The 453,158-nt window shown below is 60.4% G+C and carries 422 protein-coding genes, 3 tRNA genes, 5 pseudogenes and 2 riboswitches (1 of these 432 running past the window's edge); of the genes and pseudogenes, 244 read left to right on the top strand and 186 right to left on the bottom strand.

All coding sequences use genetic code 11. The annotated features are described in order from the left end of the window. Window positions 1–391: 391 nt before the first annotated feature. Window positions 392–1,684, bottom strand: a complete 1,293-nt coding sequence (locus QTL95_RS22200) for a DUF2778 domain-containing protein (protein WP_289722065.1) — start codon at window positions 1,682–1,684, stop codon at window positions 392–394. Window positions 1,685–1,940: 256 nt separating this feature from the next. Between QTL95_RS22200 and QTL95_RS22195 the strand changes: the two genes are divergently transcribed. Together QTL95_RS22195 and QTL95_RS22190 are read left to right on the top strand one after the other, a co-directional pair. Continuing rightward, on the top strand, window positions 1,941–2,975 hold the full coding sequence (locus tag QTL95_RS22195) for an SAM-dependent methyltransferase (protein ID WP_289722064.1): 1,035 nt from the start codon (window positions 1,941–1,943) through the stop codon (window positions 2,973–2,975). A 201-nt stretch (window positions 2,976–3,176) separates the two neighbouring features. Next, window positions 3,177–3,551, top strand: coding sequence for a VOC family protein (locus QTL95_RS22190; protein ID WP_289722063.1), 375 nt, complete (start codon window positions 3,177–3,179; stop codon window positions 3,549–3,551). Between the two features lie 115 nt (window positions 3,552–3,666). Here the strand turns inward: QTL95_RS22190 and QTL95_RS22185 are convergent, their stop codons facing one another. Together QTL95_RS22185 and QTL95_RS22180 are read right to left on the bottom strand one after the other, a co-directional pair. Continuing rightward, window positions 3,667–4,374 (bottom strand): SDR family NAD(P)-dependent oxidoreductase, encoded by a 708-nt coding sequence (locus tag QTL95_RS22185; protein ID WP_289722062.1) that lies wholly within the window; start codon window positions 4,372–4,374, stop codon window positions 3,667–3,669. An 18-nt stretch (window positions 4,375–4,392) separates the two neighbouring features. Then, complete coding sequence (locus QTL95_RS22180; protein WP_289722061.1) at window positions 4,393–5,163, bottom strand: SDR family NAD(P)-dependent oxidoreductase; 771 nt, start codon at window positions 5,161–5,163, stop codon at window positions 4,393–4,395. A gap of 107 nt (window positions 5,164–5,270) precedes the next feature. On the opposite strand from QTL95_RS22180, the gene QTL95_RS22175 reads away from it, so the two are divergent. Further along, complete coding sequence (locus QTL95_RS22175) at window positions 5,271–6,176, top strand: LysR family transcriptional regulator (RefSeq protein ID WP_289722438.1); 906 nt, start codon at window positions 5,271–5,273, stop codon at window positions 6,174–6,176. A gap of 46 nt (window positions 6,177–6,222) precedes the next feature. Here the strand turns inward: QTL95_RS22175 and phaC are convergent, their stop codons facing one another. After that, the gene (gene phaC, locus QTL95_RS22170) at window positions 6,223–8,067 is read right to left on the bottom strand and encodes a class I poly(R)-hydroxyalkanoic acid synthase (RefSeq protein WP_289722060.1); all 1,845 of its coding nucleotides are present in this window, start codon (window positions 8,065–8,067) and stop codon (window positions 6,223–6,225) included. Window positions 8,068–8,217: 150 nt separating this feature from the next. Here phaC and QTL95_RS22165 point away from each other — a divergent pair, with 150 nt between their 5' ends. From QTL95_RS22165 to recJ, 6 genes and pseudogenes are all read left to right on the top strand, one after another. Then, window positions 8,218–8,634: a hypothetical protein gene (locus QTL95_RS22165; protein ID WP_289722059.1), complete on the top strand. Its 417-nt coding sequence runs from the start codon at window positions 8,218–8,220 to the stop codon at window positions 8,632–8,634. Between the two features lie 225 nt (window positions 8,635–8,859). Beyond that, window positions 8,860–10,080 (top strand): LL-diaminopimelate aminotransferase, encoded by a 1,221-nt coding sequence (locus tag QTL95_RS22160; protein ID WP_289722058.1) that lies wholly within the window; start codon window positions 8,860–8,862, stop codon window positions 10,078–10,080. A 65-nt stretch (window positions 10,081–10,145) separates the two neighbouring features. Beyond that, window positions 10,146–11,468 carry a homoserine dehydrogenase gene (locus tag QTL95_RS22155; protein WP_289722057.1) on the top strand — a complete coding sequence of 441 codons (1,323 nt, stop codon included), beginning with the start codon at window positions 10,146–10,148 and terminating at the stop codon, window positions 11,466–11,468. Window positions 11,469–11,588: 120 nt separating this feature from the next. Further along, a pseudogene (locus QTL95_RS22150) lies at window positions 11,589–11,859 on the top strand (hypothetical protein). Window positions 11,860–11,916: 57 nt separating this feature from the next. Further along, window positions 11,917–12,039 (top strand): annotated as a pseudogene (locus tag QTL95_RS22145) (nucleotidyl transferase AbiEii/AbiGii toxin family protein); the annotation flags it as partial. A 170-nt stretch (window positions 12,040–12,209) separates the two neighbouring features. Continuing rightward, window positions 12,210–14,012, top strand: a complete 1,803-nt coding sequence (gene recJ / locus QTL95_RS22140) for a single-stranded-DNA-specific exonuclease RecJ (RefSeq protein ID WP_442981344.1) — start codon at window positions 12,210–12,212, stop codon at window positions 14,010–14,012. 122 nt (window positions 14,013–14,134) lie between these two features. Here the strand turns inward: recJ and QTL95_RS22135 are convergent. From QTL95_RS22135 to gloA, 3 genes are all read right to left on the bottom strand, one after another. Further along, window positions 14,135–14,209 (bottom strand) — tRNA-Glu (locus QTL95_RS22135). Between the two features lie 194 nt (window positions 14,210–14,403). Next, entirely contained in the window at window positions 14,404–15,531 is a 1,128-nt protein-coding gene (locus tag QTL95_RS22130) for a YcbK family protein (protein ID WP_289722055.1), read from the bottom strand. A gap of 156 nt (window positions 15,532–15,687) precedes the next feature. Further along, window positions 15,688–16,128, bottom strand: coding sequence for a lactoylglutathione lyase (gloA, locus tag QTL95_RS22125; RefSeq protein ID WP_289722054.1), 441 nt, complete (start codon window positions 16,126–16,128; stop codon window positions 15,688–15,690). Between the two features lie 193 nt (window positions 16,129–16,321). On the opposite strand from gloA, the gene QTL95_RS22120 reads away from it, so the two are divergent. Both QTL95_RS22120 and QTL95_RS22115 read left to right on the top strand, forming a co-directional pair. Beyond that, on the top strand, window positions 16,322–16,900 hold the full coding sequence (locus QTL95_RS22120; RefSeq protein WP_289722053.1) for a cold-shock protein: 579 nt from the start codon (window positions 16,322–16,324) through the stop codon (window positions 16,898–16,900). Beyond that, window positions 16,900–17,382, top strand: a complete 483-nt coding sequence (locus tag QTL95_RS22115; protein ID WP_289722052.1) for a DUF192 domain-containing protein — start codon at window positions 16,900–16,902, stop codon at window positions 17,380–17,382. The genes QTL95_RS22120 and QTL95_RS22115 overlap by 1 nt, the downstream gene beginning before the upstream one ends. Window positions 17,383–17,432: 50 nt before the next feature. Here the strand turns inward: QTL95_RS22115 and QTL95_RS22110 are convergent, their stop codons facing one another. From QTL95_RS22110 to QTL95_RS22100, 3 genes are all read right to left on the bottom strand, one after another. Further along, complete coding sequence (locus QTL95_RS22110; protein WP_442981343.1) at window positions 17,433–18,071, bottom strand: outer membrane protein; 639 nt, start codon at window positions 18,069–18,071, stop codon at window positions 17,433–17,435. Between the two features lie 119 nt (window positions 18,072–18,190). Further along, a complete protein-coding gene (locus tag QTL95_RS22105) occupies window positions 18,191–19,216 on the bottom strand; it encodes a hypothetical protein (RefSeq protein WP_289722050.1) in 1,026 nt (341 codons plus the stop codon). A gap of 248 nt (window positions 19,217–19,464) precedes the next feature. Then, window positions 19,465–19,541 (bottom strand) — tRNA-Pro (locus QTL95_RS22100). A 222-nt stretch (window positions 19,542–19,763) separates the two neighbouring features. Between QTL95_RS22100 and QTL95_RS22095 the strand changes: the two genes are divergently transcribed. The 6 genes from QTL95_RS22095 (at window position 19,764) to QTL95_RS22070 (ending at window position 24,031) form a co-directional block, all read left to right on the top strand. Beyond that, entirely contained in the window at window positions 19,764–21,377 is a 1,614-nt protein-coding gene (locus QTL95_RS22095) for a phosphoethanolamine transferase (RefSeq protein ID WP_289722437.1), read from the top strand. Window positions 21,378–21,540: 163 nt separating this feature from the next. Beyond that, on the top strand, window positions 21,541–21,846 hold the full coding sequence (locus QTL95_RS22090) for an ETC complex I subunit (RefSeq protein ID WP_037178757.1): 306 nt from the start codon (window positions 21,541–21,543) through the stop codon (window positions 21,844–21,846). A 53-nt stretch (window positions 21,847–21,899) separates the two neighbouring features. Next, window positions 21,900–21,976: transfer RNA gene (locus QTL95_RS22085), tRNA-Arg, on the top strand. 440 nt (window positions 21,977–22,416) lie between these two features. Beyond that, window positions 22,417–22,563 (top strand): DUF1127 domain-containing protein, encoded by a 147-nt coding sequence (locus tag QTL95_RS22080; protein WP_289722049.1) that lies wholly within the window; start codon window positions 22,417–22,419, stop codon window positions 22,561–22,563. A gap of 382 nt (window positions 22,564–22,945) precedes the next feature. Beyond that, window positions 22,946–23,068, top strand: coding sequence for a hypothetical protein (locus QTL95_RS22075; RefSeq protein ID WP_289722048.1), 123 nt, complete (start codon window positions 22,946–22,948; stop codon window positions 23,066–23,068). A gap of 195 nt (window positions 23,069–23,263) precedes the next feature. Then, on the top strand, window positions 23,264–24,031 hold the full coding sequence (locus tag QTL95_RS22070) for an SDR family NAD(P)-dependent oxidoreductase (protein WP_289722047.1): 768 nt from the start codon (window positions 23,264–23,266) through the stop codon (window positions 24,029–24,031). Window positions 24,032–24,106: 75 nt separating this feature from the next. Here QTL95_RS22070 and QTL95_RS22065 read toward each other — a convergent pair whose 3' ends face one another. Continuing rightward, complete coding sequence (locus QTL95_RS22065; RefSeq protein WP_289722436.1) at window positions 24,107–25,312, bottom strand: MFS transporter; 1,206 nt, start codon at window positions 25,310–25,312, stop codon at window positions 24,107–24,109. Between the two features lie 112 nt (window positions 25,313–25,424). On the opposite strand from QTL95_RS22065, the gene QTL95_RS22060 reads away from it, so the two are divergent. The 11 genes from QTL95_RS22060 to QTL95_RS22010 all read left to right on the top strand — a co-directional run bounded on the left by QTL95_RS22060 (window position 25,425) and on the right by QTL95_RS22010 (window position 38,094). Then, window positions 25,425–26,246, top strand: a complete 822-nt coding sequence (locus QTL95_RS22060; protein ID WP_289722046.1) for an AraC family transcriptional regulator — start codon at window positions 25,425–25,427, stop codon at window positions 26,244–26,246. Window positions 26,247–26,413: 167 nt separating this feature from the next. Beyond that, window positions 26,414–27,940: a glycerol-3-phosphate dehydrogenase gene (gene glpD / locus QTL95_RS22055; protein WP_289722045.1), complete on the top strand. Its 1,527-nt coding sequence runs from the start codon at window positions 26,414–26,416 to the stop codon at window positions 27,938–27,940. 45 nt (window positions 27,941–27,985) lie between these two features. Further along, entirely contained in the window at window positions 27,986–29,062 is a 1,077-nt protein-coding gene (locus QTL95_RS22050; RefSeq protein WP_289722044.1) for an ABC transporter ATP-binding protein, read from the top strand. Window positions 29,063–29,075: 13 nt separating this feature from the next. Further along, window positions 29,076–30,146, top strand: coding sequence for an ABC transporter ATP-binding protein (locus QTL95_RS22045; protein ID WP_289722043.1), 1,071 nt, complete (start codon window positions 29,076–29,078; stop codon window positions 30,144–30,146). 3 nt (window positions 30,147–30,149) lie between these two features. Beyond that, window positions 30,150–31,016 (top strand): carbohydrate ABC transporter permease, encoded by an 867-nt coding sequence (locus QTL95_RS22040; protein ID WP_289722042.1) that lies wholly within the window; start codon window positions 30,150–30,152, stop codon window positions 31,014–31,016. Window positions 31,017–31,041: 25 nt separating this feature from the next. Next, a complete protein-coding gene (locus QTL95_RS22035; protein ID WP_289722435.1) occupies window positions 31,042–31,869 on the top strand; it encodes a carbohydrate ABC transporter permease in 828 nt (275 codons plus the stop codon). A gap of 19 nt (window positions 31,870–31,888) precedes the next feature. Next, window positions 31,889–32,170, top strand: coding sequence for a DUF2160 domain-containing protein (locus QTL95_RS22030; protein WP_289722041.1), 282 nt, complete (start codon window positions 31,889–31,891; stop codon window positions 32,168–32,170). Window positions 32,171–32,246: 76 nt separating this feature from the next. Further along, window positions 32,247–33,971 (top strand): ABC transporter substrate-binding protein, encoded by a 1,725-nt coding sequence (locus tag QTL95_RS22025; RefSeq protein ID WP_289722040.1) that lies wholly within the window; start codon window positions 32,247–32,249, stop codon window positions 33,969–33,971. Window positions 33,972–34,112: 141 nt separating this feature from the next. After that, entirely contained in the window at window positions 34,113–35,615 is a 1,503-nt protein-coding gene (glpK, locus tag QTL95_RS22020) for a glycerol kinase GlpK (protein WP_289722039.1), read from the top strand. A gap of 97 nt (window positions 35,616–35,712) precedes the next feature. Continuing rightward, entirely contained in the window at window positions 35,713–36,294 is a 582-nt protein-coding gene (locus QTL95_RS22015) for a tyrosine-protein phosphatase (protein WP_289722038.1), read from the top strand. 147 nt (window positions 36,295–36,441) lie between these two features. Further along, the gene (locus tag QTL95_RS22010) at window positions 36,442–38,094 is read left to right on the top strand and encodes a phosphoethanolamine transferase (protein WP_289722037.1); all 1,653 of its coding nucleotides are present in this window, start codon (window positions 36,442–36,444) and stop codon (window positions 38,092–38,094) included. Window positions 38,095–38,178: 84 nt separating this feature from the next. Here the strand turns inward: QTL95_RS22010 and QTL95_RS22005 are convergent, their stop codons facing one another. Both QTL95_RS22005 and QTL95_RS22000 read right to left on the bottom strand, forming a co-directional pair. Then, the gene (locus tag QTL95_RS22005) at window positions 38,179–38,541 is read right to left on the bottom strand and encodes a response regulator (protein WP_289722036.1); all 363 of its coding nucleotides are present in this window, start codon (window positions 38,539–38,541) and stop codon (window positions 38,179–38,181) included. A gap of 99 nt (window positions 38,542–38,640) precedes the next feature. Beyond that, window positions 38,641–39,426 carry an IclR family transcriptional regulator gene (locus QTL95_RS22000; RefSeq protein ID WP_289722035.1) on the bottom strand — a complete coding sequence of 262 codons (786 nt, stop codon included), beginning with the start codon at window positions 39,424–39,426 and terminating at the stop codon, window positions 38,641–38,643. 126 nt (window positions 39,427–39,552) lie between these two features. On the opposite strand from QTL95_RS22000, the gene QTL95_RS21995 reads away from it, so the two are divergent. From QTL95_RS21995 to QTL95_RS21965, 7 genes and pseudogenes are all read left to right on the top strand, one after another. Then, complete coding sequence (locus QTL95_RS21995; RefSeq protein WP_289722034.1) at window positions 39,553–40,830, top strand: L-fuconate dehydratase; 1,278 nt, start codon at window positions 39,553–39,555, stop codon at window positions 40,828–40,830. Between the two features lie 105 nt (window positions 40,831–40,935). After that, a pseudogene (locus QTL95_RS21990) lies at window positions 40,936–42,088 on the top strand (amidohydrolase). Window positions 42,089–42,258: 170 nt separating this feature from the next. Beyond that, entirely contained in the window at window positions 42,259–43,701 is a 1,443-nt protein-coding gene (locus tag QTL95_RS21985; RefSeq protein ID WP_289722033.1) for an MFS transporter, read from the top strand. 35 nt (window positions 43,702–43,736) lie between these two features. Further along, window positions 43,737–44,288 carry a DUF924 family protein gene (locus QTL95_RS21980; RefSeq protein WP_289722032.1) on the top strand — a complete coding sequence of 184 codons (552 nt, stop codon included), beginning with the start codon at window positions 43,737–43,739 and terminating at the stop codon, window positions 44,286–44,288. A gap of 80 nt (window positions 44,289–44,368) precedes the next feature. After that, entirely contained in the window at window positions 44,369–46,957 is a 2,589-nt protein-coding gene (locus tag QTL95_RS21975; RefSeq protein ID WP_289722434.1) for a mechanosensitive ion channel family protein, read from the top strand. 216 nt (window positions 46,958–47,173) lie between these two features. After that, a complete protein-coding gene (locus QTL95_RS21970; protein ID WP_289722031.1) occupies window positions 47,174–48,004 on the top strand; it encodes a response regulator in 831 nt (276 codons plus the stop codon). Window positions 48,005–48,197: 193 nt separating this feature from the next. Next, window positions 48,198–49,529, top strand: a complete 1,332-nt coding sequence (locus QTL95_RS21965) for a diguanylate cyclase (RefSeq protein WP_289722030.1) — start codon at window positions 48,198–48,200, stop codon at window positions 49,527–49,529. Between the two features lie 21 nt (window positions 49,530–49,550). Here the strand turns inward: QTL95_RS21965 and QTL95_RS21960 are convergent, their stop codons facing one another. The 3 genes from QTL95_RS21960 to QTL95_RS21950 all read right to left on the bottom strand — a co-directional run bounded on the left by QTL95_RS21960 (window position 49,551) and on the right by QTL95_RS21950 (window position 51,852). Next, window positions 49,551–50,570 carry a GlxA family transcriptional regulator gene (locus tag QTL95_RS21960; RefSeq protein ID WP_289722029.1) on the bottom strand — a complete coding sequence of 340 codons (1,020 nt, stop codon included), beginning with the start codon at window positions 50,568–50,570 and terminating at the stop codon, window positions 49,551–49,553. A 297-nt stretch (window positions 50,571–50,867) separates the two neighbouring features. Beyond that, on the bottom strand, window positions 50,868–51,065 hold the full coding sequence (locus QTL95_RS21955; RefSeq protein ID WP_289722028.1) for a hypothetical protein: 198 nt from the start codon (window positions 51,063–51,065) through the stop codon (window positions 50,868–50,870). A 511-nt stretch (window positions 51,066–51,576) separates the two neighbouring features. Then, a complete protein-coding gene (locus QTL95_RS21950) occupies window positions 51,577–51,852 on the bottom strand; it encodes a helix-turn-helix domain-containing protein (protein WP_289722027.1) in 276 nt (91 codons plus the stop codon). A 637-nt stretch (window positions 51,853–52,489) separates the two neighbouring features. On the opposite strand from QTL95_RS21950, the gene QTL95_RS21945 reads away from it, so the two are divergent. The 4 genes from QTL95_RS21945 (at window position 52,490) to QTL95_RS21930 (ending at window position 57,028) form a co-directional block, all read left to right on the top strand. After that, window positions 52,490–54,448, top strand: a complete 1,959-nt coding sequence (locus QTL95_RS21945) for an AAA family ATPase (RefSeq protein WP_289722026.1) — start codon at window positions 52,490–52,492, stop codon at window positions 54,446–54,448. Beyond that, entirely contained in the window at window positions 54,448–55,428 is a 981-nt protein-coding gene (locus tag QTL95_RS21940) for a hypothetical protein (protein ID WP_289722025.1), read from the top strand. The genes QTL95_RS21945 and QTL95_RS21940 overlap by 1 nt, the downstream gene beginning before the upstream one ends. Then, entirely contained in the window at window positions 55,425–56,345 is a 921-nt protein-coding gene (locus tag QTL95_RS21935; protein ID WP_289722024.1) for a metallophosphoesterase, read from the top strand. The genes QTL95_RS21940 and QTL95_RS21935 overlap by 4 nt, the downstream gene beginning before the upstream one ends. A gap of 188 nt (window positions 56,346–56,533) precedes the next feature. Next, on the top strand, window positions 56,534–57,028 hold the full coding sequence (locus QTL95_RS21930) for a hypothetical protein (RefSeq protein WP_289722023.1): 495 nt from the start codon (window positions 56,534–56,536) through the stop codon (window positions 57,026–57,028). A 67-nt stretch (window positions 57,029–57,095) separates the two neighbouring features. On the opposite strand, the gene QTL95_RS21925 is transcribed toward QTL95_RS21930, so the two are convergent. After that, complete coding sequence (locus QTL95_RS21925) at window positions 57,096–57,338, bottom strand: hypothetical protein (protein WP_289722022.1); 243 nt, start codon at window positions 57,336–57,338, stop codon at window positions 57,096–57,098. A 257-nt stretch (window positions 57,339–57,595) separates the two neighbouring features. On the opposite strand from QTL95_RS21925, the gene QTL95_RS21920 reads away from it, so the two are divergent. The 3 genes from QTL95_RS21920 to QTL95_RS21910 all read left to right on the top strand — a co-directional run bounded on the left by QTL95_RS21920 (window position 57,596) and on the right by QTL95_RS21910 (window position 59,616). After that, a complete protein-coding gene (locus tag QTL95_RS21920; protein ID WP_289722021.1) occupies window positions 57,596–58,072 on the top strand; it encodes a hypothetical protein in 477 nt (158 codons plus the stop codon). Between the two features lie 281 nt (window positions 58,073–58,353). Further along, entirely contained in the window at window positions 58,354–58,827 is a 474-nt protein-coding gene (locus QTL95_RS21915) for an NUDIX hydrolase (protein ID WP_289722020.1), read from the top strand. A gap of 78 nt (window positions 58,828–58,905) precedes the next feature. Further along, complete coding sequence (locus tag QTL95_RS21910; RefSeq protein ID WP_289722019.1) at window positions 58,906–59,616, top strand: DUF599 domain-containing protein; 711 nt, start codon at window positions 58,906–58,908, stop codon at window positions 59,614–59,616. Between the two features lie 18 nt (window positions 59,617–59,634). Here the strand turns inward: QTL95_RS21910 and QTL95_RS21905 are convergent, their stop codons facing one another. Then, entirely contained in the window at window positions 59,635–60,219 is a 585-nt protein-coding gene (locus QTL95_RS21905; RefSeq protein WP_289722018.1) for a hypothetical protein, read from the bottom strand. Between the two features lie 222 nt (window positions 60,220–60,441). On the opposite strand from QTL95_RS21905, the gene QTL95_RS21900 reads away from it, so the two are divergent. From QTL95_RS21900 to QTL95_RS21885, 4 genes are all read left to right on the top strand, one after another. Continuing rightward, the gene (locus QTL95_RS21900) at window positions 60,442–60,684 is read left to right on the top strand and encodes a DUF2934 domain-containing protein (protein WP_289722017.1); all 243 of its coding nucleotides are present in this window, start codon (window positions 60,442–60,444) and stop codon (window positions 60,682–60,684) included. Between the two features lie 12 nt (window positions 60,685–60,696). Beyond that, a complete protein-coding gene (locus QTL95_RS21895; protein WP_289722016.1) occupies window positions 60,697–60,906 on the top strand; it encodes a DUF2945 domain-containing protein in 210 nt (69 codons plus the stop codon). A gap of 173 nt (window positions 60,907–61,079) precedes the next feature. Beyond that, complete coding sequence (locus QTL95_RS21890) at window positions 61,080–61,280, top strand: hypothetical protein (RefSeq protein WP_289722015.1); 201 nt, start codon at window positions 61,080–61,082, stop codon at window positions 61,278–61,280. Window position 61,281: 1 nt separating this feature from the next. Then, on the top strand, window positions 61,282–61,488 hold the full coding sequence (locus QTL95_RS21885) for a hypothetical protein (RefSeq protein ID WP_289722014.1): 207 nt from the start codon (window positions 61,282–61,284) through the stop codon (window positions 61,486–61,488). 386 nt (window positions 61,489–61,874) lie between these two features. Here the strand turns inward: QTL95_RS21885 and QTL95_RS21880 are convergent, their stop codons facing one another. From QTL95_RS21880 to QTL95_RS21870, 3 genes are all read right to left on the bottom strand, one after another. After that, complete coding sequence (locus QTL95_RS21880; RefSeq protein ID WP_289722013.1) at window positions 61,875–62,501, bottom strand: hypothetical protein; 627 nt, start codon at window positions 62,499–62,501, stop codon at window positions 61,875–61,877. A 47-nt stretch (window positions 62,502–62,548) separates the two neighbouring features. Further along, window positions 62,549–62,950: a DUF2177 family protein gene (locus QTL95_RS21875; protein ID WP_289722012.1), complete on the bottom strand. Its 402-nt coding sequence runs from the start codon at window positions 62,948–62,950 to the stop codon at window positions 62,549–62,551. 251 nt (window positions 62,951–63,201) lie between these two features. Next, a complete protein-coding gene (locus tag QTL95_RS21870; protein WP_289722011.1) occupies window positions 63,202–63,549 on the bottom strand; it encodes a DUF3140 domain-containing protein in 348 nt (115 codons plus the stop codon). 314 nt (window positions 63,550–63,863) lie between these two features. Here QTL95_RS21870 and QTL95_RS21865 point away from each other — a divergent pair, with 314 nt between their 5' ends. Together QTL95_RS21865 and QTL95_RS21860 are read left to right on the top strand one after the other, a co-directional pair. Beyond that, window positions 63,864–64,613 carry a transporter substrate-binding domain-containing protein gene (locus tag QTL95_RS21865; protein ID WP_289722010.1) on the top strand — a complete coding sequence of 250 codons (750 nt, stop codon included), beginning with the start codon at window positions 63,864–63,866 and terminating at the stop codon, window positions 64,611–64,613. A 71-nt stretch (window positions 64,614–64,684) separates the two neighbouring features. Beyond that, window positions 64,685–65,992 carry a GGDEF domain-containing protein gene (locus QTL95_RS21860; protein WP_289722009.1) on the top strand — a complete coding sequence of 436 codons (1,308 nt, stop codon included), beginning with the start codon at window positions 64,685–64,687 and terminating at the stop codon, window positions 65,990–65,992. Between the two features lie 7 nt (window positions 65,993–65,999). Here QTL95_RS21860 and QTL95_RS21855 read toward each other — a convergent pair whose 3' ends face one another. Then, complete coding sequence (locus QTL95_RS21855) at window positions 66,000–66,434, bottom strand: hypothetical protein (RefSeq protein WP_289722008.1); 435 nt, start codon at window positions 66,432–66,434, stop codon at window positions 66,000–66,002. Window positions 66,435–66,605: 171 nt separating this feature from the next. Between QTL95_RS21855 and QTL95_RS21850 the strand changes: the two genes are divergently transcribed. Beyond that, window positions 66,606–66,932: a YciI family protein gene (locus QTL95_RS21850; protein WP_289722007.1), complete on the top strand. Its 327-nt coding sequence runs from the start codon at window positions 66,606–66,608 to the stop codon at window positions 66,930–66,932. Between the two features lie 94 nt (window positions 66,933–67,026). On the opposite strand, the gene QTL95_RS21845 is transcribed toward QTL95_RS21850, so the two are convergent. After that, a complete protein-coding gene (locus QTL95_RS21845) occupies window positions 67,027–67,959 on the bottom strand; it encodes a LysR family transcriptional regulator (RefSeq protein ID WP_289722006.1) in 933 nt (310 codons plus the stop codon). Between the two features lie 357 nt (window positions 67,960–68,316). Between QTL95_RS21845 and QTL95_RS21840 the strand changes: the two genes are divergently transcribed. From QTL95_RS21840 to QTL95_RS21810, 8 genes are all read left to right on the top strand, one after another. Then, window positions 68,317–68,643, top strand: a complete 327-nt coding sequence (locus tag QTL95_RS21840; protein WP_289722005.1) for a hypothetical protein — start codon at window positions 68,317–68,319, stop codon at window positions 68,641–68,643. Window positions 68,644–68,743: 100 nt separating this feature from the next. Continuing rightward, window positions 68,744–69,667 (top strand): XdhC family protein, encoded by a 924-nt coding sequence (locus tag QTL95_RS21835; protein ID WP_289722004.1) that lies wholly within the window; start codon window positions 68,744–68,746, stop codon window positions 69,665–69,667. 233 nt (window positions 69,668–69,900) lie between these two features. Next, window positions 69,901–70,881: a zinc-dependent alcohol dehydrogenase family protein gene (locus tag QTL95_RS21830; protein ID WP_289722003.1), complete on the top strand. Its 981-nt coding sequence runs from the start codon at window positions 69,901–69,903 to the stop codon at window positions 70,879–70,881. Window positions 70,882–71,010: 129 nt separating this feature from the next. Then, window positions 71,011–72,399: an MATE family efflux transporter gene (locus QTL95_RS21825; RefSeq protein ID WP_289722002.1), complete on the top strand. Its 1,389-nt coding sequence runs from the start codon at window positions 71,011–71,013 to the stop codon at window positions 72,397–72,399. A gap of 98 nt (window positions 72,400–72,497) precedes the next feature. Then, the gene (locus QTL95_RS28975) at window positions 72,498–72,983 is read left to right on the top strand and encodes a DUF427 domain-containing protein (RefSeq protein ID WP_442981330.1); all 486 of its coding nucleotides are present in this window, start codon (window positions 72,498–72,500) and stop codon (window positions 72,981–72,983) included. Window positions 72,984–73,047: 64 nt separating this feature from the next. Further along, a complete protein-coding gene (locus QTL95_RS21820; RefSeq protein ID WP_289722001.1) occupies window positions 73,048–73,251 on the top strand; it encodes a cold-shock protein in 204 nt (67 codons plus the stop codon). 168 nt (window positions 73,252–73,419) lie between these two features. Next, on the top strand, window positions 73,420–73,788 hold the full coding sequence (locus QTL95_RS21815) for a hypothetical protein (RefSeq protein WP_289722000.1): 369 nt from the start codon (window positions 73,420–73,422) through the stop codon (window positions 73,786–73,788). Between the two features lie 184 nt (window positions 73,789–73,972). Next, the gene (locus QTL95_RS21810) at window positions 73,973–75,331 is read left to right on the top strand and encodes a dicarboxylate/amino acid:cation symporter (protein ID WP_289721999.1); all 1,359 of its coding nucleotides are present in this window, start codon (window positions 73,973–73,975) and stop codon (window positions 75,329–75,331) included. A gap of 42 nt (window positions 75,332–75,373) precedes the next feature. On the opposite strand, the gene QTL95_RS21805 is transcribed toward QTL95_RS21810, so the two are convergent. Both QTL95_RS21805 and QTL95_RS21800 read right to left on the bottom strand, forming a co-directional pair. After that, window positions 75,374–76,375, bottom strand: coding sequence for an alpha/beta fold hydrolase (locus QTL95_RS21805; protein WP_289721998.1), 1,002 nt, complete (start codon window positions 76,373–76,375; stop codon window positions 75,374–75,376). A gap of 123 nt (window positions 76,376–76,498) precedes the next feature. Beyond that, window positions 76,499–77,005, bottom strand: coding sequence for a TetR/AcrR family transcriptional regulator (locus QTL95_RS21800; protein ID WP_289721997.1), 507 nt, complete (start codon window positions 77,003–77,005; stop codon window positions 76,499–76,501). Window positions 77,006–77,388: 383 nt separating this feature from the next. Between QTL95_RS21800 and QTL95_RS21795 the strand changes: the two genes are divergently transcribed. Further along, on the top strand, window positions 77,389–77,823 hold the full coding sequence (locus tag QTL95_RS21795; RefSeq protein ID WP_289721996.1) for a hypothetical protein: 435 nt from the start codon (window positions 77,389–77,391) through the stop codon (window positions 77,821–77,823). Window positions 77,824–77,955: 132 nt separating this feature from the next. Next, the gene (locus tag QTL95_RS21790; RefSeq protein ID WP_289721995.1) at window positions 77,956–78,924 is read left to right on the top strand and encodes a hypothetical protein; all 969 of its coding nucleotides are present in this window, start codon (window positions 77,956–77,958) and stop codon (window positions 78,922–78,924) included. 103 nt (window positions 78,925–79,027) lie between these two features. On the opposite strand, the gene QTL95_RS21785 is transcribed toward QTL95_RS21790, so the two are convergent. Together QTL95_RS21785 and QTL95_RS21780 are read right to left on the bottom strand one after the other, a co-directional pair. Continuing rightward, window positions 79,028–79,321 (bottom strand): hypothetical protein, encoded by a 294-nt coding sequence (locus QTL95_RS21785; RefSeq protein WP_289721994.1) that lies wholly within the window; start codon window positions 79,319–79,321, stop codon window positions 79,028–79,030. Between the two features lie 9 nt (window positions 79,322–79,330). Then, a complete protein-coding gene (locus QTL95_RS21780) occupies window positions 79,331–79,759 on the bottom strand; it encodes a hypothetical protein (RefSeq protein ID WP_289721993.1) in 429 nt (142 codons plus the stop codon). A 523-nt stretch (window positions 79,760–80,282) separates the two neighbouring features. Here QTL95_RS21780 and QTL95_RS21775 point away from each other — a divergent pair. After that, window positions 80,283–81,344, top strand: a complete 1,062-nt coding sequence (locus QTL95_RS21775) for a hypothetical protein (protein ID WP_289721992.1) — start codon at window positions 80,283–80,285, stop codon at window positions 81,342–81,344. A 12-nt stretch (window positions 81,345–81,356) separates the two neighbouring features. Here the strand turns inward: QTL95_RS21775 and QTL95_RS28970 are convergent, their stop codons facing one another. The 3 genes from QTL95_RS28970 to QTL95_RS21760 all read right to left on the bottom strand — a co-directional run bounded on the left by QTL95_RS28970 (window position 81,357) and on the right by QTL95_RS21760 (window position 84,347). Further along, complete coding sequence (locus QTL95_RS28970; RefSeq protein ID WP_442981342.1) at window positions 81,357–81,878, bottom strand: carbohydrate ABC transporter permease; 522 nt, start codon at window positions 81,876–81,878, stop codon at window positions 81,357–81,359. Between the two features lie 310 nt (window positions 81,879–82,188). Continuing rightward, window positions 82,189–83,061, bottom strand: coding sequence for a carbohydrate ABC transporter permease (locus QTL95_RS21765; RefSeq protein WP_289721990.1), 873 nt, complete (start codon window positions 83,059–83,061; stop codon window positions 82,189–82,191). 53 nt (window positions 83,062–83,114) lie between these two features. Then, window positions 83,115–84,347: an ABC transporter substrate-binding protein gene (locus QTL95_RS21760; RefSeq protein WP_289722433.1), complete on the bottom strand. Its 1,233-nt coding sequence runs from the start codon at window positions 84,345–84,347 to the stop codon at window positions 83,115–83,117. A gap of 75 nt (window positions 84,348–84,422) precedes the next feature. Here QTL95_RS21760 and QTL95_RS21755 point away from each other — a divergent pair, with 75 nt between their 5' ends. After that, complete coding sequence (locus QTL95_RS21755; protein WP_289721989.1) at window positions 84,423–84,965, top strand: DUF427 domain-containing protein; 543 nt, start codon at window positions 84,423–84,425, stop codon at window positions 84,963–84,965. A 126-nt stretch (window positions 84,966–85,091) separates the two neighbouring features. Here the strand turns inward: QTL95_RS21755 and QTL95_RS21750 are convergent, their stop codons facing one another. The 6 genes from QTL95_RS21750 to QTL95_RS21725 all read right to left on the bottom strand — a co-directional run bounded on the left by QTL95_RS21750 (window position 85,092) and on the right by QTL95_RS21725 (window position 92,422). Beyond that, window positions 85,092–85,571: a TIGR02391 family protein gene (locus QTL95_RS21750; RefSeq protein ID WP_289721988.1), complete on the bottom strand. Its 480-nt coding sequence runs from the start codon at window positions 85,569–85,571 to the stop codon at window positions 85,092–85,094. Further along, window positions 85,564–86,235, bottom strand: coding sequence for a DUF5343 domain-containing protein (locus tag QTL95_RS21745; RefSeq protein WP_289721987.1), 672 nt, complete (start codon window positions 86,233–86,235; stop codon window positions 85,564–85,566). Before QTL95_RS21745 ends, QTL95_RS21750 begins: the two co-directional genes overlap by 8 nt. Window positions 86,236–86,480: 245 nt before the next feature. Next, complete coding sequence (locus QTL95_RS21740) at window positions 86,481–86,942, bottom strand: MarR family winged helix-turn-helix transcriptional regulator (RefSeq protein ID WP_289722432.1); 462 nt, start codon at window positions 86,940–86,942, stop codon at window positions 86,481–86,483. Window positions 86,943–87,083: 141 nt separating this feature from the next. Then, on the bottom strand, window positions 87,084–90,293 hold the full coding sequence (locus QTL95_RS21735; protein ID WP_289721986.1) for an efflux RND transporter permease subunit: 3,210 nt from the start codon (window positions 90,291–90,293) through the stop codon (window positions 87,084–87,086). Window positions 90,294–90,383: 90 nt separating this feature from the next. Next, window positions 90,384–91,571, bottom strand: a complete 1,188-nt coding sequence (locus QTL95_RS21730) for an efflux RND transporter periplasmic adaptor subunit (RefSeq protein WP_289721985.1) — start codon at window positions 91,569–91,571, stop codon at window positions 90,384–90,386. 59 nt (window positions 91,572–91,630) lie between these two features. Further along, window positions 91,631–92,422, bottom strand: coding sequence for an alpha/beta hydrolase fold domain-containing protein (locus tag QTL95_RS21725; protein ID WP_289721984.1), 792 nt, complete (start codon window positions 92,420–92,422; stop codon window positions 91,631–91,633). Window positions 92,423–92,568: 146 nt separating this feature from the next. Here QTL95_RS21725 and QTL95_RS21720 point away from each other — a divergent pair, with 146 nt between their 5' ends. The 6 genes from QTL95_RS21720 (at window position 92,569) to QTL95_RS21695 (ending at window position 98,377) form a co-directional block, all read left to right on the top strand. Continuing rightward, complete coding sequence (locus QTL95_RS21720; RefSeq protein WP_289722431.1) at window positions 92,569–93,477, top strand: LysR family transcriptional regulator; 909 nt, start codon at window positions 92,569–92,571, stop codon at window positions 93,475–93,477. Between the two features lie 241 nt (window positions 93,478–93,718). Beyond that, the gene (locus QTL95_RS21715) at window positions 93,719–94,216 is read left to right on the top strand and encodes a DUF1993 domain-containing protein (protein ID WP_289721983.1); all 498 of its coding nucleotides are present in this window, start codon (window positions 93,719–93,721) and stop codon (window positions 94,214–94,216) included. A 64-nt stretch (window positions 94,217–94,280) separates the two neighbouring features. Then, on the top strand, window positions 94,281–95,465 hold the full coding sequence (locus QTL95_RS21710) for an adenylate/guanylate cyclase domain-containing protein (RefSeq protein ID WP_289721982.1): 1,185 nt from the start codon (window positions 94,281–94,283) through the stop codon (window positions 95,463–95,465). A gap of 10 nt (window positions 95,466–95,475) precedes the next feature. Next, the gene (locus QTL95_RS21705; RefSeq protein ID WP_289721981.1) at window positions 95,476–95,604 is read left to right on the top strand and encodes a LysR family transcriptional regulator; all 129 of its coding nucleotides are present in this window, start codon (window positions 95,476–95,478) and stop codon (window positions 95,602–95,604) included. Next, a complete protein-coding gene (locus QTL95_RS21700; protein ID WP_289721980.1) occupies window positions 95,564–96,481 on the top strand; it encodes a LysR family transcriptional regulator in 918 nt (305 codons plus the stop codon). The genes QTL95_RS21705 and QTL95_RS21700 overlap by 41 nt, the downstream gene beginning before the upstream one ends. Window positions 96,482–96,544: 63 nt before the next feature. Further along, complete coding sequence (locus tag QTL95_RS21695) at window positions 96,545–98,377, top strand: DUF4209 domain-containing protein (protein WP_289721979.1); 1,833 nt, start codon at window positions 96,545–96,547, stop codon at window positions 98,375–98,377. A 62-nt stretch (window positions 98,378–98,439) separates the two neighbouring features. Here the strand turns inward: QTL95_RS21695 and QTL95_RS21690 are convergent, their stop codons facing one another. Beyond that, window positions 98,440–99,060 (bottom strand): glutathione S-transferase family protein, encoded by a 621-nt coding sequence (locus QTL95_RS21690; protein ID WP_289721978.1) that lies wholly within the window; start codon window positions 99,058–99,060, stop codon window positions 98,440–98,442. A gap of 571 nt (window positions 99,061–99,631) precedes the next feature. On the opposite strand from QTL95_RS21690, the gene QTL95_RS21685 reads away from it, so the two are divergent. Beyond that, window positions 99,632–101,485: a peptidoglycan-binding domain-containing protein gene (locus tag QTL95_RS21685; protein ID WP_289721977.1), complete on the top strand. Its 1,854-nt coding sequence runs from the start codon at window positions 99,632–99,634 to the stop codon at window positions 101,483–101,485. Window positions 101,486–101,576: 91 nt separating this feature from the next. Here QTL95_RS21685 and QTL95_RS21680 read toward each other — a convergent pair whose 3' ends face one another. Continuing rightward, entirely contained in the window at window positions 101,577–102,122 is a 546-nt protein-coding gene (locus QTL95_RS21680; RefSeq protein ID WP_289721976.1) for a hypothetical protein, read from the bottom strand. A 200-nt stretch (window positions 102,123–102,322) separates the two neighbouring features. On the opposite strand from QTL95_RS21680, the gene QTL95_RS21675 reads away from it, so the two are divergent. Then, window positions 102,323–104,893, top strand: coding sequence for a patatin-like phospholipase family protein (locus QTL95_RS21675; protein WP_289721975.1), 2,571 nt, complete (start codon window positions 102,323–102,325; stop codon window positions 104,891–104,893). A gap of 62 nt (window positions 104,894–104,955) precedes the next feature. Here the strand turns inward: QTL95_RS21675 and QTL95_RS21670 are convergent, their stop codons facing one another. Together QTL95_RS21670 and QTL95_RS21665 are read right to left on the bottom strand one after the other, a co-directional pair. Further along, a complete protein-coding gene (locus QTL95_RS21670; protein ID WP_289721974.1) occupies window positions 104,956–107,745 on the bottom strand; it encodes a DUF1217 domain-containing protein in 2,790 nt (929 codons plus the stop codon). A gap of 238 nt (window positions 107,746–107,983) precedes the next feature. Continuing rightward, a complete protein-coding gene (locus tag QTL95_RS21665) occupies window positions 107,984–108,568 on the bottom strand; it encodes a TetR/AcrR family transcriptional regulator (protein ID WP_289721973.1) in 585 nt (194 codons plus the stop codon). Window positions 108,569–108,762: 194 nt separating this feature from the next. On the opposite strand from QTL95_RS21665, the gene QTL95_RS21660 reads away from it, so the two are divergent. Further along, window positions 108,763–109,527, top strand: coding sequence for an alpha/beta fold hydrolase (locus tag QTL95_RS21660; RefSeq protein ID WP_442981341.1), 765 nt, complete (start codon window positions 108,763–108,765; stop codon window positions 109,525–109,527). A 7-nt stretch (window positions 109,528–109,534) separates the two neighbouring features. Here QTL95_RS21660 and QTL95_RS21655 read toward each other — a convergent pair whose 3' ends face one another. Beyond that, complete coding sequence (locus QTL95_RS21655; protein ID WP_289721972.1) at window positions 109,535–110,164, bottom strand: TetR/AcrR family transcriptional regulator; 630 nt, start codon at window positions 110,162–110,164, stop codon at window positions 109,535–109,537. 94 nt (window positions 110,165–110,258) lie between these two features. On the opposite strand from QTL95_RS21655, the gene QTL95_RS21650 reads away from it, so the two are divergent. The 5 genes from QTL95_RS21650 (at window position 110,259) to QTL95_RS21630 (ending at window position 114,254) form a co-directional block, all read left to right on the top strand. After that, a complete protein-coding gene (locus tag QTL95_RS21650) occupies window positions 110,259–111,281 on the top strand; it encodes an alcohol dehydrogenase catalytic domain-containing protein (protein WP_289721971.1) in 1,023 nt (340 codons plus the stop codon). Between the two features lie 14 nt (window positions 111,282–111,295). Next, a complete protein-coding gene (locus QTL95_RS21645) occupies window positions 111,296–111,895 on the top strand; it encodes an NADPH-dependent F420 reductase (protein WP_289721970.1) in 600 nt (199 codons plus the stop codon). Window positions 111,896–111,973: 78 nt separating this feature from the next. Beyond that, the gene (locus QTL95_RS21640) at window positions 111,974–112,405 is read left to right on the top strand and encodes a hypothetical protein (protein ID WP_289721969.1); all 432 of its coding nucleotides are present in this window, start codon (window positions 111,974–111,976) and stop codon (window positions 112,403–112,405) included. 97 nt (window positions 112,406–112,502) lie between these two features. Further along, the gene (locus QTL95_RS21635; protein ID WP_289721968.1) at window positions 112,503–113,252 is read left to right on the top strand and encodes an SDR family oxidoreductase; all 750 of its coding nucleotides are present in this window, start codon (window positions 112,503–112,505) and stop codon (window positions 113,250–113,252) included. A gap of 102 nt (window positions 113,253–113,354) precedes the next feature. Continuing rightward, window positions 113,355–114,254 (top strand): LysR family transcriptional regulator, encoded by a 900-nt coding sequence (locus QTL95_RS21630; protein WP_289721967.1) that lies wholly within the window; start codon window positions 113,355–113,357, stop codon window positions 114,252–114,254. Between the two features lie 4 nt (window positions 114,255–114,258). Here the strand turns inward: QTL95_RS21630 and QTL95_RS21625 are convergent, their stop codons facing one another. After that, entirely contained in the window at window positions 114,259–117,045 is a 2,787-nt protein-coding gene (locus QTL95_RS21625; RefSeq protein WP_289721966.1) for an ATP-binding protein, read from the bottom strand. Between the two features lie 224 nt (window positions 117,046–117,269). Here QTL95_RS21625 and QTL95_RS21620 point away from each other — a divergent pair, with 224 nt between their 5' ends. The 3 genes from QTL95_RS21620 (at window position 117,270) to QTL95_RS21610 (ending at window position 122,088) form a co-directional block, all read left to right on the top strand. Next, window positions 117,270–118,208 carry a VOC family protein gene (locus QTL95_RS21620; RefSeq protein ID WP_289721965.1) on the top strand — a complete coding sequence of 313 codons (939 nt, stop codon included), beginning with the start codon at window positions 117,270–117,272 and terminating at the stop codon, window positions 118,206–118,208. A gap of 67 nt (window positions 118,209–118,275) precedes the next feature. Beyond that, window positions 118,276–119,244, top strand: a complete 969-nt coding sequence (locus QTL95_RS21615; RefSeq protein ID WP_289721964.1) for a helix-turn-helix domain-containing protein — start codon at window positions 118,276–118,278, stop codon at window positions 119,242–119,244. Window positions 119,245–119,319: 75 nt separating this feature from the next. After that, a complete protein-coding gene (locus QTL95_RS21610; RefSeq protein ID WP_289721963.1) occupies window positions 119,320–122,088 on the top strand; it encodes an ATP-binding protein in 2,769 nt (922 codons plus the stop codon). A 39-nt stretch (window positions 122,089–122,127) separates the two neighbouring features. On the opposite strand, the gene QTL95_RS21605 is transcribed toward QTL95_RS21610, so the two are convergent. Next, on the bottom strand, window positions 122,128–123,399 hold the full coding sequence (locus QTL95_RS21605) for a PDDEXK-like family protein (RefSeq protein ID WP_289721962.1): 1,272 nt from the start codon (window positions 123,397–123,399) through the stop codon (window positions 122,128–122,130). Between the two features lie 897 nt (window positions 123,400–124,296). Here QTL95_RS21605 and QTL95_RS21600 point away from each other — a divergent pair. The 3 genes from QTL95_RS21600 to QTL95_RS21590 all read left to right on the top strand — a co-directional run bounded on the left by QTL95_RS21600 (window position 124,297) and on the right by QTL95_RS21590 (window position 126,481). After that, on the top strand, window positions 124,297–125,031 hold the full coding sequence (locus QTL95_RS21600; protein ID WP_289721961.1) for an SDR family NAD(P)-dependent oxidoreductase: 735 nt from the start codon (window positions 124,297–124,299) through the stop codon (window positions 125,029–125,031). 110 nt (window positions 125,032–125,141) lie between these two features. Next, the gene (locus QTL95_RS21595) at window positions 125,142–125,630 is read left to right on the top strand and encodes a TetR/AcrR family transcriptional regulator C-terminal ligand-binding domain-containing protein (protein WP_289721960.1); all 489 of its coding nucleotides are present in this window, start codon (window positions 125,142–125,144) and stop codon (window positions 125,628–125,630) included. A gap of 296 nt (window positions 125,631–125,926) precedes the next feature. Further along, window positions 125,927–126,481 carry a hypothetical protein gene (locus tag QTL95_RS21590; RefSeq protein WP_289721959.1) on the top strand — a complete coding sequence of 185 codons (555 nt, stop codon included), beginning with the start codon at window positions 125,927–125,929 and terminating at the stop codon, window positions 126,479–126,481. A 104-nt stretch (window positions 126,482–126,585) separates the two neighbouring features. Here the strand turns inward: QTL95_RS21590 and QTL95_RS21585 are convergent, their stop codons facing one another. The 9 genes from QTL95_RS21585 to QTL95_RS21545 all read right to left on the bottom strand — a co-directional run bounded on the left by QTL95_RS21585 (window position 126,586) and on the right by QTL95_RS21545 (window position 140,050). Beyond that, on the bottom strand, window positions 126,586–127,959 hold the full coding sequence (locus tag QTL95_RS21585; protein WP_289721958.1) for a cytochrome c: 1,374 nt from the start codon (window positions 127,957–127,959) through the stop codon (window positions 126,586–126,588). Further along, complete coding sequence (locus tag QTL95_RS21580) at window positions 127,956–130,130, bottom strand: xanthine dehydrogenase family protein molybdopterin-binding subunit (protein ID WP_289721957.1); 2,175 nt, start codon at window positions 130,128–130,130, stop codon at window positions 127,956–127,958. Before QTL95_RS21580 ends, QTL95_RS21585 begins: the two co-directional genes overlap by 4 nt. Before the next feature lie 10 nt (window positions 130,131–130,140). After that, window positions 130,141–130,596 (bottom strand): (2Fe-2S)-binding protein, encoded by a 456-nt coding sequence (locus tag QTL95_RS21575; protein ID WP_289721956.1) that lies wholly within the window; start codon window positions 130,594–130,596, stop codon window positions 130,141–130,143. A 130-nt stretch (window positions 130,597–130,726) separates the two neighbouring features. Then, the gene (locus QTL95_RS21570) at window positions 130,727–135,325 is read right to left on the bottom strand and encodes a hypothetical protein (RefSeq protein WP_289721955.1); all 4,599 of its coding nucleotides are present in this window, start codon (window positions 135,323–135,325) and stop codon (window positions 130,727–130,729) included. Between the two features lie 116 nt (window positions 135,326–135,441). After that, window positions 135,442–136,290, bottom strand: coding sequence for a DUF2971 domain-containing protein (locus QTL95_RS21565; RefSeq protein ID WP_289721954.1), 849 nt, complete (start codon window positions 136,288–136,290; stop codon window positions 135,442–135,444). Window positions 136,291–136,498: 208 nt separating this feature from the next. Beyond that, window positions 136,499–137,521, bottom strand: coding sequence for a porin (locus QTL95_RS21560; protein WP_289721953.1), 1,023 nt, complete (start codon window positions 137,519–137,521; stop codon window positions 136,499–136,501). 371 nt (window positions 137,522–137,892) lie between these two features. Further along, window positions 137,893–138,396, bottom strand: a complete 504-nt coding sequence (locus QTL95_RS21555; protein WP_289721952.1) for a hypothetical protein — start codon at window positions 138,394–138,396, stop codon at window positions 137,893–137,895. A gap of 126 nt (window positions 138,397–138,522) precedes the next feature. Beyond that, on the bottom strand, window positions 138,523–138,921 hold the full coding sequence (locus QTL95_RS21550; RefSeq protein ID WP_289721951.1) for a MarR family winged helix-turn-helix transcriptional regulator: 399 nt from the start codon (window positions 138,919–138,921) through the stop codon (window positions 138,523–138,525). 160 nt (window positions 138,922–139,081) lie between these two features. Continuing rightward, window positions 139,082–140,050 carry a zinc-dependent alcohol dehydrogenase family protein gene (locus QTL95_RS21545; protein WP_289721950.1) on the bottom strand — a complete coding sequence of 323 codons (969 nt, stop codon included), beginning with the start codon at window positions 140,048–140,050 and terminating at the stop codon, window positions 139,082–139,084. 303 nt (window positions 140,051–140,353) lie between these two features. Here QTL95_RS21545 and QTL95_RS21540 point away from each other — a divergent pair, with 303 nt between their 5' ends. From QTL95_RS21540 to QTL95_RS21520, 5 genes are all read left to right on the top strand, one after another. Next, window positions 140,354–140,755, top strand: a complete 402-nt coding sequence (locus tag QTL95_RS21540; RefSeq protein WP_289721949.1) for a VOC family protein — start codon at window positions 140,354–140,356, stop codon at window positions 140,753–140,755. A gap of 18 nt (window positions 140,756–140,773) precedes the next feature. Then, complete coding sequence (gene flgD, locus QTL95_RS21535; RefSeq protein WP_289721948.1) at window positions 140,774–141,199, top strand: flagellar hook assembly protein FlgD; 426 nt, start codon at window positions 140,774–140,776, stop codon at window positions 141,197–141,199. Between the two features lie 289 nt (window positions 141,200–141,488). Continuing rightward, complete coding sequence (locus QTL95_RS21530; RefSeq protein ID WP_289721947.1) at window positions 141,489–142,991, top strand: AAA family ATPase; 1,503 nt, start codon at window positions 141,489–141,491, stop codon at window positions 142,989–142,991. A 175-nt stretch (window positions 142,992–143,166) separates the two neighbouring features. Next, window positions 143,167–143,820, top strand: coding sequence for an HNH endonuclease (locus QTL95_RS21525; RefSeq protein WP_289721946.1), 654 nt, complete (start codon window positions 143,167–143,169; stop codon window positions 143,818–143,820). Window positions 143,821–144,007: 187 nt separating this feature from the next. Then, window positions 144,008–145,789, top strand: a complete 1,782-nt coding sequence (locus QTL95_RS21520; RefSeq protein ID WP_289721945.1) for an ATP-dependent nuclease — start codon at window positions 144,008–144,010, stop codon at window positions 145,787–145,789. Between the two features lie 573 nt (window positions 145,790–146,362). Here QTL95_RS21520 and QTL95_RS21515 read toward each other — a convergent pair. Both QTL95_RS21515 and QTL95_RS21510 read right to left on the bottom strand, forming a co-directional pair. Continuing rightward, a complete protein-coding gene (locus QTL95_RS21515) occupies window positions 146,363–147,127 on the bottom strand; it encodes an SDR family NAD(P)-dependent oxidoreductase (RefSeq protein WP_289721944.1) in 765 nt (254 codons plus the stop codon). A 17-nt stretch (window positions 147,128–147,144) separates the two neighbouring features. Next, on the bottom strand, window positions 147,145–147,300 hold the full coding sequence (locus QTL95_RS21510; RefSeq protein WP_289721943.1) for a hypothetical protein: 156 nt from the start codon (window positions 147,298–147,300) through the stop codon (window positions 147,145–147,147). A 631-nt stretch (window positions 147,301–147,931) separates the two neighbouring features. Between QTL95_RS21510 and QTL95_RS21505 the strand changes: the two genes are divergently transcribed. Beyond that, window positions 147,932–148,591 (top strand): hypothetical protein, encoded by a 660-nt coding sequence (locus tag QTL95_RS21505; RefSeq protein ID WP_289721942.1) that lies wholly within the window; start codon window positions 147,932–147,934, stop codon window positions 148,589–148,591. Between the two features lie 288 nt (window positions 148,592–148,879). On the opposite strand, the gene QTL95_RS21500 is transcribed toward QTL95_RS21505, so the two are convergent. After that, window positions 148,880–150,069 (bottom strand): IS3 family transposase gene (locus QTL95_RS21500; RefSeq protein ID WP_289721941.1). Its coding sequence is split into 2 segments (ribosomal slippage): window positions 148,880–149,820 and window positions 149,820–150,069, totalling 1,191 coding nucleotides; the frame shifts between segments, so codons are not numbered across the junction. 763 nt (window positions 150,070–150,832) lie between these two features. On the opposite strand from QTL95_RS21500, the gene QTL95_RS21495 reads away from it, so the two are divergent. Next, window positions 150,833–151,147: a hypothetical protein gene (locus QTL95_RS21495; RefSeq protein ID WP_289721940.1), complete on the top strand. Its 315-nt coding sequence runs from the start codon at window positions 150,833–150,835 to the stop codon at window positions 151,145–151,147. Between the two features lie 281 nt (window positions 151,148–151,428). Here the strand turns inward: QTL95_RS21495 and QTL95_RS21490 are convergent, their stop codons facing one another. From QTL95_RS21490 to ku (QTL95_RS21465), 6 genes are all read right to left on the bottom strand, one after another. Continuing rightward, complete coding sequence (locus tag QTL95_RS21490) at window positions 151,429–151,632, bottom strand: hypothetical protein (protein ID WP_289721939.1); 204 nt, start codon at window positions 151,630–151,632, stop codon at window positions 151,429–151,431. Beyond that, on the bottom strand, window positions 151,622–151,984 hold the full coding sequence (locus QTL95_RS21485; RefSeq protein WP_289721938.1) for a hypothetical protein: 363 nt from the start codon (window positions 151,982–151,984) through the stop codon (window positions 151,622–151,624). The genes QTL95_RS21490 and QTL95_RS21485 overlap by 11 nt, the downstream gene beginning before the upstream one ends. Window positions 151,985–152,161: 177 nt before the next feature. Continuing rightward, on the bottom strand, window positions 152,162–153,304 hold the full coding sequence (locus tag QTL95_RS21480; protein WP_289721937.1) for an MFS transporter: 1,143 nt from the start codon (window positions 153,302–153,304) through the stop codon (window positions 152,162–152,164). Window positions 153,305–153,719: 415 nt separating this feature from the next. Beyond that, entirely contained in the window at window positions 153,720–154,109 is a 390-nt protein-coding gene (locus QTL95_RS21475; protein WP_289721936.1) for a helix-turn-helix domain-containing protein, read from the bottom strand. A 594-nt stretch (window positions 154,110–154,703) separates the two neighbouring features. Continuing rightward, window positions 154,704–155,513, bottom strand: a complete 810-nt coding sequence (gene ku / locus QTL95_RS21470) for a non-homologous end joining protein Ku (protein WP_289721935.1) — start codon at window positions 155,511–155,513, stop codon at window positions 154,704–154,706. Window positions 155,514–155,524: 11 nt separating this feature from the next. Next, on the bottom strand, window positions 155,525–156,433 hold the full coding sequence (gene ku / locus QTL95_RS21465; protein ID WP_289721934.1) for a non-homologous end joining protein Ku: 909 nt from the start codon (window positions 156,431–156,433) through the stop codon (window positions 155,525–155,527). Window positions 156,434–156,581: 148 nt separating this feature from the next. On the opposite strand from ku (QTL95_RS21465), the gene QTL95_RS21460 reads away from it, so the two are divergent. Together QTL95_RS21460 and QTL95_RS21455 are read left to right on the top strand one after the other, a co-directional pair. Beyond that, complete coding sequence (locus tag QTL95_RS21460) at window positions 156,582–156,806, top strand: helix-turn-helix domain-containing protein (RefSeq protein ID WP_289721933.1); 225 nt, start codon at window positions 156,582–156,584, stop codon at window positions 156,804–156,806. A gap of 13 nt (window positions 156,807–156,819) precedes the next feature. Then, entirely contained in the window at window positions 156,820–157,053 is a 234-nt protein-coding gene (locus QTL95_RS21455) for a hypothetical protein (RefSeq protein WP_289721932.1), read from the top strand. Window positions 157,054–157,972: 919 nt separating this feature from the next. Here the strand turns inward: QTL95_RS21455 and QTL95_RS21450 are convergent. The 4 genes from QTL95_RS21450 to QTL95_RS21435 are packed head-to-tail and all read right to left on the bottom strand — an operon-like array spanning window position 157,973 to window position 160,827. After that, window positions 157,973–158,179: a hypothetical protein gene (locus QTL95_RS21450; RefSeq protein WP_289721931.1), complete on the bottom strand. Its 207-nt coding sequence runs from the start codon at window positions 158,177–158,179 to the stop codon at window positions 157,973–157,975. Continuing rightward, window positions 158,179–159,138: a hypothetical protein gene (locus QTL95_RS21445; RefSeq protein ID WP_289721930.1), complete on the bottom strand. Its 960-nt coding sequence runs from the start codon at window positions 159,136–159,138 to the stop codon at window positions 158,179–158,181. Before QTL95_RS21445 ends, QTL95_RS21450 begins: the two co-directional genes overlap by 1 nt. Window positions 159,139–159,160: 22 nt before the next feature. Next, window positions 159,161–160,420, bottom strand: a complete 1,260-nt coding sequence (locus QTL95_RS21440; RefSeq protein ID WP_289721929.1) for an MBL fold metallo-hydrolase — start codon at window positions 160,418–160,420, stop codon at window positions 159,161–159,163. Beyond that, a complete protein-coding gene (locus QTL95_RS21435; protein ID WP_289721928.1) occupies window positions 160,417–160,827 on the bottom strand; it encodes a hypothetical protein in 411 nt (136 codons plus the stop codon). The genes QTL95_RS21440 and QTL95_RS21435 overlap by 4 nt, the downstream gene beginning before the upstream one ends. Window positions 160,828–161,778: 951 nt before the next feature. On the opposite strand from QTL95_RS21435, the gene QTL95_RS21430 reads away from it, so the two are divergent. From QTL95_RS21430 to QTL95_RS21415, 4 genes are read left to right on the top strand one after another with little or no spacing between them, the layout of a single operon-like run. Continuing rightward, window positions 161,779–162,180: a hypothetical protein gene (locus QTL95_RS21430; protein ID WP_289721927.1), complete on the top strand. Its 402-nt coding sequence runs from the start codon at window positions 161,779–161,781 to the stop codon at window positions 162,178–162,180. Beyond that, window positions 162,177–163,358 (top strand): PfkB family carbohydrate kinase, encoded by a 1,182-nt coding sequence (locus QTL95_RS21425; protein WP_289721926.1) that lies wholly within the window; start codon window positions 162,177–162,179, stop codon window positions 163,356–163,358. Before QTL95_RS21430 ends, QTL95_RS21425 begins: the two co-directional genes overlap by 4 nt. Next, window positions 163,355–163,954 (top strand): 7-cyano-7-deazaguanine synthase, encoded by a 600-nt coding sequence (locus tag QTL95_RS21420; RefSeq protein WP_336622295.1) that lies wholly within the window; start codon window positions 163,355–163,357, stop codon window positions 163,952–163,954. Before QTL95_RS21425 ends, QTL95_RS21420 begins: the two co-directional genes overlap by 4 nt. After that, complete coding sequence (locus QTL95_RS21415; protein WP_289721925.1) at window positions 163,941–164,621, top strand: hypothetical protein; 681 nt, start codon at window positions 163,941–163,943, stop codon at window positions 164,619–164,621. Before QTL95_RS21420 ends, QTL95_RS21415 begins: the two co-directional genes overlap by 14 nt. Before the next feature lie 17 nt (window positions 164,622–164,638). Here QTL95_RS21415 and QTL95_RS21410 read toward each other — a convergent pair whose 3' ends face one another. The 7 genes from QTL95_RS21410 to QTL95_RS21380 form a co-directional block, all read right to left on the bottom strand. Continuing rightward, complete coding sequence (locus QTL95_RS21410; protein WP_289721924.1) at window positions 164,639–165,454, bottom strand: 8-oxoguanine DNA glycosylase; 816 nt, start codon at window positions 165,452–165,454, stop codon at window positions 164,639–164,641. Window positions 165,455–166,664: 1,210 nt separating this feature from the next. After that, window positions 166,665–166,829 (bottom strand): hypothetical protein, encoded by a 165-nt coding sequence (locus tag QTL95_RS21405; protein WP_289721923.1) that lies wholly within the window; start codon window positions 166,827–166,829, stop codon window positions 166,665–166,667. A gap of 427 nt (window positions 166,830–167,256) precedes the next feature. Continuing rightward, on the bottom strand, window positions 167,257–167,520 hold the full coding sequence (locus tag QTL95_RS21400; protein ID WP_289721922.1) for a hypothetical protein: 264 nt from the start codon (window positions 167,518–167,520) through the stop codon (window positions 167,257–167,259). Window positions 167,521–167,640: 120 nt separating this feature from the next. Next, window positions 167,641–167,979 (bottom strand): response regulator, encoded by a 339-nt coding sequence (locus QTL95_RS21395; protein WP_289721921.1) that lies wholly within the window; start codon window positions 167,977–167,979, stop codon window positions 167,641–167,643. Then, window positions 167,980–168,606, bottom strand: coding sequence for a sensor histidine kinase (locus QTL95_RS21390; RefSeq protein WP_289721920.1), 627 nt, complete (start codon window positions 168,604–168,606; stop codon window positions 167,980–167,982). Window positions 168,607–168,647: 41 nt separating this feature from the next. Beyond that, window positions 168,648–169,478: a PAS domain-containing protein gene (locus QTL95_RS21385; RefSeq protein ID WP_289721919.1), complete on the bottom strand. Its 831-nt coding sequence runs from the start codon at window positions 169,476–169,478 to the stop codon at window positions 168,648–168,650. A gap of 71 nt (window positions 169,479–169,549) precedes the next feature. Beyond that, on the bottom strand, window positions 169,550–172,117 hold the full coding sequence (locus QTL95_RS21380; RefSeq protein ID WP_289721918.1) for an HWE histidine kinase domain-containing protein: 2,568 nt from the start codon (window positions 172,115–172,117) through the stop codon (window positions 169,550–169,552). A 117-nt stretch (window positions 172,118–172,234) separates the two neighbouring features. Between QTL95_RS21380 and QTL95_RS21375 the strand changes: the two genes are divergently transcribed. The 3 genes from QTL95_RS21375 (at window position 172,235) to QTL95_RS21365 (ending at window position 176,092) form a co-directional block, all read left to right on the top strand. Next, the gene (locus QTL95_RS21375; RefSeq protein WP_289721917.1) at window positions 172,235–173,398 is read left to right on the top strand and encodes a sensor histidine kinase; all 1,164 of its coding nucleotides are present in this window, start codon (window positions 172,235–172,237) and stop codon (window positions 173,396–173,398) included. 2,120 nt (window positions 173,399–175,518) lie between these two features. Continuing rightward, on the top strand, window positions 175,519–175,842 hold the full coding sequence (locus QTL95_RS28965) for a DUF982 domain-containing protein (RefSeq protein WP_442981329.1): 324 nt from the start codon (window positions 175,519–175,521) through the stop codon (window positions 175,840–175,842). Between the two features lie 10 nt (window positions 175,843–175,852). Continuing rightward, complete coding sequence (locus QTL95_RS21365; protein WP_289721915.1) at window positions 175,853–176,092, top strand: hypothetical protein; 240 nt, start codon at window positions 175,853–175,855, stop codon at window positions 176,090–176,092. Between the two features lie 527 nt (window positions 176,093–176,619). Here the strand turns inward: QTL95_RS21365 and QTL95_RS21360 are convergent. Continuing rightward, on the bottom strand, window positions 176,620–176,820 hold the full coding sequence (locus tag QTL95_RS21360) for a hypothetical protein (protein WP_289721914.1): 201 nt from the start codon (window positions 176,818–176,820) through the stop codon (window positions 176,620–176,622). On the opposite strand from QTL95_RS21360, the gene QTL95_RS21355 reads away from it, so the two are divergent. Further along, window positions 176,819–177,133 (top strand): hypothetical protein, encoded by a 315-nt coding sequence (locus QTL95_RS21355; RefSeq protein ID WP_289721913.1) that lies wholly within the window; start codon window positions 176,819–176,821, stop codon window positions 177,131–177,133. The genes QTL95_RS21360 and QTL95_RS21355 overlap by 2 nt on opposite strands. A gap of 42 nt (window positions 177,134–177,175) precedes the next feature. Then, entirely contained in the window at window positions 177,176–177,865 is a 690-nt protein-coding gene (locus tag QTL95_RS21350; protein WP_289721912.1) for a haloacid dehalogenase type II, read from the top strand. A gap of 184 nt (window positions 177,866–178,049) precedes the next feature. Here QTL95_RS21350 and QTL95_RS21345 read toward each other — a convergent pair whose 3' ends face one another. Next, window positions 178,050–178,613 carry an acyloxyacyl hydrolase gene (locus QTL95_RS21345; protein WP_289721911.1) on the bottom strand — a complete coding sequence of 188 codons (564 nt, stop codon included), beginning with the start codon at window positions 178,611–178,613 and terminating at the stop codon, window positions 178,050–178,052. A gap of 76 nt (window positions 178,614–178,689) precedes the next feature. Here QTL95_RS21345 and QTL95_RS21340 point away from each other — a divergent pair, with 76 nt between their 5' ends. Then, window positions 178,690–179,046, top strand: coding sequence for a hypothetical protein (locus QTL95_RS21340; RefSeq protein ID WP_289722463.1), 357 nt, complete (start codon window positions 178,690–178,692; stop codon window positions 179,044–179,046). Here the strand turns inward: QTL95_RS21340 and QTL95_RS21335 are convergent. After that, window positions 178,927–179,277, bottom strand: coding sequence for an RT0821/Lpp0805 family surface protein (locus QTL95_RS21335; RefSeq protein WP_289721910.1), 351 nt, complete (start codon window positions 179,275–179,277; stop codon window positions 178,927–178,929). The two genes, QTL95_RS21340 and QTL95_RS21335, sit on opposite strands and share 120 nt — an antisense overlap. A 270-nt stretch (window positions 179,278–179,547) precedes the next feature. Here QTL95_RS21335 and QTL95_RS21330 point away from each other — a divergent pair, with 270 nt between their 5' ends. From QTL95_RS21330 to QTL95_RS21270, 13 genes and pseudogenes are all read left to right on the top strand, one after another. Next, a complete protein-coding gene (locus QTL95_RS21330; RefSeq protein WP_336622294.1) occupies window positions 179,548–179,763 on the top strand; it encodes a DUF982 domain-containing protein in 216 nt (71 codons plus the stop codon). A gap of 190 nt (window positions 179,764–179,953) precedes the next feature. Further along, a pseudogene (ligD, locus tag QTL95_RS21325) lies at window positions 179,954–180,992 on the top strand (non-homologous end-joining DNA ligase). Between the two features lie 105 nt (window positions 180,993–181,097). Further along, the gene (locus tag QTL95_RS21320; RefSeq protein WP_289721909.1) at window positions 181,098–181,580 is read left to right on the top strand and encodes a hypothetical protein; all 483 of its coding nucleotides are present in this window, start codon (window positions 181,098–181,100) and stop codon (window positions 181,578–181,580) included. A gap of 938 nt (window positions 181,581–182,518) precedes the next feature. Continuing rightward, window positions 182,519–182,806, top strand: coding sequence for a PRC-barrel domain-containing protein (locus QTL95_RS21315; RefSeq protein ID WP_289721908.1), 288 nt, complete (start codon window positions 182,519–182,521; stop codon window positions 182,804–182,806). A gap of 1,339 nt (window positions 182,807–184,145) precedes the next feature. Continuing rightward, complete coding sequence (locus tag QTL95_RS21310; protein ID WP_289721907.1) at window positions 184,146–184,568, top strand: VOC family protein; 423 nt, start codon at window positions 184,146–184,148, stop codon at window positions 184,566–184,568. Between the two features lie 259 nt (window positions 184,569–184,827). Beyond that, window positions 184,828–186,276, top strand: a complete 1,449-nt coding sequence (locus tag QTL95_RS21305; RefSeq protein ID WP_289721906.1) for a hypothetical protein — start codon at window positions 184,828–184,830, stop codon at window positions 186,274–186,276. After that, entirely contained in the window at window positions 186,254–187,084 is an 831-nt protein-coding gene (locus tag QTL95_RS21300; RefSeq protein ID WP_289721905.1) for a hypothetical protein, read from the top strand. Before QTL95_RS21305 ends, QTL95_RS21300 begins: the two co-directional genes overlap by 23 nt. Beyond that, window positions 187,084–188,229 carry a hypothetical protein gene (locus QTL95_RS21295; RefSeq protein WP_289721904.1) on the top strand — a complete coding sequence of 382 codons (1,146 nt, stop codon included), beginning with the start codon at window positions 187,084–187,086 and terminating at the stop codon, window positions 188,227–188,229. Before QTL95_RS21300 ends, QTL95_RS21295 begins: the two co-directional genes overlap by 1 nt. Then, the gene (locus QTL95_RS21290) at window positions 188,223–189,164 is read left to right on the top strand and encodes an OmpA family protein (RefSeq protein WP_289721903.1); all 942 of its coding nucleotides are present in this window, start codon (window positions 188,223–188,225) and stop codon (window positions 189,162–189,164) included. Before QTL95_RS21295 ends, QTL95_RS21290 begins: the two co-directional genes overlap by 7 nt. An 82-nt stretch (window positions 189,165–189,246) precedes the next feature. Further along, entirely contained in the window at window positions 189,247–189,435 is a 189-nt protein-coding gene (locus QTL95_RS21285) for a hypothetical protein (RefSeq protein WP_289721902.1), read from the top strand. Window positions 189,436–189,538: 103 nt separating this feature from the next. After that, window positions 189,539–189,715 (top strand): hypothetical protein, encoded by a 177-nt coding sequence (locus tag QTL95_RS21280; RefSeq protein ID WP_289721901.1) that lies wholly within the window; start codon window positions 189,539–189,541, stop codon window positions 189,713–189,715. 62 nt (window positions 189,716–189,777) lie between these two features. Then, window positions 189,778–190,539 (top strand): alpha/beta hydrolase, encoded by a 762-nt coding sequence (locus tag QTL95_RS21275; RefSeq protein ID WP_289721900.1) that lies wholly within the window; start codon window positions 189,778–189,780, stop codon window positions 190,537–190,539. Between the two features lie 17 nt (window positions 190,540–190,556). Further along, on the top strand, window positions 190,557–190,805 hold the full coding sequence (locus tag QTL95_RS21270) for a hypothetical protein (RefSeq protein WP_289721899.1): 249 nt from the start codon (window positions 190,557–190,559) through the stop codon (window positions 190,803–190,805). 85 nt (window positions 190,806–190,890) lie between these two features. Here QTL95_RS21270 and QTL95_RS21265 read toward each other — a convergent pair whose 3' ends face one another. The 7 genes from QTL95_RS21265 to QTL95_RS21235 form a co-directional block, all read right to left on the bottom strand. Continuing rightward, the gene (locus QTL95_RS21265) at window positions 190,891–191,127 is read right to left on the bottom strand and encodes a DUF6894 family protein (protein ID WP_289721898.1); all 237 of its coding nucleotides are present in this window, start codon (window positions 191,125–191,127) and stop codon (window positions 190,891–190,893) included. A 120-nt stretch (window positions 191,128–191,247) separates the two neighbouring features. Then, window positions 191,248–191,601, bottom strand: coding sequence for a hypothetical protein (locus QTL95_RS21260; protein ID WP_289721897.1), 354 nt, complete (start codon window positions 191,599–191,601; stop codon window positions 191,248–191,250). Between the two features lie 84 nt (window positions 191,602–191,685). Further along, window positions 191,686–192,669 (bottom strand): helix-turn-helix transcriptional regulator, encoded by a 984-nt coding sequence (locus tag QTL95_RS21255; protein WP_289721896.1) that lies wholly within the window; start codon window positions 192,667–192,669, stop codon window positions 191,686–191,688. A 533-nt stretch (window positions 192,670–193,202) separates the two neighbouring features. Then, a complete protein-coding gene (locus QTL95_RS21250) occupies window positions 193,203–195,014 on the bottom strand; it encodes a hypothetical protein (protein ID WP_289721895.1) in 1,812 nt (603 codons plus the stop codon). Window positions 195,015–195,134: 120 nt separating this feature from the next. Continuing rightward, on the bottom strand, window positions 195,135–195,788 hold the full coding sequence (locus QTL95_RS21245; protein ID WP_289721894.1) for a hypothetical protein: 654 nt from the start codon (window positions 195,786–195,788) through the stop codon (window positions 195,135–195,137). 264 nt (window positions 195,789–196,052) lie between these two features. Next, the gene (locus QTL95_RS21240) at window positions 196,053–196,262 is read right to left on the bottom strand and encodes a cold-shock protein (protein WP_289721893.1); all 210 of its coding nucleotides are present in this window, start codon (window positions 196,260–196,262) and stop codon (window positions 196,053–196,055) included. Between the two features lie 1,073 nt (window positions 196,263–197,335). Beyond that, on the bottom strand, window positions 197,336–197,812 hold the full coding sequence (locus QTL95_RS21235) for a hypothetical protein (protein ID WP_289721892.1): 477 nt from the start codon (window positions 197,810–197,812) through the stop codon (window positions 197,336–197,338). Between the two features lie 1,161 nt (window positions 197,813–198,973). Here QTL95_RS21235 and QTL95_RS21230 point away from each other — a divergent pair. From QTL95_RS21230 to QTL95_RS21205, 6 genes are all read left to right on the top strand, one after another. After that, entirely contained in the window at window positions 198,974–199,885 is a 912-nt protein-coding gene (locus tag QTL95_RS21230; protein ID WP_289721891.1) for a hypothetical protein, read from the top strand. 9 nt (window positions 199,886–199,894) lie between these two features. Next, the gene (locus QTL95_RS21225) at window positions 199,895–202,189 is read left to right on the top strand and encodes a hypothetical protein (protein WP_289721890.1); all 2,295 of its coding nucleotides are present in this window, start codon (window positions 199,895–199,897) and stop codon (window positions 202,187–202,189) included. A gap of 28 nt (window positions 202,190–202,217) precedes the next feature. Further along, window positions 202,218–203,279 carry an AAA family ATPase gene (locus QTL95_RS21220; protein WP_289721889.1) on the top strand — a complete coding sequence of 354 codons (1,062 nt, stop codon included), beginning with the start codon at window positions 202,218–202,220 and terminating at the stop codon, window positions 203,277–203,279. Next, on the top strand, window positions 203,254–205,140 hold the full coding sequence (locus tag QTL95_RS21215; protein ID WP_289721888.1) for a hypothetical protein: 1,887 nt from the start codon (window positions 203,254–203,256) through the stop codon (window positions 205,138–205,140). Before QTL95_RS21220 ends, QTL95_RS21215 begins: the two co-directional genes overlap by 26 nt. Before the next feature lie 221 nt (window positions 205,141–205,361). Beyond that, window positions 205,362–205,661 (top strand): hypothetical protein, encoded by a 300-nt coding sequence (locus QTL95_RS21210; protein WP_289721887.1) that lies wholly within the window; start codon window positions 205,362–205,364, stop codon window positions 205,659–205,661. 125 nt (window positions 205,662–205,786) lie between these two features. Beyond that, entirely contained in the window at window positions 205,787–207,541 is a 1,755-nt protein-coding gene (locus QTL95_RS21205) for a hypothetical protein (RefSeq protein ID WP_289721886.1), read from the top strand. 59 nt (window positions 207,542–207,600) lie between these two features. Here the strand turns inward: QTL95_RS21205 and QTL95_RS21200 are convergent, their stop codons facing one another. The 4 genes from QTL95_RS21200 to QTL95_RS21185 all read right to left on the bottom strand — a co-directional run bounded on the left by QTL95_RS21200 (window position 207,601) and on the right by QTL95_RS21185 (window position 211,231). Beyond that, window positions 207,601–208,527: an HAD family hydrolase gene (locus QTL95_RS21200; RefSeq protein ID WP_289722428.1), complete on the bottom strand. Its 927-nt coding sequence runs from the start codon at window positions 208,525–208,527 to the stop codon at window positions 207,601–207,603. Window positions 208,528–208,678: 151 nt separating this feature from the next. Next, entirely contained in the window at window positions 208,679–209,635 is a 957-nt protein-coding gene (locus tag QTL95_RS21195; RefSeq protein WP_289721885.1) for a formylglycine-generating enzyme family protein, read from the bottom strand. An 88-nt stretch (window positions 209,636–209,723) separates the two neighbouring features. Then, window positions 209,724–210,878, bottom strand: a complete 1,155-nt coding sequence (locus tag QTL95_RS21190) for an alpha/beta hydrolase (protein WP_442981340.1) — start codon at window positions 210,876–210,878, stop codon at window positions 209,724–209,726. A gap of 188 nt (window positions 210,879–211,066) precedes the next feature. Continuing rightward, window positions 211,067–211,231, bottom strand: coding sequence for a DUF1127 domain-containing protein (locus tag QTL95_RS21185; RefSeq protein ID WP_289721883.1), 165 nt, complete (start codon window positions 211,229–211,231; stop codon window positions 211,067–211,069). A 72-nt stretch (window positions 211,232–211,303) separates the two neighbouring features. On the opposite strand from QTL95_RS21185, the gene QTL95_RS21180 reads away from it, so the two are divergent. Both QTL95_RS21180 and QTL95_RS21175 read left to right on the top strand, forming a co-directional pair. Then, window positions 211,304–212,245 carry a LysR substrate-binding domain-containing protein gene (locus tag QTL95_RS21180; RefSeq protein WP_289721882.1) on the top strand — a complete coding sequence of 314 codons (942 nt, stop codon included), beginning with the start codon at window positions 211,304–211,306 and terminating at the stop codon, window positions 212,243–212,245. A gap of 97 nt (window positions 212,246–212,342) precedes the next feature. Next, complete coding sequence (locus QTL95_RS21175) at window positions 212,343–212,498, top strand: entericidin (protein ID WP_289721881.1); 156 nt, start codon at window positions 212,343–212,345, stop codon at window positions 212,496–212,498. A gap of 57 nt (window positions 212,499–212,555) precedes the next feature. Here QTL95_RS21175 and QTL95_RS21170 read toward each other — a convergent pair whose 3' ends face one another. The 3 genes from QTL95_RS21170 to QTL95_RS21160 all read right to left on the bottom strand — a co-directional run bounded on the left by QTL95_RS21170 (window position 212,556) and on the right by QTL95_RS21160 (window position 217,052). After that, on the bottom strand, window positions 212,556–214,094 hold the full coding sequence (locus QTL95_RS21170) for a glycosyltransferase domain-containing protein (RefSeq protein ID WP_289721880.1): 1,539 nt from the start codon (window positions 214,092–214,094) through the stop codon (window positions 212,556–212,558). A gap of 143 nt (window positions 214,095–214,237) precedes the next feature. Next, window positions 214,238–215,956 carry a methyltransferase domain-containing protein gene (locus tag QTL95_RS21165; protein ID WP_289721879.1) on the bottom strand — a complete coding sequence of 573 codons (1,719 nt, stop codon included), beginning with the start codon at window positions 215,954–215,956 and terminating at the stop codon, window positions 214,238–214,240. A gap of 100 nt (window positions 215,957–216,056) precedes the next feature. Next, window positions 216,057–217,052: a glycine betaine ABC transporter substrate-binding protein gene (locus QTL95_RS21160; RefSeq protein WP_289721878.1), complete on the bottom strand. Its 996-nt coding sequence runs from the start codon at window positions 217,050–217,052 to the stop codon at window positions 216,057–216,059. 537 nt (window positions 217,053–217,589) lie between these two features. Between QTL95_RS21160 and QTL95_RS21155 the strand changes: the two genes are divergently transcribed. Beyond that, a complete protein-coding gene (locus QTL95_RS21155; protein ID WP_289721877.1) occupies window positions 217,590–219,044 on the top strand; it encodes a cobyric acid synthase in 1,455 nt (484 codons plus the stop codon). A gap of 12 nt (window positions 219,045–219,056) precedes the next feature. On the opposite strand, the gene QTL95_RS21150 is transcribed toward QTL95_RS21155, so the two are convergent. Continuing rightward, entirely contained in the window at window positions 219,057–220,847 is a 1,791-nt protein-coding gene (locus tag QTL95_RS21150) for a chloride channel protein (protein ID WP_289721876.1), read from the bottom strand. 249 nt (window positions 220,848–221,096) lie between these two features. Continuing rightward, a riboswitch (cobalamin riboswitch) is annotated at window positions 221,097–221,491 on the top strand. 133 nt (window positions 221,492–221,624) lie between these two features. Between QTL95_RS21150 and cobU the strand changes: the two genes are divergently transcribed. From cobU to QTL95_RS21125, 5 genes are all read left to right on the top strand, one after another. Then, window positions 221,625–222,149, top strand: a complete 525-nt coding sequence (gene cobU / locus QTL95_RS21145; protein ID WP_289721875.1) for a bifunctional adenosylcobinamide kinase/adenosylcobinamide-phosphate guanylyltransferase — start codon at window positions 221,625–221,627, stop codon at window positions 222,147–222,149. 3 nt (window positions 222,150–222,152) lie between these two features. Continuing rightward, a complete protein-coding gene (gene cobW, locus QTL95_RS21140; RefSeq protein ID WP_289721874.1) occupies window positions 222,153–223,202 on the top strand; it encodes a cobalamin biosynthesis protein CobW in 1,050 nt (349 codons plus the stop codon). Window positions 223,203–223,434: 232 nt separating this feature from the next. Beyond that, a complete protein-coding gene (gene cobN / locus QTL95_RS21135; RefSeq protein WP_289721873.1) occupies window positions 223,435–227,451 on the top strand; it encodes a cobaltochelatase subunit CobN in 4,017 nt (1,338 codons plus the stop codon). A gap of 1 nt (window position 227,452) precedes the next feature. Then, entirely contained in the window at window positions 227,453–228,085 is a 633-nt protein-coding gene (cobO, locus tag QTL95_RS21130) for a cob(I)yrinic acid a,c-diamide adenosyltransferase (RefSeq protein WP_289721872.1), read from the top strand. After that, the gene (locus QTL95_RS21125) at window positions 228,085–228,510 is read left to right on the top strand and encodes an EamA family transporter (protein WP_289721871.1); all 426 of its coding nucleotides are present in this window, start codon (window positions 228,085–228,087) and stop codon (window positions 228,508–228,510) included. The genes cobO and QTL95_RS21125 overlap by 1 nt, the downstream gene beginning before the upstream one ends. 3 nt (window positions 228,511–228,513) lie before the next feature. On the opposite strand, the gene QTL95_RS21120 is transcribed toward QTL95_RS21125, so the two are convergent. Continuing rightward, window positions 228,514–229,299 carry a TSUP family transporter gene (locus QTL95_RS21120; RefSeq protein ID WP_289721870.1) on the bottom strand — a complete coding sequence of 262 codons (786 nt, stop codon included), beginning with the start codon at window positions 229,297–229,299 and terminating at the stop codon, window positions 228,514–228,516. 105 nt (window positions 229,300–229,404) lie between these two features. Here QTL95_RS21120 and QTL95_RS21115 point away from each other — a divergent pair, with 105 nt between their 5' ends. From QTL95_RS21115 to QTL95_RS21055, 13 genes are all read left to right on the top strand, one after another. Continuing rightward, entirely contained in the window at window positions 229,405–229,824 is a 420-nt protein-coding gene (locus QTL95_RS21115; RefSeq protein WP_289721869.1) for a cobalamin biosynthesis protein, read from the top strand. Between the two features lie 78 nt (window positions 229,825–229,902). Continuing rightward, window positions 229,903–230,853, top strand: coding sequence for a nucleoside hydrolase (locus QTL95_RS21110; protein WP_289721868.1), 951 nt, complete (start codon window positions 229,903–229,905; stop codon window positions 230,851–230,853). A gap of 162 nt (window positions 230,854–231,015) precedes the next feature. Then, complete coding sequence (cobA, locus tag QTL95_RS21105) at window positions 231,016–231,858, top strand: uroporphyrinogen-III C-methyltransferase (protein WP_289721867.1); 843 nt, start codon at window positions 231,016–231,018, stop codon at window positions 231,856–231,858. Beyond that, a complete protein-coding gene (locus QTL95_RS21100; RefSeq protein ID WP_289721866.1) occupies window positions 231,855–233,162 on the top strand; it encodes a cobyrinate a,c-diamide synthase in 1,308 nt (435 codons plus the stop codon). The genes cobA and QTL95_RS21100 overlap by 4 nt, the downstream gene beginning before the upstream one ends. Next, complete coding sequence (cobD, locus tag QTL95_RS21095; protein WP_289721865.1) at window positions 233,159–234,160, top strand: threonine-phosphate decarboxylase CobD; 1,002 nt, start codon at window positions 233,159–233,161, stop codon at window positions 234,158–234,160. The genes QTL95_RS21100 and cobD overlap by 4 nt, the downstream gene beginning before the upstream one ends. After that, window positions 234,157–235,137 (top strand): adenosylcobinamide-phosphate synthase CbiB, encoded by a 981-nt coding sequence (gene cbiB / locus QTL95_RS21090; protein WP_289721864.1) that lies wholly within the window; start codon window positions 234,157–234,159, stop codon window positions 235,135–235,137. The genes cobD and cbiB overlap by 4 nt, the downstream gene beginning before the upstream one ends. 144 nt (window positions 235,138–235,281) lie before the next feature. After that, window positions 235,282–235,560, top strand: coding sequence for an acyl carrier protein (locus tag QTL95_RS21085; RefSeq protein ID WP_037061102.1), 279 nt, complete (start codon window positions 235,282–235,284; stop codon window positions 235,558–235,560). Window positions 235,561–235,676: 116 nt separating this feature from the next. Then, on the top strand, window positions 235,677–236,159 hold the full coding sequence (locus QTL95_RS21080) for a 3-hydroxyacyl-ACP dehydratase FabZ family protein (RefSeq protein WP_289721863.1): 483 nt from the start codon (window positions 235,677–235,679) through the stop codon (window positions 236,157–236,159). Beyond that, on the top strand, window positions 236,156–237,352 hold the full coding sequence (locus QTL95_RS21075; RefSeq protein ID WP_289721862.1) for a beta-ketoacyl-ACP synthase: 1,197 nt from the start codon (window positions 236,156–236,158) through the stop codon (window positions 237,350–237,352). The genes QTL95_RS21080 and QTL95_RS21075 overlap by 4 nt, the downstream gene beginning before the upstream one ends. Window positions 237,353–237,363: 11 nt before the next feature. Continuing rightward, complete coding sequence (locus QTL95_RS21070) at window positions 237,364–238,650, top strand: beta-ketoacyl-ACP synthase (protein WP_289721861.1); 1,287 nt, start codon at window positions 237,364–237,366, stop codon at window positions 238,648–238,650. Window positions 238,651–238,704: 54 nt separating this feature from the next. Then, window positions 238,705–239,733 carry a zinc-binding dehydrogenase gene (locus QTL95_RS21065; protein WP_289721860.1) on the top strand — a complete coding sequence of 343 codons (1,029 nt, stop codon included), beginning with the start codon at window positions 238,705–238,707 and terminating at the stop codon, window positions 239,731–239,733. A gap of 4 nt (window positions 239,734–239,737) precedes the next feature. Continuing rightward, window positions 239,738–240,673: a lipid A biosynthesis lauroyl acyltransferase gene (locus QTL95_RS21060; RefSeq protein WP_289721859.1), complete on the top strand. Its 936-nt coding sequence runs from the start codon at window positions 239,738–239,740 to the stop codon at window positions 240,671–240,673. Between the two features lie 185 nt (window positions 240,674–240,858). Then, window positions 240,859–241,581, top strand: coding sequence for a PAS domain-containing protein (locus QTL95_RS21055; RefSeq protein WP_289721858.1), 723 nt, complete (start codon window positions 240,859–240,861; stop codon window positions 241,579–241,581). On the opposite strand, the gene QTL95_RS21050 is transcribed toward QTL95_RS21055, so the two are convergent. Together QTL95_RS21050 and QTL95_RS21045 are read right to left on the bottom strand one after the other, a co-directional pair. After that, window positions 241,582–241,935 carry a VOC family protein gene (locus tag QTL95_RS21050; RefSeq protein WP_289721857.1) on the bottom strand — a complete coding sequence of 118 codons (354 nt, stop codon included), beginning with the start codon at window positions 241,933–241,935 and terminating at the stop codon, window positions 241,582–241,584. Between the two features lie 2 nt (window positions 241,936–241,937). Beyond that, window positions 241,938–242,336 (bottom strand): SRPBCC family protein, encoded by a 399-nt coding sequence (locus QTL95_RS21045; RefSeq protein WP_289721856.1) that lies wholly within the window; start codon window positions 242,334–242,336, stop codon window positions 241,938–241,940. Between the two features lie 174 nt (window positions 242,337–242,510). Between QTL95_RS21045 and gndA the strand changes: the two genes are divergently transcribed. Beyond that, window positions 242,511–243,941: an NADP-dependent phosphogluconate dehydrogenase gene (gndA, locus tag QTL95_RS21040; protein WP_289721855.1), complete on the top strand. Its 1,431-nt coding sequence runs from the start codon at window positions 242,511–242,513 to the stop codon at window positions 243,939–243,941. A gap of 73 nt (window positions 243,942–244,014) precedes the next feature. On the opposite strand, the gene QTL95_RS21035 is transcribed toward gndA, so the two are convergent. Together QTL95_RS21035 and QTL95_RS21030 are read right to left on the bottom strand one after the other, a co-directional pair. After that, window positions 244,015–244,572 (bottom strand): cysteine hydrolase family protein, encoded by a 558-nt coding sequence (locus QTL95_RS21035; RefSeq protein ID WP_289721854.1) that lies wholly within the window; start codon window positions 244,570–244,572, stop codon window positions 244,015–244,017. A 29-nt stretch (window positions 244,573–244,601) separates the two neighbouring features. After that, complete coding sequence (locus QTL95_RS21030) at window positions 244,602–245,642, bottom strand: LacI family transcriptional regulator (RefSeq protein ID WP_289721853.1); 1,041 nt, start codon at window positions 245,640–245,642, stop codon at window positions 244,602–244,604. Window positions 245,643–246,095: 453 nt separating this feature from the next. Between QTL95_RS21030 and QTL95_RS21025 the strand changes: the two genes are divergently transcribed. The 10 genes from QTL95_RS21025 (at window position 246,096) to QTL95_RS20980 (ending at window position 258,338) form a co-directional block, all read left to right on the top strand. After that, window positions 246,096–247,331 (top strand): ABC transporter substrate-binding protein, encoded by a 1,236-nt coding sequence (locus QTL95_RS21025; protein ID WP_289721852.1) that lies wholly within the window; start codon window positions 246,096–246,098, stop codon window positions 247,329–247,331. Between the two features lie 217 nt (window positions 247,332–247,548). Then, window positions 247,549–248,454, top strand: a complete 906-nt coding sequence (locus QTL95_RS21020; RefSeq protein WP_112535568.1) for a carbohydrate ABC transporter permease — start codon at window positions 247,549–247,551, stop codon at window positions 248,452–248,454. Next, window positions 248,447–249,385: a carbohydrate ABC transporter permease gene (locus QTL95_RS21015; protein ID WP_289721851.1), complete on the top strand. Its 939-nt coding sequence runs from the start codon at window positions 248,447–248,449 to the stop codon at window positions 249,383–249,385. The genes QTL95_RS21020 and QTL95_RS21015 overlap by 8 nt, the downstream gene beginning before the upstream one ends. Window positions 249,386–249,400: 15 nt before the next feature. Further along, a complete protein-coding gene (locus tag QTL95_RS21010) occupies window positions 249,401–250,486 on the top strand; it encodes an ABC transporter ATP-binding protein (RefSeq protein WP_289722427.1) in 1,086 nt (361 codons plus the stop codon). 114 nt (window positions 250,487–250,600) lie between these two features. After that, window positions 250,601–253,066, top strand: a complete 2,466-nt coding sequence (locus QTL95_RS21005) for a beta-mannosidase (protein ID WP_289721850.1) — start codon at window positions 250,601–250,603, stop codon at window positions 253,064–253,066. Between the two features lie 42 nt (window positions 253,067–253,108). After that, the gene (locus QTL95_RS21000; RefSeq protein ID WP_289721849.1) at window positions 253,109–253,870 is read left to right on the top strand and encodes a sugar phosphate isomerase/epimerase family protein; all 762 of its coding nucleotides are present in this window, start codon (window positions 253,109–253,111) and stop codon (window positions 253,868–253,870) included. Window positions 253,871–253,878: 8 nt separating this feature from the next. Then, complete coding sequence (locus QTL95_RS20995; RefSeq protein ID WP_289721848.1) at window positions 253,879–255,012, top strand: Gfo/Idh/MocA family protein; 1,134 nt, start codon at window positions 253,879–253,881, stop codon at window positions 255,010–255,012. 99 nt (window positions 255,013–255,111) lie between these two features. After that, a complete protein-coding gene (gene mgrA / locus QTL95_RS20990; RefSeq protein ID WP_289721847.1) occupies window positions 255,112–256,143 on the top strand; it encodes an L-glyceraldehyde 3-phosphate reductase in 1,032 nt (343 codons plus the stop codon). A gap of 93 nt (window positions 256,144–256,236) precedes the next feature. Beyond that, the gene (locus tag QTL95_RS20985) at window positions 256,237–257,850 is read left to right on the top strand and encodes a glycoside hydrolase family 43 protein (RefSeq protein ID WP_289721846.1); all 1,614 of its coding nucleotides are present in this window, start codon (window positions 256,237–256,239) and stop codon (window positions 257,848–257,850) included. A gap of 173 nt (window positions 257,851–258,023) precedes the next feature. Then, on the top strand, window positions 258,024–258,338 hold the full coding sequence (locus tag QTL95_RS20980; protein WP_289721845.1) for an RcnB family protein: 315 nt from the start codon (window positions 258,024–258,026) through the stop codon (window positions 258,336–258,338). A 48-nt stretch (window positions 258,339–258,386) separates the two neighbouring features. On the opposite strand, the gene QTL95_RS20975 is transcribed toward QTL95_RS20980, so the two are convergent. The 3 genes from QTL95_RS20975 to znuA form a co-directional block, all read right to left on the bottom strand. Continuing rightward, window positions 258,387–258,572, bottom strand: coding sequence for a hypothetical protein (locus tag QTL95_RS20975; RefSeq protein ID WP_289721844.1), 186 nt, complete (start codon window positions 258,570–258,572; stop codon window positions 258,387–258,389). Next, window positions 258,569–259,774, bottom strand: a complete 1,206-nt coding sequence (locus tag QTL95_RS20970) for a GTP-binding protein (protein WP_289721843.1) — start codon at window positions 259,772–259,774, stop codon at window positions 258,569–258,571. The genes QTL95_RS20975 and QTL95_RS20970 overlap by 4 nt, the downstream gene beginning before the upstream one ends. A gap of 94 nt (window positions 259,775–259,868) precedes the next feature. Beyond that, window positions 259,869–260,900: a zinc ABC transporter substrate-binding protein ZnuA gene (znuA, locus tag QTL95_RS20965; RefSeq protein WP_289721842.1), complete on the bottom strand. Its 1,032-nt coding sequence runs from the start codon at window positions 260,898–260,900 to the stop codon at window positions 259,869–259,871. A gap of 101 nt (window positions 260,901–261,001) precedes the next feature. Between znuA and QTL95_RS20960 the strand changes: the two genes are divergently transcribed. From QTL95_RS20960 to QTL95_RS20950, 3 genes are read left to right on the top strand one after another with little or no spacing between them, the layout of a single operon-like run. Next, window positions 261,002–262,021, top strand: coding sequence for an ATP-binding cassette domain-containing protein (locus QTL95_RS20960; RefSeq protein WP_289721841.1), 1,020 nt, complete (start codon window positions 261,002–261,004; stop codon window positions 262,019–262,021). Then, window positions 262,014–262,832, top strand: coding sequence for an iron chelate uptake ABC transporter family permease subunit (locus tag QTL95_RS20955; protein ID WP_289721840.1), 819 nt, complete (start codon window positions 262,014–262,016; stop codon window positions 262,830–262,832). Before QTL95_RS20960 ends, QTL95_RS20955 begins: the two co-directional genes overlap by 8 nt. After that, window positions 262,829–263,227, top strand: a complete 399-nt coding sequence (locus tag QTL95_RS20950; protein ID WP_018900623.1) for a Fur family transcriptional regulator — start codon at window positions 262,829–262,831, stop codon at window positions 263,225–263,227. Before QTL95_RS20955 ends, QTL95_RS20950 begins: the two co-directional genes overlap by 4 nt. On the opposite strand, the gene QTL95_RS20945 is transcribed toward QTL95_RS20950, so the two are convergent. Both QTL95_RS20945 and QTL95_RS20940 read right to left on the bottom strand, forming a co-directional pair. Next, window positions 263,228–263,758 (bottom strand): gamma carbonic anhydrase family protein, encoded by a 531-nt coding sequence (locus QTL95_RS20945; RefSeq protein WP_289721839.1) that lies wholly within the window; start codon window positions 263,756–263,758, stop codon window positions 263,228–263,230. 12 nt (window positions 263,759–263,770) lie between these two features. Beyond that, on the bottom strand, window positions 263,771–264,478 hold the full coding sequence (locus QTL95_RS20940) for a fumarylacetoacetate hydrolase family protein (protein ID WP_289721838.1): 708 nt from the start codon (window positions 264,476–264,478) through the stop codon (window positions 263,771–263,773). Between the two features lie 338 nt (window positions 264,479–264,816). Here QTL95_RS20940 and dusA point away from each other — a divergent pair, with 338 nt between their 5' ends. Further along, the gene (gene dusA / locus QTL95_RS20935; RefSeq protein WP_289721837.1) at window positions 264,817–265,848 is read left to right on the top strand and encodes a tRNA dihydrouridine(20/20a) synthase DusA; all 1,032 of its coding nucleotides are present in this window, start codon (window positions 264,817–264,819) and stop codon (window positions 265,846–265,848) included. A 252-nt stretch (window positions 265,849–266,100) separates the two neighbouring features. Here the strand turns inward: dusA and QTL95_RS20930 are convergent, their stop codons facing one another. The 6 genes from QTL95_RS20930 to uvrB all read right to left on the bottom strand — a co-directional run bounded on the left by QTL95_RS20930 (window position 266,101) and on the right by uvrB (window position 274,769). Next, window positions 266,101–266,313 carry a cold-shock protein gene (locus tag QTL95_RS20930; protein WP_018900054.1) on the bottom strand — a complete coding sequence of 71 codons (213 nt, stop codon included), beginning with the start codon at window positions 266,311–266,313 and terminating at the stop codon, window positions 266,101–266,103. A gap of 511 nt (window positions 266,314–266,824) precedes the next feature. After that, entirely contained in the window at window positions 266,825–267,028 is a 204-nt protein-coding gene (locus QTL95_RS20925; protein ID WP_289721836.1) for a hypothetical protein, read from the bottom strand. 54 nt (window positions 267,029–267,082) lie between these two features. Continuing rightward, window positions 267,083–267,622 carry a hypothetical protein gene (locus QTL95_RS20920; RefSeq protein ID WP_289721835.1) on the bottom strand — a complete coding sequence of 180 codons (540 nt, stop codon included), beginning with the start codon at window positions 267,620–267,622 and terminating at the stop codon, window positions 267,083–267,085. Between the two features lie 704 nt (window positions 267,623–268,326). After that, window positions 268,327–269,118: an SDR family NAD(P)-dependent oxidoreductase gene (locus QTL95_RS20915; protein ID WP_289721834.1), complete on the bottom strand. Its 792-nt coding sequence runs from the start codon at window positions 269,116–269,118 to the stop codon at window positions 268,327–268,329. 848 nt (window positions 269,119–269,966) lie between these two features. Next, window positions 269,967–271,514 (bottom strand): anti-phage dCTP deaminase, encoded by a 1,548-nt coding sequence (locus QTL95_RS20910; protein ID WP_289721833.1) that lies wholly within the window; start codon window positions 271,512–271,514, stop codon window positions 269,967–269,969. A 228-nt stretch (window positions 271,515–271,742) separates the two neighbouring features. Then, on the bottom strand, window positions 271,743–274,769 hold the full coding sequence (uvrB, locus tag QTL95_RS20905) for an excinuclease ABC subunit UvrB (protein WP_289721832.1): 3,027 nt from the start codon (window positions 274,767–274,769) through the stop codon (window positions 271,743–271,745). A 251-nt stretch (window positions 274,770–275,020) separates the two neighbouring features. On the opposite strand from uvrB, the gene QTL95_RS20900 reads away from it, so the two are divergent. The 5 genes from QTL95_RS20900 to QTL95_RS20880 all read left to right on the top strand — a co-directional run bounded on the left by QTL95_RS20900 (window position 275,021) and on the right by QTL95_RS20880 (window position 280,994). Beyond that, entirely contained in the window at window positions 275,021–276,271 is a 1,251-nt protein-coding gene (locus tag QTL95_RS20900; RefSeq protein ID WP_289721831.1) for an MFS transporter, read from the top strand. 176 nt (window positions 276,272–276,447) lie between these two features. Beyond that, window positions 276,448–277,710, top strand: a complete 1,263-nt coding sequence (locus QTL95_RS20895) for a GGDEF domain-containing protein (RefSeq protein WP_289721830.1) — start codon at window positions 276,448–276,450, stop codon at window positions 277,708–277,710. 84 nt (window positions 277,711–277,794) lie between these two features. Beyond that, a complete protein-coding gene (locus QTL95_RS20890) occupies window positions 277,795–278,148 on the top strand; it encodes a DMT family protein (RefSeq protein ID WP_289721829.1) in 354 nt (117 codons plus the stop codon). Window positions 278,149–278,285: 137 nt separating this feature from the next. Continuing rightward, window positions 278,286–279,818, top strand: a complete 1,533-nt coding sequence (locus QTL95_RS20885) for a DUF1800 domain-containing protein (protein ID WP_289721828.1) — start codon at window positions 278,286–278,288, stop codon at window positions 279,816–279,818. 9 nt (window positions 279,819–279,827) lie between these two features. Then, window positions 279,828–280,994, top strand: coding sequence for a DUF1501 domain-containing protein (locus QTL95_RS20880; protein WP_289721827.1), 1,167 nt, complete (start codon window positions 279,828–279,830; stop codon window positions 280,992–280,994). Window positions 280,995–281,004: 10 nt separating this feature from the next. Here QTL95_RS20880 and QTL95_RS20875 read toward each other — a convergent pair whose 3' ends face one another. Next, complete coding sequence (locus QTL95_RS20875) at window positions 281,005–281,346, bottom strand: ArsR/SmtB family transcription factor (RefSeq protein ID WP_289721826.1); 342 nt, start codon at window positions 281,344–281,346, stop codon at window positions 281,005–281,007. After that, on the bottom strand, window positions 281,333–281,815 hold the full coding sequence (locus tag QTL95_RS20870) for an SRPBCC family protein (protein WP_289721825.1): 483 nt from the start codon (window positions 281,813–281,815) through the stop codon (window positions 281,333–281,335). Before QTL95_RS20870 ends, QTL95_RS20875 begins: the two co-directional genes overlap by 14 nt. Window positions 281,816–282,071: 256 nt before the next feature. Between QTL95_RS20870 and QTL95_RS20865 the strand changes: the two genes are divergently transcribed. Continuing rightward, window positions 282,072–282,911: a hypothetical protein gene (locus QTL95_RS20865; RefSeq protein WP_289721824.1), complete on the top strand. Its 840-nt coding sequence runs from the start codon at window positions 282,072–282,074 to the stop codon at window positions 282,909–282,911. A 282-nt stretch (window positions 282,912–283,193) separates the two neighbouring features. Then, complete coding sequence (locus QTL95_RS20860) at window positions 283,194–284,063, top strand: 2OG-Fe(II) oxygenase (protein ID WP_289721823.1); 870 nt, start codon at window positions 283,194–283,196, stop codon at window positions 284,061–284,063. Window positions 284,064–284,157: 94 nt separating this feature from the next. Here QTL95_RS20860 and QTL95_RS20855 read toward each other — a convergent pair whose 3' ends face one another. Next, the gene (locus tag QTL95_RS20855; RefSeq protein WP_289721822.1) at window positions 284,158–284,544 is read right to left on the bottom strand and encodes an acyl-CoA thioesterase; all 387 of its coding nucleotides are present in this window, start codon (window positions 284,542–284,544) and stop codon (window positions 284,158–284,160) included. Window positions 284,545–284,659: 115 nt separating this feature from the next. Next, window positions 284,660–285,418, bottom strand: coding sequence for an adenylate/guanylate cyclase domain-containing protein (locus QTL95_RS20850; protein ID WP_289721821.1), 759 nt, complete (start codon window positions 285,416–285,418; stop codon window positions 284,660–284,662). A gap of 158 nt (window positions 285,419–285,576) precedes the next feature. Here QTL95_RS20850 and QTL95_RS20845 point away from each other — a divergent pair, with 158 nt between their 5' ends. From QTL95_RS20845 to QTL95_RS20825, 5 genes are all read left to right on the top strand, one after another. Then, on the top strand, window positions 285,577–286,413 hold the full coding sequence (locus QTL95_RS20845; protein ID WP_289721820.1) for a hypothetical protein: 837 nt from the start codon (window positions 285,577–285,579) through the stop codon (window positions 286,411–286,413). 18 nt (window positions 286,414–286,431) lie between these two features. Next, window positions 286,432–287,508 (top strand): linear amide C-N hydrolase, encoded by a 1,077-nt coding sequence (locus QTL95_RS20840; protein WP_289721819.1) that lies wholly within the window; start codon window positions 286,432–286,434, stop codon window positions 287,506–287,508. A gap of 34 nt (window positions 287,509–287,542) precedes the next feature. Further along, a complete protein-coding gene (locus QTL95_RS20835; protein ID WP_289721818.1) occupies window positions 287,543–289,201 on the top strand; it encodes an alpha/beta hydrolase in 1,659 nt (552 codons plus the stop codon). Window positions 289,202–289,331: 130 nt separating this feature from the next. Next, on the top strand, window positions 289,332–289,493 hold the full coding sequence (locus tag QTL95_RS20830; protein WP_289721817.1) for a hypothetical protein: 162 nt from the start codon (window positions 289,332–289,334) through the stop codon (window positions 289,491–289,493). 291 nt (window positions 289,494–289,784) lie between these two features. Then, the gene (locus QTL95_RS20825) at window positions 289,785–290,063 is read left to right on the top strand and encodes a hypothetical protein (RefSeq protein WP_289721816.1); all 279 of its coding nucleotides are present in this window, start codon (window positions 289,785–289,787) and stop codon (window positions 290,061–290,063) included. A 31-nt stretch (window positions 290,064–290,094) separates the two neighbouring features. Here QTL95_RS20825 and QTL95_RS20820 read toward each other — a convergent pair whose 3' ends face one another. From QTL95_RS20820 to QTL95_RS20805, 4 genes are all read right to left on the bottom strand, one after another. Then, window positions 290,095–290,592 carry a nuclear transport factor 2 family protein gene (locus QTL95_RS20820; protein ID WP_289721815.1) on the bottom strand — a complete coding sequence of 166 codons (498 nt, stop codon included), beginning with the start codon at window positions 290,590–290,592 and terminating at the stop codon, window positions 290,095–290,097. 66 nt (window positions 290,593–290,658) lie between these two features. After that, window positions 290,659–291,462, bottom strand: a complete 804-nt coding sequence (locus tag QTL95_RS20815; RefSeq protein WP_289721814.1) for an SDR family oxidoreductase — start codon at window positions 291,460–291,462, stop codon at window positions 290,659–290,661. A 38-nt stretch (window positions 291,463–291,500) separates the two neighbouring features. After that, window positions 291,501–291,911, bottom strand: coding sequence for a GlcG/HbpS family heme-binding protein (locus QTL95_RS20810; protein WP_289721813.1), 411 nt, complete (start codon window positions 291,909–291,911; stop codon window positions 291,501–291,503). Window positions 291,912–292,084: 173 nt separating this feature from the next. Then, on the bottom strand, window positions 292,085–292,990 hold the full coding sequence (locus QTL95_RS20805) for an AraC family transcriptional regulator (RefSeq protein WP_289721812.1): 906 nt from the start codon (window positions 292,988–292,990) through the stop codon (window positions 292,085–292,087). A gap of 199 nt (window positions 292,991–293,189) precedes the next feature. Between QTL95_RS20805 and QTL95_RS20800 the strand changes: the two genes are divergently transcribed. From QTL95_RS20800 to QTL95_RS20780, 5 genes are all read left to right on the top strand, one after another. After that, the gene (locus QTL95_RS20800; RefSeq protein WP_289721811.1) at window positions 293,190–294,605 is read left to right on the top strand and encodes a pyridoxal phosphate-dependent decarboxylase family protein; all 1,416 of its coding nucleotides are present in this window, start codon (window positions 293,190–293,192) and stop codon (window positions 294,603–294,605) included. A gap of 157 nt (window positions 294,606–294,762) precedes the next feature. Continuing rightward, window positions 294,763–296,049, top strand: a complete 1,287-nt coding sequence (locus QTL95_RS20795; protein WP_289721810.1) for an extensin-like domain-containing protein — start codon at window positions 294,763–294,765, stop codon at window positions 296,047–296,049. 69 nt (window positions 296,050–296,118) lie between these two features. Continuing rightward, the gene (locus tag QTL95_RS20790; RefSeq protein WP_289721809.1) at window positions 296,119–296,367 is read left to right on the top strand and encodes a hypothetical protein; all 249 of its coding nucleotides are present in this window, start codon (window positions 296,119–296,121) and stop codon (window positions 296,365–296,367) included. Between the two features lie 368 nt (window positions 296,368–296,735). Further along, window positions 296,736–297,662 carry an ABC transporter ATP-binding protein gene (locus QTL95_RS20785; RefSeq protein WP_289721808.1) on the top strand — a complete coding sequence of 309 codons (927 nt, stop codon included), beginning with the start codon at window positions 296,736–296,738 and terminating at the stop codon, window positions 297,660–297,662. Continuing rightward, on the top strand, window positions 297,659–298,420 hold the full coding sequence (locus QTL95_RS20780; protein ID WP_289721807.1) for an ABC transporter permease: 762 nt from the start codon (window positions 297,659–297,661) through the stop codon (window positions 298,418–298,420). Before QTL95_RS20785 ends, QTL95_RS20780 begins: the two co-directional genes overlap by 4 nt. A gap of 6 nt (window positions 298,421–298,426) precedes the next feature. On the opposite strand, the gene QTL95_RS20775 is transcribed toward QTL95_RS20780, so the two are convergent. From QTL95_RS20775 to QTL95_RS20760, 4 genes are all read right to left on the bottom strand, one after another. Then, window positions 298,427–299,851, bottom strand: coding sequence for an FAD-binding oxidoreductase (locus QTL95_RS20775; protein WP_289721806.1), 1,425 nt, complete (start codon window positions 299,849–299,851; stop codon window positions 298,427–298,429). Between the two features lie 94 nt (window positions 299,852–299,945). Beyond that, window positions 299,946–300,647 (bottom strand): TIGR02281 family clan AA aspartic protease, encoded by a 702-nt coding sequence (locus QTL95_RS20770; protein WP_289721805.1) that lies wholly within the window; start codon window positions 300,645–300,647, stop codon window positions 299,946–299,948. Next, the gene (locus tag QTL95_RS20765) at window positions 300,644–300,850 is read right to left on the bottom strand and encodes a DUF1289 domain-containing protein (protein ID WP_336622293.1); all 207 of its coding nucleotides are present in this window, start codon (window positions 300,848–300,850) and stop codon (window positions 300,644–300,646) included. Before QTL95_RS20765 ends, QTL95_RS20770 begins: the two co-directional genes overlap by 4 nt. A gap of 9 nt (window positions 300,851–300,859) precedes the next feature. Further along, window positions 300,860–301,642 carry an adenosylcobinamide-GDP ribazoletransferase gene (locus QTL95_RS20760; protein ID WP_289721804.1) on the bottom strand — a complete coding sequence of 261 codons (783 nt, stop codon included), beginning with the start codon at window positions 301,640–301,642 and terminating at the stop codon, window positions 300,860–300,862. A 158-nt stretch (window positions 301,643–301,800) separates the two neighbouring features. Between QTL95_RS20760 and cobT the strand changes: the two genes are divergently transcribed. The 3 genes from cobT (at window position 301,801) to aac(6') (ending at window position 303,792) form a co-directional block, all read left to right on the top strand. Next, window positions 301,801–302,817, top strand: a complete 1,017-nt coding sequence (gene cobT, locus QTL95_RS20755; RefSeq protein WP_289721803.1) for a nicotinate-nucleotide--dimethylbenzimidazole phosphoribosyltransferase — start codon at window positions 301,801–301,803, stop codon at window positions 302,815–302,817. A 140-nt stretch (window positions 302,818–302,957) separates the two neighbouring features. Further along, window positions 302,958–303,338, top strand: a complete 381-nt coding sequence (locus tag QTL95_RS20750) for a diacylglycerol kinase (protein ID WP_037178654.1) — start codon at window positions 302,958–302,960, stop codon at window positions 303,336–303,338. 4 nt (window positions 303,339–303,342) lie between these two features. Continuing rightward, window positions 303,343–303,792, top strand: coding sequence for an aminoglycoside 6'-N-acetyltransferase (aac(6'), locus tag QTL95_RS20745; protein ID WP_289721802.1), 450 nt, complete (start codon window positions 303,343–303,345; stop codon window positions 303,790–303,792). A 23-nt stretch (window positions 303,793–303,815) separates the two neighbouring features. On the opposite strand, the gene QTL95_RS20740 is transcribed toward aac(6'), so the two are convergent. The 3 genes from QTL95_RS20740 to QTL95_RS20730 all read right to left on the bottom strand — a co-directional run bounded on the left by QTL95_RS20740 (window position 303,816) and on the right by QTL95_RS20730 (window position 306,986). After that, complete coding sequence (locus QTL95_RS20740; RefSeq protein ID WP_289722425.1) at window positions 303,816–304,757, bottom strand: MYG1 family protein; 942 nt, start codon at window positions 304,755–304,757, stop codon at window positions 303,816–303,818. A 116-nt stretch (window positions 304,758–304,873) separates the two neighbouring features. Further along, window positions 304,874–305,350, bottom strand: a complete 477-nt coding sequence (locus QTL95_RS20735; protein ID WP_289721801.1) for a VOC family protein — start codon at window positions 305,348–305,350, stop codon at window positions 304,874–304,876. Between the two features lie 100 nt (window positions 305,351–305,450). Further along, window positions 305,451–306,986: a sensor histidine kinase gene (locus QTL95_RS20730; RefSeq protein ID WP_289721800.1), complete on the bottom strand. Its 1,536-nt coding sequence runs from the start codon at window positions 306,984–306,986 to the stop codon at window positions 305,451–305,453. A 106-nt stretch (window positions 306,987–307,092) separates the two neighbouring features. Here QTL95_RS20730 and QTL95_RS20725 point away from each other — a divergent pair, with 106 nt between their 5' ends. The 3 genes from QTL95_RS20725 to QTL95_RS20715 all read left to right on the top strand — a co-directional run bounded on the left by QTL95_RS20725 (window position 307,093) and on the right by QTL95_RS20715 (window position 308,820). Then, window positions 307,093–307,632, top strand: coding sequence for a thermonuclease family protein (locus tag QTL95_RS20725; protein WP_289721799.1), 540 nt, complete (start codon window positions 307,093–307,095; stop codon window positions 307,630–307,632). Beyond that, window positions 307,629–308,264 carry a uracil-DNA glycosylase family protein gene (locus QTL95_RS20720; RefSeq protein ID WP_289722424.1) on the top strand — a complete coding sequence of 212 codons (636 nt, stop codon included), beginning with the start codon at window positions 307,629–307,631 and terminating at the stop codon, window positions 308,262–308,264. Before QTL95_RS20725 ends, QTL95_RS20720 begins: the two co-directional genes overlap by 4 nt. 67 nt (window positions 308,265–308,331) lie before the next feature. Then, window positions 308,332–308,820, top strand: a complete 489-nt coding sequence (locus tag QTL95_RS20715; RefSeq protein WP_037178648.1) for an Lrp/AsnC family transcriptional regulator — start codon at window positions 308,332–308,334, stop codon at window positions 308,818–308,820. Window positions 308,821–308,905: 85 nt separating this feature from the next. Here QTL95_RS20715 and QTL95_RS20710 read toward each other — a convergent pair whose 3' ends face one another. Both QTL95_RS20710 and QTL95_RS20705 read right to left on the bottom strand, forming a co-directional pair. Then, entirely contained in the window at window positions 308,906–309,376 is a 471-nt protein-coding gene (locus QTL95_RS20710) for a hypothetical protein (RefSeq protein ID WP_289721798.1), read from the bottom strand. A 73-nt stretch (window positions 309,377–309,449) separates the two neighbouring features. After that, window positions 309,450–310,319, bottom strand: coding sequence for an NAD(P)-dependent oxidoreductase (locus tag QTL95_RS20705; RefSeq protein WP_289721797.1), 870 nt, complete (start codon window positions 310,317–310,319; stop codon window positions 309,450–309,452). 355 nt (window positions 310,320–310,674) lie between these two features. Between QTL95_RS20705 and QTL95_RS20700 the strand changes: the two genes are divergently transcribed. The 4 genes from QTL95_RS20700 to QTL95_RS20685 all read left to right on the top strand — a co-directional run bounded on the left by QTL95_RS20700 (window position 310,675) and on the right by QTL95_RS20685 (window position 314,596). After that, window positions 310,675–311,640 carry an aliphatic sulfonate ABC transporter substrate-binding protein gene (locus QTL95_RS20700; RefSeq protein WP_289721796.1) on the top strand — a complete coding sequence of 322 codons (966 nt, stop codon included), beginning with the start codon at window positions 310,675–310,677 and terminating at the stop codon, window positions 311,638–311,640. A 30-nt stretch (window positions 311,641–311,670) separates the two neighbouring features. Beyond that, window positions 311,671–312,840, top strand: coding sequence for an FMNH2-dependent alkanesulfonate monooxygenase (gene ssuD, locus QTL95_RS20695; RefSeq protein ID WP_289721795.1), 1,170 nt, complete (start codon window positions 311,671–311,673; stop codon window positions 312,838–312,840). A gap of 82 nt (window positions 312,841–312,922) precedes the next feature. After that, a complete protein-coding gene (ssuC, locus tag QTL95_RS20690; RefSeq protein ID WP_289721794.1) occupies window positions 312,923–313,759 on the top strand; it encodes an aliphatic sulfonate ABC transporter permease SsuC in 837 nt (278 codons plus the stop codon). 9 nt (window positions 313,760–313,768) lie between these two features. Beyond that, window positions 313,769–314,596: an ATP-binding cassette domain-containing protein gene (locus QTL95_RS20685; RefSeq protein WP_289721793.1), complete on the top strand. Its 828-nt coding sequence runs from the start codon at window positions 313,769–313,771 to the stop codon at window positions 314,594–314,596. A 27-nt stretch (window positions 314,597–314,623) separates the two neighbouring features. Here QTL95_RS20685 and QTL95_RS20680 read toward each other — a convergent pair whose 3' ends face one another. The 7 genes from QTL95_RS20680 to QTL95_RS20650 all read right to left on the bottom strand — a co-directional run bounded on the left by QTL95_RS20680 (window position 314,624) and on the right by QTL95_RS20650 (window position 321,052). Further along, window positions 314,624–315,304 carry a glutathione S-transferase family protein gene (locus QTL95_RS20680; RefSeq protein ID WP_289721792.1) on the bottom strand — a complete coding sequence of 227 codons (681 nt, stop codon included), beginning with the start codon at window positions 315,302–315,304 and terminating at the stop codon, window positions 314,624–314,626. An 88-nt stretch (window positions 315,305–315,392) separates the two neighbouring features. Next, window positions 315,393–317,048: a hypothetical protein gene (locus tag QTL95_RS20675; protein WP_289721791.1), complete on the bottom strand. Its 1,656-nt coding sequence runs from the start codon at window positions 317,046–317,048 to the stop codon at window positions 315,393–315,395. A 104-nt stretch (window positions 317,049–317,152) separates the two neighbouring features. Then, a complete protein-coding gene (locus QTL95_RS20670; protein WP_289721790.1) occupies window positions 317,153–317,962 on the bottom strand; it encodes a methyltransferase in 810 nt (269 codons plus the stop codon). A gap of 151 nt (window positions 317,963–318,113) precedes the next feature. Next, on the bottom strand, window positions 318,114–318,380 hold the full coding sequence (locus tag QTL95_RS20665) for an usg protein (RefSeq protein ID WP_289721789.1): 267 nt from the start codon (window positions 318,378–318,380) through the stop codon (window positions 318,114–318,116). Window positions 318,381–318,536: 156 nt separating this feature from the next. Beyond that, window positions 318,537–319,367: an ABC transporter permease gene (locus QTL95_RS20660; RefSeq protein WP_289721788.1), complete on the bottom strand. Its 831-nt coding sequence runs from the start codon at window positions 319,365–319,367 to the stop codon at window positions 318,537–318,539. Continuing rightward, entirely contained in the window at window positions 319,364–320,167 is an 804-nt protein-coding gene (locus QTL95_RS20655) for an ABC transporter permease (RefSeq protein WP_289721787.1), read from the bottom strand. The genes QTL95_RS20660 and QTL95_RS20655 overlap by 4 nt, the downstream gene beginning before the upstream one ends. A gap of 108 nt (window positions 320,168–320,275) precedes the next feature. Then, on the bottom strand, window positions 320,276–321,052 hold the full coding sequence (locus QTL95_RS20650; protein WP_289721786.1) for an ABC transporter substrate-binding protein: 777 nt from the start codon (window positions 321,050–321,052) through the stop codon (window positions 320,276–320,278). A gap of 322 nt (window positions 321,053–321,374) precedes the next feature. Here QTL95_RS20650 and QTL95_RS20645 point away from each other — a divergent pair, with 322 nt between their 5' ends. Beyond that, the gene (locus QTL95_RS20645; protein WP_289721785.1) at window positions 321,375–323,555 is read left to right on the top strand and encodes an OmpA family protein; all 2,181 of its coding nucleotides are present in this window, start codon (window positions 321,375–321,377) and stop codon (window positions 323,553–323,555) included. 54 nt (window positions 323,556–323,609) lie between these two features. On the opposite strand, the gene mobB is transcribed toward QTL95_RS20645, so the two are convergent. From mobB to moaA, 4 genes are all read right to left on the bottom strand, one after another. Further along, window positions 323,610–324,125, bottom strand: coding sequence for a molybdopterin-guanine dinucleotide biosynthesis protein B (mobB, locus tag QTL95_RS20640; RefSeq protein WP_289721784.1), 516 nt, complete (start codon window positions 324,123–324,125; stop codon window positions 323,610–323,612). Then, window positions 324,125–324,757, bottom strand: a complete 633-nt coding sequence (gene mobA, locus QTL95_RS20635; protein WP_289721783.1) for a molybdenum cofactor guanylyltransferase MobA — start codon at window positions 324,755–324,757, stop codon at window positions 324,125–324,127. Before mobA ends, mobB begins: the two co-directional genes overlap by 1 nt. 8 nt (window positions 324,758–324,765) lie before the next feature. Continuing rightward, window positions 324,766–325,674, bottom strand: coding sequence for a DMT family transporter (locus QTL95_RS20630; protein WP_289721782.1), 909 nt, complete (start codon window positions 325,672–325,674; stop codon window positions 324,766–324,768). A 134-nt stretch (window positions 325,675–325,808) separates the two neighbouring features. Further along, window positions 325,809–326,795 carry a GTP 3',8-cyclase MoaA gene (moaA, locus tag QTL95_RS20625; RefSeq protein WP_289722423.1) on the bottom strand — a complete coding sequence of 329 codons (987 nt, stop codon included), beginning with the start codon at window positions 326,793–326,795 and terminating at the stop codon, window positions 325,809–325,811. Between the two features lie 205 nt (window positions 326,796–327,000). Between moaA and QTL95_RS20620 the strand changes: the two genes are divergently transcribed. From QTL95_RS20620 to QTL95_RS20610, 3 genes are all read left to right on the top strand, one after another. Continuing rightward, window positions 327,001–327,375: a DUF971 domain-containing protein gene (locus QTL95_RS20620; protein WP_289721781.1), complete on the top strand. Its 375-nt coding sequence runs from the start codon at window positions 327,001–327,003 to the stop codon at window positions 327,373–327,375. 25 nt (window positions 327,376–327,400) lie between these two features. Continuing rightward, window positions 327,401–328,591, top strand: a complete 1,191-nt coding sequence (locus QTL95_RS20615; protein ID WP_289721780.1) for a low temperature requirement protein A — start codon at window positions 327,401–327,403, stop codon at window positions 328,589–328,591. 80 nt (window positions 328,592–328,671) lie between these two features. Next, window positions 328,672–329,283, top strand: coding sequence for a pyridoxamine 5'-phosphate oxidase family protein (locus QTL95_RS20610; RefSeq protein WP_289721779.1), 612 nt, complete (start codon window positions 328,672–328,674; stop codon window positions 329,281–329,283). A gap of 10 nt (window positions 329,284–329,293) precedes the next feature. Here the strand turns inward: QTL95_RS20610 and QTL95_RS20605 are convergent, their stop codons facing one another. The 3 genes from QTL95_RS20605 to fumC all read right to left on the bottom strand — a co-directional run bounded on the left by QTL95_RS20605 (window position 329,294) and on the right by fumC (window position 333,836). Then, window positions 329,294–330,361 carry a GGDEF domain-containing protein gene (locus QTL95_RS20605; protein WP_289721778.1) on the bottom strand — a complete coding sequence of 356 codons (1,068 nt, stop codon included), beginning with the start codon at window positions 330,359–330,361 and terminating at the stop codon, window positions 329,294–329,296. 295 nt (window positions 330,362–330,656) lie between these two features. After that, window positions 330,657–332,264 carry a fumarate hydratase gene (locus QTL95_RS20600; RefSeq protein WP_289721777.1) on the bottom strand — a complete coding sequence of 536 codons (1,608 nt, stop codon included), beginning with the start codon at window positions 332,262–332,264 and terminating at the stop codon, window positions 330,657–330,659. A gap of 180 nt (window positions 332,265–332,444) precedes the next feature. Further along, window positions 332,445–333,836 carry a class II fumarate hydratase gene (gene fumC / locus QTL95_RS20595; protein ID WP_289722422.1) on the bottom strand — a complete coding sequence of 464 codons (1,392 nt, stop codon included), beginning with the start codon at window positions 333,834–333,836 and terminating at the stop codon, window positions 332,445–332,447. Between the two features lie 404 nt (window positions 333,837–334,240). Here fumC and QTL95_RS20590 point away from each other — a divergent pair, with 404 nt between their 5' ends. Continuing rightward, the gene (locus QTL95_RS20590) at window positions 334,241–336,115 is read left to right on the top strand and encodes a L,D-transpeptidase family protein (RefSeq protein ID WP_289721776.1); all 1,875 of its coding nucleotides are present in this window, start codon (window positions 334,241–334,243) and stop codon (window positions 336,113–336,115) included. Window positions 336,116–336,190: 75 nt separating this feature from the next. Here QTL95_RS20590 and QTL95_RS20585 read toward each other — a convergent pair whose 3' ends face one another. Beyond that, complete coding sequence (locus tag QTL95_RS20585; protein WP_289721775.1) at window positions 336,191–336,874, bottom strand: HAD family hydrolase; 684 nt, start codon at window positions 336,872–336,874, stop codon at window positions 336,191–336,193. A 192-nt stretch (window positions 336,875–337,066) separates the two neighbouring features. On the opposite strand from QTL95_RS20585, the gene rpiA reads away from it, so the two are divergent. The 4 genes from rpiA (at window position 337,067) to QTL95_RS20565 (ending at window position 341,491) form a co-directional block, all read left to right on the top strand. Further along, window positions 337,067–337,765, top strand: coding sequence for a ribose-5-phosphate isomerase RpiA (gene rpiA / locus QTL95_RS20580; protein WP_289721774.1), 699 nt, complete (start codon window positions 337,067–337,069; stop codon window positions 337,763–337,765). A gap of 17 nt (window positions 337,766–337,782) precedes the next feature. After that, the gene (locus QTL95_RS20575) at window positions 337,783–338,352 is read left to right on the top strand and encodes a DUF2059 domain-containing protein (RefSeq protein WP_289721773.1); all 570 of its coding nucleotides are present in this window, start codon (window positions 337,783–337,785) and stop codon (window positions 338,350–338,352) included. 111 nt (window positions 338,353–338,463) lie between these two features. After that, entirely contained in the window at window positions 338,464–339,849 is a 1,386-nt protein-coding gene (gene gor / locus QTL95_RS20570; RefSeq protein WP_289721772.1) for a glutathione-disulfide reductase, read from the top strand. Between the two features lie 268 nt (window positions 339,850–340,117). Further along, window positions 340,118–341,491 (top strand): class II 3-deoxy-7-phosphoheptulonate synthase, encoded by a 1,374-nt coding sequence (locus QTL95_RS20565; protein ID WP_289721771.1) that lies wholly within the window; start codon window positions 340,118–340,120, stop codon window positions 341,489–341,491. 51 nt (window positions 341,492–341,542) lie between these two features. Here QTL95_RS20565 and QTL95_RS20560 read toward each other — a convergent pair whose 3' ends face one another. The 4 genes from QTL95_RS20560 to QTL95_RS20545 all read right to left on the bottom strand — a co-directional run bounded on the left by QTL95_RS20560 (window position 341,543) and on the right by QTL95_RS20545 (window position 346,464). Next, window positions 341,543–343,285 carry a pilus assembly protein TadG-related protein gene (locus QTL95_RS20560; protein ID WP_289721770.1) on the bottom strand — a complete coding sequence of 581 codons (1,743 nt, stop codon included), beginning with the start codon at window positions 343,283–343,285 and terminating at the stop codon, window positions 341,543–341,545. Further along, complete coding sequence (locus QTL95_RS20555; RefSeq protein WP_442981328.1) at window positions 343,282–343,704, bottom strand: TadE/TadG family type IV pilus assembly protein; 423 nt, start codon at window positions 343,702–343,704, stop codon at window positions 343,282–343,284. Before QTL95_RS20555 ends, QTL95_RS20560 begins: the two co-directional genes overlap by 4 nt. A gap of 239 nt (window positions 343,705–343,943) precedes the next feature. Further along, window positions 343,944–344,468 carry a DUF1003 domain-containing protein gene (locus QTL95_RS20550; protein ID WP_289721769.1) on the bottom strand — a complete coding sequence of 175 codons (525 nt, stop codon included), beginning with the start codon at window positions 344,466–344,468 and terminating at the stop codon, window positions 343,944–343,946. Between the two features lie 82 nt (window positions 344,469–344,550). Continuing rightward, window positions 344,551–346,464 (bottom strand): LTA synthase family protein, encoded by a 1,914-nt coding sequence (locus QTL95_RS20545; protein WP_289721768.1) that lies wholly within the window; start codon window positions 346,462–346,464, stop codon window positions 344,551–344,553. A 210-nt stretch (window positions 346,465–346,674) separates the two neighbouring features. On the opposite strand from QTL95_RS20545, the gene QTL95_RS20540 reads away from it, so the two are divergent. Together QTL95_RS20540 and bluB are read left to right on the top strand one after the other, a co-directional pair. Continuing rightward, entirely contained in the window at window positions 346,675–347,508 is an 834-nt protein-coding gene (locus QTL95_RS20540; protein ID WP_289721767.1) for a TolB family protein, read from the top strand. Between the two features lie 30 nt (window positions 347,509–347,538). Continuing rightward, a riboswitch (cobalamin riboswitch) is annotated at window positions 347,539–347,718 on the top strand. A 40-nt stretch (window positions 347,719–347,758) separates the two neighbouring features. Then, a complete protein-coding gene (bluB, locus tag QTL95_RS20535) occupies window positions 347,759–348,496 on the top strand; it encodes a 5,6-dimethylbenzimidazole synthase (protein WP_289721766.1) in 738 nt (245 codons plus the stop codon). On the opposite strand, the gene QTL95_RS20530 is transcribed toward bluB, so the two are convergent. Together QTL95_RS20530 and QTL95_RS20525 are read right to left on the bottom strand one after the other, a co-directional pair. Further along, window positions 348,453–349,523, bottom strand: a complete 1,071-nt coding sequence (locus tag QTL95_RS20530) for a DUF2865 domain-containing protein (protein WP_289721765.1) — start codon at window positions 349,521–349,523, stop codon at window positions 348,453–348,455. The genes bluB and QTL95_RS20530 overlap by 44 nt on opposite strands. 126 nt (window positions 349,524–349,649) lie before the next feature. Then, complete coding sequence (locus QTL95_RS20525; RefSeq protein ID WP_289721764.1) at window positions 349,650–351,962, bottom strand: NADP-dependent malic enzyme; 2,313 nt, start codon at window positions 351,960–351,962, stop codon at window positions 349,650–349,652. 253 nt (window positions 351,963–352,215) lie between these two features. Here QTL95_RS20525 and QTL95_RS20520 point away from each other — a divergent pair, with 253 nt between their 5' ends. Both QTL95_RS20520 and QTL95_RS20515 read left to right on the top strand, forming a co-directional pair. Further along, entirely contained in the window at window positions 352,216–353,025 is an 810-nt protein-coding gene (locus QTL95_RS20520; RefSeq protein ID WP_442981327.1) for a UDP-2,3-diacylglucosamine diphosphatase, read from the top strand. 162 nt (window positions 353,026–353,187) lie between these two features. Then, complete coding sequence (locus tag QTL95_RS20515) at window positions 353,188–354,408, top strand: MFS transporter (RefSeq protein ID WP_289721762.1); 1,221 nt, start codon at window positions 353,188–353,190, stop codon at window positions 354,406–354,408. Here QTL95_RS20515 and dgcA read toward each other — a convergent pair. Beyond that, entirely contained in the window at window positions 354,360–355,343 is a 984-nt protein-coding gene (gene dgcA, locus QTL95_RS20510) for an N-acetyl-D-Glu racemase DgcA (protein ID WP_289721761.1), read from the bottom strand. The genes QTL95_RS20515 and dgcA overlap by 49 nt on opposite strands. A 98-nt stretch (window positions 355,344–355,441) precedes the next feature. Here dgcA and QTL95_RS20505 point away from each other — a divergent pair, with 98 nt between their 5' ends. Genes QTL95_RS20505 through QTL95_RS20490 form a run of 4 tightly spaced genes read left to right on the top strand, consistent with a single transcriptional unit; the run spans window position 355,442 to window position 359,484 of the window. Beyond that, window positions 355,442–356,611 carry an ABC transporter permease gene (locus tag QTL95_RS20505; RefSeq protein ID WP_289721760.1) on the top strand — a complete coding sequence of 390 codons (1,170 nt, stop codon included), beginning with the start codon at window positions 355,442–355,444 and terminating at the stop codon, window positions 356,609–356,611. Between the two features lie 9 nt (window positions 356,612–356,620). After that, window positions 356,621–357,469, top strand: a complete 849-nt coding sequence (locus tag QTL95_RS20500) for an ABC transporter ATP-binding protein (RefSeq protein ID WP_289721759.1) — start codon at window positions 356,621–356,623, stop codon at window positions 357,467–357,469. A gap of 9 nt (window positions 357,470–357,478) precedes the next feature. Further along, window positions 357,479–358,849, top strand: coding sequence for an MlaD family protein (locus tag QTL95_RS20495; RefSeq protein WP_289721758.1), 1,371 nt, complete (start codon window positions 357,479–357,481; stop codon window positions 358,847–358,849). A 20-nt stretch (window positions 358,850–358,869) separates the two neighbouring features. Next, complete coding sequence (locus QTL95_RS20490; protein WP_289721757.1) at window positions 358,870–359,484, top strand: ABC-type transport auxiliary lipoprotein family protein; 615 nt, start codon at window positions 358,870–358,872, stop codon at window positions 359,482–359,484. A gap of 74 nt (window positions 359,485–359,558) precedes the next feature. Here the strand turns inward: QTL95_RS20490 and QTL95_RS20485 are convergent, their stop codons facing one another. Both QTL95_RS20485 and QTL95_RS20480 read right to left on the bottom strand, forming a co-directional pair. Continuing rightward, a complete protein-coding gene (locus tag QTL95_RS20485; RefSeq protein WP_289721756.1) occupies window positions 359,559–359,753 on the bottom strand; it encodes a hypothetical protein in 195 nt (64 codons plus the stop codon). A gap of 52 nt (window positions 359,754–359,805) precedes the next feature. Further along, the gene (locus QTL95_RS20480) at window positions 359,806–366,510 is read right to left on the bottom strand and encodes a hypothetical protein (RefSeq protein WP_289721755.1); all 6,705 of its coding nucleotides are present in this window, start codon (window positions 366,508–366,510) and stop codon (window positions 359,806–359,808) included. Window positions 366,511–366,981: 471 nt separating this feature from the next. On the opposite strand from QTL95_RS20480, the gene QTL95_RS20475 reads away from it, so the two are divergent. Beyond that, on the top strand, window positions 366,982–367,350 hold the full coding sequence (locus tag QTL95_RS20475; RefSeq protein WP_289721754.1) for an Hpt domain-containing protein: 369 nt from the start codon (window positions 366,982–366,984) through the stop codon (window positions 367,348–367,350). A gap of 259 nt (window positions 367,351–367,609) precedes the next feature. Further along, a complete protein-coding gene (locus QTL95_RS20470; RefSeq protein ID WP_024312780.1) occupies window positions 367,610–367,930 on the top strand; it encodes a 2Fe-2S iron-sulfur cluster-binding protein in 321 nt (106 codons plus the stop codon). A 290-nt stretch (window positions 367,931–368,220) separates the two neighbouring features. Here QTL95_RS20470 and QTL95_RS20465 read toward each other — a convergent pair whose 3' ends face one another. Continuing rightward, complete coding sequence (locus tag QTL95_RS20465; RefSeq protein WP_289721753.1) at window positions 368,221–368,844, bottom strand: DUF922 domain-containing Zn-dependent protease; 624 nt, start codon at window positions 368,842–368,844, stop codon at window positions 368,221–368,223. A gap of 92 nt (window positions 368,845–368,936) precedes the next feature. Here QTL95_RS20465 and folP point away from each other — a divergent pair, with 92 nt between their 5' ends. From folP to folK, 3 genes are read left to right on the top strand one after another with little or no spacing between them, the layout of a single operon-like run. After that, window positions 368,937–369,809 (top strand): dihydropteroate synthase, encoded by an 873-nt coding sequence (gene folP / locus QTL95_RS20460; protein ID WP_442981326.1) that lies wholly within the window; start codon window positions 368,937–368,939, stop codon window positions 369,807–369,809. Next, window positions 369,806–370,174, top strand: coding sequence for a dihydroneopterin aldolase (gene folB, locus QTL95_RS20455; protein WP_289721751.1), 369 nt, complete (start codon window positions 369,806–369,808; stop codon window positions 370,172–370,174). The genes folP and folB overlap by 4 nt, the downstream gene beginning before the upstream one ends. Continuing rightward, window positions 370,167–370,685, top strand: coding sequence for a 2-amino-4-hydroxy-6-hydroxymethyldihydropteridine diphosphokinase (folK, locus tag QTL95_RS20450; protein WP_289721750.1), 519 nt, complete (start codon window positions 370,167–370,169; stop codon window positions 370,683–370,685). The genes folB and folK overlap by 8 nt, the downstream gene beginning before the upstream one ends. 54 nt (window positions 370,686–370,739) lie before the next feature. Here folK and QTL95_RS20445 read toward each other — a convergent pair whose 3' ends face one another. The 4 genes from QTL95_RS20445 to QTL95_RS20430 all read right to left on the bottom strand — a co-directional run bounded on the left by QTL95_RS20445 (window position 370,740) and on the right by QTL95_RS20430 (window position 374,585). Next, window positions 370,740–371,291, bottom strand: coding sequence for a hypothetical protein (locus QTL95_RS20445; protein ID WP_289721749.1), 552 nt, complete (start codon window positions 371,289–371,291; stop codon window positions 370,740–370,742). A gap of 210 nt (window positions 371,292–371,501) precedes the next feature. Then, window positions 371,502–372,560, bottom strand: coding sequence for a YcjF family protein (locus QTL95_RS20440; protein WP_289721748.1), 1,059 nt, complete (start codon window positions 372,558–372,560; stop codon window positions 371,502–371,504). Next, window positions 372,557–374,029 carry a YcjX family protein gene (locus QTL95_RS20435; protein ID WP_289721747.1) on the bottom strand — a complete coding sequence of 491 codons (1,473 nt, stop codon included), beginning with the start codon at window positions 374,027–374,029 and terminating at the stop codon, window positions 372,557–372,559. The genes QTL95_RS20440 and QTL95_RS20435 overlap by 4 nt, the downstream gene beginning before the upstream one ends. A gap of 61 nt (window positions 374,030–374,090) precedes the next feature. Continuing rightward, window positions 374,091–374,585, bottom strand: coding sequence for a SixA phosphatase family protein (locus QTL95_RS20430; protein WP_289721746.1), 495 nt, complete (start codon window positions 374,583–374,585; stop codon window positions 374,091–374,093). A 262-nt stretch (window positions 374,586–374,847) separates the two neighbouring features. On the opposite strand from QTL95_RS20430, the gene dksA reads away from it, so the two are divergent. After that, the gene (gene dksA, locus QTL95_RS20425; protein ID WP_289721745.1) at window positions 374,848–375,267 is read left to right on the top strand and encodes an RNA polymerase-binding protein DksA; all 420 of its coding nucleotides are present in this window, start codon (window positions 374,848–374,850) and stop codon (window positions 375,265–375,267) included. A gap of 124 nt (window positions 375,268–375,391) precedes the next feature. On the opposite strand, the gene QTL95_RS20420 is transcribed toward dksA, so the two are convergent. Then, window positions 375,392–376,423, bottom strand: coding sequence for a flagellar biosynthetic protein FliO (locus QTL95_RS20420; protein WP_289721744.1), 1,032 nt, complete (start codon window positions 376,421–376,423; stop codon window positions 375,392–375,394). A gap of 284 nt (window positions 376,424–376,707) precedes the next feature. Between QTL95_RS20420 and cckA the strand changes: the two genes are divergently transcribed. After that, window positions 376,708–379,308: a cell cycle histidine kinase CckA gene (gene cckA / locus QTL95_RS20415; RefSeq protein WP_289721743.1), complete on the top strand. Its 2,601-nt coding sequence runs from the start codon at window positions 376,708–376,710 to the stop codon at window positions 379,306–379,308. 136 nt (window positions 379,309–379,444) lie between these two features. On the opposite strand, the gene QTL95_RS20410 is transcribed toward cckA, so the two are convergent. Further along, complete coding sequence (locus tag QTL95_RS20410; protein WP_289721742.1) at window positions 379,445–380,371, bottom strand: pseudouridine-5'-phosphate glycosidase; 927 nt, start codon at window positions 380,369–380,371, stop codon at window positions 379,445–379,447. Between the two features lie 29 nt (window positions 380,372–380,400). Then, window positions 380,401–381,345 carry a carbohydrate kinase family protein gene (locus QTL95_RS20405; protein WP_289721741.1) on the bottom strand — a complete coding sequence of 315 codons (945 nt, stop codon included), beginning with the start codon at window positions 381,343–381,345 and terminating at the stop codon, window positions 380,401–380,403. A gap of 240 nt (window positions 381,346–381,585) precedes the next feature. On the opposite strand from QTL95_RS20405, the gene recA reads away from it, so the two are divergent. Further along, window positions 381,586–382,662, top strand: a complete 1,077-nt coding sequence (gene recA / locus QTL95_RS20400; protein WP_289721740.1) for a recombinase RecA — start codon at window positions 381,586–381,588, stop codon at window positions 382,660–382,662. Window positions 382,663–382,817: 155 nt separating this feature from the next. Continuing rightward, complete coding sequence (gene alaS, locus QTL95_RS20395) at window positions 382,818–385,478, top strand: alanine--tRNA ligase (RefSeq protein WP_289721739.1); 2,661 nt, start codon at window positions 382,818–382,820, stop codon at window positions 385,476–385,478. Between the two features lie 87 nt (window positions 385,479–385,565). On the opposite strand, the gene QTL95_RS20390 is transcribed toward alaS, so the two are convergent. The 3 genes from QTL95_RS20390 to QTL95_RS20380 all read right to left on the bottom strand — a co-directional run bounded on the left by QTL95_RS20390 (window position 385,566) and on the right by QTL95_RS20380 (window position 388,025). Beyond that, complete coding sequence (locus tag QTL95_RS20390) at window positions 385,566–386,195, bottom strand: glutathione S-transferase family protein (RefSeq protein WP_289721738.1); 630 nt, start codon at window positions 386,193–386,195, stop codon at window positions 385,566–385,568. A 95-nt stretch (window positions 386,196–386,290) separates the two neighbouring features. Then, complete coding sequence (locus QTL95_RS20385) at window positions 386,291–386,737, bottom strand: GNAT family N-acetyltransferase (protein WP_289721737.1); 447 nt, start codon at window positions 386,735–386,737, stop codon at window positions 386,291–386,293. Between the two features lie 76 nt (window positions 386,738–386,813). After that, the gene (locus QTL95_RS20380) at window positions 386,814–388,025 is read right to left on the bottom strand and encodes an NADP-dependent isocitrate dehydrogenase (protein WP_289721736.1); all 1,212 of its coding nucleotides are present in this window, start codon (window positions 388,023–388,025) and stop codon (window positions 386,814–386,816) included. Window positions 388,026–388,213: 188 nt separating this feature from the next. Here QTL95_RS20380 and QTL95_RS20375 point away from each other — a divergent pair, with 188 nt between their 5' ends. The 12 genes and pseudogenes from QTL95_RS20375 (at window position 388,214) to QTL95_RS20320 (ending at window position 401,555) form a co-directional block, all read left to right on the top strand. After that, window positions 388,214–388,744, top strand: a complete 531-nt coding sequence (locus QTL95_RS20375) for a hypothetical protein (protein ID WP_289721735.1) — start codon at window positions 388,214–388,216, stop codon at window positions 388,742–388,744. A gap of 89 nt (window positions 388,745–388,833) precedes the next feature. Continuing rightward, window positions 388,834–390,798, top strand: coding sequence for an FUSC family protein (locus QTL95_RS20370; RefSeq protein ID WP_289721734.1), 1,965 nt, complete (start codon window positions 388,834–388,836; stop codon window positions 390,796–390,798). A gap of 58 nt (window positions 390,799–390,856) precedes the next feature. Next, window positions 390,857–391,687: an RNA methyltransferase gene (locus QTL95_RS20365; protein WP_289721733.1), complete on the top strand. Its 831-nt coding sequence runs from the start codon at window positions 390,857–390,859 to the stop codon at window positions 391,685–391,687. Beyond that, entirely contained in the window at window positions 391,668–392,471 is an 804-nt protein-coding gene (gene murI, locus QTL95_RS20360; RefSeq protein WP_289721732.1) for a glutamate racemase, read from the top strand. The genes QTL95_RS20365 and murI overlap by 20 nt, the downstream gene beginning before the upstream one ends. A gap of 124 nt (window positions 392,472–392,595) precedes the next feature. Next, on the top strand, window positions 392,596–393,771 hold the full coding sequence (locus QTL95_RS20355; protein ID WP_289721731.1) for an MFS transporter: 1,176 nt from the start codon (window positions 392,596–392,598) through the stop codon (window positions 393,769–393,771). A 102-nt stretch (window positions 393,772–393,873) separates the two neighbouring features. Continuing rightward, complete coding sequence (locus QTL95_RS20350) at window positions 393,874–395,391, top strand: ATP-binding protein (protein ID WP_289721730.1); 1,518 nt, start codon at window positions 393,874–393,876, stop codon at window positions 395,389–395,391. Window positions 395,392–395,568: 177 nt separating this feature from the next. Then, window positions 395,569–397,029: an alkaline phosphatase gene (gene phoA / locus QTL95_RS20345; protein ID WP_289721729.1), complete on the top strand. Its 1,461-nt coding sequence runs from the start codon at window positions 395,569–395,571 to the stop codon at window positions 397,027–397,029. Window positions 397,030–397,288: 259 nt separating this feature from the next. Beyond that, entirely contained in the window at window positions 397,289–397,906 is a 618-nt protein-coding gene (gene rpsD / locus QTL95_RS20340) for a 30S ribosomal protein S4 (protein ID WP_037178575.1), read from the top strand. Between the two features lie 66 nt (window positions 397,907–397,972). Beyond that, a pseudogene (locus tag QTL95_RS20335) lies at window positions 397,973–398,901 on the top strand (glutaminase). Between the two features lie 58 nt (window positions 398,902–398,959). Next, window positions 398,960–399,826: a tRNA 2-thiocytidine(32) synthetase TtcA gene (gene ttcA / locus QTL95_RS20330; protein ID WP_289721728.1), complete on the top strand. Its 867-nt coding sequence runs from the start codon at window positions 398,960–398,962 to the stop codon at window positions 399,824–399,826. Between the two features lie 50 nt (window positions 399,827–399,876). Continuing rightward, entirely contained in the window at window positions 399,877–400,704 is an 828-nt protein-coding gene (locus tag QTL95_RS20325; protein ID WP_289721727.1) for an inositol monophosphatase, read from the top strand. 26 nt (window positions 400,705–400,730) lie between these two features. Continuing rightward, a complete protein-coding gene (locus QTL95_RS20320) occupies window positions 400,731–401,555 on the top strand; it encodes an inositol monophosphatase family protein (RefSeq protein WP_289721726.1) in 825 nt (274 codons plus the stop codon). Between the two features lie 24 nt (window positions 401,556–401,579). Here the strand turns inward: QTL95_RS20320 and QTL95_RS20315 are convergent, their stop codons facing one another. The 4 genes from QTL95_RS20315 to grxD all read right to left on the bottom strand — a co-directional run bounded on the left by QTL95_RS20315 (window position 401,580) and on the right by grxD (window position 405,528). Then, the gene (locus tag QTL95_RS20315) at window positions 401,580–402,410 is read right to left on the bottom strand and encodes a nickel-binding protein (protein ID WP_289721725.1); all 831 of its coding nucleotides are present in this window, start codon (window positions 402,408–402,410) and stop codon (window positions 401,580–401,582) included. Between the two features lie 124 nt (window positions 402,411–402,534). After that, window positions 402,535–403,815, bottom strand: a complete 1,281-nt coding sequence (locus tag QTL95_RS20310) for a multidrug effflux MFS transporter (protein ID WP_289721724.1) — start codon at window positions 403,813–403,815, stop codon at window positions 402,535–402,537. Window positions 403,816–403,850: 35 nt separating this feature from the next. Further along, on the bottom strand, window positions 403,851–405,056 hold the full coding sequence (locus QTL95_RS20305) for a multidrug effflux MFS transporter (RefSeq protein WP_289721723.1): 1,206 nt from the start codon (window positions 405,054–405,056) through the stop codon (window positions 403,851–403,853). 136 nt (window positions 405,057–405,192) lie between these two features. Then, entirely contained in the window at window positions 405,193–405,528 is a 336-nt protein-coding gene (gene grxD, locus QTL95_RS20300; RefSeq protein WP_289721722.1) for a Grx4 family monothiol glutaredoxin, read from the bottom strand. 296 nt (window positions 405,529–405,824) lie between these two features. Between grxD and QTL95_RS20295 the strand changes: the two genes are divergently transcribed. After that, window positions 405,825–406,988: a hypothetical protein gene (locus QTL95_RS20295; RefSeq protein WP_289721721.1), complete on the top strand. Its 1,164-nt coding sequence runs from the start codon at window positions 405,825–405,827 to the stop codon at window positions 406,986–406,988. Between the two features lie 4 nt (window positions 406,989–406,992). On the opposite strand, the gene QTL95_RS20290 is transcribed toward QTL95_RS20295, so the two are convergent. The 5 genes from QTL95_RS20290 to QTL95_RS20270 form a co-directional block, all read right to left on the bottom strand. Further along, window positions 406,993–407,226 (bottom strand): hypothetical protein, encoded by a 234-nt coding sequence (locus tag QTL95_RS20290; protein ID WP_289721720.1) that lies wholly within the window; start codon window positions 407,224–407,226, stop codon window positions 406,993–406,995. Between the two features lie 343 nt (window positions 407,227–407,569). After that, window positions 407,570–407,803 (bottom strand): BolA/IbaG family iron-sulfur metabolism protein, encoded by a 234-nt coding sequence (locus QTL95_RS20285; RefSeq protein ID WP_037178555.1) that lies wholly within the window; start codon window positions 407,801–407,803, stop codon window positions 407,570–407,572. 19 nt (window positions 407,804–407,822) lie between these two features. After that, window positions 407,823–410,057: a phosphoribosylformylglycinamidine synthase subunit PurL gene (gene purL, locus QTL95_RS20280; protein WP_289721719.1), complete on the bottom strand. Its 2,235-nt coding sequence runs from the start codon at window positions 410,055–410,057 to the stop codon at window positions 407,823–407,825. Between the two features lie 126 nt (window positions 410,058–410,183). Beyond that, a complete protein-coding gene (locus QTL95_RS20275) occupies window positions 410,184–410,753 on the bottom strand; it encodes an acyloxyacyl hydrolase (RefSeq protein WP_289721718.1) in 570 nt (189 codons plus the stop codon). Between the two features lie 119 nt (window positions 410,754–410,872). After that, window positions 410,873–412,291 carry an aminotransferase-like domain-containing protein gene (locus QTL95_RS20270; protein WP_289721717.1) on the bottom strand — a complete coding sequence of 473 codons (1,419 nt, stop codon included), beginning with the start codon at window positions 412,289–412,291 and terminating at the stop codon, window positions 410,873–410,875. Window positions 412,292–412,370: 79 nt separating this feature from the next. Between QTL95_RS20270 and QTL95_RS20265 the strand changes: the two genes are divergently transcribed. Further along, on the top strand, window positions 412,371–412,628 hold the full coding sequence (locus QTL95_RS20265; protein ID WP_289721716.1) for a DUF1127 domain-containing protein: 258 nt from the start codon (window positions 412,371–412,373) through the stop codon (window positions 412,626–412,628). On the opposite strand, the gene QTL95_RS20260 is transcribed toward QTL95_RS20265, so the two are convergent. From QTL95_RS20260 to QTL95_RS20235, 6 genes are all read right to left on the bottom strand, one after another. Then, window positions 412,629–413,027, bottom strand: a complete 399-nt coding sequence (locus tag QTL95_RS20260) for a hypothetical protein (protein ID WP_289721715.1) — start codon at window positions 413,025–413,027, stop codon at window positions 412,629–412,631. It abuts the gene before it with no gap. 48 nt (window positions 413,028–413,075) lie between these two features. Next, window positions 413,076–413,747 (bottom strand): phosphoribosylformylglycinamidine synthase subunit PurQ, encoded by a 672-nt coding sequence (gene purQ / locus QTL95_RS20255; protein ID WP_289721714.1) that lies wholly within the window; start codon window positions 413,745–413,747, stop codon window positions 413,076–413,078. Further along, window positions 413,744–414,001 carry a hypothetical protein gene (locus tag QTL95_RS20250; RefSeq protein WP_112941606.1) on the bottom strand — a complete coding sequence of 86 codons (258 nt, stop codon included), beginning with the start codon at window positions 413,999–414,001 and terminating at the stop codon, window positions 413,744–413,746. Before QTL95_RS20250 ends, purQ begins: the two co-directional genes overlap by 4 nt. Window positions 414,002–414,018: 17 nt before the next feature. Beyond that, the gene (gene purS, locus QTL95_RS20245) at window positions 414,019–414,261 is read right to left on the bottom strand and encodes a phosphoribosylformylglycinamidine synthase subunit PurS (RefSeq protein ID WP_289721713.1); all 243 of its coding nucleotides are present in this window, start codon (window positions 414,259–414,261) and stop codon (window positions 414,019–414,021) included. 31 nt (window positions 414,262–414,292) lie between these two features. Continuing rightward, window positions 414,293–415,057, bottom strand: coding sequence for a phosphoribosylaminoimidazolesuccinocarboxamide synthase (gene purC, locus QTL95_RS20240; RefSeq protein WP_112534929.1), 765 nt, complete (start codon window positions 415,055–415,057; stop codon window positions 414,293–414,295). A gap of 217 nt (window positions 415,058–415,274) precedes the next feature. Next, entirely contained in the window at window positions 415,275–417,503 is a 2,229-nt protein-coding gene (locus QTL95_RS20235) for a putative bifunctional diguanylate cyclase/phosphodiesterase (protein WP_289721712.1), read from the bottom strand. A 317-nt stretch (window positions 417,504–417,820) separates the two neighbouring features. Here QTL95_RS20235 and QTL95_RS20230 point away from each other — a divergent pair, with 317 nt between their 5' ends. The 3 genes from QTL95_RS20230 (at window position 417,821) to QTL95_RS20220 (ending at window position 420,954) form a co-directional block, all read left to right on the top strand. Beyond that, window positions 417,821–418,780 (top strand): GAF domain-containing protein, encoded by a 960-nt coding sequence (locus tag QTL95_RS20230; RefSeq protein WP_289721711.1) that lies wholly within the window; start codon window positions 417,821–417,823, stop codon window positions 418,778–418,780. A gap of 141 nt (window positions 418,781–418,921) precedes the next feature. After that, complete coding sequence (gene adh / locus QTL95_RS20225; protein ID WP_289721710.1) at window positions 418,922–420,430, top strand: aldehyde dehydrogenase; 1,509 nt, start codon at window positions 418,922–418,924, stop codon at window positions 420,428–420,430. A 140-nt stretch (window positions 420,431–420,570) separates the two neighbouring features. Beyond that, the gene (locus QTL95_RS20220) at window positions 420,571–420,954 is read left to right on the top strand and encodes a DUF779 domain-containing protein (protein WP_289722420.1); all 384 of its coding nucleotides are present in this window, start codon (window positions 420,571–420,573) and stop codon (window positions 420,952–420,954) included. Window positions 420,955–421,016: 62 nt separating this feature from the next. Here QTL95_RS20220 and QTL95_RS20215 read toward each other — a convergent pair whose 3' ends face one another. Then, window positions 421,017–421,571 (bottom strand): alpha/beta hydrolase, encoded by a 555-nt coding sequence (locus QTL95_RS20215; protein ID WP_289721709.1) that lies wholly within the window; start codon window positions 421,569–421,571, stop codon window positions 421,017–421,019. A gap of 159 nt (window positions 421,572–421,730) precedes the next feature. On the opposite strand from QTL95_RS20215, the gene QTL95_RS20210 reads away from it, so the two are divergent. Both QTL95_RS20210 and QTL95_RS20205 read left to right on the top strand, forming a co-directional pair. Beyond that, window positions 421,731–422,534, top strand: a complete 804-nt coding sequence (locus QTL95_RS20210) for a DUF2189 domain-containing protein (protein WP_289721708.1) — start codon at window positions 421,731–421,733, stop codon at window positions 422,532–422,534. A gap of 79 nt (window positions 422,535–422,613) precedes the next feature. Beyond that, window positions 422,614–423,111 carry a low affinity iron permease family protein gene (locus QTL95_RS20205; RefSeq protein ID WP_289721707.1) on the top strand — a complete coding sequence of 166 codons (498 nt, stop codon included), beginning with the start codon at window positions 422,614–422,616 and terminating at the stop codon, window positions 423,109–423,111. A 12-nt stretch (window positions 423,112–423,123) separates the two neighbouring features. On the opposite strand, the gene purB is transcribed toward QTL95_RS20205, so the two are convergent. The 4 genes from purB to QTL95_RS20185 all read right to left on the bottom strand — a co-directional run bounded on the left by purB (window position 423,124) and on the right by QTL95_RS20185 (window position 426,798). Next, window positions 423,124–424,431: an adenylosuccinate lyase gene (gene purB, locus QTL95_RS20200; RefSeq protein ID WP_289721706.1), complete on the bottom strand. Its 1,308-nt coding sequence runs from the start codon at window positions 424,429–424,431 to the stop codon at window positions 423,124–423,126. Between the two features lie 63 nt (window positions 424,432–424,494). Continuing rightward, entirely contained in the window at window positions 424,495–424,986 is a 492-nt protein-coding gene (locus QTL95_RS20195) for a hypothetical protein (RefSeq protein WP_289721705.1), read from the bottom strand. A gap of 10 nt (window positions 424,987–424,996) precedes the next feature. Beyond that, window positions 424,997–425,674, bottom strand: coding sequence for a ribulose-phosphate 3-epimerase (rpe, locus tag QTL95_RS20190; RefSeq protein ID WP_289721704.1), 678 nt, complete (start codon window positions 425,672–425,674; stop codon window positions 424,997–424,999). A 41-nt stretch (window positions 425,675–425,715) separates the two neighbouring features. Beyond that, entirely contained in the window at window positions 425,716–426,798 is a 1,083-nt protein-coding gene (locus tag QTL95_RS20185; protein ID WP_289721703.1) for a branched-chain amino acid ABC transporter substrate-binding protein, read from the bottom strand. 172 nt (window positions 426,799–426,970) lie between these two features. Here QTL95_RS20185 and QTL95_RS20180 point away from each other — a divergent pair, with 172 nt between their 5' ends. Genes QTL95_RS20180 through QTL95_RS20150 form a run of 7 tightly spaced genes read left to right on the top strand, consistent with a single transcriptional unit; the run spans window position 426,971 to window position 432,682 of the window. Then, the gene (locus QTL95_RS20180) at window positions 426,971–427,465 is read left to right on the top strand and encodes a flavin reductase (RefSeq protein WP_289721702.1); all 495 of its coding nucleotides are present in this window, start codon (window positions 426,971–426,973) and stop codon (window positions 427,463–427,465) included. A 22-nt stretch (window positions 427,466–427,487) separates the two neighbouring features. Next, the gene (locus tag QTL95_RS20175; protein WP_289721701.1) at window positions 427,488–428,417 is read left to right on the top strand and encodes an AAA family ATPase; all 930 of its coding nucleotides are present in this window, start codon (window positions 427,488–427,490) and stop codon (window positions 428,415–428,417) included. 1 nt (window position 428,418) lies between these two features. After that, window positions 428,419–429,675 carry a vWA domain-containing protein gene (locus QTL95_RS20170; RefSeq protein ID WP_289721700.1) on the top strand — a complete coding sequence of 419 codons (1,257 nt, stop codon included), beginning with the start codon at window positions 428,419–428,421 and terminating at the stop codon, window positions 429,673–429,675. After that, window positions 429,672–430,001: an XdhC family protein gene (locus QTL95_RS20165; RefSeq protein WP_289721699.1), complete on the top strand. Its 330-nt coding sequence runs from the start codon at window positions 429,672–429,674 to the stop codon at window positions 429,999–430,001. Before QTL95_RS20170 ends, QTL95_RS20165 begins: the two co-directional genes overlap by 4 nt. Further along, window positions 430,001–430,729, top strand: a complete 729-nt coding sequence (locus QTL95_RS20160) for an XdhC family protein (RefSeq protein ID WP_289721698.1) — start codon at window positions 430,001–430,003, stop codon at window positions 430,727–430,729. The genes QTL95_RS20165 and QTL95_RS20160 overlap by 1 nt, the downstream gene beginning before the upstream one ends. Continuing rightward, on the top strand, window positions 430,726–432,360 hold the full coding sequence (locus QTL95_RS20155) for a molybdopterin-binding/glycosyltransferase family 2 protein (protein ID WP_289721697.1): 1,635 nt from the start codon (window positions 430,726–430,728) through the stop codon (window positions 432,358–432,360). Before QTL95_RS20160 ends, QTL95_RS20155 begins: the two co-directional genes overlap by 4 nt. Before the next feature lie 4 nt (window positions 432,361–432,364). Then, entirely contained in the window at window positions 432,365–432,682 is a 318-nt protein-coding gene (locus tag QTL95_RS20150) for a TfoX/Sxy family protein (RefSeq protein WP_289721696.1), read from the top strand. A gap of 12 nt (window positions 432,683–432,694) precedes the next feature. Here QTL95_RS20150 and QTL95_RS20145 read toward each other — a convergent pair whose 3' ends face one another. The 5 genes from QTL95_RS20145 to QTL95_RS20125 all read right to left on the bottom strand — a co-directional run bounded on the left by QTL95_RS20145 (window position 432,695) and on the right by QTL95_RS20125 (window position 437,484). Next, window positions 432,695–433,117 (bottom strand): NUDIX domain-containing protein, encoded by a 423-nt coding sequence (locus QTL95_RS20145; RefSeq protein ID WP_289721695.1) that lies wholly within the window; start codon window positions 433,115–433,117, stop codon window positions 432,695–432,697. A 5-nt stretch (window positions 433,118–433,122) separates the two neighbouring features. Then, complete coding sequence (locus QTL95_RS20140) at window positions 433,123–434,619, bottom strand: DEAD/DEAH box helicase (protein ID WP_037178515.1); 1,497 nt, start codon at window positions 434,617–434,619, stop codon at window positions 433,123–433,125. Between the two features lie 157 nt (window positions 434,620–434,776). After that, the gene (locus tag QTL95_RS20135; RefSeq protein ID WP_289721694.1) at window positions 434,777–436,090 is read right to left on the bottom strand and encodes a M23 family metallopeptidase; all 1,314 of its coding nucleotides are present in this window, start codon (window positions 436,088–436,090) and stop codon (window positions 434,777–434,779) included. A gap of 96 nt (window positions 436,091–436,186) precedes the next feature. Next, entirely contained in the window at window positions 436,187–437,014 is an 828-nt protein-coding gene (locus QTL95_RS20130; RefSeq protein WP_289721693.1) for a ferritin-like domain-containing protein, read from the bottom strand. After that, window positions 437,011–437,484: a peroxiredoxin gene (locus QTL95_RS20125; protein WP_289721692.1), complete on the bottom strand. Its 474-nt coding sequence runs from the start codon at window positions 437,482–437,484 to the stop codon at window positions 437,011–437,013. Before QTL95_RS20125 ends, QTL95_RS20130 begins: the two co-directional genes overlap by 4 nt. A 118-nt stretch (window positions 437,485–437,602) precedes the next feature. On the opposite strand from QTL95_RS20125, the gene QTL95_RS20120 reads away from it, so the two are divergent. Then, a complete protein-coding gene (locus tag QTL95_RS20120) occupies window positions 437,603–441,001 on the top strand; it encodes a YhdP family protein (RefSeq protein WP_289721691.1) in 3,399 nt (1,132 codons plus the stop codon). 212 nt (window positions 441,002–441,213) lie between these two features. Continuing rightward, window positions 441,214–442,359, top strand: a complete 1,146-nt coding sequence (locus QTL95_RS20115; RefSeq protein WP_289721690.1) for a glycosyltransferase — start codon at window positions 441,214–441,216, stop codon at window positions 442,357–442,359. A gap of 94 nt (window positions 442,360–442,453) precedes the next feature. Here QTL95_RS20115 and tyrS read toward each other — a convergent pair whose 3' ends face one another. After that, entirely contained in the window at window positions 442,454–443,710 is a 1,257-nt protein-coding gene (gene tyrS, locus QTL95_RS20110; protein ID WP_289721689.1) for a tyrosine--tRNA ligase, read from the bottom strand. Window positions 443,711–443,840: 130 nt separating this feature from the next. Between tyrS and QTL95_RS20105 the strand changes: the two genes are divergently transcribed. Together QTL95_RS20105 and QTL95_RS20100 are read left to right on the top strand one after the other, a co-directional pair. Further along, entirely contained in the window at window positions 443,841–444,962 is a 1,122-nt protein-coding gene (locus tag QTL95_RS20105) for an anhydro-N-acetylmuramic acid kinase (RefSeq protein WP_289721688.1), read from the top strand. Further along, the gene (locus QTL95_RS20100) at window positions 444,959–445,486 is read left to right on the top strand and encodes a GNAT family N-acetyltransferase (RefSeq protein WP_289721687.1); all 528 of its coding nucleotides are present in this window, start codon (window positions 444,959–444,961) and stop codon (window positions 445,484–445,486) included. Before QTL95_RS20105 ends, QTL95_RS20100 begins: the two co-directional genes overlap by 4 nt. 1 nt (window position 445,487) lies before the next feature. Here QTL95_RS20100 and QTL95_RS20095 read toward each other — a convergent pair whose 3' ends face one another. Further along, window positions 445,488–445,709 carry a hypothetical protein gene (locus tag QTL95_RS20095; protein ID WP_289721686.1) on the bottom strand — a complete coding sequence of 74 codons (222 nt, stop codon included), beginning with the start codon at window positions 445,707–445,709 and terminating at the stop codon, window positions 445,488–445,490. A gap of 90 nt (window positions 445,710–445,799) precedes the next feature. Beyond that, window positions 445,800–446,477 carry an alpha/beta hydrolase gene (locus QTL95_RS20090; RefSeq protein ID WP_018902229.1) on the bottom strand — a complete coding sequence of 226 codons (678 nt, stop codon included), beginning with the start codon at window positions 446,475–446,477 and terminating at the stop codon, window positions 445,800–445,802. 201 nt (window positions 446,478–446,678) lie between these two features. Here QTL95_RS20090 and QTL95_RS20085 point away from each other — a divergent pair, with 201 nt between their 5' ends. From QTL95_RS20085 to QTL95_RS20060, 6 genes are all read left to right on the top strand, one after another. Beyond that, complete coding sequence (locus tag QTL95_RS20085) at window positions 446,679–447,845, top strand: cysteine desulfurase family protein (RefSeq protein ID WP_289721685.1); 1,167 nt, start codon at window positions 446,679–446,681, stop codon at window positions 447,843–447,845. Window positions 447,846–447,987: 142 nt separating this feature from the next. Then, window positions 447,988–449,457 carry a Fe-S cluster assembly protein SufB gene (gene sufB / locus QTL95_RS20080; RefSeq protein ID WP_289721684.1) on the top strand — a complete coding sequence of 490 codons (1,470 nt, stop codon included), beginning with the start codon at window positions 447,988–447,990 and terminating at the stop codon, window positions 449,455–449,457. 32 nt (window positions 449,458–449,489) lie between these two features. After that, window positions 449,490–449,705 (top strand): hypothetical protein, encoded by a 216-nt coding sequence (locus tag QTL95_RS20075; RefSeq protein ID WP_289721683.1) that lies wholly within the window; start codon window positions 449,490–449,492, stop codon window positions 449,703–449,705. Then, on the top strand, window positions 449,698–450,453 hold the full coding sequence (gene sufC, locus QTL95_RS20070) for a Fe-S cluster assembly ATPase SufC (RefSeq protein ID WP_289721682.1): 756 nt from the start codon (window positions 449,698–449,700) through the stop codon (window positions 450,451–450,453). Before QTL95_RS20075 ends, sufC begins: the two co-directional genes overlap by 8 nt. Window positions 450,454–450,477: 24 nt before the next feature. After that, complete coding sequence (gene sufD, locus QTL95_RS20065) at window positions 450,478–451,752, top strand: Fe-S cluster assembly protein SufD (RefSeq protein WP_289721681.1); 1,275 nt, start codon at window positions 450,478–450,480, stop codon at window positions 451,750–451,752. A gap of 368 nt (window positions 451,753–452,120) precedes the next feature. Next, window positions 452,121–453,158, top strand: partial view of a cysteine desulfurase gene (locus QTL95_RS20060; RefSeq protein ID WP_289721680.1) — the 5' portion only. Its footprint extends 201 nt past the window's final position; only the first 1,038 of its 1,239 coding nucleotides appear in the window; the start codon lies at window positions 452,121–452,123; its stop codon lies off the right edge, out of view.

The raw sequence follows: 453,158 nt of genomic DNA, 5'->3' as shown, positions 1-453,158 counted from the left end.
CGGCGGTTTATGCCCGAACTCCGGTCCCTCTGCAGCCGCCTTCCAAGCCTTCGCGACGACGTTGTGTGCCTCACAGGCACGTCCGGAGCACTCCAACGGATGACACGTTCGACAAACGTAACCAACCGCCAGCCCCGGAGGGAGACCATTTTTTCGGACCCGGTGCATGAGGTTTCGCGTCCTACCCCCGCACACCGCGCCGGTCCCGCCTCGCCGGCACGCCTGCCGGTGCATCCGATGACGGGACGAGGCAAGTCTAAGGCCGGCAACGCAGCGCGAGGAAAATCGGGCGGGAGATTTCAGCTAAGTCGTTGATGCGCAAGCAGGTCGCGAAAACGAACATCCCCGTGTCGCCGCACGGGCGAGACGGGGATGCGGATTGATAAAAGGCTTACGAGCGTGAGGAGAACAGCGAGGCGAGCGTCGAGCCGGGCTTGTTGCGCGGCATGCTGGTGACGACGACGAGCTGGCGGATGTCGCCGCGCTTGAAGGCAGCGAGAAAGCGCTTGTAATCCTTGAAGGAGACGCAGCCGTTGGAATCGCCGCGGGCGCCGAGCATGTAGGTGTGGGCGAGCAGGCCGACGCGATTGTAGATGTTGCCGGCGCCGCCGACCGGGTTGAGGCGGATCGCCGCGACGCCATGGAACAGGCTCTCGCGCATGGTCAGATTGTAGGTGTGGGGCGGCGTCGGTCCGCGGTTCTTGGCGTGCACGTATTTCGGGTTGTCGCGCATCGGGCCGAGGCCGGAATGCGCCTCGAGGCGTTCGCCGTTCGGGAGATAGACCGTATTGGCGGAGATATCGTAGATGGCGACGCCGTTGCGGGCTACGGGCGAAGGTGCCTGCGTCTTGAAGGTCGGCATGTCGTCGTCGCTGCCGTCGGCGCCGGCATCCGGCCGCGCATAGGCGAGCACCGGTTCCTCGGGCTTGGCGCGGTCGGACGTCGCCGGGCGCTTGACGAGGCCGTCGGGCCGGGCCATCGGCAGCGGCACATCGGTGCGGTCGGACAAGACGAGATCGAAGGGTGCGCGGCCATCGCCGGCGGATGCGTCGCTATCGGCGGAGAGGCTGGCGACCTCGACGGGAGCGGCGGGCTGGGCCGCCGTCGGTGCGGCCTTGCGTTCGTTCGGTTCGACAGAAGACGCCAGGGCCAGCAGGGCAGGGCCTTCCGCCGCGGCGATCTCTGCCTTCGACGGAATGATGATGCGGTCGCCGTGATCGGCAATCGATGCCAGCGCGTCGTCCTTGGTCTTCAGCGTCGCGACCGTGACCGGCTTCGGCGCGGCTTCGGCAACGATGACGGGCGCCGACTGGCCGACGAAGGCGGCCTTCAGCGCTGCCGCAGCAAGCACGCGGCCGCTCTTCTGCGCCGCAGCCAACTTGTCGGCGGCCGTTGGCGTGCCGAGGCGGGAGAATTTCGTGACATGGATGTCGCGCGTCGCGGGCCTTGCCGTGGCCGCGACATGAACAGGCGCAAGCGCGATGCCGGCAAACGGGCTGGCGTCTGGATGCGGCAAAGGCGCCATGACATGCGCGGTTGCGATTGTGGCGACGATCCAGGCGGAGGCCGCGAAGCCTGCACCGATGAGAGCTGCGCCCGAGAGCAGGCGGAATGAGCGACCGAAACGAGAAATAGACGTACCTATGGGCCTGGAACCACTGACAGCATCGACCGCAAACGCCATAACACTCGTCTTTCAGAACTCGTTACACTGGCCGGCGGTACTTGATGATGCACACTTCTTCGCCGGAGCCGGTACGGGAGCAAACGGGCCAAATTGCGGCCTGTTTTCGTTTCCGGCTGATCCGCATGATGACGAATTATGGTAACCAATTTCTTTACGTGATCGAAAATGGATCACTATATTAGCAGGGCGTGTAATTCGTCTCGTGCTCTGCTATGGTAGGGTTGTGCCCGGCGGGGCGAGGGAGGGAAAGCCGATGCCTTCACCAGAAAATACGGCGACGAAAAACACCGCAAGCAGCGATATTTCTCCGGCTCTTCTCGTCGAGGCGATGTTCGCGGTACGCAAGACCGCGGCGATCAGGGCGGCGATCGAACTCGATCTGTTCACGAAAATCGGCGAGGGCCGCGCGGCCAAGCCACTGGCCGTCGAGACGAAATGCGCCGAGCGCGGCATCCGCATCCTGTGCGACTATCTCGTCGTCGCCGGCTTCCTGACCAAGGACGGCGACATCTATGGCCTGACCCCGTCGAGCCAGGTCTTCCTCAGCCGCCGCTCGCCCGCCTTCATGGGCGCGGCGATCGAGTTCGTCGCGGCACCCGAAATGCTGGCCTTCTTCCTCGATGATCCCGCCGCCTGCGTGCGCAACGGCGGCGCCGAGGGGCTTGCCAACCTCTCGCCCGACAATCCCGTCTGGGTGCGCTTTGCCCGCGCCATGGGCTCGTTCACAGGTGTCGCCGCGCAGGCGTTGGCCGCCGAGGTGGCCGGCTGGAAGACGCCGCCCAGGAAAGTGCTGGACATCGCCGCCGGTCCCGGCTGCTTCGGCATCGAGATCGCCAAGGCGATCCCCGCCGCGAGGATCGTGGCGCTCGACTGGAAGCCGGTGCTTGATCTGACGGAAAAGAACGCCGCCGATGCCGGTCTCGCCTCCCGTTTCGATTTCATCGCCGGAAGCGCCTTCGATGTCGACTGGGGTCGCGACTACGACCTGATCATGCTGCCGAACTTCCTGCATCATTTCGACTTGGACGGTTGCGCCGCACTTCTGAAGAAGGCCCGCGCCAGCCTCGCGCCCGATGGCAAGCTGATCGCCGTCGATTTCGTGCCCAACGAGGACCGCGTCACCCCCGAATTCCCCGCCGCCTTTGCCTGGGAGATGCTGGCGACGACGCCGAAGGGCGATGCCTATACGGCGCGCGAACTGGCCGAAATGGCAAGGATGGCCGGTTTCGCCACCGCGACGATCACGCCGCTGCCGCCATCGCCGGCAAGCCTGATCGCGTTTGATTGAGGCGGAGGCTCGTCCGGCCGCAACGAAAATCACGGTGCGCGCCCGCGCGCCCAGCGGAACGCCCTACGGTTTCCGACACGGTTTCCCCTTGATCCTTCTCCGGCAGCATTGCGGCCGGCGCGAAACATCCTATCTTGCGACCGACCCATGGCCAGGTTTTCCCGGGATGGGGTGAGATTGGGCACTTACCGGAGATGAAGCATGTTCACGCACGTCATGATCGGAAGCAACGACCTGGAGCAGGCGCGACGCTTCTACGACGCCACCTTTGCCGCACTCGGCGGCAAGCCCGGCGAGATGGATGCGCGCGGCAGGCTGATCTATGTCCATGAGGGCGGTCGGCTGATGATCACGAAGCCGATCGACGGCAAGCCGGCGACTGCGGCGAACGGCGGCACCATCGGCATCGCCGCGGCAAGCCAGGACCACGTTCTGGCCTGGCATGCCGCCGGCACGGCACATGGCGGCACCGCCATCGAGAGCCCGCCCGCGGAGCGCCCGAACGGGGCCTTCGTCGCCTATCTGCGTGATCCTGATGGAAACAAGCTGACTGTCAGGACGCAGGCGACGAAATGAGGTAGGTGGCGGCCGGGCGATCGCGATGAAGCCCGAGCGAACAGGCACTGCGCCGTCGTGATCAACCTCGGCCGGATGGTTTTTCGCAAATAGCGGACATCGTCCGACGGCCTCATCACCACGGCAATCTGGTGCCCTCGTAATCGAGATAGAGATTTTCGCCTGTAGCCATGTGTCGCTCGACGACGTCTGCAACGCCCTGTACGCTTGTCTCCAGTTCGATCTCCGGTTCCACGGCTCCGTCAAGCGTTCCCATCGCGGTCCTTGCCCAGCCCGGATGGATCGAGAGCACTGTCAGGCCCTGTTGCTTGTAATCGGCGTAGATGCCACGGGCCAGCATGTTGAGAGATACCTTACTCGCCCGATATAGCTCCAGTCCCGCCTCGACATTGATTTCAATGCTGCCGCGATGAGAGGACATGAAGGCCAGCGTGCCGCCTGGCGTGACGAGTTTGTTCATGAGGTAACGTGCAAGGCGGATGGGGCCGAACGTATTCGTCAGCATGATTTCCGCAAAGTCTTCATCCGTAGCTTCCAGGACACTTTGATGGACAGGGCCGAAGATACCAGCGTTCAGATAGATCACGTCGAACCGTCTGTCCGACAAGGATGCCAGAAACGGGCTGATCTCGTCCGCTTTGGTGACGTCGATCCTGGCAACCGCAAGCCGATCAGGATCGCTCGCACCGATAGACAACAGGTCAGTGATATCAGCGTCCTGCCGCGCGGTGCCAACGACGCTCCAGCCGCGCTTAAAGAATTGTTCGGCCAGTCCCAGCCCGAGACCACGCTCGGCGGCAACGATGAGGATGGATTTCGTCACGATTGATCTCCTTGATGTTTACAATGCCGTGTAGCCGCCGTCGGCCATGACCAGTGCGCCAGTCATGAAGGCCGATGCCGGAGCAGACAGGAATGCGATGATTTCGGCGATATCGACCGGCTGAGCCACGCGGCCGACCGGATGAACGTCGCCGTAGCTGGCAAGCGTTGCGCGGCTGTCCGCGACGATGTCTTCGAGGATGTCGGTTTCGACAACACCAGGCGCGACCGCATTGGCACGGATACCCTTCGATCCATATTCGACCGCGATCACCTTGGTGAGTTGTGCGATCGCACCCTTCGACGCGGCGTACACGGCCGTATCCTTCATCGCGACGGTCGAAACAATTGAGGCGACATTGACAATGGTTCCGCTCGTCTGCTCGACCATGACCTTCAACGCCTCCCTGGCATGCAGGAAATTGCCACGAGCGTTCACCGCCATGATGTCATCCCAGTCTGCGACGCTCATCTGCACCAGAGGCTTGTTCATCGTTCGACCGGCATTGTTGACCAGGATATCCACGCTGCCGAACCGCTCCTTTGCCAGAGCGATGGTTCGCACAGCGGTCTCTTCCATCGAGACGTCGCCTTCCAGCGTGGCGATCTCGCTTGCAGCCAGGCCGTGCACGGCACTATTCCTGTCGCTGGCAACGACATATGCGCCGCGCTGCCGCAAGAGCTTTACGGTTTCGCGCCCGATGCCACGGGCTGCTCCGGTTACGATCGCGATCTTGCCGGAAAGGCTCCAGCTCTGTGGGATTTCATTTCTTTCGGATGTCTTCAGCACGTCAGCCTCCTTAAGGAAGCCAGATCTTAGACGGCCGTGACAAACTTCAGAATATAGCCGAAACTAACAATTCTTGTTAGCCCAGCCACAGAATGGTAGCCAGAGTGATGGACAATTACCTTGCCAGCCACGAATTCCATCAATTGCGGGCCTTCTTGGCGGTGGCAAAACACCTGAGTTTCAGCAGGGCGGCGGAAGTGCTCGGCATCACGCCATCGTCTCTCAGCCAGACAGTTCGCAATTTTGAGGAAACGGTAGGTACGCAGCTCCTGCATCGGACCACGCGCAACGTGTCATTGACTGAAGCGGGCGCCATCCTTTTCGAACGCGCCGGTCCTGCGGCGCTTGAACTGGCGGCGGCAGTTGATCAAGCCCGCAGAGCGGGCCTCTCAATCGCAGGCACTGTCCGCGTTCACGCAATCCGGTCAGCCTCCCGCAAATACATCGAGCCGATCCTGGCGCGGTTCAGCGAACGTTATCCGGATGTCGTTGTCGATCTGACGGTGGACGACGCAGTTACCGACCTGGTGGCGGGAGGCTACGATGTGGCATTGCGCGTCGGGGAAGTGATCGAAAGGAACATGATCGCTGTCCGAATCGGACCCGAGCTAAGGCAGGTGACCGTTGCAACGCCGGAATATGTTGAGACCCACGGGCAACCGGAGCATCCCCGCGATCTTCTCCAACACCGCTGCATACGCTGGCGCTGGCCGGGTCGTTCAACACCCTATGCCTGGGAATTCTTCGAGAACGGCACGTGGTTCGACGTCGTGGTCGATGGACCTCTCATCGTAGACAGCAGGGAAGCCGCACTCGGCGCGGTATTGGACAGCATCGGTATCGGTTTCGTCATCGAGGACACGGTCGCCGAACTGTTTGACCAAAAGCGCCTTGTTAAGCTGCTCGATGCATGGAGTGCGCCTTTTCCCGGGCTCTACATTTGCTATCCCGATCAGCGTCATATGCGACCCGCTCTCCGCGCCTTTATCGATACCATCCGATCTGAAGCTTAACTTCGGCAAGACCGCTTCGGGCCGCAAGCAGCCACCGCCACACCCCTCACGTCCGCTCCATCACATAGCTGCCCGGCGCTTCCTCGATCGCGTTCATCGCCGCGCCGCCCGGTTTGCGTGCCGGAACGCGCTTGGCGTCCTTGGCCTCGATCCAGGCATGCCAGTGCGGCCACCAGGAGCCGGCGGTTTCCTGGGCGGTTTGCAGCCAGGCGTCGTACTCGCCCCTGGAGGCGCCGCCGGTCCAGTATTGGTATTTGTTTTTGTCGGGCGGGTTGACGACGCCGGCGATGTGGCCGGAGCCGGCGACGACGAAATCGACCTTGCCGCCGAAGAACTGGCCGCCGAGGAACACCGATTTCGGGGGCGCGATGTGGTCCTCACGGGTGGCGAGATTGTAGATCGGGATCTTCACGTCGCGCAGCGACACCGGCTTGCCGTCGAGGATCATCTCATCCCTGGCCAGCGCGTTGCGGAGGTAGCAGTTGCGCAGATAGAAGGAGTGGTTCGCCGCCGCCATGCGGGTCGAATCGGCGTTCCAGAACAGGAGATCGAAGGGCATCGGCTCCTGGCCTTTCAGATAGTTGTTGACGAAATAGGGCCAGATCAGCTCCGAGGCGCGCAGCATGTTGAAGGCTGTCGCCATCTTCGAGCCGTCGAGATAACCCATCTCGAGCATATGCGCCTCCAGCGCTTCCAGTTGCTCCTCGTCGACGAACACCTTGAGATCGCCCGCATGGGTGAAATCGACCTGCGTGGTGAAGAGCGTGGCGGAGCGGATGCGCTTGTTCTTTTCCTTTGCGTGCAGCGCCAGTGTGGCGGCCAGCAGCGTGCCGCCGACGCAGTAGCCGATGGCGTTGACGTCCTTTTCGCCCGAGGCTTTCTCGATGGTGTCGAGCGCGAAGTCGATCCCCTCGCGGGCATAGGCGGCCCAGTCCTTCTGAGCATGCCTGGCATCCGGATTGACCCAGGAGATGACGAAGACCGTATGTCCCTGGTCCACGCACCATTTGATGAAGGATTTCTGCGGGTTGAGGTCGAGGATGTAGAACTTGTTGATCCATGGCGGGCAGATGAGGAGAGGGCGCTTCAGCACCGTTTCCGTTGTCGCCTCGTACTGGATGATCTGGCAGATTTCGTTCTGCGCGATCACTTTGCCCGGCGTCAGCGCCATGTCGCGGCCGACGGCGAACTTGCTCATGTCGGTCTGCCGCAGCTTCAGGTTGCCGCGCCCGGCGACGATGTCCTCGGCCAGCATCTTCATGCCGCGCACCAGGTTTTCGCCGCTGCTCGATATCGTCTCGCGATAGAGCTGCGGATTGGTGGCGACGAAATTGCTCGGCGAAAGCGCGGCCGTGATCTGCTTCACGTAGAAGCCGGCTTTGTGCTTGGTGTGCTCGTCTAGCCCTTCGGTCTCGCTTACCATCTTTTCCGCCCAGTCGGCGGTGATGAGGTAGACCTGCTTCAGGAACCCGAAGAAGGGGTTCTTCTGCCAGTCCTCGTCGGCGAATCTCCGGTCCTGGCGGCCGGCATCGGGGTCGGGATCGGTCGTCTCGCCCTGCATTTTCTGCACCGAGCGCATCCAGACGCCGAAATAGCTGCTCATCAGCTGCGTCTGCGCCTCGAAGGTGCGGCGCGGGTCGGAAATCCAGTATTCCGTGACTTTGGAGAGCGTCTTGACCATGTCGGTCATCGGATCGACGGCGTTGTCCGATATCTCGCCGCGCTCACGCGGCGCGAGCCATGCGGAGGCCGCCTTGCCGAGATTTTCGAGCGCGCGGGCGAAGTTCATCGCCATCGCCTCGGGATCCTTCATCAGATAGGGATCGAGGTCGTTGGTGTCGAAGCCCTGAGCTTTCGCCTTCTCGCTGTTCTCCCGCTTGCTGTCGGTCACGCATATCCTCCGGCGGCAGCATCTGCTTGCAATTTCCGTTGTACATCTGGAAAGATCGATAAAACAAGTTCCACATTGTCGCTCCTGCTATTGCTTTGTGCGAGCGACGAATTTAACAGTCGAAGCAGCTCTGTATCTGGAATATCCGGCATGACCATGAACGGCACCCGCACTATCGCAAACATGACCCGTATCGCGCTCATCGGCGCCGCCGCGGCCATGGCGCTGGCCGGTTGCATGCAGACGCCGGAAGAAAAGGCCGCCTTCGCGGCCAAGCAGGCGGCGCCCACCGCCGTCGTCATGAGCCCGACCAAGGGTGCGGCTCCGACGCAGAGCGGCCTCGCCACCTATCCCGACGGCTACCCGTCCTTCGGCGCGCCGCTGACGGCCGCCAACGTCCAGATGAGCGACGAGGAAGCCTCCGGCCTGCAGAAGAAGCTGACCGCGCTCGCCGCCCAGCGCAAGGCGGGCACGATCTCGGAAGCCGAGTATCAGCGCCGGGTCGCCGAATATCGCAAGCTCGCGGCCGATCACGGCGCCGACACGCTCAACGAAATCAACAATTGAGGCCTTGCCTTCAGGGCGATTTCGAAGCAAAGCCTTCCGCAGTAGCGGAAGATGAAATTTTCCTGATAATCTCAAGCCTTCCCGGCGGTCCGTCAAAGAATCGCCGCGCGTTGAAAGTCTGATGAATACGGCGCTCGCGATTCTGAAGTTCGTGTCGCAAGCAGCCGGAAATTAGGACGAACTTCGATTGGCGGTCATGGTGGCCGCATTTCCGTGGGGAAAGAAATGGAAGAGTTTCACAAAGTCCGGCGTTTGCCGCCTTATGTTTTCGAACAGGTCAACCGTTTGAAAGCAAGCGCGCGAGCGGGCGGAGCCGATATCATCGATCTCGGCATGGGAAACCCTGACCTTCCCACCCCCAAGGCGATCGTCGACAAGCTCTGCGAAGTGGTCCAGGACCCGCGCACGCACCGCTATTCCTCGTCCAAGGGCATTCCCGGCCTGCGCCGCGCCCAGGCCGCCTATTACGCCCGCCGCTTCGGCGTGAAGCTCAACCCGGATACGCAGGTGGTCGCAACCCTGGGCTCCAAGGAAGGCTTCGCCAACATGGCGCAGGCGATCACCGCACCGGGCGACGTCATCCTCTGCCCGAACCCGACCTATCCGATCCACGCCTTCGGCTTCCTGATGGCGGGCGGCGTGATCCGCTCGCTGCCGGTCGAGCCCAATGAGAGCTTCTTCCCGCCGCTCGAACGCGCCGTGAAGCACTCGATCCCGAAGCCGCTGGCTCTGATCGTCAACTATCCGTCGAACCCGACGGCTTATGTCGCGACGCTCGACTTCTACAAGGATGTCATCGCGTTTGCCAAGAAGCACGATATCATCGTGCTCTCGGACCTTGCCTATTCGGAAATCTACTTCGACCACAACAACCCGCCTCCGTCGGTGCTGGAAGTGCCCGGCGCCATGGACGTCTGCGTCGAGTTCACCTCGATGTCGAAGACCTTCTCCATGCCGGGCTGGCGCATGGGCTTTGCCGTCGGCAATGAACGCCTGATCGCGGCTCTCACACGCGTAAAATCCTACCTCGATTACGGCGCATTCACGCCGATCCAGGTGGCCGCCACGCATGCGCTGAACGGCGACGGCTCGGATATCGCCGAGGTCCGCAACGTCTACAAGCGCCGCCGCGACGTCATGGTCGACAGCTTCGGCAAGGCCGGCTTCGAGGTTCCGCCGCCGGCGGCCACCATGTTCGCCTGGGCGAAGATCCCCGAGAAGTTCCGCCATCTCGGCAGCCTTGAATTCTCCAAGCTGCTGGTCGAGAAGGCCGACGTTGCGGTCGCACCCGGTATCGGCTTCGGCGAGATGGGCGACGATTACGTGCGTCTGGCGCTCGTCGAGAACGAGCACCGCATTCGTCAGGCGGCGCGCAACATCAAGAAGTTCATGTCGACTGCAGACCAGACGATGCACAATGTCGTCTCGTTGAACGCTCACCGCTGATACAATCAGTTCTTTCGGCAGCCGCTTCGGCGGCTGCCTTTCATGACATATTTCAGGATCGATCCATGGCAGATGCCCTTAAAATCGGCGTTGCGGGCTTGGGTACCGTTGGTGCCGCACTTGTCCGTATCATTCAGCAGCGCAGCGACGTGCTTGCCGCGACATGCGGCCGGCCGATCCTGATTACCGGCGTCTCGGCCCGCGACAAGACCAAGGATCGCGGCATCGACGTAGGCGGCATCGAGTGGTTCGACACGCCGGAGGAACTGGCGACCAAGGGTGATATCGACGTCTTCGTCGAGCTCGTCGGCGGCGCCGAGGGTCCGGCCAACATCGCCGTCCACGCGGCGCTCAATCGCGGTCTCCACGTGGTGACAGCCAACAAGGCGCTGCTTGCCTATCACGGCGTCGAGCTTGCCAAGATCGCCGAGGAGAAGGGTGCGCTGCTCAACTTCGAAGCGGCCGTCGCCGGCGGCATCCCGGTCATCAAGGCGCTGCGTGAATCGTTGACGGGCAACACGATCTCGCGCGTCTACGGCATCATGAACGGCACCTGCAACTACATCCTGACCAAGATGGAGAAGGAAGGCCTGTCGTTCGCCGATTGCCTGAAGGAAGCCCAGCGCCTCGGCTACGCCGAAGCCGATCCGGCCTTCGACATCGAGGGCAACGACACCGCCCACAAGCTCTCGATCCTGACGACGCTCGCCTTCGGCAACCAGATCGCCGTCGACGACATCTATCTCGAAGGCATCACCAACATCTCGATCGAGGACATCCATGCGGCCGCCGACCTCGGCTACCGCATCAAATTGCTCGGCGTTGCCCAGCGCACCGATACCGGCATCGAGCAGCGCGTTCACCCGACCATGGTGCCGGTCGATAGCGTCATCGCCCAGGTCGATGGCGTCACCAACGCGGTGGCGATCGAATCCGACATTCTCGGCGAACTCCTGATGGTCGGCCCCGGCGCCGGCGGCAATGCCACGGCCTCGTCCGTGCTCGGCGACATCGCCGATATCGCCAAGAGCCGCCCGGGCGCCCAGCAGGTTCCCGTGCTCGGCCACCCGGCCAAGGCGCTCGAGCCCTATCGCAAGGCGCAAATCCAGAGCCACGAGGGCGGCTATTTCATTCGCCTGACGGTGCTCGACCGCACCGGCGTCTTCGCCAGCGTCGCGACCCGCATGGCCGAGAACCACATCTCGCTGGAATCGATCGTCCAGCGCTCCAAGCAGCATCTGGCCCCATCGCACCACCAGACGATCATCCTCGTCACCCACGCAACGACCGAGGACTCCGTGCGCAAGGCGGTCGAGGCGATCAAGGCAGAAGGCTATCTCGTCGGCGAACCGCAGGTGATCCGCATCGAGCGTCCCAAGGAGGACTGAGGTTCGGGACCTAGGTGCTTCTGAGCGTGAGGTCCGCGACGACCCGCAGAGATACCGGCGAACTTGTTTCTCTGGTGTCTCCTCGCTATATTTCGACGGCTGATGGTTCAGGTGTCGAATATGTCGATTGTCGCGATAAAGGTTCTGTCCACGGTCAACGCTCCATACGGGACGACGCTGTCCGCTGAGCAGTTGGCGTCGAAGATCAGCGATTACGCCAGTGCGGACCAGTTTGATGCATCGGCATTTTGTTTTTTCTCCGAGGTGGACGAGGGGTTGCAAGTCTCGTTCCTATCGGAAATGGACCTGGAACCCAGTTACCGTCACTGATCTCGCACGGAAATTCTCCAAGCTTGCCGGCTATACCTTGCCTCTCGCGCGGGTGGCATAGTTGGTCGGCCATATCGCAAGCAGGTGGGGCGATCTGTTCGACCAGGCGGTCAGCATTATCGACCAGGTGAATTCGCAATTCTCCTTAGTCGACAGTTGGACCTTTGGTGGCGGGACGGCCCTTATGCTGCAGATCGACCACCGGGAAAGTTTTGACGTCGACATCTTCGTTGATGATCCGCACTCGCAACGGCGCGGTGCCCCCTTTAGCTAGACTTTCGTCAAGCTTCGGGCGGCCGTCACCGCATGGTGATGTATTCTGTGGGCGGCGGGGCGCGGGGGTGCTCCGCCGTCTTTCGTTTGGCCTCCAGGCTCTGTAGAACGGCCTTGTAGTGGCAGCGGAGTGACATGATGGATATCCCGGCCGATCCGGTACAGCGCGCCTTTCTGGGTGTCGAGAAATCCGTTCTCGACAATCGCTGGATCTCGCGGCTGGACCAGGCCGGGCAGAACCGGGCGCTTGCCATGTCGCAGATGCACGGCCTGCCGGATCTGATCGCCCGGGTGCTCGCCGGTCGCGGCGTCAGCGTCGACGAGGCGCTCGAATTCCTCGACCCGACGCTGCGCTCGCTGATGCCCGATCCCTACAAGCTGACGGACTGCGAGACGGCGGCGAAACGCATCGTCGACGCCATCAGAACACGCCAGCAGGTGGCGATCTTCGGAGATTACGACGTCGACGGCGCCTCGTCCTCGGCGCTGATGTACCGCTTCCTCAGCCATTTCGGCGTCAAATCCGAGATCTACATCCCCGACCGCGTCTTCGAAGGCTATGGCCCGAACCCTGCGGCCATCGACCAGCTGATCGACAACGGCGCCCGCCTGATCGTCACCGTCGATTGCGGCTCCACCAGCCACGAGGCGCTGGCGGCGGCGGCGAAACGCCATGTCGACGTCGTCGTCATCGATCACCACCAGGTGACACATGATCTGCCGCAGTGCCACGCGCTGGTCAATCCGAACCGCGAGGACGATCTGTCGGGGCAGGGGCATCTCTGCGCCGCCGGCGTCGTCTTCCTCGTGCTGGTCGCGACGCTGCGGCTGCTGCGCGAGGCCGGCCATCCTGAGGCGCGCAGCATCGACCTCCTGCAATGGCTCGATATCGTGGCGCTCGCCACCGTCTGCGACGTGGTTCCGCTGAAGGGCCTGAACCGCGCCTATGTCGTCAAGGGCCTGATCGCCGCCCGCCATCAGGGCAATGCCGGGCTCGCCGCACTGTTTCGCAAGGCCGGCCTTGCCGGTCCGGTGACGCCCTATCACTTCGGTTTCCTCATCGGCCCCCGCATCAACGCCGGCGGCCGGATCAGCGACGCGGCGCTCGGTAGCCGGCTATTGACGCTCGAGGACAAGGCGGAGGCCGAGGCCATCGCCGAGCGCCTGGACGAGCTCAACCGCGACCGCCAGGTTATGGAAGCCAACATGCTGCAGGAGGCCGAGGCCGAGGCGCTCGCCGAATATGGCGATGGCAGCGGCGCTTCGGTCATCGTCACCGCGCATGAAAGATGGCATCCCGGCATTGTCGGTCTGATCGCCGCGCGGCTGAAGGAGAAGTTCAAGCGCCCGGCCTTCGCCATCGCCTTCGACCCCAATGGCAAGGGCACCGGCTCCGGCCGCTCCATAAACGGCTTCGACATGGGCAAGATGGTGCGCGCGGCGGTCGAGGAGGGGCTGCTGGTCAAGGGCGGTGGCCATGCCATGGCGGCGGGCCTGACCGTCGAGCGCGACAAGCTCGGCCGGTTGCGCGGCTTCTTCACCGAGCGCGCCCAGAAGACGGTGGCGGCGCTGGTCGCCAACGAGACCCTGAAGATCGATGGCGCCATCGGCGCCAGCGGCGCCACGATCGACCTGATCGACCGCCTGGAGACGGCAGGCCCCTACGGTTCCGGCCATTCGCAACCGATCTTCGCCATCCCGGCGCACCGCATCCGCGACGCGCGTCTGGTCGGCGAAAAGCATGTGAAGGTCACTCTTGAAGCGATGGACGGCGCCCGCCTCGACGGCATCGCCTTCCGCGCCGCCGATACCCAGCTCGGCAATCTGCTCTTGAATTCGCGAGGCGCCAACGTCCACGTCGCAGGCTCGCTGGGCGACAACCACTATCAGGGCTCGCGTCGCGTCCAGCTGCGCGTGACCGACGCCGCGCCGGCAAAGTGATTGCGGAAAAGGCCGCCAAAGGCCAGCCTGGAATAACTCACGCATCGCTTGAGGAAAGCGCCGCAGGGCTCTGATTGGTTTTTGGAAATAAACCATCCGATCTCGCCGAAAAGCGAGAGAAGTGGCACGCCCTAGGGGAGTCGAACCCCTCTTCCCAGAATGAAAATCTGGTGTCCTAACCGATAGACGAAGGGCGCTTCCTTCGTGGTGGCGCCCTTATAATCAGGCACCTGGGTTCCCGCAAGCGGCAATTTCGTTTTTTCCTTGAAAAAGTGACAGGAAATCTCGGCGGGCGCGAAATTCCTTATTTTGCAGGGGAATCAAGCGGCTGCACGCATGCGTTCGCATGGCGGACCATGCCGTCATGCCGGGATCGGATAATTGACTGGGGTCAGAGGGCGCGGGCGATTGCCGCGGATGGGGCCTTGCCGCCGCAGCCCCAGTTCCAGTCGCGGTTGCGGCCGGTGTCGAGATGGACCGAATCCGTATGGCAATAGGTGCCGACGCCGCCTCGATCGGGCAGCGAGCGAATGAAGCCGGCGATCTCCCATTTCGAGACGCCTGAAATCTGGATATCGGCGGCATCGCAGCTCTTATGCATCGATTCCTCCGCACCGCCGACCATGCGGTTGTGCTGGGGATCGCGGTAACCCGAGGTGACCAGCACCGGCTTGCCGAAGTGCGTCTCGACGGCCTTGATGACGTTGAGCAGGTTGGGCTTGAAGCAACCGACCTCGACCTTGTCGTTCTGGATATGCAGGCCGTTCGGCGCGATGCGGGTCATGCCCGGCAGCGAGGCCTTCTGCAGCAGGCCGGAAAGGCTGCCGAGGAGGTTCTGCTTCGGGGCGCTGTAGAGCGCGTTGCTCGTCTGGCCGGCGAGCGCTCCGGTCGCGACATAGGCGGTCTGCGTCGGCGCGATCCGGGTGCTCGTATTCTCCGAGGATTGCTGCGGAAGGATCACGCCCTGAGGTGCCTGCTGCGGATCGACGGGAAACTGGCTGCTATAGACGCTGGAACGGGCAGGGCTGACGCCACCGGGCGCATAGGCGTTGGCGTCGGCAGGCTGAAACTGGGTCGAGGTCGAGTTGTTCTGCATCTTCGGCCGGACGGAAAAGATGCTCATCGCCTGCGCGTTGATGCCGGTCGACTGCATGGCGAGGCCGCCGATGTTGGCAGGAGCGGTGACTGCCGAACCGGCCGCCATCGCCTGCGCGTTGGCCTGCATGGGCATCTGGCCTTGTGGCTGCGCCTGGCCGGCCATCTGCGCGGTCTGGGAAGTCTGGCCGCCGGCGACGGAGGTGACCATCGGGTCGCGGTATCCGGCCTGCGGCTGCGTGGCGGCGGCAGTGGCGGCGGCTTGCGTGGCCGCGGCGGGTTCGGCCGGCGATGCGAACGATGCGGAATCGGGAGACGACGCCTTGTCCGATACGCAACCGGCAAGCGCCAGCACGGATGTGGCGATCAGCAGGGTGGGCAGAAGGGCGTGGCCGAGCGGCCTCCGCTTTTCAACAGCGAGCAAGCGAGCAGTCTCCAGATGACGGCAAAAGACGCATGCAAATCGCGCCTCCTGCCTCGAGTCGTCGGGAGAGTGCCCGCGGCCTGGGCCTGCGGCAAGCGCGATCCGGGCACGCATGCCGCAAATCGCAAAAGCCGCAAGCTTCGCAAAAGCCTCGCTTTACCAGGCGCCGGTATTGCCCATCGAAGCCCAGGGTTCGGCGGCGGGAAGGCTGCCGTCCTTCTGCAGTATTTCGATGGAGATGCCGTCGGGCGAGCGCACGAATGCCATGTGGCCGTCGCGGGGCGGGCGGTTGATGGTGATGCCGTTGTCCATCAGCTTCTGGCAGGTCGCATAGATGTCGTCGACCTCGTAGGCGAGGTGGCCGAAGTTACGGCCGCCGGTATAATCCTCGGTGTCCCAGTTGTAGGTGAGCTCGAGGCAGGGGGCTTTCTTCGAGGTCGCGTCGTCCTTGTCGCCGGGGGCAGCGAGGAAGACGAGCGTGAAGCGGCCCTTCTCGTTTTCGATGCGGCGGACTTCCTCGAGACCGAAAAGGGTCGTGTAGAAGTTCAGCGAGGCGTCCAGATCCTTCACGCGGACCATGGTGTGGAGATAACGCATTCTATTTCCTCTCTAATGCAGGGGCGCTCTCTTATGTGGCGGAGCGTCAGCTTCGGGCAAGACAAAAGGGTATGATCAGCAACTGGGAATAAACGAAAAGTAGGACTTGCGCTAATCCGTTACCAACATGTTAATCTTGATCTCAAGAATCAGTTAACCGTAACAGTGTGACGCGTATTGAGGGGCTGGCGAAATGGCTGACAGGATTTCATCGAAGGAATTCACCGACCTCGATCAACTCTCGGGCGACGCAGTCGACCTGATCGAGATCACGGGCGTCGTGAAATGGTTCGATGTCGCCAAGGGGTTTGGTTTCATCATCCCCGATAACGGCATGCAGGACGTTCTGCTGCACGTGACCTGCCTGCGTCGCGACGGCTACCAGACCATTCTCGAAGGCACGCGCATCGTGGCGCTCATCCAGAGACGCGATCGCGGCTATCAGGCGTTCAAGATTCTCTCCATGGACCAGTCGACGGCGGTTCATCCGTCGCAGCTGCCGCCGGTGCGCACGCATGTGCAGGTCACACCGACGAGCGGTCTGGAACGGGCATTGGTCAAGTGGTTCAACCGCACCAAGGGCTTCGGCTTCCTGACGCGCGGCGAGGGCACCGAGGATATCTTCGTGCACATGGAAACACTGCGCCGCTTCGGCCTGACCGAGTTGCGTCCGGGGCAGGTGGTTCTCGTTCGCTTCGGCGACGGCGACAAGGGCCTGATGGCCGCCGAGATCCATCCCGACATTCCGGCTCCGGCGAGCCGCGCGCACTGATGTCCGTCATCGCTGCCCATAAGATCAGAAGCGCCTTCGCGGCGCTTTTTTTCATGCTTGCCCTTCCTGTTCTCGCGCAGCAGCCCGTCAATTTCGACAGGGAGCCGCTGGTGATCCAGACGGCTTCGGGCAAGCAGCTGAAGTTCATGGTAGAGATCGCCGATACCAATGCGCAGCGCGAGCGCGGGCTGATGTATCGCAAGCAGATGGCCGGTGATGCCGGCATGATCTTCGATTTCGGCGTGTCGCGGCGGGTGCAGATGTGGATGGAAAACACCGTCCTGCCGCTCGACATGCTGTTCATCGATTCGGCCGGCACGATCCGCAACATAAAGCAGAACGCCGTTCCCTATTCGCGCGATATCATCGATTCGATGACCGAGGTGAGCTACGTGGTGGAACTGAACGCCGGCACGAGTGCAAAGCTCGGCATCAAGATCGGCGACAGGGTGATGAGCGCGACGATCACCAAGCGCAAATAAAGACCGGGCGCGACGTCCGCCGCACCCGGATCAAGCTTCAATATCCGTTTTCAGAATTTCATGCCGATGCCGGCGGTGACGACGTGTTCGTCGAGATCGACATCGGTGCCCTGGATCCGCTCGGTCCCGAAATTGTTGTAGCTGTATTCGGCGCGGCCGAAGAGGGTGTCGCTGAAGGCATAGTCGACGCCGGCGCCGACGGTCCAGCCGTTGAAGGTGTGGTCTTCGCTGCCGGCCGCGGTGTCGATGCCGACGCGCGTCGCCGCCCAGCCGGCGGTGGCGAAGAACAGCGTCTGATCCACGGCGTAGCCGAGACGGCCGACCACAGAGCCGGAAACATCGGTCTTCACGTCCGTATCGGTGCCGATCACGTCGATGTCGGTCTTGTTCCAGTTGTAGTTCAGATTGCCTTCGATGCCGACGACGATGTTGTCCATCTGGTAATTGGCGCCGACGAAGCCGCCGAGCAGGCCACCGCTGATGTTCTCCGAGGCGCTGGCGCCGGGAATGCTGAAATCGCCCTGCAGGAACCCGACGCCGCCTCTCAGGCCCGCATAAGGGCCGGTCCAGGAGAAGACGGGCACGGATGATTCGACCGGCACCGGCTCCACCGGCGGCGCCAGATCGGCGGCAAGAGCAGGCGCGGCAAGCACAAGCGCCGCCAGCACGACAGAGACACGAACAGGCATCATCGAAACATCCCCCAGGGTTAATGAAATGCGATTCATTATGGTGAATGATATGTTACGCATACTTAATAATGCGTTGCGTGGGGGCTGGGGTGGGTATGCGTTGGCGGCGCCAGCTATCAAGATTGTTTCCATCCCGTTTCAATCAGAATTGCTCGAGATAGGCCATTTCTTTCTGATGCATCACGAGCTTGAAGGTATCGTTCCCACTGGTGGAAAGTGGGGTCGCTCACGATGCTAGGCTCATGCCCTTGATAAAAGTAGTTTCCCCTACCGGAGGCAAGCTGCACCTCGTTGATTGATCCGAACACGCAAGCGGAAAAATCGCAATCGGTGAAGGCATTCTCAAGGACGCCGTTTGAAGACGGTAAGGAGTCTATTTTCGATAATTTGAATTCGCATTCAAAGAATTTCGAGGACGCATCGAGGCCACGCGCTACCCCAAAGATTAGGCATCCTACAAAAGCGTTTCTGTCGATGTTGTTATAATAGTCGTTGGTGAAGCCACTAAACGTGCCTCCTATAAATCTCGTATGAGACACGGCTGGAACGACGTCCCATTCCGGCCTGCTGGATGGCGACGATGCTTTAAAAGCTAGCGTCCGCTCCGCTCTGTGCCCTCGTGCTTCGCCACTCCTCAAGGCGTCGAATGCAGCAGCCTGAATTTGGTCGGTATTGGTGGGGTCTTGCCTGTTTTGGATATAGTCCGCTATCAGATTGAGCGCCTGGACTGCCAGTCTTGCATCTTCACCTGAAATGACAATTTCGAGAGTCGCGATCCCAGCGCTAACATGAGAAGCCTTGTCAGTTTCGCCGATTAGCTTTGCACCTTCTTGAAGTAGTTTTGCTCTGCCTTCGCGCTCGGCTTGGTTCGCTTGCCTTGTATTGATCGAACCACGCCAACCTACTGTACAAAATGTGACGATGGCGAATAGCGCGACACCAAAAGGCGAAAGTGTTTGAGCCATTTTTAGATCGGCGTCGCCATCGAAGCCATTGCCGAATATCCAAATGAAGGCTGTCACAGTCGCAAGTGCGGTAAAGATGGCGCTGCTCACCGCTAGGCTATACCAATGGTTCTCCGTCAGACTTGGCCAATCGCCAGTCGATTTTGCGTGACCACTCTTTTTGTCAGTTTCTGCCATCGCAAGCTCCGAATCGCGACCGAACAAGGATAACCGCAAAATTCATTGCTGCTCTCTCAAACGTTCGGTCCGATCATTGTGATCGGACTGGTTGCCACCACTCTAGCGGATAGCGAAACCCCATAGGCGTCAGCAGCAACATGAGGTGGCGAGGCCGCATCGGTTGGCTGGGCGAGAAAACTTTTGACTGCGAACTAGAAATCGCGTCGTGAAGCCAATAACATTTTCGATTTTTAATAGAGAAAAAGTGGTCGGAGTGGAGAGATTCGAACTCCCGACCCTCTGGTCCCAAACCAGATGCGCTACCAGACTGCGCTACACTCCGTGCCGACGGGGAGGGCAATACACGGTTCGTTCACTGGCTGCAATATCTAAATCGTCTGTCCCCATACATCCTGACGCGAGCTCTTTTCAGGTCGGTGTCAGGAAAGGCTGACATCTGCGCCGGCTGAGCGTCGCGGCAAGGGTGGTCGTGGCGCGGCAAGCGTGGGGACAGGTGTTGAACGATCGGCAGGAAGAGGCGGCGGACGCGGGTCTGCGTCCGCGCATGGGTAGCGTCGGCCTTTCGGTGCTCACGGCGCTCTATATCATGGCGGTGGCCAACCAGACGTTCTGGGGCAGGGCCTATGACTATCTTTCCGGCGAGCCCCTGGCTTTCGCCGGCTTCGTCGTCGGTATCGTTGCCGTCACCATCGCGGCGATGACGGCTTTTTCGGTGAAATACCTGATCAAGCCGGCGCTGATCTTCTTCATATTGGTTTCGGTCATCGCGGCGTGGTTCACCGATGAGTACGGTGTCATCATCGACAAGGAGATGATCCGCAACGCGGCGGTGACGACCGAGGCCGAATCGGCGCATCTGATCACCATCGGCTTCCTCTTCCACATCTTCCTGAGCGGCATCCTGCCGTCGGTGTTCATCCTGTGGGTGCGGATGGTGCATCGGCCGTTCGGAGCCAAGTTTCTCCACAACATGGCCGTCATCCTGCCGTGTCTGGCGATCTTCGTGGCGGCGGGGCTCAGCTTTTCCAGGACATACGCGGCGGTCGGGCGGCTGCATCGCGATATCATGCTGACGCTCAATCCTTTCATTCCGATCAGCAGCGCGGCGCGCTATGTCTTTGCCTCCGAGGAAGACCGCAATATCGTGCGCCGCCCGCTTGGCACGGACGCGCATCAGCGAGGCCCAGGCGCCAGCGGCAAGCCGCGGGTCGCGGTCATCGTCATCGGCGAGACAGCACGGGCGCAGAATTTCTCGCTGGGCGGCTACGGGCGCGAGACGAACCCGGAGATGAAAGCGCGCGATATCGTCTATTTTTCCAATGCGACCAGCTGTGGGACGGCCACCGCCGTATCGCTTCCGTGCATGTTTTCCTCCTACCCGCGGCGTGACTACAGCCATCGCAAGGGGCTTGAGACCGACAATCTGACCGACATTCTCGGCCACGCAAAGGTGAGGGTGGAATGGTGGGACAACGATACCGGCAGCTATGGGGTCGCCAACCGCATTCCCTATCGCTTCCTGCCGGATGCCGCCGATCCGCGCTATTGTCGCGAAAGCGAATGCCTCGATACCGTGCTCACGGACAAGCTCGACGACTGGCTGGCGAGCGTGACTGGCGACAGCGTGCTCGTCCTGCACCAGCTCGGCAGCCATGGGCCGGGCTACTACCAGCGCTATCCCGACAACTTCCGCCGCTTCACGCCGGATTGCCGGACGGCGGAGTTCGGAGCCTGCACACAGCAGGAAATCGTCAACGCCTATGACAATTCCATCCTGTTCACCGATCATGTGCTCGCCAGGGTGATCGACACGCTGCAGCGACATGGGCAGGGGATTTCTGCCTCAATGTTCTATGTCTCCGATCACGGCGAGTCGCTCGGCGAGAACGGGCTCTACCTGCATGGAACGCCCTATTTCATGGCACCGCCGCAGCAGATCCACGTGCCCGTCATCGCATGGTTCGCTCCGGATTTTCGCGCCGCCGCCGGTATCGACATGGCGTGCCTCGGCAAACACGCCGGCGATCCGATCTCCCACGACAATTTCTTTCACAGCGTTCTCGGCCTGATGGACGTGGCGACGAGCGTCTATGATCCGAGGCTGGATATCTTCGCGCCCTGCCGGGCTGGACAGAATGCCGTCGTGCGGGCGATGTGACGAGCCTCGATCTCGTTTGCCGGCTGCCGCCTTTTTTCTTGAAATGCGTGGCATTCGCGGCTAAGCAAAATTCATCTTTTCGTGCGAACTTGCGGCGAACAGGCTTCGTTGGTGAAGCTCGAGCCCGAGTTCGAAAGTCCGCTCATTCGGAGGCGTCGCAGCAATGTCTGCCAAGATCTACCGTCCCGCCAAGACCGCCATGCAGTCCGGCAAGGCCAAGACACATAACTGGGTGCTGGAATTCGACCAGGAAATTCCGCGGACGATCGATCCGATCATGGGCTACACTTCCTCGGCCGACATGCGCCAGCAGGTGAAGCTGGTTTTCGAAAGCCAGGAACTGGCCGAAGCCTACGCCAAGCGCAACGGCATCGAATACCGCGTCATCGCGCCGAAGGATCCGCAGCGCCAGACCGTGGCCTATCCGGATAACTTCCGCTATACGCGGACACAGCCCTGGACGCACTGATAAGTCTCCAGGCATGAAATCTCGCCGGTGCCGCGATAGCGGTTCGGCTTCGCGGCTCCTTAGCTCAACTGGATAGAGCACCGACCTTCTAAGTCGGGGGTTGCAGGTTCGATCCCTGCAGGAGTCGCCATATTTTCTTTCCCCGTCCATTTCTCCATCTGAAGACCCGGCAAATAGTCCCCGTGCGGTCCGCCTGCCGGGTCTCCAGTGCCGGAGAGGGGTGTGCTTCGGCGTCCGCAGATGAACCGGCTGCGGCGAGTCGCGCCATTTCAATGAAATGGTAAGGATAACGATCGGTAAATATCCACTGGCCGCGTCTCGTCGCGGTACAAGCGCATATTTGACCGGAGACGGGCAACTCCTTGATCTTGCTCAGTTCCTGGTGCTGTTGTCAGGTGGTGATACCAGTTGTCTTTCGCTGCCGGGTTGTGTCATGCATTTCGCGCATGGGTGCTCTGATGTCTTGGCGCTGTTATCCGGAAGGGTGCGGCCTTATATGAGCGTCATCGAAGCGAACGAAGCGCCAAGGACTGGCAGCTAGGCTTCGAAAGCCCAGGAAAGGGGATTATCATGAACGTAGCACGCTCTTTCAACAATTGGCGCAAGTACCGTCAGACGGTCTCCGAACTTGGCCGTATGACCACTCGCGAACTCAACGATCTCGGTATCGATCGCGCGGATATCCGCAGCGTCGCACGGGCCGCCGCTTCCCGCTAATCGGGATATCGGCTCCATACCGACCGTGTGAAATGCAAGGCGCCCGCCAGAAATGGTCGGGCGCTTTTTCGTTTCCCGCGCGACCGGAGCAATGATGGAGCGTGAATTTTATTCCATGCGTCTGGCGCATAGCTGTCCTGCAATATCCTGCCTAGAATTTGAGCGAGTTTCGAGTATAGTCATTTTCATCGAAGCGATGCACCTCCTCCCGCAGAGCTTCGAATTGCAAGCGTCTCACTCCTCCTCCCAGAGGCGCTCGCAGGAACAGCGGCACTCCTCCTCCCAGTCGCTGTTCGGTTATTCTGGAAAAGCCCGTCGCACCTCCTCCCGCGGCGGGCTTTTTCGATTCCGGCGTTTTCGCTGTGTCGGGAGGATCGATGTCTTGAAGGTTTTCGGCGATCGCGATCCCAATGCGGATCGATCGAGGGAAGCCCGCCCCAAGCCCCTCGGGGCGGGCCTTACCGATCCGCACCCCTACGGATCGCGGCTGGTGCTGAGCCGCTGACGATATCAATGCCTGCGGACGGCTGCCGTCACAACTCAAAGCTTCTCAACTGGTTAGTCGGTAAGGTTACCAGCCCGAGGCCGTGCTGCGCCGCCCGCCTTCCTTGCTTGACGTTACGGCAGTCCGTCTGGACATTCGCCTGCGTCTCGGCCCATTCTCCGGTATGGACAGAACCAATGGTCGAAGGGGAACGGAATGGCCGACAGACTGAAGGGCAAGATCGCAATCATCTCCGGCGGCGCGACAGGCATGGGCGGCGCGGCCTCCAAGCTTTTCGCGGCCGAAGGCGCGAAGGTCGCAATCATCGACCGCAACGAGCAGGCGTCACGCGACACCGTGCAGGCGATCCGCGATGCCGGCGGCACCGCCGATTACTGGGTTGCCGATGTGTCCGACGAGGCCGCGGTGATCGCGGCGGTCAAGGGCGTGGAAGAGCGGTTCGGCGCGGTCACGGTGCTGTTCAATCATGCCGGCACGATCGTCATCAAGCCGTTCCTCGAGACGACGCTCGCGGAGTGGGAGTGGCTGCATGCGGTCAATGTGCGCTCGATGTTCCTGATGACGCGGGCGGTGCTGCCGGGGATGATCGGCGCCGGCGGCGGGTCGATCGTCTGCACCTCGTCGATCTCCGCCGTGGCGGCGACGCCGATGGAGGTGCTCTACGATACGACGAAGGGCGCCGTGCACATGTTCGCGCGGGCGATCGGCGTCGAGTTCCGCGACCGCAACATCCGCTGCAACGCGGTCTGCCCCGGTTTCATCCGGACGCCGCACGGGCTGCGCGAGGTGAAGGATCTGCAGGCGCTGGGCGTGGATGTCTCGGACGCGGCGATCGCCGCCCAGCAGGGCCGCATCGGCGAGCCGGAGGACGTGGCGCGGGCAGCACTCTATCTGGCCAGCGACGAATCGAGCTTCGTCAATGGCGCCCATCTGTTTGTCGACAACGGCTTTACCGCGATCTGAGCGGCTTGCCCCTCGTTGAAATGAAAAGGCCGGGGCGGGAGCCTCGGCCTTTCTGTCTTGCGATGTGCTGACCCGTCAGGCCTTTGCGGCGTGGCGGCGGCCCTTGCCGATATTGGGCAGGAAGATCGTCAGCAGGCCGAGCAACGGCAGGTAGGAGCAGACGTGGTAGACGAAGACGATGCCCTTGTGGTCCGCCACCATGCCGAGCGCCGCGGCGCCAATGCCGCCGATGCCGAAAGCGAAGCCGAAGAACAGGCCGGCGATCATGCCGACGCGTCCCGGCACCAGTTCCTGCGCGAAGACGACGATGGCGGAGAAGGCGGATGCGAGGATCACGCCGATCACGAAGGTCAGCACGATCGTCCAGGTGTAATCGGCATAGGGCAGGATCAGGGTGAAGGGCAGGGCACCGAGGATCGAGAACCAGATCACGAACTTGGTGCCGAACCAGTCGACGATCGGGCCACCTGCGACCGTGCCGATGGCGACCGCGCCGAGGAAGACGAAGAGCAGAATCTGCGCCATCTGTACCGAGACCTGAAAGCGCTCAATCATGTAGAAGGTGTAGTAGCTCGAGAGGCTGGTCATGTAGACGTATTTCGAGAACACCAGCATGGCGAGCACGGCGATCGACATGACGACCTTGGCGCGGGGCAGGACGACGGCGTGCGTCGGCGCCTTGCGGCCGGCCGTGGTGCGGCGGTGGTTCGAATACCACGCGCCGACGCGCCACAGGATGATCATGCCGGTCAGTGCCGCGAGCGAGAACCATGCGACGCTGGTCTGGCCGCGCGGCAGGACGATGAAGGCGGCGAGCAGCGGGCCGAGAGCCGAGCCGAAATTGCCGCCGACCTGAAACAGCGACTGCGCGAGACCATGGCGTCCACCGGATGCGAGGCGGGCGACGCGCGAGGATTCGGGGTGGAAAACGGCGGAGCCGAGGCCGACGACGCCGGCGCCGACCAAGAGCACCCAATAGGCGTGCGCATAGGCAAGCAGCACCAGGCCGATCAGCGTAAAGCCCATGCCGATCGACAAAGAATAGGGCAAGGGGCGCTTGTCGGTGTAGATGCCGATCACCGGCTGCAGCAGCGAGGCGGTGACCTGGAAGACCAGGCCGAGCAGGCCGATCTGGGTGAAGTCGAGACCGTAGCCGTCCTTGATCATCGGGTAGAGCGCCGGGATCAGCGACTGCATTGTGTCGTTCAAGAGATGGCAGAAGCTGACTGCCATGATGATGCTGAAAACCGTCTGTTCCGCGGCGTGTTTCTCCGCCGTCATTGTACCTGTCGTCACGATGTTCCTCCGTAGAACCTGACTATCCGCATAGCCTCCTTGCCGCAGTCCCGCTTTCGTGTTTTGGTCCAATGTCTTCGCAACTGGGCCAAGCTGAATGAAAGAGCCGCAAAATTCGATGTCCGGCGAACTGTCGAAGCTGCACGCGGAGCGGCTGGCGGCGATCGAGGCCGCGGCCGATCCGGTGCATACGATCCCGTCGCAATATCCGTCGGGCTATCATGTGGCGGCGCACCGTCACAGCCGCGCGCAGTTTGTCTATGCCCGCACCGGCGTTCTCATGGTGTCATCGCGGCAGGGGCGGTGGATGGTGCCGCCGGAACATGCGCTTTGGATACCTGCAGAGCTCGACCACTCGGTCGACATGCTCGGCGAAGTTACCATGCTGTCGGCCTACATCAGTTCCGACGCTCTGGTGGCGCTACCGGAAGCAATCCGCGTGGTGGGGCTGACGGATCTGGCGCGGGCGCTGATCGTCGAAGCGGTATCTCCGGCGGGTAATGTCGGCAGTTCGCGGCGGAAGCGCCTGATCGTCGCGCTGCTTCTGGAGGAGATCGCAAGGCTTCCCGACCGACAACTGGGATTGCCTATTCCTGGTGATGCGAGGCTGGCAGGGCTCTGCCGTGCCTTTCTTGCCAGCCCCACCGCGCGGCTTCTGATCGACGATTGGGCCGAACAGCTGAACATGAGCCGCCGCGCCTTCACCCGCGCCTTCCGCCGCGAGACCGGGATCAGCCTGTCGACATGGCGACAGCAGGCGGCGCTCTTCACCGCGCTGCCACGGCTTGCGGCGGGCGAGTCGGTAACGTCGGTGGCCATCGATCTCGGATATGAAAGCGTCGCTGCCTTCACCACCATGTTCAAGCGCATGCTTGGGGCGCCGCCGCGCACTTATTTCCGGACCGCCGATCCGGTTTGAAATCCTTCGATAATTTCAGAAAGCGCGGGCTGGCACCGTCATACGCCCGACATCGGCGCGCGGCATAACTGTGCGAAACATTCGTTTGACATTCGATTTTGTTTCGATTTAACTGTTTTCACTTTCGCAATTGCGTTGTTCTGTTGCGTTGCGGCATTTCTGGGGGCATGGGGCGCGTGAGCGGTCAGATTCACGATCTTTTCGTCATTGGCGGCGGCATAAACGGCTGCGGGATCGCGCGCGACGCCATCGGCCGCGGCTATTCGGTGGCGCTCGCCGAAATGAACGATTTCGCCTCAGGCACGTCCTCCGGCGCCACCAAGCTCATTCATGGCGGCCTGCGTTATCTCGAACACCGCGAGTTTCGTTTGGTGCGAGAATCGCTGATGGAGCGGGAGATCCTGTGGGCCATGGCGCCGCACATCATCTGGCCGATGCGCTTCGTGCTACCTTACCACAAGGGCGGGATCCGGCCGGCATGGTTGATCCGGCTGGGGCTGTTCCTCTACGACCACCTCGGCGGCCGCAAGCTTTTGCCGGCGACCAAGGTGCTGGATATGCGCCGCGATCCGGCGGGAAAGCCGCTGAAGTCGCTGTTCACCAAGGCGTTCGAATATTCCGACGGCTGGGTGGACGATGCCCGCATGGTCGTGCTGAACGCCCGCGACGCAGCCGACAAGGGTGCGCTGATCATGCCGCGCACCAAGGTCGTTTCGGCTCATCGCGAGAACGGTGTCTGGGCGATCGAGACCGTGGACACGGTGAGCGGCGAGACGCGGCATTTCCAGGCGCGGATGCTGGTCAACGCGGCGGGTCCCTGGGTCGACCACGTCATTCGCGCCGCCTTCGGGCAGAACGAGGCGCGGCACGTACGTCTTGTCCAGGGCAGCCATATCGTCGTGAAGAAGAAGTTCAACGATCCGAGGGCGTATTTCTTCCAGAATCCGGATAACCGCATCATCTTCGCGATCCCCTACGAGCAGGATTTCACGCTGATCGGCACCACCGATCGCGACTACACGGCCGATCCGAAGGATGTAAAGATCTCCGACGAGGAAACCAGCTACCTCTGCAAGGCCGCGAGCGAATATTTCAACGAGCCGGTACGGCCTGACGATATCGTCTGGACTTATTCCGCCGTGCGTCCGCTGTTCGACGACGGCGCTTCCAAGGCGCAGGAAGCGACGCGCGATTACGTTCTGAAGCTCGAAGGCGAGGGTGGACAGGCGCCGTTGCTCAACGTCTTCGGCGGCAAGCTCACCACCTATCGGCGGCTGTCGGAACACGCGCTGGAAAAGATCGGCGCGGCGATCGGCAGCAAGGGCGCGCCGTGGACGGCAAGGAGCCATCTGCCCGGCGGCGATTTTCCGGCTCAGGGATACGAGGCGGAAGTGCGCAAGCTGAAGGGCGGCTATCCGTTTCTCGATGATGCGCATGCCCGTCGCCTCGTTCGCCGCTACGGCACAAAGGCAACGATAGTTTTGGGACAGGCGCGCGGGACCGAGGATCTCGGGCGCTGTTTCGGGAGCGACCTTTACGAAGTGGAGGTTCGCTACCTGATCGAGCACGAATGGGCGAGACACGCCGATGACGTGCTTTGGAGGAGAACGAAGGAAGGCTTGCGCCTGACGAAGGAGCAAGCCGCGGTTTTGGAGGAGTACATGGCCGCGCTACCGGCTCAGATGGCCGGATAGAAGCGCGGCATGTGGTCCCCGCTGTGAGGAGGCAGGGGAGCCGTAATGCTGGAATTGCTAAATGTCGCGAAGACGGTGGGCGGGGATACGCATATCCACGCGACCGATCTCGCGTTTGAACGCGGCACGTTGAACGTGCTCCTGGGGCCGACCCTGTCGGGCAAGACGTCGCTGATGCGGCTGATGGCCGGGCTCGATCGGCCGACCAGCGGGACGATTCGTTTCGACGGCGTGGATGTCACCGGCAAGCCGGTGCAGAAGCGCAATGTCGCGATGGTCTACCAGCAGTTCATCAACTACCCCGCCTTCACCGTCTACGAGAACATCGCCTCGCCGATGCGGATCGCGGGGAAGGATGCCGCAACCATCGACCGCGAGGTGCGCAAGGCTGCGGACCTTTTGCGGCTGACGCCCTATCTCGATCGCACGCCGCTCAATCTCTCCGGTGGCCAGCAGCAGCGCACGGCGCTTGCCCGCGCCTTGGTCAAGAACGCCAGCCTCGTCCTGATGGACGAGCCGCTCGCCAACCTCGATTACAAGCTGCGCGAGGAACTGCGCGCCGAACTGCCGAGAATATTCGCGCAATCTGGCGCGATCTTCGTCTATGCGACCACGGAGCCTTCGGAAGCATTGCTGCTCGGCGGCAATACGGCGACGTTGTCCGAGGGGCGCGTGACGCAGTTCGGGCCGACGATTTCGGTCTACCGGACGCCGCGCGATCTCACCACCGCCAAGACCTTTGCCGATCCACCGCTCAACTTCATCGACGTGGTGAAAGCGGGCGCGCTGTTCCAGCGCGACGGGCGCGAGGTGTTTTCGGTGCCGGCGCATCTTGCAGCTATGGCCGACGGCCCGGTGACGGTGGCGTTTCATCCGCATCACCTCGGGCTTGCGGCGCAGACGCCGGGCGCGGTGCGGCTCAAAGCGCGTACGCAGCTTTCCGAGATCACCGGCTCGGAGAGCTTCGTCTATCTCGACTACGAGGGTGTGCGCTGGGTGATGCTGGCGCATGGCATTCACGACATCGATCCGGACACCGATATCGACGTCTTCCTGGACGGGCGTCACCTGATGGCGTTCGACACCAATGGCCGGGCGATCTCGTCCGGCGCGACGGCCTGAAGGGGGTAGGGACATGGCACGCATCACGCTCGACCACATCCGCCACGCCTACGGGCCGAACCCGCAATCGGACAAGGACTACGCGCTGCGCGAAGTCGACCACGAATGGAACGACGGCGGCGCCTATGCGCTGCTTGGACCATCGGGTTGCGGGAAGACGACGCTGCTCAACATCATCTCCGGGCTGCTGCAGCCATCGCATGGCCGCATCCTGTTCGATGGCAAGGACGTGACCAACCTCGCGACACAGGCACGCAACATCGCGCAGGTGTTTCAGTTTCCCGTCATCTACGACACGATGACGGTCTACGACAATCTGGCCTTTCCGCTGCGTAATCGCGGCGTGGCCGAGCCGGAGGTCGATCGCCGCGTTCGCGACATGCTCGACGTCATCGACCTTGCGCCGATGGCGCGGCGCAAGGCGCAGGGGCTGACGGCCGACCAGAAGCAGAAGATCTCGCTCGGGCGCGGCCTGGTGCGCAACGACGTCAACGCCATCCTGTTCGACGAGCCGCTGACGGTCATCGATCCGCATATGAAATGGGTGCTGCGCTCGCAGCTGAAAAGGCTGCACAAGCAGTTCGGTTTCACCATGGTCTATGTCACGCACGACCAGACCGAGGCGCTGACCTTCGCCGACAAGGTTGTCGTGATGTATGAGGGCGAAATCGTGCAGATCGGCACGCCCGCCGAGCTCTTCGAAAAGCCCAGCCACACCTTCGTCGGTTACTTCATCGGCTCGCCCGGCATGAACGTCCTGCCGGCAAAGCTCGATGGCAGCAGAGTGACGATAGGGGCTGAAAGCCTAACGCTTGACTACGCGCCGAAGGCTGCCGCGGGAGCCAAGACTGAGCTTGGCATCCGGCCCGAATTTATTCGCATCGGGCGCGAGGGCATGCCTGTGACCATCAACCGGGTCGAGGATATCGGCCGGCAGAAGATCGTTCGGGCGGATTTCGCCGGGCAGCCGATCTCGATCGTCGTCACCGAGGATGCGGAGATACCCGCCGAGGCGCGCGTCACCTTCGATCCCACAGCCATCAATATCTACGCCGATTCCTGGCGCGTCGGCAGGGAGGGCTGAGCCATGAACAAGACCTGGAACAACAAGGCCTGGTTTCTGGTGCTGCCGGTGCTGGTGCTCGTCGCCTTCTCGGCGGTGATCCCGCTGATGACCGTCGTCAACTATTCGCTACAGGACACGTTCGGGAACAACGAATTCTTCTGGGCGGGTACCGACTGGTTCGTGCAGACGCTGCAATCCGACCGCTTCTGGGCGGCGCTGCAGCGCAATCTCGCCTTCTCGCTGATCATCCTGGCGCTCGAAATCCCGCTCGGCATCTTCATCGCGCTCAACATGCCGAAGAAGGGGATCGGCGTGCCGGTCTGCCTCGTCCTGATGGCGCTGCCATTGCTGATCCCGTGGAACGTGGTCGGCACCATCTGGCAGGTTTTCGGGCGCGTCGATATCGGCCTGCTCGGCCATACGCTGGAGGCGATCGGGCTCGACTACAATTATGTCCGTGATCCCGTCGATGCCTGGATCACCGTCATCGTCATGGACGTCTGGCACTGGACGAGCCTCGTCGTGCTGCTCTGCTATGCCGGCCTCGTGTCGATCCCCGATGCCTATTACCAGGCAGCGAAGATCGATGGCGCGTCGCGCTGGTCGGTGTTCCGCTACATCCAGCTGCCGAAGATGAAGCGCGTGCTTCTGATCGCCGTGCTGCTGCGATTCATGGACAGCTTCATGATCTACACCGAGCCCTTCGTCGTCACCGGCGGCGGACCGGGCAACTCGACGACGTTCCTGTCGATCGACCTCGTGAAGATGGCGGTCGGGCAGTTCGACCTCGGTCCGGCGGCGGCGATGTCGATCATCTACTTCCTGATCATCCTGCTGCTCTCATGGATATTCTACACCGTGATGACCAGCGGCGACGAGCAAGCGTGAGGAGGAGAGGACCATGGCCCCAGCAATGACACAGACAATGAAATACAAGCCGGCCGGCAACTTCTCCTGGGTCGTCTCGACCCTCTACATCATCTTCCTGCTCTTGCCGATCTACTGGCTGGTCAACATGAGCTTCAAGGAGAACGCCGAGATCACCGGCACCTTCTCGCTCTGGCCGCAGAACCCGACGCTCAGGAACTACACGATCATCTTCACCGATCCGTCGTGGTACAACGGCTACATCAACTCGATCACCTATGTTGTCATGAACACGGTGATCTCGGTGCTGGCGGCGCTGCCGGCGGCCTATGCCTTCTCGCGCTACCGGTTCTTAGGCGACAAGCACCTGTTCTTCTGGCTGCTCACCAATCGCATGGCGCCGCCGGCCGTCTTCGCGCTGCCGTTCTTCCAGCTTTATTCGGCCTTCGGGCTGATCGACACGCATATCGCGGTGGCGCTCGCGCACTGCCTGTTCAATGTGCCCTTGGCGGTCTGGATCCTCGAAGGGTTCATGTCCGGCGTGCCGAAGGAGATCGACGAGACGGCCTATATCGACGGCTACTCGTTCCCGCGCTTCTTCATCCGCATCTTCATGCCGCTGGTGGCGTCGGGGATCGGGGTGGCGGCCTTCTTCTGCTTCATGTTCTCGTGGGTGGAGCTGCTGCTCGCCCGCACGCTGACGACGACGGCGGCAAAGCCGATCTCGGCGATCATGACGCGTACCGTTTCGGCCTCGGGCATGGACTGGGGCGTGCTGGCGGCGGCCGGCGTGCTCACCATCATTCCCGGCGCGCTCGTGATCTATTTCGTCCGCAATTACATCGCCAAGGGCTTCGCGCTCGGCCGCGTCTGACAAGGGAAGGAGACCCGACATGAACTTTTCCTGGATGGCGTGGACGCTGCCGACCGCATTGTTTTTCCTGACGATCCTCATGCTTTTGATCGGCATGAGCGTATGGGAATATCTGGCGCCGGGCGGCTCTCCGCGGGTGGGGGTCTTGAGGTTCGAGACCACGCGGGGAGACCGTCTCTTCATATCGCTGCTGGGAGCAGCGTTCATTCATCTCGCATGGCTGGGCCTGGTCGGGCCCAACCTGTGGTGGGCTCTTGGCCTTGCCGTAGTCTACGCGATCGGCGTGTTCCGCTACGTCTAGGACAGGACAATACAGATGGCCGGGGCTACTGGCCGCCTGACGTGAAGACTGCAATCGCAAACCTTGGGAGGATATCATGCGACGGCATCTATTAGCGACAACAGCAGGCATCTTGCTGGCCATGGCGGGCTCCGCCTATGCCGGCATGGACGAGGCGAAAACATTCCTGGACAAGGAAGTCGGCGAGCTTTCGTCGCTTTCCCGCGCCGACCAGGAAAAGGAAATGCAGTGGTTCATCGATGCGGCAAAGCCCTTCGCCGGCATGGATATCAAGGTGGTTTCCGAAACGCTGACGACCCACGAATATGAATCGAAGGTTCTGGCGCCGGCCTTCACGGCCATCACCGGCATCAAGATCACCCACGACCTGATCGGCGAAGGCGACGTCGTCGAGAAGCTGCAGACGCAGATGCAGTCGGGTGAAAACATCTACGACGCCTATGTCAACGACTCTGACCTGATCGGCACCCATTGGCGCTACCAGCAGGCCCGCTCGCTGACCGACTGGATGGCGAACGAAGGCAAGGATGTCACCAACCCGGGACTCGATATCGACGACTTCATCGGCACCAAGTTCACGACCGCGCCGGACAAGAAGCTCTACCAGCTTCCCGACCAGCAGTTCGCGAACCTCTACTGGTTCCGCTACGACTGGTTCAACGACGAGAAGAACAAGGCCGACTTCAAGGCGAAGTACGGCTACGACCTCGGCGTTCCGGTCAACTGGTCGGCTTACGAGGACATCGCCGAATTCTTCACCGGCCGTGAAGTGAACGGCAAGAAGGTCTTCGGCCATATGGACTACGGCAAGAAGGATCCGTCGCTCGGCTGGCGCTTCACCGACGCCTGGCTGTCGATGGCTGGCAACGGTGACAAGGGCCTTCCGAACGGTCTTCCTGTCGACGAGTGGGGCATCAAGGTCGACGAGAACTCGCGTCCCGTCGGTTCGTGCGTCGCGCGCGGTGGCGATACCAACGGTCCGGCTGCCGTCTATTCGATCCAGAAGTATCTGGATTGGTTGAAGGCCTATGCACCGCCGGCAGCGCAGGGCATGAACTTCTCCGAATCCGGCCCCGTGCCGGCTCAGGGAGAGGTGGCGCAGCAGATCTTCTGGTACACGGCGTTCACCGCCGATGCCGTCAAGCCGGGCCTGCCTGTCGTCAACGAGGACGGCACGCCGAAGTGGCGCATGGCGCCCAGCCCGCACGGCGTCTACTGGAAGGATGGCATGAAGCTCGGCTATCAGGACGTGGGTTCCTGGACGCTGATGAAGTCGACGCCCGACGACCGCGCCAAGGCCGCATGGCTCTATGCGCAGTTCGTGACCTCGAAGACGGTCGACGTGAAGAAGAGCCATGTCGGTCTTACCTTCATTCGCGAATCCACCATTCGCGACAAGAGCTTCACGGAGCGCGCTCCGAAGCTCGGCGGTCTGGTCGAGTTCTACCGCTCGCCGGCCCGTGTGCAGTGGTCTCCGACAGGCACCAACGTTCCTGATTACCCGAAGCTGGCACAACTCTGGTGGCAGGCTGTCGGCGATGCGTCCTCCGGCGCCAAGACCGCCCAGGAAGCCATGGATTCGCTTTGCGCCGAGCAGGAAAAGGTCCTGCAGCGCCTGGAGCGCGCCAAGGTCCAGGGCGATATCGGGCCGAAGCTCGCCGAGGAGCATGATCTCGAATACTGGAACAAGGATGCGGTCGCCAAGGGCAACCTCGCTCCCCAGCTGAAGATCGAGAACGAGAAGGAAAAGCCGGTTACCGTCAACTACGACGAGCTGGTCAAGAGCTGGCAGTCCCAGTAACGGGCTGTCCTGGCCGGGGCACCAGCCCCGGCCAATTCCATCCAGGCCGTACGCCATGAAGCCGGCCACCATTTCATGAACACACATCGCTCAACCTGCCGCTCTTGCGGCGGGCGGGTGATCCATTGTCCGGGGACAGCAATGAGCGGGCACATTCTTGCGATCGACCAGGGGACGACATCGTCGCGCGCGATCATCTTCGACGGGGCGATGAGGATGGTCGGCTCGGCGCAGGAGGAGATCAGGCAGCATTACCCGAGGCCGGGCTGGGTGGAGCACGATCCGGCCGAGATTTGGGAGACGGTCGTCTCGACCGTGCGTGAGGCGATATCCAGCGCCGGCATCGAGGCCGCTGATCTTGCCGCGATCGGTATCACCAACCAGCGCGAGACCACGATCGTCTGGGAGCGCAAGACGGGTAGGGCGCTTTATAGGGCGATCGTCTGGCAGGACCGGCGCACGGCGGAGATGTGCGATCGTCTCAAGGTCGATGGTTACGAGCGGCTGTTCAGTGCGAAGACGGGACTGTTGCTCGATCCCTACTTTTCCGGAACCAAGCTGCGCTGGCTGCTCGACAATGTCGACGGACTGCGCAGGCGCGCCGAAGCAGGCGAGATCTGCTTCGGGACGGTCGATGCCTGGCTGATCTTCAACCTTACGGGCGGGCGCTGTCACGCCACCGATGCCACGAATGCATCGCGGACGTTGCTTTACAATATCGCCGATGGCGCCTGGGACGACGAGTTGCTGGCGCTTCTCAAAATCCCGCCGGCGATGCTTCCCGAAGTAAAGGACTGCGCGGATGACTATGGGTTGACTGACAAGGCGTTGTTCGGTGCCGCTATCCCGATCGTCGGCGTTGCCGGCGATCAGCAGGCGGCGACGATCGGAAATGCCTGCTTCGACCCCGGCATGATGAAATCCACCTACGGCACCGGGTGCTTCGCCCTGCTCAACACGGGGCGAGATCGGGTCGCCTCCAACAACCGGATGATCACGACGATCGCCTATCGGCTGAACGGCGAGACGACCTATGCGCTGGAGGGCTCGATCTTCATCGCGGGTGCGGCGGTGCAATGGCTGCGCGATGGTCTTGGCATCATCTCGCAGGCTTCGGAAAGCGGGTTGCTGGCCGTAAAGGCCGATCCGGGCCAGCAGGTCTATATGGTGCCGGCATTCACGGGGCTCGGCGCTCCCTATTGGGATCCGGAAGCGCGAGGCGCGATCTTCGGGCTGACCAGGAACAGTGGGCGGGCCGAGCTGGCACGCGCGGTCCTGGAGTCCGTCGCCTACCAGACGCTCGATCTGCTCGTCGCCATGCGCAAGGATTGGGGTGACCACCACATCGAGACGGTGTTGCGGGTGGATGGCGGCATGGCGCGTTCCGACTGGACGATGCAGCGGCTGGCCGATCTGGTTGGCAATCCAGTGGATCTCTCGGAGGTGACCGAGACGACGGCACTGGGCGCTGCCTGGCTCGCCGGATCGAAGGCTGGAGTCTGGCCCGACCGGGCGCGGTTCGCCGAGGCCTGGGGCTGTAATCGCCGCTTCCAACCATCGATGCCGGAGGCTGAGCGGCAGACGAGGATCGCCGGTTGGCGAGATGCCGTTTCGCGTACCTTGTCGAGTCGAGGTGCTGCGTAGGCCGGAGGCTTCGCGATGCAGATGTCATTCAGGTAGCTGTCAGGAGGGGCGCCCATAAGCGTCTCGTTGCACCAACGTGCAGTGAGAGGCATGCCCTATGCGTACAGGTTTTTTCCAACGGCGCTTGTTTGTGATCCCGGCAAGCGTCGTTCTTTTGCTCGCGACAGTTATCGGCGGCTACTTTGTCTATCTGCAGAAGAGCGGCAATTTTCACACGGTGGTGGCGCATGAACTCTACCGGTCTGCCCAGCCTTCGTCGGAGCAACTGGCATCCTATGTTCGTGAACACGGGATCGAAACGGTCATCAACCTGCGTGGCGAAAGCGACGGTGCGCAGTGGTACTCGGACGAGATCGCGACTTCCCGCAGCCTCGGGATCCAGCACATCGATTTCGAGATGTCGTCTTCTCGCATCCTGACGCCGGAGCGGGCGGAGCAGTTGCTCGCCATCATGAAGGCGGCTCCGAAACCCATCCTCATCCACTGCCAATCCGGAGCGGATAGGACCGGCCTGGTTTCGGTTCTCTATAGCCAGCAGATCGCCGGCGTCCGCAGCGGTCTCGCGGAGTGGCAGCTTTCTCCGCTCTACGGCCACGTTGCCATTCCTTATTTCTCCGGCACCTACGCGATGGAAACGAGCTGGGCCGGGCTGGAAAAGCATTTCCGCATAAAGGGCTAGGTCCGGGCCATCCGCATCCCGGGCTATTCAGGTGGCTGTCAGAAATCCCCGGCATGGCTGGCACCAACATCGCCTACCGCGTGATTCTTTTCGCGGGTGTGGCGCAGGGAAGTCAGCATTGGAGACGGACAATTGAATGATAACGGCATGAAAGCTGGCCTGCTTGCCAGGCGGCCGGAGATTGGCAGCATAACGCTCTGCTTCATAACCACCCTCTATCTGCTTCTCGTCACAAACCGATCCTTCTGGACCGCAGCATACGGTTACTTCGCTTCCGACCGCTTCGCCTTCGTGCTCTTCGTCATCGGGATCTCGGCCGCGGCGATGGCGATCATCACCGCATTCTCGGCCAAATACATCACCAAGCCGTTTCTGATCCTGTTCGTGCTGTCGGCTTCCGCCGGTTCGTGGTTCACCGATCAGTTCGGGGTGATCATCGACAAGGAGATGATCCGCAACGCAGCCGTTTCGACTGGCGCGGAAACCGGGCATCTGATCACCGCGCGCTTCGTCACGCACATGCTTCTGACCGGCATTCTGCCCTCGCTGCTGATCGTCTGGGTGCGCATCCGTCACCGGCCTTTCTTCCAGAAGCTCGCGCATAATACCGGCGTCATTCTCGCCTGCCTCGCGGTCTTCGCCGCGGTGGGTTTCGGGGATTACCGCGCGTTTGCCGGCATCGGGCGTGCGCACAAGGATCTGCTGGACCGGCTCAATCCGTTCGTGCCGATCACCAGCACCATTCGTTTCGCGGTTTCATCCGGCAAGGAAGCGGACATCGTTGCCGAGCCGCTCGGAACCGACGCGCGTCGCGTCAATACGACGGGGCTCAGCAAGCCGCGGGTGACGATCATCATCACCGGCGAAACGGCACGTGCCGACGATTTTTCGCTCGGCGGCTACAAGAAGAAGACGAACCCGGAACTCGAAAAGCAGAACGTGGTCTATTTCCCCAATACGACCAGCTGCGGGACCGCGACCGCCGTTTCCCTGCCTTGCATGTATTCGGTCTATACTCGCACCGCCTACACCCACACCAAGGGACTGGCGACGCAGAACCTTCTAGACGTCTTGACCCACGCCAAGGTCGATGTGACCTGGCTCGACAACGATACCGGCAGCTATCACGTCACCGATCGCGTCGATTACACCTATCTGCCGAAATCGGGCGATCCGCGCTTCTGCAAGGATGGCGAATGCCTCGATGAAATCCTGCTCGACAAGGTCGACAACTGGCTTGCGAACGTCAAGGGAGACAGCGTGCTGGTGCTGCACCAGCTCGGCAGCCACGGGCCTGCCTATTATGCGCGCTATCCCGACGAATACCGCCGCTTCGTTCCCGACTGCCGGGCCAATGACTTTGGGTCCTGCACGCCAGAAGAGATCACCAACGCCTACGACAACACGATCCTCTATACCGATCATGTCGTCTCGACCGTCATCGACAAGCTGAAGCAGCATGCGGCGAGCGTTGCCGGCGCCGTCGTCTATGTCTCCGATCACGGCGAGTCGCTCGGTGAGAACGGCATCTACCTGCACGGCACGCCCTATATCATCGCGCCGAGTGAGCAGACACACGTGCCGTTCCTGACTTGGGTCGGCGACGATCTGGCAAAGTCCGCCGGCTACGACATGAGCTGCATGGCCAAGCATGCGGCCGAGCCGCGCTCGCACGACAATTTCTTTCACAGCGTGCTCGGGCTGATGGACGTCGCGACGAAGGTCTACGATCCGAAGCTCGACGTGTTCGCGGCTTGCCGGCAGGTGACGGACAAGCTGGCAAGCGCTGCGGTGAACTGATTGAGAGAGGCTTGGGAGGCGCCGCGCTAATGCGGCGCTTCTTCGCCGGTTGCCGCAGCGCCCGCCATGCGGCAGCCGGCTTTTTCAAGGATGACAGCCGGGAAGCGCCCGCATGCGTGCGGACAGCTCGGACAGGCCGAAAGGCTTCACCAGGAAATCATCGGCGCCGTTGCGCATGCCTTCGAGCTGGTCGGAAGTCTGGTCGTGCGCGGTCAGGATGATGATATTGACGGAGCGCTGCTTGCGCCGCATAGCCTTCAGCAGGCTCATGCCGTTGCCATCGGGAAGCCGGAGATCGAGAAGGATAACGCCGTAGGGCCGGCTTTCGGCTGCGTCCTCCGCCTCCGCGAGGTTAAGACACCAGTCTATCGAGTGGCCGTCCGCTGCGACATGATCCCGGATCGCGTCGCCCAGCAGCATGTTGTCTTCGACCAGCAATACCTGCACCTGAGATCTCCATTGCGCCCCGCGCCAAAAGCGCGATCGGGCAAGCTGCACCAATGGGCCACCTTGCTGACGGAGACCTGAAGCGCTCGATGTTTGCAGTCAAGCGGGGCGCTTGACGTCGGAGCCGGCAAGCAGCGACAGTTCGCTCGCGGTCTTCTGAAGCATGATGATCGTCTGGCCGATGTCGGGCGCGCCGGGCGCGTTGACGAGGGCGATGTAGGGACAGGTGAGCGCGGCGATGCAGCGCCCGTCCGGCCCAAGGATCGGTGCCGAGAGATTATAGACGCCAGCGGTCTGGGCGCTTGCCATCATTTCGTAGCCGCGTTCGCGGATCTGTCCGAGACGCTCGTGGAAATCCTCGCCGGGCGGGATGCCGTCGCGGCTGCGCACGTGCTCGGCGATCATCATCGCGCGCTCCTCCTCGCTGCGGAAAGCCAGCAGCACATGGCCGGAGCCGGTATCGAACAGGCTGATATGCGAGCCGACGCGGATGGAGATGCCCCAATAGTCCGGCGCCTCGTGCTGCGCGATGACGACGGCCGAGCCGCGGTCGAACACGACCAGATGATTAGCCTGCTTGGTGCGCTGGGCGAGGTCGCGCATCAGCGGCGTCGCGAAGGAGGCGAGGCGGCGGGTGGGTGCGTGCAGTTGCGACAGGCCGAACAGCTTCAGGGAGAGGGTGAAACGGTCGCCCTCCAGCTTCGTCACATAGCCGCGACGGACCAGCCGGTCGAGCATGCGGTAGAACTCGTTCGGGCTGCGATCGAGACGCTTGGAGATCTCGGCCTGCGTCAACCCCTCCTCGACGCCAGCCAGAAGCTCAAGGATGTCGAGGCCCTTGTCCAGTGCGGGAGCGCGGTACCGGTCGGCGTCGTCAGCGTCCATCAATCTCTCCTGTGAATATTCAGCTACATATACAAATGCGGCTAGCCGCGAAAGCAAATCTTGGGCTTGATGATAGGCCTGAACTGTTGTTTGTATATAAAAAGAAAAATCATAAATGAGATGATCATGGCCCGCATTACCGAACTCCGCGTCTTCGATCTTCGCTTCCCGACATCGCAGAGCCTCGATGGTTCCGATGCGATGAACCCTGATCCCGACTATTCGGCGGCTTATGTCATCCTCGATACCGACACGCCCGGCCTCGAGGGCCACGGCCTGACCTTCACCATCGGCCGCGGCAACGATATCTGCTGCATGGCGATCGAGGCGACGCGCCACCTCGTGATCGGCGCCGATCTGGCCGAGATCCTTGCCCATCCCGGCAAGTTCTGGCGGCATCTGACGAGCGACAGCCAGCTACGCTGGATCGGCCCGGAGAAGGGCGCGATGCACCTGGCGACCGGCGCCGTCGTCAACGCCGTCTGGGACCTGCTCGCCAAGCAGGCGGGGAAGCCGGTGTGGCGGATGGTGTCGGAGATGTCGCCGGACGAGATCGCCGATATCGTCGACTACCGCTATCTCACCGACGTGCTCAACCGCGACGAGGCGGTCGAGATCCTGCGGCGTGCGGAAGCCGGCAAGGCGGAGCGCATCGCGATGCTCGAACGCGAAGGCTATGCCTGCTACACGACGTCGGCCGGATGGCTCGGTTATGACGACGACAAGCTGCGCCGGCTCTGCCGCGAGGCGATCGATGCCGGGTTCAACCACGTCAAGATGAAGGTGGGGCGCGATCTCGATGACGATGTCCGGCGGCTACGCATCGCGCGCGAGGTGATCGGCCCCGATCGCTACCTGATGATCGACGCCAACCAGGTGTGGGAAGTCGGGCAGGCGATCGAATGGGTCAACAAGCTTGCCTTCGCCAAGCCGTTCTTCATCGAGGAGCCAACAAGCCCCGACGATGTCGCCGGCCATGGCAAGATCCGGCAGGCGATCGGTCCGGTGAAGGTCGCGACCGGCGAGATGTGCCAGAACCGCATCATGTTCAAGCAGTTCATCGCAGAGGGCGCCATCGACATCGTGCAGATCGATTCCTGCCGAATGGGCGGGTTGAACGAGGTGCTGGCGGTGCTTCTGGTGGCGGCCAAGTTCGGCTTGCCTGTTTGGCCGCATGCCGGCGGTGTCGGGCTTTGCGAATATGTGCAACACCTGTCGATGATCGATTTCGTCGCGGTGTCGGGCACAAAGGAAGGGCGCGTGATCGAGTATGTCGACCATCTGCACGAGCACTTCCTCGAACCTTGCGTGATCAAGGACGCGGCCTACATGCCGCCGAGGGCGCCGGGTTTCTCGATCGAGATGAAGCCTGCCTCGATCGCCGAGTATACGTTCAAGGGGTGAGCGGCGGTTCGACGCGAGGTCGACTGCCGGGCCGACGCGCGATAGTGTCGGAGACGAATCCCTGATTGGGGACATATCCGGTACACGGTGCACGAGGCTGACAGCATGTTTCCGACCGACGCAGATCTCTCCGAAATCAGGGCGTTTCGCCGGGAACTTCATTCTTTCCCTGAAGTCTCGGGAGAAGAGGCGGATACCGCCCGTCGTGGAGCAGGCCTTGCTGCGGACCAAGCCGGACCGGATCGTGACCGCGATTGGCGGACATGGCATCGCCGCCGTCTACGAGGGCGCTTCCGCCGGACAGACGGTGCTCGTTCGCGCCGAGCTGGACGGGCTGCCGATCGCGGAAATTTCCGACGTTCCCTACCGCTCGACGGTGCCGGGCAAAGGACATCTCTGCGGGCATGACGGCCATATGGCCATCCTGCTTGCGGTTGCCAAGGCGCTCGGCGCGAAGCGGCCGGCGACGGGCCGCGTGGTGCTGATGTTCCAGCCGGCAGAGGAGAACGGCGCCGGCGCCGCCGCCGTTCTCGCCGACCCGAAGTTCGATGCGTTGAAGCCGGATCTTTCGCTGTCGCTGCACAATTTCCCCGGTATCCCCCTCGGCCATGTGCTCTTGAACGAGGGCCCGGTCAATTGCGCCTCGCGCGGCATGAAGATCACGCTCGACGGCAAGACGTCGCATGCCTCGCAACCGGAAGAGGGCGTCGCGCCGACTTTCGCCATGGCGAGCCTGCTCGGTGCATTGACCGATCTCGGGAACAACGGGCCGTTGACGCCGGATTATTCGCTGGTCACGGTCACGCATGCACGGCTCGGCGAGCCGGCCTTCGGGATCAGCCCCGGCCAGGCGGAAATATGGGCGACCCTCAGGACGCTGACGGACGAGGCGATGCAAGGGCTTGTAGCGCGCGCCGAGGAGTTGGCGCATCGCTATGCGAGGGCAGGTGGGCTCAATGTCTCGATCGGCTACGAAGACGTCTTTCGCCAGTGCTTCAATTCAACGGAGGTCGTGCAGGTTCTGCGCCGGGCGCTCGACGAGGAGGGCATCAGCCATGAGGCCGGCAGCGATCACCTGCCGATGAAGGGCTCCGAGGATTTCGGGCTGTTTCGCACCGTGGCGCCGTCGGCGATGTTCTTTCTCGGAGCGGGCGAAGATCATCCGCGACTGCACAATCCCGATTATGACTTTCCGGAAGACCTGCTCGGCATCGGCGCCAGGGTGTTTTTGCGGGCCATCAGGAATGTGCTTGGCTGATGGATATGTAGGGTCCTATCAAAATCGCTTGAGATTTCACGATTTTCCTTTGCGTGACCCGCGGATCGGCCTATCTACGAAACATGCCCTCTGACGCGCCGCCCCGGATTCTCCCGCAGCGCGCGCTCCGCGTCCCGCCGGAATGCTTTCCACATGACATTGGCCGTTGAATGACCGCGATAAACAATACTGAACAGACCGACGATGCCTTGAGTGCTCGTCGCGCCAAGATCGTGGCGCTGGTCGTCGCTGTTTCCTTCTTCATGCAGATTCTCGACGGGACGATCGTCACGACATCGCTGCCGCAGATGGCGGCGAGCTTCGGCGTGCAGCCGGTGTCGATGAGTATCGGCATTACCGTCTATATGCTGACGATGGCGGCCTTCATCCCCCTTTCCGGATGGCTGGGCGACCGGTTCGGCGCGAGGCGCGTGTTCATGACCTCGATTGCCGTCTTCACGATCGCGTCCCTGTTTTGCGCCCTGTCCGGCAGCCTGACGGCATTCGTCCTGGCGCGCGCGGTGCAGGGCGCCGGTAGCGCGCTGATGACGCCGGTCGGGCGCATTATCGTTCTGAAGAATGCCCGGAAATCCGAACTGGTGCAGGCGATCGCGCTGATCACCTGGCCGGCGCTGACCGCTCCCGTCATGGGGCCGTTGCTTGGCAGCGTCATCACCACCTATGCCAGCTGGCACTGGAATTTCCTCATCAACCTGCCGATCGGCATCCTCGGCATGGCGCTGGTGCTGCGTTTCGTTCCGGAGCAGCGCGAGGAGAATGTCGGCGGGCTCGATTTTCGCGGGTTCGTCCTCAGTGCGGCAGGTCTGACCTTCCTGCTTGCGGCACTCGAGCTTTCGGTCAAATGGCATGGCGGGTTGTTGCCGGTGCTGTTGATGTTTGCGGCAGGCGTCGTGCTGTCGGTCATGGCGACGCGGCATTTCCTCAAGGTCAGCAATCCCTTGCTCAACCTGTCAGCCTTCCGGGTGCCGACCTTCGCGATTGCCACGCTTTCGGCAGGAACGGCGAGCCGGGTGGCGATCAATGCGACGCCCTTCCTGCTGCCGCTGCTGTTCCAGCTGGGTTTTGGTCTGAGCTCGATCGAGGCCGGCGCCTATCTGCTCGTCTACTTCCTCGGCAATCTCGGCATGAAGGTCGTGACCACCCGGTTGCTGGCCGGATTGGGTTTCCGCACCGTGCTGGTCTTCAACGGCTTGATCGCGGCGCTGTCGATCGCGGCCTGCGGGTTCCTCGAACCGGAAACCCCGCGCGCGGTGATCTACGCATTGCTGCTGATCGCGGGGCTGTCACGGTCGATGGAGTTCACGGCGCTGAATACGCTTGCCTTCGCCGATATCAGCTCATCGCAGCGCAGTTCGGCATCGACGCTATCGAGCATGCTGCAGCAGGTATCGATGCTTCTCGGAGTCGCGATCGCCGCTGCGGTTCTCAACGTCTCCTCTGCGGTGCGGGGGCTGGACAATCCGGGGCTCGTCGATTTTCGCTGGGCATTCATTGTTATCGGTGCGATCGGTGTCTTGTCGTCGCTGCGATTCCTGAAACTCGCGCCGGATGCCGGCTCCGAGGTCTCTGGTTACAAGCCGCGCACGTCCTAGATACCGGCGAACCGAGTATTTGAGGGGAGGGCCGGATGGCTCATATCTGCACGCCGCAAGAGGTCCATGATTTCTGGTTCGAGGAGTGCGGCCGCGACGACTGGTTCGCCAAGGCCGGTGAACTCGACCAAGAGATCACCGAGCGCTTTCGCGATACGCATCTGGCGCTGGCGGCCGATGTGACGGAGAATTGGCGGGCAACGCCGGAGAACCTTCTGGCGGCGATCGTCGTGCTCGACCAGTTTCCGCGCAATATCTATCGGAATACCCCGCTCGCCTTCGCGACGGATGGGTTGGCGCTTGCGGCAGCGAAGCTGGCGATCGAGGCGGGCTATGATCAGCGCGTGCCGGATGTTTGCCGCGTCTTCTTCTACATGCCGTTCGAACACGCAGAAGACATCCTCGAGCAGGATCGGTCGGTGGCTCTGTTCACCGCGCTCGGGGACGAAGAGTACATCGACTACGCCCGGCGACATTACGAGGTGATCGCTACCTACGAACGCTTTCCGCATCGCAACCGGCTGATCGGGCGGCAATCGACGGCGGCGGAGCTGGAATACCTGGCGAAGCCCGGCGCGGGCTTCTGATCCTTCGCCTTTCTGTCGCCTTTCTTTCCTATGAAAAGCTGAAATCCTATTTGAGATTCAGCAAACCCAGCGGTGCCATTTTGCGGCTGACACAGTTTTTACTTCGTCTATTCTTTCTTCTGGCGCTCGCGGCAGCCGGTGTAAACATCGCGCTCGCGCAGGTCGCGCCGCAGCCGCAGACCCCGGCACAAACGCAGCCCGTGCAGCAGCCGCAGGCTGCCCCGCCCGTTGCTGCGCCGGTCGTCGCCGACAGTGCAATCGATCAGGCCTCGAAGGCGGTTGAGAAGGCCAAGAAAGATCTCGCAGGCCTGCAGGCGGCGCTTTCCGACAGCGCCGATGACGACGATGCGCTGCTGGCGCTTGCCGGCAGGACGGAGGAGCTCAATCGCGCGGTGCAGGATCTGTCCGCAGGGCTCGGCCCGCGTCTCGAGCAGATCAAGAACAGACTGACCGAGATCGGCGAACCGCCAAAGGAGGGGCAGCCACCAGAAGCCGAGATCGTGACGAACGAGCGCAACGCCCTGACGGCGGAGCGGACACAGATCAATGCGGTGACGGCCGATATCGAGAGCCTTTCGGCGGGGATCGGAAAGCTTGGCCACACCGTTGCGGACTCCCGACGCCAGCTGTTCGCGGCAACATTGCTGCGCCGAACCGATATTTCAGGCTCCGTGCTGGTCGACGCAGGAGGGGCCTTCGTAGAGGAAACAAGGGAATTCGGTCAGGCGCTGTCCAGCTGGCTGGTGTTCGTGCTGAAGTTCAAGAGCTTCGCCTTCTTCGCCGCGATCTTCCTGTCGCTGGCGACGGCGCTGATCCTGCTTGCCGGTGGCTACCGGCTGTTCGGTGCTTATCTGCAGCGCACGGAAAAGGAGGAGCATCCCTCCTATATCAGCCGGCTTTCCATCGCCTTCTGGTCGACGCTCATCCGTACGGCATCGCTGTCGACGCTGCTCGTCCTGTCCTACTTTTTCCTCGACAGCTTCAATGTGCTCAGGCCCGACATCGCGCCGATCGTTCGGGCTCTGTTTGCCTGCATCGGGCTGGTCTACTTCGTTCGCCGCTTCAGCAATGCCATCTTCGCGCCGAGGGAGGCGCAGTGGCGCCTGGTGAAGCTTTCCAATCGCGGCGCAAGCTCGATCGGCGCCTGCCTGCTCGCCATGGCTGTCGTCAATGCGCTCGACTATCTGTTCAGCAGCATCGGCGAAGCCATGGGCTCGCCACTGGTCCTGACCGTCGTCCGGAGCCTGATCGCGGCGATGATCATCGGCCTTATCCTGATCGCCGCGTCCTTCGGCCGGCCGATGCTGGCGCGAAGTGGTGATCCGGACGCGCCGGGGCGGCACTGGCCGCGAGGCATGGCGATCATCCTGAGAGTGATCGGTGCTGCGCTGATGGTAACGGCGCTGACCGGTTATGTCGGTCTCGCGCGCTTCGTCGCCACGCAGTTGATCATCACCGGCGCGATCGTCGTCACCACCTATATCGGCCTGCTATCAGGCAAGGCGATCTCCCGGACGGAAAGTTTCGGCGATACATTCGTCGGCCGCTACCTGCAGCGCCGATTCAAGCTCGGCCCTGTTGCCATCGACCAGGCGGGGCTGCTCGTCGGGCTGTGCATCTCCGGCGTCGCGTTGTTGACCGGCATTCCGCTGATCCTGCTGCTTTGGGGTTTTCATATTCAGGACCTGCAGCAGCTCGCCTACCGGCTTTTCACCGAAGTCAGGCTCGGCGGCATCAGCATTTCGCTGATCGGCATCTTCACGGGCATCCTGCTGTTCGTCGGCGGCTATCTGCTGACGCGCTGGATCCAGCGCTGGCTCGACGGCAACATCATGGCGCGTAGCCATGTCGATCTCGGCGTGCGCAATTCGGTGAAGACGGGCATCGGCTATCTCGGCGTCGGCATAGCGGCCATCGTCGGCGTTTCCGCTGCGGGCATCGACCTCTCCAGCTTCGCGCTCGTCGCCTCGGCGCTTTCCGTCGGTATCGGTTTCGGCCTGCAGAACATCGTCTCGAACTTCGTCTCGGGCCTCATCCTGCTGGTCGAGCGTCCGTTCAAGGTTGGCGATCACGTCGTGTCGGGCACGTCCGAAGGGATCGTCAAGCGTATCTCGGTGCGCGCCACCGAGATCGAGACTTTCCGCAAGCAATCGATCATCGTGCCGAACTCCGAGCTCATCAACGGCTCCGTCGGCAACTGGACGCATCGCAACAAGATGGGCCGCTCGGAGATTCCGGTTTCCGTCAGCTACAGCGCCGATCCACAGAAGGTGATGGATATCCTGCTGGAACTGGTCAACGCCGTGCCGCTGGTGTTGCGCAATCCGGAGCCGCATGTGGAGTTCCTGCGCTTCGGCACCTATTCGCTGGACTTCGAGCTCCGCTTCATGCTGGCCGACATGGGTGACGGGATGAAAATCCGTAACAACCTGCGCATCGAAATCCTCAAGCGGTTTCGTGAAGAGGGGATCGAAATTCCTCTGCCGCAGAGCGATGTCGTCTTCCATCGCGAGCACCACACTGGCGTGCCGGCGATTGCCGAGGCGAAGCCGGAGCCGGAGCCGGAGGTGCAGCAGAAGGCCGAGGAACCGGTTGACGAAACCGCTGAAGATGACGGCACGGTGCGGCGGCTGCGCGGCAAGAAACCGGACACCACGCGCAAGGGCTGATCCGCCTTCAAGGCGGGCGTGACAAGCGTCGCGCCACGCGCCTAGTGAAAAAATCGGGCCGCGCGCATAGTCCCTTAATCATGTTTCCAAGAATGGCGCCGGCAGCGGCGCCGTTTTCGTTTTGGGCAGCAGTGCAACTCGCCGATTAATACTTATTCAAACAGCGGTATGTACCGATTTGGAGCAGGCAGACCAAGTTTCATAAGAGGTTTTGAGATGGCATTTTTGGGTATTTCCGGGATGCAATATTCCGGCAGCATGTTTTCCGGCGCCCGCATCGTTCTTGCTGAAGATTCCAACGTCTTTACATCGATGATCGGAAAGCGGCTGAAGGAACTGCTCGATATCGACGTCGAGATCTGCCGCAACTTCGAAGATCTTCAGCTTTGCTACGACAAGTCGACGGATCCGATCACGCTCGCCATCTCAAACATCAATCTGCCCGGCGCCGAGAACGGCGAAGCGCTGGAATATCTGGTGGATCTCAGCATTCCGACCATCGTCTTCACCGGAACCTTCCACGAAGGCATGCGCGACAAGCTACTTGCCAAGGACATCGTCGACTACATCCTCAAGGACAACGTCTTTGCCGTCGATCTTCTGGCGGAATCGATCTGCCGCTTCCTCACCAATCAGCGCCATCACGTCCTCATCGTCGACGACAGTCCGACGGCGAGGGCGCTCCTTTCCAGCCGCCTGAAGCGCTACAACTTCCGTGTCAGCGTTGCTGATAGCGGCGCGAAAGCCCTCGAGCTTCTGAAGGCGAACCGCGATATCGGCCTTATGATCACGGACTACAACATGCCGGATATCGACGGCTTCGAACTGACGCGGCGGATCCGCGCCCATATCGGCTCGCACGAGCTTCGCATCATCGGCGTCTCGTCCTCGTCCAACCGGCTGCTTTCGGCGCGGTTCCTGAAGGCCGGCGGCAACGACTTCATGCTGCGGCCGTTCATCGACGAAGAATTTTACTGCCGCGTCAACCAGAACCTCGATACGCTTCTGCAAATACAGTCGATGCATAAGCAACGTGCCGTGGCATGACAGGGCGGGAAGGTCAGCGCCGCCCGAAAACTTACAGGCGGTGTTTATCTTTGTTTCATGATGTTTGATTTATACAATTTCCGGTACGGGTTTTTGTGAAGGCCTTCACGTTACTGAAACTGTGAGCTATCTTCATAAAAAGCCGAAGAGACAGCCGATTCTGGCTGCAGCGGCTTTTGGAGGGTAGCTGTTCATGGCTTTTCAGCCGGATTTTCAACGGGAAGTCCTGGGACCGCGATTTGGCGGCCAGAGAATACTCCTGGTTGAAGATTCCCGCATGTTTTCGGCCGTGCTTTGCCATCGTTTCCAGAACGAGCTGGGGCTTGTCGTAAAGCCGTGCCCTTCGCGAGGAGAGCTTGAGCAGATTCTCGCCCAGGAGGGCCACGGCTACAGCATGGCTGTCGTCGACCTCAACCTGCCGGACGCGCCTTACGGAGAGGCGCTGGACTGCGCGATCGCGCACGGTATTCCAACCATTGTTTTCACCGCCACATTCGATCTGCAGACGCGCAACAGGATCCTGCAGCGCAATGTCATCGATTATGTCCTAAAGGACAACGAGTTCGCGCTCGACAATCTCGTGGCGGCGGTGCGCAAGGCGATATCGAACACCAAGACGCGCGTGCTTGTCGTCGACGACATGGATTCCGCGCGGCAGGTGCTTGTCGGTCTTTTGAAGACGCAGCAATACAAAGTGGTCGACGTCGCCTCGGGCGTGGAAGCGTTGGCGGCGCTCGAGGTGCATGACGATATCGAGATCGTGATCACCGATCACCATATGCCCGACATGAGCGGCTACGAGCTGACGCGGCGTATCCGTCATCGCTTCGGCTCCGACAGGCTGCGCATCATCGGCATCTCCTCGTCCGACGACCGGATGCTATCGGCGAGCTTCCTGAAGGCGGGAGCCTCGGACTTTCTATACCGGCCGTTCGTGACCGAGGAATTGCAATGCCGCGTCGCGAACAATGTCGAGACGCTGGCGCAGATGAAGCAGTTGCGTGCCGCCGCGGCCCGTGACTACCTGACCGGGCTCTACAACAGGCGCTATTTCTACGACCAGGGGCCGAAACTGGTGAACGATTGCCTGCGGCGGCGCGCCATGGGCGCGATCGCGATCCTCGACATCGATCATTTCAAGCGCCTGAACGATACCTATGGCCATGAAATCGGTGACAAGGTGCTGGCCGCTGTCGCAAAGAGGCTGGCTGCGATCTTCGAGGGCAGCGAGAACCTCTTGTCGCGGCTGGGCGGCGAGGAATTCGCCATCCTGTTTCCGATGATGGATTCCTATGCGGCGACCGAACTCTGCGACGAGATCCGCGCGGAGATTTCGCGCCTGAAGGTGATTGCCGATGACGAAGAGCTATCGGTGACGTGCTCGATCGGCGTCGCCGAGATTTCCGGTTACGAGACGTTCGACAACTATCTCAACGCGGCCGACCAGTTTCTCTACATGGCCAAGCACAAGGGCCGCAACATCGTCTACTCCGATGTGAAGATGACGCAGGAGGCGGCGCAGTAGCCGCCTCCCGGCGATGTCTATTCAGGCCGCGATGGCGTGGCGCGCGGTGGCCATCGTCATCTTGCGCTCGGCGCGTTCCTGCTGGGGCGAGCGATGGTAGAGTTCGCGATAACACTTGGAAAAATGCGACGCGGACACGAAGCCGCAGGCCACCGCGACTTCGACCACCGGCATCGACGACTGCACCAGCAGGTGGCGGGCGCGGTCGAGGCGGATTTCGAGATAGTAGCGGGCGGGGGAACGACCCATTTCCTGGCGGAAGAGGCGCTCGATCTGCCGGCGCGAGAGGCCGGCCCCGTCGGCGATTTCAAGCAGCGAAAGCGGCTCGGCGAGATTGCCTTCCATCAGCTCGATGATCGACAGAACCTTGGCGTTCTGGATGCCGAGACGAGCGCGCAACGGCAGGCGCTGACGGTCGTGCGGGCTGCGGACGCGGTCGGTGAGGTGTTGCTCGCAGACGCGGTTGACCAGCGTCTCGCCAAAATCCTGGCCGATGAGGTTCAGCATCATGTCGAGCGAGGCGGTACCGCCGGCGCAGGTGTAGAGATTGCCGTCCACTTCGTAGAGGTCGGCATAGACCTCGGCCTGCGGAAAGGCTTCCGAGAAGCCCGGCAGGTTTTCCCAGTGGATCGCACAGCGCTTGCCGTTCAGGAGCCCGGCCTGAGCAAGGACATGCGCGCCCGTACAGAGACTGCCGACGGCGACGCCGCGATTGTAGGATTCGCGCAGCCAGGCGCTGACCGATTTGTTATTGAAGTCCTCGACGTCTATGCCCGAACAGACAAGTACCATGCTCGGACGATTTTCACCGCTCAGGTTGCGTCTTTCGTCGGCAAGCGAGGTGTTGGCCTCGACGCCGATGCCGCAGGAAGAATAGACCTTCTGGCCATCCACGGAGGTCAGGCGCCAGCTATAGGCCTCGTAGCCGAGCATGCGGTTGGCGATGCGCAGGGTATCGATCGCCGCCGAAAAAGGCAGCATGGTGAACTGCGGAACCATGAAGAAGACAAGGGAGCGTTTCTTATGCGGCATCTTGGTCATGAGATCGATCCGTGCTCGAGGGCTGATCGTATATTGGTCGCTTGGAATACGTCACTTCGATATTCCAAAAGCGACATTCTCATGGATAAATGCGGCCGCAAAGAGCAAAGTTGCGACATTCCCCATCTTGATCTCGGTCAATTGCCGTTATGGCCGATCCAGAGGAGCAGATCGCTGTCGAGCGGAAATATATGCGTCTGAAATTCAAGATTAAATTAGGGGTCGCGAAAAGACGAAAAAGGTGGCATTGCATGTGAGCATAATGCCGCCTTTTTATGCTTGGCCATGTCGCATTCGTTACATCACCTTGCGGTCATCGGCGGCGTCTGCCGACGGCCAGCCGATATCCTTGCGGATGTCCATCGGCATGGACTCGATTTCGCGCGCGGCCTGCCACTGGTGCCAGGTATCAACGATCCTGCGCGCATAGCTTGCGAGATCGTGGAAAGAGTGGTGAGAGGACATCTTGCTGTCCCGGAAGGTGATCGTCGTCATGTCCGTTTCCTTTCCTCGTCGGTATGACGCGGGCGTTGTTCATGGCGACTGGTATGAGCCTGTATCCGCCATCAATCAAACGAATAGATTTCATGGCTACCATAAGCATTTTTGAACTGTGACCTTGCCACCGCGGAGATAGGCGGGCGTGTTACCGTTGAAGAACTCATCTTAAAGCGCCCTTGACTCTGGCTTAAACGCCCTCAGATTCGCGGAAAGCGAAATCGATTCAATAAAAGAGAAACATCGCAGCACCCCAAATTTCAATCACTTAACCCACGGGCGTTGGCCGCTTACGGTGCAAACCAAACCTATTCATTCTTTCAAAATAACTATTCAGTTACCTCTGCGTCGTTGTCCTAAACGACTGATCAGGACAGAAATTTTTCGCGTGGCTGTGCCGGCTTTACGGGCAATTATTCCGCGCATTCTCCAACCATGAGGCGGCTCGTGCCGATCGGGGGAACGCGGGGTTTGGCCTCTCGCTCGAAAGCTTTCGAACTCAGCATAGTCAAGGTTCAGATGCAGTGTCGCTGCCGCTGACTCTCATCACGCCGTAGCTCTCCAAATTTCCCCCATCATCGTACTTGGCAACAAAACGAATTCCGCTGTTTGAAAAAGCAGAATGCAAAGCGCTGCTGACCTTGGACGACGCCGCGTCGTCGCTGCTTTCAAGCCGACTGATCGTGCGAACAGCAACACCCGATTTTGCGGCCAAATCGGGTTGGCTCCAGCCCAGCAATCCTCGGGCGGCCCTGACCAAAGCGGGTGTCAAAGTTGGCTTCATAGGCATCACGAAACGGTTGACGGTGGAAAAGTCAATTTTGGCTTAAAAAAAGACATCGATGGCTTGAAACGAGACAAAGAATGGCTACGATCCTGCCTATCGGCGTAAGGAATCGTTTCGAATAGCGGGCTTGGGCTGCCGATGTTTTCGAAGACGTCGAAAATGTCGCACATCACTTCTGTGATTCTGCAATGAAATGGATCGACTGGTGCGGGGCGAACGGACGCTTCAAACGCATCGAAGAGGGGAATGGTATGGATGGATTGGACGCGCTTGGATCGCGGTGGCGGTGGTCAACCTCAGCCGAGACGATTGAACGCCTGCGAAAGTTGGCAGACGATCTTGAATCCATAGCCGACGGGTCGACCACAGACCGGCCGGCTGCGCTGATAACCTCTTGGGATTTCGCAACAAGGCAAGCTCCCTGCCTGGTAGGGAATACGTTTGGCCATCCGAAGATCGACGACGGGCGGCGCGCTATCACCAGTGAGCTTTTTTACATCGATCCCGGCCGTCGTTTAGCACGGACGCTGTCACGTTGGTACAGATTGGGTTCCCGTGAACCGCTGGTAGCCATCCCCGGGATTTCGTCAGTCCGAGACAACTAGACCGTCCGACACACTAAATGGAGACTTCGATGCCGATCAAGAAATCCGGCAAACGGCTTCGCGTGCCTTGGCGAGGGGTGGTTGACGATAATGGGCTGCCTTTGACGCTGCCTGTGTACATGGCCTACTGCATTGTGGCCGACGCGCTCCGCCCCTGGAACCGGATCGGCACGAAGTCCATCGTGACGTTAGTTACAAGCGACGACTTCTATTTTCCTGTTTTTGCCGAAGCCGCCCGTTTCTTCGCCTCGCAGGTATGGCAGGCTCAACGATTTCAGGGAAATGTCGTGCAATGGAGCGAAAAGAATAGTTTTCGTCACGAAGCGGAGGCGCTGCGGGATGAGAGAGCTATTTTATTCGCGCCGCCGTCATACGAAATTCAAGACGACGACCGGTTGCTGTCGGACGCCGTGGTCCATCTCGGTCCTCGTACGACCAGACATGCGGAGGCCGCGTTACGGCGGGCAGGACTTCCCATCAATCCGGAAAACTTGGAATTGCTACTCAGCGAGCCATGGTCTCGACTGAGCAGGGCATTCCAGGATCGCCGCCAAGCACTTCAAGCCCTCGAGCGATTGCGAAGTCTTCCGAAACCCGTTGCTGTAAGTGCGCTTGAGCCGGACAAACCGCCGACGCCGACGCCGACAGGACCCGGTCTTTCGGACATGCATGGTTATGGCAACCTCATCGAATGGGGATACGACCTCGCGAACGATATCTCAGACTTCAAAGCGGGCATCATTCCATGGAGCGATGTCGACAACGGCATCTTGATTTCGGGTCCGCCTGGCGTCGGCAAGACAATGTTTGCCAGTGCACTGGCCAACACCTGCAAGGTCCCGCTGATTTACGGGTCGGCTTCTCGGTGGCAGGAGGCCGGTGCGCTTGACGAGCACCTGAAGGCAATGCGAGCGTCCTTTACCGAGGCCAGGGAGAAGGCTCCGGCGATCCTGTTCATCGACGAAATCGATGTCTTTGGTGCGCGCGGTGAGCGGGATCGGAACAGCGCCTATATGCGTTCAGTCATCACGGCGCTGCTTCAGTTGCTCGACGGGTTCGAACGCCGCGAGGGTTTGGTCGTCGTGGGAGCCTGCAACTACCCCGACCTTCTGGATTCGGCGATTAAAAGGTCGGGGAGACTGGATCGACACATTGCTGTCGCTTTGCCGGATGCATCCGCACGGAGGTCCATTCTAAGACTTCATTCTGGCGTGACCATGTGCTCCGCCGACTTCGAGTTGTTCGATCTGGCGACTCAAGGTTTCACGGGTGCGGATATCGAACGCCTTGTGCGCGATGCCAGACGGTCAGCACGACGGCGATCGGAGGTGCTGAACGTGGATCATATCCTCCGTCAGCTGCCACCGGTTATCAAACTGCCTGATGCCTATGTGCACGCCTTGGCTGTCCACGAGGCCGGACACGCGCTCGTAAGTCATGATGTCGGCTACGCTGCCGTTGCCGACATCACAATCTCGCGCTGGCGCGTGGAAGGCAAATATCGCGCGCTCGGCTGCGTCGAATACGATGTTGACGCTGGTCGTCCTCGCACCAAGACCTTCTTTGAAAATGCGATAGCCGTTTGTTTGGGCGGCATCGCTGCGGAAATCGAGGTCTTCGGTTCGTTTTCGCAAGGAGCAGCGGGCGACGATGCAGCCGACCTCAATCGAGCGACAGAGCTCGCGACGGCCATGGAGGGTGCTCTCGGAATGGGACACACGCTTGCGGTCGAGAAGTTCAGTCCGGACGCTTTCGCTACAATGCGATCGTCTAATCCAGAGCTTCGTCGCGAGATACACAGCGTCCTCGCGACAGAGCTTGAACGCGCGAGGTCCATCATTCGCATGCAGCGAGCTGCGCACGATGCATTGGTGACCCGTCTCGTGGAGGTCGAACAGATTTCGGGGGCCGAGGCCACGGAGATCATTCGCAAGAATCGCCGGCCGACCGTCAGTCTCGCCAAGCCAGAACGAAGGACGTCCATGTGATGCCAAAGAAATCAAAGTCGCCCTCAGCCAAGTCCGGCGAATCCGCGTCGGGTTCGCTGGGGAAAGCATTGGATGATATCGGTTTCGAGCCGCTTGGCCGCCGGATAATCGTCGGTAGTTCCCGCAGACAAGCGCGTCGAGATGTTCCGGGGTGGGTGGCTCCCGTCATAGAATTCATTTCCATTGCCTTGCCGCGCAATCAGGCGGGCAATTGGGAGCATCTCCACATAGGTGCCTACGAGATAGCGTGCGAACTGCTGATCAAGTTGGGGTGCGCAATTGACAATGGCACCGGGGCGATACCCGTCGCGGAACCCAAGTTGCCAGAGGTCATCCCGCGCTGGGACGACGTCGCCACCGTAGTGGTCTGGGTAGCCGCTCAATCCGGGTATTTGGGGTTCCGTCATTTCCCTGGCGCACGGAGTCGTCCGAAGTCGGCGGGACTTGCGAGAGCGAACATTCGCGCTGCCCACGGATGTGGTCCCGCTTACCTCGTAGAGGAGGCGTTTCCGGCGTTTCAGAGACTCGGATTGATCCTCGGAGGGTGCTGGACGGCAGTCGCTGAGACAGTTCTCTGGAGAGACGATCCGGAAGAGTGGGGAATGGATTTCATGAACGACCGACGCTTTCTGCGAGCTTGCGAAGTCGCGGTCACCACTGTCCCCCATGATGTTGCCGAGAAGATCAAACAGCACGCGGAAATACGCGAGGAGCAAATCGTCGAGTGGCTGGAGCTAGCCCACAGGCAGCCAGGCATATCCCGGAACAGGGACGATGCACTCAAGTCGCTTCGCTTCTGGAGCGGGCACATACTCGACGGGATTTTTGAAACATACTGGCGGTTGGCAGACGGCTGGCTTTCTGAAGCCGAGGCACAGCGAGGTCTTAAATTGAGCTTCGACACGGTGGCGATAGGCATGCGGATGGCTTTCGCCGAGCGTTATCTACCGCAATACCCTCATTTGTGGAGACCTGAATGAAGCTCTGGATATTCTCCGACCTCCATCTGGAATTCGGCTCCCGATTCAATGTCGATCCTCCATCTGATGCGGACATCGCGATATGCGCAGGCGACGTGCTGACTAACGGCGTAGTCCCCAGCCTGAGATGGTTAGGCGAACGGCTGTCGCATAGGATTCCGGTTGTCTTCGTCGGAGGCAACCACGAGTACTACAACGGGTCCATCTCGGAAGGCATTGCCGCTGCCAGGGCGGTTTCAGACTATCCCAATCTTCACTATCTTGAAAACGGCCAGGTCGAAATAGACGGGATTACATTCGTCGGGGGAACGCTGTGGTCCGACTTTCGCCTCTCCGGATTCAAGCCCGAAGTCGCCATGTTCCATGCTGAGCGTGATATGAATGATTACAGGAAGATCAAGCTATCGAAGACGCCATATGTGAAGTTCCGGCCGATCTACGCGTACAGGAAGCACGTTGAGACTAGGGATTTCATTGCATCCGAGCTTCGAAGGCTGAGGGGGCAAAAAGTCGTCGTTGTCACTCATCACGCGCCGTCAGTCCGTTCGATTGAAGAAAGCTTCAGGTTCGACCCGATTTCAGCATCGTACGCCTCGGATTTGGAGGAATTGATTTTCGAGACAGGGCCGGCATTGTGGGTCCACGGACATGTTCACCATCGCAACGACTACATGCTTGACGCGTGCAGGGTGATATCCAACCCGCGGGGATACCCAGGCCAACAGACTGGCTTTGATCCAGGTCTTACCGTTGAGATTTCTACAGACGTAGGCTCCATGGCCAGCGCTTTGGCCAACAACAGTGAAGCCGACGTAGGCGCTGATATGGTGCGTAAACGCCTTGTTGGCCCGATGGTCTCAGCTGACGAAATGAGGGATCGAGTTGATAAGATGATCGTTCGGAGCAGGAATCACTAACGCCACTCCGGTGCAGCACGACCAACAACAAGGATTCGTGACCAGATTGCCACCACCGGAGATGAGGTTGGTTGTCGCGCGTAGAACGGCGGATCACGTTCTGGAAAGGCCGCGAACCTGCAACGGATTACGACGCTGCGCGGTCCACAATGTCGGGAATACTGCGACGAGGTCAAGGCAGGGATAGAGTGAAGAACCCACCATCCATCATGTTTTCCAGTTGGGCCAGGTTAGTCGCCGAGTTTCTTTCGTACAACATTCCCTACGATGCCGTCTTGGGGTGGCTACATTTGAATCAAAGCGAATTCATCTCTGGATGCGATGCGTTGATCGCCCTGGGGCAGGCGCTCGAGACCGAATGGGGAGCAAGGCCTCGCCGCTTCCCCGAGTTTCCAAATCCCCCGCCGCACTGGGATGACATGTGCGCCGCCGTCATCCAGGTTGCGACGAAGACCAAGCAGCTTCGCTTTCAACCGCTCGACGTTTCATCGTCGGAGTTAGGAGCTGAGGATGATGATCGATTGAGCATGGATGTCATCGCAGCTGCACATGATCTTCGGGCGGCGTTCGCAACGGTAAACCTTTGCCCGGTTTTGGTCGCTCTCGGTCTCATCGAAGGCGGTCATTGGTCGCTTGCCGCCGAGGCCTTGCAAAAGAGGGCAGATGTAAAGGCACTGGAGTAGCAGACAGCGATTAGGACGGAAGCAAGTCGGCTCGCGGACAACCGCGCAGTCAGCCAAGCTCGCAGCCTTATTCCCTCTGTTCGACCGGGATTGTCAGGCTTTCGAAGCCGCAATTTCGGGCGACTTGATAGACCTGCCGGATCGACTCCAATCGCCTAGCAATGGGGCTCGTTCCCGTTGTCACGCGGAAGAGCTGCTCGTTCCTGTCGAATGCTAGAAGCAGCCACACAGGCTCAAACGCTGTCGAATCGGGGGCCAGTAGGAACAGCGGGCTGCCGCCGGTTCGTAGCAAACGCTTGAACTGGTTCATATCGCACGCCGGAAGGGATAGAAGCCATTTCTCGTCGGCCTTATCGCGGAGGATGCCCTTTTGATGGGCGATTATCGTATCTGTTGCAGTCATTACCGACCTAATTGTCGAGCTGTTGAAATGTTCCACGCACATCAAACTACCGCTACTCCTGCGTGTCCTACCCGCGCTATGACTTGCGGGCTTGTGCGCCACAGGAATTTGCATCAACATTTTCTTACTAGGGGCGTAAAACCTAAACCAAGAGGTTCAAAGGGATGGAAGCTTGCGAATTCGGGAGCACTGTCGAGCGACAGGTTGTCGTGGAGTTTGATATTGTGCACGGCACACCCGGTGCGGACCATGCTTCGGCGTCTTCGATGCGACCAACCCGTACGGACGTGAGTGGTTACGAAGCTTCTCATATCGAGAGGCTCAACAAGCTGTACATCATACAGGCAGCGATTGAGGACATGGTCGACAACGATCTGCGGGTCACAACAGAGCACATTGTGCAATCGGACGATGTGCAGGAAATCATGTCCGTCGTGGAGGCTTCGGCACTCTCCGCAACTTTGACGATCACAACACTGGACGGGATGATGATTGGAGAGGTTCACCTCGAAGATGCTGAACATCACTCAGTGTTTGGAAGGTGGGAAACATCGCTGGCCCGGGAGCTAGATCGAGCCTTCGAATTGATCGAGGAGGCTAACGAGTGTGAGGGCTACCTTGGAGACAATCCATTCCTTTGATTACGGCCGTCTTCCGCTTTAATCGAGCTGTTGAAGTTTCACGGACATTGAGCGGGCGAGCTGGTCGTAGTCGTGCGTTCTTTCAGTAGCGCCGATGGGACTGGCCGTGGTTGTTGTGCGAATGCCTCTGCGCGTTATCGAGTTGGTAACCATCTCACTCCATATTAGCACTGTCGCAACTATAAACGCTTCGCGACGTTATGGCAGGCAGTGCATGTTTCTCCGGAACCCGCACACACCCCAGCTAGTGCGGGTTCCACCAACCCTCGACCGGAAACCTGATGTCCGTTCTTGCACGTTTGCTCAGCGGATCGCTCGCGCCACATCGAAAACGCCCGTTGCAGCAAGTCGGCGGCCTATGTTTTCGCATCAACGACGCCGGCGAACCCGACGTCCTCCTGATTACCACTCGTGAAACCAAGAGATGGACAATCCCCAAGGGCTGGCCAATCGCGGGTCTCAGCCAGCACAAGTCGGCAAAGCAGGAAGCGTGGGAAGAAGCGGGCGTTAAAGGGAAGGTCCGGATAAAGCCCTTCGGTAGCTTCATCTACGACAAGGTTCTTCCGAACGGCGATGCTGTCCCCGCCGACGTGCAGGTACACCTTATCAAGGTGAGGGAGACCCGATCGATTTTTCCCGAGCGCGGTCAACGAGAGTTGGCGTGGGTTTCAGCATCGGAGGCGTCTCGTCGCGTTGGTGAACCCGGACTGAAAAAGTTGTTTGCGAAGCTCGCAAGGCGTTACTCCACTGTCTGAAAAGCAGGAGCTTGCTCCCCCTTGCAGTAACTGCAGCCCCGGCTACAGTTGGCAGGATGAATAATTGGGGGGTAGCCGATGGATATTCTAAATGCCCTCGCGTTCCTTGTCTTCCTGATAGTCTGGATCGCTCTCGAACCCCTGATGGCGATCGGGTGGCCAAGGAAAAACGACAGCCTCTCAATCGACATGGTCAGCATCCGCTCTTCCTGGATGAGGGAGGTGCTGACGAGGGATAACAATTTCATCGGCGACGCCGCCATTCTCGGCCACACGATCAATTCGGCCTCGTTTTTTGGCTCGGCCAACCTCATTGTCATCGTGGGCTTGAGCGGCGCATTGTTCGTTGAACCGAACTACGGATCGGGACATGGTCTGATAGCGATGTTCGCCGCCCAAGACCCCGCGTGGTTCTTCCAATGTAAAGTGTTGCTTGTTGTGGCAACCCTGCTGAGAGGGCTCTCGGACTTCATTTGGGCAGTTCGTCAGATCAACTACTGCCTCGCGGCGATCGTTGCGAGCCCATCTCGCCAGGAGGAGCGCGATCTCGTTGCCTGGACTCACGCACTGACACTCGTCCTCAATCCGGCACTCAGATCGTTCAGCGTCGGCGTCCGCTCGTATTACTTCACGGTTGCCGCCGCGTTCTGGTTTCTCGGTCCCTTGCCATTCGTGGCTGCGACGATGGCGTGCGTTTCATTGCTGATCTGGCGACAGTCATGGTCGGACACGGCAAAAGGCGTGGCGGCGATTAGGCAACTGTTAGACGACGAAGGTGCCCCTAAGTGACCATGGAGTCCGCGTATCTCAGGCCTCACGCACAACGCGATGCGAGGCTGCCTCTTCTGTCCGCACCAAACGAATTCGGTCCCGATACCACAGCGGTGAAATGAACTCTCGGGACGTGGCAAGGCGAACACCCTGCGGAACGAGCGCGGCATCATCCGCGCGCTCAAAGCCGACGAACATGAAGGTTGTCCTCGCCTGGCGCTCGACGCCACCAGCCAACCGTTGACGACGTTCCACCTCGACACTGATGACCTCCGGAGCACTTCGCGTCGAAGGTGACAACATGCTGCTGGCGACATGCGCCGAATGGCACCTCTCGCCCGTGTAGGCCGTGATCAACTGGTTGTCCTGGAAGTCCAGGAAAGCGAGGCTCATCAAGCGGGCGTCGACGTCGGTCATCGAATGCGTCGAGAGATCGAAGGCTTGCCCGATTGAATCGGTTTCGTCGGGGCGGCCATAACCATTGAAATGATACCACTGTGTCCCGCGCGCGATGTACTCGGCGCTCCAGTAGATGGTCTCCTCCGGCGCGATGTCGTCGGCAAAATCGGTCAGTTCTTGAACAGTATCAAAAAACGCTTGGCGAAAACTGGCTGGCTCCATCGGCGCGATCCTCGTTGGCACGATCAGGAACTCACGCGCATCGCGAGAGTTCCGTGTTCTCGGACAAGTTTCGATTGCCGGGCACCGTACCGTGCTTTTCGCCTAATCTCTTGTATCAAATCTCCACGTTCGCGTGCCCCAGGGTAGTGATTGCAAGCTGAAGGTCGAGGAACGAGACGCCATCGCGCGAGTTATCATCCGTTCACAGGAGGAGTTCTCACGATGGATGACAACGAGCAACAGCGACGCGAGCGGGCTTACAAAATCTGGGAAGACGAGGGGCGGCCGGAAGGCGCTCACGAAGATCACTGGCGGCGCGCGGAAGGGCAGCGTGAACTGACAGAGCAGGCGTCGGACGACGTCACCAAGGTCAACCAGGAATTAGACGACAAATTCGCGAAGGACGATAAGCCTACCGAAACCGCGACAGATATCAGGCCGCCGTCGACGGTCAACCCGGATTGAAAGGAGCATCACATGAGCGCGAACCTCAAGAAGGGCGACAAGGTCACTTGGGAAACGAGCCAGGGCAAGACCGAAGGCAAGGTCGTCAAAAAGCAGACTTCGGCCACAAAAATCAAGGGCCACAAAGTCAAGGCTTCGAAAGACGATCCCCAGATCATCGTCGAGAGCTCGAAGTCGGGAAAGCGCGCGGCGCATAGGCCCGAAGCTCTCGATAAGGCCTGAATAGAGATCGAGGCAGCACGGTTGGTCGGGCTTGTCGTCGACCACTGCGTAGCGCGTCAGCTGTGCGCGACCACACGGGCTACACGGAAGGGCAAGATGGTTCGGTCGGCCAAAGCCCTGGGGAACAAGGCAAGCACCTGAAGGTTACCTGTGTGTCAAACAGGAGAAAGCACATGGGTATCAATAAGCCGACGGACGGTGCCTCGGGCACCACCGACCAGTCCCCGAGATGGGAAGGCCCCCAGGAGAACATCCCGCCCGGCTACATGCCTGCGAAGGACGATCCCGACAGGACAAAGGACGCCAATGGCGAAACCAACAGCGATCCTGAGGTTAAGAATGTCTCCGATGGCTTGAAGCAAAGGGGCGATTGAGATGCCTGACGTCGAAAAAGATGCCAAAGGTCAGTTTGCCAAGTCGGTAGCTGACAGAAAGTCGAGTGGTGTACACAGCGCCAAGCCGACCGTGATAACCGGGTCGGAGGATGCGACCGAACACAAGACGCCGCCGGGGAAGAAGCCCATCAAAGATTGGGACATCAACTACGATCCGGCGGACGAGAACGAAGGACAAATGCGATAAGGTTCATTGAGTGGAACCACGCGACCACGAAAGCACTGGATTGTCTCGACCGCTCAGCGGTACCAGGCAGCGCCTGACTCGATGACGATTGGGAGATCGCAGTGCCAGGGAGCCGGCGTTGCCGAGACGGTGAAGTACACTAGCTTGTCACACTCTCGGTTTGGAAAAGGATACCCATGCGGGGTTCGCGCAAAAATCTCTTCGTTGCATTGTCGCTGATAGTCGTCGGCGTCGCTGCGTTTTTCCTTTTCCTATATCTTACCGGACACGACCCCGACGAAACTCCTCTGACCTTGGTCGAGTGGGTGATCGGCGGAATCCTGATCGGGCCAGGCTTCGGATATCTCATCAAATGGCGAGGCGCGAGGAACAGCTAGCTGTTGTAGTTAGCGTAGCAACCCATCGACGTCGAACTCCTCCCAGCCTCTTAGCTGAGAAGCCGCGTCGTCTGCCTTCGTCGGCTTGACTTTTTTCTTCTTGGCGGCCTTTGCGGACTTCGCCAACTTTGCCTCGTAGGCCGTCCTGCGACGCTTTTCCGCCTTTGCTTCAGCGTCTTCCACGCGCCACTCGTCAACAATTCCCCGGTCGAGCAAGTCCTCAACGACCTTAGGATCGAAGACGTGGAAGGTGATTTGCCGAGCGCGCCCGTTTAACCTGACGGTCCGGGTTCCCGCACTAGGAAGACGGCCGTCCGCAAGCCAGCGGTGCCTCTCGGTCGGCTTGATCGTCAGGATGTCCTGAATTTCGCGCGGTATGACAGGCAGGTTCTCGGCTTCTGCGACAGTATTCGATATAATGGCCACTGCAGCATTGAATGCGGATTTACTGCTGGTCGGCATCGACAGTGTCAGTTCGACGCCTTCCAACGATATAGACTTCTTTGAAGCCGCGGGAAGACGGGCCTGTATTTCTTGCAGGATACCCTTCGCGCGCACTGCAGACCCAAGTGTCGCTGACGTAAGCAGCGTCCACCCTCTTATGAGTTCAACGTCGTTCTTCTCTTTTTTGGGCATGTCGAATAGATGGTGCAGGTCCGGCTGCTCGTCAATGCGGTGTTTCCCTACGTGATGGCCCGGGCTGCCGCGTATCCGCAGGCGCTTGCAACGCTGGTGAGGACGGTTCCCCAGATCATATCGACAATGCTCAGACTAACGGGCCATCCCTTCAGCGTCGAAAGATTCGTCATGTCGTAGGTTCCGTATGCCGCAAGCCCAAGGACAGCGCCGTATCCGACCGCGACCCACACCGAACCTGCACCGAGACCCGGACGCACCGCAAGTACCACGATCGAAATCGCAAAGACCACGTAGAAGGCCGCGGCAACCGCGAGGCTGGGGGAGGGCAGCATAAGCTCGCCAAGTTGCTGACGATAGAAATTCTTTGCCAGCAAGCCCAGCCACACCGCATCGATGAGCAGAAAAGAAGCGAGTGTCGCGATGTACGCAATGCCGAATGCCTTCATGTGACGTCTCCTGTGCGCTCTGAGCGGAGCAGGAACCACGATGGGACTAGGTTGTTCCCGAGATCGTTCGCATTGGCCTGAATAGATTGAGCTTTCGATCAGGGTTCACCCCGGCGATCCTTCCTAGCGAAAACTTGGCAAACCCGCTCAACGGCGCGAGCTGATGGCCGCATCGGAGACGCTGGTTGTACGGAAAGCCCTGGTCGACAATGAGCATAGTGGTCAGCAGTCGCCGAGCTATGCGGGTGCCATCATCCTCTCTTCAGCGGATCGTGACCCCAGTTCATGAGCGAGTACCGCCAAGGGGAGTGCTCTTTGTCCTCTTTCGGGCCGCCCTGTTTCAAGTGACGGTGAACGTATCCCACGACCTTGCGCATGTGCTCGTAGTCCTCGTCAGAAAGATTGGCCTTCTTCTTGCCTTTGATGGCGACGATCCGGCGACCCGAATGGTGACCGATGGTCTCGCTCCCGTCGTCCTCTTTCCACCCGTTTTCCCGGCTTTCGTCGGTCCCCAGCCACTTTTCAAGAGCCGAAGGCGTCATGTTGACGGCGTCTTCGAAGTCTTTCCATATCTTGTCCCGGTCGAGTTCTTTTGCCATGCGAAGTCTCCTTGCGTTTGCAAGAAAACAGAAGAGGTCCGAAAGGGTTCCGGCGGCTATTTGCATATGCCGATTGGACACCGCGCAGCTCGAACTCCGCTCGGCGCGAGGTCGTGAACGCGTAGCGCGGAACTGCAGGCGGCGCAGGGGCGCAATCTCGACATGTTTCGATTTGGAGCGCACCTCGCGATGCTCATTTCGGCCGTGCACCAAATCTCGACACATTGTCGGACGTGGGCCTCGAGATTTAAGTAGTGGTTGAAAAGCTTTATTAGTCTCCGCTTGTTACAATCGGGCATTGAGGAGATTACGATATGCTTCGACGATTGAGTATCGCTTTGGGCCTGACGCTCATCTTTGCCGTATGCCAAGGCCAAGCGGAAACGCTACGCATAGCGACCGAAGGCGCTTACCCGCCGTTCAACTTCATCGACAAGGGCGAGCTCAAGGGATTTGACGTCGACATTGCCAAGGCGATTTGCGCCAAGATGTCTGTGGACTGCACTTTCCAGGCCGTCCCGTGGAACGACATCATCGCAGGATTGGAAGCCAACAAATACGATTTGATCGTAGCCAGTATGGCCTATTCGAAAGAGCGCGCCGCCCGGATCGATTTCTCCGAACCCTATTACCGCTCCCACTCCGTCTTGGTGGGCGATGAGAAGTTCCAGGACAGCTCACCGGAAGCTCTGGCAGGTGCGCGAATCGCCGTGGAGAGCGGGACGATCCAAGCCGAATACCTCAAGAAGGCTTATTCCAAGAGCACGATCCTGCTTGGCGAAGACCAGCCAGCCGCCCGGAAGCTCCTGATCGAAAAGAAGGCCGATCTCCTCATCGGTGACGCCATCGAGCTCTTGACGTTCATGGAGACGCCGGAAGGGTCTGCGTATAGCTACGTCGGAGACCCGATCTCGAGCGACTTCCTACAAAGTTCTGCGCACATCACCGCCCACAAGGGAAACCAGGCGCTACTCGCCCGCGTCAACGCTGCTCTCAAGGACATCAAACTCAACGGAACATACGACCGGATCAATGACGCCTACTTCCCCTTCAGCATTTACTAAGGCTGCCAATGTTGAGGTCGTGGTCACGGTGGCAGTCGTCGCGTCAAATCTCGCTTAGCTCAGCGGGTAGGGTGCTTTTCCTCATCGCGCTCGTGTACACCTGTGCCGCCGCAGTATTTACAGGCGTTCTGCTGACGAAAATCGAACGGGAAGCGAAGTTCACACGCGAAACGCAGCTGCCCCTGATCCTTTCGCAGACCCGCAATGCCGTCAAAGCCGAGCGCCTGGCGTCTCTTGTCAGGGCGATCTATCTGGCACGAGACCGACGCCTCGAACGGCAAATTCTGCTTCAGATACAGGCTCTAGCGCAGGGCTTTCCCTTCGATGCAGGCGAACGCGTCGTTTCGGGTTCGAAAAGCGTGGCGAACCTTGCGAAAGAGATCGCCGCGGCTCGGCAGCAGGCTCGTGACAGCGCTGGGCAGAACACCACCGCCTTTACTTTTGAGGAACGTGCGACCGCTGCGTACAGCGAAGCGATCAAAATTATCGACGAGATGGGGAAGGAGCTGAGCGGAGACGCGGCGCTCGCGGCCGACAAACTTGCACAGGAGATCGAGGCAGGAGCCGCAAGTACCAGGTACACGGTTTTGTTGACGCTGGTGATGCCCGGATTTTTCTGCGTCGTCTTGCTCCTACTCGCTCGACGGCATCTTGCGAAGCCGATCCTTTCGGCTATCGGAAACCTGAAGAAGATCAGCGAAAACAGCCAAACCATCCCCGTTCAAACGCGTCCGGTTCTTTCGGAGCTTGCGATGATCGGGGACGCGGTTCTTTCCTATGGGGAAACGGCGAGTGAACTGCGGCGAAAGAATGTGGTGTTACAGGCGCTCGCCGAAGAAGACCCGCTGACCGGACTAGCGAACCGTCGAACATTCGAGACCTTTCTCCATGCCGCGCTTGCCAACACCGCCAGGATCGGTGGCACTGCGGTATTGCTAATCGACCTCGATCACTTCAAATCCATCAATGACCGCTACGGACACCAAGTCGGCGACCAATGCCTCCAGAGCTTGGCTCTGCTTCTTCTCTCGCTGGATCGCCTCCCGAATTCCCTCGCAGCGCGCTACGGCGGGGAAGAGTTCGTGATTGTCTACAACGCGGATAACGAGGCCCAAGCTTTACTGGACGCGGCTTTTGTCTGCCGACGGATTGAAGCCATGCGTATCCCACTCGAAGGCGACCACTCAATGACGATGACAGCTAGTATCGGTGTCTCGTTCACCTCGCGTAGTGATGGCTCCGAAATGAACGATCTGATATCGCGCGCCGACAAGGCGCTCTACCTTGCCAAGAGCGGTGGCAGGAACCGAGCCGTCGCCGATCACTCTGTTCAAGCCCAAGGGCACGTTTCGAGACGTGAAGGGAAGTCTGCGGGGTAGAGCTGGCTCAATGCAAGGCCCGCTTGAGCGCTTCTTCATAGACTTTGGTTAACCGTGTTCTCTCCGCAGCCGTAAATAGCAGAGTGCGTTTGAATTTAACTTCAAGCCTCGGGTCACCCGACTTCTCGCGTCTGTGCGAAGCGATCGGTGTCACCCTGATCCGCTCGCCAAGCCCAACGTGATAATGAGACAGCATCAGCCCAGCTTTGAGAAGCAAGGCGCGCATCTCCGGCCGCTCCTCCGCGACGATCACTCGCTTGAATGCTTCGATCAACACAGGTTTGGGGAGAGGCAGCTCGATCTCGTCGACGAGATCATTTCCAACGTTGGTGTCTCGGACAAAGCGAACGAATTCGCTGACCGCCTCGTTCGCAGCGTGTAGGGCCCAAGTTTCGTTGCTGGCTGGGGACAGATTATGACCGAACGGCTGCTGCTGAAACATGGATAGCTCTCCTGGTTTTCAGCACAACGACAAACTCCATGATTGGTTCAACTCATACGCCACTTGCATGAGTGTTATTGGTCGGAACGTTCTATTAGGCTTCCTCCGACACTCCTATCTTCTGGTCATCGCACTTGTCGAAGCAAGTAAGCGCAACACAGGAGTATGAAGATGATCGATCCAGAAGGCCCGCACTACTACGTTGTCTTCCAGAGCCCAGGCCCGAAGTGGGTGGCTGGCACGCCTTATAACGAGCAGCCCGGTTTCATGGACCATGCCAACTACGTCAGTTCGCTGCACGACAAGGGCATTGTTGTGCTCAGCGGTCCGTTCATGAAGGAAGAGGGCGGTCTCAACGGCAAGCTCGAAGACGGTGGTTTCACCATCCTCAAGGTCGGCAGCCTCGAAGAAGCAACCAAGGTCGGCACCGACGATCCGACCGTTCAGTCGGGCCTGCTGAACGCCGAAATCAAGACGCTCTGGGTTCCGTTCCACTAATCGGATCGGCCAGCATTCCAACCGCGGATATGGCTCTTTGGGATTTCGCGGTCGGAATGGGAGCTCGGGTCCCGGTAATCTGGGGACCCGAGTTTCAGACGCCGGAGGCGGGGGTCTCCCCCGGCTTGACGGATGACTTACCTCGTTGCGCGCTGATCGCGCCGACGAAAAACTCGACGAATGCCCGAGCCGATGGCTTTGGTGCCTGGCCGCTGGGAAACAACGCGTGGGCGGTGATTTCGCCGATGTCCCAATCCGAAAACAGGCGTACGAGTTGCCCCTGGAGGATTTCGCGCTCCATGCTTGGAAGGCTTGCAGCCACGACACCGAGCCCCGCGACGCCCGCTGCGACGGCTGCTTCAGCTCCTGTCACCACGACGTTTCCATTAATTTCGACCGGGATGTCGACGCCGTCTTTGCTGAATGTGATGCCTGTGCCCGCAGCAGGACCGCCAACGACGAAACGATGTTGCGACAGATCGCTCGGCGTTGAAGGAAGACCATTCCGCTCGATGTAGCCCGGCGAGGCAGCTGCCACGAGAGGCCACCTGCCGACGCTTCGCGCTATGGCGCTGCTGTCCTGGAGTTTTCCGAACCGCAGAACTACGTCGACGTTTTCCGAAATAAGGTCCTGCCGGCGGTCGTCGACGACGAGCTCCACCCTTAGCTTGGGATGCTGATCAACGAAGCCCGAAAGGATCGGAACAACGACGCGGGACGCCAAGGTCGAGGGGAGGCCAATACGTAGTTTACCGCGAAGCTCGCCGGTCTCCCGGACCGCGTGATCGGCCTCGTCGAGTGCCTCAAGTATCGGCTTGATGCGAGCCAGGTATTCGGCCCCGGCTTCGGTCAGCGTTGTGGCACGCGTGGTGCGTACAAACAGTGTGTTGCCAAGCTGCTCCTCGAGCAACGCAATCGTTCTGGAGGCCGTCGGCTGTGTCAGATTGTGTTCGCGAGCGGCCTGCGAAAAACTTCCCGTCGCGGCAACACGAACGAACAGGCGAAGTGCGGAAAGTTGATCGCTCATATAGGCCTCGGCAAGGTTTCGTGATCGTCCTAACACGATCGCGCGGGTCTTCAAATGGGCGAATGATTGCCGCTTGGAAAAGGCGGCGACCGCTTAGTTCGCTAGGATTTCCTCCCGCGACCCGCGAAAATGTGAAGTTGAACCTCCGGGCCGTATTGGAAGCTTGAAACTGGACAAGCATCTAAAACGTATTTCAGCAATACGTGAAACGCATAGGTTGCCGCCTTGTACAGACAGGCGTCACAGAGCTATATACGGGCCATCGGGCGTCAATCGCGCCCTGTGATCCCCACCACCGCAGACCGTCTCCACCACAATGCGTTGCATGCGGCCGCGCGATGGCCAATGGAAGGGAAGATGATGACAGCAAGAACGCTGAACGAAATGACCCGTCACGAGCGATCGAACATGATTTCGTGGGTGGCGCAGACCCTTGATGACTTGGCCGAGGATGCCGAGGATCAAGGCGACAGAGTGTCAGCGGAGAACGCCAACTATCTCGCTCGCACGCTGCGTGGGTGCGGAATTCACGCTGCCGATCTCAAGGCGACCGAGCTTCTCTTGGAGCAGGGCATCAGTTACGTGGTGGCCCTGTCTGACAGATACGGGCAGTACGCAGTTACAACGCACCCGAGCGACGACGACGATGAGGTCCTGGGCACCGAGGTTCGGGTATTGCACTAGCCACCCGGTGATACGGCGTCTTTGCGTTCCGTTTGTACAAGATGCCAAGGTTCAAGCCCCTTAGTGAAGAGACGCAAGCGATCTTCCAGGGGCTTTGCCAATGCATACGATCATCGAAAACAACATCGATGCTCCAATGCGTGTCGTCACAACGGACGATGCGACAGATATCATCCGTTTTGCGATCAATTGCGTTAACGGTGGGCAAGGTGCGGCTTTGGCTACACTCGTGGAGGTTCGAGGAGGTGCGGCCCGCTCGTTGGGCGCGCAGATGGCCATTCGTGGCGACGGGGGGTATTGCGGATATATCTCCGGAGGTTGCGTCGAGGCCGCAATCGCTGCCGAGGCCCGGGACGCGATCATCAGATCGTGCGATCGATTTCTAATGCTCGGCAGCGGGTCAGAGTTCTTCGACGTGCAGCTCCCGTGTGGCGGAGGCCTAACGGTGGCGATCCACGTGCTCAGAAGTAGTTTCAGCTTGGATGCCGTCGTGGCCCATCTGGCAAATCGCCGCCCGGTCGCATTGCGCTATGAACCGAAACTCCAGAAATTGGAGTTGTCTCCGTCGCTTGGCGTCACGGGCTGGGTTCAAGACGCATTTCTGGTGGATTATCGACCTCGGGTGAGAGTCGTTGTCAGCGGCGGCGCTCTCGAGGTGGAATCCCTGTCCAAGGTCGCCAATTCTGTGAACTACGACGTGCTGGTTCACGACTATAGGGGTGGAGGGGGGCCGACGGACGGGTGCTTCGATTCCGACACCGCCGTGGCGTCGCTCTATCATGACCTCGACCTGGAAATGCCCTTTCTCCGAGCCGCGCTCGCATCGGAGGCGTTCTATGTAGGGGCGCTTGGAAGCTCTAGGACGCATGATCGCCGCGTCCTAAGACTTCGTGAACACGGTGTTCCCGAGGCGGACATCAATCGAATTCGCGCGCCGATCGGGCTGTTCCCACATGCTCGGAACGCCCGCTTTCTGGCGATTTCCTGTTTGGCCGACATGGCGACCACGCAGGTCCGGGTTTAAGCGCCACCGTAGGCCGGCCGAGACGTGCGAAGAGCCTCCCGCGATCTCTGCTCAGGGCACTCAGCGTATAGGTGTTATACGCCGACGGAGATAAGTGATCCGGAATCCCGTCCCCAAATATGGAGTGAACGTACAATCCGCCGAGCTAGGCGGGACCTACGGTTTTGACTTCACATTTAACCGGCCAAAACATCAGGCGAGAGCCGTGGTAGGCCCGACGGAAGGATTCCACGATGCGAGCGATCCAGATTTCCCAGTTCGGCACGCCGGCAGAGGTGCTGAAGATTGTCGAAACGCCTGAGCCGCCTGCGCCTGCGGGCAATCAGGTGCTTGTGCAAATGGAATATGCACCGATCAACGTGAATGATCTCCTCCTTATCAAAGGTACGTTTCACTACAATCCCTCTCTGCCGACACCCGTAGGCAACGAAGGTGTGGGGAAGGTCATCGATATTGGTCCCGAAGTCACCGCCCTGAAGAAAGGCGATCGGGTCATGCTTCCGGTCTACGCCATGACGTGGCGGGAGCGCATGCTGGTTCCGGCGGATGATCTCATCAAGCAACCACCTGAGGCCGACGTTCAGCAGCTTGCGATGTTGCGCATCAATCCGCCCGCTGCGGCCCTCATGCTGAGCGAGTTCGTCGATCTTCAGCCAGGCGACTGGATCGTACAAAATGCGGCCAACTCAGGTGTCGGGCGCGCGGTGATCGCGTTCGCGAAGGCACGCGGGTATAGGATCATAAGTCTGGTCCGGAGAGCCGACGTTATCGATGAAATCAAGAGCCTTGGAAGCGAGATAGTGCTTCTGGACGACGACAACGCGCCCGCAGCGGTCAAAAACGCGATCGGCGACAAGAAGCTGCTTCTGGGCATGGACGGTGTCGGCGGCACTGCCCCATCAAGGATTGCGGAAATGCTGTCCGCGGGCGGATATCTTTTGGGTTATGCCTTTCCGCAAGGCTACGCTTTGCCCGGTGACCTGCGACCCATCATGGAGAAGGAGTTGCATCTCCACAGCTTCTATCAAGTCCAGCCGGAATACGAGGCGAAAATCCCAGCGATCCTCGCCGAGGCTAGCGAGATGATTGCGGCTGGAAAGCTCTATGCGCCCGTCGCGGCGACTTACCCGATTTCGGAAATCGTCGCCGCCGTTGCTCATGCGGAAGCGGGCGGCAAGGTCCTCCTCAAGCTCGACACGAAGAGTGCATCGTAACTCGACGAACCTGTGAAACGGATCGATCGATTGCGTCTCCGTCGCGCCATCTGAACCAAACGACATCGCTGCTGGCCCTTCCAATTTTCTTGGGCTCAGCCGCGGTGGTCCAAACCTCCCAGGAAACCCATGTCCCACCTATCAGTCGTTATCGATTCGCCAGACGTCGCAGAGCCTCCAGTAGATGCCAGGACGCAGCGTCTCCTCCAAGCGCCCATTTTGCCATTGCTGGTGAAGCTGGCATGGCCAAACATTCTGATCATGCTTGCCCAGGCATCCACAGGCCTCATCGAGACCTGGTGGCTGTCTCGGCTTGGGATGGACGCCCTTGCTGGAATGGCTCTGGTTTTCCCGCCCGTCATGCTGATGACCATGATCTCCGCCGGCGCTCTGGGCGGAGGCATATCTTCGGCTGTTGCCCGTTCGTTGGGCGGCGGTAAGCGCGACGTGGCGAACTCGCTCGTCCTGCATGCCATCGTCATCAATGTGGTAATCGGGGTCTTCTTCTCTGTACTCTTCGTATCGTTTGGCGTCCCGATCTATCGCGCGCTTGGCGGGCAGGGCGGAGAACTTGCCGCAGCACTCGAGTACTCGAACGTTGTCTTTGCCACGAGCGTGTTCATCTGGGTTATGAACGGACTTGCGAGCCTGATACGCGGCACGGGCAACATGTGGTTCCCGGCGGCGATCATCTGCGTTGGCGCTTTCCTGCTCGTGCCGCTCTCGCCGATCCTGATTTTCGGTTTCGGTCCGATCCCGGCGCTCGGCATCGCAGGAGGCGGTCTGGCCTACTCGCTCTACAACATCGGTGGCACGATCGCGATGCTCTGGTACATCCTGTCGGGGCGCAGCACCGTCAAGTTCACTTGGGTTCCCATGAAATGGGAGCTGTTCGCCACCATCTTCAGGGTAGGGGCGATCTCCGCCATCATGGCAGTCCTGACCAACGTGATTATCGGTGGCGTGACAGCAATTGTGGCCGCCAGGGAAGGTGCCGCGGGCGTCGCTGGCTTCGGGACCGGGGCGCGTCTCGAGTATCTCCTGATCCCGTTGATCTTTGGCATCGGCGCTCCACTGGTCGCTCTGGTCGGCGCGAACATCGGGGCAGGTCAAAATGACCGTGCGCTCAAGATCGGCCTCACCGGCGGTGCCCTAGCGTTCGTTCTTACCGAAATCATCGGTGTCGTAGCCGCGATTTTCCCGGTCGAGTGGATTCAGCTTTTCAGCGCCGACCCTGAGACCATCGCTGTCGGCTCCGCATACCTGCGGACAGTCGGCCCGGCCTACGGTTTCTTTGGCCTTGGTCTCGCTCTGTACTTCGCTTCGCAGGGAGCGGGTAAGCTCCGCTGGCCACTGATCGCGGCGTTCGTTCGAGTTACGATCGCGCTGGGTGCCGGATACCTGGCCGTCCAGTTTACGGGCAATATAACGACGATCTTCTTCGCCCTTGCCGCCTCTCAAATTGCCTATGGCGTCGTAACGCTCGTGGCGATCCGCTCGGGTGCGTGGTTCAGGTAAATAGGAAATGCCCGGCGTCCTACCCCTCTCCTGGTGTCGGGCAATGCGTCGCAACGAGGCGGTCCCCAAGCCGCCTCGGTGCGAGCGATCAACGGCTGATGGGATTGTTCCGGTTTCTGGCAACAGCAATCAGAAACTGCTCGCTAAAAGCGTCCGCCCGGATCACCCACATCATCGCCCGAACGGCATTCATAAGGCGACCAATGTCACAAAATTCCGCAATAGTAGACGATGACCTATGGGCCGAGCCAGCAGATGGCCGTGTCGTGATCTTCGCCGGAGGTCGGGTCATCGCCGACAGCGGTCGTGCGTTCCTGATCCGCGTTCGAACAGAGGAAGCGGTTTGGATCATTCCCCAAGACGACGTTAATACTCGTTGGTTACGGCCTAGCGCCGGATCATCGAACATCCAGCCCGAGCGTCAATACTACGACGTCATGGTCAACGGAGCTCGGGTTCGTCGCGTTGGATGGACATGCAGTGGGGATGGCGCGAATCCGGCGTTTTCCTCGCACATCGCCTTCAGCGACAAGGCGGTTGACCGTGTTGCCCTCCTTCCAAAAACAATTCGGGCGAGCGGTTGAACGCCGCCGCCACGGGCTATAGGTTGCCCACGCATTCATGCCAAACCACGAGGACACAGGTTTTATGGCTACAGGTACCGTAAAGTTTTTCAACGACGACAAGGGCTTCGGCTTTATCACCCCGGAGAATGGCGGCCAGGACGTGTTCGTCCACGTGTCGGCTCTGTCGCGGGGCGGTTCGCTTCGCGAAGGCGACAAGGTGAGCTTCGAGGTCGGTCAGGATCGCAAGACTGGAAAGTCAAAGGCCGAGAACGTCTCGGTTCTCTAAGTCTCACGGGGCTCTCTGCGAGCGCGTCACATCAACTGCAAAAGGGTCGCGTTGCTAACAGCGCGGCCTTTTTTCGTGATGTGCCTCTCCCAACAACACCTTTGGCCTTCAGGCATTGAACATCGTGTTCGAAATGACGATCTACATTTGGTGTCAGGAGCCACTTCCATGTTCGTCACCATATCAGCAGCCGTCGTCGCGATTTGCGCATTAGTTGTCTTGCGATACTTCGCCCTGAAAACACGTCTTACAGAGAAGTCGATCGACGAAGCTATCAATCGCAGGCTTTTGGCTTCGCCGGTGATGGCCGAGCTGTGTGATCTTCGCGAAGTCAACGGTGTGATGCGGAATCTCCTGATTGATTTCGTTGAATCCGAAGATATCAAGCCCGCAACATCGGAGCCTGCCAAGCTGCCGCCCGACGAGCGAAAGCGTCTCATTTCTATGAGAGAAGAGCGACGCCGCGAGATTTATGCAGAGGCGCTCGTGCTACTTCGCCAGACGAATGTTCCCCGAGCGAAAGTTGCCGTCGACTAGGGGTTTGCGCATCCGCTGCCTCGCCCCAGATACATCGGTAAAACGTTTCACCGCGACCTTGTTCCTCGGAAAAGATTTCGCGCAGGCGTTGAATTGAAGGGTCTCAATCCCTTCACTTCGACTTATCCTTGCCTATCCTTCAAGCATTAGCCGAATTTTTTGGCATTGAAGGATTCTCGTCAGCATGTCCCACCCCTCAGTCTCTGTAACGAAAAAACCACCCTTCTATAGAAATTTTGGTTTTCAGGTTCTGGCCGCCATGGTTGTCGGCCTCGCCCTGGGCCTGCTGGCCCGCAACATCGGTCCCGATGCCGCAGGCAATCCGAACGGACTTTCGGTCACCCTACAGACAATAGGAACGATTTTCGTCCAACTCCTCAGGGCGCTCGTCCCTCCGTTGATTTTCACTGCCATCGTCGCCTCGATCGCAAACCTCAAAAACCTGAACAACGCCGCCAAACTTGTGTGGCAGACCCTCCTGTGGTTCGCGATCACTGCGCTGATCGCGGTTGTAATCGGCATTGTCCTCGGCCTTGTCATACAGCCCGGCGTCAATTCCGCGGTCACAGCGGCCTCGGCGCACGCTCCCTCGTCGGCAGGGTCGTGGCTCGATTTCCTGAAGGGTTTGGTTCCGGCCAACGTCCTTGGGCTAGAAGCTTCTACGAGGCTCACAAACGGGTCGGCATCGACATCGCTGAACTTCAACGTCCTCCAGCTGCTCGTGGTGTCGATCGCATTCGGGGTTGCCGCCCTTAAAGCGGGGAAGGCCGCGGAGAGCTTTCTGGCTTTCAATGCATCGCTGCTCGCCATCGTCCGCAAGATACTATGGTGGGTGATACGCCTGACACCGATCGGCACAATCGGCCTCCTCGGGCGCGCGGTTGACCAGTACGGCTGGACAACGCTTTCGCAACTAGGTTGGTATGCTGGAGCGGTCTACATCGGTTTGGCGATCGTCTTGCTCGTCGTCTACCCGATCATCCTGATCGCTCACGGCCTGAAGCCCGCGAACTTCTTCGCCGGCGCTTGGCCTGCGATCCAGCTCGGCTTTGTTTCGCGCTCATCTGTCGGCACGCTGCCTGTGACCGAGGCCGTCACGGAGAAGAGCCTTGGCGTGCCTCGAGAATACGCAGCTTTCGCAGTGCCGCTGGGCGCGACCACCAAGATGGACGGTTGCGCGGCGATCTACCCCGCGATCTCGGCAATCTTCATCGCTCAGTTCTACCAGGTCCCGCTCGGGCTCCAGGAGTATTTCCTGATCGCCTTCGTGTCTGTTCTCGGCTCGGCCGCGACTGCTGGCCTCACAGGGGCGGTAGTCATGCTTACGCTGACACTGTCCACGCTCGGACTTCCGCTTGAAGGTGTTGGTTTGCTCCTCGCTATTGATCCCATTCTCGACATGGGCCGGACGGCGGTGAACGTCGCTGGTCAGGTCCTCGTGCCGATCATCGTTTCGAAACGCCAAGGCATTCTCGACGAAGCGGTCTACTACGATGCAAAGGGTGTCGAGTTGTTGGACCAGAAGGACGCGGTAAGCGCATAGCGCTCGGAAGCACCGGCGTGGTGCCGGTGCTTCTGGCTTGGCTCAGGAAAGCATCGCCTTCACGACATCGTCGGGCCGATCCCACTGTGGCCAGTGTTCGGCCTCCAGACCCGTGAAGTGGGCGTTGGGGAAGTGCAACGCGATGTCTTTGGCGGTGGCCACGCTCAGGTACTTGTCCCACGCACCCCATATCAGCTTCACGGGCTTCTTGAATTCCGCGAGTTCGGGGACGCGCGCGGTATTCGCCGCGAGATTCTCGTATGCGTTGCCCGTCATCGCGAGGAAAGCCGGCATCGCGCTTTCCTTCTGCGTGAAGTTGTGCGCGATGATCGGCTGCATCTCGTCGACGAATTTCTTGCGGATTTCCGGCGTCATGTTGGCCATCAGCAGGCCTTGCTGAAAATTGAACAGATATCCTGCTTGCTTGGGATCGGTCATCATCGCATGGGCGAGCAGCTTGGTTCTGGGATTGCAGCAGAGCTCGATGAAGTCCGGGAAGGATCGCGCTGGAGAATCCGCATAGTAGCAGTTCAGCAGTACCAGGGACGCCACTCTGTCCTTGTTGTCTAGAGCGTAGTTCACTGCGGCAGGCCCGCCAGCATCATGGCCGACTGGAATTACTTCTCCCAGCTTGAGGTCGTTGATCACAGCGTTCATGTCTTCGATCTGCTGGGCGAAGCTGTAGGCGTAACCCTTGGGTTTGTCCGAAGCGCCAAATCCCAGGAAATCGAACGCCACGACGCGGTGTCCGGCAGCGGACAGCATCGGAGCGATCAGTTCGTAAATCCGACTGTTGTCAGGAAAGCCGTGGACCATCACGTATGCTGGATCGGCACCTGGGTAATCGCGAACGTAAATCTTGTGACCGTCCCGCATGACTGTACGCTCGGTAAATCCGCCGGCCGATTTGGAAGCGCTCGTCGCAACCTTGGACTCTGCCACGGCAGGCGATGCCGCCGCGGTTGCCGCGGTGGCGGCCGCCAGTCCGGCAAGTGCCTGTAACACGTCCCGTCGGGTTGCCGATCCTATGATGTTGCCCGTCATGGTCCTATCCTCCATTTTGTCTCGTTCGCCCGTAAAGGGCTGCTGGGAGAGGGCAGTCTATTCCTCGGTGCTGCCGATCAATTGTATGAAGCCTCCATTTTGGGAACGCGTGGCGTTTCCGGCTTATTCGGCCGCCAACTTCGTCATTCCACCCAAGACAGCGTCTTGGATTTCCACCGCGAGTCCTTCGTCATCGATCGCTCTCAGTAGAACAGCTGTGCCGAGCAGGACGGCGATGTCGGAAATAGCTTGCGATCGATCTGTTACGTCGCCTGTCGTGCGGCGGAGGCTGGCGACTTGGTCGATCCTTTCGTTCACGTACTTCGAAACGTGCTTGCGGTCTTCAGGCGGCAGGCGTGCGATATCGCTGCCGAGATACGCAAGCGCGCAGCCAGGCCCCGCACTTTGGTTCCGCGCACGAGATAGATATGTCGAGGCAAACTCGTCCAGGGACCTTGCTGTCGGTTCCTCGAGCGCTTGGTCCAGCGTGTCGGCGAGGACTTCGACGACCAGAGCTCGTCTTGATTCGAAATAGCCGTAGAAGCCGCCGTGACTAAGGCCTGCGGCTTTCATGAGTGTGACGAGTCCGACTCCATCCAACCCGCGCTTTTGGAAGAGACTAGATGCCACTTCCAGTATGCGTCGGCGAGAATCGCTCGCCCGACTTGGACGTACCCATGTCGATTTCCTTTCGGCAACAATACTATTTCGCGACACATACACAAATACTGTTCCAATTGGTACAAAACTAGGTCATCAATTTGTCGCCCAAGGAGATGGTGGGAGACGCTGGAACGTGGAACCGAAACCGATCGCATACGAAGTCATCGAGCGTTGGACGACGCAAATGATGCCCGTCGTGAGAGGGGATGTGATGTTGTCCTGGCTGCTATCGATGATGATAGTTCATTGTGGGGAGATGCTTCTGGGCCGCGAGGTACAGGAACAGCGGAATCCTCCGTGGTCCGAACGCTGATTTCTCCGGGCGGATAAAACTAGCCGTCGGGAAAGCAATGCAAGACTTCAAACTAATTGGACTGGCAGCCGCAATGCTCGCTTTGGGCGTCGGGCTCGGGTACTACGTTTACTCATCCGTGGATGACACGGGACTGATCAACGCCTTCAATTTCGCGGTTTCGGAGACCGAGAACTTTCGCTCGGCTCATCCAGCGGACGACCGGTTCACTGAGGCCGATGTTCCTACCTTGAGCACCAATCGTTATCTCGTTGCGCACGATCTAGCGGTCAAGGCGAACCTTGCGGGTGGCGCAATTGTCTATCGTATGACGCTGCGAGACTTGAACAAACGGCAGTGCGCAAGGCTTGAAGCCCATATCGCCAGCATCTCCGACCAGTTTAGGGCCTATTCGGTAAACGGAGAGGTGATGCCAAAGCCTACGTCGGAACTTTGCACGGCGGTTTCAAACGACATTTCGATCGTAAAGTAGACAGCATCAGCGCAGGGGCACCATGAAAATAAATCTATGGATGTCCCTGCCGCTTACCTGCAACCCTAATTGAACAGAGAACACGGAGCGGCTAGCGTCGAGCCAATTCAAGCCGAATTGCCGGGGGATAGTGTGGAAGATGATGTTCGCGGGCGGGTGCCAGATGGCCCGCAGATCAAAGCGGAAACTTGGTTCTCGTTAGCGCTCGCCGCTTCTATCATCGCGATGTGCATTTTTGTTTTCGTCGCAGCTTGGGTTTTTAGCGGCGACGTCCGTGAAATGCCGCCGCGCGCTCAGGCGTTCACCCCGTTTGGAGCCGCGTTGATCGCGGTCGTCACGTTTTGCACCATTGCCTGGCGTGGCGTCTTGAATACGAAACAGTTGGAGTATCAGGCTGCGCAAATTGCCCATCAAGCCGAGCAACTCGCTCAGACGAGACGTCAAAATGACGCCAAGGATGAAGAGAACCTAGCCAAGCTCCTTATGGACGGGACGAAGCTTCTCGGTGAAGACAAACCATCCCACGTTTTGTCTGGCGTGGCAGCTCTGCAGGCTGTCGTCGTGTCTCCTAAGGGAGCGTTCGCATCTCAGGCGATGGATATTCTGGTCGACCTCATTGAAGAGACCTACGAGCCTCGTGAAAAGGCAAAAGTTTTCGATGCAGCCAGAGAAGCCGTCGGCGTGGGTGCGAGGGGCGGAAAGTCCTCATCGCGAAACCTTCGGCTCATCTTTTCTGGAGAGAAGAAGAGGTATGCGTACGGGATCAGAGGTGTGAGGTCGCTTTTCTACAAGAATGCTTACATTGACGACGTCCAGTTTCCGATAATTGCGGAAGTGGGGCAATATCGATTCGAAGAGTCTCATCTTGAGGAAGTCGCGGTGGAAAAAGGCTCGCGGCGCTTCAAAGGGTGTCATTTCACCGGATGCGACATCCGCGAGCTGTCACACATGTTTTTGAGGAACAATACCTTCGAAAGCTGCGACTTCAGTGGGGCTGTCTTCAGGGGTTCCGCGCCTCGCTACGGCGGAAACGGAGAGCACCCCTACGCTCACCTAAGGAGTGGCGGAAATTTTTACGACAGTACCGATAACGGGGAGTAGGCGCGTCGATTGGGATGACGTGCTCGACAGGATCGAGCCAATCAACGTCGAACAGTTCGACGAGGTAGAAGAAAATGGCATCTAGGCGATAGATGTGACTGCTCTATCTCGTACTGACTTTGAGCGTGCCATAGGCATCCGTCTCGTAGTCCAGCTTTCCGCCTTTGACGTCGACGCCAATTGTGTCGTCAACTGAGCCTAATGACCCGACCGATCCGACGCGATCAACCTCGGAAAGGGTTCCGCCGTCGACCGTTACGGAGAGGTCGCCACCCATCACATAGACTCGCGCGGGGAGAGGCGTGGCAAGTCGGTCGTAAATCCGTTCGCCGAGGAGGCCTGCAAGGCAAACGGCGATCACGGTGAGGGCTGCTTTCGTGTATTTGTCGGATGTCATCGTGAAACCTCAGAAGCCGCCCGGACGTGACCAAGCACTGCGATGTCCGCAACGATTGCCCGCGGCGTCGTATTGCCAATCGTATTGGCAGTTACCCCGGTAGGTGTTTGTCGGATAATAGGAGTTCCCGCAGTTGTTATTGGCGCACACCGCGACTGCCGTACCTACAACGGCAATGGCGACAAGCGCGGCAGCAGCCTGGTTTTGCTGTTGGACCATCTGGTAGCATTCCATCGGTCCAATCTTGCGCTTTGACAGTTCGCCTAGAAGGTCTTGGTAGAAGACCTGGTCTTTGGTTTCCATGAAGGTCCGGCAGAGTGCTGCCTTGCTGACGGCTTCAGGCTTTTTCTTGAAATCGGCTTGTGTTGTGGTGCATCCCGCTAGAGCGAGCGCCACTGCGCCGGCGGTAACTCGCCGAGCTATTGGATAAATGTTCACGGAAAACCCCTCAGTTGCCCGAGGCGACAATCGCAGAAACGTGCGGTGCGTCAAACTGCAAGTTAAAGTATCATTAATATCCCGACCCCAGCGGCTTGACCTTGACCACCCCGTTTTGGTTAGAGAGCTTCATGCGTCATGAACGTATGCCGCTTCTGGATTAACCAGAGCTCGTGAATGCGCGAGTTTACAGGCGAGGCAACGCCGCTGGAGGCGTTGTGCCTTTGGTCGAAGCAGTGCGTGAATTCGCGCAATCGGCCTCGGCATCGTAAGTCTCGGTCGTCGAACCATACCCAAACGACGTCTTCAGAATGCCCGTGTGATCAACCATTGCGAAAACCATAGCAGTACCTTGGGGAAAGCACTCTTGTGCGAGACGATGTAGTCGTCCGTGACACAGCGGGAAACACTTGAGGAAAACTACGAAACTCTCGGACAATACTAACAAATTCCGCTCAGTCGGCTTTGAAGCGCACTCTGCTTGCAGTATTTTAGGATGAGTTCAACAACGTGAGTGATTCGCTTGATTGACAGTCCGAATTTCGTAGAAATTTCGCTCGCTGCCCGCTCAATCAAATCCCAGTTCGACAGCCCTCCAGACGAAGTACTGATCCGCGAGATCAAGGACCATATCGCGGCCACCGGCGAAACATGGACTTGGTGGGGCCATACTCATACCAACCCAGCGCCGGGTTCCAACGTGTACTACGCGGACACGTTCGACATTCCTCGGCAAGCAAGAGCGGCAAAACTCTGGATTCCCTGTCCATGCTGCTCACCCAACCATCGAAAATTCGGCAGCGGCGTGATCGCCTACTTTCCTGATGAAAAGGTCATCAGGCTGATCGGACCCAAGTGTTTCGCGACATTGAATGCCGCAGGGCACGAGGAGGCGATGGAGGGACTACGCCGACGGACTAAGGAGCGGCAGAGCCTCAATTATATTTTGAACCGCATTCACAAGATGCCTGAGTGGCTTGAAGTCGCGAACGAGGTTTTCGAGGCTGCACGCGCTGCCGATATCTTCTTTGCGGTGCTATCCAATCGGATCGAGGTGTCGCTCGACGTTCCCTTGTGGCGTCAGGTCCGTAACGGGACGCTCGATGTCCGGGAGGAGATTTCGGATTATCGGTTCGAAAATGGGAAGATGGTTGAGTTCAAACGCAAGATTGCCTCACCCCTTTTTCGGTTGGAGGGTCACACTGCACTGAACCCCGACAGGCGTCCCAAGGCTCCGCAGTTGGTAAAGGCAATGAAGGAATTCGCGCCATATGCAGCTATGACTGACGAAGCCGTCAGGGGCGCTCCGCATATGCAGCGGGTGGCTGCCGTCAAGGAAGTGAAGAATTTCCTCGGCAAGGTCCAGCGGATCAAGGGCGAGTTGGACGAAGAGCTGAAGCTCGTTCGACCTATCAATATGCAACGACTTGGGCAGTGGGCCGCAGACAGTCGGTCAGCTATTGATCTACGCATCAGTCGAGTTTCGGGAAGTATCGAATTGTCTGGACGTCGCGAGTACGTCGTTCCGATCCCGGAAGCACTCCGAGATATACGCCTGCCAGACATTCGGGACGATCTCCAATGATGAGGCAGGGCTTCACAAATCTGATCCCCTGTCGACGGCCAGTACCCTCGCCAATAGTCGCCTGCCGACAATAAATATCACCAGGACGGGGAGGGTGCTTAGAACCCCTCCCGCGGCGATCATCCCCCAAGGTAGCTGGAAATCCCCCACCATCAGCTGAAGACCCACGGGCCATGTCCTGGAACCCTGGCTGGTGGTGAACATCAAGGCGAACAGGAACTCGTTCCACGCGCCGGCCGCTGTGAACAATCCTGCAGCTGCGAGCCCCGGCACGGCGAGGGGAATGATGACCCTGATCATCGTTGCGATCGTAGAAGCGCCATCAAGCACAGCTGCCTCGTCGAGTTCGCGGGGCACCCGGTCGATGAAGGCCTTCAAAATCCATATGAAGGACGGAAGCAATACCGCCGAATAGGCAAGCGCAAGACCAAGCTTGGTGTCGACCAAGCCAATCGACCGGAGCACCATAAACAAAGGGGCTAGCATCAATACGACCGGGAACATCCTCGTGCGGATGATGGTGTTCAAGAGGATGATGCGGCCAGGGAACGCAAATCGGGAAAGAGCGTATGCCGCCAGTGACCCAAGGACAGTGCATATGGCGAGTGCGAGCAGGGTGACCGCAAAGCTGTTCCAAAGGAGGGTTGGATATCCCGACTGCGTCCACATCCGGGTGTAGTTGGAGAAATCAGGTTTCGAGGGAAAATATTGGAAGTGCCGGGTCACAATCTCACTCTCGATTTTGAGCGAAGTGATCGCCATCCACAAAAGCGGGCCGCTAGTGAAAAGCGCTGTTGCTGTGAGTGCGGCATAGGTTGCCAAGTTGAGAAACTTGCGTCGGAGACTACCCATCGGCTTGGGTCCCTGAGTCCAGAGCACGAGTGTAGCTTGCGGTAAGCGCGATCAGGATCGCGAGAAGGATAACCGACAGACTGCCTGCGTACCCGAAGTCGAGATCGCCGTAGGCCGTCTTGAAGACAAGGAGAGACAGGACTTCAGTCGCGCCCGCAGGACCGCCGCCTGTAAGAACGAAGATCAGGTCGGGAGCAGTCGTAATGACAATCACGCGCAGAACCACCGCGGCAATGATAACGGTCTTCATCAAGGGCAAGATGACGTACCTCAACCGGGCGGCAGAGCCTGCACCATCGATCTTGGCTGCGTCTATGACGGGGCCTGGCAGCGAACGAAGACTTGCCAGCAGAACGATGGTGAAAAAGGGGAAGCCGTGCCACACCTCGACGAGGACGACGCTGGCGAGGGCCGAGACGGGGTCAGCAAGCCATGCTTTGTATTCGTTCAGGAAGCCGAACTGAACAAGCAGCTCGTTGATCAGGCCGAAGCGGGCGTCGAGCATTAAAGCCCAGATGTGCCCGGCCACGATGTTGGGCAGGAAATAAGGGAGAGCGATCAGGATGGCAAAGATGCCGGAGCCTGGAAGTCGGCGATTGAGCAGCAAAGCCGTTGCAAGCCCCAGGACGAATTCCAGCACTAAGGTCGTCGAGACGAATATCGCGGTCGTCCAAAGCGTCGACCAGAACGCTGGATCGGATAGGAGCTTTCCGTACTGAGCGAGGCCAACCCAACCGTCTAGGTCGGGTCGCGTGAGCTTCATGCTCCTGAAACTTGCGATGATCCCGAAGCCCGCTGGATATGCGAAGCCCATCGCCAATACCAAAACCGTTGGGAAGAGAAAGGCGTAAGGCAGGTAACCCATTCTCCTCGAGGTCCATCGCGCGCCACTGGATTGCTGTCGCACACCGGATGGCTTCAATGGAAGATCGCCTCGAGCCCCTTAATCATGGTGTCGACCGCCTCGGTCGGTGTCGACTGCTGGGTCAACACGCTCTGGAAGGCGGGATTGACCGTCTTTTCCGCCCATGCCGCATATCCGACGAAACTCGGTAGGGGTGTGCCAATGTCCAAGGTTTTGACTGCAGGCTGATAAAGTGGATTCGCAGCGATCCGTTCGTCTTGAAGGGCTGCTGTAGACGCGGGGAAGTACCCCGTTTCCTTGAGGAGGATGATGGATGCGTCTTTCTCGCCCCAGAATTTTACCCATTCCCATGCCGCGTCCGCATTGGCCGACTTCACGATACCGTTGCCCGCATAGCTGACACGGGCCACCAACGCCTTCGGCCCCGCCGGCATCATCGCAGTTCCGAATTGCTTGCCGGGCTGAAGGGAGGCGGCTACCTCGTTGTAGGAGCCTGTGTGATGCCAGAGCATTGCAGTCTGACCGGATCGAAAACCCTCCATGGTCTGACGGTACCCATCGCTTGGCGCACTCGGCGGAGCGGCTTTGAGCTTCAGGAAGATATCCGAGTAGAAAGTGACGGCATCGATCGCGGCCTGTCGATCCATCGCGGGCTTGCCGTCTCGGAACACCGGAGAGCCAAAAGCCTCCATGACGCTGATCAGATAGTTGAACCCGCCTGCACCGCCGCGCAAGCCGAATGCGTAACGTCCCTTCGACGGATCGGTGAGCTTCTTGCAAGCCGTCAGGACGGCGTCCATGGTTTTTGGCGGGCCATCGAGGCCAGCTTGCTCGAAGTAGTCGGTGCGATAATACGACCAGTCGATGAAGGCGAAAGACGGAACGCCATAGACGCGGTCCCCGACCGACAGGCTGGAGATGCGCGCCCCCGGATAGTTTTCTCGCCCATCCCACTTGGCGAAGCGGTCGGTTATGTCGACCAAAGCCTTCATCGCTATCAAATCCGCAAGCCTATCGGGCTCAATCATGGCAGTGTCGGGCTGTGCAGAGGCGACAACGGCAGCGGCCATCTTTGCCATGTAGTCAGAGTTGGGAATGTTTTCCGGCTGCAAAGCGATATCGGGAAAGCGGCTTTTGAATAGGTCTACCACCTTCTGAAGGGCACTGAACTCCGTCTGGCTCGTGAAGTGGTGCCAGTAGGTGATGGGCGTTGAAGCCAGCGCCGGGCCTGCGCGCGCAAGGAGCGACGTAGCGGCGGCTCCGATGAGAAATTTTCGCCTGTCCACCAACACCCGCTTTCCTCCGATGAGCACCACGATATCAGAGTAACACGGGTGCCCGTTGGATGCGCGTTAGCATTCATGCTTAACGCCGCCGGCGACCGTCGAGGAAAGATCGGGCAGATTGTTTCGTGCGGTGAATATGAGTTATCGGCCAAACGTCTGTTCAGCTGCCAGGCAGAAGACCTTAGGTTTGGGCGGTTGGGCATCAGAGGATGCCGTTTTCGTTCCGTAGAAAGTCTCGTCTTGCGCAGTTACCAACGGCAATTTCCCGGCCATAACCTGCCCATCACACTCGAACCGAACGATACTCCGGTGTCCATCGTGTCGCACGGGCACTGTGTCGCCACCAGCAAACAGGCAATCTTTGTCTATCAGGCAGGTTTCAGTCCGCGGATCGTCGTTCCGTTGCGTGACGTCGGCGCTCACATCGCGCCGTCTCCCGAGGGAGGCCTACAAAGGGACCTAATCGGGAAACGCACCTACTGGGACTTGATTGTAGATGGTCAATTTCATGAAAGGGTAGGTTGGAGCTACCACGAGATCGTGCCGGGGTTGGCTGGACTGACCGATCATATGGTGTTCGATACGGACGCCATTGATGAAATCCGCGCCGGGAACTAACGGTATTCGAGCCGTGTGAGAGTGCAATTTTGAGTCTTTGTGAGAGCCCATTACGACTGCAAGTGGGCGAGGATCAGGCACGCCGCTCGTATTCGAAACGGCTCGGGTGAGGCGCTTACCGATCCGCTATAGAGGCCACTTCCTTTCCTCGATACGACGAAGCAACTGAGAGGCCATAGAAAGATGGTCGAGGCATTGGTCAATTGAGTCGTGAACGATCTCGTGCCCCCTCGGATTTCGGATCGCCGACATCGATCCCGCGAATATAAATTTGTATCCGCTTTGCTCGTCTTGCTCGCTCTGGGTAATCATATCTGTGAGCTTGATCTTGGTGTTTTTGTCTCCGAAGGCGTTCATCATGAGGCCGTGGCCACTGTCGTTGACACCGGAGAGGTTTTTTACTTTGGCATCCAGGAATTTGAACGCTTCGAAAGTTGCCTGTGAGTAGTGACCATTATCGAAGAGTGCCTTGGAAACCTTAGTTATTGCAGTGTGGATGTTTCGCTCATCGAAGGGGTGAGCTGCGGAAATGCCTGACGGTGGCTTGGTTCCCAAGTTCCGCGAGGTTCTGGCAATCCGCTCGAACTGCTCGAGTTTCTTAAACATCGATCAGATTGGCCTTGATACTTTTGAAAATGTTATCGTAAGTCTCCTGCGACCCTTCAGCGGGCAGGTTGATCTCGATCCGCACGGTCAAAGCCATGTCTTTCTTCGGCGATGTGTGACCCGGCACGGCAACAATCGGTCCCGCGAGCGTCTCGGAAGGTTTCGCCTTCGCAGGTTTAGCTCTAGTGGCGTTGGATTTGCTGTTAGACGTTGCCGCACGAGGTTTGCTCGGCGTTGTCTGCTGCTCATGCCCGGCTAAACTGCTGAATGCTTGGAAGACACCAGCTTGTCTTCCTCCGATCACTTCACTGGTTTTGTCAGTGGTCCGGAAATATGCCGTCAGGTCTCCCTTGCTCAGAGTCCAAGCTTCATCACTCCAGTGTTCGAAGAGGTCTGAATATGCTTCGCGGACCAAAGAGGCGAAGGCGGTTTCGAACTCGCCTTGTGGCAAAAGTAAGACATCGTGGCCCTTGTTGGTCCGTTTGCCTTCCTCGTCTATGATCCCGAGAAACTGGAGAGCGTTGATCACATAGCTCTCGTTGTTAGAAGCAAGTTGATACTTCTTAACAGTATCTGAATTTACCGTGGCAGGAAAACTCTTCCGCAGGTAACCGATCATTTGCGTGATGTTACCTGGACCAGAGATGTACGGATGCGATGCCATGCATTTCTCCTTGAATCGAGCAACGGATAGATCACGCGAGCGGAGGAGTTTCGTCAACTGGATCAAGCGGCAGTTGTGCGAGTGGAGCTGGAAAAGCACTCCTCATACCCAGATAGTTTTGGGGCGATGAGTTAGGAATGATGCCTGTCCCATTTTTCGGGCGTCGGAACCGACAGGAAACCCGGACGGCAGATGATGTTGGTCGTGGGGCCTAGAGCCTGTTTGAGACGAGAGGGCGGAGTTCGTCAGTCCGCCTTCACTTCACCCATGGTCTCCAGCAACTCCGACCGAATCTGTCGCGCCCGCTTCCGTCCGACCTCGGCCTCATAGTCAGCCTGCGCCAAAGCCCATAGCGCCTCAGCCTCAACCTTCTTCTCTTTTCCCGCGGCCGTAAGCGCGAGGAACAGCTGCCGGCGCGACGCGGGGTCCTTCGTGGTTTCGATGAAGCCGTTGTCCTGCAGGGGCTTTATCGCTCGGAGGAGGGTAGTGCGTTCCATCAGCATAGCGTCGGCGAGCGACGTCATTGTCATGTTCTCGTTCCTCGACAAGAAGTCGAAAATCGCAACGTCCGCGGCGGTCAACCCAGCGGGGCCGAGGTGCTTCTGATAAATCTTGGTGACGAAACGGGCCATCTGTCGGGTGACAAGGCAATGGCAAAGGTAGGTGCCAAGCGACAGGTCGTCTTCTTCCTTAATGTAGCTGTCCACGTTCAACTCCGCTGTCAGTATCTGGTCTGACTACGCCTGACGTCAGCGCGCCGCGCCAATCAATGTGTAATAGCACAATAAGTAAGAGCTACGAGCGCGATTTGCACCCGTAGCTCCCAAGTTTCTTTGATGGACGCCGACCTATTCGGCGGCCAAGTGGACCACGTTGTCCTTATCTGCGGCCTCCGGCTCGCCTGTATGGCCGGCGTGCTGACGAAGTGGACGGTTACCTGCAAGTCGCCGGATCATCACATAGAAGACCGGGGTCATGAAGATGCCGAAGAAGGTGACGCCGATCATGCCCGCAAAGACGGCCACGCCCATCGCCGAGCGCATCTCCGAACCTGCGCCTGTCGAAGTGACGAGCGGTACGACGCCCATGATGAATGCCATGGAAGTCATGAGGATCGGGCGAAGGCGTAGGCGGCTTGCATCGATGGCTGCCTGAACCGGGGTTCTGCCTTCGAATTCCAGTTCACGGGCGAACTCCACGATCAGGATCGCGTTCTTCGCCGACAGGCCGACCAGGACGATCAAGCCGATCTGGGTGAAGATATTGTTGTCTCCACCAGTGAGCCAGACGCCTGTCAACGCTGCCAAAACACCCATCGGAACGATCATGACGATCGAGAGGGGAAGGGTGAGGCTTTCGTACTGAGCGGCAAGAACCAGGAAGACGAGCAGCAAAGCCAACGGGAATACGAGGACACCAGAGTTGCCCGCCAGAATCTGCTGGTAGGTGAGTTCGGTCCACTCGTAGCCGATGCCCTTGGGAAGAGTTTCCTTGGCGATCCTCTCGATGGCGTCTTGAGCCTGGCCCGACGAGTATCCGGGGGCAGGGTTGCCGTTGATGTCGGCGGACAGGAAGCCGTTGTAGCGGTTCGTGCGTTCCGGGCCGATCGTCGGGTCCACCTTGAGGAGCGCGGACAACGGGATCATTTCACCCGTGGTCGAACGGACCTTGAGCTTTCCGATATCGTCTGGACGGGCGCGGAACTTGGCGTCGGCCTGCACGCGGACGCTATAGGTGCGACCGAATGCGTTGAAGTCGTTGACGTAGAGAGAACCGAGATAAATCTGCAAAGTGCTGAAGACGTCAGTCACCGAGACGCCGAGCTGTTCGGCTTTCTCGCGATCGAGGTCCGCATAGAGCTGCGGGACGCTGATCTGGTAGCTGGAGAAGAGACCTAGCAGTTCAGGAGCCGTAGCTGCCTTCGCCAGGAACGCCTTGTTGGCTTCGTCCAGAGCTTGATAGCCCAAGCCAGCCTTGTCTTCGATTTGAAGCTTGAAGCCACCCGTGTTGCCGAGGCCCTGAACAGGCGGGGGCGGGAAGACTGCAGTGAATGCGTCCTGAATGCCGGCGAACTTCTGGTTCAGCTGCATAGCGATCGCATTGCCCTGCAGTTCTGGCGTTTCTCTCTGCTCGAACGGCTTGAGACCGATGAAGACCACCCCGACATTCGAGCTGTTCGTAAAGCTGATGACCGACAGGCCGGGAAGGGCGACCACATGGTCGACACCAGGCGTTGCCAGCGCGATGTCGCTCATCCGCTTGATCACTTTTTCCGTACGGTCGAGGGTCGACGCGTCGGGAAGCTGGGCGATAGCGATCAGCAACTGCTTGTCCTGTGCTGGCACGAAGCCGCCAGGAACAGCATTGAACAGAGAATACGTGGCCCCGATCAGCGCGAGATAGACCACAAACACTATGCTCTTGCGTGAAAGCAGGCCGCCGACGCCCTTGCCGTAGGCATTCGAGCTTGCACCAAAGAACCTGTTGAACCCGCGGAAGAACCAGCCAAAGACCTTGTCCATGGCGCGTGTCAGGAAGTCCTTGGGTTCATCATGACCTTTCAGGAGGAGAGCCGCTAGGGCTGGGGATAGTGTCAGAGAGTTGAAAGCCGAGATCACCGTAGAGATTGCAATCGTCAGTGCGAACTGGCGATAGAACTGCCCGGTAAGGCCCGTGATGAATGCCAGCGGGACGAACACGGCGACAAGAACAAGTGCGATAGCGATAATCGGACCCGAGACTTCCTTCATCGCCCGGTAGGTTGCTTCCCTGGGGCTCAGGCCTTTCTCGATGTTGCGCTCGACGTTTTCGACCACGACGATGGCGTCGTCCACGACCACACCGATAGCCAGCACCAAGCCAAAGAGGCTAAGCGCGTTGATCGAGAAGCCGAACACATACATGACCGCGAAAGTGCCGATGATCGATACAGGAACAGCGATCAACGGAATGATCGATGCGCGCCATGTCTGCAAGAACAGGATGACGACGACCACGACAAGGGCGATGGCTTCGAGCAGGGTGTCGATAACTTTGTCGATGGAAGCGCGCACGAACTGGGTCGTGTCGTAGACGATCTGGTACTTCACGTCTTCAGGCATGGATTCCTGAAGCTCGTCCATCGTGCGGACGATCTCGTCCGAGATGGTGATCGCATTCGAACCAGGCGACTGGAAGATCGGGAGCGCGACGGATTCTTCGCTGTCCATCAGCGAACGGAGCGAGTAATCGGCCGCACCGAGTTCCACGCGTGCGACGTCACGAAGACGGGTGATCTCACCGTTCGCGCCGCTCTTGACGATGATGTTGCCGAATTCCTCTGGCGTCTGCAGACGACCTTGGGCGTTGACGTTTAGCTGTACGTCGAGCCCTGTGAGGTTGGGGGACGCGCCGATCACACCTGCGGCGGCCTGGACGTTCTGCTGACGGATGGCGTTGGTGACGTCAGTAGCCGCCAAGCCATGCTCGGCCGTCTTCTGCGGATCGAGCCATACGCGCATGGAGTAGTCGCCAGCGCCGAAGACCTGTACTTCGCCCACGCCGTCGATGCGGGAAAGGCGATCCTTGATGTTCAAAGTGGCGTAGTTGCGCAGGTACGTGATGTCATAGCGGTGGTTCGGTGAAATGATGTTGACCACCAGCATCAGACCCGGCGAGCTCTTGATCGTAGTTACGCCGAGCGCGCGAACCTCTGTAGGGAGCCGAGGCTCAGCCTGTGACACTCGGTTCTGGACCAGCTGCTGTGCCTTATCGGGGTCGGTGCCGAGCTTGAACGTCACCGTCAGCGTCATCACGCCGTCGGACGTCGCCTGGCTGGACATGTAGAGCATGCCTTCGACGCCGTTGATCTGCTCTTCCAGCGGGGTGGCCACCGTCTCGGCAATGACTTTGGGGTTGGCACCGGGGTAGAAGGCGCGGACGACAACGGAAGGCGGAACGACCTCAGGATATTCGGAGATCGGTAGTGCTCGCAGGCCGATGAGGCCGGCGACAAGGATTAAGACTGACAGGACTCCGGCGAAGACCGGCCTGTCTACGAAAAATCGGGAGATGTTCATGACTGTGCCCTCTCCGGGTCGGTTGAACTGACTTCCATCGCGATCGCCGCGGTGGAAGGGCGGACGGGGGCAGTCGCCCCCGATTTGCGGTTATTGAGCGGTTGCGACATTGTCTTCGGCCTGGGGGGCGACGACTGCGCCTGGACGAACCCGCTGCAGGCCGTTCACGACGATCTTGTCGCCTTCAGCCAAGCCGTGTTCGATCACGCGCTGCCCATCCACCGTCGGTCCAAGCTGGATCGGGCGGTAGCTGATCTTGTTTTCGGCATCGACGACGAAGACGAACTTCTTATCCTGGTCGGTGCCGATGGCACGCTCGCTGATCGTGAGGCGCTGTTCCGACTTGGGCTGGCCCATGCGGACGCGGACAAACTGGCCGGGAATGAGCTTGCCGCCCGGATTGTCGAAGACCGCGCGCACGCCGATGGTGCCGCTAGCGGAATCCACCTGGTTGTCGATCAACTGAAGTTTGCCCTTGATCGGGGTGCCTTCGTCCGAGAGCGTTCCTACCTCGACAGGAATTTCCTCGAGGGCAGGGATCGCGCCGTTGGTCTGGGGAAGATTGGCCAGTGCCTTTGCGACCAGGCCCTCGCTGGCATTGAAGCTCGCGTAGATTGGATCGACCGAGACCAGGGTGGTCAGCGCGGGCGATGCTGAGCCCGCCGCGACCAGATTGCCGACGGTGATGTCGATCTTGCCGACACGTCCCGACACGGGAGCCTTCACCTGGGTGTATCCGAGGTCGAGTTGTGCGGCCCGAAGGGACGCCTGGGCGGACACCAAGCCCGCTTGCGCGGCGGTGAAAGCGCTGGACCGCTGGTCCATGTCGCTTTGGGAAATGGTGCGGTTTTCGGAAAGACGCTTACCGCGGTCGAGCTCCGTTTTTGCGAGATCGACGCGCGCACTTGCGCTCTCCACCAGACCCTGGGCCTGGGCGACTGCCGCTTCGAAGGGAGCCGGATCAATGGTGAACAGGAGATCGCCGGACTTCACCAGCGAGCCTTCGCGGAAATGGAACGACTGGATGGCACCAGCGACGCGCGACCGTATCTGAATGCGGTCAACTGCTTCCAGCCGGCCCGAGAATTCTTCCCATTCGGTAACCTGGCGATGGGATACCGTCGATACCGTCACAGGTGTCGCGGGAGCCGGAGCGTCAGCGGCAGGGGCGGCGCTGGCTTTCGAGAGCGAGGGAACCTCGACCAGGAAGGCCGCAGTTGAAGCGAGAAGCGCGATGCCGACACCGACAAGTGTCCAGCGGGTTTTGATCTTAGTCATAGCAGTCTCCTTCACGGTCCTGGGACCGAGCATGGGTTGGGAGGATTTTATTGGGAGCGTTAGTGAAGCTCTTGTACGAACGATCCAAAGAGGTGGCTGAGATCGGCGGACCACTTGGAGGGTTCATCGGTTTTCCCGCTGTATATCGATGGCCAGCCTGTCCTTGCGGGGAGGACATGCTGAGTGACGTCGACGCCGGCGTTTCGCAGCCGCGCGGCGTAATTCAGGGTTTCGTCGCGCAGAGGATCGTTTTGCGACGTCAGGACCAATGTCGGTGCGACGTTGGCGAAGCGTGTGCAGTTGCCGGGCGCTGCGTAAGGATGGCTCGGGTCACCCTCGGTCCCGAGGTAGTGAGCCCATCCGGCTGCCCAGGTCTGTCTCATTCCAAGATCGACAGCCTCGCGCATCGAAACTGATGCCATGCAGGGGTCAAGCAGGGGAGACAGGAGAACCTGGCCATCAAGCGCGCCGGGCAACTGATCTCGTGCCCGGAGCGACACGGCGGCGGCAATGTTGCCGCCAGCTTCTTCCCCGGCGATCAAAAGCCGGGCTTTGTTTTTGGCTCCGGACCGACGCGTTTCGTCGAGATGTTTCAGCGCCGCGAAAGCTATCTCCATGGCACGCGGGAACGAGTTCTGAGATGCCGCTCCGTAGTCGATAGAGAAGACGTTGGCTCCGCTTTCAGCGATAGCGATTGCGGCCGGACGTTCGACGTTGGTTCGGTCTTCAGCAAATGCTCCGCCGTGAAGGTGGAGGACGAGGGCTGCATCCCTTCGGGCGACAGCGCTTCGATAGACACGTGCCGAGACCGTGGGCATGTCAGGATCGCCCAAGATCACATCGGTCCACATCGGTAATCTCCTTGATCGAGGCGGGGGCAAACCCACGACCTCTTGTTGAAATCAAATTTAGTCCTTTCCGGATTTTCGAATAAGACGTAATTGTGTAATTGCACTATTCAGAAAACTGAACAGTCATGGCGTCGAAGGAGAGGGATGTGGATCAGTTAACGGCGATGCGGGTATTTGTTCGCGTTGTGGAGACCGGGAATTTCACCAGAGCGTCTGAGACGCTGGCCGTTCCGAAAGCAACAGTGACGACACTTGTTCAGGGCTTGGAGGGACACCTTCGGACAAAGCTGCTCCACCGAACCACGCGGCAGGTAAACGTTACGACCGACGGAGCGCTCTACTACGAGCGTGCGGTTCGTATTCTTTCCGAAATCGACGAGCTGGACGCGGGCCTCTCGAACTCGCAAGGTAGGCCGAGCGGCAGGCTGCGTGTGGAGATGGCGGGTGCACTGTCCGACACAGTCATAATTCCCGCTCTGGAGTCTTTCTATACGCAATACCCGGATATCCAGCTGGATATCGGCGTCAGCGACCGCTCGGTGGATTACATTGTCGAGAACGTCGACTGCGCTATACGGGCAGGCACCCCCACCGATCAGTCGATGATCGCTCGGCTTGTCGGGCAGGTTTCTTTCGTAAACTGCGCGTCGCCCGGATATCTCGAAAAACATGGCGATCCGCAATCCGTGACTGATTTGGAGGCAAACCACAGGCTTGTAGCCTACCTACAGGCTCCTAGCGGTCAGATTTCCCGGTTTCAGGGGCAAGAAAACGGGCAGCTGATGGACTTCGCGCCACGGCACATTGTGTCCGCGAGCGACACAAGAAGCTGCCTCGCAGCTGCGCTTGAGGGTCATGGCGTCTTTCAGGCACCCGAGATACTGGCGCGATCATATCTTGCGGGTGGTCAGCTTCGAGAGGTCTTGCCGGGCTGGAAGCGCGATCCGCTCTCGCTGTACGTCGTATACCCACCCAACAGACACCTCAGCAACAAAGTGAGGGTCTTTGTAGACTGGGTGGTAGGCGTCCTAGCAGGTAGAGTCGTCGGGCGGTGATATCATGCACATGGCATCCGTTCGACCCGAATTCCCAAGGCCAAGAACGCCTTCATGGGTGGAACGTTCAAGATTTGTCGGGCCGGACCTTGGATATCCTGCTCGGAAGCTTTGGCCCTGCGCCCGCTTATTCGGCTCGCTGATAAGTCCTATTTGCCGAGCCGCGCTACCGGCGGCCAATAATGACCGATATCCATTTGGGGAACTTACCTGAGCAAACCTGGAGACCGCCGTGCTAACCATGTATGATCTGACTATCCCGGCACTTACTCGAGGCCTCTCCGTTTTGTACGAGTACGTTAGCGCAGCCGGCGCTCACGCGGATGAAACCGCGCAGGGCGAAGACGCGCTTGTGAAGGCCCGCTTGGCTCCGGATATGCTTCCGTTCGCTGGCCAGGTGCAGCGCGCAAGCGACAATTCAAAAAACGGTGTCTCGAGATTGACCGGTTTAGCCGCTCCATCCTTTGCCGATACGGAGACTACGTTCGTAGAGCTGCACGATCGTATCGCCAAGACGGTAGCGTTCTTGGAAGGCGTGCCTCAAGCATCGTTCGAGGACGCCGCCGAGCGGGAGGTCGAGCTTCGTTTCGCCAGCGTTACGGGAAAAATGAACGGACAGTCGTACCTGACAAAATTCCTCCTCCCGAACTTCTATTTTCATATCGCCACAGCTCACGGAATTCTCCGCAACCAGGGTCTTGCCATCGGCAAACGCGATTACCTCGGACCGCTGGATTGAAAAATCGACGGTGACCATGCGCCCACTCGAGCTACACCAGTTACGTTATGAACAAGGCGACCGCATGCTTTTTCCAGCGGACGTCTCCTTGAGGCGCTTGCTCGCCTGGTTGGTGGAGGAGACTACCAACTACCAATTCATCGACGACATACTCGGCCTCCTATGCGACAGGTTGGTGGAGGCTGGCGTGCCTGTATCGCGGGCCGCCCTGTACTTCTATACGCAGAACCCGGAGTGGCTTGGCGCTCGCGTCCTGTGGGAAGAAGTTAGCGGGAAGGTCGGGGTGACAACATTCGACTATGGGGTTGAGACGACACCTGGCTATCTGAACAGCCCTGTGCGGGAATTGGTCGAAGGTGCATCGATCGTCCGACAGAAGATGTCCGGCTCCGACGTCGCAGAACTGTCGCCGTTTTTTCAAGAGCTCATGGAGGAGGGGGCATCGGACTACGTCGCATGGCCTCTTGTGCATTCGATGGGTAAGCGAAACGCCATTTCGTTCGCTACCAGCGCCGTCGGCGGATTCAGTGAAGATCACATCGCTGTATTGTCGGGCCTGATACCAACGTTTGCCCTCGTCAGTGAGATACGCGTCAAAAACCATATCATGAGGACGCTTCTGAACACCTACGTCGGACCGCATGCGGCCAAGCAAATCATTTCCGGTGCAACGACTCGGGGGAGCGGCGTCACGGTCCGCGCTGCTGTTCTGGTGTTCGATATCCGCAACTTCACAGCTATGTCCAACAGCCTGCCGGGCGATGCGGTCATTGAGTTGCTAAACAAATTCTTCGACACGATGTCTGAGCCTCTGGTCGGGCGAGGAGGCGAAATCCTGAAATTCATGGGTGACGGATTCCTGGCGATGATACCCACAACGGAGGATGACGCTTGTGCGCGAGTGCTCGACGCCATCGCCGATGCTGAAGCCGCAATGGCGTCATGGAATTCCGAGAATTCTGGTAACGGGGTCCCAATCATAGACTACGGGATTGCTGTCCATGTCGGTGACGTGATTTACGGGAACATCGGAACAAGAAATCGTCTGGATTTCACCGTGATCGGGCCCGCCGTGAACGCGGCCGCCCGGCTGGAAGAGATGACAAAATCGCTCGGTCGCCGTGTCCTGATATCCCAGTCATTCGTCGATGAAAGCAAGCTCGCCGGACGGTTCGTTCCGCTAGGCAAACACAAGCTGAAAGGGATCAGCGAACCACTCGATCTCTACGGGCTTGGGCTTTCGTCGTGAAGGAGCTGCCATGCGACCATCCTCGCTCAGTTACAAGGCATCGAGGCCTCTCGCACCGATGATCGAGAACCTTTCGGCGCTCCAGGTGTTCGTGCGCGTTGCCAAGACGCAGAGCTTCTCCCAAGCGGCGCGGGAGTAACCTTTCCCAACCGACCGTCTCGCGAACCATCTCGGTACTTGAGACCGAACTCGGCGTCAGTCTGTTGAACCGGACCACCAGAGTCGTATCGTTGACCGACGCTGGGGCTGACTATCTGGCGAGAGTTGAGCCGATCCTAGAGGCGGTTGATGACGCGAACCACGCAGTCAGAGGCAGCCCGGAATTGCGCGGTGTCCTGAAGTTGGGGTTGACCACCACGTTCGGAAATCGCGCGGTGATACCACGTCTCCCCGGCTTCATGGCGCAGCATAAGGCGTTGAAGATCGAAGTTGCCATGAACGACGTCTCCATCGACGCCGTTTCGCAGGGCATTGACCTTGCCTTTCGTCCAGGCGAGTTCCCTGACATGACGGCTGTCACTCGTCGTGTCGCTTCCATTCAGCAGGTCTTGGTGGCGTCGCCCTGCTACCTTCGGAAATCAGGTGCGCCAGAGCGGCCTGAGCATCTTGACCGGCTGCAAATCATACATGGGCCGCTCGGGGTCGATGCGGGCTGGTCGCTGGCCAAGGGCAACGAACGGGTGGACTTGAAGCCTCATGCTGCTCTCAGACTGAACGCCAGCGAAGGCGCGATCGCGGCCGCGGTTGCTGGCCTCGGCGTTCTCGCAGTGGGTATTTGCTCAGTGTATCCCGAACTCAGATCAGGCGCGCTAGTGCGGGTCGTCCCGGATTGGAAAATGGCCCAGATTGATATCCACGCCGTCTATCCCGCAGGGCGGCATGCCAAGCCGGCCGCGCGTGCTTTCGTGAATTATTTCGTCGAGGATTTGGCCCGAAATCCGATTCCTGAGTTTGAGATGACAACTTCGCCCTCTGTGGATCACACAGGAGGTCAGATAGCAAAGGCAGCGAAATAACTTAGGGTGGTTTCGAACGCCGGGATTCGCGTTAGGGAAATGATCGAGCTAAGGGAAACGCGAATGGAAGTGCCCGAAACTATCGAAGCGGTGATTAAGGAATTTGATCAAACGGATGGTCGCGTCGATCATCGTGGCGTTCAAAGCGCGCTGTCCGGTGCGAGAACCAGGCTCGAAGACAAGACACCGATCAACGAGGCTTGGGCTGATCTCGCGGCGTTCGCATTCCAGGAGGAGCAGGAAGACCACGAGCCTTGGCATACCTACTTCGGGCCTATGGCTTCTGGAACGAGCGGAGATGGCTCGCCTTTCTACAGTCCCGATCCGCGCGACGTGACACCGGACATCATCGAACACTGGCAACAGCGGGCAGACGCCCTCTCTCACCCCGTTTTGAAGGCGAGGTATGCGGACCTGGTCTGGGACTTGACCTACCGAGTGTGCAACGACCGCCCCGATGCACGCTTCGCGAGACTGGCGATCGACACCTATCTCGAGAGCGTAGCCGGGCAGAGGAACGGGGACGATCACGATGATACTGCCGCGTTGAGGCGCGCGCTTACCCTAGCAACTAGCGTGAGAGACGGGAGGCGCATGGCCGTTGCCAAAGACGCCATGCTAGCGCGTTTTCATATCGAGGTCGACAAAGACGGCCTTTGGGTCGACCTCTTCGAAGGGTTGATAGCGAACAGGAAGTGCGGTCTTACAGGCGACGATCGTCTCGGTATGGTTGCCAAGCTTGAAAATCTGCTGACTGTACATACAGCCGACGCGACCTTCGATCCCCATGGCGCAGAACTTGTGGCTGGCTACCTGCTTCCTCACTACACTGCTGCCCATGATCTTGAGGCGATCAAGCGTGTCAGTTTGGCCGTCAGTGGGGCTTTCGAAAAGATCGCTGCCTCAGGATCGCGCATGCAAGCTATGGGTTGGCTTGCGACGGCAATTGAGTTTGCGAGACGGACAGGGGACGAGGATCGCTACAACAGGCTGAAGGTCGAACGTGAAGCCGCCATCAAAGGCTCCGCTTCCGAAATGCGCTCGTTCGAGTTTTCGCACGAGGTAAAAAAGACGGAGATCGAGGAGGTCGTCGATCCTCTCATCGATAGCAAAAATTCTCAGCAGACGCTCTTCAACGTTGCCGCTCGTTTTGTCGTTCCCAAGGAGGAATTGAGGCATCGGGCGGCCAGAGGTGCTCGAATAGCCCCTCTGGCGTCCATCTTCCCAATGTCCGTGATAGCGGAGGATCACGTCGCAGCAAAGGTCGGGGGCGACGACGACGCTGATGGTCCGCTGTACCGCTATGCAGATTTTTCTAGGCAGGCAAATCGACTGTTCCTTTCCGCAGCTTTGGATGCGGCCGTTGACCGGTTGTCGCTCTCCCCCGAAGAGATAGCCGCCTTTATGCAGCGATCGTCGCTATTCTCGGAATTCGCTCTCGTTGTAGCAGGTGTGAAGGCCTGGATCAGCGGCGACTACGTAAAGTGCATGTTCGTCCTTGTCCCGCAAATCGAGGATGCTTTCCGGAACATCGCCCGAAACCTTGGTGAGGCTGTCACCAAGGACAAACGAGGTCAAAAGGGCTGGGAGGTCTCGATGAACCTGGGCGACTTCCTCGGAATGCAAAGCGTCCGCGAAGAGGTCGGGGACGATATCCATTTCTGGATTAAAGCAATCTTTTCCGACGCCCGCGGGATGAACCTTCGAAACACGGTCGCACATGGCTTGGCTGGTCGCGATGTTGCAACCTACTACACGTGCGAGACCATCATCCACTGCCTGCTTGTTCTGGGCGCGTACAAGGACGTCGCCGTCTCTTGTGTTCGAAGGGCGGCAGCTAGGAAGGAGCCGGAGGAAGTGGAAGTCGGAGATGACCGTGAAGACGGCGAAATGTGAGCATGATCCGAGCTCCCTAATCGAAACCTATGGTGGCTTTCGAAGGCCAGCCGCTTTCGTCTCTAATCGAACGCTCTCATTCCGCAGTCGACCCCGGGCCGACCCAGCACCAGTGCCAGCCACCTCGATAATGCAGGCAAGTCGGGCCAATTGATCCGCGACCGAACGGACAAGATCATTGTGACCGCCGCGATGTCGGTTATCGAAAAGGTGTTCCCGGCCATATACGTTGTTTCAGCGACGAAGCGCTCGCTGTGATGGATTGCCTGCATCGCCTTGTCGTCCAGCAACCGCATGGCCTTGCGCTGGTCTTCGCCGACGAGGGCAAAACTGGCGTGGCTCGGAGCGATGACGTCGGTTATGAAGAAGAATAGTCGCTCGATCACCCGGGCGCGCGCGTTATCCGAGGCCTGCGGCAACAGCACACCGTTCGATCGCTCGGCGGCCCACATCATGATCGCATTTGATTGGGTGAGCACCAACGGCTCGCGGCGCGGCGCTTCGACCGTCAGAACTGGAACTTTGCCGATCGGGTTAAGACGCGCGAATTCTGACGTTTTGTGCTCCGCGGACTTGAGGTCGACGTGCCTGGTCTCATACTGGACACCGGCCTCTTCGAGCGCGATCGCCGCCCGCAAACAGTTTCCGGTTTTCGCTCCATACAGCGTCACTTTTTCATTCATTCAAATAGTCCCGCTCGACATTTCGGACAGCAGAGCGGCAGACGCTCCCCATGTCTTGAATTATTCGACCGAATGTTGAGACCATTTCCAACATTCGAGCATTTTGTTCATGTTGGTACAATATTGTCCCGCGACGTCAAAGTCGATCTTTCTGCTCGGCGGATCATGGCCTACCGTGCAGCGCGCTGGCTTGGATGAAATCTTGCTATACCGCCGCGCGTTTGCAACCCGCTCCAATACAAAATTTAGTAAAAGCGAAGCCGCGCGACATGAATTGAGGGGTCTATGGGTATATCAGTCTTTTGTGCCGTTTCGGGATGAAATACCTCGGAGACCGCTAAATAATACCTCATTCGGATGATGGTTTTCGTGGTTCAATGCTCATAGTGTTAAACTAAATCACGAACCTGTTACTTTGCTCTTGACTGCAAAATTACTTTAGATTGATAAATGTCACGAAATCGGCTTTAGAGTGTATACAGCGCTTAGTTGAAATCTGCGTGGTTTTGCAGAATTTCGCCGCGCTCAATCCGAATTTGTTCATCGCAATCATCGCCCTTAGGAGGCGACAATGGTTCTAGCTATTGGCCGGTCAACTGACCCGGCTACTGCAAACACGCGCCTAGATGTCACCGGTAGTGATCCGGCATCGTTCCGATATTGTAATCCCGGTGCGCAGTACCCGAGCGCCGCGGCTGCTCGCTTTGGTCAGCTAGGATACGGGAAGATCGGCGGTGGCCACAAAATCTCGCGCTTTCCGTCGCCGGTCAACGGCGCTGCCGCGAACTTTGATCTTCTCTCGCGCAACTACGTCGGGATGAGCATCGGGAGTGCGGGCAAGAAGTGGACGGGTGCCAACGGGTTTGGAGTTCCCGGATACGACCCCGATCGCATTTTGACAGCAGGCGTACTTGAAGACCCAAAACAGGCCATCGATTTCCTCAAGGCGATTGCCGGACGAGAGTCAGGGAAAGGAAACAATCTTACCGAGACGCAGTGGCACCAGTCTCATGACATGTTCCAGGCTGGGAGCGCCGACGCCTACTTGGACGGCCGTAAACCGGACGTGGAAATTCAAGTCGTGGCGGGGTCGAAGACGGGAGCAGGCCTGCTCAAGCGGGCGAGGGAACACATCGGCCAACCCTATCAGAACGTGTTGGTGCCGAAAGATAGAGCCGATTGGAACGGGCCGTGGGACTGCGCGGAGTTCGTTTCCTGGGTGGTCTATCAAGAGGCGCAGCTTCTATATGGCTGCACCGATGACACGAGCGACCCGAGCGTGGCGGAAGCATATACGGGAGCTTGGCGGCACGACGCGCAGACGTTGGGTGTCCGAGTCTCGGTTGAGGAGGCGGCTTCAACGGTGGGTGGCATCGTACTGCGTTATCCGCCAGGACCCGGAAAGATGGGTCACATCGCCATCTGCGACGGCAAAGGCGGGACGGTCGAGGCAAAGGGAAGGCGTTACGGTGTCGTAGCGGACGTTGTAAGCGGTCGGCAATGGGACGTCGGTATCTTGATACCCGGCATCGAATACGAAGAGGCTGGCGACGTCAAAGTGCTGCCGCCTTCGCGCATCTACGCGTTGAATGCCGCAAACATGGATCAAACCGTAGTTTCGGCAATCGAGGCCGCGCTCGTAAAGAACCAGCTGGACCCAGGGCCCATCGACGGACGCTTCACCAAGCAGACCCAGCGAGCCGTTACTGAATTCCAGCAGCTAAATGGTTTGGTCGTTGACGGCGAGGTCGGGCCTGAGACCGCGGCCGCGCTCGATATCTCACTCGTGGCAGGTGCCAACGAGGTTCAACAGCCCAACGATACCAAAGCAGAACGTCAGCCGGAGAACACAGCACTTTCGCTGCTAGTTCGGCTTCTGCAAGGAGGGGAAAAGCCAATGACTGGGATTGCGAATTCTGACATCGATACAAGTGACGTTACGAGGGTCCTGCTCACAGTTCTGCTGCAGGCAGCTTTAAGCAACAGGGGGTCAGATTCAGCTAGCTTGCTGAGAAGCCTGTTGTCAGAAGGGGCGGGAGACGGGAAGCCCAAGTCCGCCGATAAAGAGGCGGAGGAGCCCGATCTTGTGCAGTTGCTTCTCCCGTTGCTCTACAAAAGGGTCGCCGGCACGACGCAGTCGGTCGAAGGAGCTTCTCCAAAGACCGACAGCCCACAAAAGGCTTTGCAGCCCGCTATCTCGCGTCCAAGCGTTCAGCTGAGCGTCGTTGGGATCGCGGTTACCTCAATCTTGCAGGCCATTGGCGTGATTGGCACGCCCTTCGGACTTGGCGCGATCCCCACCGCTGCAGGAACGCTAGCGACATTAATCCCTGCGCTCACGGGGCTCTTTGGCGCGACGAATGGTTTCAGTTCTCTGTTTGGTGGACTGCGAAAAGTGGCAGGTGGACTGGCTCCCGCTACCTAGCGAACGCCAATTGATTGATCGACCGAAGGAGGGTCTTATGCGCATTCTACGAGCTTTAGTAGCCGCCGCAGCGATCAGTTCGATCGGTGCGTCATCGGTGCATGCGGCCTGTGACGATGTTCCTTCCAGCTTGCGGAAGGATGGGGCCTGGCTTTTCTCGGTAGGCAAAGAATGGCGGACCGTCAAAGGCGATCTCCAAGATTACGTTCGCCTCCAGGGTCGTCGCGTCTTCTTCACTTATGTGGTCAGTGACGAGGATGCTAAGACTCCGCGGCGAGGCCTGGTGGTCATCAAGAGTGGTTACGACCTCGCGCTTGTAGATCGGGATGGCGATACCGAAAACACCACTCTCCACCGCAACTCCTCTCCGAACGTCGACAAGTGTGAGACCGAGCTCAGGTATTTCGACAGAAAAGTCTCGTCGTACGTTTATGACCGATATCACGACTATGGCTTCAAGACTCGGAACAAGGATCAAGACTACAAGTCCATCGAGGAGTTCCATATCAAGTATGCTGCGAGGAAGGGCTGCAAATTTTCGAACGACGCTCGTGCCGATATACCTTACGGCGGCCATTGGACTAGCAATCGCTCCCAGTTTTCGTTTGATCCCAAGGTAGTCGAATCCGGCCAGCATAATCAGCTTCTGACGTGGCTCGGGATCAGCCCGGCATATGCCTCTCAACCTATCTCGGATCGTCAGGTTGATGTGAAGAAGTATACAGTTGACGGTGCTGGGCTAGCATGCGTCCGCTTCAATCTGATGGTCTCACCAGGACGCTTTGTCCGCATCAATGACCTCGAGAGGCGCGGCCTCTTCCGGGAAAAAGAGCAGAATTGGGTTTGGTCGAAATGACGGGTCAACCGACAAGCGAAACTGCTCTGTTCCACGATCAATTTGAGATGCTCCGCGAAGAGAGGAAAGCCATCTGGGGTGACAAGGAGGTGCCGGCTGACCTTTCAGGGATTTCGCTTTCAGGCGGCGGAATCAAATCAGGAATCGTAGCGCTGGGTGTGCTGCAGACGCTCGCGGCCGAAGGTCTTCTCAATCGCTTTCATTTTCTTTCAACCGTGTCTGGTGGTGGATACATTGGGACATCGCTAACATGGTTTTGGTCTTCCGTACGGCTCGCCAAGGAGCGGCTAGCTCGTCCGGGGCTAAAAGCCTTTGGCTCCGGTTCGGATGATTTTCCTTTCCAGGAAATAGATTGGAAGGACGAGAGCGCAATAAAAAGCCTCAACAAAGTCGTTCAGCGGAAAAATGCAGAGGAATGGGTAGGGTCGAAAAACTTCTACGAGCATCTGTCAGTCCGTGAAATGGCTGCCAAGAATTTGGAGTTTCTGCGGAATCACGGTTCCTATCTAACATCCGGCGACGGAATAGGGCTCGCTGGTTTGTTCGTGGCCCTCGTCCGGACCATCATGATAAGCCTGCTAGTTTGGATACCGTTACTGATTGCAAGCTTTATGGGTATCGCCACCATAGATAGATGGATCAAGACAAGCTGGGATTGCCCGTTTCTCAATAAGTACGAGCATCCTTTGTTCACCCTATTCCTTTGGTACGCGGGCGTTCTAGGCTCGCTGTTCTTTCTCGGTGTGGTTTTCCTAGCTCTGACGCGTGCGCCAGAGCGTCGGTCCGGTCGAACGGCCCCCTTTAAAATCGTTAGTTCGATATTGTGGATCGGTGCGGGGAGTCTGGCGATAGTTCTAGCGTCTTATCTGTCGGCTCAACTAGCTAACCTGCAAGGCTTGAGTGGCTCCGCGATTTTTGGCCTATACGCTTTTGCCCTTGGCTCCATCGGTGGCGCTTTTATGCCTCTCGCTGGAGCGAATCCGGCATACGTTTTGAGACGACTTTTTGAACGCTTCTCGAGCTTGTTCCTGCCACTTTCATCACTGTCACTTTTAATTGGGTTGGCACCAGAGTTGGTCGAACACCTTCAACGGACTCCACAAGACACCGCCCTAGAGTTCGGTCATTTGATCCTTCCCAACTCGTTGATCGCTCTCATTTCGTTGATGAGTGGGATAGTCGCCGCACTCTACGGTTACTATCTCAAGGCCAAGAGTGTGAACCCAAGTCTTGCAGGCCAGATTTTCGGTATCACAAGTGCGGCTTTGTTTATCGCGACATTGCTCGTGGGTTCGCTAATTGTTGGCCAAGAATTGGTCCGAGCGCCATCGTTAGACACCTATCTCGTGGTTGTTTGTAATTGCTTGTTCTTTCTTGCGCTAGCTTTGGGGCTATTCAGCAGCATAAACTCGATAGGTCTACATCGCTTTTATCGCGATAGGTTGATGGAAACGTTCATGCCAATGGTGTCGAGGATTGAGGCTGGGGTTGCCGGAAAAACCACCATCGCTGACAGTCTCTCAGTCACTGAAATGTGGGATGGACCGAGCGATCTCGGTCGCCGTCCGTATCATATCATCAACACACACGTCATATTGAACAATGACGAAGTCGCGAAGATCAGTGTTCGAGGTGGTGACAATTTTTGCATTTCGGGTGCTTTCGTCGGCTCGCAAGCTACCGGATGGATGAGGACGGAGAGCTACGTCGAAAGACATGGTTCTCTCAGTGTCGCCAGCGCGATGGCGGCCTCTGGTGCTGCTGCCAACGCTCATGCCGGGTATATCGGAACGGGATTGACGCGGACGAGCCTCATATCAGCTGTTATGTCTTTTTTTAACTTACGGCTCGGCCTGTGGGTCGGAAATCCTAACGCTGGTGAAAGTCGGTCATTCTGGAGGCAACGATCAGCCACCTACCTTCGTCCAGGCCTTGCATCGGGTATCTTTGGTAAAGGCTATAATCGCGGCTCTCGGTTCTTAGAGTTGTCAGATGGCGGCCATTTTGAAAACCTTGGGCTTTACGAGCTTGTCCGGCGCAAGGTGTCCCTCGCGATGGTAGTTGATGCTGAGCAAGACGAAACAATTAGCCTCTCATCGCTCGTGTCCGCCGTGAGCAGGGTTAAGGAGGACTTTGGTGTCGTAATTCACTTTGAGGACAGCATCGGCCCGGCTCTCCTTATCGGACAGGAAAGCAGGCAATACCCGGCCGGTGTGAAAATTGCTAAGTCTCCGTTTATTGTCGGCGAAATTCGCTACCCGGACAAAAAAGTCGGCGTCATTGTTTACATCAAAGCTACAATGATGGCCGGATTAGATTTTGCAACAGACGGATATCGCGCTTCCAATCCAGCGTTTCCTCACCAGAGCACCATTGATCAGTTTTTCGAGCCTACACAGTTTGAGGCTTACCGTGACCTCGGCAGAAAGAGCGCAAAAGATGCTATTGATGCACTTAAACTGACGGAAAATTTTGCGCTGCCAGGAAACATCTTTCCAAGATATCAAGAATATTGGAAAGAAAAAGAAGCGGGGCGTGCTGCATCGGCCTGACGGATCGCGAGCGGTAAGATTAGTGAAAATGCTCGGGCCAATCTCTTCCCCGTGAGTGGAAGCTAGCGTGCGGGCTTTCCCAGAATTTGCAACGCCGGCGACGGTGTCGGGGTGTTCTTAGCGTCATACATGGCAGTGAACCGCCGCAGCAGCTTGTCGACCTTCTTGGCATCGCCGAGGTCTTTCGGGTCAATAAACCTCGCGAGTACCTTCACCTGCTTTTCGGGCGGAATTCCCGCCATCTGTGCTGGCAGGTTGAATGCTGTCGCAACCACTTGGAAGAGGGCCTTGTCACCGAGGATCGAATAAAGCGACGTGATCTGGGGAGCCTTCCGCGCAAAATACAGCGCCAACCGCGTCCCGTCGTTCGTCTCACCCTGTTGCGTCTCCATTTTCTGCTGCACGTACGCCCGTTGCGTACGATCAAGGGCACCTTGGTCCTGGATGGCACCCAGCTTGGCTCGAGTTAGCTTTCCCTTCGTGTCGAAGTTGAAGTCCGCAACGATTTCCTTGAACTTCCCGTCCGCCTTCGTGTTCAGAAAGCTTTTCGGATTGCTCGGGTCAGAAGTGAATATCTTCTTGAGCGTATCCTTCGAATAATCCTTGGGCTCTAGCCCCACGGATTTGAGGATGAAACCGGTGAGCTTGGCATTGGCCAACAGGTCATCAAGCGACGTGACCTTGTCCATCCCCTTCGCAAACTCTTCTGCACTCTTCACCGCATCCTTCGATGCCTTGTCTCTCGTCGGCCCCTCGGTCATGAACAACGTAGCCTGGGTTTTGAAGCTCGAGGCGTATTTTGTCACCGATGCTGCTGAAAGGGCGGTGAGCCGCTGGCCGACGCTGCCGTCTTTGTTGAAATTGAAGGCACGCGCGAAATTGGTAATACGCTGGTCTTTGAACGACGCCACGTAGCCCTTGGCAGCATACGCATCGCTTTCCAGCAGTTTGCGAACCACCGATTTGGGGACCTCTGCTTCCGTCAGCCCGAAAGCCTGCAAGGCAACGTGGTAGACGTCGGGAAGGTCATCGTTTTTCTTGTCGATATCCGCCGCCCGGTTGGTTTTCAACAGATCGCCGATATCTTGGATTTTCGAGGCGTCAGCGACGACCCGCTTTTTGTAGTTAGTAGTGATGTCCTTGATGAAGCTTTTGGCTTCGTCTTGGTATCGGGCCATGTATCGAACAGATGTTTCCTCGAGTTGAGTATCGCTTTGCGCCCCCGCGGCCGACGAGACTGACCCATCCGCATTGAAGTTAAAAGCGTCGTGAAGATCGGACACGCCGAGTTGGGCGGCAAGTTTGGGATTCACTAGGACCTGCCTGACTGTGTAACCGCTCATACCGTCGGCGATGCCTGCGCCGTACCCGTGTTTTCCGAGGCTGAAGGCTGCTTTGATATACGACACCATGCGGTCGTCACTCATCAGCTGGTCAATGTTGCTGATCGATTTTATCGTCTGCTCGAAATGAGCCTTATTGTAATTGGCGGCGGTCGAAGTGACGTAATAGACGTCGGAAGGCTCTCCTGGCGCGTCATCGTAGTCTACGACCTTATGCAGCGAGCCAAGGGTGTAGTTTTCGACTATCCCGTTTTTTTGCTCCAACGTCTGTGCCGTGCCGACCAAGGAACCATCCTTGTTGAAGTTGAAACTTGATGGCGCGGACGGCGCGCCAATCGAAGCCGCGTAGTCGGGATCGGTGAGCATCTTCGAGAAATCTTCTGTTTTCATGGTGCGAGGCACCGCGAATGCCAGTTTGATATACGTGGCGAGAGCCGAGTCGGTGGAGAGGTCGTCTACGCCAGTTATCGTCTCCATACGTCGTGAAAAGTAAGCTGTAGCTTTGTCGAACCGCGCGGACGTGTCCGCCGACTGGGTGCTCGTCTGGGCGCTACCGTTAACGGTGCCGTCCGGTTTGAAGCTGAAAGACACGTTCAGAGGCTTGAAGCCCTTTTCAGCGGCGACCTTTGGGTCTGTGAGGTAAGCCTTGAGATCGCTGTCGGAAACAGTTGTCGCTACACCGTACGTCGCGCGAACGAAGTCGTTCATCTTACGGTCCGACAGCAGCTCGTCGACGTTTCCGATCGTCTGGATTTTTGCAAGGAAGTACGATTTGCCATTCACCGTGGCTTTGCTGACTAGATCGGCTCGCTGTGTGGCAGTCTGAGCCGGGAGCGGTGTACCGGATGTGTCGCCATCTGGGCCGAAACTGAAGAATGACGCCATCTCCTTATATTTCGCGTTCGATTGTGTGTTCACGAAGCTGTTGGGATCGTTGACGTCGCTGGTGAGAACGCTTTTCAAGAACGCGCGCGAGGCATGACTGCCGTCTATACCGAACGTGTCCATCACAAAGTCCTTCAGGCGTGGCTTGTTGAGCAGATCGTTGACGTTGTGAACGTAGCGCATCGCCGACTTGAAGTACGCAGCCTCTGCGTTGGCCGATTTGCCGCTGTCTTGGAACGACTGGTTGTAGAGCCCGATCAGTTGGTCTTCCTGGGCGGCGGTCTGCGCTTGGGCGGCCGGCGAATGGAAGTTGAAAGCCGCCGCGAAGGTTTTGTACCGGGAATCGGACAGCTTGTTGGCGAAACTATTGGGATCGGTGAGGTCGCTTTCGAGGACCTTCTTCATGAAGGCTTTCGCGTATGTCATGTCACTCAGGCCGTAAGCGTCCATCGCGTAGCTGTAGAGTTTCTGATCGGCTAGCAGTCCGTCGACGTCTTTGATTTCGTTGATGTGCCCCTTGTAGTACTCGGCGTCCCGCTTCACGGACTGCTCCGACGCAACACGCTCCAGTGCGGCCTGCATGCTTTTTGCGATCAGCGCGTAGCCTATGGACGACGAGATCATTGCATGCTCCTACAGGCTGGATTTCGAGTTCGGCGAAGGTCATGGCGACTCGATAATTCGCGCGCCAAACCCACATAATTTGTTCCTCTTGGTACAATATCGTGCCTGAGTCGTCAAAATATTGTCCTGAGGGGAACAGAATCCAGTTTTTGTCAAATCTGAAATGACAGTCAAACGTTGGGCGAGTTTGGAGGAAGATGGCGTACCCTGGCAGATCACACCCTGCTGGCGCATGAACTCACGCGCGGGGCCAACTGGCCAATAACTGATCTACAGCGGCATGAAGACCTTCTCGGCTTGCCCCTGACGACGCCTGTATGCTCATGCCATGTGAGAAGATCATCACCATGCTGGCCAATGCCGACGGGTCGGCGTCCGCGGGGAGGTCTCCCTCTGCCTTGGCTCGTTCAAGGCGTTGAGTAAGTTTCGCTTCGAGATGAACGCGGCCACGAATGAGGTCGAGCCTCACCGGCTCGGCTTCCTCCGATCCAACGATCGCCGCGTTGGTCACGAGGCAGCCAGTTGGAGTTCCCGGTTTCGTGTTGACGTCGGCAAAGCCGTGGAGGAGGGTCGACACGACCTCGAGAGACGTCGCGCTCTCCAAGGCGGGGTCAATGAAGGAAAGCAACGTGTTGCGGTAGCGATCAAACGCCTTGCCGAAGAGCGCATCCTTCTTCCCAAACGCATGATACAGGCTGGTCTTGGTGATTTTCAGCGCATCGGTGAGGTCGTTGAGCGACGTCGCTTCGTAGCCACGCTGCCAGAAGATTCGCATCACCACTTCGAGGGCTTCTTCAGGATCGAACTCGCGTGGTCGCCCCAAGGACACCTCCATTTATTCATTGGACTGATATAATCCCGGGATTACAGTCACGCAAGAATAGGTGCGGCGGCTCCACTGTTATTCGGCCGGCGCATGGGATGGTCGAAACATCCAAGAAACCACACGTCGATCGGACCTATAGTCCGTGGAAATGATATCGATCTGGAGGTCGTGAGATGAAGTCTTTTGTAGCCATAGCGATGTTTGCAGCATCGGTTGCTTTGGTCGGGCCCGCTCTGGCGGCAGACAAGCCAACCGTCATTCTCGTGCACGGCGCATTTGCCGACTCCACCAGTTGGGACGGCGTGGCCAAGACACTGACTGGAGACGGATATACCGTTATCTCGGCCGCAAACCCGCTTCGAAGCCTTTCTGGTGACGCCGCCTTCGTCTCCGACATTGTGAAGTCGGTGAAAGGACCTGTGGTGCTTGTGGGGCATTCCTATGGAGGTGAAGTCATTACGAACGCTGCAAATGGGGCCACGAACGTAAAAGCGCTCGTCTTCGTTGCAGCTTTCGCGCCGGATGCCGGAGAGAGTGGCATTTCGCTGTCCGGAAAATTCCCCGGCGGTACGCTTGGAACTGCGCTGTCCCCGCCCGTGAAGTTGGCTTCTGGTGGGCAGGACCTCTATATCGACCAGAGCAAGTTTCACGATCAGTTCGCCGCGGATGTGCCGGCAGCCAAGGCCAAGCTCATGGCGATCGCTCAGCGCCCCGTGACGCAGGGCGCTCTGGAAGAGAAGTCCGGCGATCCGGCGTGGAAAGGCATCCCGTCATGGTTCGTATATGGCGATGCAGATAAGAACATCCCGCCCAAGGCTTTGGCATGGATGGCCGAGCGGGCTAAGTCAAAGCAGACCGTCGTCGTTAAGGGTGGGTCCCATGTGGTAATGGTCTCGCATCCCGAAACGGTCACCAAGCTGATCGAGAAGGCCTCGACAGCAGCCGCAGGCCAGTGATCGGCCGTCAAGCCCTAGCAGACGGAAACGATTTCATAGCTACGCCAGCGATTTTCAAGAGGTGATCGCGGTCGGCACCATCGCGAGCCTTGACCGCCATGCCTCTAGCTAAAGCGTTGAAGAAAGCCGCAAGGGATTCGATGTCCGTGCCGGGTGCAATCTGGCCGTCCGCAACACCTCGCTTGAGACGTTCGAGCATAGCGCTTTCCGAAACCGCCCGATGCTGGGCCATCATGTCCCGCACTGGTGACAGGCTCGGGGGAAGGTGAGTTCCCGCGAGGGAAATCATGCAGCCTGCGGGGAGGTCGGCCCTGGTGAACTCGACGGCAGTGGTTTCGAAGAGCTTTTTGAATGCGGTCGCCACCTCCGGCTCACCAGTGAGGATACCGAGAAACCACTCGCCCGAGGCTGCCAGATACGCGTCCGTGGCTTCCCGATAAAGGGCCTCTTTGTTCTTGAACGAGTTCGAGAAGCTCGAAGCGCTAATGTTCATCGCTGTAATGAGGTCGTCGAAAGAGGTCCCCTCATAGCCGCGATCCCAGAAAAGTTTCATTGCAGCTTTTAGCGCCTCATCCCTTTGAAATGACTTGGGTCGCCCCTTGCCGCGCTTCGGCTGGCTTTCCAATTCTGGTGTCATCGCTCCAAAAATCCTTGACGAGTGTGGGTAGTGGAGTATGAATAGCATATTGGAGTGATTGCTCCAAATATAATTCGGGTCATCGGAGATTGGCATGCGGAAGATAATTCACGAAGCACACGGCGATGCGGTTACCGTCCTGACTGTGGTGCAAGGCGACGACGCACCGACCTCCGTTGGTGCGGGCGAGGCTCTCGTCAGGGTGAAGTTTGCTCCGATCCATCAAGGAGACCTTTTGGGCATAGCCGGATCGACGGCGTTCGGCACAAATCCTCCCAATATTCCGCAAGGTGGCCGGATACCTGGCTTCGAAGGGGTCGGATGGATTGAGAAGCTGGGGGCTGACACCGACGGCTTCGAGGTCGGAGATCGGGTCGCGTTCTTTCCTGCAAATGGCACATGGCGGGATTCCCTCGTGGTTCCCGCTTCTTCGTTGGTCCGAGTTCCGCCTGAGATCGAAGACGAAGTTGCCGCTCAAATGCTGATCAATACGGCAACCGCGATGATTATCTTGCGAACAGGCCACAACGCTGTGCCTTCAGACAAGCTCGAGGACGTGACGGTGGTCCAGACCGGGGCTGCATCGGCTGTTGGCCGCCTGGTGACGCGCCTGCTTCTCTTGGGCGGTGTTCGCCCCATAAGGATTGTCCGCAGCGTGTCGAGCGCTGAGAAGCTGAAGGCCGAACTGCCCGACGTCGCAGTCGTTGCAACGCAAGCTCCCGATTTTCGCGAAGACCTTGAGACCGCGATCGGCGGTCGCGACGTATTTGTCGGCGTCGACGGCGTTGGAGGCCCGGCTTTCGAGGAGCTTTCACGTGTTGTCGCGGAGGGCGGCACGATCGTCAATTATGGCTCTCTGGGCGGCGAAGGCACGGACATCCGTTTGATCGTACCTCGCTCGCAAAAGATCGTGGGCATAACCGTCGGGACATGGGGCGCTCTCGATGAGGAGACGAGACGCTCCGACATTCAAACGGCGCTCAAACTCGCTGCAGACTTTCCGCAGGATTTCCCAGTGGGTGGCATCTACACGCCCGACAGGATCGAAGAGGCGATGGCCGCATCGACGTCGGCGACCAGGACAGGGACTGTCCTGTTGGACTTCCGTTCAAACTAACTAGGACTGAGACAATGAAAATTGGAATGATTGGCGCTGGTGCCGTGGCACTGGCGATCGCTAAGCAATGCCTGGCAAACGGACACGAAGTGGTCCTGAGTAATCGAAGCGGTCGCACCAAGGCGATCGACGACATTTCCGGACCGGGGAGCGGATTGACCCTCGGCTCAATCCAAGAAGCCGCCCGCCAGGAGATTGTTTTCCTCTCGGTGCCGTGGCTTCAGGTCGGTGCCGCACTGTCCCAGATCGATGACTGGGAAGGCCGCACGCTGGTCGATACGACGAACCCGTTTACCCAGATCGAGCCCACTCTGGTCTTGGCCGACCTCGGCGAGGAAAGCGCGAGCGAGATCGTCGCGCAGCTAGCTCCCAGCGCCAAAGTCGTAAAGGCGTTCAACTCGATCTACATCAGCCGCTTCGAGGAAGGTGCCAAGAGGCCCGGCGGAACTCGCGTGCTGTTTGTTTCAGGCGACCATGCCGAGCCAAAGGACACAATCGCCAAGCTGATCGAAACCTTCGGGTTCGTCGCGGTCGACCTGGGCGGCCTGAAGGTCGGCGGACGTCTACAGCAGCCTGGCGGCCCATTGGCCGGGCGTGATTTCCTCGTCGCCTAGCCATCAGAAACGCTCGATAGGCGTCGAAGCGCTGGTCGGTTTCGAAGCCGGGCGCTTTGCAAACGGAAAGGCCTTTTCATGGCGATCATCCTGAGAGGTGATGTGCAGGGAAGCGTTCTCTGGGACACATACTGGACCTTCTGGGGCCCGAACGTGCATCGGCTCCGCGGCGTCGAGATCATTTCGAAGTCTGGCGGACGGTACTTCGAGGCCTCCGAGCTCGCGGCGGCCTGTGAGTGGAGCCCTGCCGACGTTAATGCCTATCTAGTCGGCCACAGCATTCAGGTAGTCCCCGTAGCGGCAGGACCTGCGGGCACAATCGTCGAACCCTCCAGCCTCCCTCCGGCTGTTTTTGAAATCGACTTTGCGGATGGGACTTCGATCGTCGTTCTCGAGGAATTTCCCGAGATGAACCGACCTTTCCATATCTTCAGAAAGCACGTCGAAGAGCATCAGCTCCAGCGTCAGCCAAGCGCTGCGGAACCCTCGATTATTCCATCTCGCGAATAATTCTTATGCGGCGTCGGCCACTTCCGACCACGCTGCGCCATCGTCATCTATCAATCGTAACAACCACCGCCGAGCGCGGAAATGAAGGGAAAGTTCGATGACTAAGCTGAATGGAAAGATCGCTCTGGTTACCGGCGGTAGCACGGGCATGGGCCTCGCGACGGCACAGCTTTATGCCAAGGAAGGCGCTAAGGTTATCATCACCGGGCGCGGCGAAAAGGACCTTGCCGAGGCCAAGAAGTTGATCGGCGAGAACGCCGACGCGGTTCAGGGCGACATCTCGAAGCTCGCTGACCTCGATCGTCTCCGCGACCATATCGAAGCCAAGTACGGCCGCGTCGATATCGTTTTCGCGAATGCCGGCGGTGGCGTGCTGGTTCCGATCGACCATGTAACCGAGGAAGCGTTCGACAAGACCGTCGACACTAACTTCAAGGGCACCTATTTCACGATCCAGAAGCTTCTGCCCCTGATCTCCAAGGGCGGCTCGATCATCATCAACACGTCGATCGCTGGCTCCAAGGGCCTCCCGGCGTTCAGCGTCTATTCTGCGACGAAGGCTGCCCTACGTTCGCTCGCCCGGACGCTGACGACCGACCTCAAGGACCGCGGTATCCGCGTCAACGCTCTCGCGCCGGGCCATATCGCCACCGATATCATGGTGAAGTCCGGTCTTAGCCAGGAAACGGTTGACGGCATCAATGCACACGTCGTCACGCAGGTCCCGCTCGGCCGCGTCGGTCAGAGCGAAGAAATCGCTACCGCGGCGCTGTTCCTGGCATCGGACGACAGCAGCTACGTCAGCGGTATCGAATTGACCGTCGACGGCGGTTGGGCACAGGTCTAAGCGGCTTCGCTCACCACCAAGAAACTGGATGCCGGCGGAAACGTCGGCATCTTCATTTGTGCTTGCAGTGTCGGGCAATCTGCTTCGGGGAGCTAGTTATACATGGTGGAAATGAATGATCAGCTTCACGCTCTTCGCTTGTTCGTCCGTGTGGCCCGGGCCGGGAGCTTTTCACGCGCGGCTAAAGAGCTCAACCTCTCGCAGCCGACGGCTTCGAGAATTATCGCTAACCTAGAACATGAGCTCGGTACCACACTGCTCACTCGAACGACCCGAGCGGTGACACTTACGGAGGTTGGTCGCGAGTATCTCGATAGGGTGCTGCCAATCCTCGACGCGCTGGAGGAGGCCGACAACTCGGTTCGAAGCGGCGGCGGAATCCGAGGGTCTGTACGGGTCGGCTCTTCTTCAAGCCTTGCATCACGGGTCCTTGTCCCGTTGTTGAGCAAGTTCACGCAGGAATTTTCAGCCATCTCGGTCGACCTCGTCATCGATGATAAACGCCAAGACCTGATCGGAGAGGGGGTCGATGTTGCGCTTCGCTCGGGGAGGCTGACGGATTCGAGTGCGGTCGCCCGCAGGCTAGGCCGATGGCCGCTTCTGCTGGTGGCGTCACCGGACTACATCATGCTCCATGGCGATCCGGCTACGCCATCCGAATTGGTCGAGCATAACGCCATCGTCGCAGGACCGCTCGGCGCTACCTGGACTTTCACCAGGGATGGCGAAGAAATCCCGGTCAAGCTCCGCGGTCGGCTTGCCATAAGCTCCAGCGAAGTGGCGGTGAATGCCGCGCTTGCGGGGGTAGGGATGGCGGTCGGTAGCCTGATCTCGTTCCAACCGTTTCTTTCAGAAGGTAGATTGGTCCGCCTATTGCCCGACTGGAGCTTGGGCGAAATCGACATCCACGCGCTCTATCCTAGCAGCCAGTCAGCGAAACCCGCGGCGAAGGCGTTCACCGAGTTTCTCGTCAAGGAAATGCGGTCGCTCCGCGAGCTTTAAACGATCAAGCAACGACGGGATTTCGCGGGGTTGACGGGTTCGCCCGACCAATGTCACGAAGGACGCGATCCGCAATGGCAAGGTCTCTCGTCGAGAAGCCCTCGTCGAAATTGTCGTATATCGCGGCCAATCGGCTAAGCCCTTCCGCTTCGCGCGCCGAGCCCAAGAGCAGCTTTGCAAGGCTGGTTTCCGCTCTCAGTTTGAAAGACCGGGCACCCATGCCTGTGGCCATATCGATCGCTTGTTTGAAGAGCGCCTCGGCCGCAGTCTTGTCCTCTACCTTTCGGCGTTCGCCCCTCATTCTAATAATTTCGGGTCGGCACCATTCAGCGCTACCGCTTTCCGCTCTGCTCAGCATTGATTGCGTGGTGAGATCGTCGCCGGCCATCGCGGCGACTTCCAGTAGCGGCCCGCCGAGGTGTGCGGTTACCCGATCGGCGTCGTTGTGGTAGTCGTTTGACCTTGACCCATTCCTGGCATCGATGGCCAGCTGGTAAAACTGAGCCGCGGCTCGCCAGAAGGGTAGGGACTGACGCGTCACACTGTCCAGCAATATCGAGTTGGCATAGGCAGCGAGCTCCAAGTCACCCATTATAAGGGACAGCGGAACATAAGACGTTGAAAAAGCCATCCCGATCGACGTTGAATGGTCGATGGTGACCGCGTGATCGATGCATTCACGAACGATGGTGAGACTTTGATCGGGATACCCCTGTATCCAGAGGTTTCTCGACAGGATTGTGCCAAGCACCAACCGCTCGTCGTACTGGACGCCACTGTTTTGAATTGCGACCACGTTGGGTGTGCTTTTTCGATAGGCCTGTTGGACTTGGAGTTTTGACTCCTCGAACAGCCCATTATGATGAAGGGAGTGTCCCAAAACCCTGCCGCATAGGCCCGGATTGTTCACGGAAAATCTGCGCTCGAACTCCCGCGCCCACTCCAAGCCCTGCTTGTAAAAGCCGCCCGTCAGCCGCTCTGATGCTATCCCCGTGATCGCTCGTTGCTGATACGGAAGGTTATCAAGCTCATCAGCGAGATCAAGGGCTCGCCTCATGGCAGCGCGGGTCCGGTCGGTCGCACCCTCGGTGTGGTGGGATACCATGCCGTACGTTGCCATGATCTTCATCTCTACATCGGCGTCCACTGCCGCCGTCTCAATCAACCTGACTGCCGAATCCAGATACTTCCGGTATTCTGCCAACACCCCTAGCTCCATCCAAAGCGCGCTGGATTCTGCCGTCAAACGTATAGCGTGGGCCGACATCTCCCGCGCGGAAAAAGCCCAATCAAGCGCAGCACGGACGTCATTGATGAAATGGGAGTATTTCTCACGCCATGCGTTCGGACGAAGTGCACCCAGATCGGCCTCGGCGGTCCCTGCGATCTCCCGCGCGTAAGAGTAATGTCTCCTACGCAGTTCTTGCCGCTCGGCCTCGGGCAGCTTGTCTTGTCCATACTCGCGGGTGATCTGCTGCAACCGATAAAGTTCGGGCTCACATGTCACATCCACGGACACCAACGATTTGTAAATCAGATCGGAGAGACTGGTGCAGAAGACCGGGCCCTCGTAATCGCCTCCGGCGACCGCAAAAGCGGCGTCTCGTGTAAAGCCACCGCTGAAGACTGACATCCTGCGTAGTGCGTCGGCCTCGCGCGTGGACAGGGTTTCGTAACTCCAATCCAACGCCTGTCGCATGGTTTGATGTCGGTCTGGCGCGGTCTTTGTGTTTTTCGTGAGAATGGACAGCGAATGCCCGAGGAGCCGGGCGACGGTAGGAAGACCTAGATCGGAAACGCGCGTTGCCGCTAATTCGATTGCCAGTGGAATGCCTTCCAGTGACCTGCAGATTTCCAGCGCCGAGCCTCTATTGTGCACGTCGTTCCAATCGATGTTGTCACGTTTCGTCCGGGCGACGAAGAGACTGACGGCATCGTACTCGAGAAACGCGCCACTTGGGTCCGGGCGAGATGGATAAGATAATGGGGCGAGGCGGTAGACGTGCTCTCCGTCCACCCTCATTGGCTCGCGACTTGTGGCTAGGATCGTGACATTCGGTACATCGCCAAGTAGGCGCTCGGCTAGTTCGGCCACGTTGTCAATGACATGTTCGCAGTTGTCCCAGACCAACAGCCGCGGCTTTCCACACAGATGCGCGACGATACCGGGGATGGGGTTGCCGCTGAAGACGGCCAAACCGAGTGCGGACGCGAGTGCAGTTGCTACAAGAGTGCCATCTGCGACGGCGGAGAAGTCCACGAAATCTGCCGCGCCACGCTGTGCCGCCGACATCCGAGAGATGGTCGATACCGCTATCGACGTCTTACCAATTCCACCAGGGCCGACGATTGTCACCAGACGGCTCTCTTCTATACTCGCGGCGATCCGTCGATGGTCGTCCTCACGTCCGACCATTTGGATTTGCTTGAGTATCACAGTCGGGGTGTGCCGGACGGGAGCGCTCTCTTCCGCCGTCACCGAATTGACCTCGGCCGTGAAGCAGTAGCCGCGACCGGCCACGCTTGAAATATAGTCGCGGCCGTAACCCTGGCTGAGAATCGTCCGAACGGAGTTGATTTGAAACCGCAAGGCACTGTCGACCACGTGGGTGTTGGGCCAAACTGCCTTTCCAAGCTCCTCGCGCGAGACGATCTGACCATGGCGCTCAACAAGAGCCAAGAGAACGTCGTAAGTCCGTCCACCTATTCGCACGTCCTGACCATGTAGCGTCAGCCGTCGCTGATCTATGAAAATCCGGAACGCTCCGAACTCATGATATCCCAAGGCCATGCTCCGATGGATGCGTAGTTTTGGTTCAGTCGGAACAATATAGACGATTAAAGTCTAAATCGCCAACCGACTCTACTCTCACCACTGACGCTGCATTGTTGATTTCACTCGTGATTGAACGTTCCGACCATAATCGTCACCAAGTCAGTAGACACCTCTCGCCGCCGTGAACGCGAGGTGATACCGCTAGGGTTGTCCTTAACGAAAAGCGCGATCCAACTGCGATGGGAAATGTGTCGGGACTGCATCATGTGACATGTGTGGTGGGCGATCTCGATCGGTCTCGGCGGTTCTACGTCGAAATCCTGGGTATGACCGCTTTACGACGTACCGTAAATCCTGACGAGAAAACGGTGGTCCAGCTGTATTGTGGTGACGACCTTGGCAAGCCGGGGACGGTGATTTCTCTTTTGGATCATCGGGGTGCGCCTTCGGCGATCCATGGCACCGGGCAGGTAAACAACATCGTCTTTTCGATCGCTCACGGTTCGGAAGCACAGTGGGAGCAAAAGCTCGCCGACCATAACTGGAGCCTGGATGGCTACGGCTGGAGTTTCGGCGAAAAGATACTCTGCCTGACCGATCCCGATGGTCTGACGCTCGGTTTGGTCGCCTCCCGCGGCGATGCGCCGCCGCATCGTTCGTCCGTAGCTTCGCTATCTCCGGTAGTGGGGAGAATTCGATCGGTGGAACTTCGGACAAGGTATTTCGAGCACATTGCTGGCATGTTGACATCCGTTTTCGGATTCCACATCGCCGAAAACGAGGGGCCGGTCACTCGTTTCGTGCATCCCGCCTTCAGGGATAGGTTCGCGCTAGACATCCTTTGCGCGCCCACGCATCGATTAGGACGGGATGGGCTGGGGCTTGCTCACCATCTCGCGTGGGCAGTCGAAGACTTAGAGGAACTCGAAGCCATCCGTCTCGCCGTTGCCGCTGCGGGATTTGACATCAGTCCCGTCCTGAACCGCCATTTTTTCCTAGCCGTGTACTTCAATGGCCCGGAGAATCTGCCCTTCGCGGTCGCCACCGAGAAACCTGGATTTTCACCCCAAGGTGAACCCTTCGACGTCAATCGGCTTAGTCTGCCTCCTTGGCTTGAGGCAAAGCGAGCTCGTATCGAGCAGCGGATCGAAAACCTTCGGCCACCTCAAAACATCTAACAACTCATAACTTGGCTAACGAGCGGGTGGATCGCATGCTTTCCTCGAAGTAAGCGGGAGCATCGAGATGCAGTCCTTCGCCGTTCGTTCAGAGGAATTCACGCATGCGCGGTATCCTGCGCTGCAGGCAATGCTTGGAGCGCAGACCGGAGCGAGGCATACTCAGACGCTGGCTCCGCTTGAGGTCTCAATCAAGTCCGGCTCGCTGGTTCGGCGGCACCAAGGCGTTTGGGCCAATGCTACCGCTATGGTGGTTGACGTGTTCTGCGAGGATGGTCTCGATCTGGAACTTCGCTTCGACAAGACCTCATTGGTAATGCCGCTCGAAGAAGTAGGCGGCCGTGCAGAGATCAAGCTTGCAACAGACGATACCGAGGCTGGATACCAAACTGTGGGCTCCCCGCTTTCTATTTTCGCGCCAGGCTGTGCTGTATCCGTCGCGTCGCCTACGATTAAGTTTTTGCGGCTGTTCACTCTGAAGCTTGAACCCGTCCCTGCGAAAACGGGGGCCGGCGACCATGTTGAGATGGCCGACCCCATGCTTCGAGTGAATGAGCCAAGGCTATCCAAGATTTGCAGATTGCTAGCTCAAGAGTGCCGAGGTCCGGATTTCAATGGACCTGCATATGCCGACAATTTGGTGTTGGCTCTGACTATCGCCCTCTCTCGGCTTGACGACACCGACTACACTACAGGCTTCAAGGGCGGTCTCGCGCCCTGGCAGCTCAGGCGGGTCCAGGAGTTCATGGTCGAAAACATCGCTGAAACGATTTCCGTGAAAGTCCTCGCAGAACTCACGCAGATTTCGATGACCCATTTCAGCCGTGCCTTCAAGGCTTCGGTGGGCTGTGCCCCGCATCAATGGATGACGCAGAGCCGTATCGAGCGGGCGAAACGCTATCTGATCGCGGGTGATGTCCCGATCGTCGAGATTTCCCTGTCGCTCGGGTTCTGCGATCAGGCACATTTTACCAGGGTATTCAAAAAGGCGGTCGGAGACACCCCGCTCACCTGGCAAAAAACACGCCGCCGATAAATGCGCCACACGTGCACGTGACCTTGACTTCCAAGGGCTTGGCTTGGATTGTTCGCGCACACTTGGGCAATATGCATGGATGACATCAGCTTCGAATTTGCCGGGTTTACGCTCACGCCCCAAAGGCGATCCTTGGAATTCAACGGCGACCACATCAAGCTTGGCAGCCGCGAATTCGATATTCTGCTAGCGCTCGTGGAGCGCGAGGGCGAGGTTCTCACCAACGCCGATATTTTGCGGATCGTCTGGCCGAACGAGAGAGTGGGCGAGGCTATCGTCAGAGTGCGTGTGGCGCTTCTCCGCAAAGCGCTGGGCGAGCCCGGTCTCGCAAAACGCCTTATCGCAACCGTTGTAGGGGGCGGGTACACGTTCCTCGGTGGCGCTATCCGAAGATCGAATCCGACAGTTGGTAGGCTTGCGAGCAAAGCGCGGATACCCGCGGCTGTCTCGAAGATATTCGGTCGTGATCTCACCGTCAGCCAAATTGAAAAGGCGGTCCGCCGACAGCGGCTCATCACGGTGGTCGGACCGGGTGGTGTAGGAAAGACAACCGTGGCCCTTGAGGTCTGCCGCCGTGTCTCGGCCGAATTCGAGGGCATTTTCATCGTTGACCTTGCCACCGTCCGCGACGGCTCGAGCGTGTCTACGGAAGTCGCCCTTGCTCTAGGGATCGGACTTCATCCAATTGATCCAATTTTTGGTATCATTGCCTTCCTGCGGGATCGCAAGGTGATGATCGTGTTCGACACCTGTGAGCACGTACTGCCTGCGGTTGCGATCCTGTGCTCGCGCCTTCTTGAAAGCCTTCGGCATGTTACCACGATGTGCACCAGCCGTGAGCCTCTCGACGTGCGTGGCGAGACGATGTTTCGGCTCGATCCGCTCGATAATCCGGCGGAGACAGCAACGATTGCGACTGAGGAGATCGAGCGCTATCCGGCAATCCAACTCTTCGTCGACAGGGCGGAAGCGAACTCGAACGCTTTCGAACTCACCGAGGACAACATCCGGGATGTCGCGACACTCTGTCGATGGCTCGAGGGTATTCCGCTGGCAATTGAGTTTGCGGCCGCGCGTATTCACGAGTTTGGGCTAGCCGGGGTTCTCTCTCGTCTCGAGTACCGCTTTGTCTTGCTAAACAAAGGAAGGCGCACAGCGTCGTCCAGACATCGAAGCCTCAGAGAGACCTTGCAATGGAGCTATCTGCTGCTCGCCGGCGAGGAAGCCAAGGTTTTCCGTGCACTGTCCTGTTTTGCTGGCAATTTTTCCTTCTCCTCTGCGATGGCGGTAACCACCGGTGATGCAGCCGACGTGCAAGAGGCTCTAGACGGTCTCGTCTCGAAGTCGCTTGTCATCAAAACTGTTTCAGTGACGGACTCGCACTTTCGAATGCTAGACATGACACGGGACTTCGCCCGAGACGCACTCGCGGAGCAGGGCGAAGCTGCTGCTCTGTCCGAACTTCACGCCTTAGATACTTTAAGGGTAGTCCGTGAAGCCGAGACCGCTTGGGCTAGAGGGGTCAGCGAGGAAGAAGCTTCCACATTCGCGCAACGGCTTGGAGATGTTCGTACCGCGCTTGAGTGGTGCTTCTCGGATGTAGGCGATCCCACTCTGGCTATCAAGTTGGCGGCGGACGCGTCGATTGCATTCACTCCACGTGGCTTGATGACCGAGTACCGTCGGTGGCTCGACTTGGCGATTGAACACAACGCGAGGGCCACGCAACCCGATAGGTCTTTGGACGCCAAGCTATTCGCCTCGCTGGGCACAGCACTTCACCATGCGGGCGGGCCCGAATTGAAAGATCAGGCAGAGAAGGCTTTTGTTGAATCAGCCATGGCCTCACGTGAGGTTGGTGACAACGCTGGGGAGATGCGGGCCTGGTCTGCGGTTTCGGCCGTTCTTGTCGTGTCGGGTGACTATCGTGCAGCAGTCGACTTGGATGAAAGGTTCCGGCAGATTCCCGGCGGTGAGGGGAGTTTCGTCGAACACCGGACGATGGCACACAGCAGACTCTACAACGGCGACCTCCAAGCCGCCGGGGTTCATATGGACGCTGTATTTGGAAGCGAAAGCCATGGCGGCTCTCGCAGGACCCAAGGCTCCGTTTTCGATCAGCGCCACGTCATTCTACGCTCGTCTCAGGCACTGCGACTGTACCTGATTGGGAAGCCCGATCAGGCCCTTGATGTCGTCGCTTCATGCATTGAAGATGCAAACAGCGCCGGACACGCAGTAGCCTTGACGCACACGCTGGCAACGACAGGCGTGCCGCTCTCCGTGTTTGTCGGAGATCGCGAGCAAGCAAGTAGTCACCTGTCCGCTCTCGTCGATGTGACGACGACCCAATCGATCTTGCAATGGAAAGGTTGGGCTAATGCCTACGAGGTCGCCTTGGCTTCCCAAGATTCCAACGGAAACAACTTCCCTGCACAACGTGCCGACAAGTTGGCGTCGATGACGATGGGCGGCATGTTGGCGGAATACATCACTCTCGTTGGCAACGACGCGATTGATCATCGTCTGCTCGATAGAGCCTTGGCGAGTTCACCAGGGTGGTGTCTGGCAGAGTTATATCGCTTGAGGGGAATTCAGAAGCTCGCTCGAGGATTGCGTAACGAAGCTGAAGCCGAATTTGAGCTGGCGCTGGATACAGCGAAACGGCTTGGGACAATGCCATGGGCTCTCAGGGCCGCTATCAGCCTAGCGGAAATTCGGATGATCGATAACGACAGATCGGGGGCGAAGGCTGTCCTCGAGCCGATGGTAGCGGATACGACCGAAGGCTTTAAGACAGCCGATTTCCGACGTGCATCGACGCTGCTGGAAGAAATCGATTGAACGGCTAGCGCTACGGCTACAGGTTACTCGAGCTCTCCTTTAAATCTTCACCAGACGATCTACCTCCGAGGCTATCTCGACGAACTGCCTAGCAAGGTCCTGAATCACCGGGTGATCCTTGATTGCTCCGGTTGGTGAATCCAATATGAGACGCGCGCAGAATTCCTGCCCCCAATACTTCTCGTCCAGATACTTATGCCATGGCCAGTAGGTTGATTTTCTACCGCCAGGAATGGCAGCTGTCATTGCATCTAACTTTTGGCGACCTGGCGACGCGAGATATCGATGGTTCTCCGGAAGCTTGTCACCATCAGGACACCGAACCCCGAACAGGATATCAGCAAGCCAATCCGTACTGGTCGCTTCGATCGCCACGTGACAGTTCGCTGGCCACGTTGGTCTACGGATACCGTAAGGAACATGCCGGACCCAAAGGCACTCTGAAATCTTCGGTTCGAAGCCCTCGATTGGACAAGACGGTTCAAAGTCAGCCCCAACCTTGTCGCGGACCTCCTCGAGCAAATAATCACCTATTTCGTCCAGTATTCTTACGTGCAACGTTTCTTGCGATAAGAGCACCGCAGCGATAGCCTTTCGCCGGTTCAGATCGTCGAACTCCGCACCTACGGCTTCGATAAATGGCTTATCCGCAGGCGTATCCACGTATTTTCCTCCAAAATTAATCTCGATGTAACGCAGGAAGTCCTCGACAAAGATTTTTGGCGCATTCGCGCGAATTTTGTCGGTCAAAGCAGAGAGGATGCTAAAAAGTGTTGCGCCGCCATCCTCTGAATGGAAGTAGGGGACGCGGATCGTTTCGTCGCTGGCAGTCTCGGCTTGCTGATCGGACAAGAAGATCAGGACTGGCTTACGTCCGCGCAGATCGGCCTTCAGTTCAATCAGATAGTCGCTAAGCTGCCGCTTCTGCTGGGCTGCCCAAGGCTTGTTTTCTATTCCGATCACATACCGCGAAGTTTCAATGACGACATCGATACGGCGTTTAGCGCGCGTCAGTACTTCGCGTTTGACCTTGACGGTGTCCAGCCGGTTTAGGCGAGGCACACCGATGGCGGAGAGCAGTTCGTTCAAAAACAACAAACCCTGCCCGTGGGACCCTTGCGGATCGAAAAGCTCCGCGATTACGCGGCTCAGCGTGTTTTCGTCAGGACTGAAAATCGCAAATGGAGAAAATGTTGTCGCGCCATATAGGTCGATACCCTCTCGCATAGCGGAGAGACCGGGGAGCATTTTGGTGAAATCTTCAACGAAGTCTTGGATTTTCTGGAAGGAGGGAATTTCCGTGTCCGACAACGCTACCTGCAGGTCGACTAACGCAAAACCGATGTGAAACGAACGCGTCTCCGGCTGACCCTAGTGGTTAGCAGTCAATGTCGATTCTACCAATAGAACCTGTGTGGTTCACAAGTTTCAGGCACTGTGGTTGTTAATGCGCAAGCATTGCATCGCTCAACATTGCGATCCAAGAGCCCATTTGGGCCGGCATCTACAAAAATTGAAGGAAACATCCAAGAATGCCGGGGCGTCGCACTGTAGATTAACCTCAAGGTCAGATCGAAACGCCAACCGGTTAACCCGCCGCGTTCCCCTCATAACCGGAGCGGAGGTCTGGCTGACTTGATTGTTCCCCTCTCATACCTTGTCGTGGCCCCCGTGAGCCTCCCAAGGACCACGACAGCGACCTCTGCCTCACTTCTATCTCCCCCTCGCGGAGGCAGAGGTCGCTCTTTTCCCCTCGATCTTCGGAGCCTCAGTCAGTTGGTGGCTAGGACGCTACCGTCTTTGTTGGCAGGAACGAACACACGTGTTGCCACGTGCTGAGGTTCGACGCTTGCGCGGTACACAAGACAGATCACGATGGCTGCCATCGCAGCTAGGATGATGAGCCCCGGAAAATTCGACCAGGATTGCTCGGGTGTTTCGTCTGTACGGAACTTTGGCATGATCGAGCCCTCGAATGAAGTTAAAGCATCGTATCGAGAGTTCGTCGTAGCTTATTGGATTTACCGACCATATCGTCATTAGTCTCCGAGGCTTCTTCAGCGCGAATTCATTCGTCTGCCGAATATTACAAAGTCACACCGAGCCGCTACCGCTAGGTGAGATCAATGGGGATATTGGTTGTAGAGAAGTCGCCCGCGTGCCGATCGCGACCGCTTCTCCCGAGACGGAACCGATAGGATTTTGAGAATGGCCAAGAAGTTAATTGGTAAGGTGGCACTCGTTACGGGAGCAACGTCGGGCATCGGATTAGCTACGGCGAAGCGCTTCGCGAATGAGGGCGCGTTCGTCTACATAACTGGCCGCCGTAGGGACAAGCTGGAAGCCGCTGCCGCTGCGATCGGCGTAAACGCCAGAGGAGTGGTCGGCGACGTAGGCGATCTGGGACATCTCGATGAGGTTATCCAGATCATCAGTGAAGAGCAGGGCAAGATCGACATCGTCGTCCCATGTGCCGCATTCGCTCAGGCTCAGCCCCTTGGCTCTATCACCGAGGAAAGCTTTGATGCGACGTTCGGCATCAATGTCCGTGCCACAATGTTCACCGTGCAGAAGGCTCTGCCGATCATGGCCGATGGCGGCTCCATAGTTTTGATGGGGTCGATCGCGGGAGCCAAAGGAAATGCTGGGCGAAGCGTATACAGTGCCAGCAAAGCGACGCTGCGTTCTTTCGCACGTAGCTGGACCATGGACCTGAAGGCCAGACGCATTCGCGTCAATGTTCTTAGTCCTGGACCAACGGAGACAGCATCGTTTGCCAACACGCCTGCGGAGGCAAAGGCTCGGCTGGCCGCGCAGATTCCGATGGAGCGACTGGCCCGTCCCGACGAGATAGCAAACGCCGTCCTGTTTCTCGCATCCGACGAGGCAAGCTTTGTGACCGGCATCGAGATGTTCGCAGACGGCGGTTTTGCGCAGGTTTAGTGAATTGCAGAAGCCGCTTTTTGAAAGCAATCTCTATGCGTGATGTAAGACAGCGGCACGGTGGCCGATCTGAACGGGTTCGCCGCGCAGTTCGCGGGGTAGCGCGCTCATTGCTCGACGCAAACGCGTCTCGGGACATCTCTGTTATCGAGATCGCCGCGTTGGCGGGAGTTACTCCCTCAACGATCTATCGGCGATGGGGCGACGCGAGCGGTTTGTTTGCTGACGTCTCAATCGACTGGCTGCTAGGTAAAGGTGATCCTCGAGACGCCGATCCGATCCGAAAGGACCTCGAGACGTGGATTTCTGAATATGCTGTGCGGCTCGGCACTCCCCGTGGCCGCGCGGCGATCCGCGATGTGATTGGTGCCAGTCATTCACTGAAAAGCGGCATGTTCGAGCGAGCGGTAGAAGTGATAGAGGAAGTTCTTGGTAGCTATGGGATACGTCAGGACATAAGGCCGCATGCCACTAGAATTGTAGACGTCGTCATTGCGCCTCTTACCTTCAAAGCCTTGGTTGGTGAGAACGAGCTCGTTAGCAAGTCACGCGCGCTAATGGAGGCGGCGATGTTGGTTCCATCGTTCAATCGTTCATAGGCGTTCGTATTGACCTGTTGAGGCGGAGCCCGGGGCTATCTTTCCCAGGCAAAATCATCGCTTGAAGAATTTGTTTTCACCACCTCGCGGCCGGCAACTTGTGACGGACATTGGGCCATATTCGCGGGATGTAAACGCGGACTCAGCCCTTCCAGCAGCTACTCGCTCCACAATTAAACTTAATGCAGTTGTCGCGTTGCTTTAACGAAAGGACAACCTTCAGTGTCCATGTAGTCGGACGTTATCAATCATAAGGACGCACGTCGTTTCTGGCTATGGACTTCATAAACAAGACATTGGAAACTCTCTTCCCGAGAGCCTTTAAAGCCTTTCAACGGGCTGCCCCAATCGTTTCAGTAGCGATCTCTTTTTACACGGTGGCAATATTCCTGACTGCTGCCGTTCTATTTATCATCACTACATGTTTGCTCTTCGCTGACCAAATCCGCGAGCTGTGGCTGCTGGCGTTCGACTTCATTCTCAGCATGTTGAGATGGTTCGTGACTTGGTTTCTAAGCTGGTTGGTTTGGATTTCGTCCATATTGGCAATTCTGGGGCTCGCAACACTTGGGTGGGGGCTATGGACGTTCATTGACGGCATCCGCACCGAAAACCGAGAGCGAATGCTGAACGGCCTTAAATCAAGCAAAGCACTACTATTCTACAGCGTTTACGCGGGCATCGTTTGTCTGCTTATACGAGGGCAAACGGTACCCGATCTGGAGACAACGCACGCGTTGTATTGGATAGAAACGTGGACCTTCGGAGCGTTTGTGGGAATGATTTTGATCATGCAGAAGATTATGCGGGAGAAGGGCGAGCGAATCTTCGCATCTAAGCCGTTTCTGTAGCGCGGGGCCGAAGTCTGGCCTCGTGCCGAAACATTTCGCGTTCGTCGCAATCCAGCGAAAGTATGTGCGGCCGTCACGCTCCCGATGGCCGCGCGAATAATACGCTATCGCAAAGCTCCGACTTGGTCCGCGGTCAATTGCGATGCCTTGGCTCCAAATCTTGACGTGACATAGTTCGAAACCGCTGCGATTTCGCTGTCACTGAAGGACTTGCCAAATCTCGGCATGTCCAAGCGTCCAGGAGCCGCGGCAATGCCGGTGCCGTGAAGGATGACCTGTGCGACGTTCAGAGCGACTGGGTCGTTGATTGATCGCGCGCCGATGAAAGACGCGCGTTGAGACAGTGAACTGACGCCCGTAAACCCATGGCAGCTTGCACACGCTCCTGCGTATATACGCGCGCCAACCGGCTCTTCGCTTGGAGGAGTGCTTGGGAACGCGGGCTTGAGCTTCAAGGCCGGCATTTCTGGGGACGACGTCCCGGGCACCGTTTTGAGATAGGTCACGATGGAGAGGATGTCGCTGGCCGTGAGCTTGCTGAGGCTAAGGTCTATTGCCTCTGCCATGGGACCTGATGCGGTGCCATGGCCTTCGACGTGGGCTGTCGACAAATACGTCGCGAGCTGTTCATCAGTCCAAGCGCCAACCCCCGAAACGTCATCCGACGTAATGTTGAACGCTCTCCAACCATCCGCCACGGCTCCCGAGAATTTCTCCCCGTTGTCCAAGGCTTGGAAGAGGTTTCTCGGGGTGTGGCAGTCCCCGCAATGCGCCAGGCCTTCGACCAAATATGCGCCCCGGTTCCACGTAGCGCTGTTGGTGGCAATCGGATTAAACCGCTCGTTCGCGTTAAACATCAGCCTCCAGACAGCCATCAGTGCGCGCTGATTGAAAGGAAAACCGAGCTCGTTCTCGGGAGCAATATTCCGAATAGGCGGCAGGGTTGCCAAGAAGGCCCGAATAGCGAGTACATCATCGTCAATCAGATAGGTGTACGATGCGTAGGGGAACGCCGGATAGAGGTTCTTGCCGCCAGGCCCGACGCCCTCATGGACCGCCCGAATGAATTGCGCGTCTGTCCATTTTCCGATGCCCGTTTCGGCGTCCGGCGTGATGTTTGGCGAATAGAGAGTGCCAAACTGTGTTTTGAACGGACGGCCGCCTGCGAAAGGACGTCCTCCTTCAACTGTGTGGCAGGCTTGGCAATCTGCTGCTTGAGTGAGGTATCGACCTCGCTCGACAGGGTCTGTGACGAGTAGGTCAGATCGAGCTCCGGTGATGTGTTCTCCGAACTTAGCTAGCGAGACGCGCTGGCCTTTTGCGAAATCCATCGGTCCGGGGGCGTTTGCAAACCAGCAGAGAACGCCCACACCGACGAACGCCCCGCCTGCGACCAGATAAGCAAGCGTTTTGGCGGCGCGTCGAAGACGAGGCTGTCGGAGGAAGAGACCGGAAGGGTTCATTGAGGCGAGGGTCATGCGAAGGTCACCCCGTGAGCGCCGAAGGGCTGCGATCGTATGCGCTGCCCTGTTGCCTTGAAGATCGCGTTGCCGAGTGCCGAGCCGACCTGGAACACTGCGATTTCACCGAAACTCCCAGGCTTTTCCCCGACGCCAATGAGGTCAATATCCACTTGTGGTGCCTCATTAATCCGCAGCAGCCGGTAGTCGTTGAAATTCTCCTGCTCGGGAGCGCCGTCCCTGATGGTGATCCGCTCATGCATCACTGTGCTCAAGCCGAACAGAAGCCCGCCTTCCAGGTTTTGGCGGGCGAGGTTAGGATTGATGACCAATCCGGAATCGCACGCGCAGAACATCCGCTCGACGCGCAAACCCCTCTCGGATTTGGAAAGCTCGACTATCGTAGCTATGCGACAGCCGTAGAACTCGGACTGGTGGTAGGCCACGCCTTGATACCTATCGGCCGGAGGACTGTGCCATTTCGCAAGCTCGGCCGCGCGGGCGAGAACAGCGACACTACGCTGGTCGTTTGCGAGGAGGGACGTTCGGTAGTGCAGGGGATCGATTTTGGCGGTGTAGGCCGCCTCATCGATCATGGTCTCCAGAATAAAGCCGTTGTGGGATTCGTTATTTCCTCGGAAGGCACCGATCCGGACGGGATGTGGGACGTTCACGTACGATCCCGCCTCGTTCGGAATGCCGTAGCTGCTGCCGACTACGCTGAACATGGGAAGGTCCAAGGGTTTCATGGCGTCGTAGAAGGTTGGAAAGAGAGCCTGCCATAGCCCGTCGCAAGCAATTTTCGCCTCGTAGGTTAGGGGCATTCCGTTGTCGCCCAGGCCTAGCTTAGCCCTTCCCAACAGTGATGTCCGATGCTGATCAATCCTCAGGTCTTCCTCACGCGTCCAGACCACTTTGACGGGTCGCTGGAGAGCTCGGGAAAGAAGCACCGCCTCGGTGACATGCTCAACTCCAGACCTCCGGCCGTAATCGCCTCCCTGGAACTCGTTGTGAAGGATAACCGTGGCGGGATCGATGCCGAGTGCGGCCGCAGCAAAACCCGCATCCAGCGTCGAGGATTTCGTGGAAAGCCAGACCTCGCAGCTGTCTCCAACGACGGATGCGGTGCAAGACACCGGCTCCATGCAGGTGTGCGATAGAATGGGGAGATGGAACTCGCCCTCTATAAATGTCTTCACGAGCTTCGAGCCTGCAACGACATCGCCATGGGAGCCGGGTGTCGCCACTCCTGGCTTGTCTAGCGCCGCGCGGAGTGATTTGTTGATATCTTCGCTGGACAGTCTGTCGTGCTCGTGCGGCTCGTAGGTCTCGGTGACCTCGGCCAAAGCTTTCACCGCTTGCCAATAGTGGTCGGCGACGACGGCGACTCCCTGGGGGATTGCCATGACAAGGCGGACCCCCGGCATTCCCTTGGCCAGGCCGTCATCGATCGAAGCCACCTTCGATTTGTATGACCTCCCGTGGCGCACTGCGGCATAAAGCATCTCGTTTACATCGGCGTCGAAACCGTAACGGGCTTTTCCGGTCACCTTGAGCTTGGCATCAAGGCGACTGAGCGGTTGTCCGATCAGCGGCATCTCGGCCAAAGATCGCAAGGGAACATCCGTGGGCATTTGCAATCGGGCGGCGTCGGCGGCAAGATCGCCAAACGACAACCGTTTTCCCGAGGGTAGGTGGACAACGAACGTGTCGATCGCGGCGCATTCTGTTGTCGCCACAGCCCACTGTGCGGCAGCCGCGCTGATCAGCATCTCCCTTGTTGTTGCGGCCGCCGTTCGAAGGGTCCCAAAAAATCCAGAGATCGAAGAACTGCCAGCCGTCAGGATCAGCCCCTTGTAGAGGACCGGATTGATGTATTCGGGGCGGCGTTCCGTGGTGAATTGGTAGCGCATCGATGGCCACGCAGCGCCAAGCTCGGCTGCGATGATTTGGGTCATCCCGGTGGAATTTCCCTGGCCGCCTTCAGTTTGCGCGAGAATTGCCGTGACCGTATTGTCGCGGTCGATCGAGATAAACCCATTGAAATTGGTGGCATCAGATGCCTGTCCTTGCGCCCAGACCGCTCTGGTGGGTGTGGTGAACGCGATGATGAACGCCGCGGCGCTCATGCCCTTGAGGAGCGATCTACGAGTGGCCAACACGTTGAGGTCGGCGATGGCTTCAGTCATTGCCAGTTTCCTAACCGAGAGCCGCTGCCGCATCGATGATGGCGGCGCGGATGCGTGGGTAAGTGCCACAGCGACAGATATTCCCGCTCATGGCGTTATCGATATCGACAGGAGTAGGGGCGGGGATTTCCGTCAGGAGTGCTACAGCGGACATGATCTGGCCGGACTGGCAGTATCCGCACTGGGCCACGTCGTGCTTCAGCCAAGCCGTTCTGACGGCTTCGGCGACTGGACCCGAGACCGCTTCGATGGTCGTGATTTTCGAGCCCCTGACATTCGAAATCGGAAGCGAACATGACCGAACGGGCCTCCCATCCAAGTGGACAGTGCATGCACCGCAAAGGGCGGCACCGCATCCGAACTTGGTCCCTTTGAGCTTCAAGAAATCGCGAAGGGCCCAAAGGAGGGGCATGTCCGTGTCCACTCCCTCGATCGAGTGGTTACCGTCGTTGACGTTGATTTCCATCGATAGCTCCCGGAGTCATTACCGAGCGCTATGTGATCATGCGGGAAGGAAAACCGATTGGATGTTTCATCCAGATTGAAGCAGGTTGGACTAATCTTATGACGCTTACCGGAGGCCGCCAGGCTGGCGCTTACTTCAAGCCCAAGAACGCGTCGGGCGGGATTTTGTCGCCGAACAATGTCTTGCCACGCTTCGTCCTGAATTTATTTATGCGCGACTTCATCTCTGGGATGACGCTCGGAAAGAATGCTCGAAATGCAGAGCCTTCTGCATTGGATGATTGTTTCCATGCTTCGAACCGGACGTCCACAATCTTTAAGAATTGGACGGACGCTTCCCAGAAGGCTTCAGGCTCGTTCGCCGACTGCATCCTTTGGAACCACGTCTGCGCCCATGCATTGCGATCGTAGGCGTTTTTGGCCGCCTTGCGCGCCACGCCAACGTATCCTCTGGCGTCGGCGTAACGATCTATGATCGCGCTGGGTTGCGGATCGACATCGCAGTAGCCCGCCAGCGTTATCGCTCGGCAAAGATCGGCCGGGTGTCCGGTCGATTCCAGCTCAACGATAACATCGTGAACGATGGCCCTACTATCATATTTGTGGGCTAACGCGACCTCGTCCGAAAGTTCTGCATCGAGCGCAAGCCTGCGCAGGCGATTCTTGCAGATATCGGCGACAGCGGGCTGCGGTGAACGTTTCCAAAGAGCCGCGGGCAGGGATTGCAGTGTTCCGTGGCCTTCGACCTGTTTGAATGTTGAGCTGATGTTCAGGGCCCGAACTACCAAGTCGGCTGCGTCACGAGAACCACGGGCCGCGAGCGCCACAGCGAGCAATGTGGCGAAATGCTGGACCTTCCCCACGAGCGGATCGACGGCTGCCTGCAATACACCCAGCCACTTTGCGGCTCGGACGGGGTCAGCATTGACCACTGCCTCCACACCCTCAAGCGTCATCCCGGCGATTAGCAGGCCTGAGTCGGCCTCAACTACCTTCTTGAAGTATGCCTTGAAGGTCTCGTAAGCACGCTTCTGTCTATCCAAGTACGCCTCAGAGCTTCTCGATATGGTTAGACGCGACAGCCCGTCGTCGTTGTTTTCCACCCGAGCGGAGACCGAATAGATCGGCGGCTTGGCGTCGTTGGCACTGACAGTCGTCAAGGTTAGTTCCGGAAGCTCCTCCGGAAACTCGAACTCGATCGAATGCGCGAAGACCGGGTCCAGTAGCTCTGCGACAACTGTAGCGAGCTCAGCGCTGGCCGCCGCGGCGAAACCAAACTGCCCGATGTCTATGCGGCTCAAGGCTTCTTGAGCGGGAACGAGCCCCTCTGTGGCTGCTGAGACCAGAGCCATCGAGCCAAACCAGCGCTCAAACCCATTCTTCACTTCCCCAAGCTTCGTCGCGCTCCAACCGCTCTCGACGACCAGCCGCAAAAGCTCCGGATCGCCTGAGTTTGCTATCAATCCTAAGGCATTGCTCCTCGTGACTGCATGTTCGGCGTCCAACATCTGCCCAATGATCTCCTTGGATCGCGGTGTGAGATCGGGCCGTGTGTATTGCAGAGCTCCGAGTACCATCGACTGAGCGATGTTATCGCCGCTGGCCTGAACAAGCTCCAACATCTCCTGGGTTTTGGTGGCGCTCGGTTTCCCCATCGCCTGCAGGATATCTAGGAGGATCGTCTTTCCTCGCACCTTTGACACGGCCTCCAGCTGATCGTCGGGCGTAAGGTGTCCTATTGCGATATGGATGGATTGTTGGGCAACTAGCCACGCGTCGCTCTCGCCGGGTTCATCCGTAATCCCCGCCGTCTCCTGTTGACCCGCCGCGAGCAATGCGGAAACCTGGTCAGGTGTGAGGAGCGCGCTGTGGGGAAGCAGGTCCAAAACTGCGAACCTCCGATCGTCACCCTGTCTCGACAAAATGCTTTCGGCAAACGCACGATGGACCTTGATGGCGACATTCGGTACGAAGCGCGCCACTCCTGTCCGAGCCATTTCGAAAAAGCCGTCTTCAGCGCTCTGGCCAGCATGAGTTTTTAGATTGTCGGCGATGAGTTCGTCGTACTGCACGGCCGTGCCGAGTACATTTCTTGGGCGTGAGGTATTCGGATCGCACGGGTCGGCAGCACAGTAGCTCTCTAACAGCGACCAATCTTCGAAAGTCGGTCTATCACGAGTGAGCCACGTCGCGAGGTCCTCCGCGACAGCGGCGTCCGCGACGTCCCCCGTGGCTCTCAGGAGTTCCACCTTAGCCCATTTGCCAACTTTGGACGTTGCCTCGTCGGCGAGCTTTGCGATTTCGACGTGAAGTGCCGAGTGAGTTGCTGCCCAGTCGTTCGGATTGAATCGGATGAGCTGTCGAAATTCTTTCTCGGGAGCGTCGAACGACGGGGATAAAGCGTCAGCGAACGCCCACCTCGCGAAAGCATTCGCATAGCGCGCCAAAGGTCCGCCTGCTGCCAAGTAGAATGCCGCTTGGTGCAGCCGGCCGTACCTGGTTCGCGGAAAAGGTCGCAGATGATCCCGTTCGAACTCGCGCTCCAACGTCGTGAGACTAGCAACCTTCAGCTGAAGCTTCTCGACTTGTTTTGCTCGTTCTGCCTCGGCTTCTGGCGTAGCTTCCCGCTCCATCGAACGATGCATCATTCGTTCGGGGTTCAGCGAAATAAGGGAAAGCCACTTCTCGATCGACGAATTGATAATGTCCGACACCAGCGGATCGTCACGGTACTGAAGCAACGCTTGCATAAGCTCATCCACCCGACGAGGCTGGAAATCTAGGGTGTAAGCGCGCTCGGCGGCATCCGCGAAGGCCTGCGGCGCTTGTCGAGCCAACGCAGTGAACACGCGCTTACCTTCCTCAGTAGCATTCTGCATCGATACGAAATGTTCAACGAGCGCGGCGCTGACGTTGGGGTCCACGCTCGGGTCGAGGCAGGCAATCTGGGACGCGAGGGCCAACATGTCCGCTGTTTCATCGAGCGCATCGATTGGCTCCAAAATACGCGACAGCTCGTCGGCAGGAGAACGGCCCGATCTGACCTCGGCCTCAAGTCGATCAATCAGCCAAAGCGCCAGACCGATATTTAGACCGTCGGGCTTGATCGAGTAACGGGTGTGGTCTGTCTTGATGGGCTCGAAGAAACGAGATGATGCGACAGCCGCGAGGTCTCGTTCCTCTTTGATGTTGAACACCTCGATGTCATCGCGCTGCTGGCTCTGGCGTCGGGCGATCACCTTTTCGGCAAGGGATCGCAGCACTATCGCGAATTCTTCGCCTGATATGTGCGTCGTACCATTGTTCCTGGCTTGCCGCATGTGCTCGAACATTAGGCGCTCAACGCTAAGCTCCTGGAAATCTTCGATGTGATTGCTGGCCTTCAATGCGAGCGCTATCGCAAGTATGCGGGGATTCCTCAGCGACTGTAGTACCACCGGAGCGATGTCGCCGATCTCGATCCCCGATGACGCCAGGAGTGTCCGTACTTCATCGACCGTCCACGGTTCGACGCGGACCGCAGTCACAGACGAAAGCAAAGACTTCGACAACGCTGACCAGTGGGTGAGGCGGGTGGTCAAAACCAGGCAGCCCCCCAGTTCCTTTATCTGAAAGGCGATGTGATCGATCAGACGTGGCCAGTCTGTTGCGCCGGTTTCGTTGAGGCCATCCAGGACCAACGTGATCCGAACATTCTCCGGCGAGCTATTCGCGCGCCACCCTGCAAAACGTCGTTTCCAGAAGTGCTTGAGCCTGTCGTCACTCGAAGCTCCGCCGCTTTGATGTATAACTCGGTCGACAAGCCACTTATCGAAGTCCTGGAAAATTTCGTGGAACTGCAGATCGGCCGAGTTCACGACCGTGAGAATCGAGCGCCGTTCCGACGAGAGCCAAGCCTGGACTGCAAGCCAGGATTTCCCGACCCCTTCGTTTCCAATGACGGCATAAAGGTCCGTGGCAGGACGCCCAGAGAACGCGTTCGCTAGCCGCACTTCCTCCTTGCGTTGCAGCGGGAGCAGGCGCGAGGCGTCCAACGGCGTCAAAACCTGACGGAACGCAGAATTTGCACGAATCTTATTCGAAAGCGCTTCCCGCATCCACGCGTCGTTCCGGACCTTTGCGTGCTGGTGACGTTTCTCAGGGGACAAGAGGTTTGCTCTCAGGGTGCGGTGTAGCTCCTCGAAGTCGGGATGTGCCTTGAGATGGTCAATGGCCGCCTTTGCCGGAGCAACGAGACCTGCATGCGCGACGTCGAGATTATCGTCCAGAAACCGCTTGGCTTTCTCGGCGCAGGACGCGATCGCGACGGGAAGCATTCCTAATGCTGTATCTGGCCAATCCAAGATTACCGAAATGATCCCGATTTTTTCCGCTGTCTTGGTTACGTCCTGGCCCAACTGGGAGCCAACTTCGCAGGTCGCCGCGAGCACCCACATTTCCAACTGGCTGACCTCATCGTTCATGATGTCGATCAGTTTGGATTTGACCTCCGTCGCGCGCACAGGGTCGCCGTAACGCTTTGCCTCGAAGTAGATAGCGCCGTCGTCGAACGCCGTGTCGCCGTCGCGGCCCCGCTGCGAGCCCGATTTTGCTAGCCTCAATGGTTGGCCGAGTACGTCAGCTAGAACGACTGCAACAAGACCCTCGAATCCCGTTGGGCCGGAAGGAGCAAGCTCAATAAGCGCTGCCTTGAGGTTCTGGTAATGCAGCTGATCTTGAGGCGTCATCATGAATCAGTCTTTGAGTTGGTGAGCCCAAAACAACTAGCGAAGCGAATGGTTTGGCGCAACAATTCGAGACTTGAGATCGCGGCTATCAACTTTGCCGTGGCAAAAGGCACGGTGGGCTATCTGATCTGGCACTCCGATTCCAAGACCTCGACGCCAGTATAGCCGTCGTCCGAGAGAAGTTTCTCGACGTCCTGACGGGTCAGCGCACATTTTGGGCCGATGATCACTTTCGCGATGGCCCGACGATGCTTGTTTTCCGCTTCGCGATAGCGGCCAAACGGAAGGGGTAAATAGCTGACCTCGCCCAGTCGACCTTCGCGTTTACTCGGCATGATCCACTGGCTGTCGTCCGCGGGAAACGAGGCTGGCATTTCTCTCGCCTGAACGTGGATCATCCGAATTTCACGTTCATACGCCCAGCTGCCGTGTTTGACGGCGGTGATGTATGCGTAGGCAGATACCGACGCATTCGTCCAAAACGCGTCGTCGGCTGGCTCCCCATCAGGGTCAAACGGTTCGGCGATTTCAAGAACCTTTGCGCGCAACGCCTCCAGCGAGTGACCTATGAGGTAATTCGCCTTCTGCACTCTGGCATTGATGTCTTTGATTGCTGTTGGCCTGAACCCGATCGAGAGACCTTCGAGGTTCGTGTATTCCCGCCATAACGGAAGTTCGTCTCCCGCGAGCGAGAAGCAGCAGCAGAATGCCTGTTGGCTGAGATTCAGCGAGGTAAGCCTAGCTGCGAGAATTGACAGAAAGAAGCCCCTGTAACCCTCATATTCGTTATGCCGTACAGATTTGAGCGCCTCGATGAAGTGCTCGAGACCGAGCTCCAGTTCGCGGGGGTCGTTCATCTGCGTGAGGTCGTTAAACCAGAGAACCTTGGATTTTAGGATGCCACGGAAGCCGTCTGGGGTGCAGTAATGGTATAGGGGTTCTGTCGGCTCGTATTCCAGGTGGGCCATGCAGGAATGCCTCGAAAGCGGATCAGGTGCTCGGAAATGCTGGCATCAGATAGAACGTTCTTTCGGAGCACTCAAGCGGACCTGGACGCTTGCTCCGCCTGTTACATCGAAGCAACTATTACTGCGAGAGGAGGGAGGGCGACGACGCTAACACGCCCTCCCAACCTGGCGTCGGCGGGAAATGGAGCGCCGCCGCCAGAATTGTCGATTAGAAGTTCCGCTGGAGACGCAGGAAGCCGAACACCTGGTCATCCTTCTCGTCGTCGTCGTGGTATTGAACGCTCAGCTTGGTGCTGAGGTTGTCAGCCAGTGCATAGTCGATCGTTAAGCCAGCTGTCCAGGCATCGCCGCCGTGGAAGCCTTCGCCGTCGGCGTCGAGCTGCGTGTGGCCAAAGTACTGTACGCCGGGGGTGATCGCCCACTTATCGTTCAGCTTTGCGACGTACTGAGCGCCAACGGTCCACTCGGACTCTTCGTAGTAGTAGTTGGCACCGCTTGCCCAGACACCATAAATGCCGAGCTGGCCGGGTCCGAGGTCGGCGTAGACGATGGCGCGGATTGCGCCTTCCTCGGTATCGGTGTCGTAACCGCCGAGAAGGTAGCCGCTGATTCCGCCGAACTTGGCAGAGACCTGTCCAGCCACGCCGAGGTTGTTGGAGGTTTCGCCCGGCTTGCCGCGGTAACCGCTGTCGTATTCAAGTTCATCCAAGGAGACGCCAGCTGCGAAGTTTTCGGTCTCATACTGGTAACGAAGCGAGTTGTGGCGCGTCGAGTTGCTTGCCACGACATCGGTCTCGCCGCTCGGATCGTCGTCCCACCAGCTGTACTGCATGCCAGCGCGAACGCCTGCGATGTCGATGTAGCCTTCGTTCAGGAAGGTGCCAGCGTTCGAGGCGTTGCTCGCGTTGGTACGGAGGTTGATGACGCCGGTCAGCGTGCCAAATTCAGTTTCGCTCTTCGATGTGAATACGACCTGTGCACGGGTCCAGAAATCCCAGTCCGACGTACCGGCGCGGTCGCGACCGAAGCGCGCCTCGGTACGGATGTAGCCGCCGATCTTGAGGCATGTTTCGGAGCCGGGAATGTAGAAATAGCCGGTGCCGTATGCGTCGCAGACGCGTACATACTCGACTGCCTCGGGCTCCGCTGCAACAACGGCGTCGGCGGCGTAAGCCCCCGAGACGGATGTCAGAGCGGCTACCGAGCCGATTAGAATAGAACGGATGTTCATTTCAAAAGCGTCCCTTAATAGAGGGGCACGTTTTCGAGCAGCCCCCTTCGGCATGCCCGTGCCCTGAGTTGCAGACCCCTGCTCGGGGCCGTCAACCCACGGAGCAAGCGACAAAAGCCCCCACAGCCGCGTCCCCGTGAGGGCGCGGGTTGATCGTCGTGAACCAAGGGGGAGGTACCGTTGGCAGCACGTGCTGTGATTGATGCTTTGCGGCGCGTACTGCGTCGGAAGACGCGCCGTTCTGACGCAGATCGAGAGGAACGATAACGGGCTGCACTCGAATATGAGTTATGCGCACGTTCGATGAACGCGCGGCTTGTAACGCCGTTGCCGGATATCCCGGGACTGCACGTAAAAAGACGGAACCCCGTCTAGTTTGGTTTGGCAAGAAGCTTGAGGGCCTGTTCGAGGTAACGGCCGACCAACTCGTTTCCTGTTTGCCTGGCGACGTCGAGCGCGTTTGCGCAAAGGCGTTCGAGAGGAGCTGTGGGCTCGTCGCAGGCGTTGTACATGATCCCTGCGTAGACCCGGGCGACACCGTCCTTGTCAGGGAAACACTGCCCCGACATCAGGACCGTTTCGTATGAGCCGTCCATGCCTTTCACCCTGAACCGCTGGTGCTGAGGTTGGCCGGTCACTATTGCATCGCGTAGGCCATGGGCAGCTTCTCCTTTGTCTTCGCTATGTATTCGGCCGAGGTAGGTCAGCAGGGGGATGCCGCTGGCAAGCGCCGTCGCGTCGATTCCAAATCGAGCCGCCACCAGAGCATCGCCGTGAAGGCGGTCCTCCAAGATGTCCCAGGCAAACAGTCCACTGCAGACATTGGAGGTCGGCCCACAGAGTATCTCGAATATGTCGTGCGATATTCTTCGCATCACACCCACCCCTGACGTAGTAATCTTCCTAACAGGATGCTGGCGTTTAATATTACTTCAAGTATCCCGGCCCGAAACGGGACAAAACCTAACAACTGCTAACGGGATGACGGCAGTACTGCAATTCTACGTTTTAACGCCCGTTCGCTCGACACCCGGTTCGCTGATGTTTGCCACGAGTCTCATTAGCGTCTTGATCTCGAGCGCATCGTCGATACCCACGGAGTCCTCATACAATTCTTGTGCTTCCAACCAAGCACGACGTGACTTCGACAGCAGGTCCTGACCCTTCGCTGTCACCGCAAGGGATCGCGAACGCGCATCTTCCGGGGAAACGTTGATCGTCACATATCCCTGTCGCTGCATTGGACCGAGGTTGCGTTTGAGCGCTGACTTGTCCACCAAAGTCAGGGCGGACAACTTGGTGATGGTGATGCCCGGTCGGGCGGCAATGTGTAAAAGCAGTGTCCTCTGGGTCGATTTCAGGCCCATCGGCGCAAGCTTGCTGTCGTAGATGCGTGTCAAGTTCCGGGACGCCCTCCGGATCGCGGTGACGTGACAGTTTTCGACATCCCGTTGGAAGTCGCCCGGGTGTCCAACGGGAGTCGATTTGTCGAGATCGATTTTCGAGTGCATCAACCACATCCCACTGATCTCACTTTTGGCCACGCAATCCACGCCCCTTTCAGGATTTCAAATCAAGAAGGACCTTCCCGCCCTTTTGAAAATGAGCCAGCGCGGCGTCCCAATCGGACATCGGGTAAACCGCTGCTACAGGTAGCTTGAGCGTCCCTTCGCTCACCATGGCGACGGCCTGGCGAAGTAGGGTGGGCATTTGAGTGTCATAGGCGGGGCGAGCCTGATAGAATGCGAAGAGGCTCACCGCCTTGCGCAAAAGCGGTCGCAGATCAGCTTGGATCGCTACTTCACCGCTGGAGAAGGCGTACGAAACAAGCGATGCTCCTTGGGAGACGATCTCCAGCAGCCTTACCGTTGACCTACCGCTGACGCCGTCGATTGCCAGACGAACGGAGCCACCCTTGGTGAGGTCGGCCACCTTTTCGACCGCCTTGTCATTGTCCAAGAGGGCAATGTCGCCGCCGGAGGACAAGATGTCTTCGATAGACTCTGGGCGGCGCACCAGATTGATCGTTTTGAAGCCACGGGCCTTCGCGAATGCTATCACTGATTTTCCGACACCGGAGGTCGCGGCGTTCTGGACAACCCAGTCGCCCGGTCGAAGGTTGCCGTGCTCGCTCAACATCAGGGCTGCCGTCGGCGGATTAATCCGGAGCATGGCAGCCTGCTTGGGGTCGATGTTCTCGGGGATCGCAAATAGTTCGTCTTGGGGGACAATCATGCGCTCGCGCCAGGTATAGCTGTAAAGAGGCGGGATGACGCGGTCGCCCACTTTTACGGTCGTCACGTCTGAGCCTGTAGCCAGTACGCGGCCAACGCCTTCGTTGCCAACGGCACTCGGGAGGCTCGGCCTGCGCGGGAACTTGCCGCTCACCAGCAGAAGGTCGTTGAAGTTGATCGGAGCGTATTCCATGCCGAGCAGGACGTCATTTTGCCCGGGTGCTGCTGGCTCCGGAATCTCCGCCAGTTTCAGGTTTTCCATTCCGCCGAACTCAGAAAGCTGAATGCCACGCATGCCCGTCTCCTTATGGCTTCACCAGCCATGAATGTTTTCCAGTTCCTCGGGACTGTCATGCCGTGACGTCGGGCTTGCCTGCCGTCTGGCGCATAAGTCGCCGATCGGTGTGTGCTGATCAAGTTATGACTTGTTAGCCACGCTCTGAAGGAGGGATTGGGGCATATGATCTATACAGCACACGAATAAGCTCTTGGCGGCCTCAGGTCCGTCGACATCGATGGCACCAGTAATGTTCCAATCGGTACAGAATCACTCTACAACCTGCTGCGGAATTGCCTGTTACGAACACAGAGGGGCATGATGCTCGACCACGTTGGACTGAAAACACAGAACTTGGCAGCGCTCGTACGCTTCTACGACGCCGTACTCCCACCGCTTGGCTACTTGAAGATTTTCGTAAACGACGAGGGGGCCGCATTCGGCGTGGGCGGCCTTCCTGAACTCTGGATCGTACAGATCGAAACCGGCGCTGGCGGTGCCAACATAGCCTTCCGGTCAGAGGACCGCGAAAGCGTAGATCACTTCTTCGACAACGCCTTAGCTGCGGGGGCCATCAGCATTGGGAGCCCGATGCTGCGGTCTGAGTTTCACGACAACCATTATGCCGCGTTTGTGGTCGATCCGGATGGCAACAATCTGTCCGCAGTCTGCCATGACAACGTTGCCGCGACGGAAAACCGTCCCCAAGCTCTCGCAAGCTGAGCGGCTAAAGGAGTTTACATGAACGTCGATGCGATCGCCCGAAACGCACCAGCGCAGAAATCGGCTGTCGACGACGCCCAGAAGGGTGCGTCGCTGAATTACGACAACTTCCTCCATCTTCTCGTGGCCCAATTACAGCATCAGGACCCGACCCAGCCAATGGACGCCAGCGAGCAGATGTCGCAGCTGGCAAGCTTTTCCCAGGTGGAGCAGCAAATCCAGTCAAATGCGAAGCTCGAGTCTCTGCTGTCGATGTCGAGCCTTCAGCTCGCCCAGAGCTACATAGGAAAGTACGTGTCGTCTCCAGACGAGGACGGGCCAAAAGGCATCGTGGCCTCTGTGAAGGTCTACACGGACGGCGTTATCGCCACGCTGGAGGATGGGAAGCAGTTGCTGATGGGGCCAGGGGTTAGTGTCGCGGCGAAGCCGCCCGAAAAGTCCTAGCGCAAGCTGGGGTTTCCGCGCGATGCGGCGGGTCCCAACCGCCGTGAATGACGCGAGGTCGGATAAGTCGCCTTTTCGGTGCTTAGTTTCGGGGGGCGCTTCCCGGTCGTTCAACACGCGGTCAGTGCGGTCGATCTCACTGAAACAGGTTATCAAGGACTGCGCCGAAGAAATCCGCTAGTGAACAGCCTAGTTGCACCGTTAATGTCCCTAAATCTGCCTTGGCACTGTCGATCTTAGATAGGTGCTGCTATTTTACATTGCATAAATACGTGGAATGAGTCTTTTCATGCAATTCGTCGTACACAAACTTGCCAAGGCACCCGTCACCGCTGAGTTACATTACCCTTTTGTGGGCCTCTACCAGGACAACTGGAACGACTACGGGTGGAGGTCGCGCTTCGTTGCCACATTGCATGTCAGCGACAAGGAAGCGATCGATCTGGGGCCTCTGCGGATTGCGCACGACAACAAAGGTTTTCGCGCCAACACGACCGCCGTTCTTGAGGCGTTACCCAAAAACGTGGCTTCGCTTGGCGAATCCATAGCCTATTATCGCCGCATCAGGGACCTCCATCCTGATCTTCAGCTCGATTATCTCGATGCTGTAGGCGACATTGTCTCATTTCCGGAACGTCGCGATCTCATTACCAAGCAAGAACTCTGGGAAGAAAGCTTTCTTCGCGAGGTATCATCGCGGCATGCTTTCGACCGCGGTGGGTACTACATCAATGCGCCGTTTGTGGAAGTCGATCCTCCGAACTTCGATTTCAGGATGCAGTTGCCAGGAGCAGCTGGAGCTCACGATGTGAAATTTGATTTCAGCGGGCACGGAGGCCTTCCAAACCGAACGATGCTTCTCATCGGTCGAAACGGCACGGGCAAGACGCAGCTTCTGTCGAGTCTTGCATTCGAAAGCATGGCCGACGAGGTTTTCGAAGAAGAGACCATCAAGTCTATGCCGAAGGCGAAGGTATCTGCCGATCTCAAGGTAAGCCGCGTCATTACGATCTCGTACAATGTATTCGACGAATTTCCACTCCCCAAGGAGACGAGCGCAAGACGTCCGCGTGGGGTCGCGTATAGGTCTCGAGCGTCGTACAAGTACTGTGGACTACGAACAAGAGATGGAACCATCAATGCCAACGAGGTCGACAAAATGTTGGCCGAGGCTTTGGAGCCAGTCGCTGCATCCGATCGTATGGAGCGCCTCGTAGAGGTCCTTGCGACCCTGTTTGACCAACAGCAGGCGGAGGCGCTTACATCCGACGACGACCAAACTCGCAAAATGGCGGTCAAACAATTAAGCGCCGGCCAGCGCCTCGTCGCTGCGATTTTTAGTAATATCGTCGGGTTCATCGAGGAGGGAGCGCTCCTTCTCATCGACGAACCCGAAACCAACCTGCACCCTGGGCTACTGAGCAGTGTTGTCGACGCACTCAATCGGGTCCTGGAGGAGTTTGACTCCTATGCGATCGTGGCAACGCATTCTCCGATCTTGCTGCAGCAGATACCAAGTCGATACGTCAGGGTGGTTACTAGGAACAACCTCAATATGCCCTCGGTGAAGCCTCTGACATTCGAGAGCTTTGGGGAGGACCTTGGCGAGCTTACGCGCAAGGTGCTCGACCTGACAGGTGCCGAGCGCGACTTCCGTACAGTGCTCGATGATCTGTTCGACGTTCACAAAGATGCGAAAGGTGTCGCTGAACTTTTCCCATATCCGCTGGGCATCCCCGCTCAGTCGCACTTGTTCGCGCTCGAAATCGAGCAAGACGACGAGGCTGAGTAACGTGCGGAAGATTGGACCCTATTCCGCGGAACAAGTGCCGTCCTACGACCGCCTTGTTGCTGCAACGACGCCAGCAAGGCAATTGAGCTTAGCCCCACTTTCAAACTTGATCGCTCCCGCTTGCGACGCTTACGATCAAGCATCTCCAGACGTTCACACACGTGTGGCGATCGCCTTGGCTGATGGAGAGAAGGATGCTTTGATTGATGCCTTCGAGAACCGAACGGCCGGAATGAACCGCCTTCTCGCGGCCATGACGAGTTCGCTACCAAGCCGACATGCCGATCTTTGCCCCTATTGCACACTGGATTCCAATCCCGATCTCGATCACTACCTGCCGAAGGAGGAATTCCCGGAGTTCGCACTTCACGGGCGAAACCTGATCTACATATGCGCGACGTGCAACCGGAAGAAGTCGAAATTCTACAAGGCGGCTCCGGGCGGCGAAAGACTCTTTATACATCCAGCTTTCGAGCCGACGTCGCTTCAGTCGGTTTTGTCAGTCACCCTCAAATACCGACACAGGGCAGTGGCCGCAAAGTATGAGATCGACATCAATGCGAGCATTTCGGAAGCAGAAAAGGATCAGCTTAAACGGCACTTCAATCGTTTAGGACTGTCTCAGCGTTACGGCACTCGCGCTCAAAACAGTTTGACCGCTCTCAAGGAAGACTTAGCTCAACACGACGAGGCAACCGTCAGACGAACGCTTGACCACAAAATTCAGGGCTCGCTCGTTGGAGAGCCGATAAACGGCTGGTATACGGCTTTGTACCGTGCGGTTGATGCCGATCGGGAAGCGACAGTCACTTGGTTGTTGGACGACTAACGAGAGATGAATGTCTAACACCGTTTAATGGCCCCATAAATATCCGGACACGTTCTCCGACTCACAAGTGTGCGAGGTAATGTGCCCATTATGACCAGTCACAGCTTGGCAGGCCTGTCCGCACATTGGCTAAAGTCAGCCCTTTGGTCGATCTTTCAGCGGGTCGCGATCCCGTTGCAAAGCGGCGATGATCAAAAACTCCGGGCCATACTTTATCGGATCGGCCGATGACAGCTCGACGAAGTCGAGCGAGGTGTGGTTTAACGTAGCCATGAAAGATGTTCTCAAAGTCGCCAAACTGACATTCAAGGCAGGCCCTGTGCCCGGTCAACCTCCTGTGACCATCGATTGTCCGAACGTCACAGTCCTTGTGGGCCCCAATAATGCCGGCAAAAGTCGTGCGCTGCGGGAGATACATGCGAAATGTGCGAATAAGGAGATTGATAAGTACCAAGTAATAGACAGCGTTGATCTTTCCCTGCCGGACCGGGAGGGCATCGCAGCGATGATGAAGATGTTTGAGATCGCTACGCCGCCAGGAAATACGACAGTCGCCGATCATGCTTACTTCCAGAAACCAAGCGTCAAACTGAATGAGCAGCAGCTACTTATTCACGTCCATACGGGCAAGTGGTTCGAGGGCTGGGCCTCTCATGATTTTCACAAATCCGTAAGAGATAACTTTGTGAAATTTTTTACCATCCTACTGGATGGTCGCACACGATTTGAACTCACAGACCCGAAGGCAACGGGCTCACTTGAGGAGAAGCCGCAAAATCATCTCTGGGCGCTTTTCCTTGATAAAGACGCCCGGCAGAAAGTCAGAAAGTTCACTCAGGATGCGTTTGCGAAATTCTTTGTTGTCGATCCTACTGGTATGACGCAATTCCGTATCCGTCTCAGCAAACGTGCACCGAAGACTGAGGCGGAGGAACAAGCGCTTGATACCGAAGCGCGCGCATTTCATGCAGATGCCGATCTACTCAGCGATCTCGGAGATGGTGTCAAAACATCCGTCGGCCTCGTGTCCGCGGTGATGAGTTTGCCAGATCGCATCCTACTCATCGATGAGCCTGAGGCATTCTTGCATCCAACCTTATCACGCCGCGTCGGCAACGTGTTGGCGCAAACCGCACGTGATCGAGACGCAACGTTAGTGGTCGCTACTCACAGCTCTGATTTCCTTCTAGGGTGCATGCAGACTGCCCCGGAACTAAGGATCGTTCGGCTAACCCATGACTTCGGTAGAGCAACCAGCCGTTCTATCGAGCCGGCACATATCCGAGAACTCATGAACAATCCGCTTTTGCGATCCGCGCATGCAATGCGGGGGCTATTTCACCGAGGTGTGCTTGTCTGCGAAGCCGACGCGGACCGAGCGTTCTATGATGAGGTCAACGCACGCCTTGTGAGTGTGCATCGCGGAATTGAAGATGCCTTGTTTTTGAACGCACAGAACTGGCAAACCATTCCGCGCATAGCCTTGCCTTTGAGAAGTCTTGGGGTGCCCGCGGCAAGCATTATGGATTTCGATGTTCTCATGGACAATGATTTCGCGCATCTCTGGCCACTAATCAGCGCCGAGGCCGGGGTTCTTCAGCCATTGCAGGTTCGGCGTGACGAGTTGGCAAAAGTCATGGCTAATGCGGGCAGGAAAGAGTGCAAAAAACTTGGGATTGAAGCGCTACCTGAAGCTAACCGCGAGGAAGCAAAGGCTCTTATTGAAGAGTTCGCACGCTATGGCGTGTTTTTTGTGACTTCTGGTGAGTTGGAGTGTTGGCTTAATGGAGTCAGAGGGATCACCAAGATCGCCAACAAAACGCAGTGGCTGCTCAATGCGTTTACTGCTATGGGCGCTGATCCACGTGACGCCGACTATCTCACGCCGGCTGATGACGACGTGTGGAGCTTCATTGACAAGATGAAGCGGTGGATCGACGATCCGCAGCGCTTCGGTATCCCAAACTGAGGGGGTTCTTGATCGACGGTGCGTTGCCAGGTCTGCGCCGCTGGCAACTCTTTCGACTATCCCGTGAATTTCCCTGACTGGCCTTGAACCCTTTCCAAGGCGGGTACTGTCAAACTGCGCGACGCAACTGTTACGGAACTTGATAGCGGTTTGGGTTCGGGGCCGGAGGCCGGAGAACGGCCACAAACGGTCGAGTGCTGCGGTCGCCCTGCTTGCGAACGCTATCGAGTTCGAGATGACGGTATATACCACGCAACAGGTGCTCGGCCGGGACGTGGTCATCAATGCAGAAATCTAAAAAAGCTGCGCCGGAGCCGCCTGACATCCCATCATCACTCAATCCTCCGCAAATCAGTAAGACGATTGAATCACGACAGCCTGGTGCCGACAACGCTCAGTTTTTCAGTATCGGCGCGAAGCTGCCGCCCGCTGGCTTGATGGCATCTGCTACCGAACTCCGCAAAAGACCGCCGTCCCACCGATCTGTTCGGAAACCCTCTCGCGAAATGACCTTTGGCCCGCCGCTCCCTAACCGCCTTTCCACCGCGCTGGCGAGGGCCGTGTCAGATAAGCTTAAAGACGGACCCCCGTCATTTCCGAGAGGCGCAGTAAGAGGCTATCCTGGAACCGGACGTCCTCTACAGCAGGCGAGGGCTGTTGTCGTTGTCGATGGTACCAGTACCCACCAGACGTCGTTGCGTCCCGGTCGTTCTCAACCGCAAGCCACGCTTGAGTTTGATGACCCATCTCAAGATCGTCCGTCGCGCTTGCACCGCCCATCTTAGTCGGCACCCAACCGGGATCAACGGCGTTGCTCAACGTATCTGGCCATAATCTGGCAACAGCGAGTGCCAAGGCAGCCACATGCAGCTTGCTTTCGGAATACGCGGTGCTTGCCTGCCATTGCCGGGACTGCCAGTCGATGTCGGCCAATGAGCCGTCACCGCTCCGATGCATACCGCTGCTGAGGTAAACAAGGCGTTCGGGCCGCTCGATCAGCGCAGTTAGCATGTAAGGGGCGAGGGTATTTACAGCGAGGGTCGTCGCATGGCCCTCGGGCGTGTTGCCTCGGTCAGGTTGCAAATAGACACCTGCATTGTGGATGATGGCGTCCATGCGACCGATATCGTTCACCTGCGATGCAAGCGACCGAACGTGATCGGCTTTGCTCAGATCGCCAATAACCACGTGACTGGCGTCGGGGAAGAGGTGGGAAACGGCATCAGCCCTTTGTTGAGAACGCGCGTGCAGGACAACCTCATGTCCAGCACGCGCCAAGCTTCGTGCCGCTGCAAGCCCCAGACCGTCGTTCGACCCTGTTATGAATACCTTTCCCAAGATACCGCTCCCACTCGCTAGCCGTTCGGATTGACCACCTCGGAGACGGGCTTGTCTGCGCTCTCGCCTGGCTTAGCCATAATGACATAGGTACCCGCGATCACAATCCCGGCTGCGAAAATCGCTGCTACGAATGCGTACATGCGGTGGCGAGCGTTGTTACCTGTGGACATGCGCTGTTTTACTCCTATTAAAATGCGAAAAAGAACGCCTAAACAGTGTTTTAGGTTCCGAAGCTTCAAAAGAGAGCCAACGAAGAGGGTCTTGTTCGCAGGTTGCGTCGTCCACGATGTACATGGTGTCGGTCGCGCGTACCGGAGTAGACCAGTTTAGTCTGCGTCTACGGAAGTGCGGAGTATTCTTCCTAGATTCTGGAAATTCGAACGTAGGTTAACCCCCGGATTCTTCGATCGAATCCGGTTGGCAGACAGCGTTACTTTACTAATTTTCGGACGATACTCCCTAAGATTCGGACACAGATTACTTCGAAATTCGAACTATCTCGTTCGGACGGCCGAACAATTTGGTTCGGATTGGTCGAACAATCTAATCTGGTGAGACCGATCGCCAGCAATCGGAACTCTCGTGTGAACGATTTCCTCCGAGCCAAGTTAACGACGGCCTCCTACCGATTGGAAATCAATTGCGTTTTGTAATTTTGTCTTTGGGGTCCTTAACGGCCTTAACTTGGATTCTTGCATTCTATTTTGCCCTGCAGATGCAAATTTGATGAGGGAACTTGTTTTCAGTTTCCAGGAATCGTGTTCCTATTGGTCAGCCACAGCTGACACTCAAGGACATCTGATGATCCCTTTCGAACTAGCTGCAGTGACCTTCGCAGGCGGTGCCCTAGTCGGCGCGACGTCGATTGGAGCTTGGCTCTGGGCGAAAGGTGAGTTAGTCCTCCGAAGTTCAGATGACGAGGCAACTCGCGACCTCGCGATGCAGTCGGTGCTGGCGATCGATGACCTCGTTGGGGCCTGCTATATCGCGGCTCATGACTACCCTGAATACGACGTCGACGAACCAGAGAACTTCTTCCTTCATTCCGATGATCCCGTACTCGTGCTTCCCAAAGACGCGGACTGGTCGCTTCTAAACCGCGATCTCGCCGACGAAATCAGGTGGCTACCGAACCGGCTACGAAACGTACGCGATGCGTTGGAGTCGATCGAAATCGAGCCGCCGGACTTCAATGATCTGTTCGAGCACAGACAAGATGATTTCGCGCGCCTCGGCTTGCGGGCGATGGACCTCGTCGAGCGCATCTGCGATGAGCACCAGTTGCCGTTGCCGAGCCGCCCAAATTACTACGACCCTCGCAGTGAGTTCACCGCAAAGATATCGGAGATGGAGGAGTTCTGGAAACGGCGGGATCAATCCGCGCGGCAGGTTCCGAGGGAACCATCCAACGTCACACCCATATTTGGGCGAAATACAGCGCCAGAGAGCGCGTCAACGTAACTTGTACACGGCGGAGTGCGGTTTACGGAAGTTCGCATTTCCTTGCCTTCTCATCTCACGCGGCCCGATGTAAGTGCGGACTTCCAAATCCCAGGGTCAGTCGATACTGGTGGTAGCGGCAAATAGCGTCCAGAGGCTCGCGGGAGCCAAGAGGCTTGCCTATTTCTGGTCTCGCCAGCTTTGCACCAGTTTTGGTGGGGTCGACTTGATGTGATGTCCACAAGAGGCGTCCGCACCAGAGCCGCACGTCGATAAGCGCAGCACTAGAACTGACCTTGCCCCCAAGTTTTATCCAGTTTTGAGTTCGCTCCAGCGGTTTTGGGTTGCTGTATTTGGGGCGGTAGCGGCGGGTTGCGGTGCGGAGCCATTCCGGCTGCGCAGCACCGCATCACGTCGCGGGTTGATTGTCTGAGCGAACTCGGCAGGTGTCAGCCAGCCAAGTCCAGAGTGTGGTCGATGATCGTTGTAATCGCCGCGCCAAGATAAAAGCGCCGATCGAGCATGGGGCAGTGACGAGAAGAGCGTTTCATTCAGGAACTCGTCTCGCAGCCGCCCATTGAAGCTTTCGATGAAGGCGTTCTGGATCGGCTTGCCAGGCGCGATGTAGTGCCATTCCACCTTGGTCCGATCCGTCCATTGCAGGATCGCGTTGCTGGTGAACTCGCTGCCATTGTCGCTGACGATCATCTTCGGCTTGCCTCGTCCCTCGATGATCCGATCCAGTTCACGGGCAACTCGCAGGCCGGAAAGGGACGTATCGGCGACGAGTGCCAGGCATTCCCTGGTGCAATCGTCGACGACGGTCAGCACCCGGAACCTGCGACCATCGGTGAGTTGATCCGACACGAAGTCCAGTGACCAGCGATCATTGGCGGCAAGCGGGATCAGCATCGGTGCTCGGGTGCCGATCGCTCGCTTGCGGCCGCCGCGCTTGCGCACCGTCAGCTTCTCCTCCCGATAGAGCCGGAAGAGCCGCTTGTGGTTCACAAGGTGACCCTCCCGCCTGAGCAGCACATGAAGACGCCGATACCCAAAGCGGCGGCGTTCATGCGCCAGCGCCTTCATTCGCTCGCGAAGGTCATGGTCATCGCTGCGCCTGGTTTCGTAACGGATCGTCATCCGGCAAAAGCCGATGGCTTTACACGCCCGCCGTTCGCTCATCTCATGGTGACCCACCAAATGCGCGACAGCTTTCCGCCTTGCTGCGGGCGTCACCACTTCTTTCCCAAAAGGTCTTTCAAAGCCGCGTTGTCGAGCATCGCGTCCGCCAAGAGCCGCTTCAGCTTGGTGTTCTCGTCTTCCAGCGTCTTCAGCCGCTTGGCTTCGGATACATCCATGCCGCCGAACTTGGCCTTCCATTTATAGATGCTGGCATCGCTGACCCCGTGCTTGCGGCAAAGCTCCGAGACCGGCGTGCCAGCCTCGTGCTCCCTCAGAATGCCAATGATCTGTTCGTCCGTGAAACGTGTGCGCTTCATTCTCTGGTCCTTTCGATGGGCCAGAGCTTACTTCAAAATGGATTATTTCAACGGGGCAAGGTCACAACTTTGCCAACATATTCCTTGAGTGGGTCGAAAGGCGCTGCCTTCAAAATCGCGGCACGAAAATCTCTCTCGAACGCCTTACGAGCAGGTGCAGGTGACCCCTTCACTATAACGACGGGCCCACGCACCACAGCGCCACGGTCGTCGATTACGAAGTAGCTTATGCCGTCAACCTTCGCCGCTCTTGTATCGTCACTCACCAACAAGTCGAGTTCGGCTGCGACAAGTGAGAAAGGCGCGACCTGAGTGGCGGTCTGGGCGCGCACGTCGCCGCCCGTTAGCGAGAAAGCCGCGGCGCAAGTTGCCACCGCTTGAAAAAACCTCCGGACTATCCGTCGATTATTAGATCGTTGAAGCATTTTTAGTCCACTTTGGCTGCCAGGGAGTTTTAGCGGCCACAATCAGCTCTGCAACGATTGATCGGTCTCGTGGCATAAAGCATCTCTGCTTCCATCGCTTGGCGTGGCATTTTGGCAACCGAACGAGGCGGTCCTCGCAATTTCGGTAGCCGTCGACATTTAAGACAGCAACATCGCAAGCCTGCACGAAGAGCGTCTCTGCTTGGACGTTCGCAGCCTCTGTTGCCGGCCATCGTTTCACAAATGTTCAAACCATTTCTCGTGCCAAACGTTGTCGTGCGCAATCGACCTGTAGGGTGCATCCAGCTACCTTCCGGTTTGCAAAAGAGAGAACGCGCATGTCCAGACTAACAGATATGTCCATCGACAACCGGAATGCGATTGATGCGACTTATGTTGCGGCCGTCGACGCGACGCGACGACTTGTTGTCGAAATCCACTACGCCTCTACTGTTGCCCAGCTTGAATTGACTTCGATCGTCATGAGATCGGTACATCTTGGATCGGTTCGCCACGGTCAAGCGGTGGTGGGCATCCATGACGTGTCCTCCGCCATGGCCGAGCTATGCCACGACGCGATCGAAGCGGTTCGAGCGTTTCGTGAGCACGTCGCGATCGTACAGGAAACGCGCTTGGCTGGCGGCGACTTTTGAACACCGTTTCGTTCAGCCCATGACAACATAGTCAAAGCACGCTACGCAGCGGTTTTCGTCAATTTGGCAGCGATTTCCGCCGCCTCTAGTCGGGCCGAGGTCTTGTAAGGGTAGTGTTTCCAGCACCACCAATCCTGGGAATCCGCTGTGCAGAAGCCAAAGCCAGCCCAGTCCCCACAGTGGCACTTATGTGCAACTAGCTTGGGTGCGCGTTGTAACGTCTGACGATCGATGTCGCTCATTTGAAATTCCTTCAAGGCTGGTGTGACGTCGCATGTTAATCAGAGATCGCGCTCGAATTTCGGTTTCCAACCGCGGGTCAACCCTCGGCTCATCGCTGCCTCGGCCAATGCTAGCTGCAGTCGCAGATGCCTGATGTCTCCGAGAAGCGTCGCGATTGTCGCCTTGGCATCCTCGTCATGGTAGGCGAGGGCGGCTTCGACTTCATAGCTGGTCGCCCCTGCCTGAGCTGACTTACTGGACATGCCCGGCATTCCTCATGAGCAAATAGAATGCCTCGATGACATCGCTCTCATCGCCGGAGCAATTGAACCACAAGGGCTTGCTCATAATCTGTTCGAAACCCACGGCGTTGAAGTAACCGCACGCTCCACCGCTCCTTGGATTGAAACCGATATCGAATGACCCAAGTGGCGCGCCCGAACCCATGTCGTACACATCCACCGAACACAAAGACCAGTCCGCGTAGTCCAGGCGCATGAGAAGGACCGCCATCAGAAGCGGATGGACCTCTGCGAGCGTCACCTCGTTCGGGCTTGCCCAGTATGTGCCCGTTTCTTCGTTAGCCCACGGCTGTCCAATCGGCGTTTTGGTCATCGCCGTCATCCCTTCAAAAGATTGAGTGTTCCTATTATGTTCTCTTTTGCGAAGGAGTCAACAATCTTGGTGAATGAGGCAGGAGAAGACAAACAACGATAGCTGACGTTGGGTCGCAGCCCCGATCGGCGAACGTGAAGTCCGCTGCTTTCGTATCGACAGCAGCGGACGTATTGCTTACGCGGTCACGGGACCAGACTTCGGCGACGTTCTCAGGAGCGCTGTGGAGGCCAGAACACCGACGAGTGCGAGCAGGGCAATCGCAGCCGCTACGACCGGGATGTCGAGGAGCTGATATCCATTCTCCAGCGCCGCGCCGCCGACGCGAGCCCCAAGAGCGATGCCGATGTTGAATGCCCCGATATTCAGGGTGGACACCAGGTTTGGCGCTCCGGACCCGAACCTCATCACGCTGACTTGGAGAGTGGGGATCGCCGCGAAGGTGACGGCTCCCCACACGAACCAGTTGATCTCGCCAGGCAGGAAAAACGGGGTCGTCCAACGAAGTGCGAGGGAAGCGACCGCTATGGCGACGGGGATGCCGACGAGTGCACGCTGGAGCGACCAGTCGGATAGGCGTCCGCCGACGTAGCTTCCCAGAGTCATGCCAAGGCCGACGACCAGGAGAGTGATTGCGATCCAATCAGAAGAGAGCCCAGAGACGTTCTGGAGCAGGGGGGCGACGTAGGTGAATACCGGGAAGATTGCCATAGTGAAGAGCACGGTGCTTGCCAGCGAAATCCAGATGCGGCGATCGGCCAAGGCGATTACCTCCGAGCGGACGTCGACCTTTTCCTCGCCGTGAGAAGAAGGCAATGCGAACGCCAAACCGATCATGCCGACAACGCTTAGCACGGTGATCGCGATGAATGGAGCGCGCCATCCGAGCCAATGGCCGACAGCCGTACCGAGTGGAACACCGAGGACGTTGGCAAGGGTCAGCCCTGTAAACATCATGGCCACCGCGGAGGCCTGACGATTTGCAGGCACGAGGCTCGCCGCCATCACCGCACCGATACCGAAGAATGCCCCTTGGCCTGAAGCAGCCAATACGCGGGCGACCATCAATGTCTCATAACCTGGAGCCCACGCGCAGATTGCGTTGGCCGCAGCGAAAAATGCCATCAAGCTCACCAGCGCTACCTTGCGTTTCAACTTGCTGGCAATCAGCGAAAACAAGAGCCCACCGAAAGCTATCCCAAGCGCGTAGGCAGTGATGAGCCATCCTGCCTTGGGGATTGATATCGACAGATCAGCGGCGACGTCGGGCAGGATGCCCATGACCACGAACTCCGCGGTGCCGATGACAAAGGTGCTCATTGTTAGAAGCAGGAGGGATAATTGTGCGTGAGATCGCGAGGGTGCTGGCGACATTGTGGCTCCGTAATTGACGCGGGCGATGCGTTTGAGGCTACGCAAGCCCGCGCGCGTAGCGGCGCTGACGTACGATTTCACGAGCCGGATCACGAGGCTTGTCGGCGGATAACAGTTATTCGCAATATGAATTGGTTGATTTTGCTCGAGGAGCCGACACCACAACATCGCTGGATTGGCGAACGCCATCGGTTGGAGGATGAGAGGCGGCGAAGGTTCGGCCTATCGCAGACCGTACCTTCCCGATGCTACCCTATAGATTAGGCGCGGCGGCGCGGCTTAGGAGACTTTCGTTGGACAGTCAACGGTGGCCTCGAGCATAATGGCCTCGTTTCCGGTTGATCGATCGACGTCGATCGCCTTAGGTAGTCGAAAGGGTTTCGACCAACGCGATCACCGAGAGCCGCCTACGAGGATCGCGTATCTTCGCGAAGGCAGCCGTGAGTTCGATGGTTTCCGCCGTGTGATTGAAGGGCGTTCCCAAAGTGCCCGTTTCCGGTAGAGTCAGGATTGCCTCTTCTGCAATCTGCGCCGGTCCGAAAAGCTCACCGGGCTCGGTTCGTAGAACGAGTGCGAATTGCACTACTTTGGCTGGGCAAAGCGCGTTGCAACCCGTCTCGTACTTGTGAACCTGTTGAAGCGAGACTCCGATTTCGGCTCCGACGTCTGCAAGTGACAGCCCGAGAAGCTTGCGTCTTTCCCGGATTCGCTTGCCTATCTTCGAGTCGTCTTGGGCCGAGGCTTTCTGCATGTTCACATTGCTGCGTTGCTACTCGTTTGCACCGTAGCTGCCGCAGCAATGAGACGCTTGGACGATTCGATCACTAAGCCGATGTCGCCGCCTGCAGAAGAGGCGCATGCGTAGACGTCACATGGTAAGCCTTGGCCTCAGAATCTGTCCGGCGATCTTTTTGAAGACCTCGACCCTTTAAAATACCCGTTAATGGAAGTGTCGCCTCGGGAACGTTTCCTCCGCCTAAACATTCTCAAAATCGAGATCGAGGGGTGGCCACGGCGAATACCGAACTTCCTTCCTACGATGACCAACGGGAGGGCGGCCCACTGTCCTTCTGTTCGCAACTGTCTCATCCCGAGGAGGGCGCATGCACGAAGACTTGGTTAAGGCCTATGTAGATCGCTTATTGCGAGAAGGCTTCGCTATCGACGTCACGGGGGAGGATACGATCGTCATCGTTGATCCTGTCGACGCGCGGAACTTTTTGGGAGCGCGTGACACACGGCGAGAGGCAAGTCCAGACTTACATAGGGGCGCTATCATCTCCTATCTCAAGCAACTGCACCGAATTGTCTGAAGCAGCCCATTATGGGCAGCTTTCGTTGCGACTTACCCGGCCTTCCGGCCTTTGATCTCTGCGTCGACGCTCTTTCGAAGGGCGTCCATGATGTTAACGACATTGGACGCCGAGGCGGTGGCGCTTTTTCCCTTTACAGACTTCTTAGGTTTGAGCTGTTTCCGCTTCTCAGCGATCAGTTTCAGCAACGCCTCTTGTATGGGATCGCTGACCATCTCCGGCGACCATTTGGCCGACTTCTTCTTGATAAGTTTTTGGACCAACGGCACAAGGTCGGGGTCCGCCGCGTCATCAATGTCCTCAAAATAGCTTTCCTCGGGACGCACCTCGTCACCGAAGCGCAGCGTCCAGAGAACAATGCCTTGGTCGCGAGGCTCCAAGATAACGGCGCGTTCACGTCGGCCGATAACGAGCTTGGAAACGCCGAAGACCTTGTCCGCCTTCATAGCATCGCGAATGACAGCAAAGGCTTCGTTGCCGACCGCGTCGTTTGGCATCAGGTAATGCGGCTTTTCCAGATATATCCATTCGATGCTGTCGGCCGGGACAAACTTTTCGATATCGATCGTTTTAACGGTATCGAGAGCAACCGCGTCAAGGTCATCGTCCGTCAGAACGACGTAGTCGTTTTCGCCACGGGCATAGCCTTTGGCTTCATTCTGATCCTTCACCGGTTTCCCGGTGACTGAATCGACATATTGCGAAACGACCCGATTGCCCGTTTCCCTGTTGAGGGTGTGGAACCGAACCTTTTCGCTCTCGCTCGTAGCCGGCGTCATTGCAACCGGGCAGGTGACCAGTGAAAGTTTGAGATAGCCTTTCCAATAGTACTTCTGTGCCATGGCAATTGTCCTTAGCTGGCCTTTCGTTGCGGCGCGGCTTTCGACGCGGCCACCTTGGAAGTCCCTCTGCGCGCGGCCAGCTGGCGGCCTGTGCCTGCGTTGGCGTTTGCAGCGGTGCGTTTGGGCTTATCGGCAGCCGCCTTCGTAAGTCCGGCGCTCTCGCGAAGGGCAGCAAGCAGGTCGTTCGGTTTGGAAACCTCCACCTTCTTGGGCTTGGGAAGCGATTTGCCTTCGAGTTTGGCTTTCACAAGCTCGGCAAGTGCCGCCTCGTAGCGGTCCTCGAATGCTGAAGGATCGAACTCACCCTTCTTCGTGGCGATGATGTGTTTTGCCAGGTCGAGCATTTCGCCTTCGACCTTGATCTTCGGCATCTCTTCAAACGCCTTCTTGGATGACCTGACCTCGTAATCGTAGTTCATCGTCGTGGCGATCAACCCCCGCCCGTGGGGGCGGATGAGGACGGTTCGCATTCGACGAAAAAGGATAGTCCTTGCGATCGCTGCCACCTTCGACTTCTTCATGCCATCGCGTAGCGCCGCAAACCCTTCCCCTCCCATCTTGTCTGGCGTCAGGTAGTAGGGCTTATCGAAATAGACGTCGTCGACGTCGGAGCACGGGATGAATGCCTCGACTTCCAGCGTCTTGTTGCTCTCAGGGACCGTCGCGGCGACTTCTTCGGGGTCGATGATGATGTACTGGCCGTTGTCGATCTCAAAGCCTTTGGTCTGGCCCTCTTTGGGCACAAGCTCTTCGGTCTCGCTGTCGACGAAAACACGATTGACGCGATTTCCCGTCGCTTTGTTTATCGTGTTGAACGTGATGCGGTCCGATGTCGACGCAGCGGTATAGAGTGCCACTCCGAATGACACCTCGCCGAATTTGATGAAACCCTTCCATTGAGCACGATGACCAGTCGTCATGACGCATTACTCCTCTGCTATAGAGTCGCGAATCAATCGTTACGGAGGCGATTCGTTCCGAATCAAAACGAATCGTTTTTGCCGGGCCTGAATGGACGGAACTCGTTGCTGTTTCCGGCGTTCTCGCGCCAAACGCATGGAGGTCAAAATGAACGTGATCATTAGCACTGAAAGGTTGGGGGCAGGGGTGGCGGCAGACCTCAGAAAGGCTCGCGCTGCGCGTGGCTACTCGCTGGAAGATGTCGCCGAAACCTGTGGTCTCACCGTCGACGAAATCGAAGCGATTGAGGCCGCGCAGGACATGGATTCTCGCAAACTGGCGCGCGTCGCGGCTGCGGTGGGACTTCCTCGTTCGCATTCATTCCCACGCTAAGGGATCGCGCGTCATGGTGGATAGCGAACCTGCGGTTTCAGTGGTCTCGGAAGCTGTCAGGAACTGGTTCGAATACTACGACGTGACACCGGACGACAGCGCGACCGAGATTCTCGGTGCGGCTGGGATCGATTTTTACAATCGTGGGATCGTGACAATACAAGCGATCACGTCCGCACTTATCGAAACATTCGTCGGGCGCATGGCCGTCCATTGCAACGCACCGACGTCAATCGCCATACACTAGGCTTTTTGGGGTCACTTGGCCCCAAGAGTGTCGCCAACATTTTTCGTCCCGGAGCGCTCTTCGGACATCATTGTGTGTGTGCAGTCATCTAGCCGGCCGATCGTTAACTGGCGTAGCGCTTCGATGATGTACCTAAATGACGTAGAGGGCAGTGTGTCATCGAAAACGTGCGGATGATGACGGAAAGACGGGGATGACAAGTGTCCTCAAGCAAGCTGGCTACCGGGGCAAGCCTCTCGAAAACGGGCCCTTAGCATCTTTGAAATAGCGAAAATCGCCCACTGGCCGGGCGACACTAAACAAGGTATGCCCGCTTCGCTTGGCGAACCGCGTCATCCTGGACCGTTTCTCCACAGGTCCCAGCGTCCGTTCCGGCCATTTGGAGAGACCACGGCTCTGCTCGCAGCAACGTGCGCGCGTCGATGATCGGGATGTTGAAGGTGCAGGAGACCTCAACAGTCGAGACGCAACACAGACGCGAAGGGTATGAGAGTAATCACAACGCCTGTTTCGTCCGTCACCTGAAGTGTTTTCCCGACGATGGGTTCGTGTCGAAGAACCATCTCGGCAACTATTTCGAGGTCTGCGGATCAAGCATATGGTCGGAGATTTGGCTCATGGCACGATTGAGAGCGACCGCCGGGTCGGCCAGATCGGCTGAGAGCAGTAGCCACCAAGTGAGAGCTATTTTCTTAGGTCTTTGGGGTTATCAAAACCCAGCCAAACCTTCCCGTCTTTGTCACCGTTCCAAGGATCGCCGAATGCCTTCGAAGCGGGAATGTCTTCTTCCCGCTTCAACGCGTTTCTTACGGCGTGGCGTTCTTGGTGGTGGGCCCGCCTCTTGCTGGGCCGATCACTGTCGGCGCAGGCTCCGACATAGGGCACCTTCTTTCGCGATCTCGCCATGCCGCTCTCCGTGTCAGTACGCGTGCTTCTCGAACATGTAGCGGCCGCGGTCGTCGTAGGTGTAGATGTTAGCTCCTCGCCTGATGCTCACCGAGGAGCCGGTGAAGCCGACCAAACCGTCTTTTGGACCATTGCCAGCGGGCTTCTCGAAGATCGACCGACCGCGTTCGTCGTAGACGTATATGTAGTGTCCCTTCTGAACCGCGTTTGATATTGCCATCAATTGCTTTCCCGGCTCTTGCCCGTTGACCCAAGCCCGTCCTTAGGGTTCCCGACGGCCCTGAGGCGATCGCTACCAATGACCGCTTCAATTGACTTCTTCCGGACCTTCCAGCGCCCGTTTTTCTGGTCGTTGTCAAATCCGAAAACGAAAAGACTTGGTTCGGTTATGATGCGCAGCGGGCGACGGTCTCCGGCAACATCTGTGAACATATCGAACTGGGCGGCCGACGCCCCTTGGAAGCCCAGACTTTTCCGCAGACCATCAAGGTCGAGATGGAACTGGCAGACCCTGCGATAGGCGGTATTCAGTTCACTCGCCCTCCTACCCAGCTGCCTAGCGTACGCTGCCAGTTGATTGAAAATGTTGTCGTTGAATAAGTCCTTGTTGCTGTAATCCTTGGCCTCCCAAAAGATGAGATCGTAGCCGTCACGGGCCGGAGTAAGTCGAACCATGTCGACCCGATCCTGGGTGCGTTCCTGCTCCTGAGAACTATGCTCCGCAATATCGTTGCTGCGAGTAAAGGCGATCTCGACGTCGATTACGGACGGGTCGCGTTTGATCGCCTTATAGATGCCTTTGCTTTCCGCCCCAGCATATGCTTTTGCAGCAGACTTGATCTGCCCGAGCGAAACGCCGTCACGGTAGACGTCGTGCAAATGGGCATGCTTGTAGGTGAAGGTTCCGTCCTGCATCTTGATGTAGGGGGCAGGCCCGTCGAGAACGAGATACTTCACGTGCGTGAAAGTCGCGAGCTTCTCAGTGCCAATCTCGATGGAATAAATAACCTGTCCGCGAAAGTAGACGTCTACGCGTCCGTCTCGAAGGCCGAAAAACAGGTCGGGGTCTGCCAGCGCCTCGCGAAGCCATCCCCCCTCTGGGTGTGCCGCTGTCGCCTTGAAAAGCTCCATCTGTTTGTCGCTGATGTGTCGGGCGAACGGTTTGATTGTAACGTCCATTATAACTCCCTCTCTCAATGGATTATGCGTTGAACCACTCGCCGTCGCTGGAGCGAACGACGTTGGCGAACAGGCCGTCAAACTGCTCCGGATGGAACGTATGGATCGGAACAAGCTTCATGGGGCTCACGGCTTCGGAGAAGCGCTTCAGGTCGTGTGGATCGGCGTGACCGGATGTGTGAATGATCTCGAAGCGAATAGAGGATGCGGCGCAGGCTTCGACGAACCTGGTCCCAGTCTCGTCTTTCAGATAACCATCCCACTGCGACCAGACAGCTGTCGCTTCGTCGAGCGCCCCTGCACGTTCCAGATCGCGCAGCATCCAGGGTCGGATGATCATCACGCTACGAGCCGCCTCGCTCCGCAACGCCTCGGGGAAGACCCGCCGTCCTTTATAGGCATCGACCAGCGAAGCGATGTTCTTCTCTTTAAGAAAGCGGCGCTGTGCCTGCGGGATGTAGACTTTGACATCGCTCCACTCCTCAGTTGGCTTGGGGATCGACTTCGTGTCGGTAGCCTTCAGGACCTCAGCTGCGTAGGCATCAACCAACAACTGTCGGCCGGAACGCTTCGCGGCTCTATAGACGCTAACCACCCTGTCGATGTTCTGGGCGGAGCATGCCACCAGAACCATGCCGCTAGCGGTCTTCATGACGTCGAGGAGACGGTTTTCGATTTCGGCCTCGGTTTCGAAACGCTCCCCAGCTTGCAGGCGACCGAGGCTTGATCCTTCCATTAGGAGGACATCGATGGCGCTGGGGGGTGACTTGATGAAGCGCTCGAAGAGTGCGGCCTTGCGACCGTGTCCCCGGATATCGCCCGAGTAGTAAACCCGCTTGCCACCTACCTCGATAAGGAAGCCATATGCGTCGAACCCAGAGTGATCCATCAAATAGGGCGTGATCTTGAACGGTCCCAATTCGAACTGCTGCCCGTCCGAGTATGTCACGGAGGCCACTGGAGCATAACCGCCAGGAATAAAGGGAGCCGCAGCCGTCATGATGGACAGCGTCTTACGGCCGAGGTGTACGTTGATAGCCGGAGGCAGCTTTGGCAGCAGTCCCCAGTGATCGCGATGCCCGTGACTCAGCAAGAAGCCAAGCAGCGAGCCGTCATCGCTGTGAATGGAAGGAATGTCTGGAAGGTCGGTCGCCTCCAATTCTGCGTCCAGAGGCAGCCCCAAGTCCACCACGATACGTTTTCCAGCATACTGCAGCTCGACGCAGCTACCGCCAATCTGATTGGTCCCTCTATGAATGCAGATTTGCAACCCATCGTTCATGCAAGTCCCCCTCTGCTGAAGAATGTTGGAAGCTGGTTCGTCCGGTAATGACTGTCGCGGATGAGGTACACGTTCTCCGCCTGCAGGTTCCAACGCTCAATGATCACTGAATGAAGTTCGCAGTCGAAGATCGAGGGATCGGCCAAGAGCAGAAATGCTCCATCGACCTCTCGCCAGTTAACGCGCCCCCTTGGAAAGTGCTCGTAGCCGAACGGCCGTAGGGCGCGGTTCACCTTCTGCACCTTTGCCCAGGTGTCGACATGCCCTTCTTCAATTGTCTTGAATCCACCGATGGTGTGGACGCGGCTGGCCTCGTGCGCGAGGCAGATAAGTTGATAGCTTTTACCGGCCGGAACGAACCAGAAGATGCCGATTTTCCGTGGTGGCGTTTCGCAAGATGCTGTCATGGGTGCATATACGTGCGACAACGCGATTATGTAACACCAAAATCCAATTCAGATTCGTCGTTGCAAAAATGCAACTCACGCGAGCCATGGAAGTTCGAGGCCCGACCGATGACGCCATCGGTGAAAGTGAGCTTGACCGAGTCGCCGAACCAAGGTGATGTCGACCTCGCCGTCATCAGAGTAAAACTCGCTCGCGGATCAACTGGTAGTGAAGCTTTACGTGCCCCACCGAGGCCAACCTTTATTCGCCTTGGAGAGCATATTGCGGCATCAACTTGGCCCCAGATGGCAGCGCCCGATTCTTTGTCACCCACAACGCTCACGGCAAGCGATATCTCCACAGTCGACTTTACTGAATAGATCGATGCAGTCCCATTTGTCCGATGTATAAATGCATGCTTCTTCAACCGGGACCGTAGTAGAGTTGTGCTGATAAACCATTAAGGTGCACTTTTTGATGTTGCAACTTGGATATCACGTGATTACTCATGTCGTGTAAGTAATCAATCGGGGTTTCGATGAAATATCAGAGCATTATTGCGTCCGTACTTGTTGCGGCGCTTTCCAGCTGTGCCTCCGTCACTCGTGGTACAACTGAACTTGTCACAATCCAGTCGGTGCCGTGAGGTGCGGCGGTTTCAACCGACATTGGTTTGAGCTGCCCGGCGACCCCATGCCAACTCAAGGTGCCGCGAAAGACCGCGTTCACAGCCACCGCGAAGCTCGGAAGCAAAAGCGGCTCCGTAAAAGTCGACGCCGTCGCGAGCAATGGAGGAAACAATGCCATGGCGGGAAACATCATCGCTGGTGGTCTAATCGGAGCTGCAGTGGACGCAGGGAATGGCGCGAATAAAGATCACAAGCCAAATCCCGCAACCATAATCTTGAAGTGAATTTCACATGGGGTGGGCCATAGCGGCTGGACTCTGACTGCAAGCGAGGAGTTGAAAGATGTCCGGAGGAGGACCGAGCGATAGCTCGGACAAGAACTGGCGGCCCGCATCTACCGTTGGAAAGCCGACGCTAATTGAGCCGGGTTCCGATACGGGTGGCGGCGGTGGTGGAGGTGGAGCAGGGGGAGGCAACGCCTGCCTGTTCACCGAAATTACCAGACTTAGTTCGCCGAATGCTACCGTAATCGCGACGATACAGGCTGGCGCGGTGCTGGACGTCCATCACCAGACGCAGCCATCGCGTGTCGTAGTCATGACATCGTCGGGCCAGATCGCTGGCTCGATCACGTCCGCGCGTCTTGCGGACATCATCGAGTGCATTGCTCTCGGGCAGGTCTACAAGGCGCGGGTAACATCGATTCAAGGTGGGCTCGTTACGGTGGAGATTTATCCGCAATGACCGCGGTCGATATCGTAGGCGGCGTCTACCGAGAAAAATGCGCCTTTCCTTACTGGGACGAATTGTTTGGATCGGCTGGACGTGCGGCAATGGCACTTGCCGCATCCGGGCTGACTTTGCGACTCCACACGGCACTTTCCAGTCGCGAGAAGATTTCCGCGGCTGCGATATTCGAGCAGTACGGAGTCTCGATTTTTGTCACTGATCGACCTGAGCCCATTGTCTTCGACTATGTGCACTCGTTGGCAGTTCCTGCCATCACTCCCCAGCTTCCGCTTGCGCCGGTCAAAGTCCCGCCAATACGCAATAAGATCGTCATCAAGTTCGGAATGCTGGAAAGCGACCCTGAAGTGGTTTCAGACTACTGCGTTTATGATCCCCAGTCGGCTTTCGAGGTCTTGCCTTTCTCGGCGTCGCGTTCACAAGCAGCTCATCTCGCCATCGTCGCGAACAAGGGAGAGGCACTTCGGATGACGGAGACTGCTGACCTGGCAGCAGCGGCGAAGACACTCCAGGATCGTGATGGCGCTGAGGTGGTCATCATCAAAGACGGACTAAACGGGGCGGCTGTCTACCACGAGGGAAAGGTCTCCGCCGTGCCCGCGTACAAGACGACAAACGTCTTCACGATCGGGTCTGGTGACGTCTTCGTCGCGGCGTTCACGAAGGCTTGGGCGGTCGATCGAATGGACCCCGCGGAAGCAGCCAACATCGCAAGCTTGGCGACCGCGGCGTACGTCGAGTCTCGAATTCTGCCGCTGTCCAACGAGGCGATTTCAACTAACCGCGAGCCGGCCCGCCGAACAGGCGGGAACGTATATCTCGCGGGCCCTTTTCGAGAGACCGGACAACGAATGCTCATCGACGATGTCCGGAATCATCTCCGCGATCTCGGCATGTCGGTGTTCAGCCCGATTCATGACGTAGGGCCCGGCAGCGCTGACATCGTAGTTCAGCATGACATCTCCGCCATCAGGGACTGTGATGTCGTTTTTGCCTTGTTGAACGGCAGCAGCCCAGGAACCGTCTTCGAGGTTGGCTTCGCCCGAGCGCTCGAGAAACCCGTATTCTGCGTAGCACAGAACATGCGGGAGGTTGACTTGAAGCTGCCACGAGGCACAGGCGCATACCTGCACGACGACCTGGTAAGCGCGATGTTCCAGATCGCGTGGCGATGATGCGTAGGGCCTTGCTGCTGTCAGGTGGGATGGACTCGACTTGTCTCGCGTATTGGCGACGCCCGGACTTGGCGATCACGATTCACTATGGGCAAAAGTCCGGGGAGGGTGAAGTCCGCGCAGCGTCAGCTGTGTCCGATGCGCTCGGAATACAGCACCAGGTCATAAGGGTCGACTTGTCCGCGCTTGGTAGCGGCGATCTCTCAGGGACGGCCGTGAGCAAGCACGCACCCGCTAGCGAGTGGTGGCCTTATCGCAATCAGATGCTCGTGACCATCGCGGCGATGGAATGCATAAAGCATGACATAGACGTCCTCGAAATAGGGGCTCTCAAGACCGATGGGTTTCACGTAGACGGCAGACCGGAGTTCGTGAAAGCATTGAGCGATCTTCTCTCGATGCAAGAAGGAGGACTGCGACTGGAGGCCCCGGCTGCGGCCTTCACAGCTGCCGAACTTGTACAGCAATCCGGCATTCCCGACGACTTACTAGCTTGGTCGCACTCCTGCCACGTCAGCGATTACGCGTGCGGGCACTGCCGCGGCTGCCGAAAGCACTACGAAACAATGGAAGCTATTGGCGATGTCCCGCACTGAGGACCCGTCGCCCCGGACTGGGATTAAGCCCGAGCGCAAGGGGTTTGCGTGGAATTCTGAAAACACGATCGATTATGCCCAAAGAAGCACGCTCTCTCTCGACGACGGGCTTTTGAAGGCATCCATGGATGGGCGACGATCAATCAGGAGCCAAGGACCAATATCCGTGGCCGATGCCGCGGTGGTCCTAAGGGAGACTTTCCGGACTACGTTTTTCGGTGCTGGCGACCTTGAAGGCCGCCGGCGAAAGCGCTTGGTCTCCGCTGGTGCGATACATCCTGTCAAATGTCTGATCGTGACAGGCGCGGGCGAAATCATCTTCTACAACGATGAAGATGATTGCTTCGAGTCCATCGCGCCAACTGCGCCCAGCGAGGTCCGAAGCTTTCTGAGTGAGTGCCTTGAGGTTATCCCGGGCGTAAACGGTTGCTTTCTCGTTCTATTGGCCGATACCCGTGATTCACAGGCCCTCTACAGCAACTACCAGTCGCTCCTTTGGCGGGACGCGGGAGCGGCGCTGCAAACGATGGCGCTCATCTCCACGACGCTCGGTCTGGCGTTTTGCCCGTTGGGAATCCTGGGGCAGGGCCTTGTCGACGCCTTGCTCCCGTCGGGTCACACGGCCATCGGCGTTGGGGTGGCCGCACTGGGTAGTATGGCCCCGTGAAACGGCCCGTCGGAAGGTCAGAGAACCAGTTCGAGCTGGGCTTTCGGTGAAACGGCAGCCGTGCGTGGGCGAATGGCAGTGGGGCCGATCCGCCTCATATAGTCCCAGATCACCGCATCAAGCACACTGGCACGTACCGCGATGGCATTGGCAAAGCTCAAGAACGCGTCCTCGAGCGCGAAATAGTCCTTGGCCGGGTCGGATTCCTTCCCGAACAGATTCATCAGCAGCCCAGCGCGGTGCAAATGGATGTCAATGATGGCGACTTCGTCGGAATCGTAGTGATTTCGTATCACCCATGACGCGGTCTTGGGACCAATTCCCGGAAGCGCTAGGAGGGCATCACGGCTCGACTTGTCACCTCCGAGGTCATTCAGTTGCCTGGCTTCGGCGAGCGAGCGTGAAAGGTACTTGGCCTTCTGGTTTGCGAAGCGGTATTTTCGCGAGCGACCGTCTCCCTCGAATGGTGACGAGAGCATCGCGCGCAGATCGTCCTCGCTTGCAGTGCCGTCTAGCAGACCGTTATCTCTCAACCGCTCGAAAGCAAGAAGTCCCATCTCTGCGGGGATGCCGTAGCCGCCAAGCAGGCATACTGAAATCTCCTCAAGGAGGTTCGCGCCGAGGCGATGGTTTCCGTATCGCCGCCGCCGGACCTGTGCCTCGGATTGATATTTCCAGAAGGCGGGTGTGAACAGGTTCTCCGGCATTCCCCATTGGACGCCGGGCATGACTTCGGCTCGATCGTGGGGAATCTGTAATTCCTCGAACCGTCCGTCGATGTTGATCCACATACTCTGCATGTCGGCCCCGCAATCAGAGACGCTCTCAAACATCGATTTCTCCCCAACGTCCATCGAATTCGAAGACCCAATGGCTTTTCCCCAGGTGTTGGCAAGGATGCTCTCAGTAGCTTGCGTCTGTCTGCCCTGCCTGTGCCTTGAAAGTATCGCCCGCCCGGATTGCCTGCGGCAAGCGCCGGCGGCAAGTGGCAGCTCGCTGTAGACGGAGCTTAATCTTTAATTTCGCTGCATTCTCTCCCGGTAACGCCCGTTAATGTTGCGGAAAGCATGTTTCGCTAGTCATTACGAGCGGCTACGAGGGCCGCGTCCGATTAGTGACCACGCGTTCGGACAGTGATGAAAGGCTCGCTCAGCGATGAGCGGGTCTTTCTCGTTTTATCGGCAGGAACAATGGGTTTTGGGCGCTAGCGACGCCCGCGCACGATAGCTTTCCACGCAAGTCGGATGGATTGAAGGCGGGTGCGGACACGCTCCTGTGTGGGGCTTCCAATGCCATTGCGAAAATCGGCGAGAGCCTGAGCTTCCAGACGCGTGCACCGCTCACTGTGACCATTACGGAGAGCTAGCCCTGTGATGCGATCAATCACTACCCATTGGTCGTCTGACATCTCGACTTCGTAACGGGTCATTTCAACTCTCTGCGTTGGTTTCGGACTGTCTCATGGTGGGGCCTTAGCGAGACAAGATGACGAGAGCCTTAACCCGCCTCATCGGGTGGTTGACTCGTTCAAATGTGGTGAACGCAGCACTACCAAACTCTGAACCAACACCGAGGCCGCCGTCGAACACGCTTTCGAGTGAATTGCCATCTTCCTGCTCTCGCGCGGCCCATCAGGCGCTGTCGCACGCTGCCCCTTAATCATGTGGCAAATAACAGTTATTCGATATGCAAATCGTCTATCCGGAACAAAGCAATACCCCATGTTTTTCAGCTGGTTACTGAAATCTACCGCGTGCTCCTGCGTCGTCCCTTGCCGGGCGAGGGCAGGCTTCGCTCTAGCCGTTCTCCTTTAATTTATCGATAGAGCTGACGAGCAAAGCGAGGCCTGACCGGCCATTGACTTTCTGCCCCAAAAGTCAATATTGGAGTTACAAGTTGCAAGAAGAATTCGATGTCGTCGAGGCATTCAAGGGAGAGGCGATGGGCGATAGGTTCGCCGTCTACATTCCCAACAGGGATAAAGATGGACTGGTTATCGATCAGAAGCGAACATGCATGGATCGGCGGCATCTGCTCATGATATCAATTTGACCCTGCGAACGACGCGGGGCAGCACTTGGCGGCGAGCCGTCCGCGCTCGCTGGAGGGATCGCAGTCATTGTTGCGGCACCAGTTGACGAGGACGCCGTGCAACATCTGCATGTCGTCGGCCGTGAGCGGCTCCTTCGGCCAGTCGGTCTTGGTCAAACGATGTCTCGTCCTTTTTTACCGGACAGCTATCCGGAAAAAAAACGCCCCGCGACTGGCGGGGCGAGTGCTGTTGAACCAGCATGAATGAATCGGCTTGCAATCGACATTCAGGATTAGCGGCAAACCATTGATGTTCAAGCATAAAGCTTGGTACGTTAGCGTACATGTTCATGTGGCCTGCGTTCCTGACGCTCAGGTTGCCGCAAGGCAGAGTGTTGGTTAGCGGTACTGCAGAGTGTTGGTTAGCGGTACTGAAGGGCCAACCGCGCGCCGAGGGCGAGGTAGATGCACCCGATAACCGTGCCCTGCCATTTTCCGATCGGCCGGTGGCTATTGATCCATCCAGACACTCGTATGGAGCTTGCTACGCCCCAGGCGCAAGAGGGCGATACCTACGACGCCACCTAAACAAGGAAAGCGGTGTTCACATCCCGAGCTTGTCCATAAGCCGGTTTGCTTCGATCTTGGAACGCCACTGATGCATCTCGTTTGAGATGCGATTGCCCATCGCGACTATCACGAAGGCCAAAAATGCAAACAGGACCGCATGGGCGACGGTGTGATAGGCCCAATAAGCGAGCCCAGCGGCGATCACTGCCATGATGGCTGTGTTCCAGAGGTCATCCCTTGATCGCTTCTTCGACTTGATCATGAGAGCAGCGAGGTGAGTATCGAATTCGGGCGGCATGGTCGTGTCCACGGTTGATGAGGCGGCACGGAAATTTGCATGGAGGGCGGGGAAAAGGAAGTCCCGCGTTGACTGCCCCCGAACCTTACGACTTGTCAGGGGCTACCGGTCGAAGTCAGTTCAGATGTTACGCAGAAGGGCCTCAAGCTGCGCCTGTGAATATGGCTTCTGGAGAACTGGAACCGTTCGATAGGCCTCTTCCAATCCTCGCGCCCCGTATCCACTCGCGAACATGAAGGGTATCGACCTCTCCCGAAGGCGGTCAGCAACCGGAAATGACTGCTTTCCGGCTAGGTTGATGTCAAGAATTGCAAAGTCGAACTGTTCTTCTTCGGCCGCCAAGAGGGCCGCCTCCAGACGCATCGCCGGTCCGACAACCTCATGGCCAAGGTCCATAACAACGTCCTCAAGCAGCATGGCGACGAGCATTTCGTCTTCAACGATGAGTATGCGTGCCATTCAGCTTCCATCTACCAGTGATCGATCGCTGACGGCTTCCAACGAGGTCTCCAGTTTGAAGGTGACGCCTGACGACGCAAAGGAAATGCCCGCGGTGCCTTGAAGTTCCTTGGGCAAAATCCGCAACAGGAGCCGAGAGCCGAATCCTTGACGGTCAGCGATAATTACATTCGGCCCGCCCTGTTCTGTCCAATCAAGCGTGAAGCGATTGTTCGGATCGACATTCCAGTCGACGGTCACCGTGCCCGTGCCATTCGAAAGCGCGCCGTATTTGACCGCGTTCGTGCCGAGTTCGTGCAGGGCCAAGGCGAGGGACAGTGCTGCGTGCGGCCCTACGCGGAGAGGTGGACCTTCAATCCGTATCGCTACCCGACCATCTTGCTGGAAAGCTTCAAGGGCGCTTTCAACCATTTGATGAAGGTCGGCCCCGTCCCAATTTTCGTTCGTAAGGATGTTGTGGGCCCGGGAAAGCGCAAGAATGCGCGACGTTATCGAAGCCGACGCTTCCTGCTTCGACTGCTCTCCGCGCAGCGTAAGCGCTACGATCGATTGGATCGAGGACAGAGTGTTTTTGACTCTATGGTTGAGTTCGTTGATGAGGAGCTTTTGATGGTTTTCGGCGCGCACGCGCTCGGTGACATCCGACCCCTGAACGAAGATGTGCGTTACTACGCCTTTGTCGCGGATCGGCTGATAGACGAAGTCGACATACCGCTCCTCAAAGGTCCGTCTTGGGTCCAGCGAAACATCACGCGTTCGGACGTCCGCCTGATCGTTTGCCCCGTCTGAAAGACATTGGCGAGCAGCTCGTTATAGCCCTGCTCGGCTACCTCTGGCAGGGCTTCGACGAACGGACGGCCGACAACGTCGCGATCGCCGATCAGCTTCCGATACTCTGGATTGATCATATCGAATCGGTGTTTGTCGGCGCTGATCATTGCCATGAACGTCGGGGCCTGTTCGAACAAGTTCTGAAGTCGCTGGGATTCTTCCTTGTTACGGCGTTCCGCCAGAACACGCTCGGTGGTTTCCACGACGATTGCAATGACGCCCGCCGGGTCGCCGTTCTCGTCCGGCACAGGAGAATAGGCGAGGTCCATCCAGACCTGTTCAGGATACCCGTTGCGATGAAGGGTGAGTTCCTGATCACGGTAGGACAGGGTCTGTCCAGCAAGGCCGACCTTCATGACGTTGTCGTTAAAGTCGGCGATTTCGGCCCAGCCTTCGCGCACGTTCGACCCGAACAATTCGGGATGCCGATGTCCTGCAAACGCTGAGTAGGCATCGTTGTAGATCATCACCCCTTGTTCCCCCCAAAGCATGACGAGTGGGATAGGTGATTGCAGAAGCAGCGCCGTGGCAGTTTTCAGACACTGCGGCCAGTTTTCGACCCTTCCGAGCGGGGTAGCCGACCAGTCGTGGTTTCTGATGATGGACGCGACTTCACCGGTATGCCCAAGGAAGCGGAAAGGATCGTCTTGGTAACTGTGGGTCGACAAGGGAAATCCGTTTGCGAGGGGTTTCGATAATCTGTTGCAGTCAGGTCGCCGGGCAAGACCGTTTAGGCCCGCTATGATTGCTGATCTCTCGTCTGCGTTTCGAGGACGGTGTCGAAGGCCGTCGCCAGTATGGCTCTCGACACTGGCTTCCTGACAACGGGCACGTCCGAGAAGCCCTGAGGGATGCTGACGCTGTCCCTATAGCCGGTAGCAAACACGAACGGCGTTCCTCGCTTTATCAGTTCGGAGGCAACTGGCTCCGAAGTGCCGTTCCCGAGATTTAGGTCGAGGACCGCACAATCGATATCCGTTGCGGAAACGTGATCCAATGCTTTCGCGACATCCGGGGCGACAAGGATATTCGCGGCCCCCAGTCCCCGTAGCAGTTCCTCGGTGTCCATCGCGATAAGGGCCTGATCTTCAACAAGTAGAACGGTCAAGCCGAGGAGGGGGCTTTTAGATGGAGCGGTGATATCGACAAAGTTTTCGCGCTGAGCGACAACATGGAGGTGTTCACCGGGGATCACAAACCTAGCCTTCAGTCCTGCAGGGTCGAAGTCGAGGCGGACGCTGCCGCGGAGATCGTGGGAGACGGTCTTCTGGATGAGGTTGGAACCAAAGCCACGACGAGTGGGAGCGACCACCTTCGGTCCTCCGCTCTCAGTCCACTCGATGATGCAGTCGCCTTTGTCGTCCAAGTGCCATCGTACATCGAGATGGCCCGAAGCGACGGAGAGGCTGCCGTATTTTGCTGCGTTCGTCATCATCTCGTGCAACAGGAGCGCGAACACGCCGAAAGCGCGTTCGGTCAACCCGACCGGGTCGCCCGATAGCGCGATGCGATCGGGTGATTTGGCGAACCGGTGCATTCCCGCCTCAGCGTCGATAAGGCTTCGCAGTTCTCCCCCGTCCGTCCCCGAAAACGACTGGTCATGCGCGTAGGACAGCGCCCTAAGGCGACCCTCGAACGAGTTCGCATAGTCCTCGACGGTCGCCGAGTTCACTCCCGTTTGGGTGGCGATCGATTTGACGAGCGCAAGGATATTTTTGACCCGGTGGTTGAGTTCAGCGTTAAGCAGGCTCCGCTGGTTTTCGACTCTTTCCCGCTGTTCCTCGGTCGCATCGCTGTGCGATAGCATGACGTCGCGTACGTAGCTTCGTATCGAGTCGGCGACCACCAGATCGGCCTCGGTCCACGGAACGGATTTTCCCCTCACGTCCTCACGCCAGGTCTCAAAGCTTCCGCGAGGAGTGAGCCTTTCGCCGAAACCCGTCATCTCGACCTTCTTCTTCGGCTCTCCTGCCCACTCTATCTGGTGCGCTTCCTCGCTCCGGAAGAACAGGAGGTAATCCCTTGGAGCGGCCGATATCGGTATCGCGAGCAATCCGGCGACCCGCCCGCCATAGGCGTTGTCGTCTCCCATGAAGGACGCTAGGTCCTGAGTATCCCAAATGGAGCGGTCAGACTTCTCCGTCACTGCCTTCATCAGATCGGGAATTACGTGCTCGTCTGGAGCCACACCATAGGCGGCCCACTCTCCCCGCGACCACAGACCTGCTCCATCGCAAGCGATCAGCGATGAAAATTCACGCAGCCGTTTCTTCAGCGAAAGCTCTACTGGGTCATTGGGATCGACGTCAGATATAATCGCGTCTAGCTTTCGCCGAGTAGTGAGAGCGGAAAGCTTTTGCTGTCGGCTTTCGAGCGCGCTGACCTGAAGTGAAAGATACTGCGCAAAGAGTTCGGTAGCGATCCGCAATGGGATCGAGAGCCACTTGGGTTTGTTGTGATGACAAGCGATAAGGCCCCAAAGTTGCCCTTCCACGACAATCGAAATCGACATGGAGGCGGCGACACCCATGTTCCGCAGGTACTCGCAATGGATCGGCGATACGCTTCGTAGATAGGCATGTGACATATCGACGGGATGCTCGCCGTCTTTCAACGCGGGGACCAACGGGACAGGTGTAAACCCTGTGTCGCCGATAACTCGTACCCAGCTTTGAACGTAAAGCTTGCGAGCCTGGACTGGGATGTCGGAGAATGGAAAATGCTGGCCAAGGAAGCTGCTCATTCCCGGGTCTTTCGCCTCGGCGACAACACGACCAGCGCCGTTGTGCAGAAAACGGTAAACCATCACGCGGTCATAGCCGAGCATGGCCCTGATCAAGCGGGCCGCCGTCTCCACGAGGGGTTCGAACTCGGTCTTGCCGTCGATACGGCTGACAAGAGACTGGGTCAGGTGTAACGCGATCTCCGTGTCTTGGATCGGAGCGGGGTTTTCCAGCTCCACGAAGGTTCTTCCCTCGAAGCGGTGAACGGAGATATCGGAGCGGCTTCGTTTCGTGCCGACCGAGGCATTCAGAACGACGCCTGCTGTCGATCCGGAGCCAGCCCGCGCCGCGGCGTTGCCGATGCTATGCGCCACATCTGCTCCGAGGACTTCAGGGAGGGTAAGCCCGTGGTACTCGTGGTTGGTGTCGCCAAGAAACTCGCCGATGTTTGCCGAGACAAAACCAATCGCGGCACTATCGTCTTCGACGACGATCAGCGCGCCAAGTGGCTGGATGCTCCCTGGAATATGGATTGGCTCGCGGTCGCAGTTGGTTAAATCGACCTTTGACCTATCGTAATGCAATGACGTTTCCCGCACTAGCAAAGAATAAAGATGTTCCGTGACTTCTGTCGGCTCCTCCTTATGTAACGCAGTGTCTTCTCGCAGCAAGATGGGCGGGAAACCGAATAGAAAGCGCAGATGGAATTCGTGAACCTCATGTCGGGCTTTTCCGACCTTGTCATCGCAGAACGAGAGATTTTGACTCGCGTTGCTATCGGTGGCCCGCTCCAAGACGTTCTTCGCGACATTATTCTCACAGTTGAGAAGCCGACGAACGGTGAGATGCTGGCTTCAGTGCTGCTAGTCTCAGATGATGGACAACGCCTCATCGAGGGCGCTGCGCCGAGCCTCCCGCCGGAATACAACGCAGCTGTCAACGGGATACCAGTTGCCATTGGGGTAGGGTCGTGCGGAACCGCTGCATTCAAAGCGCAGCCGGTGATCGTCACGGATATCGAAACCGATCCGCTTTGGGCTGACTACCGAGACGTGGCGATCAGACACGGTCTAAGGGCGTGTTGGTCCATGCCGATCCTCGCGTCTGACGGAAAGGTGCTCGGTACGTTCGCAAACTATTACCACGAAGCGAAGGAGCCCAACGCCCGCGATCTCGAGATTATCAGCATGGTGACGCGCACGACCGCAATCGCAATCGAACGCCATCGAAACGAGCAGGCAAAAGCGAAAGCTGAAGAAGTACGACTTCTGCTACTCCGGGAACTAAATCACCGAGTGAAGAACATCTTTGCACTTATGGACTCGCTGCTCCACATGAGCGCGAAACAGGCGACCAACGTGGACGACTATGCCCGGGCCGTTCGCGGAAGACTCAGCGCGTTGGGACGGGCCCACGAACTTGTCCAACCGGGAGTGATGGAAAATCCCGAGGCCGCGGAGGGCGTCGATATCCCGCTTTCGCACGTGATAGAGGAAATCCTATCTCCCTATGCCCGTGATGGGTCCGCGACGATCCGGGTTACTGGCCCAGCAGACACGAAGGTGTCCGCGCGGTCTATCACGAGCATGGCTCTGATCTTGCACGAACTTGCGACCAACGCCGCCAAGTATGGTGCGCTCGCTAGCTCTGAGGGCGTTTTGACGGTCGAATGGACCGAGGACACTGCGCTACATCTGAATTGGTCGGAGCGAGGCAGTGCGTCAGTTCCGCTCCCCGAAAGGACCGGTTTCGGCTCACGTCTTATTTCGACCTCGGTAAAAGGACACTTCGGCGGCTCGATCGATTACGAGTGGCAGGAGAATGGGGTCGATGTCCGCCTTTCAATTCCGTCCGGCGCTTTGTGACGACTGACCGTCGCAGTTGGCGATCTTGGCCGGCGAACAAGATTGTCGCGGTCGAGGATGGGAGGACACCGAACTCCCACACAAGCCTCGCTGACGCGACGATACTACCCAGGATCAAGACAGAGTCTAACTCGACATTCGAACTATCTCGTTCGGATCGCCGAACAATCAGGTTCGGGTTGGTCGAACAAAATCATTTGCTGAGACGGATCGCGGCGAGGTTAGGTGGCTCTGGGCGGAAGTTCCGCGGCAAGATGCTGGGCCGGATAGCGTCAAAGACTGTTATCTGGGATGAAGAAACCGCTCCCAGGTCGTAAGTCCAGGTTGCGACACGCCAGAACCGGGCAAGACCGATCGTCTCTCGTCGGGATGTTTTTCCATTCCGCATATTCGTTCGCTTCGCAGTATCGGCTGTTGCGAATGAAGCGATCGTAGATTGGTAGTCCCCGTGGAGACGTCCAGCGAAAGATGACTGCACCTTGGTTGTGGACCGTAGCCCTGGCTCTATCACAGGTCATCGACTGCGGATTTAACCGCGAGATCGCAAAAGACTGCGTTGCAACGAGCGCAATAGCTGCGGTGATAAAAATTGTTCTCATGGCCTTTTCCGATTTTGCCGACTTTCGCGGATTGCTTCTATAACGACGACGACCTATCCAAGTTTCAATCGGGAGGTCAGACTGCGTCAATTTCTTCAAAGGCGACGCGCGATCCCGGTGCAGGCGTTCGGTCTCGAGTAAAACTTGGGCATCGCAAAGCGAAGGGTGGCGAGGCGACCCCTGAACTCGCCAGGCGGGCACGCATCAAAGCCCCGGAAGAGGTCGGTGTGGCGGTCATCACGTCGTGCGCTGACCCTAGTCCGAGCGAGCGACCAGGCCCCTACGAGCGGGCCTTGATGATGGCCAAGCAACCGTCTTCGCCATCATCGAACTGCATGCGGTCGCACACGCCGACAAGCCCCCGCCGGACGCGCAAGACAGACGCGCTGGCTTTGAACCGCTTAACGATCACTTTCCGATCCATCTCCCCGAGGATTTGGCACCGCTGGCACTCGACGATGATGACTGCCCCCTTCAATGCCCGTAAGGTTGTTGCCATTGGCTCAACAGCTTTTATCCTCGCCATTCAAATCTTTCGTCACGGTAATATTCGGGAGCGCGATGCTGACTCCAGTGGTTTAGCGGAACGAATAATGAACATCAACTTTATTGCACGAATTGCCAGCACAACTCCCACGGCGCGAAAGGATCGTGATCGATGGCCTAAGAGGGCTTGGGCGTGGACGATTGATGGAAGAGAAAAGAGGGCATCCAGCGGCCGTTATTGCCGCAGTGGATGCACTCACGCGACCTCCAGGGGAGAGCGACAGGAATTCATTCGTCGGGCGATTTCGGACCACTTGGCGAAAGCGGTTAAGGTAGCTGACTGGACGACAACCTCGTGCAGGCCGAGAAAGCTGGGCATCCAACGGATAAGTACATCTGCGGGCTGGGAATCGTTATTGGCGACGAAAGATAGTACATCGCTGTAGAAGTCGGCTTAATGGGCTTTACGAATGCCCCAGTTAGGCGACCTTTTCCCGGCATGCTCAGGTGGCGTCAGCCCCCGAATTGCGTTGTTCGGTACGAACGCTGGAAGACCTTGGAGCGCCTTAGGATGCTTCCCAAAGCGGAACTCGAGCTGGCGTGATAGCTCTTCTGGGTCTGTTACCCCTTCGGTGAAGAGCTGGATCAGCAACATCGCGGCCACGTTCGTCTCAGCTGCATCGTCGGAAGGTTCCCGCACCAGGTACCCGGCGTCGCGTAGCACTTTGTGCAAAAGCCTGAGCTCGCTAGAGCCTATCCTAGTAGGCATTCGAACCTCCGGGTGCTGGGAAACCTGCTAGTGAACGCCGATTGAGCCCTATGGTTCCAAGGCTCCCTATCAGCGTGCTGAACTCGCTGTTGTCGCAGATGCGGGAGGTGAGGCCAGCTTCTTGGATGAGACCAACGGTGGTTCTACAGCGTCCGTGGGAGAGTAACGGGGAGCGAGCACAGGGAGAGTGACCATAAAACGACGACTAATTTGCTGAAAGCTCAGCATTTCCTTAGCAGCAAAAGGCGTTGCTGCATGGAACGTTTATGCCCGCACACGGTTATGCGGTTAAGCCTAGCAAGGGTGCACGCAAAATGTTCGTTTCCTCCCCTGTCAAAATCAAACACCTTTCGGTCAGGTTCGATGGATCGCACCGCTGGCATGACGCGGCCACCATCGTAGAATTGACCGAGTTGCTCCTCTCAAGCCGTTGGCCCAAGCGCCCAAACGATACGGTATGGCGTGATGCGTTGGTAGCCTGCCTTGGATGCCAGCAGAACGAGACAAAAGCTGGAAAGGCACGCAAGGCTTTTGTGAAGGCCGCTCGTCAAGCCGAGCTCGACTTAGAGCCAGAGGGACGTGTCCATTGAGGCGATCAGATTGGCACACCACATCTGGCCGGGAATATCTTTGAGTGCAGAAGCAGTGAAAGCCTATGTCGATCGCTTGTTGCAAGAGGGATTTTCCGTCGACGTGACTGATGCCGACGTCGTGATTATCATCGATCCCGACAAAATGAAATCGCTTGTGAACGCACGAGACCCGCGACGCGGGATCGATCTAAGGATGCACAAGAAATCCGCGGTGGACTTTCTCAGGCAGCTCGGTCGCACAGTGTGACAATGTGGTTCGGCGCTCGATGCGCGCAATGGCGAGCGAAACTCAAGACCGTCGCTCTGCTAGAACGTCACTCCCGGGGGGCATTCGTTACCAACGTCACCATGAACTTAGCGGCTTCCAGCCTCGCAGATGTCCTGTGAGGGTGATGCTTCCAGCGCCGCCAATCTAGTTTTTAGCCCTTGTTGAAGCCGAAACCAGACCAGTCACCTTATACGACCTCCTTTAAGACCCATCCGGCCTTCGGCCGCTTGCAACCGCGTTTTGCTGCCCGCACATCCGCCTCAACCGTGGCCCTGCGCTTCGCGTCCATCAGCCCGGTTGCCCATACGGTTATCCGGAATTTTCCAACCGCAAAGACGTAGCGATCCAAGTTTGGTCTGCGACCTGTAGCGTAGCCCGCTCTGAACACAGTTTTAGCGACTGTCTCACTGACGAGTTCGCCATATCGGGGCTTTTCGACCGTCCACCACTTTCCGAATGCGTCGTCAAAGCTTTGCTTTCGTTCAGGTCGAACCTTGTCCAGCATCTCAGGCGTCCCGCTCTATTTTGGGTGTCCATCCACGCGTCATCCCGTGGCTCATGGCGACGTCCGTCAGCAGCTGCATTCTGAGATGCTTGATGTCTCCGAGGAGTGTCGCAACCGTCGCCTTCGCGTCATCGTCATGGAAGGCAAGGGCAGCATCCACTTCGTAGTCCTGATCGATCTGTTTTGCGGCGTTACTCGACATGGCCAGCTTCTCTGAGGAGGCAGACCAATCCTTGAAATTGGTCTTCGAGATTGAGATTGCCAATAGCACCGGATGGATTTCCGCTATCGTCGCTCGTGCCAGCGGTGTCCAGTTGGCACTAGAAACCTCTTCGGCGCGCGAGCGTGCTATGTGCGTTTTAGTCACGGCCGCATTCCTCATAATGGTTACGGATGTTCCTATTATGTTCTCTTTCATTGCTGTGTCAACACAGTTGCAGCGCATCAGCGTGCGCCTAAGCTTTGGACCTGTCCTTCAAAACTATGCTCTTGTCCTGGAAATGGCGGCAGATTGACTATCTCTTTTTGAGCAACTCCATGTGAACCGAGGAACCGCGATGATCGAGCTGGACTCAAAACCGAAGGTAATCACGTTCGATTGCTATGGAACGCTCGTGCAGTGGTACGAGGTTCTTCTGCACGAGATCGGTGTCGTCATTTCCGCTCACGGTGTGAAAGAGAAGACGAACCCGTCGGATATCCTCGACAGCTATTCCGCTTGGAGCCGACGTCTGACGTCCGAAAAGCCTTACCGCAAGTACAGAGCCATATTGCGTGACGGTTTTCGGGCGGCTTTTGGTGAGCATGGCATCGAACCAAGCAACGAGGATATCGAACGCATAGCCGCGTCACCGACGACCATGGGTCCGCACCCAGAGGTCCCCGAAGCTCTCAGGAGATTGAGCGGGCGTTATAAATTGGCGGTCTTCACTAATTCGGACGACGATCTGATTGCTCCCACAATCAACAAAATCGGGGTGCCCTTCGATTACGTCATTACCGCAGAGCAGGCTCAGTCATACAAGCCTTCTATTGAATTCTTTGAATTCGGCTATCGCGCAATAAACGTCACGCCCGACGAAACCGTCCACGTTGCGATGGGAATGTATTGGGACATGAAGGCGCGCCACGAGCTCGGGTTACGTGGAATCTGGGTCAACCGGCGAGGTGAAATCGGTAATCCGGATTGGATGCCGTATGCAGAAGTTGCAAACTTGACCGAGGCAGCTGAGTTGCTCTTGGCGTGACGGATTTTGCAGCGGCTGAGCGTGAAACTAACTTCGGGAGGAGCGGTCTAGACTCCTCCGTTTGTGAGATTATGACGCAGGTTCGTTCAGTCAAAACAGCCCGACGATTGTTTGCAAGTTCTTCCAGGTCAACGTCTCGGCGCGACGTCCTTTCGAATGGTTGCACCCGGCAAGCTGAAGAAGTCTAGAATTTGTAACCCACTTGGATGCCGGCTCGAGTCATGCCGTTGTTCGGGCCGTCGCAAAGATTTGCATGCGACGAATGCGCGACTTGAGCTACGACGTTCCAGTGTGCGTCGAACCTATAACCGGCACCGACATATTCGTGGAACAGGAACCGACAGCCGAGGTCCGGGCCATCGACGCTGTTGTCCAGGTCGCCATTGTGCCAGACGCCGCCGAAGCCGGCTTCCGCGAAGATTTTCTCGTTGAAGTTCACGGTCCACGCTAGGCCGCCAAAAATCTGCGTCGCTTCGCCGGACGTGCCGATCGAGGTGCCGAGGTTTAGTCGCGGGCGAGCAAGGGTTTGCTTCCAGTTGGTCGCCGAATCCTGACCGAAAGGATCGAAAAAGACCGTAACTTCGGGGAAAACTCCATCTTCGCGGCTGTGTCCGTCCTGGATCGAAGCTGACGCGCCAAAGCGCAATTCGTCGAAAATTTTATCGTCCGCGTGAGCCGCCACTGGCAGGAGCAAGATGTTTATCCCACTCGCCGCCAGCAATGCCGCGCGTCCAATCGATGCCGTCATATTGAATTGCCCCCAGTCCACGCGCGATTCGACGCAAGCGTAATTGGTAGCATGCAAATTGATTTGGTAAAGTGGCGTGCGTTATACACAACCGGATTCCCTTGGGTGCTGCCAATCTGCAACAAATCGTGTGGGCTCCGACGGGTCGCAAGCTACGGCGCGCAAGAAAGTTTATCTGGGCTGCTCGCTTCGCCTGATGTCGTCGTTTATTGCAATGCCCTATCGCCACCCGCATGCCGAATTGGAGAGAGAGTTCGCCAAGCGGGTTCCACACGAAAATCCGAATAGCACGGAAATAGAGCATGACAGCCAGTCAGCGACTGATTTTCCAATGGTTTTCGTCGGCCGGGCATGCGATGCCATTCAGGCTCGAACTGCCGCTGATCGTTTGGTGAGTACTGATAAATTCCCTGCAGCCTTGGCCGCCGCCTGAGACAGGTGCAATCCGTTGGATCACCCCGGCGCTCCCGGTTGAAGGGTTTGCCCAAGCCAAGGGCTGCATGGTGGCGTCGGAGCGCCCGACGGTTTCGGCAATCACTGCCTGATCAGTCTGGGACGGAGCCTTTGGCTGAGTGGTGGAGGCTGTCACGAGCGGCTCCGTCGTTGAGCAAGCGGTCAGCAAAATAAGAACCGCGACACTCAGTCCGGGCGAAACTCGCAACATACTTCCTCCATTCACCATCACACCGTCCCGGTCACCGTAGAGGCATATCCATTACCTATCGGTTACGAAGACGTAAATGATTGCGGCATTTGAGCGGAGCCTGCGGACATATGGAACGTTCTCGAGGTGAAGGGCTATGCCGGCGTCGGAGAATAGGTTGCTCAGTCGAATTCTAAACGAGGCCGATACCGCTTAACACTTTGATTTGATTCGGAACGAATCACTTCGCCGTCAGTTGACTCGCATGCAAAGTCAGCGAGGTTAGGCGTCATGACAAGGTATGCCCTCACACCGATCGAGCCGCTCGAAGTTGAAATCAATGGTGCCGGCCAGTATGCGCCCGCCGAGACTGTCGAGGAGATGATCAAATTCCTCACATCACAGTGGCCCGACAAGTCGAAACCTGCATTCCATAGTGCGCTTGCGCGTTCGATTGACGCGATGGTGTTCGCCACCGATCCCAAGCGGCGCGTGCCGCCTTCGTAGTCGCGGCTCACGCGGCTGGCATGCACGTGCTTCCGGACGACATCGATGAGATGAGGAAAGCGAGCTGACAAAAAGAAACCCCGCTGTTTGCCGCAGCGGGGCCGAAGGAGGTCATCTCAAGCAGATGAAGCCTACCACCCTCATCGCATGCGGCAACCGATAAATTAGTGATTTCTGATGTAATCCACAGATGACGAAAAACAAGAGATCAAAGCCGCTTCTCGCTGACGCAAAGCCGATACGCAGCCCTGTCCGCAAGCGCCGCGACCCATCGCAACCCAACCTGCTTCTCGATCCTATGCCTTATCGCGTGGAACCTGCGTTGGCATTGCTCAAGGCTAAGCCTCCCGGCGATCAACGATACCGCGCCGAGGTGAAGATCGACGGCTACCGCTTGGCCGTTCACATCGAGCCGAAGGGCGTCCGCATCGTCACGCGGGGTGGACACGACTGGACCGAACGGTTTCCCGCAATCGCGGATGAGGCTCGTCAGCTAGGTGTCGCGAGCGCTATCCTCGACGGAGAAGCGGCGGTGCTGGATGAGCAAGGTCGATCGGATTTCGGAGCGCTTCAGCGGTCACTCGGTGGGCGAGGCGGGAAGCTCGCATCTTCAAGCTCGATCTTCATCGCATTTGACGTGCTCTACCTCGACGGCCACGACCTTCAGAAAATGGAGTTGTCCAGCCGACGGCATCTTCTCGAACAGCTGCTCGCTGATCGCGACGGGGCTATCCAATTCTCCCAAGAGATCGAGGGCGATGGCGGCGCTATTTTCCGGGCGGCCTGCGAACATGGCCTCGAGGGCGTCATCTTCAAGGACGCGGACAGCGCCTACAGGTCGGGACGGACTGCCGACTGGATCAAAGTGAAGTGCATTGCCTCGGAAAGCTTCGTCGTTGTCGGCTACGAAAAGTCGTCGACAGCGAGAGGAGGTCTGGGCAGCTTGCTGCTCGCGGGCCGCAAGGGCGACGGACTTCAATACGTTGGCTCCGTCGGGACGTTTCAAATACAACGACGCAGTTCAACTGCGCGCGGCTCTGGACAAGCTTGCGACCAATCGGTCTGCGGTCGAATACAACGGCCGTCGCAAAGACATTGTATGGGCCAAGCCGACTTTGATCGCAGAGATCGAGTATCGCGCCTGGACGGACGACGGCAAGCTCCGGCATGCGTCCTACAAGGGGCTGCGGGATGTGCAGGACAATGCCTCTGTTTTCAAGATTGACTAAGTGAAGCCCTCGCCGTGACGACCAGTATCTGAGTTCGTCGAAGTCCCAGCAAAAAGCTGAACCCGAGGGCTCTCTCAGCGTTATCCACCCATTAGGGAGAGCACAATGCACAAGCGCGAAGATATGACGTCGGGTTCCGATATCGGTTCATTGAATGAGGAGCTCCAAAACGCTCAGAGTTTAGACGCCGAACCTGTTGGCCACCCGACCGGAACGTTTGACGAGACATCCCAGGAGATCGGCGACGAATTAGAGGAGAACGCTCCCCTGGACTACGTTTCCGCGAACGTGGAGCTGCGTCTTCGCTACAGCGACACACAGGTCGAACTCGAAATTTTGCGGGACCGCCTCGCGCGCATAAGAAACGATATCGCGCAAATCGTCCAAGCTCGCATGGAGTGGGCGGACGCAAGTGCACACGCGCAGCTTGGCGAATACCCTTGGGCGAAGCTAGCGGCGGCCATGGCCGCGAGCTTCGTAGCCACGAAAGCGCTACGCGCCCTCCCACTCGCGGCGGCGGGGTCGGCTGTGTTGCCGATGGTCATTTCCGCGTTGCAGCGCAAAGCAGTTCCAAGGTCCATTCGGTAGTGGGATCAATGAGGAAGAGGGTCCTTTTGCAGGCCTGTCGTCCGAACCGGAAGGCGTGCAACGCTTCTGACGCGGCCGTACTTCCCTCGCAAGCATCTCGCCGCATTTCTGCAAGATGAACGCAGGATGAACAAATTTCTTGGCTATGCGTTTCTTCCAGGCAAGAGGAAATGTCAAATGTTTCAGGCAAACGCACTAAGCATCGTCAGCCCCTTATCCGGCCTCGTTGGAGCAGCCGCCACACTCTCATCCGCTTTGGCGTATGCGATCGAATTGACCGATGCCAGGATTACGGTCGTCGATGATTGCGGAGTCATCGTATTGGAAGGGGAAGCTCCTTCGAATTGCCTAGCTCGAATCTCGGACATCGCGACAAGCGTTGTCGGCTCGAGATATTGCAGTCTGATCAGACCGATCTAGGCCTTTGGAGTTGCCGTTTCTGTTGGATGTGGCATCACCAAGTTGCGACCGAAGGGGTTGATGGCGACCAAAACGGCAAGCACTGTGGCAAGCGCGGTTATCATGAGCAGCGGCGATTTCGTCACGATTGAACCTCCGGTTTCCATTATGGTTAGACGGTGCGCGAACATAAGTAGACATGGTGAATTTTCAGTTCGTAAACGCGGTGGCGCTGGCATAGTTTCACGTACGCAATCAACATAGGCTCGGAAAATCGGATTCGCGACGTTCACCTAATGGGTGAGGCTGGGAAATTCCCCAAAGAAACCACCGGAGACAAACGCGCCGAGGCCCGTGCTGCATCGATCCATCAGGCCTCGCGTTTCCATCGGACGTGGTTGAAAGTCGTCGAAGTTGCGTGTGCTCACAACTGAACCCCGGACCCTTGCGCACCCGTTATTTCATGGATTGATGGGGCCATCGGGGAACAAACGGCGTTGGATACGATTGTTAGTCCGTAACAGACCAAGGAGATCGTTATGGACCACACCAACCACGTCCGTCTCACCGCCGCCGAACTCACCGCTGAAAACCTCGAAGGGGCAATGGTTTATGGTGCGGACGACCACAAGGTCGGCTCTGTTGATCATATCCACGGCAGAAATAGCGTAGTGATCGACGTAGGTGGCTTCCTTGGCATCGGCGCGAAGCCCGTCTCCGTTCCGTTCGCAGACCTAGATTGGATGCGTGACGAAAGTGGCGAAGTGCACGCCGTCACCACTTGGACCAAGGATCAGCTCAAGGCGATGCCTGAACACAAAGACTAAAGGTATCTCCCTGAGCCAATGCCTTAGAAGATGATGACAAACGTGGCTCGGCATCTGTCGGGCCGCGTTTGCTTTTCGGGTAAGGGCCCTTCTTGGGTACAGCGAAATCCAATTACGTGCCGCAACGACAAACTCTGGAAGGGCGATTAGACGACGACGCCCGCTTCGCGGGACGGGTAAAGTGCGCCTGCGCAGCGTTATGGCACGCTTCCCGTCACGCTTGCCAAGCAGTTGGTACGCTTGCGGACCGCGACCTATCTCGTTCTGGGGCGTTTACCACCAAGGAGGATGTCTCGATGGATCAAGACTTATCCAAAAGGCGAGCGTCGATGAGCCAGGCTCAACGGGTCGAAGCTCGCGACAGAACCGATGAGATAGCGCGCGTGACGATCGAGGAAGAGCGCCGCCGCCGAGAAGCCAAAACGGAGCGACTGCGCGAAGCACGAATGCGAGCGGAAAAACACCTACCGTGTGATCCTTGAAGCCGTAGAGCCGAGCGCTAAATCACGCCTCGAATTGTTTCCGACGACCTTCATGGAGGTCAGGAGGTCGTTGTCGAGGCATGAGAAGGTCGGACCTGAGAAATCGGCCCGACCTTTTGCTTCACTAACGAGCGCTTGGGCGCGCGAGATGGTTGCTCGAACTGATGAGATTGGGAGCAGGACATGGTGGCTGGGCAAACAGTGCGACAGAAGTGAGAAGCGTCGTCACGCCGGCCAATCTTCGTGATGGGGTCAATAAGCAGACAGCTGGCTGAATTAATCAAAGGGGTAGGGATGTGAAGTTCGGTATTCCTTACCTGTCGCAGTGAGCCGACACCTTGGGCGCAGTGAAGCGCTGTCAGCTTCAATGGTACCTGCTTGAACCCCTTCGTTGACGGTTTTTCGCCCCACATTTGCGGGAAGCGAACGAAATTCTTCTGTCGATAGATGATGAAGCAAGAGGGCCATGCGAAGGCTCGGGCGGTCGGCGGACATATTGTCCCTCGTCTTGGGAATTGACACCATTTCCAACGTCGCCATGTCAACCTGGTTCCCAGGTGCGGACGCACGGCACGACTTGGCGCGGGCACAGATTCACTTTCCTTGGCCGAGCACGGAAAAGATTCATCCGCGGAATTTAATTGCTGTCGCCAAGAAGGTCGGGTTCTCCCGCCTCTTTACGAACCCCGGCACGGTTGTCGATCTCGTCATCTTGTGGGATATTGACGTCGTCTAAAACAGGTTAGGTTCGGTGCGGTTGGCCCGGCCCCCGCATAAAGCGGGTCCTTCCGTCGGTATCGGCGGCCCAAGACCTTGAACGCTTGGCGATGTGCCCGGCGAACGAAAGGTGTTTGGTTATGCAGCAGCAAATCTCCGCGATTACCCTTGGCATATCTGACATGGCTCGGTCTCGCAAATTCTATAGCGATGGATTCGGGTGGACGCCGATCTTCGAGAATGAGGAAATCATTTTTTATCAGATGAATGGCTTCGTACTCGGGACGTTCAAGAGGTCGTCACTGGAGGACGACATGACCCGAATGGCGGGGACCGGTGCTGCCGCGGTTTCTGTTTCCCACAACGTTTCCAGCAGCGATGAAGTTGTACCCTTGATGGATAGGCTCATTGCGGCGGGTGGAAGGATGATACGAAAAGCCGACGCGCCTGTTCACGGCGGTTTTCGCGGCTACGTGGCCGATCCCGACGGCCATGCATGGGAGATCGCGTTCAATCCCTCATGGGCAATCAGCGACCAGGGGTATGTCACCTTCGGGGTGTGATAACATTGACAACGAGCGGCGGCGAGCGCCGCTCGTTGTCAATAATCGCGACGGGAGCGGAGACTGTTCAGCCGAGCTCTCAGTAATGCGCATGTGCGGTTAAGTCTCCCTGTGACGCAATGCTGTCGCCACCGTGACACGGATTAACCGTGCTCGGTGATTAAAGCCGCCCAGCACCAATGCCACTGGACCGATCACAACCGCTGAGATACGCCTTTCAAGATAACACATTAGCAACCATGTTTCCGACGAGGATGCCTTGCCGTTTGAAGCACTGAACAAACTCTGGTCCGGCGTTCGCGAATCCAACCACGACTTCCGCGCCTCGACGGAGATTTTCCCACAGCTCGACACGGACAAGCTTATCCAGACGCTGGACGTCCGTGAGAAGGGTGAGGGAAACGGAAAGGCAAACCGCCCCGCGACCTCTGCACAGTCTCTGGATGAAGTTGAGCAGCGGGTCGTCGGCCGCGTCGAGCAGGAGAAGGCATCGGCTTATCAGGTCCTCGAGGATCAGTTCCAGACATTCGAAGGCAGGTTGCGGAACCTGGACTTCGAGGGGCAGTTTGGGCTGATCCGTCAGGCCAACGCGTCCAGTCTTTCGGACTTCAAGGCTGAGATTGCCAGCGGGGTCGACGAACTGCATGGCCTGCGCCGCGACCTCAAGATCGCCGAAGACGAGATGACGTCGTTCAAGCGGCAGCATCGGCTCGATCGCGCGGCGAAGGTTCCTAGTGCGGGCGCAACAAGTGTCAAAATCGCCCTACTCGTTGTACTCGTCCTCGTCGAAATCGTTATGAACGGTAACTTCCTCGCCAAAGGCAGCGAGCAAGGTATTATCGGTGGCATCACGGAGGCCGTCGTCTTCGCTGTCCTCAATATCGGCGCAGCGCTGCTGTTTGCCATCTTCTGCGTCCGCAATCTCGTGCATCGATCCTGGCTGATGAAGCTATTCGGCTTGCTCGGCCTGGCTGCCTATATTGCCGTCGCTCTCGCCGTGAATCTTGCTTTGGCTCACTACCGCGAGGTCTCGGCCACCATCATCGAGGGCGCAGGGACTGAGGTCATCCGCCGCATTCGGGAAACGCCGCTCGGATTGGTCGAACTCAATTCGTGGATGCTGTTTGCCATCGGGATTTTCTTCTCGATATTGGCATTCATCGACGGGTGTATGTTGACCGACCCCTATCCGGGTTTCGCTGGGGTTCAACGGCGGCTGGACGAGGCGCGGCAAAACTACATTTCCGGGAAGCTCGACCTGATCGACAATCTTCGCGAAATCCGTGACGAGCACAACGGCAAGATCGAGGAGATCGTCAGGGACCTGAGCTCACGTCGTCAGGAATCTGCCGCGATCATCGCCCACCGAACGCGGACCATGGGGCTTTTCGCCGAATATCAAAGTCATCTCGAACGGACCGCGAACTCTGTCCTCACCGCATATCGAGAGGCCAACCGCGCTGCGAGAACGGACGCCGAGCCCCAATATTTCGCGGTCGCTTACAAGCTGGAGCGGATCACCCCGGTTTTGAAGACCAGCGAAGACTGGGACGATCGCGTTTTGACCGATCGAATTCAGATTGCCCAGGCCGAACTCAGCGATCAAATCAGCAAGATCGGCTCCGCCTTCGAGGCCGCCGTCGCGCAATACCACAAACTAGACAATCTATTCCCGGAGGCAGGCGTTGGCTCGGAACAGGCGGCGTAGCAGTCGGTCACGAAAAGGCGGCTTCTCGACGAGCGCTGTAATCGGAACGATCACACTTTCGGCCGTGGCCCTTGGCATGATCGGAGCCTTCGGGTGGCTCAAGTTCCAAGCGATGTCGACGGTCTCGTTGGACAAGGCGTCTCTTTGCCCAACGACGGGACCGACGAGCGAGACAGCCATCCTGCTGGATGTGACCGATCCCATATCGGAGGCGACGTCCATCGATCTCAAGAACCAGTTCCAGCGATTGGTTTCGAGCGTACCTGTCAACGGCGCGATCGATGTTTTCGCTCTCACTGCGGAGGAGGGTAAGCTTGAGCGGACCTTCCATGGCTGCAATCCTGGCAGCGGCGACCTTGCCAACGAATGGACGAGCAACCCCAAACTCGTGCAGCAACGTTGGGAGAAGGGTTTCCAGAAGCCTTTGGACGATATCGCCGGGAAGCTCGGCTCCGGGACTTCTGGCGAGTTCTCTCCGATCATGGCGGGCATCCAGCGGATAAATCTCGAGGCCTTTCAGCCTTTGCCTGCCGGGATAAATAAGACCTTGTACATAGCCTCGGATATGGTCGAGCATACGGCTGACTTCTCCAGCTACCGCGACGGGGTTTCGGTCACCAAATTCGAAGCCAGCCCGGCGAGAGAGAAGTTCCGGACTTCCCTTGATGGAGTGCAGATCAAAATTCTTGCCTTCCAGCGGCCGGGTCAGAAATTCGAGATGGAGGACCTCGCCACGTTCTGGAAATCCTGGGTTGAGAAGAACAACGGGGACTTCGCAGGCTTCACCCGCTTGGAGGGGTTGCAGTAATGGCGACAAGCGATACCGGAAGGACCGCATTTCGAGACTGGGCTCCGATTGTGCTGTTCGCAGCCGTGACGATCGGTGGGATGGCATTTATCTGGTCGGCCAAGCTGGCCGCTTGGTCCACCCTAGTCGTGACTGCGGTACCATTGGCGCTGATGACCATCTACTTCCTGGCCTCGATAGCGCTTGCGGGCTTCCGTCTGCACAACGAGCAGGCAGGCGACAACCTCTATTACATGGGGTTCCTCTTCACGCTCTCCAGCCTTGGCGTCTCCCTTTACCTATTCGCGGGAGAAACCTCGATCGAGACGATTGTACGCAACTTCGGTATCGCGGTGACATCGACGATCGCCGGCGTGACGTTGCGCATCCTGTTCAACCAGATGCGCCGCGATCCGGTCGACATCGAACGCAGCGCCCGCCACGAGCTGGCGGAGATGACGAGACGCGTGCGCACTGAGCTCGATACTTCGGCTCGCGAGTTCTCGAACTACCGTCGCGTCAGCAACCAGATGCTGACGGAGGGCTTCGAGGAGATCGGTCGCCAAGCCGAAAAAAACGGCGAGGAAATCCGCAAGGTGATCGAGGCGATCTCCAAGGAAGCCATCATCCCGATACAGGAAGCCGCAACCAAACTGTCATCCATTATCGAGGACCACAACAGGTCGGTCACCGACCAGGCAGCGGAAGCGACAAGGAAGCTCACCGAAACGACCGACAAGCTGTCCACGATCATCGACAAGTTTGGTGTGGCCGTTGAGGGCGTCGGCACACGCCTTGGTGAAATCAGGAAACCGGAGGACGTGATCCGGTTGGAGCTAACCCCCACGGTCGACGCAATCAAGGACATGACCGACGCGCATTTGCGGAGGATGGAGGAGGGGATAGCTGAGACCCGTTCTCAAGCCACCAAGGTCGACGAGGCACTCAAGCCGCTCAACAGCATAGACAGAAAACTGGATCGCATTGCCGAAGCTCTTGAACGCCAAGCCGAGCCGCGTAGCTCGTCTACAGCGGATAGAGAGAACGTTGTTGCCGCGGTGAGCGATCAAATGGTCGCAGACGCTACGAGCAGTACATTGGAGGATGCCGGCTCCGGGCCAACGGGTGCTGGCGCTGAACCGAAACGGCGGCTGTTCAGATGGTGACCCGAGTGGAAGCGAGCCCCAAGCTCGAACACAAGGGCTACAACCGCGGCCTCATCCTCGGCCTCACCATGGCTGAATCCATGCTTCTGCTCGTTTTTTGCCTTCTGCTGGTAGCAGCGGCGATGATCACCGCCGAGCGCAAGCAGCGCATGGCCGCCGAACAGCGGCTGGTTCAGTTGGAAACACAGAACAAGGAGTTGGCGGCACAGCTTGTCGAGGCGCAGTCGAAGCTTGGTTCGCATATTACGCCGTCTGACCGCGCCAAGTTCGAGAGCGAATGGCGTGAACTGGTGTCTGCTCGCCAGATCATAGACAGGCTCAAGATGAATGACGCGAGTCCGGCCGATCTTGAAAAGCTCACGGCCGTCGCGAAGGTCCTTGCCAAGAACAACGTGTCCCTCGACCAAGCACCGGGGAAACTCGAGGAGATGCTCAAGGGCAACATCCAACCGCACGAGTGGCCGCCGATTATCAATCTCTCCGAAGCCGGGGGCTACTATTTCACGTCGGGTAGCGCGGCGCTGACACCTGAGTTTGAGGGCAAACTCGAGACTTCGATCGCTGACCAGATTGCCGACAACCTCGATCGCTACAAGGTCGACGTGGTCGAGGTGATCGGTCACACTGACGAGCAACGTGTCGCCAGGAGCACCTCCAACCTCGACGACGCGTCGATCGGTGTCATCGACGGGCGGCTTCCCGTCGACGCTCTCCAGCCGGCGGACAACGCCGGACTTGGGCTTGCCCGGGCAATCGCGGTTGCGAATGTCTTGAAGGCCAATGCGAATCTCAAGGACGTCACGGTGTTACCGATGTCGGCCGCCCAGCTTGTCGTCCCTGGTGACAAGCTCACTGCGGGGCAGTCAGGGGATGTCCAAGAGCGTCGACGCATTGAAATTCGAATACGCAGACGTGCGGAATCGCTCCAGCCCTGATCAAACTTCTTCGAGCGGGAACAATTTGGCCGCAGCTTCATTTGACGTCGTGATTTCACGTTGCGCTGAACGGAGCTTGAAAATGTCCCGTAATGATAGTGGCAGCACTCAATCGCCTACCGCCGAAACCGAGACTTCAAACCGGCAGTTCGCTCAAGGCGGCAATCCCGACTACGTCCAGACAACGCCGCAGGCCAGCAATGTTCCTGAGAACCGTGATGTCGATGACCTTACGCTGATGATGCTGCAGGCTAGGGAAGGGCGCGCCTAAGCAACCCTGTTCGAGAGCCCGAAGCGCAGGTTCAATATAACGCGGCGACGCTGCATCTTTTTCCGAGTTTGGACGTTCTCTTCGCGCAATCGAGGAAACATCCATGACCGAGAACTCGGCACAAGGCCTTCCATTTGGGAAGGCAAACACTGGCAAGGTAAAGCAGCCACAGCTTTCCCCACGCGATTACTTGATAAACGAGCGACGTCGACGCGAAGCGATCGCCGATCGGCAACGCATCGCGCGACTGCAAGCTCAGGATCAGGGACGTCAACTCTAGTCGTGTGGGCTGGGCCCCGACGTCTCGGTTGACGTTATCGCTTCGCATAGGTTGAGAACCGCATGGCGAGCAGCAGATCGAAATCCACGTGCCAAGTTGCGGTCGCGCTCACCATCGCGTTGGGCTGTGCAACGGCCAACGCGGAGGAGGAGGCGGCTGCTCCGCGGGCAACCACCTCTCCGCATGGTCCCGCGGCTAGCTCAGGCGCTCCGGTACAACGACCGGCAGTAAGGCCTACGCATCTCGTGATCTTCCTTCATGGCTTGCGAGGCTCTGGCTCTGTAATGGAACCGTTTGGGACCTCTTGGAAGAAGGTTCTGGGAGGGACGAAATTCGTCTCGCCCGATGCTCCATTCCGCAATCGCGGGGGCGGCCGAGAGTGGTTTGATGTCGATGACCAAGCCCTGCGCCCCGACCGCATTGCGGGCGCTCGGCGAGCTTTCGACGATTTGGTCCGGGATATCGTTCAACGAGAGGGCTTCGAGAACGACCTCGATAAGGTGGCTTTTGTCGGTGTGTCGCAAGGCGCAATCATGGGGCTCGATGCTGTCGCGTCCGGTCGGTGGAAGGTAGGCGCGATTGTCAGTTTCGCCGGGCTTCTCCCACTTCCGCCAAAGGCGTCCGCGAACGCAACGCCGGTACTTCTGCTGCATGGGGGCGCGGATCGAAGAATTCCGGCGACGGCGTCGGTCGCCGCGGCGAACCAGCTGAAATCCGCTGGTTTCGATGTGACCGTGGAGGTCGTTCCAGGCGTGGGTCACACAATATCGTCAGAGGAAGCTTCAAAAGCACTGCGCTTCCTAGCTGAACAGTTTGAGTCGTAGAGAACACGAGGACGAACATGAATTTGAAGCACACGAATGTTGCCAAAACCTCGCCGGGCACGGTCACGGTGGAATTCCATGGTGAGGGAAATGAACTCATCACAGTTCGAATGGCCGCGGATCAAGAGATCGATGAAAGAAGTTCAATTCTTCGCGCCAAGGCGATGATGGTCCAGCTCGCCGCATTCGACGACAACGCCCAGGCTGAGGCGGTTGCAGGTGAGGGCGATAGTATCGGAACCATTCTTGCGAATGAAGACGAGTAATCAACATCGGAAAAATGTGTACTTCAAGAGGGTCCAGCGCGTCGGATTGAAGGCTCTGGCTCGAGTTCAGACGGACAATCTCTGCTCAGCCAAGGCGAATCACTGCTTTGAACGGTAGAATGCTGACTATTGTGCCATCCTCGCGAGTGATTTCGAACTGCTGAACAAGTGGGGTGTCCCCCGTGACAACGGCGTCAAGCACCATTTCTCGAACGGCATTGGACGCGTCTAGAACCGCTAGGTCGTCCGACTCGAACTCCGCGCCGACCTCATCCAGTTCGAGGATGCCGTCGGTCCGCAGGTGAAAAAAGTATTTGGTCAAGTCCGGTCCTCCGCAACACCGTTTCCGTAGGAGCGTGCCTGGAGTGTCGCGCGTAGACTGCTTCTCCACTCGGCGGTTCCACTGGCAGCTCAATCGGCATCACTTAACCGACTGAGCCAATTAACGTTTCACATGGCCGGATTGTTTCGCGGTGGATGAACGATCTTCGAAATCGGCGTACCATTCAGCGTACGGGGTGTTGCGGGCAAGGTAGCGATTGTAGTCGGGAGCGCCGTCGTTCCACCACGGAGTTCCACGCTCACCAAGCGCTACCTTCGCGTCATTAACCCGCGTACGGGCGTCCGCCATCTCGCGGCTGCCCGCTTTCGCTGCGCGAACGGCCCTCCGCGCCGCCATGAGCTCGGCCACCAGGCGATCATGGGTATCTTGGTCGAGCGCGGGGTTGCACTGCCGCCAAAGGCGACCGCGGACTACAAAGTATCGCTTATCGGGTGTCGTCGGGTACTCTGGCAATTCACATTCCTATCTCAACTCAACAATGACCACTGCCGTCGGCGGCCATTCCGACGGTGCCTGCTTGCAATTCTGCTGCGGGCACTACGGCAAAGCGTTGAAGTCCCGCCGGCGATGACCTTCAACCATCAATCGCAAGCCGTCTGGAGCTATAACTTCGACCTTGTCGCCCCATTGGTAAAGGTGCCAGGTCATCTCCAACCAGCCTGCTGCCATGAATTTGACTACCAAACTCCCATCATCCATCGTCTCTAGGGTCTGGGTCGGATGAAATTGGAACTCCATCGCACGCGCAGCGGCCTCGGGAGCGAAGCGCCAGATCACCTCGCCATACTGCGTTGGGTCTTGATAAACCCCGAACGACTGCGCGGCGTACTCCTCCAGGGAGAAGTCCTCGGCCATCGCAAAGCTCTCATCTAGCGCTTCGGCAGCGTTGATACGGTCCGTTCGGAAATTGAGGATCATTTTGCCGCGAACAGGCTGTCGTGCAACCAGGTAACTGCGGTGGCCCAGCAAAAGCCCGTAGGGCTCGATAACCCGCTCAGGAGTACCCGGTTCTCCATATTGAAGCCGCAAGCGGAAGGGGCCACGCAGCGCTTCGATGATAGCATCGAGGACTGCCGGCTTGAGATTAACCCGCGGTCCGGGCTTTGTCACAGACCCCATCCCCGTGAGCACCGCTTCAGCATCCGCCTCGGTCCTCAGTGCGTCCCTCGGAGCGAGCCGAGACAGCAGCCCTTCTTGTAAATCTGAAAGCGCCTTAGCGTGGCGACCCCTCCCTTCGGCTTTGGCGGCACGCCCCGCGATCTCCAGAGCTTCGATCGCGGTTTCCTCCCTTGGCCGCAAGCGATCGAGCATTGGATCGCCCACGCGCCACCGGCGACGTCGATCTGTCCCGTCCTGCTGTGTCACGCCAGTGAAAACGTTCTCGAGAGCTTCCGTCATGCGTTGCGCTGTCCGGTGAGATACGTCGAACTCGCTACAGATTTCCTCGAGGCTGATGCCCGTACGGCGGGCTGCCGCGAGACGGGCGAGCCGGATTAAGTCTTGGGCTTTCGACATCGACATAGCAGCTCCTGACCTTGGGTGACAGAAAATGACACCCACAGCGAATACAACGGTTTTCACAGCTGGTCGATGACCGCAGTGAGAAAAGCGATCTCGGGCTTTTTACAATTTGGTGGATTTAAGGGAGCGAATTGATGGCGAGAATTATACGGGTCGAGCGTCTCGTCTTCGTTGATGATGACGTACCGCTAAGTAAAGGGGCAGGGTGGGTGGTGCGGACCTCAAACCTCAGGATTGCCACCACAGGTGAGAACGGTGGTAGTCAACCCGAATCTCCCCGCTTCAGAATCTCAAGGGCGTCACCGTCCTTGATCGAACGGAAATATCGAACGCTGCGCCGCAAGGGCCTTTTGTCGATTGCCCAACGTTTTGCCGGCTCGGTCCACGGGTCGCTGAGATCGCTCGCTTGGTGAGCGGTACTTCTGAAACGTTGCTCGCATATGAGTACGAGTGAGCCGCCGAGGGAAATGCTGTGGTGGAGGGAGATGATTTGACAAGCTGATGCGGGTAGAAAGGCCCATATGCTGTCGTAATCAACGCAGGTTTTCGCTGATCGACTTGTAGCAGGTGTCCATGGGGCCGATGTCGAACTTGCTAAGGACTTTCCACATTCCGCCGGCGAAATCAAAGTACTCAAGGAAGCACCGGTCGGTGTCGTAGTCGAACCACTGGGCTGCAACGAGGCGGCTGTCGCGCTTGAAGTCGAGTGCTAGATACATGTTGTCCTCCCCGCCGCGAGGAAAGTTCGACGGGCGTCCAGTCTTATTGTCACCAACGATCACGAACGAGCAACCAGCGCCGCATCCAATCTGGATGAGTGAGTAGTGCCCGGCGAAGTTCGGCCCTTCTCGCATTCCGTCACGGATGCGCGTCCTAAACGAATTGAATTCGCGATCGCGTTTCTTGAAATCGGGTAGCACGGTCTTCCCATTGAACCGATCTTCGACGCGATATTCAGCGCCGTTCGGCCTTGGCGTGGAAGTTGAGGACTGCGAGGATGCGACCGTGGCGCTTTCACTGCGTCGCCCGGCACCGCATGGATGCCATTGCATTTGATAGCCATACTCGCCCTCGCGCCCATAGCACCAACCCACGACCTGTAGCTTGGCGCTGATGACTTCGCGCCGCTCGCATGCCGATTGCGTCTCGCTCGATGTCCCCTGTCCGCCTCTACAGGCAGTGTTCTCAGCGATCCACTGTACAATCAGGCGGTTCGGCCGGAATGCGTCTTTGTCCGCCTCGATCACCTTACCCTGTTCGGACACAATCAATCCGGACGACTGGTCCCAGACCAGCGAGAACGATGCGGCACCGGACGAAATCTTTTGGTTCAGTTCTTTCTTGGCGTACCAGTCGAGCACACCGTCGATCCTGCACTTGTCTGAACATTCTGCTCGAACGGAACCGTTCCTGACACTGTACGCCCGAATAGGCCAGCGCTCCGCGAAGTCCCGTTTTTCGGTCATCACCTGGGCTTTCGGGGTCGGCTTCCCGTAGAACTGAATGGTGTCCGCATACGCCTTCTCCATAAACCCAAGTGCCTCGCCGTTCCCTCGGGACCACGCATCGTGGTAGCCCGCGATAAAGACCAGTGCTTTCTGTTCCGAAGTCAGAGGTTTCGTCTCGGTTGATTCGGCCCTTTGAGGAGGCGTTTCGGACGTGCCGGTAGGCGGCGAGGATTGTGCAGAGGAGGGCGCGCTCGATACAGCCACGTTCCCGCCGCTGGATAGCGCGCTGTGGGTGACCCGGTAACTTTGCATTTCACTTGAGGTGAGGTAGCGCATGTCGTCGCTCGGGACAGATAGGCTGAGCTGCAAAAGCTTGGGATCGACATCCATCTCAATTAAATAGGTCATGATCTGCGCGGTTACCGCTTGGACGGCCGCCACGGCGCTCGGACCGTCTATTGTGGCATCGGATGAGAAAGATGATTGATGGACACCGATTGAGCCAGGTTCTGCTTCGCGTATAGCGCCGCCGACGAACGCCAGCGCGCAAGCGGAGGCGCATTGCGCGGAACGGAGCTGAAGTGTCGACAGGCCAAGCGATCGGATCAATCGACCGTACTCCATCGCCTTGGCGACGTTACCTCCATTGCTGTCGAAGGTTATGGTCTTGGCCCCGTTCAAACCAATCTCCCGTGTGAGGAGGTTCGGATCATCGTTTTGGGTGAATTCGCCCTTCATGATCAATACGGGAGGCGCGCCATCCACTGGTATGGTGCGCAGCGTTATGTCCGCGCGGGCGGTCGCCAGGGAGGCGAGGGTCGCAAAGATTGTGAAAACAAACAAACGCGGGAGCAACGAGGCAGACCTTCCCATCCAAGCGACCAGATCAGTATTCATGCATTCGGATACTCTCAATCTGCGCGTCGGGAAAGATCATCTTGCCCGTTATGCGTTTATGCTGTGAATGCTTCATTGAAATTAGGTCGGGTCAGTGAGGCGGATGCCAAGAAGATGCGATCAATGCGTTTTGCAAATGCTCCGAAAGACTGCGGGCTCGAGCAGGTGGATTTTAATCTCGCGTCGTCTCAAAACATTCGACTTCGGGCAGCGGCTTTCTGCCTGATGCTCAGTCCGAAATGGGCTGCTTCCTGCTGATAAAAGGGGGATGCACTCGTCAATCGCCGAAGCTGGAAAATACACCAGCCGTTTTTTCTCTGTTTCCAGGATAGTTCCGACAAACCGCCAGTCAGCAGACGTCTGTGGATCAACCGTCCGCTTGTTGATTACCCGAGGCCTTGCACGCTTCGAAACATCGATGAAAGTGGATGCGCCCGTGGTGGCTATTACGCCGATGATTTCAGACTGAAGGACGTAAATGTTGAAGCGAGGGTCTACGACCGAGGTGTCAATAATTGGCCCGGCGTTGATCTTTGAGCCTGCGACCACAACCACATCAAAGTCACTGTTGTCGAGAACGCCGAACCATTTCCGGATCATTAATGTCGTGCCTTGCCCCAAGTCGGCAGATGCTTGCGAATAGGGGAAGATTTTCACCCATGCGACCGGGACGACAGTAAAGATGAAGAACAGCGCCAAGACGGCTCGAACGAATTTCCAGGCGGCTTGTTGAAATTGCACGTACCAGACCCGGCGGTTGCTATTTGATTGCAAGGTCGTCGCTCCACCGTACTGGCAAAGATTGTGTGCTTCTTAGAATGCAGGAGCCTCCCAGGCTTCACCAGCGTGGTAGTGCCGCAGCAGCAGCAATGCCGGTGCGGCGGTAGAGGCGCAGAGGGCGTCTGGACAGGCGCTTGTCCAGAGGTTGATGGCTGAAGCCCGACGGGGTGCCCCTGCAGCCAGTTCATCCAAACCGACGTCGGCTTTCTCAACGTTGCCGGTTGCAGCTGCTTGGGAAGCCGCGTCTCATGCCACCACTCAAGCGATCTGGATGTTAATCGCTTTGGGACCTTTACCGCGGGGGTCAGGCTGGGTTTCGAAAGTCACTTTTTGACCATCCTGAAGCTCTTGCAGTCCAGATGCCTGTAGAGCCGAGATGTGGACGAAAATATCAGCTCCGCCGTCAGTGGGCTTGATGAAACCAAAACCCTTATCGGCGTTGAAGAACTTTACGATGCCGGATGCCATAAGTGTCCCCTGTATTGATGGCGCAGCTTGCTAGCCGATTGACTAATTATCAATAGGTTTTCCCAGGATAAAGTAGTTTTGTGTTCCTCCCGACAGCTCCGCGATTGACGCCGGCAAGCAGGTGTCGTCCAATTGATGGATGCCCAGACCGTCAATGCCCATCCAACTGAACTACCCATCTGAACTGGAGCGCCAATCCGCCAGCGCTCGTCTGCTGGAATATTTTCGGTCGGCCGGAGGGCGGTTCTCCGAACTGAAGTCCAGCGAGAGCTTAGAGATTGTAGACCTCATCTGTTCTACGATGGTGCCATGCGGTGGTAATCCAATCGAGAATGGGCGTACGACGGGCAGCAGCGATCGGGGCATTCGGATTGCATGCCTGTCGCTACCGGGCGAACCCGACAACGAATAATCTACGGCAGCCGAGACTGCAGAATAGCTCCGAGCTTTATCGAGTAGCCCGTCAAAGATTATCAAGGAAATGAAACGCTGACGTTTGGAGTGTGAGTGGAAGTGCGACTTCCGAATGCTCGTCGGTACCACCGAGTTGGGCGTGCTAAGGAAGCGAACTATCGGGCGACGACGCTGTGGAAACCGCTAGGCTAGGTGGTATCGTCGAATGCGGCAACGAGCTAACGTCAGTGTTCGCACGACTTCGGGAAAGCTGAGTGGCTGCTCGGCGGCGTGCAGTTGTCAGCTCATCTGAGGTAGGTGCGACACGGCGCGCGGCGACGCGCGATTGCCCTATAAGGCGTCAGAGCTTCGTTGCGATCATCGAAACGGAAGCCCGCTTCGCGGTCTGGATAGGACCGCAGCGGTTGAGGTCTACTCGGCCGGCCCGCTATCAGCAGAATTCAGACCGATGACCGCTAGGGAAACGACATTCGAGCCGCATCACGTAGCGCTAGACCGAAGGGCAAGTCGGCGGAAGTGATGCCGAAGAAGCTGTCCAATTTCGATAGCAATTCCAATGGAGCCGGAACTGAGGTCCATAATTACTGGTGTTCATAATTCTATCGAGGTCCATAATTCGGCGTCTTGAATTTCGGTGTCCAGCGACAGGGTAAGCAAGGCTATTCCGTTTCTTCCGGGATGTTCTCGCCAGCGAGCCAGTAGCCACGTTTTTCGATGTGGATAAAATCGTCGCTATCCCAGAGCGTCCGTCCCACGAACCTCGGCGGGTCGGATACGTCGAGAAGGAAGCCGCTCCCTTCTATACGCTCGAGCAGTTCTGCCCGTTGGAGTGGCTTTCCTGCTGACAGAAGTATGCGTTTTGATCGCTCGACCACCTCTGCAGTGCGGCTGCCAGTGTGGAAGCCCTTCCTTTTAGACTTCTTTTTTGGTTGTCCGGTTGCCGCTGCATGCTCGTCGATGCGTTCGCCCGTTTCGGCGGCAATCAACTGTCTGACCAACTCGCGTGCCGCTTCCGCCTTTTCGAGCTTTGCATCGAGAACGCGCTTTGCTCGCCGTAGCTGAGACACCTCGGCGACCAGATTGCGGTACGCGTCTTTGAGGTTGGAGAGTGAAGCGTCGTCGTCTGTGGTGCGCAAAGTTGTGTCCAATTTTCTAAACCGCTGTTCAATCTGATGAGAGGTATGCTAGCGTTATTGTGTCGATTCTAAATCGGCTCGGTGGGAGCTTGCAACGTATCCACCAAATTAATGTGATCATGGCGACAGGAAGGAGACGTAATATAATCACACAGAAATAAACGGTGCTTTTTAGTATCGATTCTACTGACAGGGCGATGACAGCGCTAACATATGAGCGTCGTCAATTGTGAACCTGCGCTTAAAGATAGCGCCAGCCCTGTTGAGCGATCGAATTTTGTTGAGAGAAATGAGACGGCCGTCCTTGCAAAACGACCGCCTCGTGCTCGACCATGGCTGACAGAGCGTAATTCAGAATCAATACCACGATCATGCGTGCGTCGCCAGAGTCTGAGCGACGGTCACTGGTCTATTTTCGTATCAGTTTGTCTGCTCGGCCCCAGTCGTCATTACGAATTTCTCTTGATGTGTTGTTGCTCCCGCGATCGTTCAAGCGCGTCTTGGGCACCTTCACTCAAGGCCTTCGAAACCATGTCGAGGTCTTCCGCGACATCCAGACCAATCGCAGCGGAGCTGCGCACAATGCGGGCAAAACAATGTCGAATAGCATTCAGCATCGGAAGGTATGCCGTCGAGTTCATCGACGGATTTTGACTCGTGACGGGGTATTCTTCGAAGGGCGGCGGTACCACGACCCGGCGGTGACATCGGCGCTGCTCCGTGACCTCCTCGACCTTCGGCACAATGGACGAAAGCGGAGTAGGCCTGAAGTGGTAGTAGAGATTGCTCCTGGAGGGGGCGGGGACGATGATGAAGTCGTTGATAAGTCCTTTATTACTGTCTGGAATCCGGTGTCGGGCCAGGATGTCATTTTACCAAATGTGTGGGGCGAAAGACTCCGAGCCGTCCTGCCCGGTGAGGGGCTTTCCGATCTCCTCTTCGCCCATGTTTTGAGAGCCAAGCCGAAGTCCATCTAAGCATTTAGTGCAAGCGTGCATTGTGAACTTCCCGCAGCGACCACGTCGCGGGTGGGTGGTCTTCGTCTATTTTTGGGTCCCGCGTCTCCAGTGCGTGCTTAACGCTCATTCGGTGCCTAGTGCGCCAAGTGAAACACTTCTTCTGCTCGAGTTTCGAGTAACAACATGGAAAGAGACGGCAAATATGACTACAGAAATTGCAGGCTATGGTGTCTGGTACGGAGAGCTGTTGAAGCCTCTCGCTAAGATCAAAGCGAAAGTGGCAAAGACGCTCGCCAAGTTCATACCGAAGCGAAACCAAGGTAAAAAAGGGCCGTTTGCCAGGTTGCTAACGTCTAACGACGGCGGTCCGGTCAGGCGTATCGTCAACGGTCGGCAGACGAAATACACGGGCTTCTTTATTTCCGTGAAAGCGGATTTTGCCCAGATGCCATGGGAATCGCGCCGTGGGGAAAAGCCGGCGCTCGTGCTCTGCGAAGCTTCGGCCCGTGTCATTTCGCTCTTGGCGCAGCCGCACCGCCTTGAAATCTTGGTCAACGAGCAGACAATGCCGTTGACGTATTTTCCCGACCTGCAACTAAGGGTCCACCCGTCCTTCGTTGACGACCTTCGCGCTGGGGTGCCTTTTTCAGCTGCCGCACTTGCTCCGTCACAGGATGAACCAGACGACCGGTTGGTGACCTTGATCATCGAAATCAAGGATGATCGGGACGCTCGCCAGAATAAGCCAAGATACAAAAGAAAGCTGGAGCTCGCGAAGCAGGTTTATCGATCGATAGGCATGGAATTCCTGATCATCCACCGGGCTGAGGACCTTTTTCCCGGCGATGTTCGTATTGCATCCAGTGTCGTTTCATGGCGGCACACAGCCGTGAGCCAGATGGATGTCTGGGCCGTCGAGAAGATACTTCGTCGATCCGAAAAAGAGGCTGCGCAGGTCGTCGCGGCCTTGGGAGGCGAAGCCTTGGGCTGGGGGAAATTGAGGGCGCTTCACGTCAGGCGGTACGTGGACATCGACCTCACCGAAACGGTCTCTCCGGAGACTGTTGTGAGGCTTCCTAAACACAACTCCGCAAAAACCTGCGTCAGGTACTGAGAGCATCATATGACACTCAAACTTGCCCGCGGCGACTGCTACCGAATTCCCCATGAGAGCGGAGGGACGAGGGACTACACATTTGCCAAAAAGGCGGGCAAGAATTTGATTTTCGCGGACGGCACGACGCTGAGACCCGTGCCGTTCGACGAAAAGTCATTCGCCAAGATGATCTCAGACAAGGTGGCAGTTCGGCAGCTGTCGTCAAACTGGTTGGACCGCATCGACATACATGCGTTGATGGACCCGACGTTAGAAGATACGCCCAAAGAAACCAGAAAGAAAATCCAGAAAGCTCAGGAAGCAGCCGCAGAGGCAGCTAGGAACCGATTTTACGCGGTCGAATGGGATAAGTTACCCGAGGACGACAAGTCTCGTTCGATGAATGGGTACAACGATTTTATTAATAAAAACTACGCAGCAGCATTAAGGCTCGGCTATGTCGATAAGCCCTCCTATTCGGCTTTCCGACGGGCGTTGGAGAAAAGCACCCCGCATAAGCGTGAACTTGTCGATTTCATCAGCAAGAGAGGGAAGCACAACAAGTGGGAATGGAATGACCCGTGGGTCGTGGAGAAACTCGACGAAGCCGTGGAGGAGTTCTACAGCGAAGGCGTGCCGAGACCTCCCGATTTGCAGGACGTTGTCGTCAAGTTCTTAGGGCAGGCAATACTAGAAGACAGGGAACGTGCGGCACGTGGCGAGGAAAAGCTGCGTTATCCCAAACGAACTGCGGTCGAGAACTACATACGCGGTCAAGAGACTAGGGAACGGCTCGCGAAAAGGGACCCCAAGAAAGCTCAGAAGATTTATGGCGGACAAGAGGCGGGTGCGACTGCGGAATTCCCTCTCCAGCGGGTGCAAGTAGATCAGACCCAGCTTGATACGTGGATCAACATCTACGACGAAGACGGTAACATCGAAGACAAAAAACGCCCCTGGCTTGTTTCCATCATAGATGTATTTTCGCGCTCAATCCTCGCCGCGATCCTGACCTTTGAACCTCCGTCGACATATACAGTCCAACTTGCACTGAAACAGATGTTGAGACCGAAAACGTTCCTGATCGAGCGTTTTGGCAACAAGCGAGGCGCTACGGACGTATCAGGTCAGCCCAAGGAAATAACATTTGATAACGGGGTCGAAAATCCGGGACTTTCGATGCGCTTGCTCTTTGCAGACGCGAGCGTCGACATGGAGATCGCGCCGATTGAAACCCCGCAAGCGAAGGGTATCGTTGAAAGAGGTTTCAAGACTTACAACCAAGGAGTTTGGCACAATGCTCCGGGAGGTATTCCTTACAAGCCGCACGCCATCCCCGATCGCAGGCTCAAACCACAGGAAAAGGCAGAGTGGGCACTTGAGTACGCAACAGGCGTAATGTGGTTTTGGATCGTCAACGTTTACCAGCTCAAGCGGAACCGAACGCTCGAGGCAATTCCGGGAAGGCTATGGCACCAGAAGGTCACGGACCCGATGGTCGGTCGCTCCGTCTCTAAGCGCTTGGACCTCGTCGACATCATCTGCGGGACGCGGCTGAGACTGAAAATCGATGGATCGGGCGTTCAACACGAGGGCCACGTATTTCACCATCCTAAGGTGACAGAGGATTTTCTCAAAGCCACGCTGCCTGAAGAGAAACGTCATAGCCGCGGGAAGCGCGGTAAGGTTGAAATCGAGGCGATAGTGTACCCGCATGACTGCTCTCATATATACGTCGTCGACCATGTCTTGAATCGCTATGTCCGCCTGCCGAACAGCAAGCCAAGGTTCGCACATGGACTCACTTGGGCAGATGCGAAACTGATCAAGGCTTCCGATCGACGCCTCGACAAGCATTTCGTCAATGAGGAAGAATTGATCCTGGCGAAATACGAATTCCTGAAAATGCGTGATGGCGCGCGTGCCGCAGCACGCGCCGAGAGAGCAATCCTTCAGGCCAAAAAGCGCGCGAAAAGAGCGGCCCAGGACGAGGAGCTTGTCATGTTCACTTTGGTGGACGGCGACTACGTCGAAACGGGCAGTATCGAGCCAACCGTGCGCGGCGATGCGCGGTACGACGTCCCTCAAGAGATGGCCGCAGTGGTACGAAAATCCTCGCTGATTGCTCACAAAGATCAGCCTCGGAACGCGGCCAAGGCTAGGGAAACTCGAAAAACTAACGATCTCATTAAGCAGTTAAGGGAGTCTGCGACAAGTGTTGTTCCGGAAGGGACTACCTCCAGTGGCGACACCTTCCCAACCATTCCCGCAATCGAAAACCCTTCGAGTTTCCTCGAGGCACTCGCTGACGATCTCGACTGATGTCAACGTCAAATCCAGGAGAAGAACCGTGCCGCAAGCCTTGTCAAAACTCGAAGACGATGACCTCTATGCCGAGTTCAACAAGATGCGCATCAAGCATCCACACCATGAAGCCGCTGTGGCGACGTTTGAGAAGCTACGGCGGCGAAAAAAAGCCGCGCCGAACGCCGAGCAGACCGCAGCCAGCCTCTTCGCAGGCTCCCGGTCGGGGAAAACGACCACGGTCAAATGGTACATTGAAAAAGTCGTAGCTGCAGATTGGCTTGAGTTCAAATCGGCGAAAGCTGACCGCGGCGCTGAACTCAGCGTTGTTGAAAAACTCAAGTTGAAGCCTCTGTCCGACATAGCCGAACTCCAAACGTTCGCACTATTCGTCGAGCTTAGCGGTGCTACCACTGTGAGCGGTCTGATCTCCGATTTCCTTGAAGCCCTCGGCGACCCCGATCCGCATGGAGGCACTGCCAAACAACGCCGCTTTCGAGTGGAGAAGCTGCTCAAGGAGCGAAACTACCAGATTATCTTTTTGGATGAGACCCAACACATCAAAGTGCAGACGTTTGCCGGGTCGATTTCACGCCAAGAAGATGCCTCAGAGGTTCAAAATACGTTGAAGCGCTGGGTAAAAAGGTGGCCAATCGTTTTCGTTGGAACACAACACGCTGAAAACGTCGTGTTCGAACACCAAGTTTATACCCGCTCTATCAGCCCGATTAAGTTCGGCCCGCTCCACTTCGGAAATCCGTCGGATAGAAAGATATTTGAACAGTTCTGTGGTCGATTAAGCCACAAGATCGTCCAACATGGGATATTGCCAGAACTGCCTCAAATTCTGGTTGAGGGGGATGTCCCACTGTGCCTCAACATCGCAACTAAAGGTCGTCTCGGCCTAGTTACCGTTATTGTTAGGATGGGCCTCGAAAACATGATGCAGCGAGGCCGATTGGAACTTGAGCGTGAAGACTTGGCGCGTGCGGTTGCTGACTACTCCGTGAGAATTGGCATCTGTAAGACCAATCCTTTCACCGACATTCAGATATCGCTCCCTTCAGTTGAGGAATTCCAACGTGACAGCAACGAACTTAAACTTTGACTTCGAGCCAGACTACTGCCAGCGTCGTATTCTCACCAAGGGTAAGTCATATCCGATCGCTGTCAGTCCACGTGCCGACGAGTGCTTAGAGGACCTCCTTATCAGGGCAGCCTGCGAGAATGGCTTTCCGCCGTACATGTCCTACAAGCTGATGGGAGTATCGACGAAAATAGCACACAGGTTGGCTCCCGGCCCTAATCGGTACGGAATGACGCCAGAGGGTTTGTCTATTCTGCTGGGAAACCCCGGCGGACCTGATGAGGTTGCAGGGCTACTTCACGACTCGACGCCGCCGCAGCCCCACCTGAAGCCGTTTTTCGATGTCTGGCTCGACTGGCGGACCCTTTCCTCTCATCGTCGCGTTTCGCCGTTAGCACTGCGGGAAGCGCCATATTTGCGATCAATTTGGAAGGTTTGGCCGATAGGCTTCGATCCAGCCACCAAAGAGATGCTTTTGAAGAAGTGTCCGGAATGCAAAGAGCTGCTTATGTCCGGCTTTATGGGCGAAGTGTGGTGTTGCGACAGGTGTAATGAGGTCACCATGGACGGCGAGTTGAAGGCTGTCGACTTGAGAGAATACCCGCAAAAAATTGTCCCAGAGACTCATTGGAGTAGCTTGGATTTCGCGACGAGTTTCATTGACCCTATCGCGCGAGATCGCCGCTCGACCTCACGCTCCTTGCTCCACGCTGACTTCTCGGATTTGAGCGACGGGGAAGTTTTCGAAGTCATATTCGCGATAGCCAGGCTCATGCCAAGCAAAAGCGCCAAGTCCGCCCGGTTGGAAATCACGCCTGAAAATTTAGCAGCTGCTGCAGATATTGTTCGAGGCTGGCCCGCATCATTCGAGGAGCACGTTTCAGAGGGAGAAGTGGTCATCGCTCCATCAAAGCACGGGCTCAGAGCATTATTATACAACAGCCGGGTTAGTGTGACACTTCGTAAGCGCATGAAAGAAATTGTTCGAGCTTCGAAGTTACAGTCAACGCTCGGCCCGACACAATCGACTAAGCTGTCTCTTTCGCGCGGCCCAGTTCATGAATACCGCAACCTACGAAAGTGGATAAAACAGGGAGCGTCCAATTCAGACTCAGATGAATTTTCCGACGCCTTGTTGCTACGAGCCAGAACTGACGTTCGTAAGATCACAGCTGGCATCGGTATTTCGATCCCGACCCTTATGGCCCTAGTCGACAGCGGTTTCCTATCATCGGATGCTTTGGACCAAGCCCGCCGTCCGCAATTGGTAGCGAGCGCCAAGACCCTAGTCGGGGGTTTGCTAAATAAGGCTTCCTTGTCATCTGTTCCCAAAGGAGCAGTTCGATTGCCGCGCGCGGTGGCCGCATTCTTCTCCGCCACTGACGACCCGTGGAGTTCAGTGCTAGAAGCTATGATGCAGGGCGAGCTCGAATATTGGTGTACCGAAAGAGCTCAGAGCTCGATCCTCGAGGGGTTGTATATTGAAGACCTGCAGGTACTCAGCGCGGTGCTTCGAAGAGTTCCACAATCGTGCCGACCCCTCAATAGAATTCCACTCTCTTTTGGTGAAGCCGCCGCCTCGACTCGCCTTCATGAGGGAGGTCTCGGGTTCGCCAACGCAGCGGGCTTGATCGCAGCGCCTTTTTGTTGGGATGCTATCGCGGAATTCCGCGCAAAATACGAGCCAAGCAGTCTGTTGAGTGTTCGATATATTCCCGATATCGCCAAGGCTCCCAAAATAATGACCAAAGCCATGCAGAGGGTGTTGCTGGCAGACGACGTTATGCCCGTCCCGATTAAGCAAGCGGGGGCGTTGACAATATGGCATCGTTGTGAGGTTGAGAGGGTCTTCAGTAGTCTTATGATGCCTCGCGTTCGGTAGGGCTTTAAGTCCTCTGCAAGCCCCGCAGACGAGAGTGGCCACCGCAAAGAATGGTATCGTCCAAAGACGAATAGATTCGCTTTAGAGGGATCAACACTAGGTTAATCAGCAGGTTAGATGATTCTGACTAAGACGGGTTCTGCAACCGTAACGTACTTTTCGAACCTCGCGAGGCCTGTAGCATTGTGACCCATCGACAGGACGACCGTTGGGGTGGTCTGATGGGTAGGGAAAGCAGCGGACCAAGACCGTCGGCGGCGGCCGAGAAAAGAGGGCTGTCGCGGCTCATGCTCAAGCTTCCGGCCTTGCGCGCACGCTTGCAGGTGCTGGCGAGCGATTCTGAATCACTCGGCAATCTCTGCGAAGCCTATGAGGAGGCGAGCGTCGCGCTGGAACGGCTTAGAAACGGCAAGAGCGAGGCTGATCGGTTGATGGTTCGGGAGTACGAGACCGTCTGTCTCGAAATCGAGGCTGACGTCATTCGCTACTGCATGCGGCGCGGAGCGGCTGCCCCGGATTAGAGCACGTCGCACTCGCTAGACGGTTGAATCCCTTCACCATGTCTTTTTGTATTGCAACCATTCGTTATATGAGCAAGTATTTATATGTTCTACTTGGCATCTGGCATTGCGTAGCGGGGGCAGCGATGAAGGCGGAAGAACAGCAAGGGTCCAGGGATTGCGATGTTTCCTGCGAGGAGGCCCGGGCGGAACTTGAACGTCTCTTCTCCGATGAACGCTTTCACGCAACGGAACGAAGCCGCGCCATTCTCCGATACATAGCGGAGAGGCACTTCGACGGGTGCGCCGATGGCGTAAAGGCCTATTCCATCGCGCTCGACGTGCTGGGACGGCAAAGCAATTTCGACCCTTCGCTCGATCCGATCGTGCGCATAGAGCTCAGCCGGCTGCGCTCGTCCCTCAATCAATATTACGAGGCTTTCGGAGCCGATGACGGAATATCGATAGAGCTGCCGCGCGGTCGCTATGTCGCGGTTTTCCTGCGTGGCCGCGACAACCGGCGACGGTCGCCTGAAAGCTCGGCTGCGCCGGCGCTGCGCGAGATCCGCCCGCAGTCAACCGACGAGGCGGCCACACAGCCACATGCGGGCGTCTCGAAGTGGCGGCTTGCACTGGAGCGATGGAAGGTGAGAGGTGGGGTCCTTGCCTTGATCGCTGTCGGTTTCGCCGGCGGGGCCGCGCTCTACGGCGCACGGCCGGTTACGACGGCAAAGCCGACTGTCACCATCACCATGACCGTGGCGGACAAGGGGCTTGGAAACGAAGCGGACAGGACGCGTGATCTGCTGCTTACGGCGCTCACCCAGTTCCAGACGCTGACAATCTCGCAGTCCGCCGCGCGCGGCCGGCCACTTTCGGCCGTGCTGCGGCCGGCGATCTCGCGCGCCTATGACATCGACATGAAGTATTACGGCGATGACGACGATCGGACTGTCTGGTGGCAGATCGTCGATGCAAATGCCGGTGACGTTCTCAAGTCCGGCATCGAACGGGTGGATACCAATGGGCGAAGCATATCCGCGGTTCAGGCCGAGCTTGTGACGCAGCTGTCGCGCCGTTTTGCCGCCACACGCAGCGTCATCAACATGATCGAGGCGCATGACTACGCCGAGGGAACGCTGGGGAATGCTTGTGTCCTTAAAGCCGACTACGAGCTGGACAGCGGCGGCGCCGACGGCATCGGAGAGGCCGTCGATTGCCTGGAGGCGACACTTGCGCGCGATCCGCATGATGCAGATGCCGCCGCCGCTCTCGCCAGCTTGATGGCTCGCGGTCGTGACGGGTCGGCCACCGGCGAAAACCTCGATCGCGCGTTGCAACTCGCCAACCGCGCCGCAAGCCTTGCACCGCTTTCCGATCGCGCCAGCACGGCGGTCATGCTGGCGCAGTTCCACAGCGGACGCATGGAGGCAGCGATCAAGGCAGGCAACCGAGCGCTTTCCCTTAATCCGAACAATCCCGATGTCATGGCGAAGCTCGGCATGGTGCTCTTCGCGGCAGGCTATTTCGCGGCCGGGGCGTCGCTTGCGGAGGATGCCGGCCGTGCGGTCGATGTGGTTCCGCGCGATGCCGCGGTCGTTCTGGTTCTCGACGCCTATCGCCGCGGCGATTGGTCGACCGCCTCGCTGCTGGCCGAGCAGGTCAGCGACAGCGATTTCGTCATCTGGTCGGTGAGGACGGCGTCGCTTGGACAGCTGGGTTCTAGCCTCGCCGATGCGCGGCTCGCGGCGTTCCGCAAGATCGATCCCGGTTTCGAGGCGAGTTTCTACGAGAGAATGTCCGCATATCGCCTCGGTCCCGATCTCGCGGCTTCCATAGAGCAAGGGCTGCGGAAGGCAGGGGCGGATGTGAAGGCAAAGAGGCTGGCTGCCGCTTTGTAGAGCAATTCCGGAAGGAAAACCGCTTCGCACTTTTGCTGGAATTTACGCAACTCCGCCTGTCACGGGCCGCCCGCGTAAATCGTCTTCCAGTCGTTCTTCATGTCGACCACCAGCCAGTTGCGGCGTTCCGCCTCGTTCAGAGCCTTGTCCAGCTTCCCGACCGATGATTGGCGGTCATAGGCATATTCGCGCGCGGCGTCTGTGTGGTGGACGATCAGGGCAAATGTGGGCGATTTGGTCGAGGTCACCCAGCGCAGCATCTCATAGTCACCGTCGGAGTTGCCTGCGGCGAAGACCGGGCGGCGGCCGATGAACTTGTTGATGCCGGAAGGTTTGCCGGGGCCATCGTCTATGAAGTCGATCTTCGGCAGCCGATTGAGCACAGGGATGTCGTCTACCACCGCGTATTGGGTCGCGATCGTGCTGCCGATGACCTGTTCGGGCGGGATGCCATAGGCCTTCTCGGTGATGACGCGCATGAATTCGACGCCGCCACCGGAGACAATATAGGTCTTGAAACCATTTGCCCTGAGATAATCCAGCAACTCGCGCATCGGCAGGAACGTCATCTCATCGTAGGGCTTGCCGGCCTTCGGGTGGCGCGCGGTTGCGAACCAGTCCTTGACGATCGCGGCGAATTCGTCGGTCGTCATGCCTGCATGCGTTGCCATGCCGAGCTCGACCAGACTTTTCTCGCCACCCGCCGCGACGCTCTTGAGATCGCCGGCGAGAAGGGACTTGTAAGGTTCCTTCTCGTTCCACTCCGGATGTTCGGGCGCCAGCGCCCTGATCCTGTCGGCAATGAACTCGAACTGGAAGTAGACCGGTTGCTCCGTCCACAGCGTACCATCATTGTCGAAGACTGCGATCCGATCTTCGGGAACGATATAGTCCGCGCCGCCGGTTGTCGTCGCCCTGGTGACGAAATCGACGATGGCCTGCTTCGACTTTCCATCGTTCCACGAGGGCAAGGCCTCCTGAGCCATCAACAGACCGGGCGAGACCAGCGCGACGATGAGAACGAGGAGCGAGAGGAACAGCGCGGGCAGGGCGGCGTCGACCTGCGGCGTTGGCGAAGTCCGGTCGGTGATCATGACGTCGGCCTCCTCCATGACGTTTCATGCTCCTTTTTCGGGCCTAGGGCCGCTTGATGCAGCGGAAGCCGACATGGCTTGTGGAGGTGTCCTCCGGTTCCGCGTGCCGGGCGGCAGGGCGATAGCGACGGCAATAGTTCGGCGCGCAGAGGTGCGAGCCGCCCTTGAGAACGCGCCGGGGTATCAGGATGTCGGGAAGGCTGGGGTCATAGCTCGCCTCGACCGCGCCGCCGCGCGGGTTCGTCGGAATGCAGCAGGATTTCGCGGCGGGTTCCGGATGGCGTGTCGACCAGTAATCCGTGGTCCATTCCCAGACGTTGCCGATCATGTCGTAAAGACCGTAGCCATTGGCCGGGAAGGCGCGGACCGGCGATGTGCGTTCCTTGCCCGCCGGCTTCGTGCTGTGGGTCGGGAATGTGCCCTGCCAGGTGTTGGCCATGGCGATGCCATCAGGCATCAGTTCGCTGCCCCAGGCATACTCGGTATCGTCGGTGCCGCCGCGGGCGGCGAGTTCCCACTCCGCTTCGGTGGGAAGATCCAGTCCGGCCCAGTCGGCATAGGCGCGCGCATCGCAATAGGCGACGTGCACCACGGGGTGGTCGAGCTTGCCGCGCAGGTCGCTCAACCCGCCGAGCGGCCGGCGCCAGTTGGCGCCGAACTTGAAGGTCCACCATTGGCGGATGTCGCGGCCGGTCACGGATTTCGGTTGGTGGAAGACCAGCGAACCGGCCTTCAGCATCGCGGGCTGCGCGCCTGGATAATCCTTGGCGTCCGGTATCTTCTCGGCGAGCGTCACATAGCCCGTCGCCTTGACGAACTCCCCGAAACGGCGGTTCGTTACCGGAACCTCATCGATCCAGAAACCATCGACGGTCACGGGATGCGCGGGCGCCTCTTCGGAGTAGTGATCGTTCGAGCCCATGGTGAAGGTTCGGCCGGGAATCCATACCATTCCGTCGGGAGCCGTCGTCTGATCGCGCTCGTCGAATGCCAGGGTCATACGCGCCTCCGCGATTGATGGCGCAGGCTCTCACGGGCGCGGCGCCGATGAAAGTACGTTACGGTAACATCAGGCGAGGCGGCCGCGGCTACTGCGTCAGTTCCTGTGCCTTCAGATCGCCGGGCAATGTATCGCCTGCCGGCGGCAGCTTCTTGCGCGGCTTCGTCTGTGCCTGCTCCACGACGGTGACGGGGGCGGCGACCGCGGTCGCCGCGACCGTGCCGATTGTGGTCACCGTGCCGCCGACCACGGCCGTCAGGCCTTCGCCGAGCGAAACGTTGGAATCCGTCAGTGTCTGGCCGTTGATGATCCGCTGGCCGATCAGCTGAACGATCTCGGGGCTCTCGGCGAACTTTCCATGGTTCAGGCCGCCCCCCTTTACCTTGGTCAGGTCGATGGCCGTGATGCCGGCTGCCTCCAGCCTTGAACGGAAGGGCTCGACGGTCGGATCGATCGAGCCGAGCCTCGATATGCGACCAGTGAGGAAGCTGGAAGCGGCAAGCGCGCGGTCATCCTGAGACACGAATATCGTGAATTTCGGTGTCGGCTTGCCCATCTCGGCGAACTGCTTGGCGAAGACCTGGATATCGATGTCCGGTGAGGCGAGAATGACGTTGCGGATCTTCGGGTTCACGTGGCCGTCGCGAATACCCATCTGGCGCAGCGATTCCATGGCAAGCCAGGTGCCCATCGAATGGGCGAGGATCGTGATCTCCTTCACATCCGGGTCGTCTGCCAGCGCTCGCAGTGCCTGCTCCAGCGCCGTTCGGGAGTAGTTGGTGCTTTCCTTGTCATATTCATAGGCGGTGACTCTGGCGCGGGACGGCCAGGTGAAGAGCATCGGAGTGGCCTGCATGCCGGAATCGTGGACGATCTGCGCCAAACGGAAGACGGAATCCTCGTATGTGTTGTTGAAGCCGTGGATGAAGACCAAGGCATGGCCGCCGACCACATGTTGCCTGAACCAGCCGCGCGCTTCCTTCGTCGTTTCGATATGGTTGACGCGGGTAACGGCAAAATCGGTGGCGGGGTTCGGGGGCAGTCTCCGCGGCCATTGCACCGTGCCCGGCTGACGCTTGTTGTCCGGCGGGATGGAGACTGCGACTTCGGTGAGGGACGGCTTCGGGCTGCGTTCGCCGTTGAACAGGGTGGCCGGATCGCCGGAAGGTTGTCGGGTGGTGGCGACGAGCATGTTTATCTGCGACGTGCCCGTAGCGGCCGCCGTCAGCGCCACCGGCGTCATGACGCCGGTGGGATGGCCGCAGCCGGAAAGAACGACGAGCAATAGAACCAGTAACTTCCGCGGCATGGTGCCTCCGGCGACTATTCGTCGTCACCATAACGCATTCCGCTTTCCGCATAAGTGCGGAATAGTCACAGTTGCTAAAATAATCGTCTCGCGTGCATTGCACCATTATAGGCGGTCGGTTCTCACGCTGACCGCGAATCCGGTTCGGGCGCGGTCAGGCCGATGTCATCTGCCAGATGAGGAGGAAGACGCGCGAGTTCGCGCCGGATGCGCTCACGTGAGAGGCGGCGCTGATGATGCGCGCTGAATGCTTTGAGCTTTCCAAGGAGCTGATTGAAGGTAAGCATGGCGGCCTCCTTTCATCTGTTCTTGCCGCTATGAGAGGAGATTAGGCCTCGATTGACTTTCAAACAAACAAAATGATATGGTGCTTAAATTCAGAAAAATTGAAAGATGAGACGATGACCCTGCCTTTTCGCCGTCCCATTCCGCTTCTCGACAACGATGTGCTGCGCACCTTCGTCGCCATCGCCGAGACGGGTAATTTTTCCACCGCCGCCGAAGCTGTTTTCCGCACGCCGTCGGCGGTCTCCATGCAGATCAAGAAGCTCGAGGAGCAGCTCGGCGTGACGCTCTTCCTGCGCGACGCGCGCTCGGTCAGCCTTACCCAACATGGCGAGCTCTTGCTCTCCTATGCGCGCAACATCATCGCGCTGTCGAACGAGGCAGTGTCGCGCTTCATCATGCCGGAGCTCAGCGGCGTGGTGCGGCTGGGCGCGCCCGAGGATATCGGCGAGCGGCTGTTGCCAGGTATTCTTCGGCACTTCGCCGAGACGTTTCCCGGGATCATGGTCGATGTGACCATCGACATGAGCATCGGTCTGAAAAAGCGGCTGGAGGAGCAGCGGCTGGACCTTGCGTTGATCAACTGCGCCACGCGACCGTTTCCGACCGAGGGCGAGGTGGTGTTTCGCGAGCGGCTGGTCTGGGCCGGAGCGCGGGGCGGAACGGCGCATCGCCGCGATCCGGTGCCGATCTCCATCTGGGAGGACGGCTGCATCTGGCGGTCCGAGGCGATCTCGCAGCTGGAGAGCATGAAGCGGGCCTATCGCGTGGCCTTTCTCAGCGGCCATACGATGGCGCAGCGGGCCGCCGTCATCTCCGACCTCGCAATCGCCCCGTTGCCGCGGTCCTATGTCGGAGAGGACATGATGATCCTCGGCGTTCAGGAAGGGTTGCCGGAACTCGGCTCGTTTGACATCCGGCTATTGACGACGCCGCGCATGAGCGCGCCGATGGAGGCCGTGGCTGAGAACATCCGGTTCGCCTTCGCGGAGAAGGCCAAGGCGGCCGCGGCTTGATAGCCGGCAATGAAACCTTTTGGCGATTGATGCGTTATGGAGGCGCAGCGAACGCACTCTGCGTTCGTCGTCTCCATTTCAAACAAGGATTTCCGCAATGACGACCACGGCTAAGATCAGCGCCGCCCTCATGATTCTCCTCGCGCTCTCTTCCTGCGCGAATACGATCCGCGGTGTCGGCCGCGATACCGCCAATGCCGTCAATGCAACGCAGGACGCCGGCCGCTCGGTCGATCACGCAGCCAAGCGCTAAGCCGTTCAAGATGCGCCATATGCGAGCCGAGGGGTCGCGTATGGCGCTTCTTTTTCATCAGAATCCTGTACCGAGCGATCTGCGGATTGCATTGATGTCAGCCAACAGCTCGGCGGCGTTCGGTGCTGCTTCCGTCCTCTTGCGGATGGTATAGGCGACAGCCGTACCGGCTGAAAGGTCGCCCCGCTCCTCGATCAGGCCGCGGGAGGCGAGATGGGTGATCGCCCGCTTTACAGCGATATTGCCGAGATGCGTGACCACGACGACCGCGCCGGGCGCGCCGTGGGTGGCCGCGGCGACGAGATCATAGATAACCAGTTCGGGGCGGCGGGCCGCGTTGACGAGGATCGCGTCGTAGAGATCGAACGAGATCTGGTCGATGATATCGAGAAGCGTCATCGCGTCGAGGCGGGCGTAGAGGAAACGATCCTCGAAGTTCGCCCGAAGGTAGGCAGCGGCTGTTTCGTTCTGCGGCGCCTCACCGTCGTCGAGCGACGTGACGGCAAGATTGGTTTCCGAAAGCACCAGAAGCGGATCGTAGCCGCCATCGAGCGACATCGCGAACAGTCGCTGGCGGCCGGCGATCGCGCGCAGCAGGAGCTCCCGCTCCTTGCCCTTGCCGGGCGCCGGCGGGGAATAGAGATAATCCGGCTGGCCCGCATAGTAGCAGATGCTGTCCAGCTGCGCGGTATCGCTTGCGCCGCCGATCTGGTTGATATTGCGCAGGTGCGCGAGGAACGGCTGCGAATAGCTGTCGTAGAGGTCGGAATAGGAATCCGCGGCGTCGTAGGCAAGGCCCGAGGCGCTGCGCAATGCCGTCTCCAGATGCTCGTCGGTGACGCGATTGCTCGACTTGTGTTCGCGCCCGTCCTTCATCTTGAAGCCGAAGATCTGATTATTCCCGTGATTCATCTCGAGTGTACGAACGCTGGTCCCGGGGTTGCGCCATCTGACGTAATCAAAGCTCAACTGGTCACGCTTGGAGAAGCGGCTGAGCTGGCTCCACCAGTCGAGATCGTAGGCGATGCAATTCGGCTTCGTGTGCCGGCGCACCAGGAACATGGTGGCATGCAGGCCGAAGGCGGCGGGGAAGCCGCGGTTGGCATACTGCCTCATCTGCCGGTCGACGCGTCCCGGTGAATCGTAGTTCACGTCGAGAACGGCCTTCGCCTCGGCATAGATGCAGTTGCGCTGGCTGTGGCGAGTGACCGCGATATCCTGATCGCCGAGCACCTGTTCGACGATTTCACTGGTCAGGTTGCGGATGCTCAGGCTGGAATCGATCCAGACGGAGATCGTGTACTTGCCGGGCAGGAACAGATGCGGCAGCAGCTTGACACGGCGGGCATCACGCTGCGGGTCCCTGAAAACAGGCGTCAGCTTTCTCACCTGCCACGGAGGAGGCGCGTCGATATCGCCATCCGTGAAAATGAAATAGTCAAGGCGGTCGTCGATGTTCTCGAGGGCAGGGATATCGTCGTAACCGGCGAAGATCGCGGTATAGACGGCGATCCTGTCTTCCTCCGGCAAGCCGACCTCCTCGAGATCGAGGCCCATGGCGTGCGGTTGGTATTCGGTGTTGCTCGCTTCTTGCATCGCCAGCCCATTCCAGTCGTTCAGAGAGTTTGCCGCTGCTCTTAGAGCGGTTCCGCTTTTCTTCGAATCGCGGAACAGCTCTTTCCTTTTGTTTTCACGCGATTCCGGACGGAAAAGCGCTTCGCACTTTTCCTGGAATTGCTCTAGAGAAGCGGCTTGATGAGGTCGGCCTGCCAGCGCGAGGACATGATCTTGAAACCGCGCATTGCGAGCGCCTCACGCTGGCGGTCGTCGGCGATCAGTTCCATGCAGCGCTCGACCAGAGCTGAATGCGGGGCAATGGCGAGGCCGTCGGCGAAGGGCGCGATATCGGGATCGCCGGCTTCCCCTTCCGTCACGACGCAGACGCCGTTCGCCAGAAGGTAGGAGACGCGGACGACTTCGAAGATGGCCGTTTCGTAGTAATGCATGTTCAGCACGATCTTGGAGCGGGCGATCGCGGAATCGCGCTCTTCGCCATAGACGTCGAAGAGGTGGATGACGTTCAGCCCGCGCTGGCCGAGCGCGTGCAGGATTTCATGGCGGCGCTCGTTCATGGAGCCGTAGAAAAGGACGTCGATGTCCTTGACGGGACGGTGCCGGATGCGGGTCAGGCTGCGGGTGTAGCCGACGGGAAGCAGGTTGGCATGGCCGACGCCGAAACGTTGCAGGGCTTGGCGGTTGCGACCGCTGTAATCGAAGACCGGGAAGCGCTTGAGCATGTCGATGTAGTGGCCCTTCATCCAGGCGCTGTCCTGCTGCGCCTGCTCTAGGTTCACGATGATGCTGCTGGCCGGAATAACATTGGCTGCCTCGGCGGAGAGCAGGTTGGCACCGAAGATGATCGGCGAGCGGCCCTGCCATTCACTTGGATGGCGCACCAAAGGTGCGGAACCGCCAAGCTCGGCGAAGGCGTTGGACAGCGTCTCGGCGACTTCATCGAAAGCGTGGCTGTGCTGGTATCCTTCAGGCGAGACGATCCAGACGCAATGGCTGTCGCTGTGCTTGGCCCAGCCACCGGCAAAAGGTGCGGTGAGGTCGATGGAGGGGACAGGTGCTGCAATCGGTGCGGCCGCAACAGGCGCGGGGGCCGACATGGTCGCCGTCGCGATGTTGAGGTGGCGCTGGGCTGTCGGGGCGGCAGCGGAAACCGGGATGTTGGCGGCGGCGCCGGTGCGGCCGATGTTGCGCTTGGCCGCTTCTTCGCGGCGTTCGCGCCAATGGCGCCACATCTGCTTGTCCTGCTCGGTCAGCTCGATCTTGCGCAGGCGGGCGAACATCTGGTCGATGGCGCGGGGCTGTCGGCGCACATCTTCCTGGTTCATTCCCTTCTGCAACAGTTCCTGGCCGTAGGGGCTCGGCGTGTAGGAGATCTTTTCAGCGATGAAGCGGGCTTCACCCCAGCCGAGATACCAGAACCAGTCGGTGTAGTAGAGCCAGCTGCGCTCGTTGAAGGCGCGCAGGTGGGTCGGGTCCTGCCATGCGCCATAGCTGAGGTCGTAGGGGACGCTGATTTCGAACGTGCCGCCGATCTTCAGAAGCTGCAGGCAGTTGGTCATGAATTTCACGAGGTTCGGAACATGCTCCAGAACGTCGTTGGTGATGATCTTGTCGAACATGCCGGACTTGAGCGTGACATCACCGAAGCGACCGGTCGGAACGACCACGCCATTGTGGTCGATATCGACGACGCTGAGGTCGACGATGGCGTCCGGGGCCCAGGTGTCGTCAATGTCGATGTTGAACAGGTCGCTGCGGTAGTCCTTGCCGGAGCCGAGGTTGAGCGCCGTCGGAATGGCTGGCGACGCCTGGCGGGCGGACGGCATGCGCATGTCCAGGCCCACCATGAACTCGTTGCCACTCGGCAATTTGATGTCGTCCAAAGTCTGTCCCCTTCACGGAAAGCTGTTTCCCGGGGACCATGGCCAGACATGCTTGTGCGAACCTGATGGTCGCTGGACGCTCATCGCACCTTGAAATGCCTCAAAGACCGGCCTCTATTTTCGCTGCCACGTCGGCGGGAACCCACTTGGTCCAGAACGCGGTATAATTCTTGAGGAAATGCAACGCGGTGTCCTGGTTGCTCTTGTCCTGCTCGTCCTGCCAGGCGAGGATTTCGTTGACTGTCGAGTTGTCCCAGGCGCGCTTTTTCAGGTAATCGGTCACGGCTTCGTCGCGATCGGCGAAAGACCGGGTTACCAACGTGTAGGCGCGGGAGACCGGGTAGGAATTGATCTGCGGGCGGGCGCAATCGGGAATCGATGTGCAGCTGTCCCACTCGGCCTTGTCGTGCGCTACGCCGAAGCTGAGGCGGGTCATGTCGTACTTGCCAAGCATCGCGGTCGGCGCCCAGTAGTAGCCGAGCCATCCCATCTTGTTCTCGAAGGCCTTGGCGATACTGTCGTCAAGCGCCCGAGGCGTCTCGGCCTCCACCAGCTGAAACCTGCTCTTGTCGCCGCCGAAGGCGCGAAACAGGTTGGCCGTCGAGACGCGGCAGCTCCAGCCGACCGGGCAGCTGTGGACCGCTCCGCGTGACGATCCCGGTTCCACGGGGAAGAGTTCGGGATGTTGCAGGGCCGCTTCCACAGTGCGGATGTCGGGGTTGGCGTCGGCGATGAATTTAGGGATCCACCAGCCCTCGACGGCGCCTTCGGACAGGATTTCCGCAGCCTGGACAAGCCTGTTCTCCTTGATGGCGTTGTCCAGTTCGATGCGGTCCGAATTGATCCAGAATTCCGAGGCGATATCGGGCTGGCCGGTCTCGTTCATGGACTTGAATGTCGGCAGGGTATCGCCGGGCACGATCTTGACGGTACAGCCGTAGCCCTTCTCCAGAATGATCTTGTCGAGATTGGCGGCAACGCCGGCGGACGCCCACTTCATTTCCGCGATCGTCACATCACCGCATTGCGCGGCCCGGGCCGGGTTTATCGCGCAGAAAGCCAGGGCCAGAACGGCGGCCGTGCAAAGAAGTCTCATTTGCGTTCCCATTCGTTCTTATTGCTGCTTCGCAGGCATGATGTGCATGCCGGAACAGTCGGGCGTCTCTTATGTCGATGACGTGTTTTGAAGAGCCTACTCGTTCGTCGGTAGAAATCAATCGTCATCTGCACGTTTTAGTCTCGTAAGCACCTGATTTGAAATCGTTAATGACTTCGTGCCTCACGGGCTGGCCGCTGTGGTTGCGGAGGGCTCGGATGCAGGAAGATAGGTCAGTGCGCGAGAAAAACGCGCGAAACGGCGAAATTCATATTTGCTTAATGGCTTGCTAACCGTCCGGTAACGATGTGCCGCTAATGCTTTGTGCGTGGCGGGGGACAACCGCTGCTTCTCCGGATCAGGTATTGCGTCCCGGGGAACGTGAGCTTCGCCGTGTATGGGCGAAAGCGCCAGCGTAATTCGGCAGGCCGCGCGACCCAAGGGTTGGCGCGGCCTTCGCATTTTCGGCACCCGAGATTGACCATTGTGGAACGGCCGTTGTAGGCCGGTCGCGATGTTTGCCGGAGTTTTGCGACAATGACCAAAGCCATCATGCTGCAGGGAACAGGTTCGGATGTCGGCAAGACGGTTCTTGTCGCCGGGCTTTGCAGGCTGGCGGCCAATCGTGGACTCAAGGTCCGCCCGTTCAAGCCGCAGAACATGTCGAACAATGCAGCCGTCGCCGATGACGGCGGCGAGATCGGCCGGGCGCAATGGCTGCAGTCGCTCGCCGCCCGCGTTCCATCCTCCGTGCACATGAACCCCGTGCTGCTGAAACCACAGTCGGAGACGGGGAGCCAGATCGTGGTGCAGGGCAAGGTCTGGGGTCAGGCCAAAGGGCGCGATTATCAGCGGCTGAAGCCGCAGCTGCTCGATTACGTGATGCAGAGCTTCGCCCATGTCGGCGAGGGGGCGGATCTGGTTGTCGTGGAGGGCGCGGGCTCGCCGGCGGAGATCAACCTACGGCCCGGCGATATCGCGAACATGGGGTTTGCGACGCGAGCCGGTGTGCCCGTCGTGCTTGTCGGCGACATCGATCGAGGCGGCGTGATCGCGTCGCTGGTGGGGACGCATACCATCCTGGCGGCCGATGACCGGGCGATGATCTCGGGCTACATCATCAACAAGTTTCGCGGCGACGTTTCGCTGTTCGACGACGGCCTTTCTGCCGTCGGGCGCTTCACTGGCTGGCCGTGCTTCGGCGTGGTGCCGTGGCTGAAGGCGGCGGCGCGGCTGCCGGCAGAGGATTCGGTGGCGCTGGAGAGACTAACGAAGGGCGAGGCCGGCGCCTTGAAGATCGCGGTGCCGGTTCTGCCGCGCATCGCCAATTTCGACGATCTCGATCCGCTGAAGGCCGAACCCGACGTCGAACTTGTTTTCGTGAAAGCCGGGGAGCCGCTGCCCGCCGATGCACAACTGGTCATTCTGCCCGGATCGAAATCCACGATCTCCGATCTCGCCGATCTTCGCCGGCAGGGGTGGGACGCGGATCTCGCCGCACATGTCAGGCGCGGCGGCCATGTTATCGGTATCTGCGGCGGTTATCAGATGCTGGGGCGCACCGTTCGCGATCCGCTCGGGATCGAGGGCAGCGTACTCGAAACGGAGGGGCTTGGGTTGCTCGACATCGAAACGGAGATGGCGCCGGAGAAAACGGTGCGCAACAGCACGGCCGTCTCTTCAGCCCATGCCGAGCCGCTTTCGGGCTACCAGATCCATCTCGGCGTCACGCGTGGCGCCGACTGCAGCCGGCCGTTCGCGATCGTCGACGGTGCTCCTGATGGCGCGGTGTCGGCGGACGGCAGGATCATGGGGACCTATCTGCACGGGCTTTTTGCCGGCGATGCCTTTCGCGCACGGTTGCTGCAGGGCTTCGGGCTTAGCGGCGAGCGGCTCGACTACCGGGCGGGTGTCGAACAAGCGCTGGACGAGGTCGCCGCCGAACTCGAGACCTATCTGGACAAGAGCTGGCTCGACCGGTTGCTTGGCTGATCGCGCTGGCCGTCAAATCTCGCCCGATATCTCCCGGCGGCGACGGTCGAGCTCTTCGCTGTAGCGCCGGAGCGTATGCGCTTCGCTGAGCTGGCCGACCACCTTGCGCTCGATCAGATTATTGACCACGGCCAGAGCTTCGCTCTCCGTCTTGTCGAAGATCGCGGCGGCCTGCTTGGCGTTCATCTGCGGCTGCAGGAAATCGTTCTTATATCGAGTGAACTCGCTGAGGTCGCGTGAGGGATCGTCGGTATCGGTCAGGTTGGCATAGATTTCCGGCACCAGAACCAAGCCGCCATACTTCCCGTTATCGTCAACAAGTACGACGCGCTGCGCCGATCCGATCGGGAAACGCTCCCTGAACTCGCCGATGGTCAGCCCGGCATTGGCCGTCTTCACGTCGGCGCGCATCAGCTTGTCGACGGTCAGGTTGCGAATCCAGCCAACGTCGTGGGCGCTGCGGATGCTTTCGCCGCGCAGGTGGAAGCGCCAAGTGGCGAAGGAGTAGCCGAAGGTGCTGCGCACGACGAGCGAGGAGGTGATGACGGCCGCGAGCACCAGCGCGGTGATCGGGAAGTCGCCGGTGATCTCCAGCGCCAGGAAGGTCATGGTCAGCGGGCCGCCGATGACGGCGACGGCGAGCGAGCTCATGCCGACGACGGCGTAGATGATCGGCGTCAGCGTTGCATGGGCGAAATAGGGGGCGGAATAGGCGAACAGCTTGCCGAGGAGCGCGCCCATGAACAGCGACGCGAAGAACAGGCCACCCCTGAAGCCGGAACCGATCGAAATCGCCGAGGCGAGCGATTTCAGCAGAAACAGACCGATCAGCATCGGGATGGCGACGTCCCGGCCAAGATTGAGATGCAGCGCCCCGTGCCCGGCCGACAACACCTGCGGGGTGATCAGCGCCAGCAGGCCGACGATGATGCCGCCGAGCGCGGGCCGAAACGGCATTGCGATGGAGCTGCGCCGTGCCAGTTCCTCGATGGATGCGACGCCCTGCATGATCAGGATACCGACGCCGGCGCAGCAGGCGCCGAGGAGCAGCGCGGGCACGTAGTCGGCCGGCATGACCGCGCCGAATTCGCCGACATCGATCACGAAGTCGCTGCCGGCGAGCAATCGCGCCACAAGGGTCGAGACAAGTGCCGAGACCACCACCGGTGTCAGCGAGACGATGGTGTAGGTGCCGATGATCAGTTCGAAGGCGTAGAAGGCGCCGGTGAGCGGGGCGTTGAAGGCCGCGGCGATCGCGCCGGCGGCGCCGCAGCCGACAAGGACGCGCAGGTCCGAGCGACGCAATTGCAGCTTCAGCCCGAGCTTGGAGGCGATGCCCGATGCCAGCTGCGTGTAGCCGGCCTCGAGCCCGACGGAGGCGCCGAAGCCGTTGGAAATCAGGTTCTGGACGGCGACGACGATACTGTCTGTCAGCGACAGGCGGCCGCCGTGAAGCGCATTGGCCTCGATCGGGTCGACCATCGGCTTCTTGCGGGTCTTGGCGAGGATGAAAAGCAGAAGGCCGAGGAGAATGCCGCCGCAGATGGGGGCGCCGAGGAGCAGCAACTTGTTGTCGATCTGCGACGAGCTCAGGCGATCGACATCGCTGATGCCGAAGATCATGCTGTGCATCTCGCGGGAGATGAGGCTCATGCCCGTCACGGCGAGGCCGGAGGTAATGCCGACGATGCCTCCCGCAATCACCATGCCCATTTCGCTGCGGCGCAGCAATGCGCGCATGCGCCCCACGTCCAGCAGTGTGTGAAGCGGGCCGAGGCGGCGGAGATTGATTTTCAGATACATGATTGTGAAATCTAGGCAGGCGAGGGCCCGTTCAAGGGCGGGCGTGGACGGGAATGATGCGGTGCGGAGCCGCATGCGCTGCAATTGCGGCAAAAGGCTGGCGGTTGCAACAAGTTTTTATGACTTAAGTCTTTGATATAAGACGACAAAACTGGTAGGGAAAGTCGCATTGGGGCGGCAAACGGGTCCATTTGCGTCGCACGGGCAATCCGCCAAGCCGATTGACTTCATGATCCCGCTTGCCTAACCATAAATCCGATAGCGAATGGTTCCGGACCGCCAAAAGCGGTGCGGATGAAAAGGGAATGTGACGGGGCGGACCCAATCCGGGCGCCCTCATCGCAGCCGACCCCGCGACTGTAGAGCGGTCAGGGTCTTCCGTCCGGCGTCGGACGCGCTTTACCGGCTGCCTGCGTGGTGCAGGCGGGTGAGGTGCCGAAGGCGGCGGAAAAGCCACTGGCGATGCAAGCCATGATCAACCGGGGTTGGACGCCTCTAAATCTACGAATCGTCCGCCTTTTCATGATTGCAGCCGGGAAGGCGAGGAAAATCCGATGGCACGATCGGGGCAGCCTCTTGTGTGGTTGCCCCGATGGTCGCCTCGACCCGCGAGCCAGGAGACCTGCCAATCGTGCCGGGCGCAAAGCCCACCCCTGGGCGCTTGCCCAATGCCAGCACGGAGGTTGTCATGGCAGACGAACGGAATGAACGGCTGTTTTTGGCGGCCAAGCTTTTGGCCTATCGCGGAAAGTCGCCGCGGATCTGGCTGCATTTCCCATGAGCCCGGTTTCCTCCGGTGCGACCTTCGTTCTCGGAGGTGCGCGGTCCGGCAAGTCGCGCTTTGCCGAGCAGCTCGTCACCGACAGCACCCTCGAACGCCATTACATCGCCACCGGCCGGGCCTGGGACGAGGAGATGCGCGTGCGGATCGACCAGCACAAAGCCGATCGCGGCGATCTCTGGACCACCCATGAGGAGCCGCTCGATCTTGTCGATAAGCTTGCTTCGATCGATGGCGAGGGGCGGGCGGTACTTGTCGATTGCCTGACGCTGTGGGTCACCAATCTGATGATGGAGGGGCGCGACATGGTCGCGGAGTTCGCGGCGCTTGCCGCCTATCTGCCCCGTGCGAAGGCGCGCCTCGTCATCGTTTCCAATGAAGTCGGCCTCGGCATCGTGCCTGAGAACCGCATGGCGCGCGAGTTTCGCGACCATGTCGGACGGCTGCATCAGTTGATCGCGGCGGTCGCCGCTGACGTGTATTTTATCGCGGCGGGACTGCCGCTGAAAATGAAGGGTTAGTTTATGAGCCAGCAGAAGATTCCCGCCACCGTCATCACCGGCTTCCTCGGCGCCGGTAAGACGACGATGATCCGCAACCTGCTCACCAATGCCGGCGGCAAGAAGATCGCGCTCATCATCAACGAGTTCGGCGACCTCGGCGTCGATGGCGAGGTGCTGAAGGGCTGCGGCGCGGAAAACTGCACCGAGGACGATATCATCGAGCTCACCAATGGCTGCATCTGCTGCACGGTCGCCGACGACTTCATCCCGACGATGAGCAAGCTCCTGGAGCGCGAGAACCGGCCGGATCATATCGTCATCGAAACCTCGGGCCTTGCCCTGCCGCAGCCGCTGGTCGCCGCCTTCAACTGGCCTGACATTCGTACGCAGGTGACCGTCGATGGCGTGATCACCGTGGTCGACAGCGCCGCCGTCGCCGCCGGCCGTTTCGCCGACGATCACGATGCCGTGGACGCCCGCCGCGTCGCGGACGACAACCTCGACCACGAAAGCCCGATCGAGGAGCTTTTCGAGGACCAGCTGACCTGCGCGGACCTGATCGTGCTCAACAAGACCGATCTCATCGACACCGCCGGGCTCGCCCGCGTTCGTGACGAGGTCGCCTCGCGCACGGCGCGCAAGCCCGCAATGATCGAGGCTAGGAACGGCGATGTGCCGGCAAGCGTGTTGCTCGGGCTGGGCATCGGCACAGAGGAAGATATCGGCAACCGCAAGTCTCATCACGAACTTGAGCACGAGGACGGCACGCCGCACGACCACGACGAGTTCGACAGCTTCGTCGTCGAGCTCGGCCCGATCGCCGATCCCTCTGCCTTCGTCGAGAGCCTTAAGGGCATCATCGGCGAACACGACGTGCTCCGCCTGAAGGGATTCGTCGACGTTCCTGGCAAGCCGATGCGCCTGCAGCTGCAGGCGGTCGGCAGCCGCATCGACCATTATTTCGACCGCGCCTGGGCCGCCGGCGAGACGCGCGGCACGCGGCTGGTGGTGATCGGGCTGCATGAGATGGATGAGAATGCGGTGCGCAAGGCGATCGAGGCGCTAGTTTAAGGTTGATGGTTGGAATGCGCGGTTGTCGCTTTGAGGATAGCTGGACTTGTGCGGCGTGGCCCCCTCATCCGCCTGCCGGCACCTTCTCCCCGTGGGGGAGAAGAGACTCGTGGCTAGCCGCCAGCGCCAGTCTTCCCTTCTCCCCGACGGGGAGAAGGTGGCCCGAAGGGTCGGATGAGGGGGCCACGCACTCTACGCCTGCAAATAACATTTCCCGTAAAGACATACTGCCATGCACCTCCTTCTAGCCCAGCAGGGAACGATCAGCGACGGCGAGGAGGCGATCGATCTCGGTCAGTCTCCCGGCGACATCCTGTTTCTCTCGGCCGCCGACACGGAATTGGCGGCGGTGGCGGCGACGCATGGCCGGCGTGCCGGCGCACGGTCGCTGCGCATCGCGAGTCTGATGAGCCTCAAGCATCCGATGTCCGTCGATGCCTATGTCGAGCGCACGGCGCGGCACGCGAAGCTGATCGTCGTCAGGGCGCTGGGCGGCGCCAGCTATTTTCATTACGCGCTGGAGGCGCTGCATGCGGCGGCGGCGCGTCATGGCGCGCTGATCGCTGTGCTGCCTGGAGATTCCAAGCCAGACGCGGGGTTGACGCCGTTTTCGAATGTGCCGCTTGAGGATCTGAATGCACTCTGGGCCTATCTGATCGAGGGGGGCGATGCGAATACGCGTGCGTTTCTCGACTATGCCGAGGCGATGCTGTCGGGGGACGAGAAGCCGGAGGCGGCGGCGCCGCTGATGAAGGCCGGGATCTGGTGGCCGGACCGGGGTGTTGTCGGGGTCGAGGAGTGGCGGCGGCTTTCGGGCGAGATGTTGCCGGGCGGGACGTCAGCGACGGGAAACCCGCCCACAGTCGCCATCTCCTTCTACCGCGCCCTCGTGCAAAGCGGCGAAACCCGTCCCGTCGAGGCGCTGATCGAGGCGCTGATAGCTGAGGGCATCCGGCCGCTCCCGATCTTCGCCTACAGCCTCAAGGACCCCGTCTCCAAGGGTATCCTCGAAAGCGTCTTCGCCGCCACCAAGCCTGATGTCGTCATCAACACGACCGGCTTCGCCGTCTCGGCGCCGGGCGCGGAGCGGCAGCCGACTGTGCTCGAGGTCAGCGATGCCGTGGTGCTGCAGGCGATCTTTTCCGCATCTTCGAAGGAGGCGTGGGAAAACTCCTCGCAAGGTCTGTCGGCGCGCGATCTCGGCATGAACGTGGCGTTGCCCGAGGTCGATGGCCGGGTTCTTGCCCGTGCGGTCTCGTTCAAGTCTGCGGCGCGGTATGATGCGCTGGTCGAAGCCAATATCGTTGCCAGCGAGCCGGATGCGGGGCGCATGCGCTACACAGTGCGGCTGGCGGCCAACTGGGCGCGGTTGCGGCGCGCAAAGCCGGCCGAGCGGCGGGTGGCGCTCGTCATGGCTAACTATCCGAACCGTGACGGCAGGCTCGGAAACGGCGTCGGTCTCGATACGCCCGCGGGCACGATCGAGGTGCTCACGGCGATGCGCAAGGCCGGCTATGCGGTGGCCGACATCTCCGCGGATGGCGATGCGCTGATGCGGCATATTACGGAAGGACCCACCAATTCCGGTCATGATGGGAAGATCATCCGCGAGACGCTTTCCGTGAGTCGTTATAGGGATTTCCTCGCAACTCTTCCGAAAAAGATTCAAGACGAGATCGGCGCGCGCTGGGGCGAGCCGGAGGCCGATCCCTATGTCGCGGATGGCGCGTTTGCGCTGCCGTTCACGCGCTTCGGCGGTGTGCTCGTCGGTATCCAGCCGGCGCGCGGCTACAATATCGATCCGAAGGAAAGCTATCACTCGCCGGACCTCGTTCCGCCGCACGGCTATCTCGCCTTCTACGCCTTCCTGCGCCACGAATTCGAAGCGCACGCCGTGATCCACATGGGCAAGCACGGCAATCTCGAATGGCTACCGGGCAAGGCGCTGGCGCTATCGGAAAGCTGCTATCCCGAGGCGATCCTCGGGCCGCTGCCGCATCTCTACCCCTTCATCGTCAACGATCCCGGCGAGGGGACGCAGGCCAAGCGCCGCACCGCCGCCGTGATCATCGACCACCTGACGCCGCCGCTGACGCGGGCCGAAAGCTACGGGCCATTGAAGGATCTCGAAGCGCTGGTCGACGAATATTACGAGGCCTCGGGTGGCGATCCGCGCCGGATCCGGCTTTTGAGCAAGCAGATTCTCGATCTCGTCGCCGATATCGGGCTCGATCAGGACGCGGGGATTGCCAAGGGGGAAAGCGAGAGCGAAGCGCTGAAAAAGCTCGATGCTTATCTGTGTGATCTCAAGGAGATGCAGATCCGGGATGGGCTGCATGTGTTCGGGGTATCGCCGCAGGGGCGGCTGCTGACGGATCTGACGGTGGCGCTGGCGCGGGTGCCGCGCGGGCTGGGCGAGGGCGGTGATCGGAGTTTGCAGCGGGCGATTGCCGAGGATGCAGGGTTGGGCGTTGCTGTAGGCGTTATGCCGGGCAGCTTACCCCCCTCTGTCCTGCCGGACATCTCCCCCTCAAGGGGGGAGATCGACTCGTGGCAGACATCTTCGCAAGCCGTAGAGGTTGGAGCGAGCGGGCGCGCCCAGCCAATCTCCCCCGCTGAGGGGGAGATGCCCGGCAGGGCAGAGGGGGGGATCACGGGCGCAAGCGTAGCCTTCGATCCCCTCGACTGCGACATGGCCGCCCTTTGGGCCGGCCCGCGCCCGGATATCCTCGCAACCGTCTCTGCCGACCCATGGCGCACGCAGGGCGATACCGTCGAGCGCATCGAACTGCTGGCCGCGAAATTTGTCTCCGGCGAGACGCCGTGCCCAACCTTCTGGTCCCAAACCAGAGCTGTCCTCAACGAGATCGAAACACGACTGAAACCTTCCATCCTCGCCTGCGGGCCAGCCGAGATCGAGGGGCTGCTGCGCGGCCTCGATGGCCGTTTTGTGCCACCGGGCCCATCGGGCGCACCGACCCGAGGGCGGCCGGACGTGTTGCCGACGGGGCGGAACTTCTACTCCGTGGACAGCCGCGCGGTGCCGACGCCGGCGGCCTATGAACTGGGCAAGAAATCGGCGGAGCTTCTGGTGCGCCGCTATGTGCAGGATCACGGCGAGTGGCCGGTGTCCTTTGGATTGACGGCCTGGGGCACGTCGAACATGCGCACCGGTGGCGACGATATCGCGCAAGCGTTGGCGCTGATCGGAGTCAAGCCGGTGTGGGATATGACGTCCCGGCGGGTGACCGGCTACGAGATCGTTCCACAGGCCATGCTGAGAAGGCCGCGTGTGGATGTGACGTTGCGTATTTCAGGCTTCTTCCGCGATGCTTTTCCGGAGCAGATCGCCTTGTTCGACAAGGCGATCCGGGCTGTCGGCGCGCTGGACGAGGATGCCGCTGACAACCCGATCGCCGAGCGCATGCGCGGCGAAGCCGCTCGGCTCACGGCCGCCGGGCTGGATCAGGCGGCGGCGGCCAAACGCGCGGGGTACCGCATCTTCGGGTCGAAGCCGGGTGCCTATGGCGCCGGACTGCAGGCGCTGATCGACGAGAAGGGCTGGGAGCGGCGCGCCGATCTGGCGGAGGCCTATCTGGTCTGGGGCAGCTATGCCTATGGCGCCGGGGAAGAGGGCCGGGCCGAGCGTGGTGTCTTCGAGGAAAGGCTGCGCTCGATCCAGGCGGTGGTGCAGAACCAGGACAATCGCGAGCACGACCTGCTCGACAGCGACGACTACTACCAGTTCGAAGGCGGCATGGCGGCGGCGGCGGAAACGCTCGGCGGCACAAGGCCGTCGATCTATCACAACGATCACTCCATGCCGGAGAAGCCGGTGATCCGGTCGCTGGAGGAGGAGATCGCCCGCGTGGTGCGCGGCCGCGTCGTCAATCCGAAGTGGATCGAGGGCGTGATGCGCCACGGTTACAAGGGCGCTTTCGAGATATCGGCCACCGTCGATTATCTCTTCGCCTTCGCGGCGACCACGGGCGCCGTCGGCAACCATCATTTCGAGGCGGTCTACCAGGCCTTCGTCGTCGATCAGCGCGCGCGCGATTTCATGGTCGAGAAGAACCCGGCGGCCTACGAGGAAATGAAAGAGCGGCTGCTGGAGGCGATCGAGCGGCGGCTGTGGACGCCGCGCAGCAATTCGGCGCAGTTCGATCTCTCTGCCACAGACAACACACATCACAGATCAGGCGGTCGCGATGCCGCCGACCGATTGAAGATTGCATCCGGGGAAGTTTGACATGACTGAGGAAACTACCGAGACATCAGGCCAAGACGATGCCCGCCATAGCGAGAAGATGGCCAAGAAGAAGGCCGCGCGCGACAAGATCATGGCGACGAAGACGGGCGAGAAGGGCCTGATCATCGTCCATACCGGCAAGGGCAAGGGCAAGTCGTCCTCGGCCTTCGGAATGATCTTCCGGCATATCGCGCATGGCAAGCCGTCCGCCGTCGTGCAGTTCATCAAGGGCGCGATGTGGACGGGCGAGCGCGATCTGATCGAGAAGCATTTCTCCGATGTCTGCCAGTTCCACACGATGGGCGAGGGCTTCACCTGGGAAACGCAGGACCGCGCCCGTGATGTCGCGGCGGCAGGGGCGGCCTGGGAGAAGGCAAAGGAACTGATCCGTGACGAGCGCAATTCGATGGTGCTGCTCGACGAGATCAACATTGCGCTGCGCTATGATTACATCGATATCAACGAGGTCGTGGCGTTTCTGAAGACGGAAAAGCCCTATATGACTCACGTCGTTCTCACCGGGCGCAATGCCAAGGACGAGCTGATCGAGATCGCCGATCTGGTGACCGAGATGGAACTGATCAAGCATCCGTTCCGCTCGGGCATCAAGGGGCAGGCGGGCGTGGAGTTTTGATGACGCAGAGCTGGATTTTCTGGGCTGTCCTATCGGCGGCCTTCGCGGCGCTGACGGCGATCTTTGCCAAGATCGGCGTGGCTGGCATCAATTCCGATTTCGCGACGCTGATCCGCACGGTGGTGATCCTCGTCATCATCAGCGCGATCGTGCTGGCGAGCGGGCAGTGGCAGCCATTTTCCAGCATCTCGTCGAGGACCTGGATCTTCCTCTGTCTCTCGGGGGCCGCGACAGGGGCGTCCTGGCTTGCCTATTTTCGCGCATTGAAGATCGGCGATGCCGCCCGCGTCGCCCCGATCGATAAGCTTTCGATTGTCCTCGTCGCCATCTTCGGCGTCGTGTTTCTCGGCGAGAAGCTCAACATGATGAACTGGCTCGGCGTCAGCCTGATCGCCGGGGGAGCGCTGCTTCTGGCGCTGTTCTGAGGTTCATAGTCCGAGCCAGACGCGCAGCGGATTGGCGGGATCGGACAACAGCTTGATCGCAAACGCGATGCAGACGATGACGAGGATTGGCTTGATCAGCTTCGCGCCGATGCGCATGGCGAGCCGCGAGCCGACCTGCGCGCCGAGAAACTGGCAGGCGCCCATCATCAGGCCGATCTTCCAGAGCGTCGCGCCGAACGAGGCGAAGACGATGAGGGCGCCGAGGTTCGAGCCGAAGTTCAAGAGTTTGGTATGCGCGGTCGCCTTCAGCATGCCGAAACCCGCCAGCGAAACGAAGCCGAGCATGAAGAAGGAGCCGGTGCCGGGGCCGAAAACGCCATCGTAGAAGCCAATGGCGGGTACCAGCGTCAGGCCGAAGACGAAGGGCGTGATGCGGCGGTGCTTGTCGACGTCGCCGAGATTCGGTTTCAGCGCAAAATAGAGCGCGATCGCGATCAGCAGCACCGGCATCACGGCCCTCAGCACGTCGCCCGGCACGATCGTTGCAAGTGCTGCACCAAGCGCGCCGCCCATGAGCGCCATCATCGCCATCGGCAGCTGCTCGCGCAGGTTCACGTGGCCCTTGCGGGCATAGGCGATGGTGGCCGATGCCGCGCCGCAGACCGATTGCACCTTGTTGGTGCCCAGCGTCTGAAGCGGCGGAATGCCGGCGATCAGCATCGCCGGAACGGTGATCAGTCCACCGCCGCCGGCGATGGCATCGACGAAACCGGCGAAGAAGGCTGCAAGGGCAAGGAGAAAAAGCAGGTGGGGGGCAAGATCGGACAAGGGAAACCTGTGGGAATGCTAATGCACTGTGTCGGCGCGCTTGTTGCATTTACCGGCTGGGGCTGCAATGGCTTGCGGGACACAGACAACCGGCATTTTCTGGATATGACGTCACTGCATTTGGATAGGAACCGGCGCTATGTGCTCGGCCTTGGCTGCGAGCGCGGCACGCCGCCTGCCGAGGTTCTCGAACTGGCGGAGACGGCCTTGCGGACGGCCGGTGCGCAGGCGTCTCGGCTGGCCGGCGTCGCGTCGATCGATTCCCGCCGTGACGAGCCGGCGATATTGGCGGTGGCCGCGCATTTCGGTGTTCCCGCCGTCTTCTTCGATGCCGGGACGCTCGAGCGGGAGACGCCGAGGATCAAGAATCCGTCCGATATCGTCTTCGCGCGCGTCGGCTGTCACGGCGTGGCGGAGCCGGCGTCGCTGGCGGCGATCGGGCTGGAGGCGGATCTCGTCGTGCCGAAGATCAAATCCGCGCATGCGACGGCCGCTGTCGCATGCATCCGGTTGCGGAAAGAATAGGGGGCGCTATGGTGGCCGCGATTTCGTGGGCGCCATTCTATGACCCGCGGCAATAACAAGAAAATGAGAAGGAACATCATGCACAAGGTCATTTACGATACGGATCCCGGCGTCGACGACGCGATGGCGCTGCTCTTCCTGCACCGCCATCCCGAGATCGATCTGATCGGCATCACCACCGTCTTCGGCAATGCCTCGATCGAGACGACCACGCGCAATGCGCTGTTCCTGAAGCGCGAATGGGATATTGCCGCACCTGTCGCCAAGGGTGCCGATGTGACCATCGATCCGTCCCGCAAGGAAGGCGCATGGCCGACCTTCGTGCATGGCGACGACGGCCTCGGCAATATCGACGTGCCCGCGACGGTCGACCTACCGGTCGATCCGCGCCCGGCCTACAAGTTCATCATCGACACTGTTCGCGCCAATCCGGGCGAGGTGACGCTGGTTGCCGTCGGCCGCATGACGAACCTCGCGCTCGCCCTGAAGGAAGATCCCGAAATCGCCGGCCTAGTGAAGCAGGTCGTGATCATGGGCGGCAACTTCTATGTGCCCGGCAATGTCACTCCCGTCGCGGAAGCGAACATCCATGGCGATCCCGAGGCCGCCGATATCATCCTGACGGCGCCGTGGAAGGTGGTCGTCATCGGTCTCGACGTCACCGCCATCACCACCATGAGCCGCGGCTATCTCGGCGAGATGGCGGCCAGGGGCGACGATGCGGTCAAGCTTCTCGACAGGCTCTCGCAGTTCTATATCGACTTCTACAAGCACGCGGTCGAAGACGGCATGATGGTGCATGACAGCTGCGCCTGCGTCTATGTCGTTGCGCCCGAGCTGTTCACCACCATCACCGGCAGCGTTCGCGTCGTCTGCGGCGGCATCGCCGACGGCCAGACGATCGTCAAGCCGGACGGGCGACGCTTCCCGCCTGGCGATTGGGACAACCTGCCGAGCCAGGTCGTCTGCACCGGCATCGAGTCGGAAAAGGTGGTCGATCTGATCCGCGATACTCTGCTTCTGGCCTGATGACAGAGGCCCGGCCCATGCGGCCGGGCTCTCCAATTTGTCGAGTCGCTTCAGCGTCCTGTAGCGGTTTTCTCGATCATCGATTCCGGCATTTCCGAGAGTTTGCCGCATGCGGCACCGACAGCGTTGACCTTGCTCGCCACGGGGCCTAGATCATCATCCATGATCGGACCTTTCTTCTCATATCTGCCGGCTCTGGAGCCCGGCAGCGTCTGGCTCGTTGGGGCGGGCCCGGGCGAACCCGGCCTGCTGACGCTGCTTGCTGCCAAGGGGCTGGCCGAGGCGGATGTGATCGTTCATGACGCGCTCGTCAACGAGGAATGCCTGAAGCTGGCGCGGCCGGATGCGGTTCTCGAATATGCCGGCAAGCGGGGCGGTAAGCCCTCGGCCAAGCAGCGCGATATCTCGCTGCGACTGGTGGAACTGGCGCGTGCGGGCAAGCGCGTGCTGCGCCTCAAGGGCGGCGATCCCTTCGTCTTCGGGCGGGGCGGCGAAGAGGCGCTGACGCTGGTCGAGCACAACGTGCCGTTCCGTATCGTGCCCGGCATCACCGCCGGTATCGGCGGCCTTGCCTATGCCGGCATTCCCGTTACGCATCGGGAGATCAACCATGCCGTGACCTTTCTCACGGGCCACGATTCCTCCGGTATCGTTCCCGATGCCATCAACTGGCAGGCTATCGGACAGGGCTCGCCCGTGATCGTCATGTATATGGCGATGAAGCATATCGCCCAGATCAGCGCCAATCTCATGGCTGCGGGGCGTTCGGCTGCAGAGCCGGTCGCTTTCGTCTGCAACGCCTCGACGAAGGAGCAGCAGGTTCTTGAGACGACGCTGGGCGAGGCGACGGCGGCCGCGGAAGCATCTGGGCTGGAGCCTCCCGCCATCGTCGTGGTCGGCGAGGTGGTGCGGCTGCGATCCTCGCTCGACTGGCTGGGCGCGCTTGCCGGACGCCGGCTGCGGCCCGATCCATTTCGGCACGCGGACAGTAAGGAGACGGCATGAGCGGCTTGCTGATCGCAGCCCCGTCCTCCGGGTCGGGCAAGACCACCGTGACGCTGGGGCTTCTGCGCGCGCTGAAGAAGCGTGGCGTGGCGATCGCGCCGGGCAAGGCCGGCCCCGATTACATCGACCCCGCCTTTCACGCGGCGGCGAGCGGCGTCGCCTGTCTCAACTTCGACCCGTGGGCGATGCGGCCGGAGCTGATTGCCGCCAACGCGACGCTGCATCGCTCCGGCGACCGGATACTCATCATCGAGGCGATGATGGGCCTTTTCGACGGCGCGACCGACGGGCGCGGCACGGCCGCCGATCTCGCGGCGATGCTCGGGCTCTCTGTCGTGCTCGTGGTCGACGCCTCGCACATGTCGCAGTCCGTCGCGGCGCTGGTCACGGGCTTTGCCGGCTTTCGCGCCGATGTCCGGATCGCCGGCGTCATCCTGAACAAGGTCGGCGGCGAGCGTCATGAGATGATGCTTCGCCAGGCGCTCGACGCGATCCGCATGCCGATTATCGCCGTCGTGCGTCGGGACAACGAAGTGGCGCTGCCGGAGCGGCATCTGGGCCTGGTGCAGGCGGGAGAGCATCGCACGCTCGAGGAGTTCATCGAGCACGCGGCGGAGGCTGTTTCCGATTCCTGCAATTTCGAATTCCTGCTGCGGATCGCTCGCCAGGGGCTGAACCGGCCGTCGACGGCCAACATCGCCCGCCTGCCGCCGCTCGGCAGCAAGATCGCCGTGGCGCGCGATATCGCCTTTGCCTTTTCCTACGAGCATATGCTGCTTGGCTGGCGCCGGCGCGGTGCGGATATCTCCTTCTTCTCGCCGCTCGCCGACGAAGCGCCGGAAGTGACTTCGGACGCCATCTATCTGCCGGGCGGATATCCGGAACTGCATGCGGGCCGTATCGCGCAGGCCAGCAATTTCCGTGAGGGGATGAAGGCGGCGGCACAGCGCGATGCGCGCATCTACGGCGAGTGCGGCGGCTATATGGTGCTGGGCGAGGGGCTGGTGGATGCCGGCGGCGAGCGACATGAAATGCTCGGCCTCCTGCCCGTCGTGACCACTTACGAGGATCGCAAGCGGCATCTCGGCTACCGGCGGGTGAAGCCGGTCAACAGCTCCTTCTTCGAGCAGCCGATGACGGCGCATGAGTTCCATTATTCGGCGGTGATTTCGGAAGGCGACGCCGACCGGCTGTTCCAGGTGACAGACGCTCTCGATAACGACCTCGGTCAGGCCGGTCTGCAGCGTGGGCAGGTGGCCGGGTCCTACATGCATCTGATCGATCTCGCCGGAGACGCGGCATGAATGCGCCGATCGTGCATGGCGGCGGCATCACTGCCGCCGCGGCGCTCCATGGCGGGCGGCCGGAGGATTGGCTCGATCTGTCGACGGGCATCAACCCCAACCCAGTTTCCTTGCCTGACATCCCGATGCGTGCCTGGCATCGGCTGCCGGACCGGCATCTGATCGACGAGGCCCGGATGGCGGCGCGCGATTTTTATCGCAGCGGCCATATCATGCCGCTCCCCGTTCCCGGCACGCAGTCGGTCATCCAGTTGTTGCCGCGCCTGATTGAACAGGGTGCGCGGGTGGCGATCGTCGGGCCGACCTATGGCGAATACGAGCGGGCGTTCCGGTCCGCCGGTTGCAGCGTCGATCTGGTCGATGGCATCGAGCAGGTAACGCCGCGACACCGCCTCGTTGTCGTCGTCAATCCGAACAATCCGACCGGGCGGGTCTATGCGCCCGATGTCCTTGCGGCCTTGGCCGAGCGGCTGGCGGCGCGAGGCGGGATGCTTGTCGTCGATGAGGCGTTCGGTGATACGGCGCGTGAGATGAGTCTTGCACCCTATGCCAGGGAATTGCCGGATCTCGTCATCTTCCGCTCATTCGGCAAGTTTTTTGGGCTGGCCGGTCTGCGTCTTGGCTTCGTCATTGCGAGCACGAGCGTTCTCGAGCGCTTCGAAGAGTTGCTGGGGCCATGGGCTGTGTCCGGGCCGGCGCTGACGATCGCGTCACGGCTGCTCCGCTCTGAAATCGGCGGAATAAGTAGCAACCTCACCAAGCGTGCCGCCGCGTTGCGGGCGATTCTTTCCGCCGCAGGGATTACGATCGCCGGGGGCACGGACCTCTTTACGCTGGTGGAGCATGACGATGCAGCGGCGCTGCATGCGCATCTCTGCCGAAACCGCATTCTGGTGCGCAAGTTCGACTACGCGCCGCACTGGCTGCGCTTCGGGATCGCGGCGGATGCTGCCGGCGATGAACGGCTTGCGGTAGCGCTTCGGGATTATAGCCGATGATATTCGATCTAAACCTTCTCGTGCTGGTGCTCGCCTTGCTGCTCGACCGGATCGTCGGCGATCCGGTGGCACTCTGGGCACGCTGGCCGCACCCGGTCGTACTTTTCGGCAAGGCGATTTCCGCCATGGATGCACGTTTCAACGGTCGTGAGTTGCCCCCCGGGCAGCGGCGGCGCAATGGTGTGCTGGCGATTTCGGCACTTCTCGTCGTCAGCGTCGTCGTGGGGCTCGTGCTGCACTGGTTCTTCGCGCTGTTCGGTCTTGCCGGCATCCTGCTCGAAGTGATCTGCGTGTCGGTGTTCCTGGCGCAGAAGAGCCTGGCCGAACATGTCGAGGCGGTTGCCGAAGGGTTGAAGCTCGGCGGAATTGCGGGCGGCCGGCTGGCTGTGTCGCGAATCGTCGGCCGCGATCCGGAAACCTTGGACGAACCGGCCGTCTGCCGGGCGGCGATTGAAAGCCTGGCCGAGAATTTCTCCGATGGCGTCGTTGCGCCGGTGCTGTGGTACGCGGTGTTCGGCCTGCCCGGGTTGTTCGCCTACAAGATGCTCAACACCGCCGATTCCATGATCGGCCACAAGTCGGAGCGATATATCGATTTCGGCTGGGCCTCGGCGCGCCTCGATGATCTCGCCAACTGGCCGGCGGCACGGCTTTCGATCCTGCTGATCGCAGCCGGCGCGCTCGTCCGGCGCGGCGCTGCGGCCTGCCGGGAGGCGTTTCGCATCGCCGCGCGCGATGGCGGCCTGCATCGCTCACCCAATTCCGGTCGTCCCGAAGCGGCGATAGCCGGCGCGCTCGACGTCCAGCTTGCCGGTCCTCGCGTCTATGGCGGCGAAGTGGTGATGGAGCCGATGATCAACAAGGACGGGCGCGATACGGCGACGGTGGGCGATATTCGCGACGGCGTATCGGTCTTTTACGCCAGCTGCTCGTTTCTGGCCGGTATCGCGCTGGTGTTTTTCCTGCTGCTTCTCTAGCTCCCACGACGATAGTGCGCCCAGCCAATCGCTGTTTCGGCAACACTGCCCACGCAAATTGCGGAAGCCGGCTGACGAAACCATTGGCTTTTGAGCCGGATTTGCCTATGAGGGGGAGAATTTGTTATTTCCATGAGGTATAGCGTGACCGCTACATTCGATAAAGTTGCCGACATCATTGCAGAAACCAGCGAGATCGATCGTGACACGATCACGCCGGAGAGCCATACGATCGACGACCTCGGTATCGACAGCCTCGACTTCCTCGATATCGTCTTTGCGATCGACAAGGAGTTCGGCATCAAGATTCCGCTCGAAAAGTGGACGCAGGAAGTCAACGAGGGCAAGGTCTCCACGGAAGAGTATTTCGTGCTGAAGAACCTCTGTGCCAAGATCGACGAGCTGCGTGCCGCCAAGGCCTGAGCGATATCGCCATCTTTTTTCTCCGCCCTGCCGCCGTTTAACATGGCGGCCGGGCGGTTTTGTTCCTAAGTAGGCCTAACCGGAGGGCGCGGTGCCTCATCCGGCCGGAGGATCCGATGCTGCTGGAATACTTCCAGATGATTGACCGCATCGAGGCGGTCGACCTTCAAAAGGGCACGCTCAAGGCGCGTTCCGTCGTGCCGGCGAAGAGCCCGGTGTTCGAAGGTCACTTTCCCGGAATGCCCCTCGTTCCGGGCGTGCTCCTGATCGAAACCATGGCGCAGGCCTCCGGCATGCTGGTGCTGGCGGCGACCGATTTTTCGGCGATGCCTTTCCTGATGTCCGTGGACGGCGCCAAGATGCGCACCTTCGTGGAGCCTGAGGCGGTCCTCGACATAGAGGCGTTTCTCGAGCACGACGGGTCCGGCTTCGCCGTGACCAAGGCCAAGATCACGAGCGGCGGAAAGAAGGTCTGCGATGCGCAACTGAAGCTGCGCACCATGCCTTTCAGCGAAGTTCCGCTCGGAGATATCGTCAAGAAGCGTGCAGGTGAGGTGGGTCTCATGGATGCCATCGCTGCACAGGGAGTGAACGGATGAGCAAGGCTCAAAACGATGTCGTCATTTCCGGCATCGGTATCGTGACGTGCCAGGGTGTCGGCAAGGAAGCGCATATCGCGTTGCTCACCGCCGACGGTGCCCCGAAGACCATCGTCGAAACCGAAAAATTCAAGCCATATCCGTTGCATCCGCTGCCCGAGGTGGACTGGTCGCAGCAGATCGCCAAGCGCGGTGACCAGCGCCAGATGGAAAACTGGCAGCGCATCGGCGTGTTTGCCGCCGGCCTGGCGCTCGATGACGCCGGCTTCAAGGATGACGCCGAGGCTTGCGGCACGATGGACATGATCGTGGCGGCCGGCGGCGGCGAGCGCGACATCAACGTCGATACGCTGATCGTGGACGAAGGCCTGAAACGCAACGACCGCGAAGTGCTGCTCAACGAGAAGCTGACGACCGAACTGCGACCGACGCTGTTCCTGGCGCAGCTCTCCAATCTGCTTGCGGGCAATATTTCGATCGTCCACAAGGTCACCGGCTCGTCGCGTACCTTCATGGGCGAGGAAGCGGCCGGCATCTCGGCTGTCGAGACGGCCTTCTACCGCATCAAGTCGGGTGAATCCTCGCATGCACTGGTCGGCGGCGCCTTTTCGGCGGAACGCCTCGACATGGTGCTGCTGTTCGAAGCCATCAACGTCCACAGCCGCGGCGAATGGAAGCCGCTCTGGTCGCGTGACGAGGGCGGGGTCATCAGCGGGTCGCTCGGTGCCTTCCTCGTGCTGGAATCGCGTGCCCATGCCGAGGCGCGGGGCGCGCATATCTATTCGACGATAACCGCGATCGAGGGCGATCGTGGCAATCGCGGCGCCGGCAACCTCGAGAAGCGTCTCGAGCGGCTGCTGGAACCGGCAAGCGCACTCCCGCCCGAGAGCACGGCGATCTTCTCCGGCTCGACCGGCATTCCCGATCTGGCAGCCCGCGAACTGGCCGTTCTGGAGCGCAAGCTTCCAGGTGCTGCCGTTCGCGGCTTCGGCGGCGTCACCGGCCACGGGCTTGAGGCGCAGTTCACGGTCGGTCTGGCGCTTGCCGCACTTGCCGTAGACAACGCCGCCAAGGTTCCTTCCTTCGATGCATCGAAGGAGAAGCCGATGACTTCAGGTACCAAGGCTGCCGTCGTGACGACGGTCGGCCATCAGCGCGGCGAAGGCGTCGCGGTACTTTCCGCGGAAGCGTGAGGAGCGAGCAAATGACAGATTCGGCTTACAAGGATCATCTCGGCCGCCCGATCGTCGCGGTAACCGGCGTCGGTATCATGACGTCGCTAGGCCAGGGATTGAAGGACAACTGGTCGGCGCTGACCTCGGGCAAGTCGGGGATTCACGAGATCAACCGCTTCCCGACCGACGGCCTCTCCACCCGCATCGCCGGCACCGTCGATTTCATCGACATCCCGGTCGCCAACGCCGTCGAGCGCTCCTACGCTTTCGCGCGCGAGACGACCATCGAGGCGCTTGCCGATGCCGACATTACCGGCGATTTCAACGGCCCGCTTTTTCTTGCCGCTCCGCCGATCGAACCGGAATGGAGCGCGCGCTTCGAACTTGCCGATCGTTCGCCGCCGGCCGATCATGCCGGCGACGCCTATGACCGGTTCCTGGCCGCCATGCGCCAGCGCCCGGACGCCGCCTTTCACGAGGCTTCGCTGTTCGGGGCGATCTCCGAGCGGCTTTCCGACCGTTTTGGCACACGCGGCCTGCCGGTGACGCTTTCAACGGCCTGTGCTTCTGGCGCGACAGCCATCCAGCTCGGTATCGAGGCGATCCGCCAGGGCCGCACGAGCCGTGCGCTTGCGGTCGCGACCGACGGTTCGGTGAGCGCCGAAGCGTTGATCCGCTTCTCGCTGCTGTCGGCTCTCTCGACGCAGAACGACCCGCCGACAAAGGCGTCCAAGCCTTTCAGCAAGGATCGCGACGGCTTCGTCATCGCCGAGGGTGCAGCAACCCTGGTGCTGGAATCGCTGGAAGCGGCGATTGCCCGCGGCGCCAAGGTGCTCGGCATCATGAAGGGCGCCGGCGACAAGGCCGATTCCTTCCACCGTACGCGTTCGTCGCCGGATGGCGGCCCTGCGATCGCCACGATCCGCGCAGCACTTGCCGATGCCGGCATGGGTGAGGGTGATATCGGCTACATCAATGCGCACGGCACCTCGACGCCCGAGAACGACAAGATGGAGTACAGCTCCATGTTCGCCGTCTTCGGGGAGCGGCTGGCGTCGATCCCGCTGTCGTCGAACAAGTCGATGATCGGCCATACGCTGACAGCCGCGGGCGCCGTCGAGGCCGTTTTCTCGCTGCAGACCATGCTGACGGGAACGCTGCCGCCGACCATCAATTACACCAATCCGGATCCCGCCATCGTGCTCGATGTCGTGCCGAACAAGAAGCGGGATGCGCAGGTCAATGCCGTGCTTTCCAACTCGTTCGGCTTCGGCGGTCAGAACGCCAGCCTTGTCATGGCGCTCGAACCGGCTTAATCGGTTTCCGATCCAACAAGAGATAGAGAACGCCTTCGGGCGAAGGACTTTGCCATGCGCGCTTTGCAACTGATCGACGACCGCAAGCTTGAGATCACCGACCTGCCCGAGCCGGAGGCTCCCGGCGCCGGCGAGGTGACGCTCAGGGTCAAGGCGGTCGCCCTCAACCATATCGACGTATGGGGCTGGCGCGGCATGGCCTTCGCCAAGCGCAAGATGCCGCTCGTCATCGGCGCGGAAGCATCCGGCGTCGTCGAGAGCATCGGTCCCGGCGTATCCAACGTGCTGCCGGGCCAGCTCGTTTCCATCTACGGCGCGCGCACCTGCGGTCTCTGCCGTCCGTGCCGCGAGGGACGAGACAATCTCTGCGAACATGTCTCCGGCGTTCACGGCTTCCATCTCGACGGCTTTGCACAGGAGAAGGTCAACCTGCCGGCCCGCCTGCTGGTTCCGGCACCTCCCGGCGTCGATGCCGTCGGCGCGGCACTCGCTCCCGTTACCTTCGGCACGGTCGAGCATATGCTGTTCGACAATGCCAAGCTGGAGCCGGGCGAGACGATCCTGATTCACGCCGGCGGCTCCGGCATCGGTTCGGCGGCGATCCAGCTTGCCAAGAAGATCGGCTGTACCGTGATCACCACCGTCGGTTCCGACGACAAGATCGAGAAGGCCAAGGCGCTTGGCGCCGATCACGTGATCAATTACCGCACAGATCGCTTCGAGGGCGTGGTGCGCAAACTGACCAAGAAGAAGGGCGTCGACGTCGTCTTCGAACATGTCGGCAAGGACACCTGGGCGGCATCGATGTTCTGCCTGAAGCGCGGCGGCAGGCTCGTAACTTGCGGCTCGACATCTGGCGTTTCGACCGAAATGAACCTGATGATGCTGTTCCAGCAGCAGCTGAAACTGCTTGGCTCGTTCGGCTGCCGCATGGAGAACATGGCCGATGCCATGCAGAAGATGGGCCGCGGGCTCGTCCATCCCGTCATCGACACGGAAGTCGATTTCGACAGCATCGACAAGGCGCTGGAGCGCATGGAGTCGCGCCAGATTTTCGGCAAGATCATCCTGAAGATGGATTGATCCGTTGAAGCTCTTCATTACCAGGATCGTCCTGAAGCTCGACCACTTTCGCCAGTGGCTGATCGCTCAGGTCGTGTTCGGTTTCCTGACGTTCCTGAAGATCTTTCCGGCTGATGGTGCGATCAACTTCATCGACTGGGCGACACGCAAGATCGGGCCGCACACGTCGCGGCATAGGCTGATGCTGCTCAATCTGCGCAACGCCTTTCCCGAGAAAAGCCAAGCCGAGATCGAGACGATCGCGCTCGGCAGCTGGGGGAACATGGGGCGGCTTGCCGCGGAATACGTGTTCCTCGACCGGCTGTTCGACTTCGACCCGACGCGCGACGAGCCGGGCCGGATCGAGGTGTCGGGTATTCCGATCTTCCTCGAGCTTCGCGACAATCCGCGTCCGTTCATCGTGTTTACGGCCCATACCGGCAATTTCGAGCTTCTGCCGGTGGCCGGCGCCGCATTCGGGCTGAACGTCACCGTTCTGTTCCGTCCGCCGAACAACCCCTACGTTGCCGAGAAGGTTTTCGATTTCCGCAGTGCCCGCATGGGCAATCTCGTGCCGTCGCATGCCGGGTCGTCCTTCGCGCTGGCGCGACAGCTGGAAGCCGGGCAGGGGGTGGGCGTGCTGGTGGACCAGAAGTTCCGAAAGGGGCTGAAGACCACATTCTTCGGGCGGGACGTGAAGACCAATCCGTTGCTTGGAAAACTGGTGCGCCAGTTCAACTGCGAGGTCTACCCAGCCCGCTGCATCCGGTTGCCTGGGAATCGCTACCGACTCGAGATTGAACCGAAGCTCGATATGCCGCGGGACGCCAACGGCAATCTCAATATGGTTGCAACGGCGCAGCTTTTGAACGACAAGGTAGAGAGTTGGGTTCGAGAGAATCCGGAGCAGTGGTTGTGGTACCACGACCGCTGGAAGATCAAACACGAATTGCAAAAGTAAGCGCGTATACCCTTACATCTTGCGAGTGAAAAAGATGTGACGGACTTTATTGAATATGAATGCGCGTCATGTTACGTATTTTCCATCAAAGCGAGTGACGCGGTTTTTCGGTTTCAACTTGCCGTAACGCCGAATTCGCGCATAGCTCGAAAGCATTCCTTGCGGAATTGACATTGGGAGGCGTCTTGCTGGAGCTGTTTCAAGCGTTCTCGTTGCGCTGTGGCGAGATCGACGACGCAATCAGGATTGGCGACGATACGCGGGTCAGCGTGCTTGATCGGTCGATTGGCGCGTTGATCGACGCTATCGTTGCCTACAGGGCAAAGAATCTCGTCGAAATCCACATGCAGCTGCAGTTCGTCGGCTGCCTCATCGATCAGTATGCGGAAGACAGCGAGTCGGTGCGCGAGCATGTGAAATTGCTGGCCTACCTGATGGAGCAGTATTTTGGCGGCGCGCTACCTGATATGCGTGCCTTGCCCGTGATGCGGGACGTCATCTCGATGCCTCTCGCGTATGTTCCAAAGACGGACAACGGCAACTTTCTGAACGCAGCGATCCTCGATTCGCTGCCGGACCGCGTGGCCGTGCTGACCAAGGACTATCGCTATCTCTATTCCAATGAGTTGAATGCGGTCTATCTCGGGCGCAAGCCGATTGAACTCGTTGGCCGGCACATCGTCGATTTCGTCGGCGAGGAGCGGTTTCTTGCGGAAGTGAAGTCAAGATTGGATGCGTGTTTCGCCGGAATGCATGTCGATTATCGTCCTGACGGCGCACAGATCGACCCGCGAGAGCCGATTCGCTGCCGGATGTCGCCCTTACGCGATTCGCACGGGGAAATACTGGGGGCGTTGATCGTCACGCAGGGCAAGCTGGCCTCCTCCGCAACGATCATGGCGGCCTAGTCAGGCTTTGGTCCAGACCGCGAGTTCATAGCCGTCGGTGTCGGCGAAGTGAAACCGACGGCCGCCAGGGAAAGAGGTTATGGGACGCAGGATAGCGCCTCCGGCACTCTTCACCGCGGCAAGCGATGCTTCAAGATCGTCGGCATAGAGAATGACCAGCGGGCCGCCGGGTCTCGGCGGCTCAAGCGTGCTGAAACCACCTTTGAGACGGCCGTCGTCGAATTCGCAATATTGCGGCCCATAATCCGTGAATCGCCAGCCGAAGGCCTTGCCGTAAAAGGTCTTGGAGGCGTCGATATCGCTGACATTGAATTCGACGTAGTCGATACGGAGATCGTTCGGCCCGGCGGTCATGCTCATCTCTCCATCAGCCGCTTCAAGGCTTCGAGATCCCGTCCCACATGCGCGGCGTCCGCCTCGAACTGTTCGTCGGTCATGCCGGGCATTCTTAGCAGCGTAAACATGATTTCACAGCCGCTGTCATTGGGCACGATCCGCAGCGCATTGTAGACGCGCAGGCCGCTCTCGATTGTCACGGTATGGTCGATAACGCCGAACTCGTTGTGAGGAACGAAGCTTACTCGCACCGTACCGAGAACACCTTTCGCGATCCAGTCGTCGCCATCGCGCTCCAGTCCCGATGCAAGACCGGAAGCCCATAGCGGCATGTTCTCAGGCGCGCCCGCGAAGACGTAGACGTCCCGCCAATCGCGGTCGATCGAACAATGAATGATCCTTGCGGGCATGGTGGTCATGGGGTTGGACCTTCTCCCAGGTGATGCCCGACGGCGGAGCGGCGTCGCGCTCAGGCCAATATGGTCCAGTTTTCACCGCATGCAATACGCGACTGCTTTGGCTGGAATCGAACTTGCCGTTTCAAGCAGACAGTGCCACAACACCGGTCCAAATCGACCAATCGGAGGTGTATCGTGGAAAAGGCAGAAATCGGGCTGATCGGCCTTGCCGTCATGGGTTCGAACCTGGCGCTCAATATCGCGGAAAAAGGCAACAAGATCGCGGTTTTCAACCGCACCCCTGAGAAAACGGATGAGTTCTACGAGAGCGCCGGCGATCTGAAGAAGCAGATCATTCCGTGCAAGACGATCGAGGAATTCGTCGAGGCGATCCGCCCGCCGCGTCCGATCATCATCATGATCAAGGCCGGCGAGCCGGTTGACCAGCAGATGGAGTTGCTGCGCCCCTATCTCTCCAAGGGCGACATCATGATCGATGCCGGCAACGCCAATTTCCGCGACACGATCGCCCGCTTCGACCGCCTCAAGGACACCGAGCTGACCTTCATCGGCATGGGCGTATCCGGTGGCGAGGAAGGTGCGCGCCATGGTCCGTCGATCATGGTCGGTGGCACCGAGGATAGCTGGAAGCGCGTCGAGCCTGTGCTGACCTCGATCGCCGCCAAGTACAAGGGTGACCCCTGCGTCGCCTGGCTCGGCAATGACGGTGCCGGCCACTTCGTCAAGACGATCCACAACGGCATCGAATATGCCGACATGCAGATGATCGCCGAAATCTACGGTATCCTGCGTGACGGTCTCGGCAAGAGCGCCAAGGACATTTCCGGCATCTTCGGAGACTGGAACAAGGGCCGGCTGAACTCCTACCTGATCGAGATCTCCGAGAAGGTGCTGGCCGCGACCGATCCGATTTCCGGCGGCGCGATGGTCGACATGATCCTCGACAAGGCCGGCCAGAAGGGCACCGGCAAGTGGTCGGCGATCGAAGCGCAGAACATGGGCATCCCGGCAACGGCGATCGAAGCGGCGGTTGCCGCCCGCAGCCTGTCGTCGATGAAATCAGAGCGCGAAGCCGCCGAGAAGATCTTCGGCAAGCCGGAATACAAGTTCCCGGTGGCCTTCGGTCCCGAGTTGATCAAGGATCTGGAACTGGCTCTCTTCGCCGCCAAGATCGGCGCCTATGCGCAGGGCTTTGCCGTGATGGCCGAGGCGTCGCGCGAGTTCAAGTGGTCGCTGCCGATGCCTGTGATCGCAAAGATCTGGCGCGACGGCTGCATCATCCGTTCGCAGTTCCTCGACGAGATCACCTCGGCCTTCACCAAGGCACCGGATGCCGCCAACCTGATCGTGACGCCGGCCTTCTCGGACATGGTCAAGGAATCGCTGCCGGCGCTCCGTCGCGTCGTCGGCGCCGCCCTCCAGGCCGGCCTGCCGGTTCCGGCATTGACCTCGGCGCTCACCTACTTCGACGCCTACCGCCAGGGCCGCGGCACCGCCAACCTGATCCAGGCACAGCGCGACTTCTTTGGCGCTCACGGCTTCGATCGCCTCGATGGCAAGGACTTCCACCACGGCCCGTGGGGCAGTGGCGCGGCGACCTTCTGAGGTTCGCTTTCCAGAAGTGAGGACAGCCGGGCCATTGGTCCGGCTGTTTTGCGTTAAGGCGATCGGAACTGGCTCAGAACTGGATTTCAGAGGCTGGCCGGACGATTGCCAGCGCCGTCCCGGCATCGAAATCATCCAGCGTTTCGTTATGGTGCGCGACGATCTCGGCGAAGGTCAGCGACGCCGAATCGGCGGTCGTATGGCCATCGGCGATCAGAGTAACGTCGTAGCCGAGCGAGACGGCACGGCGGATCGTGGTATCGACGCAGAACTGCGACATGCATCCGCCGACGACGAGATGGGTCACGGAGCGCTCCGCCAGCCGTTCGGCCAGATCGGTCTCGAAGAAGGAATCGGCGCTCTTCTTGTGAACGACCGTATCACCGCTGCCGGGCGCGAGTTCCGCTCTGATCTCCCAGCCTTGCGTGCCGACCGCGAGGCGATGGCCCGGATCGCCGTCGTGCTGGACGAGTACGAGCGGGATACCCTCCTGCCTTGCGCGCTCCCTGAGTGTGGCAAGGCGGGCGACAGTCTCATCGAGCGCGGCGTCGATCGCCGGCTGCCGTTCGGGCGTACCCTTGCCGGCGACGATGGCGTTCTGCACATCGATGATGAGGAGAGCCTTGGTCATGCGCTGTCTTTCCTGATTTGCGGCGTTCGTCAGTTGCCCGGCCGCGCCCACACCGGCTGGCTGATGCTCTGCAGCAGTTCCGGCTCTACACCGTCGATGCGGGCGATGACGGCCTTGGCCATCTCGCGCCCGGCATGGCGGACGTCTTCATAGGCGGTGATGATCTCCGGGCGGATCCAGTTGAGGATCGGAGCGGATTCCTTCGAGGCCATGTCTACGTCCTGTCCGAGGCGCTTGCCCGCGGCCTCGATGCCGGCATTGACGGCGATGGCGGCGCTGCCGGCGAGACAAACGATGCCATTGGGCGCGTTGCTGGAACGCATCATGGTCTCGACGGCGTTGCGGATTTCCTCGAGCGGCGTGTCGATGGTGACGCGTAGCGGCACTTCCTCGGCGCCGTAGTCATGCAGGCCGGTCTGGAATCCGATGCGGGTGTGCGTGTAGTAGGTGAGCTTGCTCGGCGGCTGGAGGAGGGCGATGCGCTTGCGGCCGCGCGCCACAAGTTTCTGTACAGCCTGGTGGGCAAAGGCTTCGTTGTCGAAGTCGTGGAAGGGATGCACCAAGCCCGAATCGGTGCGTCCATGCGTGGCGAACGGCATGTTGCGCTCACTTAGCAGGCGCACGCGGGGATCGTCCGGCTCGATCCGGGAGATGATGACGCCGTCGGCCGAGCCCGTTTCCAGGATGTAGCGCACGGGCAGCATCGGGTCCTTGCTGTGCGAATGCGGCGTGACGACGATGTGGTAGGGCGTGCCGGTGAGGACCTCGGAGATGCCGAACACAAGCTGGCTCGAGAAGCCCATGATCTCTTCGTCGATGCTGAGAACCAGAGCGATGACGTTGGTCTTGCCGGTTCTAAGGCGAACGCCGGCGCGGTTCGGCTGATAACCGAGCTGGCTGGCAACCATGCGGACGCGTTCCTTGGTCTCGGCGCCGATGTCGGGCGCGTCCTTCAATGCCCTGGAAACAGTGGTGATACCGAGACCGGTCATGAAGGCGATCGTCTTCAGTGTCGGTCTTTCCCGAGATGCCTCGGTCGCCGTCGCCCCGAAATTCGCTTTGTTTTTCATCCCTCTAGGCCGTCCTACGCGATTTGGTTCGCTTATAGATGCTTTTCGCAGCGCTGTAAGCCCGAATACACAAACGTCGTTCCCTCCCACGGGTCTTGAAATCTGTAACGTTACAGTAAAAATGTCGAGCGGTTTTTCGAGCGTTATGAGCGCATGTGCGCGCATTGGTTGAATAGTGGATTTTTGCACGAATTTTTTGCGCTCGCGAACGAAGTCGAGAGGTTAACTCACGATACCAGTAGAAAAAATTCATATAAAACAAGATTATAATATTGGTTTGCGAGTGCACACATGCTCGCTCGGGCGGCAATTACCTTGTAACCAAATTTGCGGTTTCGGCATGCAATGGTAGCAAAGAACACCTGTGAAGAAAATTTTGAAGGCCGGCTGTTGCGCCCATATATCGATTGCACTAAGTTTTTCCGGCAACGTTTCAGTGAGGGAGGAGAACTCATGAATATTCGTTTGATGGCGGCAGCGCTGTGCGCATCCGTCGCCCTGCCGCTCGGTGCGGCACAGGCCACCGATCTCGAAGTCACGCATTGGTGGACGTCGGGTGGTGAAGCCGCTGCCGTGGCGGAACTCGCCAAGGCATTCGACGCCACCGGCAACAAGTGGGTGGATGGTGCCATCGCCGGTTCCGGCGGTACGGCGCGTCCGATCATGATCAGCCGCATCACCGGCGGCGATCCGATGGGCGCCACGCAGTTCAACCATGGCCGTCAGGCGGAAGAGCTCGTTCAGGCTGGCCTGATGCGCGACCTGACCGATGTCGCTACTGCGGAACATTGGAAAGACATCGTTCGTCCGTCGAATCTGCTGGATTCCTGCACGATCGATGGGAAGATCTATTGCGCGCCGGTCAACATCCACTCCTGGCAGTGGCTGTGGCTCTCGAATGCCGCCTTCAAGAAGGCCGGCGTCGAAGTACCGAAGAACTGGGATGAGTTCGTCGCTGCCGGTCCGGCTCTCGAAAAGGCCGGCATCGTGCCGCTCGCCGTCGGCGGACAGGCATGGCAGTCTTCGGGCGCTTTCGACGTTCTTCTGCTCGCGCTTGCCGGCAATGACACGTTCTACAAGGTCTACAAGGACAAGGACGCCGAAGTCGCCGCCGGTCCCGAGATCGCCAAGATCTTCAAGGCTGCCGATGATGCCCGCAAGATGTCCAAGGGCACCAACGTCCAGGATTGGAACCAGGCAACCAATCTGGTCATCACCGGCAAGGCCGGCGGCCAGATCATGGGTGACTGGGCGCAGGGCGAGTTCCAGCTTGCCGGCCAGAAGGCCGGTACCGACTATACGTGCCTTCCGGGCCTCGGCGTGAACGACATGATCGCGACCGGTGGCGATGCCTTCTACTTCCCGCTGCTCAAGGATGAAGAGAAGTCCAAGGCGCAGGCCGTTCTCGCCAAGACACTGCTCGATCCCAAGACGCAGGTTGCATTCAACCTGAAGAAGGGCTCGCTGCCGGTGCGCGGAGACGTCGATCTTGGCGCCGCCAACGATTGCATGAAGAAGGGCCTCGACATCCTTGCAAAGGGCAATGTCGTCGAGTGGACCGACCAGCTGCTTTCGGCCGACAGCCAGAAGCAGAAGGAAGACCTCTTCGCGGAGTTCTTCTCCAATGCATCGATGACGCCTGAGGACGCGCAGAAGCGCTTCGCTGAAATCATCGGCTCCGCCGACTGATCGTCTGCTCATGCTGTTGCAGTCCGGCTTTTCGCCCAGGAACGGGAAGCCGGATTCGCCGCAAGCGCCGTGAGGCGATTGGGGCCGCATCAGCTCTTTCCCGATGATCCCGGCCGCGGAGGATGCGGCCGGGATCATCCGGGGAGGGAAGAGACGGGAGCGGTGTCCGGCATCGGCTGCTGCTCTCGGTCACAAGTGCGTGTCAGGAGGAAACACAATGACGGGTCCAGCGAAAGCAGGCCGGCCAAATCAGTTGCTGCGCAATCTGAATTCCAAAATCGCATCGATCCCGATGATTCTCACCGCCCTGGTCATCTTCCTCGGCGGGACACTCTGGACGGTGTTCTATTCCTTCACCAACTCGAAGCTCCTGCCAAGGATGAGCTTCGTTGGTTTCGACCAGTATCATCGGCTCTGGGCCGCGCCGCGATGGATTGTCTCCATCGAAAACCTCGCCATCTACGGCATCTTCTCGCTGATCTTCAGCCTGGTGATCGGCTTCACGCTGGCCGCCCTGATGGACCAGAAGATCCGCTTCGAAAACGCCTTCCGCACCATCTTCCTCTACCCCTTCGCACTGTCCTTCATCGTCACGGGCCTTGTCTGGCAGTGGGTGCTCAATCCTGAATTCGGGGTGCAGTCGGTGGTGCGTTCGCTCGGCTGGACGAGCTTCACCTTCGATCCGCTCTATACGCCGAGCATCGTCATCTACGGCGTCCTGATCGCAGCACTCTGGCAGGGAACGGGGCTCGTGATGTGCCTGATGCTCGCCGGCCTGCGCGGCATCGACGAGGACATCTGGAAGGCCTCGCGCGTCGACGGCATTCCGATGTGGAAGACCTATCTCTTCATCGTGATCCCGATGATGCGTCCGGTTTTCATCACCACGCTCGTCATCATCGCCTCGGGCATCGTCAAGGTCTACGACCTCGTCGTCGCGCAGACATCCGGCGGCCCCGGTATCTCGTCGGAAGTGCCCGCGAAGTACGTCTACGACTACATGTTCCAGGCACAGAACCTGGGGCAGGGCTTCGCCGCCTCGACCATGATGCTGATCACGGTCGCCATCATCATCATTCCATGGGCTTATCTGGAATTCGGGGGAGGGCGTAAACGTGCCTGATGCCATCGCTCTCAAGACCGCAGAGGTCGCATTGTCGCCATCCAAGTCCTTCGACGGACCAAACGGACCGAAGCCCAAGCGAGTGCTTTCTCCGCGCAACATCATGCTCTACGGCACGCTGTTCGTTGCCGCCGCCTATTACCTGCTGCCGCTCTACGTGATGATCGTCACGTCGCTGAAGGGGATGCCCGAAATCCGCATGGGCAACATCTTCTCGCCGCCGATGGAAATCACCTTCGAGCCGTGGGTGAAGGCCTGGGCCACGGCCTGCACGGGCCTCAACTGCGACGGCCTTTCGCGGGGTTTCTGGAACTCGGTGAGGATCACCGTGCCTTCGGTCGTCGTCTCGATCGCGATTGCCTCGGTCAACGGCTACGCGCTGGCCAACTGGCGCTTCAAGAGTTCGGAACTGTTCTTCTCGATCCTCGTCATCGGCGCCTTCATTCCCTACCAGGTGATGATCTACCCGATCGTCATCGTGCTCAGGGAAATCGGCATCTACGGGACGCTGACCGGTCTGATCATCGTGCATTCGATCTTCGGTATGCCGATCCTGACGCTGCTCTTCCGCAACTATTTCGCATCGCTGCCGCAGGAGCTGTTCAAGGCCGCCCGCGTCGATGGCGCCGGCTTCTGGCAGATCTTCTTGAAGATCATGGTGCCGATGTCGCTGCCGATCTTCGTCGTCGCCATGATCCTGCAGATCACCGGCATCTGGAACGACTTCCTGTTCGGCGTGGTCTTCACCCGGCCGGATACCTATCCGATGACCGTGCAGCTCAACAACATCGTCAATTCCGTCCAGGGCGTGAAGGAATACAACGTCAACATGGCCGCAACGATCCTCACGGGTCTGGTGCCGCTCGTCGTGTATTTCGTCTCGGGACGCCTGTTCGTCCGCGGCATTGCCGCCGGCGCAGTGAAAGGCTGATCCATGACCTCATCGATGAATTCAAGCGTATCAATCAAAGACCTTTCGCTGAACTTCGGCGCCGTCAGCGTGCTCAAGGATCTCAATCTGGAGATCAACGACGGCGAGTTCCTGGTGCTGCTCGGTTCCTCCGGCTGCGGCAAGTCGACCCTGCTCAACTGCATCGCCGGCCTGCTCGACATCAGCGAGGGACAGATCCACATCAAGGGCCGCAACGTCACCTGGGAAGAGCCCAAGGACCGGGGCATTGGCATGGTGTTCCAGTCCTACGCGCTCTATCCGCAGATGACGGTGGAGAAGAACCTCTCCTTCGGGCTGCAGGTCGCCAAGATCCCGCAATCCGATATCGACAAGCGCGTGGCTCGCGCCTCGGAAATCCTGCAGATCCAGCCGCTCCTGAAGCGCAAGCCGGCGGAGCTTTCCGGCGGCCAGCGTCAGCGCGTGGCGATCGGCCGTGCGCTGGTGCGCGATGTCGACGTGTTCCTGTTCGACGAGCCGCTTTCCAACCTCGATGCCAAGCTGCGTTCGGAACTCCGCGTCGAGATCAAGCGGCTGCACCAGTCGTTGAAGAACACGATGATTTACGTCACGCACGACCAGATCGAGGCGCTGACGCTGGCCGATCGCATCGCGATCATGAAGAACGGCGAGATCCAGCAGCTTGCCGATCCGACGACGATCTACAACAAGCCGAAGAGCCTGTTCGTCGCCGGCTTCATCGGCTCGCCGTCGATGAATTTCCTGCGCGGCGAGATTGCCAAGCGGGGCGATGCCACCGTGTTTACCGCCAACGGCGTCGATTTCAACGTCGATGCCTATGAGGCCAACGGGCCGCTGCAGGCTGGCCGCAAGGTGACGCTCGGCGTGCGGCCGGAGCATATCAAGGTCAACGAGAACCTCGGCGCCGAGGTTCATGACGCGACCGTCGATATCGAGGAGCCGATGGGTGCCGACAACCTGCTTTGGTTGAAGCATGCCGGGCATACGATGGCGGTGCGCATCAACGGTGCCCGCCGCTTCAATCCGGGCAGCGCGGTCAAGCTCGGCTTCGACATGTCGCTGGCGTCGATCTTCGACGCCGAGACGGAACAGCGCCTCTAGACGATTACGCTGCGGGAGGGGCCGTCCCAAGCGGTTCCGCCCGTTCTTCCAATACCACATTCGGTCGCAGCCCGGTGACGGGTTTTCCCAAGAGCGGCCTGATCGGACAGTGCTATGACATCCTTGCCCACCAACGGGTTCAACCTCGACCTCGCAGGCTCGTGGAAGCTCACCTCCACGGATGGTGAAATCACCGCGCCGATCACGCTTCCCGGCGACGTGCATTCGGCGCTGCATGCCGCCAAGCTCATTCCCGATCCCTATTTCGGACGAAACGAGGAGGCGGTGCAATGGGTGGCGCATAAGGACTGGGCGCTGGAGCGCAGCTTCACCATCGCCGAGCCTGATGGCGACTGGTATCTCGATATCGACTATCTCGACACGGTGGCCGCCGTCTTCATCAACGGCTCGCCGGCGCTCGTCGCCGACAACAGCTTCCGGCGCTACCGGCCCGATGTCGGCAGCCTGCTGAAGGCCGGCGACAACGTCATCCGCATCATCCTGCATTCGAGCATCGCCGCCGGGGCCGAACGGCAGGGCAAGCAGCCCTTCTACATTCCCTATTCGACCGGCAATTCGCCGATCCCCAACGGCAACATGCTGCGCAAGCCGCAATGCCATTTCGGCTGGGACTGGAACATCGCGATTGCACCGCTCGGGCTTTACGGCACGATCGCGCTGCGCCGTCTCGATACCGCCCGCATTGAGCATGTCACCGCACGGCAGGTGCACAATGCCGACGGGTCCGTCGATCTCAAGGTCACGGCGACGCTGTTTGCCAAGACCCCCGGCATCGTGCCCGTCCATTTCTCGCTCGACGGCGAGCGGGTGCGGCTCGACGTCGGCGTCGGCGCGGGCGAGACGGTCGTCAACCATGTCTTCGAGATCGCCAAGCCGCGGCTCTGGTGGCCTGCCGGTAGCGGCGAGCAGGCGCTCTATGAGCTGGCCGTCGATCTGCCGTCCGATGCCGTCACCAGGCAGATCGGTCTTCGCACCGTCGAGCTGATCACCACGCCGGACGCGGCCGGTGCGCGCTTTGCGCTGAAGGTCAACGGCCGCGAGATCTTCTGCCGCGGCGCCAACTGGATCCCGGCGGACGCGCTGTTTTCGCTGTCGTCGCCCGAGAAGACCGAGGATCTGCTGCAGTCGGCCAAAGCGGCCAACATGAACATGATCCGTGTGTGGGGCGGCGGTTTCTACGAGCATGATCATTTCTACGATCTCTGCGACCGTCTCGGCCTGATGGTCTGGCAGGACTTCATGTTTGCCTGCAACCTCTATCCCTCGACAGAGGACTTCCTCGACAACGTCGCGCTCGAGGTCGACTATCAGGTCCGCCGCCTGAATTCGCACCCGTCGATCGCGCTCTGGTGCGGCGACAATGAACTTGTTGGTGCTCTGACCTGGTTCGAGGAATCCCGCAACGACCGCGACCGCTATCTCGTCTCCTACGACCGCCTCAACCGGGTGATCGAGCAGGCGATGAAGAAGGCCGCTCCCGATGCGATCTGGTGGCCGTCGAGCCCTGCCTCTGGCTACCTCGATTTCGGCGATGCCTGGCATGCCGATGGCTCCGGCGACATGCACTACTGGTCGGTCTGGCACGAGAACAAGTCGTTCGACAATTACCGTTCCGTTCGCCCGCGCTTCTGCTCGGAATTCGGCTTCCAGTCCTACACCTCGCTGCCCGTCATCAAGACCTATGCCGAGGCCAAGGACATGAACGTCGCGTCGCCGGTGATGGAGCTCCACCAGAAGAACGCCGGCGGAAACGAGCGCATCGCCGGCACGATGTTCCGCTACTTCCGCTTCCCGAAGGATTTCCCGAATTTCGTCTATCTCAGCCAAATCCAGCAGGGTCTCGCGATCAAGACGGCGGTGGAATACTGGCGCTCGCTGAAGCCGCATTGCATGGGTACGATCTACTGGCAGCTCAACGACACCTGGCCGGTGGCCTCGTGGTCGAGCCTCGATTACGGCGGCCGCTGGAAGGCAATGCACTATCTGGTCAAGCGCTTCTTCCAGCCGGTGGCGGTGGCGGCGATCCCGGACGAGGACGGCAACGCAATCCGTTTCTCGCTGGTCAACGATACCGTCGACGAGGTGAGCGTCGACCTGTCGATCTCCGTCCTCGACATGAAGGGCGTTCGCACGCACCTGAAGGACGTTCAGGCCGTCTGCACGCCGGATGCGGCGGTGACGGCCACCAGCATCGACGTCTCCGATATCCCTGACGGAAGCCTGCTTGCCTGGCGCTTCACCGCGTCGAACGGCATGGGCGGCGAGGGGCATCATGTGCACGGCACCTACAAGTCGCTGGAGCTTGAGCCCGCGGGGCTGATGGTCACGCACCAATATGTCGAGGAAGACGGCTCCGTCTGCCTCAACGTCACCGCCAAGGGACTTGCGCTCTTCGTGATGATCGAGACCGAGACCGACGGCAAGTATTCCGACAATGCCTTCGATCTGGCGGCGGGCGAGACGCGTCGCATCACCTTCACCCCGGCCACGCCGCTTGCTGATGGCGCCCTGCCGGATTTCCGCTTCTACGACCTGCAGTCCTGTCAGTCCGTGGATTGATCCTGATTGAAATGAATGGGCACGAGGCCCGAGGAGGATAGTATGACGAAACTGAGTTTCCAGCTTTACAGCGCCCGCAACTTCCAGCCCTATTCGGCGATCTTCGAAAAGCTCGGCAAGGCCGGCTATCAGGAAGTCGAAGGCTTCGGCGGCATCTATGCCGATCTCGACGATGCCGGCCTGAACAGCCTGCGCGCCGAGCTCGACAAGAACAGCCTCGTGATGGCGAGCGGCCACTTCAGCCCCGATTTCCTCGACGGCGAAGTGCAGAAGTCGCTGAACATCGCCAAGATCCTCGGCATGGATTCCATCTATGCGCCGCATCTGGCTGCCGATGAGCGCCCGACCGATGGGGCCGGCTGGCTGGCCTTCGGCAAGCGCCTGCAGGAAATGAGCAAGCCCTACAAGGATGCCGGCTACGAGTTCGGTTGGCACAATCACGACTTCGAATTCGTGAAGCTCGCCGACGGTTCGCTGCCGATCGAACGCATCTTCGAAGGCGCGCCTGATATTTCCTGGGAAGCGGATATCGCCTGGGTCGTTCGCGGCGGTGCCGATCCCTTCGCATGGATCGAGAAGCTGGGCTCGCGCATCACCTCGGCGCACGTCAAGGACATCGCACCGGCGGGCGAGAACAAGAACGAGGACGGCTGGGCCGATGTCGGCCACGGCACACTCGATTGGCCGAAGCTGATTGCGGCGCTGAAGGGTACCAAGACCAAGCATTACGTCGTCGAGCATGACAATCCCGCCGATGTCGATCGCCTGATCACCCGCTCGATCGCATCCTTCAAGACATACTGAGGACCACCATGACCAAGGAACTTGGCGTCGGCATCATCGGATGCGGCAACATCTCCACCACCTACTTTTCGCTGGCTCCGCTGTTCAAGGGCCTCAACGTCGTGGCCTGCGCCGATATCAATATGCAGGCCGCGCAGGCCCGTGCCGAGGAATACGGCGTGAAGGCGCAAACGATCGACGAGCTTCTGGCCAACGACGAAGTCGACGTTGTCGTCAACTTGACCATTCCGGACGCGCATTTCCCGGTTTCGAAGAAGATTCTCGAGGCCGGCAAGCACGTCTATTCGGAAAAGCCGCTGGTTCTCACCCTGGAGCAGGGTGAGGAGCTGCGCCGCATCGCCAAGGAGAAGAAGCTCTCCGTCGGTTGCGCGCCGGATACCTTCCTCGGCGGGGCGCATCAGTTGGCCCGCAAGTATATCGACGAGGGCGGCATCGGCCGCGTCACCTCTGGCGCATGTTATGTCATGAGCCCGGGCATGGAGATGTGGCATCCGAACCCGGACTTCTTCTTCCTGCCCGGCGGCGGCCCGATCCTCGATCTCGGCCCGTACTACATCGCCAACCTGATCAACCTGATCGGACCGGTGAAGCGCGTCGGCGCCATGACCTCGATGGCGTCGCCGACCCGCACGATCACCAGCGAGCCGCGCAACGGCGAGGTGATCCCGGTGAAGACGCCGACGACGATCCAGGCGATCCTGGAATTCGTGAACGGCGCGACGGTCACACTGACCGCGAGCTGGGACGTCTGGTCCCACCGCCACGCCAACATGGAGCTCTACGGCACCGAGGGATCGCTCTACGTGCCGGATCCGAACTTCTTCGGCGGCGTCGTCGAGGCCAGCGGCAAGGACAAGGACATCAAGCCGCTCGACGGCTGGGAGCATCCCTTCGGCATCTTCAACCAGGAGAGCCCGCAGGGACCGCGCGCCAACTATCGCACCGCCGGCCTCGCCGACATGGCGATGGCGATCATCGAGGGACGCGATGCGCGTTGCTCGCTCGACCGCACGCTGCATGGCGTCGACGTGATGACGTCGATCCTGAAGTCGGGCGAAGAGGGCCGTTTCATCGAGCTGACGACGACCTGCACGCAGCCGGCGGCACTCGGCATCGAAGAGGCACAGGCTCTCTTGAAGTGATGGGGCGCTCTTGAAGTACGTGCCTAAAGGTCTATGGTCCGGCGCGGGCGACGAACCCGCGCCGTTTCTATGCGCCGTTTTATACAGGGGATGAGGATTATGAGCTGGCAACCGGCTTCCGACCGATATTCGAAGATGAAGTACAACCGCACGGGCCGTTCCGGCCTGAAGCTGCCGGCCGTTTCGCTCGGGCTTTGGCACAATTTCGGCGGCGACACGCCACATGACCGCAAGATCGACATGTGCCGCACGGCATTCGATCTCGGCATCACCCATTTCGACCTCGCCAACAATTACGGCCCGCCTCCCGGCAGCGCCGAGACCGCTTTCGGCGAGATCATGCGCACCGAATTTGCCGGCCTGCGCGACGAGCTGATCATTTCGTCCAAGGCCGGCTACGACATGTGGCCGGGTCCCTACGGCGAGTGGGGCAGCCGCAAGTATCTGATCGCGTCGTGCGACCAGAGCCTGAAGCGCATGGGCCTCGACTATGTCGACATCTTCTATTCGCACCGCTTCGACCCGGATACGCCGCTGGAAGAGACCTGCGGCGCGCTCGACCATATCGTGCGCTCCGGCCGGGCGTTCTATGTCGGCATCTCGTCCTACAACTCGCAGCGCACCCGCGAGGCCGCCGCCATTCTCAAGGATCTCGGCACGCCCTGCCTGATCCACCAGCCGAGCTATTCCATGCTCAACCGCTGGGTCGAGGACGACAAGCTGCTCGATACGCTCGACGAGGTCGGCATGGGTTCGATCGTGTTCTCGCCGCTGGCGCAGGGCATGCTCACGACGAAGTACCTCGGCGGCATTCCTCAGGACAGCCGCGCGGCGCAAAACCACTTCCTCAAGAAGGACTTCATCCGTCCTCAGATCATCGACAATATCAAGAAGCTCAACGAGATCGCGGAGCGCCGTGGCCAGACGCTGGCGCAGATGGCGATCGCCTGGGTGCTGCGCGGCGACCGCGTGACGTCGGCACTGATCGGTGCCAGCCGCTCGTCGCAGATCGTCGATTGCGTCAAGGCGCTGGATAATCTCGACTTCACCGCCGAGGAGCTGAAGGAGATCGACGGCTACGCCCGCGAGGCGGACATCAATCTCTGGGCGAAGTCGGCGGAACGCGAGTAAGCCGAAACGCCCGGAACGATCTTCCGGGCGTTTTTCATACACGATGTGATGTACGTGCCGCAGAAATGCGCGCGTCTGGGAGGAGACGTCACCATGATCCGCAATCCGATCCTGCCGGGCTTCAATCCGGACCCGTCGATCTGCCGTGTCGGCGAGGATTACTACATCGCGACCTCGACCTTCGAGTGGTATCCGGGCGTGCAGATCCATCATTCGCGCGATCTGGTGAACTGGACGCTGGTGCGGCGGCCGCTGGAGCGGGCGAGCCAGCTCGACATGCGCGGAAATCCTGATAGTTGCGGCGTCTGGGCGCCGTGCCTGTCCCATGCCGACGGGTTGTTCTGGCTCGTTTATACCGACGTGAAGCGCTTCGACGGCAATTTCAAGGATGCGCATAATTATATCGTGACCTCGCCGACGATCGAGGGCGAGTGGTCGGAGCCCATCTATGTGAACTCGTCCGGCTTCGATCCGTCGCTGTTTCATGACGACGACGGACGCAAATGGTTTCTCAACATGCAGTGGAACCACCGCACCGAGAGCTTTGGCGGCGCGCCGAAATCGCCGGCCTTCGACGGTATCCTTATGCAGGAGTGGGATGCGGAGACGAAATCGCTGAAGGGGCCGATCCGGAACATCTTCGCCGGCAGTCCGCTCGGGCTGGTCGAGGGGCCGCATCTCTTCAAGCGCGACGGATATTATTATCTGACGACGGCCGAGGGCGGCACGGGTTACGATCATGCGGTGACGATGGCGCGGTCGCGCGACATCCATGGTCCCTATGAGATGCATCCGAACAGGCACCTGATCACCTCGAAGGACAATCCCGAGGCGATCCTGCAGCGGGCGGGGCATGGGCAGTATGTCGAGACGCCTGATGGTCAGGTCTATCACACCCATCTCTGCGGCCGGCCGATGCCGCCGAAGCGGCGCTGCACGCTGGGGCGTGAGACCAGCCTGCAGAAGTGCGTCTGGAACGACGACGGCTGGCTCTATCTCGAGAACGGCACTGCCGTGCCCGATGTCGAGGTGCCGGGGCTTGGCGGCGCCGTGTCGATCGAGAGGCCTGTGCGCAGCGAGTACAGCTTCGACGGCGGGACGCTGCCCGCCGATTTCCAGTGGCTGCGAACGCCGCAGCCGGAGCGCATCTTCAATCTCGCCGACCGGCCTGGCCATCTCCGTTTGATCGCCCGTGAAAGCATCGGCTCGTGGTTCGAGCAGGCACTGGTGGCGCGGCGGCAGGAGCATCACAGCTTCCGGGCCGAGACGGTGGTCGAGTTCGATCCCGATACCTACCAGCAGGTGGCGGGGCTGACGCACTACTACAACCGTCACAAGTTCCATGCTGTGGCGGTGACGCTGCACGAGAAGCTGGGGCGTTGCGTGACGATCCTGTCCTGCGACGGCGATTATCCGAACGGTCGTCTCAACTTTCCCGCAGGCAGCGGCGTGGCGATTCCGGCCGGCGGTCGCGTCCAGCTTTCCATGGAGATCCGCGACAACGATCTGCAGTTCTTCTGGCAGACCGAGGGAATGGGCGCCTGGCAGGCGATCGGACCGGTGCTCGACGCCGGCGTCGTATCCGACGAGGGTGGGCGGGGCGAGCATGGTTCGTTCACCGGGGCATTCGCCGGCATCTTCGCTTTTGATACGTCCGGTCGGGCGAAGACGGCTGACTTCGACTGGTTCAACTACGAGGAGCTGTGAGCGGGCGTGGCGTTGCCTTAACATTGGGGCTCTGACGCAAGGTAATGTCGCTATTGCTAATTTAATATATGCTTTCAAGCATGTGTTTTCATTACTGAAATTTAATCTAACTTTCAGTTTCGGTTCATCATTCGGGGTCTAGGTTCGGGCCGTAATCAAACGAGGAAACCCCGATGAAAAAGATTTTTGCCGTTCTTCTCTCCGCTTCGTTCCTGGCTGCTCCGCTGGTTGCAGCGACCGAGGCCAGCGCTCAGGATCACCGCCGCCCGGTTGTCGTGCATCGCGATGTTCACGTCACCAAGTACAAGTGGAGCCGCGGCCATCGCATGAGCCCCGCCGAGCGCCGCCACATGCAGGAAGTGCGCGACTACCGCCGCTATCGCCTGGCGCCTCCGCCGCGCGGCTATCGCTGGGTCCGCGTCAACAATGACTATCTGATGATCAGCGTTGCCAGCAATGTGATCTCCAGCATCGTCACCGGCCGCTGATCGGCGAACGGATATCTCCCAGGGAAGGGCGGTTTCGACCGCCCTTTTTCATGCGCCGTTTTCCTTTCTGCCGCTGACTATACTACGGGTGAGCCTGGCGAGGATGTTCGCCGGAGCCGAAAGGCTGTCGTCGCGCTCCACCGGCGTTTCCGGCGCCGCCAATCCTTCGATCGGCGGCAGCGGTTCGCATTCCTCGCAGATGCACCTGTAACGTTTGATCGCCGGAGCCTTCATGCAGCCCTTTCTCCCCAGCGTGCGAAGGGATCGGGCATGGCGCGCCATTTGTCCGGCGTGAAATCGTCCGCGCCGACGAGACATGCATCGAGACGCTCGCGAATCCAGCCTTCGTCCATCGGGTCGGCGCCGATGAAGACGATCTCCTGGCGGCGGTCGCCCCAGACGGGATGGAGGTAGGGCCCGATCGCGGTCATGAAACGGGGATCATCCGGCCAGCGCTCCCTCGGCACCGCCGACCACCATGTGCCCATGCGGCTGGTGCGCAGGATGGCGCCGGCCTGGCTGACCTCACCGACGTGATCGGGGCGGGTGGCGAGCCAGAAGAAGCCCTTGGCGCGGACCACGCCCGGCCATGCCGTGTCGAAGAAATGTTGCAGCCTGGCCGGATCGAACGGGCGCTTCTCGCGATAGACGAAAGAGCGAATGCCGTATTCCTCGGTCTCCGGCACATGGTCGTTGAAGCCGTGCATCTCCTTGTACCAGAGCGGATGCGTCTCGGCCTTGTCGATGTCGAACAGGCCGGTGCCGAGCACCTCCTGCGGCCGGACGTTACCGAAATCGGCCTCGATCAGCCGGGCATCCGGGTTCAGCCCGACGACGATCTGGCGGGCGGCCTGCAGTTGCTCGGCGGTGGCGGTACCGACCTTGTTGAGGACGACGACGTCGGCGAACTCGATCTGCTCGACCAGCAGGTCGATCACCGTCCTGACATCACCGTCGCCCGCCGTCTCGCCGCGGTCGCCGAGGAAGTCGGTCGAGGCGTAGTCTGCCAATAGGCCGGCGGCATCGACGACGGTTACCATCGTATCCAGCTGCGCCACATCCGACAGTCTCAAGCCGTCCTCGTCGCGAAACTCGAAGGTGGTGGCGACGGGGAGTGGCTCGGCGATCCCCGTGGATTCGATCAGCAGGTAGTCAAAACGGTTCTGCTCGGCGAGTTGGCGGACCTCTTTCAGCAGGTCGTCGCGCAGCGTGCAGCAGATGCAGCCATTGGTCATCTCGACCAGCGCTTCGTCGGTGCGCGAGAGATTGGCGCCGCCGTCGCGAACCAGCGCCGCGTCGATATTGACCTCGCTCATGTCGTTGACGATCACGGCGACGCGAAGGCCGTCGCGGTTGGCCAGTATGTGGTTCAGAAGCGTCGTCTTGCCGGCGCCGAGGAAGCCGGAGAGGACGGTGACCGGCAGTTTCCTGTTCATTTCGATCTCCAAAATTAATGTTATACCATTACATACACAGCGCTGAAAAAGGCGGACGTCCGCGTCCGCCTTTCGGTCTGCGGTCGGGGCGTGGTCAGCTGTCCTTGGACAGGCAATCCTTGAGATTGTTGGCAATCCCGCGCATCAGCTGGAAATAGAGGTCGGGGCCTGCTTCCAGTGTCGCAGCTTCCGGATCGAGCACGCCGGCTTTCGCCTTGGTGGCCTCGAGAACCACATCGACGAGGCGCGGCTGGAACTGCGGTTCGGCGAAAACGCAGGTGGCGCCGAGATCGGCGACCTTCTTGTGGATCTCGGCGATGCGCTCGGCGCCGGGGATGGTTTCCGGGCTGACGGTGATCGAGCCTGCGACGCGCACATGATAGCGGTTTTCGAAATACTGGTAGGCGTCGTGGAAGACGATGAAGGGCTTGTCCTTGACCGGTGACACGATGCCTGAAATTTCCTTGTCGAGTGCGTCGAGCTTGGCGTTCAGCGCGTCGGCGTTGGTCTGGTAGGCAAGGGCATTGGCCGGATCGGCGGCGACGAGCGTCGTGGTGATCTCGGCGGCCATTGCCTTGGCGTTGACCGGGTCGAGCCAGAGGTGGGTGTCGAATTCGCCGTGACCGTGGTCATGATCGTCATGTGCCTCGGCGGCGTGATCGTGATCATGACCGGCCGCTTCATTGGCATGGTCGTGGCCGGCTTCGTGCGCATCGCCATCATGGTCGCCATCGTCATGCGCTTCGAAGGCGCCGCCTTCGCGGAACTTGAGCTTGGTCAGGCCGGGAGCCTTGTCGAGCTCTGCGACACTGGCATCGTCTCCGAGCGCTTCCAGCGGCTTCTCCAGGAAGGCTTCCATGCCGGGCCCGACCCAGAAGACGACCTTGGCATCCTGCAGCGCCTTGGCGTTGGAGGGCTTCATCGAATAGGTGTGCGGGGAGGCGGCGCCATCGACGATCAGCTCCGGCGTGCCGACGCCCTGCATGATGGCGGAGACCAGCGAGTGCACCGGCTTGATCGAGGTGACGACGACGGGTGCGTCCGCGCCGTGGGCCGTGCCGGCAAGGAGGAGGGCCGGGAGTGCGAGGCCTTGTAACGCCAGGGAAAGGCCGGTCGCGAGTTTCATGTGCATGCTCCGCTTGAATTGCATAGGTAATGTTATTACATCAATTGCGTTATGCTATAACGTGTGCGATAGCAGGGCGCAACAGCACTTTCGGAAAAATGATGCCATTACCCGCAAATTCCGAGGCGAGACCGCTCGTCTCGCTTTCCAATGTCGGTGTCCGCAGAAACGGCCGCTGGCTGGTTCGCGGCGTCGATTTTTCCGTCTCGCGCGGCGAGATCGTGACGCTGATCGGCCCCAATGGCTCTGGCAAATCGACGACGGTGAAGACGGCGATCGGGGTGATGAAGGCCGACGAGGGCAAGGTGACGCGCGCGTCCGGTCTCAAGGTCGGCTATGTCCCGCAGAAGCTCGCCATCGACTGGACGCTGCCGCTGACGGTGCGCCGGCTGATGACGCTGACGGGGCCGCTTTCGGCAAGCGACATGAACGAGGCGCTCGATGCCGTCGGGCTTTCCCACATGCGCGATGCCGAGGTGCAACACCTCTCCGGCGGTGAATTCCAGCGGGTGCTGATGGCGCGCGCCATTGCCCGCAAGCCCGATCTGCTCGTCCTTGATGAGCCGGTGCAGGGCGTCGATTTCTCCGGCGAGATCGCCATCTACGAGCTGATCAAGACCATCCGCAACAGGACGGGATGCGGCATCCTGCTGATTTCGCATGACCTGCATGTCGTCATGGCGGCGACCGACACCGTGATCTGCCTCAACGGCCATGTCTGCTGCCGAGGCACGCCGCAGGCGGTGACGCAGAGCGCCGAATATGTGCGGCTGTTCGGCAGCCGCGCGGCGCAGTCGCTTGCCGTCTACAGTCATGATCACGATCATACGCATCTCCCCGATGGCCGCGTTCTGCATGCGGATGGCTCGGTGACGGATCACTGCCATCCTGAGGATGGTCATCACCATGGCCATGATCATGGCTCTCATGATCATTCCGGGCACTCTCATGATCATGCGCATCATGACCACGGGCATGCTGGCCATGACCACGGGCATGCTGGCCATGACCACGGGCATGCTGGCCATGACCACGGGCATGCTGGCCATGAGCACGCCCACCATCATACGGCCGATGACGGGCACGGGCATAAGCATCCGGCGGGAGAGCGCCATGTTTGACGATTTCTTCGTCCGCGCCATCATCGCCGGCGTCGGCCTTGCGCTGACCACGGGGCCGCTCGGCTGCTTCATCATCTGGCGGCGCATGGCCTATTTCGGCGATACGATCTCGCATTCGGCGCTGCTTGGCGTGGCGCTGTCGCTGCTCATGCAGTTCAACCTGACGCTCTCGGTCTTCGTCGTGGCGGCCGCCGTCTCGATCCTGCTGCTCCTGTTGCAGAAGCGGCAGGCGCTGTCAGCCGATGCGCTGCTCGGCATTCTCTCGCACGCGACGCTGGCGATCGGGCTTGTCATGGTCGCCTTCATGACCTGGGTGCGCATCGACCTCATCGCCTTCCTGTTCGGCGATATCCTGGCCGTCTCCAAGGCCGATATCGCCTTCATCTGGGGCGGCGGCATTCTGGTGCTTGGTGCGATCGCCTGGCTGTGGCGGCCGCTCTTGGCCTCGACCGTCAATCCCGAGCTCGCCGAGGCCGAAGGGTTGAAGCCGGAGCGGGCGCGGCTGTTCTTCATGCTGTTGATGGCGGTCGTCATCGCGATCGCCATGAAGATCGTCGGCATCATGCTGATCACCTCGCTGCTGATCATTCCGGCCGCCGCTGCCCGGCGCTTTTCCTCGACGCCCGAGATCATGGCGGTGCTCGCCTCGCTGATCGGGGCGGTTGCCGTGGTCGGCGGGCTGTTCGGCTCGCTTACCTATGACACGCCGTCGGGCCCGTCGATCGTGGTCGCGGCCCTCATTCTCTTCATTCTCAGCCTGCTGCCCAAGTTCGGGAAGAGCCAGGCCGCCACGGAAGGACAAGGCTCATGAGCGCACCCGCACTGACCAAGAACCAGGCGCTTGTCTTCGACGTTCTCGAAAAGGCCGACGGCCCGCTCAGCGCCTATACGATCCTCGACAAGCTGCGCGACCACGGCTTTCGTGCCCCGCTGCAGGTCTACCGAGCGCTGGAGAAGTTGTTGGAATACGGCGTCGTGCACCGGCTCGAGAGCATCAACTCCTTCGTCGCTTGCGCGCATCCCGGCGAGAACTGCCACAGCCATGGCATCGTCGCCTTCGCCATCTGCGAGAGCTGCGGCCAGGTGATGGAATTCCACGATCACGAGGTCGACCATCGCCTGATGGACTGGACCAAGTCCAAGAAGTTCAAGGCCGAGAAGACGACGATCGAGATCCGCGGGCTTTGCGAGGCTTGTGCGGCGTAATCAATCCAGCCGCTTCAAATCGCGCGCGAAACGCTGCCAGTTGGCGACGTATTTTTCCGCCGAGCGCCTGAGGCCTTCGATCGCCTTGTCGTCGAGGGTGCGGATGGCGCGGGCGGGGGAGCCGACGATGAGGGAGTTGTCGGGGAATTCCTTGCCTTCCGTCACCAGCGCATTGGCGCCGACGAGGCAGTTGTTGCCGATCTTCGCTCCGTTCAGGACCGTGGCGCCCATGCCAACAAGCGAATTGTTTCCGATTGAGCAGCCGTGGACAATCGCATGATGGCCGATGGTGCAGCCTTGCCCGATCGTGACGGGATAACCGGGATCGGTGTGCAGCATGGCGCCTTCCTGGATATTGGTCGCCGCGCCGACCGTGATCGGCTCGTTGTCCCCACGCAGCACCGCGCCGAACCAGACGCCGACGTCACTTCCGAGCGTGACCTTGCCGATCACATGCGCATCGGGCGCGATCCAGTATGTGCCTGATGGCGGCAGATCCGGTTCGTGTCCCGAGAGCGCATAGATCGGCATGGTCGTTTCTCCTTAGGCGACGTTGATCGACAGCTTGGCGATGCCGTCAATGCCGCAATCGATATGGTCGCCGCGCTTGACGGCACCGACGCCCGCCGGTGTGCCGGTCATGATCACGTCGCCGGGGGCGAGTTCGAACAGCTTCGAGAGTTCGGCGATGATTTCAGGCACCTTCCAGATCATCTGGTTGAGATCGCCATCCTGGACGCGCTTGCCATTCAGATCGAGCCAGACGCGGCCGGCATCGGGGTGGCCGAGCTTTGCGGCCGGGACGATCGCCGAGACCGGAGCGGAATGTTCGAAGGCTTTCGCGAGTTCCCACGGGCGGCCGAGCTTCTTGGCGTCGGCCTGCAGATCACGGCGGGTGAAATCGATGCCGACGGCATAGCCGTAGACGCAATCGAGCGCGTTTTCGAGCGCGATATCCTTGCCGCCCGATTTCAGCGCAAGCACGCATTCGACCTCGAAATGCACGTCGTTCGATAGCGGCGGGTAGGGGAAGTCCTTGCCGTCGGCGAGCAGATTGTCGGCGTTCTTCTGGAAGAAGAAAGGCGGCTCGCGGCTCGGATCATGGCCCATCTCGATAGCATGGTCGGCATAGTTGCGGCCGACGCAATAAACGCGGCGGACCGGAAAGCGATCAGACGTGCCTTCGACGGGCAAAAGGACGGGCGCCGGAAGGGGGATGACGGTGGCGGCGGCGGAAGGGGAGATGGACATGATAAAGCGATGCTCTTGCTGTTTTGTTGAGTCCACTCATCTTATCCGCAAATGCGGCGGCGGGGAAAGCGTGGAGGGTGGTGATCCGCTGGGTAATCGCGTATGCCAAAGATCCCCTCCCAACCCTCCCCACAAGGGGGAGGGCTTAACCCGGAGGGTCCGCCGGAGCTCGATTGAGGCAGGTGGTTGCCGCGAGTCTTCTCCCCCTTGTGGGGGAGATGCCCGGCAGGGCAGAGAGGGTCTTTTTTGATATGCGGTCGCCGGACCTCGCGTTCCGGCATTGCTGCCCTGCGCCTCCGAAACTGGCGTTTTCCCCCGCTTTGGGGTATGAGCGCGGCATGACACCATCGCATTTCTATAAACAGGCGCTCGAAACGAAGCGGCCGGTCTTCGCGGTCGCACCTATGATCGACTGGACGGATCGCCACTGCCGCTATTTCCACCGGCAGATCAGCCGCAATGCGCTGCTCTATACGGAAATGGTCGTGGCCGATGCGATCATCCATGGACCGCGAGAGCGGCTGCTGTCGTTCGACGCGGCGGAGCATCCTGTCGCGCTGCAGCTCGGCGGCTCGGATCCGGAGAAGCTGGTGAAGGCGGTGGAGATCGCGGCTCCCTACGGCTACGACGAGATCAACCTCAATGTCGGCTGTCCCTCGGACCGGGTGCAATCGGGCACCTTCGGGGCCTGCCTGATGCTGACGCCCGATGTCGTGGCGGATTGCATCCGGGCGATGAAGAATGTTTCCTCGGTGCCGGTTACCGTGAAATGCCGGATCGGGGTGGACGAGCAGGAGCCGGAAAAGGCGCTGCCCGATCTGCTCGACCGAGTGCTGGATGCAGGGGCCGACGCGATCTGGATCCATGCCCGCAAGGCCTGGCTGAAGGGGCTCTCGCCGAAGGAAAACCGCGAGATCCCGCCGCTCGACTACGACATCGTCTACCGCACGAAAGAGGCGCGGCCGGACGTGTTCATCGGCATCAATGGCGGCATCCAGACGCTGGATCAGGCAGAAGAGCATCTGCGGCATGTCGACGGCGTCATGCTCGGGCGGGCGGCCTATCAGAACGCCGGCGTGCTCGCCGATGTCGATCATCGTTTCTTCGGGGCGGAGGCGGAAGCCTTCGACTGGGAGCTTCTGCGCGACCGGATGATGGACTACGCGGCGCGGCATATCGCCGAAGGCGGACGGCTGCAGCAGGTGGCGCGGCACATGGTGGGGCTGTTCACCGGGCTGCCGGGCGCGCGGCGCTACCGGCAGATCCTCTCCACCGATGCGGTGAAGGCCGGCGCCGGGCCGGAGGTGATCGCGGCCGCTTTCGCGGCGGTGGATTTTTCCGGCGGGGCGGAAGAGGCTGTCAGCGCCTGACGCCGCTCGTGCTGTCGTTTACGAAAGTCGCTGGCAATCCGTTGTCTCCTTTTCTGCGCGGCTAAAGGAGAGCCCCGGTATTCGTCTCCTTGTCCCGGTTGCCATCATCGCATGACCGGAAGGCGGGGGGACGCGGCGATGCCGAATTTCGTTCGGCGGCACGCGCGAAGCGAGCCGTCTCTCTCGCCCACAACGCAAAAACGGCGCCCCTCGCGGAGCGCCGTTTTCATCCCTGCCGAAGCAGCGATCGAATTAGTTGGCCGAGATGTTGACGGCCTTCGGGCCCTTGCCCATGCGATCCGGCTCGGTGTCGAAGGTTACCTGCTGGCCTTCGCGGAGCGACTGGATGCCGGAAGCCTGGAGAGCGGAGATGTGGACAAAAACGTCCTTCGCACCGCCATCAGGAGTGATGAAACCAAAACCTTTGTCCTGGTTGAAGAATTTTACGACGCCTTTGGTGGCCATTGGGATAGGTCCTTTTCCCTGTAGTCTGTCTGGTATCCATCCCCCCGAAAGGAAATGAACGGCTTTCACTTTCGCGCCCCCTCATCAAAATTCAGCGCGCGAAGGGTCAGTCGAGTAGTTCACGAACGGGGAAAGAACGTCTACGCACGTGAGGTCCCCCCACGCCACCTTCCCGCAAGAAGGCTCAGCCACATCAGTCCAGTCACCGGCATGCAAATGCCCGAGTAGCGAATTGGTGCCAGTATTCGAAGCAAATTGCAAGCGACATTATTCTCGCACTAGTTCATGCAAGGCGGGAATTGCCAAAGATTCAAAGACTTGACGATTGGTAACCTTTGATGACGACGGCTGTTTCGTTTCCGGATTCCGTGCCGCAACGGCACGTCAGGAGTGTTTTTCGCGGCCGAAATGCAATCCGAGGGACCCAATTTCAGCTCCGCGACGGGCCGGGCACCGCCCATCCACCACCATGTCTCCCGGCGGTGACACGGCGGCACGCGACCCGGCGCCTTCACTTCGCCCCGGCGGCGCCGAGCTTGTGCTGGATGATGTCGGCGCTGCCCCTGACATAGGAGACGACGGGCTTGCCGGCGGCGTCGGAGACGGCATAGGCGATGATCGATACATCTTCCTCGTAGGTGGAGACATAGAGCACCTGGGCGGGATTGACGTAGATCGTGTGGTTGTGGGTGTTCCTGAAGCCTACGAATGCCATTGCTGTCTCCTGCTGTCTCGCGGTGAGATATGCCATGCAGGCGTTGATGCAAGTTTAACGGGCTGGGTGGGACGGGGAGGAGATACCGGATATTGATGGCGGGCCTGGCGCCGCATCAGGGCACGCTTGCCGGTCCTTCTCGTCGACGGCCTGGAAGACCGGTGGCGCGGCATCGGCGTCGGCGATCAACGCCAGCGCGGCGTCGAGGCAGGCAAGGGCGGCGGCGTCATCGGCAAGACATTGTCGGGCGATCCAGCTTGCGTTGCCGCGCAGGCGCGGCGTCAGCGCATTGAGGAGTTCGAACAGCGGCCCGTGTTCGCCGTCGCGGGCGTCCGCACAGAGGGTCGCGGCCCAGCCGAGATAGTCGCTGTAGCAAGGCATGTATTCCTGAGGCAGCGTCGGGACGCAGACGGGCAGATATTTTGCCGGGCCGATCCGCAGGCAGGCGCGGGCGCGGCGACAGCGGCGGACGGGGCAGATCCCGTGCGGCAGATACATCATCTCCGCCGTCCGCGCCGCCAGCTCGCGGATCCGGTCAAGTCCGAGGCGGGCAAGCAGTATGTTTTTCGGTTGGTCGTCAGACTGCTGCGGCATTGCGGTCCTCTCCGGTTCGTGGGGTGGATCCGGGCGCGCGGCAAGGCCATCACGCGGCTGATGTCACCCGTGGCTTGATCCTGCACTGCTGGCGCCGACCCGAGGGGCGGCAATTCGGACGGGGCGCTCGAAAGAACCTCATCAAAAACTATAAATACTGGCGCCTCCGGCGCCCCGTTCGGCGGTTTATGCCCGAACTCCGGTCCCTCTGCAGCCGTCTTTCAAACTTCGCGACGGCGTTGTGTGCCTCACAGGCACGTCCAGGGCACTCCGACGGACAAGGCGCGCAAGCGCGATAGTCCGCCAGCCCCGGAGGGAGACCATTTTCTCGAACCCGTGATGTGAGGTTTTGCGTCCCACCCTCACACCCCGCGCCGATCCCGCCTCGCCGGCACGCCTGCCGGTGTATCCGATGACGGGACGAGGGGATGATGGCATGGGTCTTGGGGAGCGGGGATGAAACAGGCGCGGGACGGCTGATTTTCCTGCGAAAATCGACTGCGCCATCCTCAAGGATGCTGTGTTTCGCGTGCCTATGCGCTCACCCGAGGGGGGCGCATATGAGGCTACCGACGCCGCCCTGGCGTGCTCCGGGCTGCCGCGCGACGGTCGGTGGAGGCCGACACGAGCCCGCATGGCTGGCGTACCACCGCATGCGTTTATGTCCCGGCCGAACCCGCGACATCCGTCACGGGCACATGATCCTAGAGGGTGTCGATGACCCCGCCGTCGACGCGAACGGACGCGCCCGTCGTCGCGGAGGCGAAGGGCGAGGCGAGATAGGTCACCAGGTTCGCCACTTCCTCGACGCTGGTCGCCCGCTGGATGATCGAGCTGCCGCGATGCTGCCTGACGAAGGCGGCGGCGATCTCCTCCAGCGGCAAGCCAGTTTTGGCCTGCTCTTCGGCCAGCATCGCCTCCACGCCTTCGGAGAGCGTGGGGCCGGGCAGCACGGAGTTCACGGTGACGCCCGTGCCGGCCATGCGCTTGGCGAGACCACGGGCAACGGCGATGTCGGCTGTCTTGCTGACGCCGTAATGGATCATCTCCACCGGAATGTTGAAGCCGGATTCGGAGGCCAGGAAGATCACGCGGCCCCAGTTCGCCTTCTGCATGCCCGGGAGATAGGCGCGGGAGAGCCGGACCGCGGACATGACGTTGACCTGCCAGTGTCGATCCCAGACCTCGTCGCCGGCGTCGAAAAAGTCGATCGGCTGGAAGATGCCCGCGTTGTTGATCAGGATGTCGACCCGGGGAACCTGGGCGACAAGCGCCGCGCAGCCCTCGGCTGTCGAGAGATCGGCGGCTGCGGACGTGACGCTGCCCCCGGCGCCTTCGCCCTTGAGCCGTTCAGCGGTCTTCGCGGTCTTGTCTTCCGACCGGCCGTTGACCACGACATCGGCTCCCGCCCTTGAGAGCTGCCGCACGATTGCGTAGCCGATGCCTTCCGTCGACCCTGTGACCAGCGCCGTCTTTCCAGTGAGATCGATCTGCATTGCCTGCTCCCGTCACGGTTGGATGAGGGAGGGTATCGTCAGGCGGGGTGTCTCGCAATGGGGTGGTGGCGGGTGAGGGGTTGTGCCGCCATGGTGCGGGCAGGGCTCTCGGACCATTTTCTGCGCACCCCGGATGAGAGAGCTTGCGTCCTCCTCAAACACCCAGCGCCGACCCCACCTCGCCAGCACGCCTGCCGGTGTATCCGTGGTGGGATGAGGGGGTGATGGCATGGGTTTTGGGGGCGGGGAAATTGCAATGATATAAATAATCACGATACACATTAATGGCGATCGCGCTGCTAATCTTGCGGATGTATTTCTACTTACAGCTATTCTTACTTACGAAGGGGAGATCTATGTTATCTCTGCAGTCTATGAAACATATTCGGGTGAATTTCCGTAGATCCAGATATCTTTCGCTCTACAACTCGTTTCCACTTGAATAGATTTTCGTCAGTTGTGTTCTTCTGTTCGTATATGAACAAAATTGGTCCTTGCTTTGATTTATCTTGTAGTGTTTTTTTATGCCATGAAAGCTGATCTATCATCTCGTTGGCGTACTTAAAGTAAACTATTGGAAAATAAAGAATATCTTCTTTTCTGAATTTATCTAATACAGCGTTGTGGTCAAATTTTGGCCGGTCAAACGAGGGGAATATTCTCAAGTCGAATATAAGCCTAAAGCGAAAGCACTCAACATACTTGTTAAGCTCAACTTCATCACATTTTTTTATGTCAAGAAAACTGTATTTCCCAATAAGGAAATTTTCCACGTCGAACAGGTCCAGCTGAAATGGTTCAGCAGGTCTAAGTTTTGTTGGAAACTGTAGTACCTTTTTTTCCATATTTTATTTGTTGATCAGTTCAACGGCTTGCTTTTCTATCGTTTCGAGAGCGCCAATTCTTGCTCCCATTACGGGTCTTGTTCCAGTGGGTGGTGTGAATGCACCGTTTTCATCTTTCAGTTCACCTGATTTGATAAAGTGGTCCTCATACATCCTGGGACCGACACCCGTAAACGGCAAAATAAGCATATGCGTCTGTTTTTCTGCTTCAGCAGAATTGCTAGTTCGTATCGAATCCGAATGTAGATCGATTGCGAGACTCTTAACATACGGCTCGACGTAAAACACCTGTTTTACGCCAGCGGTGACTAAGTGCCGCGCGCAATTGTGACAGGGAAAAGTGGTGCAGAACAACATCGTATTGCGAGTACTTGTTCCTTGGCGGGCGGCCGAAAAAATGGCGTCCATTTCAGCATGAATTGATCGCGAATATTCGACTAGGTCCTTAATCCTTGGGATGTTCAAATCCACCGGAGCATTGCCGAGATATGCAGCGATAGCTTTGGCAACAACCTTATGTTCTGATTCACTCAAGGATTTTGATGCAGTAGAAATTCCCGCGGTTATTTGACTCACAACGGCGTCCCGAATTTCTTCAGCAATTAGCTTTTTATGTCGGCTGTTATGGCATCCTTGAAAGTTGAGTTTTCCGTCAATACTACTCCATTCCCAGACCGCACATCGACAATCAGGTTTGGAGCCTTCCACGTAGGTGCCGCCTCCATATTTGGGTACGTCGTTCGATCCAATTGAGATGATCTGACCGTGCTCAGAAGCTAGGGCTGCGCCAACTTGCCTTGACAAGCAAGAAGATCTCAGTGCAGCGGAAAAAGCAGTGTACATAGCCGTTTCTTCAGCCGTAGGGCGATGAAATCCTGAGCCGAGCAATATTTCACAGAAACGTTTTAAGTTTGCATTATTTTGGATGTTGATTTTTTCATCTTTGTTGTCGTCAACAAAATAGTCTGCGAGGTGAAATACTTCCCGCACCTGTTGCCCATTTCGTGACTTGTCCATCTCGTCACGACTCATAAAATCTATAACGTCTTGTAGTGGTGCACCTGCGAACTTAGCATCGGCCCCAATCTGGCCGAACAGGCGCTTAAATCGTCGATCATAGTCGCAATGAACTGCGACGAGTCTGAATGTCGAGCCGTAAACATCCCTTAACAGTTGAACCTCGGCCACATTCTTCAACGAATCAAGGAGATAGGCAATTTTCTTGCCTCCGACTGGTGCGTCGCCGCGTAATTCTCTGATTTTTTCGATCGCTAGCGACGCTAGGATGTATTCTTGATTCTCGCGAATGCCATCACCAGCATCTTGCAGAACCCGCGCCCTTTTTAACTGATCGATACCTTTGAATTCCGGCGTTGAGCGAATTTGCGGCAAAGCTCCGGCTGGAAGTCGTGCTTCAATAATGCCGCTCAGCTTTATCTGATGCACTTGATAACCCGACGCGAGGAGCGCAGCGTACAGTGCTGTTGAGATCGATGTGCAGCCGGAGCCAGCGTGTCCAACCAATCCAATTACTAGCTCGGCTGATGCCATTGCTAGATCGGTCCGAAGCGCTTTATTCGTAGGTTCCTCTGAGTTTAAGTTTGCTGCAGTTAGATTCATACGTAATACACCGTGATAAAAGATATTCTAAATCTATAAGATGCCGCGAAGATTTTCAATTGAAGAACACTCGTCGTCAACAACTATAAATAGCACCTTAAATCTATCTTCAGATATTGATGGTGCCGACGTTTCATCACATTATTTTCCTTAACCCACCTACCGCCCCGGCCGCCCCGTCTTGCCCTTCGTCCGCTTCTGCCGTTTCACATCGCCCGCATCCTCATAGCTGCCGACGCCCGCCTTGCCGCGCACCAGCGGGCGCGGGTCGTCGCGGTCCGGCTGGCCTTCGAGCAGGGGGGAGAAGCGCTTGGTGCTCTTGGCGGAGTCGGGCTTTTCCGGGAGCTTGCCTGACACGGGCTTTTCGGTGCGGCCGACGGTCATTTCGTCGAGGTCGTTGCGGCGGAAGGTGCGTGCGGGGATGGCGGTGTCGGTGCCTGGGCCCATGTTGTCGAGGGTGGGTTTCTGGAAGAGGGAGGTGGACTCGGCGCTCGCGGCTTTCCCCTCCCCAACCCTCCCCACAAGGGGGAGGGAGTTCGTTGAGGTTGCCGAGGGATTGAGGGACTCTTTGGTCGCCTTGGCGTTGCGCTTGATGCCTTCCATGGCCTTGGACTCCTCGCGCGCCATCGGGTCGTCCATGACCGCCAGTTCGGCGGCCTTGAGGCGTTTGATTTCGTCGCGGAGGCGGGCGGCCTTTTCGAAGTCGAGGTCGGCGGCGGCGTCGCGCATCTGTTTTTCCAGCGCGTTGAGATGGGTCTGCAGGTTGCCGCCCACGAGGTTGCCGCCGTCGGCAAAGCCCTTGCCCGAGGCGCCTGATATGTCGGCGCGGACGTGGTCGCGTTCGTAGACACTGTCGAGAATGTCGGAGATCTTCGCCTTCACCGATTCCGGGGTGATGCCGTGTTCGGTGTTGTACGCCACCTGCTTTTCGCGGCGGCGGGCGGTTTCGTCCATGGCGCGCTGCATCGAGCCGGTGATGTTGTCGGCATAGAGGATAACCTTGCCGTCGACGTTTCGGGCGGCGCGGCCGATGGTCTGCACCAGCGAGGTCTCGGAGCGCAGGAAGCCCTCCTTGTCGGCGTCGAGGATGGCGACGAAGCCGCATTCGGGGATGTCGAGGCCCTCGCGCAGGAGGTTGATGCCGACGAGGACGTCGAAGGCGCCGAGGCGGAGATCGCGGATGATCTCGATCCGCTCCAGCGTGTCGATGTCGGAGTGCATGTAGCGGACGCGCACGCCCTGCTCGTGCAGATATTCGGTGAGGTCCTCGGCCATGCGCTTGGTGAGCACGGTGCAGAGCGTGCGGTATCCCTTGGCGGCGGTCTCGCGGATCTCGCCGAGCACGTCGTCGACCTGGCTGCGGGCCGAGCGGACCTCGACCGGCGGGTCGATCAGGCCGGTCGGACGGATCACCTGTTCGGCGAAGACGCCGCCCGACTGGTCGAGCTCCCAGCCGCCGGGGGTGGCGGAGACGGCGACGGTGTCGGGGCGCATCGCATCCCATTCCTCGAAGCGCAGCGGCCGGTTGTCCATGCACGACGGCAGGCGGAAGCCGTATTCGGCCAGCGTCGCCTTGCGGCGGAAGTCGCCGCGGTACATGCCGCCGATCTGCGGAATGGTGACGTGGCTTTCGTCGATGAACAGCAGCGCGTTGTCGGGGATGTATTCGAACAGCGTCGGCGGCGGCTCGCCGGGGCTGCGGCCGGTGAGATAGCGCGAATAGTTCTCGATGCCGGCGCAGGAGCCGGTGGCCTCCAGCATCTCGACATCGTAGCGTGTGCGCTGTTCCAGGCGCTGCGCTTCCAGCAGGCGGCCGGCCTTTTCCAGCTCGGCGAGGCGCAGGCGCAGCTCTTCCTTGATCGCCTTGATGGCGCCGTTCAGCGTCGGGCGCGGGGTGACATAGTGGCTGTTGGCGTAGATCTTGACGCTCTTCAGGTCGCCGGTCTTCTGGCCGGTGAGCGGGTCGAACTCGGTGATGCTGTCGATCTCGTCGCCGAACATCGAGATGCGCCAGGCGGCATCCTCCAAGTGGGCCGGGAACAGTTCGATGGTATCACCGCGGACGCGAAAAGAGCCGCGGACGAAGTTGATATCCTGGCGCTTGTATTGCTGCGCCACGAGGTCGGCCAATAATTGACGTTGATCCAGGCGGTCGCCGACCTCCATCTGGAAGGTCATGGCGGTGTAGGTCTCGACCGAGCCGATACCGTAGATGCAGGAGACCGAGGCGACGATGATGCAATCGTCGCGCTCGAGCAGCGAGCGGGTGGCGGAGTGGCGCATGCGGTCGATCTGCTCGTTGATCGAACTTTCCTTCTCGATGAAGGTGTCGGAGCGCGGCACATAGGCTTCCGGCTGGTAATAGTCGTAATAGGAGACGAAATATTCCACCGCGTTGTCGGGGAAGAAGTTCTTGAATTCGCTGTAGAGCTGGGCGGCCAGCGTCTTGTTCGGCGCGAGGATGACGGCGGGGCGCTGGGTGGCTTCGATCACCTTGGCCATGGTGAAGGTCTTGCCGGAGCCGGTGACGCCGAGCAGCACCTGGCTGCGATCGCCGTTCTCCAGGCCCTCGACGAGATCCTTGATCGCCGTCGGCTGGTCGCCGGCCGGGGAATATTCGGAGTTCATGCGGATCTCGATGCCGCCTTCCGATTTCGGCGGCCGCGCCGGGCGATGCGGCGTCCACATCTTGCCGTCCTTGAACAGCGGGTTGCCTGATTCAATCAGCGCCGAGAGGGCTTCGACCGTCGCGGTAACAGCGGTGCCGGCCTTCAGGGTCGCGGCGTCCTCAAGGGAGACGTCGAGGCCGGAGACCGGATTTAGGCCGGCGGCGGCGCGCGTCTTCGGGTCGGTCGAGCCGCCCATCGATGTACCACGCGCACTTTTTGAAGCGCTCACGCTGTCGGCGCTTTGCGCCTTCGCTCCGCGGGGGCCTCGCACGGGCTCGGACGCCCGTTCGGGCTTGCGGCCTTCGGCCGATCTGGCGGCGATCTCCACCTTCTTGCGGTGCTTGCCGGCCTTGGAGGCGATCTGGCGCTGCGTCTCGACGCCGGATGCTTCCGCATTGGCCTCCAGCTGCTTCACCCAATCGGCGACGGACCCCTCGAGCGGGGCGCCTTCGAACGCGGATTGGGGAGCTTCCTCGAAACCATCGGGGGCGGGGGACTTTTTCGGAGATCTGGCCATGGCCGGAATATGGAGAGAGTCAGGGCGAAATGGAAGAGGCAAAGAGTACAAAAGGGAAACGGATTTTTGCGCCCATGACGTGCGCGGCGTCGTCGATCACGCGAAACGTGATGGAACAAGGGCAGTCATGCTGACGTTCCCGAATGCTGCCTGTCACAGCACCCACCCGCGCCCAAGCCTGGGCGATCCCTCTCTTCGACGGCATCCGGACTTTGCCCGCTTCGCCGCCGCTTTCGGACGGAGGATCCGTTATGTCCGCACTGGAAAGCCTGCGCCGGCTGACGCCGCAGCAGCGCAACACCGTCATCGCCAGCTATCTCGGCTGGACGCTCGACGCCTTCGATTTCTTCATACTGGTCTTCGTTCTCAAATATATCGCCGAGGAATTCCATACCGACGTTCCCGCCGTCTCGGTGGCGATCCTGCTGACGCTGGCGATGCGGCCGGTGGGGGCGCTGCTGTTCGGGCTGGCGTCGGACAAATACGGGCGGCGGATCACGCTGATGGTCAACGTGCTGCTCTATTCGATCTTCGAGTTCCTGACCGGTTTCTCCACCGGGCTCACCATGTTCGTCGTGCTCCGGGCGCTCTACGGCATCGCCATGGGCGGCGAGTGGGGCGTCGGGGCGTCGCTGGTCATGGAGACGGTACCGGAGGAGAGCAGGGGCATCGTCTCCGGCATCCTGCAGGCGGGCTATCCCTCGGGCTACCTGCTGGCCTCGATCGTGTTCTTCCTGCTGTTTCCCGTCATCGGCTGGCGCGGCATGTTCTTCGTCGGCGCTGCGCCGGCGCTGCTGGTGCTCTATATCCGCCGCAGCGTCGAGGAGAGCCCGGCCTTCCTGAAGCGCCAGAGCCAGGGGCGGCGACCGTTCCTCACCGTGCTGCGCGAGAATATTCCGCTGTTTCTCTGGGCGGTGCTGTTGATGACGGCGTTCAACTTCTTCAGCCACGGCACCCAGGATCTCTATCCGACCTTCCTGGAAACGCAGCGCAACTACGACAGCTACACCACCGGCGCCATCGCCATCGTCTACAATATCGGGGCGATCTGCGGCGGGCTGTTCTTCGGGGCGCTGTCGCAGCGGATCGGGCGCAAGAAGGCGATGGTGATCGCCGCGCTGATCGCGGTGCCCGTCGCGCCGCTCTGGGTCTACGCGCCGGGGCCGGTGCTGCTCGCCATCGGCGCCTTCCTGATGCAGTTCTTCGTGCAGGGCGCCTGGGGCATCGTGCCCGTGCATCTGAACGAGCTGTCGCCGGACGAGGTGCGCGGCACCTTCCCGGGCTTCGCCTACCAGCTCGGCAACCTCCTGGCATCGGGCAACGCCACCATCCAGTCGGCGCTCGCCGCGCACTGGAACGGCGACTACGCCTATGCGCTCCTCATCGTCGCCGCCATCGTGGCGATCGTGGTCGCCATTCTCGCCGGCTTCGGCTTCGAGAAAAAGGATGTACGCTTCGGCTCGGAGGATGCCGAAGCGCCGCACCGCGCCCTGCGCGCGTGAGCGCGGGGGCGGCTTTCGCGGCCGCCCCTTGTACGCTGCTCTTGTACCCTTCCTCTTGCCCCCTCCGGAAACCTCCTGTAAGTGACCGGCCGCTACCTGCGGTAGGCTTTTCTTAACGATCTTTGATTAGCCTTTTTCGCGGGAGATAAAGTATTGCGTATCTCCGCGAGAGCCTGATGGATTCCACCGATCGTTTCGCCTTCATGCTGCCGGTCATGATGATGACCTTCGGCTGCACCTTCCTCGTCGTCGCCCGGTTCGGCTCGCGCGAGGCGATCTTCTGGAGCATGGGCTTTCTCTGCGCCGCCGCCGGTTTCGCCGTGCCGATGGTGCTGTTTCCGCTGCCTGTCGTCATCCAGGCGCTGACGGCCGATCTTCTCTTCCTCGCGGCTTTCCATGGCTACAGCAGCGCGCTCCTGGTGCGCTTCGGGCGGCCGCCGAGCTTCCGGCTGCGCACACTGTTCTGCGCCATCGCCTATGCCGGGCTCGCCTATGCCGTCATCGTGTTGCAGAGCCTGCCGGCCGAGCTGATGATCAGCGACCTCGCCTGTTCGGCGCTGCTGATCTTCGCCATCGGCGCCTGCCTGCACAGTGCCACTCAGCTCATCGACCGCATCCTGCTCGGCGTCGCCTCGCTGATCGTCGTGGAGACGATCGTGCGCAATGTGGTGATGCTGGCGATCTTCACGCCGCAGGGCGGCATCGACAGCTTCGCCGGCTCGCCCTACGCCTTCGTCATGCAGGCCGGCGCCTCGGTGATCGCGCTGCTCTTCGCGCTCTCGGCGCTGGGCGCGACGACGCTGGATACGGTGGCGCAATATCGCGACGCCGCCGAAACGGATTCGCTGACGGGGCTGCTCAACCGGCGCGGCTTCGAGGATGCGGCCAGACGGCTGCGGGCGCGGGGGGCGCTGCACGGCGCCGTGCTCGTCTGCGACATCGACAATTTCAAGCGCATCAACGATACGCTGGGCCATGCGGCGGGTGACACTGTGATCGCCGGGCTGGCGCAGCTCCTGCGGGCGCGGCTGCCGGATCGCGCTTTCGCGGCGCGCTTCGGCGGCGAGGGTGGCGAGAAAGCCGTCGAGGAAGGGGCCGAGCCCGTCGCGGGCATCGGCGAGAAAGAAGTTGAGCGTGGCGAGTGCCACCAGGGAGCGGCCAGCCGGGGCGGATTTCGAAACGGAATGCACCTGATTTCCTCGCTAGCGGCCCTGCGCATCGGGCTTGTCGAAAACCGGGATCGATTTTCGGCAAGCCCGATGCCTGGATTCAAAAAGATAGAGCGTCCGTCTTGCGTCCTAACGGACCCACGTCGCTCTGGTGACCGCGACCGCCAGCTCGACGCGGGACATTTCCCTGGCTTTCGGTGCAGCCTGAAACGGCCGGCTTCGATAAAGGTTCCGGCCGAAACAGCCTGTGTTTCCTGTCGAAGGGGATAAATTTCGCGGCGACCCTCAGACCACTTGAAGCCATTGAATTTGGCGGTACATGCTGGCGCCAGTTTCAACTCTCGGGAATCGCCCATGCCTTTCGCCATCAGTCCCGCGGCCGTCTGGCCCATCGTCATGCTGCTTGCCTCCAATGTCTTCATGACCTTCGCCTGGTACGGGCATCTGAAGCACAAGAGCACGGCGATCTTCATCGCCATCGTCGTCAGCTGGGCGATCGCCTTCTTCGAATATTGCCTGGCCGTGCCAGCCAACCGCATCGGCTCGGAGGTCTATACGACGGCGCAGCTGAAGACGATGCAGGAGGTCATCACGCTGCTGGTGTTCTCCGGATTCTCGGTGTTCTGGCTGGGTGAGAGCCTGACCTGGAACCATGCGATCGGCTTCGCGCTGATCGCCGTCGGCGCGTCATTCATCTTCCGGGGCTGAGGTTCCAAGATTGCCGTTCAAGGCGCTTGCCGCGGCAAGCGCTTGAATTACAAATCGTCCATGTGCCGGTATTGCCGCAATTTGCCACCATTGCGGGCACAAATTGTCACCACCAAGGGATATGGAGGTGGCGACCGATGAGTCTTTCCTTTCCGACGATGGCGGCCATTCGCTTCGGTTACGGGTTTCGGCCCGGCGAAAATCCGGCGAGGAACAAGGGCGATCTGCTGGCACAGCTTGACGCGGGCGCGAAGGCGCCGGCCGCGTTTCCTGCCGGCGGGATCGATGCGCGGCATCGACAGATCGCGGCGCTGCAGGCCGATCTGCGGGATATCAGACAGAGCGGCGGCGACGACGCCTCGCGGCGCGAACGCCGCAAGGTTTTGCAGAAGCAGGCCCAACGCGCCTTCCAGATGGATGCGAACGCGCGGTTGATGCAGGCGGTGACGTCGCCCTACGGCTTCCACGAGCGGCTCTCGACCTTCTGGACCAACCACTTCTCCACCAGCGCCAACAAGAGCCTTGTCATGCGGATGCTCGTGCCGCTCTATGAGGCGGAGGCGATCCGGCCGCGTATCGGCGGGCGTTTTGCCGACCTGCTGCGCAGCGCCACGGAGCACCCGGCGATGCTGATCTATCTCGATCAGGCGGAATCGCTCGGGCCGGACTCCAAGGGCGGCATGCGGCGGAAGAAGGGGCTCAACGAAAACCTCGGGCGAGAGCTCCTGGAACTGCATACGCTGGGCGCCGGCAGCGGCTACACGCAGGCCGACGTGCGGGCGGCGGCGATGGTGCTGACCGGGCTGACGATCGACCGGCAGGAGATGGACATGGCGTTCCGCCCCGGCATCGCCGAGCCGGGCCGCCACGAGGTTCTGGGCATCGGCTACGGCGGCAACAAGCGGCGGCCGGGCGACTATCTGGCGATGCTCGACGATCTGGCCGCCAATCCGAAGACGGCGCAGCATATCTGTCGCAAGCTGGCGGTGCATTTCATTTCCGACCAGCCGCCGCAAGAGCTTGTCGCGGTGATGGCAGCGGCATGGAAGAAGACGGATGGCGATCTTGCGGCCGTCTACGGCGCCATGCTCGATCATCCGGCGGCCTGGGAGAATGCCGGCGCAAAGGCGCGCCAGCCGTTCGATTTCGTCGCGGCCGGGCTGCGGGCGCTCAATGCCGGCGCCGGCAGTGGCGACGTCGCGGGCTTTTTCGACGCCAACCGGGAGGACGATGCCGCCGACGCCAATGGGGCAACTGCCGGTGGCGGCGATGCAATGGCTGGCGGCATGGATGGCGAGGGCGCGGCAATGGCCGACATGTCATCCGACAAGGAGGCGCGGCTGAAGAAGCGCAAGGCGATGCAGACTGTCCGCGCGCTCGGGCAGGGCGCGCTGCGGCGCATGGGCCAGCCGATCTGGCTGCCGCCGAGCCCTGCGGGATTCGAGGAGAGTTTTTCGGCCTGGATCACCGCCAGCCAGCTGGCCGAGCGACTGGGCTGGGCGCGGCGCGCCACCGCGCAGTTCGGGCAGGGGCTCGATCCGCGCGAATTCCTGAAGGCGACGCTCGGCGATGCCGCGCGTGACGACACGATCCGCGTCGTCAGTCAGGCACCCAACAAGACAACCGGCCTGATGCTGGCGCTCGCATCGCCCGAGTTCAACCGCCGATAGGAGACCGACATGACCGATTTCACGCTGTCGCGCCGCGGCTTTCTCGCTTCCGCCTGCTGCCTGGCCGCCGCGCCGATCTTCACGCCCGTCACCTTCGCGGCGATGCCCGGCGACAAGAGGTTCGTCACCATCGTGCTGCGCGGGGCGATGGACGGGCTGGCGCTGGTCCAGCCTTATGGCGATGCCGGTTTTGCGGCGTTCCGGCCGACGCTGGCGCTGACGCCGGAGACGGGGTTGCTCGATCTCGACGGGCATTTCGGGCTGCATCCCGATGCGGCCGAGCTGATGCCGCTGTGGAAGAACCGCGAACTCGCCTTCGTGCAGGCTGTCTCGACGCCCTACCGCGACCAGCGCAGCCATTTCGACGGGCAGGACATGCTGGAATCGGGCGGTGGACATGTGGCCGACGAAAAGACCGGCTGGCTCAACCGGGCGCTTGCCGTCATTCCGCGCTCGGACGCGCGCAAGGCGATCGACGTCAATACATCGACGGAGCTGATCCTGACCGGGCCCAACAATGTCGACGTCTGGGCGTCCGATTCCAATCTGGGGCCGGCGCGCGACGAGACGCAGTTCCTGACGCGGCTCTACGCCGACGACCCGGCCTTCGCCAAGGCTATGGAGGAAGCGACGCGGGCAAACAGCGCCTCGATGGTGACAGAACCCGGCGGGCCGCGTGGGCAGAAGGTGGCGGATGTCGCGGCACTCGCCGGCAACATGCTGAAGGGCGACTACCGGATCGCCAGCTTCTCGATCACCGGCTGGGACACGCATGTAGGCCAGGTGAACCAGTTCAAGCGACCGGTGCAGGATCTGGCGCAGGCGATCACGACGCTGAAGAATACGCTCGGGCCGGAGATCTGGTCGAAGACGGTGGTGCTCGCCATGACCGAATTCGGCCGCACGGTGCGCGAAAACGGCTCGGGCGGCACGGACCACGGTACCGGCGGCTGCGCGCTGCTGGCGGGCGGCGACATCAATGGCGGGCGGATGCTCGGCAGATGGCCGGGCCTCGCCGAGTTGCTCGACGAGCGCGATCTTTCGCCAACGGCCGATGTGCGCGAACTGGCGGCGGCGATGCTCTATCGCCAGTTCGACGTGAGCGCCGATGACCTGACGGCGAAGATATTTCCCGGCGTGAGCTTCGACAAGGGCTCGCAGTTCCTGCGGGCCTGACGCTTGGGGTTCAGCCCTCGACGAGCGCGCGCAGGCGGCCGAGCGCGTCGTCCCATTGGCGGGAGACGTTGTCGAGATAGGCGCGCATGGCCTCGACCCGGTCGGGGCGGAAGCCGTAATGGCTCTCGCGGCCGACGCGGATGCTTTCGACCAGACCGGCCTGCTGCAATACGCCGAGATGCTTGGTGATCGCCTGACGCGTGAGGTCCGAGCCGCCGCAGAGGCTGGCGATGGAGCGCCTGCGGCCGTCGCTCAGCGTCGTCAGCAGCGAGAGGCGGGTGGGATCGCCGAGTGCCGCGAAGAGGATGGCGGCGTGTTGAGGTGAGAGCAGGCCGGGATCAATGTTTGGCATCGGTCTCGACATCGGTCTCGGCATCGGCCTCGACATGGGCCTTGATGTTCCTGACCTGCTCGGCCCAGCCGCCATCGTTCATGCGCAAGGCCTCGGCGCGGCGATATGCGGGGACGTTGTCGAAGCCGGATTCGGTGATCGTCAGCCTCGTGCCCGATGGCGTCGGCTCGAGACGGAATTCGACCAGCGTCGGAATTTCCTCGGAATAGTCGGTGTCGGGATCGACCGCATAGGGTTTCCAGGTGAAGGAAAACAGCGTTGGTTCCTCGATGCGCTTGATGGTGGCCGTCCAGCGGACGTGTTCGTAGCCGGGATAGGTGATCTGCCCGGATGCGACTTCTCCGGCGACGAAGGGCGCATCCAGCTTGACGCGGAACCATTCGCCGAATTCGCGGTAATCGGTAATGGCCCTCCAGACGCGGGCGACGGGTGCATTCAGTTCGACGATCTTCTCGATGCGGTCCGACATATCGGCAACCTCCTGGTTGCGCAATCTATCGCATAAAGGGGCATGATTGGCAACTGAAAGGTTGCGTATTGACGCGGCCGGCTCAGCTGACAGGGCGTATCCTCAGCCCAAAGTCTTGCGGCGATCCCTCGCATGCTCCCCCTTATGGAGGAGGCCGACCTTCTTTCTTCCGGCGGAAAAACCGGCGATAGTCTGGCAAGGTCAAACGGGGGTTGCCAGAAATATGCCCGTGAAGAGCAGTATATCGAGTGTATTGTTGTCCACGGAGTTTCAATCCTCCTGGCTTGGCTCCCTCTCCCGCGCTGCCGTTCGCGCGACGGACGGACTGTATTCGTATTCGCCCCAGTTCAAGCTGGCGATGCAGGTGATCGAGCGGCCGCATTATGCCTGGTGCATGACGCGTGCCGCCGAACTCGGCCGGGCGCTCGGCCACAAGCGGATATCGGCGATCGAATTCGGCGTGGCGGGCGGCAACGGGCTCGCCTTCATGTGCGACTATGCCAAGGAAGTGAAGCGGATGACCGGAGTGGAGGTCGTCTGCTACGGGTTCGACACCGGCGAGGGCATGCCGGCACCGGAGGGGATCGTCGACCTGCCATACTGGTTCGCCGCGCAGCAATACCGGATGAACGTCGAGGACCTCAGGAAACGCATTCCCGACGGACATCTCGTGCTCGGCAATATTCGCGACCGTATCGGCGATTTTCTGGACGAGCATGCGCCGCCGCCGATCGGGGCGATCTTCAACGACACGGATTACTGGTCCTCGACGCGCGAGAGCTTTCGCCTCTTCGACCAGGCGGCTACGCGTCCCGAGCATTTTCTTCCGCGCCAGTTCATGTATTTCGACGACATCATGGGGTCGGAGATCGAGATGTATGGGCCGCACAACGGACAGCTGAAGGCGATCGAGGACTATAATGCGGCTCAGGGCGACGTGAAGATCCATCGCAATCAGAACCTTCTGAAGAATACCGAATATTCCTGGCGCTGGCAGATCTACTACGCCCACCTGTTCCGTCACCCCGACTACGAGACCTATATCGGCGGGGCGCGGCAGGAAGCGCTGGAAGGCGCGCTGAAACTGAAACAGTAGACGTCAGGGCGAGGGGCGCAGGAGCCGGTGTCGCCGCAATCGGCGATCTGTTCGTGGCTGGCTCATTGAGCGGCTTTGCTGCCGGGTCCCGGCAGATGCCTATGATCGTTCTCGAATATTTCTCCTTCGTTTTGCGTCGAACTCTAGAAATATTCCAATGTATTCTTTCGCATTTTGATTTTGCGCGTTTTTATGTTCAAATTCTTCTGTCTATCCTTTGTTGTTTACTTTGTCGCAAAGTAGTGTTTTCATATATATGAAAATAAACACCCCGGGGGCACCATGTCTGTTTTCTTTCCGATGGATCCGGAAACGCTGGCAATCACGCATCAGGAGGCGAAACGGATCGGGAGCTCGGTGGCGGCCGATTACCAGTCCAAGACGCCCTATCACTATATTTGCATCGACGACTTCCTGCCTCCGGAAATCCTGGAGCGCGTCCGCGAAGAGGCGCTCTCCATGGGCGAGGCGGCACCGGAGTTCGCCAGCGCCAACGAAAAGCTGAAGACGTCCTTCAATCCGGATCGACTGCCGACTTATTCCAAGGCTGTCTTTCATGCGCTGAATTCGCGCCCGTTCATCCAGTTCCTGGAAAACATGTCCGGCATCAAGGGGCTGATCCCGGACCCCTACTACCAGGGCGGCGGCATCCACCGGACGAACACGACCGGATACCTCGATATTCACGCCGACTTCAACCACCACACGATCATGAACCTGGAGCGGCGGGTGAACCTGCTGATCTACCTCAATCCCAACTGGAAGGACGAGTATGGCGGCGCCTTCGAAGTCTGGACCAACGACATGTCGGCGAAGGTCGCGGCGTTCGCGCCTGTGATGAACCGCATGTGCGCGTTTTCGACCGGCGACGACACCATGCACGGCAATCCTGAACCGGTAAACCATCCGGCAGGCGATCCGCGGCTGTCGATCGCGCTCTATTACTATACCGCCACCTGGGAAGACGGGCGGACGTCGCAGTCCACCGTCTTCAAGCGGCGTCCCGGCTCCAACGATGCGCGAAGCAATGAAGCGACCATGCGTGTCGTCCGCGACTTCGTGCCGCCGTTCCTTTACCGAAAGTCGCGCAATCTGCTGGCCAGGCTGCGCGGCGACGCTTCGGGCAAGCCGGGGCCCGTCAAGCAGCAGTGACGGATCCTGCTTTCGGGACCGCTCATCTTCGGGAGAGCGTGGCAGCCCATAGGGCTGAACGAAACCTTGGAGTGCGACGGTTTACGAGGACAGGCTATTCAGCCGGCACCGGTTTCGGCTGGCCGTTCTCGTCGAGGGCGACCATGATGAAGGTGCCGGCGGTTACTCTCTCCATCTTGTTGTAGCGGGCCCGGGTGGCCCAGGCCTCGATACGAAGGGTGATCGAGGTGCGGCCGACGCGCTCGATCTCGGTATAGATCGACAGCGTGTCGCCGATCTTCACCGGCAGAGCGAAGGCCATTTCCTTGACGGCGGCGGTGACGACGCGGCCCTTGGCGCGTTCTGCGGCGGAGATGCCGGAGGCAAGGTCCATCTGCGCCATGACCCAGCCGCCGAAGATGTCGCCGGCCGGATTGGCGTCGGCGGGCATCGCCATGGTGCGGAGTGTGAGCGTGCCTCTGGGTTTGGCGTCTTCGGTCATGGCAAATCCTGTTTTGGGCGATAGCGTTGCGATTCCGCAGGAGCGTAGCTCATCGCAGCGCAATTCGAAATCGGCTTGGTGAACCCAGCATTGTCTGTTGCCTGTAGCGCATGGGTCACCGATCTGTGAGCACGGCCGCGTCGACGGGCTGCTCGATGCCCTTCAGTTGAAGGCTGCGCGTTTCGCTGTCGGTCATCAGGTCGGGCGCGCGGGCCGCAGTTGCCGGGGAGATCAGGATCTCGCCGATCGCGGCCTGGGATTCCAGACGCGCCGCGAGGTTGACGGCGCCGCCAATGGCGGTGAAGTCGCTGCGGAAACTCGAGAACTCGCCGATCTCGACATCGCCGGTGTGGATGCCGACACCGACGCCGAGAACATGATCCGGAAGATCGCCGAGGTCGGAGCGAAGGTTTTGCAGCGCGGCGCTGCATTGCCGCTGGATATCCTGCGCCGCCATGATCGCCGCGCTTGCGTGGGCGTCGATCCTGATCGGGAAGTTGAAGATCGCCATCAGTCCGTCGCCCATCTGCTTGTTGACGATGCCGTCATGCGCCCAGATCGCCTCGGCGCAGCGGTCGTGGAAGGTGCTGACGACCTGGCCGAGCCTGACGGGATCCATACGTTCGGACAGGAAGGTGAAGCCCCTGATATCGGCGAAGAGAATGGTGGCGTTGGCCGTGACGTGGTTCTTCTGCTTCACATAGCGAAAGGCGCGCTCGCAGATCGTGCAGATGTTGGGGTTCATCTTGCTGCGGGTAATGCCGAAGGCGCGGAACGGCAGGGCAAGCGGCCCGCGGATCGGGATCGGCACGTGCATCTGGTCCCAGCAGCCGAGGCAGATGCTGGCATTGCCGTGATTTTCAGACACCGTCATGTTCCGCTCCCCGCGACCGAGCCGGAATGGTCCGTCATTCCCTCCGCTTTGGCAACTGCCGCAGGTCTGCAACCGCCGCCGGTGGAAATACAAGTCACGCTTGAATTGTCGGCTTCCGGGAGTAGAGTGGCAGCCAGCTGTTCAAACGGGGGCTTTGAATGGGAGAGGGAAAATCCGGCCGGCATCGTGCATGTCTGGCTGTGGCGAGCGTCCTTGCGGCGCTTTCGATAACGACGGCCGCAGCCGCGGCCGATTTCGACAGCCAGCGGATGGAGCCGGAGCGGGAATGGGCGGTGATCGTCAGCCCCTACGCCTGGGCGGCATCGCTGAAGGGCAACGCATCGCTTGCCGGCTTCGACACCGATGTGGATGTGCCGTTCTCCGACATCTTCGATCATCTCGATTTCGTGGCCATGGGCAATGTCGAGATCACCAACGGGAAATGGGGCGTCTATTTCGACGGGCAGTATGTGGAGACCAGCCAAGACGAGCGGGCGCTGTCGCAGGAGATCGGGATCGGGATCAAGACGACGACGCTTTCCGCGGGCGGCTTCTTCAAGGCCTACGAGGTCCCGCTCGGCGGCGACACAGTGTTCGGACGCCCAAGGACCGTCTCGATCGAGCCGACGGCTGGCGTGCGCTGGACGAAGCTGCAGGCCGAGGCGGAAGTGGCCGCGTTCGGGCTCAGAACGAAGAAGAGCGCCGACTGGACCGATCCCTTCATCGGCCTGCGCGTCAATGCCGATCTCACGGATCGCTGGAACCTGTTTGCCGAGACCGATGTCGGCGGCTTCGGTCTGGGGTCGAAGATCAGCGTCAACGCACAGGCCTATCTCGGCTACCGCATGACGATGTTCGGCCATCCCACCATCCTCAGGGCCGGCTACCGGCTGCTCTACCAGGATTACGAGAACGACGATTTTACCGGCGCGAACAAGTTTCGCTGGGATGTCAGCCAGCACGGACCGGCCATCGGCTTTTCCATGCGGTTCTAATTCACGATGGGAGTTGCCATGTTTTTCGCCCGGACATCCGCCGCCCGCTCTATCGTCGCGCTTCTGGCGGGCTCCTTCCTGCTTATCGGCCAAGTGGCGGCCGACGCCTGCACGCGGCTGGTCTATCTCGGGCCTGACGGAAACATCATCACGGCGCGCTCCATGGACTGGAAGAGCGACATCACCACCAATCTCTACGTGCTGCCACGCGGCATGAAGCGCAGCGGCGAGGCGGAGCCGAACTCGATCGAGTGGACGTCGAAATACGGCAGCCTTGTCGCGACCGGCTATGACGTCTCGACCACCGACGGCGTCAACGAGAAGGGGCTGAACGCCAACCTGCTGTGGCTGGTGGAGTCCGAATATCCGGCCTTCGGCAAGGGGAGCAAGCCGGGGCTGACGATCGCCGCCTGGGCGCAGTATGTGCTCGACAATTTCGCGACGGTGAAGGAGGCGGTCGATGCGCTCGAGACGGAACCCTTCACCATCGTCACCGACAATGTGCCGGGCGAAAACCGCCTGACGACGGTGCATCTGTCGATATCGGACGCCACGGGCGATAGCGCGATCATCGAATATATCGGCGGCAAGCAGGTGATCCATCACGACCGCGCCTACCAGGTGATGACCAATTCGCCGACCTTCGACCAGCAGCTGGCGCTCAACGCCTATTGGAAGCAGATCGGCGGCACGGTGATGCTGCCGGGCACCAATCGGGCGTCGGACCGCTTCGCGCGTGCGTCCTTCTATGTCAACGCCATCCCCAAGGACGAGGATCCGAACCGGGCGCTCGCCAGCGTCTTCAGCGTCATCAGGAACGCATCGGTTCCCTACGGGCTGAATACGGCTGACGAGCCGAACATCTCCTCGACCCGCTGGCGCACGGTGTTCGATCACAAGCGCAAACTCTATTTCTTCGAGTCGGCGCTAACGCCGAATACCTTCTGGGTGGATCTGAAGACGATCGACTTTTCGGCAGAGACCGGCAAGGTGAAGCGGCTGGATCTCGGCGAGAGCCAGGACCACACCTATTCCGGCGACGCCACCAACCAGTTCAAGGACGCGAAGCCATTCATATTCCTCGGCCTGCACTAAAGTCTCCTACAGGTGAGATGAACGGAGGACGCCGATGAGGCGGTTGATTTTCGCACTGCTGCGGTCGCTCTCGGTGGTCGGCCTTGCGCTCGGCTTCGCCTTCTTCGCGGCCTCGCTGACACCGAGCCTGATGCCCCGCAGTTTCGTGGTGCAGGGCGTTCTCTCGGGCATATCGGCGGCCGTCGGCTATCTCGTCGGCGTCATGCTCGTCTGGCTGTGGACCTACATGGAACTGCCGAGGCCGAGGGCAGGGCTACCGGTCTACAGGGCCGTTGTGCTCGTGGTCGGTATCCTTGTCGCGATCGGCTTCCTCTGGCAGGCGGCTGGGTGGCAGAACTCCATCCGCGACCTCTGGCACATGGAACCTGTGGAAACGGCCGATCCCTTCAAGCTTGCCGGCATCGCCTTCCTGGTTTTCATGGTCGGGGTCCTGATCGGCCGGCTGTTCCTGTTCACCTGGCGGTGGTTTTCCCGGCGACTGGCACGCTATGTGCCGCAGCGGGTGTCGAACGTCATCGGCGGGGTGATCGCGATCGCCTTGTTCTGGTCGGTGGTCGAGGGCGTGCTGCTGCGCGCGGGGCTGCATCTGGCCGACAGTTCGTTCCAGAAGGTCGATGCACTGATTGAGGCCGATGTGCCGCAGCCGACGGCATCAGGCAAGACGGGAAGCCCGGCCTCGCTGGTGGCCTGGAACGGGCTTGGTCGGCAGGGGCGGCATTTCGTGGATTCGGGGCCACGTGCCGCCGATATCGAGGGCTTCTGGAACGCGGAGGCGAAGGAACCGATCCGCGTCTATGTCGGCCTCAACAATGCCGCGACGATCGAGGAGCGGGCGAAGCTGGCTCTGGAGGAGATGAAGCGGCAGGGCGCCTTCGACCGGTCGCTGCTCGTGATCATCGCGCCGACGGGAACCGGCTGGGTCGACCCGGCGGCAATGGACACGCTCGAATATCTTCAGCATGGCGATGTCGCGAGCGTGGCGCTGCAATACTCCTACCTGACAAGCTGGCTGTCGCTGCTGGTCGAGCCGGAATATGGCGCGGATTCGGCCAAGGCGCTGTTTCGCGAAGTCTATGGCTACTGGACCAAGCTGCCGCACGACAAGAGGCCGAAGCTCTACCTGCATGGTCTAAGCCTGGGATCGCTGAACTCGCAGCTCTCGGCGGATCTCTTCGATATCGTCGCCGATCCCTATCAGGGCGCGCTGTGGAGCGGGCCGCCCTTCGAGAGCGAGATGTGGCGCAACGTGACGGCGGGGCGCGATCCCGGCTCGCCGGCCTGGCTGCCGCGTTTCCGTGACGGCTCGATCATCCGCTTCACCGACCAGACCAATGCGCTCGATCTGCCCGGGGCCGTGTGGGGACCGATCCGAATGGTCTATCTGCAATATGCCAGCGATGCGGTGACCTTCTTCGATCCGCATTCCTTCTACCGCGAGCCCGACTGGATGAAGGCGCCGCGGGGACCCGATGTTTCGCCGAGTTTCCGCTGGTTTCCCGTGCTGACGATGCTGCAGCTGCTGGTCGACATGGCGACGGCGACGACCTCGCCGATGGGGCATGGGCATGTCTATGCGCCTGAGCATTATATCGACGCCTGGATCGCCGTGACGGCGCCTGACATCGCGCCCGACAGGATCGACGCGCTCAAGCGGCACTTCGAGAAGCAGGCAGCATCCGGGGATAACGACTGATCAAGCGGCCGATTGGATCGGATCAGGTCATTATGCTGTGAGTTAACCACGTTCCTTAGGGTTTCGTTCAGGCTCCCGTATCAGTTTGCGCCGCAGTGGCTGGGAAACCACAGCATCGAGGCTCTGAACCATGACCTATAGCGGATTGCTTCTGGCCGGCGTCGTCGCCGGGTTGATCACCATCCTTGCCGTCGGCAGCCAACCGGCCACCGAAGCGGCGTCCAACTGGCCGACCATCGACGCCACGAAGACCGATCGTATCGTCACCGGCAGCGTGCCGGGGACGAAGTGACCATGCGTTTTCTGACACGGGCCGAAATCCGTACCGCATCGGTACAGTTCGCCCGTGAATTTCGTGATATTAGTAACGTGTTAACGTCGTCGTCACGGTGTGCTTTCGCTTCCGGCGACCATGGCCTAACCCGGTTGCATGGCGGGCGGGATTCGTTCGAAATTCCGGCTTCGCCTTATCGGTCTGGTAACCGTCCCCGCGGATGCGGGATTGATCGCCGTCGCCTCGCCTGACTAGAGTAAAATCGAGGCCGGCTTCGCGGTCTCGGCGGGCGGTATCGACGGGGATCACGTGGGCATCTATATCAAGGCAGCTGTCATGGATCAGTCCAACCAGCGTTACGACGTTCTCTGCGATCCCATGGATATGTGGATGGTATGGGACAATGTTGCCGAAGAACCCGCATCCTTTGGCGGCCAGATCCTCTATGGACTGGTCGAGAGCCACGCGCTTGAAGTCGCGAAAATCATGAACGAGCTCTACGGCAAGGGCGGCACCCGCGAGGAGCCGATTGCATCCGACGCGTTCGACGCGCGCCCGCGGCTCAGCGCCGACGGTCGCCGGTCGTAACGCCGGTCAATGTCGTGGTCGGCGCCGCCATTCAATCGGCGGCGACCGGAATCTTCCAGAGTTCATCGAAGGCGATGCTGTCGAAGAATGCCGAGGCTTTGACGATCCTGCCGTCCTTAAGGTCGAGGAACCAGGCATAGGTGTTCTCGTAGGGCTTGCCGTCTCTTGCTGTTCCGGCGGCATCGAAGAAGACGATCACGGTGTCGCCTTCGGCATGGATGCTGCGGATCTTCGGCTTGAGGCCGACGCTCATGCGAGCGTTGAACGGCCTGATGACCTCGCCGATGAAGGCCGCACGGTCGGGGTAGGTCCTAGCGGCCGCCGAGTTGCCGGTGATCGTCCATTCGACATCGTCCGCCAGCAGGTCGTATGGGCTGCCGGTCCCGGCGGCCCAGGCATCGAAGGCTTCTCGTACCGTCGCCTTGTTGGCGGTTTCATCTGCTGCCATGACGTCACCCAATCCTACAAGCGTCACACCGAAGGACAGTGCCAGCGCGAACGCGGCCGCCGTTGATATCGCAATGCGCATCTTCACACTCCGTGGGGTTGCTCGCGCCAGCGGCTCATGCGGCGAGGTGGCTTCGCCGCATGAGCATCAGATCTGGTTCTCCCAGGCCTTGAGCTGGTGCTCCTTGAGCATGTTTTCGATCACTTTGGGCACGACGTTGCGGAACTTGCCGGTGTCGGCGGGGACGACTTCGATCATCCGTTCGATCATCTCGCCCGGATCCATCTTTCCCTCCGGCGTCGCGAAGAAGTCGTCGAAGCCCTTGCGGAGCTCGGCGCGCTTGGTGAAGTTCCTGCTGTCGTCGAGCCAGCGGAACGGATTGTCCGCCATCGTCTCGTTATAGCCGGTGTAGTAGGCGCCGGGGTTGATGGTCTGGATCTTTATGCCGTATCTGCTCAGTTCCTGCTGCAGCGCCTCGGCAATCGATTCCAGCGCATGCTTGGTGGAGACGTAGGTGCCCCAGTTGGCCGGCGTGAAGAGGCCGCCCATCGAGGAGGTGAAGACCACCTTGCCGCGTTTGCCCTGCTTCACCCACTTCTGTACGACGCCCTGCGTCAGTTGCAACGGCAGGATGACGTTGACCTCGAAGTTGCGGCGGACGAGCTCGATCGGGATCTCCCATACCGGGCCAGCCTCGCCCATGCCGGCATTGTTCCAGAGCACATCATACTCCCAGCCGATTGCCTGTTTGATGTCATAGGGATCGTCGAGGTCGAGGCGCTCGACGCGCAGGTTCTCCAAGCCGAGCGCTGCGGCTTCCTCGCGCAGCGGCGTTACCTGCGACGAGACGTGGGCCGTCGCGATGATGTTGTGACCGTTTTTCGCCATGCCGATGGCCGCGGCCTTGCCGAAGCCTGAACCGGCACCGGTGACGAGGATCGTCTTGGACATGCTGATCTCCTTTCCTGGCGTGTTGTGTGGGTCAAAATTCAGGACGCCGCGTCGAAGCCCGAAAGGGCGGCACGGGCGACGTCCATGTCCTGTGAGACGGCACCGCCCGAGACGCCGAGCGCGCCGAGGAAGGTGCCGTCGGAGGCGGAAAGCGGCAGTCCGCCGCCGAAGACGACGAGGCCGCCGTTCGTCTGCTCGAGGCCCGGCGAGCCGCCGCCGGGCTTGCAGAACTCGCCGATCGCTTCTGTCGCCATCTGGAAAAGCGCGGCGGTTCTCGCCTTGCCGACGGCGATATCGATCGAGCCAAGAAGTGCACCATCCATGCGGCTGAACGCCTTGAGCCGCGCACCGGCATCGAGCACGGCGATGTTGACGGGGACGCCGATCTCCCTGGCGCGCGCCTCGCCGGCGGCGATGATGGATCGAGCTTGATGCGCCGAAATCTGCATATCTTCCCCTCCGTCGCGGATGCCTCGGGCGTTCTCAGGCTCCGACAATATCGGGCTCTGTCAGGCTGGCGATGTACGAGGGTGCTGTTTTGTGTACGGGCGTGCTGGTTTGAAGCCGACCGAAATCACATATGCTTGAAGGGTTTAACCACAGATAGGCGATTTCGGATGTGTCACATCTTGTGCTTGCGCCGCCATTCGCCGGGGGTGGCGTTCACATATCTGGAGAAGACCTTCGTGAAGTGGCTGTGATCGACGAAGCCGCAATCTTCCGCGATGGCCTGGACGGTGAGGCCGGTCACGAGTAGCAGCCGCATGGCCTTTTCCAGCCGCTGGTGCTGAAGCCACATCATCGGCGAGCGCCCGGTGCTGATCTTGAAGGAACGCGCGAGATGGGCACGCGACAGGCCAGTCTCCTTGGCGAGTACGTCGAGCCCGATGTCGCCCTTCAGGTTGGCGAGGAGCAGGTCCTTCACCCGACGCACCTGCCAAGGCGCCAGGCCGCCCCTGACGGTGCGGAACTCGATCGCCTGTTCGCCGTAGCAGGTCGTGAGGTGGCTGAGCAGCGTTATCGTGAGATGATCGAGGAACAGACGCGACATGACAGCCGGTTCTTCGAAGGCAGGCACGAAGCATTCCATCAGGTTACGGACGATGGCGTCGGAATGCCCGAGCACATTGCGGTCGCGAAGCGTCGAGAAGGGCGCCAGATCGTTCTCGTGGTGGAACTCCGCAATCGATGCATGGGAGGCAAAGATCGAGACGCAGTCGATGTCTCCGGCCTCGACCGCGCTATACCGCCTGCGAAGGTCGAGAAGCAGGAACTCGCCGGGATCAAGCGGAACGGAGGTGGCGGGCTTGCCGTCGATCCAGCGCGGGCGCGCGGGCAGGTGGTTTCGCTGGTAGCAGATCATGTAGCCGTCGGCCTGCTCGAGTTGCACGGGAATGCCGTTGTCGTCGTGCTGCCATTTCAGCCGGCCCAAGGTGGCGTCCTGAAGGGCGATCTGGCTCATCTCGAGCGACGCGGGCCGCTCGACTCCCTGAAACCTGTCTGGACTGCGAATTCCCCTCTGCGTCATCCGGAGCTCCCGCTCGATGCTGCCGCGGCATCGTACCAAGGCTCAACGGCGAAATCCACATGGGTCTCCGGGCGATGCGCCGCCGTTCGATCCGGCTGGCACTGGCGCCCTGTTCAAGGTATCTCTAATATTCCTGAAGCTTGAGCAGGCGATGTCGCGTGCGCGAAGGCACGGTCGATCTCGCGGGGAGGCGGGTGCCGTGGGGACGAAAGAGCTCTTCCAGAATGCGGCGGCGCATGCGTCGCGGTTTCGCGATATGGCGAGCAGCCGTGCGCATCGGCCGACGCGGGACTATGCGGGTTCCGTCGCCGTCTTCGACGGGCCGTTGCCGGCGCGATCCACCGATATGGGCGCCGTGCTCGACGATCTCGTGGCGCGGGCCGAGCCGGGGCTGTCCATGATGACGGGAGCGCGCTTCTTCGGCTGGGTGATCGGCGGCTCGCATCCGATGGGCGTCGCGGCGGATTTTTTGACGAGCGCCTGGGGACAGAATACCGGAAACCACGTGGCGACGCCTTCTGCCGCCGCCGCCGAGACCATCGCGGCGCGCTGGCTGCTGGAACTGCTCGGCCTGCCGCGCGAGAGTTCGGTCGGCTTCGTTACCGGCGCGACGGTGGCCAACTTCACGTGTCTCGCGGCGGCGCGCGGCGAGGTGTTGCGCCGGGCGGGTTGGGGTGTCGATGCGAAAGGATTGTTCGGGGCGCCCGAGATCACCGTGCTGATCGGCGACGACGCGCATACGACGATCTTCTCGGCGCTGCAGTTTCTCGGCCTCGGGCATGACCGGGTCGTCAGGGTTTCGACCGACGACCAGGGGCGCATCCTGCCGCTGGCGTTTTCGGCGGCGATGTCAAGGGTGAGCGGCCCTTCGATCGCGATCCTGCAGGCAGGGCAGATCAATACCGGCGGATGCGACGATTTCCGGACGCTGGTGCCGATCGCCAAGGCGCGCGGCGCCTGGGTGCATGTGGACGGCGCGTTCGGATTGTGGGCGCAGGCGTCGCCCAGGCTGCGGCATCTGACCGATGGCGTCGAGATGGCCGACAGCTGGGCGACCGACGGGCACAAGTGGCTGCAAACGCCCTACGACTGCGGCTATGCGATCGTTCGCGACGAGGTGGCGCATCGGCGGGCGATGACGATCGCCGCGAGCTATCTGCCGCTCGCCGGCGAAGGCGAGCGCGACCCCTCGCATTACGTGCCGGAGCTGTCACGGCGGGCGCGCGGGTTCGCGACCTGGGCGATGATCCGGCATCTCGGCCGGGAGGGGATCGAGGCGATGATCGAGCGGGCCTGTGATGTCGCCGCGTTCATGGCCGAGGGACTGGCAAGACAGAACGGGATCGCCGTCGTCAATGCGGTGACGCTGAACCAGATCATTGTCAGGTTCGGGGAGGGGCTGCCGGCGGAGCGGGCCGACGATCTGACGCGCCGGACGATTGCCCTGATACAGTCCGATGGTCTCATATTCGCGGGCGGCGCGATGTGGCGCGGGCGGCAGGTCATGCGTCTGTCGGTAAGCAATTATCAGACCGACCGGGCACAGGCGAACATGGCGTTGGAAGCGATTGTTTCCGCTTATCGAGCGGTTTCCGGCGCAGCCGACAAGGCTTGAGAGACCCTGCTGAGCAGGAGTTTGACGGTACCGAAGCTTGGTGCGGCTTCTGACGGACGGATAGTGGTAGCCGGCCGGGTAAGTTTTCGTTCACCGTTTTTTATTAAATTCCGAACGAGTTTTATCGGTCACTGCCGTGTTCGGAAGCGATGAGAGTATGGCGTTTGTTTCTATCCTGCAGCGATTTGTGCTGCCAGTGCTGCTGTCGACGGCACTGACGACGTGCTCGACGGATGGGCTCATTCCGCCGGCCAGCGTGGATAGCGGCACGCGGGTTGGTTCGATCACGCCGCAGCGCAATGTCGCCGCCGCGAGGATGCAGCCGGTTGAAAGCCAGCAGGCCTATCCCGCGGCACAGGAGCCGGTCGGCGATACGCAGCAGTCCGTCGATTATCTCAACACGCCCAACCTTGCCGGATCCGGCCACCAGGCTCAATCGGGGCGGCTGCCGCGCATCGACAGCGACGAGGCGATGGCCGGTGCCCAGGGTGCTGCCGGTAATCTCCGGGGCCCGCCGCAGAGCTGGGGCGGAACGCAGCCGCTCGCCGCGCCGCAGGGCGGCGTCAACATGGATGCCGAGCTCGGTGTGGAGCCGGTCGTCGGCCTGGCGCAGGAGCAGCAACAGCAGATCGCCGAGGGTGAATCCGACCAGCCCGTGGTCGATGGGATCGGCACGGATGCGCCGACGCAGCTCAACCGGGCACGAATGCCGCAGCCGGCGGCGCAGGCGCAGATGAGCCAGGCGCCGGTATGGAATGATGGCCGCGCCGTTATCGCACCCGCCCGCGTTCCCGAAGAGAACGAGGAGCAGGAGGTCGCCATGCTGCGGCCGAACAATCCTATGATGAGCGAGCCGGCGCCGGCACCCGTCAACCCTGGCGTCATGCCGACATCGGAACTCTCCTGCCGGCGCGAACTGAAGCGCATGGGCGTGGTGTTCAGCGACAAGCCACCGATTTCAAACGGCGCCGCCTGCCAGGTACCCTATCCGATTTCGCTGCAGGGCCTCTCCGGCGGGATCGGCGTGAAGCCTGCGGTGACACTGAACTGCCAGGTAACGCTCGCCTTCGCCAAGTGGGTGAAGAACGAGCTCGCGCCTTCGGCACGCTTCCGCTACTGGTCCGGCATCAAGACCATCCAGCCGCTCGGCGGCTACAGCTGCCGCCGCATGAACAACAGCCGGCAGAAGTACAATCCGATGTCGGAGCACGCGCATGGCAACGCGATCGACGTCGGCAAGTTCGTGCTGAAGAGCGGCAAGCAGATCGACGTGCGCAAGAAGGGTCTGTTCTCCTTCCGCGAGGGGCGGCTGCTGCAGGCGGTGCGCACGGACAGCTGCAAGTATTTCAACACCGTGCTCGGTCCCGGCAGCAATCCGGAGCACTGGAACCACTTCCACTTCGATCTGAGATCGCGCAAGAGTGGCAAGGTCTATTGCGATTGACCGGCGTTGGATCGACGCGCCGGTGGGAATCGCACTAGACGAGGCTCCTATTTATAAAAGGAGTTGCCGATGGCCGAGCGCAAACGCCCGAGTTTCCTGTATTTCCTGCTGATTGCCGTGGTCGCCATGGTCGCGGTCATCGGTGGCCGCTGGTACATGTATGTCGCCTATGCGAGCGATCCGTTCGATGAGGTCGGCATCAGCCTCAATCTCAAGATGCCGGAGCCGATCCGGAAAGCGGGCTGCGACATGCTGAAGGCGCGCTTCGAGGGCAAGACCCTGCCGCCGGCGGGCTGCGGCGATACCGGCAGCTGGTGACAAAAGAAAGCCGGCCTGAGGGCCGGCGAGGGGTATCGGGGCCGAGGCTTGAACGAGGTCGGCCTGGTGTGCGCCTTGCCTGGGCAAGCGGCGTCTTCGGTTTAGGGATGGCTCAGGGCGTTGCGGGTTCGCCCGCACTTCCGCAAAAGGCGGCGGGGTCGGAAAGTGCTGCCAGTCCCGCATGGCTTATAGCCCGGGACTGTCACTGCTTGATGACATTGCTCGCTCGTGCGCCAGATCGCGGATTTTTTCTCAATTTTGCGTTTTCGCCAATATGAATAGTCCGTTCACGGGGGTTGGGATGTCAAAACGTTCCAAAGCGGCTATATAGCGCTCCAACCCGCCCGCTTATCTCACAAGAGCCCTTCATGGCCCCCATCATATCCATCCGCAATCTCACCAAGACCTACAACAACGGATTTCAGGCGTTGAAGGGCATCGACCTCGATGTCGAGCGTGGCGAGATCCTGGCGCTTCTCGGGCCGAACGGCGCCGGCAAGACGACGATGATCTCGATCATCTGCGGCATTGCCAATCCGAGCGGCGGCGAGGTGCTGGTCGGCGGGCACGATGTCGTGAAGGACTTCAGGGCGACACGCTCGATGATCGGGCTGGTGCCGCAGGAACTGACCACCGACCAGTTCGAGACGGTGTGGAACACGGTGAGCTTCTCGCGCGGGCTCTACGGCAAGAAGGCGAACCCTCAGCATATCGAGAAGGTCCTTCGTGATCTCTCGCTCTGGGACAAGAAGGACAACATGCTGCGCCAGCTCTCCGGCGGCATGAAGCGGCGCGTGCTGATCGCCAAGGCGCTGAGCCACGAGCCGGAGATCCTGTTTCTCGACGAACCGACGGCGGGCGTCGACGTGACGCTGCGCAAGGACATGTGGCACGTGGTGGAGCGGCTGCGCGAAGCCGGCGTCACCATCATCCTCACCACCCACTACATCGAGGAAGCCGAGGAGATCGCCGACCGCGTCGGCGTCATCAACGGCGGCGAGCTGCTGCTGGTCGAGAACAAGGCGAGCCTGATGGCCAAGCTCGGTCGCAAGCAGCTGATCCTCGAACTGGTCGAGCCGCTGCGGGAGCTGCCCGAAGCATTCGCCGGCAACGGGCTCAGCCTTGCAGCCGACGGCAACAGGCTGGTCTACGACTTCGACGCCGAGAACGACCAGAACAGCGTCGCCAGCCTGCTGACCCGGCTCGGTGAGCACAATATTCACTTCAAGGATCTGTCGACGCAGCAAAGCTCGCTGGAAGACATTTTCGTGGCACTCGTCGGAGGGGCGAAATGAACTTCGAGGCAGTCAAGTCGATCTACCTGTTCGAGATGGCGCGCACGCGCCGCACGCTGCTGCAGAGCGTCGTTTCTCCCGTCATCTCGACCTCGCTCTATTTCATCGTTTTCGGGGCGGCCGTTGGCTCGCGCATCCAGGAAGTGGAGGGCGTCTCCTACGGCGCCTTCATCACGCCCGGCCTGATCATGCTGACGCTGCTCGGGCAGTGCATCGGCAACGGCTCGTTCGGGATCTACTTCCCGAAATTCACCGGGACGATCTACGAGCTCCTCTCGGCGCCGCTGGCGATGACCGAGGTGCTTCTCGGCTATGTCGGCGCGGCTGCCACCAAGGGGCTGATGATCGGGATCATCATCCTCATCACCGCCAACCTGTTCGTGGATGTCCGCATCGAACATCCGGCGATGATGGTGCTGTTCTTCCTGCTGACGGCGATCACCTTCAGCCTGTTCGGCTTCATCATCGGCATCTGGGCGACGAATTTCGAGCAGCTCAACCTGATCCCGATGCTGGTCGTGCCGCCGCTGACCTTCCTCGGCGGCAGCTTCTATTCGATCAACATGCTGCCGCCCTTCTGGCAGGCCGTCAGCCATTTCAACCCGGTTCTCTATCTCGTCAGCGGCTTCCGCTGGAGCTTCTACGGGATCGCCGACGTCAATCCGCTGATCAGCCTGGGGATGATCTCGCTGTTCCTGGCGATCCTGCTCATCCTCGTCGGCTGGATGTTCAAGACCGGGTACCGGCTGCGCAACTGACGCCGTTCACCCCTTCGGCTTCACGTTCTGGTTCATCCTGAAGAGATTGGACGGATCGTAGCGGCGCTTGATCTCGGTGAGCCTTGCGTAGTTGGCGCCATAGGCGGCCTCGACCCTGTCGGTTTCGTCCTCGGGCATGAAGTTGATGTAGGCGGTGCCGATCGCATGCGGCCTTGTCGCCGCGAAGAGGTCGCGGGCCCAGGCGATGCAGGCGTCGTCCATGCTCTTCTCGCGCCAGCGGGCGTGGACGTTCATGACGAAGTGCGACTGGCGTTGCGGGAAGGCGGTCGCGTCCAGCGAGAAGCGGCCGGCGGCGCCGCCGACATGGCCGATGAACACTTCGCATTCCGGTCCGGGCAGTTTGCCGACTGCGTCCAGCAGGACCGAGATTGCCGCATCCGACAGTTCGGCGAAGTCCTGGCTCTTCCAGTAGTTGCGGGCGCCTGGCGTCAGTAGCGGATCGAAGGCCTGCTGCCAGGCGGTAAACGGGGCGGGGCCGACGACGTCGGCGATCGGGTGGCCGATACCCCGGAGGCCCGCAGCCGCCGATTGGCCGGCTTCGAGATCGCCGCAATAGCACATCGCCAGCGCCAGGATCTCCTTGCCATGCCATTCGGTGGGCAGGAAGGGCAGCGGCGGGGCCTTGCGCATGACGGCCCAGCAGGTGAGTTCGTCGGGCGCCGTCTCGAGCTCGCGGCGATATTGCTTCAGCACCATCTCCGCATCGGCGAAGGGATGGACGACGAGGCCGGCGAGAACGTTGCCGGGCAGATCGTGCAGGCGGAATTCGAACGAGGTGACGACGCCGAAATTGCCGCCGCCGCCGCGCAGCGCCCAGAAGAGATCGGGGTTCTCGTTTTCGCTCGCCCGCACCAGCCGCCCATCGGCGAGCACGACATCCATCGAGATCAGATTGTCGAGCGTCAGGCCGAACTTGCGGGTGATCCAGCCGAAGCCGCCGCCGAGCGTCAGGCCTGATATGCCCGTGGTGGAGTTGATGCCGGTCGGCAGCACCAGCTCGAAGGCCTGGGTCTCTGCATCGACATCGGCAAGCGTCGCGCCGGGACCGACGCGCATGCGCCGCGTCGTCGGGTCGATCCTGACCGATTTCATCTCCGAGAGATCGATAACCATGCCACCCTCGCAGACCGCGTTGCCGGCGATATTGTGGCCGCCGCCGCGCACCGCGAGCAGGAGATCGTTTTCACGGGCGAAGCGCACGGCGCGGATGACATCGGCGGCGCCCACACAGCGCACGATCATGCCGGGACGGCGGTCGATCATGGCGTTCCAGATCTGCCGCGCCTCCTCGTATTCACCATCCCTGGCGGTCAGGAGCCGGCCGCGCAAGCCCGCGGCAAAGGCCTCGATGACGGTATCCTCGACAAGCTTCTGACCCTTCTGCAGGGTTGCAAGGTTGAGATTGTCCATGAATTCCTCCCTGGCCGGGAAGCCCCGTCCCGACGGGCGGCATTTTGCGCCTGATAGGCGAATTGCACAAGCGATTGCTAATGTATTGGGCGCGTCAGTCGCGCAGGCGCAGCTCATCGGTCTGCATCTGCAGGGAGCCGAGCGTCTGCAGGAAGCTCATGCCGAGCAGACTTTGGTCGAGGCGACCTTCCTCGGCGACGCTGGCGGGCACGTTGGTGCGCACGATCGGGCCGATCGCCACCTCGCCGAGGGTGACGGGCGCGGCGCGGGCGCGGCCGTTGGCGGTCATCACGGTCATGGAATAATTGAGGTTCTCGGGAATGAAGCCGATGCGCTCGGCATCCTCGCGCGACAGCGTCACCATGCTGGCGCCGGTATCGACGAGCATGGATATGCTTTGTCCGTTCACGGTGACATATGCTTCGTAGTGGCCGTTCATCAGCTTGTGCAGGATGACTTCCTCGCCGCCTTCACTCGTCGTCACGACCACGGCGCGGCCGGGGATAAGGCCGGCCAGCAGCCGGTTGCCGACTCCGGCCGCTTCCTGGCGGTAGAGATAGGCGGTGGCGAGGCCGAGGATAATGACCAGCCAGACGAGAAGGTTGCGGATGGTTTCGCTGGTGCTGATGCGCCGGCCCCATATGCCGGCGGCGAGCATCAGGGCAATCGGCAGAAGGTAGACCACGCGGCCGAAATCGTCGTTGCGCATGCCGAGGATGCGGTCGCTATCGTGGTTGAACATCAGCAGCGCGAGGCCGGCGGCGAGGATGATCAGGACGATGGTGAAACGGTTCATGCGTCGCGCCCTGCCGTCAATGCAGCACCGGCCTTTGGCCCGATGGTCCGCAGCGGAAGGCTGTCCATCAGCTGACCACGCTGCTTGTCCGAAAACGCGCTCCAGCCGCCGATCTCGGCAAGCGTCCGTCGGCAGCCGATGCAAAGGCCACTTGCCGGGTCGATCGCGCAGACGCTGATACAGGGTGTTTGCATGTTAGACATATCGATGTTTCAAACAGCCATGGCAAGGGCGCAGAAGGCGGCGATCTCGGAAATCTGCTGGGCCGCGCCGAGCGTGTCTCCGGTGTGGCCGGCGAGGCGTTTCTTGACGTAGCCGGTGAAGATCATGACGCCGAGGCCGGAGGCGATCAGGGCACAGACCAGCGGCAGGACGCCGAGGCCGGGCCAAAGAAGTATGGCGCCGAGCAGGCAGGCGCTGACCAGCGCCATGTGCATCGCGCCTTCGCCGGGCTGTCCGGCGGCGGCGGCCACGCCGTCCGGTTTGGCGGGGGGCAGGCGGTGCCAGTGCCAGACGAGCGAGGCGCGGCTGATGCAGGCGACGGCGGGCAAGGCGAACGCGGCTGCGAGCGGCGGGGCCTCGCGGGCGATTGCCGCCATTGCCGCGGCGCGCAGCGCGAAGGAGAGGATGAGCGCGATGGCGCCATAGGTGCCGATGCGGCTGTCCTTCATGATCGACAGGCTGTGCTCGCGGTTGCGTCCGCCGCCCAGTCCGTCGGCGCAATCGGCAAGGCCGTCCTCGTGCAGCGCGCCGGTGATGATGGCCTGCACCGCCAAGGCTACCAACGCCGACATCAGCCGGTCGGCACGAAGGCAGAGCATAGCCAAGAAGACGAGGGCGGGCAGCAGGCCGATGAGGATGCCGGCGACGGGGAAGGCACGGGCGGCGCGGTCGAGCTTGCCGCTAAAGCCGGAGAAGACGAATGACGGCATCGGAATGCGGCTGAGGAAGGCGACCGAGCGGGCGACGTCCGCGCCATATTGTCCGATGTTCATGCCAAGCCCCGCGGCAACGAGATGCGCAGCGCTTTTGGTGTTGTTCGCCTCCCTCGCTGCCATTAAGAGAGTGGCGACGAAAAAAGCTGATTTGCGGCGAAAACACAAGTTGTGCCGCGCTGATGCCTCCCAGCTGAATAAACAAGGAAACCGCATTCATGAGCGTTTCAGGCCTGCCGTTCGACGATTTCCGGACCCTTCTGCGCGATCTGCCGGGGCCGGATGCCAGGGCGCTGGCGGCTGCGCGCGAGCGCGACGCACAATTGACCAAGCCGCCGGGCGCGCTCGGCCGCATGGAAGAAATCGCCTTCTGGCTGGCGGCCTGGACGGGCCGGACGCCCGCCGTCAACCGGCCGCTGGTGGCGATCTTCGCCGGCAATCACGGCGTCGTGCGCCAGGGGATCACGCCGTTTCCGCCATCGGTCACGCAGCAGATGGTCGAGAATTTCGCCGCCGGGGGTGCTGCCATCAACCAGATATGCGTCGCCTATGATCTCGGGCTCAAGGTGTTCGACCTGGCGCTTGATTACCCGACAGGCGATATCACCGAGGAGCCGGCGCTGTCGGAGCGCGACTGCGCGGCGACGATGGCGTTCGGCATGGAGGCAATCGCCGGCGGCACCGATCTGCTCTGCATCGGCGAGATGGGGATCGGCAACACGACGATCGCGGCCGCGATCAACTACGCGCTCTACGGTGGCACGGCGCGCGACTGGGTGGGTCCGGGCACCGGTTCTGAGGGCGACATGCTGGAGCGCAAGGTCGCGGCGGTCGAGAAGGCCGTGGCGCTGCACAGCGACCATCTCGACGATCCGCTGGAAATCATGCGCCGCCTCGGCGGCCGCGAGATCGCCGCGATGGCGGGGGCGATCCTTGCCGCGCGCGTCGAGCGTATTCCGGTACTGATCGACGGTTACGTGGCGACGGCTGCCGCCGCGCTGCTCAAGGCCGCAAACCCGTCGGCGCTCGACCACTGCCTGATCGGCCATGTCTCGGGCGAACCGGGGCATCTTAGGGCAATCGAGACGCTCGGCAAGACGCCGCTTCTGGCGCTCGGCATGCGGCTCGGCGAAGGCACGGGTGCGGCGTTGGCCGCCGGTATCGTCAAGGCGGCGGCCGCCTGCCACACGGGCATGGCGACGTTTGCGCAGGCCGGCGTCACCAACAAGCACTAGTCACTGGACAAGCGCCGGGCTTTCAGGTTCGTGACAGGTTGATGACAGAGTTCTTGCCGCGGGGACCGGGAACCGGTATTCGCATTTTCTCTGATGAATGACGGCGGTTGCGCCGTCATCGACCACTACGAGGGCGCCTGATGAAACCTGCCGTGACCAAGCTGACCGGCATCAGCCACTTCTTTGCTGCTGCCAGCTATTCGCTCGGCGGGTTCCTGCGGCTGATCAAGGAAGCGGCGTTCCGGCAGGAACTGCTGTTCTGCGCGGTATCGCTGATCCTCCTTCTGTCGGTCGGCGCCACGCTGTCCGAATTCATGATCGCCATCGTGCTGTTCCTGGCGCTGTTCGCGGTCGAGGCATTGAACACGGCCATCGAGGAGGTGATCGACCGGATTTCGCCGGAGATTTCCTCGGTCGGAAAGCATGCCAAAGATCTCGGCTCCTTCGCGGTGCTCTGCATGATCGGCGCCTGCGGCCTGTTCCTGATCTTTACCATCGGCAAGCATCTGCTCCTGGGATGATGTCATGGTGGTCGTCCGGCGAGCGAGCGTAGACGACATCGGCCCATGGGCCGTGCTTCGCGCCGATCTCTGGCCGAGCCGGACGGCGGACGCGCATCGCGACGACCTGATCCAGACCTTCTTCGCGGGCAATGGCGATACCCAAGGCTTCCTTGCGATTTCAAGCGAGGGAGAGATGGTCGGCTTCGCCGAGGCCGCGCTGCGGTATGACTATGTCAACGGCTGCGAGACCTCGCCGGTGCTGTTTCTCGAGGGGATTTATACAAGCCCGGATTATCGGCGCCGAGGCGTGGCGCGCTTGCTGACTGCCGCGGTCGAAGCCTGGGGCAGGGAGGCCGGCTGCACCGAGTTCGCCTCCGACGCGTCGATCGACAATAGCGACAGCCATGACATGCACGCGGCGCTCGGCTTCGAGGAGACCCAGCGCGTGGTTTATTTTCGCAAGCGGCTCTAACCGTTCGGCTTCAGCCGGCAGCCTTATTCCACGACCGCTTCGGATTCCATTTCCGACAAGGCTTCGGCCACGGCGATATCCGCCATCGCAAGTGCCGCCTCGCGGGTCGTGGCGGCGGCGATGAAGCGGCCGTTGTGGCAGAAGCTGGCGCCCTTGACGCCACATACGGATTCGAGCTCGCCATTGCTGAGACCGGCCCAGGACTTGGGCAGGTCGGCGCGCAGCGCGAAACCTTCCTCCTCGCGGCGGATGCCGGTCAGGCACCAGTCCTTGTCGCGGGGGTGGACGACGAAGAGGAGATGATCGGCACCGGATTTGACGATGGCCGGGCGGAAGGGCATGCCCATCGGCAGTTCCAGCACGCGGCCGGCGCCGGTCTCGACGATCGCCTGTTCGACGATCGTTTCGGCGCGCAGCTTGGCGGCGCTCTTGCCGATTTTCGCTTCGGCGAAAGTGCGGGCGATGGCGAGGGCGGCGTGGAACGCGCGGTCGTCGGCACCGGGCTCATTATCGTCGAAATTCGGCTTCAGCGTTTCCAGCAGTGACGGCAGTGTCAGGCCCGCGAGCGGGCCGGAGGGGCTGAGCGCGCCGTTGTCGGTCAGGTCGATCGGCAGGACGAAGCTGGCGTCGAACGAGGCGTGCAGGCTCTCGATATGATCGGCGGGCAGACCGAGCGCGGCGAGGTAGTCGCGGCCATAATGCTTCCAGATCAGCCCGAAGGAGCTGTAGGGCTGGCCGTCGTCGCGCAGCGGCGCGCCGCGCTGGTGATGGTCGAAGATGCGGGCGTCGCCGTCGTAGGCGCCGCCGACGTCGTAGATGATACGGTCGGCGGCGGGCGTGATCCACTCCGGCGCGCGGCTGCGGACGATACGGGCATCCGGAAACAGCCGCGTCAGGATGACGCTCGACAGAAGCTCATCGGCATGGAAGCCACCGGAATGGGTGACGAGATAGTCTGTTGTCATGCCGTATAGCGCCCTGTCGTGTTCGAGAAATGCTCTGCTCACGGCATCAGATAGCCTGTGCAGCAAGGCTTCTCAAGCGAAGTTCGCTATTTCCGGCAAGTTTGCCCGAAAATGGGTCAGCCGCGCCGTGCTGCGTCGATCGCCGCGACGTCGATCTTGCGCATCTTCATCATCGCGGCGAAGGCGCGCTTGGCCTCGTCTCCGCCCACTTTCAACGCCTCGGTCAGGGTGCGCGGCGTGATCTGCCAGGAAACGCCCCATTTGTCCTTGCACCATCCGCAATCGCTTTCCGCGCCGCCATTGCCGACGATGGCGTTCCAGTAGCGGTCGGTCTCTTCCTGGTCGTCGGTGGCGATCTGGAAGGAGAATGCCTCGTTATGCTTGAAGACCGGGCCGCCGTTGAGGCCGATGCAGGCGACGCCCGCGACAGTGAACTCGACGACGAGAACGTCACTCTCCTGGCCGTCGGGATAGTCTCCCGGCGCGCGGATGACCGCGTCGACGCGGCTGTCGGGAAAAGTCTCGGCGTAGAAGCGCGCCGCCGCCTCGGCATCCCTGTCGTACCAGACGCAGATCGTGTTCTTGGCAACCATGATTTCCTCCCATTGTTCCGTCCTCAACGGGTGACATATGGGCGCTAGCAACTTTCTCCAGTGCGGGAGAGCAATTCATGCAAGCGGTAGCTGAAAAAGCTCAGGCGAAGCTGCGGCGCTTGCGGGAGATCGCTTGCGTGTCCTCGACCGCGGGAACGGTCTGCAGCACGCGCTGCGAGGGGAGGATGGCGATGACTTCGGTGCCCTCGCGCAGCTTGGACTTGAGGATGAACTGGCCGTCATGCTTGGCGAGGATCGCCTGGACGATCGGAAGGCCGAGGCCGGTGCCCTGTTCGGCGCTCTTGATGGCGATCGATCCCTGGCCGAAGGCTGAAAGGACGACCGGGATTTCTTCCTCGGGAATCCCCGGGCCGTTGTCCTTGATCGAGATGTACTGGCCGCCGCCCGCCGTCCAGCCGACCTTGACCATGATCTCGCCGGCCTGCGGCGTGAACTTCACGGCGTTGGAGAGCAGGTTGAGGATCACCTGGCGCATCGATTTCTCGTCGGCCCAGACGGACGGCAGTTCGGGCTCGAATTGCTGCGAAATGGTGATCTTCTTGGCGCGGGCGCGCAGTTGCACCATGCCGATGCAATCTTCGGAGATATCGAGCAGCGAGATCGCTTCCTCGGCAAGCTCGTATTTGCCGGCCTCGATGCGCGAGAGGTCGAGAATCTCGTTGATGAGGTTCAGGAGATGCTCGCCGGAGCGGTGGATGTCGTTGGTGTATTCCTTGTAGGTCGGGTTGTTGAGCGGGCCCATGACCTCGGCGGACATCACCTCGGAGAAGCCGAGGATGGCGTTGAGCGGCGTGCGCAGCTCGTGCGACATGGAGGCGAGGAAGCGCGACTTGGCGAGGTTGGCTTCCTCGGCGCGGCGGCGCGCTTCGTCGGACATCGACTTGGCGACCTCGAGCTCGGCGATGAGATCGTCCTTCTCGGCCTGAAAGGCGAGGATCTTCAGGCTGGATTTGAACAGGCGGTCGCCGATGTGGTTGAAGAAAATCACCGTCGTGGTCAGGATCGCGGCGAGGCTGACCTCCAGTATGTCGCGGGAAAGTCCGGCCTTGATGATGACGCCGGCGACGACAGGCGCGAAGGTGACGAGCACCGACGGGGTCAGCATGAAGTTCGACATCGCCGTGACCGAAAGCGCGATCAGCAGCGTGGCGCCTTTGTAGAGAACGAAGCTGGAGGGCTCGCAGGTGGCGCAGTCCTGCAGCGCGAAGACGGCCCAGCAACAGCCAATCATCAATTGTCCGAGCAGCAGCACGCGGCGCCACTTGCGGGCGTTGACGGCATTGAGCTCGCGCTTGCGGGCGCGGCGGGCGAGAAAGACATTGGCTGCGTGCGCGGTCAGCGTCAGCAGCGCCCAGAGGAAGATCTGGGTGTTCTCGGTAAGGTAGATGCCGAGTGCCGCTATGATGATGACGAAGAGCGGAACGATCGAGGCGCCCTGAAGCACGGCGTTGATGTAGATCAGAAGCACATCGCGATCGAAGGCACCGCTCGCGGGGTGGCTGGATTGCAGCCGCTCACGCGTCTGGCGAACCGCTTTCGACACCGGCTTGTTGCGGTGGCTGCGCGATTTGTCGACGATGTTCTTGTCTGTCGATGTGCTTACGCCGGTACCCATTGCACACGTTGAATTTTGATCCGCGGATGGCTACACCCTAGACCGCAAATGTTAAGAAGCCGTTTGCCATCTTTGGCAAGGCTTTGTTTTTCAAGGAGGCGAAAGCGTGACGCGCGGTTTGCGGACGATACGCGACGGCGTGACCGCGCTGGCACTGTTGCTTTTCATCTGGCTGATCGCCGCCAAGCCCAACGATCATGCCGCGATCGTCCATGCCGGCGCGTTCCGCGCGGCGGATGGCGACAGCCTCGCCATCGGCAACGAGCGCATGCGGCTCTTCGGCATCGACGCGCCGGAACTCAGCCAGACCTGCCAGCGCGACGGCGCGACATGGGCCTGCGGGCAGGAGGCGAAACGGGTGCTGCAGGGGCTTGTCGCCGCGGAGGATGCGACATGTCAGGGGACGGAGCGAGACCGCTTCGACCGCCTGCTTGTGGTCTGCCATGCCGGCGGCCTCGATCTAAACGCTGCGATGGTGCGCCGGGGCATGGCGGTGTCCTATGGCGGCTATCAGTCCGAGGAGAGGCAGGCGAGGGTGGAGAAGGTCGGTCTCTGGGCGGGGACATTCGCCATGCCGCGGGCGGTGCGCGATCATCAGCAGCAGGAGCGCCAGCCGCGCGGTCTTTCGGGGCTGTTGTCGTGGTGACACCTGACGAGCAGGCGCTGGAGGCGCTCAGGCTTGAGATCGCCCGATGTCGGATCTGTCGCGACGCGCCGCTCAGGGGGCCGGGAGACCGGTTGCCGCATGAGCCGCGACCGGTCGTGGTGATCTCGCCCAAGGCGAAGGTGCTGATCGCGGGGCAGGCACCGGGGCTGCGGGTTCACGAGAGCGGTCTTCCCTTCAACGACGCTTCGGGGGACCGGCTGCGCGAGTGGCTGCAGGTGGACCGGGAGACGTTCTACGATCGCGATCGGTTCGCCATCGTGCCCATGGGCTTCTGCTTTCCGGGCTATGACACGAGGGGTAGCGATCTGCCGCCGCGGCGGGAGTGCGCGCCGCAATGGCGTGCCCGGGTGCTCGATGCGATGCCGCAGATCGAATTGATGCTCGTGATCGGGCAGTATGCGCAGGCCTGGCACATGGGCGCCGAGCGGCGGGAAAACATGACAGAGACCGTCAGAGCGTGGCGCGCGGCGCTGTTCGCCAACCGCTCGCCCGCCGTGCTGCCGCTGCCGCATCCGAGCTGGCGCAACAGCGCGTGGATCAAGCGCAATCCCTGGTTCGTGGAAGAGTTGTTGCCGGTGCTTCGCGAGCGCTTGACCTTTCTTCTCCGTTGAAACAAAATTCTTTCAAGGGCCCGGAATCAGGCGATACCGGAAAAATAAATTCACGAAGGGCATTTAGATGGACCGTCTCGACCGCAAGATTCTGCGCCTGCTGCAGGAAGATTCGACATTGGCAGTTGCCGATCTCGCCAAGAAGGTCGGGCTTTCCACGACGCCCTGCTGGCGCCGCATCCAGAAGATGGAAGAAGACGGCGTCATCAAGCGCCGCGTCGCCATTCTCGATCCGGAGAAGGTCAACACCAAGGTCACGGTCTTCGTGTCGATCCGCACGGCGACGCATTCGATCGAGTGGCTGCGCCGCTTCTCCGAGGTGGTCGCGGAATTCCCCGAAGTCGTCGAGTTCTACCGCATGAGCGGCGACGTCGATTACCTGCTGCGCGTGGTGGTGCCCGATATCGCCGCCTATGACGCCTTCTACAAGCGGATGATCGCCAAGATCGAGATTCGCGACGTCTCCTCGGCCTTCGCGATGGAGCAGATCAAGTATTCGACGCAGCTGCCGCTCGATTACATGATCCTCGACAGCTCGAAGTCGAACGAAGACTGATTTCAGCCTTTCAGGCGGGTGAGGATCTTCTCGCTCGTCAGTTCCCTCACCGTATCCTTGCCGATCCAGCGCGCGGATTGATGATCTATAATCTGATGAGTGCAATGATCAGGCTGAGGGCGCTAAAAGTAATCGCCATCCATGCAAGCCACGGTTTGTACCGCATTTCTATTTCGGCATAGATATCACGGCGGAGAACCGCCTGTGCCTTATAGGTTAGATAATAGCGTCCGTGTGGCTGTGACCATGACCAAAATTCATCGTCACAGACCGGAGAGTCCGGCGCGGGAACTGGGTGAGGAGGTATTGGTACTTCCCAAGCCTTTGCGCGACGAACATATCTTTGAGTTTGCAGCTGATCAATGTCTGCTTCCCACAACTGTCGATGGCTATCATAGTCAAAGTAGGCATCTCGCCAAGCGTCTGATCCTCGCTGAAGCTTTTCCTTTTTCACCCTTTCAATGAATTTGGCATCGATTTCCTCCAACCCAAATTGTAGTTGCGCAAGCAGGTGCCGCTCGTCGCGCCACCGAAGGATCGACTTTAACAGGCTCATTTAGTTCTCCGACCGGACCTGAAAGGTCACTCTAGCGTAAATACCGCTTCAAGTCTCAGCAGAGCCGGCCCGATCATTTTTCAAGCCGGGCAAGCAGCGAGGACGTATCCCAGCGGTTTCCGCCCATGGCCTGGACGTCGCCGTAGAACTGGTCGACGAGGGCGGTCAGCGGCAGCTTGGCGCCGTTGCTGCGGGCTTCGGCCAGCACGATGCCGAGGTCCTTGCGCATCCAGTCGATGGCAAAGCCGAAGTCGTACTTGCCTTCGTTCATGGTCTTGTGGCGATTTTCCATCTGCCAGGACCCGGCGGCGCCCTTGGAGATGACGTCCACGACCTTTTCGATATCGAGACCGGCGCGCTTGCCGAAATGGATGCCTTCGGCCAGCCCCTGGACGACGCCGGCGATGCAGATCTGGTTGATCATCTTGGTGAGCTGGCCGGAGCCGACGGGACCCATCAGGCCGACCATGCGGGCAAAGGCGTCGATGACGGGCTTGGCCTTGTCATAGTCGACCTGCTCGCCGCCGCACATGACGGTCAGTACGCCGTTTTCGGCGCCCGCCTGGCCGCCGGAGACCGGCGCGTCGATGAAGGCGCAACCCTTGGCTCTGGCAGCCTCGTCGAGTTCGCGGGCGACTTCGGCGCTGGCCGTGGTGTTGTCGATCAGGATAGCACCCGGCTTCATCGTCTGCAGAACGCCATCCTTGCCCGATGTCACCGAGCGGAGATCATCGTCATTGCCGACGCAGGTGAAGACGAAGTCGGCATCGCTCGCGGCTTCGGCGGGCGTCGGCGCGGACTTGCCGCCGAATTTCTCGACCCAGGCGGCGGATTTCGCGGCGGTGCGATTATAGACCGTGACGTCATGGCCGCCCTTCACCTTGAGATGTCCTGCCATGGGGAAACCCATGACGCCGAGACCGATGAATGCGACTTTTGCCATATGCCTGTTCCTTCTCGTGAATGCAGGAAACGAGGCTTAGCGCAAAGCGCGGCGGGCGGAAAGGCGGAGTTTGGCGATCACTGACTACTGCCGGTGCGCGCGCGTGCGTTGGGGCGCCTGATTGGCGAAGTGCCAGTGCTCCACGATATTTGCCGCAGCCGGGCGGCGCGCTCTTTATCGCCGGTTGGAAGAAAATTCCGCCGAACCAGCGAAATCAGGTCAGGAAGATTTCCGGCATCGGGAATTCGGCAAATATAATTGTCGATCAAGTTTATGGATTTAATCAGTATGGAAGCATCGAAACGAAGCGGGGCACCTCACGGTTGTGACCTCGGTTTCATAGAGGGGACTTGCCATGATTTCTCGTCGTCAGACGCTCGGGCTCTTCGGCGCCGCTGCCGCCACGGCCTTGCTGCCGGGTGCAAGGCTCGCTCGCGCCGCCGCCACGGAATTCCGTATCGGCTGGCAGAAGAACGGCGTTCTCGCGCTCGCCAAACGGCGCGGCGCGCTGGAGAAGCGCCTGGCCGACAAGGGGATCACCGTCAGCTGGTCGGAATTCACCTCGGGGCCGCCGCTTCTGGAAGCGCTGGGGGCAGGCGCTCTCGATTTCGGCGCGACCGGCGACGTTCCGCCGCTCTTCGCGCAGGCCGCCGGCGGGCAGCTCTATTATGTCGGCACCTACAGGGGCAGCGCCGCCGGTTCGGCCATCCTGGTGCGCAAGGATTCCGACATCAAGACGATCGAGGACCTGAAGGGCAAGAAGGTCGCCTTCAAGCGTGGCTCCAGTGCACACAACGTTACTGTCAAGGTGCTGCGCAAGGGCGGTCTGAAGATTGAGGACGTCGAGGCACTGGATCTGGCGCCGCCGGATGCCGCCGCCGCCTTCAAGAACGGCAGCATCGATGCCTGGTCGATCTGGGATCCCTATCTCGCCATCGCCGAGGCCGACCCGGACACGCGCATCCTCACGACCGCCGAGGGCATCGTGCCGTCCTACAGCTATTTCCTCGCCAACTCGGAGTTCACCGATGCCAACGGGCCCGTCATCGTCGACGTGATCGACGAACTCGCCAAGGTCGGCCGATCCGCGCAGGACAAGCTCGACGACACCGTCAAGGAGCTTTCCGAGATCACCGGCGTGCCTGCCGACGTGACGCGCGTAAGCCTGACGCGGCCAGGTGCTGATCTCGGCGGCGTATCGACGATCACCGATACGGCGGCCGCCTACCAGCAGGCGCTCGCCGACGAGTTCTACGATCTCGGCATCGTTCCGAAGAAGCTTTCAACCGGCGACATCATCTGGCGACCGAAGGCCAGCTAACGCCCCATTCGCGATTACGAGGATTTTTCCATGACCGCCCAACCCATCAATTTCCTCTGGTTCATCCCGACATCGGGTGACGGCGCCTATCTCGGCTCGAACGAGCTCAACCGCGCGCCCGAGTTCGGCTACCTCACACAGATCGCGCAGGCGGTCGACCGACTAGGCTATTCCGGCGTTCTGCTGCCGACTGGCGTTGCTTGCGAGGAGTCCTTCGTGATGGCGGCGGCGCTGGCGGCGAAGACCGAGAAGCTGCAATTCCTCGTCGCCATTCGACCCGGCACAGCTTCGCCCGCTTACTACGCGCGACTGACGACGACGCTCGACCGCATCTCCAACGGTCGCCTGCTTCTCAACATCGTCGTCGGCGGCAGTCCTGCGGAGCTTGCCGGTGACGGTATCAATCTGGCGCATGACGAGCGCTATGCGCATGCCGACGAGTTCTTCACCGTCTTCGAGGAACTCCTGGAAAAAGGTGTCGCCAGCTACGACGGCAAGTACATCAAGGCGACGAATGCGCGGCTCGGTTTCCCATCCGTGCAGAACCCGCGCCCGCCGCTCTATTTCGGCGGTTCGTCGGATGCCGGCATCGATTTTTCCGTCGGCCGCGTCGACAAGTACCTGACCTGGGGTGAGCCGCCGGCGCAGGTGGCCGAGAAAGTCGAGAAGGTGCGTGCGGCGGCGGCCAAGGCGGGCCGTGACGTCAGCTTCGGCATTCGCCTGCACTTCATCGTGCGCGAGACGGACGAGGAGGCATGGGCGGCCGCGGACCGACTGATCTCGCAGCTCGACGACGACACCATCCGCGAGGCGCAGGAGCGTTTCGTGAAGGAATCCGATTCCGTCGGCCAGCAGCGCATGGCCGCCCTTCATGGCGGTCGCCGCGATAAGCTTGAGGTGTCTCCGAACCTTTGGGCCGGTGTCGGGCTGGTGCGCGCTGGTGCCGGCACGGCGCTCGTCGGCTCGCCGAAGACGGTGGCGGCGCGGCTGCGCGAATACCAGGAGATCGGCATCGATACGGTGATCGGCTCGGGCTATCCTCATCTTGAGGAGGCCTATCGCGTGGCCGAGTTGCTGTTCCCTGAACTCGGCATTACGCGCGAGGAGCAGCGGCACGGTTTCGACAGCGAATTCGGCAAGCGCCAGGTCTTCGGCGGCGGCAGCCACGGCGGAAATCTGAAGGTGGTCTCGGGTTCCTGAGCGACGCCATCGCGCCGCCCGTCGATAGCGGGCGGCCATCGCGATCTTGACGATCAAGGCCCGCACCAGCAGGGGAGATATCATGTCCACATTCGATACGCCGATCGGCCGCGCGTTCAGCGAACGCACGGTCGGCAGAAAGCAGGCACGGCTCTCACTGCCGGGGCGCGACAGGCTCTTGCCCTATGCGGTGCCGGTGCTGATCGTCGCGCTCTGGCAGCTCGCGTCCTCCGCCGGCTGGATTTCGTCGCGCGTCATGCCATCGCCCGTCGATGTCGCGATCGCCTTCTGGTCGACGACCTCGAGCGGGCAATTGCCGCATGACATTCTCGTCAGCGCCGGGCGCGCCTTCGCCGGATTGCTCGTCGGCGGCTCGATCGGCTTCCTTCTCGGGATCGCGAACGGGATTTCCAGGATCTCGGAGCAGCTGACGGACACGACGCTGCAGATGCTGCGGACGATCCCGCATCTGGCGATGATCCCACTGGTCATCCTGTGGTTCGGGATCGGCGAAGAATCGAAGCTTTTCCTGACGTCGCTCGGTGTGCTGTTTCCCGTCTATCTCAACACCTATCACGGCGTGCGCAACGTCGACCGAGACCTGATCGAGATGGGCCGGGTCTATGGCATGGGCAACTGGACGCTATTTCGCAAGGTGATCTTTCCCGGCGCGCTGCCCTCGATCTTCGTCGGCCTGCGCTATGCGCTGGGGATCATGTGGCTGACGCTGATCGTGTCGGAATCCATCGCTGCGTCGTCAGGCATCGGGCACATGGCGAACAATGCCCGCGAGTTCATGATGACCGATGTCGTCGTGCTGGCGCTGGTGATCTACGCGGTGCTCGGTAAGCTGGCCGATGTTGTGGCACGGGCGCTGGAGCGGCGGGCGCTGCGCTGGAACCCGGTCTACCAGAAATAGGAGAGAGCCATGACCCTCGTTGCGCATGAGCGCTTTCAGGCGGCCCCGCGCGAGCCTGAATACGAAATCGACAGCGCCGCGCCGGCGTTGCAAGCCGGGGCGGCCGCGATCACCCTCAAGGGGCTTGAAAAGAGCTTCGGCAGCAACCGCGTGCTGCGCGGTATCAGCCTGCACATCCCGGCCGGCCAGTTCGTCGCCGTGATCGGCAAGAGCGGCTGCGGCAAGAGCACGCTGCTCAGGATACTGATGGGGCTGGACGAGCCCAGCGCCGGAGAATTGCATTTCGAGAACGAGGCAGGCGACGATGCGCAAGCCAATGCCCGCATCGTCTTCCAGGAGCCAAGGCTGCTGCCCTGGCTTGATGTCGCCGACAATGTGGCTGTCGGCCTCGGTGACCGGGTAGATCGGCAAACTGGCCGCTCGGCGGCCGAAGCGGTTCTCGACGAGGTGCAGCTGGCGGAGAAGGCCGGCGAATGGCCGGCGCGGCTGTCCGGCGGGCAGCGGCAGCGCGTGGCGCTCGCCCGCGCGCTGGTGAGCCGGCCCGGCGTGCTGGCGCTGGACGAGCCGCTGGGGGCACTCGACGCGCTGACGCGCATCAGCATGCAGGAACTGATCAGCCGGGTGTGGCGGGAACTGCGCTTCACCGCCGTGCTCGTCACCCACGACGTCAGCGAGGCGGTGCATCTCGCCGACCGGGTCATCGTGCTCGACGAAGGCCGCGTCGCGGTCGACCTCGCCATCCCCGAGCCGCACCCGCGGCGTCACGGGAACGCGAAACTGGCCGAACTTGAAGGGCAACTGCTGGCTGCCATTCTGGGGAGCGATGGCGGCCACTAGGCGACGGAACGCTTTGTCTGTGAAGCGTCAGGCGTCTGCCGGCTTGTAGCGGGCGGGCAGGTTCTCCTTGTAGGGATAGAACCTGAAATAGGGGATGGCTTCCTTAAGCACGCGTGCCACCGACGGTCGTTGCATCAACCGCTCGTGATAGGCTTGCAGCTTCGGGTACGCATCGCCGAAGGAGACCAGAGTCTCGGCGTAGAAGAGAGCGGGCGCGGCGCTACAATCGGCCATGGTGAAGGTGTCGCCGGTGATCCGGTCATCGGCGCCGAGCTTGTCTTCGATGACACGATAGGCGCGGCCGAGCGCCTCCCTTGCCTGATCCGCCCTAAGCGCGCTGCCATCCGGACGCATGCGCTCGCTGACGATCTGCTGCATCGGTTCCTGGACATAGAGATCGAAGAAGCGATCCCACAGCCTGACCTCCAGCGCTTGGTCGAAATCCTCCGGCAGCAACCGCGCGGTGCCCGGATAATAGCGGTCGAGATATTCGATGATGATCGATGTCTCGAACAGTGTGCGGTCACGCTCGTCATCCCGAAGCGCCGGCATCTTGCCGAGCGGGGAGAGTGCGAGGAAGGCCGAGCGAGACGCTTCGTCGCCGAGATCGACAAGGACGCGCTCGAAGGGCGTGCCGCTTTCGTAAAGGGCGATCAGGACCTTGTGGCAGAAGGATGCGAGCGGATGCTGATGCAGGACGAGGGGCATGGGGCAGCCTTTCGGGGCCGGAGATTTCGCCGAAAGCATCGGTATCAGAAGGGAGGAACTGTCACAATGATAGTTTCCGACCGGGCGACTACTTCGCCTTTGACTTGGACGGATCCGCTGCGGGTTCGTCCGCTTCAGATGCATCCAGCGTGCGCGACGCGGGGCCGAGATCCTTCGACATTTCCTGCCAGATGCGGCGGAGCCGCCGGACGTGAAGGTCATCGGCGATCCAACTCATCACATGTTCAATGCAACGGGTCGTCGTTGGCTGGTCCTTGGCAATGACCTCGCAAACCCAGGCGCAATAACTGTCGATGTTGGTTGCTTCGACAGTGTAGCCGATTGGATCGTCGGCCTTCAGTTCGGAGGCTGTCGGCTTCGGCGCGGGTGTTTGCCCAAGGATCGAAGCTGATCCAGATGTTTGGGCTTGCGTTGTCGCGTCTTTGTCGGAGACTTGCGATCTTAGTATGAGCGGCTTCATGCCGCTGATCTTTGTGATCGTGCGCATTTCATCGGTCGCGGCAAAGAGCAATCCGGCGAAGATCCTGTCGAACTCGTCAGGGTCGTTGAGGCTCTTATCCTTCCGTTTGTAGCTCAGCGCACGTTCCAGATCGAAAACGGTGCGGACATTCATCTGTCGCAGCAGCAGGAACCGGTCGAGGCCGACGGTATGGCAGAGCTGTGCCTGGCTGATCCAGTCCACGGCCTGGAATATTTTGAATGGCGACTCGATATGCAGCAGGATGGGATTGTATGTCGCAAGGTTCTGGACATCGTAGATGCCGCATTCTTCCAGGCGGAACCGCGTGAAATAATCGATGCCATCGATGACATCGAGGGGTGTCAGCCGCGTTACGCTGTTGAAGCGATCGTCATCCATCTTGACCCACGAAATGAAAGTTTGCAGGCGCAGAGCCAGGAACTTCGTGGCGCTTTGTGGCAGGAGGCCGAGCAGTGGCGCCAGCGCGACCCATGTCAGGGGAATGCCGCTGCTCATCGAGTCTTTCGCTTGCCCGGTTACGATATGCGCAAGGTCGCCGAGAGGATCGGGGAATGTCCGGAAGAGAACGAGAACGAAGATCACCGATGCAAAGATTTCGACGGTTTGCCAGATGAAGGTGTAGGCCGACAGGTCGAATACGGCGAGACTTCGGACGAATTGACGGGCGGCGGCAATGAAGGCACCTGCAAAGGCGAGAGCGCCTATAACGTGTAGCGAATTAACGTCACCACTGCAGCCCACACCGCCCGCCCGTGTCGGACCGCACCAGACGGGGAGGCCGCTGGCGAGCGCGTCGTAGAGTTCGGCGAAACCGAAATAGCAGATGATCACCAGACCGAACGACGATAGAAAAAGCCGGAAATCGCCGAGATTACCGATGGTCCGGGAAGACCGGATGGCGGTCTCGATTTCCTCGACCATTCTCTCGGCATCCCACTTGCGCGCGTTCGAGGATGCTTTCGGGGTGATGAGGTCAGCGATGTATTTCGACGCGACGAACTCCAGGGAAGGATTGCCCCCTGCCGCACCACCGTCTTCCTGATGAAGCTTGGTGGCGGGGTAGGTGGCGATGAAGTCGGAGATGGTTCTCAGTCGTCTGACACGGATTTCATTCCTGCTGTAGAGCAGAAGAATTGGCACGAAGAATGCCAGCGCCAAGGCTGACAGCCTGATATCGGCGAAGATAATCTTGATCAGGCCAGGAAGGTGAAAATCACTCCAAGCCAATGACAGGTCGTCCATTCAGAAAAAAGCCCCCAGTTTTCTACCGGGAGCTTCCTGCTGTCAGTGAGCGTTGTCCACCAACCTCATAAACGTAAAGGTTGTTATTTTGTTGCGTAGCACCGCTACCCCAACTTCGCGATCACAAGATGCCCCGGGCTCGGCTCGCCTTCCTGCATGCGGACGTTGATGTCGGTGATCTCGACGAGCTCGAAGCCGGTCGCCGTCAGGCGTTCGCGGATGTAGTTTTCTGCGTGGAGAAAGCGCTGGTGCGGGCCGACGGCGTAGGTGCGGGTGTCGTCTTCGGGCAGGGTTTCGGACGAGAAGATGAAGAGGCCGCCCTTCGTCATGTTTTCGGCGGCGCCGAAGAAGAGGGGTTCGAGCGCGCCGAGATAGGGTAGGACGTCGGTGGCGGTGATGAGGTCGAAGGGCTCCTCGTCGTTGTCCTCGAGGAAGTCCTCGACCTCGGCGACGAACAGCGTCTCGTAGAGGTCCTTCTCATGCGCGATCTCGACCATGTTCTCGGAGATGTCGATGCCGGTCATCTCGCCGCAGAGGTCGCGCAGCGTGCCGCCGGTGAGGCCGGTGCCGCAGCCGAGATCGAGCATGCGCTTGAACGGTCCGAGCTTGAGTTCCTGCAGGCGCTGGCGCACCAGCATCGGCACATGATAGCCGAGCTGTTCGACAAGCACATCCTCGAAGACTTCGGCATGCTGGTCGAACAGGGTTTCGACATAGGCGTCGGGCGCCCGGGCCGGGGTATCGCCGCGGCCCATGGAGGCGATGCGGACGGCGGCGCCGCCGTGGTCCTCGGGGTCGATGGCGAGGACTTCCTCGTAGGCCCTGACGGCGGCGTCGATCTCGCCCGCCTTCTCAAGCGCCAGCGCCCGGTTATAGGCTTCCGCCAGCGCTTCCTCGTCGATCTTCTTCGCCATCTTCTTCACCACCGTTTCATTCGTTGCGCAGGCTCTAGGCCGACTGCGCCGGTTTTGCAATGGCGGCGATGGTGGCACGGCGCGTGGTTCGGCCGGCTTGCAGCAAAAGTAGAGCGTGCCGCCGGGATTGGCGGATGCCGGTTCGCTGGCGTCAGTGCAGGATGAACTCGCCCTTCAGCGCGCGCCACTCGGTGGCGGAGATCAGCTTGCGGTGGATGTAGCGCACGGAGTGCAGCGGCCCGTCCAGCTGTTCCTGCCAGAACTTGAGGAAGCCGCGCATCTCGGGAAACTCCGGCGCCAGGTCGTAGTCCTGCCAAATGTAGGTCTGCAGGAACGCCGGGTGGTCCGGCATGCGGTAGAGGATCTGGGCCGTCGTCAGGCCGTAACCCTTGAGCTGTCTTTCCATGTCCTTGTGCATCTTCGGTCTCGCTTCCCGTTCCCATTGGGCGCTTATTAGCGCCTGATAAAATGGAAACACGGGAAGGTTAACCGAAGCTTGCGAAAAGGCCAGCGGAAACGCGTCTTTTCGTTTTGTTTCAGTGTGTTAGCAGCTGCATGGCTTGAGTGCTGCCATTCACCGTTTCAGATGGCGGGTGAGGCGACGTTCAATCCAGGCCCAGAGGTGGCGCAGGGTCTCGACGATGGCGAGATAGAAGATCGCCGCCCACAGATAGGTCTGGTAGTCGAAGGTGCGCGAGAAGGCGTAGCGGGTTTCGCCCATCAGGTCGAGAACGGTGATGATCGCAACCACGGCCGAGCCCTTGACCATCAGGATGATCTCGTTGCCGTAGGGACGCAGCGCCACGATCAGCGCCTGCGGCAGCACGATCTTGCGGAATGCGATGATCTTGTGAATGCCGAGCGAGGCGGCCGCCTCGTGCTGACCCCTCGGCACGCTCTCGATAGCGCCGCGCAGGATTTCCGCCTGGTAGGCCGCGGTGTTGATGGTCATCGCGAAAAGGCCGCAATACCACGCCTCGCGGAAGAACCACCACATGCCTATCGCCTCGAGCTGTGGGCGGAACTGGCCGAGGCCGTAGTAGATCAGAAAGAGCTGGGCGAGCAGCGGCGTGCCACGGAAGATATAGACATAGGCATAGGCGAGGCCGTTGATCACCTTGTTAGGCGACATACGCGCGAAGGCCAACGGCACGGAAAGGACGGCGCCGCAGACGATGGATATCGTGACCAGCGTGATCGTCGTGGCGAGGCCGTGGAGGTAGCGCGGTCCGTAGCGCGTGAATTTCTCGGGATCCCAGCCGAGGACGACCATGGCGATGAGGGCGATGGCAAGCAGGATCCAGAGGCCGACGACGATGCAGCCGACGATATGGGATTTGCTGATGCCCTGGCGTACCTGCTTCGGAGCCGGCTGCGGCGGGATGAGGGTTTCGGCGTGGCTCATCGGCGAACCTCCGAGCGCTTCGACCAGCGTTCGATGTAGCGCAGTCCGAAAGAGGAAATGATTGCGAGGCCGAGATAGAGCAGACAGGACAGGCCGTAGAACAGGAAGGCTTGCTTGGTGACTTTCACGGCGACGCCGGTCTGGCGAAGGATGTCGGCGAGCCCGATGATCGACACATAGGAGGTGTCCTTGAGCAGGATCATCCAGAGATTGACGAGGCCGGGGAGCGCGATGCGCACGAGCTGCGGCAGGACGATCAGCATCATCGTGCGACCGCGATGAAAGCCGAGCGCGTCGCCGGCTTCATACTGGCCCTTCGGAATGGCGCGGAATGCCGACAGCAGCACTTCGGAACAGTAGGAGGAGAAGACCACGGACAGAGCGATCACGCCTGCCAGGAAAGCGTTGATCTCGATGCGGCCGTCATAGCCGAGCCAGGCCAGCACCGACTGGAGAAGGATCTGCATGCCGTAATAGATGATGAAGAGCGTCAGCAGTTCCGGCAGGCCGCGGAAAATCGTGGTGTAGATGCCGGCGGCGAGGCGGACGGATTTCTCTTCGGACTGCTGCCCCAGCGCCACAAGAAAGCCGATGATGAGGCCGATCGGCAGGGTGATCAGAGCGACGGCGACGGTCACCTTCAGGCCGGCGGCAATCTCGTCACCCCAGCCGGTGTCACCACAGGCGAGGATCGTCGAGGAGCCGAACCAGGTGAAGATGCCAACGGGTCCGCACAGCGGATCGAAAATATACCCTATCCAGGCCCATAACGAACCCAGCGCGGAAAATAATCCGCTCATGCCAATTTTCCCCTCGCGGCTTTTGCCACTTTGATCTTGAACCCTTTGTCAGACAAAAATGGCGGAAGGGCAAGCCTTCCGCCATCGCATTTGTTAGTGGACTACAAGTTATTCGGCGCCGTAGACGTCGAAATCGAAGTACTTGTCCTGGATCTTCTTGTAGGTGCCGTTGGCGCGGATCGCGGCGATCGCCGTGTTCAGCTTTTCGCGCAGCGGGTCGCCCTGGCGTACGGCGATGCCGGCGCCAACGCCGTTGATTTCCTTGTCGACGGGAAGCGGCGTCAGGATCTTGCAGCAAGCGCCGGCGTCGGACTTCACCCACTGCGACAGCACGACGATGTCGTCGATGACGGCGTCGACACGACCGTTGGCGATGTCGAGCTTGTACTCGTCGGCCGTCGGATAGAGCTTGAGCTCGGTGTCGGGCAGGTGCTTTTCGGCGTAGTTGGCGTGCGTCGTGGAGGTCTGGGCGCCAATCGCCTTACCCTTGAGGCCTTCGACATCCTTGACGTCCGAGTCCTTCGGTACGGCGATCGCCGGCGGGGTGTTGTAGTACTTGTTGGTGAAGTCGACGAGCTTGGAGCGCTCAGGGGTGATCGACATGGACGAGATGATCATGTCGAACTTCTTGGCGTTGAGGCCGGGGATGATGCCGTCCCAGTCGCTGCTGACGATGGTGCAGTCGGCCTTCATCTCGGCGCAGAGCGCGCGCGCGATGTCCATGTCGAAGCCCAGGAACTGGCCGCTGGCGTCTACATACTCGAAGGGCGGGTAGGTGGAGTCGGTGCCGATGACATACTTCTCGCCATCGGCCATCGCCGAGCCGGCGAAGAGCGACAGGGCGGCGACGGAGGCCGCTGCGAGAATACGGGAATGGATGCGCATGTTAATCCTCTCTGTTGGTAGCTGCCGTCCGTTTTCTTGTTTTGCGTCGGCAGCCAATATGGGGCGATGCCTTGCAACGCCTTGCGGCGATAATCAAACCTTTTTTTTCGGAATTGCAACTGGAATCACAGAGATTGCAGGCTATGCAATCGGCTGTGAAGATGAACGGTTCCCGGCTGCCATATTCACATCGGGTTAATGATGCAGTTCCTAAGACTGGCGGAACAAATACCGCCCTGCGCGATTACATGGAGCAATCCGCGCACCAAAACGGGACGCCCTATTCTGGTGTCGAGAAGAATAAAAACGTACGAGGAACCCAATGGGAATGAAATCAAGACTATTTGCCAGTGCTGCCTTTCCGCTGCTGTCGTTGTCGATGGTGATGCAGCCCGTGCATTCCTTCGCGGCCGCGCCCAGCATCGAGCAGACCAGCGCGGCACCCCGTGCGACCACAGGCAGCTTCGAGGTGGCGCAGGACGCCTCCGATGAGGAGCTGCTGAAGAAGCGTCGCAAGCAGCAGCAGGAAGGCGGTGGCGAACAGGCGCCGCAGGCCGAACAGCCGGCCCAGCAGGAAGCGCCCGCCGAACGGCCGCGCAAGCAGCGTGAGCCGCAGGCCGAGCAGCAGGAAGCGCCGGCCACGCAGCAGGAGGCGCCGGCCGAGCGTCCGCGCAAGCAGCGCGAACCGCAGGCAGAACAGCAGGAAGCGCCTGCCATGCAGCAGGAAGCGCCGGCCGAACGCCCACGCAAGCAGCGCCAGCCCGCAGCAGAACAGCAGGCGGAACCGCAAGCCGAGCAGGCCGCACCCGCACAGGAGCAGCCCGCCGAAAAGCCGAAGCGCAACAAGCGCGAGAAGCAGCCAGAACAGCAGGAATCCGCTCCTCAGCAGCAGGATCAGTCCGCGCCGCAGGAACAGCAGGCTCAGCCGCAGGCCGAAGAGCCGCAGCAGCCCCGCAAGCAGCGCGACAAGAAGCCCGCAGCCGCTGAAGGTGAAGAGCAGCCCGCCGGCAAGCCAGAGCGCAAGAAGCCGACGGCAGCCGAAGCGCCTCAGGACGGGCAGAAGCCCGACGAGACCAAGCAGGCCACTCCGCAGCAGCCCGAAGGCAGCGACGTGCCGAAGCCCAGCGAGGCGCCCGAAGGGCAGAAGGCAGGCAAGCCTGCTGCTCCGACCGAAGGCAAGGCGCCCGAGCCGGATCAGCAGCCGCAGACCGGCGAGCAGCAGCCTTCTGGCGAGCAACCACCCGTCCAGCAGGGCGAGCAGCTTCAGCCGAACGGCCAGCCGGCTGCCGGCCAGGCCGAGCAGGCCATACCCGCACCTGAGAAGGTGACGCCGAAGGAACTCGAACGCCGCAAGGAAATCGCCGCCGATCCGAGCAAGAGCACGGAAACCGTGGTGCTTCCGGTCGAGAACGGCGCCGCCGTCCTCGACAGCGACAAGGATGCGGACCGGTCCGGTGGCGTCCAGTCGCGCCGCGACCGCGACAGGCAGCGCGGGCAGGAGCAGAACATCCGCGTTCCGAAGTCCGACGCCGATGCACAGGTCGCCCCCAGTGGCGAGAAGCGTCCGCCGATCAAGATCGAGGCTGTTACCAGCGAGCAGGGTGAGCGTCTTGATCGTCGCCCACAGTTCGAGCGGCCCGATGGTGCGCGGTATGGTGAGCGCGGCGACGACAATCGCGTGATCATCCAGTTCAACAACCAGACCTATGTGCGTGGCGACGACGACCGCCGCTTCCTCCGGGATGGCGAACGGCCGATCTATGAGCAGCTGCCGCGCGACCGCTATCGCGAGACGATCGACCGTGACGGCTACCAGATCGTGACTGTGCGCAACCGCTACGGCGATATCATCCAGCGCTCGCGCATCGACAATCGCGGCCGGGAATCGGTGCTCTACTACTCGCCGGAACTCTATGACGATCCCGATCGCAGCTACTTCGAGGATCCGGGCGCGGACCTGCCACCGATGCGTCTTCGTATTCCGCTCAACGACTACATCATGGACACGAGCAACGACGACGACCGCGACTACTACGACTTCCTGCGCGAGCCGCCGGTCGAGCCTGTCGAACGCGTCTATTCGCTCGACGAGGTGAAGTATTCGGCCCGTATCCGCGACAAGGTGCGCCGTATCGACCTTGATACGATCACATTCGCGACCGGCAGCGCCGAGATCCCGATGACTCAGGCTCGCAGCCTGCGCAAGGTGGCCGACGCGATCAATGAGGTGCTGCGCAAGGATCCGTCGGAAACCTTCCTGATCGAAGGCCATACGGATGCCGTCGGCTCGGACCAGAGCAACCTCGTTCTCTCCGACCAGCGTGCGGAATCGGTCGCCAACGTCATGAGCGACGTCTACGGCATCCCGCCTGAGAACCTGGCGACGCAGGGCTACGGCGAGCGTTATCTGAAGGTCAACACGCAGGGCCCGAACCAGGAAAACCGCCGCGTCACCATCCGCCGCGTCACGGCGCTGGTGCGGCCGGTTGCTTCGCGCAACTGATCGAGGCACCGCTCAACGAAACGAAGGCCGCGACGGGAAACCGCCGCGGCCTTTTCATTTCAAGGAAAGGCCGACGATATCGGTGATGAAATCGGCGATCCCAGCGGTGTCGTCGAGATCGAAGACGGGCAGGGTTGTGTCGCTCACGGGATGATCGGCGGCGATCGCGGCGATGAACGGATCGCCCGGCGCCAGCGGCTCGCGATTGGCGGCCTCCAGCCTGCGCGCTTCGATCTTCGGGATCGGCTCGCGTTTGTAGCCCTCGACGAGCACCAGATCGCAAGGGGCGATGCGGGCGAGAATATCCTCGAAGCTCGGCTCCGGCGCGCCACGCAGTTCGTGCATGATGGCGAAGCGTGTGCCCGACACAATGGTCACCTCATGCGCGCCGGCCTGGCGATGCCGATAGCTGTCGGCGCCGACCTTGTCGATGTCGAAGTCATGATGGGCGTGCTTGATGGTGGATATCCGGTAGCCGCGGCGGGTGAACTCCTCGACGAGGCGGACGGCAAGGCCGGTCTTGCCCGAGTTCTTCCAGCCTGCAATGCCGAATATGCGGGGCTTGTCCATCAGGCCAGCACCCTCATCCAGCGCTCGGCTTCGACGAGGTCGTCGGGCGTGTTGACGTTGAAGAAGGGGTCGAGAAGGCTGGCGCGGGTGGGGCGCAGCGGGAAGGTCACGACCGTAACGTCATGACGCAACAGGAAGTCTCTCACCCTGCGCTTGTCGTCGGTGGCGATCCACGTTGCGAGTTCGCCGGCGAGCGCGACCGGCCAGAGGCCGAAGACCGGATGGCTGCGGCTCTCGGACGCCGCGATGGCGATCTTCTTGGGTTTGTCGATGGCGCCGGCGAGCCAGTCGACGAGATCCGACGGGAAGAACGGGCTATCGACGGAGACGGTCACGACGTGGGTAACGCCAGAAAGTGTGGCGCCATGGGCCATGGCGGCATGGATGCCGGCCATCGGGCCCGCCTTTCCCGGCACGATGTCGGGAATGAAGAGGCGGTCGCAGTTCTCGGGAGGCTGGTCGGCATTGACGGCGACGGTGGTCACCTGCGGTGCCAGCTGCGCGATGACGCGGTCCATCAGGGTGAGGCCGGCCAGCGTCACGACGGCCTTGTCGCGGCCCATGCGCGACGAGCGGCCGCCCGCGAGAACGACGCCCGGGATATTCGATCTGTCCAGCAAAAAATCGCTCATTGCCTGCCTCAGACTGGAGTTCGCGGTTCGGATTCCTGCGCGACCGGTGCCACGTGGCGCTTGGCCTCACGATAGAACGTGTAGAGCCCGGACGCTATGACGATGGCAGCCCCGATCAATGTCCAGCTGTCGGGACGCTCGGCGAAGAACACAAGGCCGAGAAGCGCCGAGAAGATCAGGCCGGTATAGCGAAACGGTGCGACGAAGGAGATCTCGCCGGTGCGCATCGCCATGATCACCGTCTGGTAGCCGATCAGCACGAGGATGGCCGCAAGCAGGATGTGGGAGAGCGACGTGACGCTGACAGGGCTCCAGCCGCCCAGAACCGGCGTCAGCAAGGCTCCGAAGATTGTGACCGATACGGCGGTGACGACGGTTATCATCAAGGAAGGGATTTCCGGTGAGATCGTGCGCGTCGCAAGGTCGCGGCCCGCGGTGACGAGCACGCTGGCGACGCACAATAGGGCCGCGATCGTGAAGCCGTCGGCGCCCGGCCGGATGATGACCATCACGCCGATCAGTCCGACGATGATCGCCGACCAGCGGCGCCAGCCGACCGGCTCTCCGAAAAACAGCGCCGCGCCGAGCGTGACGAGGAGCGGCAGCGATTGCAGAATCGCCGACGCATTGGCGATCGGCATCATGCCCAGCGCGGTGATGTAAGTAACGGCCGCGAGGATTTCGCAGACGACGCGGATGATCACGGCGGGATGAAGGATGATGCGCCAAGGGCGCAGCGCGCCCATGCGATGCGCTATGATGTAGACGAAGATGCTGGTGAAGAGACCGCGAATGCACATGATCTGGCCGGCATTCATCGAGCTGATCACCGATTTCGAGAGTGCGTCGCTGCAGGAAAAACCCGCCATCGCAGCACTCATGTAGATTGCACCCTGGGTATTGCGTGACCGCGGCATGAAAACGTTTCCGATTCTTCGACGCTCTTTTAGTGCCGAAGCGGTCCCAAGGGAATCGAATGCGCGTTACAGCCATGATAAATCGTTTGCGCACTGCACAATAATGGATGGTCGGGAATGCCTGCTGCTTGGCGTCACCCGCCGGTGACGCTCATATGGCGGCTGACGGCGGGGCGGTTGTGTGTGCGGTCGATGATGAAGTCATGGCCTTTCGGCTTGCGCGAGATCGCTTCGTCGATCGCGGCGTAGAGCAGGCCGTCGTCCTCGGTGGCGCGCATGGTCGAGCGCAGGTCGGCGGCGTCGTTCTGGCCGAGGCACATGTAGAGCGTGCCGGTGCAGGTGAGGCGGACGCGGTTGCAGCTCTCGCAGAAATTATGCGTCATCGGGGTGATGAAGCCGAGGCGGCCGCCGGTTTCTTCGACGGTGACATATCGCGCGGGCCCGCCGGTGCGGTAGCCGATCTCGGTCAGCGTGAACTGACGCTCGAGATCGGCGCGCAGCTTGGAAAGCGGAAGGTAGCGGTCGGTGCGGTCTTCCTCGATCTCGCCCATCGGCATGGTCTCGATGACGGTCAGGTCCATGCCACGGCCATGCGCGAAGCGGATCATGTCGGGCATTTCGACGTCGTTGAAATCCTTGAGCGCGACGGCGTTGAGCTTGATCTTCAGTCCGGCCTTCTGAGCGGCGTCGATGCCTTCCATGACCTTGTTGAAATCACCCCAGCGCGTGATCTGGCGGAATTTCTCCGGGTCGAGAGTGTCGAGAGAGACATTGATGCGGCGCACGCCGCAATCGTAGAGTTCGTCGGCGAAGCGGGCGAGTTGCGAGCCGTTGGTGGTCAGCGTCAGCTCGTCTAGGCCGCTGCCGATCTTCTTGCCGAGTTCGCGCACGAGATGCATGATGTTCTTGCGCACCAGCGGTTCGCCGCCGGTCAGTCGCAGCCTGCGCACGCCCTTGTCGATGAAGGCGGAACAGAGGCGGTTCAATTCCTCCAGCGTCAACAGATCCTTCTTCGGCAGAAAGTTCATGTTCTCGGCCATGCAATAGGTGCAGCGGAAGTCGCAGCGATCGGTCACGGAAACACGCAGATAGGTGACGGCCCGCTGGAACGGGTCGATCATCGGTGTCGCCTCGGCGACGAGTGGCTTTGCGCTTTCGATAGCCGAGCCTATTGCTGGAACGTTGCTGTTCACGAATACCTCCGCAATGGTACTAATGTGCGTATAGGCCATTGCGACGTCAAGGGAAACGGCTTTGGAGCACGGCAAATTGAACTTGCCTCACAAGGTTTCATTGCCTACTCCTGAACGCCAAGGGGATTGGATCATGGGCGATATCTGGCCAACTGAACTCAGGGTGTCGAAGGACCGGCAACGGCTCGTCGTAACCTTCAACGATGGGCAGAGCTTCGAGCTTTCGGCGGAGATGCTGCGCGTGCTTTCGCCATCGGCGGAGGTGCAGGGCCATGGACCGGGGCAGAAGGTCACCGTGCCGGGCAAGCGCAATGTCGCGATCATCTCCATGGTCCCGACAGGCAACTACGCGGTGCGCATCGGCTTCGACGACATGCATGATACCGGGATTTTCACCTGGACCTATCTGCGCGAACTCGGCGAGAAGGGCGAGGCGTTGTTCGCGGCCTATGAGGATGAACTGCGCGAGAAGGGCATGAGCCGCGACACATCCGAAAAGCCGCGCTGACCGATATCAATCACGAGGGAAACGAATGGCGGGAACGAGCACACGCAACTGGCTGCGGGCCAAGGGTGGTCCTGGCAGCAGCCGGGTCACCTTCCTGGAGCTGTTCTTCGACCTCGTGTTCGTTTTCTCGATTTCTCAGCTGTCGCACGCTCTTGCCGCGCACTACACGCCGCTCGGCGCGCTGGAAGCGGGGCTGATGACCTTTGCCGTCTGGTGGGTCTGGATCTTCACGGCCTGGGTCACGAACTGGCTCGATCCGGAAAAGATGCCGGTGCGCGGCATGCTTGTCGTGCTGATGCTGCTCGGCCTCGTCCTCTCCGCATCCATTCCGGAAGCCTTCGGCGAGAAGGGGCTGTTGTTCGCGGGTGCCTATGTGCTGATGCAGGTCGGACGGTCGCTGTTCGCGGCCTACGCGGTCAAGCAGGCAAGTGCATCGAACTATCGCAATTTCCTGCGCATCAGCACCTGGCTGATCGTCTCCGGCGTTTTCTGGATCGCAGGTGGCCTGCTTGAGCACGAGGCGCGGCTGATCGCATGGCTGATCGCAATTGTGATCGAATATGCGGGACCGGCGAGCGGCTTCGTCGTGCCGGGGCTGGGAAAATCGACCACCGCGGACTGGGATGTTTCCGGTGCGCATATGGCGGAACGCTGCGCGCTCTTCGTTATCATCTGCCTTGGGGAGGCGATCCTCGTGTCCGGCCGCACCTTCTCGGAACTTCCGTTCTCTGGCCTGACGGCGGTGGTTTTCGTCACCGGTTTCGTCGGCACGGTGGCTATGTGGTGGCTCTATTTCCGTTTCGGGCATGAGCGGGCGGCACATCGGATCGAGCATGAGGCAGTGCCCGGCAGCCTGGCGCGTCAGGCCTTCACCTATGCCCACATCCCGATCCTGGCGGGCATCATCGTCCATGCCGTCGCCGTAGAGTTCATGTTCTCGCATCCTCACGAGAGCGGCGAGCTCGGCATCATCCTGTCTGTGCTCGGCGGGCCGGGATTGTTTCTTGCGGGAAACCTCTGGTTCAAGGGGGCGACCAGCGGGCGACCGCCGCTGTCGCATATCGGCGGCCTGGTGCTGTTGCTCCTCCTTGGTTTCGTCGCGCCGTTCACGGCTGTCTACGTGATGGGAATGCTGGCAGCGCTGGTGATGATCGTCGTAGCTGCTTGGGAGTATCGATCGCTCGGTGGTCATGCCACCGTTTCGACGCTGCACTGACTCCAGGAGATGCAAGAAGTGTCACGACTGCGTCATTTTCGCCGGCTAAGTACATCCGCGCAAATCAAATGGATTGCCCAATGAAAATCATCAGCTCGATCGAGGAACTCAGCGCCATCTACGGGGGAGGCCTCTCAGAGGCCTCTGTCGCCAAAGTCACGAAGCATCTGACGCCGCTCTATCGGCAGATGATCGAGGCATCGCCCTTCGTGGCGCTGGCGACCGTTGGTCCCGAGGGGCTCGATTGCTCGCCGCGCGGCGATATCGGCGGCGTGGTGCGTATCGTCGACGATCGGACGCTTCACATGCCTGACTGGCGCGGCAACAACCGAGTCGATTCGCTGTCGAATATCGTGCGCGATCCGAGACTTGCGTCGATGTTCCTCATTCCCGGCTCGAACACCACGATGCGCATCAACGGGCGTGGCGTGGTCTCCAACGACGAGGCGTTGCTCGAGAGTTTCGAGATGGAGGGCCGGCATCCGCGCACGGTGATCGTCATCGAGATCGATGAAGTCTATTTCCAGTGCGCGCGTGCTCTGATGCGTTCGGAGTTGTGGAATCCTGCAACCTTCGTGGATCCGAAGAGCCTGCCGACGCCGGGGTTGATGCTGAAGGCGGCGACCGAGGCATTCGACCACGAAACATACGACCGGGAGTGGGCCGGTCGCGCCGCGAAAACCATGTGGTGACGACGAGGGATTATCCCTTGTAAATCAGCCAGCTCTTGGTGAAGTCCTTCTGCATGCCGTCCTCGAAGAGAACGCTGCAATTGCGGCCGGAGTTCTTGGCGCCGTAAAGGGCGACGTCGGCCTTGTGGTAAAGCTCGCCCGCGTCCTCGGCATTCGAGGCCATGCAGACACCGGCCGACACCGTGACCGGGCCGTAGTTGACCCTGGTGCGGGAGTTGGTGAAGGGCGTGGTTTCCAGTGTCCGGCGGATACGCTCCGCCGTCGCCATCACTTCCTCGGCGGTATTGCCGTCGATGATCAGCGCGAATTCCTCGCCGCCCGTGCGTGCGACGAAGACATCGCGGCGGACGTTGGCGCGGATGACCGAGGCGACCGTGGCGAGGATCTTGTCGCCGACCGGGTGGCCGTAGGTGTCGTTGATCTTCTTGAAATTGTCGATGTCGGCGAGGATGAGCGCCGTGACGGGGCGCATGGCCGGGTTGTTGAAGACGGCGGCGAGGCGGTCGTCGAAGGCGCGGCGGTTCGACAGGCGCGTCAGCGAGTCGGTATTGGCGATGCGCTTGTACTCGTCGAGTTCGCGGCGGACCTGGTCCATTTCCTGCGAGCGCTGCACAACGTTCTCGACGGTCTTTTCACCGTGCGCCATGGTGTCGCCGGTCGCTGTCGTCAGCAGTGACAAGGCGCTCTCGATGAGGTCGACGCTGCTATGGTTCTTCGAACTGATGCGACGGTAGGTTTCGCCGAGCAGCTTGTTATAGCTTTCCAGCGACGTCTGCTCCTGGCGCAGTACGCGCAGCAGCGTCTCCAGTTCGCCCGCGATGCGGCTGTGAGCGTCGTCGAAGATGCGGGTCGGGTTGTGGGTGAAATACTGGGAGCCGAGCTGGTCGAGCTCCTCCTGCGTCACCTGGCTGCCAAGAGCGGCTAGGTCGCGGGTGAGGGCGGGGTTGGAGCCGATATAGGCTTCGTAGAAGAGTTCGTAGTTCCGGGGAATGGGCGCTACGCCCATGGAGCGCATCGCGAATGTGATCTGACCTGCCACATCGGGAACCTGCGCCTTCTGCGCAATGGCCGTCGTCATCCGGCTACTCCTCATCAAACTTCAAAAAGCAGTGTTTAAATGTGTAGCGCACAAATCTTTGGAAATGATTAAACTTGGATATACCAAAGATTACATGTGAAATTTACATGCGATTGGCCGTCTAGCCTTATCTTACTGATTTTTATTCAGTAATTTCGGCAGCATGTCTGTTCGACACGCGCAGGGCGCGAGTGACGCCAGTAAAAAAGTAAAGCAAGACGGGTGGCCGGGTCAGGATGCGGCGGCCAGCGCAGCGGAGATGCCGCGATGGCCGTATTCGGGGGGCGGGCGACGGTCAGCCGAGGTTGAATTCCTGGAAGAAATCGTTGCCCTTGTCGTCGGTGACGATGAAGGCGGGGAAGTCCTCGACCTCGATCTTCCAGACGGCTTCCATGCCGAGCTCCGGATATTCCAGCACCTCGACCTTTCGGATGCAATCCTGCGCCAGACGCGCGGCCGGGCCGCCGATCGAGCCGAGATAGAAGCCGCCATGGGTCTTGCAGGCCTCGCGGACGGCGCGCGAGCGGTTGCCCTTGGCAAGCATCACCATAGAGCCGCCGAAGGACTGGAACTGGTCGACGTAGCTGTCCATGCGGCCGGCTGTGGTCGGGCCGAAGGAGCCGGAGGCGTAACCGGCCGGTGTCTTGGCGGGGCCGGCGTAGTAGACCGGGTGGTTCTTCATGTAGTCGGGCATGCCTTCGCCCTTTTCCAGCCGTTCGCGGATCTTGGAGTGCGCGAGGTCGCGGGCGACGATGATCGTGCCCGTCAGCGACAGGCGGGTTTTCACTGGATGCTTGCTGAGTTCGGCAAGTATATCCTGCATCGGCTGGTTCAGATCGATGCGAACCATCGATTCCGACAGCTTCGTCTCGTCGATCTCAGGCATATACTTGGAGGGATCTGTTTCCAGCTGCTCGACGAAGATCCCGTCGCGGGTGATCTTGCCCTTGGCCTGGCGGTCGGCGGAACAGGAGACGCCGAGGCCGATCGGCAGCGAGGCGCCGTGGCGGGGCAGGCGGATGACACGCACGTCGTGGCAGAAATACTTGCCGCCGAACTGGGCGCCGACACCCATCTGCTGCGTAAGCTTGTGGATTTCCTTTTCCATCTCGACGTCGCGGAAGGCGTGGCCGCTCTCGGAGCCTTCGGTCGGGAGATCGTCGAGATAGCGCGTCGAGGCGAGCTTGACGGTCTTCAGGTTCATCTCGGCCGAGGTGCCGCCGATGACGATCGCCAGATGGTAGGGAGGACAGGCTGCCGTACCCAGCGTCAGGATCTTCTCCTTAAGGAAGTCGATCATCCGGTCGTGCGTCAACAGCGAGGGCGTGCCCTGGTAAAGGAAGGTCTTGTTGGCCGAGCCGCCGCCCTTGGCGACAAAGAGGAAATTATATTCGTCCGTGCCTTCCTCATAGATGTCGATCTGGGCCGGCAGGTTGTTCCTGGTGTTCTTCTCCTCGAACATCTTGATCGGGGCCAGCTGCGAATAGCGCAGGTTCTTCTTCTCGTAGGCGTCCATCACGCCCTTGGCGAGCGCCGAATAGTCCTCGCCCTCGGTCCAGACGCGGCGGCCCTTCTTGCCCATGATGATCGCCGTGCCCGTATCCTGGCACATCGGCAGCACGCCGCCGGCAGCGATGTTGGCGTTCTTTAGCAGGTCGTAGGCGACGAAGCGGTCGTTGTCGGTCGCCTCGGGATCGTCGAGGATAGAGGCGAGCTGCTTCAGGTGGCCGGGTCGCAGCAGGTGGTTGATGTCGGCAAACGCTGTCTCGGCCAGCAGCCGGATGCCCTCGGGCTCGACGGTCAGGATGTCCTGGCCCTTGAAGCTGTCGACAGAGACGTGGGCGCTGCTGATCTTGCGGTACTGGGTGGAGTCTTTGCCGAGGGGGAAGAGATCGTCAGCCATCGAATGACCTTTCGTGCGGGCCGGAATGGAAATCGCAGACGGTCTATGCGGGCATCTGGCCAATTGCAATCATTCTAAAACCTTCGAAAAATGCTCAAGAATGCATGAAAAACACCGCCACGGAGGCCGTGGCGGTGTCGGGTGGTTCAGCAACAGTTCGGGATGGCGCTTACTTGGCGCTTACTTGGGTCCGATCATGGTTTCCGGGCGGACATACTGATCGAACTCTTCGTTCGTCAGGTAAACGCCACCAACTGCTTCCTCGCGCAGCGTCGTGCCGTTCTTGTGGGCGGTCTTGGCGATCTTGGCGCAGATGTCGTAGCCGAGCTTGGCGTTCAGCGCCGTGACCAACATCAGTGAGTTCTCGACGCCCTTCCTGATGTTGTCCTCGCGGGCCTCGATGCCGACGACGCAATTGTCGGTGAAGGAGACGGCGGCGTCGCCGAGCAGCTGCACCGACTGCAGGAAGTTGTAGGCCATCATGGGATTGTAGACATTGAGCTCGAAGTGGCCCTGGCTGCCGGCAAAGGTGAGCGCGGCGTGGTTGCCGAAGATGTGGGCGCAGACCTGGGTGAGGGCTTCCGACTGCGTCGGGTTGACCTTGCCCGGCATGATTGACGAGCCCGGCTCATTTTCCGGCAGCGACAGTTCGCCGAGGCCGGCGCGCGGGCCGGAGCCGAGGAAGCGGATGTCGTTGGCGATCTTGAAGAGGGCCGCCGCCGCCGCGTTGATCGCACCATGGGCGAAGACCATGGAATCGTGCGAGGCGAGCGCCTCGAACTTGTTCGGCGCGGTGACGAAGGGCAGGCCGGTGATAGCGGAAATCTCGTCGGCGACCTTTTCGGCAAAGCCGATCGGGGCGTTGAGGCCGGTGCCGACGGCGGTGCCGCCCTGCGCGAGCTTGGAGAGCGCCGGCAGCGTCAGCTCGATATTGGCGATCGCCGAACCGACCTGGGCGGCATAGCCCGAGAATTCCTGGCCGAGCGTCAGCGGCGTCGCGTCCTGGGTGTGGGTGCGGCCGATCTTGATGATGTGGCTGAACTCTGTGACCTTCATGTCGAGCGCGGCATGAAGGTGCTTGAGGCCCGGCAGCAGGTGGTGGACGATCTGCTCGACGCAGGCGATGTGCATGGCCGTCGGATAGGTGTCGTTCGACGACTGGCTCATGTTGACATGGTCGTTCGGATGAACAGGCTTCTTCGAGCCCATAACGCCGCCGAGCACCTCGATCGCGCGGTTGGAGATCACCTCGTTGGCATTCATGTTCGATTGCGTGCCGGAGCCGGTCTGCCAGACGACCAGCGGGAAGTGGTCGTTGAGCCTGCCGTCGATGACTTCCTGCGCCGCATCGACGATCGCATTGCCGATCGCGGGATCGAGTTTCCCAAGCGCCATGTTGGCACGGGCGGCGGCCTGCTTGACGATGCCCAGCGCGCGCACGATCGAGGTCGGTTGCTTTTCCCAGCCGATCTTGAAATTGCCGAGCGAGCGCTCGGCCTGGGCGCCCCAATATCGGTCGCTCTGCACTTCGATCGGGCCGAAGGTATCTGTTTCCATGCGGGTAGAGGTCATCATCATGCCTTTCTGTCGCCTAGGCGCTGCAAAGATGCGGGTCTTATAGGTCTGAAACAGCGGGAAGAAAACCGCGTGGTCGCGGAAATATGAACGGCGAAATCATGTTATCCGTTTCGCTATGAGTGCTTTTTCGGACACGCCCGGCTTTTTATCTCACGGCGGGCTTTTGGCGAGTGTTTCGATGCGCCAAAATAAAGTAAAAAATTAACCAATAATTTCATAATTTTGTGTGAACTGCCGGATGGCGGGCGAGCGTATCGCGTCACACTATCTTGAGGTTTCCAAGGCTAGCAGTGGCGCCTGCTTTCTGTCATTTCAACGGCTGGCGCCGGATGAGACGAGTTTTGAACTGGGCGTTGCCCACGATCGAAGACAGCATGGTACTGGGACTGGAAAAAAGCATGAGCTTCATTTTGAAAAGTGCGGTTTCCGCACTGGCTGTTACTTGCGGCATGGCCGCTATGGGCATGGCGCCTGCACATGCCTATACGCTGATGGACATGATCCGCGGTGATCGCGCGCGGGCCCAGGGCACGATGATGAACCCGGCTCCGGCCGCCATCGCGCCGCCGCAGGCCAATACCAGCGCGCCGCTGCCGAAGGTTTCCAGCCCGCAATATTACACCTACAAGCCCGATGCCATGCGCCTGGTCGATACGACCAAGTTCACCGATCCGGTCGTGACCGGCGCGGTCGCCAATGCGGCCGGCGCGTCGGACATGACGCCGAGCGTTCAACGCCGGTATCTTGCCGATGCCAAGGTCCGCGCCCCGGCCGAGGTCGCCAAGGCGCTCGAGGCCTATTACGGCGACGTCAAGAACCAGATGGTCTGGCTCGATGGCGGCGAGATCAATGATCGCGCCAAGGCCGCGATGACGGCACTCGCCAACGTCAATGCCGTCGGTCTCGATCTGGCCGACTATGCCGTCGAGCTTCCAGCCGTCGACCAGTCGGCTCCCGATCCGGAACTGCGCGACCGCGCGCTGATGCAGTTCGAATTGTCGCTGTCCGCCAAGGTGCTTGCCTATGTGCAGGATACCGTGCGCGGCCGTGTCGACCCGAACAAGCTGTCGGGTTATCACGATTTCAAGCGCAAGGACGTCAACCTCGCGCCGGTGCTGAAGCTCGCCCGCATGAGCCCCGATGTCGGCGCCTATCTCGCCAGCCGTACGCCCGATGGCCCGCAGTTCGTCGCCCTGAAGGACGAGCTTGCCAAGCTGCGCGCCGAAGGCGGCAGCGAGGAGCGGATCAACATCACGCTGACCGGCCTGTTGCGCCCGGGCGATACGTCGAGCGAGGTCGCCAACATCGTCAAGGCGATCGACAAGCATGGCTCCGCGGCGTTGAAGGCGGAACATGCGGCGACGCTTGCGGCTTACACCGGCGGTATCGACTATTCACCGGAGATCGTCGCGCTCGTCGAAGGCTTCCAGAAGGAACATGGCCTGAAGCCTGATGGCGTGGTCGGTCAGGCGACCGTCCGCGTCATGACCGGCGGCGACAGCAATGGCGCGAAGATCGAGAAGCTCGTCGTCGCGATGGAGCAGGCACGCTGGCTGCCTGAGGATCTCGGCTCGCGCTACGTCTTCATCAACCAGCCGGCCTACATGGTCTACTACCACAACGACAACAAGGAGCAGTTGTCGATGAAGGTGGTCATCGGCCAGCCGTCGCACCAGACCTTCTTCTTCCAGGATCAGGTTCAGACCGTCGAGTTCAATCCGTTCTGGGGCGTTCCGCAGTCGATCATCATCAACGAGATGCTGCCGAAGCTGCGCGCGGACCCGAACTATCTCGATCGCATGGGCTACGAAGTCGCCGTCGGCGGCCGCGCCGTGCCCTCCTCCAGCGTCGACTGGTACGGCTCGACCTCAAACATTTCCGTGCGCCAACCGCCGAGCGGCGACAACGCGCTCGGCGAACTGAAAATCCTGTTCCCGAACGCGCATGCGATCTACATGCACGACACGCCGTCCAAGAGCTTCTTCAAGCGTGACATGCGCGCGCTCAGCCACGGTTGCGTGCGTCTCGCCGATCCGCGCGCGATGGCGGCCGCCGTATTGAACACCACTGTCGACAAGATCGGCCAGGAAATCGCCACCGGAAAGAACCACGCGGTCCAGGTGCCGCAGAAGTTCCCGATCTACATCGCCTACTTCACGGCATGGCCGGACAAGAACGGCGTCGTGCAGTATTTCGACGACGTCTATGGCCGCGACGCCTATGTCGAAAAGGCTTTCAGCGCGACGTCGAAGGCTCGTGGCGCTCAGATTTGAGCTAAATAGACATCATGAAACAGCAAAGGCGGCTCTCGGGCCGCCTTTTTCCGTTTGTGTATCTTCGCATCGCTCTCAGGAAATGGCGCCTGCCAGCAACTCTTCCACCAGCGCCGGCGTCAGTTCGCGGTAGTGGGTGATGACGCGGGTCGGGTTCAGGGTTTCGACCGGCACGTCCGAATAGCCGAAGGGCACCGCGATCGAGGGAATGCCGGCATTGTGGGCAACCATGATGTCGTTGACGCTGTCGCCGATCATGATCGTGCGGCTGGCGTCGCCACCCGCGAGTTCGACGGTGCCGAGCAGGTGTTTCGCGTCGGGCTTGCGTACCTCGAAGGTATCGCCGCCGGTGATCGCATCGAAGTGGCCGGTGAGATCGAGCTTGTCAAGCAGCGGCCGGGCCAGGCCTTCGAGCTTGTTGGTGCAGACGGCGAGCTTGCAGCCTGCGTCTTTCAGCGCGTTCATGGCATCAACGACGCCGGGATATGGCATTGTGTGTCCCGGCATGTTGGCGCTGTAGTGGGCTATGAATCGGTCGAGCAGGGGCGGCAGCGCGCTCTCGTCGATCGGTTCGCCCTGCAGCTTGCAGGCACGCTCGATCATCACCTTGGCGCCCTGGCCGACGAGGTGGGTGAGGTCGTCGTAGCTCACGGGCGCAAGGCCGATCGCTGAAATCGTGTGGTTCAGGCTTTCGACGAGATCGGCGTGGGTATCGAGCAGCGTGCCGTCGAGATCGAAGACGATAAGGGCAGGGATCAAAGTGGGTGCCTCTTCGCAATTGGAACGCTCCGGGAGTAGGCGATAGGCACTGTAATTGCAACGCCCCCAAGGATTGAGGGGTAGTAACGACCGTCCCCGTATTTCGAAAATCATTGCGTTATTTTGGCTTTCGTTTGACCTGCGAGGCGTGTAAACAGCACATCCAACGTAACAATCCGGAGTATGCGGCGCATGGATGCCCGCGAAATGAAGATCAAGGCGGCCGAGGTTGCGCTGTCGCATGTCGAAGACGGCATGCGGCTAGGGATCGGGACCGGAAGCACGGCCGAGGAGTTCGTGCGGCTGCTGGCCGAGAAGGTCGCGGGCGGGTTCCGGGTCGAGGGTGTTCCAACCTCGGAGCGCACCGCGAGACTTTGCGTCGAGCTTGGTGTTCCCCTGAAGTCGCTGGACGAACTGCCAACGCTCGATCTGACGATCGACGGCGCCGACGAGGTCGATTCCGACCTGCGGCTGATCAAGGGCGGCGGCGGTGCGTTGCTGCGTGAAAAGATCGTCGCGGCCGCGTCCGAGCGGATGATCGTCATCGCCGACGAAAGCAAACTGGTCGACACCCTCGGCGCCTTCGCGTTGCCGATCGAGGTCAACATCTTCGGGCTCGTCGCCACGCGTATCGCCATTGAAAAACAGGCGTCGCGGCTCGGTCTGAGCGGCAAGCTGACGCTGAGGCAATCCGGTGACGGAGATTTTACCACGGACGGCGGCCACTACATCATCGATGCATCTTTTGGCCGTATTCCTGATGCAGAGGCGCTTTCAAACGCGCTTTATTCGATACCCGGAGTCGTTGAACACGGGCTCTTTCTCAACATGGCGACGCTTGCGATCATCGCTGGTCCAGCAGGCGCACGAACGCTCAGGGCGAACAGGTAACAGGAGCATTGAAACTCATGATTAAATTTGCAGGTCTTGGCCGTCTTGCTGCTGCGACCGTGGTGCTTTCGGGTATCGCACTCGGCTCTGCGGCGCATGCCCAGGAAGCTTCTCCGGAACAGCTGAAGGCGGCGCGCGCCGCTATCGACGCCATCGGCGCGACCACTCAGTTCGACAACATCCTGCCGGGGCTGGCCGAACGCCTGAAGGCCGACCTGATCCAGGATTCGCCGAACTACCAGGACGTGATCACGGCTGAGGTCGACAAGCAGGCGCTTGCTCTCGCACCACGTCGCGCCGATCTCGAAAAGGAAGCGGCGCTCACCTACGCAAAGGCTTTCTCGGTCGAGGAGCTGAACGCGATCGCTCAGTTCTACAGCTCGCCGGTCGGCCAGAAGCTGCTGCGTGACGGCCCGATCGCTTCGCGCGAGACCGTCAAGGCGGCCGATATCTGGGCGCAGGGCATCTCTCGCGACCTGCAGAAGTCTACCAGCACCGAGCTCTCGAAGGTGATCAAGGTTGCGCCTGCCGCCGGTACCGATCCGGCTGCTCCGGCAGCGGCCGCGAAGCCCGCGGCCAAGCCGTAAGCCTGGGATATTGGAAATCGCGAAAGCCCGGCATCGTCCGGGCTTTTGTTTTTGGTGCCCCCGGCACTATATCTGTGCCATCCCTTCCGACGATTCCATCCGGAGCTTTTCATGACTTCCTACGATTACGACCTCTTCGTCATTGGTGGCGGATCCGGCGGCGTGCGCAGCGCGCGGGTTGCCGCATCGCTCGGCAAGAAGGTGGCGATCGCGGAGGAGTATCGGTACGGCGGCACCTGCGTCATTCGCGGTTGCGTGCCGAAGAAGCTGTTCGTCTACGCCTCGCAGTATCACGAGCATTTCGAGGATGCGGCGGGATACGGCTGGACGGTTGGCGAAAGCTCGTTCGACTGGAAGAAGCTGATCGCGGCCAAGGATGCCGAGATCACCCGTCTCGAGGGGCTGTACAAGAAGGGGCTGTCGGGCGCCAACGCCGAGATCCTTGAGACGCGCGCCGAACTGGTGGACGCGCACACGGTGCGGTTGGTCAACAGCGGCAAGACGGTGACGGCGAAGACCATCGTCATCGCGACCGGCGGGCGGCCCAATCCGCACGAGGCGCTGCCGGGCTCCGAGCTCTGCATTTCGTCCAACGAGGCCTTTCATCTCGAGGAACTACCGAAGTCGATCGTGATCGTCGGCGGCGGCTACATCGCGGTCGAGTTCGCCAACATTTTCCATGGCCTCGGCGTCGAGACGACTCTCGTCTATCGTGGGGCCGAAATCCTCTCGCGCTTCGACCACGACATGCGCCGCGGGCTGCATGAGGCGATGGTCGCCAAGGGCATTCGCATTCTCTGCCATGAGATGCTGAAGAAGGTATCGAAGGACGGCGCTCGGCTTGAGGTCGAGACGCTGAACAGCGGCGCGCTGACGACCGATGTGGTGTTGCTGGCGATCGGGCGCGTTCCGAACACGGAAGGCCTGGGGCTGGAGGCGGCGGGCGTCGCGACCGACGCGCGCGGCGCCATCGTCGTCGACGATTACTCGCGCACCAACGTTCCGAACATCTATGCGCTGGGCGATGTCACCGACCGGGTACAGCTGACGCCGGTGGCGATCCACGAGGCGATGTGCTTCATCGAGACCGAATACAAGAACAATCCGACCAAGCCGGACCACGACACGATCGCGACCGCCGTCTTCTCGCAGCCGGAGATCGGGACCGTTGGCCTGACCGAGGAAGAGGCAGGCAAGCGATACAAGGATGTCGAGGTCTATCGCGCGCAGTTCCGGCCGCTGAAGGCGACGCTTTCCGGCCGGACCGAGAAGATGATCATGAAGCTGCTCGTCGACGGCGCAAGCCGCAAGGTGATCGGCGCCCACATCCTCGGTCACGACGCCGGCGAAATGGCGCAGCTGCTCGGCATCACGCTGAAGGCCGGCTGCACCAAGGATGATTTCGACCGGACCATGGCGGTACATCCGACGGCAGCCGAAGAATTGGTGACGACGTATGCGCCGAGCTATCGCTTGCGGGATGGCGTGCGCGTCTGAGACGTGTTTCGAGCCGTGCCGCGAAGCCCTTCCCGGCACGGTCGTCCAATGGAGACACTGCGTTTCCCATTGGCATCACAGCGTGATGCATTTCCCGTTTGAAATCGTCCTTCCAAATCCCTTTATGTAGCGCTCGACACGGCCGCAAATGCGCCTCGATGAGGCTCAAACGCGGCTATGCAAAAAGGCGGTAAAGGTTTATAAGCCGCCCAGCATTTTTAAGGCGAGACATCCGGCAAGAGGCCGGATGCTGGAACAGGTGAGCGAAATGGCACAGAATTGGACTCCGAACAGTTGGCGGCAAAAACCGATCCAGCAGGTTCCGGACTATCCGGACCAGGCGGCATTGGCAGCAACGGAAGCCCAGCTCGCAAGCTATCCGCCACTGGTTTTTGCCGGTGAAGCGCGCCGCCTGAAGAAGCATCTCGCAAACGTCGCCGAAGGCAACGGTTTCCTGCTGCAGGGCGGCGACTGTGCGGAGAGCTTCGCCGAGCACGGCGCCGACAACATCCGTGACTTCTTCCGCGCCTTCCTGCAGATGGCCGTCGTCTTGACTTATGGCGCGCAGCTGCCTGTCGTGAAAGTTGGTCGTATCGCCGGTCAGTTTGCCAAGCCGCGTTCGTCTGGTATCGAGACCCAGGGCGACGTGTCGCTGCCGAGCTACCGTGGCGATATCATCAACGGCATCGAGTTCACGGAAGAGTCCCGCATTCCGAACCCTGAGCGTCAGGCCATGGCGTACCGCCAGTCGGCGGCCACGCTGAACCTGCTGCGCGCCTTCGCGATGGGTGGCTATGCCAACCTCGAGAACGTGCACCAGTGGATGCTCGGCTTCGTCAAGGACAGCCCGCAGGGTGAGCGCTACCACAAGCTCGCCGGCCGCATCAGCGAAACCATGGACTTCATGAAGGCGATCGGCATTACCGCCGAGAACCAGCCGAGCCTGCGCGAGACCGACTTCTTCACCAGCCACGAAGCCCTGCTTCTCGGCTACGAGGAAGCGCTAACCCGCGTCGACTCGACCTCGGGCGACTGGTACGCGACCTCGGGCCACATGATCTGGATCGGCGATCGTACGCGTCAGGCGGACCATGCGCATGTCGAATACTGCCGCGGTATCAAGAACCCGATCGGTCTGAAGTGCGGTCCTTCGCTGCAGGCGGACGATCTGCTGAACCTGATCGATATCCTGAACCCGACCAACGAGGCCGGCCGGCTGACGTTGATCTGCCGCTTCGGTCACGACAAGGTCGCCGATCACCTGCCGCGTCTCATCCGCGCCGTCGAGCGTGAGGGCCGCGAGGTCGTGTGGTCCTGCGATCCGATGCACGGCAACACGATCACGCTCAACCACTACAAGACGCGTCCGTTCGAGCGGATCCTGTCGGAAGTCGAAAGCTTCTTCCAGATTCACCGCGCGGAAGGCTCGCATCCCGGCGGCATCCACATCGAGATGACCGGCAAGGACGTGACGGAGTGCACCGGCGGTGCGCGCGCGGTCACGGCGGAAGACCTGCACGACCGCTACCATACGCATTGCGACCCGCGTCTCAATGCCGACCAGGCACTCGAACTGGCATTCCTGCTGTCCGAGCGCATGAAGAGCGGTCGCGACGAAAAGCGTCTGGCCGTCAGCGCCTGATCTTCGGGAAAATAGAATGAAGGAGAGCCCGGCCATTGCGCCGGGCTTTTTCTATTGCACCAGTACGGACTGCTGGCAGCGGGCGTCGGTGAAGCGGACGTCGGCCTCGCCGATCTTGATGCCGAGCAACAACAGCGTGTTGTAGAGCAGTTCGTCGAGCGGCACGGTGGCGGCGGAGAGCGTGTCGGCGATGGCGCCGAGCACCGTGGTATCCGTGCCGAGCGTGATGAAGAGCAGCTGCAGCCGGATATCCGTCTTCTTCAGAAGAGATTGCACCGTCGTCGTCAGCGTGTCGCGTGTGGAAACGTTCTTGATCGTCTTGGCGGCGATGTCCGGCTGCTGGAAGGTGAGCCGCTGCTTGGTGCTGTTGGTCGCGGTGGTGTCGGCCATGGCGGAGACCTTGAGCAGCGTGGCGTCGATGATCGTCGCTCTCGTGACGCGTGGCTTGCTGCCGAAGTTCGCCATCGCCGTCTGGTCGACATCGCCAAGTGCGATTTCCGCCACGCCGGGGACGACATCGACACCGAGGCTGGCGTTGCGGGGATTGCCGCCGAGGCAGGAGAATGTCTGGAGCTTTGCTTCGCCATAGGCCGCCTCGACGTAGAGCGGAATGCGGATCTTGATGCCGGTGATGGCGGCGAGGCCGGAGACGGTGGCCTCGATCTGAAGACGCAGCTGCGCCGTTCGCACTGCCGTACCGATCGTGCCCAGCGCATTGGAGGTCACGCCCTGCGGACGTTCGCCGATCGCGAGGTTCAGCGTGACGTTGGTCAGGCCGGGAACACCGGCCGCGACATTGACAGCCACCTGCTTCTTCTGGTTGGCGGCAAGTGCCGTAGTAGAGAGAATGTCGAGTGCGCTTGCCTGAACCAAAAGATGCGAGCCGGTGCCGACGAGGCGCTCGCCGGTCTGGCCGAGATTGACGAGATCCTCCAGTTTCACCTTTAGCTGGGTGGTGGACAGTGTCTTTTCGAGCGCGGCGATGGTTTTGGAGGCGGTCGCGGATAGGCCGGGGGTCTTGCCGAGCGTCTTAAGCAGTTGCGGATAGGAGATGCTCGTCGAGAGGACTTTGTCGTAGTTCGCCGCGGTGAGGTTGAGGTCCGTCGCCAGAAGATCGAGGAAGGTCAAGAGATCGACATCGGTTGCCAGGAGAGCCTCGTAGTCTGCCACCTTGAGCGATACCGTCGTGCCCAGCAGGCTGCCGAGAAGAGCGTTCAGGACGCCACCGTTCATGCTCGCAAGACGCGAGCCGATGGAGAAGGCGGCGACCTTCGATGCCGAGGCCGTTCCCGTGGCATGCAGCGTCGGCGGGGTGGTGAAGGCATTGGCGAAGGCGAATTCGGCCTTCTGCGTCATTGCAACCTTTACGGCGTCATACGGCTTCACGCCGGCGGCAAAGCGCTGACCGGCGGGGATGGTGGGGTCGGCGACATAGGTGCCGGGCGTGTATTCCGCCACAGCTTGGAATTGACCGATCTTGTTGCTGTCGAGCGGCAGGCCGCCATCCGGGGTCACGTAGCCGCCGGCGGTCTTGACGGCAACGAGAATGCCGTTCTTCTGGAAGTTGGTCGCAAGATTGGCGGCGGCGTTGTCGATGTCGGATGCCGCGACGATCGCACCGATGTCGCTCAATTGCTGAAGCCGGCGCTGCTGCAGGGTGACCATCCCGTAGTCGACACCGAGCGCCAGGGAGTAGACGATGAGAGGCAGGCAAAGTGCCGCTGTTATCGCCACATTGCCTGCCTTGTCGGCTTTCAATCCGGACCAGGTCGCCCGGCACCACGCAGCATTCATATGCCACCCATGCGGATCGTTGCAAAACGGCGAATGACCGTGCTTGGGAGCGGGAAAGTGTAGAGTTTCCAGATAGGAAGCGCAGACGCGTCGTATTCCGTCGTCACGGTGAACTGGTTGGCGTTCTTGGGGTCGGTGGCGACTTTGACGACCAGCTTCTTCCTGTCGATCAGCGGGTCATTCATGGTCGAGATCTCTATGTAATTGTTGACGAGCTCTGCGCGTTCCTGATCAGAGAGGCCGGCAACAGCGGTGCGGGCGGCGTCGGCGGTCAACTGCTGCAGGGAGTGCGCCGCGCTAAGGTAGATTCCATAGGCGATCAGCGTGAGTACGATCAGGAGGAAAAGGGGCGCCACGATTGCAAACTCGACCGCTGCCGCTCCGCCTTTGTGGCGATGGAAACAACGCATCGTCTTCATTCGACATACCTCCGGCGCCATCATGGGTTGCGGCACGTTCAGTTCGACATTACGTTCGCATTTATTAATTTTTGATAAGCTAATGAACGCGATAAGTGTATTTTTGCGGGATTTGCTCCGGCGATGTTTACACTTGAGGGAGGTGCGATGTTGCCAGCTGGTTCAATGGCGGGCGGGTCACATAAGATGGAGCGAGGCTGATTTTAGCTCCACCTTCGGTGGTGTCGCCGGAAACTCTCCTACTTGTCGAGCCTAGCTGCCAGCCGGCTGATGTCCTCGCGCAGGGCGGCGATTTCGGTGAGGACCTGCATGTCGATCTTCTGATGGAGCGACAGAACCTCGAGTTCGGCCTTGAGGTTGACTTCGTAATCCTTCGCCGCCTCGAAGCGATCGCGTTCCGCCTGCCGGTTCTGCGACATCATGATGATCGGCGCCTGGATCGCGGCGATCATGGACAGTACGAGATTGAGGAAGATGAAGGGGTAGGGATCGAAGGCGCCGGTAGCGAGCACAACGGTGTTGATGGCACACCAGACAACCAGAAAGACCAGAAAGGTCGTGATGAAGCCCCAGGAGCCGCCGACACGCGCGATGGCGTCCGCCATCCGCTCGCCGAAGGAAGATTCGGCCTTCAGCGCGGCGTTGATGTCGGTGGAGATGATCTTGCGCTCATGCGCCTTGGCAAGGACGCGTTTTTCGATGTCGCCAAGTTCACCGGCGGATTTGTCGAAATGCAGGTGGACGAAGCTGGAGAGATTGTTCATGGCGCGACTCCCGAAAGACATTCCTCATTCGGGAGTAGTCCGGTCCGCGGCCAAATTCAATGCGGCAGCGCGTCGACCTCGATTATGACCCGTCGGCGCTCAACCATGCGTGCTGCGGGAAGAAGCGGTCGAGCGACTGCGCCTTGCCGAACATGATATCGTGCTGCAGGAAGCGGTAGTCGCGCACCAGCGGATCCAGGTCCTTCGGCTTCAACACCCAGTTGGGAGAGGGCGTGTTGTCGCGGGCGACCAGCTGGTAGCGGTCGACGACGTCGTATTTCTTCTGCACGCGGCCGAGGAACCCGGTGTAGAACGGGTGCTCGAAGCCGGCGTATTTCAGAAGGTGATAGGAGAGCAGCGACGGGCTGATCGTGCCGACGTCCTTCTTGGTGCCCTTCTTGCTGGACCAGATGACCAGCGGAGTTTCATGCTCCTGCTTCATCACGTCGACCGATGCCTTGCGGGTGGCGACCTGGTCGGGCATGTAGCCGGTGTTCATGTAGACGCTGCCGAGCGGCGGCAGGTGATCGCCCCACAGCACGATGATCGTTTCGCGGTCGCGCTTCTCGGCCCAGTCCATCAGCATCTTCAAGCTGTCGTCGGCTTCCTTCACGCCCTGCGTATAGGTTCCGAGCGTTGCCTTGTCCGCATCGGGGATGTTGCCCTGGATATCGATCGTATTCTTGGCGTAGCGGTTCGGCTCGTATGGGCCATGTCCCTGCAGGGTGACGGCGAAGAAGAAGAACGGGCGGTCCATGCCGTCGGCTTCGTTCATGATCTCCTTCATCAGGCTATCATCGGAGGCGAAGATGCCGCGCTTTTCCATCGGCGGCATCGTGTCCTCGGTGCGGAACTCCTCGAAGCCGAAATCCTTGTAGACCTCGTTGCGGTTCCAGAACCAGCCGCTGAAGGGATGCAGCGAGCGCGCCGCGTAGCCTTCGCCGCGGAAGAAGGTGGCGAGCGACGGGATATCGCGGCGAATGTACTGCTGATACGGGATGCTGCCATAGGGCAGGAAGGCGTTGGAGAACCCGGTCAGCGCCTCGAACTCGACATTGGCAGTCATGCCGCCGAACTCGGGCGAGAAGACATAGCCGGACTGCGCAGCGCGAATATTGGGCATCGGGTCGGCGGAGAACTGCAGCGTCTTCAGGCGCGTCGGATCCCAGAAGGATTCGCTCATCAGCATGATGACATCCGGCTTTTCGCGCGGGCCGCTCAGATAGCCGTAGTTGCGGGCCGGGATGGCATCCAGCGCCTGTGTTCCGAAGCCCGCGGGAGCTGCGACGTCGGCCATCGGAATGTTGAAGATGAAGGCCAGGATGAAGCCGTTGCTGCGGTAGTTTTCCTTCTGGTCCCACATCATCGGCACGACCTGCAGGCGGTCGCGGATATAAGAATACTGCGAGTAATCCATCAGTGAACCGAAGGCGGCGATGACGGGCAGGCCGAGACACAGAGTCTTTAGGCGGGTCGGGACCGAAATCCTGGGGAAATGCCGCCAGCCGTAGCGCAGGGCCAAGACAAGGCCGGCCACAGAGAGCACGATACCGACGGCGAGAGCGACTGCCGTGAAGGGGCGATCGCGAACCATGACTGGCAGCAGCTCCATGATCTGCCGTCCGAACAGCATGTCCGACGGATAAAGCGGATCGGAGAGGTAGTGCTGCTTCTGGTTGGATATGAAGGCCGTGGTGATGACCAGTGGCACGACCAGCAGCGCGGACAGAAAGCGCCGGCCGAAGACCGCGTCCAGCGACAGCATTAGGACTGTCAGCATGGCGACGGTAGTCATGCCGGGACGCGCGGTCGATGTCAGGAAGGTGCCGACATCCGTGAAGGTGTCGCGGGCGATTGCTTCGACCACGATGGTGGTGAAAAGCGCAAGAATGGCCGTAAGCGCGACACCGAGTGCAACGCGCACGGCGGCCGAGCGCGTGTTCGCGCGCGAGCCGGCGTAAAGCGAGGCCACGCGCATTGCGGTGGCAGACCTCATGACTTGCGCGATCAAGGGGAAAACTCCAGTGTCATCAAAGCGTCATTGAACTGTCACATCTTCGTCATGAACGCTAGATGAACCGGTATTGTTTCGCGGATTTATCCGAAGAGCTTATTGCTTGTGCAAAAGCGCGGCGCGCGATGGCAGGTTGCCCGGCGGCTGTCGGTGACCTAATTCGGTGTCGTGTTCAGATAGTGGAGGATCGTCGTGCGCAGTTCCGTAGAGATATACAACATAAAAACCAAGGAGATGCGGGTCGTCTGGCAGACCGATCAACTGGTCGAGGCGCCGAATTTTTCGCCCGACGGCACCTACCTGCTGCTCAACGGCGATGGACTATTGCATCGTCTGGTGCTTGATGGGGTGAGCAGCGTTGAAACAATCGACACCGGCTTCGCGCAGCAGTGCAACAACGACCACGGCATTTCGCCCGACGGCACTGAGATCGTGATCTCCGACAAGGTCGAGCACGGAAAATCGGCGATCTACATCGTGCCTGCCGAAGGGGGCGTTCCAAGGCCTGTCACAGCCAATCTGCCATCCTACTGGCATGGCTGGTCGCCCGATGGAAAGCGCCTGAGCTATTGCGGCATCCGCAACGATCTCTTCGATATCTACACGATCGCGGTCGAAGGCGGCGAGGAGACGCGGCTGACGCATGGCGAGGGGCGTAATGATGGGCCTGATTATTCGGCCGACGGGCAGTGGATCTACTTCAACTCGAGCCGGACGGGTCTGATGCAGATCTGGCGCATCCATCCCGATGGCACCGGGCTCCAGCAGATCACCGGCGACAACTACGGCAACTGGTTTCCGCATCCTTCGCCCGACAACAGCAAGGTGCTGATCCTCTCCTACGACCCCGATGTGTTCGATCATCCGCGCGATCTTGATGTCCGGCTACGGCTGATGGACATGGATGGCGGCAACCTGACGACCTTGTTCGAGCTCTTCGGCGGGCAGGGCACGATCAATGTGCCCTGCTGGTCACCTGGTGGTGACGAGTTCGCCTATGTCCGCTACTTCCCGGTAGCTGAGTGATCTAAGCTGTTGCATATCGCGCGGCGGGACGGCATAGCAGTTCCGTCGGGTGCCCGCTCATGCGGGAGAATCGGGAATTCGGTGCAAATCCGGAACGTGCCCAACGCTGTGAGGCCGACGCCTGCCGCAATATGCCACTGGTGACTGCCGGGAAGGCGCGGCGGGCGGATGACGCCCAGTCAGAAGACCGGCCCGACATCATAGACTGACCCGCGCGGACGGCGGGCGGTTGTGTTGTTGGGGATAGACGATGCGACCAGATGATTCCGGCTCTCTTGCGGGAGCCGCTGCCTTTTCTGCCGAAGAGCGCGAGGCGGTCTACAAGGCGATTTCGACGAGACGCGACGTGCGGTCTCAGTTCCTTCCCGATGCGGTCGATGACGACATGGTGCGACGGCTGCTGGAGGCCGCGCATCATGCGCCGTCGGTGGGCTTCATGCAGCCGTGGAATTTCATCGTGGTGCGCAGTCCTCAGGTACGTCAATCCGTATGGGAGGCATTCAGCCGGGCCAATGCGGAAGCGGCAGAAATGTTTTCCGGGGCGCGGCAGCAGGCCTATCGCTCGCTGAAGCTCGAGGGGATCAGGACGGCGCCGCTGGGAATCTGCGTGACCTCAGATCCCGAGCGTTGCGGCGACGTCGTGCTGGGAAGAACTCACAATCCCAAAATGGATTCCTACTCGACGGTCTGCGCAGTGCAGAACCTGTGGCTGGCGGCGCGGGCCGAAGGGATCGGCGTCGGCTGGGTGAGCATCTTTCATGAGACGGATCTGAAGCGCATCCTTGGCGTTCCCGACAGGATCGAGATCGTCGCCTGGCTGTGTGTCGGCTACGTCGATCAGATTTACCAGGAGCCGGAACTTGCCGTGAAGGGATGGCGCCAGCGGGTGCCGCTGGAAGAGCTCGTCTTCGCCGATCGTTGGGGCGAGCCCGCTGGAGATCCCGTCAGTTCTGCTGCGGCTGAGGGCCCGGGGTCGCGGGGTTCCTGAGGTCGATGGTACCCTGATCGCCGGCCAGGAACTGCGGGCCGATCTGGCGCACCTTGCTGGCCGCCGGGTCGTAGGGGCGATCGGGGACCTGTGCCTGTGATGCCGGTGCCGACTGCTTGGCTTCCGTCTCCGGCTTCTTGGTCTCGATCACGGTGATGGAGCCCTGCTTCGGCGGTTCGCTGATTTGCTGGCCCTTGCGCATGCGCTCGTAATAGCCGGTGAGATCGCAGGTGCAACTGCTCTTCTCGCCGGGTTTGCGATCCTTATAGGCGAAGGCGTTCGGCATGGCGCTGTAGGGCGCGCCGGTCGAGATCGAGGTCATGTTGGCGGTCTCGGTGCTCGATACGTCGTGGTAGAAGAGTTCGGTCTGAACGCCGGGGCACATCTGCGCACAGGTGCTGGCGTCGCGGGAAAAGTCCATCGACGTGGCGTTCGAACTGATCGGAAAGAAGCCGCCGTCGCAGGTGCGGACGCAGACGGTGTTGACGTGCGAGCCGCCGCCGGGGAACCCGAACAGGCGGCGATTGTCGGTGCCATCGGGAGAGATGAAGCTGTCCCGTGTCGCCTGTTCGTCGATGCTGGGAGCAGGCTCATATTGCGGGTCGATGGCCCAGCGCTGGTCGTTGCAGCCATTGGCATCGAGCGCTGCCATCAGCTCGTTTCTGGCGCGGGTGCCGTCGCTCCGGGCGCGCAGCGTGTCACGCTGGTCTTGGAGATAGCGGATGTTGTCGAGCATCTGCGTCTCGGCATGGCCGAGTTCCTGACAGTAATCGGCATTCTCCCCGCCGATGACGACCATGCTGCCGCTGGTGCAGCCGTTGCGCCTGAGGTCGCTGCGGACCTTGCGAAGCTCGATGTTCTGCTCGGCGAGCGCGCCGGCGAATTTGCGGATTTCCGGAGAGGTACCGATAATCTCAGGCAGATCGGCCATGCGCGCGCGCAGGTCGCCGCAGATTTCCGCCGTCTGGGCGTGAAGCGGTGTGGCAAGCGCAAGGCCGAGCGCGAAAGAGAGTATCCAGCGTTTCAAGGCATCGTCCCAAAGGCGAGCAAATACCGAGTTGTCGGGGGCGGCCGCTGCCGCCCCTTTCTACTAGCTCGTTTTTCTTAACAAGCTGCCGCTGAAATCCTAGAGCATTTTCCCGGATTAGGCCAATCAGGCCGGCTGGGATGCCTCAACGACGGCAAGTGCGGCCATATTGACCACGCCGCGCGAGGTGACCGAAGGTGCCAGGATATGGGCAGGCATCGCCGCGCCGAGCAGGATCGGGCCGACATGCAGGCCGTCCGTCATCGACTTGACGACACCGAGCGTGATGTTGGCGGCGTCGAGGTTCGGGAAGACCAGCAGGTTGGCTTCGTCATGCAGCGTCGTATCCGGCATGACGCGCTTGCGGATCGCTGTGGAGATCGCGCTTTCGCCGTGCATTTCGCCGTCGACTTCGAGATCAGGCGCCGTCTCGCGGACGAGCTGCAGGGCGGCGCGCATCTTGGTTGCGCTTTCGGATTCGCGCGAGCCGAAATTCGAGTGCGAGACGAGGCCGGCGCGCGGCGTGATGCCGAAGCGCTTGATCTCCTCGGCGGCGAGAACGGTGGACTCGGCCACCTCCTCGGCGGTCGGGTTGAAGGTCACGTAGGTGTCGGTGAAGAAGGTCGCGCCGCGCTGCGAGATCAGCAGGCTGAGCGCGGAGAAGTCGCGGACGTTCGGACGTTTGCCGATGATCTGGCGGACATCGCGCAGGTGCTTCTCGTAGCGCCCTTCGAGACCGCAGATCAGCGCATCGGCTTCGCCGCGCTTCAGCGCCAGGGCGCCGATGACCGTCGTGTTGGTACGCACGATGGTTCGCGCGGCCTCCGGGATGACGCCGCGGCGGCCGACCAGCGAAAGATAGAGGTCGACATAGTCGCGGAAACGCGGATCGTCTTCCGGATTAATGACGTCGAAATCGGATAGCGGACGGATGCGCAAGCCGTAGCGCTTCAGACGCGTCTCGATGACCTGCGGACGGCCGATCAGGATCGGCTTGGCGATGCCCTCCTCGAGAAGGACCTGGGCGGCGCGCAGCACGCGCTCGTCTTCGCCTTCCGAGAAGATCACCCGCTTCTTGTCGGCATTCTTCGCGGCGGCGAAGATCGGCTTCATGACGAAGCCGGAGCGGAAGACGAAGCGGTTCAGCTGGTCGAGATAGGCGTCGAAATCGGTGATCGGGCGAAGTGCCACGCCGCTTTCGGCGGCAGCCTTGGCGACGGCGGGCGCGATGCGCAGAATGAGGCGCGGATCGAACGGCGAGGGGATGAGGTAGTTCGGGCCGAAGACCGGCGTTTCGTCGGAATAGGCGCGGGCGGCGACGTCGGACGGCTCTTCGCGGGCGAGCGACGCGATGGCGCGCACAGCGGCCATTTTCATCTCTTCATTGATCGTTACGGCACCGCAATCGAGTGCGCCACGGAAGATGAAGGGGAAGCAGAGGACGTTGTTGACCTGGTTCGGGAAGTCCGAGCGGCCGGTGCAGATCATCGCGTCGGGGCGTGCGGCGCGGGCGAGATCCGGCATGATTTCGGGGTTCGGGTTGGCGAGCGCCATGATCAGCGGCTTCTCGGCCATTTGCGCGAGCAGTTCCGGCTTCAGGACGCCCGCGGCCGACAGGCCGAGAAAGACGTCGGCGCCGCCGATGTTTTCAGCCAGCGTACGGGTGTCGCTCTTCTGGGCGTAGACGCTCTTCCATTCGTCCATCAGCTCGACGCGGCCTTCATAGACGAGGCCTTCGAGGTCGTGGACCCAGATGTTTTCGCGCTGGGCGCCCAAGGTGACAAGCAGATTGAGGCAGGCGAGCGCGGCTGCGCCGGCACCGGAGGCGACGATCTTGACGTCCTCGATCTTCTTCCCGGCCAACTCGAGACCGTTCAGGATCGCGGCGGCGACGATGATGGCTGTGCCGTGCTGGTCGTCATGGAAGACCGGGATCTTCATCTTCTCGCGCAGCTGCCGCTCGATCTCGAAACACTCCGGCGCCTTGATATCTTCGAGGTTGATGCCGCCGAAGGTCGGCTCCAGCGAGGCGACGGTGGAGACCATCTGGTCGACGGTCGTCGCATCGACCTCGATGTCGAAGACGTCGATATTGGCGAACTTCTTGAAAAGAACAGCCTTGCCTTCCATGACCGGCTTGGAGGCGAGCGGGCCGATATTGCCGAGGCCGAGGACGGCCGTGCCGTTCGAGATCACGGCAACCAGGTTGGCGCGCGAGGTGTAGTCGGCGGCCGTTTCCGGATTGTCGCGGATCGCGAGACAGGGGGCGGCGACGCCGGGCGAATAGGCAAGCGCCAGATCGCGCTGGTTGCCGAGCGGCTTGGTGGCCTGGATCTCGATCTTGCCGGGACGGGGATAGCGGTGGAAGAACAGCGCCTGTTCGTCGAGGCTCCCGCCTGCCGCATTGGTTTCCGTCTTCGGTTTGTCGCTGTGATCCATCATAAGCCTCCGGCTGCCGCACATGCTTTTTTGTTTTTGGGAATGCCTTCAATACATCAATCGGAAGAGCGAGACAGTCCGAATTTTGGCTGAAGTTGCGAAAAGAGGGCAAATGTGATGCGGCCGGCAAAGCCGTGGCCAAAAACCGCAAAAATCCATGGATTCAGGGGCATGTCATCTTCCTGAAACACGACTCTGGTTTTGGAGGGGCAGATGAACCGTGGGACATGGCATGATGCTTGAGAGGGATAATATGGATACGCGGCACTTCCGTACGCTCTTCATTTCCGATGTACATCTCGGCTCGAAGGCCGCCAAGGCGGACTTCCTCCTCGATTTCCTCAAGTATCACGATGCCGATACGATCGTTCTGGTCGGCGACATCATCGACGGCTGGCGGCTGAAGCGCAGCTGGTACTGGCCGCAGGTCTGCAACGACGTCGTCCAGAAGGTGCTGCGCAAGGCCCGCAAGGGAACGCGCGTCGTTTATATTCCCGGCAACCACGACGAATTTCTCCGCGACTTTCCCGGCACGCATTTCGGCGGCATCGAGGTGGTCGATCGCATGATGCACGAGGCGGCCGACGGCAAGAAATATCTGGTGCTGCACGGCGACCAGTTCGACGTCGTGGTCCGCAACGCCCGCCTGCTCGCCTACCTCGGCGACTGGGCCTACGACATGGCGATCATGATCAACGTGGCGCTGGCGGCGGTTCGCCGCAAGCTCGGCATGCCCTACTGGTCGTTCTCGGCCTGGGCCAAGCTGCAGGTCAAGCACGCGGTGAACTTCATCGGTGAGTTCCAGCGCGTCGTCGCCGACGAAGCGCGCAAGCACGAGGCTGACGGGGTGATCTGCGGTCATATCCACCATGCCGTGATGGAAGACATCGACGGCATCCGCTACATCAACACCGGCGACTGGGTCGAAAGCTGCACGGCGATCGTCGAGCATCAGGACGGCACGTTCGAGCTGATCGAATGGCGCGGCGCGGAGAACGCCCTGCCGATGATCCCGCTCGCCATCGAACACCGCGAAAAGGCGCTGGCGCAGGTCGCCGCGTAACGCGAAATCGGCCATCGAGCTTTTCTAGAAGACATTTAGTCCGTTGCCTCCGGGCAGCAGGCCCAATTTATTTTTTAAATCGTTTTGGGTGGTCACGCGATTGGCGTGGCTGCCCTCGATTTCATGTGTTAGGCAGGACCAAGTTCCTTTCAGGTCTTCCACATGATTCCCGCTCAACTTCCTTTGTCGGGTGAGGGTGCGCCGCCGCGTTTCCGGCTGCTCAGCGCGCTCTCCTATTGCGCGCCGCTGCTGGTGAACGGCGTGGCCCTGCCGTTCTTTCCCGTCTGGCTCGCGCTCCACAAATTCAGCGATCATGAGATCGGGCTCATCCTTGCCGTGCCGATGGTGGTGCGCGTGCTCGTGGCGCCTGTTGTGGCGATGTATGCGGACCGGATGAAGGAGCGGGCGGACGTGCTGGTCTTCTCCGGCGCGCTGTCGCTGCTGACCGCGATCGCACTTTACTGGACGACGACCTTCTGGCCGGTGCTGATCGTCTATACGATCCAGGGCGCGACCTTTGCGCCCTATGTGCCTGTCGTGGAATCGATCGTCATCTCCGGCGTGCGACGCTGGGGCCTGGACTATGGCTCGATGCGCGTCTGGGGCTCCATCGCCTTCATCGTCTCGACGCTCGTCGGCGGCCAGCTGATTGGGCGCTGGGGCGGCGAGATGGTGCTGCCGGTGATGGTCTTCGGCTTCGTCATGACTGTGGTGATGGCATTCTACTGCCCGCGCATCGGGCCGACGCGGCGGCGGGGCACGCCGGTCGATATTCCGGCGGCAACCGGCAGTTCGCTGCGGCAACCGCATCTGCTGGCGCTGCTGATCGGCGTTGCCATCCAGCAGTCGAGCCACGCCGTCCTTTATGCTTTCGCTTCCATCTACTGGCGCGAACTCGGCTTCAGCGGCACGGAAATAGCGCTGCTCTGGAGCGGCGGGGTCGCGGCTGAAGTGACGGTATTCTTTCTGTCACGGCAGCTCAGCCGGAGGCTGAATGCGTGGACGATGATCCGCTTCGGCGCCGCCATGTGCGTCTGCCGCTGGATCCTGTTTCCGATGCACTGGGGCTTTCTCGGCTTCTTCCTGCTGCAATGCTTCCATTCGTTCAGCTACGCGTTCGTGCATACCGGCGTGCAGCGCCGGATCGTCGCCTCGGTGCAGGAGACGCAGGAATCTTCGGCGCAGGGCGCCTATTTCTTCTATAACGGCATGTTCATGGGGCTAATGACGATCGCCGCTGGCTATATCTACGCCTGGCTCGGTCTTGCGAGCTACTACGTCATGGCCTTGGTGGCACTCGCGGGGCTCGGGCTGATCGTCTACGCCTTCTACCTTCAGCCCCAGAGAGTGGTCTCTGGCGGCCAGACAAGGGAGGCCTCGTAGCGAAGGCCGGGGTCGCGGTCCCTTGCAAGCAGCAGCGGGCCGTCGAGGTCGACGAAGTCGGCGTCCTGCGCGAGAAGCACGGCGGGTGCCATCGCAAGCGACGTGCCGACCATGCAGCCGAGCATGATCCTGAAATCCAGCCTCTGCGCCTCGCGCTTCATCGCCAGCGCCTCGGTCAGGCCGCCGGTCTTGTCGAGCTTGATGTTGATGGCATCGTAGCGGTCGCGCAGGCTGGCGAGGTCGCCGGTGTGATGGACGCTCTCGTCGGCGCAGACGAGGATCGGGCGCTCGATCTCGGCCAGCAGTTCGTCATTGCCGGCCGGCAGCGGCTGCTCGACCAGGGCGATGCCAAGTTCGGCGGCGATCTTCAGATGATGCGCCAGCGTCTCCTCCGGCCAGCCCTCGTTGGCGTCGAGGATGATGGCCGCGTCGGGCGCTGCGGCGCGCACCGCGCGAATGCGGCTTTCGTCGTCACCGGTGCCGACCTTGACCTTCAGAAGCGCGCGGTGCGAATTGTCGCGAGCCTGGGCGGCCATGACGTCGGGCTCTCCAAGCGAGATGGTGAAGGCGGTGGTGAGCGGGCGTAGCGCAAGCAGGCCGATGCCCTGGGCCACGGTCGTCCCCAGCTGTTTCGCCTCGAGATCCCACAGCGCGCAGTCCACGGCATTGCGCGCGGCGCCGGGCGTCATCGCCTGCTGCAATTCCTGGCGGGAGATGCCTGCCTCGATCAGCGGGCGCGCCGCCTCGATCTGCGCGGTGACGCTGGCGATCGTCTCGCCATAGCGGCCGTAGGGCACGCATTCGCCCCGTCCGATTCGGTCGCCATCGCTGAGGATGCAGGTAATGACGTCGGCGGAGGTCTTGGCACCGCGCGAGATCGTGAAAGTCCCCGCGATCGGGAAGGATTCCGGATGAATTTCAAGTGACCGTGGCATATTTGCAATCCTGCACGCATGGAAATTTGGTGTGGCTTCGTTATATTGCCGGCAAGCGGCGAACTCTTGTTCGCGAGTCGGCAATTTCGCCGTAAGCCTTGAAAGACACAAGAGTTTTGAAGTCCGAACCCCGTAACGCCGCCTCACTGCATGTGGACGACCAGACCGATGGCGCGGGGCAGCGTGTGCATCTCGAGGGCAACTGGCGCAGTTCCAACATCCATCTCGTTCTGCGCGACTTCGAGAAGCTGACATCCGGCGCCAAGGGCGATGTGACACTCGATCTCTCCGATGTGACCGACATCGATACGGCCGGGGTCTGGCTGCTCTGCCGCTTCAAGAAGCAGGTCGAGGAGAACGGCCACAGCGTTCGTTTCGAGGGCAGCAACTCCCACATCGACGAGATGATCGAGGAGTTCTCGAAGGAGCCCGACAAGCAGGAGCCTGAGCAGAAGCCGAAGACGACGCTCGTCGAGCGCATTTTCGCGCCGGTCGGCAAGATGACCTACGACGTCTGGAACAATCTTTCGGCCGCCATGTATATCCTCGGCTCGGCTGTGCGCGGCGCGCAGATGAAGTTTGGGCGCGGTAGCGGCGTGTCGCCGGCCTCGATCGTAAACCAGATCGACCACATGGGCGTGCGCGCCGTTCCGATCATCCTTCTGATGTCGTTCCTGATCGGCGCCATCATCGCGCAGCAGGGCGCCTTCCAGCTGCGCTATTTCGGCGCGGAGGTGTTTGTCGTCGACCTCGTCGGCATTCTTCAGCTCCGCGAAATCGGCGTTCTCCTGACGGCGATCATGATCGCCGGCCGTTCGGGTAGTGCGATCACGGCCGAGATCGGGTCGATGAAGATGCGCGAGGAGGTGGACGCGCTGAAGGTCATGGGTCTCAACCCGATTGGCGTGCTGATCTTTCCGCGGCTGGTGGCGCTCACCGTGGCGCTGCCGTTGTTGACCGTTCTCGCCAACTTCGCCTCGCTGTTCGGGGCCGCCGTGGTGGCATGGGGCTATTCCGGCATCACGTTCGCGAACTTCCTGGCGCGCCTGCATGAGGCGATCACGCTCTCGACCGTGCTGTCGGGCATGATCAAGGCGCCGTTCATGGCGCTGGTTATCGGTATCGTTGCGGCGGTCGAGGGCTTAAAAGTAGGCGGAAGCGCTGAGTCGCTGGGCCAGCATGTGACGGCTTCGGTGGTGAAGGCGATCTTCGTGGTCATCCTCATGGACGGGCTTTTCGCCATGTTCTATGCGGCGATCAATTTCTAGGGACGGGACGTGGAAGAACAGCAGGCGACAGAGACCGGACAAGAAAAGGAACGCGACATCGTGCTCTCGGCGCGCGACGTCACGGTCGGTTTCGGCTCGAAGATCGTTCTCGACAACCTGAACCTCGATATCTATCGCGGCGAAATCCTCGGCTTCGTCGGCGCATCCGGCACCGGCAAGTCTGTCCTGATGCGCACCGTGCTTCGGCTGTTGCCGCGCCGCTCGGGGCAGATCAAGATCCTCGGCCAGGACTTCGACGAACTGGACGAACCGCAGCGCAACGCGCTCGACATGCGGCTCGGCGTGTTGTTCCAGCAAGGCGCGCTGTTCTCGTCGCTGACGGTGAAGGAAAACATCCAGGTTCCGATGCGCGAATATCTGGATCTGCCGCCTTCTCTCATGGACGAATTGGCGCATCTGAAGATCCGCCTCGTCGGCCTGGCGCCAGATGCGGCAGACAAATATCCTTCCGAACTTTCCGGCGGCATGATCAAGCGCGCAGCACTGGCGCGCGCGCTGGCGCTCGATCCGGAACTCGTGTTCCTCGACGAGCCGACCTCCGGCCTCGATCCGATCGGTGCTGCCGAATTCGACGAACTCATTGCCAGGCTGCGCGACACGCTTGGGCTTACCGTCTACATGGTGACCCACGACCTCGACAGCCTGTTTTCCGTCTGCGACCGCATTGCCGTGCTTGGGAAGAAGCGGGTAATGGTGGAAGGGACGATCCAGGACATGCTGGCCTACGATGATCCGTGGGTTCAGGCTTATTTCAAGGGCAAGCGCGCACGCTCGATCGTGCCGCAGGATGGCCACGCCGCCGACGCAAGTCCGGCGCAAGACAGCCGCGGGAAGTGAGCGGATACGATGGAAACCAAAGCGAACTACACGATTGTCGGCTTTTTCACGGTGCTTGTCATCGCTGCGGCCTTCGGCTTCGTCTACTGGATGGCCGAATACGGACGCGGCGGCCCGATGGCCGAGCTGATCGTGCGTATTCCGGGCTCCGCGAACGGCCTCAGCGTCGGCTCGCCCGTCCGCTTCAACGGCATTCAGGTCGGTTCGGTGAAGTCGCTGTCGATCGACGCCGATGATCCGCAGTTCTCGCTGGCCTTCACCGAGGTTCGCGTCGATGCGCCGATCTATCCCTCGACCAAGGCCATTCTCGAAATCCAGGGCCTGACCGGCGCTGCCTATATCGAGCTTTCCGGCGGCAAGGTCGGCGAGAAGAATATCATCCAGCAGTCGGTGGATACCGGGAAGCGGGCGGTCATCGTCGCCGATCAGTCGAGCGTGACCAACCTTCTCGCGACCGCCGACAAGATCCTAGACCGCGCCAATGATGCCGTCGGGCAGGTGCAGGGCTTCGTGAAGGATGCGCGCGGGCCGCTCACCAAGACGTTGCAGAACGCCGAGACCTTCTCGGACGCGCTCGCCAAGAACTCCGGCAATATCGACAGCTTCCTGCAGAGCGTAGGGCAGCTTTCCGATACCGTCCGCAAGGTGTCCGGCCGGGTGGATTCGACGCTTGAAGCAGTGGAAGCGCTGGTCAAGGCGGTCGATGCCAAGAAGATCGATCATATCCTCGCCAATGCCTCCAAGGTCAGCGACGACATCGCGAATGCCTCCGGCGACCTGAAGGGCGCCATCCAGACGTTCCGGGAAACGGCTTCGACCTATAACGAGGTCGGCAAGAAGGCGCAGGCGACGCTCGATCGAGTCGATACGCTGGTGGCGCAGATCGATCCGGCCAAGGTGAAGGGCTCGATCGACGACATCTCGCAGGCGACCAAGGACGCCCGCGTGGCCGTCGCCTCGATCAAGGATGTCGCCAATACGGTCTCGTCGCATCAGAAGGATATCGACCAGACGATCCAGAACGTGTCGCAGATGGCCAACAAACTCAACTCGGCCTCCACCCGCGTCGACGGCATCCTGATCAAGCTCGATGCGTTGCTCGGCACCGACAACACGCAGTCGCTGTTTGCGCAGGCGCGCGACACACTGGCGTCGTTCAAGAGCGTGGCCGACAATCTCAACGCGCGGATCGGGCCGATCGCCGACAATCTGCAGAAGTTTTCGAGTGGCGGATTGCGCGACGTGCAGACGCTGGTCAACGACACGCGCAACACCGTGGAAAATCTCAACAATACGATCACCAATTTCGATCGGAATCCGCAAAGGCTGATCTTCGGCGGAGACACCGTGAAACAATATGACGGCCGGACGCGGCGCTGATGAAGGTAGAGGGAACGCATATGGCCGTATCGGATATGTTGGCGCGTCGTTCGCGGATCGTAAAAGCCGCGATGGCGCTGCCGCTGCTGGCGCTCGTGCTCGCCGGCTGCGGCACGTCGGCCAAGAACGATACCTTCGATCTGTCGGCGCCGGTGACCGGCACGGGACCGGCCGCCAAGCGCGCGCAGATCCTGGTGCAGCAACCGACGGCCCTACAGGCGCTGAACAGCGAGCAGATCGTCATCCGCGTCTCGGGCTCGGAAATCCAGTATCTTGCCAAGGCGCAGTGGAGCGACAAGCTGCCACGCATGGTGCAGGCGAAGCTCGTCGAGGCCTATGAAAACTCCGGCAAGCTCGGTGGGGTCGGCGTGCCGGGGCAGGGCCTGGCGATCGACTACCAGGTCGTCACGGATATCCGTTCCTTTGAAATCAGCGCGGGCGGCGGCAGCCGTGCCGTGGTCGAGATTTCGGCCAAGATCCTCAACGACCGCAATGGTACGGTGCGCGCGCAGAAGGTGTTCTCGCAGTCGGTGCCGACAGGCGGTGGAAGCAATGAAGCCTTCGTCAAGGCACTCGACCGCGCCTTCTCCAGCGTTTCCAGCGAGATCGTCAACTGGACGCTTCAGTCCATCTGACACGGAGCCCATCAGGAAGCGCGTTGCCCGGATAGGTTCCGGGCACGGTGCCTCATGGAACCCACCTAGTTTCGTCAGGCCCGCTTGAATGCCGGTGGCAACGAGTTGTCGTCATTGCTGGCCTTGGTCGATGGAACTAAAATCGGGCCGATCCGAGCGGCAGCAAAGCCGACCTTAACTTCATCAATTGTTGCATAGCTGCGCAACCTCGTGCGGCTGCGTTTGCTCGCGGTCACCATCACCTCTCCCAAGACGAAGAAATACAGCAAGAAAAAAGCCGCCTCTCGGCGGCTTTCTCGTATCTGTCTGGTTGAAGCCGGCTTACTTGAGACGGCCTGCGGCGTGCGCCAGCATGGTGTAGACCTTGCCGGTGTCCGAGGTCAGGTAGGACTGCGTGATCGACTTGTCGCGGTCGGTGCGGGCGACGTCTGCGAGCAGCTTTTCGAAGTCGGCGATATAGCGGTCGACGGCGGTGCGGAATTCAGGCTCGCGGTCGTACTTGCGCTTGATCTCGTCGAAGGTCTGCTGGCCCTTGAGTGTGTAGAGGCGGCGAGTGAAGACGTCGCGTTCGCCACGCTGGTAGCGGCGCCACAGGTCGACCGAGGCGTCATGGTCGATGGCGCGGGCGATATCGACCGAGAGTGAGTTCAGCGATTCCACCACATGGCGCGGGTTGCGGCTGTCGTTGCCACGTGGTTGGGCGGCAGGCGCTTCGGCGCGCGGTGCCGGCTGGCGCGCAGCGGCTTCTTCAGCACCGTCCTCGTCACGCGAGGCGCCACGCAGGAGGTCGCTGATCCAGCCGCCCGTCGACGGGGCTGCCGGTGCCGGCGTCGCCACCTGAACGCGCTGCTGCGCGGGAGCGGGGGCGGGCGTCGGCGCCAGTGTGCCGCGCAGGCCGATATTGCCGATCGGCGGCTGGGCCGGGATCGAGCTGGCGACGGGCGCGGGAGCCGGGGCTGCCGGAGCAGGCTGCGGCGGCTGCTGGCTGATGGCCGGCTGGGCGGGACGCGGTGCCGGTTGCGGCTGGGCGATCGTGCGCGGCGCGGGCTCGGAAACCTCGAGCTGCTGTGTCGAGCGGCCAACGATATGCGAGATATCCTGCAGCGCCTTGATCTGCTCGGCAACCGCGCGGCGCATGGCGGCCGCACTTTCCTTGGCTTCCTCGGGAAGATCGAATGCGCCGCGCTTCAGTTCGCTGCGGGTCATGTCGAGTTCCTTGCGGATATCGCCAGCGGAGCGGCGAATTTCCTCGGTGGCGCCGGAGAAGCGGGCGACCGCCTCGTCAACTGCCGTGCGCAGCGATTCACGCAGCTGATGGGCTGCGCCGTCGGACGCGCGGCCGGCCTCGCCGAGCATGCGCTCGACGTCCGACAGCGATGCCGTCAGGCCGCCGCGCAGGCGATCGGAAAGCTCGCTCGAGCGGCGCTCGGCATTGCCGAAGGCGCCGTCGATCGTGGAGTTTGCATCCTCGCCGGCCTTGGTGAGCGCGCTGCGCATCGTCTCGGCGGCTTGCTCGGCGCGCTTCTCTGTCTCGGAGAGCACGCGGCCGATGTCGGCGAAGGAAGACTGGACGCTTTCGCGCAGATTGCCGCTTACCTGGTTGGAGCGCTGCTCGGCGCGGTCGAAGGCGGATTCGACCATGCCGCCCAGCGAGCGCATGGTCTTCTCGATGTCTTCGGAGCGCTGGACCAGGCCGATCGACAGGTTCTGCAGAGCGGTTTCGCGGTCTTCCAGCGTCGATACCAGGTTCGACTGTGCGGCGGCGAGCAGGCCGGAAGCCTGGCTCAGCACCTTGGAGTGCTCGTCGAAGCGGCCTATGATGCCGCCGACCTGGGCGAGCGTCTGGCCCGAGATGTCGGACAGGCGATCGACCTTGCCTTCGAGCAGGCGCGTCGAGGCGGAGACCATCTCGGCGGCCTTGGAGGCGGAGTCGGTGAAGCGCGAGGTGGTGTCGCCGAGGCGGCCGTCGACGGCTGTCAGGTCTTCGGCGGCGCGGCTCATCATGGCGCCCATGGTGGCGCTGTTGTCGGAGAGACGCTCGATCAGCCGGTTGACGTTGGCAAGCAGGCTGTTTTCCATCGCATCAACGGCGGTGGACGCGCTTTCGGTGCGCGCTGCGATGGCGTTGATGAGCGCTTCGTTCTCGCTGCGCAGGCGGCTCGTACTCTGCTCGGTGGCGGCGACGATGCGGGCGGCGGCTTCCTTGCCGGTTTCCGCATAGCGATCGATCATCGGGCGTGCGGTCTCGTCGAGGATCTTGGTCAGCTCGGTCGAGCGACCTGCCAGCATCGAGTTCAGCTCGCGGGTGCGATCGTCGAGGGTCGCGCGGATCGAGTTGCCACGGGCCTCCAGCGCCTTCTCGACGTCGCTGAGCGATGAGTCGATCTCGCGGGTGCGATCCTCAAGGTTGCTGCGGATGGCGTTGCCGCGTGCTTCCAGAGCCCGCTCGACATCGCCCATGGTGGAGGCGATCTGCTCGCTGGCGTCGGAAATCGTGGTGCGGATGCCGGTGCCGTGTGCTTCGAGCGTGCCCTGGGCGTCGCTCAGAGCGCGAGAGATGGCGTTGACCTGGCCGCTGACCAGCGTTTCGGCTTCGGCAACCTTGTTGATGATGGCGTTGCCGGCTTCGGAGAAGGTCTGGGCAACGGCGGCTGCCTGGCCGGCAAGGCGGTTCTGCGCCTCGGAGACGCGGCCGACGATCTGCTCGGAGCGCTCCTCGATGGTGCGGGCGAAATCGCTGCTCTTGTTGTCGAGGCCCTCGGCGAACTGCTGGCCGGTGCGGCCGAGCGTTTCGGCGGCGCGGTTGGCTTCGCTGTCCATGCCTTCGGTGGCGTCGGCAACGGCGCTGCGCAGCGAGGCGGCGAGACCAGCGGCCTTGCCTTCGATGGTGCGGTTGACGGCGTCGAGGCCGAGCGTGAGGGCGCGGTCCATCGTCGAGAGGCGCTCATCGATACGGGCGCTGCCGCGATCCATGGCTTCGCCGATGCTTGTCGTGCGACCGTCGAGCTCGGAGGTGAGATGCGCGGTGCGGTTGTCGATCGCTTCGGTGAGCTTGCCGGCGCTGCCGTCAAGGGCGGTGGCGATGCGCGATGTCGCGTCGTCGCCGAGCGTGCCGAGCTGGGCAATGCCTTCCTGCAGCGTGGTCGACAGGCGGTTGCCCGCGGCATCGACCTGTTCGGCGACACCGCCGACGCCATCGCGGATGCGGTTTTCGAGCGCTGTGAGACCGGCTTCAACCCGCGAACCGGTCTCGGCGAAGCGACCCGTCATGCCCTCGATCGACTGGCCGAGGTTGGAAGAGAAGGTTTCCGCCGTGCGGGAGATTTCGCCCGCTGCATCGTGGAAACGGCCGGCGATCTGGCCGGTGCTGTCGCGCAGGCGGTCTTCCAGCGACTTGGCACTGTTGTCGATGGTCTGGCGCAGCGAGACTTCGTGATCCTCGAGTGACATTTCCAGCATGCTGACGCTGGTGGCGATCGAGGCACCGATGGTCGTCGCCTGGTCGGCGAGGGTGTCGCCGATGCGCTCATGGGCGTCGCGGAGCGTGATGTTGATCGCCTGCTCGCGATTTTCGAGCGTGGCGCGGATGCGGTCGTGCGCCGCATCCAGGCCGCCTTCGATGCGCGACGCGGCGTTGCCCGTCAGGCTCTCCATGCGTGCGGCGGCACTGTCCGTCAGGTTCTCGATACGCGCGGCCGCATTGCCGGTAAGTGTTTCGATGCGATCGGTGCCGCCGGTCAGGGTGTGCGCCAGCGAAGCGGCGTGGTCGGACAGCGAGCGCTCGAGGCGATCGTGGTTGTCCGTGTAGGCGCTGCGGATGGCATCCGCCTTGTCGGCGAAGGCACCGGCGACGCGGGACTCGGCACCGGCCACGGTGTCGAGCAGGGCATTGGTACGAGCTTCCAGCGCATCGTCGAACCGGCTCTGGCTCTCGCTGAAGGATACGGCAAGCGCCAGGGTCTTTTCGTCGAGAGTATCCGATAGGCGGTCTTCGACCGTGGCGATCGAATTGGTCAGCGCATCGACGCGGTTGGAGAGGCTGTCCTCGATGCGGCTATGGCCTTCGGTGAGCGAGGTCGCAAGTGCCGCGGCGCGTTCGCTCAGCGTCTCGCCAATCAGCTTCTGGCCATTGGACAGCGAGCTGTCGATCGTTGCCGCGTGGTGATCGAGCGTCTCGGAGAGGCGGCTGTGTGTCTCGTTGAGAGAAATCGCCAGCGTCATGGCGCGGTCTTCCAGCGCTTCACTGAGGTTGGCCTGGCCCGTCGCCATCGAGTTGGTGATCGCCTCCGCGTGGTGGCCGAGCGTATCGCTAAGGCGGTTCTCGGTCTCGTTCAGCGACACGGCAAGCGCCATGGCGCGATCATCGAGCGCCTCGGTCAAGCGGGCGTGTCCCGTCGTCATCGAGGTGGAGATCGCATCGGCGTGATGACCGAGCGTGTCGGCGAGGCGGCTTTCGGTCTCGTTCAGCGAGACGGCCAGCGCCATGGCGCGGTCGTCGAGCGCCTCGGTGAGCTGCTCGTGGCCGCTTGCGATCGACTTGGTGATCGTATCGATGCGCTGGCCCAGCGTGTCGGCGATCCGGCTCTCGCCTTCGTTCAGCGATATGGCGAGCGCCATGGTCTTGTCGTCGAGCGTTTCGGCGAGCTTCTCATGACCGCCGACCAGCGAATCCGCGATCGACCTGGCGTGATGGCCAAGCGTATCATCGATGCGGGCATGGCTCTCGTTCAAGGCGATGCCAAGCGCCATCGTCTTATCTTCAAGCGTTTCGGCAAGGCGATCGTGGCCGCCGACGATGCTGTTGGCGATCCCGTCGGCATGCTTGCCGATGGTTTCCTCGAAGCGGTTCTGGCTTTCGTCGAGCGCGATGGCGAGCGACATGGCCTTGTCGTCGAGCGTGTCGGCCAGGCGATCGTGGGTCCCGGACACGGCGCTGATGATCGCTTCCGAGCGGCTGGCAAGCGTGTCCTCGAAGCGGGCCTGGCTGTCCGACAGCGCCGAGGCGAAAGCGCCGCCGCGCTCGGCCATGACGCCGTCGATGCGCTCATGGGCTGAATCAAGCGCATGGGTGATCTCGGAAGCGCGCTTGGAGATCATGTCGTTGAGGTCGTCGGCGCGGCCGAAGGCCGAGGTGATCTGCTCGGTGCCGGCGGACACCGCGGAGGTCAGGTCCGAGGTTGTCGTCAGCAGCGTCTCGCGGAATTCCGTTGCGCGTGCCTGCAGATTGTTGTGCAGCTCGGAGGTGCCGGAGGCGAGCGCCAGCGAGACTTCCGAGGTCGCATGGCTCAGCGCCGTGGTCATTTCGGTCGTGCGCGCGTTGATCGCGCCGGCGACTTCCTCGACCTTGTGCGACAACGTGTCCTCGAGAACTTCGCGACCGGTCGCCAGCGCGGTTGCGAGCGCGAAGGACTGATCCGTCAGCGACGAGCCGATATGTTCGATGCTGGAGCTCAGGATGCCGTTCAGCGATTCCGAACCGCCGCTCAGCGTCTCGTTGATGCGGTTCAGGCTCTCCATCAGCTTGGTGTCGAGCGAGCCGGCGCGCTGGTCGAAGGCATTGGCAAATTCGGCGACGCGGTCGTCGAAGGACGTCGAGAGCTGGGCGACGGTCGCCTGCAGGCGCTCCTCGAAGAAGCCGGTGCGCAGGTCGAGGTCCATGATCGTGTCGTCGACGCTCGACTGAAGGCTCTGGCGGAAGGTCGAGCCCTTCTCGTCGAGCGCGGAGTTGAGCTTCGAGAGCACGTCGTCGAGCGTGCCGGTGATGTTGCGTTCGCCGCCGGAGAGGCTTTCGCTGATCTCGCGGGTGCGGGCAATCAGGATCTCGTTGAGCTGGCGGGCGCGGTCGTTGAGCGCCGCGTTCAGCTTCTCGGCATTGCTGTCCATGGTGGACGCGCGGGTTTCGAACTGGCTGAGGATATGCTCGCCGTGTTCGCTGAGATTGGTGCTGAGCGACTCCAGGCGCGTATCGAACTCGTTGGCGAGCGCGAAGCCGGAAGAAGTCAGGGTCTGCAGCAGGGTGTCGGTCTTGGCTGCGAGCAGCGAGCCGATCGACTGGATGGCGGATTCCGACTTCTCGGTGATCGTCGCGGCGCGCGTGTCGATCATCGACGCGAAAGCCTCGCCAGAGGTGGCGAGACGTACGGCGATCTCTTCGGTGGCAAGCGAGAGATCTTCCTTCAGCTGATCGTGAACGCCCGAGATGGAAGTGCGGATGCGCTCGGCGTGATTGACGATCGCTTCGCGCTCGGAGCCGAGCTCGTGGACGAGGCCGCGCACGCGCAGTTCGTTATCGGCATAGCTGCGCTCGAGCGCATTGACTTCGGAATGGACGAGCGTCTCGAGCTCGGAGGCGCGCGCGATGGTGCGCTCGATGCCTTCGTTCATCGCCGAGACTTCGCGGCGAACGGCCTGGCCGACCGTCATGATGCGTTCGGAGGCGATCGTTTCCGGCTCGGAGAGGCGCAGCGCCACTTCGGCCATGGAACGCGCGGCGTTGCGCATGTCCTGGGCGCGCGACATCATGATGGCGAAGGCGAAGAAGAGCATGACCGGCACGATGATGCCGATCAAGCCAGCGATGACGCCGGGAAGCGCCACGAGATCGGCGATCGAGCGGATCTGCCAGATGCCGGGCGAGTAGAGAAGCGCCATGAGGCCGAGGCCGGCGACGATCCAAAGAGCCGAGACGAGCGTGGCGTTGCGGATCGCCGAACGCAGCGAGCCGCTGTCGAGCGACTTCAGAAGCGAGGCCGGCGTCGTGCGGTTGGCGTCGTTGGCTGCGAAGGCGGGCGCCCTGGAGGGCTGCTCCGGGAGGCGAGGGGCGTTGCCGCCGCGCCGCTTCTGGCCTTCATCCTTGCTCTGCTGATTGCGCGGGCTGGGTGTTTCAGACACGTGGGCCTCCGGGGCGTCGGGCGTTTTGCCGTTGCGTAACGGCGTAGGATCTTCCGCGAAGTCGATCTGCAGGGCTTCGTCCAATGCCTTGAACGCCTTGTCCTCAATCGATTCGTTGTACTTGTTGTTCGCCATTCCGATACGCCTCGTTACATCTCAGCCGGTTCATCAACGCATTCGGGCTTTTCCGCCTAACCCGAACCAAACCTTTGCCTCTGAACCTATCCGCACCTCATTTACGAGGGGTGGATAAGTCTTTCATTTCAGAGTGGATAGCTGCTTTTCCCTACAGACGGTATCAAAACATTACCACTATCCACTTGGCGCGCAAAGGCATGTGCCGCAGGCCTCGCGCAGTCGTACCGTAGTGACACATCCGGCGCTGCTAGACAATTAACGGGGTTGTTCAAATCCTTCGCTATTAATTCATTGTTAACACAATTTAACGGATCGGCCGTGTTAAAAACCAACAGCTTACGGGTGTTTAACCGACGTTAACCATATGTCGAGAAATCCGCCGTGATCGCGGTCGAATTTAACGCGATCGCCACCGCGCCGCCGCACCATCGGGTTTAGACGGCGGGACACACGACGGGAGATTGACAGATGGCAGCAGTGAGTATCGCGTTTGCGGCACCTGACAACAGCGACGGACAGCGTCCATCCCAGGAGCGTCCAGTCGATCTGGTGCACCTGGCGAAGCAGACCATGGGCGACAAGGCCCTGGAAATAGAGGTCTTACAGATGTTTGCGCGACAAGCCCGCGCCTGCCTGCAGGAGATGTCCTGCGGGGAAGCCAAGCGGGTGGAAGCAGCGGCTCACCGGCTGAAGGGTGCAGCCGGGGCCGTCGGCGCGTTTCGGGTCGCTCAAACGGCGGAAGCGCTGGAAGGCAATTGCGGTGATGCGGCCAATATGGCGGCCGTCGGCGTTGCCGTGATCGAGGCGGAGAATTTCATTCTGAAGCTCTGCCGTTGACGTATTCAGCCCGGCCGCAAAGGCAGTCCGGGCTAGCGGGTGCCGAGATGGCACAACGACGATAAAATCGACTGGAAGAAACCCGTTGCGTCATTTCGGAGCAGCGGGTCTTTTTGCGTCCTCTTGCGTGGCGCAATCGGACAAGCGTGTCGCTTTCATGTCTGGAATAAAGGGCTCATGCCTGTCAAATGTTGACTGGCTGACCGATTTGTTGGAAGAAAAATCCAGACCCTCCCTTTGAAATTACCGGAAATCATCAATGCCGAAACTGACCATTGTCGCCTTTGACGGCACGCGCTTCGATCTCGACGTCGATCAGGGATCGACGGTCATGGAAAATGCCGTGCGCAACTCCGTTCCCGGCATCGAAGCCGAATGCGGCGGCGCCTGCGCCTGTGCCACCTGTCATGTCTACGTCGACGACGAGTGGACCGAACGCGTCGGTCCGCCGGAAGCGATGGAAGAAGACATGCTGGATTTCGCCTTCGACGTTCGCCCGACGTCGCGTCTCTCCTGTCAGATCAGGATGAAGGCTGCCCTCGACGGGTTGACCGTGCACGTCCCCGAGCGCCAGGCCTGATATCTCCGGCCAAAAAAAGCCTCGCTGGCCGTGAGACGAGCGAGGCTAGGTAGGCGCATTACCTACGGACGAGGGAGGATCGTCCGCGGCTTCGCAACGCGCCAGGAGAACCCGGAGACGATGGTTCAGGTACCTCCACCTGAACTTTCGAATGATTGAATATTAGCGCGTTATGTTGGACTTAGCTAGGGTGAGAAATAACCGGTAAATCACTGGGGCTGCTGGCGTTTCGCACAATTTTTGTTACGCGGCTAAAGATCCGTGATCGAATTCGATCCCCGAATCGGCTATTATTCGCCGCCCGATCGTCCCAAGCGATTGTTCAGGAGCCGCATCATCCGGTTCTGGAAATTGACCGCCTCGACGCGGTCGAATCGGGCCTGCAGGCGATCGTGCTCGTCGATCCCGCGGACCGAGACCTCGCTGACTTTCTCCTGCATGAGTTCGCAACTGCGTTGCGCGGGCAGGGCAAGAATCTGCCTCTCCATGGCGCGGGCCTGAACCCGTGCGATCTCGGCGTGGCGCTCCTCATGGCGCTTGATATCGCTCGACAGCGCGTCCCAGATCATCGACAGCTGCTTGCTGGCGCCACGGCGGTCGGTCCAGCGCGGCAAAATGATCTGCGTGTGGACAGTCACCTTGGCGCTGCCGACCCGGCACTTGCCGCCGCTCTCGACATAGGTGGCGTCGCCGCCGAAGCGGATCTTGGTGGCGCCGGGGTGGCGGGAGGAAGAGCCGTTGGCGGTCGGACCGCGTGTGCTCAGCTGGCTGTCGAGTTCGTCCGCGGTTTTCCCCTTGATGCTGAAATAGGAATAGCTCTTCGTGGCAACCACGGCGGCAAAGGACGGGCCGGCGGTGGATATTCCCATGGAAAAGGCAAGCGGGAGAAGCATATAACGCAGTGCGGAGGGCATTCGACAAATACTCATGTTGAAGTTTGCCGGAGCTTGGGGCATAGCCACCGCCAGCGCAATATCGGCGGCCGTTTTTTTGATCGATAGGATGAATGCCGTTGGCAAAGCTTCAGAGTAGTTTCTGGCGGGTCGGACACGACCGCGAGATAGAGCTCGGCAAACGCGCCGTCATCATGGCGATCGTCAACGCGACGCCGGATTCCTTTTCCGACGGGGGCAAGTACGAAACCGTCGACGCGGCTGTCGCGCACGCCTTGCAGGCGGTCGCGGACGGTGCCGAGATCATCGATATCGGCGGGGAATCGACGCGGCCGGGCGCTGACGTGGTGACCACAGAAGAAGAGAAGGCGCGCGTGCTGCCTGTCGTCGAGGCGCTGCGGACCAGAAGCGACGTACTGATCTCCATCGATACCTATCGCGCCGACACGGCGCGGGCGGCGATCGCGGCGGGCGCGCATATCATCAACGATGTGTTCGGGCTGCAGCGGGAGCCCGAGATCGCCGACATCGCGGCGAAGACCGGCGCGGGGCTCTGTCTCATGCATACCGGTCGCGATCGTGAAAAGCTGCCCGATCTGATCGAGGATCAGTTCGTGTTTCTCGAACGGTCGCTGCGGATCGCCGCGGATGCAGGTGTCGTTACCGACCGCATCGTCCTCGATCCGGGCTTCGGCTTTGCCAAGGATACGCGGGAGAACCTCGAACTGATGGCGCGCTTCGGCGCGTTGCACCGGCTCGGTCTGCCGCTGCTTGCCGGCACTTCGCGCAAGCGGTTCGTAGGCGCGGTGACCGGCCGAGAGGCTGCCGATCGCGATGCGGGTACGGCGGCGACGAGCGTCTTCCTGCGGCTGGAGGGCGCCGCGATTTTTCGGGTACATGATGTCGCAATCAACAGGGACGCGTTGGCCGTCGCCGATGCTATGCTCGAGACGCGCGACGATCTCGAGCGGAGAAACATGCCATGAGCACCACCTACACCATCACCCTGCAGAACTGCGCCTTCTTCGCCCGTCACGGCGTCCATGACGAGGAGGAGTTTCTCGGGCAGCGCTTCTTCGTCGATGCCGAGCTCGACGTGACGGCCGGCGATGCGCTGGAGAGCGACCAGATCGGCGATACCGTCAATTACGGGATCGCGTTCACCGTGATCGAGGAGATCGTTACTGGCAAGAGACGCTACCTGATCGAGGCGCTGGCGCTCGATATCGCCAAGGGTCTGTGCCAGACATTTCCGCAGATCAGGCGCGCCAAGATCACGGTTCGCAAGCCGAACGCGCCGGTGCCTGGCGTGCTTGATTTCGTCCAGGTGAGCGTCGAACATTTTGCCTGATACATCATTCAAGACCGCGACACTCGGCCTCGGCGGCAATCTCGGCGATCCCGTGCATGCGATGGCGGCTGCCCTGCGGGCGATCGATGCGCGCGAGGACTGTCTGGTATCGGCGGTGTCGCGCGTTTACCGCACTCCACCTTGGGGCAAGACCGACCAGTCGCATTTCTTCAATGCCTGCGCCGAGGTCGAGACGCTTTTGGCGCCGGAAGCACTTCTGGATGTCTGTCTGCATATCGAGCGAGGGATGAAGCGCGAGCGCATCGAGCGCTGGGGTCCGCGAACGCTCGATATCGATATCCTGACCTATGCCGATATCGTGCAGGCGGGACCGAAGCTCGAATTGCCGCATCCCCGGATGACCGATCGCGGTTTCGTGCTGATGCCACTGGCCGATTTCGCACCGGATCTGGTCGTCAGGGGATCGTCGGTCCGCGACTGGTTGGCGAGCGCCGATATCGAAGGCATCGAAGTCGCCGAGCAGGGTACTGACTGGTGGCGGAACGGTTGACGCAAAAAAAGCGGCGAGACCGCCGCTTTCGATGACTGTGAACCGTGAAAAGTCTTACTCGACGGAGCCGACGGTGATCTCGTCGACCTGACGGGTCAGCGTCAAGCCGATGACCGGAATCATCTGGCTTTCGACCTTCACCGACAGCGTGACGTTCATGGTCTTGTCGTCGCGGACGCGGGCAATCATCGCGCCGTTGAGCTTGGCGCGGTTGATGCCGATAACGACCGTATCCTGGGTGACGGCGCCGGAGACGATGTCGAGACCCTTGCCGGCCGCGCCATCAAGGAACTGGCCCTTGTAGCTGCTGCCCGACTGGGTAATCGTCGCGCTCATCGGCTGCTTGAAGACGCCGACGCGGCAGCTTCCATCCAGCTTGATGCCGGCGCTGTTGCCCGGGACCGGCTCGCCCGTCAGGTTGCAGCTGAACTTCGTGCCCTTGTACTTGCCGGCAACGATTTCGCCCGGACCCTTCCAGCTTCCTGATACGGATTCGAAGAACGCCTTGTCGCGGGTGGCGGCCGTTGCTGCCGGTGCCATATCGACGATGGGAGACAGGGCGACTGCGGCGAGGCCTAGTAGGAGAAGAGACTTGCGCGGATACATGGGTTTTCCTTGGCGAATACCATCGCTTAACTGAGCTCAAGTTTTGCCGAAGAATGGTTAATGCTTGGTTTCCAGCCGGGCGATGTGGCCGGATTTGCACCACTTCGCTGACACCAGAAATTGTCGTGGTCGTGGCCTAGCGCGTTGAATTTATGGTCGCTATTGGCCTGAGAGGGAAGAGACGAGAAACTCTCGATCGCCCCGCATTTTTCAAGGGTTTTTGTCGCGCTGCGTCATCGAGGGCGTGAGATCCCCGATGAAGTCGCCGATTCCCGGGCGTTTGAGCGCGCGGAAAGCGAGCGGGCGGCAGAGGTCCATGGCGGCAATCCCGATACGAGCCGTCATCAGGCCATTGATGACACCTTCGCCGAGCCGGGCCGAGAGCTTCGAGGCCAGCCCATGACCGAGAACCTGCTGGACGAGGCTGTCTCCCACCGCGATCGAGCCGGTGACGGCGAGGTGGGCGAGGACGTCGCGCATCAGCCTGATCATGCCGAGCGTGCCGGGGCGGCCGCCGTAAAGCTCGGCCATGGCACGGATCAGACGGCTGGCTTCGTAGAGCACATAGAGGAGATCGACGATCGCGCGCGGACTGACGGCGGTAACAATGGAGACGCGTTTCGAGGAATTGACGATCAGCGCCCGCGCCTGGCGGTCGAGCGGCCCGAGCAGCTCGCGCTCCGCGAGCGCCAGCAGATGCGGCGCGTCGATGATGTCGTTTTCCGCCGCCTTGAGCGTGGCGCGGCCCCTGGCTGTCTCCGGCTTGGCTGACAGCAGCGATTCCAGGCTCTTGACCAGCGCACGGGCCTTGGCTGGCCTGGTCTCGACGATAGCCGCGTCGGCCTCGGCCTTGATGGTCTGTACCGCGGCGAGGCGCATCATGCCGGCGGTTTCGCGGATAACGATCGCGAGGATGGCGAGGATGCCGACGGCAAGTGCGGCCAGCGCCGTATAGCCCAGCCAATCGGCACGCGAGAAGAGGTTGTGGATGAGGCTGTCGGTCCAAAGGCCGAAGGCGAGCGAGAACAGCACACCGAAGGCGCCGAGCGCGATCTTGGCGAACGAGCGGTTGCGGCGGCGTGGCGTGGCGACCGGAAGGTCGGCGAGATCCTTGCCGGGATTGAGGAAGGGATCGTCCTCATCCGTCGTCAGAACGATATCGTCGGAAAAGCTGCCGGGCTCGCGCTGTTCCTGCGCTGGTTTGGGAAGCTGCTGATCCTGTTCGTCCTCGAAGGCGAAGGAGGCCGGTGTGCGGGGAGGCTTGATCATGCGAGGCGATCTCCGAACAGGAACTGCATGGCGCGGTCGAGCCGGATATGCGGAACCGACAGCTTGATGCCGCCGCCGGTCTCCTCAAGTTGCGGCGGACGGAAGCGCACGACGTTGACGTCGGGCAGGCTGACGTCGTCTCCGGCCTCGATGCGCTCGAACAGCCGTTCCGGATCGGCGGGGAGGTCGCCGGGAAAGATGGCGGTCTTTTTCGAGCCGTCGAAACGCTCGCCGGCAATGGTTTCGCCCTCCATCGGGGTGCCGACGATGACCGGCAGTTCGTGGCCGTCGCGCTTGACGGTGGCCTCGCGCGTGGCGCGGACGGAAGCGAGCGCCATGACATCGATGCCGGCGCCAGCCATGCCGATGCGCTGGATGGCGCGATCGACGAGGCGGCGGGTGAGCGCATCGAGCCGGTCGTGGCTTTCATGATGCAGGTGGTCGGCCTTGGTGGCGGCGACGAGGACGCGGTCGATCCGCCGACCGAGCAGCGAAGACAGCCATGAACTGGTGCCGGGACGGAAGCAGGCAAGCACCTCCGTCAATGCGCGTTCGAGATCCTGCACGGCCTCGGGACCGCGGTTGATCGCCTGCAGCGCGTCGACAAGGACGATCTGCCGGTCGAGGCGCGCGAAATGCTCGCGGAAGAAGGGTTTCACGACGACCGATTTATAGGCCTCATAGCGGCGCTCCATCATCGCCCACAGCGATCCCTTTTCCGGCCGGCCTTCCGGCGGCAATGCGAGCGGGGCGAAGGTCAGGGCCGGCGATCCGTCGAGATCTCCCGGTAGCAGGAAGCGGCCGGGTGGTAGCGTCGACAGGGAGCGTTCGTCGGATTTGCAGGCCTTGAGATAATCGGCGAAGGACGAGGCGAGGTCGCGGGCCAGCATCTCGTCGGCCGGCGCGTTGATGTCGGTTCCACGGGTCAGTCCCAGCCAGTGTTGGGAGAGTTCGGCGCGGACGCCATTCGAGGCGAGCGCGATCGTTTCCTCGCTGAAGGTCCTGTAGTCCTTGCCGAGCAGCGGCAGGTCGAGCAGCCATTCGCCGGGATAATCGACGATATCGATCGACAGCCGGCCGGGCGAGAAGAAGCGGTTCCAACCGCTGGCGCTCTGGTAATCGAGCGTGATGCGCAGCTCCGAGATGGCGCGGGTCGAATCGGGCCAGACGCGATCCTTCACCAGCGCGCGGATGTGGTCCTCGTATTGAAAGCGCGGAACGGCATCATCGGGCTGCTGCTCAAGCCGCACCGCCGAGACGCGGCCGGATTGCACCGGCTCGAAAAGCGGCAGCCTCCCGCCATGCAGCAGATTGTGCACCAGTGATGAGATGAAGACCGTCTTGCCGGACCGAGACAGGCCGGTGACGCCGAGGCGGACAGTCGGATTGACCAGGCCGGAGGCGCGGTCCGTCAGGTTATCCAGCGCTATGCGCGCGTCATCGGTGAAGGAGGTGAGGCTGGGCGGCAAGACGGAATTCCGATTGAATCGTGAAAACCATATAGGAACCGCGACGCGGAACGAAAAGGCGTCAGTCGATGACGAAGTCGATCAGCTGCCAGCCCATGGCGCCGTCGTGGTCGAGCACAGCCAGACCCGCAGGCGGAAAACCGGTCGGCAACGCCTCTGCAAGTGCGTCGTGCCCGATCAGCGCTTCAAGCGTCTGCTCCATCGTCGGGTTGTGGCCGACCAACATGACGGAGCCGATATCCCGCTGCGCAGCGATGATGTCGAGATAGACGTCCGGTGACGCGTTGTAGAGTTCGTCGACGAAGCGGATATCAGTGGAAAGGCCGACGGCGCGGTGAACCGCATCGGCCGTGTCTCGGCAGCGAAGCGCCGTCGAGCTCAGCAAGAGGTCCGGCTTGTAGCCCCTGTCGGCGGCGCGATCGGCGACGATCTCGGCGTCCGCAAACCCTTTCTCGCTCAAAGGGCGATCGAAATCGCGTTCCCCGGGTGCCGCCCAGGCGGCTTCGGCGTGCCGCAGGAGGTAGATCCGTGAAGGCGGAGGCAGGATGGCAGCCATAGAAAAATCCACGATCGAGAGGGCTTTTTCAGTAGCGGGGAGCCACGGTCAACGTCAACCTTGGCAGCCGAAGTTGCAGCCGCCAATACGAGCGGTAAAACCGGCGGGCGAATAGCCTTCAGAAATAGCGATTAGAAATTAGTCTGTTAGCTCAAAATTGTGACAGATTTAAAAATCTGTTTACCTAGCGTATTTGGCTTGAATCAAGGGCCGTCCTCGCGATATACAGCCGCCAGATGAGATGTTCTTCAGGAGAATCGCGTTGAGTGAGAAGATCGATCTTAGCAACTACGTACCCTCGGAAGAGGAAGAGTTCATGAATGGTAACCAGAGGGCTTACTTCAGAGCCAAGCTGGTCGCCTGGAAGAACGACATCCTTCGAGAGGCGCGCGAAACCCTCGAGCACCTGGCCGAGGAAAGCGCAAATCACCCTGACCTCGCCGACAGAGCTTCGTCCGAAACCGACCGTGCCATCGAATTGCGCGCTCGGGATCGTCAGCGTAAACTCATTTCCAAGATCGACGCAGCACTGGTACGTATCGACGACGGTACCTACGGTTACTGCGAGGAAACTGGCGAGCCGATTGGCCTGAAGCGTCTCGACGCCCGTCCGATCGCAACGCTTTCCATCGAGGCGCAGGAGCGTCACGAGCGTCGCGAGAAGGTCTATCGGGACGAATAACCGCAGGCGATACAGCGTAAAAATGGCACCACAAGGTGGTGGTGCCTGATAAATAAAGGCCGGAGCATCAGTTGCGATGCTCCGGCCTTTTTCGTTGCGGATTTTTACTTGCGTCGGCCGCGCTTCACTTGTCGCGGTTCACGCTCATTTCTCCGAAAATACGTGCAACTTCATTTTGAAGGGCGGCGTCCGGGCCGGTGATTGGCGCCATTTCAGGATCACGGCGCGGCTGATTGACGGATGGAGCCGGAACGGGGCGGCTCTGCGACTGCAGGTGCACCGGGGGCGCCATACGCTCGGCGGCGAGCGTGTTGTTCATTTCATCTTCGAGAATGCGCTGAAAGTCGCTCGGCTGCACCGGCGGCGCATGCGGGGCCGGGCTGGCGACGCCGGCATCGAATGCGGTTACGGCGGGCTGCGGCGCGATCGGAACGCTCAGCGGCGGCTCCACGCGCGGTTGCTGCAACACGCGCTGGCGCGCGGAATCGAGAATATCGGCTGCCATATCGGTTTCGATTGGCGCGGGCGTGGGGCGGGTCTCGGTCTGGCGGAAGGACTGCACCTGCGGCCGGGGTTCAACAGAGGGAGGCGGCGCGACGGCTGGGGCATGTGGCGGTTCGGCCGGCGCGGGACGCGCGGCTGCAGGCGGAATTGCCTGGACGGGAACGGGGCGAACCAGGGGCTCAGGCCTGACGTCGACAGGTACCGCCTCCGAGGGCGGGGGCGTGATCGCGGCTACGGCGGGAGCGGCTGATGTGCTGGGCTTGGCCGGAGCGGCGGGCTCGGCCTCGGCGATCATGACAGGCTGGGAGCGGCCGGGCGCCGGTGCCGGCGTCGGTGTTGGCGCGGAGACGGGGGCTGGCTCGCCATCCGGATGAATGCGGCTCTCGATGACGATATCCGTCGGACCGCCGATCATGATCAGGTGTTCGACATCGTCGCGGCGTACCAGCACGAGACGACGGCGTGCGTCGACGGCGGCGGCGTCCAGAACCTGCAGGCGCGGCTGGCGATTGCGGCCGCCACGCACGAAGGGCGAGGAGGCGCGGTTGCGCATGAGCCACAAGACGATGAAGAGAAGCAGCAACCCGACTGCGACAGCCGCAGCGGCGATCAGGAAGCGGCTGCCATAGCCGTCCATGAGGTTATCGAACATCTTGCTTACTCCTTCGCGACTTTGCGCCACATGACGACTTTTCAGCTTCGTAGACAAGGGGCAATGGTGTTGTCCAGTCGTCGAAGGCGTGAGCGAAAGTCGAACATGGTGTTTTGGCCTGCATTCAATCGAGGAAACTGGCGCTGTTCCTTGTGAATTCAATCACTCTTCATGGAGAGCGGTGTTTTGGCGGCGGGCGCAAATTGCTAAGAAGGGATTGGCGCCTGATTCCTGCTTTGTCTCTCTGTTACGAGTGAAGGCCGGCAGGCAATGCGAGGGACTACATGACGAAACCGCGTCAGGCCGACGATTATAGCGAAGCGCTCGTGGACCGCGGAGGACGCGGGGGAACAGCTCTGCGCATCATCCTCTTGGCTCTCGTGCTGATTGGAGCCGCGGCTGCTTTCGTCGTCTTCAAGAATTCATTGGAAAACGAACTGGTGCTCGGCGCGCTCGGCGTGCTCGCCATGGTCGGCATTTTCTTCCTGGTGTCGTCGGTCATCGGCTTCATCGAGGTCATGCCGCAGCGCCAGTCCGACAGCCTCGCCCGCGCCTTCCTGAACAGCCACCCCGACGGGTCGCTGATCACCGACGACAAGGGCCGGATCATTTACGCCAACGCGGCCTATGGCGCGCTGACGGGCGCGCGCAAGGCGACCGAAGTGCAGACGCTGGAGGCGCTCTTGTCGCGCCACCGGGAATCGAACGAGGCGCTCTACCGGCTGACCAACGGCCTGCGCGACGGCAAGGAAGGCCGCGAGGAATTCCGGCTGCTGCGCGCGCTTGGTCCCTCGCCGAACGGATCGGGGGCACACTGGTACCGCCTGAAGGCGCGTACGCTGCAGAACGAGGAAAGTGGCGGCAAGCCGCTGCGCATCTGGCAGATCAGCGACATCACCTCCGAGCGCGACGACCAGGAGCGGTTCTTCAAGGAACTGCAGAACGCGATCGACTATCTCGACCATGCGCCGGCGGGCTTCTTCTCGGCCGGCCGCAAGGGCGAGATCTTCTATCTCAATGCGACGCTCGCGGAGTGGCTGGGCCTCGACCTCACGAAATTCATTCCGGGCTCGATCACGATCGGCGATCTGGTGGCCGGCGAGGGGCTGGCGCTGATCCAGTCGGTGCAGGCGGATCCGGGACTGAAGAAGACCGTGACGCTCGACCTCGACCTCAAGAAGTCGAACGGCCAGAGCCTTCCGGTGCAGATCGTGCACAGCGTCACCTCGATGCGCGACGGCGCGCCCGGCGAAAGCCGCACGATCGTTCTGACCCGCCAGGCGGGCGACGAAAGCGGGCAGTCTGCCTCGGTCGCGACCATGCGCTTCACACGCTTCTTCAACAATACGCCGATGGCGATCGCCTCCGTCGATGGCAACGGGCGGATTCTGAGGACCAATGCGCCGTTCCTCAAGCTGTTTTCGGGCATCGTTTCTCGCGACGACGTCGAGAACGGGGCGTTCCTCGAGGTCATCGTGCAGGACAGCGACAAGGCGCGACTGCAGCAGGCGCTCGCGGCCGCCAAGGATCGGCAAGGCGACATTCCGCCGATCGATTCCCGGACGCCGACGGACGACGCACGCCATTTCCGCTTCTATGTGAATGCCGTCATCGACCAGAGCGACGAGGCACCGGAAGAGGCTGCCATCGTCTATGCCGTCGAGGTGACCGAGCAAAAGGCGCTCGAGGCGCAGATGGCGCAGACGCAGAAGATGAACGCGGTCGGCACGCTCGCGGGCGGCATCGCGCACGACTTCAACAACGTCCTGACCGCAATCCTGCTGTCTTCGGACCACCTGCTGCTGCAGGCAAGGCCGGCCGATCCGGGTTTCGCCGACCTGATGGAAATCAAGCGCAACGCCAACCGCGCCGCGGTTCTCGTGCGCCAGCTGCTCGCTTTCTCGCGCAAGCAGACGATGCGGCCGAGCATCCTCAACCTGACCGATGTGGTGGGCGACCTCAGGATGCTGGTCGACCGACTGCTGTCGGGCACCAATGTCAAGCTCGATGTCGAATACGGCCGCGATCTGTGGCCAGTGAAAACCGACCTGTCGCAGTTCGAGCAGGTGTTGATCAATCTCTGCGTCAACGCGCGCGATGCTATGCCTCAGGGCGGCAAGCTGACGATCCGCACGAGAAACGTCACGGCCAGCGAAGTGGCGGCCTTCAACTATTCCTACATGCCGCATGAGGACATGGTGGCGGTCGAGGTCGCCGACAACGGAACCGGTATCGCGCCCGAGATCATGGACAAGATCTTCGAGCCCTTCTTCACCACAAAGGAAGTGGGCAAGGGTACGGGTCTCGGGCTCGCCATGGTGTACGGCATCGTCAAGCAGTCGGGCGGCTATATCCAACCGGAATCGGAAGTCGGCAAGGGCACGACCTTCCGCGTCTTCCTGCCGCGCCACATCGTCGAGCCGGCGCTCGCGGCCGAAGCGGAAGCCGTAACGCCCGCCACGGGCACGCCGGCTGCGGCAACGCCTGTCGCGCCAGAGCAGCCCGAGGATTTGACCGGATCCGCGGTGATCCTGCTGGTCGAGGACGAAGAAGCGGTGCGCCGCGGCGGCAAGCGGATGCTGGAGACGCGCGGCTATACCGTGCACGAGGCGGGATCGGGTGTCGAAGCGCTCGACATCATGAAAGAGCTTGAGGGCAAGGTCGACATCGTCGTCTCCGACGTCGTCATGCCGGAGATGGACGGGCCGTCGCTGCTTCGGGAACTGCGCAAGAACTATCCGGATCTGAAGTTCATCTTCGTCTCGGGCTACGCTGAAGACGCCTTTGCACGCAACCTGCCGCCGGACTCCAAGTTCGGCTTCCTGCCGAAGCCGTTCTCGCTGAAGCAGCTCGCCGTGGTGGTGAAAGAAACGTTGGACAGCTAAAGATGGCGCGTGGTCGCGGGGGAGGAGACTGATTCTGCCGGCTGCCCCATGCAAGCAACCGGTGCGCAACCGGGCTTTCAACCCTCAAAATCTTGCTGGTTCTGGCAAACCACCAGAACCAGCTTTTCAATGAGCGTCAGGCGCCCAATGCCACCGCAATCTCGGCAGCAAGGCGCGCATTGTTTTCGACCAGCGCGATGTTGGTCTTCAGGCTCTGGCCATCGGTGAGATCGAAGATGGTGCTGAGCAGGTAGGGCGTGACCGCCTTGCCGGTGATCTCATCGCGCTCGGCGCTGTCGAGGGCACGTTCGATATAGATGTCCATCTCCTCGCGCGGGATTTCATAGGCTTCCGGAACCGGGTTCGCCACCAGCATGCCGCCATTGATGCCGAGCTGTTCGCGCACCGTCTGGAAGTTGGCGATAGCGGCTGGGCTGTTCAGCGTCAGCGGACTGCGCAGACCCGAACCGCGCGACCAGAAAGCCGGGAATTCCTCGCTTTCATAGGTGACGACGGGGACGCCTGATGTCTCCAGCACTTCCAGCGTCTTCGGAATGTCGAGGATCGCCTTGGCGCCGGCGCAGACGACGATGACGCCAGTGCGGCCAAGCTCCTCAAGGTCGGCCGATATGTCGAAGCTCTGCTCTGCGCCGCGGTGGACGCCGCCGATGCCGCCTGTTGCGAAGACCTTGATGCCGGCGCGCTGGGCGGCGATCATTGTGGCGGCGACCGTGGTTGCGCCGTGGCGGCGCTCGGCGATCGCGAAGGCGAGATCAGCGCGCGAGACCTTCAGCACGTCCTTGGCCTGTGCCAGCTGCTCGAGCTGCTCCGGTTCGAGGCCGATGTGCAGCGTGCCGTGCATGACCGCGATGGTGGCGGGAACCGCGCCCTGATCACGGATGATCGCCTCTACGCTACGGGCCATCTCGATATTGCCGGGGTAGGGCATGCCATGGGTGATGATGGTGGATTCCAGGGCCACGATCGGGGCGCCGCGCTGTTTGGCGCTGGCCACTTCCTTCGAATAGCTGATCGGCAGCAGGGGGGAGATCGGTTGCGTCATAGTCTTTTCCACTTCGTCGATAAGACGCTTCAATGCAGAATTCTTGCCTCGGGAACAAGGGGCAAGGTTTCCAGGATGAGTTCGGCGGACAGTTTGTCGTTTACGGCATTCGGCGATTGGACCGTGACTGCCGCCGCCGCCGCGCCCTCGCGAACGGCTTCGGAAAGCGACAATCCCCGCATCAGCGCGGCCACGACGCCGGCGGCAAGGGAATCGCCGGCCCCCGTCACGTCGGCCACATCCTTGATATCCGCCGGCTGCAGCGCCACCACCCGGTCTTCGGCAAAGGCGATGAGCTCGCGTTGGCCGCGCGTCAAAACACCGCCCCTGAGGCCGATATCTCCTAGCAGTGACGGCCAGTGGGCCGGGTCGTTCGGGCGCTCGCCGGTCAGTGCCGCCGCCTCGGCCTCGTTGAGAAAGAGATAGTCCAGACCCTGCATGCAGGGAAGCAGCTTGACCGCCTTTGCGGGCGAGATGGCGATGGCGCCGACGGGCTTGCCCAGTGCGTTCGCCCGGGCGACGATCGCGGCCAGCGTCTCCTGTGGTAGGTTGGCGTCGAAGAGAATGAAATCGGTGGCGGCGAAGGCGTCGCGGACGCTGCGGATGGAGAGGCGCCGGGGAACGAACATCCGGTAGAGGTCCATGTCGGCGAGCGCGATCACGAGGTTGCCGTCGCGCTCGATGATGGCGGTATAGCTCGGCGTCTTGCGATCGAGGAAGACGAAGGGGCGGTCGGTAACGCCGGCGATATCGGCGGCCTCGCTCACCATCTCGCCGGTTGGATCGCCGCCGCGTGGCGAAATCATCGTCACGTCGTAGCCAAGCCGCGCCAGATTGCGCGCGGCGTTGAAGCCGCCGCCGCCGGCTTCCTCGAACCAGAATCCGGGGTTGCTGGCGCCCTCGGCGGTATCGCCGAAGATGCGTCCGCGACGATCGACATGGGCGCCGCCAAGCACGAGAATCTTCTTCTTCATTTCAATGCTCCAGAGGCGCGCGGCAGACGAATCGTCTTTCGGAAATCAGCGCGCCTGCACCGTGAACATTTTGCTCAAGCCCTTGCTTTCCATCGATAAAACAAATGTAGAACACTGGTCGTTTTACCTTTTTCTTTCAGATATTTGCGCGCCACTTGCGCGATGAGAACAAATGCGGTACAAAATCGGCATCAGAGGCGACATTGCTTGAGCGGCTTCAATAACCTAAAGGTGGATCGAATGTCACAGAATACATTGCGGCTTGTAGAGGACAAATCGGTGGACAAAAGCAAGGCACTTGAAGCGGCACTCTCACAGATCGAGCGGTCGTTCGGCAAGGGCTCTATCATGAAGCTCGGCTCGAATGAGAGCGTGGTCGAGATCGAGACCGTTTCGACGGGCTCTCTCAGCCTGGATATCGCGCTCGGGATCGGCGGCCTTCCCAAGGGGCGTATCATCGAAATTTACGGGCCGGAAAGCTCGGGCAAGACGACGCTGGCGCTGCAGACGATCGCGGAAGCGCAGAAGAAGGGCGGCATCTGCGCCTTCGTCGACGCCGAGCACGCGCTCGATCCTGTCTACGCACGCAAGCTGGGCGTCGATCTGCACAATCTCCTGATCTCGCAGCCGGATACCGGTGAGCAGGCGCTCGAAATCACCGACACGCTGGTTCGCTCCGGCGCCGTCGACGTGCTGGTCGTGGATTCGGTCGCGGCGCTGACGCCGCGCGCCGAAATCGAAGGCGAGATGGGCGACAGCCTGCCGGGCCTGCAGGCGCGACTGATGAGCCAGGCGCTGCGCAAGCTGACGGCTTCGATTTCGAAGTCCAAGACCATGGTCATCTTCATCAACCAGATCCGCATGAAGATCGGCGTCATGTTCGGTTCGCCGGAAACGACGACGGGTGGCAACGCGCTGAAGTTCTACGCCTCGGTCCGTCTCGACATCCGCCGTATCGGCCAGGTCAAGGAGCGCGAAGAGGTGATCGGCAACCAGACGCGCGTCAAGGTCGTCAAGAACAAGATGGCGCCTCCCTTCAAGCAGGTCGAGTTCGACATCATGTACGGCGAGGGTGTGTCGAAGACCGGCGAGCTGATCGACCTCGGTGTCAAGGCCGGGATCGTCGAGAAGTCGGGCGCCTGGTTCTCCTACAACAGCCAGCGTCTCGGCCAGGGTCGCGAAAACGCGAAGATATTCCTGCGCGACAATCCGGAACTGATGCGCGAGATCGAGACCTCGATCCGCCAGAATGCGGGACTGATCGCCGACCAGCTGCAGAACGGCGGTCCCGACGCCAATGACGGGGACGGCGAATAAGCCTTAATCCCCTGCTAAATCGATCAAACCGGCTGCATTCCCTGATCAGAATGCGGCCGGTTTTGTTTGTCTGCTGGACAGTGGTTAACGCGAGCGATAAAAGCCACTGAATTTTAAGATCTGACCTGCCTTCGGGCAGCATTGAAGGGCATAGCATGAGCGGTGTGAACGAAATCCGGTCGACCTTCCTCGACTACTTCAAGAAGAACGGCCACGAGATCGTACCATCGAGCCCGCTCGTGCCGCGCAATGACCCGACGTTGATGTTCACCAACGCCGGCATGGTGCAGTTCAAGAACGTCTTCACCGGCCTCGAGCAGCGTCCCTACAAGACGGCATCGACCGCGCAGAAGTGCGTGCGCGCCGGCGGCAAGCATAACGACCTCGACAATGTCGGCTATACCGCGCGCCACCATACCTTCTTCGAAATGCTCGGCAATTTCTCCTTCGGCGACTACTTCAAGGCGCAGGCGATCGAGCATGCCTGGACGCTGATCACCAAGGAATTCGGCCTCGACGCCAAGCGCCTGCTTGTCACCGTCTATCACACCGACGACGAGGCGTTTAACCTCTGGAAGAAGATTGCCGGTCTCTCCGACGACAGGATCATCCGCATCGCGACCAGCGATAATTTCTGGGCGATGGGCGATACCGGTCCCTGCGGTCCCTGTTCGGAGATCTTCTACGACCACGGCGATCACATCTGGGGCGGCCCTCCCGGCTCGCCGGAAGAGGATGGTGACCGTTTCATCGAGATATGGAACCTCGTCTTCATGCAGTACGAGCAGCTGACGAAGGAAGAGCGCGTCGACCTTCCGCGTCCGTCGATCGACACCGGCATGGGCCTGGAACGCGTCGCAGCCGTGCTGCAGGGCCAGCACGACAACTACGACATCGACCTGTTCCGCGCGCTGATTGCCGCGTCCGAGGAAACCACCGGCGTCAAGGCCGAGGGTGAGCAGCGCGCCAGCCACCGTGTCATCGCCGATCACCTGCGCTCGTCCGCATTCCTCATCGCCGACGGCGTTCTGCCGTCAGCCGAGGGCCGCGGCTACGTGCTTCGCCGCATCATGCGCCGCGCCATGCGCCATGCCGAACTGCTCGGCGCCCGCGAGCCGCTGATGTGGAAGCTCCTGCCGGCGCTGATCCAGCAGATGGGCCGCGCCTATCCGGAACTGGTGCGCGCCGAGGCGCTGATCACCGAGACGCTGAAGCTGGAAGAAACCAAGTTCCGCACAACGCTGAAGCGCGGCCTGTCGCTGCTTTCCGATGCCACGACCACGCTCGGCAAGGGCGACATGCTCGACGGCGAAACGGCCTTCAAGCTTTACGACACCTACGGCTTCCCGCTCGACCTGACGCAGGATGCGCTGCGCGCCCGCGAAATCAACGTCGATCTCGCGGGTTTTACCGACGCCATGGAACGCCAGAAGGCGGAAGCCCGCTCGCATTGGGCCGGCTCCGGTGACAAGGCGACCGAGACGATCTGGTTCGAGCTGCGCGACAAGCACGGCGCAACGGAATTCCTCGGTTATGACACCGAGGTTGCCGAGGGCGTCGTCCAGGCAATCGTCAAGGACGGCGCGGCCGTCGACGAAGCAGGCAAGGGCGACAAGGTGCAGATCGTCGTCAACCAGACCCCGTTCTACGGAGAATCCGGCGGCCAGATGGGCGATGCCGGCGTCATTTCCTCCGACAACGCGAAGATCGAGATCACCGATACGCAAAAGCGCGGCGAGGGCCTGTTCGTCCACACGGGCACGGTCGTCGATGGTACGCTGAAGGCTGGCGATGCCGTGGCGCTGACCGTCGATCACGCCCGCCGTTCGCATATCCGCGCCAACCACTCGGCGACCCACCTGCTGCACGAAGCGCTGCGCGAAGTGCTCGGCACCCATGTCGCCCAGAAGGGCTCGCTGGTCACGCCGGATCGCCTGCGCTTCGACGTCTCGCATCCGAAGCCGATGACCGCGGAAGAGCTGAAGGTGGTCGAGGACATGGCCAACGAGATCATCCTGCAGAATTCGCCGGTCACGACCCGGCTGATGAGCGTCGACGACGCTCGCGCCGAGGGCGCCATGGCGCTGTTCGGCGAGAAATATGGCGACGAGGTTCGCGTGGTGTCCATGGGCCAGGGGCTACATGGGGCGAAGACAGGCAAGCCTTATTCGATCGAACTCTGCGGCGGCACGCATGTGTCCGCGACCGGTGATATCGGTCTCGTGCGCATTCTCGGCGACAGCGCCGTCAGCTCCGGCGTTCGCCGCCTCGAAGCGGTTACCGGCGAAGCGGCGCGCGCCTATCTCGCCGAGCAGGACGAGCGCGTGAAGGCGCTCGGCACCTCGCTCAAGGTGCAGCCGGCCGAGGTGCTGACGCGCGTCGAAGCGCTGATGGACGAGCGCCGCAAGTTGGAGAAGGAACTGGCGGACGCCAAGCGCAAGCTCGCCATGGGCGGCGGGCAGGGCGGCTCGGAAGAGGCAGTGCGCGAGATCGGCGGCGTCAAGTTTCTGGGCAAGGCGATCTCCGGCGTCGATCCGAAGGATCTCAAGGGTCTCGCCGATGACGGCAAGGCCAGCCTTGGTTCCGGCGTGGTGACGCTGATCGGCGTCTCCGAGGATGGCAAGGCGAGCGCCGTGGTCGCGGTCACGGCTGACTTGGTCGGCCGTTTCAGCGCTGTCGACCTCGTTCGCGTCGCATCGGCCGCTCTCGGCGGCAAGGGCGGCGGCGGTCGTCCGGACATGGCGCAGGCCGGCGGTCCCGATGGCTCCAAGGCCGATGAGGCGCTGGAAGCGGTTGCGGCGGCACTCGCGGCCTGATCGGCGGCTTGTCGCTTGAATTGTGAAAGGCGAGCGCTCCGGGCGCTCGCCTTTTTGCTATTTGGGTCGGGGTCGCTTGGCTGAGCCTCAAGCGCTTTTCTGCATGGCGCGGGCGGCTTCGTCATCGATGGCGCTGGCTCTCGCATAGGCGGGGCGATCCGTGACGCGGGCGACGTAGTCGGAGAAGGCCTGGCGCTTCTCGAAGGTGCCGAAGCCCATGCCCCACGCGACATGCGTGCCGACATAGACATCGGCGGCGGTGAAGCGGTTGCCGGCGATATAAGGCGATGCGGAGACGGCCTTTTCCAGCGTGTCCATCACGTCGGCATAGCTGCCATATCCGGCCATCCGGCTCTTGTCCGCCGGCGTTTGAAAGCCGAGGGCGCGATTGGTGGCTGCCGATTCCAGCGGGCCGGCGGCGAAGAACATCCAGCGATAGTAGCTGCCGCGCTCCTCCGGCGTCGGCGCCAGTCCCGCTTCCGGGAAGGTTTCGGCCAGATAGGCGCAGATCGCCGCACCTTCGGTGACGATCGTCTTGCCGTGGCGGATGGCCGGCACCTTGCCCATCGGGTTGATGGCGAGATAGGCGGGCGCCTTCATGCTGCTTTCGAATCCGAGGATTTCGGTCGTATAGGGGATGCCGGTTTCCTCGAGCATCCATCGGGCAATGCGGCCGCGCGACATTGGGTTGGTGTAAAAGACCAGTTCGTCTGCCATGGTTTCCTCCTCGTTTTTCCATCGGATATCTGGCGCATGCCAGCCGGGAGGCAACGTCTAGGCGTACGTGGTGTCAGTTTTCGGCAGTATACCGATCAGAGCGGTTTGCGGTACTGGATGAATCCCGAGCGCTCGGCGATGCGGTCGTAGAGCTTACGCGCGGTGGCGTTGGTCTCATGGGTCATCCAGTAGAGGCGACCGGCGCCGTTGGCGCGGGCGAGATCGGCCACGACGTCGATCAGGGCGGCACCTGTTCCAAGGCCGCGTTGTGTGTCGTTGACGTAGAGGTCCTGGAGATAGCAGGTCCATTTCGGCAACCATGTGGAGCGGTGGAAAATCGCATGCACGAAGCCCACGAGGCAGCCGCCGTCATCAAAGGCGCCGAAAGCGTACATTTCCTCCTCGATATCGTGAAAACGCGCCCAGGTGAGATCGGTGGTGTCGGCCGGAATGACGACTTCGTAGAAACGCTGGTAGCCGGCCCATAGCGGCTCCCAGGCCGCGCGGTCGCCCGGCTGCAGCGGGCGGATCGTCGTGGTCATCGGCTGGTCCTTCTTTATCCCCGAAATGAAAACGGCGGGGAAATCCCCGCCGCATCGTTCGCATATTTTAGATGGCTTACGCCATGGCCTTCTGCAGGTTTTCGTCGATCTTGTCGAGGAAAGCCGTGGTCGAGAGCCAGGGCTGATCCGGGCCGATGAGCAGCGCCAGGTCCTTGGTCATGAAGCCGGCCTCGACGGTGTCCACGCATACCTTTTCGAGGGTGGCAGCGAACTTCGCCAGTTCGGCGTTGTCGTCGAGCTTGGCGCGGTGGGCGAGGCCACGGGTCCAGGCGAAGATCGAGGCGATCGAGTTCGTCGAGGTTTCCTGGCCCTTCTGGTGCTGGCGGTAGTGACGCGTCACCGTGCCGTGAGCGGCTTCGGCTTCGACGGTCTTGCCGTCAGGCGTCAGCAGGACCGAGGTCATCAGGCCGAGAGAGCCGAAGCCCTGTGCGACCGTGTCGGACTGGACGTCGCCGTCGTAGTTCTTGCATGCCCAGACGTAGCCGCCGGACCATTTCAGAGCGGATGCGACCATGTCGTCAATCAGGCGGTGCTCATAGGTGATGCCGAGCTCCTTGAACTGATCCTGGAATTCAGCTTCGTAAACTTCCTGGAAGAGGTCCTTGAAGCGGCCGTCATAGGCCTTGAGGATGGTGTTCTTCGTCGAGAGATAAACCGGCCACTTGCGCATCAGGCCGTACATCATCGAGGCGCGGGCGAATTCGCGGATCGAATCATCGAGGTTGTACATGGCCATGGCAACGCCGGAACCGGGCGCGTCGAAGACGTCCTTTTCGATGACCTGGCCGTCTTCACCGACGAACTTGATCGACAGCTTGCCCTTGCCCGGGAATTTGAAGTCGGTGGCGCGGTACTGGTCGCCGAAGGCATGACGGCCGACGACGATCGGCTTGGTCCAGCCGGGAACGAGGCGCGGAACGTTCTGGCAGATGATCGGCTCGCGGAAGATGACGCCGCCGAGGATGTTGCGGATCGTGCCGTTCGGGCTCTTCCACATCTGCTTGAGGTTGAATTCCTTGACGCGGTCTTCATCCGGCGTGATCGTCGCGCACTTGATGCCGACGCCGTGCTTCTTGATGGCGTTGGCGGCATCGACCGTTACTTGGTCGTTGGTGGCGTCGCGGTTTTCGACGGAGAGGTCGTAGTAGTCGATTTCGAGGTCGAGATACGGATGGATCAGCTTATCCTTGATAAACTGCCAGATGATGCGCGTCATTTCATCGCCGTCGAGATCGGCGACGGGATTGGCGACCTTGATCTTTTTCATGTATCTGCCTCGTTAAGCTTTTGAGGGACATGCGTCCCGGGTGGGTGATATAAAATCCCGAGGGCTATAGCATTGTGAGCCCGGAGTGCAAAGCCGCAAGCAGGGCAGATTTGCGTGTTTTTGCGCCATTGCCAAGCCGCGGAAAATGGCTAGTCTCCGCGCGAAACCCTTGCCTCGGATTATTCGTCATGAAGAAGATTTCGCTCGTTTTTGCCGCGCTTGTCGGCCTCAACGTTCCCGTATTCGCAGCCGATGTCACCGCCCCGGTGAAAGAGATCATGGACGCCACGACCAAGAACTGGTCGGGCGCCGATGCCGAGTGGCAGGACATCTTCGACCCGAGCCGTCTGGCGACGCTCTACAGCAAGGATTTCGTGTCGAAGTACCAGTTGGCGGTGCAAAATCCGGCCGCCGACGAGGACGGGATTTCGCCCTTCGATTACGACGTGATCGTCAACGGCGAGGATGCCTGCCCGCTGCAGGATGTGACCTATGATCCGAAGCCGGCGGCCAATGGCGCGACCGAGGTCGTCGTCACCTTCAAGAAATCGACCTGCATGGACGACGGCACGGACAAGAACGCCCTGACGACGGTCAAGTTCGAGGTGATCGAGGAAGGCGGCAAGCCTGTGATCGACGACATCATCACCGAAGGCGATCCGGGCCAGCCCGCAAACGCGCTGAAGGCGACGATGGTGCAGATCGCCAAGGGCCAGTAAGGCGTCCAGGTTTGATTTGCTTTTGATACCGCTAGCGATATGTGAGCGAGGGAGGGGATACCGCTTTTTCGCTGCAAGGGCTCGACTGTTTGTTATCAGGTTTTGACTTCCGAGATTGGCTGCTGGCCAACGATCCGGCGCTCTCGCGGCTGCGGATGGCGTCGCGGGTGACGCTGACTGTCGTGCTTGCCTTCGGGGCGCTGATGCTGATCGATGCGTTGATCGTTCCGCTTCCGATGGCGTCCTACGGACTCGGCATCGTGCTGTCGATCGAGGGGGGCGTCGCGGTGCGCGACAAGGGCGGCATGCCGCAGCTTATAACGCGGCTGCTTGGCTGCGTCGCGAGCCTTGCTGTGGTCGGCATCGCGGCGACGCTCGAGGGGCATCGCCTGATCTCGGACGCGGCTTTCCTGCTGGTGATCTTCATGGCGGCGGCCGCGCGAGTGGTTGGGCCGCGAGGACATGCGATCGGCATGTTTGCCTTCATGTCCTATTTTCTCGGCGCGTATTTTCAGCCGCCGATCGCGCAATTGCCGCTCGTCGCCGTCGGCCCCGTCATTGCCTCGCTGATCGCGCATGTCGCCCGCGTGGTGGTCTTGCCTGACGACTGGCGGCGGGACCTGCTGCGGTCGCTGGAAAGCGTCAGCGGGCGGATCAATCAGATACTATTCAAGATCGCGGCACTTGCCGCCGACGGCCAGGTCACGGAGGGCGACAGGCAGGAGCTCAACCAGCTGGAAGAACGGCTCAAGGAAGTCGTGCTGATGGCGGAAAGCTTCATTCCGCGGCCGCCGAGCGGCGTCTTCGACGCCGGGACGGAACCGGCGGGCGAGCTCGCGATCCGGTTGTTTGACGCGCATCTGGCGGCCGAGGGGGCGATCATGCTCTGCTCGCAGAACCTGCCGCCGTTCGAACTGGTGCACAGCGTCATCGAAGGTCACGGCGTACGCCTCGCCGCGAAGGCGGACGAGAGCGGCGGCACCGAGGCGGCGCAGGCGGTGATCCGGCTGGGCAAGACGCAGGCGCAGCTGATCGAGACGATCGGCAAGGGTCGCAGGACCGGGTTTTCCGAGATCGCCAGTGTCGCTGAGACATCCGGCGCGGCGAAGAGGACGGACTTTTCGTTCGGCAACCCGTTGATGCGCTCCGCGCTGCAGATCACGGTCGCGGCGGCTATCGCCATGACGCTCGGGCTGGCGCTGTCTCGCGAGCGCTGGTTCTGGGCGGTGCTGGCTTCGTTCCTTGTCTTCACCAACACCAATTCGCGCGGCGATACGGCGATGAAGGCGTTGCAGCGGTCGATCGGGACCCTGTTCGGGATCGGGATCGGCCTGGTGCTGGCAATGGTGCTCAGCCATCACCTCGTACCGGCGCTGGTAATCACCACGGCCACGATCTTCTTGGCTTTCTACTTCCTGCAGACGTCCTACGCGACGCTGACCTTCTTTGTCTCCATCGCGCTTTGCCTCGTATACGGCATGATCGGGTCGCTGACGCTCGATCTGCTGTTATTGCGTATCGAGGAAACTGCACTTGGAGCAGGCGTTGGAACGCTGGTGGCTTTCGTCGTGTTTCCGGCGCGCACCCGCGGGGCGCTCGATGTGGTGCTGGGGAAATGGTATTCGGCTCTCGAGTCGCTGCTGAAAGCGGCTGCTGACGGGGAGCCGGGCAATGTGCAGATACTGAAGTCGCAGACGCTCGACGCCGCCTACCGCGACCTCGCCACGGCAGCGCGGCCGCTCGGCTCCAGCTGGTCGGTTGTCACCAGGCCGGGACAGATCAGGCAGACGCTGGCGATCTTCCTGGCGGCCACCTATTGGGCGCGGATGATGGCGAAGAACCATCCAGCTGCAGGAAACGCCGACGCGCGGGAACTGATCGAGGCGAACCTTGGCCGTCTAGCGGCGGTTTCGACCCGAAAATCGGAGTGCTTCTTCGTCGATCGCGATGGGGCGACATCGACAAGCCATCACCCTCCGCATACCGGCACAGGCTGGCGGCGCGGGCTGGAGATGCTTGGCCTGACGCTCGATCGTCTTTACCCGGGCGCATAAGCCTTGCCGTTTTCCGCCGTCTTGGCTATTTGCGCGCCTAGCAAAAGGATTTGAGTTCATGGCAGGCACGAACAGCGAGCGTCTTCTTCTGACGGAAGGTCCCGTCATCATTCTGGTCGAACCTCAGATGGGCGAGAATATCGGGATGGTGGCGCGCGCCATGGCGAATTTCGGTCTCTCGGAACTGCGCCTCGTCAACCCGCGCGACGGGTGGCCGAACGAGAAGGCGCAGGCCGCTGCTTCCAAGGCCGATCATGTGATCGAGGGGACCAAGGTCTTCGACACGCTGGAAGATGCGATCGCAGATCTTAACTTTGTCTATGCGACGACGGCGCGTGAACGCGATGGCTTCAAGCCGGTACGTTCGCCTGTGGTGGCGGCTCAGACGTTGCGTGCGCGGTTTACGGCGGGCGAGGGGACCGGCATCCTCTTCGGGCGCGAGCGCTGGGGCCTCTCCAACGAGGAGGTGGCGCTGGCAGACGAGATCGTGACCTTCCCGGTCAACCCCGCCTTCGCGTCGCTCAATATCGCTCAGGCCGTGCTGCTCATGTCCTACGAGTGGATGAAATCGGGCATGGAGGATCTCGGCAGCGTTCCCTTCCAGGCGACCGAGCAGACGCAATCGACAAAGGAACAATTGCACGGGCTCTACGACCAGTTGGAAGAAGCGCTGGAATCGCGCAATTATTTCCACCCGCCCGCGAAAAAGCCGAAAATGGTCGACAATCTCCGGGCAGTCCTGTCGCGGCGCGCCTTCACGGAACAGGAAATCAGCGTGATGCGCGGCGTGATCTCCTCCCTCGACCGGTTCTCGCGGCAATATCCGCGCGGAAGCCGGGCGCCCGCAGACGTCAAGGAACAGCCGAAAGATGACAGCAGCGACGCATGAGCTGAAACCCGTCCTGGTCTTCGATTCAGGCATTGGCGGGCTGACGGTGCTGCGCGAGGCGCGGGTGCTGATGCCCGAGCGCGGTTTCATCTATATCGCCGACGATGCCGGCTTTCCCTATGGTGGATGGGAGGAGCAGGCGCTGAAGGAACGCATCATCAGCCTCTTCGCACGGCTGCTTCGCGAGTATGACCCCGAGGTCTGCATCATCGCCTGCAACACTGCCTTTACGCTTGCCGGCGCCGATCTGCGCGCGGCATTCCCAAGCATGACCTTCGTCGGCACCGTGCCGGCGATCAAGCCGGCGGCGGAGCGGACGCGGTCCGGGCTGGTCTCGGTGCTGGCGACGCCGGGGACCGTCAAGCGCGCTTATACCCGCGATCTCATCCAGTCCTTCGCGCAGCAGTGCCATGTCCGCCTCGTCGGCTCGGAAAACCTCGCCCGCATGGCGGAGGCCTATATTCGCGGTGACACGCTATCGGATGAGGCCGTTATGGGCGAGATCGCCCAGTGCTTTGTCGAGAAGGACGGCAAGAAGACCGATATCGTCGTGCTGGCCTGCACGCACTATCCGTTCATGGCCAACATCTTCCGCAGGCTCGCGCCGTGGCCGGTCGATTGGCTGGATCCGGCGGAAGCCATCGCGCGTCGCGCGCGCAGCCTCGTCCCCGAGGTGGCCGATGCCGTGCATCCCGACAATTTCGACTTTGCTATGTTCACGTCAGGCAATCCGGATTTTTCGACGAAGCGGCTGATGCAGGGATTTGGTCTCACCGTCAGGTGACATCGTCCCATGGCGGCGATCTTTCGCGCTGCCAGCGCTTTCCTTCGCGATGCCGATATCGCAAGCTCACAGATGGAGAGTCGTTCGCGGGCTTCGGCTCCCTGACGCGGACAGGGGATATCTTATGTCGTTTCAAAGACTTGTGATGCTGATTTTCTTTCTGCAGCCGATCGCTTTCGGCAGCTGGCTGCCGCGTATTCCCGATGTGCAGGCGAAGCTTGGCATGGGGCCTGCCGATCTCGCCATCGCGCTGCTCGGATTGCCGATCGGCACGCTGATGACCTTGCCCTTCGCCGGCCGGCTGGTCGCGAAAATCGGCGGACGCGCGACGATCATCTATGGTTTCGTGGCGTTTCTGGTGATCGTGTCGCTGCCGGCCTTCGCGGGCAGCATGACGACGTTGTTCTTCGCGCTGATGATCGTCGGCGTCACGCTGTCGACGCTTGAACTCGGCCTGAACGTCGAGGCCGATCGTGCCGAGAAGACGACGGGCCTTGTCATCATGAACCGCTGTCACGGGTTCTGGAGCCTCGGCATCATGGTCGGCAGCCTGCTTGGCGTTGGAGCGGCGGCGTTTCATCTGCCGGCCAACTGGTCGATTGCCTTGACTGCGCTGCTGGTGCTGCCGATCGCGCTCTTCGTCAGCGTGCGGCTGCCGCTCGGTCCCGACCCGGCGGCAGAGGCATCGCATGCGCAGAGCGCGCCGTTCAAGCTGCCGAGTGCTGCCCTTCTCGGCATCTGCGCCTTCACCTTCGGCATCACCATGACCGAGGGCGCGATCGCCGACTGGTCGGCGGTCTATCTGCGCGACGTGCTGTTTGCGACCGGCGCGTTGACAGGTCTCGGCTATTCCGTCTTTGCCTGTCTCGTTGCAACAGGGCGTTTCGGCGGCGATTACATGAAGAGCCGGTTCGGTGCGGTCGTCATCGCACGGGCCTGCGGCTGCGCGTCGCTGACGGGGATGGTGATCGTGCTGCTGGCGCCGAACACCGCGGTGGCGCTGATCGGCTTTGCGGCGATCGGCGTCGGCGTTTCGGTCGGCTTCCCGCTGGCGGTGACGGCATCCGCCAGCCTGACGGACCGGCCGGCCGCTTCGAGCGTCGCCATCCTGACCTTCATCGCGCTCAGCGGTTTTCTTGTCGGGCCGCCGGCGATCGGCTTCGTCGCCGAGGCGTTCGGGCTGCGCGTCGGCCTGGGCATCTTGCTCGTTCCCTTGGCAGTCAGCCTGTTGTTCACGCGCATGCTGATACCAGGAGTTGCGCAGGGGCGGAATGCGATCACTGCCGAGGAGGCGGCCTGATTCGAAAATTGCGCGATTGTTTGTGGGTTTCGTTCGGCGGGCCGAGCATTCCGCCGCGAATCTGCTAGAGAGTGGCGTTGATTTTCAGAAGGGGAATGGGACGTGCAGGTTGGTATCGATATGGGATCGGCGTCGGGAGGCAATCCGGCCACGCTCGATATCGAGGAGCTTCTGGCGACCCGCCTCCTGGTTCAGGGCAATTCCGGTTCCGGAAAATCGCACCTGTTGCGGCGTCTGCTCGAGCAATCCGCGCCGTGGGTGCAGCAGGTCATCATCGACCCCGAGGGCGACTTCGTTACGCTGAGCGACAAGTTCGGCCATGTGGTCGTCGATGGCGAGCGCACCGAGGCGGAACTGGCAGGTATTGCCAACCGTATTCGCCAGCACCGCGTCTCCTGCGTTCTCACGCTTGAAGGGCTTGAGATCGAGCAGCAGATGCGCGCAGCCGCCGCTTTCCTGAACGGCATGTTCGATGCCGATCGCGAATTCTGGTATCCTGTTCTCGTGGTCGTCGACGAAGCGCAGATGTTTGCGCCGTCGGTCGCCGGCGAGGTCTCCGACGATGCGCGCAAGATGTCGCTCGGCGCGATGACCAACCTGATGTGCCGTGGCCGTAAGCGTGGTCTCGCCGGCGTCATCGCCACGCAGCGTCTGGCGAAGCTCGCCAAGAACGTCGCTGCCGAAGCGTCCAACTTCCTGATGGGCCGCACCTTCCTCGATATCGACATGGCGCGCGCCGCCGACCTGCTCGGCATGGACCGTCGCCAGGCGGAAATGTTCCGCGACCTGAAGCGGGGAAACTTCGTGGCGCTCGGCCCGGCCCTGTCGCGGCGGCCGCTGCCGATCCAGATCGGCAATGTCGAGACCTCGGCGCGTTCGTCCAGCCCCAAGCTGATGCCGCTGCCGGACGCTCACCAGGACGTCGAAGACCTGATATTCACGCCGGATCCCGAAGAATTCCAGCGGCCGATCGTGCGCCGTGCCGCTCCCGCACCGCGTCCGACCACGGATATCCTGGCCGAGCTTTCACGCTCGGCACCGGCCGCCACCGCGCCGCAGCCGTCCGAAGGCCGCGCCAGCCAGCCGGAACTATCGGCGGAGGAGCGCGAGGAGCGCGTGTCGGCGGTGCTCGGCGAGATTCTCGACGATCCGGGCTCGGGTTTCCGCACGGATTCCGTGCTTTACCAGGAGTTCCTCGTGCGCCTTCGCATGCGCCGCGTGCCCGGATCGCCGATGTCGCTGCCGGAGTTTCGCCGTCGCGTCGCCGTTTCGCGTTCTGGCGTTGATCCCGAGACCGCAGGGACGGAAGCCTGGGCCACGGCATTGTCGCTGTCTTCAAGTGTGACGGATGATCTGCAGGGCGTCTTCCTGATGCTCGCCAAGGCCGCCGTCTGCGGCGAGCCGTGCCCGTCGGATGCCCGCATCGCCCGCGCCTACGGCACGCATTCGGCGCGCCGCGCGCGGCGTCTGCTCGGTTACTTCGAGGAGCAGGGCACGGTCGTCGTGCATACCGATTTCTCAGGCAAGCGGATCGTCGCGTTTCCTGACATGAACTGCCAGACCGCGCCGGGCGATGCCAATGCGCCGGATGCCGATGACATGCAGTCAGCCGCTGAATAAAGCGGTCATCTTCTATATCCGCACCTTGAGATGAAAACCGCTTCGCGGTTTTTCCGTCGTGCGAAGATATTTCGTTGCACGATAGGGTTGCTCTTGTCACATGCGCTTCATCTCAGGGGTGGATAAGGCGCGCATGCCCCTTAGGGGCAAGCTTTCTGTCACAAGGAGATGTCAGCCATGTCGAACACCATCCGTTGCCATGCGATCAAAGCGTTTGCCGCAGCGCTGCTTGCAACCGTTGCCATTCAGCCGGTTCATGCCGCCGATGCCGCCGCGAACAAGCTTCTGGAGCGCGGTGCCAGCGAGGACCTGAGCCAGCCCGGCGGCGCGCGCCGCATCTCCGGCGACATCACCGAAGCCTATCGCGCCCAGATCGTCGACGGCCGCCCGAAGAACGTCATCCTCCTGATCGGCGACGGCATGGGTGATTCCGAAATCACCGTCGCGCGCAATTACGCCGTCGGCGCCGGGCAATATTTCAAGGGCATCGACGCGCTGCCTGTCACCGGCCAGTACACGCATTATTCGCTCGACAAGAAGACCGGCAAGCCGACCTACGTGACGGACTCGGCAGCATCGGGCACCGCCTGGGCGACCGGCGTGAAGAGCTATAACGGTGCGATCGGCGTCGATATCCGCGAAGAGGCGCACGAAACGCTGCTGGAGAAGGCCAAGGCCGCCGGCCTTGCCACCGGCAATGTCTCGACCGCCGAACTGCAGGACGCAACGCCGGCCGTTCAGATCGCGCATGTCACGCAGCGCAAGTGCTACGGTCCCGAGGCAACCACCGAGAAGTGCGCCAGCAACGCGCTCGACAACGGCGGCAAGGGCTCGATCACCGAGCAGCTGATCAACGCCCGCGCCGACGTGACACTCGGCGGCGGCGCCAAGAGCTTCGGCGAAACCGCCAAGGCAGGCGAATGGAAGGGCAAGACGCTGCGGCAGCAGGCGGAAGAGCGCGGCTACAAGATCGTGACCAACGCCGATGAACTTGCCGCCGTCAAGCAGGCCAACGACAGCGCCCCGGTTCTCGGCCTCTTCGCGGAGGGCAACATGCCGATCCGCTGGCAGGGCCCGCAGGCGAGCCACTATGGCAATGTCGAGAAGGAGCCCGTCGTATGCAAGCCGAACGAGAAACGCACGGCAGCTACCCCGACTCTGGCGCAGATGACGTCGAAGGCGATCGAGTTGCTTCGTACTAACGAGAAGGGCTTCTTCCTGCAGGTCGAGGGCGCCTCGATCGACAAGCAGGACCACGCCGCCAACCCCTGCGGTCAGATCGGCGAAACAGTTGATCTCGACGAGGCCGTGCAGGAAGCGCTCAAATTCGCGCAGGAGAAAGGCGATACGCTCGTGATCGTCACAGCCGACCACGCGCATGCCAGCCAGATCATCGACGCAAGCACCAAGGCTCCCGGCCTGACGGAGTCGTTGATGACCAAGGACGGCGCCGTGATGGCAGTCAGCTACGGCAACTCTGATGAGGTCGACGACCAGGGCCATACCGGTTCGCAGCTGCGTATCGCGGCCTACGGTCCTCGTGCCGCCAACGTCAGCGGTTTGACCGACCAGACCGACCTGTTCTACACGATCAGCGATGCGCTCGGCCTGAAAATCCAGAAGGCCGCGATGAAGTAAGCCGCTCCGGCTTTCATGAGATCAGACGGTTTTGCCGGTGTCGGCCATGGATTGTGATTGACATTCCAGTGACTTCACCCTAAAGACCGCGCCAGCACGGGGCAGCAATGTCCCGTGTTTCATTTGACATGTCCCGTGGAGTTTCCAGTTCGCGTAACCGGAAAATCCTGTCGGGCCTCCCTCAAAGAGGCCAAAGGAGGGCGTGTTTCCTTCGCGCGGTTTGGAAACAAACCGCCGTAACATTCTGAAAGGAAATACGATGAGCAAGCGCGAATCGTCTAAGTACAAAATTGACCGCCGTATGGGCGAAAACATCTGGGGCCGTCCTAAGTCCCCGGTGAACCGCCGCGAATACGGCCCGGGCCAGCACGGCCAGCGCCGCAAGGGCAAGCTTTCGGACTTCGGTGTGCAGCTGCGCGCCAAGCAGAAGCTCAAGGGTTACTACGGTGACCTGCGCGAGAAGCAGTTCCGCGCGATCTTCGCTGAAGCTTCCCGCCGCAAGGGCGACACTTCTGAAAACCTCATCGGTCTGTTGGAATCCCGCCTGGATGCGATCGTTTATCGCGCCAAGTTCGTTCCGACCGTCTTCGCTGCCCGTCAGTTCGTCAACCACGGCCACGTGACCGTGAACGGCGTTCGCGTCAACATCGGTTCCTACCGTTGCAAGGCCGGCGATGTCATCGAAGTTCGTCAGAAGTCGAAGCAGCTCGTTTCGGTTCTCGAATCGGTTGCCCTGGCTGAGCGTGACGTTCCTGACTACATCGAAGTCGACCACAACAAGATGGTCGCTACCTTCGCTCGTGTACCGGCTCTCGGCGACGTTCCGTACGCCGTCGTCATGGAACCGCATCTGGTGGTCGAATTCTACTCGCGTTAATCGCGACGTTTTCGCTTACGGAAAAGCCGCTCTCTGGGCGGCTTTTTTGTTATCTGGAGATAGACGATGACGGATTTGCAGGCGATCCTCGACAGTATCTACACCGAACTTCAGCCGCGCATCGGCGAGGGCAGGGTCGCGGATTATATTCCTGAGCTCGCCAAGATCGACCCCGCACAGTTCGGGTTGTCGGTGGTGACCGTCGATGGCAAAGTCCATAGTGTCGGCAATGCCGCGGTGCCGTTTTCGATCCAGAGTATCTCCAAGGTCTTCATGCTGACGCTGGCGCTGGGTAAGGTCGGCGAGGGGCTGTGGAAGCGCGTTGGGCGGGAGCCGTCGGGCAATGCGTTCAACTCGATCGTCCAGCTTGAGCAGGAAGCGGGTATTCCGCGCAATCCCTTCATAAATGCCGGTGCGATCGCGGTGGCCGACGTGGTGCTCGCCGGACACGAGCCGCGCGAGGCGATCGGTGAGTTCCTGCGCTTCGTGCGCTATCTGGCCGATGACGAGACGGTAACGATCGACGACAAGGTCGCCAAGTCGGAGACGCAGACCGCTTCCGCAATTTCGCACTCGCCAATTTCATGCGTGCCTACAAGAACATCGATCATCCGGTCGAGCACGTGCTCGGCGTCTATTTTCACCAGTGCGCGCTATCGATGACCTGCGAGCAGCTGGCCCGGGCCGGCCTGTTTCTGGCCGCCCGTGGCGCCAATCCGGTCACCGGCCACTCCGTGGTCTCGCCGAAAAGGGCGCGGCGCATCAACGCCTTGATGCTGACCTGTGGCCACTATGACGGTTCCGGCGATTTCGCCTACCATGTCGGTCTTCCCGGCAAGAGCGGCGTTGGCGGCGGGATTTTTGCCGTGGCGCCCGGCATCGCCTCGATCGCTGTCTGGTCTCCGGGGCTGAACAAGGTCGGCAATTCGCTGCTCGGCGCGGTCGCGCTGGAAATGCTGGCGGCGCGCACCGGATGGTCGGTTTTCGGCGATTGATACTGGGTTGCCCGGCATCTTTCTGCTAGACGGAATGAACGCCTGATCGGAAGAAACAATGAATATCGCAGCCACTATCGACGACGCGCTGGAAACGCCCGAGACCGAGGGCGGCATCGCGCATGCGCTGTTTGCTGACGCGCCGAGCTCCGTGTCCTTCAATAAGCTGCGCAAGCGACTGCTTCGACAGGTTCGCCAGGCGTTCGACGATTTCGGCATGCTCAAGGGGCAGAAGCGCTGGCTGATCGGCGTCTCCGGCGGCAAGGATTCCTACGGCCTGCTGGCGCTGCTGCTCGACCTGCGATGGCGTGGCATGCTGCCGGTGGAACTCATCGCCTGCAATCTTGACCAGGGGCAGCCGAATTTTCCGAAACATATCCTGCCGGAATACCTGACGAAGATCGGCGTCAAGCACCGGATCGAATATCGCGACACCTATTCGATCGTGAAGGAAAAGGTTCCGGCCGGTGGCACCTACTGCTCGCTCTGTTCGCGCCTTCGCCGCGGCAACCTCTATCGCATCGCCCGCGAGGAAGGCTGCGACGCGCTGGTGCTTGGCCACCACCGCGAGGACATCCTTGAAACCTTCTTCATGAACTTCTTTCACGGCGGTCGTCTGGCCTCGATGCCGGCGAAGCTCCTGAACGACGAGGGCGACCTGATGGTGCTTCGGCCGCTTGCCTATTGCGCCGAGGACGACATGGCGAAATTCGCCGCCGCCATGCAGTTTCCGATCATCCCTTGCGATCTCTGCGGCTCGCAAGACGGGCTGCAGCGTAACGCCATGAAGGACATGCTCGCCGATATCGAGCGCCGCATGCCTGGCCGCAAGGACACGATGCTGAGGGCGCTCTCGCACGTGAACCCGTCGCATCTGCTAGACCCCAAGCTTTTCGACTTTTCGGCGCTCGCTGTCACCGAATAGTCATGACCCGCTTGCTATGAGCCGGGGCAGTTCGATCAAGCGAGTTTGAAATGAAGTTTGCAGACAATGACATAGAGTTTCTCCGCGGCTGCCTCGGGCATGTCGCGGAGCGCGAGATCATGCCGCGTTTTCGCAACGCCGCGGCATCCAACGTTGCTGAAAAGACATCGTCGGTGGATCTTGTGACGCAGGCTGATCTCCTGTCGGAAGCGTATATCACGGCGAAGCTCCGTGAGCGCTTTCCCGGAGCGCTTATCGTCGGCGAAGAAGCCTATGACGCCGATCCCTCGGTGGTGCCGGCGCTGGCTGAAGCCGAACTCGGGTTTGTCATCGACCCCGTCGACGGCACGTTCAATTTCGCGGCAGGATTGCCCGTTTTCGCGACCATGCTGGCGGTGACGGTGAAGGGTGAGACGGTCGCAGGTATCATCCACGAACCGGTGCTCGGCGATACGCTGATCGCCATGAAAGGAGCTGGCTCCTTTCTGCATCGCGCGGGCACAGAGCCGCAGCGTCTGACGGTGGCTTCGCCCTTGCCGCTTGGTGAAATGGTAGGCTCCATGGCCTTCAGCCATATGCCGGAGCCGATGCGCTCGCGGGTTGCGGTGAACATGGCCCGAACGAAGATGAGCTTCAACTACAACTGCTCGGCCTACGAATACTGGATGGCCTCCTCGGGCAAGTTCCATTTCATCGGCCACCTCAAGCTGATGCCGTGGGATCATCTTGCGGGCGTTCTGCTCCACCAGGAAGCGGGCGGACACACAGCCAAGTTCAACGGAACACTCTACAGGCCGGGCGAGACGACGGGCGGCATCATTTCCGCGCCCGACCGCGAAAGCTGGCAGATGATCCGCGCGGAGATCGTCGGCGACTGACATTGAAAGCAGAAGGAGAAGAGAGCATGATCGGAAGCGTTGATATCACCGCATTGGCGGATCTTCTGAGGCGGGCGGCCAAGGCGGAGATCCTGCCGCGCTTCCGACGACTTGGCCAGGATCAGGTCCGCGCCAAGACCGAGGCGACCGACCTTGTCACGGAAGCCGACCTCGAGGCGGAGCGGATGATCAAGGCCGAGGTGGCGACGCACTGGTCGCATGCGCTCTTCATCGGCGAGGAGACGGTGGCGGCCGATCCGGCATTGCTCGGCAAGCTGAAAGATGCGTCGCTGTCGATCATCGTCGATCCTGTCGACGGCACCTTCAACTTCGCGTCGGGCATTCCGGCCTTCGGCGTCATGGCCTCGGTGGTCGCCAATGGCGAATGCATCGCCGGCATCATCTATGACCCGATGGGCGACGACTGGGTGATCGCGGAGAAGGGCGCCGGCACCTGGCTAAGGCGTCCCGACGGCAGTTCCGAACGGCTCTCTGTCGCCAAGCCTGTGGCGCTCGACCAGATGGTCGGCATGGCCTCGACCGGCTTCCTGCCGCAGGGCAAGCGTGGCGAAGTGCTGGCCAATCTCTCCAAGGTCCGCTTCATCTGCAACTACCGCTGCGCTGCGCACGAGCACCGGGCGTTCTCCGGCGGCCACGTGCATTACCTCATGTACAACAAGCTGATGCCCTGGGATCATCTTGGCGGGACGCTCGCCTGTGTCGAGGCGGGCGGCTACGCGGCCCGTTTCGACGGGTCTCCCTATCTGCCGCACCACCTGGATGGCGGGCTGCTGATCACGCCGGACAAGGAGAGCTGGGAGTTGATGCGCCGCGAGGTCTTCACGGTCTAGGCGGGACAGGAAGAGCGGCGGCCGCTAGCCTGCCGTCGCTGTCCAATCGCATTGGAATGCCAGCACCGGGTTTGCGAAGCCCTTGAGTTGCTGCCGGGTGGCGTTCCCGAAGATGGGGGCGGAGCCGTATTCGCGGAAGACGTTTTCCGAAACCAGGATCTGGTCCTTCGGCGAAACCGCGCACAGCCGTGCGGCGAGTTGCACCGTGGAGCCGAACAGATCGTTGCTGTCCTCGACCGGCTCGCCGCAATCGAGACCGATGCGGATATGGATCTGCTCGGGATTGCCGGCATTGTGGCGTTCGAACTCGCGCTGGATCGTGATGGCGCAGTCGACGGCGGACGCGGTCTCCGCGAAGGTTGCCATTATGCCGTCGCCTGTGTGCTTGATCTCGCGGCCGTCGCATTGGCCAAGGCAGCGTCGCACGATCGCATCATGGGCGCGGATCATCTCGGCCGCCATCCGGTCGCCGAGGCGCGCCGTCATTTCCGTGGAGCCGACGATGTCGGTGAACAGGATCGCCCGGTGGCCGGCCTCGGCGATCGGCGTCTTTCCGAGTGCGGCGATTCCTGTTTCGGGGTCATGAATGCGGCCGAGGAAGGCCTCAACGGCGGAGAGCGAGACTTCGACGATCTCAGTGGCGACGAAACCGTGGGCGTCGCGGTGGACGCATTGGGCGGTTTCCATATCGGGTGCATCGACGAGGCAGAAGGCCGTGCCCCGGTGCTGGTCGAACCAGTATGTCAGGAACTTGACGCCGTACTGGTCCTGAATGGCAAGATCCTTCAGATGCGCCTCGGCGACGTCGGCTGCCGACGTGCCGGTCAGTTCATGCCGGTCCATGTATATAGGCATGGCGCCCTCCCGCCGGAATTCTCCCAGTTCCAGAAGATCGCCATATTACGACTTTGGCAGCCGGCCGTCCATCGCAGGCATCGCACCCGGCGCCAAAGGGCGCCGGATGGCTTTTTGTCGATGATCAGAAGTGGCCGGCACCCGGATCGAGCTGCGGGTCGTCGCCCGGGTGGGTGAAGAGCTTGCCGCCCTCGGCCCAGAGTGTGGCGATGATGCTCACCAGGCCGAACAGCGCGAATCCGCCGAAAAGCGGCTGCACCGTGCCGTTGAACAGCTGGCCGACACCGCCGCCCAGGATGGCGCCGAAGGTGGTGGAGACGAATCCGGTGATCGAGGTCGCGGTGCCCGCGAGATTGCCCATCGGCTCCAGGCTGATCGCCGTGAAGTTGGTGGCGATGACAGCGAACATCATCAGCAGGATCGTGAACAGCGCATAGGCAAAAGCGAAGGACGGCGTGCCGCCGAGCGCTTTCAGGAAGCCGATCGCCGCGACGATCGTGAACAGGATCATCGCAACGTGGGAGATGCGGCGCATGCCGAACTTGCGGACGAAGAAGCCGTTGGCGAAGTTGGCGACGGCGATGCCGCCTGCGGTCGCCGCGAAAGCGATCGGCAGCCAGTCGCCGAGACCGAAGACCTCGCCGAACACCTGCTGGACGGAGATGACATAGGCGCTGATAACGGCGGTGAACATCGTCAGGCCGATCATGTAGCCGCAGGTGATCCTGTTGGTCAGAACCGTCTTGAAGCCATCGGCGACGTTGCCGAAGGAAAGCGGGATCCGTTCTTCCTTCGGCAGGGATTCCTTCAGGCGCAGCGCTGCCCAGACAAAGAGGATGGCACCGACAATGCCGAGCAGGATGAAGATCCAGTGCCAGTTGGCGTAGGTGATAATCAACTGTCCGACGGAGGGTGCGACGATTGGCACGATCATGAAGACGATCATGACATAGGACATGACGCGCGCCATTTCACGACCACCGAAGCAGTCGCGAACGACGGCCATGCTGGTGATGCGGACCGCAGCGCCACCAAGACCCTGGACGAAGCGCATGAGCAGCAGCATCTCGAAGCTCCCGGTCGCGGCGGCGCCGAACATGGCGAGTACGTAGACTGCCAGCCCGCCGAGCATGATGTTGCGGCGGCCGAACGTGTCCGAAAGGCTGCCGAAGATGATCTGCGAGACGCCGAATCCGAGGAAGAAGACAGCGATCACCAACTGGGCGTCGTTGGCGTTCGCGACACCGAGCGCGTGGCCCATGGCGGGCAGGGCGGGCAGCATGCTGTCGATCGCCATGGCGATGCTGGCCGTCATGATGGCGATGGTAATGACGAACTCCAAGAATCCCATGCCGATACGGCGGGATCCCAGGTTTTCGGTATGCGGTTTATGAGGCGGCGTCATTTACGAAATCCTGAAAACTGATTATGGCGCCGTCGTCAGACGGCTGGATTATGCGGTTGGAAAAGCTGGCCCTTTTCTGCGATCAGAACAAAAACGAGGCCAATGATGGAGACGGTGAAATAGCCCGCGACCATCGGCAGAGCCGTGCCGTTGAAAGCCTGGCCGATGCCGGCGCCGATCAGCGCGCCGCCGACCGTGCTCATGAAGCCGAGAACAGACGAGGCGGTGCCTGCCACGTGGCCGAGCGGTTCCATGGCGAGCGAATTGAAGTTCGAGCCGATCCAGCCGAACTGGAACATCGCCAATCCGAAGAAGCCGATGAAGAGGAAGAACGGCATCGGATGAGGCCCGAACACAAGTGCCAGCAGCCAGATGGTGTTGATGGTGATGAAGCCGAGCAACGCGCCATGCGACAGGCGGCGCATGCCGAACTTTCCAACGAGGCGCGAGTTGAGGAACGACGACATCGACATGAAAACGGCGACGCCGGCAAAGGCGAAGGGAAAATAGACCCCGAGGTCGTAGATCCCGACATAGATCTGCTGCGCCGAATTGATGAAGCCGAACAGCGAGCCGAAGATGAAGGTGCTGGCGATCGTGTAGCAGAGCGCGACACGGTTGGTCAGAACCAGCTTGAAGCCGCCAAGCACAGACTTCGCCGTGAATGGGCGAGTATTTTCCGGGCGCAGCGTTTCGGGGAGGCGAATATAGGCCCAGCCGGCAATGATGGCGGCCATGACGGCAATGAACAGGAAGATCAGGTGCCAGCTGCCGAACAGCATGATGATCTGGCCGCTGCCTGGCGCGATGACGGGAACGATCATGAAGACCATCATGATCAGCGACATGACCTCGGCCATCTGGCGACCGCCGTAGACGTCGCGGACGATGGAAATCGTGATGACGCGGGTGGCCGCGGAGCCGAGACCTTGGATAAACCTCAGGATCAGCAGGCCCTCGAAGGTGGGGACCAGCGCGCTGCCAAGCGAGGAACAGATATAGATACCGATGCCGGCAAGCAATGGCACGCGGCGACCGAAGCGATCGGAGAGCGGGCCGTAGATAAGCTGGGCGACGCCAAAGCCGAGGAGGTAGGTCGAGACGACGAACTGGCGGTGGTTTTCGCTTTCGACGTTGAGGCTCGCGCCGATCTGCTGCAGCGCCGGCAGCATGATGTCGATGGCCAGCGAATTCACGGCCATAAGAAAGGCGGCCAATGCGATGAATTCGCCCTTGCCCATGGGTCGACGGCCCGCGGACACGGCTTGTGATGAATCTGTCACAATCAAATTCCCATAAACAGGTCAAGGCGCTGTTCAGCACAGCGCCTCGCACTCGAAAATCAGTTTTGGAAACCGGGCGTAGCCCGGTGACCGATCAGGCGGCGCCGCGAACGGTGATGCCGTTTTCCTGCAGGTGCTGCTGCAGTTCGCCAGCCTGGAACATTTCCTTGACGATATCGCAGCCGCCGACGAATTCGCCCTTGATGTAGAGCTGCGGAATGGTCGGCCAGTTCGAGAAGTCCTTGATGCCCTGGCGGATTTCCGAATCGGCGAGCACGTTGATGCCCTTATAGTCGACGCCGACGTAATCCAGGATCTGAACGACCTGGCCCGAGAAACCACACTGCGGGAACTGCGGCGTGCCCTTCATGAAGAGTACGACGTCGTTGGAGTTGATCTCGTTCTGGATGAATTCGTTGATACCGCTCATGGCGCCTATTCCTTTCAACAGGCGGGTTCAAGGCCCGCCGTTTCAATCGTCAAGCTTAGATAGCATGTGACGTGGGGAATTCCAGCGGCAGCCGACAAAAAAGACCATGTCCGCGGTCCGGCCGGAAATGATTGTTGCGCTAACGTTACGCCTTCTACGCATTGGCCCATGTGCCTTTCTCGTTACAATGCTGTCGGCGGGCCACGGCTGCATCCGTTTACCCGCATTCCGCCACAATCTTGGTCGATTGCGGCGCGGCAAGCGCTTATGCCGCGACCGCGGCCAAGAAAGATAATATGCAAGTCATTTCAAAGAGGGTGGTGCTTCACTTCCCTGGCTTCGAGCCACTCGACGGCGCCGCCCACCGTCGTCGCTACGAACGGTCCGCGAAACAAAGCGCCGCCGCCTGGAACTTCAGCACAAATGTCGCTGAAGGCGCATCGGGGAGCTATCCCGAGACGTTCGACGTCGCCGCGAAGGGTGAGGGCTGGGAAACCGTCAGCCGCGTTCATATGTTCGACCACGATGCGCTCGTGAAGGCACTGCGCGCCAAGAGCGTGCCCAATCAAATCCTCGGCGGCTTCGTCAGCGCCGTGCGGATCATCTACGACCGTGGAATGTTCGGCTACTTCCGGCACGCATGGCGGTTCGGCCTGTTCTTCCTGTTTCCATTTCTGATGATGATTCTGGGACTGTCGCTGATCATGACGATCTCGCTCGTTCCGGAGCGGCTGGGACTTGCGCCGACGCATTTCCTCTGGAGCGTGCCGCTTGGCATCGCGTTCTTCGTATTCGTATTCCTGCGTTTCGCCGACCGATTCTATACGCTGCACCTCTTCGCCGACTGGGAGATGGCCGTGGCCATGGGGCGCCTGAACCGTGCGGATTTCAACGAATGGCTCGATCACTGCTGCACCGCGGCGGCGGAAGCGCTGGCTGAGGAGGCGGACGAATATGTGATCTCGTCGCACAGCATGGGCTCGACGGTTGCCGCGCATGTCGTGGGCATGCTGCTCGAAAGAAATCCTGCAATGTTCGATGGCAAGCGCGTGGCTTTCGCGACACTGGGGTCCGCAATCCTGCAGTGCGCCTTGCTGCAACCCGCAACGCAGCTGCGGTCGCGCGTGGGACTGATTGCCGGGAACAACAGTGTCGAGTGGATCGACGTGCAGTGTCTGACCGATGCCATCCACTTCTACAAGGTGCCTGTTGTCGCCGTCTGCGGATATCCGCAGGCCCGGCCGGCGTCGATGATCTTCATTCGCGTCAAGCAGATGCTGAACGCCGCACACTATGAGAAGATCAGACGGGACTTTCTGCGGGTTCACCGGCAGTATGTGCTGGGTCCCGATATGCGCGCGTCGTTCGATTTCACGCTGTTGACCGCAGGCCCGATTTCCGGACATGCATTCGCGCGTCAGGGTTACGCGGATATGCCGAGAGAGTCTGAAGGCGGCTGAGCTGTCAGTCGCCGATGTAGTAGACCGGTTCTCGCGTCAGTTCGCCGTTGCCGAGATGGCGGAACAGTTCGTTGCCCATGACCCAGAAGGCGATCTCGGGCGCACCGACGGGAAATACATATTCGCCGTCGATCCAGTACGCCGCCTTGTTTCCGCCGATCGGAAAGAGGAAATCGCCGCTCTGATAGAAGATCGCCTTCTCAGAAACAGAATCGAAAATATAGCGCAGATTGTCCATGTCTCGCTGCAGCCCCCTCGGCGCACTAATACATGAATATCTACTTTACCGATTCTGTCTATATTGATGGATCGATCAGTCACGGAACATTCGAGGCGACGGCTGACCAAAATTGGGTGGTCACGTGATCTCGTGACAGCAGCGTGACGTCAATCGGCCACCCGAACCCGTTCTAGAATAACGGCGGTCGCACCCGATCCAGCTTTTGACAGGTTTCTGAGCGAATTGAAATAGGTAGCCGGCGAGCGTTGGGAGAATCTTCCGTGGCAGACGGCTTGGGGAGACAATGCTTTGTCCGCCAAGAAAAATGCCCGGCTTTCGGCCGGGCATCGATACTCTCAGGTCAGTCCGGCGCCGATGTCTGCAGCGCCAGGGCGTGCAGGACGCCGCCCATGTTGCCCTTCAGCGCTTCATAGACCATCTGGTGCTGCTGTACGCGGCTCTTGCCACGAAAGGCTTCCGCGACGACTTCGGCGGCGTAGTGGTCGCCGTCGCCGGCGAGATCGCGGATGGTCACCTTCGCGCCGGGGATGCCGGCCTTGATCATGTCTTCGATGTCACCGGGTTTCATAGGCATGATCGTTACTCCTTGCGCATTATTCCGCTGCAGCCAGCGTGCCGCGGCCTTCCATGTAATCAGGGAACCATGATTCATGGGCGTGGCGCAATTGCTGAATCGGCAGCGACAGCAGATCGTCGATGACAAGGGCGTCACCCTCGACGGTGCCGAGGCGACGGAACGGAATGCCGGCGCCTTCCGCATTGGCGCAGACGAAGCTCGCGATGTCGGCCGGAACGGTCAGCACGTAACGGGCCTGGTCTTCACCGAAGAGCAGGGCATGCGGCGCACCCTTGCCCTCGCTGAGATCGACCTTGAGACCCTTGTCCGACGCCATGGCCATTTCGGCCAGAGCCAGCGCGAGGCCGCCCGACGAAATGTCGTGGCAGGCCGTGACCTGGCCGTTGCGGATCGCCGAGCGGACGAAGTCGCCGTTGCGGCGTTCCGCGAAGAGATCGACCTCGGGCGCCGGACCATCGGTGCTGCCAAGGATGTCGCGCAGATAGATCGAGGAGCCGAGGTGGCTGCCGTCGGTACCGATCATGATGATCTTGTCGCCCGGCTTGGCGCCGCCGATGCGGGCCATCGACTTCCAGTCGGGAAGCAGACCGACGCCCGCAATCGTCGGGGTCGGCAGGATCGCGACGCCGTTGGTCTCGTTGTAGAGCGACACATTGCCGGAAACGATCGGGAAGTCGAGCGCGCGGCAGGCTTCGCCGATGCCCTTCACGGCCTGCACCAGCTGGCCCATGATCTCGGGCTTTTCGGGGTTGCCGAAGTTGAGGTTGTCGGTCGCTGCGAGAGGCTCGGCGCCGGTCGCGGTGATGTTGCGCCAGCACTCGGCCACGGCCTGCTTGCCGCCTTCGAACGGGTCGGCCTCGACATAGCGCGGCGTGACGTCGGAGGAGAAGGCCAGTGCCTTGGTCGGGTGGTTCTCGACACGCACGACGCCGGCATCGCCGCCGGGCAACTGCAATGAGTTGCCCTGGATCAGCGTGTCGTACTGTTCGTAAACCCAGCGGCGGCTCGACTGGTTGGCGGAGCCGACCAGTTGCAGGAGTGCCTGACCGTAGTTCTCGGGCGCATCGACGAGGTTGGCCGGAAGGGCCGCGCGCTTGTCGGATTCGCGCCACGGACGGTCATATTCCGGTGCCTGGTCGCCAAGGTCCTTGATCGGCAGGTCGGCGACTTCCTCGCCCTGATGGACGACGCGGAAGCGCAGGTCGTCGGTGGTCTTGCCGACGATCGCGAAGTCGAGGCCCCACTTGACGAAAATCGCCTTGGCGACCTCTTCCTTGGAGGGCTCGAGCACCATGAGCATGCGCTCCTGGCTTTCCGACAGCATCATTTCATAGGCGGTCATCTGCTCCTCGCGCACCGGAACGGTATCGAGATCGAGCAGGATGCCGAGGTCGCCCTTGGCGCCCATTTCGACGGCCGAGCAGGTGAGGCCGGCCGCACCCATGTCCTGGATGGCGATGACGGCGCCCGTCTTCATCAGTTCGAGGCAGGCTTCCAGCAGGCACTTTTCCGTGAAGGGGTCGCCGACCTGAACGGTCGGGCGCTTTTCTTCGATGGATTCGTCGAATTCCGCTGATGCCATGGTCGCCCCACCGACGCCGTCGCGGCCGGTCTTGGCGCCGAGATAGACGACGGGAAGGCCTACGCCCTTCGCTTCGGAGAGGAAGATGCCGTCAGCCTTAGCCAAGCCGGCTGCAAAGGCGTTGACGAGGATGTTGCCGTTGTAGCGCGCGTCGAACTCGACTTCGCCGCCGACGGTCGGTACGCCGAAGGAATTGCCATAGCCGCCAACGCCGGAGACGACGCCAGAGACCAGATGGCGGGTCTTCGGGTGATCCGGCTCGCCGAAGCGCAACGCGTTCATGGCGGCGATCGGGCGGGCGCCCATCGTGAAGACATCGCGCAGAATGCCGCCGACGCCGGTCGCAGCACCCTGGTAGGGCTCGATATAGGACGGGTGGTTGTGGCTCTCCATCTTGAAGACAACGACGTCGCCGTCATCGATATCGACCACACCTGCGTTCTCGCCCGGACCCTGGATTACGCGCGGACCCTTTGTGGGCAGCGTGCGCAGCCACTTCTTGGAGGACTTGTAGGAGCAGTGCTCGTTCCACATGGCCGAGAAAATGCCGAGTTCGGTGAATGTCGGCTCCCTGCCGATCAAGTCCAGAATCCGCTGATATTCGTCCGGCTTCAGGCCGTGGGAGGCGATCAGGTCTGGAGTGATCGGGCGGGTATTGGAAATGGTCATGAGCTCTGCGAAGTCCCTGCCGTTGCGCGATTTCGGTGTCTTTAGCCTAAGTGGGTGCGGCGCGCGACAGAAAAAAGCCTGCTGTTCACAGAGAGAGCAGGCAATCGGACAGGAATTGGCGCTGTCTCAGAATTTGTATCCCACCTGGAGACCGGCGCGCGTCATGCCGTCGTTGGGACCATCGCAAAGATTGGCGTGCGAGGAGTGCGCGACCTGGGCAATGACGTTCCAGTGATTGTCGAAGCGGTAGCCGGCGCCGAGATACTCGTGAAAGAGAAGATGACAGCCGAGATCGGGGCCGTTGTCGTTGTCATCGAGCTCGCCATTGTGCCAGACGCCGCCGAAGCCGGCTTCGGCGAATATCTTTTCGTTGAAATTGACCGTCCAGGCAAAGCCGCCGAAGACCTGCGTCGCTTCCCCTGACGTGCCGATCGAGGTTCCGAGATTTACACGTGGACGGGCCAGTTGTGTCTTCCAGTCGGTCGCGCCACGTTGATCGAAGGGATCGAAGAAGACGGTCACCTCAGGAAACAAGCCGCTTTCGCGACTGTTGCCGTCCTGAATGGAGGCAGAGGCGCCGAAGCGCAGCTCATCGAAAATCTGATCGTCCGCCTGGGCTGAAATCGAGCCGGATGCTGCAAGCGTAAGCGTGAGAGCGGTCAAGGACCAAGCATAGCCAAGCCGTTTCGATGCCATTTTCGATGTCTTTCCATGCGAATCTTTATCGTCTCGGAAAGAGTTAGCACCCTAATCGATTCTCGATGCCCGTTATTTTTCCACGTGCGGTTTAATTTTCGGGATGCGGCATAACTGCATCAAATCTCGCCGTCGTAGCCGGCGCCGCCACTGTCCAGCAGCTGGCGAAGAACCGCGAGGCCGGCAGCCAGATCATCGTTGTTCTTTGGCGAGGAGAAACCGATCCTCACGCGATGATAGACCTTGTCGCCGCGCGTCGTCTTGAACTCGTCCTCGTCATCGATCAGCACGCCGTCCCGATAGGCAGCATTCTTGAAGGTGCCGGAGAGCCACGGGTCGGGCAGCTTGAGCCAGAGGAAGGGCACATGCGGATGGGATGCGAAGTCGTAACCGTCAAGCTGCTGGCGGGCGAGACGCTCGCGCGCGGCAAGTTCGGTGACGCTCGCCTTGCGTATTTCGTGGGCCTGGCCGCTCAGTACAAGACGGGCGCAGGATTCCGCCAGGATGAAGGGCAGGCCGCCGGTGATCATCTTGTGGGTGACCTTGATGCGTTGGGCGAAATGCGGCGGGCAGGCGACCCAGCCGCCGCGAACGCCTGCGGCGACGGATTTCGAAAGCCCGCTGATCAGGAAGGTACGATCCGGCGCAAGCGACGCCAGCAGCGGATTCTCGTCGCCCGTCATGCCACCATAGAGGTCGTCCTCGATCAGCCAGACTCCGTGGCGGCGGGCGATCTCAGCGATCCGTGCGCGACGTTCATGCGGCATCGTCGCCAGCGTCGGATTATGGGCTGTCGGCATCAGGAAGGCGAGCTTGGGATGCTGTTGCAGGCACAGCCGCTCGAAATCATCAGGGAGGACCCCGTGCTCGTCGGAATCCACCGTGATCGTCCGGCGCCCGAGAATGCGGGCGCTGCGGCTTACCTGTGTGTAGCTGAGATTTTCGAAGACGATCTTGTCACCAGGCGAGGACACGGCGGATATCACCGCGAGTGCGGCGGCGTGGGCGCCGAGGGTAGGGACGATGTTCTCCGCCTCGGGCATCCAGTCGTTTCGCGCCAGCCAGCGCCGGCCGGCGTCGTACCAGTTGGGTGGAAACACGCGGGAATAGGAGGAGATCTCGGAAAGCTGCTGCTCGCCGATCTCGGCCAGCACGTGGCCGATGATCCTGCCCTGGCCGAGATCGGGCGCGGCCGTGGTGTCGAAGCGCACCTTGTTGCTCGGCGCCTCGACCGCCCGGGTCCCACCGAGGGCGATGGTCAGAGGATCCACCTGGTTTCCCGGTGCCGTCTCGGCGCGGTCAAGTACATAGGTGCCGCGGCCGACTTCTCCCGCCACTAGGCCGCGCTCATGCACCAGTGCATAGGCGCGTCCGATTGTGCCGATTGTCACGCCAATATCATAGGCAAGGTTTCGCTGCGGCGGAAGCTTGCTGCCGGCAGGCAAGGTGCCAGCCGCAATAGCAGACTCAATGCTATCGGCAAGCCGGAGATAGACCGGGCCGGAGCCTTGCGCGAGGTCGGGAAGCCAATTTGTCATGGAGACAATTCTATAGATTGTCACCCTTTTCGGGTCAAGCCTATGTACAATCCAATTGATGCAAGCCTGGAGATTGCAAATGTCCTCCATTCCGGAGTTCGATGGATCGATTGTACCCGTTCGTGTTGGGGTTCATTTCACCCGACCAGATATACGGACGATACGGCGCGCCGTGGGTGGGTTTCTCTCCGCGAGCTTGAAGAGCTTGGCGATGTGGCAGGCGAAGCGGGCAAGCCGGCGGATTCTGCGCGATCTCACCGATGCCGAACTTGAAGACATCGGCGTCACGCGCGCAGAAGCGCGCGCGGAGGTCAGCAAGTCGTTCTTCTGGGACTGATCAGCCGCAGTTCTTGTTGCCGGACGCCCAGCGCGTGACGTCCTTGGCGATGCGCGGACCGACCGGTTCGCTCATCATCGGGCCGAAGGCGGCAAGCTTCGAGGGATTGCCTTCCGCTTGGACGACCAGCAGCGGCCGGTCTTCGGGACGGCCCTTATGGACGACGAGGATGCGCGGTCGGCCGGAGAAGGAATTCAGCTCCGGCGCCAGACGGTAAGGCCCGAAGGCAGCATCGCCCGACTTGAACCAGCAGGCGTTGGCGCCGAGCGCCACACGTTCCATCGTCGAGAGCGCGCTGCGATCCGGGCCGGTGGCGACCGGTTTCGATTGGCAGGAGGCGACCAGTGCCGCGACCGCGGCAATGGCGAGGACATGTGTCGTAGCGAGGCGAGGACGCATCGATCTTGCTCCAAGGGACGGGATGAATGGCCTCATACGCGGGGAAGGTTAAGCGGCGATTACGTCGAGAGCCGAAGCGAACAGCCCGCGACCGTCGGAACCGCCATGCGCGGCTTCAATCAGGTTCTCCGGGTGCGGCATCATGCCAAGGACATTGCCCTTATCGTTCATGACACCGGCGATGTCGTTCAGCGAGCCGTTCGGGTTGGTACCCTCGGCGTAGCGGAACAGCACTTGGCCGTTGTCCTCGATCTTCGCCAGCGTCTCGGCGTCGGCGAAATAGTTGCCGTCGTGGTGAGCAACCGGGCAGCGGATGATCTGGCCCTTGGCATAGGCGCGGGTGAAATCCGTTTCGGCATTCGCCACTTCGAGCTTGATCTCACGGCAGACGAACTTCAGCGAGGAATTGCGCATCAGGGCGCCGGGCAGGAGGCCTGCCTCGACCAGGATCTGGAAGCCGTTACAGACGCCTAGCACCTTCACGCCCTTGTTGGCCTTTTCAATGATCGCCTGCATGACCGGCATGCGCGCGGCGATCGCGCCGCAGCGCAGATAGTCGCCATAGGAAAAACCGCCCGGAATGACGATGAGATCGACATCGGGGATATCGGTCTCCGTCTGCCAGATCGTGACCGGCGCCTGGCCGGAGATCTTGGTGAGAGCGGCGATCATGTCACGATCGCGATTGAGGCCCGGAAGCTGAACGACGGCGGATTTCATGGGTGTGGTTCAAACCTTGCTTGTGCTTCTGCGAGTTCTCGAAGTTCGAGACGGTTTTCGATGCGTTCGAGGCGTTGGTCGTGACGGTCGAGCACGCTGTAGATGTTGTGAATGTCGTGATGCATGGACACCATCGTTCCGCGCATCGCGTTCATCTCTTCCTTCAATCCGCGCTGGCCGAATTTCAGCTCAGCGATGTCTGCATGCACGCGCTTCAGAAGTTCATACACCAGTTCACTGCTGATTTCAGCCATCGCGGCCTCCGCAACCTTTAGTCGAGAGAAATAGTATAATTCTCGATAACGGTGTTGGCGAGGAGTTTTTCGCACATGGCCTTGATGTCGGTTTCGGCCTTGGCCTTGTCCGTGCCCTCGACCTCGACATCGAAAACCTTGCCCTGGCGGACATGGCCGACGCCTTCGAAGCCTAGCGCACCGAGCGCGCCTTCGATGGCCTTGCCCTGCGGATCGAGAACGCCGTTCTTCAGCGTGACGGTTACACGAGCCTTGATCACTTTTCTTCCCTGCCTTGCTTGAACGGAGTTTTTACTTCACGAGAACCGGACCGGTGCCGCGCACGGGCTCATTCTCGTTGATGATGCCGAGGCGACGCGCCACTTCGGAATAGGCTTCCAGCAGTCCACCCATGTCACGGCGAAAGCGGTCCTTGTCCATCTTCTCGTGCGTCTCGATATCCCAGAGGCGGCACGAATCCGGCGAGATCTCGTCGGCCAGGATGATGCGCATCATGTCGCCTTCGAACAGGCGGCCGCATTCGATCTTGAAATCGACGAGCTGGATGCCGACGCCGAGGAAGAGGCCGGTCATGAAGTCGTTGACGCGGATGGCGAGCGCCATGATGTCGTCGAGCTCGGCCGGGTTGGCCCAGCCGAAGGCGGTGATGTGCTCTTCGGAGACCATGGGGTCATCCAGGGCGTCCGACTTGTAGTAGAACTCGATGATGGAGCGCGGCAGCACCGTGCCTTCCTCGATGCCGAGGCGCTTGGCGAGCGAGCCGGCGGCGACGTTGCGCACGACGATCTCCAGCGGGATCATCTCGACTTCGCGGATCAACTGCTCGCGCATGTTGAGGCGGCGGATGAAGTGCGTGGGGATGCCGATCTTGTTCAGATGGTTGAAAATGAATTCGCAAATGCGGTTGTTGAGGACGCCCTTGCCATCGATGACTTCATGCTTCTTCTTGTTGAAGGCGGTGGCATCATCCTTGAAGAACTGGATCAGGGTGCCCGGCTCAGGACCCTCGTACAGAATCTTTGCCTTGCCCTCGTAAATACGGCGGCGACGGTTCATTGCGATTATTCTCTGTTCTTGGCGCTCTTGGGATAGCGCGAGTGGATATATCTCGTGGCGTCCCCATAAAGGAAAAGCGAGGGTTTCACAATGCGCCAGTCACTCCTTCCCCGGTTTCCCAGAAAGACCGGGGCTTTGGCAAGAGAATCGAGGACTTGTTCAGGGAGTTTACAGCTTTTCGCACGACAGCGAAATGCGTGCGCTGGGGCTTAGGCGGCTATCCAGCAGATCGGGGCGTCGGTGACTGACGTTGGGCGCTGGCGCTTGGTCGCCATGCGCCCGCGCGCACGAATGGCACCACCTGTGCCGCCGGCATCGGGCGGCCCAACGCATAGCCCTGCAGGACGTCGCAGCCGAGATCGCCGAGGATGCGGACGTGATCCATCGTCTCGACGCCTTCGGCGGTGACGAGGATATTGAGCGACCGGCCGATATCAATAATGGAGCGCACCAGCTTTCGCTGCTCGGCGGAATTGGGGAGCATGCGGATCAGTTCGCGATCGATCTTCAGCGTCTTCGGGCTCAGCCGGAGGAGGCTGACGATCGAGGCGTGGCCAGTGCCGAAGTCGTCGATCTCGATGTCGATGCCGAGGCGTCGCAAATGCCTCAGATTGGTGATCACGGCATCATCGCAATCATCGAGCGATATGGATTCCAGGAGTTCGAACGAGATCGTGCCGGGCACGATCTTCAGGCTCTTCAGCTTCTTGCCGAGATTGGGGTCATCAAGCCTGCGCGAGGATACGTTGACGGCGATCTTCGGGATGATGATGCCTTCGCTTTCCCACTGACGGCGGTCGACGAGCGCACGCTCGAGAATGAGGCCGTCAATGGTGGCGACCACGCCCAGATCCTCGGCGATCGTCAGGAAGCGGTCCGGGGTCAGGATGCCGTGTTCCTTGTGCTGCCAGCGGGCCAGTGTCTCGACGCCGGTTATCTCCAGCGTGCGGGCATTGAACTGCGGTTGGTAGAAGGGCACGAACTCCTGGCGCTCGAGACCAAGAAGGATCTCGTCGCCGATCCTCTTGCTGGCGATGATCCGGTGACGGGCGTCGGTCTGGAAGAACTCGTGACGATTGCGGCCGCCGCTCTTGGCGCGGTAGAGCGCGATATCGGCGTTGAGCAATATCTGCTTGGCGTCGAGCGCCGCACCACTTGCCGTGGCGATGCCGATGCTGGCGCCGAAGCGGCAGTCGTGGCCTTCGTAGCGGATCGGCTTGGCGAGCTCGCGGATGATGCGGGCGGAGAGGTTGGAGATCTTCTTGGTGGTGACATCCGCGGTGCAGAGCACCACGAATTCGTCGCCACCAATGCGCGCCACGAAATCGGTCGGTCGGACACTCTCCTTCAGAACCCCAGCGGCATGCTTCAGCATGGCGTCGCCGGCGCGGTGGCCGAGCGTGTCGTTGATCTGCTTGAAGCGGTCGAGGTCGATGTGAAGGATCGCCAGCGTCCTGTTGTCATCACGACATTGAGCCGAGCGTTCTCCGAGTTCGCGGTCAAGGTAGCGGCGGTTCGGAAGGCCGGTCAGGTAATCGTGGAGCGCGATGTGCTCGATGCTTTCCTTGGCGACCTCGAGCTCCTGGTTGCGGGCTTCCGCGAGATCCTTGGCGCGCTGCAATTCTCTGTTGAGACGCACTTCGTCGGTCACGTCCCAATTGGCGCCGATCAGCTTGCGCCGGCCGTGGCTATCGACGAAGAAACCGGACTTGGCGCGAATGACCCGCTCGACACCATCGCCGCGAATAATCCTGAATTGCTGCTGGAAATCGGTGTTGTTGGCGATGCCGGTGTTTATCGTCGCGACGACCCTGTCCTTGTCGTCGGGATGCAAAGAGGCCATCCAGGCGTCGCCCATGGTGAAGGGCGAGGAGGCGGCGATTCTATAAATCGCCAGCAGCCGGTCGTCCCAATCGACGGTGCCGTTGTCGATATCGGCCTCGAAGACGCCGATGTCTGAAATGTCGAGCGCGAGGTCGAGGCGGCGCGAGACATGCGCCAGCCGCTCTTCGGCTTCCTTGCGGGCGGTGATATCCGTGTCCGTGCCGACGAGGCGGGCAGGGGCGCCGTTCTCGCCCCACTCGACGCAGGCGCCGCGGCATTCGATCCATATCCAATGACCGCCACGGTGACGCTCGCGGTACTCGAATTTCTGATAGTCTTCATCGCCGGCATTCTGGCGCTCGATTGCCCTGACGACGAAGGCGCGATCGTCGGGATGGATCAGCTCGATCCAGGTGTCGTAGTCGCCGTCGGCCTCCTCGTCGACGGGCATGCCGCGCATGATCTTCCATGTGTCGGAATAGTATTTCTTGCCGCTTCTGAGGTCATGATCCCAGACGCCGAGGCCGGAGCCCACAAGGGCGTAGTTCCAACGGCTCTCGCGTTCGTGAAGCTCCGTCACGGAGATGGTCGACGTATCCCGAGCGGCGTCTGGCGTCTTCATCGTTGAGTTGAGCCGCTTTCCAGGATGACTATTGTTCAATACCGTGCCCGCTCTCCCTGCGTGTACGGTAGTCTGCGGGCATTACATTAAAAGCCCCTTAATTTAACGGGGTCGCATAAGCGTTGATCGAAGCCTGATACGTGGTTTTGACGTGCTTCGGTACCGGCGATATCGTCGCCCGGTTGCCGTAGGGAATTGTCGCAGATGTGCGACAATTCCAGCTGCGTAATTCGGCGGTCTGGAACGGTGGCTGGAGCACGAATTGCCAACTGTCGAGGTTTCGGCCAGAATGAGCAGATGTTTGGTGGGAGGAGCCAATGCATGAACACTCGGCGCATGCTGAGCACGTCTACTCTTGCACCCAGCGCGATTCGGCCGCCGCGAGCTCTTCGATCGTCGCTTCCTGGCGCCGATGCATCGCCATGCACCAGCTGGTGCCGGAGGAAGCGCGCGAGCCGTTCAGGCTGACCGAACGGGAATTCAACGATGCTCGCGAACAATCGGACAATCTGATCGCCAACTCTGCCGACGAACTTGACCGGTTGTTTTCCGTTGCCGGGAAAGCCGGCTGCTGCCTGCTCCTGACCGACCGCAACGGTATCGCGCTGGAGCGGCGAGGGGCGGCGGGCGACGACAAGCATTTCCGTGAGCTCGGCCTGTGGACGGGCTCGGTCTGGACGGAAGCGAGCATCGGGACCAATGGCATCGGCACGGCGCTCGCCGACGAGCGGGCGGTGGCGATCTTCCGCGACCAGCATTTCCTCTCTTCGAACATCGACCTCAGCTGCACGACGGCTCCCATTCGCGATCACCGCGGACAGCTGACGGCCGCGCTCGATATCTCGACCTGCCGCGACGACGTCAACGAGATGACGCTTTCGATGCTCTCGCAGATGGTGCGTGACGCGGCGATGCGCATCGAGATCAACCTGTTTCGCAGCGCTTTCGCCGGTGCCCGTTTCCTGATGGTGCCATCGGGCGCCAATCCTGCCGCGGCGCTGCTTGCGGTGGATAGACACGATCTGGTGCTCGGCGCCACACGCGCCGCCCGCGTGGCGCTCAAGCTCGACGACAAGAGCATCGCCGCCGGTATTCCCGCGACCGATGCGCTGCACGAGACGAACCGCGCGCAGGACGAGGATCTCGTCGAAGCCGAACGTTCGGCGCTGCGGCGCGCGCTGTCGCGCTCCAGCGGCAACGTCTCGCAGGCCGCGATCGCGCTCGGCATCAGCCGGGCGACGCTGCACAGGAAGATGAAGCGGCTTAATCTGCACTGATGTGGCCGTTCGCAGTGTCTCACCCTTGCGACACTGTGCGTTGCGGTATGATTACCCGAGGCTGTTTCCAACGGCAAAAGGCGCGCAGATTTCCTCCCACGGGTCCAGATCCGGACCTGGCTCATCTCAAGGGAGGATGACATGCTGCATCAGAAGATCGTCGAGTCTCCGTTCAAGCTGAAATACGGAAACTATATCGGCGGCGAATGGCGGGAGCCGATCGAAGGCAAGTATTTCGACAACATCACGCCTGTGACCGGCGGCAAGCTCTGCGAGATCCCGCGCTCCAGCGAAAAAGACATCAACGCCGCGCTCGATGCCGCCCATGCCGCCAAGGACAAGTGGGCCCGCACCTCGACCACCGAGCGCTCGAATATCCTGATGAAGATCGCCCAAAGGATGGAGGACAAGCTCGAACTACTGGCGCAGGCCGAGACATGGGATAACGGCAAACCGATCCGCGAAACCATGGCGGCCGACATTCCGCTCGCAATCGACCATTTCCGCTATTTCGCCTCCTGCATCCGCGCCCAGGAAGGCTCGATCGGCGAGATCGACCACGATACCGTCGCCTATCACTTCCATGAACCGCTCGGGGTCGTCGGCCAGATCATTCCCTGGAACTTCCCGATCCTGATGGCCGCCTGGAAGCTGGCACCCGCTCTTGCGGCCGGCAACTGCGTCGTCATCAAGCCGGCGGAGCAGACACCAGCCTCGCTGCTCGTCTGGGCGGAGATCGTAGGCGACCTCCTGCCGCCGGGTGTCCTGAACATCGTCAACGGCTTCGGCCTGGAAGCCGGCAAGCCTCTCGCATCCAGCCCGCGCATCGCCAAGATTGCCTTTACCGGGGAGACGACGACGGGGCGGCTGATCATGCAGTATGCCAGCCAGAACCTCATTCCCGTCACGCTGGAGCTTGGCGGCAAGTCGCCGAACATCTTCTTCGCCGATGTCGCCGCCGAAGACGACGACTTCCTCGACAAGGCGCTCGAAGGTTTCGCGATGTTCGCGCTCAACCAGGGCGAGGTCTGCACATGCCCGAGCCGCGCCCTGATCCAGGAATCAATCTACGAGCGCTTCATGGAAAAGGCTGTCAAACGCGTCGAAGAAATCAAGCAGGGCAATCCGCTCGATCCCGCGACGATGATCGGCGCCCAGGCGTCCAGCGAGCAGATGGAGAAGATCCTCGCCTATCTCGATATCGGGAAACAGGAAGGCGCTCAGGTTCTGGCCGGCGGCGACCGTAACGATCTCGGCGGCGAACTTGCCAGCGGCTACTACATCAAGCCGACGATCTTCAAGGGCCACAACAAGATGCGCGTGTTCCAGGAGGAAATCTTCGGACCCGTGGTCTCTGTCACGACCTTCAAGGACGAGAAGGAAGCCCTCGAAATCGCCAATGACACGCTCTACGGCCTCGGCGCCGGCGTCTGGACCCGCGACGGCAACCGCGCCTATCGCTTCGGTCGCGAGATCCAGGCCGGCCGCGTCTGGACCAATTGCTACCACGCTTATCCCGCGCATGCGGCCTTCGGCGGCTACAAGCAGTCCGGTATCGGCCGCGAGACGCACAAGATGATGCTCGACCACTACCAGCAGACGAAGAACATGCTGGTCAGCTACAGCCCGAAGAAGCTTGGGTTCTTCTGAGGGGCAGAATGAATCGGTATCTCGTTTCCGACAACAGATGCCGAGGCAGGAAAGAGGTTCGGTGGGAGCGGCCGGGTTAAGCCCTCCCCCTTGTGGGGAGGGTTAAGAGGGGCCTTTGCGCAAACGATATGAGGCGCATGATGGATAGCACAATCAATGGCGAACCGCGTGTTCTCGCCACCGACGCCGCCGTCGATCTCATCGATGAGATCAGGCGCGATCATCCCGACATCCTGTTTCACCAGTCCGGCGGATGCTGCGACGGCTCGTCGCCGATGTGCTATCCGGCGAACGAGTTCATGGTGGGAGACAGCGACGTGAAGCTAGGAGAGATCGCTGGCGTCCCTGTTTATATCAGCGCCAGCCAGTTCGAAGCCTGGAAGCACACGCAGCTGATCATCGATGTCGTTCCCGGCCGCGGCGGCATGTTTTCGCTCGATAACGGCAGGGAAAAACGCTTTCTGACCCGCTCAAGATTGTTCGGCGGCGGGGAGGCGTGCGCCATTCCGAGCGCACGAAGCTAGCGATCAGGACTTGGGTCACCGGCCGTTGATGTCAGCGAGCGCGCCCGAAAGCAAGCGCTCGATCAAGCCTTCAAGCGGCTCAGGAACTGCGCGAACACCATCGTGCCCTCGGGCCACGGGCCGTGACCGGACTCGGCGTTGATGTGGCCGGATTCGCCAGCGTCTATCAGCAACGAGCCCCAGCTTGCGGCGAGGTCGTCGGCGTGTTCGTAGGTGCCGAACTGGTCGTTGCGGCTGGCGACCGTGATCGCCGGGAACGGCAGCGGATCGCGCGGGTAGGGGCCGAAGGTCATCAGGTGTTTCGGCCGGATCGCAGGATTGGCGACATCCGGCGGCGCCACGAAGAAGGCGCCGACCACCTTGTTGCGGAAATGCGGGATGGCATGAACGGCCGAGGGTATGCCAAGCGAATGCGCGACGAGCACCACAGGACGCGTCGAGGTGTTCACCTCTTCGGCAATCCGCGCCACCCAATCGTCGCGTACCGGCTTCGACCACTCCGCCTGCTCGACCCGGCGCGCCGTGCTGAGTTTGTTTTCCCAGCGGCTCTGCCAGTGATCGGGGCCGGAATTGGTGTAGCCGGGGATGATGAGGATATCGAGGTCTGATGCTTTCATGATGGCGCCGATGTGAGAAGACCCGGCCATTATGTCAAGGCCGGGGACGACAAGGCCAGCCAAATTTGTTATGTTTGCGGCATTGCCGGTTGCGTTTTCGTGTCGGCCTTCACGCCGATCTCGCTGCGGCCGGCCATGATGGCCGAGGAGGAGATAGCCATGACGGCGTTTCATGTCATGTCGGGTGCCGGTGAAATCTATTCACGCCCCGTCGTCAACAAGATCAGCACATCCGACGTATTCGAAGCGCTGAGGCGCGGGTTCGACGACTTCAGGGAAAAGCCGTCGCACTATGTGTTTCTGTGCCTCATGTATCCGGTCGCAGGGATCTTCATCGCGCTTGCGACCTCGAGCGCCAACCTGCTGCCGATGATCTTTCCGCTGATCTCGGGCTTTGCGCTCGTCGGGCCGATCGCCGCGATCGGTCTCTACGAAATCAGCCGCCGCCGCGAAATCGGCATGGATACCTCCTGGCGATATGCGATGCGGGTAACGCGCTCGCCGGCCTTTCCGTCGATCATCACCGGCGGGCTGCTGCTTTTCGCGTTCTTTGTCGTCTGGCTGGTCACGGCGCAGACGCTTTATACCAACGTGTTCGGCGATGTGTTCCCGCGCTCTATAGCGTTGTTTTCCGAGCAGGTGTTCGGAACGCCCGAGGGCATGCAGCTGATCGTCTGGGGCAACCTTATAGGCCTCGGTTTCGCCATCGTGGTACTGGCGACGACAGTCGTGACGTTTCCCATCCTGCTCGATCGCGACATCGGGCTTGTGGCCGCCATGGAGACATCGCTGCGGGCGACGATCGCCAATCCGGTGCCGGTGTTCACATGGGGCCTGATCGTCGCGGTCAGCCTTGTGGTCGGCATGATCCCCGTCCTGATGGGACTTGCCCTCGTCATGCCGATCCTCGGCCATGCGACGTGGCATCTCTACCGCAAGCTGGTCGCGCCGCCGGTGGTCTGAGCGATTGCGTAGCGCCTCGGCAACGGAACCCGGGAACCTTCATCGGCGTTTTTCCTCATGCCGATGAGGGAGGAGTTTCATGGCCACGTCGCAACATATCTTTGCCCGTTTCGCTACGACGGTGTCCGAATGGGCGGGCAAGCCGCTCGCCTTCATTCTGGCCTTGGCAGCCGTCATCGTCTGGGCGGGACTCGGGCCGGTTTTCGACTATTCGGAGACCTGGCAGCTGGTCATAAACACCGGCACGACGATCGTGACCTTCCTCATGGTGTTCCTGCTGCAAAACGAACAGACGCGGGATACGCGGGCCATCCAGGCCAAGCTCGACGAGATCATCCTCACCAGCCACGCCGAGAACAAGTTCATCGGCATCGAGCATCTCGACGAGGAGGATCTGGAGCATCTCGACCGGTTGGTGGCGAAGGCGGCCAAGGGGCAGCGCGAGGCGCTGGCCGCCAAGCTCGACATATCCAAGCGAGAGAAGACGCGTCGTCCGGGCGCACCCAAGGCAACCGCACCAAAGCCCCGCAAGCCGAAACGAAAAACGGCGCCGCAACGGGCGCCGTCCAAGGTTTGATGCCAAGCCTGATCAGGCGTTGCCGAAAACGCGCTTGAAGATCGTGTCGACGTGCTTCGTGTGGTAGCCGAGGTCGAACTTTTCGCGCAGCTCTTCTTCCGAAAGGGCCGCGCGCACTTCGGTGTCGGCAAGCAGTTCCTCAAGGAAGTCCTTGCCCTGTTCCCAGACCTTCATGGCGTTGCGCTGAACGAGGCGGTAGCTGTCCTCGCGCGATACACCGGCCTGGGTAAGTGCGAGCAGAACGCGCTGGCTCATGACTAGGCCGCGGAACTTGTTCATGTTGGCAAGCATGTTCTCGGGATAGATCACCAGCTTCTCGACGACGCCGGCCAGCCGGTTCAGCGCGAAGTCGAGAGTGATCGTGGTGTCGGGGCCGATGGCGCGCTCGACGGAGGAGTGCGAGATATCGCGCTCGTGCCACAGGGCCACGTTTTCCAGCGCCGGCGTGACCGACATGCGGACAAGGCGGGCGAGGCCGGTCAGGTTTTCGGTCAGGACGGGGTTGCGCTTGTGCGGCATGGCCGACGAGCCCTTCTGGCCGGGCGAGAAGAACTCCTCAGCTTCCAGGACCTCGGTGCGCTGCATGTGGCGGATCTCGATAGCGACGTTCTCGATCGACGAGGCGATGACGCCGAGGGTCGCGAAGAACATGGCGTGCCGGTCGCGCGGAATGACCTGCGTGGAGACCGGCTCGGGGATGAGGCCGAGCTTGGCGCAAACGTGTTCCTCGACCGACGGGTCGATGTTGGCGAACGTGCCGACGGCACCTGAAATCGCGCCGGTGGCGATCTCGGCGCGGGCATTGACGAGGCGGGCGCGGTTGCGCTCCATTTCGGCGTAGAAACGGGCAAACGTCAGGCCCATCGTCGTCGGCTCGGCGTGGATGCCGTGGCTGCGACCGATGCGAACGGTGTCCTTGTGTTCGAAGGCGCGCTTCTTCAGCGCCGCGAGCACGCGGTCGAGATCGGCGAGCAGGAGATCGGCGGCGCGCACGAGCTGGATGTTCAGCGTCGTGTCGAGAACGTCGGACGAGGTCATGCCCTGGTGGATGAAGCGGCTGTCGGGGCCGACGAATTCGGCCAGATGCGTCAGGAAGGCGATGACGTCATGCTTTGTGACGGCTTCGATCTCGTCGATGCGGGCGACGTCGAACTGGGCCGCGCCGCCCTTTTCCCAGATGGTTGCTGCGGCGGATTTGGGGATGACGCCGATCTCGGCCAGCGCATCGCAGGCATAGGCCTCGATCTCGAACCAAATGCGAAACTTGGTTTCGGGCGACCAGATGGCGACCATTTCTGGCCGGGAGTAGCGCGGGATCATGGCTTCGTACTTTCGTTCATTGAAGGAATTCTGGCGCCCCTGTAGCAAAGACGGGCGGCAATCTCAACGCATGCGTTTCGCGAGCAAGAAACTGGTGGCGATCAGGCCGATCAGGCCCAACGGCAGGAAAAGGCGCGTACCGAGGACGCCGAACTGATAGACGGCGCTGGCGCCGGTGACCAGGAACTGGAAGATCCAGGTGAGCGAGCCGAAATTGGCGTGCCATCGCGTGTAGAAGACGCGGTAGTCCATGGCGAAGAGAAAGGCCGTCATCAGGATCGTGCAGACGGTCAACGCCACGAAGAAGGCGGCAAACCGTGTCTCTATACGGTGACCGGTTGCAAGATAGCGGCCCGCCATCAGGGCGAAGGGCCATGAGAGAAGACCGCCGGCGAAATAGAGGATCGCGAGGTCGGCGGCGTGGCTGGTCTCAAAACGGTTCCTCAGATAGAGCGCCACCATGGACGAGAGCAGCATCTGCGCCGCCCAGAGTAGAGCGCCGGCGACGAGGTCCAAGGCGGGCGGATATGCCGCTCTGAGCCGCTCCGATGCCACTACGGGCGCTTTACTTCGCCTGGCCTTCGGCGGCGGTGCGGAGCGCGCTGATCGCCGTCCTGTAGGCCTCGACGGAGCCACCCTTGAAGATCGCTGAACCGGCAACGAGGACATTGGCGCCGGCCTTGCCGATCATCGGCGCCGTTTCGACGGTCACACCGCCATCGACTTCGAGGTCGATCGGCCTGTCACCGATCAGTGACCGGGCGGCCGCGATCTTGTCGGCCATGGCGGGAATGAACTTCTGGCCGCCGAAGCCCGGGTTGACGGACATGATCAGGATGAGGTCGACGTCGTCGAGCACGTTCTCGATCGCGGAGAGAGGCGTCGCCGGGTTGAGGGTTACACCGACCTTCTTGCCGAGGCTGCGGACGGTCTGCAGCGAGCGGTGCAGGTGGACGCCGGATTCGGCGTGAACCGTGATGCGGTCGCAGCCGGCCTTGGCGAAGGCTTCGAGATAGGGATCGGCCGGTGCAATCATCAGGTGGCAGTCGAAGGTGGCGTCCGTATAGGAGCGCAGCGACTTGATGACGTCGGCGCCGAAGGAGATGTTCGGCACGAAATGGCCGTCCATGACGTCGAGATGGATCCAGTCAGCGCCGGCGGCCGTGACGTCGCGGACTTCCTGGCCGAGCTTGGCAAAATCGGCGGCGAGAATGGACGGTGCGATGCGGATGGGCGTGGTCATCTGGATGGTTCTCCGTAAAGATCGCTCGCTCTGGGCAAGCGCTATTTCGTCTGGCCGCCGGGGGCTGCGAAATGATCCGCATGCCACTCAAGGAGGCGATAGGGGTTTTCCGTCAGCTCATGGCGGGCATCGAACTTGATCTGGCCGATCGCCGTGTCGAAGGTGCCGCCGCCGATATGCTGCGAGATCGGGCGGTCATCGCTGGCGGCGTCGCGGGCTGCCTTGGTGGCGATCTCGGCGGCGGCGTAGGCCGGCAGTATGTAGCCTTCCGGCTCGACGCCGGCGGCGCGCAAACTTGTCACGGCAGCCGTTGCCGTGGCGTCGAAGGCATAGTCGGGCAACGTCACGGCGGCGATACCGTCGGCAAGCGGTACGGGCTGGTTGGCGGCGCGCATCGCGTCGCCCGAGAGGATGTCGAGCTTGAACTTCTCGGCCGCCGCATCGCGGGCGACGATCGCGACGTCGCTGCGGTCGCCGCCAATGAAGACCTTGGTCGCGCCGGCCTTCTTCAATCGCCTGACAAGTCCGAGCTGCTGGTCCTGGCCGGGGCGATAGGTGTCGGTGAAGACGGGTTTCAGGCCCTTCTCCTCAAGGGCAACCCGCACAGCCTCGGTGAGTTCGCGCCCGTGGATCGTGCCGTCCTCGATGAGGGCGATCGGGGCGGCGGCCCAGTCGCGCAGGATTACCTCGATGATCTTCTGCGCCTCGGTGCCATCGGCGGGCGCCAGGCGGTAGAGCGGCCAGGCGTTCTTAAGCGCATCTTCCATCAGGATGCGCGAGCGCACGGAGACGGTGATGGCCGGAATGTTGGCGTCCTTGAGCCGGGGCAGAGCGCCTTCCAGCGTTTCGCTGCAGAGAAAGCCGATCGCGACCTGGACCTTGGCGGCGATCAGGGCGTCGGCGACGGTTCCGCCGGTATTCTCCTCGCAGGGCTCGTCGACCGTGACGATCGTATCACCGTCCTGAGAGAGCTGTGCCTTCGCGCCGGCGACGACCTGAGTTCCGAGCAGCGACAGGTTGCCACTCTGCGGGGCGACGACGCCGATCGTCAGGCCTGCCGCATGGCATTCTCCGGCTGCGAGAAGCAGCATCGGCAGAAATCCTATGCCACGCGAGATGCTCATTAAGACCGTCTGTCTCCTGTCGTTGGTCCTGCTCTTTTATCTGTCCGGCATGGATCGTCAAAGAAAAACGCACGCAAGTTCAGCTTTTTGCTGGCGTTTTGTAGAAAAGGTAACCGATCACCTTCATATTGAATGGGAATGATAGCCGGATGATCGCCGGCGGGAGAACCGAGTGTTGGACAAGCAGCAAATCGATCCGCGTCTCTACCGCGAAGCCATGAGCCGTTTCGGCGGCCACGTTCAACTTGTCACGACCGCCATCGGCGCGGAGTCGCGTGGCGTGACCATTACTGCCGCGTGCTCGGTCTCGGACGCACCGGCAACGGTGCTCGTCTGCCTCAATAACAGCAATCCGAAGAACGACATTTTCTTCAAAAGCGGCGTCTTCGCGCTCAATACGCTGGGCGCGCACCATCACAATCTCGCAGATGCCTTTTCCGGCCGCACGCACCTGACCAACGAGGAGCGTTTCGCTGTCGGCAAGTTCGCTACCTTGGTGACAGGCGCGCCGGTGCTGGAGGATGCGCTGGCGTCTTTCGACTGCCGGGTGACCGAGATCAAGGAGATGTCGACCCATCACATCATCTTCGGCGAGGTGGTCGGCGTGCGGGTCAGTGACGCAAGGCCGGCGCTTCTCTATATGAACCGGAACTATCACACGCTATAACTTCCTGATCATGGGAGGCTATATGTCGGATCACGTCGCTTCTTCGCCGCCGTCTTCGATCGACGAGACGATCGCCATGCTCGGCGCCCACGACTATCTGGCCGGCCGGGCGCTCGGAACCGTTCTCTTTCTGGCGTTGCGGATGAAGCGGCCGCTGTTTCTCGAGGGCGAGGCCGGCGTCGGGAAGACGGAGATCGCCAAGGTGCTCTCCAAGGCGCTGGGGCGCCCGCTCATCCGGTTGCAGTGCTACGAGGGGCTCGATGTCGCCTCGGCGGTCTACGAGTGGAACTATCCAGCGCAGATGCTGGAAATCCGGCTGGCCGAGGCGTCGGGTATGACCGATCGCGGCCGCATTGAATCCGACATCTTCTCGGAGCGATATCTGATCCGGCGGCCGGTGCTGCAGGCGCTTTCGTCGGTCGGCGGCAGGGCGCCGGTGTTCCTGATCGACGAGCTCGACCGTACCGACGAGGCTTTCGAGGCCTTCCTGCTCGAAGTGCTATCCGATTTCCAGGTGACGATCCCGGAACTCGGGACGATCAAGGCGGGCGAACCGCCGATCGTCATCATCACCACCAACAGGACGCGCGAGGTGCACGACGCGCTGAAACGGCGCTGTCTCTACCACTGGGTCGACTATCCCGATGCGGCGCAGGAACTGGAGATCATCCGCCGCAAGGTGCCGCGCTGCGACGAGGCGCTTTCCGCGCAAATCGTGGCCTATGTGCAGAAGCTCCGAGGCCTCGATCTGTTCAAGAACCCCGGCGTTGCCGAGACTATCGACTGGGCGACGGCGCTGACCGAACTCGACCGGCTGGCGCTCGATCCGCAGACGATCTCCGACACGATCGGGACGCTTCTCAAGTATCAGGACGATATCGCCCGCATCCAGACGAGCGAGGGTGCCAAAGTGCTTGATGAGGTCAGGCACGAGCTGGCCCAGGCAGGCTGACGTGAATACGGCGAGCGGACAGGACGGCCTTGCTTCGAATGCTCCGACTGCCGGCCGGTTCGCCGACAACATCGTCTATTTCGCCCGCACGCTGCGCGCCGCCGGACTGAAGATCGGACCAGGGTCGATCGCCGATGCAATAGAGGCGGTCGAGGCGATCGGCATGGGCTCGCGGGAGGAATTTCACGCGGCGCTCGGTGCGGTCTTCCTCACCAGGCACGAGGACAAGCCGGTGTTCGACGAGGCCTTCCGGCTGTTCTGGCGCTCACGCAATCTCGTCGAGAAGATGATCGCGATGATGTCGCCGAAGGCAGCGGACGGGCGCCAGCGGGAAAGGCCGAGGCCGGGCGAGAGCCGGGCTGCCGATGCGCTCTTGGGCGACAGGCCTGATAACAGGCCGCCGCGCGAGGAGCCGGATATCGAGATCGACGCGCGCTTCACCGTGTCAGGCAGCGAGGCATTGCGGCAGATGGATTTCGCGCGCATGTCGGCCTCGGAAATCGGGGCGGCGAAGAAGGTGCTGGCGAAACTGCATCTGCCGCTGGACAGGGTGCGTACGCGCCGCTTCAAGCCTTCACATATACATGCCCGGATCGATCCGCGCGCGACCATGCGGGCGGCGATGCGTAACGGCGGTGCGCTGATCCTGCCGCGTTACCGCGAGATCCGCGAAATCCAGCCGCCGCTGGTCGTGCTCGCCGATATCTCGGGATCGATGAGCCAGTATACGCGGATCTTCCTGCATTTCCTGCATGTGCTGACCGAGCGGCGACGGCATGTGCATACTTTTCTCTTCGGCACGCGGCTCACCAATGTCAGCCGCCAGATGCGGCACAAGGATCCCGACCAGGCGATGGACGAATGCGCGGCGGCGGTGAAGGACTGGTCAGGGGGCACGCGGATCGGCGAGACCCTGCAGCAGTTCAACCGGATATGGGCCCGGCGGGTGCTCGGCCAAGGCGCCGTCGTGTTGCTGATCACTGACGGCCTGGAGCGGGAAGGCACCGAACTGCTGGCGACGGAAATGGACAGGCTGCACCGCTCCTGCCGCCGGCTGATCTGGCTCAATCCGCTTTTGCGGTTCGACGGCTTCGAGCCGCGCGCCCGCGGCGTGCGCGCCATGCTGCCGCATGTTGACGAATTCCGGCCGGTTCATAACTTGGCATCCTTGAGTGATCTCGCGACAGCCCTAGGTGCCGCGAGATCGTCGGCGCATGATCCGCGCCGGTATCTGGAAAGATTGAAGGGAAGAGCATGATGGACGGTGCCTTGCAGCACGACCCGCTCGTGGTCGCGGAGACCTGGAAAAGCAGTGGCCGGAACGTCGCGATCGCGACGGTCGTCGAGACCTGGGGGTCGGCGCCACGCCCGGCCGGCAGCCATCTTGTGATCGACGCGGAGGGTAATTTCGAGGGCTCCGTGTCCGGTGGATGCGTCGAGGGCGCGGTCATCACCGAGGCGCTCGACGTCATTGCAAGTGGTCACGCCAAGATGCTCGAATTCGGCGTTGCTGACGAGACGGCGTGGCGGGTCGGGTTGTCCTGCGGCGGCCGCATCCGGGTCTATGTCGAAAGGCTGGACTGATGCGCCAGACGACGCTTGCCGCCCTCAACACCGCAAGACGATCGCGCGAGGCGGTCGTGCTGATCACCGATCTCGACGACGGCCACGATACCGTCGTGCTGGAGGGTCAGATGCCGCCCGGATCGCTGCGTGTTGCCGTCGAGGCTGCGTTTCGCTCCGGCAAGTCGGGTGCCGTCGATCTTGCCGGCCGCCGCTATTTCATCAACGTCCACCTGCCGCCGACCCGCATCGTCGTCATCGGCGCCGTGCATATCAGCCAGGCGCTGGCAACGATGGCCGCCGAGGTGGGCTTCGACATCCGCATCATCGATCCCCGCACCGCCTTTGCCACGCCTGAGCGCTTTTCCGGGGTGGAACTCGTAGCCGATTGGCCGGCCGATGCCTTGAAGGCGCATCCGCTCGACGCCTATACGGCCCTCGTCGCCGTGACGCATGATCCGAAGATAGATGACGAGCCGATCATCGCGGCGCTGCGGACAGGCTGCTTCTATGTTGGCGCGCTGGGTAGCCGGAGGACGCATGCGGCGCGGCTCGAGCGCCTGCGCGAGCAGCAGATTGCCGAGGCGGACCTTGAACGGATCAGCGCCCCTGTCGGCCTCGATATCGGCGCCGCCAGCCCGGCGGAGATCGCGGTCTCGATCCTTGCCGACATCATCAAGACGCTGCGGTTCCGCGATATCGCGTCAGCGTCGGGTGACGATACCTCTATGAGAGGTGACGAGGCATGAGGTTTGGCGAATTTCCCGTCGGAGAGGCGGAAGGGTTGGTGCTTGCGCACGCGCTGAGGCTTCCTGACGGAAGCCTGCCGAAAGGACACAGAATCGAACGACCCGACGTCGAGCGGCTGCTCGGAGCCGGCGTCTCCACTGTCATCGCCGCCGGGCTCGACCCCGGCGACGTGACCGAGGACGAGGCGGCTGAGCAATTGGCGAAGGCGGTTGGACCCGATCATCTGCGCTTCTCCGAGGCATCAACGGGCCGGGTAAACGTCCATTCCACCGTCGATGGATTGTTCGTTGCCGACCGGGCGGCGGTCGATCGGCTGAACAGGGTCGATCCCGCCATTACACTCGCCTGTCTTGACGACCATGTGCCGGTGAAAGCCGACGACATGGTCGCGACGTTCAAGATCATTCCGCTGGCGGTCTCGGGCGAGAAGCTTGCGCTTGCGTGCGATATCCTGCGATCCACCGATGCCTTTGCCGTCAAGCCCTTTGCGGCTCATGCCGTGTTGCTGGTGGCAACGGAACTGCCGTCGCTGAAACCCGGCGTCATGGACAAGACGGCCCGCGTGCTGGAAAAGCGGTTGCTGGCATCGGGCAGCGCGCTGACAGGCGAGGAGCGGGTGGCGCATCGCGCCGAGGCAGTGGCGACCGCGATCCGTTCTGCGGCGGATGCGCCGGTGTCCGGCCGCCGGCTGATCGTCGTCTTCGGCGCTTCTGCCGTCATCGATGCAGACGACGTCATCCCGGAGGCGATCCGCAAGGCCGGCGGCGAGGTCATACAGGTCGGAATGCCTGTCGATCCCGGCAACCTGTTGGTGCTCGGCCGTCTCGGCACCATACCCGTCATCGGCGCGCCGGGATGCGCGCGCAGTCCGAGGGAGAACGGCTTCGACTGGGTGCTTGACCGCGTTCTCGCCGGAGAGATGCCGGATGCCTTCGAGATCAGCGGCATGGGGGTTGGAGGCCTGCTTATGGAAATAACATCGCGGCCGCGTCTGCGCGATGCCGCCGAGCGGCCCGCAAAGCCGGTCGTGGTCGCGGCGCTCGTTCTGGCGGCGGGCAGGGCGAGCCGGATGGGCGAGGGCGGCCCGCACAAGCTGCTCGCGGAATTCGGCGGTGTGCCGTTGGTGCGGCGCTCAGTGCAGGCGGCGCTCGCCAGCAGTGCCGGCGCGGTCGCGGTCGTCACGGGATACAGGCAGAGGGATATCGAAGCGGCGCTGTCCGATCTCGACGTGATGTTGGTCCACAATCCCGACTACGCCTCGGGCATGGCCTCGTCGCTGGTCGCCGGGTGTTCCGCGGATGCGGTGCGGCGGGCGGATGGCGTGCTCGTCATGCTCGCCGACATGCCGGGGGTGTCCTCCGGCGATCTCGACCTGCTGATTGCCGCCTTCCGGCAATCGGGCGGCCATTCGATCGTGCGGGCGGTGTCGCATGGCAAGCGCGGCAATCCGGTTATCCTGCCCCAGTCACTGCATGGTGATATCATGCAGCTCGTGGGCGACGTCGGTGCGCGGCATCTCATCGAGACATCGGGCATCCCGGTCATTGACGTCGATATCGGCGATGGGGCACATCTCGACGTCGACACACCGGAGGCCGTCATCGCGGCCGGCGGGATATTGAAGGGGTAGTTTGATGGACGCGGCAGCGATCGAAGAGATGTTTCAGGGACTTGGCCCCGTCACCATCAAGCGGATGTTCGGCGGTAAGGGCATCTACCACATGGGACGGATCATCGCGCTTGAGGTTCGCGACGAGATGCTGCTGAAGGCGGATGCGCAGAGCGCGCCGGATTTCGCCGAGGCCGGTTCCACGCAATGGACCTATGACGGGCGCAAGGGCACGCCGATCAAGATGCCGTACTGGTCGGTGCCGGAGGATGCCTATGACGATCCCGACATCATGGCGAAATGGGTAAGGCTCGCCTATGAGGCAGCGCTCCGGGCAGAATGATCGGCGATATTGTCAGGCGAAGTCGTCTTCGCCGAGACGCGCGATGGCCGCGGCCGCGAAGGCCGAAAGCGGCTGCGGCAGCTCGGCGCGGCTAAACCAGCCGAAATCGGAGAGCTTGTCCGGTTCGGTAAGCTTGGGCTCACCCTTGAACTCGCTGGCGATATACAGCAGCGAGATCCAGTGCTGGTTGTCGGCATCGGAGATCAGTTCGGTCGGCCCGAGCAGGCGCACGCCACCAATATCGAGGCCGGTTTCCTCCTCTGCTTCGCGGCGGGCGGCTTCCTCAGCCGGCTCCATATGATCGACCTTGCCGCCGACGATACTCCAGTAGCCGGCTTCCGGTGGACGCATGCGCTTGTAGAGAAGGATCTTGTGGTCGCGCAAAATCACCAGGCCTACGCCTAGGCCTGGGAAATCGATGCCCGGCACGCCCATGATCGTCAGATCTTGGCGTTGGCGGTGATCAGCATGAAGGCCGGAATTTCGTCGCCGAAGCCAACAGGGGTCGGGCCGTCGTCGTGATCGCGATAGCGGCGGCGCTCGCGGTTGTCGTCGTTCGCCGGATAGGGCCGCGAGTTGCGCGAGTTGTTGTGCGGCTTCTGTTCTGCTTTGCGCTCTTGCTTCACGCTTTCGGCCCTTGCTGGTGCTGCTACAATCGTCTCGACGTCGGCAGTATCTTCGACGGCGATATCAGATTTATGACCCCCGCGACCACGACCGCGTCCACGGTCCTTGTCACGATCACGTCCGCCGGACTTGCGGCGGGAGCGATCGTCGTCGCGGCTCGGTTCCGCCGGAGGCAGGGCCGAGAGATCCCCGTTCAGCCATTCGACCTTCTCGCCGATCAATTTTTCAATCGCATCGGCGAACTTCTGGTCGCGGCTGGTGACGAGGGTGAAAGCAGCGCCGGAGCGGCCCGCGCGGCCGGTACGGCCGATGCGGTGCACGTAATCCTCAGAGTGGATCGGCACATCGAAGTTGAAGACGTGGCTGACATCGGGGATGTCGAGACCACGGGCCGCGACGTCGGAAGCCACCAGGATCTGGAGCTGACCGTCACGGAAGTTCTGCAGCATGGTCGTGCGCGAACGCTGGTCCATGTCGCCATGCAGCGCGCCGACGGAGAAGCCGTGACGTTCCAGCGAACGGAAGAGATCGGCGACGTCTTTCTTGCGGTTGCAGAAGATGATGGCGTTCTTCACGTCTTCCTGGGCACGGATGAGATCGCGAAGCGTTGCACGCTTCTCGTAGTCCTTGCCGTGGGAAGCGACAAAGCGCTGGGTGATGGTCTTCGAGGCAGAAGCGGGCTTCGCCACTTCGACGCGCTCCGGGTTCTGCAGGAAGCGATCGGCCAGCTTCTGGATTTCCGGCGGCATGGTGGCCGAGAAGAACAGGGTCTGGCGGGTGAACGGGATCATCTTGGCGATGCGTTCGATATCGGGGATGAAGCCCATATCGAGCATGCGGTCGGCTTCGTCGATGACGAAGATCTCGACGCCGCTCATCAGGAGCTTGCCGCGTTCGAAATGGTCGAGCAGACGGCCAGGCGTGCAGATCAGGACGTCAGCGCCGCGCTCGAGCTTGCGGTCCTGTTCCTCGAAGGAAACGCCGCCGATCAAGAGCGCCACGTTCAGGCGGTGATTCTTACCGTACTTCTCGAAGTTCTCGGCGACCTGGGCCGCGAGTTCGCGGGTCGGCTCGAGGATGAGGGTGCGGGGCATGCGTGCGCGGGCACGGCCCTTTTCCAGAAGGGACAGCATCGGCAGCACGAAGGACGCGGTCTTGCCCGTGCCCGTCTGCGCGATACCGCAGATATCGCGACGTTCCAGCGCAAAGGGAATGGCGCCGGCCTGAATAGGCGTTGGCGTCGTGTAGCCCGCATCGGTGACAGCGGATAGCACTTTTTGGCTCAGGCCAAGATCAGCAAATGTCGTCAAAGGGAAAACTGTTTCCGTTCCGGTTCGGCCGCGCTCTGGTTGAGTCGGCGTGATTGCATGCCGCAATGCAGCGCGACATATGCCGAAATGTCCTTGAAGTCAAGGAATAGGGGCCTTGCAACCAATGCAGAGGTAAATACGCCGTTAGGAGAATGCGTTACTTCATGTAGCCGGCGAGTTTAAGGCCGGCATTCATGAAATAGATCGGATCGACTGCGCGGCCGCCGGTGCGTACTTCGTAGTGCAGATGCGTGCCGGTGGAGCGGCCGGTGCTGCCGGCAAGGCCGATGACATCCTGCCGGTCGACGGTATCGCCCACCTTCACCAGAACCTCCGACATATGGCCGTAGCGGGTGGCGATGCCGTTGCCGTGGTCGATCTCGACCATGTTGCCATAGCCGCCCGCCCAGCCAGCCGCCGTGACCTTGCCCGGCGCGGTCGGCCGCACCTTTTCGCCGGGAGCGAAGCGGAAGTCGATGCCGGAATGCAAGGCGAGGCGACCTAAGAAGGGATCGCGGCGATTGCCGAAGGAACTGGTGATCTCCTTGCCGATGCCGGGGCTCTGGAAGGGCAGGGATTCCGCGGTGCTGCGCACCGTCTCCAGCCGCGTCAGCGCGCCATCGAGTTGAGCGAGCGAATTGTCGAAATCGTCGTCGCTTTCCGGCTCCACGTAGGGGCCGCCGACGGCGCTGTCATCCTGCCTGGACGCCGTGTCCGATGGTACCGCGATGCGGAATCGCGTGAGCACGCTGGAAATCGCATCCGCCGTCTCGGATGCATCGCTGGTCAGCTGCGCCACGCGGCTGCGCTGCTTCTGCTCGATATTCTTCAGGGAGAGCGTGACCTTGGAGAAGACCCGATCGGCCCGATCGCCGACAGTCTCTGTAGCAGGCACGTAGGCGAGGGTGGAATTGTCGGGCGATGCCTCGGCGGGCGTGGCGGCACCGGCCAGCTGCGCCTCGATGGCGGCCGGGGCACCGGTCAGCGCCGCGCGCTTGTCCTTGGCGTCTGGCGCATAGGACTGAACGGGGGATTGCGTGGCGGGCTGATCGCCGCCGCCAAGGCCGGAGCTTTCGGCGCGGTCGAGTAGCGAACCAAGTTTGCCGTGGCGCGATGTCAGCGCCATCTGCTGCTCCATCAGCTTGTCGACCTTGTCCTCGACCACCTGCTGGTCGAGCAGTTGGCGCGAGGTGACGCGATCGACCTGGGCGCGCAAGGCGGCGATGCGGTCCTCGTAGTCGTGCTGCATCCGGGCCTGGCGCGCCATGGTTGCGCCGATCAGGTCGTCGCGCAGAACGAGGTAGGATGTGGCGAGCAGGTAGCCGATGGTGAAAACGCCGACGAAGCAGAACGCGATGGCGGCCATCCAGGGCTTAACGGTCAGGTGACGAACCTTGTCACCACTTGCCAGGATCAGGATATGCTCCTGTTTTCGCTTGCCAAATACGCGACTCTGTTGTGCCTGCGTCACGCCGAATCTCCAAATTGACGGCCCTTGCCTCAATTGGGTTCATTACACACCGGTATGGTTAATAAATGCTTAGATCAAAACTCGCGCAATGCGTGTTCATCCGCTGCTGGTCGATGTCAGCGAGCGGTAGAAGGACGGTGTCAGACCGGCTTCGGCGCGGGCTATATCGTTGAAAGGCGGCTTCAGCGGGCCACGGAAATTCGCGCGCACCAGTTGATGAAATGTCCTGGCCGGATCGCGTTTTTCCCTGGCGCAGAGGAAGCGGAACCACTTGGCGCCGATGGCGACATGTCCCTTCTCGTCGTTGTAGATGACGTCGAGCACGGCGGCGCTTTGGAGATCCCCGGTCTCGCGCATCTTGGCCTGAAGCGAGGGTGTCACGTCGAGGCCACGCGCTTCGAGGATCAGGGGAACGACGGCGAGCCGTGCGGTCAGATCGTTGCGGGTGGCGTGCGCCGCCTGCCACAGTCCGTCATGGGCGGGCATGTCGCCATAGTCGGCGCCGAGATCCTTCAGCCGTGCGCGCACCATGCGGAAATGCTTGGCCTCCTCGAAGGCAACCTGCATCCAGCCGTCGAAGAAGGAGTGCGGCACCGGCTCCGTCGCATAGCGGGCGACGATATCGAGCGCGAGATCGACGGCGTTGAGTTCGATATGGGCGATGGCGTGCAGCAGCGCGATACGGCCATTGATCGTATGCACTGACCGCTTCTTCACCTGTGTCGGCGGCACCAGTTCAGGCTTCTCGGGCCGGCCGGGACGATCGGGCAGCGGCGCATCGAGCGGCGAGCGCAGCGACAGCCGGCGCGCAAACCAACGCCGGGCGCTCTCCTGCGCCAGCTCGGTCTTCAGATCGAGATCGGCCGCGCGGATGGCGTCGATGGCGCCGCCGCGCAGCGAGGTGACGTTCAGCGCCTCGCTCATTGGCCGAGGTTCTGCACCGCGGCCAGAACGGCTTCGGCGTGGCCGGGAACCTTCACCTTCTCCCATATTTGGGCAATCGTGCCGTCGGCGGCGATCAGGAAGGTCGTACGCTCGACCCCCATATACTTGCGGCCGTACATGCTCTTTTCCTTCCAGACGCCATAGGCCTCCAGCGTCGACTTCTCCTCGTCGGCGGCGAGGATGACGGAGAGCCCGTGCTTCCTGATGAATTTGTCGTGCTTGACGGGCGAATCCGGCGACATGCCGACGACGACGGCGCCGGCTTTTTCGAAGTCATCGGCAAGTGCCGTGAACGCAAGTGATTCGGTCGTGCATCCGGATGTGTCGTCTTTGGGATAGAAGAACAGAACCAGCGGTTTGCCCCGGAACTCCGCCAGTGAAACGCGGCCCCCGCCGTCACGCGGGAGATCGAATGCGGGCGCGCTGGCGCCGATAGTAACATCGACCATGGAGAAACCTTTCTTTTGCCGGGTTTGTGGATGACAGGTGAGTTGCCGGATATATATTGGACGAATACGCGTCCAGCCAGTCTGGTCCAACCCCAAGTGAAGGAATTAGGCGAGGCGCATGTCGGCGATCCGCGGTGAGAAGATTACATTCCGCAAGAAAGATGTGGTCGCACTGCACGAGCTTCCTTCCGCCCAGGCGGAAGATCCTTTGATCGTACATTGCCCGCCGGCGCGCTCACGCATGCGCCGAACGGCCAATTGGACCGGCGCCTGCATCGGCTTCGTCGTCTTCCTTTTCGCGGCGCTGATCTTCACGGTCGAGAGCGGCATGTTCGACGCGACGCTCTCGCGGCAGGCGCAATCGGCGCTCAATTCCCTGATTGGTCCGCGGTATCACGCCGAGGTCGGTTCCACGGTCATCCGCTTCACCTCCAACATGCGGCTGGCGCTCGAGGCGCGCAACGTCAACATGGTCGACGAGGACAGCGGCCAGCATCTCTCCACCACCAGTTCCATGCGCATGGCGCTCGACCCGCTGCAACTTTTCCGCGGCCGGATCGCGATTGCGCAGATCGAAGCCGACGATATCGGCCTCGACACGGCTTTGCTGCCATCGGGAAAACCACTCGACCTCAACAATATCCGCATCGACGCGCTGCCGGCGGCGATGGAGCGGGTGTTCGACCAGCTCGATGTCATCAATAATTTCGTCGAGCGGGGCGGCACGCGTTCCGTCAAGCTCTCCGGCATCGACATCAAGCTCGCCGATACCCGCAACGGACCGCTGTCTGTCGTCATCGACAGCCTTGTCTTTTCCAAGGGACGGCAGGGCGCGCTGCATCTGGATGGCGACATTTCCGTTAACGGCAAGCCGGCGACGCTTAGCGTCGTCATGGATCAGTCCGAGGGACGAACGTCGAAGCTGACCGGCCAGGTCACCGGCGTCGATCTCGCGCCCTTCACGCTGAAGCGCAACAATATGGGGGAAGTTCGCCAAGGGGTCGACGGGCTCGGCGATCTCATGGTTTCCGCGGTGCGGGCCGGCGAGAGTACCCAACCGGCGCTGGCCGCCGTCATCGACCTGAAGCCCGGTCAGTTCTACATGGACGGCGACGAGCAGATTCTCAGCGGCGGGCGTCTCAACCTTTCCTACGACTTCGGCAAGCAGACGGTCGAGATTGGCAAGTCGCTGTTGCAGTTCGATCGGACCTCCGTGCCGTTCAACGGCGCGCTGATCGATCTCGACAAGATCGACGCTTCGGCTGAAAAGGGCTTCGGTATAGACCTGCTGGTCAGCGGCGGCAGCGCCGCGCCCAGCCTGTCCGACGAGCAGCCTCTGCCGTTCGATATCAAAGCGACCGGACGCTATCTGGTCGCCTCCAAGGAACTCGAGTTCGCCAACATGCAGGTGAGCAGCCCGCAGGGCGGCCTCTACGGCTCGCTGCGCGCCCGCTTCGGCGAGCTTTCCCCGGAGGTGAGCTTCGCGGGCCAGTCGCAGCAATTGCAGACGACGGCCGTCAAGCAACTCTGGCCGTTCTGGATGGCGCCGAAGGCGCGCGACTGGGCGCTGCGAAATCTCTTCGGCGGCACGATCACCGACGCGTCGATCTCCGTGTTCATTCCGTTTGGAAGGCTGGACGAGGCGGCAGCGGGCAAGGTGCTCAAGCTCGACGAAAACCAGATCAAGATCGGCTTCGACATCGCGGATGTGCGGCTGAACGTGACCGGCGACATCCCGCCGATCCGTGACGCCTGGGCACATTTCGATCTCGTCGGCCCGCGCGCCACGATCTCCTTCAAGCGCGGCACCTCCTTCTTCGCGTCCGGCCGTTCGGTCAACATCGGCGAGGGCACCTTCGTGTTGCCGTCCACCTACGACAAGCCGCTGATGGCTGAACTCAACCTGCCTGTTTCGGGCAATGCAGATGCTATCGGCGAACTCCTGACTTACAAGCCGGTAAAGGTGCTCGATCGCGCCGGTCTGGTTCCCGATGATTTGAAGGGCAAGGTCAGCGCTACCGTGCAGGCGCGGTTCGGCCTGATTTCTTCGCAGGACCCGCCGCCGATCGAGTGGAAGGCGGCGCTGCAACTTCAAGACCTGGGCGTTGCCAAGGGCATATCTGGCCGCGTCATTACCGGCCTCAACGGCACGCTGAACGCCGACCCGAAACAGGTGTCTCTGGATGGTGACGGGCAGGTAGACGGCATTCCGGCTAAGATCAAGCTGGTGCAGCCGACCGACAAGGATTCAAACGTTCCGGTACAGCAGACAGTGACGGCGACGCTCAGCAACGAGCAGCGCGAGAAGCTCATTCCGGGGCTATCAAGTATCATCGACGGGACGATCGGCGTCGAACTCAACCGGCTGGATCAGGATCGGCAGGCAGTATCGCTCGACCTCGGCAAGGCGCGCCTCGACATTCCCTGGATCGGATGGTCGAAGGGCAGTGGCATCGGCGCCAATGCGACATTCGAGATATCCGGCGCCATCGACAATCTTCAGGTGAAGAACTTCGCGCTGAAGGGTGACGGTTTCGGTGTCAACGGCTCGCTCGTCATCAGCAAGGGCAATTTGCAGAAGGCGGATTTCGACAGCGTCAAGCTTTCTTCGCTTGACGATTTCGCGGTTTCGCTGCGGCGAAGCAAGGGCGACATGGAGGTCAATGTTTCCGGTGCCAGCGCCGACGTGCGGCCGATATTGGCGAGCATGAAATCATCCGGCGGCGGCAGCGATTCCTCCGATCGATCGAGCGGCGGCGTGTCCGTTCGCGCAAAGCTCGACCGCATCACCGGGTTCAACGATGAGAAGGTCCGCAACGTCGAACTTGTTTATGTCAGCCAGGGCGGCAAGCTACAGACGCTGAACTTCTCCGGCATCACCAACAGCGGCGAGGCGGTTGTCGCACAAACGCGCGGCGGCGGCGTCATCAACGTCACCAGCGGTGACGCCGGCGCGGTGTCGCGTTTCGCCGATCTCTACAAGCACATGAGCGGCGGACTTCTCAACCTCGCTATCCGGTTGGGCTCCGGGGGGGACTGGAACGGTTCCATCGACATCAGGCGCTTCTCACTGGTCAACGAACAGCGCCTGCACTCTATCGTGTCGACGCCCGTCGGGCAGGAACAGCGCAGCCTGAACTCCGCGGTGAAGCGCAACATCGACACGAGTGCGCAACGCTTCCAGCGCGGGTTCGCTCGCATCTTTTCGCAGGATGGCGTGATCCGCATCGAAAACGGGGTCGTGCGCGGCGATCAGGTCGGCGCGGTGTTCCAGGGCGTGGTGCGGGACCAGCGCGGCAACATGGACATGACTGGCACCTTCATGCCGGCCTATGGCCTCAATCGCCTGTTCGCCGAGCTTCCTGTTATCGGTATCCTGCTCGGCAACGGTACCGACCGTGGCCTGATCGGCATCACCTTCAAGCTGGTCGGCAAACTCGACGCACCGAATCTGACGATCAACCCGCTGTCGATCATCGCGCCGGGCGTATTCCGGAATATCTTCGAGTTTCAATAGGTTGGATCAGCAGCCAGACGTCGCCTCCGGAGAGGAGACCGCTCAGACCTTCGCTGCGCCTCTGAGCATGAAGCGAAAGAATATGTTCTTTTCGTTTCATCTATAAAGATGATTATTATCTGTTGGTTGATCGTGTATTTTCCTGATTTTATTATATTTACATCGGACCTATAAAAGTATTGACGACAAATAGATTGCCGATCGGGGGCATCATGGAAGACCTGCGTATAGCAATCGTACAGTATGCGGGAGACTTTCGCGAGGCTTCAAGGCGCTTTGCAAACGGCGGTCCCGAGAACTACCGAGCGCAGAGATTCACCGTCGACTACGTCCATGATCTCGCCTCGAGGGTCTCCGCGGTCACAACGATCACGGGTTTCACCGAAGAGAAATACGAAGAAACGTTGCCGAGCGGCGCTCAAGCGGTAGGCGCGGGCTTTCACTCCGCCTTCGATCACACCGAAATGATCCGCGCGATCAAGGCGTTCGGTCCGAACCGGATCATCCTTCGCACGCCGGATCGTCGGCTTCTCCGGTGGGTCGCGAAATCGGGAATTCCGACGCTCGCCTTGCTGGCGGATTCGTTTCAGGCAAAGTCGCTGAAAGACCATGTAACGCGCTTCCTGACGAGCCGTTATCTGAACGCGAAGTGCATCGAGATCGTCGCAAACCACGGAAAGCTCGCGACGGAGCAGCTTATCGAAATGGGAGTGGACAGGCGCAAGGTCATCGCCTGGGACTACCCCCAGTTCAATACGCCCGATCAGAACGCGCCCAAGACAATGCCAGCCGGCAGAACCGCCTTCTATGTCGGTCTCATCGTGGCAGCCAAGGGCGTCGGTGATCTGGTGGATGCGGCCGGGGTGCTAAAGCAGGCAGGCAGGCCCATCGATCTGCGCATTTACGGCAATGGCGATGTCGAATGGCTCAAGACCTATATCGCACAGCGCGATCTGGAAGATGTGGTGAGCTACCACGGCGTCTTGCGCAACGACAAGGTCATAGAGACGATGAACAAATCGGACGTTATCGTCGTTCCCAGCCGGCACGACTATGGCGAAGGCCTTCCGCTGACAATATACGAGGCGCTGTGTTCCCGAACGCCGTTGATCACTTCGGATCATCCCATGTTCAAGGGTCTCTTGCGGGGCGAGGCCGACGTGCCGCAGTTTCGCGCGACTGACGGCCAAGCACTAGCCGGCAGGATCGACAGCCTCTTGTCCGATCCGGAGGAATATGAGCGGCTGTCCAGGAACTCGGCTGTCGCCTGGAACGCTATTCAGGTTCCGACGAAATGGGATCGACTGATCGACGATTGGCTTCAGCGCGATGTCGCGGCATTGAAGAAAAGCGCATAGCGGCTCAACACGCTTCAAGCTCGGGCACCGCTTAGCGGCAAGAAAAAAGCCGGCATGGCGCCGGCTTTTCACTGTATGTTTCCGGTGCCGCGGCTTAAGCCGTGGGACGAACAAGAATGTGTTTTTTCTTGCCGAGCGACAGCTTGATCACGCCGTCGCCGGTCACTTCGCCGGAGCCGATCACCTTGCGCTCGTCGGAAATCGCCGCATCGTTAATCCGCACCGCGCCCCCCTGGACGTGACGGCGTGCTTCGCCGTTGGAAGCGGCGAGGCCGGCCTTGACGATCAGCGCGAGCAGGCCGATGCCGGCGTCGAGTTCGGCGGCCGGAACGTCGATCGAGGGCAGGTTGTCTGAAAGCGCGCCTTCCTCGAAGGTCTTGCGAGCCGTCTCGGCTGCCTGCTCGGCGTTTTCACGGCCGTGCAGCATTGCCGTGACCTCGGTCGCGAGGATCTTCTTGACCTCGTTGATCTCGGAGCCGCCGAGTGCCGAAAGACGGGCGATCTCGTCCATCGGCAGCGTCGTGTAGAGCTTCAGGAAGCGCGAGACGTCGGCATCCTCGGTATTGCGCCAGTATTGCCAGAAGTCGTAGGCCGACAGCATGTCCGGGTTCAGCCAGACGGCGCCGTTCAGCGACTTGCCCATCTTGGCGCCGGAGGCGGTGGTGAGTAGCGGCGAAGTCAACGCGTAAAGCTGCTCGGTCCCCATGCGGTGACCGAGATCGATGCCGTTGACGATGTTGCCCCACTGGTCGGAGCCGCCCATCTGAAGGCGGCAGTCGTAGCGCTTGTTCAGTTCGACAAAATCGTAGGCCTGCAGGATCATGTAGTTGAATTCGAGGAAGGACAGCGACTGCTCGCGATCGAGCCGCGTCTTGACGCTGTCGAAGGCCAGCATGCGGTTGACCGAGAAATGGCGGCCGACGTCGCGCAGGAACTCGAGGTAGTTGATGCCACGCAGCCAGTCGGCGTTGTTGATCATCATCGCATCTTTGGGGCCTTCGCCGTAGGACAGGTAGTTGGCGAAGACGCTTTTGATCGAAGCGATGTTGCTCTCGATCGTGTCGATGGTCATCAACTGGCGTGCATCGTCCTTGAACGACGGATCGCCGACCATGCCGGTGCCGCCGCCCATCAGCGAGATCGGCCGGTGGCCGGTCGCCTGAAACCAGTGGAGCATCATGATCTGGATCAGCGAACCGGCATGGAGCGAGGGTGCCGTCGGGTCATAGCCGATATAAGCAGTCACGGTTTCCTTGGCGAGAAGGGCGTCGAGGCCGGATTCATCGGAGATCTGATGAATGAAGCCACGCTCTTTCAGCGTGCGGAGGAAATCGGATTTGAACTCGGTCATGACCTTTTGCTTTCGGATCAGGATTTTCGGATTGGCTATTGTTGATGTGGAGCGGCGCGTTTAGCACTGTTTTCTCGCACAGTCACCATTTGGTTGATTGAGTCTCCGCCTTGTTGGATGCAGGGGAAGCATGGGAAAGATACGCACGGCGATCGGCCTGATGAGCGGGACCTCGATGGATGGCATCGATGTGGCGCTGCTGCGCACCGATGGCCGCGATCTGGTCGAGCGGGGACCTTCGCTCGGCGTGCCTTACGATCCCGCCTTCCGCGACCGGCTGAAGCTTGCGCTGGAGCAGGCGAAGGGCATCACGCATCGGGAGCAGCGGCCGGGTGAGTTGGCGGCGATCGAGCGCGAGCTTACGCAACGTCATTCAATTGCCGTTAGGGAATTTATCGCGGCGAACGGGCTTGATGCCGGGGCGATCGACGTGATCGGCTTTCATGGGCAGACCGTACTGCACCGGCCCGACGAAGCGCTGACGGTGCAGATCGGCGACGGGCGGCTTCTGGCCCGGGAGACCGGAATTTCGGTCGTCTACGACCTTCGCGCCAACGACATGGTGCATGGCGGGCAGGGCGCGCCGCTGGTGCCGGTCTATCACGCGGCCCTCGCCGCCAATGTGACCGATGCCACGCCGCCGGTCTGTTTCGTCAATATCGGCGGGATTTCCAACCTGACCTTCATCGGTGCGGATGGCGCGATCATCGGCTACGACAGCGGGCCCGGCAACACGCTGATCGACCAGTGGGTCGAGACGCATGCCGGCGTGCCCTTCGACCAGGGCGGGATGATCGCCTCGGAGGGCCGGATCATCGCCGCACTGGCTGACCGTTATCTCGACAGCCCGTTCTTCACGGCGCAGAAGCGACGCTCGCTCGACCGTAACGATTTTCCGCCGCCATCGGGCGCCGATGCGGAACTCGCCGACGGGGCACGGACGCTCGCCTATGTCGCGGCGGCCTCGATCGTCAAATCATCGGGTCACCTGCCTGTCATGCCGAATCTCTATGTCGTCTGCGGCGGTGGGCGATTGAACAAGGTGCTAATGCGGGATCTGAGCGATCTCGCACATGGTCACGGCGCCCGGGTGATCTCCGCCGAGGAAGCCGGGTTCAATGGCGATTCGATGGAGGCGGAAGCCTGGGCCTATCTGGCGGTACGCTCGCTCGATGGCCTGGCGCTCACCTTTCCCGGCACCACCGGCGTCCGCGAGCCGGTGACGGGCGGCATAGTAGCGAGGAAGCCATGAGCGACGACATCATCCTGAAAACCCCGCGGCTCGTTCTGTCGATGTGGCGGCGGCAGGACATGCATCTGCTACGGGACCTGCATTCGACGATCGAGACGACCCGTTATCTCTCCGGCGCAGCACCTTGGAGCGAGGAGAAGGTCGAGGAGCGCTTCATGAGCTTCTTTGCCGAGCAGGCACGCGATCGCACCACAAAGTACAAGGTGACCAGCCTCGACGACGGCCGCTTCATCGGCCGCGCCGGCTTCTCCCGCTATGGCGGCGAACGTGGCGAGTTTGAGCTCGGCTATTCGCTCCACCACGCCGAATGGGGCAAGGGCTATGCGACGGAACTGGCGAACGGGCTGGCCGATTGGTTCTTCGAAAAGCGCTACGCGTCCCAGTTCATCGCTTTCACGCATCCCGACAATCTGGCCTCGCAGCGCGTGCTGACGAAAATCGGCATGCGAAGCCGCACGCCGATGATTATCGACAAGATGTCGTGCCCAACGTTCGAACTGACTGCCCAGATGCGGCGGGCTTAGGTCAGCCGTTGGCGTCCGGCTCGCCCAGGAGGTCCAACGCCTTATCGACCTCACCGCGTCCGCGTTCCGCCATTGTTTCGAACGTCTGGCGTGCTTCGAAGTCCCGCACCATGCGCGCAGTCATGTCGCTCAGCAGATCCTCGACGGTTCTACCGCTCTCGGCCGCAATGTCTGCGACCTTCTTCTCGACGTCCTTGGAAACCTGAAAACTCAGCATCGTCATGAAATTCGCTCTTCGAAAACGACGCTGAGTCTATGGCCGTTGCCGATACAGCGCTGACGAGCACGTTGGTATCGACAACGATCCGCATCGTCAGCGGATGCGCTTGGCGGCCGGTTCCGGGACCAGTTCGCCGTTGAGCCGGCGGTCGAGGTAGTCCTCGCATTCGCCCATCAGCGTTTCCACTTGGCCGTTGAAGAAGTGGTTGGCGCCCGGCACCGTGCGGTGGGTGATCAGGATGCCCTTCTGGGTCTTCAGTTTCTCGACCAGACCGTTGACGTCCTTCTCGGGCGCAACCTTGTCGGCGTCGCCGTTGATGATCAGGCCCGACGACGGGCAGGGTGCGAGGAAGGAGAAGTCGTAAGTGTTCGGCTGCGGCGCGATCGACATGAAGCCTTCGATCTCCGGCCGGCGCATCAGGAGCTGCATGCCGATCCACGAGCCGAAGGAATAGCCGGCGACCCAGCAGGTCTTCGAATCGGGATGCAGGCTCTGCACCCAGTCGAGCGCGGATGCCGCATCCGAAAGCTCGCCGGCGCCGTGGTCGAACTCGCCCTGGCTGCGGCCGATGCCACGGAAGTTGAAGCGCAACGTCGTGAAACCGCGCTTCTGGAACATGTAGAAGAGCTGGTAGACGATCTGGTTGTTCATCGTGCCGCCGAACTGCGGGTGCGGGTGCAGGATGAGGGCAATCGGTGCGCTTTTTTCCTTGGAGGGCTGGTAGCGGCCTTCAAGACGGCCGGCAGGGCCGTTGAAAATGACTTCGGGCATCGGTACTCCGGCGTTTATTTGTTCGCGTTCACGCTGCGCAGACTTGACGGACGTTGTCAGCTTTTCTAAAACGCAGTTTAGAACAATTCGAAACTTGCATGGCGAACCACGCATTGTGGATGTGTCATAAGGCAAGCCCGGCCGACTTTTCAAGGAAAATGAGCCGAGCGGCGCGCAAGTATCAAGGCAGGACTTCGGATCATGGCGTCGACACGCCTCTATCTTGACTGGAACGCGACGTCGCCGCTGCATCCCGCGGCGCGCGAGGCCGTCCTGCGCGCGCTCGATCTGTTCGGCAATCCGAATTCCGTGCATGGCGAGGGCCGTGCCGTCCGCGCCGCGATCGAGGCCGCCCGCCGTCAGGTCGCGAAGCTCGCAGCCGCCGATCCCGCCCACGTGATCCTGACGAGTGGTGCCACGGAAGCCGCCAACATGGTCCTGACGCCGGATTTCCGGATGGGCCGCACGCCGCTCGCCGTCGGACATCTCTATTATTCCGCGATCGAGCATCCCGCCGTGCGCGAGGGTGGACGCTTCCCGAAAGACAAGACAAGCGAGATCGCCGTCACCTCCGCCGGCGTCGTCGATCTCGATGCGTTGCGCGGCCTGCTTGAGGCGCATGACAAGACTTTCGGCCTGCCGATGGTCGCGATCATGCTCGTGAACAACGAGACGGGCATCGTGCAGCCGGTTCGGGAAGCGGCCGAGATCGTGCATGCGCATGGCGGGCTGCTGGTGGTGGACGCGGTGCAGGCGGCTGGCCGTATCGCACTCGACATCAATGAACTCGGCGCCGATTTCCTGATCGTTTCCTCGCACAAGATCGGCGGCCCCAAGGGCGCCGGCGCACTGATTTCTCGTGGCGAGGTTTTGATGCCGCGCCCGCTGATCCATGGTGGCGGCCAGGAGAAGGGTCACCGCTCGGGGACGGAAAATTCGCTGGCCGTGATCGGCTTCGGAGCGGCCGCCGAGGCGGCGCTTGCCGAGTTCGATAGACGCAATGAATCAGTCTCCGCGTTGCGTGACCGGCTGGAAGCCGGCATGCGGGCCGCCGCGCCCGACGTGATTATTCATGGCGCCGAAGGACAGCGCGTCGCGAACACCACGTTTTTCACCCTGCCGGGCCTGAAGGCCGAAACCGGGCAGATCGCGTTCGATCTCGAAGGTGTGGCGCTTTCGGCGGGATCCGCATGCTCGTCCGGCAAGGTCGGCGAAAGTCATGTGCTCACCGCCATGGGCAACGACCCGAAGCTCGGCGCCTTGCGCATCTCGCTCGGCTTTTCGACGACGCCAGACGATATCGATAGGGCGATTGCCGCCTTCGCGAAAATTGCCGCCCGGCGAAAGCCGGCCGGAGAGGCGGCATGACTGCCTCATAAATTTGCGGAAACGCAAATTTCTGCTTGCCATTCGGGCTGAAAAAGCCCTTCTGGCCACCTACATAAGGGCAACCGATAATGCCCGCGATACAAGCTGCCGGACCTTTTCTCCGGCAAGATTGGAGAGAGACATGCCAGCCGTCCAGGAAACGGTCGACCGCGTACGCGAGATCGACGTTGACCAGTACAAATACGGTTTCGAGACCATCATCGAAATGGACAAGGCGCCCAAGGGCCTGTCCGAAGACATCATCCGCTTCATTTCCGCCAAGAAGCAGGAGCCGGACTGGATGCTCGAGTGGCGTCTGGAAGCGTACAAGCGTTGGCTGACGCTCGAAGAGCCGACCTGGGCTCGCGTCGACTATCCGAAGATCGACTTCAACGACATTCACTACTATGCCGCGCCGAAAAGCACGCCGGGGCCAAAGTCTCTCGAAGAGGTCGATCCGGAGATTCTGAAAGTCTATGAGAAGCTCGGCATTCCGCTGAAAGAGCAGGAAATCCTGGCCGGCGTCGAAAAGCCCCGGATCGCCGTCGATGCCGTTTTCGACAGCGTTTCCGTCGTCACGACGTTCAAGGAAGAGCTGAAGAAGGCCGGCGTAATCTTCATGTCGATCTCGGAAGCCATCCGCGAGCACCCGGAACTCGTGCGCAAGTATCTCGGCTCGGTCGTTCCGACCACCGACAACTACTATGCGACGCTGAATTCTGCCGTCTTCACCGATGGATCCTTCGTCTTCGTTCCCAAGGGCGTTCGTTGCCCGATGGAGCTGTCCACCTACTTCCGTATCAACGAGAAGAACACCGGCCAGTTCGAGCGCACGCTGATCATCGCCGAAGAGGGCGCCTACGTCTCCTATCTCGAAGGCTGCACCGCGCCGCAGCGCGACGAAAACCAGCTGCATGCGGCCGTGGTCGAGCTCGTGGCTCTCGATGACGCCGAGATCAAGTATTCGACAGTGCAGAATTGGTATCCCGGCGATGCGCAGGGCAAGGGCGGCATCTACAACTTCGTGACCAAGCGCGGCGATTGCCGTGGCGACCGTTCGAAGATCTCGTGGACGCAGGTCGAAACCGGCTCGGCGATCACCTGGAAGTATCCGTCCTGCATCCTGCGCGGCGACGATTCCAGAGGCGAGTTCTATTCGATCGCCGTTTCCAACGGCCATCAGCAGATCGATTCGGGCACCAAGATGATCCATCTCGGCAAGAACACATCGAGCCGCATCGTCTCGAAGGGCATTGCCGCCGGCGTCTCGCAGAACACCTATCGCGGTCAGGTTTCGGCCCACCGCAAGGCATCGAACGCCCGCAACTTCACGCAGTGCGATTCGCTTTTGATCGGCGACAAGTGCGGCGCCCACACGGTGCCCTACATCGAGGCGAAGAACTCGACCGCGCAGTTCGAGCACGAGGCCACCACCTCAAAGATCTCCGAGGACCAGAAGTTCTACTGCCTGCAGCGCGGCATTCCCGAAGAAGAGGCGATCGCGCTGATCGTCAACGGCTTCGTCAAGGAAGTGCTGCAGGAACTGCCGATGGAATTCGCCGTCGAAGCGCAGAAGCTGATCAGCATTTCGCTGGAAGGTAGCGTGGGGTGATGAACGGGAGCGCAACAGAGATGACTGTGGGCATGAAGACGATGCTGACCGCCATCTTTGTTTGCGTTGTCGGTCTTTTTGTTGGACTCGCCGGTCTGCTTGGCGATTGGCCGTTGGCCAAAATAGTCGGAGCAGTCTCGCTTGCCTGTCTGACAGTAATTTTCTGGATTTCGTCAGAAGTTCGTAATGAGACGCTGAATCGCTTCCTCTATGGAAGCAGACAATCAAGAGATAACAAAGATGCTTGAAATCAAGAACCTGCACGCCCGCATCGCCGAAGATGGCACCGAGATTATCAAGGGCCTGAACCTGACCGTGAAGGCCGGCGAAGTGGCTGCCATCATGGGGCCGAACGGCTCCGGCAAGTCGACGCTGTCCTACATCCTGTCGGGTCGCGACGATTACGAAGTCACCGAAGGCGACATCCTCTACAACGGCGAGAGCATCCTCGAGCTCGATCCGGCAGAACGCGCCTCCAAGGGCATCTTCCTGGCCTTCCAGTATCCGGTCGAAATCCCGGGCGTCGCCACCATGCAGTTCCTGAAGGTGGCGATGAACGAACAGCGCAAGGCGCGTGGCGAGGAAGAGCTGAAGACGCCTGATTTCATGCGCCTCGTCAAGGACGCGGCCGCCAAGCTGCAGATCAACACCGAGATGCTGAAGCGCCCGCTCAACGTCGGCTTCTCCGGCGGTGAGAAGAAGCGCGCCGAAATCCTGCAGATGGCCCTGCTCGAACCGCAGCTTTGCATCCTCGACGAGACCGACAGCGGCCTCGACATCGACGCGCTGAAGATCGTTGCTGACGGCGTGAATGCCCTGCGTTCCCCTGACCGCGCCGTCATCGTCATCACCCACTACCAGCGCCTGCTCGACTACATCGTGCCGGATACCGTCCACGTTCTCTACAAGGGCCAGGTCATCAAGAGCGGCGACAAGACGCTGGCGCATGATCTGGAAGCCAATGGCTATGCCGACATCATCGGAGCGGCAGCCTGATTTCGGGCGGAAAGGACAGGTCGCATGAACATGCAGACGACTAACCGCCAGACCGCCGCGGAAGCGGCGCTCATCGAGGCGTTCAACAACCAGATCGGCGAACTGCCCGGCGACGGCGCGGTGATCGCCATTCGCGACCGGCTGCTCGACGATCTCAAGACGAGCGGCCTGCCGACGCGCCGCATCGAAGCCTGGCACTATACCGACTTGCGCAACCTGCTGCGGATCATTCCCGAGCAGGCCGGCGATGCGGGATCGGATGCCCGTGAAGCACTGGTCGAGGGCTCCTCGGTTCTCTCGGTCATCCAGGGCCTGCCAAATCTGAAGGCTGCCGTCGAAGGGGTCGATATCGCCGGCTATGCCGCACAACTGTCGAACGGGACGGCGGCGGACGGTCTGGCGGCGCTCGGCTCCGACGACGCCGTCGGTCGGATCAACGGCAGCTTCGTGCGCGACGGCTATGTACTCGACGTGGCCGATAGCACCGAGCTCGAAGAGCCGTTGGAAATCCAGTTCGTTCATGCCGGCGGCCAGACGCATACGCGGCTTCCTGTTGCATTCGGCTCCGGCGTGAAGGGCACCGTGATCGAGCGTCACCTGTCGGTGACGAACAATCCGGCATTCGTGTCGCATGTCAGTGACATCACTGTTGGGGAAGGCACCGAGCTCACCTGGATCATCGTCCAGCAGCAGGGCACGGACGACACGCATCTCGGCCAGATCCGCGTGGATCTCGCCGCCGACGCCAAGCTGAAGCTGTTCGTGATCAATGCCGGCGGCCAGCTGGTGCGCCAGGAACTGCATATCGACGTGACGGGCGAGGGCGCAGACCTGACCCTGCGGGGGATCAACCTGCTCGGCGCCGAGACGCATACCGACGTCACCATGGTGCTCGGTCATAACGTGCCGCACACCGGCTCGACGGAAGTGATCCGCAACGTCGTGTTCGATCGCGCCAAGGGCGTGTTCCAGGGCATGATCCGGGTCGCACCCGATGCGCAGAAGACCGACGCGAAGATGGCGTGCAACACGCTGCTGATGTCCGACGACGCCGAGTTCTCGGTAAAGCCGGAGCTGGAGATCTTCGCCGACGACGTGCAGTGCGGCCATGGCGCCACGGTCGCCGATATCGACCACAACCATCTCTATTATCTGATGGCCCGTGGTATCCCGGAGAACAAGGCGCGCGCCATGCTGGTCAACGCCTTCGTTGCCGAGATCGTCGAGGAACTGGAAGACGAAGCCCTGGTCGAGGCGCTGGAAGGCGTGATCTCGGCCTGGCTCGAGAAGCACGCGTAACGGCAGCCGCTGACCAAGAATTCGACGGGGTGGACTTGTCCATAACCGTTGCGGAAAGTGGAGACGTGCTTAGATCCTCGGGACAAGCCCGAGGATGACGACCGTAAGAGTTGGTGCAGGGAGACGATGGTTGGCGACGGCGCATGTGGCCTTGCTGTAATGTCATCCAGTCTGACGGTTTGTGTGACGGCGAGGTCGCCTCGCGCTCGGCGTCATCCTCGGGCTTGTCCCGAGGATCTGCTACCGCCAGCCGGGAATTCGACGGTCGTGGATTTGTCCACAACCGTTGCGACGAGTGGAAACGTGATTGGATCCTCGGGACAAGCGTGAGGATGACGGCGCGGAAGCGCGATATGAAAGGGCGTGACATGGATCAGACTGCACCGGTCGCTTACGACGTCGAAGCCATTCGCAAGGATTTTCCGATCCTTGCGAAGGAAGTGTACGGAAAGCCGCTGGTCTATCTCGACAACGGCGCCTCGGCCCAGAAGCCGCAGGTGGTGATCGACGCGATCAGCCATGCCTATTCCAACGAATATGCCAATGTGCATCGCGGCCTGCACTTCCTGTCCAATGCCGCCACCGAAGCCTATGAAGCTGCGCGCGAAAAGGTGCGCCGCTTCCTGAACGCGCCTTCGGTCGACGACATCGTCTTCACCAAGTCCTCGACCGAGGCGATCAACACGGTCGCCTATGGCTGGGGCATGCCGAATATAGGCGAGGGAGACGAGATCGTCATCTCGATCATGGAGCATCACTCCAACATCGTGCCCTGGCATTTCATTCGCGAGCGGCAGGGCGCCAAGCTGGTCTGGGCGCCTGTCGACGACGAGGGCGCCTTCCATATCGAGGAATTCGAGAAGTGCCTGACCGAGCGCACCAAGCTCGTTGCCATCACGCAGATGTCGAATGCGCTGGGCACCGTCGTTCCGGTCAAGGAGATTTGCCGGATCGCGCACGAGCGCGGCATTCCCGTCCTCGTCGATGGCTCGCAGGGCGCCGTTCACATGCCAGTCGACGTCCAGGACATCGACTGCGACTGGTACGTGATGACCGGCCACAAGCTCTATGGTCCCTCGGGGATCGGCGTGCTCTACGGAAAGAAGGATCGGCTGAAGGCAATGCGACCCTTCCAGGGCGGCGGCGAGATGATCTTCGAAGTCACCGAGGATGCCGTGACCTACAACGACCCGCCGCACCGCTTCGAGGCCGGTACGCCGCCGATCGTGCAGGCTATCGGGCTCGGCTATGCGCTCGACTACATGGACAAGATCGGCCGCGATGCGATCGCCCGGCACGAGGCGGATCTGGCGGCCTATGCCGCCGAGCGGCTGCGCGACATCAATTCGCTTCGTGTGATCGGCAACGCGCCCGGCAAGGGTGGGATCTTCTCCTTCGAGATCGAG

This window comes from Rhizobium sp. S152, assembly GCF_030380735.1.
Taxonomy (GTDB): domain Bacteria; phylum Pseudomonadota; class Alphaproteobacteria; order Rhizobiales; family Rhizobiaceae; genus Rhizobium.
This window is presented reverse-complemented; position numbering and strand designations above follow the sequence as displayed.

Excerpts from the sequence above, each read along its gene's own strand:
- QTL95_RS22200 (WP_289722065.1), bottom strand. The coding sequence starts at position 1,684 with ATGGCGTTTGCGGTCGATGCTGTCAGTGGTTCCAGGCCCATAGGTACG.
- QTL95_RS22195 (WP_289722064.1), top strand. The coding sequence starts at position 1,941 with ATGCCTTCACCAGAAAATACGGCGACGAAAAACACCGCAAGCAGCGAT.
- QTL95_RS22190 (WP_289722063.1), top strand. The coding sequence starts at position 3,177 with ATGTTCACGCACGTCATGATCGGAAGCAACGACCTGGAGCAGGCGCGA.
- QTL95_RS22175 (WP_289722438.1), top strand. The coding sequence starts at position 5,271 with ATGGACAATTACCTTGCCAGCCACGAATTCCATCAATTGCGGGCCTTC.
- QTL95_RS22165 (WP_289722059.1), top strand. The coding sequence starts at position 8,218 with ATGACCATGAACGGCACCCGCACTATCGCAAACATGACCCGTATCGCG.
- QTL95_RS22160 (WP_289722058.1), top strand. The coding sequence starts at position 8,860 with ATGGAAGAGTTTCACAAAGTCCGGCGTTTGCCGCCTTATGTTTTCGAA.
- QTL95_RS22155 (WP_289722057.1), top strand. The coding sequence starts at position 10,146 with ATGGCAGATGCCCTTAAAATCGGCGTTGCGGGCTTGGGTACCGTTGGT.
- recJ (WP_442981344.1), top strand. The coding sequence starts at position 12,210 with ATGGATATCCCGGCCGATCCGGTACAGCGCGCCTTTCTGGGTGTCGAG.
- gloA (WP_289722054.1), bottom strand. The coding sequence starts at position 16,128 with ATGCGTTATCTCCACACCATGGTCCGCGTGAAGGATCTGGACGCCTCG.
- QTL95_RS22120 (WP_289722053.1), top strand. The coding sequence starts at position 16,322 with ATGGCTGACAGGATTTCATCGAAGGAATTCACCGACCTCGATCAACTC.
- QTL95_RS22115 (WP_289722052.1), top strand. The coding sequence starts at position 16,900 with ATGTCCGTCATCGCTGCCCATAAGATCAGAAGCGCCTTCGCGGCGCTT.
- QTL95_RS22110 (WP_442981343.1), bottom strand. The coding sequence starts at position 18,071 with ATGCCTGTTCGTGTCTCTGTCGTGCTGGCGGCGCTTGTGCTTGCCGCG.
- QTL95_RS22105 (WP_289722050.1), bottom strand. The coding sequence starts at position 19,216 with ATGGCAGAAACTGACAAAAAGAGTGGTCACGCAAAATCGACTGGCGAT.
- QTL95_RS22095 (WP_289722437.1), top strand. The coding sequence starts at position 19,764 with ATGGGTAGCGTCGGCCTTTCGGTGCTCACGGCGCTCTATATCATGGCG.
- QTL95_RS22090 (WP_037178757.1), top strand. The coding sequence starts at position 21,541 with ATGTCTGCCAAGATCTACCGTCCCGCCAAGACCGCCATGCAGTCCGGC.
- QTL95_RS22080 (WP_289722049.1), top strand. The coding sequence starts at position 22,417 with ATGAACGTAGCACGCTCTTTCAACAATTGGCGCAAGTACCGTCAGACG.
- QTL95_RS22070 (WP_289722047.1), top strand. The coding sequence starts at position 23,264 with ATGGCCGACAGACTGAAGGGCAAGATCGCAATCATCTCCGGCGGCGCG.
- QTL95_RS22065 (WP_289722436.1), bottom strand. The coding sequence starts at position 25,312 with ATGACGGCGGAGAAACACGCCGCGGAACAGACGGTTTTCAGCATCATC.
- QTL95_RS22060 (WP_289722046.1), top strand. The coding sequence starts at position 25,425 with ATGAAAGAGCCGCAAAATTCGATGTCCGGCGAACTGTCGAAGCTGCAC.
- glpD (WP_289722045.1), top strand. The coding sequence starts at position 26,414 with ATGGGGCGCGTGAGCGGTCAGATTCACGATCTTTTCGTCATTGGCGGC.
- QTL95_RS22050 (WP_289722044.1), top strand. The coding sequence starts at position 27,986 with ATGCTGGAATTGCTAAATGTCGCGAAGACGGTGGGCGGGGATACGCAT.
- QTL95_RS22045 (WP_289722043.1), top strand. The coding sequence starts at position 29,076 with ATGGCACGCATCACGCTCGACCACATCCGCCACGCCTACGGGCCGAAC.
- QTL95_RS22040 (WP_289722042.1), top strand. The coding sequence starts at position 30,150 with ATGAACAAGACCTGGAACAACAAGGCCTGGTTTCTGGTGCTGCCGGTG.
- QTL95_RS22035 (WP_289722435.1), top strand. The coding sequence starts at position 31,042 with ATGACACAGACAATGAAATACAAGCCGGCCGGCAACTTCTCCTGGGTC.
- QTL95_RS22030 (WP_289722041.1), top strand. The coding sequence starts at position 31,889 with ATGAACTTTTCCTGGATGGCGTGGACGCTGCCGACCGCATTGTTTTTC.
- QTL95_RS22025 (WP_289722040.1), top strand. The coding sequence starts at position 32,247 with ATGCGACGGCATCTATTAGCGACAACAGCAGGCATCTTGCTGGCCATG.
- glpK (WP_289722039.1), top strand. The coding sequence starts at position 34,113 with ATGAGCGGGCACATTCTTGCGATCGACCAGGGGACGACATCGTCGCGC.
- QTL95_RS22015 (WP_289722038.1), top strand. The coding sequence starts at position 35,713 with ATGCGTACAGGTTTTTTCCAACGGCGCTTGTTTGTGATCCCGGCAAGC.
- QTL95_RS22010 (WP_289722037.1), top strand. The coding sequence starts at position 36,442 with ATGAAAGCTGGCCTGCTTGCCAGGCGGCCGGAGATTGGCAGCATAACG.
- QTL95_RS22000 (WP_289722035.1), bottom strand. The coding sequence starts at position 39,426 with ATGGACGCTGACGACGCCGACCGGTACCGCGCTCCCGCACTGGACAAG.
- QTL95_RS21995 (WP_289722034.1), top strand. The coding sequence starts at position 39,553 with ATGGCCCGCATTACCGAACTCCGCGTCTTCGATCTTCGCTTCCCGACA.
- QTL95_RS21985 (WP_289722033.1), top strand. The coding sequence starts at position 42,259 with ATGACCGCGATAAACAATACTGAACAGACCGACGATGCCTTGAGTGCT.
- QTL95_RS21980 (WP_289722032.1), top strand. The coding sequence starts at position 43,737 with ATGGCTCATATCTGCACGCCGCAAGAGGTCCATGATTTCTGGTTCGAG.
- QTL95_RS21970 (WP_289722031.1), top strand. The coding sequence starts at position 47,174 with ATGGCATTTTTGGGTATTTCCGGGATGCAATATTCCGGCAGCATGTTT.
- QTL95_RS21965 (WP_289722030.1), top strand. The coding sequence starts at position 48,198 with ATGGCTTTTCAGCCGGATTTTCAACGGGAAGTCCTGGGACCGCGATTT.
- QTL95_RS21960 (WP_289722029.1), bottom strand. The coding sequence starts at position 50,570 with ATGACCAAGATGCCGCATAAGAAACGCTCCCTTGTCTTCTTCATGGTT.
- QTL95_RS21955 (WP_289722028.1), bottom strand. The coding sequence starts at position 51,065 with ATGACGACGATCACCTTCCGGGACAGCAAGATGTCCTCTCACCACTCT.
- QTL95_RS21950 (WP_289722027.1), bottom strand. The coding sequence starts at position 51,852 with ATGAAGCCAACTTTGACACCCGCTTTGGTCAGGGCCGCCCGAGGATTG.
- QTL95_RS21945 (WP_289722026.1), top strand. The coding sequence starts at position 52,490 with ATGCCGATCAAGAAATCCGGCAAACGGCTTCGCGTGCCTTGGCGAGGG.
- QTL95_RS21940 (WP_289722025.1), top strand. The coding sequence starts at position 54,448 with ATGCCAAAGAAATCAAAGTCGCCCTCAGCCAAGTCCGGCGAATCCGCG.
- QTL95_RS21935 (WP_289722024.1), top strand. The coding sequence starts at position 55,425 with ATGAAGCTCTGGATATTCTCCGACCTCCATCTGGAATTCGGCTCCCGA.
- QTL95_RS21925 (WP_289722022.1), bottom strand. The coding sequence starts at position 57,338 with ATGAACCAGTTCAAGCGTTTGCTACGAACCGGCGGCAGCCCGCTGTTC.
- QTL95_RS21920 (WP_289722021.1), top strand. The coding sequence starts at position 57,596 with ATGGAAGCTTGCGAATTCGGGAGCACTGTCGAGCGACAGGTTGTCGTG.
- QTL95_RS21915 (WP_289722020.1), top strand. The coding sequence starts at position 58,354 with ATGTCCGTTCTTGCACGTTTGCTCAGCGGATCGCTCGCGCCACATCGA.
- QTL95_RS21910 (WP_289722019.1), top strand. The coding sequence starts at position 58,906 with ATGGATATTCTAAATGCCCTCGCGTTCCTTGTCTTCCTGATAGTCTGG.
- QTL95_RS21905 (WP_289722018.1), bottom strand. The coding sequence starts at position 60,219 with ATGGAGCCAGCCAGTTTTCGCCAAGCGTTTTTTGATACTGTTCAAGAA.
- QTL95_RS21900 (WP_289722017.1), top strand. The coding sequence starts at position 60,442 with ATGGATGACAACGAGCAACAGCGACGCGAGCGGGCTTACAAAATCTGG.
- QTL95_RS21895 (WP_289722016.1), top strand. The coding sequence starts at position 60,697 with ATGAGCGCGAACCTCAAGAAGGGCGACAAGGTCACTTGGGAAACGAGC.
- QTL95_RS21890 (WP_289722015.1), top strand. The coding sequence starts at position 61,080 with ATGGGTATCAATAAGCCGACGGACGGTGCCTCGGGCACCACCGACCAG.
- QTL95_RS21885 (WP_289722014.1), top strand. The coding sequence starts at position 61,282 with ATGCCTGACGTCGAAAAAGATGCCAAAGGTCAGTTTGCCAAGTCGGTA.
- QTL95_RS21880 (WP_289722013.1), bottom strand. The coding sequence starts at position 62,501 with ATGCCCAAAAAAGAGAAGAACGACGTTGAACTCATAAGAGGGTGGACG.
- QTL95_RS21875 (WP_289722012.1), bottom strand. The coding sequence starts at position 62,950 with ATGAAGGCATTCGGCATTGCGTACATCGCGACACTCGCTTCTTTTCTG.
- QTL95_RS21870 (WP_289722011.1), bottom strand. The coding sequence starts at position 63,549 with ATGGCAAAAGAACTCGACCGGGACAAGATATGGAAAGACTTCGAAGAC.
- QTL95_RS21865 (WP_289722010.1), top strand. The coding sequence starts at position 63,864 with ATGCTTCGACGATTGAGTATCGCTTTGGGCCTGACGCTCATCTTTGCC.
- QTL95_RS21855 (WP_289722008.1), bottom strand. The coding sequence starts at position 66,434 with ATGTTTCAGCAGCAGCCGTTCGGTCATAATCTGTCCCCAGCCAGCAAC.
- QTL95_RS21850 (WP_289722007.1), top strand. The coding sequence starts at position 66,606 with ATGATCGATCCAGAAGGCCCGCACTACTACGTTGTCTTCCAGAGCCCA.
- QTL95_RS21845 (WP_289722006.1), bottom strand. The coding sequence starts at position 67,959 with ATGAGCGATCAACTTTCCGCACTTCGCCTGTTCGTTCGTGTTGCCGCG.
- QTL95_RS21840 (WP_289722005.1), top strand. The coding sequence starts at position 68,317 with ATGATGACAGCAAGAACGCTGAACGAAATGACCCGTCACGAGCGATCG.
- QTL95_RS21835 (WP_289722004.1), top strand. The coding sequence starts at position 68,744 with ATGCATACGATCATCGAAAACAACATCGATGCTCCAATGCGTGTCGTC.
- QTL95_RS21830 (WP_289722003.1), top strand. The coding sequence starts at position 69,901 with ATGCGAGCGATCCAGATTTCCCAGTTCGGCACGCCGGCAGAGGTGCTG.
- QTL95_RS21825 (WP_289722002.1), top strand. The coding sequence starts at position 71,011 with ATGTCCCACCTATCAGTCGTTATCGATTCGCCAGACGTCGCAGAGCCT.
- QTL95_RS28975 (WP_442981330.1), top strand. The coding sequence starts at position 72,498 with ATGGGATTGTTCCGGTTTCTGGCAACAGCAATCAGAAACTGCTCGCTA.
- QTL95_RS21820 (WP_289722001.1), top strand. The coding sequence starts at position 73,048 with ATGGCTACAGGTACCGTAAAGTTTTTCAACGACGACAAGGGCTTCGGC.
- QTL95_RS21815 (WP_289722000.1), top strand. The coding sequence starts at position 73,420 with ATGTTCGTCACCATATCAGCAGCCGTCGTCGCGATTTGCGCATTAGTT.
- QTL95_RS21810 (WP_289721999.1), top strand. The coding sequence starts at position 73,973 with ATGTCCCACCCCTCAGTCTCTGTAACGAAAAAACCACCCTTCTATAGA.
- QTL95_RS21805 (WP_289721998.1), bottom strand. The coding sequence starts at position 76,375 with ATGACGGGCAACATCATAGGATCGGCAACCCGACGGGACGTGTTACAG.
- QTL95_RS21795 (WP_289721996.1), top strand. The coding sequence starts at position 77,389 with ATGCAAGACTTCAAACTAATTGGACTGGCAGCCGCAATGCTCGCTTTG.
- QTL95_RS21785 (WP_289721994.1), bottom strand. The coding sequence starts at position 79,321 with ATGACATCCGACAAATACACGAAAGCAGCCCTCACCGTGATCGCCGTT.
- QTL95_RS21765 (WP_289721990.1), bottom strand. The coding sequence starts at position 83,061 with ATGGGTTACCTGCCTTACGCCTTTCTCTTCCCAACGGTTTTGGTATTG.
- QTL95_RS21755 (WP_289721989.1), top strand. The coding sequence starts at position 84,423 with ATGCTTAACGCCGCCGGCGACCGTCGAGGAAAGATCGGGCAGATTGTT.
- QTL95_RS21750 (WP_289721988.1), bottom strand. The coding sequence starts at position 85,571 with ATGTTTAAGAAACTCGAGCAGTTCGAGCGGATTGCCAGAACCTCGCGG.
- QTL95_RS21745 (WP_289721987.1), bottom strand. The coding sequence starts at position 86,235 with ATGGCATCGCATCCGTACATCTCTGGTCCAGGTAACATCACGCAAATG.
- QTL95_RS21735 (WP_289721986.1), bottom strand. The coding sequence starts at position 90,293 with ATGAACATCTCCCGATTTTTCGTAGACAGGCCGGTCTTCGCCGGAGTC.
- QTL95_RS21730 (WP_289721985.1), bottom strand. The coding sequence starts at position 91,571 with ATGACTAAGATCAAAACCCGCTGGACACTTGTCGGTGTCGGCATCGCG.
- QTL95_RS21725 (WP_289721984.1), bottom strand. The coding sequence starts at position 92,422 with ATGTGGACCGATGTGATCTTGGGCGATCCTGACATGCCCACGGTCTCG.
- QTL95_RS21715 (WP_289721983.1), top strand. The coding sequence starts at position 93,719 with ATGTATGATCTGACTATCCCGGCACTTACTCGAGGCCTCTCCGTTTTG.
- QTL95_RS21710 (WP_289721982.1), top strand. The coding sequence starts at position 94,281 with ATGCTTTTTCCAGCGGACGTCTCCTTGAGGCGCTTGCTCGCCTGGTTG.
- QTL95_RS21705 (WP_289721981.1), top strand. The coding sequence starts at position 95,476 with ATGCGACCATCCTCGCTCAGTTACAAGGCATCGAGGCCTCTCGCACCG.
- QTL95_RS21695 (WP_289721979.1), top strand. The coding sequence starts at position 96,545 with ATGGAAGTGCCCGAAACTATCGAAGCGGTGATTAAGGAATTTGATCAA.
- QTL95_RS21690 (WP_289721978.1), bottom strand. The coding sequence starts at position 99,060 with ATGAATGAAAAAGTGACGCTGTATGGAGCGAAAACCGGAAACTGTTTG.
- QTL95_RS21685 (WP_289721977.1), top strand. The coding sequence starts at position 99,632 with ATGGTTCTAGCTATTGGCCGGTCAACTGACCCGGCTACTGCAAACACG.
- QTL95_RS21680 (WP_289721976.1), bottom strand. The coding sequence starts at position 102,122 with ATGCTGGCCGGATTCGACTACCTTGGGATCAAACGAAAACTGGGAGCG.
- QTL95_RS21670 (WP_289721974.1), bottom strand. The coding sequence starts at position 107,745 with ATGATCTCGTCGTCCATAGGCTACGCGCTGATCGCAAAAAGCATGCAG.
- QTL95_RS21655 (WP_289721972.1), bottom strand. The coding sequence starts at position 110,164 with ATGACACCAGAATTGGAAAGCCAGCCGAAGCGCGGCAAGGGGCGACCC.
- QTL95_RS21650 (WP_289721971.1), top strand. The coding sequence starts at position 110,259 with ATGCGGAAGATAATTCACGAAGCACACGGCGATGCGGTTACCGTCCTG.
- QTL95_RS21645 (WP_289721970.1), top strand. The coding sequence starts at position 111,296 with ATGAAAATTGGAATGATTGGCGCTGGTGCCGTGGCACTGGCGATCGCT.
- QTL95_RS21640 (WP_289721969.1), top strand. The coding sequence starts at position 111,974 with ATGGCGATCATCCTGAGAGGTGATGTGCAGGGAAGCGTTCTCTGGGAC.
- QTL95_RS21635 (WP_289721968.1), top strand. The coding sequence starts at position 112,503 with ATGACTAAGCTGAATGGAAAGATCGCTCTGGTTACCGGCGGTAGCACG.
- QTL95_RS21630 (WP_289721967.1), top strand. The coding sequence starts at position 113,355 with ATGGTGGAAATGAATGATCAGCTTCACGCTCTTCGCTTGTTCGTCCGT.
- QTL95_RS21625 (WP_289721966.1), bottom strand. The coding sequence starts at position 117,045 with ATGGCCTTGGGATATCATGAGTTCGGAGCGTTCCGGATTTTCATAGAT.
- QTL95_RS21620 (WP_289721965.1), top strand. The coding sequence starts at position 117,270 with ATGGGAAATGTGTCGGGACTGCATCATGTGACATGTGTGGTGGGCGAT.
- QTL95_RS21615 (WP_289721964.1), top strand. The coding sequence starts at position 118,276 with ATGCAGTCCTTCGCCGTTCGTTCAGAGGAATTCACGCATGCGCGGTAT.
- QTL95_RS21610 (WP_289721963.1), top strand. The coding sequence starts at position 119,320 with ATGGATGACATCAGCTTCGAATTTGCCGGGTTTACGCTCACGCCCCAA.
- QTL95_RS21600 (WP_289721961.1), top strand. The coding sequence starts at position 124,297 with ATGGCCAAGAAGTTAATTGGTAAGGTGGCACTCGTTACGGGAGCAACG.
- QTL95_RS21585 (WP_289721958.1), bottom strand. The coding sequence starts at position 127,959 with ATGACCCTCGCCTCAATGAACCCTTCCGGTCTCTTCCTCCGACAGCCT.
- QTL95_RS21580 (WP_289721957.1), bottom strand. The coding sequence starts at position 130,130 with ATGACTGAAGCCATCGCCGACCTCAACGTGTTGGCCACTCGTAGATCG.
- QTL95_RS21575 (WP_289721956.1), bottom strand. The coding sequence starts at position 130,596 with ATGGAAATCAACGTCAACGACGGTAACCACTCGATCGAGGGAGTGGAC.
- QTL95_RS21570 (WP_289721955.1), bottom strand. The coding sequence starts at position 135,325 with ATGATGACGCCTCAAGATCAGCTGCATTACCAGAACCTCAAGGCAGCG.
- QTL95_RS21565 (WP_289721954.1), bottom strand. The coding sequence starts at position 136,290 with ATGGCCCACCTGGAATACGAGCCGACAGAACCCCTATACCATTACTGC.
- QTL95_RS21560 (WP_289721953.1), bottom strand. The coding sequence starts at position 137,521 with ATGAACATCCGTTCTATTCTAATCGGCTCGGTAGCCGCTCTGACATCC.
- QTL95_RS21555 (WP_289721952.1), bottom strand. The coding sequence starts at position 138,396 with ATGCGAAGAATATCGCACGACATATTCGAGATACTCTGTGGGCCGACC.
- QTL95_RS21545 (WP_289721950.1), bottom strand. The coding sequence starts at position 140,050 with ATGCGTGGCATTCAGCTTTCTGAGTTCGGCGGAATGGAAAACCTGAAA.
- QTL95_RS21540 (WP_289721949.1), top strand. The coding sequence starts at position 140,354 with ATGCTCGACCACGTTGGACTGAAAACACAGAACTTGGCAGCGCTCGTA.
- flgD (WP_289721948.1), top strand. The coding sequence starts at position 140,774 with ATGAACGTCGATGCGATCGCCCGAAACGCACCAGCGCAGAAATCGGCT.
- QTL95_RS21530 (WP_289721947.1), top strand. The coding sequence starts at position 141,489 with ATGCAATTCGTCGTACACAAACTTGCCAAGGCACCCGTCACCGCTGAG.
- QTL95_RS21520 (WP_289721945.1), top strand. The coding sequence starts at position 144,008 with ATGATCAAAAACTCCGGGCCATACTTTATCGGATCGGCCGATGACAGC.
- QTL95_RS21510 (WP_289721943.1), bottom strand. The coding sequence starts at position 147,300 with ATGTCCACAGGTAACAACGCTCGCCACCGCATGTACGCATTCGTAGCA.
- QTL95_RS21505 (WP_289721942.1), top strand. The coding sequence starts at position 147,932 with ATGATCCCTTTCGAACTAGCTGCAGTGACCTTCGCAGGCGGTGCCCTA.
- QTL95_RS21495 (WP_289721940.1), top strand. The coding sequence starts at position 150,833 with ATGTCCAGACTAACAGATATGTCCATCGACAACCGGAATGCGATTGAT.
- QTL95_RS21490 (WP_289721939.1), bottom strand. The coding sequence starts at position 151,632 with ATGTCCAGTAAGTCAGCTCAGGCAGGGGCGACCAGCTATGAAGTCGAA.
- QTL95_RS21485 (WP_289721938.1), bottom strand. The coding sequence starts at position 151,984 with ATGACCAAAACGCCGATTGGACAGCCGTGGGCTAACGAAGAAACGGGC.
- QTL95_RS21480 (WP_289721937.1), bottom strand. The coding sequence starts at position 153,304 with ATGAGCACCTTTGTCATCGGCACCGCGGAGTTCGTGGTCATGGGCATC.
- QTL95_RS21475 (WP_289721936.1), bottom strand. The coding sequence starts at position 154,109 with ATGCAGAAAGCCTCGGCCCAAGACGACTCGAAGATAGGCAAGCGAATC.
- ku (WP_289721935.1), bottom strand. The coding sequence starts at position 155,513 with ATGGCACAGAAGTACTATTGGAAAGGCTATCTCAAACTTTCACTGGTC.
- ku (WP_289721934.1), bottom strand. The coding sequence starts at position 156,433 with ATGACGACTGGTCATCGTGCTCAATGGAAGGGTTTCATCAAATTCGGC.
- QTL95_RS21460 (WP_289721933.1), top strand. The coding sequence starts at position 156,582 with ATGAACGTGATCATTAGCACTGAAAGGTTGGGGGCAGGGGTGGCGGCA.
- QTL95_RS21455 (WP_289721932.1), top strand. The coding sequence starts at position 156,820 with ATGGTGGATAGCGAACCTGCGGTTTCAGTGGTCTCGGAAGCTGTCAGG.
- QTL95_RS21450 (WP_289721931.1), bottom strand. The coding sequence starts at position 158,179 with ATGGCAATATCAAACGCGGTTCAGAAGGGACACTACATATACGTCTAC.
- QTL95_RS21445 (WP_289721930.1), bottom strand. The coding sequence starts at position 159,138 with ATGGACGTTACAATCAAACCGTTCGCCCGACACATCAGCGACAAACAG.
- QTL95_RS21440 (WP_289721929.1), bottom strand. The coding sequence starts at position 160,420 with ATGAACGATGGGTTGCAAATCTGCATTCATAGAGGGACCAATCAGATT.
- QTL95_RS21435 (WP_289721928.1), bottom strand. The coding sequence starts at position 160,827 with ATGACAGCATCTTGCGAAACGCCACCACGGAAAATCGGCATCTTCTGG.
- QTL95_RS21430 (WP_289721927.1), top strand. The coding sequence starts at position 161,779 with ATGTCCGGAGGAGGACCGAGCGATAGCTCGGACAAGAACTGGCGGCCC.
- QTL95_RS21425 (WP_289721926.1), top strand. The coding sequence starts at position 162,177 with ATGACCGCGGTCGATATCGTAGGCGGCGTCTACCGAGAAAAATGCGCC.
- QTL95_RS21420 (WP_336622295.1), top strand. The coding sequence starts at position 163,355 with ATGATGCGTAGGGCCTTGCTGCTGTCAGGTGGGATGGACTCGACTTGT.
- QTL95_RS21415 (WP_289721925.1), top strand. The coding sequence starts at position 163,941 with ATGTCCCGCACTGAGGACCCGTCGCCCCGGACTGGGATTAAGCCCGAG.
- QTL95_RS21410 (WP_289721924.1), bottom strand. The coding sequence starts at position 165,454 with ATGTTTGAGAGCGTCTCTGATTGCGGGGCCGACATGCAGAGTATGTGG.
- QTL95_RS21400 (WP_289721922.1), bottom strand. The coding sequence starts at position 167,520 with ATGCCGCCCGAATTCGATACTCACCTCGCTGCTCTCATGATCAAGTCG.
- QTL95_RS21395 (WP_289721921.1), bottom strand. The coding sequence starts at position 167,979 with ATGGCACGCATACTCATCGTTGAAGACGAAATGCTCGTCGCCATGCTG.
- QTL95_RS21375 (WP_289721917.1), top strand. The coding sequence starts at position 172,235 with ATGGAATTCGTGAACCTCATGTCGGGCTTTTCCGACCTTGTCATCGCA.
- QTL95_RS28965 (WP_442981329.1), top strand. The coding sequence starts at position 175,519 with ATGCCCGCACACGGTTATGCGGTTAAGCCTAGCAAGGGTGCACGCAAA.
- QTL95_RS21355 (WP_289721913.1), top strand. The coding sequence starts at position 176,819 with ATGGCCAGCTTCTCTGAGGAGGCAGACCAATCCTTGAAATTGGTCTTC.
- QTL95_RS21360 (WP_289721914.1), bottom strand. The coding sequence starts at position 176,820 with ATGTCGAGTAACGCCGCAAAACAGATCGATCAGGACTACGAAGTGGAT.
- QTL95_RS21350 (WP_289721912.1), top strand. The coding sequence starts at position 177,176 with ATGATCGAGCTGGACTCAAAACCGAAGGTAATCACGTTCGATTGCTAT.
- QTL95_RS21345 (WP_289721911.1), bottom strand. The coding sequence starts at position 178,613 with ATGACGGCATCGATTGGACGCGCGGCATTGCTGGCGGCGAGTGGGATA.
- QTL95_RS21335 (WP_289721910.1), bottom strand. The coding sequence starts at position 179,277 with ATGTTGCGAGTTTCGCCCGGACTGAGTGTCGCGGTTCTTATTTTGCTG.
- QTL95_RS21330 (WP_336622294.1), top strand. The coding sequence starts at position 179,548 with ATGACAAGGTATGCCCTCACACCGATCGAGCCGCTCGAAGTTGAAATC.
- QTL95_RS21320 (WP_289721909.1), top strand. The coding sequence starts at position 181,098 with ATGCACAAGCGCGAAGATATGACGTCGGGTTCCGATATCGGTTCATTG.
- QTL95_RS21315 (WP_289721908.1), top strand. The coding sequence starts at position 182,519 with ATGGACCACACCAACCACGTCCGTCTCACCGCCGCCGAACTCACCGCT.
- QTL95_RS21310 (WP_289721907.1), top strand. The coding sequence starts at position 184,146 with ATGCAGCAGCAAATCTCCGCGATTACCCTTGGCATATCTGACATGGCT.
- QTL95_RS21295 (WP_289721904.1), top strand. The coding sequence starts at position 187,084 with ATGGCGACAAGCGATACCGGAAGGACCGCATTTCGAGACTGGGCTCCG.
- QTL95_RS21290 (WP_289721903.1), top strand. The coding sequence starts at position 188,223 with ATGGTGACCCGAGTGGAAGCGAGCCCCAAGCTCGAACACAAGGGCTAC.
- QTL95_RS21285 (WP_289721902.1), top strand. The coding sequence starts at position 189,247 with ATGTCCCGTAATGATAGTGGCAGCACTCAATCGCCTACCGCCGAAACC.
- QTL95_RS21280 (WP_289721901.1), top strand. The coding sequence starts at position 189,539 with ATGACCGAGAACTCGGCACAAGGCCTTCCATTTGGGAAGGCAAACACT.
- QTL95_RS21275 (WP_289721900.1), top strand. The coding sequence starts at position 189,778 with ATGGCGAGCAGCAGATCGAAATCCACGTGCCAAGTTGCGGTCGCGCTC.
- QTL95_RS21270 (WP_289721899.1), top strand. The coding sequence starts at position 190,557 with ATGAATTTGAAGCACACGAATGTTGCCAAAACCTCGCCGGGCACGGTC.
- QTL95_RS21255 (WP_289721896.1), bottom strand. The coding sequence starts at position 192,669 with ATGTCGATGTCGAAAGCCCAAGACTTAATCCGGCTCGCCCGTCTCGCG.
- QTL95_RS21250 (WP_289721895.1), bottom strand. The coding sequence starts at position 195,014 with ATGAATACTGATCTGGTCGCTTGGATGGGAAGGTCTGCCTCGTTGCTC.
- QTL95_RS21240 (WP_289721893.1), bottom strand. The coding sequence starts at position 196,262 with ATGGCATCCGGCATCGTAAAGTTCTTCAACGCCGATAAGGGTTTTGGT.
- QTL95_RS21230 (WP_289721891.1), top strand. The coding sequence starts at position 198,974 with ATGACTACAGAAATTGCAGGCTATGGTGTCTGGTACGGAGAGCTGTTG.
- QTL95_RS21225 (WP_289721890.1), top strand. The coding sequence starts at position 199,895 with ATGACACTCAAACTTGCCCGCGGCGACTGCTACCGAATTCCCCATGAG.
- QTL95_RS21210 (WP_289721887.1), top strand. The coding sequence starts at position 205,362 with ATGGGTAGGGAAAGCAGCGGACCAAGACCGTCGGCGGCGGCCGAGAAA.
- QTL95_RS21205 (WP_289721886.1), top strand. The coding sequence starts at position 205,787 with ATGAAGGCGGAAGAACAGCAAGGGTCCAGGGATTGCGATGTTTCCTGC.
- QTL95_RS21200 (WP_289722428.1), bottom strand. The coding sequence starts at position 208,527 with ATGGCTCAGGAGGCCTTGCCCTCGTGGAACGATGGAAAGTCGAAGCAG.
- QTL95_RS21195 (WP_289721885.1), bottom strand. The coding sequence starts at position 209,635 with ATGACCCTGGCATTCGACGAGCGCGATCAGACGACGGCTCCCGACGGA.
- QTL95_RS21190 (WP_442981340.1), bottom strand. The coding sequence starts at position 210,878 with ATGACGCCGGTGGCGCTGACGGCGGCCGCTACGGGCACGTCGCAGATA.
- QTL95_RS21185 (WP_289721883.1), bottom strand. The coding sequence starts at position 211,231 with ATGCTTACCTTCAATCAGCTCCTTGGAAAGCTCAAAGCATTCAGCGCG.
- QTL95_RS21180 (WP_289721882.1), top strand. The coding sequence starts at position 211,304 with ATGATATGGTGCTTAAATTCAGAAAAATTGAAAGATGAGACGATGACC.
- QTL95_RS21175 (WP_289721881.1), top strand. The coding sequence starts at position 212,343 with ATGACGACCACGGCTAAGATCAGCGCCGCCCTCATGATTCTCCTCGCG.
- QTL95_RS21170 (WP_289721880.1), bottom strand. The coding sequence starts at position 214,094 with ATGCAAGAAGCGAGCAACACCGAATACCAACCGCACGCCATGGGCCTC.
- QTL95_RS21160 (WP_289721878.1), bottom strand. The coding sequence starts at position 217,052 with ATGAGACTTCTTTGCACGGCCGCCGTTCTGGCCCTGGCTTTCTGCGCG.
- QTL95_RS21155 (WP_289721877.1), top strand. The coding sequence starts at position 217,590 with ATGACCAAAGCCATCATGCTGCAGGGAACAGGTTCGGATGTCGGCAAG.
- QTL95_RS21150 (WP_289721876.1), bottom strand. The coding sequence starts at position 220,847 with ATGTATCTGAAAATCAATCTCCGCCGCCTCGGCCCGCTTCACACACTG.
- cobU (WP_289721875.1), top strand. The coding sequence starts at position 221,625 with ATGAGCCCGGTTTCCTCCGGTGCGACCTTCGTTCTCGGAGGTGCGCGG.
- cobW (WP_289721874.1), top strand. The coding sequence starts at position 222,153 with ATGAGCCAGCAGAAGATTCCCGCCACCGTCATCACCGGCTTCCTCGGC.
- cobN (WP_289721873.1), top strand. The coding sequence starts at position 223,435 with ATGCACCTCCTTCTAGCCCAGCAGGGAACGATCAGCGACGGCGAGGAG.
- cobO (WP_289721872.1), top strand. The coding sequence starts at position 227,453 with ATGACTGAGGAAACTACCGAGACATCAGGCCAAGACGATGCCCGCCAT.
- QTL95_RS21125 (WP_289721871.1), top strand. The coding sequence starts at position 228,085 with ATGACGCAGAGCTGGATTTTCTGGGCTGTCCTATCGGCGGCCTTCGCG.
- QTL95_RS21115 (WP_289721869.1), top strand. The coding sequence starts at position 229,405 with ATGACGTCACTGCATTTGGATAGGAACCGGCGCTATGTGCTCGGCCTT.
- QTL95_RS21110 (WP_289721868.1), top strand. The coding sequence starts at position 229,903 with ATGCACAAGGTCATTTACGATACGGATCCCGGCGTCGACGACGCGATG.
- cobA (WP_289721867.1), top strand. The coding sequence starts at position 231,016 with ATGATCGGACCTTTCTTCTCATATCTGCCGGCTCTGGAGCCCGGCAGC.
- QTL95_RS21100 (WP_289721866.1), top strand. The coding sequence starts at position 231,855 with ATGAGCGGCTTGCTGATCGCAGCCCCGTCCTCCGGGTCGGGCAAGACC.
- cobD (WP_289721865.1), top strand. The coding sequence starts at position 233,159 with ATGAATGCGCCGATCGTGCATGGCGGCGGCATCACTGCCGCCGCGGCG.
- cbiB (WP_289721864.1), top strand. The coding sequence starts at position 234,157 with ATGATATTCGATCTAAACCTTCTCGTGCTGGTGCTCGCCTTGCTGCTC.
- QTL95_RS21080 (WP_289721863.1), top strand. The coding sequence starts at position 235,677 with ATGCTGCTGGAATACTTCCAGATGATTGACCGCATCGAGGCGGTCGAC.
- QTL95_RS21075 (WP_289721862.1), top strand. The coding sequence starts at position 236,156 with ATGAGCAAGGCTCAAAACGATGTCGTCATTTCCGGCATCGGTATCGTG.
- QTL95_RS21070 (WP_289721861.1), top strand. The coding sequence starts at position 237,364 with ATGACAGATTCGGCTTACAAGGATCATCTCGGCCGCCCGATCGTCGCG.
- QTL95_RS21065 (WP_289721860.1), top strand. The coding sequence starts at position 238,705 with ATGCGCGCTTTGCAACTGATCGACGACCGCAAGCTTGAGATCACCGAC.
- QTL95_RS21050 (WP_289721857.1), bottom strand. The coding sequence starts at position 241,935 with ATGACCGCCGGGCCGAACGATCTCCGTATCGACTACGTCGAATTCAAT.
- QTL95_RS21045 (WP_289721856.1), bottom strand. The coding sequence starts at position 242,336 with ATGACCACCATGCCCGCAAGGATCATTCATTGTTCGATCGACCGCGAT.
- QTL95_RS21035 (WP_289721854.1), bottom strand. The coding sequence starts at position 244,572 with ATGACCAAGGCTCTCCTCATCATCGATGTGCAGAACGCCATCGTCGCC.
- QTL95_RS21030 (WP_289721853.1), bottom strand. The coding sequence starts at position 245,642 with ATGAAAAACAAAGCGAATTTCGGGGCGACGGCGACCGAGGCATCTCGG.
- QTL95_RS21025 (WP_289721852.1), top strand. The coding sequence starts at position 246,096 with ATGAATATTCGTTTGATGGCGGCAGCGCTGTGCGCATCCGTCGCCCTG.
- QTL95_RS21020 (WP_112535568.1), top strand. The coding sequence starts at position 247,549 with ATGACGGGTCCAGCGAAAGCAGGCCGGCCAAATCAGTTGCTGCGCAAT.
- QTL95_RS21010 (WP_289722427.1), top strand. The coding sequence starts at position 249,401 with ATGAATTCAAGCGTATCAATCAAAGACCTTTCGCTGAACTTCGGCGCC.
- QTL95_RS21005 (WP_289721850.1), top strand. The coding sequence starts at position 250,601 with ATGACATCCTTGCCCACCAACGGGTTCAACCTCGACCTCGCAGGCTCG.
- QTL95_RS21000 (WP_289721849.1), top strand. The coding sequence starts at position 253,109 with ATGACGAAACTGAGTTTCCAGCTTTACAGCGCCCGCAACTTCCAGCCC.
- QTL95_RS20995 (WP_289721848.1), top strand. The coding sequence starts at position 253,879 with ATGACCAAGGAACTTGGCGTCGGCATCATCGGATGCGGCAACATCTCC.
- mgrA (WP_289721847.1), top strand. The coding sequence starts at position 255,112 with ATGAGCTGGCAACCGGCTTCCGACCGATATTCGAAGATGAAGTACAAC.
- QTL95_RS20985 (WP_289721846.1), top strand. The coding sequence starts at position 256,237 with ATGATCCGCAATCCGATCCTGCCGGGCTTCAATCCGGACCCGTCGATC.
- QTL95_RS20980 (WP_289721845.1), top strand. The coding sequence starts at position 258,024 with ATGAAAAAGATTTTTGCCGTTCTTCTCTCCGCTTCGTTCCTGGCTGCT.
- QTL95_RS20975 (WP_289721844.1), bottom strand. The coding sequence starts at position 258,572 with ATGAAGGCTCCGGCGATCAAACGTTACAGGTGCATCTGCGAGGAATGC.
- QTL95_RS20970 (WP_289721843.1), bottom strand. The coding sequence starts at position 259,774 with ATGAACAGGAAACTGCCGGTCACCGTCCTCTCCGGCTTCCTCGGCGCC.
- znuA (WP_289721842.1), bottom strand. The coding sequence starts at position 260,900 with ATGAAACTCGCGACCGGCCTTTCCCTGGCGTTACAAGGCCTCGCACTC.
- QTL95_RS20960 (WP_289721841.1), top strand. The coding sequence starts at position 261,002 with ATGCCATTACCCGCAAATTCCGAGGCGAGACCGCTCGTCTCGCTTTCC.
- QTL95_RS20955 (WP_289721840.1), top strand. The coding sequence starts at position 262,014 with ATGTTTGACGATTTCTTCGTCCGCGCCATCATCGCCGGCGTCGGCCTT.
- QTL95_RS20950 (WP_018900623.1), top strand. The coding sequence starts at position 262,829 with ATGAGCGCACCCGCACTGACCAAGAACCAGGCGCTTGTCTTCGACGTT.
- QTL95_RS20945 (WP_289721839.1), bottom strand. The coding sequence starts at position 263,758 with ATGCCGATCTATGCGCTCTCGGGACACGAACCGGATCTGCCGCCATCA.
- QTL95_RS20940 (WP_289721838.1), bottom strand. The coding sequence starts at position 264,478 with ATGTCCATCTCCCCTTCCGCCGCCGCCACCGTCATCCCCCTTCCGGCG.
- dusA (WP_289721837.1), top strand. The coding sequence starts at position 264,817 with ATGACACCATCGCATTTCTATAAACAGGCGCTCGAAACGAAGCGGCCG.
- QTL95_RS20930 (WP_018900054.1), bottom strand. The coding sequence starts at position 266,313 with ATGGCCACCAAAGGCGTCGTAAAATTCTTCAACCAGGACAAAGGTTTT.
- QTL95_RS20925 (WP_289721836.1), bottom strand. The coding sequence starts at position 267,028 with ATGGCATTCGTAGGCTTCAGGAACACCCACAACCACACGATCTACGTC.
- QTL95_RS20920 (WP_289721835.1), bottom strand. The coding sequence starts at position 267,622 with ATGCCGCAGCAGTCTGACGACCAACCGAAAAACATACTGCTTGCCCGC.
- QTL95_RS20915 (WP_289721834.1), bottom strand. The coding sequence starts at position 269,118 with ATGCAGATCGATCTCACTGGAAAGACGGCGCTGGTCACAGGGTCGACG.
- QTL95_RS20910 (WP_289721833.1), bottom strand. The coding sequence starts at position 271,514 with ATGGCATCAGCCGAGCTAGTAATTGGATTGGTTGGACACGCTGGCTCC.
- uvrB (WP_289721832.1), bottom strand. The coding sequence starts at position 274,769 with ATGGCCAGATCTCCGAAAAAGTCCCCCGCCCCCGATGGTTTCGAGGAA.
- QTL95_RS20900 (WP_289721831.1), top strand. The coding sequence starts at position 275,021 with ATGTCCGCACTGGAAAGCCTGCGCCGGCTGACGCCGCAGCAGCGCAAC.
- QTL95_RS20895 (WP_289721830.1), top strand. The coding sequence starts at position 276,448 with ATGGATTCCACCGATCGTTTCGCCTTCATGCTGCCGGTCATGATGATG.
- QTL95_RS20890 (WP_289721829.1), top strand. The coding sequence starts at position 277,795 with ATGCCTTTCGCCATCAGTCCCGCGGCCGTCTGGCCCATCGTCATGCTG.
- QTL95_RS20885 (WP_289721828.1), top strand. The coding sequence starts at position 278,286 with ATGAGTCTTTCCTTTCCGACGATGGCGGCCATTCGCTTCGGTTACGGG.
- QTL95_RS20880 (WP_289721827.1), top strand. The coding sequence starts at position 279,828 with ATGACCGATTTCACGCTGTCGCGCCGCGGCTTTCTCGCTTCCGCCTGC.
- QTL95_RS20875 (WP_289721826.1), bottom strand. The coding sequence starts at position 281,346 with ATGCCAAACATTGATCCCGGCCTGCTCTCACCTCAACACGCCGCCATC.
- QTL95_RS20870 (WP_289721825.1), bottom strand. The coding sequence starts at position 281,815 with ATGTCGGACCGCATCGAGAAGATCGTCGAACTGAATGCACCCGTCGCC.
- QTL95_RS20860 (WP_289721823.1), top strand. The coding sequence starts at position 283,194 with ATGTCTGTTTTCTTTCCGATGGATCCGGAAACGCTGGCAATCACGCAT.
- QTL95_RS20855 (WP_289721822.1), bottom strand. The coding sequence starts at position 284,544 with ATGACCGAAGACGCCAAACCCAGAGGCACGCTCACACTCCGCACCATG.
- QTL95_RS20850 (WP_289721821.1), bottom strand. The coding sequence starts at position 285,418 with ATGACGGTGTCTGAAAATCACGGCAATGCCAGCATCTGCCTCGGCTGC.
- QTL95_RS20845 (WP_289721820.1), top strand. The coding sequence starts at position 285,577 with ATGGGAGAGGGAAAATCCGGCCGGCATCGTGCATGTCTGGCTGTGGCG.
- QTL95_RS20840 (WP_289721819.1), top strand. The coding sequence starts at position 286,432 with ATGTTTTTCGCCCGGACATCCGCCGCCCGCTCTATCGTCGCGCTTCTG.
- QTL95_RS20835 (WP_289721818.1), top strand. The coding sequence starts at position 287,543 with ATGAGGCGGTTGATTTTCGCACTGCTGCGGTCGCTCTCGGTGGTCGGC.
- QTL95_RS20830 (WP_289721817.1), top strand. The coding sequence starts at position 289,332 with ATGACCTATAGCGGATTGCTTCTGGCCGGCGTCGTCGCCGGGTTGATC.
- QTL95_RS20820 (WP_289721815.1), bottom strand. The coding sequence starts at position 290,592 with ATGCGCATTGCGATATCAACGGCGGCCGCGTTCGCGCTGGCACTGTCC.
- QTL95_RS20815 (WP_289721814.1), bottom strand. The coding sequence starts at position 291,462 with ATGTCCAAGACGATCCTCGTCACCGGTGCCGGTTCAGGCTTCGGCAAG.
- QTL95_RS20810 (WP_289721813.1), bottom strand. The coding sequence starts at position 291,911 with ATGCAGATTTCGGCGCATCAAGCTCGATCCATCATCGCCGCCGGCGAG.
- QTL95_RS20805 (WP_289721812.1), bottom strand. The coding sequence starts at position 292,990 with ATGACGCAGAGGGGAATTCGCAGTCCAGACAGGTTTCAGGGAGTCGAG.
- QTL95_RS20795 (WP_289721810.1), top strand. The coding sequence starts at position 294,763 with ATGGCGTTTGTTTCTATCCTGCAGCGATTTGTGCTGCCAGTGCTGCTG.
- QTL95_RS20790 (WP_289721809.1), top strand. The coding sequence starts at position 296,119 with ATGGCCGAGCGCAAACGCCCGAGTTTCCTGTATTTCCTGCTGATTGCC.
- QTL95_RS20785 (WP_289721808.1), top strand. The coding sequence starts at position 296,736 with ATGGCCCCCATCATATCCATCCGCAATCTCACCAAGACCTACAACAAC.
- QTL95_RS20780 (WP_289721807.1), top strand. The coding sequence starts at position 297,659 with ATGAACTTCGAGGCAGTCAAGTCGATCTACCTGTTCGAGATGGCGCGC.
- QTL95_RS20775 (WP_289721806.1), bottom strand. The coding sequence starts at position 299,851 with ATGGACAATCTCAACCTTGCAACCCTGCAGAAGGGTCAGAAGCTTGTC.
- QTL95_RS20770 (WP_289721805.1), bottom strand. The coding sequence starts at position 300,647 with ATGAACCGTTTCACCATCGTCCTGATCATCCTCGCCGCCGGCCTCGCG.
- QTL95_RS20765 (WP_336622293.1), bottom strand. The coding sequence starts at position 300,850 with ATGTCTAACATGCAAACACCCTGTATCAGCGTCTGCGCGATCGACCCG.
- QTL95_RS20760 (WP_289721804.1), bottom strand. The coding sequence starts at position 301,642 with ATGAACATCGGACAATATGGCGCGGACGTCGCCCGCTCGGTCGCCTTC.
- cobT (WP_289721803.1), top strand. The coding sequence starts at position 301,801 with ATGAGCGTTTCAGGCCTGCCGTTCGACGATTTCCGGACCCTTCTGCGC.
- QTL95_RS20750 (WP_037178654.1), top strand. The coding sequence starts at position 302,958 with ATGAAACCTGCCGTGACCAAGCTGACCGGCATCAGCCACTTCTTTGCT.
- QTL95_RS20740 (WP_289722425.1), bottom strand. The coding sequence starts at position 304,757 with ATGACAACAGACTATCTCGTCACCCATTCCGGTGGCTTCCATGCCGAT.
- QTL95_RS20735 (WP_289721801.1), bottom strand. The coding sequence starts at position 305,350 with ATGGTTGCCAAGAACACGATCTGCGTCTGGTACGACAGGGATGCCGAG.
- QTL95_RS20730 (WP_289721800.1), bottom strand. The coding sequence starts at position 306,986 with ATGGGTACCGGCGTAAGCACATCGACAGACAAGAACATCGTCGACAAA.
- QTL95_RS20715 (WP_037178648.1), top strand. The coding sequence starts at position 308,332 with ATGGACCGTCTCGACCGCAAGATTCTGCGCCTGCTGCAGGAAGATTCG.
- QTL95_RS20710 (WP_289721798.1), bottom strand. The coding sequence starts at position 309,376 with ATGAGCCTGTTAAAGTCGATCCTTCGGTGGCGCGACGAGCGGCACCTG.
- QTL95_RS20705 (WP_289721797.1), bottom strand. The coding sequence starts at position 310,319 with ATGGCAAAAGTCGCATTCATCGGTCTCGGCGTCATGGGTTTCCCCATG.
- QTL95_RS20700 (WP_289721796.1), top strand. The coding sequence starts at position 310,675 with ATGATTTCTCGTCGTCAGACGCTCGGGCTCTTCGGCGCCGCTGCCGCC.
- ssuD (WP_289721795.1), top strand. The coding sequence starts at position 311,671 with ATGACCGCCCAACCCATCAATTTCCTCTGGTTCATCCCGACATCGGGT.
- ssuC (WP_289721794.1), top strand. The coding sequence starts at position 312,923 with ATGTCCACATTCGATACGCCGATCGGCCGCGCGTTCAGCGAACGCACG.
- QTL95_RS20685 (WP_289721793.1), top strand. The coding sequence starts at position 313,769 with ATGACCCTCGTTGCGCATGAGCGCTTTCAGGCGGCCCCGCGCGAGCCT.
- QTL95_RS20680 (WP_289721792.1), bottom strand. The coding sequence starts at position 315,304 with ATGCCCCTCGTCCTGCATCAGCATCCGCTCGCATCCTTCTGCCACAAG.
- QTL95_RS20675 (WP_289721791.1), bottom strand. The coding sequence starts at position 317,048 with ATGGACGACCTGTCATTGGCTTGGAGTGATTTTCACCTTCCTGGCCTG.
- QTL95_RS20670 (WP_289721790.1), bottom strand. The coding sequence starts at position 317,962 with ATGGCGAAGAAGATCGACGAGGAAGCGCTGGCGGAAGCCTATAACCGG.
- QTL95_RS20665 (WP_289721789.1), bottom strand. The coding sequence starts at position 318,380 with ATGCACAAGGACATGGAAAGACAGCTCAAGGGTTACGGCCTGACGACG.
- QTL95_RS20660 (WP_289721788.1), bottom strand. The coding sequence starts at position 319,367 with ATGAGCCACGCCGAAACCCTCATCCCGCCGCAGCCGGCTCCGAAGCAG.
- QTL95_RS20655 (WP_289721787.1), bottom strand. The coding sequence starts at position 320,167 with ATGAGCGGATTATTTTCCGCGCTGGGTTCGTTATGGGCCTGGATAGGG.
- QTL95_RS20650 (WP_289721786.1), bottom strand. The coding sequence starts at position 321,052 with ATGCGCATCCATTCCCGTATTCTCGCAGCGGCCTCCGTCGCCGCCCTG.
- QTL95_RS20645 (WP_289721785.1), top strand. The coding sequence starts at position 321,375 with ATGGGAATGAAATCAAGACTATTTGCCAGTGCTGCCTTTCCGCTGCTG.
- mobB (WP_289721784.1), bottom strand. The coding sequence starts at position 324,125 with ATGGACAAGCCCCGCATATTCGGCATTGCAGGCTGGAAGAACTCGGGC.
- mobA (WP_289721783.1), bottom strand. The coding sequence starts at position 324,757 with ATGAGCGATTTTTTGCTGGACAGATCGAATATCCCGGGCGTCGTTCTC.
- QTL95_RS20630 (WP_289721782.1), bottom strand. The coding sequence starts at position 325,674 with ATGCCGCGGTCACGCAATACCCAGGGTGCAATCTACATGAGTGCTGCG.
- moaA (WP_289722423.1), bottom strand. The coding sequence starts at position 326,795 with ATGATCGACCCGTTCCAGCGGGCCGTCACCTATCTGCGTGTTTCCGTG.
- QTL95_RS20620 (WP_289721781.1), top strand. The coding sequence starts at position 327,001 with ATGGGCGATATCTGGCCAACTGAACTCAGGGTGTCGAAGGACCGGCAA.
- QTL95_RS20615 (WP_289721780.1), top strand. The coding sequence starts at position 327,401 with ATGGCGGGAACGAGCACACGCAACTGGCTGCGGGCCAAGGGTGGTCCT.
- QTL95_RS20610 (WP_289721779.1), top strand. The coding sequence starts at position 328,672 with ATGAAAATCATCAGCTCGATCGAGGAACTCAGCGCCATCTACGGGGGA.
- QTL95_RS20605 (WP_289721778.1), bottom strand. The coding sequence starts at position 330,361 with ATGACGACGGCCATTGCGCAGAAGGCGCAGGTTCCCGATGTGGCAGGT.
- QTL95_RS20600 (WP_289721777.1), bottom strand. The coding sequence starts at position 332,264 with ATGGCTGACGATCTCTTCCCCCTCGGCAAAGACTCCACCCAGTACCGC.
- fumC (WP_289722422.1), bottom strand. The coding sequence starts at position 333,836 with ATGACCTCTACCCGCATGGAAACAGATACCTTCGGCCCGATCGAAGTG.
- QTL95_RS20590 (WP_289721776.1), top strand. The coding sequence starts at position 334,241 with ATGAGCTTCATTTTGAAAAGTGCGGTTTCCGCACTGGCTGTTACTTGC.
- rpiA (WP_289721774.1), top strand. The coding sequence starts at position 337,067 with ATGGATGCCCGCGAAATGAAGATCAAGGCGGCCGAGGTTGCGCTGTCG.
- QTL95_RS20575 (WP_289721773.1), top strand. The coding sequence starts at position 337,783 with ATGATTAAATTTGCAGGTCTTGGCCGTCTTGCTGCTGCGACCGTGGTG.
- gor (WP_289721772.1), top strand. The coding sequence starts at position 338,464 with ATGACTTCCTACGATTACGACCTCTTCGTCATTGGTGGCGGATCCGGC.
- QTL95_RS20565 (WP_289721771.1), top strand. The coding sequence starts at position 340,118 with ATGGCACAGAATTGGACTCCGAACAGTTGGCGGCAAAAACCGATCCAG.
- QTL95_RS20560 (WP_289721770.1), bottom strand. The coding sequence starts at position 343,285 with ATGAATGCTGCGTGGTGCCGGGCGACCTGGTCCGGATTGAAAGCCGAC.
- QTL95_RS20555 (WP_442981328.1), bottom strand. The coding sequence starts at position 343,704 with ATGAAGACGATGCGTTGTTTCCATCGCCACAAAGGCGGAGCGGCAGCG.
- QTL95_RS20550 (WP_289721769.1), bottom strand. The coding sequence starts at position 344,468 with ATGAACAATCTCTCCAGCTTCGTCCACCTGCATTTCGACAAATCCGCC.
- QTL95_RS20545 (WP_289721768.1), bottom strand. The coding sequence starts at position 346,464 with ATGAGGTCTGCCACCGCAATGCGCGTGGCCTCGCTTTACGCCGGCTCG.
- bluB (WP_289721766.1), top strand. The coding sequence starts at position 347,759 with ATGCGACCAGATGATTCCGGCTCTCTTGCGGGAGCCGCTGCCTTTTCT.
- QTL95_RS20525 (WP_289721764.1), bottom strand. The coding sequence starts at position 351,962 with ATGGATCACAGCGACAAACCGAAGACGGAAACCAATGCGGCAGGCGGG.
- QTL95_RS20520 (WP_442981327.1), top strand. The coding sequence starts at position 352,216 with ATGGATACGCGGCACTTCCGTACGCTCTTCATTTCCGATGTACATCTC.
- QTL95_RS20515 (WP_289721762.1), top strand. The coding sequence starts at position 353,188 with ATGATTCCCGCTCAACTTCCTTTGTCGGGTGAGGGTGCGCCGCCGCGT.
- dgcA (WP_289721761.1), bottom strand. The coding sequence starts at position 355,343 with ATGCCACGGTCACTTGAAATTCATCCGGAATCCTTCCCGATCGCGGGG.
- QTL95_RS20495 (WP_289721758.1), top strand. The coding sequence starts at position 357,479 with ATGGAAACCAAAGCGAACTACACGATTGTCGGCTTTTTCACGGTGCTT.
- QTL95_RS20490 (WP_289721757.1), top strand. The coding sequence starts at position 358,870 with ATGGCCGTATCGGATATGTTGGCGCGTCGTTCGCGGATCGTAAAAGCC.
- QTL95_RS20480 (WP_289721755.1), bottom strand. The coding sequence starts at position 366,510 with ATGGCGAACAACAAGTACAACGAATCGATTGAGGACAAGGCGTTCAAG.
- QTL95_RS20475 (WP_289721754.1), top strand. The coding sequence starts at position 366,982 with ATGGCAGCAGTGAGTATCGCGTTTGCGGCACCTGACAACAGCGACGGA.
- QTL95_RS20470 (WP_024312780.1), top strand. The coding sequence starts at position 367,610 with ATGCCGAAACTGACCATTGTCGCCTTTGACGGCACGCGCTTCGATCTC.
- QTL95_RS20465 (WP_289721753.1), bottom strand. The coding sequence starts at position 368,844 with ATGCCCTCCGCACTGCGTTATATGCTTCTCCCGCTTGCCTTTTCCATG.
- folP (WP_442981326.1), top strand. The coding sequence starts at position 368,937 with ATGCCGTTGGCAAAGCTTCAGAGTAGTTTCTGGCGGGTCGGACACGAC.
- folB (WP_289721751.1), top strand. The coding sequence starts at position 369,806 with ATGAGCACCACCTACACCATCACCCTGCAGAACTGCGCCTTCTTCGCC.
- QTL95_RS20445 (WP_289721749.1), bottom strand. The coding sequence starts at position 371,291 with ATGTATCCGCGCAAGTCTCTTCTCCTACTAGGCCTCGCCGCAGTCGCC.
- QTL95_RS20440 (WP_289721748.1), bottom strand. The coding sequence starts at position 372,560 with ATGATCAAGCCTCCCCGCACACCGGCCTCCTTCGCCTTCGAGGACGAA.
- QTL95_RS20430 (WP_289721746.1), bottom strand. The coding sequence starts at position 374,585 with ATGGCTGCCATCCTGCCTCCGCCTTCACGGATCTACCTCCTGCGGCAC.
- QTL95_RS20420 (WP_289721744.1), bottom strand. The coding sequence starts at position 376,423 with ATGTTCGATAACCTCATGGACGGCTATGGCAGCCGCTTCCTGATCGCC.
- cckA (WP_289721743.1), top strand. The coding sequence starts at position 376,708 with ATGACGAAACCGCGTCAGGCCGACGATTATAGCGAAGCGCTCGTGGAC.
- QTL95_RS20410 (WP_289721742.1), bottom strand. The coding sequence starts at position 380,371 with ATGACGCAACCGATCTCCCCCCTGCTGCCGATCAGCTATTCGAAGGAA.
- QTL95_RS20405 (WP_289721741.1), bottom strand. The coding sequence starts at position 381,345 with ATGAAGAAGAAGATTCTCGTGCTTGGCGGCGCCCATGTCGATCGTCGC.
- recA (WP_289721740.1), top strand. The coding sequence starts at position 381,586 with ATGTCACAGAATACATTGCGGCTTGTAGAGGACAAATCGGTGGACAAA.
- alaS (WP_289721739.1), top strand. The coding sequence starts at position 382,818 with ATGAGCGGTGTGAACGAAATCCGGTCGACCTTCCTCGACTACTTCAAG.
- QTL95_RS20390 (WP_289721738.1), bottom strand. The coding sequence starts at position 386,195 with ATGGCAGACGAACTGGTCTTTTACACCAACCCAATGTCGCGCGGCCGC.
- QTL95_RS20385 (WP_289721737.1), bottom strand. The coding sequence starts at position 386,737 with ATGACCACGACGATCCGCCCGCTGCAGCCGGGCGACCGCGCGGCCTGG.
- QTL95_RS20380 (WP_289721736.1), bottom strand. The coding sequence starts at position 388,025 with ATGAAAAAGATCAAGGTCGCCAATCCCGTCGCCGATCTCGACGGCGAT.
- QTL95_RS20375 (WP_289721735.1), top strand. The coding sequence starts at position 388,214 with ATGAAGAAGATTTCGCTCGTTTTTGCCGCGCTTGTCGGCCTCAACGTT.
- QTL95_RS20365 (WP_289721733.1), top strand. The coding sequence starts at position 390,857 with ATGGCAGGCACGAACAGCGAGCGTCTTCTTCTGACGGAAGGTCCCGTC.
- murI (WP_289721732.1), top strand. The coding sequence starts at position 391,668 with ATGACAGCAGCGACGCATGAGCTGAAACCCGTCCTGGTCTTCGATTCA.
- QTL95_RS20355 (WP_289721731.1), top strand. The coding sequence starts at position 392,596 with ATGTCGTTTCAAAGACTTGTGATGCTGATTTTCTTTCTGCAGCCGATC.
- phoA (WP_289721729.1), top strand. The coding sequence starts at position 395,569 with ATGTCGAACACCATCCGTTGCCATGCGATCAAAGCGTTTGCCGCAGCG.
- rpsD (WP_037178575.1), top strand. The coding sequence starts at position 397,289 with ATGAGCAAGCGCGAATCGTCTAAGTACAAAATTGACCGCCGTATGGGC.
- ttcA (WP_289721728.1), top strand. The coding sequence starts at position 398,960 with ATGAATATCGCAGCCACTATCGACGACGCGCTGGAAACGCCCGAGACC.
- QTL95_RS20325 (WP_289721727.1), top strand. The coding sequence starts at position 399,877 with ATGAAGTTTGCAGACAATGACATAGAGTTTCTCCGCGGCTGCCTCGGG.
- QTL95_RS20320 (WP_289721726.1), top strand. The coding sequence starts at position 400,731 with ATGATCGGAAGCGTTGATATCACCGCATTGGCGGATCTTCTGAGGCGG.
- QTL95_RS20315 (WP_289721725.1), bottom strand. The coding sequence starts at position 402,410 with ATGCCTATATACATGGACCGGCATGAACTGACCGGCACGTCGGCAGCC.
- QTL95_RS20310 (WP_289721724.1), bottom strand. The coding sequence starts at position 403,815 with ATGACGCCGCCTCATAAACCGCATACCGAAAACCTGGGATCCCGCCGT.
- QTL95_RS20305 (WP_289721723.1), bottom strand. The coding sequence starts at position 405,056 with ATGGGCAAGGGCGAATTCATCGCATTGGCCGCCTTTCTTATGGCCGTG.
- grxD (WP_289721722.1), bottom strand. The coding sequence starts at position 405,528 with ATGAGCGGTATCAACGAATTCATCCAGAACGAGATCAACTCCAACGAC.
- QTL95_RS20295 (WP_289721721.1), top strand. The coding sequence starts at position 405,825 with ATGCAAGTCATTTCAAAGAGGGTGGTGCTTCACTTCCCTGGCTTCGAG.
- QTL95_RS20290 (WP_289721720.1), bottom strand. The coding sequence starts at position 407,226 with ATGGACAATCTGCGCTATATTTTCGATTCTGTTTCTGAGAAGGCGATC.
- QTL95_RS20285 (WP_037178555.1), bottom strand. The coding sequence starts at position 407,803 with ATGCCTATGAAACCCGGTGACATCGAAGACATGATCAAGGCCGGCATC.
- purL (WP_289721719.1), bottom strand. The coding sequence starts at position 410,057 with ATGACCATTTCCAATACCCGCCCGATCACTCCAGACCTGATCGCCTCC.
- QTL95_RS20275 (WP_289721718.1), bottom strand. The coding sequence starts at position 410,753 with ATGGCATCGAAACGGCTTGGCTATGCTTGGTCCTTGACCGCTCTCACG.
- QTL95_RS20270 (WP_289721717.1), bottom strand. The coding sequence starts at position 412,291 with ATGACAAATTGGCTTCCCGACCTCGCGCAAGGCTCCGGCCCGGTCTAT.
- QTL95_RS20265 (WP_289721716.1), top strand. The coding sequence starts at position 412,371 with ATGTCCTCCATTCCGGAGTTCGATGGATCGATTGTACCCGTTCGTGTT.
- QTL95_RS20260 (WP_289721715.1), bottom strand. The coding sequence starts at position 413,027 with ATGCGTCCTCGCCTCGCTACGACACATGTCCTCGCCATTGCCGCGGTC.
- purQ (WP_289721714.1), bottom strand. The coding sequence starts at position 413,747 with ATGAAATCCGCCGTCGTTCAGCTTCCGGGCCTCAATCGCGATCGTGAC.
- QTL95_RS20250 (WP_112941606.1), bottom strand. The coding sequence starts at position 414,001 with ATGGCTGAAATCAGCAGTGAACTGGTGTATGAACTTCTGAAGCGCGTG.
- purC (WP_112534929.1), bottom strand. The coding sequence starts at position 415,057 with ATGAACCGTCGCCGCCGTATTTACGAGGGCAAGGCAAAGATTCTGTAC.
- QTL95_RS20235 (WP_289721712.1), bottom strand. The coding sequence starts at position 417,503 with ATGAAGACGCCAGACGCCGCTCGGGATACGTCGACCATCTCCGTGACG.
- QTL95_RS20230 (WP_289721711.1), top strand. The coding sequence starts at position 417,821 with ATGCATGAACACTCGGCGCATGCTGAGCACGTCTACTCTTGCACCCAG.
- adh (WP_289721710.1), top strand. The coding sequence starts at position 418,922 with ATGCTGCATCAGAAGATCGTCGAGTCTCCGTTCAAGCTGAAATACGGA.
- QTL95_RS20220 (WP_289722420.1), top strand. The coding sequence starts at position 420,571 with ATGGATAGCACAATCAATGGCGAACCGCGTGTTCTCGCCACCGACGCC.
- QTL95_RS20215 (WP_289721709.1), bottom strand. The coding sequence starts at position 421,571 with ATGAAAGCATCAGACCTCGATATCCTCATCATCCCCGGCTACACCAAT.
- QTL95_RS20210 (WP_289721708.1), top strand. The coding sequence starts at position 421,731 with ATGACGGCGTTTCATGTCATGTCGGGTGCCGGTGAAATCTATTCACGC.
- QTL95_RS20205 (WP_289721707.1), top strand. The coding sequence starts at position 422,614 with ATGGCCACGTCGCAACATATCTTTGCCCGTTTCGCTACGACGGTGTCC.
- purB (WP_289721706.1), bottom strand. The coding sequence starts at position 424,431 with ATGATCCCGCGCTACTCCCGGCCAGAAATGGTCGCCATCTGGTCGCCC.
- rpe (WP_289721704.1), bottom strand. The coding sequence starts at position 425,674 with ATGACCACGCCCATCCGCATCGCACCGTCCATTCTCGCCGCCGATTTT.
- QTL95_RS20185 (WP_289721703.1), bottom strand. The coding sequence starts at position 426,798 with ATGAGCATCTCGCGTGGCATAGGATTTCTGCCGATGCTGCTTCTCGCA.
- QTL95_RS20175 (WP_289721701.1), top strand. The coding sequence starts at position 427,488 with ATGTCGGATCACGTCGCTTCTTCGCCGCCGTCTTCGATCGACGAGACG.
- QTL95_RS20165 (WP_289721699.1), top strand. The coding sequence starts at position 429,672 with ATGATGGACGGTGCCTTGCAGCACGACCCGCTCGTGGTCGCGGAGACC.
- QTL95_RS20160 (WP_289721698.1), top strand. The coding sequence starts at position 430,001 with ATGCGCCAGACGACGCTTGCCGCCCTCAACACCGCAAGACGATCGCGC.
- QTL95_RS20155 (WP_289721697.1), top strand. The coding sequence starts at position 430,726 with ATGAGGTTTGGCGAATTTCCCGTCGGAGAGGCGGAAGGGTTGGTGCTT.
- QTL95_RS20150 (WP_289721696.1), top strand. The coding sequence starts at position 432,365 with ATGGACGCGGCAGCGATCGAAGAGATGTTTCAGGGACTTGGCCCCGTC.
- QTL95_RS20145 (WP_289721695.1), bottom strand. The coding sequence starts at position 433,117 with ATGGGCGTGCCGGGCATCGATTTCCCAGGCCTAGGCGTAGGCCTGGTG.
- QTL95_RS20130 (WP_289721693.1), bottom strand. The coding sequence starts at position 437,014 with ATGAGCGAGGCGCTGAACGTCACCTCGCTGCGCGGCGGCGCCATCGAC.
- QTL95_RS20125 (WP_289721692.1), bottom strand. The coding sequence starts at position 437,484 with ATGGTCGATGTTACTATCGGCGCCAGCGCGCCCGCATTCGATCTCCCG.
- QTL95_RS20120 (WP_289721691.1), top strand. The coding sequence starts at position 437,603 with ATGTCGGCGATCCGCGGTGAGAAGATTACATTCCGCAAGAAAGATGTG.
- QTL95_RS20115 (WP_289721690.1), top strand. The coding sequence starts at position 441,214 with ATGGAAGACCTGCGTATAGCAATCGTACAGTATGCGGGAGACTTTCGC.
- tyrS (WP_289721689.1), bottom strand. The coding sequence starts at position 443,710 with ATGACCGAGTTCAAATCCGATTTCCTCCGCACGCTGAAAGAGCGTGGC.
- QTL95_RS20105 (WP_289721688.1), top strand. The coding sequence starts at position 443,841 with ATGGGAAAGATACGCACGGCGATCGGCCTGATGAGCGGGACCTCGATG.
- QTL95_RS20100 (WP_289721687.1), top strand. The coding sequence starts at position 444,959 with ATGAGCGACGACATCATCCTGAAAACCCCGCGGCTCGTTCTGTCGATG.
- QTL95_RS20095 (WP_289721686.1), bottom strand. The coding sequence starts at position 445,709 with ATGACGATGCTGAGTTTTCAGGTTTCCAAGGACGTCGAGAAGAAGGTC.
- QTL95_RS20090 (WP_018902229.1), bottom strand. The coding sequence starts at position 446,477 with ATGCCCGAAGTCATTTTCAACGGCCCTGCCGGCCGTCTTGAAGGCCGC.
- QTL95_RS20085 (WP_289721685.1), top strand. The coding sequence starts at position 446,679 with ATGGCGTCGACACGCCTCTATCTTGACTGGAACGCGACGTCGCCGCTG.
- sufB (WP_289721684.1), top strand. The coding sequence starts at position 447,988 with ATGCCAGCCGTCCAGGAAACGGTCGACCGCGTACGCGAGATCGACGTT.
- QTL95_RS20075 (WP_289721683.1), top strand. The coding sequence starts at position 449,490 with ATGAAGACGATGCTGACCGCCATCTTTGTTTGCGTTGTCGGTCTTTTT.
- sufC (WP_289721682.1), top strand. The coding sequence starts at position 449,698 with ATGCTTGAAATCAAGAACCTGCACGCCCGCATCGCCGAAGATGGCACC.
- sufD (WP_289721681.1), top strand. The coding sequence starts at position 450,478 with ATGAACATGCAGACGACTAACCGCCAGACCGCCGCGGAAGCGGCGCTC.